This is a genomic window from Streptacidiphilus jeojiensis, assembly GCF_042510965.1.
Taxonomy (GTDB): domain Bacteria; phylum Actinomycetota; class Actinomycetes; order Streptomycetales; family Streptomycetaceae; genus Streptacidiphilus; species Streptacidiphilus jeojiensis.
Genome location: NZ_JBEUKS010000002.1, coordinates 1 through 461,373, shown reverse-complemented (window position 1 = coordinate 461,373; position 461,373 = coordinate 1). Strand labels below are relative to the sequence as shown.

The 461,373-nt window shown below is 70.7% G+C and carries 398 protein-coding genes, 6 tRNA genes and 3 pseudogenes (1 of these 407 only partly in view); 139 read left to right on the top strand and 268 right to left on the bottom strand.

The features are described 5' to 3' along the window. Positions 1-543: the 3' end of a UDP-glucose dehydrogenase family protein gene (locus ABUW04_RS07965; RefSeq protein WP_030251424.1), read on the top strand. It extends 777 nt beyond the left edge of the window; the window shows 543 of its 1,320 coding nt (coding positions 778-1,320); its start codon lies off the left edge, out of view; its stop codon occupies positions 541-543. A 46-nt stretch (positions 544-589) separates the two neighbouring features. Here the strand turns inward: ABUW04_RS07965 and ABUW04_RS07960 are convergent, their stop codons facing one another. The 9 genes from ABUW04_RS07960 to ABUW04_RS07920 all read right to left on the bottom strand — a co-directional run bounded on the left by ABUW04_RS07960 (position 590) and on the right by ABUW04_RS07920 (position 13,725). Further along, entirely contained in the window at positions 590-1,969 is a 1,380-nt protein-coding gene (locus ABUW04_RS07960; RefSeq protein WP_030251428.1) for a dihydrolipoyl dehydrogenase family protein, read from the bottom strand. A 100-nt stretch (positions 1,970-2,069) separates the two neighbouring features. Continuing rightward, a complete protein-coding gene (locus ABUW04_RS07955; protein ID WP_030251431.1) occupies positions 2,070-3,842 on the bottom strand; it encodes a serine/threonine-protein kinase in 1,773 nt (590 codons plus the stop codon). A gap of 279 nt (positions 3,843-4,121) precedes the next feature. Beyond that, on the bottom strand, positions 4,122-5,492 hold the full coding sequence (locus tag ABUW04_RS07950) for a hypothetical protein (protein WP_380563721.1): 1,371 nt from the start codon (positions 5,490-5,492) through the stop codon (positions 4,122-4,124). Between the two features lie 76 nt (positions 5,493-5,568). Next, on the bottom strand, positions 5,569-7,350 hold the full coding sequence (locus tag ABUW04_RS07945; protein WP_380563720.1) for a serine/threonine-protein kinase: 1,782 nt from the start codon (positions 7,348-7,350) through the stop codon (positions 5,569-5,571). Positions 7,351-7,397: 47 nt separating this feature from the next. Beyond that, positions 7,398-9,107: a glycerol-3-phosphate dehydrogenase/oxidase gene (locus ABUW04_RS07940; protein ID WP_030251438.1), complete on the bottom strand. Its 1,710-nt coding sequence runs from the start codon at positions 9,105-9,107 to the stop codon at positions 7,398-7,400. A 126-nt stretch (positions 9,108-9,233) separates the two neighbouring features. Then, on the bottom strand, positions 9,234-10,358 hold the full coding sequence (locus tag ABUW04_RS07935; protein ID WP_030251441.1) for a GuaB3 family IMP dehydrogenase-related protein: 1,125 nt from the start codon (positions 10,356-10,358) through the stop codon (positions 9,234-9,236). Positions 10,359-10,453: 95 nt separating this feature from the next. Further along, positions 10,454-11,956, bottom strand: coding sequence for an IMP dehydrogenase (gene guaB / locus ABUW04_RS07930; protein WP_380563719.1), 1,503 nt, complete (start codon positions 11,954-11,956; stop codon positions 10,454-10,456). A 225-nt stretch (positions 11,957-12,181) separates the two neighbouring features. Then, a complete protein-coding gene (shbA, locus tag ABUW04_RS07925) occupies positions 12,182-12,820 on the bottom strand; it encodes an RNA polymerase sigma factor ShbA (protein WP_030251448.1) in 639 nt (212 codons plus the stop codon). A 293-nt stretch (positions 12,821-13,113) separates the two neighbouring features. After that, positions 13,114-13,725 carry a response regulator transcription factor gene (locus tag ABUW04_RS07920; protein ID WP_030251459.1) on the bottom strand — a complete coding sequence of 204 codons (612 nt, stop codon included), beginning with the start codon at positions 13,723-13,725 and terminating at the stop codon, positions 13,114-13,116. Between the two features lie 507 nt (positions 13,726-14,232). On the opposite strand from ABUW04_RS07920, the gene ABUW04_RS07915 reads away from it, so the two are divergent. Then, on the top strand, positions 14,233-14,610 hold the full coding sequence (locus ABUW04_RS07915) for a WhiB family transcriptional regulator (RefSeq protein ID WP_380563717.1): 378 nt from the start codon (positions 14,233-14,235) through the stop codon (positions 14,608-14,610). A 60-nt stretch (positions 14,611-14,670) separates the two neighbouring features. Here the strand turns inward: ABUW04_RS07915 and ABUW04_RS07910 are convergent, their stop codons facing one another. From ABUW04_RS07910 to groES, 3 genes are all read right to left on the bottom strand, one after another. Continuing rightward, positions 14,671-15,669 carry a LysR family transcriptional regulator gene (locus ABUW04_RS07910; protein WP_030251464.1) on the bottom strand — a complete coding sequence of 333 codons (999 nt, stop codon included), beginning with the start codon at positions 15,667-15,669 and terminating at the stop codon, positions 14,671-14,673. Between the two features lie 151 nt (positions 15,670-15,820). Then, positions 15,821-17,452, bottom strand: a complete 1,632-nt coding sequence (groL, locus tag ABUW04_RS07905) for a chaperonin GroEL (protein WP_030251466.1) — start codon at positions 17,450-17,452, stop codon at positions 15,821-15,823. Between the two features lie 126 nt (positions 17,453-17,578). Then, the gene (gene groES / locus ABUW04_RS07900; RefSeq protein ID WP_030251468.1) at positions 17,579-17,887 is read right to left on the bottom strand and encodes a co-chaperone GroES; all 309 of its coding nucleotides are present in this window, start codon (positions 17,885-17,887) and stop codon (positions 17,579-17,581) included. A 219-nt stretch (positions 17,888-18,106) separates the two neighbouring features. Between groES and ABUW04_RS07895 the strand changes: the two genes are divergently transcribed. Then, the gene (locus ABUW04_RS07895; RefSeq protein ID WP_380563716.1) at positions 18,107-19,297 is read left to right on the top strand and encodes a THUMP-like domain-containing protein; all 1,191 of its coding nucleotides are present in this window, start codon (positions 18,107-18,109) and stop codon (positions 19,295-19,297) included. Here the strand turns inward: ABUW04_RS07895 and ABUW04_RS07890 are convergent. The 4 genes from ABUW04_RS07890 to tsaB form a co-directional block, all read right to left on the bottom strand. Beyond that, a complete protein-coding gene (locus ABUW04_RS07890) occupies positions 19,294-20,181 on the bottom strand; it encodes a polysaccharide deacetylase family protein (protein ID WP_380563714.1) in 888 nt (295 codons plus the stop codon). The two genes, ABUW04_RS07895 and ABUW04_RS07890, sit on opposite strands and share 4 nt — an antisense overlap. Positions 20,182-20,319: 138 nt before the next feature. Next, positions 20,320-21,402, bottom strand: a complete 1,083-nt coding sequence (tsaD, locus tag ABUW04_RS07885) for a tRNA (adenosine(37)-N6)-threonylcarbamoyltransferase complex transferase subunit TsaD (protein WP_380563713.1) — start codon at positions 21,400-21,402, stop codon at positions 20,320-20,322. After that, complete coding sequence (rimI, locus tag ABUW04_RS07880; protein ID WP_380563712.1) at positions 21,395-21,949, bottom strand: ribosomal protein S18-alanine N-acetyltransferase; 555 nt, start codon at positions 21,947-21,949, stop codon at positions 21,395-21,397. The genes tsaD and rimI overlap by 8 nt, the downstream gene beginning before the upstream one ends. Then, positions 21,946-22,620, bottom strand: a complete 675-nt coding sequence (gene tsaB / locus ABUW04_RS07875) for a tRNA (adenosine(37)-N6)-threonylcarbamoyltransferase complex dimerization subunit type 1 TsaB (protein ID WP_380563710.1) — start codon at positions 22,618-22,620, stop codon at positions 21,946-21,948. Before tsaB ends, rimI begins: the two co-directional genes overlap by 4 nt. A 78-nt stretch (positions 22,621-22,698) precedes the next feature. Here tsaB and ABUW04_RS07870 point away from each other — a divergent pair, with 78 nt between their 5' ends. Beyond that, positions 22,699-23,265: a hypothetical protein gene (locus ABUW04_RS07870; RefSeq protein ID WP_380563709.1), complete on the top strand. Its 567-nt coding sequence runs from the start codon at positions 22,699-22,701 to the stop codon at positions 23,263-23,265. A gap of 9 nt (positions 23,266-23,274) precedes the next feature. On the opposite strand, the gene ABUW04_RS07865 is transcribed toward ABUW04_RS07870, so the two are convergent. The 7 genes from ABUW04_RS07865 to ABUW04_RS07835 all read right to left on the bottom strand — a co-directional run bounded on the left by ABUW04_RS07865 (position 23,275) and on the right by ABUW04_RS07835 (position 29,494). Beyond that, positions 23,275-23,454, bottom strand: coding sequence for a hypothetical protein (locus ABUW04_RS07865; RefSeq protein ID WP_380563707.1), 180 nt, complete (start codon positions 23,452-23,454; stop codon positions 23,275-23,277). Positions 23,455-23,548: 94 nt separating this feature from the next. Further along, entirely contained in the window at positions 23,549-24,067 is a 519-nt protein-coding gene (tsaE, locus tag ABUW04_RS07860; protein ID WP_030251488.1) for a tRNA (adenosine(37)-N6)-threonylcarbamoyltransferase complex ATPase subunit type 1 TsaE, read from the bottom strand. Between the two features lie 65 nt (positions 24,068-24,132). Then, positions 24,133-25,548 (bottom strand): alpha/beta fold hydrolase, encoded by a 1,416-nt coding sequence (locus ABUW04_RS07855; RefSeq protein WP_380563706.1) that lies wholly within the window; start codon positions 25,546-25,548, stop codon positions 24,133-24,135. Beyond that, positions 25,545-26,729 carry an alanine racemase gene (gene alr / locus ABUW04_RS07850; RefSeq protein WP_380563917.1) on the bottom strand — a complete coding sequence of 395 codons (1,185 nt, stop codon included), beginning with the start codon at positions 26,727-26,729 and terminating at the stop codon, positions 25,545-25,547. The genes ABUW04_RS07855 and alr overlap by 4 nt, the downstream gene beginning before the upstream one ends. A 167-nt stretch (positions 26,730-26,896) precedes the next feature. Next, entirely contained in the window at positions 26,897-27,475 is a 579-nt protein-coding gene (locus ABUW04_RS07845; RefSeq protein WP_380563705.1) for a L,D-transpeptidase, read from the bottom strand. 110 nt (positions 27,476-27,585) lie between these two features. Beyond that, positions 27,586-29,088 carry an NAD(P)H-hydrate dehydratase gene (locus tag ABUW04_RS07840; RefSeq protein WP_380563704.1) on the bottom strand — a complete coding sequence of 501 codons (1,503 nt, stop codon included), beginning with the start codon at positions 29,086-29,088 and terminating at the stop codon, positions 27,586-27,588. Positions 29,089-29,125: 37 nt separating this feature from the next. Then, positions 29,126-29,494, bottom strand: a complete 369-nt coding sequence (locus tag ABUW04_RS07835) for a holo-ACP synthase (protein ID WP_030251502.1) — start codon at positions 29,492-29,494, stop codon at positions 29,126-29,128. 82 nt (positions 29,495-29,576) lie between these two features. Here ABUW04_RS07835 and ABUW04_RS07830 point away from each other — a divergent pair, with 82 nt between their 5' ends. Continuing rightward, positions 29,577-32,852: a BTAD domain-containing putative transcriptional regulator gene (locus ABUW04_RS07830; RefSeq protein WP_380563702.1), complete on the top strand. Its 3,276-nt coding sequence runs from the start codon at positions 29,577-29,579 to the stop codon at positions 32,850-32,852. Positions 32,853-32,854: 2 nt separating this feature from the next. On the opposite strand, the gene ABUW04_RS07825 is transcribed toward ABUW04_RS07830, so the two are convergent. Continuing rightward, positions 32,855-33,661: an ABC transporter permease gene (locus ABUW04_RS07825; RefSeq protein ID WP_030251507.1), complete on the bottom strand. Its 807-nt coding sequence runs from the start codon at positions 33,659-33,661 to the stop codon at positions 32,855-32,857. Between the two features lie 2 nt (positions 33,662-33,663). Then, positions 33,664-34,665, bottom strand: a complete 1,002-nt coding sequence (locus ABUW04_RS07820) for an ATP-binding cassette domain-containing protein (protein ID WP_380563701.1) — start codon at positions 34,663-34,665, stop codon at positions 33,664-33,666. Between the two features lie 141 nt (positions 34,666-34,806). Here ABUW04_RS07820 and coaA point away from each other — a divergent pair, with 141 nt between their 5' ends. Beyond that, on the top strand, positions 34,807-35,787 hold the full coding sequence (gene coaA, locus ABUW04_RS07815; RefSeq protein WP_030251512.1) for a type I pantothenate kinase: 981 nt from the start codon (positions 34,807-34,809) through the stop codon (positions 35,785-35,787). A gap of 99 nt (positions 35,788-35,886) precedes the next feature. On the opposite strand, the gene glmM is transcribed toward coaA, so the two are convergent. From glmM to ABUW04_RS07790, 5 genes are all read right to left on the bottom strand, one after another. Continuing rightward, positions 35,887-37,248 carry a phosphoglucosamine mutase gene (glmM, locus tag ABUW04_RS07810; protein ID WP_380563700.1) on the bottom strand — a complete coding sequence of 454 codons (1,362 nt, stop codon included), beginning with the start codon at positions 37,246-37,248 and terminating at the stop codon, positions 35,887-35,889. A gap of 154 nt (positions 37,249-37,402) precedes the next feature. Beyond that, positions 37,403-37,903: a 30S ribosomal protein S9 gene (rpsI, locus tag ABUW04_RS07805; protein WP_030251518.1), complete on the bottom strand. Its 501-nt coding sequence runs from the start codon at positions 37,901-37,903 to the stop codon at positions 37,403-37,405. 43 nt (positions 37,904-37,946) lie between these two features. Then, a complete protein-coding gene (gene rplM / locus ABUW04_RS07800; protein WP_030251521.1) occupies positions 37,947-38,390 on the bottom strand; it encodes a 50S ribosomal protein L13 in 444 nt (147 codons plus the stop codon). Positions 38,391-38,665: 275 nt separating this feature from the next. After that, positions 38,666-40,351: an ABC-F family ATP-binding cassette domain-containing protein gene (locus ABUW04_RS07795; protein ID WP_380563699.1), complete on the bottom strand. Its 1,686-nt coding sequence runs from the start codon at positions 40,349-40,351 to the stop codon at positions 38,666-38,668. A gap of 49 nt (positions 40,352-40,400) precedes the next feature. After that, complete coding sequence (locus ABUW04_RS07790) at positions 40,401-41,300, bottom strand: SGNH/GDSL hydrolase family protein (protein WP_380563698.1); 900 nt, start codon at positions 41,298-41,300, stop codon at positions 40,401-40,403. A 189-nt stretch (positions 41,301-41,489) separates the two neighbouring features. On the opposite strand from ABUW04_RS07790, the gene ABUW04_RS07785 reads away from it, so the two are divergent. Next, positions 41,490-42,566, top strand: a complete 1,077-nt coding sequence (locus tag ABUW04_RS07785) for a hypothetical protein (RefSeq protein WP_380563696.1) — start codon at positions 41,490-41,492, stop codon at positions 42,564-42,566. Positions 42,567-42,605: 39 nt separating this feature from the next. Here the strand turns inward: ABUW04_RS07785 and truA are convergent, their stop codons facing one another. The 39 genes from truA to rfbB form a co-directional block, all read right to left on the bottom strand. Beyond that, positions 42,606-43,508 carry a tRNA pseudouridine(38-40) synthase TruA gene (gene truA / locus ABUW04_RS07780; protein WP_380563695.1) on the bottom strand — a complete coding sequence of 301 codons (903 nt, stop codon included), beginning with the start codon at positions 43,506-43,508 and terminating at the stop codon, positions 42,606-42,608. A gap of 76 nt (positions 43,509-43,584) precedes the next feature. Continuing rightward, positions 43,585-44,100, bottom strand: a complete 516-nt coding sequence (gene rplQ / locus ABUW04_RS07775) for a 50S ribosomal protein L17 (protein ID WP_030251534.1) — start codon at positions 44,098-44,100, stop codon at positions 43,585-43,587. A 159-nt stretch (positions 44,101-44,259) separates the two neighbouring features. Next, positions 44,260-45,279 carry a DNA-directed RNA polymerase subunit alpha gene (locus ABUW04_RS07770; protein WP_030251536.1) on the bottom strand — a complete coding sequence of 340 codons (1,020 nt, stop codon included), beginning with the start codon at positions 45,277-45,279 and terminating at the stop codon, positions 44,260-44,262. Between the two features lie 124 nt (positions 45,280-45,403). Beyond that, positions 45,404-45,811 (bottom strand): 30S ribosomal protein S11, encoded by a 408-nt coding sequence (gene rpsK, locus ABUW04_RS07765; RefSeq protein ID WP_030251538.1) that lies wholly within the window; start codon positions 45,809-45,811, stop codon positions 45,404-45,406. A 74-nt stretch (positions 45,812-45,885) separates the two neighbouring features. Then, positions 45,886-46,266, bottom strand: a complete 381-nt coding sequence (gene rpsM, locus ABUW04_RS07760) for a 30S ribosomal protein S13 (RefSeq protein ID WP_030251540.1) — start codon at positions 46,264-46,266, stop codon at positions 45,886-45,888. 186 nt (positions 46,267-46,452) lie between these two features. Further along, positions 46,453-46,566, bottom strand: a complete 114-nt coding sequence (rpmJ, locus tag ABUW04_RS07755; RefSeq protein WP_009740505.1) for a 50S ribosomal protein L36 — start codon at positions 46,564-46,566, stop codon at positions 46,453-46,455. A 63-nt stretch (positions 46,567-46,629) separates the two neighbouring features. Then, complete coding sequence (gene infA, locus ABUW04_RS07750; RefSeq protein ID WP_003956442.1) at positions 46,630-46,851, bottom strand: translation initiation factor IF-1; 222 nt, start codon at positions 46,849-46,851, stop codon at positions 46,630-46,632. A 217-nt stretch (positions 46,852-47,068) separates the two neighbouring features. Further along, positions 47,069-47,902 (bottom strand): type I methionyl aminopeptidase, encoded by an 834-nt coding sequence (map, locus tag ABUW04_RS07745; RefSeq protein ID WP_380563694.1) that lies wholly within the window; start codon positions 47,900-47,902, stop codon positions 47,069-47,071. 135 nt (positions 47,903-48,037) lie between these two features. After that, complete coding sequence (locus tag ABUW04_RS07740; protein WP_380563693.1) at positions 48,038-48,718, bottom strand: adenylate kinase; 681 nt, start codon at positions 48,716-48,718, stop codon at positions 48,038-48,040. Then, positions 48,718-50,025, bottom strand: a complete 1,308-nt coding sequence (gene secY, locus ABUW04_RS07735; RefSeq protein ID WP_030251552.1) for a preprotein translocase subunit SecY — start codon at positions 50,023-50,025, stop codon at positions 48,718-48,720. Before secY ends, ABUW04_RS07740 begins: the two co-directional genes overlap by 1 nt. Positions 50,026-50,319: 294 nt before the next feature. After that, positions 50,320-50,775 (bottom strand): 50S ribosomal protein L15, encoded by a 456-nt coding sequence (rplO, locus tag ABUW04_RS07730; RefSeq protein WP_030251554.1) that lies wholly within the window; start codon positions 50,773-50,775, stop codon positions 50,320-50,322. Further along, on the bottom strand, positions 50,776-50,958 hold the full coding sequence (gene rpmD, locus ABUW04_RS07725; protein WP_030251557.1) for a 50S ribosomal protein L30: 183 nt from the start codon (positions 50,956-50,958) through the stop codon (positions 50,776-50,778). Continuing rightward, a complete protein-coding gene (gene rpsE, locus ABUW04_RS07720; RefSeq protein ID WP_030251561.1) occupies positions 50,958-51,584 on the bottom strand; it encodes a 30S ribosomal protein S5 in 627 nt (208 codons plus the stop codon). The genes rpmD and rpsE overlap by 1 nt, the downstream gene beginning before the upstream one ends. 45 nt (positions 51,585-51,629) lie before the next feature. Further along, positions 51,630-52,013, bottom strand: a complete 384-nt coding sequence (gene rplR, locus ABUW04_RS07715; protein ID WP_030251564.1) for a 50S ribosomal protein L18 — start codon at positions 52,011-52,013, stop codon at positions 51,630-51,632. A gap of 3 nt (positions 52,014-52,016) precedes the next feature. Then, a complete protein-coding gene (gene rplF / locus ABUW04_RS07710; protein ID WP_030251566.1) occupies positions 52,017-52,556 on the bottom strand; it encodes a 50S ribosomal protein L6 in 540 nt (179 codons plus the stop codon). A 23-nt stretch (positions 52,557-52,579) separates the two neighbouring features. Further along, positions 52,580-52,987, bottom strand: a complete 408-nt coding sequence (gene rpsH, locus ABUW04_RS07705; RefSeq protein WP_030251568.1) for a 30S ribosomal protein S8 — start codon at positions 52,985-52,987, stop codon at positions 52,580-52,582. 201 nt (positions 52,988-53,188) lie between these two features. After that, entirely contained in the window at positions 53,189-53,374 is a 186-nt protein-coding gene (locus tag ABUW04_RS07700) for a type Z 30S ribosomal protein S14 (protein ID WP_030251570.1), read from the bottom strand. A gap of 4 nt (positions 53,375-53,378) precedes the next feature. Next, the gene (gene rplE, locus ABUW04_RS07695) at positions 53,379-53,948 is read right to left on the bottom strand and encodes a 50S ribosomal protein L5 (protein ID WP_030251571.1); all 570 of its coding nucleotides are present in this window, start codon (positions 53,946-53,948) and stop codon (positions 53,379-53,381) included. Beyond that, positions 53,948-54,271 carry a 50S ribosomal protein L24 gene (gene rplX / locus ABUW04_RS07690; protein WP_030251573.1) on the bottom strand — a complete coding sequence of 108 codons (324 nt, stop codon included), beginning with the start codon at positions 54,269-54,271 and terminating at the stop codon, positions 53,948-53,950. Before rplX ends, rplE begins: the two co-directional genes overlap by 1 nt. Positions 54,272-54,286: 15 nt before the next feature. After that, the gene (gene rplN / locus ABUW04_RS07685; RefSeq protein WP_030251577.1) at positions 54,287-54,658 is read right to left on the bottom strand and encodes a 50S ribosomal protein L14; all 372 of its coding nucleotides are present in this window, start codon (positions 54,656-54,658) and stop codon (positions 54,287-54,289) included. Positions 54,659-54,770: 112 nt separating this feature from the next. Next, entirely contained in the window at positions 54,771-55,049 is a 279-nt protein-coding gene (gene rpsQ, locus ABUW04_RS07680) for a 30S ribosomal protein S17 (protein ID WP_030251582.1), read from the bottom strand. Beyond that, positions 55,049-55,273: a 50S ribosomal protein L29 gene (gene rpmC, locus ABUW04_RS07675; RefSeq protein ID WP_030251584.1), complete on the bottom strand. Its 225-nt coding sequence runs from the start codon at positions 55,271-55,273 to the stop codon at positions 55,049-55,051. Before rpmC ends, rpsQ begins: the two co-directional genes overlap by 1 nt. Continuing rightward, positions 55,273-55,692, bottom strand: a complete 420-nt coding sequence (gene rplP, locus ABUW04_RS07670) for a 50S ribosomal protein L16 (RefSeq protein ID WP_030251586.1) — start codon at positions 55,690-55,692, stop codon at positions 55,273-55,275. Before rplP ends, rpmC begins: the two co-directional genes overlap by 1 nt. Positions 55,693-55,696: 4 nt before the next feature. Beyond that, a complete protein-coding gene (gene rpsC, locus ABUW04_RS07665) occupies positions 55,697-56,533 on the bottom strand; it encodes a 30S ribosomal protein S3 (protein ID WP_030251589.1) in 837 nt (278 codons plus the stop codon). Beyond that, positions 56,533-56,880, bottom strand: coding sequence for a 50S ribosomal protein L22 (rplV, locus tag ABUW04_RS07660; protein ID WP_037594640.1), 348 nt, complete (start codon positions 56,878-56,880; stop codon positions 56,533-56,535). Before rplV ends, rpsC begins: the two co-directional genes overlap by 1 nt. A gap of 44 nt (positions 56,881-56,924) precedes the next feature. Next, positions 56,925-57,206: a 30S ribosomal protein S19 gene (gene rpsS / locus ABUW04_RS07655; RefSeq protein ID WP_030251592.1), complete on the bottom strand. Its 282-nt coding sequence runs from the start codon at positions 57,204-57,206 to the stop codon at positions 56,925-56,927. An 11-nt stretch (positions 57,207-57,217) separates the two neighbouring features. After that, entirely contained in the window at positions 57,218-58,054 is an 837-nt protein-coding gene (gene rplB / locus ABUW04_RS07650; protein ID WP_030251595.1) for a 50S ribosomal protein L2, read from the bottom strand. A gap of 42 nt (positions 58,055-58,096) precedes the next feature. After that, on the bottom strand, positions 58,097-58,426 hold the full coding sequence (rplW, locus tag ABUW04_RS07645; protein ID WP_030251600.1) for a 50S ribosomal protein L23: 330 nt from the start codon (positions 58,424-58,426) through the stop codon (positions 58,097-58,099). After that, entirely contained in the window at positions 58,426-59,103 is a 678-nt protein-coding gene (gene rplD / locus ABUW04_RS07640; RefSeq protein WP_030251603.1) for a 50S ribosomal protein L4, read from the bottom strand. The genes rplW and rplD overlap by 1 nt, the downstream gene beginning before the upstream one ends. A 4-nt stretch (positions 59,104-59,107) precedes the next feature. After that, positions 59,108-59,752: a 50S ribosomal protein L3 gene (rplC, locus tag ABUW04_RS07635; RefSeq protein ID WP_030251605.1), complete on the bottom strand. Its 645-nt coding sequence runs from the start codon at positions 59,750-59,752 to the stop codon at positions 59,108-59,110. A gap of 16 nt (positions 59,753-59,768) precedes the next feature. Next, positions 59,769-60,077, bottom strand: a complete 309-nt coding sequence (rpsJ, locus tag ABUW04_RS07630) for a 30S ribosomal protein S10 (protein WP_020549238.1) — start codon at positions 60,075-60,077, stop codon at positions 59,769-59,771. 440 nt (positions 60,078-60,517) lie between these two features. Next, entirely contained in the window at positions 60,518-62,392 is a 1,875-nt protein-coding gene (locus ABUW04_RS07625) for an ArnT family glycosyltransferase (RefSeq protein WP_380563691.1), read from the bottom strand. A 62-nt stretch (positions 62,393-62,454) separates the two neighbouring features. Next, a complete protein-coding gene (locus ABUW04_RS07620; RefSeq protein WP_380563690.1) occupies positions 62,455-64,089 on the bottom strand; it encodes a DUF2142 domain-containing protein in 1,635 nt (544 codons plus the stop codon). Beyond that, positions 64,086-65,024 (bottom strand): glycosyltransferase family 2 protein, encoded by a 939-nt coding sequence (locus ABUW04_RS07615; RefSeq protein WP_380563689.1) that lies wholly within the window; start codon positions 65,022-65,024, stop codon positions 64,086-64,088. Before ABUW04_RS07615 ends, ABUW04_RS07620 begins: the two co-directional genes overlap by 4 nt. Continuing rightward, positions 65,021-65,752, bottom strand: coding sequence for a glycosyltransferase family 2 protein (locus ABUW04_RS07610; RefSeq protein WP_030251619.1), 732 nt, complete (start codon positions 65,750-65,752; stop codon positions 65,021-65,023). Before ABUW04_RS07610 ends, ABUW04_RS07615 begins: the two co-directional genes overlap by 4 nt. Further along, complete coding sequence (locus ABUW04_RS07605; RefSeq protein ID WP_380563688.1) at positions 65,749-66,174, bottom strand: DUF2304 domain-containing protein; 426 nt, start codon at positions 66,172-66,174, stop codon at positions 65,749-65,751. The genes ABUW04_RS07610 and ABUW04_RS07605 overlap by 4 nt, the downstream gene beginning before the upstream one ends. A gap of 28 nt (positions 66,175-66,202) precedes the next feature. Continuing rightward, positions 66,203-67,549: a lipopolysaccharide biosynthesis protein gene (locus tag ABUW04_RS07600; RefSeq protein ID WP_063757454.1), complete on the bottom strand. Its 1,347-nt coding sequence runs from the start codon at positions 67,547-67,549 to the stop codon at positions 66,203-66,205. After that, positions 67,546-68,463 (bottom strand): dTDP-4-dehydrorhamnose reductase, encoded by a 918-nt coding sequence (gene rfbD, locus ABUW04_RS07595; protein ID WP_380563687.1) that lies wholly within the window; start codon positions 68,461-68,463, stop codon positions 67,546-67,548. Before rfbD ends, ABUW04_RS07600 begins: the two co-directional genes overlap by 4 nt. Before the next feature lie 5 nt (positions 68,464-68,468). Next, complete coding sequence (rfbB, locus tag ABUW04_RS07590) at positions 68,469-69,446, bottom strand: dTDP-glucose 4,6-dehydratase (RefSeq protein WP_030251631.1); 978 nt, start codon at positions 69,444-69,446, stop codon at positions 68,469-68,471. A gap of 102 nt (positions 69,447-69,548) precedes the next feature. Here rfbB and rfbA point away from each other — a divergent pair, with 102 nt between their 5' ends. Both rfbA and rfbC read left to right on the top strand, forming a co-directional pair. After that, positions 69,549-70,421: a glucose-1-phosphate thymidylyltransferase RfbA gene (gene rfbA / locus ABUW04_RS07585; protein ID WP_380563685.1), complete on the top strand. Its 873-nt coding sequence runs from the start codon at positions 69,549-69,551 to the stop codon at positions 70,419-70,421. After that, complete coding sequence (rfbC, locus tag ABUW04_RS07580) at positions 70,421-71,020, top strand: dTDP-4-dehydrorhamnose 3,5-epimerase (protein WP_030251637.1); 600 nt, start codon at positions 70,421-70,423, stop codon at positions 71,018-71,020. Before rfbA ends, rfbC begins: the two co-directional genes overlap by 1 nt. A 118-nt stretch (positions 71,021-71,138) precedes the next feature. Here rfbC and tuf read toward each other — a convergent pair whose 3' ends face one another. The 6 genes from tuf to ABUW04_RS07550 all read right to left on the bottom strand — a co-directional run bounded on the left by tuf (position 71,139) and on the right by ABUW04_RS07550 (position 78,060). Beyond that, the gene (gene tuf / locus ABUW04_RS07575) at positions 71,139-72,332 is read right to left on the bottom strand and encodes an elongation factor Tu (RefSeq protein WP_030251640.1); all 1,194 of its coding nucleotides are present in this window, start codon (positions 72,330-72,332) and stop codon (positions 71,139-71,141) included. Between the two features lie 194 nt (positions 72,333-72,526). Beyond that, positions 72,527-74,632: an elongation factor G gene (fusA, locus tag ABUW04_RS07570; RefSeq protein ID WP_030251643.1), complete on the bottom strand. Its 2,106-nt coding sequence runs from the start codon at positions 74,630-74,632 to the stop codon at positions 72,527-72,529. 42 nt (positions 74,633-74,674) lie between these two features. Then, complete coding sequence (gene rpsG / locus ABUW04_RS07565; protein WP_030251646.1) at positions 74,675-75,145, bottom strand: 30S ribosomal protein S7; 471 nt, start codon at positions 75,143-75,145, stop codon at positions 74,675-74,677. A gap of 2 nt (positions 75,146-75,147) precedes the next feature. Beyond that, positions 75,148-75,519, bottom strand: a complete 372-nt coding sequence (gene rpsL, locus ABUW04_RS07560; RefSeq protein WP_014144289.1) for a 30S ribosomal protein S12 — start codon at positions 75,517-75,519, stop codon at positions 75,148-75,150. A gap of 349 nt (positions 75,520-75,868) precedes the next feature. Next, a complete protein-coding gene (locus ABUW04_RS07555) occupies positions 75,869-76,591 on the bottom strand; it encodes a DUF1707 and DUF4190 domain-containing protein (RefSeq protein WP_051725039.1) in 723 nt (240 codons plus the stop codon). Between the two features lie 149 nt (positions 76,592-76,740). Further along, entirely contained in the window at positions 76,741-78,060 is a 1,320-nt protein-coding gene (locus ABUW04_RS07550) for a DUF2637 domain-containing protein (protein WP_380563684.1), read from the bottom strand. Between the two features lie 236 nt (positions 78,061-78,296). Between ABUW04_RS07550 and ABUW04_RS07545 the strand changes: the two genes are divergently transcribed. Together ABUW04_RS07545 and ABUW04_RS07540 are read left to right on the top strand one after the other, a co-directional pair. Continuing rightward, positions 78,297-79,700 carry a DUF2786 domain-containing protein gene (locus ABUW04_RS07545; RefSeq protein ID WP_380563682.1) on the top strand — a complete coding sequence of 468 codons (1,404 nt, stop codon included), beginning with the start codon at positions 78,297-78,299 and terminating at the stop codon, positions 79,698-79,700. 233 nt (positions 79,701-79,933) lie between these two features. Further along, complete coding sequence (locus ABUW04_RS07540; RefSeq protein ID WP_380563681.1) at positions 79,934-82,288, top strand: helicase-associated domain-containing protein; 2,355 nt, start codon at positions 79,934-79,936, stop codon at positions 82,286-82,288. Positions 82,289-82,369: 81 nt separating this feature from the next. Here the strand turns inward: ABUW04_RS07540 and ABUW04_RS07535 are convergent, their stop codons facing one another. The 11 genes from ABUW04_RS07535 to ABUW04_RS07485 all read right to left on the bottom strand — a co-directional run bounded on the left by ABUW04_RS07535 (position 82,370) and on the right by ABUW04_RS07485 (position 97,889). Next, entirely contained in the window at positions 82,370-86,269 is a 3,900-nt protein-coding gene (locus ABUW04_RS07535) for a DNA-directed RNA polymerase subunit beta' (RefSeq protein WP_030251660.1), read from the bottom strand. 104 nt (positions 86,270-86,373) lie between these two features. Next, positions 86,374-89,847 carry a DNA-directed RNA polymerase subunit beta gene (gene rpoB / locus ABUW04_RS07530; protein WP_030251663.1) on the bottom strand — a complete coding sequence of 1,158 codons (3,474 nt, stop codon included), beginning with the start codon at positions 89,845-89,847 and terminating at the stop codon, positions 86,374-86,376. Positions 89,848-90,738: 891 nt separating this feature from the next. Beyond that, positions 90,739-91,122, bottom strand: coding sequence for a 50S ribosomal protein L7/L12 (rplL, locus tag ABUW04_RS07525; RefSeq protein ID WP_030251664.1), 384 nt, complete (start codon positions 91,120-91,122; stop codon positions 90,739-90,741). An 89-nt stretch (positions 91,123-91,211) separates the two neighbouring features. Beyond that, positions 91,212-91,775 (bottom strand): 50S ribosomal protein L10, encoded by a 564-nt coding sequence (gene rplJ, locus ABUW04_RS07520; protein ID WP_030251668.1) that lies wholly within the window; start codon positions 91,773-91,775, stop codon positions 91,212-91,214. 351 nt (positions 91,776-92,126) lie between these two features. Continuing rightward, the gene (locus ABUW04_RS07515; protein ID WP_051725041.1) at positions 92,127-92,969 is read right to left on the bottom strand and encodes a LolA-like protein; all 843 of its coding nucleotides are present in this window, start codon (positions 92,967-92,969) and stop codon (positions 92,127-92,129) included. Between the two features lie 146 nt (positions 92,970-93,115). Further along, the gene (rplA, locus tag ABUW04_RS07510; RefSeq protein ID WP_030251674.1) at positions 93,116-93,838 is read right to left on the bottom strand and encodes a 50S ribosomal protein L1; all 723 of its coding nucleotides are present in this window, start codon (positions 93,836-93,838) and stop codon (positions 93,116-93,118) included. Between the two features lie 89 nt (positions 93,839-93,927). After that, complete coding sequence (gene rplK / locus ABUW04_RS07505) at positions 93,928-94,362, bottom strand: 50S ribosomal protein L11 (RefSeq protein ID WP_030251677.1); 435 nt, start codon at positions 94,360-94,362, stop codon at positions 93,928-93,930. 154 nt (positions 94,363-94,516) lie between these two features. Further along, positions 94,517-96,226 carry a hypothetical protein gene (locus ABUW04_RS07500; RefSeq protein WP_380563680.1) on the bottom strand — a complete coding sequence of 570 codons (1,710 nt, stop codon included), beginning with the start codon at positions 96,224-96,226 and terminating at the stop codon, positions 94,517-94,519. A 76-nt stretch (positions 96,227-96,302) separates the two neighbouring features. After that, positions 96,303-97,190, bottom strand: a complete 888-nt coding sequence (gene nusG, locus ABUW04_RS07495; protein ID WP_030251684.1) for a transcription termination/antitermination protein NusG — start codon at positions 97,188-97,190, stop codon at positions 96,303-96,305. Between the two features lie 183 nt (positions 97,191-97,373). Then, positions 97,374-97,706 carry a preprotein translocase subunit SecE gene (secE, locus tag ABUW04_RS07490; RefSeq protein WP_380563679.1) on the bottom strand — a complete coding sequence of 111 codons (333 nt, stop codon included), beginning with the start codon at positions 97,704-97,706 and terminating at the stop codon, positions 97,374-97,376. Positions 97,707-97,816: 110 nt separating this feature from the next. Then, positions 97,817-97,889 (bottom strand) — tRNA-Trp (locus ABUW04_RS07485). A gap of 310 nt (positions 97,890-98,199) precedes the next feature. On the opposite strand from ABUW04_RS07485, the gene ABUW04_RS07480 reads away from it, so the two are divergent. Next, positions 98,200-99,447: a pyridoxal phosphate-dependent aminotransferase gene (locus ABUW04_RS07480; protein WP_380563677.1), complete on the top strand. Its 1,248-nt coding sequence runs from the start codon at positions 98,200-98,202 to the stop codon at positions 99,445-99,447. A 121-nt stretch (positions 99,448-99,568) separates the two neighbouring features. Beyond that, the gene (locus tag ABUW04_RS07475) at positions 99,569-100,606 is read left to right on the top strand and encodes an adenosine deaminase (RefSeq protein ID WP_380563675.1); all 1,038 of its coding nucleotides are present in this window, start codon (positions 99,569-99,571) and stop codon (positions 100,604-100,606) included. 60 nt (positions 100,607-100,666) lie between these two features. On the opposite strand, the gene ABUW04_RS07470 is transcribed toward ABUW04_RS07475, so the two are convergent. From ABUW04_RS07470 to ABUW04_RS07435, 8 genes are all read right to left on the bottom strand, one after another. Continuing rightward, entirely contained in the window at positions 100,667-101,725 is a 1,059-nt protein-coding gene (locus ABUW04_RS07470) for a UDP-N-acetylmuramate dehydrogenase (protein WP_030251695.1), read from the bottom strand. 103 nt (positions 101,726-101,828) lie between these two features. After that, on the bottom strand, positions 101,829-103,253 hold the full coding sequence (locus ABUW04_RS07465; RefSeq protein WP_380563674.1) for a DHA2 family efflux MFS transporter permease subunit: 1,425 nt from the start codon (positions 103,251-103,253) through the stop codon (positions 101,829-101,831). Between the two features lie 122 nt (positions 103,254-103,375). Then, positions 103,376-103,912 (bottom strand): TetR/AcrR family transcriptional regulator, encoded by a 537-nt coding sequence (locus ABUW04_RS07460; protein WP_380563915.1) that lies wholly within the window; start codon positions 103,910-103,912, stop codon positions 103,376-103,378. Positions 103,913-104,045: 133 nt separating this feature from the next. Next, positions 104,046-104,474, bottom strand: a complete 429-nt coding sequence (locus ABUW04_RS07455) for a MaoC family dehydratase (RefSeq protein WP_030251703.1) — start codon at positions 104,472-104,474, stop codon at positions 104,046-104,048. A gap of 2 nt (positions 104,475-104,476) precedes the next feature. Further along, on the bottom strand, positions 104,477-104,929 hold the full coding sequence (locus ABUW04_RS07450; protein ID WP_030251706.1) for a MaoC family dehydratase N-terminal domain-containing protein: 453 nt from the start codon (positions 104,927-104,929) through the stop codon (positions 104,477-104,479). Between the two features lie 157 nt (positions 104,930-105,086). Continuing rightward, complete coding sequence (rpmG, locus tag ABUW04_RS07445) at positions 105,087-105,251, bottom strand: 50S ribosomal protein L33 (RefSeq protein ID WP_006604855.1); 165 nt, start codon at positions 105,249-105,251, stop codon at positions 105,087-105,089. A gap of 87 nt (positions 105,252-105,338) precedes the next feature. Beyond that, positions 105,339-105,414 (bottom strand) — tRNA-Met (locus ABUW04_RS07440). A gap of 44 nt (positions 105,415-105,458) precedes the next feature. Next, a tRNA-Thr gene (locus ABUW04_RS07435) sits at positions 105,459-105,531 on the bottom strand. Positions 105,532-105,828: 297 nt separating this feature from the next. On the opposite strand from ABUW04_RS07435, the gene ABUW04_RS07430 reads away from it, so the two are divergent. Next, a complete protein-coding gene (locus ABUW04_RS07430) occupies positions 105,829-107,151 on the top strand; it encodes a hydrolase (protein ID WP_380563673.1) in 1,323 nt (440 codons plus the stop codon). Between the two features lie 88 nt (positions 107,152-107,239). Here the strand turns inward: ABUW04_RS07430 and ABUW04_RS07425 are convergent, their stop codons facing one another. Further along, positions 107,240-107,857 (bottom strand): GNAT family N-acetyltransferase, encoded by a 618-nt coding sequence (locus ABUW04_RS07425; protein ID WP_380563672.1) that lies wholly within the window; start codon positions 107,855-107,857, stop codon positions 107,240-107,242. A gap of 415 nt (positions 107,858-108,272) precedes the next feature. On the opposite strand from ABUW04_RS07425, the gene ABUW04_RS07420 reads away from it, so the two are divergent. Continuing rightward, on the top strand, positions 108,273-110,876 hold the full coding sequence (locus ABUW04_RS07420) for a chitobiase/beta-hexosaminidase C-terminal domain-containing protein (RefSeq protein WP_380563671.1): 2,604 nt from the start codon (positions 108,273-108,275) through the stop codon (positions 110,874-110,876). 154 nt (positions 110,877-111,030) lie between these two features. On the opposite strand, the gene ABUW04_RS07415 is transcribed toward ABUW04_RS07420, so the two are convergent. Next, positions 111,031-111,115 (bottom strand) — tRNA-Tyr (locus ABUW04_RS07415). Positions 111,116-111,328: 213 nt separating this feature from the next. Between ABUW04_RS07415 and ABUW04_RS07410 the strand changes: the two genes are divergently transcribed. The 3 genes from ABUW04_RS07410 (at position 111,329) to ABUW04_RS07400 (ending at position 114,297) form a co-directional block, all read left to right on the top strand. Further along, complete coding sequence (locus tag ABUW04_RS07410) at positions 111,329-111,817, top strand: YajQ family cyclic di-GMP-binding protein (protein WP_030251722.1); 489 nt, start codon at positions 111,329-111,331, stop codon at positions 111,815-111,817. A 287-nt stretch (positions 111,818-112,104) separates the two neighbouring features. Then, complete coding sequence (locus tag ABUW04_RS07405) at positions 112,105-113,562, top strand: ABC transporter permease (protein WP_030251725.1); 1,458 nt, start codon at positions 112,105-112,107, stop codon at positions 113,560-113,562. A 36-nt stretch (positions 113,563-113,598) separates the two neighbouring features. Next, positions 113,599-114,297, top strand: a complete 699-nt coding sequence (locus tag ABUW04_RS07400; RefSeq protein ID WP_380563669.1) for an ABC transporter ATP-binding protein — start codon at positions 113,599-113,601, stop codon at positions 114,295-114,297. 162 nt (positions 114,298-114,459) lie between these two features. Here ABUW04_RS07400 and ABUW04_RS07395 read toward each other — a convergent pair whose 3' ends face one another. The 12 genes from ABUW04_RS07395 to ABUW04_RS07340 form a co-directional block, all read right to left on the bottom strand. After that, positions 114,460-114,861 carry a YccF domain-containing protein gene (locus ABUW04_RS07395; RefSeq protein ID WP_380563667.1) on the bottom strand — a complete coding sequence of 134 codons (402 nt, stop codon included), beginning with the start codon at positions 114,859-114,861 and terminating at the stop codon, positions 114,460-114,462. Between the two features lie 98 nt (positions 114,862-114,959). After that, positions 114,960-115,829 carry a zinc metalloprotease HtpX gene (gene htpX / locus ABUW04_RS07390; RefSeq protein WP_380563666.1) on the bottom strand — a complete coding sequence of 290 codons (870 nt, stop codon included), beginning with the start codon at positions 115,827-115,829 and terminating at the stop codon, positions 114,960-114,962. A 144-nt stretch (positions 115,830-115,973) separates the two neighbouring features. Continuing rightward, positions 115,974-117,506, bottom strand: coding sequence for an NADH-quinone oxidoreductase subunit N (locus tag ABUW04_RS07385; protein WP_380563665.1), 1,533 nt, complete (start codon positions 117,504-117,506; stop codon positions 115,974-115,976). A 3-nt stretch (positions 117,507-117,509) separates the two neighbouring features. Next, entirely contained in the window at positions 117,510-119,099 is a 1,590-nt protein-coding gene (locus tag ABUW04_RS07380) for a complex I subunit 4 family protein (protein ID WP_380563664.1), read from the bottom strand. A gap of 67 nt (positions 119,100-119,166) precedes the next feature. Continuing rightward, on the bottom strand, positions 119,167-121,284 hold the full coding sequence (locus ABUW04_RS07375) for an NADH-quinone oxidoreductase subunit 5 family protein (protein WP_380563662.1): 2,118 nt from the start codon (positions 121,282-121,284) through the stop codon (positions 119,167-119,169). Next, positions 121,281-121,703: an NADH-quinone oxidoreductase subunit NuoK gene (nuoK, locus tag ABUW04_RS07370; RefSeq protein ID WP_380563661.1), complete on the bottom strand. Its 423-nt coding sequence runs from the start codon at positions 121,701-121,703 to the stop codon at positions 121,281-121,283. The genes ABUW04_RS07375 and nuoK (ABUW04_RS07370) overlap by 4 nt, the downstream gene beginning before the upstream one ends. 6 nt (positions 121,704-121,709) lie before the next feature. Next, a complete protein-coding gene (locus tag ABUW04_RS07365) occupies positions 121,710-122,258 on the bottom strand; it encodes an NADH-quinone oxidoreductase subunit J family protein (protein WP_380563914.1) in 549 nt (182 codons plus the stop codon). Between the two features lie 8 nt (positions 122,259-122,266). Beyond that, on the bottom strand, positions 122,267-122,779 hold the full coding sequence (locus tag ABUW04_RS07360) for a 4Fe-4S binding protein (RefSeq protein ID WP_380563913.1): 513 nt from the start codon (positions 122,777-122,779) through the stop codon (positions 122,267-122,269). A gap of 143 nt (positions 122,780-122,922) precedes the next feature. After that, the gene (locus ABUW04_RS07355; protein ID WP_030251755.1) at positions 122,923-123,885 is read right to left on the bottom strand and encodes a complex I subunit 1/NuoH family protein; all 963 of its coding nucleotides are present in this window, start codon (positions 123,883-123,885) and stop codon (positions 122,923-122,925) included. After that, complete coding sequence (locus tag ABUW04_RS07350) at positions 123,882-124,886, bottom strand: NADH-quinone oxidoreductase subunit C (RefSeq protein WP_380563659.1); 1,005 nt, start codon at positions 124,884-124,886, stop codon at positions 123,882-123,884. The genes ABUW04_RS07355 and ABUW04_RS07350 overlap by 4 nt, the downstream gene beginning before the upstream one ends. After that, complete coding sequence (locus ABUW04_RS07345) at positions 124,883-125,593, bottom strand: NADH-quinone oxidoreductase subunit B (RefSeq protein ID WP_380563657.1); 711 nt, start codon at positions 125,591-125,593, stop codon at positions 124,883-124,885. Before ABUW04_RS07345 ends, ABUW04_RS07350 begins: the two co-directional genes overlap by 4 nt. Further along, a complete protein-coding gene (locus ABUW04_RS07340) occupies positions 125,584-125,988 on the bottom strand; it encodes an NADH-quinone oxidoreductase subunit A (protein WP_030251764.1) in 405 nt (134 codons plus the stop codon). Before ABUW04_RS07340 ends, ABUW04_RS07345 begins: the two co-directional genes overlap by 10 nt. Before the next feature lie 252 nt (positions 125,989-126,240). On the opposite strand from ABUW04_RS07340, the gene ABUW04_RS07335 reads away from it, so the two are divergent. From ABUW04_RS07335 to ABUW04_RS07325, 3 genes are all read left to right on the top strand, one after another. After that, positions 126,241-127,470, top strand: a complete 1,230-nt coding sequence (locus ABUW04_RS07335; protein ID WP_380563656.1) for a sensor histidine kinase — start codon at positions 126,241-126,243, stop codon at positions 127,468-127,470. Positions 127,471-127,630: 160 nt separating this feature from the next. After that, a complete protein-coding gene (locus ABUW04_RS07330; RefSeq protein ID WP_380563654.1) occupies positions 127,631-128,323 on the top strand; it encodes an LppU/SCO3897 family protein in 693 nt (230 codons plus the stop codon). Between the two features lie 176 nt (positions 128,324-128,499). Continuing rightward, the gene (locus ABUW04_RS07325; RefSeq protein ID WP_380563652.1) at positions 128,500-129,252 is read left to right on the top strand and encodes a sensor domain-containing protein; all 753 of its coding nucleotides are present in this window, start codon (positions 128,500-128,502) and stop codon (positions 129,250-129,252) included. A gap of 30 nt (positions 129,253-129,282) precedes the next feature. Here the strand turns inward: ABUW04_RS07325 and ABUW04_RS07320 are convergent, their stop codons facing one another. The 8 genes from ABUW04_RS07320 to ABUW04_RS07285 all read right to left on the bottom strand — a co-directional run bounded on the left by ABUW04_RS07320 (position 129,283) and on the right by ABUW04_RS07285 (position 141,541). Beyond that, positions 129,283-131,058, bottom strand: a complete 1,776-nt coding sequence (locus ABUW04_RS07320; RefSeq protein WP_380563651.1) for an N-acyl-D-amino-acid deacylase family protein — start codon at positions 131,056-131,058, stop codon at positions 129,283-129,285. Between the two features lie 118 nt (positions 131,059-131,176). Next, on the bottom strand, positions 131,177-132,304 hold the full coding sequence (locus ABUW04_RS07315) for an LLM class flavin-dependent oxidoreductase (protein WP_380563650.1): 1,128 nt from the start codon (positions 132,302-132,304) through the stop codon (positions 131,177-131,179). Positions 132,305-132,395: 91 nt separating this feature from the next. Further along, positions 132,396-133,220 carry an SDR family NAD(P)-dependent oxidoreductase gene (locus ABUW04_RS07310; RefSeq protein WP_030251776.1) on the bottom strand — a complete coding sequence of 275 codons (825 nt, stop codon included), beginning with the start codon at positions 133,218-133,220 and terminating at the stop codon, positions 132,396-132,398. 81 nt (positions 133,221-133,301) lie between these two features. Next, positions 133,302-134,228: a TIGR03619 family F420-dependent LLM class oxidoreductase gene (locus ABUW04_RS07305; RefSeq protein ID WP_380563649.1), complete on the bottom strand. Its 927-nt coding sequence runs from the start codon at positions 134,226-134,228 to the stop codon at positions 133,302-133,304. Beyond that, positions 134,221-135,450: an amidohydrolase family protein gene (locus tag ABUW04_RS07300; protein WP_030251782.1), complete on the bottom strand. Its 1,230-nt coding sequence runs from the start codon at positions 135,448-135,450 to the stop codon at positions 134,221-134,223. The genes ABUW04_RS07305 and ABUW04_RS07300 overlap by 8 nt, the downstream gene beginning before the upstream one ends. A gap of 191 nt (positions 135,451-135,641) precedes the next feature. Then, entirely contained in the window at positions 135,642-136,757 is a 1,116-nt protein-coding gene (locus ABUW04_RS07295) for a S1C family serine protease (protein ID WP_051725049.1), read from the bottom strand. 188 nt (positions 136,758-136,945) lie between these two features. After that, entirely contained in the window at positions 136,946-138,103 is a 1,158-nt protein-coding gene (locus ABUW04_RS07290; RefSeq protein WP_030251787.1) for an acyl-CoA dehydrogenase family protein, read from the bottom strand. A gap of 270 nt (positions 138,104-138,373) precedes the next feature. Then, positions 138,374-141,541 carry an N-acetylmuramoyl-L-alanine amidase gene (locus ABUW04_RS07285; protein ID WP_380563648.1) on the bottom strand — a complete coding sequence of 1,056 codons (3,168 nt, stop codon included), beginning with the start codon at positions 141,539-141,541 and terminating at the stop codon, positions 138,374-138,376. Between the two features lie 309 nt (positions 141,542-141,850). On the opposite strand from ABUW04_RS07285, the gene ABUW04_RS07280 reads away from it, so the two are divergent. From ABUW04_RS07280 to ABUW04_RS07260, 5 genes are all read left to right on the top strand, one after another. After that, positions 141,851-142,801, top strand: coding sequence for an aldose 1-epimerase family protein (locus ABUW04_RS07280; RefSeq protein ID WP_030251792.1), 951 nt, complete (start codon positions 141,851-141,853; stop codon positions 142,799-142,801). Positions 142,802-142,867: 66 nt separating this feature from the next. Next, a complete protein-coding gene (locus tag ABUW04_RS07275) occupies positions 142,868-143,623 on the top strand; it encodes a rhomboid family intramembrane serine protease (RefSeq protein ID WP_030251795.1) in 756 nt (251 codons plus the stop codon). Positions 143,624-143,758: 135 nt separating this feature from the next. Further along, positions 143,759-144,523, top strand: a complete 765-nt coding sequence (locus tag ABUW04_RS07270; protein WP_030251797.1) for a response regulator transcription factor — start codon at positions 143,759-143,761, stop codon at positions 144,521-144,523. A gap of 53 nt (positions 144,524-144,576) precedes the next feature. Further along, a complete protein-coding gene (locus ABUW04_RS07265) occupies positions 144,577-146,079 on the top strand; it encodes a sensor histidine kinase (RefSeq protein WP_380563647.1) in 1,503 nt (500 codons plus the stop codon). A 58-nt stretch (positions 146,080-146,137) separates the two neighbouring features. After that, positions 146,138-148,261, top strand: a complete 2,124-nt coding sequence (locus tag ABUW04_RS07260) for an ArnT family glycosyltransferase (protein WP_380563645.1) — start codon at positions 146,138-146,140, stop codon at positions 148,259-148,261. Between the two features lie 55 nt (positions 148,262-148,316). Here the strand turns inward: ABUW04_RS07260 and ABUW04_RS07255 are convergent, their stop codons facing one another. From ABUW04_RS07255 to ABUW04_RS07245, 3 genes are all read right to left on the bottom strand, one after another. Continuing rightward, entirely contained in the window at positions 148,317-149,174 is an 858-nt protein-coding gene (locus ABUW04_RS07255; RefSeq protein WP_380563643.1) for a siderophore-interacting protein, read from the bottom strand. Between the two features lie 100 nt (positions 149,175-149,274). Next, positions 149,275-150,348, bottom strand: coding sequence for an acyltransferase family protein (locus tag ABUW04_RS07250; protein WP_380563642.1), 1,074 nt, complete (start codon positions 150,346-150,348; stop codon positions 149,275-149,277). A gap of 127 nt (positions 150,349-150,475) precedes the next feature. Continuing rightward, positions 150,476-151,336 (bottom strand): PhzF family phenazine biosynthesis protein, encoded by an 861-nt coding sequence (locus ABUW04_RS07245; protein ID WP_380563641.1) that lies wholly within the window; start codon positions 151,334-151,336, stop codon positions 150,476-150,478. Between the two features lie 205 nt (positions 151,337-151,541). Here ABUW04_RS07245 and ABUW04_RS07240 point away from each other — a divergent pair, with 205 nt between their 5' ends. Continuing rightward, on the top strand, positions 151,542-153,311 hold the full coding sequence (locus tag ABUW04_RS07240; protein ID WP_380563640.1) for a carbohydrate-binding module family 20 domain-containing protein: 1,770 nt from the start codon (positions 151,542-151,544) through the stop codon (positions 153,309-153,311). A gap of 79 nt (positions 153,312-153,390) precedes the next feature. Then, a complete protein-coding gene (locus ABUW04_RS07235) occupies positions 153,391-154,194 on the top strand; it encodes a class I SAM-dependent methyltransferase (protein ID WP_380563639.1) in 804 nt (267 codons plus the stop codon). Between the two features lie 36 nt (positions 154,195-154,230). Here ABUW04_RS07235 and ABUW04_RS07230 read toward each other — a convergent pair whose 3' ends face one another. The 8 genes from ABUW04_RS07230 to ABUW04_RS07195 form a co-directional block, all read right to left on the bottom strand. Next, positions 154,231-154,968 (bottom strand): polyprenol monophosphomannose synthase, encoded by a 738-nt coding sequence (locus tag ABUW04_RS07230; protein WP_380563638.1) that lies wholly within the window; start codon positions 154,966-154,968, stop codon positions 154,231-154,233. A gap of 197 nt (positions 154,969-155,165) precedes the next feature. Next, a complete protein-coding gene (locus ABUW04_RS07225; protein WP_380563637.1) occupies positions 155,166-156,416 on the bottom strand; it encodes an MFS transporter in 1,251 nt (416 codons plus the stop codon). A gap of 54 nt (positions 156,417-156,470) precedes the next feature. Continuing rightward, entirely contained in the window at positions 156,471-156,839 is a 369-nt protein-coding gene (locus ABUW04_RS07220) for a hypothetical protein (RefSeq protein WP_030251820.1), read from the bottom strand. Positions 156,840-156,845: 6 nt separating this feature from the next. Further along, positions 156,846-157,442 (bottom strand): QcrA and Rieske domain-containing protein, encoded by a 597-nt coding sequence (locus ABUW04_RS07215; protein ID WP_051725055.1) that lies wholly within the window; start codon positions 157,440-157,442, stop codon positions 156,846-156,848. Next, complete coding sequence (locus ABUW04_RS07210) at positions 157,439-158,065, bottom strand: 4Fe-4S dicluster domain-containing protein (RefSeq protein ID WP_380563636.1); 627 nt, start codon at positions 158,063-158,065, stop codon at positions 157,439-157,441. Before ABUW04_RS07210 ends, ABUW04_RS07215 begins: the two co-directional genes overlap by 4 nt. Beyond that, on the bottom strand, positions 158,062-160,389 hold the full coding sequence (locus ABUW04_RS07205) for a molybdopterin oxidoreductase family protein (RefSeq protein WP_380563635.1): 2,328 nt from the start codon (positions 160,387-160,389) through the stop codon (positions 158,062-158,064). Before ABUW04_RS07205 ends, ABUW04_RS07210 begins: the two co-directional genes overlap by 4 nt. A 10-nt stretch (positions 160,390-160,399) precedes the next feature. Next, complete coding sequence (locus ABUW04_RS07200; RefSeq protein ID WP_380563911.1) at positions 160,400-161,404, bottom strand: MFS transporter; 1,005 nt, start codon at positions 161,402-161,404, stop codon at positions 160,400-160,402. Positions 161,405-161,619: 215 nt separating this feature from the next. Beyond that, positions 161,620-162,162, bottom strand: a complete 543-nt coding sequence (locus ABUW04_RS07195) for a hypothetical protein (RefSeq protein ID WP_380563634.1) — start codon at positions 162,160-162,162, stop codon at positions 161,620-161,622. Between the two features lie 263 nt (positions 162,163-162,425). Between ABUW04_RS07195 and ABUW04_RS07190 the strand changes: the two genes are divergently transcribed. From ABUW04_RS07190 to ABUW04_RS07180, 3 genes are read left to right on the top strand one after another with little or no spacing between them, the layout of a single operon-like run. Further along, the gene (locus ABUW04_RS07190) at positions 162,426-163,685 is read left to right on the top strand and encodes a sensor histidine kinase (RefSeq protein ID WP_380563633.1); all 1,260 of its coding nucleotides are present in this window, start codon (positions 162,426-162,428) and stop codon (positions 163,683-163,685) included. Beyond that, positions 163,682-164,392 carry a response regulator transcription factor gene (locus tag ABUW04_RS07185; RefSeq protein WP_030251836.1) on the top strand — a complete coding sequence of 237 codons (711 nt, stop codon included), beginning with the start codon at positions 163,682-163,684 and terminating at the stop codon, positions 164,390-164,392. The genes ABUW04_RS07190 and ABUW04_RS07185 overlap by 4 nt, the downstream gene beginning before the upstream one ends. A 59-nt stretch (positions 164,393-164,451) precedes the next feature. After that, positions 164,452-165,069 carry a suppressor of fused domain protein gene (locus tag ABUW04_RS07180; protein WP_380563632.1) on the top strand — a complete coding sequence of 206 codons (618 nt, stop codon included), beginning with the start codon at positions 164,452-164,454 and terminating at the stop codon, positions 165,067-165,069. Here the strand turns inward: ABUW04_RS07180 and ABUW04_RS07175 are convergent. Further along, complete coding sequence (locus ABUW04_RS07175) at positions 165,057-169,388, bottom strand: Ig-like domain-containing protein (RefSeq protein ID WP_380563631.1); 4,332 nt, start codon at positions 169,386-169,388, stop codon at positions 165,057-165,059. The two genes, ABUW04_RS07180 and ABUW04_RS07175, sit on opposite strands and share 13 nt — an antisense overlap. Before the next feature lie 348 nt (positions 169,389-169,736). On the opposite strand from ABUW04_RS07175, the gene ABUW04_RS07170 reads away from it, so the two are divergent. Beyond that, positions 169,737-170,906 carry a lactonase family protein gene (locus ABUW04_RS07170; protein WP_380563630.1) on the top strand — a complete coding sequence of 390 codons (1,170 nt, stop codon included), beginning with the start codon at positions 169,737-169,739 and terminating at the stop codon, positions 170,904-170,906. Here ABUW04_RS07170 and ABUW04_RS07165 read toward each other — a convergent pair. Next, positions 170,903-171,937, bottom strand: a complete 1,035-nt coding sequence (locus ABUW04_RS07165; RefSeq protein ID WP_380563629.1) for a helix-turn-helix transcriptional regulator — start codon at positions 171,935-171,937, stop codon at positions 170,903-170,905. The two genes, ABUW04_RS07170 and ABUW04_RS07165, sit on opposite strands and share 4 nt — an antisense overlap. Positions 171,938-172,035: 98 nt before the next feature. On the opposite strand from ABUW04_RS07165, the gene ABUW04_RS07160 reads away from it, so the two are divergent. Both ABUW04_RS07160 and ABUW04_RS07155 read left to right on the top strand, forming a co-directional pair. Then, entirely contained in the window at positions 172,036-172,443 is a 408-nt protein-coding gene (locus ABUW04_RS07160) for a VOC family protein (protein WP_380563628.1), read from the top strand. Positions 172,444-172,539: 96 nt separating this feature from the next. Next, entirely contained in the window at positions 172,540-173,106 is a 567-nt protein-coding gene (locus tag ABUW04_RS07155; RefSeq protein WP_380563627.1) for a Uma2 family endonuclease, read from the top strand. 328 nt (positions 173,107-173,434) lie between these two features. Here the strand turns inward: ABUW04_RS07155 and ABUW04_RS07150 are convergent, their stop codons facing one another. Next, positions 173,435-173,743 carry a hypothetical protein gene (locus tag ABUW04_RS07150; protein WP_380563626.1) on the bottom strand — a complete coding sequence of 103 codons (309 nt, stop codon included), beginning with the start codon at positions 173,741-173,743 and terminating at the stop codon, positions 173,435-173,437. A 3-nt stretch (positions 173,744-173,746) separates the two neighbouring features. After that, positions 173,747-180,364, bottom strand: coding sequence for an RHS repeat domain-containing protein (locus tag ABUW04_RS07145; protein ID WP_380563625.1), 6,618 nt, complete (start codon positions 180,362-180,364; stop codon positions 173,747-173,749). 330 nt (positions 180,365-180,694) lie between these two features. On the opposite strand from ABUW04_RS07145, the gene ABUW04_RS07140 reads away from it, so the two are divergent. The 4 genes from ABUW04_RS07140 (at position 180,695) to ABUW04_RS07125 (ending at position 191,406) form a co-directional block, all read left to right on the top strand. Further along, positions 180,695-185,614 (top strand): beta strand repeat-containing protein, encoded by a 4,920-nt coding sequence (locus ABUW04_RS07140; protein WP_380563624.1) that lies wholly within the window; start codon positions 180,695-180,697, stop codon positions 185,612-185,614. A gap of 134 nt (positions 185,615-185,748) precedes the next feature. Next, on the top strand, positions 185,749-188,577 hold the full coding sequence (locus ABUW04_RS07135; protein ID WP_380563623.1) for a beta strand repeat-containing protein: 2,829 nt from the start codon (positions 185,749-185,751) through the stop codon (positions 188,575-188,577). A gap of 61 nt (positions 188,578-188,638) precedes the next feature. After that, positions 188,639-188,770 carry a hypothetical protein gene (locus tag ABUW04_RS07130; protein ID WP_380563622.1) on the top strand — a complete coding sequence of 44 codons (132 nt, stop codon included), beginning with the start codon at positions 188,639-188,641 and terminating at the stop codon, positions 188,768-188,770. A 1,544-nt stretch (positions 188,771-190,314) separates the two neighbouring features. Further along, positions 190,315-191,406, top strand: a complete 1,092-nt coding sequence (locus tag ABUW04_RS07125) for a hypothetical protein (RefSeq protein ID WP_380563621.1) — start codon at positions 190,315-190,317, stop codon at positions 191,404-191,406. Between the two features lie 217 nt (positions 191,407-191,623). Here the strand turns inward: ABUW04_RS07125 and ABUW04_RS07120 are convergent, their stop codons facing one another. Together ABUW04_RS07120 and ABUW04_RS07115 are read right to left on the bottom strand one after the other, a co-directional pair. Then, the gene (locus tag ABUW04_RS07120) at positions 191,624-192,199 is read right to left on the bottom strand and encodes a hypothetical protein (RefSeq protein ID WP_380563620.1); all 576 of its coding nucleotides are present in this window, start codon (positions 192,197-192,199) and stop codon (positions 191,624-191,626) included. Between the two features lie 36 nt (positions 192,200-192,235). Further along, positions 192,236-192,811, bottom strand: a complete 576-nt coding sequence (locus ABUW04_RS07115; RefSeq protein WP_380563619.1) for a hypothetical protein — start codon at positions 192,809-192,811, stop codon at positions 192,236-192,238. A gap of 44 nt (positions 192,812-192,855) precedes the next feature. On the opposite strand from ABUW04_RS07115, the gene ABUW04_RS07110 reads away from it, so the two are divergent. From ABUW04_RS07110 to ABUW04_RS07085, 6 genes are all read left to right on the top strand, one after another. Beyond that, positions 192,856-193,242: a hypothetical protein gene (locus tag ABUW04_RS07110; RefSeq protein ID WP_380563618.1), complete on the top strand. Its 387-nt coding sequence runs from the start codon at positions 192,856-192,858 to the stop codon at positions 193,240-193,242. 58 nt (positions 193,243-193,300) lie between these two features. Further along, complete coding sequence (locus tag ABUW04_RS07105) at positions 193,301-194,179, top strand: hypothetical protein (protein WP_380563617.1); 879 nt, start codon at positions 193,301-193,303, stop codon at positions 194,177-194,179. Between the two features lie 481 nt (positions 194,180-194,660). Then, complete coding sequence (locus tag ABUW04_RS07100; protein WP_380563616.1) at positions 194,661-195,524, top strand: hypothetical protein; 864 nt, start codon at positions 194,661-194,663, stop codon at positions 195,522-195,524. Between the two features lie 40 nt (positions 195,525-195,564). Continuing rightward, positions 195,565-196,896: a hypothetical protein gene (locus ABUW04_RS07095; protein ID WP_380563615.1), complete on the top strand. Its 1,332-nt coding sequence runs from the start codon at positions 195,565-195,567 to the stop codon at positions 196,894-196,896. A gap of 394 nt (positions 196,897-197,290) precedes the next feature. Beyond that, complete coding sequence (locus ABUW04_RS07090; RefSeq protein WP_380563614.1) at positions 197,291-197,974, top strand: hypothetical protein; 684 nt, start codon at positions 197,291-197,293, stop codon at positions 197,972-197,974. A 168-nt stretch (positions 197,975-198,142) separates the two neighbouring features. After that, positions 198,143-201,103 carry an ATP-dependent helicase gene (locus tag ABUW04_RS07085; RefSeq protein WP_380563613.1) on the top strand — a complete coding sequence of 987 codons (2,961 nt, stop codon included), beginning with the start codon at positions 198,143-198,145 and terminating at the stop codon, positions 201,101-201,103. 323 nt (positions 201,104-201,426) lie between these two features. Here the strand turns inward: ABUW04_RS07085 and ABUW04_RS07080 are convergent, their stop codons facing one another. Further along, positions 201,427-202,824, bottom strand: coding sequence for a DNA cytosine methyltransferase (locus ABUW04_RS07080; RefSeq protein WP_380563612.1), 1,398 nt, complete (start codon positions 202,822-202,824; stop codon positions 201,427-201,429). 346 nt (positions 202,825-203,170) lie between these two features. Here ABUW04_RS07080 and ABUW04_RS07075 point away from each other — a divergent pair, with 346 nt between their 5' ends. The 6 genes from ABUW04_RS07075 (at position 203,171) to ABUW04_RS07050 (ending at position 211,604) form a co-directional block, all read left to right on the top strand. Then, on the top strand, positions 203,171-204,322 hold the full coding sequence (locus ABUW04_RS07075; protein ID WP_380563611.1) for a DNA cytosine methyltransferase: 1,152 nt from the start codon (positions 203,171-203,173) through the stop codon (positions 204,320-204,322). Positions 204,323-204,510: 188 nt separating this feature from the next. Beyond that, positions 204,511-207,087, top strand: a complete 2,577-nt coding sequence (locus ABUW04_RS07070; protein WP_380563610.1) for a Z1 domain-containing protein — start codon at positions 204,511-204,513, stop codon at positions 207,085-207,087. Then, a complete protein-coding gene (locus ABUW04_RS07065; RefSeq protein ID WP_380563609.1) occupies positions 207,084-208,103 on the top strand; it encodes a PD-(D/E)XK motif protein in 1,020 nt (339 codons plus the stop codon). Before ABUW04_RS07070 ends, ABUW04_RS07065 begins: the two co-directional genes overlap by 4 nt. After that, positions 208,100-209,932, top strand: coding sequence for a hypothetical protein (locus ABUW04_RS07060; protein ID WP_380563608.1), 1,833 nt, complete (start codon positions 208,100-208,102; stop codon positions 209,930-209,932). Before ABUW04_RS07065 ends, ABUW04_RS07060 begins: the two co-directional genes overlap by 4 nt. Continuing rightward, positions 209,929-210,837, top strand: a complete 909-nt coding sequence (locus tag ABUW04_RS07055) for a hypothetical protein (RefSeq protein ID WP_380563607.1) — start codon at positions 209,929-209,931, stop codon at positions 210,835-210,837. The genes ABUW04_RS07060 and ABUW04_RS07055 overlap by 4 nt, the downstream gene beginning before the upstream one ends. Next, positions 210,834-211,604 carry a DUF6339 family protein gene (locus ABUW04_RS07050; protein ID WP_380563606.1) on the top strand — a complete coding sequence of 257 codons (771 nt, stop codon included), beginning with the start codon at positions 210,834-210,836 and terminating at the stop codon, positions 211,602-211,604. The genes ABUW04_RS07055 and ABUW04_RS07050 overlap by 4 nt, the downstream gene beginning before the upstream one ends. 82 nt (positions 211,605-211,686) lie before the next feature. On the opposite strand, the gene ABUW04_RS07045 is transcribed toward ABUW04_RS07050, so the two are convergent. Further along, positions 211,687-212,118 (bottom strand): very short patch repair endonuclease, encoded by a 432-nt coding sequence (locus ABUW04_RS07045; RefSeq protein WP_380563605.1) that lies wholly within the window; start codon positions 212,116-212,118, stop codon positions 211,687-211,689. A gap of 58 nt (positions 212,119-212,176) precedes the next feature. Here ABUW04_RS07045 and ABUW04_RS07040 point away from each other — a divergent pair, with 58 nt between their 5' ends. Then, positions 212,177-212,368, top strand: a complete 192-nt coding sequence (locus ABUW04_RS07040; RefSeq protein ID WP_380563604.1) for an AbrB/MazE/SpoVT family DNA-binding domain-containing protein — start codon at positions 212,177-212,179, stop codon at positions 212,366-212,368. 331 nt (positions 212,369-212,699) lie between these two features. Here the strand turns inward: ABUW04_RS07040 and ABUW04_RS07035 are convergent, their stop codons facing one another. From ABUW04_RS07035 to ABUW04_RS07010, 6 genes and pseudogenes are all read right to left on the bottom strand, one after another. Beyond that, entirely contained in the window at positions 212,700-213,137 is a 438-nt protein-coding gene (locus tag ABUW04_RS07035; protein WP_380563603.1) for a GNAT family N-acetyltransferase, read from the bottom strand. 54 nt (positions 213,138-213,191) lie between these two features. After that, positions 213,192-213,422: pseudogene (locus ABUW04_RS07030) on the bottom strand (ATP-binding protein); the annotation flags it as partial. A 37-nt stretch (positions 213,423-213,459) separates the two neighbouring features. Continuing rightward, positions 213,460-214,659: a DegT/DnrJ/EryC1/StrS family aminotransferase gene (locus tag ABUW04_RS07025; RefSeq protein ID WP_380563602.1), complete on the bottom strand. Its 1,200-nt coding sequence runs from the start codon at positions 214,657-214,659 to the stop codon at positions 213,460-213,462. After that, a complete protein-coding gene (locus ABUW04_RS07020; protein WP_380563601.1) occupies positions 214,656-215,717 on the bottom strand; it encodes an NAD-dependent epimerase/dehydratase family protein in 1,062 nt (353 codons plus the stop codon). The genes ABUW04_RS07025 and ABUW04_RS07020 overlap by 4 nt, the downstream gene beginning before the upstream one ends. Before the next feature lie 13 nt (positions 215,718-215,730). Next, complete coding sequence (locus ABUW04_RS07015; RefSeq protein ID WP_380563600.1) at positions 215,731-217,080, bottom strand: hypothetical protein; 1,350 nt, start codon at positions 217,078-217,080, stop codon at positions 215,731-215,733. Between the two features lie 11 nt (positions 217,081-217,091). Further along, a complete protein-coding gene (locus tag ABUW04_RS07010; protein WP_380563599.1) occupies positions 217,092-217,829 on the bottom strand; it encodes a hypothetical protein in 738 nt (245 codons plus the stop codon). A gap of 52 nt (positions 217,830-217,881) precedes the next feature. Here ABUW04_RS07010 and ABUW04_RS07005 point away from each other — a divergent pair, with 52 nt between their 5' ends. Further along, positions 217,882-218,712 carry a glycosyltransferase family 2 protein gene (locus ABUW04_RS07005; protein WP_380563910.1) on the top strand — a complete coding sequence of 277 codons (831 nt, stop codon included), beginning with the start codon at positions 217,882-217,884 and terminating at the stop codon, positions 218,710-218,712. Here the strand turns inward: ABUW04_RS07005 and ABUW04_RS07000 are convergent. Then, positions 218,709-219,734, bottom strand: coding sequence for an NAD-dependent epimerase/dehydratase family protein (locus tag ABUW04_RS07000; protein WP_380563598.1), 1,026 nt, complete (start codon positions 219,732-219,734; stop codon positions 218,709-218,711). The two genes, ABUW04_RS07005 and ABUW04_RS07000, sit on opposite strands and share 4 nt — an antisense overlap. A gap of 118 nt (positions 219,735-219,852) precedes the next feature. Beyond that, positions 219,853-220,344: an ATP-binding protein gene (locus ABUW04_RS06995; protein WP_380563597.1), complete on the bottom strand. Its 492-nt coding sequence runs from the start codon at positions 220,342-220,344 to the stop codon at positions 219,853-219,855. A gap of 415 nt (positions 220,345-220,759) precedes the next feature. Between ABUW04_RS06995 and ABUW04_RS06990 the strand changes: the two genes are divergently transcribed. Both ABUW04_RS06990 and ABUW04_RS06985 read left to right on the top strand, forming a co-directional pair. After that, positions 220,760-222,403: a helix-turn-helix domain-containing protein gene (locus ABUW04_RS06990; RefSeq protein WP_380563596.1), complete on the top strand. Its 1,644-nt coding sequence runs from the start codon at positions 220,760-220,762 to the stop codon at positions 222,401-222,403. A 50-nt stretch (positions 222,404-222,453) separates the two neighbouring features. Next, positions 222,454-223,638: an XRE family transcriptional regulator gene (locus ABUW04_RS06985; protein ID WP_380563595.1), complete on the top strand. Its 1,185-nt coding sequence runs from the start codon at positions 222,454-222,456 to the stop codon at positions 223,636-223,638. 374 nt (positions 223,639-224,012) lie between these two features. Here ABUW04_RS06985 and ABUW04_RS06980 read toward each other — a convergent pair whose 3' ends face one another. Continuing rightward, positions 224,013-224,483, bottom strand: a complete 471-nt coding sequence (locus ABUW04_RS06980) for an ATP-binding protein (RefSeq protein ID WP_380563594.1) — start codon at positions 224,481-224,483, stop codon at positions 224,013-224,015. 295 nt (positions 224,484-224,778) lie between these two features. Here ABUW04_RS06980 and ABUW04_RS06975 point away from each other — a divergent pair, with 295 nt between their 5' ends. The 16 genes from ABUW04_RS06975 (at position 224,779) to ABUW04_RS06900 (ending at position 238,727) form a co-directional block, all read left to right on the top strand. After that, a complete protein-coding gene (locus tag ABUW04_RS06975; protein ID WP_380563593.1) occupies positions 224,779-225,408 on the top strand; it encodes a hypothetical protein in 630 nt (209 codons plus the stop codon). Positions 225,409-225,944: 536 nt separating this feature from the next. Next, positions 225,945-226,322, top strand: coding sequence for a hypothetical protein (locus ABUW04_RS06970; RefSeq protein WP_380563592.1), 378 nt, complete (start codon positions 225,945-225,947; stop codon positions 226,320-226,322). A gap of 221 nt (positions 226,323-226,543) precedes the next feature. After that, positions 226,544-227,194, top strand: a complete 651-nt coding sequence (locus tag ABUW04_RS06965; protein WP_380563591.1) for a hypothetical protein — start codon at positions 226,544-226,546, stop codon at positions 227,192-227,194. A gap of 76 nt (positions 227,195-227,270) precedes the next feature. Further along, positions 227,271-227,981: an SAF domain-containing protein gene (locus ABUW04_RS06960; protein WP_380563590.1), complete on the top strand. Its 711-nt coding sequence runs from the start codon at positions 227,271-227,273 to the stop codon at positions 227,979-227,981. Positions 227,982-227,989: 8 nt separating this feature from the next. Further along, positions 227,990-228,817 (top strand): hypothetical protein, encoded by an 828-nt coding sequence (locus ABUW04_RS06955; RefSeq protein WP_380563589.1) that lies wholly within the window; start codon positions 227,990-227,992, stop codon positions 228,815-228,817. Continuing rightward, positions 228,814-230,124, top strand: a complete 1,311-nt coding sequence (locus ABUW04_RS06950) for a CpaF family protein (protein WP_380563588.1) — start codon at positions 228,814-228,816, stop codon at positions 230,122-230,124. Before ABUW04_RS06955 ends, ABUW04_RS06950 begins: the two co-directional genes overlap by 4 nt. 76 nt (positions 230,125-230,200) lie before the next feature. Next, a complete protein-coding gene (locus ABUW04_RS06945) occupies positions 230,201-231,088 on the top strand; it encodes a type II secretion system F family protein (RefSeq protein ID WP_380563587.1) in 888 nt (295 codons plus the stop codon). Beyond that, positions 231,085-231,993, top strand: a complete 909-nt coding sequence (locus tag ABUW04_RS06940) for a type II secretion system F family protein (protein WP_380563586.1) — start codon at positions 231,085-231,087, stop codon at positions 231,991-231,993. Before ABUW04_RS06945 ends, ABUW04_RS06940 begins: the two co-directional genes overlap by 4 nt. 52 nt (positions 231,994-232,045) lie before the next feature. After that, entirely contained in the window at positions 232,046-232,252 is a 207-nt protein-coding gene (locus ABUW04_RS06935) for a hypothetical protein (protein ID WP_380563585.1), read from the top strand. Positions 232,253-232,373: 121 nt separating this feature from the next. Further along, positions 232,374-232,793, top strand: a complete 420-nt coding sequence (locus ABUW04_RS06930; RefSeq protein WP_380563584.1) for a TadE family protein — start codon at positions 232,374-232,376, stop codon at positions 232,791-232,793. Between the two features lie 70 nt (positions 232,794-232,863). Beyond that, entirely contained in the window at positions 232,864-233,316 is a 453-nt protein-coding gene (locus ABUW04_RS06925; protein WP_380563583.1) for a TadE/TadG family type IV pilus assembly protein, read from the top strand. After that, entirely contained in the window at positions 233,313-233,753 is a 441-nt protein-coding gene (locus tag ABUW04_RS06920) for a TadE/TadG family type IV pilus assembly protein (RefSeq protein WP_380563582.1), read from the top strand. Before ABUW04_RS06925 ends, ABUW04_RS06920 begins: the two co-directional genes overlap by 4 nt. Positions 233,754-233,851: 98 nt before the next feature. Continuing rightward, positions 233,852-236,527, top strand: a complete 2,676-nt coding sequence (locus ABUW04_RS06915) for a BTAD domain-containing putative transcriptional regulator (protein WP_380563581.1) — start codon at positions 233,852-233,854, stop codon at positions 236,525-236,527. 819 nt (positions 236,528-237,346) lie between these two features. After that, the gene (locus ABUW04_RS06910; protein ID WP_380563580.1) at positions 237,347-237,652 is read left to right on the top strand and encodes a hypothetical protein; all 306 of its coding nucleotides are present in this window, start codon (positions 237,347-237,349) and stop codon (positions 237,650-237,652) included. A gap of 64 nt (positions 237,653-237,716) precedes the next feature. Then, positions 237,717-238,151 (top strand): hypothetical protein, encoded by a 435-nt coding sequence (locus ABUW04_RS06905; protein ID WP_380563579.1) that lies wholly within the window; start codon positions 237,717-237,719, stop codon positions 238,149-238,151. Between the two features lie 60 nt (positions 238,152-238,211). Further along, the gene (locus ABUW04_RS06900; protein WP_380563578.1) at positions 238,212-238,727 is read left to right on the top strand and encodes a hypothetical protein; all 516 of its coding nucleotides are present in this window, start codon (positions 238,212-238,214) and stop codon (positions 238,725-238,727) included. 140 nt (positions 238,728-238,867) lie between these two features. On the opposite strand, the gene ABUW04_RS06895 is transcribed toward ABUW04_RS06900, so the two are convergent. The 4 genes from ABUW04_RS06895 to ABUW04_RS06880 all read right to left on the bottom strand — a co-directional run bounded on the left by ABUW04_RS06895 (position 238,868) and on the right by ABUW04_RS06880 (position 244,807). Beyond that, positions 238,868-242,149: a hypothetical protein gene (locus ABUW04_RS06895; RefSeq protein ID WP_380563577.1), complete on the bottom strand. Its 3,282-nt coding sequence runs from the start codon at positions 242,147-242,149 to the stop codon at positions 238,868-238,870. Positions 242,150-242,394: 245 nt separating this feature from the next. After that, on the bottom strand, positions 242,395-243,138 hold the full coding sequence (locus tag ABUW04_RS06890) for a hypothetical protein (RefSeq protein ID WP_380563576.1): 744 nt from the start codon (positions 243,136-243,138) through the stop codon (positions 242,395-242,397). Beyond that, entirely contained in the window at positions 243,135-243,551 is a 417-nt protein-coding gene (locus tag ABUW04_RS06885) for a hypothetical protein (RefSeq protein ID WP_380563575.1), read from the bottom strand. The genes ABUW04_RS06890 and ABUW04_RS06885 overlap by 4 nt, the downstream gene beginning before the upstream one ends. A 311-nt stretch (positions 243,552-243,862) precedes the next feature. Beyond that, complete coding sequence (locus ABUW04_RS06880) at positions 243,863-244,807, bottom strand: hypothetical protein (protein ID WP_380563574.1); 945 nt, start codon at positions 244,805-244,807, stop codon at positions 243,863-243,865. A 283-nt stretch (positions 244,808-245,090) separates the two neighbouring features. On the opposite strand from ABUW04_RS06880, the gene ABUW04_RS06875 reads away from it, so the two are divergent. Next, positions 245,091-246,134 (top strand): SPFH domain-containing protein, encoded by a 1,044-nt coding sequence (locus tag ABUW04_RS06875; protein ID WP_380563908.1) that lies wholly within the window; start codon positions 245,091-245,093, stop codon positions 246,132-246,134. 9 nt (positions 246,135-246,143) lie between these two features. Here the strand turns inward: ABUW04_RS06875 and ABUW04_RS06870 are convergent, their stop codons facing one another. From ABUW04_RS06870 to ABUW04_RS06835, 8 genes are all read right to left on the bottom strand, one after another. After that, positions 246,144-247,088, bottom strand: a complete 945-nt coding sequence (locus ABUW04_RS06870; RefSeq protein ID WP_380563573.1) for an NlpC/P60 family protein — start codon at positions 247,086-247,088, stop codon at positions 246,144-246,146. Between the two features lie 4 nt (positions 247,089-247,092). After that, complete coding sequence (locus tag ABUW04_RS06865; RefSeq protein WP_380563572.1) at positions 247,093-248,136, bottom strand: replication-relaxation family protein; 1,044 nt, start codon at positions 248,134-248,136, stop codon at positions 247,093-247,095. Between the two features lie 11 nt (positions 248,137-248,147). Further along, a complete protein-coding gene (locus ABUW04_RS06860) occupies positions 248,148-250,646 on the bottom strand; it encodes a type IV secretory system conjugative DNA transfer family protein (protein ID WP_380563571.1) in 2,499 nt (832 codons plus the stop codon). Between the two features lie 4 nt (positions 250,647-250,650). Next, positions 250,651-252,420 (bottom strand): VirB4 family type IV secretion system protein, encoded by a 1,770-nt coding sequence (locus ABUW04_RS06855; protein ID WP_380563570.1) that lies wholly within the window; start codon positions 252,418-252,420, stop codon positions 250,651-250,653. Continuing rightward, positions 252,417-253,355: a PrgI family protein gene (locus ABUW04_RS06850; RefSeq protein WP_380563569.1), complete on the bottom strand. Its 939-nt coding sequence runs from the start codon at positions 253,353-253,355 to the stop codon at positions 252,417-252,419. Before ABUW04_RS06850 ends, ABUW04_RS06855 begins: the two co-directional genes overlap by 4 nt. Beyond that, positions 253,352-255,334, bottom strand: a complete 1,983-nt coding sequence (locus tag ABUW04_RS06845) for a hypothetical protein (RefSeq protein WP_380563568.1) — start codon at positions 255,332-255,334, stop codon at positions 253,352-253,354. Before ABUW04_RS06845 ends, ABUW04_RS06850 begins: the two co-directional genes overlap by 4 nt. Then, positions 255,331-255,702 (bottom strand): pilin, encoded by a 372-nt coding sequence (locus ABUW04_RS06840; RefSeq protein ID WP_380563567.1) that lies wholly within the window; start codon positions 255,700-255,702, stop codon positions 255,331-255,333. The genes ABUW04_RS06845 and ABUW04_RS06840 overlap by 4 nt, the downstream gene beginning before the upstream one ends. Before the next feature lie 242 nt (positions 255,703-255,944). After that, positions 255,945-256,748: a hypothetical protein gene (locus ABUW04_RS06835; RefSeq protein ID WP_380563566.1), complete on the bottom strand. Its 804-nt coding sequence runs from the start codon at positions 256,746-256,748 to the stop codon at positions 255,945-255,947. 380 nt (positions 256,749-257,128) lie between these two features. Between ABUW04_RS06835 and ABUW04_RS06830 the strand changes: the two genes are divergently transcribed. The 5 genes and pseudogenes from ABUW04_RS06830 to ABUW04_RS06810 form a co-directional block, all read left to right on the top strand. After that, on the top strand, positions 257,129-257,947 hold the full coding sequence (locus tag ABUW04_RS06830; protein ID WP_380563565.1) for a hypothetical protein: 819 nt from the start codon (positions 257,129-257,131) through the stop codon (positions 257,945-257,947). Positions 257,948-257,996: 49 nt separating this feature from the next. Further along, on the top strand, positions 257,997-259,061 hold the full coding sequence (locus tag ABUW04_RS06825) for a TRM11 family SAM-dependent methyltransferase (RefSeq protein ID WP_380563564.1): 1,065 nt from the start codon (positions 257,997-257,999) through the stop codon (positions 259,059-259,061). A 45-nt stretch (positions 259,062-259,106) separates the two neighbouring features. Further along, the gene (locus ABUW04_RS06820) at positions 259,107-259,445 is read left to right on the top strand and encodes a helix-turn-helix domain-containing protein (protein ID WP_380563563.1); all 339 of its coding nucleotides are present in this window, start codon (positions 259,107-259,109) and stop codon (positions 259,443-259,445) included. 150 nt (positions 259,446-259,595) lie between these two features. Continuing rightward, a complete protein-coding gene (locus ABUW04_RS06815) occupies positions 259,596-259,841 on the top strand; it encodes a hypothetical protein (protein ID WP_380563562.1) in 246 nt (81 codons plus the stop codon). A gap of 443 nt (positions 259,842-260,284) precedes the next feature. Then, a pseudogene (locus ABUW04_RS06810) lies at positions 260,285-260,860 on the top strand (recombinase family protein); the annotation flags it as partial. Between the two features lie 963 nt (positions 260,861-261,823). Here ABUW04_RS06810 and ABUW04_RS06805 read toward each other — a convergent pair. The 4 genes from ABUW04_RS06805 to ABUW04_RS06790 form a co-directional block, all read right to left on the bottom strand. After that, positions 261,824-261,896 (bottom strand) — tRNA-Arg (locus tag ABUW04_RS06805). A gap of 76 nt (positions 261,897-261,972) precedes the next feature. Beyond that, complete coding sequence (locus ABUW04_RS06800) at positions 261,973-262,647, bottom strand: response regulator transcription factor (protein WP_380563561.1); 675 nt, start codon at positions 262,645-262,647, stop codon at positions 261,973-261,975. Further along, a complete protein-coding gene (locus ABUW04_RS06795) occupies positions 262,644-263,861 on the bottom strand; it encodes a sensor histidine kinase (protein WP_380563560.1) in 1,218 nt (405 codons plus the stop codon). The genes ABUW04_RS06800 and ABUW04_RS06795 overlap by 4 nt, the downstream gene beginning before the upstream one ends. A gap of 119 nt (positions 263,862-263,980) precedes the next feature. After that, a complete protein-coding gene (locus ABUW04_RS06790; RefSeq protein ID WP_380563559.1) occupies positions 263,981-266,239 on the bottom strand; it encodes an MMPL family transporter in 2,259 nt (752 codons plus the stop codon). Positions 266,240-266,475: 236 nt separating this feature from the next. Between ABUW04_RS06790 and ABUW04_RS06785 the strand changes: the two genes are divergently transcribed. The 3 genes from ABUW04_RS06785 to ABUW04_RS06775 all read left to right on the top strand — a co-directional run bounded on the left by ABUW04_RS06785 (position 266,476) and on the right by ABUW04_RS06775 (position 270,972). Then, complete coding sequence (locus ABUW04_RS06785) at positions 266,476-267,699, top strand: cytochrome P450 (RefSeq protein ID WP_380563558.1); 1,224 nt, start codon at positions 266,476-266,478, stop codon at positions 267,697-267,699. 186 nt (positions 267,700-267,885) lie between these two features. Then, positions 267,886-269,346 (top strand): aldehyde dehydrogenase family protein, encoded by a 1,461-nt coding sequence (locus tag ABUW04_RS06780; RefSeq protein ID WP_380563557.1) that lies wholly within the window; start codon positions 267,886-267,888, stop codon positions 269,344-269,346. 114 nt (positions 269,347-269,460) lie between these two features. Beyond that, positions 269,461-270,972: an MFS transporter gene (locus tag ABUW04_RS06775; protein WP_380563556.1), complete on the top strand. Its 1,512-nt coding sequence runs from the start codon at positions 269,461-269,463 to the stop codon at positions 270,970-270,972. A gap of 25 nt (positions 270,973-270,997) precedes the next feature. On the opposite strand, the gene ABUW04_RS06770 is transcribed toward ABUW04_RS06775, so the two are convergent. Then, positions 270,998-273,289: a D-alanyl-D-alanine carboxypeptidase gene (locus tag ABUW04_RS06770; RefSeq protein ID WP_380563555.1), complete on the bottom strand. Its 2,292-nt coding sequence runs from the start codon at positions 273,287-273,289 to the stop codon at positions 270,998-271,000. Between the two features lie 257 nt (positions 273,290-273,546). On the opposite strand from ABUW04_RS06770, the gene ABUW04_RS06765 reads away from it, so the two are divergent. From ABUW04_RS06765 to ABUW04_RS06755, 3 genes are all read left to right on the top strand, one after another. After that, complete coding sequence (locus ABUW04_RS06765) at positions 273,547-274,272, top strand: GOLPH3/VPS74 family protein (RefSeq protein ID WP_030261272.1); 726 nt, start codon at positions 273,547-273,549, stop codon at positions 274,270-274,272. 255 nt (positions 274,273-274,527) lie between these two features. Then, positions 274,528-275,427 carry a helix-turn-helix domain-containing protein gene (locus tag ABUW04_RS06760; protein ID WP_051726185.1) on the top strand — a complete coding sequence of 300 codons (900 nt, stop codon included), beginning with the start codon at positions 274,528-274,530 and terminating at the stop codon, positions 275,425-275,427. Between the two features lie 250 nt (positions 275,428-275,677). Next, entirely contained in the window at positions 275,678-275,896 is a 219-nt protein-coding gene (locus tag ABUW04_RS06755) for a DUF397 domain-containing protein (RefSeq protein ID WP_030261267.1), read from the top strand. Between the two features lie 103 nt (positions 275,897-275,999). Here the strand turns inward: ABUW04_RS06755 and ABUW04_RS06750 are convergent, their stop codons facing one another. Next, the gene (locus ABUW04_RS06750) at positions 276,000-276,836 is read right to left on the bottom strand and encodes a hypothetical protein (protein WP_030261265.1); all 837 of its coding nucleotides are present in this window, start codon (positions 276,834-276,836) and stop codon (positions 276,000-276,002) included. 139 nt (positions 276,837-276,975) lie between these two features. Between ABUW04_RS06750 and ABUW04_RS06745 the strand changes: the two genes are divergently transcribed. The 3 genes from ABUW04_RS06745 (at position 276,976) to ABUW04_RS06735 (ending at position 280,220) form a co-directional block, all read left to right on the top strand. After that, the gene (locus tag ABUW04_RS06745; RefSeq protein ID WP_380563554.1) at positions 276,976-277,770 is read left to right on the top strand and encodes an SDR family oxidoreductase; all 795 of its coding nucleotides are present in this window, start codon (positions 276,976-276,978) and stop codon (positions 277,768-277,770) included. Positions 277,771-277,826: 56 nt separating this feature from the next. Continuing rightward, complete coding sequence (locus ABUW04_RS06740; RefSeq protein ID WP_030261261.1) at positions 277,827-278,486, top strand: MSMEG_1061 family FMN-dependent PPOX-type flavoprotein; 660 nt, start codon at positions 277,827-277,829, stop codon at positions 278,484-278,486. 348 nt (positions 278,487-278,834) lie between these two features. Beyond that, positions 278,835-280,220: a sugar porter family MFS transporter gene (locus ABUW04_RS06735; RefSeq protein WP_380563553.1), complete on the top strand. Its 1,386-nt coding sequence runs from the start codon at positions 278,835-278,837 to the stop codon at positions 280,218-280,220. 122 nt (positions 280,221-280,342) lie between these two features. Here the strand turns inward: ABUW04_RS06735 and ABUW04_RS06730 are convergent, their stop codons facing one another. Continuing rightward, entirely contained in the window at positions 280,343-282,952 is a 2,610-nt protein-coding gene (locus ABUW04_RS06730; RefSeq protein WP_380563552.1) for a bifunctional FO biosynthesis protein CofGH, read from the bottom strand. Positions 282,953-283,146: 194 nt separating this feature from the next. On the opposite strand from ABUW04_RS06730, the gene ABUW04_RS06725 reads away from it, so the two are divergent. Together ABUW04_RS06725 and ABUW04_RS06720 are read left to right on the top strand one after the other, a co-directional pair. Further along, positions 283,147-284,424: a LolA family protein gene (locus ABUW04_RS06725; RefSeq protein WP_380563551.1), complete on the top strand. Its 1,278-nt coding sequence runs from the start codon at positions 283,147-283,149 to the stop codon at positions 284,422-284,424. A gap of 362 nt (positions 284,425-284,786) precedes the next feature. Next, complete coding sequence (locus ABUW04_RS06720; protein WP_037597119.1) at positions 284,787-286,097, top strand: ABC transporter substrate-binding protein; 1,311 nt, start codon at positions 284,787-284,789, stop codon at positions 286,095-286,097. 50 nt (positions 286,098-286,147) lie between these two features. Here ABUW04_RS06720 and rarD read toward each other — a convergent pair whose 3' ends face one another. From rarD to ABUW04_RS06615, 21 genes are all read right to left on the bottom strand, one after another. Further along, positions 286,148-287,143: an EamA family transporter RarD gene (gene rarD / locus ABUW04_RS06715; protein ID WP_380563550.1), complete on the bottom strand. Its 996-nt coding sequence runs from the start codon at positions 287,141-287,143 to the stop codon at positions 286,148-286,150. Between the two features lie 72 nt (positions 287,144-287,215). Further along, complete coding sequence (locus ABUW04_RS06710) at positions 287,216-289,279, bottom strand: APC family permease (protein WP_380563549.1); 2,064 nt, start codon at positions 289,277-289,279, stop codon at positions 287,216-287,218. Between the two features lie 179 nt (positions 289,280-289,458). Further along, positions 289,459-290,457, bottom strand: a complete 999-nt coding sequence (locus tag ABUW04_RS06705; RefSeq protein WP_380563907.1) for a 2-oxoacid:ferredoxin oxidoreductase subunit beta — start codon at positions 290,455-290,457, stop codon at positions 289,459-289,461. Between the two features lie 62 nt (positions 290,458-290,519). Beyond that, complete coding sequence (locus ABUW04_RS06700; protein WP_030261251.1) at positions 290,520-292,460, bottom strand: 2-oxoacid:acceptor oxidoreductase subunit alpha; 1,941 nt, start codon at positions 292,458-292,460, stop codon at positions 290,520-290,522. A 179-nt stretch (positions 292,461-292,639) separates the two neighbouring features. Next, complete coding sequence (locus tag ABUW04_RS06695) at positions 292,640-293,299, bottom strand: response regulator transcription factor (protein WP_332262563.1); 660 nt, start codon at positions 293,297-293,299, stop codon at positions 292,640-292,642. Positions 293,300-293,473: 174 nt separating this feature from the next. Next, complete coding sequence (locus ABUW04_RS06690) at positions 293,474-294,499, bottom strand: polyprenyl synthetase family protein (protein ID WP_030261248.1); 1,026 nt, start codon at positions 294,497-294,499, stop codon at positions 293,474-293,476. Positions 294,500-294,715: 216 nt separating this feature from the next. After that, complete coding sequence (nuoN, locus tag ABUW04_RS06685; RefSeq protein WP_030261246.1) at positions 294,716-296,371, bottom strand: NADH-quinone oxidoreductase subunit NuoN; 1,656 nt, start codon at positions 296,369-296,371, stop codon at positions 294,716-294,718. Beyond that, positions 296,368-298,020, bottom strand: coding sequence for an NADH-quinone oxidoreductase subunit M (locus tag ABUW04_RS06680; RefSeq protein WP_030261244.1), 1,653 nt, complete (start codon positions 298,018-298,020; stop codon positions 296,368-296,370). The genes nuoN and ABUW04_RS06680 overlap by 4 nt, the downstream gene beginning before the upstream one ends. After that, on the bottom strand, positions 298,017-299,912 hold the full coding sequence (gene nuoL / locus ABUW04_RS06675) for an NADH-quinone oxidoreductase subunit L (RefSeq protein WP_380563548.1): 1,896 nt from the start codon (positions 299,910-299,912) through the stop codon (positions 298,017-298,019). The genes ABUW04_RS06680 and nuoL overlap by 4 nt, the downstream gene beginning before the upstream one ends. A gap of 19 nt (positions 299,913-299,931) precedes the next feature. Continuing rightward, the gene (gene nuoK, locus ABUW04_RS06670) at positions 299,932-300,231 is read right to left on the bottom strand and encodes an NADH-quinone oxidoreductase subunit NuoK (protein WP_030261239.1); all 300 of its coding nucleotides are present in this window, start codon (positions 300,229-300,231) and stop codon (positions 299,932-299,934) included. Continuing rightward, complete coding sequence (locus tag ABUW04_RS06665) at positions 300,228-301,115, bottom strand: NADH-quinone oxidoreductase subunit J (RefSeq protein ID WP_380563906.1); 888 nt, start codon at positions 301,113-301,115, stop codon at positions 300,228-300,230. Before ABUW04_RS06665 ends, nuoK (ABUW04_RS06670) begins: the two co-directional genes overlap by 4 nt. 5 nt (positions 301,116-301,120) lie before the next feature. After that, entirely contained in the window at positions 301,121-301,702 is a 582-nt protein-coding gene (gene nuoI, locus ABUW04_RS06660) for an NADH-quinone oxidoreductase subunit NuoI (RefSeq protein ID WP_030261234.1), read from the bottom strand. Beyond that, complete coding sequence (nuoH, locus tag ABUW04_RS06655; RefSeq protein ID WP_380563547.1) at positions 301,695-303,074, bottom strand: NADH-quinone oxidoreductase subunit NuoH; 1,380 nt, start codon at positions 303,072-303,074, stop codon at positions 301,695-301,697. Before nuoH ends, nuoI begins: the two co-directional genes overlap by 8 nt. After that, the gene (locus ABUW04_RS06650; RefSeq protein ID WP_380563546.1) at positions 303,071-305,554 is read right to left on the bottom strand and encodes an NADH-quinone oxidoreductase subunit G; all 2,484 of its coding nucleotides are present in this window, start codon (positions 305,552-305,554) and stop codon (positions 303,071-303,073) included. The genes nuoH and ABUW04_RS06650 overlap by 4 nt, the downstream gene beginning before the upstream one ends. Then, positions 305,551-306,927: an NADH-quinone oxidoreductase subunit NuoF gene (gene nuoF / locus ABUW04_RS06645; protein ID WP_380563545.1), complete on the bottom strand. Its 1,377-nt coding sequence runs from the start codon at positions 306,925-306,927 to the stop codon at positions 305,551-305,553. The genes ABUW04_RS06650 and nuoF overlap by 4 nt, the downstream gene beginning before the upstream one ends. Continuing rightward, complete coding sequence (gene nuoE, locus ABUW04_RS06640) at positions 306,924-307,787, bottom strand: NADH-quinone oxidoreductase subunit NuoE (protein ID WP_380563544.1); 864 nt, start codon at positions 307,785-307,787, stop codon at positions 306,924-306,926. The genes nuoF and nuoE overlap by 4 nt, the downstream gene beginning before the upstream one ends. After that, entirely contained in the window at positions 307,784-309,127 is a 1,344-nt protein-coding gene (locus ABUW04_RS06635) for an NADH-quinone oxidoreductase subunit D (protein ID WP_030261223.1), read from the bottom strand. The genes nuoE and ABUW04_RS06635 overlap by 4 nt, the downstream gene beginning before the upstream one ends. After that, the gene (locus ABUW04_RS06630) at positions 309,127-309,909 is read right to left on the bottom strand and encodes an NADH-quinone oxidoreductase subunit C (protein ID WP_380563543.1); all 783 of its coding nucleotides are present in this window, start codon (positions 309,907-309,909) and stop codon (positions 309,127-309,129) included. The genes ABUW04_RS06635 and ABUW04_RS06630 overlap by 1 nt, the downstream gene beginning before the upstream one ends. Next, positions 309,906-310,460 carry a NuoB/complex I 20 kDa subunit family protein gene (locus ABUW04_RS06625; protein ID WP_030261219.1) on the bottom strand — a complete coding sequence of 185 codons (555 nt, stop codon included), beginning with the start codon at positions 310,458-310,460 and terminating at the stop codon, positions 309,906-309,908. The genes ABUW04_RS06630 and ABUW04_RS06625 overlap by 4 nt, the downstream gene beginning before the upstream one ends. A 50-nt stretch (positions 310,461-310,510) precedes the next feature. Continuing rightward, entirely contained in the window at positions 310,511-310,870 is a 360-nt protein-coding gene (locus ABUW04_RS06620) for an NADH-quinone oxidoreductase subunit A (protein ID WP_030261217.1), read from the bottom strand. Between the two features lie 1,028 nt (positions 310,871-311,898). After that, the gene (locus ABUW04_RS06615; RefSeq protein WP_051726181.1) at positions 311,899-313,215 is read right to left on the bottom strand and encodes a geranylgeranyl reductase family protein; all 1,317 of its coding nucleotides are present in this window, start codon (positions 313,213-313,215) and stop codon (positions 311,899-311,901) included. 150 nt (positions 313,216-313,365) lie between these two features. Here ABUW04_RS06615 and ABUW04_RS06610 point away from each other — a divergent pair, with 150 nt between their 5' ends. Further along, the gene (locus ABUW04_RS06610; RefSeq protein WP_030261213.1) at positions 313,366-313,776 is read left to right on the top strand and encodes a hypothetical protein; all 411 of its coding nucleotides are present in this window, start codon (positions 313,366-313,368) and stop codon (positions 313,774-313,776) included. An 11-nt stretch (positions 313,777-313,787) separates the two neighbouring features. Here ABUW04_RS06610 and ABUW04_RS06605 read toward each other — a convergent pair whose 3' ends face one another. The 5 genes from ABUW04_RS06605 to ABUW04_RS06585 all read right to left on the bottom strand — a co-directional run bounded on the left by ABUW04_RS06605 (position 313,788) and on the right by ABUW04_RS06585 (position 318,857). Beyond that, complete coding sequence (locus tag ABUW04_RS06605) at positions 313,788-314,480, bottom strand: demethylmenaquinone methyltransferase (protein WP_030261211.1); 693 nt, start codon at positions 314,478-314,480, stop codon at positions 313,788-313,790. Between the two features lie 31 nt (positions 314,481-314,511). Further along, positions 314,512-314,922: an imidazolonepropionase-like domain-containing protein gene (locus ABUW04_RS06600; RefSeq protein WP_380563542.1), complete on the bottom strand. Its 411-nt coding sequence runs from the start codon at positions 314,920-314,922 to the stop codon at positions 314,512-314,514. Between the two features lie 9 nt (positions 314,923-314,931). Beyond that, positions 314,932-316,167, bottom strand: a complete 1,236-nt coding sequence (gene mqnC / locus ABUW04_RS06595; RefSeq protein WP_232242647.1) for a cyclic dehypoxanthinyl futalosine synthase — start codon at positions 316,165-316,167, stop codon at positions 314,932-314,934. A gap of 67 nt (positions 316,168-316,234) precedes the next feature. Beyond that, positions 316,235-317,962 (bottom strand): serine/threonine-protein kinase, encoded by a 1,728-nt coding sequence (locus tag ABUW04_RS06590; protein WP_380563541.1) that lies wholly within the window; start codon positions 317,960-317,962, stop codon positions 316,235-316,237. A gap of 34 nt (positions 317,963-317,996) precedes the next feature. Then, positions 317,997-318,857, bottom strand: a complete 861-nt coding sequence (locus tag ABUW04_RS06585; protein ID WP_030261202.1) for a menaquinone biosynthetic enzyme MqnA/MqnD family protein — start codon at positions 318,855-318,857, stop codon at positions 317,997-317,999. Positions 318,858-319,146: 289 nt separating this feature from the next. Between ABUW04_RS06585 and ABUW04_RS06580 the strand changes: the two genes are divergently transcribed. Next, a complete protein-coding gene (locus ABUW04_RS06580) occupies positions 319,147-319,350 on the top strand; it encodes a cold-shock protein (RefSeq protein ID WP_030261200.1) in 204 nt (67 codons plus the stop codon). Positions 319,351-319,557: 207 nt separating this feature from the next. Here ABUW04_RS06580 and ABUW04_RS06575 read toward each other — a convergent pair whose 3' ends face one another. Next, positions 319,558-320,808, bottom strand: coding sequence for a helix-turn-helix domain-containing protein (locus ABUW04_RS06575; protein ID WP_380563540.1), 1,251 nt, complete (start codon positions 320,806-320,808; stop codon positions 319,558-319,560). Positions 320,809-321,484: 676 nt separating this feature from the next. On the opposite strand from ABUW04_RS06575, the gene ABUW04_RS06570 reads away from it, so the two are divergent. Both ABUW04_RS06570 and ABUW04_RS06565 read left to right on the top strand, forming a co-directional pair. Then, entirely contained in the window at positions 321,485-322,162 is a 678-nt protein-coding gene (locus tag ABUW04_RS06570) for a DUF3515 family protein (protein WP_380563539.1), read from the top strand. Positions 322,163-322,753: 591 nt separating this feature from the next. Continuing rightward, positions 322,754-323,305 (top strand): hypothetical protein, encoded by a 552-nt coding sequence (locus ABUW04_RS06565; RefSeq protein WP_157623986.1) that lies wholly within the window; start codon positions 322,754-322,756, stop codon positions 323,303-323,305. A 644-nt stretch (positions 323,306-323,949) separates the two neighbouring features. On the opposite strand, the gene ABUW04_RS06560 is transcribed toward ABUW04_RS06565, so the two are convergent. Next, complete coding sequence (locus ABUW04_RS06560; protein WP_030261191.1) at positions 323,950-325,296, bottom strand: dicarboxylate/amino acid:cation symporter; 1,347 nt, start codon at positions 325,294-325,296, stop codon at positions 323,950-323,952. Positions 325,297-325,773: 477 nt separating this feature from the next. On the opposite strand from ABUW04_RS06560, the gene ABUW04_RS06555 reads away from it, so the two are divergent. Beyond that, the gene (locus ABUW04_RS06555) at positions 325,774-327,063 is read left to right on the top strand and encodes an MFS transporter (RefSeq protein ID WP_380563538.1); all 1,290 of its coding nucleotides are present in this window, start codon (positions 325,774-325,776) and stop codon (positions 327,061-327,063) included. Here the strand turns inward: ABUW04_RS06555 and thpR are convergent. Next, positions 327,003-327,599, bottom strand: a complete 597-nt coding sequence (thpR, locus tag ABUW04_RS06550; protein WP_380563537.1) for an RNA 2',3'-cyclic phosphodiesterase — start codon at positions 327,597-327,599, stop codon at positions 327,003-327,005. The genes ABUW04_RS06555 and thpR overlap by 61 nt on opposite strands. Before the next feature lie 58 nt (positions 327,600-327,657). On the opposite strand from thpR, the gene ABUW04_RS06545 reads away from it, so the two are divergent. Then, positions 327,658-328,176 (top strand): GNAT family N-acetyltransferase, encoded by a 519-nt coding sequence (locus tag ABUW04_RS06545; protein ID WP_380563536.1) that lies wholly within the window; start codon positions 327,658-327,660, stop codon positions 328,174-328,176. Between the two features lie 124 nt (positions 328,177-328,300). Here the strand turns inward: ABUW04_RS06545 and ABUW04_RS06540 are convergent, their stop codons facing one another. From ABUW04_RS06540 to ABUW04_RS06525, 4 genes are all read right to left on the bottom strand, one after another. Continuing rightward, entirely contained in the window at positions 328,301-329,671 is a 1,371-nt protein-coding gene (locus tag ABUW04_RS06540; protein ID WP_380563904.1) for an MFS transporter, read from the bottom strand. A 174-nt stretch (positions 329,672-329,845) separates the two neighbouring features. Further along, positions 329,846-330,280 (bottom strand): MarR family winged helix-turn-helix transcriptional regulator, encoded by a 435-nt coding sequence (locus ABUW04_RS06535; protein WP_030261178.1) that lies wholly within the window; start codon positions 330,278-330,280, stop codon positions 329,846-329,848. Positions 330,281-330,338: 58 nt separating this feature from the next. After that, complete coding sequence (locus ABUW04_RS06530) at positions 330,339-331,412, bottom strand: DUF4190 domain-containing protein (RefSeq protein ID WP_380563535.1); 1,074 nt, start codon at positions 331,410-331,412, stop codon at positions 330,339-330,341. A 251-nt stretch (positions 331,413-331,663) separates the two neighbouring features. Beyond that, positions 331,664-333,085, bottom strand: coding sequence for an NCS2 family permease (locus ABUW04_RS06525; protein ID WP_030261173.1), 1,422 nt, complete (start codon positions 333,083-333,085; stop codon positions 331,664-331,666). A 238-nt stretch (positions 333,086-333,323) separates the two neighbouring features. Between ABUW04_RS06525 and ABUW04_RS06520 the strand changes: the two genes are divergently transcribed. The 3 genes from ABUW04_RS06520 (at position 333,324) to ABUW04_RS06510 (ending at position 337,683) form a co-directional block, all read left to right on the top strand. Further along, the gene (locus ABUW04_RS06520; protein ID WP_380563534.1) at positions 333,324-333,617 is read left to right on the top strand and encodes a DUF2530 domain-containing protein; all 294 of its coding nucleotides are present in this window, start codon (positions 333,324-333,326) and stop codon (positions 333,615-333,617) included. A 42-nt stretch (positions 333,618-333,659) separates the two neighbouring features. Continuing rightward, positions 333,660-336,113, top strand: coding sequence for an HAD-IC family P-type ATPase (locus tag ABUW04_RS06515; protein ID WP_380563533.1), 2,454 nt, complete (start codon positions 333,660-333,662; stop codon positions 336,111-336,113). Between the two features lie 94 nt (positions 336,114-336,207). Further along, entirely contained in the window at positions 336,208-337,683 is a 1,476-nt protein-coding gene (locus ABUW04_RS06510; protein WP_380563532.1) for a DUF2079 domain-containing protein, read from the top strand. Positions 337,684-337,702: 19 nt separating this feature from the next. Here ABUW04_RS06510 and ABUW04_RS06505 read toward each other — a convergent pair whose 3' ends face one another. Beyond that, complete coding sequence (locus tag ABUW04_RS06505) at positions 337,703-341,005, bottom strand: sacsin N-terminal ATP-binding-like domain-containing protein (RefSeq protein WP_380563531.1); 3,303 nt, start codon at positions 341,003-341,005, stop codon at positions 337,703-337,705. Positions 341,006-341,240: 235 nt separating this feature from the next. Here ABUW04_RS06505 and ABUW04_RS06500 point away from each other — a divergent pair, with 235 nt between their 5' ends. After that, positions 341,241-341,480 (top strand): hypothetical protein, encoded by a 240-nt coding sequence (locus ABUW04_RS06500; RefSeq protein WP_380563530.1) that lies wholly within the window; start codon positions 341,241-341,243, stop codon positions 341,478-341,480. Between the two features lie 33 nt (positions 341,481-341,513). Here the strand turns inward: ABUW04_RS06500 and ccsB are convergent, their stop codons facing one another. The 6 genes from ccsB to hemL all read right to left on the bottom strand — a co-directional run bounded on the left by ccsB (position 341,514) and on the right by hemL (position 348,185). After that, the gene (gene ccsB / locus ABUW04_RS06495; protein ID WP_380563529.1) at positions 341,514-342,731 is read right to left on the bottom strand and encodes a c-type cytochrome biogenesis protein CcsB; all 1,218 of its coding nucleotides are present in this window, start codon (positions 342,729-342,731) and stop codon (positions 341,514-341,516) included. Positions 342,732-342,736: 5 nt separating this feature from the next. Then, positions 342,737-344,500, bottom strand: coding sequence for a cytochrome c biogenesis protein ResB (gene resB, locus ABUW04_RS06490; RefSeq protein ID WP_380563528.1), 1,764 nt, complete (start codon positions 344,498-344,500; stop codon positions 342,737-342,739). Between the two features lie 3 nt (positions 344,501-344,503). Beyond that, positions 344,504-345,280 carry a cytochrome c biogenesis CcdA family protein gene (locus ABUW04_RS06485; RefSeq protein ID WP_084715165.1) on the bottom strand — a complete coding sequence of 259 codons (777 nt, stop codon included), beginning with the start codon at positions 345,278-345,280 and terminating at the stop codon, positions 344,504-344,506. Further along, complete coding sequence (locus ABUW04_RS06480; RefSeq protein WP_380563527.1) at positions 345,277-345,888, bottom strand: TlpA family protein disulfide reductase; 612 nt, start codon at positions 345,886-345,888, stop codon at positions 345,277-345,279. Before ABUW04_RS06480 ends, ABUW04_RS06485 begins: the two co-directional genes overlap by 4 nt. 132 nt (positions 345,889-346,020) lie before the next feature. Then, a complete protein-coding gene (locus ABUW04_RS06475; RefSeq protein ID WP_232242652.1) occupies positions 346,021-346,671 on the bottom strand; it encodes a histidine phosphatase family protein in 651 nt (216 codons plus the stop codon). Positions 346,672-346,841: 170 nt separating this feature from the next. After that, positions 346,842-348,185: a glutamate-1-semialdehyde 2,1-aminomutase gene (gene hemL, locus ABUW04_RS06470; RefSeq protein WP_380563526.1), complete on the bottom strand. Its 1,344-nt coding sequence runs from the start codon at positions 348,183-348,185 to the stop codon at positions 346,842-346,844. A 312-nt stretch (positions 348,186-348,497) separates the two neighbouring features. Here hemL and ABUW04_RS06465 point away from each other — a divergent pair, with 312 nt between their 5' ends. Then, positions 348,498-348,995 carry a hypothetical protein gene (locus tag ABUW04_RS06465; RefSeq protein ID WP_084715161.1) on the top strand — a complete coding sequence of 166 codons (498 nt, stop codon included), beginning with the start codon at positions 348,498-348,500 and terminating at the stop codon, positions 348,993-348,995. Positions 348,996-349,040: 45 nt separating this feature from the next. Here ABUW04_RS06465 and ABUW04_RS06460 read toward each other — a convergent pair whose 3' ends face one another. The 5 genes from ABUW04_RS06460 to ABUW04_RS06440 form a co-directional block, all read right to left on the bottom strand. Then, a complete protein-coding gene (locus ABUW04_RS06460; protein WP_380563525.1) occupies positions 349,041-351,524 on the bottom strand; it encodes a carbohydrate binding domain-containing protein in 2,484 nt (827 codons plus the stop codon). A gap of 90 nt (positions 351,525-351,614) precedes the next feature. Beyond that, positions 351,615-352,472, bottom strand: coding sequence for a glycoside hydrolase family 43 protein (locus ABUW04_RS06455; protein ID WP_380563524.1), 858 nt, complete (start codon positions 352,470-352,472; stop codon positions 351,615-351,617). 142 nt (positions 352,473-352,614) lie between these two features. After that, positions 352,615-353,454, bottom strand: coding sequence for a carbohydrate ABC transporter permease (locus ABUW04_RS06450; RefSeq protein ID WP_380563523.1), 840 nt, complete (start codon positions 353,452-353,454; stop codon positions 352,615-352,617). 27 nt (positions 353,455-353,481) lie between these two features. Then, entirely contained in the window at positions 353,482-354,354 is an 873-nt protein-coding gene (locus ABUW04_RS06445) for a carbohydrate ABC transporter permease (RefSeq protein WP_380563522.1), read from the bottom strand. Positions 354,355-354,446: 92 nt separating this feature from the next. Beyond that, entirely contained in the window at positions 354,447-355,670 is a 1,224-nt protein-coding gene (locus tag ABUW04_RS06440; protein ID WP_380563521.1) for an ABC transporter substrate-binding protein, read from the bottom strand. A 380-nt stretch (positions 355,671-356,050) separates the two neighbouring features. On the opposite strand from ABUW04_RS06440, the gene ABUW04_RS06435 reads away from it, so the two are divergent. Further along, on the top strand, positions 356,051-357,061 hold the full coding sequence (locus tag ABUW04_RS06435) for a LacI family DNA-binding transcriptional regulator (RefSeq protein WP_380563520.1): 1,011 nt from the start codon (positions 356,051-356,053) through the stop codon (positions 357,059-357,061). A 40-nt stretch (positions 357,062-357,101) separates the two neighbouring features. Here the strand turns inward: ABUW04_RS06435 and ABUW04_RS06430 are convergent, their stop codons facing one another. The 4 genes from ABUW04_RS06430 to ABUW04_RS06415 form a co-directional block, all read right to left on the bottom strand. Continuing rightward, positions 357,102-357,869 carry a spermine/spermidine synthase domain-containing protein gene (locus ABUW04_RS06430; RefSeq protein WP_380563519.1) on the bottom strand — a complete coding sequence of 256 codons (768 nt, stop codon included), beginning with the start codon at positions 357,867-357,869 and terminating at the stop codon, positions 357,102-357,104. A 70-nt stretch (positions 357,870-357,939) separates the two neighbouring features. Continuing rightward, complete coding sequence (locus ABUW04_RS06425) at positions 357,940-359,169, bottom strand: acyltransferase family protein (RefSeq protein ID WP_380563518.1); 1,230 nt, start codon at positions 359,167-359,169, stop codon at positions 357,940-357,942. Between the two features lie 95 nt (positions 359,170-359,264). Further along, positions 359,265-359,510 carry a hypothetical protein gene (locus ABUW04_RS06420; RefSeq protein WP_030261114.1) on the bottom strand — a complete coding sequence of 82 codons (246 nt, stop codon included), beginning with the start codon at positions 359,508-359,510 and terminating at the stop codon, positions 359,265-359,267. Between the two features lie 106 nt (positions 359,511-359,616). Then, on the bottom strand, positions 359,617-360,549 hold the full coding sequence (locus tag ABUW04_RS06415; RefSeq protein ID WP_380563517.1) for an NAD-dependent epimerase/dehydratase family protein: 933 nt from the start codon (positions 360,547-360,549) through the stop codon (positions 359,617-359,619). Between the two features lie 146 nt (positions 360,550-360,695). Between ABUW04_RS06415 and ABUW04_RS06410 the strand changes: the two genes are divergently transcribed. Next, positions 360,696-361,703: a GlxA family transcriptional regulator gene (locus tag ABUW04_RS06410; RefSeq protein ID WP_380563516.1), complete on the top strand. Its 1,008-nt coding sequence runs from the start codon at positions 360,696-360,698 to the stop codon at positions 361,701-361,703. Here ABUW04_RS06410 and ABUW04_RS06405 read toward each other — a convergent pair. Further along, positions 361,675-362,295, bottom strand: coding sequence for a GNAT family N-acetyltransferase (locus tag ABUW04_RS06405; protein ID WP_380563515.1), 621 nt, complete (start codon positions 362,293-362,295; stop codon positions 361,675-361,677). The genes ABUW04_RS06410 and ABUW04_RS06405 overlap by 29 nt on opposite strands. 328 nt (positions 362,296-362,623) lie before the next feature. Here ABUW04_RS06405 and rho point away from each other — a divergent pair, with 328 nt between their 5' ends. Both rho and ABUW04_RS06395 read left to right on the top strand, forming a co-directional pair. Next, complete coding sequence (gene rho, locus ABUW04_RS06400) at positions 362,624-363,793, top strand: transcription termination factor Rho (RefSeq protein WP_380563514.1); 1,170 nt, start codon at positions 362,624-362,626, stop codon at positions 363,791-363,793. 94 nt (positions 363,794-363,887) lie between these two features. After that, positions 363,888-364,550, top strand: a complete 663-nt coding sequence (locus tag ABUW04_RS06395) for a DUF1707 SHOCT-like domain-containing protein (protein ID WP_380563513.1) — start codon at positions 363,888-363,890, stop codon at positions 364,548-364,550. Between the two features lie 13 nt (positions 364,551-364,563). Here ABUW04_RS06395 and ABUW04_RS06390 read toward each other — a convergent pair whose 3' ends face one another. Continuing rightward, a complete protein-coding gene (locus tag ABUW04_RS06390; protein WP_380563512.1) occupies positions 364,564-365,478 on the bottom strand; it encodes a LysR family transcriptional regulator in 915 nt (304 codons plus the stop codon). A 94-nt stretch (positions 365,479-365,572) separates the two neighbouring features. On the opposite strand from ABUW04_RS06390, the gene ABUW04_RS06385 reads away from it, so the two are divergent. The 3 genes from ABUW04_RS06385 to ABUW04_RS06375 all read left to right on the top strand — a co-directional run bounded on the left by ABUW04_RS06385 (position 365,573) and on the right by ABUW04_RS06375 (position 369,609). Beyond that, positions 365,573-366,982: an MFS transporter gene (locus ABUW04_RS06385; RefSeq protein WP_380563511.1), complete on the top strand. Its 1,410-nt coding sequence runs from the start codon at positions 365,573-365,575 to the stop codon at positions 366,980-366,982. Further along, the gene (locus ABUW04_RS06380) at positions 366,979-367,725 is read left to right on the top strand and encodes a tyrosine-protein phosphatase (RefSeq protein ID WP_380563510.1); all 747 of its coding nucleotides are present in this window, start codon (positions 366,979-366,981) and stop codon (positions 367,723-367,725) included. The genes ABUW04_RS06385 and ABUW04_RS06380 overlap by 4 nt, the downstream gene beginning before the upstream one ends. Positions 367,726-367,827: 102 nt before the next feature. Further along, on the top strand, positions 367,828-369,609 hold the full coding sequence (locus tag ABUW04_RS06375) for a carbohydrate binding domain-containing protein (protein ID WP_380563509.1): 1,782 nt from the start codon (positions 367,828-367,830) through the stop codon (positions 369,607-369,609). Between the two features lie 20 nt (positions 369,610-369,629). Here the strand turns inward: ABUW04_RS06375 and ABUW04_RS06370 are convergent, their stop codons facing one another. Together ABUW04_RS06370 and ABUW04_RS06365 are read right to left on the bottom strand one after the other, a co-directional pair. Then, positions 369,630-370,211 carry a hypothetical protein gene (locus tag ABUW04_RS06370; RefSeq protein WP_380563508.1) on the bottom strand — a complete coding sequence of 194 codons (582 nt, stop codon included), beginning with the start codon at positions 370,209-370,211 and terminating at the stop codon, positions 369,630-369,632. A gap of 33 nt (positions 370,212-370,244) precedes the next feature. After that, complete coding sequence (locus tag ABUW04_RS06365; protein ID WP_380563507.1) at positions 370,245-370,664, bottom strand: hypothetical protein; 420 nt, start codon at positions 370,662-370,664, stop codon at positions 370,245-370,247. A gap of 446 nt (positions 370,665-371,110) precedes the next feature. On the opposite strand from ABUW04_RS06365, the gene ABUW04_RS06360 reads away from it, so the two are divergent. Further along, the gene (locus tag ABUW04_RS06360) at positions 371,111-371,350 is read left to right on the top strand and encodes a chaplin (RefSeq protein ID WP_030261084.1); all 240 of its coding nucleotides are present in this window, start codon (positions 371,111-371,113) and stop codon (positions 371,348-371,350) included. Between the two features lie 274 nt (positions 371,351-371,624). Further along, positions 371,625-371,951, top strand: coding sequence for a chaplin (locus ABUW04_RS06355; RefSeq protein ID WP_051726164.1), 327 nt, complete (start codon positions 371,625-371,627; stop codon positions 371,949-371,951). Between the two features lie 55 nt (positions 371,952-372,006). Here ABUW04_RS06355 and ABUW04_RS06350 read toward each other — a convergent pair. After that, a tRNA-Cys gene (locus ABUW04_RS06350) sits at positions 372,007-372,077 on the bottom strand. Positions 372,078-372,188: 111 nt separating this feature from the next. Here ABUW04_RS06350 and ABUW04_RS06345 point away from each other — a divergent pair. After that, positions 372,189-372,455: a hypothetical protein gene (locus tag ABUW04_RS06345; RefSeq protein WP_030261079.1), complete on the top strand. Its 267-nt coding sequence runs from the start codon at positions 372,189-372,191 to the stop codon at positions 372,453-372,455. 73 nt (positions 372,456-372,528) lie between these two features. Here ABUW04_RS06345 and ABUW04_RS06340 read toward each other — a convergent pair whose 3' ends face one another. Beyond that, positions 372,529-372,771, bottom strand: coding sequence for a chaplin (locus tag ABUW04_RS06340; RefSeq protein WP_030261077.1), 243 nt, complete (start codon positions 372,769-372,771; stop codon positions 372,529-372,531). A gap of 256 nt (positions 372,772-373,027) precedes the next feature. Here ABUW04_RS06340 and ABUW04_RS06335 point away from each other — a divergent pair, with 256 nt between their 5' ends. The 3 genes from ABUW04_RS06335 (at position 373,028) to ABUW04_RS06325 (ending at position 374,043) form a co-directional block, all read left to right on the top strand. Beyond that, entirely contained in the window at positions 373,028-373,267 is a 240-nt protein-coding gene (locus ABUW04_RS06335) for a chaplin (protein ID WP_030261075.1), read from the top strand. A gap of 38 nt (positions 373,268-373,305) precedes the next feature. Further along, complete coding sequence (locus tag ABUW04_RS06330) at positions 373,306-373,557, top strand: chaplin (RefSeq protein ID WP_030261074.1); 252 nt, start codon at positions 373,306-373,308, stop codon at positions 373,555-373,557. Positions 373,558-373,662: 105 nt separating this feature from the next. Further along, positions 373,663-374,043, top strand: coding sequence for a hypothetical protein (locus ABUW04_RS06325; RefSeq protein WP_051726163.1), 381 nt, complete (start codon positions 373,663-373,665; stop codon positions 374,041-374,043). A gap of 109 nt (positions 374,044-374,152) precedes the next feature. Here ABUW04_RS06325 and ABUW04_RS06320 read toward each other — a convergent pair whose 3' ends face one another. After that, positions 374,153-374,830, bottom strand: a complete 678-nt coding sequence (locus ABUW04_RS06320) for a hypothetical protein (RefSeq protein ID WP_380563506.1) — start codon at positions 374,828-374,830, stop codon at positions 374,153-374,155. Positions 374,831-375,200: 370 nt separating this feature from the next. Between ABUW04_RS06320 and ABUW04_RS06315 the strand changes: the two genes are divergently transcribed. Genes ABUW04_RS06315 through ABUW04_RS06305 form a run of 3 tightly spaced genes read left to right on the top strand, consistent with a single transcriptional unit; the run spans position 375,201 to position 376,298 of the window. Next, the gene (locus ABUW04_RS06315; protein ID WP_051726162.1) at positions 375,201-375,539 is read left to right on the top strand and encodes a hypothetical protein; all 339 of its coding nucleotides are present in this window, start codon (positions 375,201-375,203) and stop codon (positions 375,537-375,539) included. 38 nt (positions 375,540-375,577) lie between these two features. After that, entirely contained in the window at positions 375,578-375,916 is a 339-nt protein-coding gene (locus ABUW04_RS06310) for a hypothetical protein (RefSeq protein WP_030261064.1), read from the top strand. 43 nt (positions 375,917-375,959) lie between these two features. After that, entirely contained in the window at positions 375,960-376,298 is a 339-nt protein-coding gene (locus ABUW04_RS06305; protein WP_030261062.1) for a hypothetical protein, read from the top strand. 98 nt (positions 376,299-376,396) lie between these two features. On the opposite strand, the gene hemB is transcribed toward ABUW04_RS06305, so the two are convergent. The 6 genes from hemB to ABUW04_RS06275 form a co-directional block, all read right to left on the bottom strand. Beyond that, complete coding sequence (gene hemB, locus ABUW04_RS06300; RefSeq protein WP_380563505.1) at positions 376,397-377,380, bottom strand: porphobilinogen synthase; 984 nt, start codon at positions 377,378-377,380, stop codon at positions 376,397-376,399. A 119-nt stretch (positions 377,381-377,499) separates the two neighbouring features. Next, the gene (locus tag ABUW04_RS06295) at positions 377,500-379,173 is read right to left on the bottom strand and encodes a bifunctional uroporphyrinogen-III C-methyltransferase/uroporphyrinogen-III synthase (RefSeq protein ID WP_030261057.1); all 1,674 of its coding nucleotides are present in this window, start codon (positions 379,171-379,173) and stop codon (positions 377,500-377,502) included. Beyond that, positions 379,170-380,210 (bottom strand): hydroxymethylbilane synthase, encoded by a 1,041-nt coding sequence (gene hemC / locus ABUW04_RS06290; RefSeq protein ID WP_380563903.1) that lies wholly within the window; start codon positions 380,208-380,210, stop codon positions 379,170-379,172. The genes ABUW04_RS06295 and hemC overlap by 4 nt, the downstream gene beginning before the upstream one ends. A gap of 176 nt (positions 380,211-380,386) precedes the next feature. Beyond that, on the bottom strand, positions 380,387-381,724 hold the full coding sequence (locus tag ABUW04_RS06285) for a glutamyl-tRNA reductase (protein WP_380563504.1): 1,338 nt from the start codon (positions 381,722-381,724) through the stop codon (positions 380,387-380,389). Positions 381,725-381,785: 61 nt separating this feature from the next. Then, positions 381,786-382,685, bottom strand: coding sequence for a redox-sensing transcriptional repressor Rex (locus tag ABUW04_RS06280; RefSeq protein ID WP_030261052.1), 900 nt, complete (start codon positions 382,683-382,685; stop codon positions 381,786-381,788). A 357-nt stretch (positions 382,686-383,042) separates the two neighbouring features. Continuing rightward, a complete protein-coding gene (locus ABUW04_RS06275) occupies positions 383,043-383,330 on the bottom strand; it encodes a glutaredoxin family protein (protein ID WP_030261049.1) in 288 nt (95 codons plus the stop codon). 53 nt (positions 383,331-383,383) lie between these two features. On the opposite strand from ABUW04_RS06275, the gene ABUW04_RS06270 reads away from it, so the two are divergent. From ABUW04_RS06270 to ABUW04_RS06260, 3 genes are all read left to right on the top strand, one after another. After that, positions 383,384-384,295 (top strand): HAD family hydrolase, encoded by a 912-nt coding sequence (locus tag ABUW04_RS06270; RefSeq protein ID WP_030261046.1) that lies wholly within the window; start codon positions 383,384-383,386, stop codon positions 384,293-384,295. A gap of 368 nt (positions 384,296-384,663) precedes the next feature. Beyond that, positions 384,664-385,476, top strand: a complete 813-nt coding sequence (locus ABUW04_RS06265; protein ID WP_380520898.1) for an ECF subfamily RNA polymerase sigma factor, BldN family — start codon at positions 384,664-384,666, stop codon at positions 385,474-385,476. A 228-nt stretch (positions 385,477-385,704) separates the two neighbouring features. Beyond that, positions 385,705-386,937 carry a DUF5667 domain-containing protein gene (locus tag ABUW04_RS06260; RefSeq protein ID WP_030261041.1) on the top strand — a complete coding sequence of 411 codons (1,233 nt, stop codon included), beginning with the start codon at positions 385,705-385,707 and terminating at the stop codon, positions 386,935-386,937. A gap of 93 nt (positions 386,938-387,030) precedes the next feature. Here the strand turns inward: ABUW04_RS06260 and ABUW04_RS06255 are convergent, their stop codons facing one another. The 7 genes from ABUW04_RS06255 to ABUW04_RS06225 form a co-directional block, all read right to left on the bottom strand. Further along, complete coding sequence (locus ABUW04_RS06255) at positions 387,031-388,287, bottom strand: lysophospholipid acyltransferase family protein (protein ID WP_380563503.1); 1,257 nt, start codon at positions 388,285-388,287, stop codon at positions 387,031-387,033. Next, positions 388,284-389,381 (bottom strand): NAD-dependent epimerase/dehydratase family protein, encoded by a 1,098-nt coding sequence (locus ABUW04_RS06250; RefSeq protein WP_380563502.1) that lies wholly within the window; start codon positions 389,379-389,381, stop codon positions 388,284-388,286. Before ABUW04_RS06250 ends, ABUW04_RS06255 begins: the two co-directional genes overlap by 4 nt. Positions 389,382-389,568: 187 nt before the next feature. Then, on the bottom strand, positions 389,569-389,667 hold the full coding sequence (locus ABUW04_RS06245) for a 30S ribosomal protein bS22 (protein WP_003948845.1): 99 nt from the start codon (positions 389,665-389,667) through the stop codon (positions 389,569-389,571). A 263-nt stretch (positions 389,668-389,930) separates the two neighbouring features. Then, entirely contained in the window at positions 389,931-390,140 is a 210-nt protein-coding gene (locus ABUW04_RS06240) for a helix-turn-helix domain-containing protein (RefSeq protein WP_030261033.1), read from the bottom strand. Positions 390,141-390,265: 125 nt separating this feature from the next. Beyond that, the gene (locus ABUW04_RS06235; RefSeq protein ID WP_380563501.1) at positions 390,266-391,138 is read right to left on the bottom strand and encodes a phosphatase; all 873 of its coding nucleotides are present in this window, start codon (positions 391,136-391,138) and stop codon (positions 390,266-390,268) included. Between the two features lie 59 nt (positions 391,139-391,197). Beyond that, positions 391,198-392,388: an acetoin utilization protein AcuC gene (locus ABUW04_RS06230; RefSeq protein ID WP_380563500.1), complete on the bottom strand. Its 1,191-nt coding sequence runs from the start codon at positions 392,386-392,388 to the stop codon at positions 391,198-391,200. Beyond that, a complete protein-coding gene (locus ABUW04_RS06225) occupies positions 392,385-393,584 on the bottom strand; it encodes an MFS transporter (protein WP_380563499.1) in 1,200 nt (399 codons plus the stop codon). The genes ABUW04_RS06230 and ABUW04_RS06225 overlap by 4 nt, the downstream gene beginning before the upstream one ends. A gap of 174 nt (positions 393,585-393,758) precedes the next feature. On the opposite strand from ABUW04_RS06225, the gene ABUW04_RS06220 reads away from it, so the two are divergent. Next, on the top strand, positions 393,759-395,216 hold the full coding sequence (locus tag ABUW04_RS06220) for a M23 family metallopeptidase (protein ID WP_380563498.1): 1,458 nt from the start codon (positions 393,759-393,761) through the stop codon (positions 395,214-395,216). A 22-nt stretch (positions 395,217-395,238) separates the two neighbouring features. Here ABUW04_RS06220 and ABUW04_RS06215 read toward each other — a convergent pair whose 3' ends face one another. From ABUW04_RS06215 to ABUW04_RS06205, 3 genes are all read right to left on the bottom strand, one after another. Then, complete coding sequence (locus tag ABUW04_RS06215) at positions 395,239-395,889, bottom strand: HAD family hydrolase (protein ID WP_380563497.1); 651 nt, start codon at positions 395,887-395,889, stop codon at positions 395,239-395,241. 41 nt (positions 395,890-395,930) lie between these two features. Further along, complete coding sequence (gene proC / locus ABUW04_RS06210; protein WP_380563496.1) at positions 395,931-396,740, bottom strand: pyrroline-5-carboxylate reductase; 810 nt, start codon at positions 396,738-396,740, stop codon at positions 395,931-395,933. Positions 396,741-396,856: 116 nt separating this feature from the next. Then, positions 396,857-397,786, bottom strand: coding sequence for a proline dehydrogenase family protein (locus tag ABUW04_RS06205; RefSeq protein ID WP_380563495.1), 930 nt, complete (start codon positions 397,784-397,786; stop codon positions 396,857-396,859). 120 nt (positions 397,787-397,906) lie between these two features. On the opposite strand from ABUW04_RS06205, the gene ABUW04_RS06200 reads away from it, so the two are divergent. Further along, on the top strand, positions 397,907-398,368 hold the full coding sequence (locus ABUW04_RS06200) for a hypothetical protein (RefSeq protein WP_030254159.1): 462 nt from the start codon (positions 397,907-397,909) through the stop codon (positions 398,366-398,368). Positions 398,369-398,398: 30 nt separating this feature from the next. On the opposite strand, the gene ABUW04_RS06195 is transcribed toward ABUW04_RS06200, so the two are convergent. The 4 genes from ABUW04_RS06195 to ABUW04_RS06180 form a co-directional block, all read right to left on the bottom strand. After that, on the bottom strand, positions 398,399-398,896 hold the full coding sequence (locus ABUW04_RS06195; RefSeq protein ID WP_380563494.1) for a hypothetical protein: 498 nt from the start codon (positions 398,894-398,896) through the stop codon (positions 398,399-398,401). Positions 398,897-398,967: 71 nt separating this feature from the next. Then, complete coding sequence (gene ilvD / locus ABUW04_RS06190) at positions 398,968-400,812, bottom strand: dihydroxy-acid dehydratase (RefSeq protein ID WP_380563901.1); 1,845 nt, start codon at positions 400,810-400,812, stop codon at positions 398,968-398,970. 197 nt (positions 400,813-401,009) lie between these two features. Next, a complete protein-coding gene (locus ABUW04_RS06185) occupies positions 401,010-401,816 on the bottom strand; it encodes a sugar phosphate isomerase/epimerase family protein (protein WP_030254153.1) in 807 nt (268 codons plus the stop codon). 394 nt (positions 401,817-402,210) lie between these two features. After that, positions 402,211-403,146, bottom strand: coding sequence for a Ppx/GppA phosphatase family protein (locus ABUW04_RS06180; RefSeq protein ID WP_030254152.1), 936 nt, complete (start codon positions 403,144-403,146; stop codon positions 402,211-402,213). A gap of 137 nt (positions 403,147-403,283) precedes the next feature. On the opposite strand from ABUW04_RS06180, the gene ABUW04_RS06175 reads away from it, so the two are divergent. Next, the gene (locus ABUW04_RS06175; RefSeq protein WP_030254150.1) at positions 403,284-404,102 is read left to right on the top strand and encodes an AIM24 family protein; all 819 of its coding nucleotides are present in this window, start codon (positions 403,284-403,286) and stop codon (positions 404,100-404,102) included. A gap of 39 nt (positions 404,103-404,141) precedes the next feature. Here ABUW04_RS06175 and ABUW04_RS06170 read toward each other — a convergent pair whose 3' ends face one another. The 3 genes from ABUW04_RS06170 to ABUW04_RS06160 are packed head-to-tail and all read right to left on the bottom strand — an operon-like array spanning position 404,142 to position 407,044. Next, positions 404,142-404,957 carry a heme ABC transporter ATP-binding protein gene (locus ABUW04_RS06170; protein ID WP_380563493.1) on the bottom strand — a complete coding sequence of 272 codons (816 nt, stop codon included), beginning with the start codon at positions 404,955-404,957 and terminating at the stop codon, positions 404,142-404,144. 21 nt (positions 404,958-404,978) lie between these two features. Continuing rightward, the gene (locus ABUW04_RS06165) at positions 404,979-406,007 is read right to left on the bottom strand and encodes a FecCD family ABC transporter permease (protein WP_051725305.1); all 1,029 of its coding nucleotides are present in this window, start codon (positions 406,005-406,007) and stop codon (positions 404,979-404,981) included. Beyond that, the gene (locus tag ABUW04_RS06160; protein ID WP_380563492.1) at positions 406,004-407,044 is read right to left on the bottom strand and encodes a heme/hemin ABC transporter substrate-binding protein; all 1,041 of its coding nucleotides are present in this window, start codon (positions 407,042-407,044) and stop codon (positions 406,004-406,006) included. The genes ABUW04_RS06165 and ABUW04_RS06160 overlap by 4 nt, the downstream gene beginning before the upstream one ends. 139 nt (positions 407,045-407,183) lie before the next feature. Between ABUW04_RS06160 and ABUW04_RS06155 the strand changes: the two genes are divergently transcribed. Next, on the top strand, positions 407,184-408,161 hold the full coding sequence (locus ABUW04_RS06155) for an HtaA domain-containing protein (protein ID WP_380563491.1): 978 nt from the start codon (positions 407,184-407,186) through the stop codon (positions 408,159-408,161). An 87-nt stretch (positions 408,162-408,248) separates the two neighbouring features. Here ABUW04_RS06155 and ABUW04_RS06150 read toward each other — a convergent pair whose 3' ends face one another. Continuing rightward, entirely contained in the window at positions 408,249-408,944 is a 696-nt protein-coding gene (locus tag ABUW04_RS06150; RefSeq protein WP_380563490.1) for a biliverdin-producing heme oxygenase, read from the bottom strand. Between the two features lie 181 nt (positions 408,945-409,125). Here ABUW04_RS06150 and ABUW04_RS06145 point away from each other — a divergent pair, with 181 nt between their 5' ends. Then, on the top strand, positions 409,126-409,938 hold the full coding sequence (locus ABUW04_RS06145; RefSeq protein ID WP_030254141.1) for a hypothetical protein: 813 nt from the start codon (positions 409,126-409,128) through the stop codon (positions 409,936-409,938). A 7-nt stretch (positions 409,939-409,945) separates the two neighbouring features. Here the strand turns inward: ABUW04_RS06145 and ABUW04_RS06140 are convergent, their stop codons facing one another. Continuing rightward, on the bottom strand, positions 409,946-411,733 hold the full coding sequence (locus tag ABUW04_RS06140) for a BACON domain-containing protein (protein WP_380563489.1): 1,788 nt from the start codon (positions 411,731-411,733) through the stop codon (positions 409,946-409,948). A gap of 127 nt (positions 411,734-411,860) precedes the next feature. Here ABUW04_RS06140 and radA point away from each other — a divergent pair, with 127 nt between their 5' ends. Continuing rightward, entirely contained in the window at positions 411,861-413,267 is a 1,407-nt protein-coding gene (gene radA, locus ABUW04_RS06135; protein WP_030254138.1) for a DNA repair protein RadA, read from the top strand. 227 nt (positions 413,268-413,494) lie between these two features. After that, on the top strand, positions 413,495-414,601 hold the full coding sequence (gene disA, locus ABUW04_RS06130; RefSeq protein WP_051725301.1) for a DNA integrity scanning diadenylate cyclase DisA: 1,107 nt from the start codon (positions 413,495-413,497) through the stop codon (positions 414,599-414,601). 33 nt (positions 414,602-414,634) lie between these two features. Here disA and ABUW04_RS06125 read toward each other — a convergent pair whose 3' ends face one another. Continuing rightward, on the bottom strand, positions 414,635-415,528 hold the full coding sequence (locus ABUW04_RS06125) for a hypothetical protein (RefSeq protein WP_380563488.1): 894 nt from the start codon (positions 415,526-415,528) through the stop codon (positions 414,635-414,637). 159 nt (positions 415,529-415,687) lie between these two features. On the opposite strand from ABUW04_RS06125, the gene ABUW04_RS06120 reads away from it, so the two are divergent. Beyond that, positions 415,688-416,581, top strand: a complete 894-nt coding sequence (locus ABUW04_RS06120) for an A/G-specific adenine glycosylase (RefSeq protein WP_380563487.1) — start codon at positions 415,688-415,690, stop codon at positions 416,579-416,581. A 103-nt stretch (positions 416,582-416,684) separates the two neighbouring features. Here ABUW04_RS06120 and ABUW04_RS06115 read toward each other — a convergent pair whose 3' ends face one another. Continuing rightward, positions 416,685-418,298 carry an MDR family MFS transporter gene (locus ABUW04_RS06115; RefSeq protein WP_380563486.1) on the bottom strand — a complete coding sequence of 538 codons (1,614 nt, stop codon included), beginning with the start codon at positions 418,296-418,298 and terminating at the stop codon, positions 416,685-416,687. A 191-nt stretch (positions 418,299-418,489) separates the two neighbouring features. Here ABUW04_RS06115 and ABUW04_RS06110 point away from each other — a divergent pair, with 191 nt between their 5' ends. Then, positions 418,490-419,092: a TetR/AcrR family transcriptional regulator gene (locus ABUW04_RS06110; RefSeq protein WP_030254127.1), complete on the top strand. Its 603-nt coding sequence runs from the start codon at positions 418,490-418,492 to the stop codon at positions 419,090-419,092. A gap of 24 nt (positions 419,093-419,116) precedes the next feature. Here ABUW04_RS06110 and ABUW04_RS06105 read toward each other — a convergent pair whose 3' ends face one another. Beyond that, positions 419,117-419,800 carry a M23 family metallopeptidase gene (locus ABUW04_RS06105; protein WP_380563485.1) on the bottom strand — a complete coding sequence of 228 codons (684 nt, stop codon included), beginning with the start codon at positions 419,798-419,800 and terminating at the stop codon, positions 419,117-419,119. Between the two features lie 438 nt (positions 419,801-420,238). Between ABUW04_RS06105 and ABUW04_RS06100 the strand changes: the two genes are divergently transcribed. From ABUW04_RS06100 to ABUW04_RS06090, 3 genes and pseudogenes are all read left to right on the top strand, one after another. Then, positions 420,239-421,777 (top strand): aldehyde dehydrogenase family protein, encoded by a 1,539-nt coding sequence (locus tag ABUW04_RS06100; RefSeq protein WP_380563900.1) that lies wholly within the window; start codon positions 420,239-420,241, stop codon positions 421,775-421,777. A 131-nt stretch (positions 421,778-421,908) separates the two neighbouring features. Then, positions 421,909-423,018 carry a ferritin-like domain-containing protein gene (locus ABUW04_RS06095; RefSeq protein ID WP_380563484.1) on the top strand — a complete coding sequence of 370 codons (1,110 nt, stop codon included), beginning with the start codon at positions 421,909-421,911 and terminating at the stop codon, positions 423,016-423,018. A gap of 75 nt (positions 423,019-423,093) precedes the next feature. Then, positions 423,094-423,252, top strand: a pseudogene (locus tag ABUW04_RS06090) (type IV toxin-antitoxin system AbiEi family antitoxin domain-containing protein); the annotation flags it as partial. A 769-nt stretch (positions 423,253-424,021) separates the two neighbouring features. On the opposite strand, the gene ABUW04_RS06085 reads toward ABUW04_RS06090, so the two are convergent. Then, positions 424,022-425,107, bottom strand: a complete 1,086-nt coding sequence (locus ABUW04_RS06085; protein ID WP_380563483.1) for a lysylphosphatidylglycerol synthase transmembrane domain-containing protein — start codon at positions 425,105-425,107, stop codon at positions 424,022-424,024. Positions 425,108-425,167: 60 nt separating this feature from the next. Then, entirely contained in the window at positions 425,168-425,902 is a 735-nt protein-coding gene (locus tag ABUW04_RS06080; protein WP_380563482.1) for a class I SAM-dependent methyltransferase, read from the bottom strand. Between the two features lie 213 nt (positions 425,903-426,115). Here ABUW04_RS06080 and ABUW04_RS06075 point away from each other — a divergent pair, with 213 nt between their 5' ends. Further along, the gene (locus ABUW04_RS06075) at positions 426,116-427,279 is read left to right on the top strand and encodes a glycosyltransferase (RefSeq protein ID WP_380563481.1); all 1,164 of its coding nucleotides are present in this window, start codon (positions 426,116-426,118) and stop codon (positions 427,277-427,279) included. Positions 427,280-427,404: 125 nt separating this feature from the next. On the opposite strand, the gene ABUW04_RS06070 is transcribed toward ABUW04_RS06075, so the two are convergent. Then, entirely contained in the window at positions 427,405-428,376 is a 972-nt protein-coding gene (locus ABUW04_RS06070; RefSeq protein WP_084714203.1) for a glycosyltransferase family 2 protein, read from the bottom strand. Between the two features lie 310 nt (positions 428,377-428,686). Here ABUW04_RS06070 and ABUW04_RS06065 point away from each other — a divergent pair, with 310 nt between their 5' ends. From ABUW04_RS06065 to ABUW04_RS06045, 5 genes are all read left to right on the top strand, one after another. Beyond that, the gene (locus tag ABUW04_RS06065) at positions 428,687-431,491 is read left to right on the top strand and encodes a YfhO family protein (RefSeq protein ID WP_380563480.1); all 2,805 of its coding nucleotides are present in this window, start codon (positions 428,687-428,689) and stop codon (positions 431,489-431,491) included. 76 nt (positions 431,492-431,567) lie between these two features. Further along, positions 431,568-431,900: a trypco2 family protein gene (locus ABUW04_RS06060; protein ID WP_380563479.1), complete on the top strand. Its 333-nt coding sequence runs from the start codon at positions 431,568-431,570 to the stop codon at positions 431,898-431,900. Position 431,901: 1 nt separating this feature from the next. Further along, complete coding sequence (locus ABUW04_RS06055) at positions 431,902-435,141, top strand: NACHT domain-containing protein (protein ID WP_380563478.1); 3,240 nt, start codon at positions 431,902-431,904, stop codon at positions 435,139-435,141. Between the two features lie 24 nt (positions 435,142-435,165). Beyond that, complete coding sequence (locus tag ABUW04_RS06050) at positions 435,166-437,040, top strand: NACHT domain-containing protein (RefSeq protein ID WP_380563477.1); 1,875 nt, start codon at positions 435,166-435,168, stop codon at positions 437,038-437,040. Further along, positions 436,946-438,400, top strand: a complete 1,455-nt coding sequence (locus ABUW04_RS06045) for a hypothetical protein (protein ID WP_380563476.1) — start codon at positions 436,946-436,948, stop codon at positions 438,398-438,400. The genes ABUW04_RS06050 and ABUW04_RS06045 overlap by 95 nt, the downstream gene beginning before the upstream one ends. A gap of 137 nt (positions 438,401-438,537) precedes the next feature. Here ABUW04_RS06045 and ABUW04_RS06040 read toward each other — a convergent pair whose 3' ends face one another. Further along, positions 438,538-441,054 carry an ATP-dependent Clp protease ATP-binding subunit gene (locus ABUW04_RS06040; RefSeq protein WP_030254103.1) on the bottom strand — a complete coding sequence of 839 codons (2,517 nt, stop codon included), beginning with the start codon at positions 441,052-441,054 and terminating at the stop codon, positions 438,538-438,540. Positions 441,055-441,482: 428 nt separating this feature from the next. Here ABUW04_RS06040 and ABUW04_RS06035 point away from each other — a divergent pair, with 428 nt between their 5' ends. Then, positions 441,483-441,944, top strand: coding sequence for a hypothetical protein (locus ABUW04_RS06035; protein WP_380563475.1), 462 nt, complete (start codon positions 441,483-441,485; stop codon positions 441,942-441,944). Positions 441,945-441,951: 7 nt separating this feature from the next. Here ABUW04_RS06035 and ABUW04_RS06030 read toward each other — a convergent pair whose 3' ends face one another. From ABUW04_RS06030 to ABUW04_RS05965, 14 genes are all read right to left on the bottom strand, one after another. Continuing rightward, complete coding sequence (locus ABUW04_RS06030) at positions 441,952-442,299, bottom strand: histone-like nucleoid-structuring protein Lsr2 (protein ID WP_030254099.1); 348 nt, start codon at positions 442,297-442,299, stop codon at positions 441,952-441,954. A 127-nt stretch (positions 442,300-442,426) separates the two neighbouring features. Then, positions 442,427-442,930 (bottom strand): amino-acid N-acetyltransferase, encoded by a 504-nt coding sequence (locus ABUW04_RS06025; RefSeq protein ID WP_030254097.1) that lies wholly within the window; start codon positions 442,928-442,930, stop codon positions 442,427-442,429. A gap of 9 nt (positions 442,931-442,939) precedes the next feature. Continuing rightward, the gene (locus ABUW04_RS06020) at positions 442,940-443,416 is read right to left on the bottom strand and encodes a BlaI/MecI/CopY family transcriptional regulator (protein ID WP_380563474.1); all 477 of its coding nucleotides are present in this window, start codon (positions 443,414-443,416) and stop codon (positions 442,940-442,942) included. 113 nt (positions 443,417-443,529) lie between these two features. Next, positions 443,530-443,700, bottom strand: a complete 171-nt coding sequence (locus tag ABUW04_RS06015) for a hypothetical protein (protein WP_030254094.1) — start codon at positions 443,698-443,700, stop codon at positions 443,530-443,532. Between the two features lie 126 nt (positions 443,701-443,826). Then, the gene (gene lysX, locus ABUW04_RS06010; RefSeq protein WP_084714197.1) at positions 443,827-445,359 is read right to left on the bottom strand and encodes a bifunctional lysylphosphatidylglycerol synthetase/lysine--tRNA ligase LysX; all 1,533 of its coding nucleotides are present in this window, start codon (positions 445,357-445,359) and stop codon (positions 443,827-443,829) included. A gap of 84 nt (positions 445,360-445,443) precedes the next feature. Continuing rightward, positions 445,444-447,210: an LPXTG cell wall anchor domain-containing protein gene (locus ABUW04_RS06005; RefSeq protein ID WP_380563473.1), complete on the bottom strand. Its 1,767-nt coding sequence runs from the start codon at positions 447,208-447,210 to the stop codon at positions 445,444-445,446. Positions 447,211-447,341: 131 nt separating this feature from the next. Next, positions 447,342-448,226 (bottom strand): hypothetical protein, encoded by an 885-nt coding sequence (locus tag ABUW04_RS06000; RefSeq protein ID WP_380563472.1) that lies wholly within the window; start codon positions 448,224-448,226, stop codon positions 447,342-447,344. A gap of 199 nt (positions 448,227-448,425) precedes the next feature. Then, positions 448,426-449,211 carry a type III pantothenate kinase gene (locus ABUW04_RS05995; RefSeq protein ID WP_030254086.1) on the bottom strand — a complete coding sequence of 262 codons (786 nt, stop codon included), beginning with the start codon at positions 449,209-449,211 and terminating at the stop codon, positions 448,426-448,428. Positions 449,212-449,251: 40 nt separating this feature from the next. Next, a complete protein-coding gene (nadC, locus tag ABUW04_RS05990) occupies positions 449,252-450,235 on the bottom strand; it encodes a carboxylating nicotinate-nucleotide diphosphorylase (RefSeq protein ID WP_380563471.1) in 984 nt (327 codons plus the stop codon). Continuing rightward, positions 450,232-451,926 (bottom strand): L-aspartate oxidase, encoded by a 1,695-nt coding sequence (locus tag ABUW04_RS05985; protein WP_051725294.1) that lies wholly within the window; start codon positions 451,924-451,926, stop codon positions 450,232-450,234. Before ABUW04_RS05985 ends, nadC begins: the two co-directional genes overlap by 4 nt. Continuing rightward, positions 451,923-452,414 (bottom strand): aspartate 1-decarboxylase, encoded by a 492-nt coding sequence (gene panD, locus ABUW04_RS05980; RefSeq protein ID WP_084714194.1) that lies wholly within the window; start codon positions 452,412-452,414, stop codon positions 451,923-451,925. The genes ABUW04_RS05985 and panD overlap by 4 nt, the downstream gene beginning before the upstream one ends. 45 nt (positions 452,415-452,459) lie before the next feature. Further along, positions 452,460-453,308 (bottom strand): pantoate--beta-alanine ligase, encoded by an 849-nt coding sequence (panC, locus tag ABUW04_RS05975; protein WP_380563470.1) that lies wholly within the window; start codon positions 453,306-453,308, stop codon positions 452,460-452,462. After that, positions 453,305-454,234: a Rossmann-like and DUF2520 domain-containing protein gene (locus tag ABUW04_RS05970; RefSeq protein WP_380563469.1), complete on the bottom strand. Its 930-nt coding sequence runs from the start codon at positions 454,232-454,234 to the stop codon at positions 453,305-453,307. Before ABUW04_RS05970 ends, panC begins: the two co-directional genes overlap by 4 nt. 166 nt (positions 454,235-454,400) lie before the next feature. Continuing rightward, complete coding sequence (locus tag ABUW04_RS05965) at positions 454,401-455,075, bottom strand: lysophospholipid acyltransferase family protein (RefSeq protein WP_030254075.1); 675 nt, start codon at positions 455,073-455,075, stop codon at positions 454,401-454,403. Positions 455,076-455,201: 126 nt separating this feature from the next. On the opposite strand from ABUW04_RS05965, the gene ABUW04_RS05960 reads away from it, so the two are divergent. Beyond that, positions 455,202-456,323, top strand: coding sequence for a threonine aldolase family protein (locus ABUW04_RS05960; protein ID WP_030254073.1), 1,122 nt, complete (start codon positions 455,202-455,204; stop codon positions 456,321-456,323). Between the two features lie 123 nt (positions 456,324-456,446). On the opposite strand, the gene ABUW04_RS05955 is transcribed toward ABUW04_RS05960, so the two are convergent. Then, complete coding sequence (locus tag ABUW04_RS05955) at positions 456,447-457,145, bottom strand: response regulator (protein WP_380563468.1); 699 nt, start codon at positions 457,143-457,145, stop codon at positions 456,447-456,449. Between the two features lie 11 nt (positions 457,146-457,156). Further along, positions 457,157-458,467 (bottom strand): sensor histidine kinase, encoded by a 1,311-nt coding sequence (locus ABUW04_RS05950; protein WP_084714245.1) that lies wholly within the window; start codon positions 458,465-458,467, stop codon positions 457,157-457,159. A 170-nt stretch (positions 458,468-458,637) separates the two neighbouring features. On the opposite strand from ABUW04_RS05950, the gene ABUW04_RS05945 reads away from it, so the two are divergent. Both ABUW04_RS05945 and ABUW04_RS05940 read left to right on the top strand, forming a co-directional pair. Then, on the top strand, positions 458,638-459,780 hold the full coding sequence (locus ABUW04_RS05945; RefSeq protein ID WP_380563467.1) for an SAM-dependent methyltransferase: 1,143 nt from the start codon (positions 458,638-458,640) through the stop codon (positions 459,778-459,780). Further along, positions 459,740-460,951: an NADH-quinone oxidoreductase subunit D gene (locus ABUW04_RS05940; RefSeq protein ID WP_030254066.1), complete on the top strand. Its 1,212-nt coding sequence runs from the start codon at positions 459,740-459,742 to the stop codon at positions 460,949-460,951. Before ABUW04_RS05945 ends, ABUW04_RS05940 begins: the two co-directional genes overlap by 41 nt. A 48-nt stretch (positions 460,952-460,999) precedes the next feature. Here the strand turns inward: ABUW04_RS05940 and ABUW04_RS05935 are convergent. Beyond that, positions 461,000-461,373, bottom strand: a 374-nt coding sequence (locus ABUW04_RS05935) for a hypothetical protein (protein WP_380563466.1), incomplete at its 5' end; no start/stop codon positions are given.

Genomic DNA, 461,373 nt, shown 5'->3' with positions numbered 1-461,373 from the left:
GTCGGTTTCGGCGGCGGCTGCCTGCCCAAGGACATCCGCGCCTTCCTGGCCCGCGCCGACGAGTTGGGCGCCGGCCAGGCGCTGGGCTTCCTGCGCGAGGTCGACAGCATCAACCTGCGCCGCCGGGACCGGGTGGTGGATCTGGCCCGCGAGCTCTGCGAGGGAACGCTGAGCGGCCGTCGGATCGCGGTCTGGGGCGCGGCCTTCAAGCCCGACTCCGACGACATCCGCGACTCGCCGGCCCTGGACATCGCCGACCGGCTGCAGCGCCTCGGCGCCGAGGTGTGCGTCTACGACCCCAAGGCCATGGACAACGCCCGCAAGCGCTTCCCGGCACTGGACTTCGCCACCGGCGCGCTCGCCGCGGCCCAGGACGCCGACCTGGTCCTGCACCTGACGGAGTGGAAGGAGTTCCGGGCACTGGACCCGGCCGCGGTCCGCGAGGCGGTCGCCCACGCCCGGATCATCGACGGACGCAACGCCCTGGACGACGGGGCCTGGCGCGCCGCCGGCTGGACCTACCGGGCGCTCGGCCGCCCCTGAGCAGTCGTCGGTCGGCGGCGCCGGTCTCCACGGCCGGCGGCGCCGGTCACAGCCCCTTCACGGCCTCCCCCACCGCCCGGTGGAAAGTGGGGTAGGCCCAGATCGTCGCCGCCAGTTCGGCCAGCGGCAGCCGGGCCTGCACCGCGAGGGTGAGCAGGCCGAGGACCTCGCCGCCGGTCGGGCCGGCCGCGGTGGCGCCGACCAGGACGCCGCCGGCGGCCACCAGCTTGATGAAGCCGTCGTTGCCCGAGCCGTGCACGAAGCCGCGGGCGCTCGCGGCGAGGTCGGTCACCGAGGTCCGCACCGCCAGTCCCTGGGCCCGGGCCTGAGCCTCCGTCAGGCCGACCGCGCCGATCTCCGGATCGGTGAAGGTCACCCGGGGCACCGCGTGGTACTCCGCCGGGCGGCCGCCCCGGCCCAGGATGGCCCGCACCGCCACGTCCGCCTGGTACATCGACATGTGCGTGAACGCGCCCTTGCCGGTGACGTCGCCGATCGCCCACACCCCCGGGGCGCCCAGCACCCGCATCCGGTCGTCCACCGGCAGCGCCCTGGCGTCGGCCGGTACGCCCAGCACCGAGGCGCCCAGCCGCTCCAGGTCCACCCGCCGCCCCGCGGACACCAGCAGCCGCTCCGCGCTCAGCCGCTCGCCGCGCCGGCAGACCGCGTTGAACCGCTGCCCGTCGTAGCCGACGGAGACCAGTTCGGCGCCGGTGTGGAAGGCCAGGCCCTCGGTGGCGAGCACCCGCATCAGCAGCTCCGCCGCCTCCGGCTCCTCCCGCGCCAGCAGCCGCTGCTGCGCCTCCAGCACCGTGACGTCGCAGCCGAAGCGCTGCACCGCCTGCCCGAGCTCCAGACCGATCGCCCCGCCGCCCAGCACCAGCAGCGACGACGGCAGCTCCTCGGCCTCGATCAGCTCGTGGTTGGTCCAGTACGGCGTCCCGGCCAGCCCCGGCACCGGCGGCGCGGACGGCCGGGTGCCGACGGCCAGCACCAGCGCCCGGCGCGGGCGCAGCACGGTCTCCGAGTCGTCCGCGCCGACGACGCTGACCTCGCCCGGCCCGGTCAGCCGGGCGGTGCCGCGCAGGAAGGTACCGCCGCGGCTGGTGAAGCGGTCCACCGCGACCTTGTCGTCCCAGTCGTCGGTGGCCTGCTGGACGTGCCGGTGCACCGGCCGCCAGTCGCTCTGCACCCGGCTGATCCCGGCCGAACCCGGCACCCGGTGGGCCTCCCTGACCAGGTTGCCGGCCCGCACCATGATCTTCGAGGGTATGCAGCCCCAGTACGGGCACTCCCCGCCGACCAGCCGTTCGTCGACCCCCACGACGTCCCAGCCCGCGTCGGCGAGCCTGCCGGCCACATCCTCCCCTCCGGGACCCATTCCGATGACGACTGCGTCGGGCGTGGAGACTGCGGCGGCGACCATGACCGGCTCCCTGAGTTGGGGGGATGTGGCCTGCGTCGTTCCAAAGTACTAGCAGTCGGAGACAGTGTCTCGCGGTCCGGGACGGCGCCGGTCGCCGGCCTCAGCCGTCGGCGGAGAAGCCCACGGTGATGTCCTGGAAGCGCAGCAGCCCGGTGTGCCAGTCGGCGACGGGATAGTCGACGAGGATGTCGTACTCGGTCCCGTTCTCGTCGAAGAGCTGCTCGATGGCGTGGTGCGGGACGCCGTCGGCGTTGGTGAAGGTGTACTCCCAGACGGCACCCGGGTACTGCTTCTGGAAGGTGTTCCGGTCCATGCTGACCCGTTGGTAGGTCTTGTCGTTGGTGAGGAGGTCCTTCTCCATCGCCTGGGCGTGCTGGAGCGGGGTGACCCCCTGGTTCGGGGTGACCCCGAAGATCACCTGGTGCATCCCGTTGTCGGGGCTGTACTTGATCGCGAGACGACCGTCCCGTTGGTAGGCGGTCCAGGGCACGCCCCCGCTCTCCGGCGGCAGCGGGAAGGTGAATCCGGCCGGGTCCTGCTGCCAGCTGTAGCCGTCCGCCAGCGACGGGCTGGGTACGGCCGAGCTGGGCGCGCCGGTGGAGGGCGCCGACCCGGTGGGCGAGGGCGGCGGCGAGACCTGACCGCCGGCGGACCCGCTGGTGTGGTTGTGGCGGGTGAGCTCGTAGGCGGCGCCGCCGCCGATCAGCGCCGCGACCAGGCCCGCGGCCAGCAGGGTCGGCCAGACCCGGCGCCCGCGGCGGCCGTGGCCCGCCGCCTGGTGCTGCGTGCCGCCGTGATGCGGCCCGCCGTGCTGCGTGCCGCCGTACGGCGGCCCGTCCTGCAGCGGTGCGGTGTGCTGCGTCCCGGTGTGCTGCGGCGCGGGCTGCCGGCCCTGGGCGGCGGTGGGCCGGTACTCGGCCTCCACGAAGGTCGGCCGGATCGGCTCGGACTTGGCCGTGGGGGCGTGGGTGTGCTCGGAGAGGCCGCTGCGGTCCGCCAGCGGGACCCCCGCGGTGGGGCTGTACAGCGGGCTGGGGCCCTGCGGGGCGGACAGCGCGGTGGTGTGGCCGGCCGCCACGTTCTCCAGCATCCGGATCGCCTCAGGAGCGGACGGCCGCTCGGCCGGGTCCTTGCTCATCAGGGCGTGCAGCACCGGCGCCAGCGCCCCGGCGTTGCGCGGCTCCGGCAGCGGGTCGGTGACCACCGCAGCCAACGTTGTCAGCGGCGAGTCGCGGCGGAACGGGGACTGGCCCTCCACGGCCGCGTAGAGGGTCGCCCCCAGGCCCCACAGGTCCGACTCGGGGCCGGGACGAGAGCCGTGCACCCGCTCGGGCGCCAGGTAGTCGGGCGAGCCGATCAGGTCGCCGGTACGGGTGAGCGCGGAGTCGCCCTCGAAGGTGGCGATGCCGAAGTCGGTGAGCACCACCCGCCCGGTGCTCCGCTCCAGCAGCACGTTGGCGGGCTTCACATCGCGGTGGATCACCCCGGCCTGGTGCCCCCGGTACAGCGCGGCCAGCACCTGGGCGCCGATCCCGGCGGCCTCGCGGGGGCTGAGCGTGCCCTCCTGCTCCACCAGCTCGGCCAGCGAACGGCCGTCGATCAGCTCCATCACGATCCACGGCTTGCCGTCCTGCTCGACGACGTCGTGGATGGTGATCACGCCGGGGTGCTTGATCCGCGCGGCGGCGCGGGCCTCCTGCTTCATCCGGGACTGGACGATCAGCAGGTCCTCCTCGGCCAGGTGCCCGACCGAGAGCTCCTTGACCGCGACCTCGCGGTCCAGCATCCGGTCCTCGGCCCGCCAGACGGTCCCCATCCCGCCCCGGCCCAGCCGTGCCCCCAGCAGATAGCGACCGGCCAGGGTCCTGGGCACCTGGGCGTCCGCCTGCGTGGCAGGACGGCGCGACGACTGTCCGTCACGCCCCTCACCCCGCTCGGACCCGAGTACCGAGTCCTCTTCCCTACCCACCGTGCCCCCTCGCCAGTGTCCTGCCGTTTGCGTCCAAGCCTGCGGCGACTGGCCTGTCCGAGAAGAATCAGCCGGTGGCACTGCACGACAACCCCAGGGTTTGCTGCACAGCCTAGGCAACACCCGGGTCTGCTGGATAGCCGGGGTGACTCATGTGACCGGCCTGTAATGGTCCGGAACCGGTCAGCGGGCCACCAGAACGGTCACCATCAGGGCAATGAGGACGAAGAGCATGATGCCACTGATCAGCATCACGCCCAGTAACGCAGGGTGCCGATGCGGTGCGGCGTGTCGATGGTGCGACTCGTGCGGGAAGTCCGGATGCTCCAGCACCTCGCCGCGCCCGCGGCGGGCCGGCAGCAGCGCGGCCACCGTGAGCAGCTCGTCCTGGTCGATCGGCTCCGGGGCGCGGACCAGCAGCCGTCGTATCTGCTCGGCCGCCTCGGGCAGTCCCAGCCGCTCGGCGGGGTCGGGCCGCAGCAGCGCCTGCACCAGCGGGCCCAGCGGGCCGCACTCCGGCAGCGGGGCGGGCGGCCGGCCCGGCTGCCGGGCCGATCCCCTGGCGGCGATCGCCGGGTGGGGATCGCCGCCGACCAATCGGATCCGGCCGGAGCGCGCGGCGGCGAACAGCTCCTCGGTGTCCTGCTCCGGGAACGGGGACGCACCGGTCACCGAGCGGTAGAGCAGCACCCCCAGCGCCCAGGCGTCCGCCTCGGGGCCGACCCCAGTTCCGGTACCGGCGGCACCGCCGGCGGCCACCGCCTCGGCGTCCATCGGCTGCGGACCGGCCTGCTCCGGCGACCAGCGCTCGGCGACCGCCCCGACGATCACCGCCCTGGCGTCCCTGGCCCGGACCCTGGCCAGCGACCAGGGGATGTCCGGCACACCGGCGGCCGGCAGTTCCGCCCCGGGGCCGCCGCAGAGCGCCTCCTGCGCCGCTCCCACCACCAGTCCGCCGGCCAGCGCGGTGCCGTCGGCGCACACCGTCACCGTGTCCGGGGTGAGGTTCCCGTGCACCAGGCCGACGGCGTGCACCGCCCGCAGCGCCGAGAGCAGGTCGTGCCCCATCTCGGCGGCCCGGTAGGGCGACAGCGGGCCGCGGTCGAGCAGGGTCCGCAGCGGGACCCCCGGCAGCGATTCCCCCGCCACCCACAGGTAGCCGTTCTCGTCGAAGACCTGGAAGACCTGGGTCAGCCGGGGGTGGTCGGGGACGATCCCGGCGACATAGGTCGCCTGGGTCAGCGCCCGGCCGACGGTGCTGTCGGCCTGCGCGGCGAGCGCCACCTGGTCGTAGGGCAGCACCAGTTCGGGCAGCGGTACGGCGTCGAGCCGCACCTCGGCGCCGCTGCGCTGGTCCAGCGCCGCGGCACCGCTCTCCTGGCCGCGCCCCTCCAGCAGGTAGCGCCCGGCGAGCACCCGGCCGCCGGCCGCCGCCCGGGGAGCCGGAACGGCGCCGCGGGCGCCCCGCCCCGTCCTGGCGGCCCTGCCCGCCTTGGCCGTCCGATCCGCCTTGGCCGTCCGGTCCGCCTTGGCCGTCCGGTCCGTCCTGCTCATGCCGCCACCTCCCTCGTCAGCCCGTCCGCCCGTCCGCACGCGAGTGCTCGACCTCAGCGTACGTCCCGACGAGCCGTCAGCCCGCAGGCTGGAAGCTGGAGAAGAAACGGTTCAGGAGCTGCTGGTTCCTGGCGTCCTTCCAGGTGGCGTCCGGGGCGGTCCAGTAGATGGCGTAGCCGTGGTGCGCGTCGGTGACGAAGCCGCGGTTGAGCGAGTGCAGCGTCGTCCCCGCGTGGGAGTAGGTCCATTCCCAGTCGGCGGCGTCCCAACCGTCGCGGTAGCCGACGGTCCGCAGGGCGACCCTCCGGTAGTCGGGGAAGCCGCCGGAGATCGCCGCCTCCTCGGTGCGCCAGGCGCCGACCGCGCTGCTGCCGGGGGTGCTGGTCGCGTCCAACTGCAGTGTCCCCGCCGGTCCGTGGTACTTCCAGCTGGTGCCGCTGCTGCTCACCAGGGTCCAGCCGACCGGGATCTCCACCGTGGAGCCGCCCGGGCCCTGCACCCGGTGGAACGCCCCGGCCGCTGCGGTCCCCGAGGCGGCGGAGGAGGCAGCCGAGCCGGCCGCAGCCGAGCCCGAGCCTGTGCCCGTACCGGCTCCCGTCGAGGCGGCCCCGGACGCCGAGGCCGAGGCCGAGACGGACGCCACCGTGCTCCCCTGCACCGAGGCGCCCCGGGAGGCGTTCCGGTGGTTGCCGTTCCGGGCGGCGGCCACGGCCGCGACCACCCCGATCGCCACCACCAGCAGCAGCACCAGCAGGACCAGCAGCGGCCGCACCCGGCGCCGCCCCGCCGTCGACACGGTCGGCGTCCCGTAGGGCGTCGCCGGCCCGTACGGGACGGAGTGCCGCACCCCGGACGGCGGCAGCGGCGGGACCGGCTGGATCCGGGTCTGCTCGGGCTGCGCCCCGGTGACCGGCGCCGGCACCGGCTCGTCCGGCTGGTCCAGCACCGCCTGCAGCATCCGCCGGGCCTCGGCCTCGTTCAGCCGGTCGTCCGGGTCCTTGCGGAGCAGTCCCTCGATCACCGGGACCAGCGCGCCGCCGCCCTTCGGCGGCGCCAGCTCCTCCGTCATCACCGCCGTCAGCGTCGACAGCGCCGAGCCCTTGTCGTACGGCGGGTGCCCCTCGACCATCGCGTACAGCGTCGCCCCGAGCGACCACAGGTCCGACGGGGCGCCGGGTATCCGGCCGCGGGCCCGCTCCGGCGATATGTAGGAGGGGGCGCCGACCAGCATCCCGGTGGAGGTCACCGAGGGGTCGCCCTCGACCCGGGCGATGCCGAAGTCGGTCAGCACCACCCTGCCGTCGTGCCCGATCAGCACATTGGACGGCTTGACGTCCCGGTGCAGGATCCCCGAGCGGTGCGCCTCGGTCAGCACCCCCAGCAGGTCCAGGCCGATCTCGGCGGCCCGGCGCGGCGTCAGCACCCCGTCCTCGCGGATCACCTGGCTCAGCGCGCGCGACTCGACCAGCTCCATCACGATCCACGGCCGGTCGTCCTCCTCGACCACGTCGTAGACGGTGACGGCGGCGGTGTGCCGGATCCGGGCGATCGCCTTGGCCTCGGTGAGGGCGCGGGCGATCAGCCGATGCCGCTCGTCCTCGTCCACCCCGGTGAGCCGCAGCTGCTTCACCGCGACGTCGCGGCCCAGCATCTCGTCCTTGGCACGCCAGACCGTACCCATACCGCCCTGCCCGAGCACGGACGCCAGCCGGTAGCGGCCGGCGAGCAGCCGACCGGCCGCCGCGCCGCCGCCTTCCGCGGGCGTTGCCGCCTTCGCCCCGGACTTCTCGGCACCGGACTTCTCAGCACCGGCCTGCCGGGCTTCGGCCTGCTGGGCACTGGCACGCTCGTTGGTCATCCGGATGAGGTCCCCTCCACCTTCGGTACGTACGTACCAATCCTCCCCTACCCCAGCGGCACGATGTCCTGCGCCCCCAGCCGGGCCGCGTCCGCGGTCAGGTCGTCGGGCTGCTGCTGCGACTCGCGCTCCGCCTCCACCCGCTTCCGGTAGTGCTCCACCTCGCGGTCCACCTGCCCCTTGTCCCAACCGAGTTCACCGGCCATCAGCTCGGCCGTCTCCACCATCGCGGCGGTGCCGCGGTCGAAGGTCTCGATGGAGATCCGGGTCCGCCTGGCCAGCACGTCGTCCAGGTGCCTGGCGCCCTCGTAGCGGGCCGCGTAGACCACCTCGGCGCGCAGGTAGTCGTCCGAGCCCGACAGTGCGTCAGCCAGCGTGGGGTCCTCGGCGATCAGCGCCAGCACCTCCTCGGCCAGCGAGCCGTAGCGGTTCAGCAGGTGCTCGATCCTGGCGATGTGCAGTCCGCTGCGCCGGGCCAGCTCGGCCCGGCCGTTCCACAGCGCCTGGTAGCCCTCGGCGCCCAGCAGCGGCACCCGCTCGGTGCAGGACGGCGCGACCCGCTGATCCAGCCCGTGCACCACCTCGTCCACGGCGTCCTCGGCCATCACCCGGTAGGTGGTGTACTTGCCGCCGGCCACCACCACCAGCCCCGGCACCGCGTGCTGCACCACGTGCTCGCGGCTGAGCTTGGAGGTGGCGTCCGACTCCCCGGCCAGCAGCGGGCGCAGCCCGGCGTAGACGCCCTCGACGTCCTCCCTGGTCAGCGGCACCGCCAGCACCGAGTTCACATGGTCGAGCAGGTACTCGATGTCGGCGCTGCTGGCCGCCGGGTGGTCCTTGCCGAGGTTCCACTCGGTGTCGGTGGTGCCCACGATCCAGTGCCGGCCCCAGGGGATGACGAAGAGCACGCTCTTCTCGGTGCGCAGGATCAGCCCGGTCGAGGAGTGGATCCGGTCCCGCGGCACCACCAGGTGGATCCCCTTGGAGGCGCGGACGTGGAACTGCCCGCGCTCGCCCACCAGCGCCTGGGTCTCGTCGGTCCACACCCCAGTCGCGTTGACCACCTGCCGGGCGCGCACCTCGAACTCGCCGCCCTGCTCCAGGTCGTGCACCCGGGCGCCGACCACCCGCTCGCCCTCGCGCAGGAAGCCGACCACCCGGGCCCGGTTGGCGGCCAGCGCCCCGTACGAGGCCGCGGTGCGCACCAGGGTGGTGACGAAGCGGGCGTCGTCCATCTGCGCGTCGTAGTACTGCACCGCGCCGACCAGTGCGTCCTTGCGCAGGCAGGGGGCCTGCCGCAGGGCCTGGCGGCGGGTCAGGTGACGGTGCACCGGCAGCCCCCGGCCGTGGCCGCCGGCCACCGACATCGCGTCGTACAGGGCCACCCCGGAGCCGACGTAGGGCCGCTCCCAGCCGCGGTGCTGCAGCGGGTAGAGGAACGGCACCGGTTTGACCAGATGCGGCGCCAGCGTCTCCAGCAGCAGCCCGCGCTCCTTCAGCGCCTCCTTGACCAGCGCGAAGTCCAGCATCTCCAGATAGCGCAACCCCCCGTGGATCAGCTTGCTGGAACGGCTGGACGTCCCCGACGCCCAGTCCCTCGCCTCGACCAGACCGGTCGCGAGGCCGCGGGTCACGGCGTCCAGCGCCGTCCCCGCACCGACCACCCCGCCGCCGACCACCAGCACGTCGAGTTCCTGCTCGGCCATCCGGGCCAGTGCGCCCGCCCGCTCGGCCGGTCCCAGTTTCGCGCTACGCAAGGCTGCCTCCGTGTGCTCCGACAGGACCTACTCACGGCAAGTCTGCCGCTTTGCTCCAGAATCGCAGGGAAAAGCACACGTCCCCGGCACGGGAACGCGCCGGGGACGTGGATGGAAGGACAACGGTCAGTGGTGCGCGGTGGGCGCCACGGTGACCTCGACCCGCTGGAACTCCTTGAGCTCCGAGTAGCCGGTGGTGGCCATCGCCCGGCGCAGCGCGCCGAACAGGTTCATGGTGCCGTCCGGGGTGTGCGAGGGGCCGTGCAGGATCTCGGCGGTGCTGCCGACGGTGCCCAGGTCCACCCGCTTTCCGCGCGGCAGCTCCTCGTGCACCGCCTCCATGCCCCAGTGGAAGCCCTTGCCGGGCGCGTCGTTGGCCCGGGCCAGCGCCGCTCCGATCATCACCGCGTCGGCGCCGCAGGCCACGGCCTTGGCCAGGTCCCCGCTGTAGCCGACCCCGCCGTCCGCGATGACGTGGACGTAGCGGCCGCCGGACTCGTCCATGTAGTCCCGCCGGGCCGCCGCGACGTCGGCGACCGCGGTCGCCATCGGCACCTGGATGCCCAGCACGGTCCTGGTGGTGTGCGCGGCGCCGCCGCCGAAGCCGACCAGCACGCCGGCCGCGCCGGTGCGCATCAGGTGCAGCGCCGCGGTGTAGGTGGCGCAGCCGCCGACGATCACCGGGACGTCCAGCTCGTAGATGAACTGCTTGAGGTTGAGCGGCTCGGCCGCGCCGGAGACGTGCTCGGCGGAGACCGTGGTGCCGCGGATCACGAAGATGTCCACCCCGGCGTCGACCACGGCCTTGGAGAACTCTGCGGTCCGCTGCGGGGACAGCGCGGCGGCGGTGACCACGCCGGAGTCACGGATCTCCTTGAGCCGGCGGCCGATCAGCTCGGCCTTGATCGGCTCCCGGTAGATCTCCTGGAGCCGCCGGGTGGCCACGGCCTCGTCCTTGACCTCGGTGATCTCGTCCAGCAGCGGCTGCGGGTCCTCGTAGCGGGTCCACAGCCCCTCCAGGTTGAGCACCCCCAGGCCGCCCATCTGCCCGAAGACGATGGCCTGCTCCGGCGAGACCACGCTGTCCATCGGCGCGGCCAGGAACGGGAGCTCGAAGCGGTAGGCGTCGATCTGCCAGGCGATCGAGACCTCCTTCGGGTCCCGGGTCCGCCGGCTCGGTACGACGGCGATGTCGTCGAAGGCGTACGCCCGCCGGCCCCGCTTGCCCCGCCCGATCTCGATCTCGGTCACGTCCAGCCCTTCGCTCAACCTGCTACTGCCAGGCCCCAGTATCCCGTACAACGACGGAAGGGCCGCCGAGGCAGCCCTTCCGGTGGAACGCGCGGCTACTTGCCGTGGTAGTTCGGTGCCTCGACGGTCATCTGGATGTCGTGCGGGTGGCTCTCCTTGAGCCCCGCCGAGGTGATCCGGACGAAGCGGCCCTTGGACTCCATCTCGGCGACGGTGCCCGCGCCGACGTAGCCCATGGTCTGCCGCAGGCCGCCGACCAGCTGGTACAGCACCGCGGACAGCGGGCCGCGGTAGGGCACCTGGCCCTCGATGCCCTCGGCGATCAGCTTCTCGTCGGAGCTGACGTCGCCCTGGAAGTAGCGGTCCTTGGAGAAGGACTTGGCCTGGCCGCGGGACTGCATGGCGCCCAGCGAGCCCATGCCGCGGTAGGACTTGAACTGCTTGCCGTTGATGAACAGCAGCTCGCCCGGCGACTCCTCGCAGCCCGCGAGCAGGCTGCCCAGCATCACCGTGTCGGCGCCGGCCGCCAGGGCCTTGCCGATGTCGCCGGAGTACTGCAGGCCGCCGTCGCCGATGACCGGCACGCCGGCCTCGCGACAGGCCAGCGCCGCCTCGTAGATCGCGGTGACCTGGGGGACGCCGATGCCGGCGACCACCCGGGTGGTGCAGATCGAGCCGGGGCCCACGCCGACCTTGACCCCGTCCACGCCGGCGTCGATCAGCGCCTGGGCGCCGTCCCGGGTGGCGACGTTGCCGCCGACCACGTCGACGTCCACCGCGGACTTGATCTTGGCCATCCAGCTCAGCGCGTTGCTGTTGTGGCCGTGCGAGGTGTCCACCACCAGGAAGTCCACGCCCACCTCGGCCAGCGCCTGGGCCCGCTCCAGCGACTCGGCGCTGGCACCGACCGCGGCACCGACCAGCAGCCGGCCCTCGGCGTCCTTGGCGGCCAGCGGGTACTTCTCGGCCTTGACGAAGTCCTTGACCGTGATCAGGCCCTTGAGCCTGCCCTCCGCGTCCACCAGCGGCAGCTTCTCGATCTTGTGGCGGCGCAGCCGGGCGATGGCGTCCTCACCGCTTATCCCGACCTCTCCGGTGATCAGCGGCATCGGGGTCATGACCTCGCGCACCTGGCGGCTGCGGTCCGACTCGAAGGCCATGTCACGGTTGGTGACGATGCCCAGCAGCCGCCCGGACGGGTCGGTCACCGGTACACCGCTGATCCGGAACTTGGCGCAGAGCGCGTCCGCCTCGGCCAGCGTGGCCTCGGGGCTGACCGTGATCGGGTCGGTGACCATGCCGGACTCGGACCGCTTCACCAGGTCGACCTGGTTCACCTGGTCCTCGATGGAGAGATTGCGGTGCAGCACACCGACGCCGCCCTGACGGGCCATGGCGATCGCCATCCGCGACTCGGTCACCTTGTCCATCGCGGCGGACAGCAGAGGAATGTTCACCCGGACGTTCCGCGACACCCGTGACGAGGTGTCCACCATGTTCGGCAGCACCTCGGAGGCTCCGGGGAGCAGCAGGACGTCGTCGTAGGTGAGCCCGAGCATCGCGAACTTCTCGGGGACACCTGCGGCATTCAAAGACATTGGGGCACCTTCCCGTACCGACCCGATCAACCACTCGACGTCGGCGCCACCGGGGGCCTTCCAGCAAGGCAGCTTAGGCACCGATACTTGAGTCTACCGGTACACAGAAAGCCCTCTTGCGCCACAACCCCCTCATGTGCTTAGCGCCACACTCTCCCGGCGCCCCGCCATGCAGCACCCAGGGGCGCGAGGAACTGCGCGGCCAACCATGCACAAGCCGCACCGCTACGCGGACAGCCCCTCCGGCCCACCCAACGCCAAAGCCCGCAACCGACTAAGAGCCCGATGCTGAGCCACCCGCACAGCCCCCGCGGACATCCCCAGCACCTCCCCGGTCTCCTCCGCCGTCAGCCCCGCAGCCACCCGCAGCAGCACCAGCTCCCGCTGCCTGGCCGGCAGACAGGCCAAAAGCTCCCGCGCCCACGCCGCGTCACTGCTCAGCAGCGCCCGCTCCTCCGGCCCCAGCGCGTCGTCGGGGGTCTCCGGCAGCTCCTCCGCGAGGAACACCGACTGCCCGGGCCCCTTCATCGCGGCCCGCTGCAGATCGGCCACCTTGTGCGCGGCGATCCCGTACACGAAGGCCTCGAAGGGACGCCCCTGGTCGCGGTAGCGCGGCAACGCGCACAGCACGGCGAGGCAGACCTCCTGGGCCACGTCGTCCACATGGTGCCGGGCGCCCCCGGGCAGCCGGACCAGCCGGGCCCGGCAGTAGCGCAGCACCAGCGGGTGGACCCGGGCCAGCAGCTCGTCGGTGGCCTCGGCGTCGCCGCCGACCGCACGGACCACGAGCGCACCGATGGGAACAGCAGCCCCACCGGTGGTCTGGACGCCGCCTGCGGCAGCCGTCACTTCGTCGTCACGCACCGGTCCATGGTGCCTGGTCGCAGAGGAAAACGCGGCACCGCACCCCGACTTGTGCATCGGAACGTTATGCGCCACCACTGACCCCTCCCGCCCACCGGCCGCCGGACTCCGCATTCGGTCCATGTACTCCATGGTGCGCCCTCGGCCGGGAATCCCCGCGCTCCGGTCTCCGGGGGAACGACCCCCCGCGCCCCCACGCAGACCCCAGGTGGCGGACGGGCCACGCTCGGAGCCTACCCGGCGGAACCCGGGCAACCCTCCCCCGCCCGTCGGGCGGGGGCTGCACACCGCCGTCAGCGCACCAGGCCCCAGCGGAAGCCGAGGGCGACGGCGTGGGCCCGGTCCGACGCGCCGAGCTTCTTGAAGAGGCGACGGGCGTGGGTCTTGACGGTGTCCTCGGAGAGGAACAGCTCCCGGCCGATCTCGGCGTTGCTGCGACCGTGGCTCATCCCCTCCAGCACCTGGATCTCACGCGCCGTCAGTGTCGGCGCGGCCCCCATCTCGGCGCAGCGCAGCCGCCGGGGCGCGAGCCGCCAGGTCGGGTCGGCGAGGGCCTGGGTGACCGTGGCGCGCAGCTCCGCCCGTGAGGCGTCCTTGTGCAGGTAGCCCCGCGCGCCAGCGGCCACCGCGAGTGCCACACCGTCGAGGTCCTCGGCGACGGTGAGCATGATGATGCGGGCACCCGGGTCGGCGGACAGCAGCCGCCGCACGGTCTCGACACCGCCGAGGCCGGGCATCCGCACGTCCATGAGGACCAGGTCGGACCGGTCGGCCACCCAGCGGCGGAGCACCTCCTCACCGTTGGTGGCGGTGGTCACCCGGTCGACACCGGGCACGGTCGCGACCGCACGGCGGAGCGCCTCCCGGGCAAGCGGTGAATCGTCACAGACGAGAACGGAAGTCATGACCGTCCTCCGCAGCTGATCCGCGTCACGTTGAGCCTCCTGGCTGGTACGAGCTGGTACAAAGCGTCACCGGCACGGCCGTGGCGACAGACGTCTTCCCCGACGTCCGACCCGCTGACCGCCTCCGCACAACCAACGACCGTCACCCGAATGAGTTACGGGCCCGACGATCGCCTCCACCACTCTATGTGGTCGACCCGTTACGGATCATCCACCGCGCAGTGCACTCCGGCGCACAGGCGCCGCGCGCACAGCGCACGCACGTCGCACACGGCTCCGCAGCCGTCGACCGGACCCGGCGTGGCGGCCGCATTCGGCCTACCTCCAGCCCCAACGAGTACCCCCAGTCGCAGGACACGCGGCTACTCCCTTCGTCCGTTTTATGAGATTTTCAGAACATACGACACATATGCAACGCTGATGGCCTCTTGTCCGATTAGATCTATGTGAGTCATATTTTCAGCTACTAGGACCGGACCGCACAACAACTTGAGGGAATGAGCAGCAATGGCAGACTTCTCCCGCCTCCCCGGCCCCAACGCCGATCTCTGGGACTGGCAGCTCTCCGCCGCCTGCCGCGGTGTCGACAGCTCCCTCTTCTTCCACCCCGAGGGCGAGCGAGGGGCTGCGCGCAGCTCCCGCGAGCAGTCCGCCAAGGAGGTCTGCTCCCGCTGCCCGGTGCGCACCGAGTGCGCCACCCACGCCCTGGCCGTACGCGAGCCGTACGGGGTCTGGGGCGGTCTGACCGAGGACGACCGCGAGGAGCTGCTGGGTCGGACCCGGCACCGGCCGAGCGCCAACGCCGACCGGGACGCCGATGCCGATGCCGAGGAGGACGAGGACGTGGACCTGAACGCCGATGTCTTCGAGTCGGTCCGGCGCTGACCAGCGGAAACAAAAGAAGAATCGTTTCTTCAGCCGCCTGGGTCCCCGCCCCCGAACGCGTCAGCGGGACGGGACGGGCACCCGGGCCAGCCGGTCCAGCATCAGCTCCACCGCGGGCACCTGCGCCAGGTCCGGCAGCGTGAGCGCGACGACCTCGCGGAACACCCCCGAGGCCAGCGGCACCACGGCCACCCCGGCCGACCGCACCGACGCCAGCGCCAGCTCCGGCAGCACGGCGACGCCCAGACCCGCGCCGACCAGGCCCAGCACCGCGGGGTAGTCGTCGGTGGCGAAGTCGATCCGGGGCGCGAACCCCTCCTCGGCGCACATGTCCACCAGATGGCCCCGGCACTGCGGGCACCCCGCGATCCACTGCTCGTCGGCCAGCTCGGCCAGTTCCACCGGATCGTCGGCGCCGCGCCCGGCCAGCCGGTGCCCGGCGGCGACCACGCCGACCAGCCGGTCCTCCAGCAGCGGCCGGACCACCAGATCGGACCAGTCGCAGGCGGCCGCCGAGACCGAGGCCTCCACCACCGCCTCGGCCCGCGCCTGCCGCCGCGACCCGCCCGCGTCGTCCAGCGGCAGATGCAGCTCTGTAACGCGTCCCGGGTAGCGGAAGGCCAGCGCCACCTCGCAGTCCCCGCCGCGCAGCATCGCCAGCGACTCGGGCGGCTCGGCCTCGGTCAGCGAGACCCGGATGCCCGGCTGCGCCTCGCGCACCCCGGCCACCGCGGCCGGCACCAGCGTCGAGCTCGCGGTGGGGAAGGACACCAGCCGCACCCGCCCGGCCCGCAGCCCGGCGATCGCCGCCAGCTCCTCCTCGGCCGCGGTGAGCCCCGCCAGGATCCCGGCGGCGTGCCGCACCAGCACCTCGCCGGCCTCGCTGAGCTGCACCCCGCGCCCGACCCGGACCACCAGCGGGGTCCCCACCGACTTCTCCAGCGCCTTCATCTGCTGGCTCACCGCGGGCTGGGTGTACCCCAGCTCCCGCGCGGCCGCGGAGAACGAACCGGTCCGCGCGACGGCGCGCAGCACACGAAGATGGCGGGCCTCGATCATCCCCCCAGCATAAGCGCCCCTATGACACCGGACCGAAACCTGTGCACACGCTTATGAAACGCCAAGGGGCGCGAGGAACTGCGCGACAGGCCACCCCGAAGGGTGCACCCGCCGCAGACAGCTCCCCGCGCCCCGATCGGCGCGCTACGACCTAGTGGCTGTGGCCGTGCCCACCGTGGCTGTGGCCCGCGTCGCCCTCGTCCTCGGCCGGCTTCTCGACGACCAGGGTCTCGGTCGTGAGCAGCAGCGAGGCGATCGACGCGGCGTTCTGCAGCGCGGAGCGCGTCACCTTGACCGGGTCGATGACGCCGGCCTTGATCAGGTCGCCGTACTCGCCGGTCGCGGCGTTGTAGCCCTGGCCCTCGTCCAGCTCCGCCACCTTGGTGGTGATGACGTAGCCCTCGAGGCCCGCGTTCTGGGCGATCCAGCGCAGCGGCTCGACCAGCGCGCGGCGGACCACCGCGACACCGACGGCCTCGTCGCCGGACAGGCCGAGCCCGCCGTCGAGCACCTTCTGGGAGTGCACGAGGGAGGCGCCGCCACCGGCGACGATGCCCTCCTCGACCGCCGCGCGGGTCGCCGAGATGGCGTCCTCGAGACGGTGCTTCTTCTCCTTGAGCTCGACCTCGGTGGCAGCGCCGACCTTGATCACGCAGACCCCGCCGGCCAGCTTGGCCAGGCGCTCCTGCAGCTTCTCGCGGTCCCAGTCCGAGTCGGTGTTCTCGATCTCGGCCTTGATCTGCGCGACCCGGCCGGCCACCTCGGAGGAGTCACCGGCGCCGTCGACGACGGTGGTGTTGTCCTTGGAGACGGTGACCCGGCGGGCGGAGCCCAGGGACTCCAGACCGGCCTGGTCGAGCTTGAGGCCGACCTCCTCGGCGATGACGGTGGCACCGGTGAGGGTGGCCAGGTCGCCGAGCATGGCCTTGCGGCGGTCGCCGAAGCCGGGGGCCTTCACCGCGACGGCGTTGAAGGTGCCGCGGATCTTGTTCACCACGAGGGTGGACAGCGCCTCGCCGTCGACGTCCTCGGCGATGATCAGCAGCGGCTTGCTGGCGCCGCCCTGGAGGATCTTCTCCAGCAGCGGGAGCAGGTCCTGGATCGAGGAGATCTTGCCCTGGTGGATCAGGATGTAGGGGTCCTCCAGGACGGCCTCCATCCGCTCCTGGTCGGTGACCATGTAGGGCGACAGGTAGCCCTTGTCGAACTGCATGCCCTCGGTGAACTCGAGCTCCAGGCCGAAGGTGTTCGACTCCTCGACGGTGATCACACCGTCCTTGCCGACCTTGTCCATGGCCTCGGCGATCAGGTCACCGACCTGCTGGTCCTGCGCGGAGAGCGCGGCGACAGCGGCGATGTCCTCCTTGCCGTCGATCTCGCGGGCGACCGAGAGCAGGTGGTCCGACACGGCCTTGACGGCGGCGTCGATGCCCTTCTTCAGGCCCGAGGGGCCCGCGCCGGCGGCGACGTTGCGCAGACCCTCGTTGACCAGGGCCTGGGCCAGGACGGTCGCGGTGGTGGTGCCGTCACCCGCGATGTCGTTGGTCTTGGTCGCGACCTCCTTGACGAGCTGCGCGCCAAGGTTCTCGTACGGGTCGTCGAGCTCGACCTCACGGGCGATGGTGACACCGTCGTTGGTGATGGTCGGGGCGCCGAACTTCTTGTCGATGACGACGTTGCGGCCCTTGGGGCCGAGCGTCACCTTCACGGTGTCGGCCAGCTTGTTGACGCCACGCTCGAGCGAGCGGCGGGCGTCCTCGTCGAACTTCAGGATCTTCGCCATGCTTAGGGTTTCCCTCTCAAACAACCGAGCCCGGACACCCGGTCTCACACAGTGAAGACTGGGGGCCCGGGCGGGGTCACGACTCTGCGGTCAGCGTCAGCTGGTGCTGCAGTAGTGCGGTACTGCCTACTTCTCGACGATCGCGAGCACGTCGCGGGCCGAGAGGACCAGGTACTCCTGGCCGTTGTACTTGACCTCGGTGCCGCCGTACTTGCTGTACAGCACGATGTCGCCGACGGCGACGTCGAGCGGCAGACGCTGGCCGTCCTCGAAGCGACCCGGGCCCACGGCCAGGACGACGCCCTCCTGGGGCTTCTCCTTGGCAGTGTCCGGGATGACCAGGCCAGAGGCCGTGGTCTGCTCGGCCTCGAGCGGCTGGACCACGATGCGGTCCTCGAGCGGCTTGATGGCAACCTTGGAGCTGGTGGTCGTCACGTTCCGACCTCCCCCTTCGGAGATCACGGGGTGATACATGTCTTGGGTGCCAGAGGTGTGGTGCAAGCCCGTCGTCGCGGTGCCGGACCTGCCCTCTCGCGGTTAGCGCTCTCCGGGGGAGAGTGCCAACGACGACACTAGGCCGCGGTTAGCACTCAGTCAACCAGAGTGCCAACGACGCGCTTATTCGATGACCGGGACGCGGTGGATGATGGTGCGGTGGAGATCGAATCGTTCCGTGCCCTGCTGACCGACGAGGGCCAGGCCCTGCTGGCCGAGCTGGCGGACCACTCGCCGGGGCAGGAGCTGGCGGTCGCGACCCGGCTGCGGCGCGACCACGACGCGGAGCTGGTGTCGGCGGCGATCGGCCAGGCCCGGCTGCGGCAGCGGGCGGCGGCGAAGTTCGGCGCCGCCGACGCGGCCCGGATGTACTTCACCCCGGACGGGGTCGAGCAGGCCACCCGCACCAGCGTCGCCACATGGCGCGCGGAGCGTTTCAAGGCGCTGGGGGTGCGCCGCCTCGCCGACCTCTGCTCGGGCGTCGGCGGCGACGCGATCGCCCTGGCCCGGGCCGGCATCGAGGTGCTCGCCGTCGACCGCTCCCCGCTGACCTGCGCGGTCGCCGAGGCCAACGCCACCGCACTGGGCCTGGACGGCCTGATCGAGCAGCACTGCGGCGATGTGGCGGACGTGCCGCTGAACGGTTTTGACGCCGTGTTCGTCGATCCGGCACGGCGTGGAGGACGCGGCAGGATCTTCGATCCCGAGGCTTACTCACCGCCGCTGAGCTGGGCCGTCGGCGCCGCGCTGCAGACCCGGTTCGCCGCCCTCAAGGTGGCCCCCGGCATCCCGCACGAGGCGGTCCCCGAGGGCGCCGAGGCCGAGTGGGTCTCCGACGGCGGGGACGTCAAGGAGGCCGTGCTCTGGTTCGGCACCGGGCCCGCCCAGGGACAACCCCATCGGGCGACCCTGCTTCCCGCCGGCGTCACCCTCACGGGTGGTCGGCTCCCGGACCCGGAGGCCGTACCGGTCCGCCGCTACCTCTACGAGCCGGACGGCGCGGTGATCCGGGCCCACCTGGTCGCCGAGGTCGCCGAGCAGCTGGACGCGGCCCTGATCGACCCCACCATCGCCTATCTGACGGCGGATGAGCTGCGCCCCACGCCCTTCGCCACCGGCTACGAGATCACCGATGTGCTCCCCTTCGGCCTGAAGAAGCTCAAGGCCCTGCTGCGCGAACGCCGGGTCGGCACGGTGGTGGTGAAGAAGCGCGGCTCCGCCGTCGAGCCCGAGGAACTGCGCCGCAAGCTCAAGCCGGAGGGGCCGAACTCCTGCACGGTCTTCCTGACCCGGGTCGCCGGCGCCCCGACCATGCTGCTGGGTCAGCCGGCGACTCCCCCGGCGGGCTAGGGCTTCCGGATGTAGTCGTCCAGCCGGGCCACGGTGAACCCCTGCTCCTGGATCCGCTTCAGCAGGTTGACGAACATCGCGGTCATGGTCTCGCCCTTGAGCTCCGAGGGGCCGCGGAAGTGGGCCAGGATGATGTCGCCGTCCTGGAGCTTCCGGTCGCCGGTCTGGTACTGCAGGCCGGTTATCTGCATCGTCTCCTTCCAGTAGACGATGGCGCGCGGACCGCAGGCCTGGACCGAGGAGTTGAGGGTGGACGAGTAGGCGCCGTCGCCGTAGGGCGGGCGGAACAGGAAGGGCGCGACGCCGTACTCGGTGGTGATGACCTTCTGGTCGCCGCAGACCTCCTCCCGCTGCCGGGCCGCCGAGACGGTGCTCATCGCCGGGTGGTGCAGGGTGTGGTTCTGGATGCTGTTGCCCAGCGCCTGCAGCGGCTTGAAGTAGCCGTAGTCGTCCTTGATGGTGTCGTTCATCAGGAACATCGTGAACGGGACCCTGAGGTCGCGCATCATCGCGACGAAGCGCGGGTCCTTCTCGGCGCCGTCGTCCAGGGTGATGAAGACCACCTTCTGGTCGGTCGGCACAGAGCGGAAGACCGGGACCTTGCCGGTCCTCGTCAGCTTGATCGGCTTGTCGGCGGGCGGCGCGGGCGAGGGCCGCATCGGCTTGAGGCCCCACTTGGACCAGAGCGCCGGATCGGTGGACATCGCCGTGGGATCCGCGGAGGCGGTCGGGGTCGCGGCGGACGAGGGGGCGACCACGGGCACCGCTCCGGCCGTGGGACTGCCCGTCGGGGTCGCACCGCCGCCCGCGCCGCACGCCGTCGCCAACGCCGTCAGGGCCAGTGCCCCCGCTGCCGTGCCCAGGGCCCTGCCGTGCCGTTCCACCGTCTGTCCACTCCCCGCCCGACGTGCCCGTTCGTACGCATGCGCATACGCACGAACAGGACGTTAGCGACTCCCAGACAGTTCCCAGTAACCAAACAGGTAAGGATTGCTCCGACCTTTTCCGACCTACTCCGACCTCTACTCCGACATCCGGTGCAGCTCGTCGTGGGAGACCGGGGCGGCCGGGACGTGGGTCTCGGTCACCGGCAGCGAGGAGTCCGCCGACAGGTCGAAGGCGGAGGGCCGGCGGTTGCGCCACACCATCTCCGAGCCCAGGGCGGCGACCATCGCGCCGTTGTCGGTGCAGAGCTTCATCCGGGGCACCCGCAGCTCGATGCCGGCGCGCTCGCAGCGCTCCTGCGCCATGGCCCGCAGCCGGGAGTTGGCGGCCACCCCGCCGCCGATCATCAGATGCTCCACGCCCTGGTCCAGACAGGCCCGGACCGCCTTGCGGGTCAGCACATCGGTGACCGCCTCCTGGAAGGACGCCGCGACGTCCCGCACCGGCACCTCCTCGCCCGCCCGCCGCCGGGCCTCGATCCAGCGGGCGACGGCGGTCTTCAGCCCGGAGAAGGAGAAGTCGTAGGCAGGGTCGCGCGGACCGCTCAGCCCGCGCGGGAACCTGATCGCCGCCGGGTCGCCCTCGGCGGCGTAGCGGTCGATCACCGGGCCGCCCGGGAAGCCCAGGCCCAGCACCCGGGCGACCTTGTCGAAGGCCTCGCCCGCCGCGTCGTCGATGGTCGAGCCCAGCGAGCGGACGTCGCTGGTGATGTCGGAGGTCAGCAGCAGCGACGAGTGCCCGCCGGAGACCAGCAGCGCCATCGTCGGCTCGGGCAGCCGTCCGTGCTCCAGCTGGTCCACGCAGATGTGCGAGGCCAGGTGGTTCACCCCGTACAGCGGCTTGTCCAGGGCGTAGGCGTAGGCCTTGGCGGCCGAGACGCCGACCAGCAGCGCGCCGGCCAGGCCGGGGCCGGCGGTGACGGCGATGCCGTCCAGGTCGCTCGCCTTGATCCCGGCCTGGTCCAGGGCGCGCTGGACGGTGGGGACCATCGCCTCCAGGTGCGCCCGGCTGGCGATCTCCGGGACCACGCCGCCGAAGCGGCCGTGCTCCTCGACGCTGGTGGCGACTGCGTCGGCGAGCAGGGTGGTGCCCCGGACGATGCCGACGCCGGTCTCGTCGCAGGAGGTCTCGATGCCGAGGACCAGCGGTTCGTCAGCCATCCTGGCTCAGTGCTCCTACGTTGTCGTGGTTCTTCGTGGCGGCGTGCTTCGTTCCGAGTTCGTCCAGCCGCATCACCAGGGCGTCGACCCCGGAGGGCTGGTAGTACTTGGGCCGGATCCCGATCGGCCGGAACCCGAAGCGCTCGTAGAGCCGCTGGGCGCGCGGGTTGTCGACCCTGACCTCCAGCAGCAGTTCCTCGCAGCCGGCCGCTGCGGCCTGGTCGATCAGCCGGGCCAGCAGCCGTCCGCCCAGACCGCTGCCCCAGTACGGCGTGGCCGAGGCGATGGTCTGCACGTCCCCGCTGCCGGCCACCGCCATCAGCCCGGCGTAGCCGACGACCGCCCCCGCGGCGTCCTCGGCGACGGTGTACCAACGGGTGGCGCGGGGGTGCCGGGTGTCGGCGAGCTCGGACCAGAACATCCCGGCCGACCAGGCGTCCTCCGGGAACAGCTCGCGCTCCAGCTCCAGCACCGGGGCGATGTCCCACCAGCGCATCTCCCGCAGGGCCGGGACGGCGTCCGGGCCGGGGTGGGTGCCTGGGCTCATGCCGGGAGCACCGTCTTGTAGTTCTTGGGCACCTCGGCGTCCGGACGGCGCAGGTACAGCGGCGTCGGCGCGAGCAGCGGGCGTCCGGCGGCGAGCTCGGCGGCCGCGTAGGACGCCAGCGCCGCCGCGGACTGGTGCTCGGGCATGCCCGCGGGCACGTCCCGGAACACCTCCGGGTACAGCAGCGCGCCGGCGCCCACGGCCGGCACCTGCCCGAGCCGTTCGGCGACCTCGGCCGGACGGTCCACGTGCGGACCGTCCACGCGAGCGCCTGCGGCGTCGTAGGAGGCCCAGTACACCTCTTTGCGCCGGGCGTCCGTGGCGGCGGTGAAGGGGCCCTGCAGGCCCGCCAGGCGGGCGGCGTGGGCGATGCCGTCCAGCGTGCAGACGCCGTGCACCGGGATGCCGAGGGCGTGGCCCAGCGCGGCGGCCGTCGCCAGCCCCACCCGCAGCCCGGTGTACGGGCCCGGACCGACGCCCACCACCAGCGCGCCGAGTTGCTCCTTGCCGACCCCGGCGGTGCGCAGCACCCGGTCGACGGCGGGAAGCAGCAGCTCACCGTGGCGCCGGGCGTCGACCTGGTCCTCGGCGGCGAGGACCACCCCGCCGTCCGTGTCCAGGAGCGCGGCGGTGACGGCGGGGGTCGCGGTGTCGAACGCAAGCAGAAGCACGGCACCAGGTTAGACGTTCCGGGGATACGGGATGAGAAGCTGGGACTCCGCTGAGGGCAACCACCGCTGGAGGACAGAGTGGCAAGGATCGGTACGGGCGCTGTCGTCACCACCCTGACGGCGTCTGCGCTCGCGCTTGTCACCGTGCTGGCGCTGCAGGCCAAGAGCTCGGCCAACGTGACCCCGGCCGCCTCCGGCAAGCCCGGAGCCTCGGCCTCCGCCGCGGCGGGCGCATCGGCGAAGGCGAGCGCCCCCAAGCCGGTCGCCGTCCCGGCGCGCTCGGGGACCGGCAAGCGGGTGGTGTACGCGCTGGGCGCCAAGCGGGTCTGGCTGGTGACCGCGGCGGGCACCGCCGCCCGCACCTTCACGGTCCAGCCCAGCACCCTGAGCCCCAGCGTCGGGACCTACAACGTGTACTCCCACAGCGCCGACACCAGGCATGGTTCGGACGGTGTGGAGATCAAGAACGTGGTGATCTTCGCCCAGCGCGGCTCCACCGTCTTCGGCTTCAGCTCGGCGACGGACGGCACCACCCCGGCTCCGGACCCGGCCAAGAAGACCGGCGGCATCAGGGAGACCCTGGGCGACGGCCAGGCCCTGTTCGACTTCACCGTGGCCGGCAGCAAGGTCGTCGTCGTCGCCTGACCGCGCGGGTCAGGCGGCTTCGCGCGACTCCAGGACGATCAACCCGGGCGCTTCGCCCGCCGTCTCCTGCTCCGCTTCCGGCTCCGTCGGCGGCGTGCTCACGGCTGCGGCCGCGCCCGTCGCGGCCAGCAGGGCGGCCACACCGACGGGCTGCTCGTCCCCGCCGGGGCGGGGGGTCGTACCGGACATGTCGCCTCCCGTGACCGGCTTCCAAGTGCTGGCATGCACCATCTTCCCGACAGCGCGTCGGAATAACAACCAGGGGCCGGGATCTTGTCGGGGCTCAGACGCCGGCAGGCCGCAGCACGCCCCAGTCGGTGCCTGCCCAGCGGTCGCCCAGACCGGTGAGGGTGACCCGGCGCTCGTCGTCGCCCTCGCCCTCGTCCGGGGCCTCGTCGCCCAGGGCCCGTTCGATGCGTACCTCAAGACGGGTCTCGGACAGCTCCTCGACCCGGCCCTCGCCCCACTCCACGACCACCACCGAGTCCGTCAGCGAGACGTCCAGGTCCAGGTCCTCCATCTGGTCCAGGCCGCCGCCGAGCCGGTAGGCGTCGACGTGCACCAGGGCCGGGCCGCCGGTCAGCGAGGGGTGCACCCGGGCGATGACGAAGGTCGGCGAGGTGACCGCGCCGCGCACGCCCAGGCCGGCGCCGAGGCCCCGGGCGAGGGTGGTCTTGCCCGCGCCCAGCTCGCCGGAGAGCAGCACCAGGTCGCCCGGGCGCAGCAGCGGGGCCAGCCCGCGGCCGAGGTCCTGCATGGCCGCGGCGTCGGGCACGGTCACGGTGGTACGGCTGCTGGCCATGGTGCGGTGGGTCCTTTCGACGGGGTGCTCGGCGGTCGGGTCAGGTCACATCAGGTGAGGTCGCATCAGGTCAGGGACTCGTCCACGGCCACGGCCGGGACGGTGCCGAGCGCGAGGTCCCGTACCGGCTGCGGCAGCGGTGCGCCCGAGCCCCGGGCGGCCTGCTCCAGCAGCAGCGCCAGCTGGGTGTTCACCAGGTCGGGCAGCTCCAGCATGAGCAGGTGGCCGGCGTCCGGGACGATGATCAGCTCGGCGTCCGGGAGTTCGGCGGCGATGGCCTCGCTGTGCCGGGGCGGGGTGAGCAGGTCCTTGGCCCCGCCCATGACCAGGGTGGGGATGTCGCGGAAGGCCGCCAGCGCGGTGGTCTTCTCGTGCAGGTCGAAGGCGGGGAAGAACTCCGCGACGACGTCGATCGGGGTGGCTTCCAGCAGCCGCTGGGCGAAGCGCTCCACGGCCGGGTCGACGTCCTCGCGGCCGAAGGAGAACTTGCGGTAGACCACCGAGGTCAGGTCGCTACCCAGGCGGCGGCTGCGCTCCACCAGGTCGCGCTGCCGCCCGAGCGCCTTCAGCACTCCCGGGGCGACCCGGTGCAGCATCTTCGCCCCGTAGGCGGGCAGGCCCAGGGTGACGCCGGACCAGCCGCCGGCGGTGGTGCCGAGCAGGGCGACGGCGGCCACCCGCTCGCGGAACAGTTCAGGGTGCTGGTCGGCGAGCGCCATCACGGTCATGCCGCCCATCGAGTGGCCCACCAGGACCAGCGGCCCGGTCGGGGCGACGGCGTCGATCACCGCCTTGAGGTCGCCGCCGAGCTGGTCGATGCTGGCGGGCTCGCCGGCCAGGTGGCTCCGGCTGCGCTCGGAGCGGCCGTGGCTGCGCTGGTCCCAGAACACCAGCCGCAGGCCCTCGCGGAAGGCGGCCCGCTGGAAGTGCCAGCAGTCCTGGTTGAGGCAGTAGCCGTGGCAGAAGACCACGGTCAGCGGTGGTGTGGGCACCATGCCGAGCATGCTGCCCACGCCGGAGAGCACCCCGCCCAGCGGTCCCGCGGAGGAGGTGCCGCCGCCGGGGCGGAACCGGCCCAGCCAGCCCTTGCGGGGCGCGGAGGCCTCGGCCGGAACGGCGGCGGGCGGGGTCTGCGGCCCGTCCTGCCAGCCGCTGCCGTCCAGTTCCACGTACAGCTCGGTGCCGTCGGGGGCGGCGACGGTGCGCGGCCGGCCGCGCAGCGAGCCGAAGGTCGCGGCGGCCTCGACCTCGGCGCCCGCCCGGCGGCGCATGTCCCGTCCGATGGTGAGGCGCTCGACGGCGACACCGGCGGCGGCGCCCGCGGCGACCACGCCCAGGGAGAGCCCGACCAGCCCGGCCCGGCGCCAGCGGCCCGCGGCGACATCGCTCGCCACCGAACCGGCCGCCGCCCTGACCTGCTGGACCGCCTCGACCGCGGCTCCGGCGGCCGCTCCGGCGAGGCCGCCCTCCTCGCTGCTCATCCGCCACCGCCCTCCAGGCGCTCGACCGGGGTTCCGCCCAAGGCCCCGCCCAGGGCCCCGACATAGCGCCGGGGGACTCTTACCCCGATCCGGGTGACGATCTCGTAGGAGATCGTCCCGCAGGCCCTGGCCCAGTCCTCGGCGGTGGGCTCGCCCCGGTCGCCGGGGCCGAACAGCACCGCCAGGTCGCCGACCTCGGCCTGGTCGCCGCCCAGGTCCAGCACGAACTGGTCCATCGCGACCCGTCCCGCGACGGTGCGCCACTTGCCGCCCAGCCAGACCGGTCCGGTACTGCTGGCGTGCCGGGGGATGCCGTCCGCATAGCCGACCGGGACCAGCGCCAGCGTGGTCCCGCCGGCGGTGGTGTAGGTGTGGCCGTAGCTGACGCCGTGTCCGGCCGGGACCGACTTGACCTGGGCCAGCCTGGCCTGAAGGGTCATCACCGGCCGCAGCCCGAAGTCGGCGGGGCCGCCCACCTCGGGGACCGGGGACAGGCCGTACTGGGCCAGCCCGGCCCGGACCAGGTCGAAGTGCGCCTCCGGCATCAGCAGCGTGGCCGGGGAGTTGGCGAGATGGCGGACCTCGGGACGCAGCCCGGCCGCCTCGGCGACCGCCAGCGCCTCGCGGAAGGCCGCGAGTTGGGCCTCGTTGGCCGGGTGGCCCGGCTCGTCCGCGCAGGCGAAGTGGGACCAGACCCCGGCGACGGTGAGCAGCCCCTCGGCCTCGGCCGCGCGGGCGGCGGCGACCAGGGCGGGCCAATCGTGCGGCTGGGCGCCGTTGCGGCCCAGCCCGGTGTCGGCCTTGAGGTGGATCCTGGCCGGACGGCCGGTGGCCCGTACCGCGGCCAGGACCTCGCGCAGCGCCCACTCGCCGCTGACCGAGATGTCGATCTCGGCGGTCACGGCCTGCTCCCAGGGCCCCGAGGGGGTCCACAGCCAGCAGAGCACCCTGGCCCGGTCGGCGGTGATCCCGGCCGCCCGCAGCGCCAGCGCCTCCTCGGGCGTCGCCGTACCCAGCCAGGTCACCCCGGCGTCCAGCGCCGCCAGGGCGCAGGGCACCAGTCCGTGGCCGTAGGCGTCGGCCTTGACCACGGACATGACCGCGGCCGACCCGGTACGGGCGCGCAGGGCGTCGAGGTTCCCCCGCAGCGCCGCCAGGTCGACCAGGGCTTCGGCGCGCATCGCCGGCTGGGAGTCCGGGGGGTTGCTCCCCGGGAGGTTGGAGTCCATTGCCGGACATTGTCCCAGACCGCGGGCGGCTCCCGGGAGTCCGGTCGACGGCGGGCCCGGACCCGGCCGGACCGGGTCGGCGGCGCTGGGACGCCGGTCGGACGCCGGTGGGACGCCGGTCAGGTACCGGGCTTGCGGCCGAACACCTCGACCGGGTCGTGCAGCCGGAGCACGCCCCACAGCGCTCGGGCGTCCCGGTTGCTCAGGTTGACGCAGCCGTGCGAGCCCGGCGGGGTGGACATGGCCTCCTGGACGGCGTGGAACGCCTCGCCGCCGGAGAAGAACTGGCTGTACGGCATGGCGACGCCGCCGTAGAGGGAGGACCGGTGGTGGGCGTCGCGCCAGTAGACGTGCCACAGCCCCGTGCGGGTCACATGGCCCCGGCGACCGGTCCGGACCGGGACCGGGCCGAAGACCACCCGGGAGCCGACCTGCACCCACATCCGCTGGTGGGTCAGGTCCACGCAGGCGATCCGGCCCTTAGTGGTGGGACACCGGCCGGAGGCGTTCGGCCCGGAGGCGTTCGGCCCGGCGGCGGCCTGCGCCCGGGCGCCACCGCCCGCGACGATCCCGCCGGTGACGATCCCGGCCGCCGCCGTCCCCGCCACCGCGAGCAGCACCACCGCCCGCCGCAGGCCGGCAAGCCGGCCCCCCGCCCGCCGGACCCTCCTGGTCGGCTGCACCCTGCCTTCCAGCACCCTGCCCTCCTGCACCCTGCCCTCACCGTTCCCTTTCCCGCTGTCCGTCGAAGCCGGCACACCGTCACGCTCGGCCGGCGGGACGCCTGTTCCGCTTCGGACAGTACGGATCAGGCCGCCCCGGTCACCCCGCGCCACGCCGCAGGGAGCGCCGCCGCCACCTCCGCGGCGGTGACCGGGCCCTCGCCGACCGTCCGCGCCGCCAGGCCGTGCAGATAGGCCGCCACCGAACCCGCGTCGACCGGCGCCAACCCGGCCGCGAGCAGCGACCCGGCCAGCCCGGAGAGCACGTCGCCGCTGCCCGCGGTGGCCAGCCAGGACGTTCCGGTCGGATTGACCCGGACCGGCGCCGCCGGATCGGGTCCGGCGACCACCGTGGTGGAGCCCTTGAGCAGCACCGTGCAGCCGTAGAGCTCGGCGATCCGGCGCGCGTAGCCGATCCGCGCCCCCTCGACCTGTTCCCGGGTCGCCTCGACCCCGGCCCCGGCCAGCAGCGCCACCGCCTCCCCGGCGTGCGGGGTGAGCAGCAGCTCGGCACGCGGCGCCGCGCCCCGGCGGGCCAGCAGCCGCAGGCCGTCCGCGTCCACCAGCACCGGCACGCCCGCCGCCAGCGCCTCCTCCAGGGTGCGTTCGGCCTCCGGACCGTCCGACAGCCCGGGGCCGACCACCCAGGCCTGCACCCGTCCGGCGGCCTTCGGGCCGCCCTGGGTCACCAGCACCTCCGGATGCGCCCGGACCACCTCGGCCGCCGCCGGACCGGCGTAGCGCACCGCGCCGGCGCCACCGTGCAGCGCGGACGAGACCGCGAGCACGGCCGCCCCCGGGTACCGGTCCGAGCCGGCCGCGATGCCGACCACCCCGCGCCGGTACTTGTCGCTCTCGGCCGTGGGCCGCGGCAGCAGCCCGGCGACGTCCGTGTGCTGCAGCGCCTCCACCGCGGCAGGGCCCGGCTCGATCCCGATCTCCACCAGCCGCACCACGCCCGCGTACTGCGCCCCCGGGTCGACCAGCAGCCCCGGCTTGTGCGTCCCGAAGGTCACCGTCACCGTCGCGCGCACGGCCGCACCGGCCACCTCGCCGGTGTCCGCGTCCACCCCGCTGGGCAGGTCCACCGCCACCACCGGCACCCCCGCCCGCTCCGCCGCCCGTACGTACGGCAGCGCCGAATCGCGCAGGCCGCCCCGGCCGCCGATACCCACGATCCCGTCGACCACCAGGTCGGCCCGCCCGAGCTCGGCCAGCCCCGCGGCCTGATCCTGCGTCAGCACGCCCCCGGCGCCGAGCAGGGCCGCCGACCCGGCGGCATGGGTCCGCTCCCCCGCCAGCAGCACCGCGGTCACCCGGACCCCGCGCGCCGCCAGCCGCGCGCCGGCGAACAGGGCGTCACCACCGTTGTCCCCGCTGCCGACCAGCAGCACCACCCGGCTGCCGTAGACCCGGCGGCTGCCGCGGCCCCTTCGGCCGGTTCCCCGCTCCGCTCCCCCCGCCAGCAACTGCAGGCAGGTGGCCGCCAGTCCGGCCGCCGCCCGCTGCATCAGCGCGCCCTCGGGCAGCCGCCGCATCAGCGACTCCTCCGCCGCCCGCACCCGCTCCACCGTGTGCGCATACCGCATGGCCCACTCCTCAGCCGCCGACGACCCGGATCACGGCTCAACCCTCCGCGATCACCACCGCCGACGCTACGCCCGCGTCATGGCTCAGCGAGAGATGCCACGACCGCACGCCCAACTGCTCCGCCCGCGCCGCCACCGTGCCGCGGACCGCCAGCAGCGGTCGGCCGGACGGCTCGGTGCTCACCTCCGCGTCGGTCCAGGCCATTCCGCCCGGCGCGCCTAGCGCCTTGGCCAGCGCCTCCTTGGCCGCGAACCGGGCCGCCAGTGAGGCCGCGCCGCGCCGCTCCCCGCTCGGCAGCACCAGCTCGGCCTCGGTGAACAGCCGCTGGGCCAGGTTCGGCGTGCGCAGCAGCGACGCCTCGAAGCGGGCGATCTCCGCCACATCGATGCCGACCCCGATGATCATTCGCAACTCCCTCGTCCCCCGCCCGGCGGCAAGGTCACCCCATCGTGCACCAGGGTCGCCCGATTGCCTGGACAATGGGCGGGTGCGGATACAGCTGCTCGGACCCTTCCAGGTCACCGACCCTGCCGGTGACCCGGTCGAGCTCGCCGGCGCCCGGATGCGGGTCCTGCTGACCGCGCTGGCGCTGGAGGCGGGACGTTCCGTCTCCGCAGCAGCGCTGACCGAGGCGCTCTGGCCGGACGGCGCGGTACCGGCCAACCCGGCCAACGCCCTGCAGGCCCTGGTCTCCCGGCTGCGCTCGGCCGTCGGCCGCGATCTGGTGGTCGCGGCACCGCAGGGCTACCGGCTGGTGCTGGCCCCCGGACAGGTCGACGCGCTCCGCTTCGAGCAGCTGCTCGGCGGGCAGCCGTCCGAGGAGCAACTGGCCGCCGCCCTGGACCTCTGGCGCGGCCCCGCGCTGGCCGACGTCCCCGGGTTCGAGTCCACCGCAGCCCGGTTGGAGGCGCTGCGCGCCAACGCCCGCGAGGACCTCTTCGAGGCCCGGATCGGCGCCGGCCGCGGCGCGGAGGCCGTCGCCGAGCTGGACGCCCTCAGCGCCGCCGCCCCGCTCCGGGACCGGCCCCGGGCCCTGCTGATGCGCGCGCTGCACCAGGCCGGCCGCAGCTCCGACGCGCTCACCGTCTACGAGCAGGGCCGCGCCCTGCTCGCCGAGGAGCTGGGGGCCGACCCGTCCCCGCTGCTCAGGGCGGCCCACCAGGCGGTGCTGTCCGCCGAGGACCCGACCACGCCAGCGGCCCCGACCCCGCCCACCGCCCCGGACCCGCAGCCCGACCGCACCGCGACGGCGACGCCCCCGGAGCCGGCACCGGCGGCCCCCCGCCTCCCGGCCCAGCTCACCAGCTTCCTCGGCCGCGACAGCGACCTCGCCGCCGTCGCCGACGCCCTGCTGCGGACCCGGCTGGTCACCCTCACCGGCCCCGGCGGGGCCGGCAAGACCAGGCTCTCCCTGGAAGTCGCCGCCCGGAACCGCACCCCGGTCCGGCTGGTGGAACTCGCCCCGGTGGCCAGCCCCGGCGACCTCCCGTCCACCCTGCTCGCCGCGCTCCAGCTGCGCGAGTCCACCGGGGCCCAGCGGGCCGGCACCCGGACCCATCCGCCGGGCGAGACGGTGGACCGGATCGTCGACTCGCTGGGGGTGCGCGAACTGCTGATCGTGCTGGACAACTGCGAGCACCTGGTCGAGGCCGCCGCCGACCTCTCGGCCCGGCTGCTGGCCGGCTGCCCGGGGCTGCGCATCCTGGCCACCAGCCGGGAGCCGCTGGGCATCACCGGCGAGCAGCAGTACCCGGTGCTGCCGCTGGGCTTCCCCGCCGACCCGCAGCAGGACCCGCGGCTGACGGTGGACCAGGCCCTGGCCTTCCCCGCCGTGCGGCTGTTCCAGGAGCGCGCCGCCGCCGTCCGCCCCGGCTTCCGGCTGACCGCCGCCGACCTGCCGCCGGTGCTCGCCGTCTGCCGCGCCCTGGACGGCCAGCCGCTGGCCCTGGAGCTCGCCGCCGCCCGGATCCGCAGCCTGTCCCCGGCGCAGATCTCCGAGCGGCTGGCCCGGCGCTTCCAGCTGCTCACCGGGGGGAGCCGGACCGCGCTGCCGCGGCACCGCACCCTGCGCGCGGTCGTGGACTGGAGCTGGGACCTGCTGGAGAAGCCCGAGCGCTCGCTGCTGGCCCGGATGTCCGTCTTCTCCGGCGGCGCCGACCTGGAGACGGTCGAACAGGTCTGCAGCTCGCCCGAGTTGACGTCCGGTCAGGTGATGGACGCACTGTCCGCACTGGTCGACAGGTCGCTGGTGGTGCACACCTCCTCGGGCCGCTACCGGCTGCTGGAGACCATCAGGGTCTACGCGGCCGAGCGGCTGGCCGAGGAGGACGGCGCGGTCACCGCGACCCGTGCCGCGCACGCGGCGTACTTCGCCGAACTCGCCGAGACCGGCGAGCTGCACCTCTACGGCCCGCAGCAGATCCCCTGGCTGGCCCGCTTCCTGGCCGAGCACGAGAACCTGATCTCGGCGCTGCGCTGGTCGGTGGAGCAGGGCGACGCCGTCACCGCGGTGCGGCTGGTCGCCGGGATCGGCTGGTACCTGTGGCGGCGCGGCGAACGCGGCGAGAACCTTCCGCTGGTGCACGCCGCGCTGCAACTGCCCGCCGACGGCGTCCCGCTGCTGTCGCGCACCGTCGCCCACGGCATCACCGCGCTCTACAGCCTGGACACCAACTGGGACCCGGAACCGGCGCTCACCATGATGCGCACGGCCATGGCGCTGCGGGCCGAGCTGGGAGACCCCTTCGCCCATCCGCTGCTGCCCCTGATGGACATCATGGACGCGATGTTCAGCCAGGAGGACTGGAACATCGTCGGCCTCGCCGAGCCGCTGTTCGAGGCGCCGGACCCCTGGGTCCGGGCCACGGCCCACCTCTTCATGGGCTACGCCCGGCAGAACGAGGGCAACCCCCAACTCGCCGACGAGCACCTGCGGGAGGCCACCGAGCGCTTCGAGGCCGTCGGCGACCTGTGGGGGCAGTCCTTCGCCAACGCCGGCCGCGCCGAGATCGCCCAGTGGCGCGGCGAGGGCGCCGAGGCGGTACGGCTGTGGGAGCTGGCCATCAGCCTGGAGGAGCGGATGGGCGTCAGCGCCGACTCCGCCGACTACCGGACCCGGCTGCTCACCGCCCGGCGGGTGGGCGAGCCGCTGGACGCGGAGTCACTGGCCGCCATGGAGACCGAGGCCGAGATCGCCACCCGGGACAGCTCCTGGTCGGTCGTGATGATGGCGCAGCTGGCCCTCGCCGAGGGCTACCGCAGGCTCGGCCGGACCGACGAGGCCCGGACGACGATGGCGAAGGTCGAGGCGGTGATCGGCAGCCGGCACCAGGCCCTGCCGCAGATGACCACCATGCTGCACACGGCCCAGGCCCAGATCGAGATCGCCGACGGGCGGTTCGACCGCGCCGGAGAACTGCTGCGCACCGCCGCCGAGGCGGCCGTGCACTTCTACGACGGCCCGGTGCTGGCCCTGGCCCTGCACGGCTGGGCCGACCTGGCGCTGCAGAGCGGCGACGCCGTCCGCGCGGCGGAGTTGCTGGGCGCGGCGCACACCCGCCGGGGCATGCCGGACCTCTCCTCGGCGGACGTCGTCCGGATCAGCCGGCAGGCCTCGGCGGAGCTGGGCGAGCAGGCCTACGCGCAGGCCTACGCACGCGGACGGGCCACCCCGGACCAGGAGCTGTTCTCCTCGTTCGGGGTGGCCGTCGAAGGCTCACTGGCCGGCGGGCACCGCGAGCCGAGGCGCCGGGCCGGGCAGTAGCGTCAGCTGCGGCGCTGGTAGGCGCGCAGCGCCAACGGGAAGAACACCACCGCGATGGCCGCCGCCCACAGCAGGGTGTGCACCACCGGACCCTGCACCGGGCCGCCGACCAGCAGCGCCCGCATCGCGTCGACCAGCGAGGTCACCGGGTTGACCTTCACCCAGGCCTGCAGCCAGCCGGGCATCGAGGAGACGCTGACGAAGGCGCTGGAGGAGAAGGTCAGCGGGAACATCACCACGAAGCCCAGCATCTGGACCTTCTCGGCGTTCTCGGCGACCATCCCGACCAGCACCATCATCCAGGACATGGCCAGGGCGAAGACCACCATCAGCGCGACGGCGCCGACCACCCCGGCCACCCCGTCCGGGCGGAAGCCGAGGGCCAGGCCGAGGCCCAGCATCAGCAGCATCGACCAGACCTGCTTGCCCAGGTCGGCCGCCACCCGTCCGGCCAGCGGCGCGGACCGGGCGATCGGCAGGCTGCGGAGCCGGTCGAAGACGCCCTTCTGGATGTCGCTGTTCAACCCCACCGCGGTGGTCAGCGTCGCGAACAGGCCGTTCTGGACCATGATCCCGGCCAGCGCGAACTGCAGGTAGGCATGGGTGGACCCGGACATCTGGCCGCCGAACACATAGGTGAACAGCAGCAGGAACATGATCGGCTGGACGCTGAGGTCCATCAGTTCCATCGGGTTGTGCTTGATCTGCACCAGATTGCGCCAGGTCAGCGTCGCGGTGTGCTGCAGCCCGGCGAGCAGGCCGACCCGGCCGGCCGGAGCGGTGGGTGCGGTGAGCGTTGCGGTGGCCATGGTCAGACTCCTGCCTTCACGGTGGCGGCCTCGGATCCGGCGTCCACGCCGGGTTCGGTCTCGTCGGTCACCGCGGTGCGGTGGCCGGTCAGGGTGAGGAAGACCTCGTCCAGGCTGGAGCCGCGCAGCGACAGCTCGCTGACCACCAGCCCGGCCTGCTCCAGCCGGGCGACCACGGCCGGCATCAGCGCGACGTCCCGTACCGGGGCGCTGACCAGCCCGTTGGGGGTCATCTCGGTGCCGGTCCCGGCCAGCGAGGCGACCACTCCGTAGACCAGCTCCAGCTGCTCGGCGCGCTGCGGCCGCAGCTCCAGCACCTGACCGCCGACCTGGGCCTTGAGCGCGTCCGGGGTGCCCCCGGCGATCACCCGGCCCTTGTCGATCACCACGATCTCGTCGGCCAGCTGGTCCGCCTCCTCCAGGTACTGCGTGGTCAGCAGGACGGTGACGCCCTCGCCCACCAGCCCGCGGACGATGTCCCAGAGCTCGTTGCGGCTGTGCGGGTCGAGCCCGGTGGTGGGCTCGTCCAGGAACAGCACCTGGGGCCGGCCCACCAGCGAGGCCGCGAGGTCCAGCCGGCGCCGCATCCCGCCGGAGAAGGTGCCCGCGGCCCTGCCGCCCGCCTCGGTCAGCGCGAAGCGCTCCAGCAGTTCGGCGGCGCGCTTCCTGGCGTCCGGCCGGGACAGTCCCAGCAGCCGGCCGATCATCAGCAGGTTCTCGAACCCGGTGAGCATCTCGTCCACCGCCGCGTACTGGCCGGTGAGCCCGATCTGCGCGCGCACGGCCGGTGCCTGCCGCACCACGTCCAGGCCGCCGACCAGCGCCCGGCCCGCGTCCGGACGCAGCAGCGTCGCCAGCACCCGCACCGTGGTGGTCTTGCCGGAACCGTTGGGCCCCAGCAGCCCGAGCACCGTTCCGGTGCGGGCCGCGAGGTCCACCCCGTCCAGTGCCCGAGTCTCCTTGAAGGATTTCACCAGGCCCTCGGCCTGGAACGCGTAGGTCATCGGGTCTCCCCCGTCGTCGTGCCGTCGCTGTGTCCGCCACTGACGATCCACCCCGGCACTGACATCCGGCTGAGACGAATCTCTCGCCACTGACAGGCCGCTGACACGCACGTGAACGCCACCCGCACCGACAATGGACAGGTGCCGACCACGCTCGAAGCCCAACGCCGCGCTGACGCGTCCCCCTTCGTCGACCTCGTCCGATCGGAGTGGAGCGCGCTCCATGAGCGCACGCCGCTCCCGCTGACCGCCGACGAGGTGGAACGGGTCCGGGGCCTCGGCGACGTCATCGACCTCCAGGAGGTCCAGGACGTCTACCTGCCGCTGTCACGGCTGCTCAACCTGTACGTCACCGCGACCGGACGGCTGCGCGGCGCGCTCAACGCCTTCCTGGACAGCAACGAGCACACCCACACCCAGCCGGGCACCCCGTTCGTGATCGGCGTCGCCGGCAGCGTCGCCGTCGGCAAGTCCACGACGGCCCGGCTGCTCCAGGCGATGCTGGCCCGCTGGCCGGAGCACCCCCGGGTCGAGCTGGTCACCACCGACGGCTTCCTGCTGCCCAACGCCGAGCTGCGCAGCCGCGGGCTGATGGCCCGCAAGGGCTTCCCCGAGTCCTACGACCGCAGGGCGCTGACCCGCTTCGTGGCCGACGTGAAGTCGGGCAAGGAGGAGGTCACCGCGCCGGTCTACTCGCACCTGGTCTACGACATCGTCGAGGGCGAGCGGCTGACCGTGCACCGCCCCGACATCCTCATCGTAGAGGGCCTCAACGTGCTCCAGCCCGCGCTCCCCGGCCTGGACGGCCGGACCCGGGTGGCGGTCGCCGACTTCTTCGACTTCTCGATCTACGTGGACGCCCGCGCGGACGACATCGAGCGCTGGTACCTGGAACGGTTCCGCAAGCTCCGCGAGACCGCGTTCCAGGACCCCACCTCCTACTTCCGCCGCTACGCGGAGGTCCCCGAGGACGAGGCCATGGACTACGCCCGCCAGCTCTGGCGCACCATCAACCGCCCCAACCTGGTCGAGAACGTGGCCCCCACCCGGGGCCGCGCCAGCCTGATCCTCCGCAAGGGTGCCGACCACAAGGTGCAGAGAGTCCGCCTGCGGAAACTGTGACCGTCGCGGACGGTTGCTGTTCGCGCAGTTCCCCGCGCCCCTGACTACCCAGGGGCGCGGGGCTGTGCTTTTTCAACTGCGTGCGCGAACAGCAACCCGCTACAGCGGCAGAGCCGTCCGCACGACCTCGGCCAACCGCTCAGCGACGGCATTGACCTGCTCGATGTCCGCAGCCTCGACCATCACCCGCACCAACGGCTCGGTCCCGGAGGGGCGGAGCAGCACCCGCCCCGCAGACCCCAACTCCGCCTCGGCCGCGGCCACCGCCCTCCGCAGCGTCTCATCGGTGGACGCCCGTGCCTTGTCCACGCCCTTGACGTTGATCAGCACCTGCGGCAGGCAGGTCATCACCCCCGCCAGGTCCTTCAGCGACTGCTTGGTCGCGGCGACCCGAGCCGCCAGCATCAGCCCGGTCAGCGTCCCGTCCCCGGTGGTCGCGTGGTCCAGGAAGATCACATGGCCGGACTGCTCGCCGCCCAGGTTGTACCCGTGCTCCTTCATCGACTCCAGCACGTAGCGGTCGCCGACCGCGGTCTGCACCAGGTCGATCCCCTCCCGCTCCATGGCCAGCTTGAAGCCGAGGTTGGACATCACCGTGGCCACCACGGTGTTCTTGGTCAGCGTCCCGGACTCCCGCATCGCGCAGGCCAGCACCGCGAGGATCTGGTCGCCGTCGATCTCGTTGCCCTCGGCGTCCACCGCCAGGCACCGGTCGGCGTCGCCGTCATGCGCGATGCCCAGGTCCGCGCCGTGCTCCAGCACGGCCGCCCGCAGCGGCGCCAGGTGGGTGGAGCCGATGCCGTCGTTGATGTTGAGCCCGGTCGGGTCGTCCCCGATGGTGTGCAGCACCTCGGCCCCGGCCCGGCGGAACACCTCCGGGGAGACCTTGGCCGCCGCCCCGTGCGCACCGTCGATGACCACCTTCAGACCGTCGAGGCGGTTGGGCAGCACCGACAGCAGATGCTGCAGGTACTGCTCGAAGCCCTCCTCGTGGCTGCGGACCCGGCCCACGGCCTCTCCGGTGGGACGCGCCCAGGCGTGCCCCTCGAACCGCTCGTACTCGGCCTCTATGGCGTCCTCGACCGCGTCGTCGATCTTCTGGCCGCCGCGGGCAAGGAACTTGATGCCGTTGTCCGGCATCGGGTTGTGGCTGGCGGACAGCATCACGCCGAGGTCCGCGTCCAGCACGTCGGTCAGGTAGGCGACGGCGGGCGTCGGCAGCACGCCGACCTTCAGCACGTCCACCCCGCAACTGGCCAGGCCGGCGATCACGGCGGCCTCCAGGAACTCCCCCGAGGCGCGCGGGTCGCGGCCGACCACGGCCACCGGACGGTGCCCCTCGAAGGCGCCGGCGTCACCGAGCACATGCGCTGCGGCCACTGAAAGGCCCAGCGCCAACTCGGCGGTGAGATCCACGTTCGCAAGCCCGCGCACGCCGTCCGTGCCAAACAGTCGTCCCACTTGGTCAATCCTCCGCGGCTCAGTCAACCCAGATCAGAAGTCCATCAACGCATCACGCCCCGGGAGCACATGGTGTGCTCCCGGGGCGTGACAGTCCAGCTCCGGCCGCAGGCTCCGACATTCCGGAGGACCATGCGGCGCGAGGCGGGGAGGCTTAGCGCTTGCTGTACTGCGGCGCCTTGCGAGCCTTCTTCAGACCGGCCTTCTTGCGCTCGACGGCGCGCGGGTCACGGGTCAGGAAGCCGGCCTTCTTCAGGGCCGGGCGGTTCGCGTCGACGTCGACCTCGTTCAGCGCGCGGGCGACGCCCAGGCGCAGGGCGTAGGCCTGACCCGAGATGCCGCCGCCGTTGATGCGGGCGATGATGTCGTAACGGCCGTCCAGCTCAAGGAGCTTGAAGGGCTCGTTCACGATCTGCTGGTGCACCTTGTTGGGGAGGTACTCCTCCAGGGTGCGACCGTTGATCTTCCAGACACCGGTGCCGGGGACGATGCGCACGCGGGCGATCGCCTCCTTGCGGCGGCCCAGACCGGCGGCCGGAACGGCCTCGGCGAAGCGGCCCACAAGGGACTCGGTGGTGTACTCGGTGGGCTCCTCGACCTCAACCTCGAAGGTCTCGTCGACCTCGAGCGGGGTCTCGGCAGTGGTCTCGGCCACGGTTCTCCTCAGCTGCGTTTCTGTTTTCGGGGTGTGGCCGGTGTTACTGCGCGACCTGGGTGATCTCGAACGGCACCGGACGCTGGGCAGCGTGCGGGTGCTGGTCGCCCGAGTAGACCTTCAGCTTGGAGAGCATCTGACGGCCCAGGGAGTTCTTGGGGATCATGCCCTTGATGGCCTTCTCGACGGCCTTCTCCGGGTTCTTCTCCAGGAGGTCGTCGTAGCGCACGGAGCGCAGACCGCCCGGGTAACCGGAGTGGCGGTAGGCCAGCTTCTGGGTCTTCTTGTTCCCGGACAGGTGCACCTTGTCCGCGTTGATGATGATGACGAAGTCACCCATGTCAACGTGCGGCGCGTACACCGGCTTGTGCTTACCCCGGAGGAGGTTCGCGGCCTGAGAGGCCAGGCGGCCGAGAACGACGTCTTGAGCGTCGATAACGAGCCACTGACGCTGGACGTCGCCGGGCTTGGGGCTGTACGTACGCACGGTCGTAGCCTTCGCTTTTCAGTGAGTGTGTCCTGACAGGACCACCCGGACGATCGGAAGCAGCCGAGACGCACTTCCCCGGACGCAATCGGATGGGCGCGTCGCTGCTTATCGGCCCGGTGGACCGGCGTACCGACCTCTCACGTGAGATGGAGCGAGCCAATACGCACAACGAACTCGCAGGATACCGGGACGGAGCCGTACGGGTCAAAATCGCCCGGTCAAGCACCGCGGTACCCCGCAAGCCGTCGTCCAGTCTACGCGCACTATCAGTGCTATCGGTCCCGCGTCACCCGGCCCTCGTCCCAGACCGGCTCCGGCGCCTCGTAGACCCGGCCGTCCGAGCCGAAGACCACGAAGCGGTCGAAGCTGCGGGCGAACCAGCGGTCGTGGGTCACCGAGAGCACCGTCCCCTCGAAGCTCTCCAACCCCTCCTGGAGCGCTTCCGCGCTGTCCAGGTCCAGGTTGTCGGTGGGTTCGTCCAGCAGCAGCGCGGTGGCGCCGGAGAGCTCCAGCCGCAGGATCATCAACCGGGCCTGCTGGCCGCCGGAGAGGTCCTGGAACCGGATCTCCTCCTGGTGATGCAACTCATAGCGGCGCAGCACGCTCATCGCCGCCTTGCGGTCGATCGCGTGCTCGGACTCCAGGATCTCCCTGGTGGTCCGCCCGAAGAGCTCGGGGTGGGCGTGGGTCTGCGCGAAGTGGCCCGGGACCACCCTGGCGCCCAGCCTCCAACTGCCGGTGTGCGCCACCTCCTCGCCCGCCAGCATCCGCAGGAAGTGCGACTTGCCGGAGCCGTTGGAGCCGAGCACGGCGACCCGCTCGCCGTAGAAGACCTCCAGGTCGAACGGTTTCATCAGCCCGGTGAGCTCCAGCTTCTCGCAGGTCAGCGCGCGCACCCCGGTCCGGCCGCCGCGCAGCCGCATGGCGATGTTCTGCTTGCGCGGCGGCTCCGGCGGCGGGCCGATCTCCTCGAACTTCTTCAGCCGGGTGACCGCCGCCGCGTAGCGCGAGGCCATCTCGTGGCTGCGGGCCGCGTAGTCCCGCATGTCCAGCACCAGCCGCTTCAGCTGGGCGTGCTTCTCGTCCCAGCGCCGGCGCAGCTCGTCGAAGCGGGCGAAGCGCTCCTCGCGGGCGGCGTGGAAGGTGGCGAAGCCGCCGCCGTGCACCCAGACCTCGCTGCCTGCGGCTCCGGTCTCCACGCTGACGATCTTCTCGGCGCTGGCCGCCAGCAGCTCCCGGTCGTGCGAGATGAACAGCACCGTCTTGGACGTGCTGCGGATCTGCTCCTCCAGCCAGCGCTTGCCGGGGACGTCCAGGTAGTTGTCCGGCTCGTCCAGCAGCAGCACCTGGTCGGGGCCGCGCAGCAGCGCCTCCAGCACCAGCCGCTTCTGCTCACCGCCGGAGAGGGTGTTCAGGCCGCGCCACTGGGCCCGGTCGTACGGCATGCCCAGGGCCGCGGTGGTGCAGACGTCCCAGACCGTCTCGTACTCGTAGCCGCCGACGTCCGCCCAGTCGGAGAGTGCCTGGGCGTAGGCGAGCTGGGTCTTCTCGTCGTCCTGCGCCATCATCGCCAGCTCGGCGGCGTCCACCGTCCTGGCGCCGGTGCGGATCCGCGGCGGCGCCACCGACACCAGCAGATCGCGTACCGAGGCGTCCGGCGGCAGCACATGGCCGTCGTCCTCCTGCGCCGCTCTGGCGTCGTCGGAACCGGCCTCGCCGCCGCGGCCGGTGGTCCCGACGAACTGGCGCATCACGCCCAGGCCGCCGCTGACGGTCACCGAACCGCCGTGCGGCTGCAGGTCTCCGGCGATCATCCGCAGCAGCGTGGTCTTGCCGGCGCCGTTGGCGCCGACCAGGGCGACCGCCGCGCCCTCCCCCACCCGGAAGGACACGTCGTCGAACAGCACCCGCCCGTCCGGCAGGTAGTACTCCAGGTGTGAAATCTCGACATGTCCCATGGTCGGTAATTCTCTGCCGAGCCGACTCCGGACCCAAATGGGTTTCCGTTCAGCGCACCGGCGCACCGGCTCGGACCTGCGCCAACACGGCCCTGGCCTGGCCGTCGGCCCCGGCCCGGTTGGGGTGGAACGGGACCGCGACGCTCAGGGTGTTCACCGACAGCGGCAGCAGCCCCTCGGTCCACCGCACGGTCGGGCTCTGGCACACGTCGTGCCCGATCGAGGGGGTGTAGGTGTCGACCAGCTCCGTCCCCCGGGGGTCCGCGGCGGCGGCCCCGGCCAGCATCGTGTTCACCGCGGCCAGGACCCGGTGCAGGTACGCCATGTCCTGGTCCTCGATCGGGACGTAGGGCCAGCAGCCGCCGTGTTCCGGGAACACCGCCAGGTAGTCCACCAGCAGCACCCTGGCCCGCGGGGCCCGCTGGTGGATCCCGGCCAGGACGCCCTCGACCACCCGCTGCTCGGCGGCGATCCGGTCGGTCATCGGGTCGTGCGGGCAGGTGGTGGTGGGCAGCGGCAGCAGGGCCAGGCAGCGCCCGATCAGGCCGATCAGGTCGAGGTCGTTGCCGCCGATCCCGACCGTCACCAGATCGGTGTCCCGCCCCAGCCTGGAGAACTGCGGCGGGTTGACTCCGCCGAGCACCGGCTGCGGTCCGGTCATACTGCCGCTCACGGCTCCGCCGCAGGTCGCGTCCTTGAAGTCGGCCACCCCGAGCGCCGCCGCGACCTGGTGCGGATAGTCGTAGGACACCTGGGCGCAGCCGGCCGGGACGAACGCAGTCGTCACCCCCGGCAGGATCGCGCTGTCCGCCTGGAAGGAGTCCCCGAGGGCCACGTAGGAGTGGTACCCGGGCGCCGGCGACTGGGCCGCCGCCGGACCGGTCACCGCAGCCGGCACCCACATCAGGCAGCCGAGCAGGGTCGCGATCAGGCCTCTACGGCGCGGCATGCTGAACATGGTGTTGCTCCATCAGTTCTCCTGACCCCCAACGCCCCCACGACCCGCGCGAGAATAGACCCTCAGTCGGCGCACAGTACGTGCACAGAGGCGCTCGGCCGCCAGGTTCACTCTCTTTGGTGAACCACTCCGACCTGGGGGATGTCCCGGAATCAGCGAATCCCGTTATGCTCGCGGCCCATGAGCAACGGGCCCGCACCGGACAATGCCGCCAAGCCGCTCCCGCGCCGGGGCGCGGACACTCCTGGGCGCATCCCGACCCAGTACGGACCGGGAAACCCCGTCGCCGAGACCCTGACCGAGAGCCAGTACCGGGTCCGTCCGGGGGCGCCCAACCTGCCGATCCCCGAACCGCAGCGGGCCGCGGAACCCGACGGCGAACCGTCGCCGATGTCCTTCGCGGTACGGCCGGGCACCCCCGACGCGTCCGTGCACGAGGAGTTCCAGGCCATGCTGGACCGGCAGGAGGCCGCCTCGGCGCGCAGGCGCCGCCGGCTCTGGCTGGGCACGGCACTGGTGGCCGTGCTGGTCCTGGTCGGCACCGGGGCCACCCTGCTCACCACCCGGCCGGCCAAGCAGTCGGCCGCCGCCGCCTCGCCGTCCGCCGCCGCGCCGACCGCCTCCGCCCCGGCGGACACCGCACCCGCGATCCCGGTGCAGCAGACGCCGACTGACACACCCTCACCCACGGCCGTACCGTCCGCCCTGGCGCCGACGACGGCCGTCGACCCGGCCACGCTGCTGGGTGCCGCAGCCACCGACACCGCGCCGCTGAGTGTGGTGACGCTCTTCCCCGGCAAGAGCGTCACCGTCGACAACCATTCCTACACGCAGGCACTGACAACGGCCTCGGCCTGCGCCCCCGCGGTCACCCCCAACCTCGCCGCGGTGCTCACCAAGTACGGCTGCCGCAAGGTGTTCCGGGCCAGCTACGCGACCGGGACGACCGCGGTGACGGTCGGCGTCGGCGTCTTCGACAGCGCGGCCCAGGCGGCCGCGGTCAAGGCCCAGGCCACCGTGGGCAACCTGGAACCCCTGTCCGGCGGCGCCCTCCCGGCCTTCTGCCACGCCGTGGCCTGCCGGCTGAGCGTCAACGCCTACGGCCGCTACGCCTACTTCACCGTGGCCGGCTACACCACCGGGAAACCGGTCCCGGCCGCGGACACCTCGGCCCTGGCCGCCGGCACGGACATGGGCCGGATGGTCTTCGAGAACCTGCTCGCCCGGGCCAGGGGCGAGGCGACGGCGAAGAACTGACGGAGCGGGAGATCCGGCTCCGGCCGGGACGACGGCCCGCTAGCGGGGCGTCAGCACCCGCAGGTTCCGCGCCTCCCGACTGCGCGCCGCCAGGTCCCGGTCGGCCGGATAGCCGACCTCCTCCAGGGTCAGCCCGTACGGCCGCACCACGCTCACCGCCGAGTTCCGGACTCCGCCGGACAGCACCTCGCCCGGGAAGCCCACCGGCCGCTGTCCACCGCCGACCAGCAGCATCGCGCCGACCAGGGCCCGCACCATGTTGTGGCAGAAGGCGTCGGCCCGCACCGTGCCGACCACCAGGCCGGGCAGTTCCGGGCCGAGCAGCGCGTCACCCGGCAGCCGCTCCCAGGAGAAGTCCAGCAGCTCCCTGATGGTGGTCGCGCCCTCGCGCTTCTTGCAGTACGCCGCGAAGTCGTGCTCGCCCACCAGCAGCCGGGCCGCCTCGTTCATGGCGTCCACGTCCAGCGGCCGGTCGTGCCACAGCACGTGCGCCCGCCGCAGCGGGTCGACGCCGGCCGGGTGGTCGCAGATCCGGTAGGCGTAGCGGCGCCACACCGCGGAGAACCGGGCGTCGAACCCGGCCGGGGCCTCGGCGACCCGCCAGACCCGGATGTCGCCCGGCAGCCGTCCGGCGAGCCGGCGGCGCAGCTTCTCGCCCTCGGCCGCCCAGATGTCGAGCGGCAGGTCGACATGGGCCACCTGGCCGCGCGCGTGCACCCCCGCGTCGGTGCGCCCGGCCACCGTCAGCGGGAAGACCTCGGGCTGCCGCAGGACCACCTGGATCGCGTCCTCCAGCTCGCCCTGGACCGTCCGCCGCCCGCTCTTCTGCTTGGCCCAGCCGGAGAACCCGGTCCCGTCGTAGGACAGGTCCAGCCGCACCCGGACGAAGCCCTCGGCAGCGCCCTCGCGCCGGGGCTCCCGCTCTTCCACACACTCAGTCATCAAAGGCCCCGAAAGTTCGCAGTACGAGAACGGGCCCGCCCTCCCCGAAGGGAGAGCGGGCCCGTTGCGGAGGCGGTCAGGCCTCCTCGGTCTCCTCGACGGAGTCGACCGGAGCGGCGTCCTGAACCGGGGCGGCGTCAGCCGGCGCGGCGTCGACCGGGGCGGCAGCCTCGGTCTCCTTGACGGAGCGCTTGGTCGCAGCCTCGGCCTCGCCGACCGCGGTCTGGGCCACGGTCAGGGCCTCGACCAGCTCGATCACGGCCATCGGGGCGTTGTCGCCACGACGGGGACCGATCTTGGTGATGCGGGTGTAGCCACCGGGGCGGTTCTCGTAGCGAGGACCGATCTCGGTGAAGAGGGTGTGCAGCACAGCCACGTCGGTGATGGTCTTGCGGACCTCACGGCGGTTGTGGATGTCACCCTTCTTGGCCTTGGTGATCAGCTTCTCCGCCACCGGGCGCAGGCGGCGAGCCTTGGCCTCGGTGGTGGTGATCCGGCCGTACTGGAAGAGCTCGCGGGCCAGACCGGCCAGCAGCAGACGCTCGTGGGAGGGACCGCCACCGAGGCGGGCACCCTTCGCGGGGCGAGGCATGGTGTCTCCTTGGATCTCCGACCCCCGGCCGTACCAGGTACCGGGGCGGGCGTACGGGCACTGTTGCCCGGACGACTTGGTTGCACAGCCTTCAAGGGTACGGGACCGCCGGGGCGGTCCCGTACCACTCGATCAGGCTCAGTACTGCTCGGTCGGGACTTAGTACTGCTCGGTCTCGGCGAAGCCCGGGTCGTCGTCGTCGGCGCCGAAGGCGTCGGCGGCGGCGGTCGGGTCGAATCCGGGCGGGCTGTCCTTGAGGGCCAGGCCCATGCCGGCCAGCTTCGCCTTGACCTCGTCGATCGACTTCGCACCGAAGTTGCGGATGTCGAGCAGGTCGGCCTCGGAGCGGGCGACGAGCTCACCCACGGTGTGGATGCCCTCGCGCTTGAGGCAGTTGTACGACCGAACGGTGAGCTCCAGCTCCTCGATCGGCAGGGCGAGATCGGCGGCCAGGGCGGCGTCCGTGGGGGACGGGCCCATGTCGATGCCCTCGGCGTCGATGTTCAGCTCGCGGGCGAGGCCGAACAGCTCCACCAGGGTCTTGCCGGCCGAGGCCATAGCGTCACGGGGACGCATGGCGGGCTTGGTCTCGACGTCGACGATGAGCTTGTCGAAGTCGGTACGCTGCTCGACTCGGGTCGCCTCGACCTTGTAGGTGACCTTCAGCACGGGGCTGTAGATGGAGTCGACCGGGATCCGGCCGATCTCCTGGCCCGACTGCTTGTTCTGGACGGCGGAGACGTAGCCGCGACCGCGCTCGACGGTCAGCTCCATCTCCAGCTTGCCCTTGCCGTTGAGCGTGGCCAGGACCAGCTCGGGGTTGTGCACCTCGACACCGGCCGGGGGCGCGATGTCGGCGGCGGTGACCAGACCCGGGCCCTGCTTGCGCAGGTACATCACGACCGGCTCGTCGTGCTCCGAGGAGACGACCAGCTGCTTGATGTTCAGGATGAGGTCGGTGACGTCCTCCTTGACGCCCGGCACGGTGGTGAACTCGTGCAGGACACCGTCGATCCGGATGCTGGTGACAGCAGCGCCGGGGATCGAGGAGAGCAGGGTGCGGCGGAGCGAGTTGCCGAGGGTGTAGCCGAAGCCCGGCTCCAGCGGCTCGATCACGAACCGGGAGCGGAACTCGTCGACGACCTCTTCGGTCAGCGACGGACGCTGAGCGATCAGCATGAGGTGAATCCTCCAGTTAGATCTTCGGCACCCACTATTTGATGCCGACGAAAGCAAGGATACGGCCCCCGAGCGAACAGGGGCCGTATCCGAGTACTACCGCTGCTTCAGAAGCAGCCGTGCGTCAGACGCGACGGCGCTTCGGGGGGCGGCAGCCGTTGTGCGGGGTGGGGGTGACGTCCTGGATCGAGCCGACCTCCAGGCCGGTGGCCTGGATGGAGCGGATCGCGGTCTCGCGGCCGGAGCCCGGACCCTTCACGAAGACGTCGACCTTGCGCATGCCGTGCTCCTGGGCGCGACGCGCGGCGGCCTCGGCGGCCATCTGCGCGGCGAACGGAGTCGACTTGCGGGAGCCCTTGAAGCCGACGTGGCCCGAGGACGCCCACGCGATCACGTTGCCCGAGGGGTCCGTGATGGAGACGATGGTGTTGTTGAACGTGCTCTTGATGTGCGCGTGGCCGTGAGCGACGTTCTTCTTTTCCTTGCGGCGGATCTTCTTCGCGCCGGCAGCCTGACGACCCTTGGGGGGCATAAGTCTGTTTCTCCTACTGAGGTGGTCGGTCCGCTAGCCCAGCGGGCCGGATTCAAGTCCGGTGTTGGGGCGGACTACTTCTTGCCGGGCTTCTTCTTGCCGGCAATCGCGCGACGCGGACCCTTGCGGGTACGGGCGTTGGTGTGGGTGCGCTGACCGTGGACCGGCAGGCCGCGGCGGTGACGCAGACCCTGGTAGCAGCCGATCTCGACCTTGCGGCGGATGTCAGCGGCGACCTCACGGCGGAGGTCACCCTCGACCTTGAAGTTGGCGTCGACGAAGTCGCGCAGCTTGACCAGGTCGTCCTCGGTGATGTCGCGAACACGGATGTTCGGGTTGACACCGGTCTCGGCGAGGGCGAGCTTCGAGCGGGTACGGCCGATGCCGTACACGTAGGTGAGGGCGATCTCGATCCGCTTTTCGCGGGGGAGATCAACGCCGGCGAGGCGTGCCATGAATGTGGCTCCTGTGTTCCTTCGGAGGTCTGACGCGATGCCTCTCCTTCGACTCTCGTCGAGGGAGCCCCGGCCTCCGGACCGAGGGTGGCAGTCCGCTCATCGTTTCCGACGAACGGATCGGGCATCCCGCTTCATGTTGTTTTTCGCGTCGCGCGAAGAGTTACGACCCGTGAAGGGAAGTGATCAGCCCTGACGCTGCTTGTGGCGCAGGTTCTCGCAGATCACCATGACCCGACCGTGACGGCGGATCACCTTGCACTTGTCGCAGATCTTCTTGACGCTCGGCTTGACCTTCATGGGATTCAGGTTCTCCGGGTCGAGCGCGCCGCGAGTGCACGCGGCGCGAGATCTGCTTCTTGCTTACTTGTACCGGTAGACAATTCGACCGCGGGTCAGGTCGTACGGGCTGAGCTCGACGACGACCCGGTCGTCCGGGAGGATGCGGATGTAGTGCATACGCATCTTGCCGCTGATGTGGGCGAGGACTTTGTGCCCGTTCTGCAGCTCTACCTTGAACATGGCGTTCGGCAGAGACTCGATGACGGTGCCCTCGATCTCGATGGCGCCTTGCTTTTTGGCCATGTCCTGCGGGTATCGCCTTCCGGGGTTCGACTACCGTAGTCGGCACTCACGCAGGGACCGCTAAGTCCACCCTCGCCACAACGGACGAAGGCATGCGGGAGCAAGCTACGAGTGAGCCGACACAGCAGTCTACGTCAGCGGACAAGCGATCGCGAAATCCGTCAATACCGGCGTCGCCCGCCCTGCACCCTCATCGCCGCCCCTCATCACCGCACCGTCAGCCCAGCGGGTCGGGCGCCGCGGTGATGCCCAGCTCGGCCAGCTTGGCCCGGCCGCCGTCGAAGGCGGTCAGCACCAGCGGACCCTCCTCGGTGACGGCGATGGAGTGCTCCCAGTGCGAGGACCAGGTGCCGTCGTTGGTCTTGACGGTCCACTCGTCGGCCAGGGTGTGCGTCTTCGGGGTGCCGAGGCTGACCATCGGCTCGATGGCGATGGCGAAGCCGGGCACCAGCTTCATCCCCCGGCCGCGCCGGCGGTCCACGTAGTTCAGCAGGTGCGGGTCCATGTGCATGGCCGAGCCGATGCCGTGGCCGCCGAAGTCCTCGATGATCCCGTACTTGCCCTTGGGCGGCAGCGGCTGGCGCCGGATGTAGGACTCGATGGCCCGGCTGATGTCCGACAGCCGGTTGCCCTTCTTCACCTGGGCGATGCCGGCCCACATCGAGTCCTCGGTGACCTGGCTGAGCCGCAGCAGCTCCTCGGCGTGGCCGCTGCCGACGAAGCAGGTGACGGCCGCGTCGCCGTGCCAGCCGTCGACAATGGCGCCGCAGTCGATGGAGATCATGTCGCCGTCGGCCAGCACCCGCTCGCCGGGGATGCCGTGGACCACCTCGTCGTTGACGGAGGCGCAGATCACACCGGTGAATCCGTGGTAGCCGAGGAAGTTGGAGGTGGCGCGGTGGTCGGCGATCACCTTGGCCGCGATGGAGTTCAGCTCACCGGTGCTGATCCCCGGTGCCACCGCCTCCCGGCACGCCTTCAGCGCCTCGGCGACGACCAGGCCCGCCTCCCGCATCTTCCTGATCTGCTCGGGGGTCTTGATCTCAACCATGCACTCTCGCCTTCCAGTACCACGGGTTCTCTGCATTCGCTGCCGCCCGCCATCCACGGTACGGCCCTGCCGCGCAACGCGCGTCGGCCGTGACACCCGTCAGGGCGTCACGGCCGGCGTGCTCGTTCGAAGGGGTCAGCCCTCGTCGTCGTTCTTACGCTGCGTCTCGTTCTTCCGGAGCGCCTCGATCGCGCGCCGGGTCACCTCGTCGACCGTGCCCAGCGCCGAGATGGTCGTGACCAGATCCTGCTTCTGGTAGTACTCGATGATCGGCTCGGTCTCCGTGTGGTAGACCTCCAGCCGGACCCGCACCTTGTCCTCGGCGTCGTCGGCGCGCTGGTACAGCTGCCCGCCGCACTCGTCGCACACGCCCTCGGCCACGGGGGGGTGGTACTCCACGTGGAAGATGTGCGCGTTGTCGTTGCGGCAGACCCGCCGACCGGCGATCCGGCGGACGACCTCGTCCTCCGGGACCTCCAGGTCGAGCACGCCGTCGAGCTCGATGCCCCACTCCGCCAGGATCTCGTCCAGCGCGGCCGCCTGGGCCACGTTGCGCGGGAAACCGTCCAACAGGAAGCCGCCGGCGGCATCGGGCTGGGCCAGGCGGTCCTTGGCCATGCCGATGGTCACCTCGTCGGGTACCAGCTTGCCCGACTCCATGATGCTCTTGGCAGCGAGACCGAGCTCGGTGCCCTGGCTGATGTTGGCGCGGAAGAGGTCACCGGTGGACACATGGGGAATGGACAGGGTCTTGGCCAGCAGAGCGGCCTGAGTACCCTTCCCGGCCCCAGGCGGCCCGACGAGGACAATACGCATCAGCGGAGGAACCCTTCGTAGTTGCGCTGCTGGAGCTGGCTCTCGATCTGCTTCACAGTTTCAAGGCCGACACCAACAATGATGAGGATGCTCGTACCGCCGAACGGGAAGTTCTGCGACGCCCCGAACAACCCGAGTGCGACCAGCGGCACCATCGCGATCAGGCCCAGGTACAGCGAGCCCGGCCAGGTGATCCTCGTCAGCACGTAGTTCAGGTATTCGGCCGTCGGGCGGCCCGCCCGGATGCCCGGGATGAAGCCACCATACTTCTTCATATTGTCGGCAACTTCTTCGGGGTTGAAGGAGATGGCCACGTAGAAGAAGGCGAAGAAGACGATCAACAGGAAGTACAGCCCGCCGTAGAGCGGCTTGTCGCTCTTGACCAGGTTCGTGTCGATCCACTGGGCCCATCCGGCGGTGCTTCCGCTCAGCTGGACGATCAGGCCCGGGATGTACAGCAGCGAGCTGGCGAAGATGACCGGGATCACACCGGCCTGGTTGACCTTCAGCGGGATGTAGGTCGAGGTCCCGCCGTAGGCCCGCCGCCCGATCATGCGCTTCGCGTACTGCACCGGGATCCGGCGCTGTGCCTGCTCCACGAAGACCACCAGGGCGACCATGGCCAGACCCATGATGATCACGAAGGCGAAGGTGGCCCAGCCCTTGCTGGCCTTGATGGACCACAGCGAGGACGGGAAGCCGGCCGCGACCGAGGTGAAGATCAGGATCGACATGCCGTTGCCGATGCCCCGGTCCGTGATCAGCTCACCCAGCCACATGATGACCACGGTGCCCGCGGCCATCGTGATGACCATGGTCGCGATCCTGAAGATGCTCTGGTCCGGGACGATCTGGGTGGTGTCGCAGTTGACGCTGCCGAACAGGGCACCGGTCGAGGCGGTGGCCACGATGCCGGTCGCCTGCAGGATCGCCAGGGCGATGGTCAGGTAGCGGGTGTACTGCGTGATCTTGGTCTGACCGGCCTGGCCCTCCTTCTTCAGAGCGTCCAGGCGCGGGATCACCACCGTCAGCAGCTGAAGGATGATGCTGGAGGTGATGTAGGGCATGATGCCCAGCGCGAAGACGGTGATCTGCAGCAGAGCGCCACCACTGAAGAGGTTGACCAGGCCGAGCAGCCCGTTCCCGCTCTTCGACGAGGCACTCACACACGCCTGGACGGCCTTGAAGTTCACTCCGGGGACGGGGATGTGGGCACCCATCCGGAAGACGACCATGATGCCCAGCGTGAACAGCAGCTTCTTGCGCAGGTCGGGCGTCTTGAACGCCCGGGCGAACGCGGTGAGCACGGTGCCTCCTGCAGCTCCCTGCCGAGAGCGGCGGGAGGGACGGTGGTTCTGGGCCCGCTACGAGTGCAACAGGGCCGGAAGACGGTGGGTGTGCCACCGTTCGGCAACGGCTCACGGACAGAGTCTGCGGCCAACCTACAAGTGGACTCCACGGACTCTAACAGTCCGTGGCCACTCGAATGAAGCGCGTTGCCCGCACAGCTTGGACCGGCACCCGGGTCGGCACGCCGAAAGGCCCGGTTCCCCCCTGCGAACAGGGGGGAACCGGGCCTTGAAGGCCTGTCAGGTGAGAACTCAGATGAGCTCGGTCACCGAACCGCCGGCAGCGGTGATCTTCTCCGCGGCGGAGCCGGAGACGGCGTCAACCGAAACCTGCAGCGCGACGGTGATCTCACCGGTGCCGAGCACCTTGACGAGCGAGTTCTTGCGAACCGCACCCTTGGCGACCAGGTCCTCGACGGTGACCTCGCCACCCTCGGGGTAGAGCGCACCGAGCTTGTCCAGGTTCACCACCTGGAACTCGACCCGGAACGGGTTCTTGAAGCCCTTGAGCTTCGGCAGGCGCATGTGAAGGGGCATCTGGCCACCCTCGAAACGCGCCGGCACCTGGTAGCGGGCCTTGGTGCCCTTGGTACCACGACCAGCGGTCTTACCCTTGGATGCCTCACCACGACCGACACGGGTCTTGGCGGTCTTGGCACCCGGGGCGGGACGCAGGTTGTGGATCTTCAGCGGGTTCTGCTCCGCCATTTAGTCCACCTCCTCGACCGTGACGAGGTGGCGGACGGTCTGGGCCATCCCGCGGATCTCGGGACGGTCCTCCTTCACGACCACGTCGTGCATGCGCTTGAGACCAAGCGAACGCAGGGTGTCACGGTGGTTCTGCTTGCTGCCGATGTAGGACTTGGTCTGGGTGATCTTCAGGCGAGCCATTACGCAGCCCCCTGCCCAGCCGCACGCGCACGCAGCAGGGCTGCGGGAGCGACGTCCTCGAGCGGCAGGCCACGACGGGCCGCGATCTCCTCGGGGCGCGAGAGGCCCTTCAGAGCGGCGACCGTGGCGTGCACGATGTTGATGGCGTTGTCGGAGCCCAGGGACTTCGACAGGATGTCGTGGACGCCGGCGCACTCGAGCACGGCGCGCACGGGACCACCGGCGATGACACCGGTACCCGGCGAAGCCGGCTTGAGCAGGACGACGCCCGCGGCCTTCTCACCCTGGATGGGGTGCGGGATGGTGCCCTGGATGCGGGGAACCTTGAAGAAGTTCTTCTTCGCTTCCTCGACACCCTTGGCAATGGCCGCGGGAACTTCCTTGGCCTTGCCGTAACCGACACCTACGGTGCCGTCACCATCGCCCACCACGACCAGCGCGGTGAAGCTGAAGCGACGACCACCCTTGACAACCTTGGCGACACGGTTGATCGCGACAACACGCTCGACGTACGCGGTCTTCTCGACGACGGGAGCGCCGTCACGACCATCCCGCTTACGGTCACGCCGCTCGCCACCGCCGGTGCCGCCGCCGGCGCCGCTACCGCGGCGCTGGGGTCCAGCCATTGGATTTACCTCTCTCGTTTACGTCCGCCAGCTTGGGCGAGCGGGTCAGAAGTCGAGCCCGGACTCACGGGCGGCGTCCGCCAGGGCGGCGATGCGCCCGGCGTACTGGTTGCCCGCGCGGTCAAAGACGACCGACTCGATGCCGGCGGCCTTGGCGCGCTCGGCGACCAGGGCTCCGACCTTCTTGGCCTGCTCGGTCTTGTCACCGTCGACGCCCTTGATGGACACGTCGAGGGTGGACGCCGAAGCCAGCGTGTGGCCCGCGAGGTCGTCGATCACCTGCGCCACGATGTGGCGGTTGGACCGGGACACGACCAGGCGCGGACGCACCGGCGTACCGGAGACGCGCTTGCGGACGCGGATGGCGCGGCGCTTGCGGGCGGCTGCCTTGTAGGCGTTGCCCTTGCCGATCTTCACACTGAGGCTCATGAGTTACTTACCACTCTTTCCGACCTTGCGGCGGATGACCTCGCCGGCGTACTTGACACCCTTGGCCTTGTACGGGTCGGGCTTGCGCAGCTTGCGGATCTTGGCCGCGACCTCACCGACCTGCTGCTTGTCGATGCCGTCCACGTGGAACTTGGTGGGCGACTCGACGACGAAGGCGATGCCTTCGGGGGCCTCGATCACGATCGGGTGGCTGTAGCCGAGCGCGAACTCCATGGAGGAGCCCTTCGCTGCGACTCGGTAGCCGACGCCGCTGATCTCGAGCGACTTGCGGTAGCCCGCGGTCACGCCGGTGATCATGTTCGCCACCAGCGTGCGAGTCAGGCCGTGCAGGGCCTTGGACTGACGCTCGTCGTTGGGGCGGGTGACGAGCAGAGTGCCGTCCTCACCCTTGGCGATGTCGATCGGCGCGGCAACGGTGTGGGCAAGGGAACCCTTGGGGCCCTTGACCGAGACCGTGCGGCCATCGATGGTGACGTCCACGCCGGCGGGAACCGGGATGGGCAGCCGTCCAATGCGAGACATTGCTGTACCTCCGTTTCCCTGAGTTACCAGACGTAGGCGAGGACTTCCCCACCCACGCCCTTCTTGGCTGCCTGCTGTCCGGTGAGCAGACCAGCGGAAGTGGAGATGATCGCCACTCCCAGGCCGCCGAGCACCTTCGGCATAGCGGTGGACTTGGTGTAGACCCGCAGACCCGGCTTGGAGATCCGCTTGATGCCCGCGATCGAGCGCTCGCGGTTGGGGCCGAACTTGAGGTCGACGGTCAGCTTCTTGCCGACCTCGCCCTCCTTGGGCTCCTCAACCTTCCATCCCGTGATGTAGCCCTCCTGCTGGAGGATCTCGGCGATGTGAGTCTTGATCTTGCTGTGGGGCATCACGACAGTGTCGTGGTAGGCCGAGTTCGCGTTTCGCAGACGCGTCAGCATGTCTGCGATCGGGTCGGTCATGGTCATGATGGCCTGTGGCCTCTCTCACCGCGGTTTCCCGAAGCGCGCAGCCCGGGGTTGAACCAGAGCGGGCGCGGCGCGGGGACCTACGGTGTAGTAAGACGAATCAGGGGCGCAGGGCCCCGACCTCACCACCTTACGGGACTCCTCACGGAGTTCCCAAAACGGCGGCCAGGCCGGCGGCCCTGCTGACCCAGAGTTCCTGGACTACCAGGAGCTCTTGGTGACACCCGGCAGCTCGCCGCGGTGAGCCATCTCACGAAGGCAGACGCGGCAGAGGCCGAACTTGCGGTACACGGAGTGCGGGCGACCGCAGCGCTGGCAGCGGGTGTAACCCCGGACGCCGAACTTCGGCTTGCGCTCCGCCTTCGCGATGAGGGACTTCTTCGCCATGTGCTCAGTTCTCCTTGAACGGGAAGCCAAGGGCACGCAGCAGCGCCCGGCCCTCGTCGTCGGTCTGGGCAGTGGTGACCACCGTGATGTCCATGCCCCGCTGCCGGTCGACCTTGTCCTGGTCGATCTCGTGGAACATGACCTGCTCGGTCAGACCGAAGGTGTAGTTGCCCTTGCCGTCGAACTGCTTCGGCGACAGACCGCGGAAGTCGCGGATGCGCGGGAGCGCGAGCGACACCAGACGGTCCAGGAACTCCCACATGCGGTCCCCGCGAAGGGTGACGTGGGTACCGATCGGCTGGCCCTCACGCAGCTTGAACTGCGCGATGGACTTGCGGGCCTTGGTCACGGTCGGCTTCTGGCCGGTGATCGCGGTGAGGTCCTTGACCGCACCGTCGATCAGCTTGGAGTCGCGGGCGGCGTCGCCCACACCCATGTTGACCACGACCTTGACCAGGCCGGGGATCAGCATGACGTTCTCGTACGAGAACTGCTCCTGCAGCTGACCCTTGATCTCGGAGCGGTAGCGCTCCTTGAGACGGGGGGTCACCTTCTCAACAGAGGTGTCGGTCATCAGATGTCCTCACCGGTTCGCTTGGCAACGCGGATCTTGTTGCCCTCGTCATCGAAGCGGTAACCGACGCGGGTGACGACCTTCTTGCCGTCCTTCTCCACGACGAGCTGAACGTTGCTCACGTGGATCGGGGCCTCAGTGGTCACGATGCCGCCGGTCTGGGCACCACGGGCGGTCTGGCCGACCTTGGTGTGCTTCTTGACCCGGTTGACACCCTCGACCAGGACGCGGTTCTCAGTGGGGATGGCCTGGATGACCTTGCCCTGCTTGCCCTTGTCCTTGCCGGTGATGACCTGGACCAGGTCACCCTTCTTGATCTTCATGCTGTTCGCCATGATTTAGAGCACCTCCGGCGCAAGCGAGATGATCTTCATGAACTTCTTGTCGCGCAGCTCGCGGCCCACCGGGCCGAAGATGCGCGTGCCGCGCGGGTCACCATCGGTGTTCTTGAGGATGACGGCGGCGTTCTCGTCGAAACGGATGTAGGAACCGTCCGGACGACGGCGCTCCTTCACGGTGCGGACGATGACGGCCTTGACCACATCGCCCTTCTTCACGTTGCCACCGGGGATCGCGTCCTTGACGGTGGCGACGATGACGTCACCGATACCCGCGTAGCGTCGGCCGGAGCCACCGAGAACACGGATGCAAAGGATCTCCTTCGCACCAGTGTTGTCGGCGACACGCAGTCGCGACTCCTGCTGGATCACAGCTTTCTCCTGATCGTCAACGATCGGGACCGGGCCGGCCCGCTGCTCACCCGAGCGCTCCTCCGGGGAGGAGCCTCAGGCACATACGGACCGCGCCCAATCGCGTTCGTTACTACTTGGCCTTCTCGAGGATCTCGACGACGCGCCAGCGCTTCGTCGCGGACAGCGGCCGGGTCTCCATGAGGAGGACGCGGTCGCCGACGCCCGCGGCGTTGGCCTCGTCGTGCGCCTTCAGCTTGTTCGTACGGCGGATGACCTTGCCGTACAGCGCGTGCTTGACGCGGTCCTCGACGGCGACGACGACGGTCTTGTCCATCTTGTCGCTGACGACCAGACCCTCACGGGTCTTGCGGAAGCCGCGTGCTGCGGTCGTGTTCTCAGTCTCAGTCATCAGGCGCTCTCCACCGTCTCGATGCCCAGCTCGCGCTCACGCATCAGGGTGTAGATCCGCGCGATGTCCTTGCGGACGAGCTTGAGCCGTCCGTGGTTGTCGAGCTGCCCGGTCGCCGCCTGGAAGCGGAGGTTGAACAGCTCCTCCTTGGCCTCACGGAGCTTGGCGACGAGGGCCTCGTCGTCGAGCTCGCGAAGCTCTGCAGCCTTGGTGGTGGCCGACATCAGCTCTCACCTGCCTCGCGCCGGACAATCCGGCACTTCATCGGAAGCTTGTGCGCGGCGCGGGTGAGCGCCTCGCGAGCAATCTTCTCGTTCGGGTACGACAACTCGAACATCACGCGTCCGGGGTGCACGTTGGCGATCCACCACTCCGGCGAACCCTTACCGGAACCCATGCGGGTCTCGGCAGGCTTCTTGGTGAGCGGACGGTCCGGGTAGATGTTGATCCAGACCTTGCCGCCGCGCTTGATGTGACGGGTGATGGAGATACGAGCGGACTCGATCTGCCGGTTCGTCACGTACGCCGGGGAGACGGCCTGCAGGCCGTACTCGCCGAACGCCAGCTCGGTACCGCCCTTAGCCATGCCACGCCGCTTGGGGTGGTGCTGCTTGCGGTGCTTGACCCTGCGAGGGATCAGCATGGGGTCAGGCCTCCGTTCCAGTGTCGTTCGAGGTGGAAGCCTCGGCCGGGGCCTCGGTCACCGCGGCCGGAGCCTCGGTGGCGGGACGACGACCACGGCCACCGCGCTCGCCACCGGCGGGACGCTCGCCCCGACGGGGGCGCTCGCCCGGGCCGCCCGCACGGGGCGGACGGTTGCCGGCCTTGGCGGCGGCGTTGTCGGCACGGACCTCAGCGATGTTCTTGACGTCGCCCTTGTAGATCCAGACCTTGACGCCGATGCGGCCGAAGGTGGTCTTGGCCTCGAAGAAGCCGTAGTCCACGTTGGCGCGCAGGGTGTGCAGGGGCACGCGGCCCTCGCGGTAGAACTCCGAGCGGGACATCTCGGCGCCGCCGAGACGGCCGGAGCACTGGATCTTGATGCCCTTGGCGCCCGACTTCATCGTGCCCTGCATGCTCTTACGCATGGCGCGACGGAAGGAGACGCGGGAGGACAGCTGCTCGGCAACGCCCTGGGCGACCAGCTGGGCGTCCATCTCGGGGTTCTTGACCTCGAGGATGTTCAGCTGGACCTGCTTGCCCGTCAGCTTCTCGAGGTCGCCGCGGATGCGGTCGGCCTCGGTGCCGCGACGGCCGATGACGATGCCGGGACGGGCGGTGTGGATGTCCACCCGCACGCGGTCACGGGTGCGCTCGATCTCAACCTTCGAGATGCCGGCGCGCTCCATGCCGGACGTCATCATCCTGCGGATGGCGACGTCTTCCTTGACGTAGTCCTTGTACAGCTTGTCGGCGTACCAGCGGGACTTGAAGTCCGTGGTGATGCCGAGTCGGAACCCGTTCGGGTTGATCTTCTGACCCATTAGCGGGTGCCCTCCTTCGAGGCGAGAACCACGGTGATGTGGCTCGTCCGCTTGCGAATCCGGTACGCGCGGCCCTGGGCCCGCGGACGGAAACGCTTCAGGGTCGGGCCCTCGTCGACGAACGCCTCAGCGACGTACAGCGACTCCACGTTGTTGTGGTTGTAGTTGTGCACGGCGTTGGCGATGGCGCTGTCGAGCACCTTGCCGACCGGCACGCTCGCGGCCTGCGGAGCGAAACGCAGGACCGCCTGGGCCTCCGTGGCATTCATGCCACGGACAAGGTCCACCACGCGGCGGGCCTTCATGGGCGTTACGCGGATGTACCGCGCCGTTGCCCTGGCTTCCATGGGAATCCCCTTGTTGGTGTCTGTCATGGTCTTCGCACCCCGCCTTAGCGGCGCTTCGACTTGCGGTCGTCCTTGACGTGGCCGCGGAAGGTGCGGGTCGGCGCGAACTCACCGAGCTTGTGGCCGACCATCGACTCGGTGACGAACACCGGGATGTGCTTGCGACCGTCATGCACCGCGAGGGTGTGGCCCAGCATCGCCGGCACGATCATGGAGCGGCGGGACCAGGTCTTGATGACGTTCTGGGTACCAGCTTCGTTCTGGACATCCACCTTCTTCATGAGGTGGTCGTCGACGAAGGGCCCCTTCTTGAGGCTGCGCGGCATCGAGACTGCTCCTAGCGCTTCTTGTTCGTCTTGCGGCGGCGGACGATGTACTTGTTGGACGCCTTCTTCGGCGAACGAGTACGACCCTCCTTCTGACCCCACGGCGAAACCGGGTGGCGACCACCGGAGGTCTTGCCCTCACCACCACCGTGCGGGTGGTCGATCGGGTTCATGGCGACACCACGCACGGTCGGGCGGACGCCCTTCCAGCGCATACGGCCGGCCTTGCCCCAGTTGATGTTCGACTGCTCGGCGTTGCCGACCTCGCCAATCGTGGCGCGGCAGCGGGCGTCGACCAGGCGGACCTCGCCGGAGGGCATGCGGAGGTGGGCGTAGACGCCCTCCTTCGCGAGCAGCTGCACGGAGGAACCCGCGGAACGGGCGATCTTCGCGCCGCCACCGGGCCGCAGCTCGATGGCGTGGATGACCGTACCGACCGGGATGTTGCGCAGCGGCAGGTTGTTGCCGGGCTTGATGTCGGCCTGGGGGCCGTTCTCAACCCGGTCGCCCTGGCCCAGCTTGGCCGGGGCGATGATGTAGCGCTTCTCGCCGTCTGCGTAGTGCAGCAGCGCGATGCGTGCGGTGCGGTTGGGGTCGTACTCGATGTGAGCGACCTTGGCCGGAACGCCGTCCTTGTCGTGACGACGGAAGTCGATGACGCGGTACGCGCGCTTGTGGCCGCCACCCTGGTGGCGAACAGTCACACGACCGGTGTTGTTACGACCGCCCTTGCTGTGCAGCGGGCGGACCAGCGACTTTTCCGGCTCGGACCGCGTGATCTCGACGAAGTCGGCAACGCTGGAGCCGCGACGGCCCGGCGTTGTCGGCTTGTACTTGCGGATGCCCATGGCTTCTTCTGTCCTCGTCCGTTTCGGTTATCCGACTCGCCGTCAGGCGGAGGTCGGAGCCCCGAAGATGTCGATGGGCTTGCTGCCCTCTGCCAGCGTCACGATGGCGCGCTTGGTGTCCTTGCGCTTGCCGAAACCGGTGCGCGAACGCTTGCGCTTGCCCACCCGGTTGATCGTGTTGACGTTGGCGACCTTGACCGCGAAGACCGCCTCGACGGCCTGCTTGATCTGGGTCTTGTTCGAGCCCGGCGCCACGATGAACGTGTACTTGCCCTCGTCGAGGAGCGCGTAGCTCTTCTCCGAGATGACCGGCTTGAGCAGCACGTCACGGGGGTCCGTGAACGTCTTGCTGGTGATCGTCGCGTCGCTCATCAGGCGTCGCTCCCTTCGAGCTCGCTCGAAGAGGCAACGGCCTTCGCGGACGCGGCAGGGCCGGCCACGAAGCGCTCGAAGGCGGCCTGGGTGAAGACCACATCGTCGGAGACGAGCACGTCGTAGGTGTTCAGCTGACCGGCGTCCAGGATGTGCACCTCGGGCAGGTTGCGGGCGCTCTTGATCGCCAGCTCGTCGTCGCGCTCGACCACGAGGAGGACGTTCTTGCGCTCGCTGATCTTGCCGATCAGGGTGCGGGCAGTCTTGGTGGACGGCGCATCGCCCGCGGTCACGCCGGTGATGACGTGGATGCGGTCGTTGCGGGCCCGGTCGGTCAGGGCGCCACGGAGCGCGGCGGCCTTCATCTTCTTGGGCGTCCGCTGCGAGTAGTCGCGCGGCACGGGGCCGTGCACGACGCCACCGCCGGCGAACTGCGGAGCGCGGGTCGAACCCTGACGGGCGCGGCCGGTGCCCTTCTGGCGGTAGGGCTTGCGCCCACCACCGCGGACCTCGGCGCGGGTCTTGGTCTTGTGCGTGCCCTGGCGAGCCGCAGCCAGCTGGGCGACGACGACCTGGTGGATCAGCGGAATGCTGACCTTCGCGTCGAAGATCTCGGCCGGCAGCTCGACGGTGCCGACAGTCTCACCCGCGGGGGAGAGAACATTGATGGTGCTCATTGCTTCAGGCCCCCTTTGCCGCAGTGCGGACCAGGATGAGGCCGCCGTTCGGACCGGGGACCGCGCCCTTGATGAGCAGCAGACCCTTCTCCGCGTCAACGGCGTGGACGGTCAGGTTCTGGGTGGTCACACGCTCGTGGCCCATGCGACCGGCCATCTTCATGCCCTTGAACACGCGACCCGGGGTGGCGCAGCCACCGATCGAGCCGGGCGAACGGTGCTTGCGCTGCACGCCGTGGCCGGCACCCAGACCGTGGAAGTTGTGGCGCTTCATGACACCCGCGAAGCCCTTGCCCTTGCTGGTACCGGTCACGTCGACCTTGATACCGGCCTCAAACACCTCAGCGGTGATCTCCTGGCCCAGGGTGTACTCGCCGGCGTCGCTGGTGCGCAGCTCGACGAGGTGGCGACGAGGGGTGACGCCGGCCTTGGCGAAGTGGCCCGCGAGGGGCTTGTTCACCTTGCGCGGGTCGATCTCGCCGAAGCCGAACTGCACGGCGTCGTAGCCGGTGCCGTCAGCGGTGTGGACCTGGGTGACGACATTGGGGCCGGCCTTGACGACGGTCACCGGAACGATCCGGTTGTTCTCGTCCCAGACCTGCGTCATGCCGAGCTTCTCGCCCAGGATGCCCTTAATCTGCTTAGCCATCTTCAGCTCCCGCCCTTCAGAGCTTGATCTCGATGTCGACGCCGGCCGGGAGGTCGAGTCGCATCAGAGAGTCAACGGTCTTGGGGGTCGGGTCGAGGATGTCGATCAGACGCTTGTGCGTGCGCATCTCGAAGTGCTCGCGCGAGTCCTTGTACTTGTGCGGCGAGCGGATGACGCAGTACACGTTCTTCTCAGTGGGCAGCGGCACCGGGCCTGCGACCTGCGCACCAGTACGCGTCACCGTCTCGACGATCTTCTTCGCCGAGGAGTCGATGACCTCGTGGTCGTAGGCCTTCAGCCGGATGCGGATCTTCTGTCCCGCCATGGCTTCTTGTAGTCCTTCGTGTCGATAGTGCTGCTTCTGCGGCCGAGGCTCCGGGTGGAGTCCTCGGTGGCGTCCCGTTCGACCCACGCGGTCGGGCGTGTCGCGCTGCCCGCCACAAAAAATCCTTGGCCGAACTCAAAGGCCCCAGGCGGCGGAACCGTGAGGTTCACACCCGGGGCGGAACGCCGGGTTGAGGGCCTGTCCGCACTTCCCGGAAGATTCCCGTACGTCCGTGCCGCAGCTGCCGCGCTTCGTCGAACATCAACTAGGCAACGGCCATCACGGGCACGACGAGTACTGTGGGACTCGCTTCCGGTCCTCCTGATGGGAGGCGCGCAGCATCGGCGCTCAACCGAGCAACTTGGCTAGTGTGCCATACCGGACATGCCCCACGCCAATCAGGGCCAGTGAGGGTACCCGCGGCAGCACCGCCGTCAAACCTACTTCTTGCGCCACACCACGACGTCCGGGATCCCGGTCGATCCGTGGCTGGTGACCGCCTTGACCGGGTACCAGCCCGCCGGCGCGTCCGGCCAGCTCGCAGCCAACGGCTCGCTCTGGTCGTCGGGCGCCTTGACCGCGGCCACGTTGGCCGCCGCGGGCAGGTGCTTGGTCGGGTCCTGGACCCAGACGCTGCCCCGGAAGACCTCGTAGGGCAGGACCTTCTGAACGGTCCAGTCCGTGCTCCAGGTCAGCACGACGTTGTCGGTCGGGGTGATCCCGGCGTCCTCCATGAACCCGGTCGCGGGCCACTCCCTGGCGGCGGCCCAGGGCTTGGAGATCTGCTCGGTGACCGCGACGGTCTCCGCCGCCGCGAGCAGCGCGACACAGACCAGGACCGGCAGCAGCGCCTTGCGTCGGAACAGCACGACCGGAACCACGACCAGGGCGAGCAGCAGCAGCGACACCACCGTGGTCCGCAGCACGTGCAGGTCGTTGGTGTCGCCACCGAGGATCAACGCGTCGGGCAGCCCCCAGGGGACGATCCCCAGCGTCTTGAAGTTGGGGCTGATGTGCACGACCACGAACGCCGTCAGACCCACCGTCAGCACGACCGCTGCCAGCGAGGCGCGGATGAGCGCGGCCCGGCTCAGCCTGACCAGTCCGGCCAGACCCACCGCGAACATCGCCGGCGCCAGCAGGGTGAGGTAGCGGGCGTAGACCCAGGTGTCGACCCTGGTGTCGGACGGGAGTCCGGACGCGGAGGCCAGCGCGACGCCGAACAGGGTCGCCAGCATCACCCCGGCGACCACCCTGTTCGGACGGCTGCTCCCGCGCCCGAACAGCGCCACCGCACAGAGCACGATCGCGAGCGCGCCCAACCCCCAGGTGGAGGTGCAGAAGTACCAGAACTGACCGAGCGTCCGGCTGAGGTTGCGGTCCAGCAGGGTGCGGTCGAAGAGGCCCTGGAACACCGCGGTGCCCACGGCGCTGGGGATGCTGTGGGTCCGCGCCAGGAAGTGGTGGACCAGGAACTTGTCCAGCCCGACGCCCAGGGCCAGCCCCGCCGCCATGGAGAAGACCGCGGCCCAGGGCACCCAGCGCAGCACCAGGACGAGCAGCAGCACCGCGCAGGTGATGGCGACCATCACACCGCCGCGGTCATGGGTGGCCATGGCGTAGGAGGCGGCCAGGCCCGAGCCGGCCCCGTACCAGGCGCGGCTCCGGCGCGAACCCCCGGTGCTGAGCCAGGCGTGCATGCAGAACAGCCAGCAGAGCACCAGCAGCGGGAAGATGACGTCGGTCATCGCGAACTGCGAGTAGAAGACCACCGGGTTGATCAGGGCCACCCCGAACGCCGCCAGGAAGGCGAGCTTGCGGCCCAGGGCCAGGCGGCGCAGGAACATGTAGGTGGCCGGCATGACCAGCGCGTTCAGCAGCGCATTGGTCACCAGCACCAGCCGGTAGGCCGTCTCGGCGCTGTGCCCCAGCCAGAGCGCGGGCGTGATCAGCAGCGGGTAGCCGCCGGGCAGCACCTCCCCGGCGGGCATGTAGGTGTTGCGACCGCCGGCCAGGATCCGGGCGAGCACCAGGTAGGCGTCCTCGTCCGGGTGCACGCTCGGATAGGTGAAGGAGGTCACCAGGGCCAGCCGGAAGGCGACCTGCACCAGGTAGGCCGCCACCAGCGCCGCCGGGAGGAACCAGGCCCGGGAGGTCAGTCCCCGCCCCCGGAGCACCGCCCGGCCGCCGACCGCCCGGCTGCCGACCACCCCGCTGCTGCCGCGCTCGGAACGGTCCCCGGCCCGGTCCGCGGGCTCAGCGACGGCGGGCCTGGTCGACCCGGTCCCCCCGGCCGCGCTGTCGACGCTTTCCATGCTTGCTTCTCTCCTGGAGCAGATCTTCGTCGTACAGGCACCCTTGGCCGAGCAGCGGTACGCTACCAGGCGCTCACCGGCCCCGGTCCGGCCAGGTGCTCGTCCCCGTCGGCCTTCGCGCCGGCCTCCACGCCGTCCGTCGTCAGCGGCAGCGCGGCCGCAGGCTCCTCGGCCGCGGGGGCGGCGGACTGCGCCGCGGGGTCGAAGGCGCGCAGCAGGCACCACTGTGCCACCAGGCCGACCAGGATGAGCAGGACCCACACCAGGGCGCCGGCCGGCGGCGTCCAGTCCGCGTGCAGCGGGATCAGCCGGCCGTTCACACCCACCATGTAGCGGTGCAGGGCTCCCCAGAAGGCCATGAACGAGGCAGCGGTCAGGGCCGCGCCGATGAGCCGGTTCAGCCGCACCGCCGGCGCCTTCGACAGCGGGTTGTACTTGGCGATCAGCATGGACGCCAGGATCGGCAGCCCGGCCGCGAACGCCAGCAGGTAGCGGCCCTGCCAGATCGGTCCGGTGGAACCGGTCGCGTAGGCGTTGCCGATCACCGGGATGAAGACGATCCCCAGGATCAGGGCCACCAGCGCGAGCACCTCCCGGCGCCTGGCGCAGGACCAGCCGAGCAGCACCAGACCGATGACCACGGCGGTCCAGATCACATAGGTGGCGTAGGGGGAGGTGGTCTCCAGCCAGCCGAAGTCGCCGATCATGTTGGTGATGTAGTTGCGGCTGTAGAGGAAGGTCGACTTGGCGACCGAGACGGTCGACAGCTTCAGACTGCCCAGGTTGGAGTGGTCCGGATGGGTCAGGTTCCAGGCCTCGCCGAGCAGGAAGGCGACCCCGGAGACTGCGGTCCACACCCAGGTCACCCGGCGGTGCAGGATCGACCGCAGCACCCCGCGCTGGGCCACCAGCAGCCCGATCAGCAGCACCGCCGCCACCCAGAGCAGCCCCAGCGGCCGGATGCAGAACAGGCTCACCGCGGCGATGCCGCCGTAGGCCATCCTGCTGCGCAGCAGTTCGGGGTCGGGCCTCAGGAAGACCGGGAGCAGCGCCGTCCAGGCCAGGATCCCGGCGGCCGCCTCGACCGCGTTGGGATTGACCACGCCGCCCAGGAACAGCGTCATCGGCGTCGCCGCGGCGTACACGCCGACCAGCACCGTGCTCTTGCGCCAGGTGCTCGCGGTCACTACCGCCAGCGCCATCAGCAGGGCGCACAGCACCGCCGAGAGCAGCCGCATCGCGTAGATCACCGAGGGGCCCTTGAGGAACAGGCTGGGCCAGCCGATCATCAGGTAGTACGCCGGGTTGTAGCGCCCGGCCCCCGTGGTCATCGAGACGGTGGTGCTGCCGGTCTTGAAGGGGGCGGCGCAGGAGGCCGGCTTGGTCGGGTCGTGGCGGTAGCACAGCGTCAGCGCCGGCAGGGCGTCGTAGCCGGACGGCAGCTTGATACCGGTGAACACCAGCTGGCGCGGGATGTTCTCGATCTTCACCACGCCGGACACGTCGGGGCCGTTGATCTGTCCGCGGACCACCGAGGCGGCCCGGGTGATGTGGTCCGGCTCGTCCGGGGCCGCGGTCAGCGGGGTCGCGAAGGACCAGGCCGACATCAGCATGAAGAAGACCGCGAACGACGCGACCCCCAATCGCAGCCGACTCGCGAACAGCCAGGTGGAAGCGGCCGGGAACGGAGATCTCATGAATTTCTCCTGGCAGGCAGGGCTGCGAACCGGAGCAGCGTTCCGGCACCGGTGGAGTTGCCTCGGCGCACCGCGCCCGGCAGCAGGGTCAGTGCGTGCAGGCGGGTGGAGAGGTGCCGCCGGGCCACGGCCGCGGCACGCGGCCAGCCCTGGCGGTCCAGCAGGTCGGCGGTCTCCAGGAAGAACCGGCGGGCCTCGGCGAAGCGGTCCCCGGAGAACGCCTGGGCGGAGGACTCGCTCAGCGCATGGCGGCGGTAGCTGAAGCAGACCTCGCCGGCGACGGTCAGCCGCTCCCCCGCGACCACCAGCTCCATCACCAGCGCCAGGTCCTGAATCACCTTCAGGTCCTCGCGGAAGCCGCGCTCCCGCACGGCGTCGGTGCGCCAGCAGATCGACGGGAAGTAGAGCCAGTTCCCGCGGAGCAGGCTCACCGCGAGTTCCTCGCCGTGGAGTTCGCCGGGGCCCGGTTCCGCCGACCCCTCGGTCCCCTGCTCCTTCGGCGCGTAGATGCGCCGCTTCACCGAGTCGACCAGGCTGTCGGCCGGCTTCCCCGAGCCGTCGATCACCAGCACACCGGGCTGGACCATGGCCGCGTCCGGGGTCGACGCCAGCGCCCCGCGCACCACCCGCAGGTAGTTGGGGTGCATCAGGTCGTCGCAGCCCATCAGCACCACGTGGTCGAAGTCGGCGAGTTCGAGGCAGCGGTTGAAGTTGCCGGTGACCCCGAGGTTGCGTTCGTTGCGGAAGTAGCGGATCCGGGGGTCGGCCAGCTGCTCGAACCAGCCCGGCACGTCCGGCTCGGTGCCGTCGTCCACCACGGTGAGCCGCCAGTCGTCGCCGTCCAGCGCGAGGACGCTGCGCACGGCGTCCTGCATCATCCCGACATCGCCGTAGTACGGCATCATGATGTCGAACTGCGGCGTCGGACCGGTCACGTGCTGCTCCCGGCCCTGCGTGCGGGCATCCGCCGGATCATGGCGAGCATCAGCACGAACCCGGCCCTGCCGAGGTAGACCATGGCCTTGACCGGGGAGGCGCTCGGGGTGCCGGTGGTCCGCTCGCGCATGGCGACCGGGACCTGCTGCACGGTGAACCCGCAGCGGACCGCGCCGACCATGCTCTCGACGGTGTCGCCGAGGTACTCGACCGGGTACCAGTGCGCGAAGAACTCGATCAGCTGCCGGTTGCAGGCCCGGAAGCCGGACGTGGTGTCGGTGAGCCGGGTGTGCGCTATCCGCGACAGCACCGCCGAGAGCAGCCCCATCGCCAGCTTGCGCGGGCCACGGACGGTGTAGTCGCCCACCCCGGCGAAGCGCGCCCCGACCGCCAGGTCCACCGTGTCCAGCGCCTTCAGCAGGTCGGGGACGAACGCCGGGTCGTGCTGGCCGTCGGCGTCGATCTGCACGGCGACGTCGTAGTCGTGCTCGTAGGCGTAGCGGTAGCCCAGCCGCATGGCGCCGCCCACGCCCAGGTTGTAGGGCAGCCGCACCACGGTGGCACCGGCCTCCGCCGCCACCCGGGCGGTGTCGTCGGACGAGCCGTCGTCGACCACCAGGGCGTCGACGAAGGGGATCTTGGTCTGGATCTCCTTCAGCACCGAGGGCAGGCCCTCGGACTCGTTCCAGGCCGGAAGGATGATCAGGATCTTCTGCTGCGGGTTCACGCCTGGGCCTCCTGCTCGGCCATGGCCGGGTCTTCGCTCCGGGAGGCGGTGCGCCGGCGCTCCGCGTCCAGCGCCGCCAGCAGCACGGTGTGCTCGGCGACCTTGCTCCGCACCAGGGCGACTTCCTCGGACAGGATCCGGGTCTCCGCCTCCAGGCGGCTCGACTCCCAGCTCAGGTGCAGACAGACGAGCAGCACCAGGATGAAGCCGGCGAAGAGCACCAGGCTGGCGCCGTTCGCCACGCCGATCTTGTGGGCCACACCGTTCAGTACCGTCGGGAAGAAGCCGAGCGGCGCCACCACGGCACCGATCCCGAGCCAGATGGCTGCGTACTTCTCCCGGAGTTGCTGGCGGCGCAGCAGCTCCAGGATGCACGCCAGCACCACCACACCGGTGATGGAGGTGAGCACAGAGAGTTGCACGACTGCCTTGCCTTTCGTCTGGGGTGGCTCAGCTAGAAGATATCCGTCGACCGGCGCCCGCGCCGGGCGGTACCCGGGGCTCGGGGTCCGCCTCCTGGTCCGCGGCCGCGGACGGCATGCGCTGTCCCTGCGAGCGCATGATGAACACGAGCATCGTCAGGGCTGCCGCGAGGGAGCCCAGGAAGTATGACACCTCGACCCGAACGGCGAACGACCCGTGCACGCAGGCGACGCCCACCAGCACCGCGGTGCCGACGGCCCAGCCGACGAGCTGCAGCCGGTGCCGGCCCATCGCGACCAGCGCCTGCCCGACCACCATGGCCAGCATGTAGAACATGGTCCCGGCCGAGAACCAGAACAGGTCCGCCGAGCCCAGCACGCCCGGCGCCCCCAGCAGGGTCCGCAGCAGCCAGGGGCCGATCAGCACCGCCGGGATGCCGCCGAGCAGTCCGAGCGCACCCACCACACCGCAGGTGCGCACCAGCAGCTGGCGGAAGCCGGCCCGGTCGCCCTGGGTGGCCGCGGTGGACAGGCCGGTCATCAGCGTCGGCTGCAGCGAGCCGAAGACGAACAGCGGCACCCGGCAGAGCACCCCGGCGTTGAGCACCGCGACCTGGAGGTCGCTGTCGTGCGGCGCGACCAGGCCGGCGGTGATCACCGCGGCGTTGACCACCACCTGGGCCAGCAGCGAGGAACCGACCAGCAGCCCGGTGTTCTGGAACAGCTCCGACCAGGCCATCTGGGGGCCCGGAAGGCAGTCGCGCAGGGTGGCCGGCAGCGTGCAGAGCATTGCGCCGAGCGGGGCCACCGCGAGCACCAGCGCGAAGGCCCAGGCCGCATGCACCCCGCAGACCAGCAGGGCCAGCGCCAGCACGATGCGCAGCGCCCCGTCGACGCCCAGGGAGACGCCGTAGGCGTTGAAGCGGCCCAGTCCGGCCAGCACGCCGCGGGTCACGTAGACCAGACCCATGCCGGCCATCGCGGCGGCGAAGGTCCAGAGCAGCGACGTCTGGCCGTGCAGGAACAGCCGGGCGGTGGGTCCGGCCGCCAGGGCCAGCAGCAGTGCGATCGCCGCGATCATGCCCAGGGTGACCCCGGTCGCCCGGCGCAGCACCGGCAGCACACCCTGACCGCGCACCACCCGGGCCGCCACCACCCGGGTGAGCTCCTGCTCCACCGGGAAGAACAGCCCGAGGCTGAGGGTCATGATCAGGGACCAGAGTGCCGAGACCGCGGCCCGCGGATCACCCGTGAGGGCGTGGTTGGCGGCCGCGATCTGGATGTACGAGGCGACGCCCAGAGTCAGCGTGCCGCCGATGACCAGGTGCGTCCCCGGCGGCACGATGCCCAGCAGCCTGGCGACCGCTCGGTTCACGACTGGCGTCCAGGCTCCGCGGCGGGGGCCGCGAGCAGGCTGGTGAAGGCGCTCCTGCCGACGGCCTCGGCGAGGCTGTCCCGCCAGTGCGGCAGCGGCTTGAGGCCGGCCGCGGACCAGCGGTCGTGGCCGAGCACGCTGTAGCCGGGGCGCAGGGCCGGGCGGACGAAGGCGTCCGAGGTGGTCGGCGCGATCCGCTCCGGATCGAGCCCCGACAGCTCGAAGGCGGCGCGGGCCAGTCCGAACCAGGTGGTCTCCCCCGACGCGGTGCCGTGGTAGACCCCGGCCGGAGCGTCGCCGTCCAGCGCGGCACGGCCGAGGGCGACCAACTGCCGTGCCAGTTCGTAGGACCAGGTGGGCTGGCCGCGCTGGTCGTCGACCACGGTCAGGCTGTCCATCCGGCCGGCCAGCTTGAGCATGGTGGCGACGAAGTTGCCGCCGTGCTCCCCGTAGAGCCAGGCGGTCCGCACCACGTAGCCGTGCGCCGGCAGCAGTTCCAGCACCGCCTGCTCGCCGACCAGCTTGCTGCGACCGTAGGCGTTGAGCGGGTCGGTCGGCGCGTCCTCGGGGTACGGCGAGGTGCCCTTGCCGTCGAAGACGTAGTCGGTGGAGACGTGCAGCAGCACGGCACCCTGCCCGGCGCAGGCCTCGGCCAGGTTGCGGACGCCGGCCCCGTTGACCGCCGTGGCGGCGGCCTCCTGGGTCTCGGCGCCGTCGACGTCGGTCCAGGCCGCCGCGTTGACCACCACATCGTGCCCGGCGATCGCGGCACGCACTGCCGCGGGATCGGTGACGTCCAGCTGCGACCTGGTCACAGCGGTGGTCTCGATCCCGGGGACACCGTCCAGCACGGCCAGCAGGTCCGTGCCGAGCATCCCGGCCGCACCCGTCACGAGCCAGCGACTCGGCGCCATGGCAGTCACGACTCCAGCGCCGCCTTCTGCTTGAGCGGCTCCCACCAGGCCCGGTTGTCCCGGTACCAGGCGATGGTGGCGGCGAGGCCGTCCTCGAAGCGGACCTGGGGGGCGTAGCCGAGCTCGTCGCCGATCTTGGTGATGTCCAGCGAGTAGCGGAGGTCGTGGCCCTTGCGGTCCTCGACCGGCACGACCATGTCCCAGCCGACACCGGCCGCGTCCAGCAGCAGACCGGTGAGCTCCTTGTTGGTGATCTCGGTGCCGCCGCCGATGTTGTAGACCTCGCCGGCCCGGCCCTTGAGCAGCGCGAGTTCGATGCCGCGGCAGTGGTCCGAGACGTGCAGCCAGTCGCGGATGTTGCCGCCGGTGCCGTACAGCGGGACGGTCTTGCCGTCCAGCAGGTTGGTGGTGAACAGCGGGATGACCTTCTCCGGGAACTGGTAGTGCCCGTAGTTGTTGGAGCAGCGGGTCACCACCACGTCCATGCCGTGGGTCCGGTGGTAGGCCAGCGCGAGCAGGTCCGAGGCGGCCTTGGAGGCCGAGTACGGGGAGTTGGGCTGCAGCGGCCACTCCTCGGTCCAGGAGCCCTCGCTGATCGAGCCGTACACCTCGTCGGTGGACACGTGCACGAAGCGGCCGACTCCGTGCTTGCGGGCCGAGTCCAGCAGCACCTGGGTACCCAGCACGTTGGTGGTCACGAACGGACCCGCACCGGCGATGGAACGGTCCACATGCGACTCGGCGGCGAAGTGCACGACCGCGTCGTGACCGGGCATCACCTGGTCGACCACGTCGGCGTCACAGATGTCACCGCGGACGAAGGTGTAACCCGGGTGGTCCGCCACCGGAGCGAGGTTCTCCTCGACACCCGAGTAGGTCAGCTTGTCCAGGACCGTGATCCGGGTTCCGGCGTCAGCACCCAGCAGCTGGCGGACGAACTCGGAACCGATGAATCCGGCACCGCCGGTTACGAGAATTCGCATGCTCCAACTTCCCGGGGAGAGATCTCATGTGGTCGACCTGAGTACCAGGAGGCATCATACGGGGCGCACAGTGGCGGTCCTCGCCCGGTCTAAACTCCGTTCATGCGTGGAATCCTCCTGGCGGGTGGGACCGGCTCGCGCCTGTGGCCGCTCACCCGTGCCGTGTCGAAGCAGCTCCTACCCGTATTCGACAAACCGATGGTCTACTATCCGCTCTCGACACTGGTGATGGCGGGGATAGACGAGATCCTGATCATCACCACCCCCAACGATCGCGACCAGTTCGAGCGCCTGCTCGGCGACGGCTCCCAGTGGGGGCTGAGCCTGAGCTACGCCGTGCAGGAGAAGCCCAACGGGATCGCCGAGGCCTTCGTCCTCGGCGCCGACTTCATCGGGGACGACTCGGTCGCCCTGGTCCTGGGCGACAACATCTTCCACGGCAGCGGTCTCGGCAGCCGGCTGGCCGGCCACTCCGACCTGGTCGGCGGCCGGATCTTCGCCTACCCCGTGGCCGACCCGTGCGCCTACGGCGTGGTGGAGTTCGACGCGGCGGGCAAGGCGGTCTCCATCGAGGAGAAGCCCGAGAAGCCCAAGTCCCGCTACGCCGTCCCCGGTCTGTACTTCTACGACAACCGGGTGGTCGAGATCGCCGCCACGCTGGAGCCCAGCGCCCGCGGCGAACTGGAGATCACCGCAGTCAACGACGCCTACCTGCGGGCGGGCGAACTGAGCGTCACCGTCCTCGACCGCGGTACCGCCTGGCTGGACACCGGGACCTTCGTCTCGATGGTGCAGGCCTCGGAGTTCGTCCGGGTGATCGAGGAGCGCCAGGGCCTGAAGATCGGCTGCATCGAGGAGGCCGTCTGGCGCCGCGGCCTGATCAGCGACGAGCAGCTCCGCGAACTGGCCGAGCCGCTGCTGAAGAGCGGTTACGGCGACTACCTGGTACGCCTGTTGGAAGAGGAGACCGCCTGATGAAGATCCGCGAGCTCGGCATCGAGGGCGCCTGGGAGATCACCCCCCAGCAGCACGGCGACCCGCGCGGACTGTTCATGGAGTGGTACCGCTTCGACCACCTGGCCGCCGAGGTCGGGCACCCGCTGCGACTGGCCCAGGGCAACCTGTCGGTGTCCGCCGCCGGCGTGGTGCGCGGGATCCACTTCGCCGATGTGCCGCCCGGCCAGGCCAAGTACGTGACCTGCGTGCGCGGCGCGGTGCTCGACGTGATCGTGGACCTGCGGGTGGGCTCCCCCACCTTCGGGCAGTGGGAGGGCGTCCGGCTGGACGACACGGACCGTCGTGCGGTCTACCTCTCCGAGGGGCTCGGGCATGGCTTCTGCGCGCTCACCGACGACGCCACGCTGACCTACCTCTGCTCCGAGACCTACAGCCCGACCGGCGAGCACGGCGTCCACCCGCTCGACCCGGACCTGGCGATCGAGTGGCCCGCCTCGGCGCCGCAGCTCTCCGCCAAGGACGAGTCGGCGCCCTCGCTCGCCGAGGCGATCGCCTCCGGGCTGCTGCCGGACTACGAGCAGACCAAGGCCTTCACCGCCGGCCTCACTGTTCGCTGAGAATTCACCTTCGCCCGCGAGGACGGGCGGAAGCAGCAGAGAGCCCCGCACCGTCTCACGACGGTGCGGGGCTCTCTGCTGTGCGCTGCTGGTGCAGGCAGGTCGATCAGATCAGGTACTACTTGATGATCTTGGTGACCTGGCCGGCGCCGACGGTGCGGCCACCCTCACGGATGGCGAACTTCAGGCCCTCCTCCATGGCGATCGGCTGGATCAGCGCGACCGTCATGGCGGTGTTGTCGCCGGGCATGACCATCTCGGTGCCCTCGGGGAGGGTGACGACGCCGGTCACGTCCGTGGTGCGGAAGTAGAACTGCGGGCGGTAGTTGTTGAAGAAGGGGGTGTGACGGCCACCCTCGTCCTTCGACAGGATGTAGGCCTGGGCCTCGAAGTCGGTGTGCGGCGTGACCGAACCCGGCTTGATGATGACCTGGCCGCGCTCGACGTCCTCGCGCTTGATGCCACGGAGCAGCAGACCGACGTTCTCACCGGCCTGGCCCTCGTCGAGCAGCTTGCGGAACATCTCGATGCCGGTGACCGTGGTGGTGGTCTTGGCTTCCTTGATGCCGATGATGTCGACGGTCTCGTTGACCTTGAGCACACCGCGCTCGATGCGGCCGGTGACGACGGTGCCACGACCGGTGATCGTGAAGACGTCCTCGATCGGCATCAGGAACGGCAGGTCGACCTCGCGGGCCGGGGTGGGGATGGCCTCGTCCACGGCGGCCATGAGGCCGAGCAGCTTCTCGCCCCACTCCTTGTCGCCCTCGAGCGCCTTCAGCGCCGAGACGCGCACGACGGGGAGGTCGTCGCCCGGGAACTCGTACTCGGAGAGGAGCTCGCGCACCTCGAGCTCGACGAGCTCCAGGATCTCCTCGTCGTCCACCATGTCGGCCTTGTTCAGGGCGACGACGATGTAGGGGACGCCGACCTGGCGGGCCAGGAGCACGTGCTCCTTGGTCTGCGGCATCGGGCCGTCGGTGGCGGCCACGACCAGGATCGCGCCGTCCATCTGCGCGGCACCGGTGATCATGTTCTTGATGTAGTCCGCGTGACCCGGGCAGTCGACGTGGGCGTAGTGACGCGCCTCGGTCTGGTACTCGACGTGCGCGATGGAGATGGTGATACCGCGCTGACGCTCTTCCGGCGCCTTGTCGATCTGGTCGAAGGCCGAGGCCTCGTTCAGGTTCGGGTACGCGTCGTGCAGCACCTTGGTGATCGCCGCGGTAAGGGTCGTCTTACCGTGGTCGATGTGACCGATGGTGCCGATGTTGACGTGGGGCTTCGTCCGCTCGAACTTCGCCTTCGCCACTGGGTCCTCCTGAGGACTGGTTCTGTACGCCGTACGACGTCAGGTGGTCTGATATCGCGCCGGTTCCGCCGCCTGTCAGCGCCCGGTTCCGGCCCGGGGGTGGGGGCCGGAGGGGGCCCGGGGGTCGCCTTGCGGCAGACCCCGGGCCGCCTCCTACAGCCTAAAGGGTGGTACGTACCGGGATGTCCCGGTGCTTACTCGCCCTTGGCCTTAGCGATGATCTCTTCCGCCACGTTCCGGGGAACCTCGGCGTACGAGTCGAACTGCATCGAGTAGCTGGCGCGGCCCGACGTCTTGCTGCGCAGGTCGCCGACGTAGCCGAACATCTCGGACAGCGGGACGAGGGCCTTGACGACCCGGGCGCCGCTGCGCTCCTCCATGGCCTGGATCTGGCCGCGGCGGGAGTTGATGTCGCCGATCACATCGCCCATGTAGTCCTCGGGCGTGGTGACCTCGACGGCCATCATCGGCTCGAGGAGCACGGGGGACGCCTTGCGGGCACCCTCCTTGAACGCCATCGAACCGGCGATCTTGAACGCCAGCTCCGAGGAGTCGACGTCGTGGGAGGCACCGTCGAGCAGGATCACGCGGACGCCCTGGAGCGGGTATCCGGCGAGCACGCCGAACTCCATGGCCTCCTGCGCACCGGCGTCGACCGAGGGGATGTACTCCTTCGGAACGCGGCCACCGGTGACCTTGTTCACGAACTCGTAGCCCTCGGCGGTGTCCAGCGGCTCGATCGCGATCTGGATCTTCGCGAACTGGCCGGAACCACCGGTCTGCTTCTTGTGCGTGTAGTCGATACGCTCGACGGCCTTGCGGATCGTCTCGCGGTACGCGACCTGGGGCTTGCCGACGTTGGCCTCGACCCGGAACTCACGCTTCATACGGTCGACCAGCACCTCGAGGTGCAGCTCGCCCATACCCGCGATGATCGTCTGGCCGGTCTCCTCGTCGGTGTTGACCTGGAAGGACGGGTCCTCCTCGGCCAGCCGCTGGATCGCGACGCCCAGACGCTCCTGGTCGCCCTTCGACTTGGGCTCGATGGCGACGCGGATGACCGGCGCCGGGAAGTCCATGGACTCCAGGATCACCGGCTGCTTGTCGTCGCTCAGGGTCTCGCCGGTGGTGGTCTGCTTGAGACCCATGACGGCGACGATGTCGCCGGCGCCCACCGAGTCGATCTCCTCACGCTTGTTGGCGTGCATGCGGTAGATCTTGCCGATGCGCTCCTTGCGGCCCTTCACCGAGTTGAGGACGGCGGTGCCGGCCTCGAGACGCCCGGAGTAGATCCGGATGAAGGTGAGCTTGCCCAGGTGCGGGTCCGACATGATCTTGAACGCCAGCGCCGACAGCGGCTCGTCGTCCGAGGCCTTGCGGAAGATCTCCACCGACTCGTCACCGGGCTTGTGGCCCATGACGCCCTCGACGTCGATCGGGGAGGGGAGGTACTTCACGACCGCGTCGAGCAGGGGCTGGACGCCCTTGTTCTTGAACGCGGTGCCGCAGAAGACCGGGGTGAAGTTACCGGCGATGGTGCCGCGGCGGATGCCGGCGACCAGCTGCTCCTCGGTGGGCTCCTCGCCCTCCAGGAACAGCTCCATCAGCTCGTCGTCGCCCTCGGCGGCCGTCTCGATGAGCTTGGCGCGCCACTCCTCGGCGATCTCGGCGTGCGACGCCGGGATGTCGAGGGTGTCGTACATCTCACCCTTGGCGGCCTCGGCCGACCACACCAGCGCCTTCATGGCGACCAGGTCGATGACGCCCTGGAAGTCCGCCTCGGCACCGATGGGCAGCTGCATCACCAGCGGGGTCGCGCCCAGCCGGTCGATGATCGAGTCGACGCAGCGGAAGAACTCCGCGCCGACGCGGTCCAGCTTGTTGACGAAGCAGATGCGCGGGACGTTGTAGCGGTCAGCCTGACGCCACACGGTCTCGGACTGGGGCTCGACACCGGCCACACCGTCGAACACCGTGACGGCACCGTCGAGCACGCGCAGCGAACGCTCCACCTCGACGGTGAAGTCGACGTGGCCCGGCGTGTCGATGATGTTGATGGTGTTGTCCACACCGTCAACCGTCCAGTGACAGGTCGTCGCGGCCGACGTGATCGTGATGCCGCGCTCCTGCTCCTGCTCCATCCAGTCCATGGTGGCAGCGCCATCGTGGACCTCACCGATCTTGTACGAGACACCGGTGTAGAAGAGGATCCGCTCAGTGGTGGTCGTCTTGCCCGCGTCGATGTGCGCCATGATCCCGATGTTGCGGACCCTGGCAAGGTCAAGGGAGGTTGCAGCCATGGTGGCTCGTCTCTCTCTTTCTTGGTTCTGACGGGGTTCGGACTACCAGCGGTAGTGCGCGAAGGCCTTGTTGGACTCGGCCATCTTGTGGGTGTCCTCGCGACGCTTCACGGAGGCGCCCAGACCGTTGCTCGCGTCCAGGATCTCGTTCAGCAGACGCTCGGTCATGGTCTTCTCGCGACGGGCGCGGGAGTAACCGACGAGCCAGCGCAGCGCCAGGGTGTTGGCACGGCCCGGCTTGACCTCGACCGGCACCTGGTAGGTCGCGCCACCGACACGGCGGGACTTGACCTCGAGGGTCGGCTTGACGTTCTCCAGGGCGCGCTTGAGCGCGACCACCGGGTCTGCACCGGTCTTCTCGCGGACGCCCTCGAGGGCGCCGTACACGATGCGCTCGGCGGTGGAGCGCTTGCCGTGCAGGAGGATCTTGTTGACGAGCGACGTCACCACAGGGGAGCCGTAAACCGGGTCGATGATGACCGGGCGCTTCGGGGCGGGGCCCTTACGAGGCATGCTTACTTCTCCTTCTTGGCGCCGTAGCGGCTGCGGGCCTGCTTGCGGTTCTTGACACCCTGGGTGTCCAGCGAGCCGCGGATGATCTTGTAACGCACACCCGGCAGGTCCTTCACACGACCGCCACGCACGAGCACGATGGAGTGCTCCTGCAGGTTGTGACCCTCGCCCGGAATGTAGGCGGTGACCTCGATACCACTGGTGAGGCGCACGCGGGCGACCTTGCGGAGAGCCGAGTTCGGCTTCTTCGGGGTGGTCGTGTACACACGCGTGCAGACGCCGCGGCGCTGAGGGGAACCCTTCAGTGCGGGCGTCTTGTTCTTCTCGACCTTGTCCTGCCGGCCCTTTCGGACCAGCTGCTGAATCGTAGGCACGCTATCTCCGTCTTCTTTGTGCCATCGCTGGTGAAACTACCCTGGTTGTGTCTCTCCGACGCCGACCCACGCGGTCGGGTGTGTCGGGCCGCTTCCCATCCCCTCGACTCCTTGCGGAGGAGCGGTGTGGAAGCGCGGTTCCCATGACGCGGCGGCTGATATGCACGCACGCACAAGAGACCCGGGGACACCCCAGGCACAAGGTCAGAGCGTACCTAGCGCATCGGCGCGGGTCAAAACACATGGGCAGCCGCAGGTCAGGGCGTCGGCGCCGGAGCGGTTGCGAGGGCGGACGGAGTGTGCCTGCGCCGGTCGGGGTCGGGTACGACCGGTCCGGGGCCGCTGCGGCTCAGCCGCCGGCGGCCGGGGCGGGCATCATCCCACCTCCGGAGCTGCCGTGCGCGGAGGAGACCACGCCGAGGAAGAGCACCACGAAGAAGATCGCCACCGCGAGCCAGCCCAGCACGATACCGGCCACCGCCATCCCGTCGCCGTCCTCGTCCCGGTCGCGCAGCTGGCCGCGGGCGATGTGGCCGCAGATCAGCGCGGGCAGGGCGGTGATGCCGAGGGTCGGCAGCTCGGCCAGGCCCAGCACCAGGGCCGCCACCGCCAGACCGTTGGTGCGGCGCAGCCGGGGCGGCGGCGCGTAGGGGTTGGGGCTGTACGGATCGAACGGACGGCCGTAGGCGTACGGGCCGGGCACCGGGTATCCGCCCGGGTAGGGGGCGAAGGCCGCGGGGATGACCGGTGCGGGCGTCAGGTAGGGCACCGGCATGGGGCCGCTGGGGAGGTCCTGGATCACACCGGACAGCTCGCCGTAGGTCTGCGAGCGGTAGATCTGCTCCACCCGCTCGTTGTACTCGTCCGGGGTCAGCCTGCCTTCGGCGTAGGCGGACTTCAGCACGTCGATGGTCCGCTCCCGGTCCGCGTGCGAGGCACGCATGCCGGCGATGTCGTCCGTGGCCGGCCGGGCCGGCACCTGCCGGTAGGGCACGGTCGGCCGCGGGGGGCGTCCCGGCTGGGCGCCCTGCCACTGCTGCATCGGATGCTTCGGCTGCTGGTGCGTGGACAACGGCGACCTCCCCGAGTGCACCCGGCGCCTGGGCCCGGGCACGGCGTCTTGCTTCCCCATAGTGCAAGACGTTCGGGCGGATCGCATCGTGCCCGGGTGCTGTGTAGAGGAGTTGTGACACAACCTCAGCAGTGGGGCCGGGTGCGGGGTTACTCGAAGCGGGCGGCGTAGCGCTGCTGCAGCTCCGGCCAGTGCCGGCGCAGCGCCTCGGCACCGATCGGCTGGTCGCCGCTGGGAGCCGCCAGGCCGTGGGCGGTGAAGAGGTGCTCGGAGAGTCCGTGCGGGTCGGGGTCGACGCCGTGCGCCTCGCGGTAGCTGAGCAGTCCGTCGAGGTAGGCGTCCAGCGGATCGGCGGTGTCGGCGTCGTGCTCCGGCTCCACCGCCGGATCGGGCGCGTTCCTGGTGGCGAACCACACCTCGGGGCCCTCGTCGTCCTGGACCGGCTCGGCCTCGACCGGCTCGGGCTCGACCGGGAGGCGGTGCCGGGCCGCGGCCAGCTTGGTGAGCACGGCGACCGGGTCGGGGTCCGGGACCGGACGGGACCGGGGCACCGGCCGGAATCCGAGCACCGACTGGGGGGCCGCGGGCGCGCCCGGGCCCGCCGGGGCGAAGGGGCGGGCCAGCGGGGGCTCGTCCAGGTACTGCACCGGCCCGGGCATCGGCTGCTGGACGGGCTGCTGGACCGGTGCGGGGGCGGGCTGCGCCGACTGCGCGGGGAAGGGCGCCGACGTGTCCTGGGCCGCGCGGGCGAGCTGGGGCGCCGGCTGGGCCTGCGCGACCTGCTCCGCGCCGGGCAGCGGGGCGTTGCGGATCACGTCCAGGTCCAGCGGCACTCCGTACTTGGCCAGCTTCAGCGGCAGCAGGGTCTCGATCGGCGCCTGGCGGCGCCAGCCGCGGCCGTACCTGGCCCGCAGGTGGGTGCGGTAGACCAGCCGGTTCTGCTCCAGCCGGACCACCTCGTCGTAGGAGCGCAGCTCCCACAGCTTCATCCGGCGCCACAGCCGGAACGTGGGCACCGGCGACAGCAGCCAGCGCATCAGCCGCACCGACTCCATGTGCCGGTCCGCGCTGATGTCGGCGATCCGCCCGATGGCGTGCCGGGCCGCCTCCACCACCACCACGAAGAGCACCGGGATGATGGCGTGCATCGCCATCGCCAGCGGGTCGCCCCAGGAGGAGGCCGCGTTGAAGACGATGGTCCCGGCCGTGAGCAGCCATGCGGTCTGCCGCAGCAGCGGGAAGGGGATGCGCAGCCAGGTCAGTACCAGGTCCAGCGCCAGCAGGACGGCGATCCCGACGTCCACGCCGATCGGGAAGACGTAGGAGAAGTTCCCGAAGCCCTTGTGCAGGGCCAGTTCACGCACCGCGGCGTAGGAACCGGTGAAGCCGATACCGGCGATGATGAACGCGCCGGCGGCGACCACGCCAATGAGCGCGCGGTGCGTACGGGTTATCGCAGGGCCTGCCATCGCTCGTTCAACCCCTGGGTCTGCTCGTTCATTTGGGTTTGGCGGTCTGGTTGTGCCGTGAGCGGGGACAGCTTGCCACAACCGGGTCGCTGCTTTTTCGGGCCACCGGGGAATGTCACACCCTGCTGCGATGATGTGGCGGAGCGTGTTCTTCGGGGCCTTGCGGCCCGTTCCGGGACAATGGGGGGACCGCGGCCCGTGGGGGGCCGCACCGAGGGACAAGAAGGAGGGCCGTCATGGGCAGGCGCAACCCGCAGTACCGCAGGGTCAAGAAGCGGGACCAGACGGCCCACCAGCAGGCCCGGCACGTGCACGCACCCGACGACGGCACCCCGCAGCAGCACGCCCGCGCGCAGCAGCAGGGGCAGGAGCAGCAGGAGCCGTCGCTGCGGGAGCTGGTGGAGGCGGCCTGCGGCTCGGTGCTGTACTCCTCCGAGGACGGCTACCACCTCGCGCTGGACCAGGCCGCGAGCCTGCTCTCCGAGCCCTCCGCGCGCTGGCCGGAGACCGGGCGGGCGGTGCTGCTGGTGAGCGGGGCGCAGCTGGCACGGCTCTGGCGGGCCGGCTGGCAGCCCGCCGACCTGGCCCGGGCGGTGCGCCGGGAGCTGACGACGCGACACCTGCGGCTGGCGGTCGACCTGATGGCCGCCGAGCTGCGCGGCTACGCCGCGGCCGGTCTCGACCCGCGCTGGACCGGCCAGCTGCGGGAGTTGGAGGCCGCCGAGTGGTGGGGGCAGGACGACGCCTTCCTGCCCGGCGTCTCGGACCGGGAACGGCTGGACCGCTTCTCGGTGGCGACCCTGCTGCTGGAGCTGTACCGGTTGATCGGCCGGCTGCCACCACTGACCCTGCTCGGACCGCCGCCCGGCGCCGCGCCGCGGACCAACGGCGCCGCCCTGCCGTTCACCCCGAAGACCGGGAGCGAGCCCAGGATGCTCGGCCGGATCCGGGCGCTGCTGGCCAAGGCGGAGTCCACCGAGTTCCCCGACGAGGCCGAGGCACTGACCGCCAAGGCCCAGCAGCTGATGGCGCAGCACAGCATCGACGAGGCGCTGCTGGCGGCCTCCTCGGGCAGCCGGGCCGAGCCGGGTGCCTGCCGGATCGGGGTGGACAACCCCTACGAGGCACCCAAGGCGCTGCTGCTGGACGCGGTCGCCGGCGCCAACCGGGCCACCTCGCTGTGGACCAAGGAGCTGGGCTTCTGCACGGTGGTGGGCTTCCCCGCCGACCTGGAGGCGGTCGAGCTGCTGTACACCTCACTGCTGGTGCAGGCGACCGGGGCGATGAACAGCGCGGGGATACAGGGTGGGGGCGCCGGCGGCTCGCGCACCAAGGGCTTCCGGCAGTCGTTCCTGATCTCCTACGCGGCCCGGATCAGGGAGCGGCTCTCCGGGGCGACCGCGCAGGCGACCGAGGAGGCACTGGTCGGACTGCGCGCCGAGGGCCGCGAGGACTCCTCCGGGCTGCTGCCGGTGCTCGCCGCCCGGGAGGAGGCGGTGCGCCGGTCCACCGAGCAGATGTTCCCCAACGCCAGGGCGGGCCGGGCGATCAGGGCCAGCGACTACGAGGGCTGGACCCAGGGGCGCGCCGCGGCGGACCGCGCGCAGTTGCGGGGGCACGGGGCGGAGCTGCCGCAGTAGCGCTGAAGCGTGTGCCTGGTTGGCTGCGCAGTTCCCCGCGCCCCTGGGGGGCTGCAACTGGCTCAGTTGCACTTGCTCAGGGGCGCGGGGAACTGCGCGACAAGCCAGCTACGGTCCGCAACCCAGATCCCTCCGCACCCCCGCCCACGGGTGGTTCCCTACCGACCCGCCCCGCCCCCCGGGCGGCACGCGCTAACGTCGGAGGACCGTCGGCACGCACCTGGAGCACCCCCGTGAAATCCGTCGAAGCCCTGGCCGCCTCGCTCGCCTCGCTCACCCCCGACGAGTTGGCCGAGCTGCTAGATGCCCGCCGGGTGCACAGCGACACCCGGCGTCGCACCGGGCCGGGCCCGCAGAGCCTCGACGAGCTGGCCCAGCGGCTGCTGGAAGACCGCTCGGTCGGCGACGCCGTCGGCCGGCTGACCGCGCCCGGGCTGCAGCTGCTGTCCGCCGCGGTCTGGCTGGCCGCCCGGCGGCACGGCGCACTGATGCCGCAGCCCTACTGGACCCCGCTGGAGCCGTCCTCCCGGCCGGTGGCGACCGAGACGCTGCTGGAGTTCCTCGCCGGTGACGACAAGGCCCTGCGGGCCGCCGCAGAGCGGGTTCTGACGGAGCTTCAGCGACTGGCCCTGGTACTGCCCGCCGACGCCCCACCGGACGCCCCACTCGGCGCCGAGGAGCTCGCGCTGCCCGGCTTCGTCCACCGGCACCTGGCCGAGGCCATGGGCCTGAGCCGCCCGGCCGCCCAGCTGATGACCGAGGCCTTCAACGCACCCGAGGTGCACCGGATCGCGGCCGGACTCGACCTGCCGTCCAGCCGCAACCGGGAGACCGCCCAGGCGGCCGTGGTCGCCGCGCTCGGCGACCGCGAGCGGATGCGTTCGCTGCTCGCCGGCGCCCCGCCGGACGTGGCCGAAATGCTGCAGCTGCTGGTGCAGGGACCGCCGCTGCTGCGCACCCACTGCTTCGTCCCGCTCGGCGGGTACCACTACGGTGCGGCCACCAAGTACCAGCTGCGGCCCGGCGGCTCCGGCGACCCCGCCACCGACTGGCTGGCCGAGCACGGGATGCTGGTCCCGGTCGGACCCGACCTGGTCGAGCTGCCCTACGAGGTCCTGGACGCCGCGGCCGGGGGCCGGATCACCGCCCGGTTCGAGCCCGAACCCCCGGTGCTCGCCACCGGCGTCCGTCCGGTGCCCGAGGCCCTGCCGGAGGCGCGGGCCGCCGCAGCCTCGGCCAGCCGCAGGATGGAGCTGCTGCTGGCCGCCTGCGCCGCCGCTCCCCCGGGGATCCGCAAGTCCGGCGGCCTGGCCGTCAGGGACACCAGGAGGCTGGCCAAGGCCATCGAGGCGCCCGAGGAGCAGACCCGGCTGTGGCTGGATCTCGCCTACAACGCCGATCTGCTCGGCGACCACCAGGAGGTGCCGGACGGCCCGGCGCCCCGGGGCCGCAGCCGGCGCGCGGCCGTGCCCAACGCGCCGCTGCGGCTGCTGCCGACCGCCCGCTACGACGACTGGCTGTCCCGGTCCCCCGCCGAGCGGCTGGTCCCGGTGGTGGCCACCTGGGCGGTCATCCCCGAGGTGCTGACCTGGTGGCCGGAGTACCGGGAGGAGACCCCGGTGGCCCTGGTGGCCCCGCAGGACCGGGAGGCGGTACCGCTGCGCCGCGAACTGCTCCGGGCGCTGGCCTCGCTGCCGCCCGGCGAGGGCCTGGGCCCGGTGGCGGCCTTCGCCGCCGAGACCCTGGAGGAGCTGGTCCGGCTGGTGGGCTGGCACAGCCCCGGACTGGTCACCCTGGACGAGGACGGACTGGGCCGGGTCCTGGAGACGCTTCTGGAGGCGGAACAGCTGGGTGTGCTGGCCCACGGCCGGCCGAGCCCGCTGGGCGAGGCGGTGCTGGCGCTGCTGGAGACCGACGCGGCCGACTGGTTCCCCTGCGTCCCGGGCATCGCCGCCAAGGACGGCGACGCCTACGCGGGTCCGTTGCGGCTGCTGCGGGAGGCCTGCGCGGCGCTGCTGCCCCCGCCGCAGCGGACCGCCAGGTTCCAGGCGGATCTGACCGCGGTCGCCGCGGGCGCCCCCTCGGCGGCCCTGGCGGAGCTGATGGGCTCGGCCGCCGACCGGGAGTCGGAGGGGCATGCGGTGGTCTGGCGCTTCAGCGCCGGCTCGGTACGCCGCGCCCTGGACGCCGGCATGAGCGCCGACGACCTGCTCGCGGCGCTGCGGGAGGCCTCCGAGGGGGCGCTCCCGCAGCCGTTGGAGTACCTGGTCAAGGACACCGGCAGGACCCACGGCCGGGTCCGGGTGGTCCGCTCCGCCTGCTGCATCCGCTCCGACGACGAAGCGCTGGTGCTGGAACTGTCGAAGACCAGGGTGCTGGCCAAGCTGGGGCTGCGCCGGATCGCACCGACCGTGCTGATCAGCACCCACTCCCCCAGCGCCACCCTGGAGGCCCTGCGCGCCGCGGGGTACGCGCCGGTGCTGGAGGCCGAGAGCGGCGTGACGGTGGTGGAGCGCGCCCCCGGCACCCGGGCGGAGCAGCGGATGCCCGACTACGACCGGATGCGCCGCAACCGCGGCAGAGTCTGAGCAGGTCGGGCCCGGGAACGCCGAAGGGCGGTCACCCCTCTCGGGGTGACCGCCCTTCGGTCGTACTACGTGCTGCGACTGTCAGCCGGTGTAGGGGCCGTAGTCGTAGTCGTCCAGCGGAACAGCCTGGCCGGAGCCGGTGCCGAAGGGCGAGTAGTCGATGTCGTCGTAGCCGACGGCCGAGTACATCGCGGCCTTGGCCTCCTCGGTGGGCTCCACCCGGATGTTGCGGTAGCGGGGCAGACCCGTACCGGCCGGGATGAGCTTACCGAGGATGACGTTCTCCTTGAGGCCCAGCAGCGGGTCCGACTTGGCGTGGATCGCCGCGTCGGTGAGCACCCGGGTCGTCTCCTGGAAGGAGGCGGCCGACAGCCAGGACTCGGTCGCCAGCGAGGCCTTGGTGATACCCATCAGCTGCGGACGGCCGGAGGCGGGCTGGCCGCTCTCGGACACCACACGACGGTTCTCGGTCTCGAAGCGGCCGCGCTCGACCAGCTCGCCGGGCAGCAGCTCGGCGTCGCCGGACTCGATGATCGTGACCCGGCGGAGCATCTGCCGGATGATGATCTCGATGTGCTTGTCGTGGATCGACACACCCTGCGAGTTGTAGACCTTCTGGACCTCGGCCACCAGGTGGATCTGGACGGCACGCTGGCCCAGGATGCGCAGGACGTCGTGCGGGTTGACGGTACCGGCGGTCAGCTGCTGGCCGACCTCCACCCGCTCGCCCTCGGACACCCGCAGCTTGACGCGCTTGGAGACCGGGTAGGCGATCTCCTCGCTGCCGTCGTCCGGGGTGACCACGAGCTTGCGGGTCTTCTCGGTGTCCTCGATCCGGACCCGGCCCTCGGCCTCGCTGATCGGGGCCACACCACGCGGGTTGCGGGCCTCGAACAGCTCGACCACACGCGGCAGACCCTGGGTGATGTCGTCACCGGCCACACCACCGGTGTGGAAGGTACGCATCGTCAGCTGGGTGCCGGGCTCACCGATGGACTGGGCGGCGATGATGCCGACCGCCTCACCGATGTCGACCAGCTTGCCGGTGGCCAGCGAGCGGCCGTAGCACATGGCGCAGGTGCCGACGGCGGACTCGCAGGTCAGGATCGAACGGGTCTTGACCTCGGAGATGCCGCGGCGGATCAGCTCGTCGATCAGCACGTCGCCCAGGTCGGTGTTGGCCGGGGCCAGCACCTCACCGTCGACGACGATGTCCTCGGCGAGCGCACGGGCGTAGACGCTGGTCTCGACGTCCTCCGCCTTGCGCAGCACGCCGTCCGAGCCCACGGTGCCGATCGGCAGCTTGAGGCCGCGCTCGGTGCCGCAGTCCTCCTCGCGAATGATGACGTCCTGGGAGACGTCGACCAGACGACGGGTGAGGTAGCCGGAGTCGGCGGTACGCAGGGCGGTGTCGGCCAGACCCTTACGGGCACCGTGGGTGGAGATGAAGTACTCCAGCACGGAGAGGCCCTCACGGAACGACGCCTTGATGGGTCGCGCGATGGTCTCGTTCTTGGCGTTCGACACCAGACCGCGCATACCGGCGATCTGACGCATCTGCATCATGTTTCCGCGAGCCCCGGAGTCCACCATCATGAAGATGGGGTTGGTCTTCGGGAAGTTCGCGTTCATGGCGTCGGCGACCTCGTTGGTCGCCTTGGTCCAGATCGCCACGAGCTCCTGCTGGCGCTCGTCCTTGGTGATCAGACCGCGCTCATACTGCTTCTGGACCTTCTCGGCCTGCGCCTCGTAGCCCTCGAGGATCTGGGGCTTGTTCGGCGGGACCACGACGTCCGAGATGGAGACGGTGACACCCGAGCGGGTGGCCCAGTGGAAGCCGGCCGCCTTCAGGTTGTCCAGGGTCGCCGCCACGACGACCTTGGGGTAGCGCTCGGCGAGGTCGTTGACGATCGCCGAGAGCTGCTTCTTGTTGATCTCGTCCTCGACGAACGGGTAGTCCTCGGGCAGCAGCTCGTTGAAGAGCGCGCGGCCCAGGGTGGTGCGCAGTCGCAGCTGCTCACCCTCCTGCCAGGTCGGCTTCCCGTCCTCGTCCACCGGCGCGGTCCAGCCGCGCGGCGGCACGGTGCCCAGCGGCAGCCGCAGGTCGATCTCGGCCTGCAGGTCCAGGGTCTTGGCGTCGAAGGCCATCACGGCCTCCGGCGTCGAGCCGAACGCCCGGCCCACGCCGCGGAGGGTCTCCGGGTCGCGGGTCGAGGTCAGGAAGAACAGACCCAGCACCATGTCCTGGGTCGGCATGGTGACGGGACGACCGTCGGCCGGCTTCAGGATGTTGTTGGAGGACAGCATCAGGATGCGGGCCTCGGCCTGCGCCTCCGCGGACAGCGGAAGGTGCACGGCCATCTGGTCACCGTCGAAGTCCGCGTTGAACGCGGTGCAGACGAGCGGGTGGATCTGGATGGCCTTGCCCTCGACCAGCTGCGGCTCGAAGGCCTGGATGCCGAGGCGGTGCAGCGTGGGCGCACGGTTCAGCAGCACCGGGTGCTCGGCGATGACCTCTTCGAGGACGTCCCAGACCACCGGGCGGGCGCGCTCGACCATGCGCTTGGCCGACTTGATGTTCTGCGCGTGGTTCAGGTCCACCAGGCGCTTCATCACGAACGGCTTGAAGAGCTCCAGCGCCATGGCCTTGGGCAGACCGCACTGGTGCAGCTTGAGCTGCGGGCCGACGACGATGACCGAACGGGCCGAGTAGTCGACTCGCTTGCCGAGCAGGTTCTGGCGGAAACGACCCTGCTTGCCCTTGAGCATGTCGCTCAGGGACTTCAGCGGGCGGTTGCCCGGACCGGTGACCGGACGGCCACGGCGGCCGTTGTCGAACAGCGCGTCCACGGCCTCCTGAAGCATGCGCTTCTCGTTGTTCACGATGATCTCGGGCGCGCCGAGGTCGAGGAGCCGCTTGAGGCGGTTGTTGCGGTTGATCACGCGGCGGTACAGGTCGTTCAGGTCGGAGGTCGCGAAGCGGCCACCGTCCAGCTGCACCATCGGACGCAGGTCCGGCGGGATCACCGGCACGCAGTCCAGCACCATGCCCGAAGGCTTGTTGGTGGTCTGCAGGAACGCGGAGACGACCTTGAGGCGCTTGAGCGCACGGGTCTTCTTCTGGCCCTTGCCGGTCTTGATGATCTCGCGGAGGCGCTCGGCCTCCTCCTCCAGGTCGAAGGTCTCCAGGCGCTTCTGCAGCGCCGCGGCTCCCATCGATCCGGAGAAGTAGGTGCCGAAGCGGTCCCGCAGCTCGCGGTAGAGCAGCTCGTCACCCTCCAGGTCCTGGACCTTGAGGGACTTGAAGCGGGCCCACACCTCGTCCAGACGGTCCAGCTCGCGCTGGGCCCGGTCACGGAGCTGCTTCATCTCGCGCTCGGCGCCTTCGCGCACCTTGCGGCGCACGTCCGCCTTGGCACCCTCGGCCTCGAGCTCGGCCAGGTCGCCCTCGAGCTTCTTGGCGCGGGTCTCCAGGTCGGCGTCGCGGCGCTGCTCGATCTGCTGGCGCTCGACGGAGACCTGGGCCTCCAGCGAGGACAGGTCACGGGTGCGGCGCTCGTCGTCCACCCACGTGATCATGTAGGCGGCGAAGTAGATGACCTTCTCGAGGTCCTTGGGGGCAAGGTCCAGGAGGTAGCCCAGGCGTGACGGCACGCCCTTGAAGTACCAGATGTGCGTGACAGGGGCGGCCAGCTCGATGTGGCCCATCCGCTCACGACGCACCTTGGCGCGAGTGACCTCGACGCCGCAGCGCTCACAGATGATGCCCTTGAAGCGGACGCGCTTGTACTTGCCGCAGTAGCACTCCCAGTCCCGGGTGGGGCCGAAGATCTTCTCGCAGAAGAGCCCGTCCTTTTCCGGCTTGAGGGTGCGGTAGTTGATGGTCTCGGGCTTCTTGACCTCGCCGTGGGACCACTGACGGATGTCGTCAGCGGTCGCCAGGCCGATTCGCAGTTCATCGAAGAAGTTGACGTCGAGCACGGGTCGTCAATCCCACCTTCGGGGTCGAAGTCTTACATCTGGTCTGAGGGGGTCCTGGGGGCGGCGGGCCGGCGCTGGTTGGACAGCGCCGACCCGGACCCTCGTCAGACCTCTTCGACGCTGCTCGGCTCTCGCCGGGACAGGTCGATACCGAGCTCCTCCGCGGCGCGGAACACGTCCTCGTCGGAGTCACGCATCTCGATGGACATGCCGTCCGAGGACAGCACCTCCACGTTCAGGCAGAGCGACTGCATCTCCTTGATGAGCACCTTGAAGGACTCGGGGATGCCGGGCTCGGGGATGTTCTCGCCCTTGACGATGGCCTCGTAGACCTTCACGCGGCCGAGCACGTCGTCGGACTTGATGGTGAGCAGTTCCTGGAGGGCGTAGGCGGCGCCGTACGCCTCCAGCGCCCACACCTCCATCTCACCGAAGCGCTGACCACCGAACTGCGCCTTACCACCCAGCGGCTGCTGGGTGATCATGGAGTACGGACCGGTCGAACGGGCGTGCAGCTTGTCGTCGACCAGGTGGTGCAGCTTGAGGATGTACATGTAGCCGATCGAGATCGGCATCGGGAACGGCTCACCGGAGCGGCCGTCGAACAGCCGCGCCTTGCCGGAGGAGCCGACCAGGCGGTCGCCGTCCCGGGTGAGCGTGGTGTGGTCCAGCAGACCGGTGATCTCGTCCTCACGGGCGCCGTCGAAGACCGGGGTGGCGAGGTTGGTGCCACCGATGGCCTTGTCGGCCCCGATCTTCTGCAGCCGGCGGGCCCACTCCTCGGCGATGCCCGAGACGTCCCAGCCGGTCTTGGCGAGCCAGCCGAGGTGGGTCTCCAGCACCTGTCCCGGGTTCATCCGGGACGGGACGCCGAGCGGGTTGAGCACGATGTCGACCGGGGTGCCGTCCTCGAGGAAGGGCATGTCCTCGACCGGGAGGATCTTGGAGATAACACCCTTGTTGCCGTGCCGGCCGGCCAGCTTGTCACCGTTGGTGATCTTGCGCTTCTGGGCCACGTAGACCCGGACCAGCTGGTTGACGCCGGGCGGCAGCTCGTCGCCCTCCTCGCGGTCGAAGACGCGGACGCCGATGACCTTGCCCTGCTCACCGTGCGGCACCTTCAGCGAGGTGTCGCGGACCTCACGGGCCTTCTCGCCGAAGATGGCGCGCAGCAGGCGCTCCTCCGGGGTCAGCTCGGTCTCGCCCTTGGGCGTGACCTTGCCGACCAGGATGTCACCGGTGGTGACATCGGCGCCGATGCGGATGATCCCGCGCTCGTCCAGGTCAGCCAGGACCTCCTCGGAGACGTTCGGGATGTCCCGGGTGATCTCCTCCGGACCCAGCTTGGTGTCACGGGCGTCGACCTCGTGCTCCTCGATGTGGATCGAGGAGAGGACGTCGTCCTGCACGAGGCGCTGCGACAGGATGATCGCGTCCTCGTAGTTGTGACCCTCCCAGGGCATGAACGCCACGAGCAGGTTCTTGCCGAGGGCCATCTCGCCCTCGTCGGTGCAGGGACCGTCGGCCAGCACCTGCCCGACCTCGATCCGCGCGCCCTCGTCCACGACGACCTTCTGGTTGAAGGAGGTGCCCTGGTTGGAGCGGGTGAACTTGGCCACGCGGTACGTGGTGTAGGTGCCGTCGTCGTTGGCCACCGTGACGTAGTCGGCGGAGACCTCCTGGACCACACCGGACTTCTCGGCGGCGATGACATCGGCGGCGTCGACCGCGGCGCGGTACTCCATGCCGGTGCCGACCAGCGGGGCCTCGCTCTTCAGCAGCGGCACCGCCTGACGCATCATGTTCGCGCCCATCAGGGCGCGGTTGGCGTCGTCGTGCTCCAGGAAGGGGATCATCGCGGTGGCGACGGACACCATCTGGCGCGGCGAGACGTCCATGTAGTCGATCTCGACACCGGGGATGTAGTCGATCTCGCCGCCACGGCGGCGGACCAGCACACGGCCCTCGGCGAAGTGGTTGTCATCGGTCAGCGGCGCGTTGGCCTGGGCGATGACGAACCGGTCCTCCTCGTCCGCGGTGAGGTAGTCGATGCTGTCGGTGACGACACCATCGGTGACCCTGCGGTACGGGGTCTCCACGAAGCCGAAGGCGTTGACCCGGCCGTAGGAGGCGAGCGAACCGATCAGACCGATGTTCGGTCCTTCCGGGGTCTCGATCGGGCACATGCGTCCGTAGTGGGACGGGTGCACGTCACGGACCTCGAAGCCGGCCCGCTCACGGGACAGACCACCGGGGCCCAGCGCGGACAGACGACGCTTGTGGGTCAGCCCCGACAGCGGGTTCGTCTGGTCCATGAACTGGGACAGCTGGCTGGTGCCGAAGAACTCCTTGATGGAGGCGACGACCGGCCGGATGTTGATCAGCGTCTGCGGCGTGATGGCCTCGACGTCCTGGGTGGTCATGCGCTCGCGCACGACCCGCTCCATACGGGCGAGACCCGTACGGACCTGGTTCTGGATCAGCTCGCCCACGTTGCGCAGGCGACGGTTGCCGAAGTGGTCGATGTCGTCGTCCTCGACGACGATCGTGCTGCCGTTCGGGGCGACCGTCTCGGTCTCACCGGCGTGCAGCTGGACCAGGTACTTGATCGTGGCAAGGATGTCGTCCGTGGTGAGGACGCCGCCGTCGAGCGGCTGCTCCACGCCGAGCTTCTTGTTGATCTTGTACCGGCCGACCTTGGCGAGGTCGTAGCGCTTCGGGTTGAAGTAGAGGTTCTCCAGAAGCGTCTGCGCGGCCTCGCGGGTCGGCGGCTCGCCCGGACGCAGCTTGCGGTAGATGTCGAGCAGCGCGTCGTCCTGGCCCTGGGTGTGGTCCTTCTCCAGGGTGGCGCGCATCGACTCGTACTGGCCGAACTCCTCCAGGATCTGCTCGGAGGTCCAGCCGAGGGCCTTCAGCAGCACCGTGACCGACTGCTTGCGCTTGCGGTCGATGCGGACACCGACCATGTCGCGCTTGTCGATCTCGAGCTCGAGCCAGGCACCACGGGACGGGATGACCTTGGCGGAGTAGATGTCCTTGTCGGACGTCTTGTCCAGGGTGGTGTCGAAGTAGACGCCCGGGGAGCGCACCAGCTGCGAGACGACGACACGCTCGGTGCCGTTGATCACGAAGGTGCCCTTGTGGGTCATGAGCGGGAAGTCGCCCATGAAGACCGTCTGCGACTTGATCTCGCCGGTCTCGTTGTTGGTGAACTCGGCGGTGACGAAGAGCGGGGCCGCGAACGTGAAGTCGCGGTCCTTGCACTCGTCGATCGAGTTCTTGGGGGGCTCGAAGCGGTGGTCGCGGAAGGTCAGCGACATCGAACCGGAGAAGTCCTCGATCGGGGAGATCTCCTCGAAGATCTCCTCCAGGCCGGACTTCTGCGGGACGTCGTGTCCTTCTGCGAGCGACGCCTCGACCCTGTCCTTCCACGCCTGATTGCCGAGGAGCCAGTCGAAGCTCTCGGTCTGCAGGGCGAGGAGGTTGGGAACCTCGAGGGGCTCACGAATCTTCGCGAAGGAAATACGGAGCGGTGCGGTGGATGCGGAGTTGTTCGAGGCGTTGCGCGAGGCGGCCAAGAGGGGGTCCTTCCGAGGGCTCGGACTCACTACGCGCGTACCGGGCCCACCCGTCGCACGGGTAGCATCCGCGCTTCCACACGAGCTCAGGGGCCTGGACGTTTCTCCAGGTCGGAGCCAGTGCGCAAACGGGGTGCCACCCCTGGTCGGGGCAGTGCGTACTCCGGGGGTCGAGTCACGGAGCAGCTAAAAGGCAGCGCAAAGGGACAGTGTAGCCAGACGGCACACTGCTGTCCAGTCCGGATTCGGAGACCGAATCGTCGAACTCCCTACCTCGCGGTGCGACCCCCTGTCGAGGGCGCCCCTGGGGCGGTTACTGCCTACTGGGTGTGTATTCCCCACCACACCCCGGTTCCATGCCTGGAACCTGAGATTTGCTCGCTGCCGTGCCGCTGTCATGCCGCTGCCGTGCTCGCCGCGCTGCCTGCCACGACCTCCCGGCGGAGGTACAACCTCGCGTCCTGAGAATTGCGCGCCGCGTGCGGTTCGTCAAGGGCGAGCCCCCGGTGAACCCCTCCGAGGACTCCTCCCGGAACCCGGCCGGGAGAGCTCCCGTCCGCCCCTGGGGCCGGCGGTCGGGCCGGGCGACTGCCCTGGTGGGGTGGTCGCACGGCGACCGCTGTGGCGGCGCCGGAAGTGGACCCGGACGCCTGCGGCGCCCGCTGCGGACAGGTCGTACCCGCAGCGACGACGATCACCATACTCGCCCTCGGGGGCGCTGGGGAGCACCTCGGCGACAGAAGTGGCGAATCGTCATAGATCGGACAGCAGTGGCCGGATGGACCCGGCAAACAAAAAACCGAGGTGCTCACCCGTACGGGTGAGCACCTCGGTTCAGAGGTTCGTACCGGCCTCACGGCCGGCAGGCGAACCGCCAGTCGGTAACCGGAGTTACTTGACGGTGACGGAAGCGCCGGCAGCCTCGAGAGCAGCCTTGGCCTTCTCGGCCGCGTCCTTGGCAACCTTCTCCAGGACGGTGGCGGGCACGCCGTCAACGAGGTCCTTGGCCTCCTTCAGGCCGAGGGAGGTGAGGGCGCGCACCTCCTTGATGACCTGGATCTTCTTGTCACCGGAGGCGGTGAGGACGACGTCGAACTCGTCCTGCTCCTCGACGGCCTCGACGGCGGCGGCAGCGCCACCACCGGCGGCGACGGCCACGGGGGCGGCAGCCTTGACGTCGAACTTCTCCTCGAACGCCTTCACGAACTCGGAGAGCTCGATGAGGGTGAGCTCGGCGAACTGCTCGAGCAGCTCTTCCTGGGACAGCTTCGCCATGATGGCGTCCTTCCACTATTTCGGCAGGTGCCGGATGTACGGATAGGCGGGCGTACGGGCCCGCTGCAAGGCAGGAGACGACGGAGTGGTTACTCCGCCACCTCGTCCTCGGCGGCGGGAGCCGGCGTACCGGCACCGCCCTGCTCGACCTTGGCCCGGAGAGCTTCCGCGGTGCGGGCGAACTCCGTGAGGGGAGCCTGGAAGGTGGCGGCGGCCTTGGCCATCGACGCCTTCAGGCCACCGGCCAGCTTGGCGAGCAGCACCTCGCGGGACTCGAGGTCCGCGAGCTTCTTGATGTCATCGGCGGACAGCGCCTTACCGTCAAGGACACCGCCCTTGATGATCAGCGCAGGGTTGTCCTTGGCGAAGTCACGCAGAGCCTTCGCCGACTCCACCGGGTCACCGGCGACGAAGGCGACAGCCGTCGGACCCGAGAACAGGTCGTCGAGCTCAGAGATCCCGGCCTCGTTGGCCGCGATCTTGGTCAGCGTGTTCTTCACCACGGCGTAATTGGCGTTGTCGCCGAGCGAGCGACGCAGCGTCTTCAGCTGCGCCACGGTCAGACCGCGGTACTCGGTCAGCACCGCCGCGTTGGAGCCACGGAACTTGTCCGTCAGCTCTGCGACAGCGGCAGCCTTGTCGGGCCTTGCCATAGGCTTACGCCTCCTTCCGTGATGTCGATGCGTGGCCGACCGTTGAGTCGACCTGCTACGCCCATACCGCCGGAAGAAAGTGTTCGAGAAAAACAGAACGGCCCCGGCGCAGGCGCACGGGGCTTCACATGCTCAACGGCGGCCATGCCTGACGGCATGCATCCGGAGCGCGATTGTCCTCATCCATCCTGCGCGGGTCGTCCGCATTCGCGGAGCCTTCGGTCCTCGCGTCCTCCCCTTGCAGGGCACGCGACAACAACCAGCGGTCTGTGGCAAGGACCAAGGTACGTGATGAGGCGCCCGGCGGGCAAATCGCCCACCGGGCGGGGCCGGGCGGGGCCCCGGCACCTGCTACTTGCTGAGCGAGGCCAGGTCCTCGGTGTCACTGGCCGGGGGTGCGGTGATCGTCACCGGGGTGTTGCTGAAGTCGGAGTAGTGGATGGTGATGTCCATCGTGCCCTGCGACGTCGTGGCGGTCTCGTGGACCTTCACCGGGAGACTCTGGTCGTTGACCCACATGTCCACGGTCTCGGTGGTCATCCCGCTCTTGGCCGCCTGGTCGGCGATGGCCTTGAGGCCCGGGTCCGAGGAGACCAGCTTCTTCACGTCGACCGTGCCGGAGTAGTGCGTGGTGGACACGCCGTCCACGGTCTCCGTGCCGACGCGCCTGATGTCGCCGGAGGAGGTGAGCAGCTTGACCGAGGTGGACGGGTCCTGGCTGCCGCTCCTGTTGATGCTGTCGGCGAGGGCTTTGCCCCCGGCGCCCAGCTCCGAGAAATCGATCTTCAGCCAGTGCTTGCCGCCGAACTCCTTCGCCCCGGTGGCACCCATGTTGACGTACTCGGTGGTACCGGACATCAGCAGGCGCATGGTGCCGGGCAACTGAGGATTGGTCATGGTCGCGTCCAGGGCCACCGGCTTGTAGGACACCGTGCCGTTCATGGTGGACGTGCCGACCTTGGGTATCACCATCGTCATGTTCATCTTGGCGGCGCTGAAGCTCGAGGTCTTCTTCGTCGTCAGCGACAGCGCGTCAGCGACGCTGACCACGGCCGACTTGGCGCCGCTGACGCCCTTGGAGGCGGCGTCGGACGCCGTCTTCGCGGTCGAGCCGGAACAGGCGGTCAGGGCGGTGAGCGCGGTCAGCGCCACGCCGGCGGTGGTGGTGAGACGGAGCGCACGGGTACGGCGCATGTGAGTTCCCCCTGTGGTTCGTACGAGATCTGCGAGGAGACGCTACACCTGGGGACCGACACGACGACGGGCCGGTTCCCCTTCCGTTGCGGAAGCGGAACCGGCCCGTCGTATCGCTACTGCGACCTGGCCGAGCTGATCGGAGATCAGACCGAGGCCGGGTCCTCCTCGACGAGGAGGTTGCGGGTGCGGCTCGGGTCGACCTGGATGCCGGGGCCGATCGTGGTGCTGATCGCGACCTTCTTGATGTACCGGCCCTTGGAGGCGGACGGCTTGGCGCGGAGCACCTCGTCCAGGGCGGCGGCGTAGTTCTCGACCAGCTTCTCGGTGTCGAAGGACACCTTGCCGATGATCAGGTGCAGGTTCGAGTGCTTGTCGACGCGGAACTCGATCTTGCCGCCCTTGATCTCGGTCACGGCCTTGGCCACGTCCGGGGTCACGGTGCCGGTCTTCGGGTTCGGCATCAGGCCGCGGGGGCCGAGCACGCGGCCCAGACGACCGACCTTGCCCATGAGGTCCGGGGTGGACACGACGGCGTCGAAGTCCAGGCGGCCCTTGGCGACCTCGTCGATCAGCTCGTCGGCGCCGACGATGTCGGCGCCCGCAGCACGCGCGGCCTCGGCGCGGTCACCGGTCGCGAAGACCAGGACCCGGGCGGTCTTGCCGGTGCCGTGCGGGAGGTTGACGGTGCTGCGGACCATCTGGTCGGCCTTGCGCGGGTCGACACCCAGACGCATGGCGACCTCGACGGTGCCGTCGAACTTGGAGGTGGAGGTCTCCTTGGCGAGGCGGATGGCCTCGAGGGGGGCGTACAGACGCTCGCGGTCGATCTTCTCCGCCGCGGCGTTCAGAGCCTTGCTGCGCTTCACTGCTGCTCCTGTGGATAAAAGACGTGGAGTTGTGGTGGCTGCGGGCCGCGCTCGGCCCTACCACGAACCGTTCCGGTGCTGAGGGGTACTCAGCCCTCGACGGTGATGCCCATCGAACGGGCGGTGCCCGCGATGATCTTGTCGGCCTGCTCCAGGGAGTTGGCGTTCAGGTCGGGCAGCTTGGTGGTCGCGATCTCGCGGACCTGGGCAGCCGTGATCTTGGCGACCTTGGTCTTGTGCGGCTCGCCGGAGCCCTTCTCCACGCCCGCGGCCTTGAGGATCAGCTTGGCGGCCGGCGGAGTCTTGGTGATGAAGGTGAAGGAGCGGTCTTCATAGACCGTGATCTCCACCGGCACGACCATGCCACGCTGCGACTCGGTCGCGGCGTTGTAGGCCTTGCAGAACTCCATGATGTTGACGCCGTGCTGACCCAGGGCAGGGCCGACGGGCGGCGCGGGGTTGGCCGCACCGGCGTTGATCTGGAGCTTGATAAGCCCCGTGACCTTCTTCTTCTTGGGAGGCATGCTCTCTCCGGGTCCTTACGAGAGGTGTTCCCGACCGGCGTGCGGAAGCACGACGGCGGGGCCTTGGGTTTCCGTGTGGCTTCTCGCCGACCGAACGGTCCGGCTCTGCGCACACATCGAACCAGGATAGCCCGAAAGGGGCAGCGATCCTAAATCACGGTCCCGGGGGCGGATCCGGGGACGGATCCACCGGGGATTCGGCCCCGGTCGGCGGTGCCTGCGGGCTGGCCGCCGGCCGCGAGCCGGCGCGCCGGTTGCCGAGGATCCCCAGCAGTACCGCGGCCCCGCCGGCCGCCGCGGCGGCCGCGCCCGCCACCGCCTGGACCGGACCGGGCAGACCGCTGTCCTGGAGCGGGCCGCCCGAGCCGCGCACGATTCGGCCGCCGGGGGGCACCCCGGGTCGGTAGGCGACCGGGTCGGGGCCGGTTCCAAGGGTACGGAGGTCGCGGAGCTCCTGGCGGAACACCGGGACGGTCTCCTGGAAGCCGGTGACCCGCAGGGCGATCCCCAGCACCGCGTCCACCAGCAGTTCCATCCTGTCGCAGAACGCCAGGAACGGGGACGGGCGGACCCCGTCCCGGTTCCTGGCGTTGATCCGCAGGGCCGGCCTGCCCAGGAACCCGACCCGGCTGTCGGCGACGAGATCCAGCAGGAGCAGCCAGGAGAGGTCGAGCCCCTGCCCGGGAACGAGCTCCGGCGGCTGCGGAGCAACCGTCACCAGGCGGTCGGGGAAGAGGCGGTAGCCGGTCCCGCCGTCGCAGGCGAGCACCGCGGGATTCTTGCCGGGGAGTCCGCGCAGCAGCTCCACGCGGTAGTGGAGCAGATCGCCGAAGAGCAGCCGGAAGGACTGGTGGACCCGGCCCGGGGCGTTGTCCAGCAGCGCCCGCAGCACCGCCTCCGGGGCCAGCGCCGACACCAGGGGGTTGCCGCCGACGGTCCCGGCCAGGGCCCCGGTGTCCATCCAGTGGTGCACGTCCGCGGTGAACGCCGGGCCGCCCCGGCCGCTGCGGTGGAGCAGCCGGGCGAGCCCGGCGTCCGACGGGAGCGGGTCGGCGACCTGCCGGACCGGGGTGTCCTCGGTGAACCAGGGCTCGTCGTCCTCGGGCGGGGCCGGCGGACGGGCCGCTCGGAGCCGGAACGCCGCACGGACCGCCTCGCCGAGCACCGCGTCCACCCCGTGGGCGACCGAGCGCACCCGGGCAGGGACCTCGAAGTCCAGGCCGGCATCGTCCGACGGGGGCGGCCCCACCGGGTGGGCGGCTTTCAGCAGCGACGGGGAGAGGGCGAGGCCGGTCAGTTCGTCGGTGCGGTAGGGCTCGCCCTCGGCGTGGTCGGTGCGGCGCAGCAGGATGCCCAGTTCCGCGTCCACCAGGACGTCGATCCGGTCGATCAGCTCGGAGAGGGCCGGAGCCCCCGCCGGGACGACCACGGGCCGCGGGGTCGCCGTCACGGCGACGGCCGACCGGTCCTCGACGACGGCGCTGCCGGTGACCGCCAGCTCGAAGCCGACCAGCAGCCAGCCGGGGTCGAGCAGCTCGCGCAGCGGCTCGGGGGTGTCCGGCGGCAGCGGTCCCGGTTCGGCCCGGAATGCGGTGCGGGTCTCCGGGCTGCGATCCGGATCCGGGTCCAGCGCCTCGTCGCCGGCCTCGTCGCCGCCGAACGCCTGCGCCACCAGCCGTCCGACCAGGCCCGGGCTGTCGCCGACCAGCTTGGCCCTGGCCTGCCGCAGCGAGGCGTGCAGCAGCCGCAGCTCGACCGCTCGGTCCCTGCGGCTCAGCAGGGTGCCGGTGATCACGGCACCGTGGGCGCTCCCCGAGGCGCGGTGGAGCAGAGCGACGGCGTCGATCGGATCCGTGGGGTCCATGGCCGGGGGCCTACCCATGCGCGAGGGCCCCGTACCTTCGCGGTACGGGGCCCTCGCGGCTGCTGCCGCCTGCTGATCAGTCGTTCTTGGCGATCTGGTCGAAGGAGAGCTCGACCGGGGTCTCCCGGCCGAAGATCTCGACCAGGCCCTTGACCTTCTTGGAGTCCGGGTTGATCTCGTTGATCGTCGCCTGGAGGGTGGCGAAGGGGCCGTCGGTGACCGTGACCGAGTCGCCGACCTCGAAGTCCAGGACCTGGATCTCGGAGGAGTTGACCTGCACCGGCCGACCGGCCTCACGGGCGGCGGCGCGCTCGACCTCGGGGGCGAGCATCTTGACGACCTCGTCCAGGGTCAGCGGGTACGGGTCGTAGGCGTTGCCGACGAAGCCGGTGACACCGGGGGTGTTGCGGACCACGCCCCAGGACTCGTTGGTGAGGTCCATGCGCACCAGCACGTAGCCGGGGAGCTTGTTCTGGCGAGTCGTCTTGCGCTCGCCGTTCTTGATCTGGACGACCTCTTCCTGGGGCACCTCGGCCTGGTAGATGTAGTCCTCGACGTTGAGCGAGACGGCGCGCTGCTCCAGGTTGGACTTAACCCGGTTCTCGTAGCCGGCGTAGGTGTGGATGACGTACCACTCGCCGGGGGCGGTGCGCAGCTCCTCGCGGAACGCGACGATCGGGTCGACGTCCACGTCGACCTCGGCTTCGGCCTCCTCGGCCGATTCGAGGGCCTCGGACTCGTCGGCGGTGACCACGGTCAGCGCCTCCTCCTCGGCGGACTCGCCGGCGGCGGCGTCGGCAGCCTCGACCTCGTCCTCGTCACCATCGACGTTCTCGATGATCTGCTCGGCGGAGTCGTCGGCCTCGGCCCACGCAGACGCGTCCTGCTCCGCAACGCCGGCCGACTCGACGGCTTCGTCAGCCTCGGGGGCCTGCGCTGCGTCGTACAGGTGGGACTCAGACACGTTGGCTGCTTCTTCCTGGAGATGAAGGGTGGGACGGTACCGGACCGTCCACAGGGAGAAGCAGGGCTTGGCTGCGGGCGGCTCGGATACTCAACGATACCGACACAACGGTAGCGGAGCGCCCGGACCGGGTTGTCCCACGAGGGCTCGGACCGGGCCGACCCGGTCCGCTACGAGCGCCGATCAGGCGAAGATGAGCTTGGCGAGCGCCGCGAAGCCGGTGTCCAGGCCGTACACCAGGGCCATGATCACCACGACGAAGACCACGACGACCGTCGTGTACGTGGTGAGGTCATTACGGCTCGGCCAGACGACCTTGCGCAGCTCGGCGATGATCTGCCGGTAGAAGAGCGCGATCCGGGCGAAGATGTTGGGGCGGTCCCCACGCTTCTTCTTGCCGTCCTTGCCTGCTGACCTGTTGGCACGCTTGCGGTCACGGCGGGACAGAGTCTCGCTCTGTTCGACCGCCGCGTTACCACTGTCAGGTGTCGCGGTGGAGCCCACGGTCTCCGTCACTCGTCCCTCACCTGAATCCGGGTACCTGTTGCGAGAACCGCAGTGCTTGCGGCCTCGGGAATGCAGTGCTGACGGTACCGCCTGTCGCCGTCAGGCAACAGGGCGGACAGCAGGGCCGGAGGGACTTGAACCCCCAACCGCCGGTTTTGGAGACCGGTGCTCTACCAATTGAGCTACGACCCTTTGAATCCGCAGCCACGGATTCGCGAGGCCCAACCTACCGTATCGGGGCTGCCGCGCGGTGAACGCTGCACCCTGAGCCTTCGGGCGGGACCATCGAGGCTTGAGTGTAGGGGGTGGAACGGTGATTGGTCGAATGGGTAGGCCCCGCTGATCTGCGGCGGCTGCCGGGAACGCGGGCCGATCGGGGCCGAAGCGCCGCTGCTGGGAGCGTCGGCGACGCTGCGAGCGGCGGAGGGAGCGGCGGCGCGGGGCGCATCCGCCGGGTGAAAGCTCGATGCCCGGGCGGTGCGGCTTCTGGGACCATGCAGGCATGAGCGCTGCGTTTCCCCACCCAGACCCCAGCATCCGCCCGGCCGACCGTCGGGTCTCGGCCCGCATCGGCGCCATCGCGGAGTCCGCGACCCTCGCCGTCGACGCCAAGGCCAAGGCCCTCAAGGCCGCCGGGCGCCCGGTGATCGGCTTCGGCGCCGGCGAGCCCGACTTCCCGACGCCCGGCTACATCGTGGACGCGGCGGTGGCCGCCTGCCGCGACCCCAAGAACCACCGCTACACCCCGGCCGGCGGGCTGCCCGAGCTCAAGGCCGCCATCGCGGCGAAGACGCTGCGGGACTCCGGCTGGGCCGTCGAGGCCTCGCAGGTGCTGGTGACCAACGGCGGCAAGCAGGCCATCTACGAGGCCTTCGCCGCGATCCTGGACCCGGGCGACGAGGTGATCGTGCCCGCGCCGTACTGGACCACCTACCCGGAGTCGATCCAGCTGGCGGGCGGGGTCGCGGTGGAGGTGGTCGCCGACGAGACCACCGGCTACAAGCTCTCGGTGCAGCAGCTGGAGGCAGCGCGCACCGAGAACACCAAGGTGCTGCTGTTCGTCTCGCCCTCCAACCCGACCGGCGCCGTCTACACCCGCGCCGAGGTGGAGGCGGTGGGCCGCTGGGCCGCCGAGCACGGGCTGTGGGTACTGACCGACGAGATCTACGAGCACCTGGTCTACGGGGACGCCGAGTTCGTCTCGCTGCCGGTGGCGGTGCCGGAGCTGGCCGGCAAGTGCATCGTGGTCAACGGCGTCGCCAAGACCTACGCGATGACCGGCTGGCGGGTCGGCTGGGTGGTCGGCCCGCATGACGTGATCAAGGCGGCGACCAACCTGCAGTCGCACGCGACCTCCAATGTGAGCAATGTCGCGCAGGTGGCGGCGCTGGCGGCGGTCTCCGGGGACCTGGCCGCGGTGGACGAGATGAAGACCGCCTTCGACCGGCGCCGGAAGACCATCGTGCGGATGCTGAACGAGATCCCCGGGGTGGTCTGCCCGGAGCCGGAGGGCGCGTTCTACGCCTACCCGTCGGTGAAGGGACTGCTGGGCAAGGAGATCCGGGGCCGGCGGGCGCAGTCGTCCGCGGAGCTGGCGGCGCTGATCCTGGACGAGGCCGAGGTCGCGGTGGTGCCCGGCGAGGCCTTCGGGACGCCGGGGTACCTGCGGCTGTCCTACGCGCTGGGCGACGACGACCTGGTCGAGGGCGTCTCCCGGCTGCAGAAGCTGCTGGGCGAGGCGCAGGACTGAAGCCGCTTCTCGGGGCCCGTCGGCCCGGCTCCGGCCTGGGCGGCGGGCCCTCGATTCACTCGATCGAGCGTCTTGACCAGGTTGTTTTCCACCATCAGGCTGAGTACGCAAAGATCTGTGGATGGAACAGGTACCCACCGCGCCGGCCCTCCGCGATGTTCGTCTGCTGCCCAAAGCCCATCTGCATCTGCACTTCACCGGCTCCATGCGTCCGGCCACGCTGTTGGAGCTCGCCGACAAGCACGGAGTGCACCTGCCCGAGGCATTGAGCTCCGGTACCCCGCCGAAGCTCAGGGCGACCGACGAACGCGGCTGGTTCCGGTTCCAGCGGCTCTACGACATGGCGCGGTCGGTGCTGCGCGACGAGGACGACATACGGCGCCTGGTGCTCGAGGCCGCCGAGGACGAACGGGCCGACGGCAGCGGCTGGTTGGAGATCCAGGTCGATCCGACCTCCTATGCGCCCAGGCTGGGCGGCCTGATCCCGGCCGTCGAACTGATCCTGGGGGCGATCGAGGACGCCTCCCGGGCCACCGGGGTCGGCATCAGGATCCTGATCGCCGCCAACCGGATGAAGCACCCGCTGGACGCCCGTACGCTGGCCCGGCTGGCAATCCGCTACGTCGACCGCGGCGTGGTCGGCTTCGGCCTGTCCAATGACGAACGGCGGGGAATGGCACGGGACTTCGACCGGGCCTTCGCCATCGCCCGGGAGGGCGGACTGCTGGCCGCACCGCACGGCGGCGAGCTGGCAGGCCCGGCCAGCGTCCGGGACTGCCTGGACGATCTGGGCGCGGGGCGGATCGGGCACGGGGTGCGCGCGGCCGAGGACCCGCGGTTGATGCAGCGGCTGGCGGACCGTCAGATCACCTGCGAGGTCTGCCCTGCGTCCAATGTGGCGCTGGGGGTGTACGAGAAGCCCGAGGACGTTCCGCTGCGCACCCTGTTCGAGGCCGGGGTGCCGATGGCGCTGGGGGCCGACGACCCGCTGCTGTTCGGTTCGCGGCTGGCCGAGCAGTACGAGTCCGCGCGGACGGTGCACGGCTTCAGCGACGCCGAGCTGGCCGAGCTCGCCCGGCAGTCGGTGCGCGCCTCGCGGGCGCCGGAGAAGGTGAAGCAGGAACTGCTGGCCGGGGTGGACAGCTGGCTGGTGAGCTGAGGCTGTCCGCCGGGCCGCGCCGCGGGCCGGGACGCCCCCGGCGCCACGGCTGGAACGTCCCTAGAGCTCCACGCCCACCAGGACGGGCTCGTTGACCAGGGTGACGCCGAAGGCGGCCTGGACGCCGGTGCGGATCTCGCGGGCGAGGGCGAGCAGGTCCTCGGTGCTGGCCCGGCCGCGGTTGGTGAGGGCCAGGGTGTGCTTGCCGGAGAGGCGGGCCGGGCCTGAGCCGTAGCCCTTGGCGAAGCCCGACTTCTCGATCAGCCAGGCGGCCGAGGTCTTGGTGCTGCCGTCCGCCGCCGGGTACGCCGGGAAGGCGGCGTCCGGACCCAGCCGGTCCCGGACCCGGGCGGTGAAGGCGGCGAACTGCTCCGGGGCGAGAACGGGGTTGGTGAAGAAGGACCCTGCCGACCAGGTGTCGTGGTCGGACGGGTCCAGGACCATGCCCTTGCCCGAACGCAGTTTCAGGACCGCTTCACGCGCCGCGGTGAGTTCCACCCGCTCACCCGGCTCGACGCCCAGGGTGCGGGCCGCCTCGGCGTAGCGGACCGGGGTGGAGCGGCCGCCGGCGTCCTCCAGGGCGAAGCGGACCCGGAGCACCACATGGCGTTCCGGGTCGGCCTTGAAGCGGCTGTGCCGGTAGGAGAAGTCGCAGTCGGCCCCGGCCAGGGTCACCACCCGGTCGGCGCTGCGGTCGAAGGCGACGACCTCGGTGATGGTGGCCGCGACCTCCTGGCCGTAGGCACCGACGTTCTGGACCGGTGTGGCGCCGACCGAGCCGGGGATGCCGGCCAGGAACTCGATGCCGGCCAGGCCGTGCCGGAGCACCGTCTCGTCGACCAGGTCGGCCCAGATCTCGCCGGCCGCCGCCTCCAGGACGGTCCCGTCCAGGCTGCGACCGCGGGTCGCGATGTGGAGCACCGTGCCCTCGAAGCCCTTGTCGCCGATGACGAGGTTGCTCCCGCCGCCGAGAACCAGCAGCGGCTCTCCGGACCGGTCCGCCTGCCGCACGGTCTCGACGACCTCGGCGTCGGTGGTGGCGGTCACCAGCCTTCGGGCCGGGCCGCCGAGGCGGATGGTGGTCAGCTGGGCGAGGGGGGCGTCCTGGAGTTCCTGCACGGGACCACCCTAAGGGTGGACGCGGCGGCGCCCGGCCCGCCCCGGGTGGGGTGGACCGGGCGCGGGCCGGGAGGGCCTGATCCCCGGGTGGCCAGGTGCCGGGTCAGGCGACCGGGCTGAGTGCGGGCGCGTCCTGTGCCGGGTCCGGCACCGGGGCGGCGTTCCGGCGCCACCGCGGGACGATCAGCGCCGAGACGGTCGCGGCGGCGATGGCGGCGGCGCCGACCCAGAGCGCCGGGGTCAGCCCGTCGGCGTAGCGCTGCGCGCTGCTGAAGTCGCCGCTGGCGGTGAAGACCGAGGTGAGCACGGCCACCCCGAGCGCTCCGCCGATCTCCCGGAAGGCGTTGTTCGCCCCCGAGGCGACCCCCTGCTCCTCCGGCTTCACGGATCCCATGAGCACGGTGGTGACCGGGGCGAAGAAGAGCGCCATACCGACCCCGGAGAGCACCAGCGGGGGGATCTGCGAGCTGTAGTCGACGTGGGCCGCGACGATCAGGGCGAACCAGACCAGTCCGGCGGCCTGCAGGGCGAGCCCGGTGGCGATGATGATCCGTCCGCCGATCCGGTCGGCCAGCATCCCGGCGAGCGGGGCGACCACCATGGGCATCGCGGTCCAGGGCAGCATCCGGACGCCGGCCTCCATCGGGGTGTATCCCTGGGCGGTCTGCAGCCACTGGCTGAGCAGGAAGATCGAGCCGAACATCCCGACCGACATCAGCAGCGAGGCACCGTTCACCGCGGCGAAGGCGCGGTTGCGGAACAGCCGCATCGGCAGCAGCGGGGCGTCGGTGCGCAGCTCCCAGGCCACGAACGCGATCAGCAGCAGCACGCCGGCGACCAGGGCGGCCAGCACGGTGGAACTGGTCCAGCCGTCGGAGTTGCCGCGGATCAGGGCGAAGACGATGCCGAAGAGTCCGGCGCTGGCCAGCGCGGTGCCGGGGATGTCGAGCCGGCTGTTGGGGCCGCGGCTCTCGGTCAGGCGCAGCCGGGCCAGGGGCAGCAGGGCCAGCCCGATCGGGACGTTCAGGGCGAAGATCCACTGCCAGGAGAGGTGCTCGACCACGGTGCCGCCGATCAGCGGGCCCATCGCGACGGCCATGCCGTTCACCGCTCCCCAGGCTCCGAAGGCCAGGCCGCGCTTGGCCGGTGGTACGGCCGAGGTGAGCAGGGTCAGGCTGACCGGGGTGAGCAGCGCGGCTCCCACCCCCTGGGCGGCCCGGGCGGCGATGAGTTCGCCGATCCCCGGTGCCAGCGCCGCGGCCAGCGAGGAGAGCGTGAAGAGGCTGAGTCCGACGGTGAAGAGGCGGCGGCGGCCGAAGCGGTCGCCCAGCGCGGCGCCCAGCATCAGCAGCACCGCGAAGGTGAGCGTGTAGGCGTTGACGGTCCACTCCAGGTCGGTGATGCCGCCGCCGAGGTGGGTCCGGATGGAGGGGAGGGCGGTGGTGACCACCAGGTTGTCCAGCGCGGCCATGAAGCCGGCCGTGCTGGTGATCACGAAGGCCCAGACTGCGGGGTTTCCCTTGCGCATGACGGTTCCCTTTGGTTGAGGCCCCCCGGCTCGGGGGGAACCTGATGAGTTATCGATCAATAACTTTCACGGGCAGAGAAAAGCGGCGCGAAGCGCACACCGCTCCGAACGGCTGCCGCCGGCTAGCACTCGCTGGACTCGAAGCCCTTCCAGATCCGGTGCTCCTGCGGAAAGCCCATCGCGACCAGCGCGTTGATCAGCATTCCTTCGGCGAAGAAGCCCGTGGTCTCCCCCGGGGTCATCCCGGCCGCGGCCGCCACCGAGTCCCAGAGGTCGACCCACATCGCCCGGACCGCCTCCCCCACCTCGGTGTCGCCCGCGGACTCGGCGGCGAAGGTGGAGACGTACATCTGCATCTGCATCAGCAGCCGGCTGCGGTCGGTGATCAGCTCGAAGTAGGCGAGCCCCATCGCCTCCCGGGCCTCCTTGCCCTCCATGCCTTCGGCCGCCTTCAGGAAGGTCTCCCGGACGTCGTCCATGCAGCGCCGGACGGCGGCCTCGAACAGCGCCCGCTTGTTGGGGAAGAGCCGGAAGAGATAGGGCTGGGAGACGCCGACCCGAGTGGCGATCGCCTGGGTGGAGGTCCCGTTGTAGCCGCGCTCGGCAAACTCGATCATGGAGGCGCGGATGACGCTCTCGCGTCGCTCCTCCGCTGTCATTCTCATGCTCGTCTTCGCCATGGGTTAAAAGTTAGTGGCTGATTACTAACTTCGCAAGGGGCCACCGGAAACTGAGATGCGCCCCTCCGGACGGTTCCGGGGGGGCGCATCCGTCAGTGCAGGTCAGAGCAGGTCAGAGCAGCTGGACCACGGCGCGGGACATGCCGAGCACCTTCTCGCCGCCGCTGGTCGCCAGCAGGTCCACCCGGACCCGGCGGTCCTCCAGCTTCGCCGCGACCTTGCCGGTGACCTCGATCACAGCACCCGTCCCGTCATTGGGGACGACGACCGGCTTGGTGAAGCGGACGCCGTACTCCACCACCGCACCGGGGTCCCCCAGCCAGTCGGTGACCACCCGGATCGCCTCGGCCATGGTGAACATGCCGTGCCCGATGACATCGGGCAGGCCGACCGAGCGGGCGAAGGCCTCGTTCCAGTGGATGGGGTTGAAGTCCCCGGAGGCGCCCGCGTACTGCACCAGAGTGGCGCGGGTCACGGGGAAGGACTGGGCCGGGAGCTGCGAGCCGACCTCGACCTCGTCGTAGTTCACCTGTGCGGGCACCGTCACTCCCCCTCGGCGGCGCGGGCCACCAGCATCATGTAGGCGGTCACCACGTGCTCGCCGCTCTCCTCGTGGACGTCGCCGCGGACCGAGAGGATGTCGTTCCCGGCCAGGGACTTGATCGAGTCGATGGTGCAGGTGACCGAGAGCCGGTCGCCGGCGCGCACCGGACGGGTGTACGTGAAGCGCTGGTCGCCGTGGACCACCCGGGAGAAGTCCAGGCCCAGGTCGGAGTCGTTCACCACCTGGGCCGCCGCGCGGTAGGTCAGCACAAAGGGGAAGGTGGGCGGCGCGATGACATCGGGATGCCCCAGTGCCTTCGCCGCATCCGTGTCCAGATAGGCGGGGTTGGCGTCGCCGACGGCCTCGGCGAACTCGCGGATCTTCTCGCGGCCGACCTCGTAGACCGTGGTGGGCGGGTAGGTCCGCCCGATGAAGGAAGGATCGAGCGGCATGGGCAGCTCCTCGTCGTGCGACACGTCAGTAGGTAAGTCGTTCTTCAAGGAGAAAGGTAGCCGGACCTGACGCAGCGAAGGCCGCCCCCACGGGTGGGAGCGGCCTTCGCCCTTACAGCCTTGGCGATATCGCCGGACGTGCGATGGAACGCAGAGGTCAGCGGGTCTCGCGGTGCGCGGTGTGCGAGTTGCAACGGGGGCAGTGCTTCTTCATCTCAAGACGGTCCGGGTCGTTACGCCGGTTCTTCTTGGTGATGTAGTTCCGCTCCTTGCACTCCACGCAGGCCAGCGTGATCTTCGGGCGGACATCAGTGGCGGCCACAGGAGTGCCTTCCTCGGACAGACAACGTTATGAACACAGACAAGAGTAGCCGACCGGGAGGGTTACCCTACAATCGGCTACACGGCGTGGTAGCGGTGACCGGACTTGAACCGGTGACACAGCGATTATGAGCCGCTTGCTCTACCAACTGAGCTACACCGCCACGACGATTGAGCGCCCCGCCGAAGCGGGGCACCTTCTCATCCGAGCCCCCATGCGGAATCGAACCGCAGACCTTCTCCTTACCATGGAGACGCTCTACCGACTGAGCTATAGGGGCTGGCCGAGGAAGACATTACACGGTCCCCGGCCGATCCGTGAAATCCGTTTCCTCCCCCGCGGATCCCAGGCCTGGAGCGGCTTCCCGGCCCCTCGGGGCGGACCAAGCTGACGTTGCATCGCAGCTCAGACGTTCGCCCCGGAGCGCCCTCGGAGCCGCGGTCGGATCCCCCGTCGAAGCCCCGGCGGGAGCCCCTGTCGGATCCCGGCGGGGCGGTATGACTTATGAACTCCTCGGTGCCCGCCCGCGCCTCCCGACCGCGTCGGGACAGGCGGCCTAGGCTCCCAAGGAACGATCATGAGCCACGGCGGGAAGGAGCGGCGGATGCCCGCCGAGAGGCCCCCGGACCAGCCGACCGCCCCCGGTGGACCTGCCCTGCTGCTGTCCGGTGCCCGGCAGGCCGACGGCCGCGCGGTGGATGTGCGCATCCTCGGCGAACGGATCGAGTCGGTCGGCCCCGCGGGCAGCCTCAGCGCGCCGGACCGGCTGGACCTCACCGGATACCTGCTGCTGCCCGCCCCCACCGAACCGCACGCCCATCTGGACCAGGCCTTCAGCGCCACCCCGCCGGCCGGCCCCGGACCGGATGCCGCCGGAAGTGCGGAGGCGCTGCAGCGCAGGATCACTGAGGCGGCTCTGAGCGGGCTGGGCTACGGCGCGACAGTGCAGCGTACGCACGTACGGATCGACGGGGCCCACGGGCTGACGGCCGTCACCGCGGCGCTGCAGGCCGCGCGTGCCCTGCACGGGCTGATGGAGCTTCAGGTGGTTCCGCTCCCGGGAACGCTGAGCGGACGTTGCGGTGCCGAGGGGCGCGCGGTCCTGCGCGAGGCGCTGGCCATGGGAGCGCACGCGGTCGGCGGCCGCCCCGACCAGGACCCGGATCCGGACGCGCATCTGGACGCCGTGGCAGCCCTCGCCGAGGAGTGCCGCAGCCCGGTCGATCTCCACGCCGATCTGGGTGATCCGCACCGGCTGGCCCGGCTGGCCGCGGTGTTCGGACAGTTCCCCCAGCTGGTGACCGTGGGCCCGTGCGCCGCCCTCGACCGGCTGCGTCCCGAGGAGGAGGCGCTCGGGATCGACCGGCTCGCCTCGGCCGGCATGGCCGTCGTACTGCTGCCGCAGAGCGGGTACTGCATGGGGACGGGGTCGACGCCGGGCGCGGGGGGCGGGCCGGATGCCGGGGATACCGGGCGGCCACGGGCCGCCCGGCGGGCACCGGTCCGGCGGCTGCTGGCGGCCGGGGTCACGGTCGCTGCCGGCAGCGGTGCGCTGCGGGACCTGGCGAATCCGGTCGGCCGGGTGGATCCGCTGGAGGCGGCCTTCCTGCTGGCCGCATCGGGCGAGTTGGACGAGGTGGATGCGTACGAGCGGGTCAGCGGAGCGGCGCGGCGGGTACTCGGGCTGGCCCCGGTGCTGATGGCTCCCGGCGCCCCTGCGGACATCCTCGCGGTGCGCGGGGACAGCCTGCGCGGGGTGCTGTCCGGTGGGCACAGCAGGGTGGTGGTGCACGGCGGCCGGGTGGTCAGCCGGACCAGTGCGGTGCGGGAGTTCGCCGAGACCAGCGCCCCCGCCGTGCCCCGGCAGGGACGGAGCGGGCCGGTGGCCCTGGAGGACTGACGGCCTGCGCGGCGGGCTCGGCGAGGCGCTGCGTGGGATCAGCGCCAGAGGGGACCAACGCTGGGCGGGGGTGAACGCGCGGCGGGGGTCAGGGCGCCGCGGAGGTCAGCGCGCGGCGGTAGTGGACCAGAAGTTCGCCCCAGTCGTCCACCTTGACCCGGCCGCTGCGCCGGAAACCCATCGCCTTGTAGAGCCGATTGGCCCTCAGGTTGTCGGCGTGGGTCCAGAGTTGGGCCTGGTCGAAGCCGCGGGCGACGGCGCGCTTGATGGTCTCCTCGACCAGCAGCCGTCCGATGTGCTGGCCCCAGCGGTCGGGGGCGACGCTGAGCAGGGATATGTGGATCAGCCCGGAGACCGGTGGTCCCGAACCGTCCTCGTCGCGCCCCTGGACGCCCATGATGGTGCCGATGATGCCGGAGTTGTGCTCGGACTCCTTGTCCGGGTCCTTGCCCGGCTCCTCGTCGTGCTCCCCGTTGTCGGGCCCACGGCCGGCTTCCCGAACGGACTCCTGGCCGTTCTGGTCGGCCGAGTCGTGAGCCAGCAGGACTAAGGCCTCCGGCGAGGCCATCCGTTCATGGACCGAGGCGATATGAGCCTCCGGCAGGGGCCTGCCGTTGCGTCTGACGACATGTGAGAACGTCCACAGCGCCACTGCGGCGTCAAGATCGGCCGCGGCAGCCTCACGCACTGTCACCGCTTCGTCCATGCCAAGCCCCCTCCCCCGACCGTCGAGTACCGGCGCTCCCCCACCGGATGACTCGTTTTCTACCACGCCCCTGTGACAACCGGGTTCGGCTGTCGGCCATGGGACTGTTGCGACCCTACTCGCGCTCACCCTCCGCGCACAGGACCCCTGGGCTTCTCGCTCCCGCAGGTGGCGGGCAGAACCGCCATCCGTTCAACAGTTGAAGGCAGTTCAACTTATTGACGGTGGGTCATGCCGCATTGAGACTGCCTTACGGATCCGGAGCTCCCACATCGTTGCTCTGAGAGCGCTTCCAGATCGCAGGTTCAACGGGCCCGAGTCGGACGGGCCTCCGGCTCCTGATCAGAAGGTGGTACCAAGCGCTCCCCCACACCGATCTGGCGTTCACTTCACGAACCCAGGTGAAAGGACCCCCATGCGCAGAACCGCCCTTCCGCGCCCACCGCGACCTGCGTCGCGCGGACGCGTAGTCGCCCTGCTCACCGCCGTCCTGCTGACGCTGGCGGCACTGCTCGGCCTGACGGCCACCGCGCTACCGGCCTCGGCCGCGACCGACTACACGCAGAGCGTGACCCAGCTGAACGCGTCCCAGACACAGATCACGTGCATACCCACCACCGCCGCGCTCTACGTCGACGTCCACTACCTGGTCAACGGCGCCAACCAGCAGAACTTCCGGATGGCGAACAGCAACGGCACCTGGACCCAGACCGTCAGCTCGCTGACCGCCGGCAACGTCCTGGAGTACTGGTTCACCTACGAGAAGAACGGGCCGCAGTACGACACCCCCCACTTCACGTACACGCAGACCGGCGGCACCACCGGGACGGTGGCCACGCCGACGTTCAGTCCGGCCGGGGGGACGTTCAGCTCCGCCCAGACCGTGACGCTCGCCGACTCCACCTCCGGCGCCAGCATCCGCTACACCACGGACGGAAGCACCCCCACTGCCTCCTCCACCCTCTACAGCACCCCGCTGAGCATCACCGCGACCACCACCGTCAAGGCCATCGGCATCCTGTCCGGTAGCACCAACTCGGCCGTGGCCAGCGCGACCTACACCATCAGCACCGCGCCCTCCACGGTCGCGACGCCGACGTTCAGTCCGGCCGGGGGGACCTTCAGCTCCGCCCAGACCGTGACGCTCGCCGACTCCACCTCCGGCGCCGGCATCCGCTACACCACGGACGGAAGCACCCCCACTGCCTCCTCCACCCTCTACAGCACCCCGCTGACCGTCAGCGCCACCACCACGGTCAAGGCCATCGGCATCCTGTCCGGCCTGACCAACTCCGCGGTGGCCAGCGCGACCTTCACCATCGGGACCTCGGTGGGCTGCCCCGCGCAGTCGGACACCCCGGACTTCGGTCCGAACGTCCACATCTTCGACCCGACCATGTCCAGCGCCAGCATCCAGGCCACGCTGGACGCCCAGTTCGCGCAGATGAAGGACACCAACACCGCCCAGTTCTCCGAGAACCGGGTGGCCGACCTCTACAAGCCGGGCACCTACTCGGTGGAGGACAACGTCGGCTTCTACACCTCGGTGGCCGGGCTCGGCCAGAACCCGGACGACGTGACCATCAACGGTGACGTCACCGTCGACGCCTTCAACTCCGAGGACGCCGGCAACGCGACGCAGAACTTCTGGCGCTCGGCCGAGAACCTGGCCATCAACCCCTCCAGCGGCACCGACCGCTGGGCCGTGGCCCAGGCCGCGCCGTTCCGCAGGATCGACGTGCACGGCAACCTGGCCCTCTACCCGGCCAGTTACGGCTACGCCAGCGGCGGCTACATCGCCGACACCAAGGTGACCGGGCAGGCGTCCTCGATCTCGCAGCAGCAGTGGTACACCCGGGACAGCAACCTCGGCAGCTGGTCCGGGGGCGTGTGGAACATGGTCTTCTCCGGCGTGAACGGCGCCCCGGCCAACACCTTCCCGAGCCCGCCGGAGACCACTCTGGCCACCACTCCGGTCTCGCGCGACGTGCCGTACCTGTACATCGACAGCACCGGGAAGTACCGGGTCTTCGAGCCCTCGCTGCGGACCAACGCCTCCGGCCCGAGCTGGGCGAGCGGCAGCACCCCCGGCACCTCCGCCCCGATGAGCCAGTTCTACGTGGTGAAGGCCGGCGACACGGCCGCGACCATCAACACCGCGCTGTCCGAGGGCTGCAACCTCTTCGTCACCCCCGGGGTCTACCACCTCAGCCAGACCCTCAACGTCACCAAGGCCAACACGGTCATCCTCGGCATCGGCTACCCGACCTTCGTCCCGGACAACGGGGTCAACGCCATGCAGGTCGCCGATGTGGACGGGGTCAGGCTCAAGGGCCTGCTCTTCGACGCCGGGACGACCAACTCGGCCGCTCTGCTGACGGTCGGCCCGTCCGGCTCCTCCGCGAGCCACGCGGCCAACCCCACCACCATCCAGGACGTGTTCTTCCGGATCGGCGGTGAGGTCGCCGGCAAGGCGACCGCGAGCCTGGTCGTCAACAGCAGCGACACGATCATCGACCACATCTGGGCCTGGCGTGCCGACCACGGCAACGCGGGCACGGTCGGCTGGACCACCAACACGGCCGACAACGGCCTGATCGTCAACGGCAACAACGTCGAGGCGACCGGCCTGTTCGTGGAGCACTACCAGAAGTACGAGGTCACCTGGAACGGCCAGAACGGCAAGACCATCTTCTTCCAGAACGAGATGCCGTACGACGTGCCCAACCAGGCGGCCTGGATCAGTCCGACCGGGGTCAACGGGTACGCCGCCTACAAGGTGGGTGCCAACGTCACCACGCACGAGGCCTGGGGGCTCGGCAGCTACTGCTACTTCAACGTCAATCCGGCGGTGAACGCCTATCACGCGTTCGAGGTGCCCAACACGGCGGGCGTGAAGTTCCACGACGCACTCACCGTCTCGTTGGGCAACGTCGGCACGATCACCCATGTCATCAATGACACGGGTGCCCAGACCGCGACCAACACCACTCCCAGCAACGTCGTCAGCTTCCCGTGAGCTGAGCTGACGTCGGAGCGACCGACAACACCTCCGGCCGGCCCGGTCCCCCGGGCCGGCCGGAGGCCGGTCCAGGACTGCACACCGGGGGCCATGCGCCGGGACAGCAGACGGCCCCTGACCGTTTGTGCTGGTCAGGGGCCGTCCCATTCCCTGGTGGCGGGTATAGGGTTCGAACCTATGTAGGCAGAGCCGGCAGATTTACAGTCTGCTCCCTTTGGCCACTCGGGCAACCCGCCAGGGATCGTCTCGCGGTCTCCCGGTCGACGTCGTAAACAATACCTGATCGACGGGGGTGCTCCGCCACTCGGTTGATCCGGGGAGTCGGCGGCCCGCCGGTACCCGGGGAGGACAACGGGCGGGGTCCGCGGTGGCTAGGCTGGATCGGCAGCTCCACCCATAGGGAGCACGCGCCATCCGTGTCGTAGCACTGTCAAGGAGACTCACTGATCATGGCCGACTCCAGTTTCGACATCGTCTCGAAGGTCGAGCGGCAGGAGGTCGACAACGCGCTCAACCAGGCCGCTCGCGAGCTGACCACCCGTTTCGACTTCAAGAACGTCGGTGCCTCCATCGAGTGGTCCGGCGAGAAGATCGAGATGAAGGCCAACTCCGAGGAGCGCGTGAACGCGATCCTCGACGTCTTCCAGACGAAGCTGGTCAAGCGGGGGATCTCGCTGAAGGCGTTGGACGCGGGGGAGCCGCAGCTCTCCGGCAAGGAGTACAAGATCTTCGCCACCATCGAGGAGGGCATCTCCCAGGAGAACGCCAAGAAGGTCGCCAAGATCATTCGCGATGAGGGCCCCAAGGGCGTGAAGGCCCAGGTCCAGGGGGACGAGCTGCGCGTCAGCTCGAAGAGCCGGGACGACCTCCAGGCCGTGCAGGCCCTGGTCAAGGGCAAGGACCTGGACTTCGCCGTCCAGTTCGTGAACTACCGCTAGACCCGCCCGACCTGCCGGGCCTGCAGGGACGAGCGCGGCTGCTGATGGTCTTTCCGGTCCGGTACGGGCCCGGAGACCGTCGGCAGCCGCGCTCGTGTCATTGCCGGAGGGCCCGGGGTGAGGGCCCGGGCGCCGGTCCACGGCGGACCGTTACTGGTCCGCGATCAAATCCATAAAATTCACATTGGTCCCCTTGAGACCTCTCTCATACTCGGCTCATCAAGCTGTCAGCCCAGCTCCCTAGGTTCCAGAGGCGCACCAAGAGCCCCTCCTTCCCTAGGAATCACATGTTCTTCACCTATCTCAGGCGCGAACTGCGCCGCCGCCGCAAGGCGGCGCTCGTCATCTCCATGGGACTCGCCCTGGGCATCGGCCTGGTTCTCACGGTGACCTCGGTCTCTGCGGGGATGAAGAACGCCCAGTCGACAGTGCTGCACTCGCTCTACGGTCTCGGCACCGACATCACCGTGACCAAGTCCGCTGCGGCCGGGGCCGGCGGCGGTGCGCAGAAGTTCGGGATCCAGCAGTCCGGCTCGGGCAGCAAGAGCAGCAGCGCGGACCGGCTCTCGGTCAACCAGGGCACCGCCACCATGGCGAGCTCCACCGTCACCCAGGTCGCCTCGCAGAGCAATGTGGAGGCCGCCGTCGGCAGCCTGCTGCTGAACGACTTCAAGTTCGACGGCTCCTTCAAGCTGAAGAGCGGCACCTCCAGCACCAGCACCGGGACCGGCCAGGGCGGCGGTCAGCAGGGTGGCGAAGGCGGCGGGCAGGGCGGCACCCCGCCGAGCGGCGCGGCCAACTTCAGCCTGAACACGCTGACCATCATGGGCACCGACACCAGCAACATCACGGTGGGCCCGCTCAGCTCGCTCAAGATCACCTCCGGCGTCAACTTCACCAGCGCCCAGAGCAACTCCCTGGTCGCGGTCGTGGACAGCTCCTACGCCACCCAGAAGAAGCTGAAGGTCGGCAGCACAGTCACCATCAGCGGCAAGGCCTTCAAGGTCATCGGCATCGCCACCGCCTCCAGCGGCACCTCGGCGGCCAACGTCTACATCCCGCTGACCCAGGCGCAGACCCTGGCCGACATGAAGAACAAGGTCACCACGGTCTACGTGAAGGCCAGCAGCTCCCAGCAGATCAGCGCGGTCAAGACCGCCATCACCAAGAACGTCTCCGGCACCACCGTCACCACCGCGTCCGACCTGGCCTCCACGGTCTCCGGTTCGCTGTCCACCGCCGCCAACCTGGTGACCAGCATGGGCAAGTGGCTGTCGCTCGCCGTGCTCGCCGCCGCCTTCCTGATCTCCAGCCTGCTCACCTCCTCGGCCGTCAACCGGCGCGTGCGGGAGTTCGGCACCCTGAAGGCGCTCGGCTGGCGCAGCAAGCGCGTGATCGGGCAGGTCATGGGTGAGGCCCTGGTCAACGGGCTGATCGGTGGCGTTCTGGGAATCGCTCTGGGACTGGCCGGCGCAGCCGCGATCACCGCGTTCTCGCCCACCCTCAGCGCCTCCACCGCGAGTTCCACCGCCAGCCAGGGCGGTCCCGGCGGCGGGGGCGGCCCGGGCCAGGCGGCCAGTGCTGCGGCCAAGGCCATCGAGGTGCACCTGACGGCTCCGGTGACCCTCTCGGCGATCGCCGTCGCGGTGGCCCTCGCGGTCGCCGGCGGTCTGGTGGCCGGCGGCTTCGGCGGCTGGCGCGCCTCCCGGCTGCGCCCGGCCGACGCCCTGCGCCGCGTCGAGTAGTCCCGAAGCCCTTCCGCAATCCTCATAGGAGCACCCATGTACCGCCTCAGCGGCGTCACCAAGCACTACTCCCGGGGCAAGGAAACGGTCCGCGCCCTGGACGGCATCGACCTCGAGATCCCCGACGGCGGCCAGCTGGTCATCCAGGGCCCCACCGGCGGTGGCAAGTCCACCCTGCTGCAGATGCTCGGCGGCCTGGACCGCCCGACCGGCGGCACGGTGGAGCTCGCCGGGCACGACCTGGGCGCGATCGGCGAGGCCAAGCTCACCAAGGTCAGGGCCGAGCTGATCGGCTTCGTGTTCCAGAGCTTCAACCTGATCCCGACCCTCAGCGCACAGGAGAACGTGGAGACTGCGCTGGTCCCGATGGGCATCGCCAAGGAGGAGCGCCGCAAGCGTGCCTTCGCGGCGCTGGAGTCGGTCGGTCTCGGCGAGCGCAGCAACCACGTGCCGAGCGAGCTCTCCGGTGGCCAGCAGCAGCGTGTCGCCATCGCCCGCGCGCTGGTCAAGGAGCCCAAGGTGCTGCTCGCCGACGAGCCCACCGGCAACCTGGACGAGGAGACCCGTGACGAGATCATGGAGCTGCTGCACGGGCTGTGGCGCGAGCGCGGGCTGACCTTCATCATGGTCACCCACGACACCGCCATCGCCGGGCGTGCCCCGCGGCTGGCCACCATCCGGGCCGGCAAGGTCACCGTCTCCGAGAACGCGGACGCCCAGGTCTGGGCGGGCTGAGCGGACAGCTGGGACGGAAGCGGGCCGGGGCCCGGGCGGACGAGACATCCTCGTCGGCCCGGGCCCCGGCCGTGTACCGCCGGTGGCTGCCGGGGGGCCGGCCGGGCCCCGGGTTCTGCCGGGGGTCGGCCAGGGGATCGGCCAGGAGTCGGCCGGGCGCTCTCAGCGGGCCGCGAAGGGCTGGTCCGAGGGGACGATCTCGCGGCCCAGCGGCATCAGTGAGATCGGGATGAGCTTGAGGTTCGCCCAGGCGAAGGGGAGGCCGACGATGGTGACCGCCAGCGCGATGCTGGTGGCCAGATGGCCCAGCGCCAGCCACCAGCCGGCGAAGATCAGCCAGATGACGTTGCCGACGCAGGATGCCCCTCCGGCGTCCGCACGCTCCCGGGTGGTGCGGCCGAACGGCCAGAGGACGTAGCCGGCGATGCGGAAGCTGGCGATGCCGAAGGGGATGGTGATGATGAGGATGCAGCAGATGATCCCGGCGATGGCATAGCCGATGGCCATCCACAGTCCGCAGAGGACCAGCCAGACGACGTTGAGCAGGAACCTGAGCACATCCATCTGCGGCAGCCTTCCGTCTTCCGTGCGAACGGCTCCCCCGGCCGATCCGGGGCCCGAAAAAATTCTGACACGCTTTCGAGAAGGACGCTGATCGGCTGTCAGCGGATGCGACGGCGTCCGGCCATCTCCTCCAGCCGGGCGATGCGCTCGGCCATGGGCGGGTGGGTGGAGAACAGGCGGGCTCCTGCCTCGCCGGGGCGGAACGGGTTGGCGATCATCATATGACTGGCCGTCTGGAGCTGGGGCTCGGGCGGCAGCGGGAGCCTCCTGGTGCCCTGGTCGAGCTTTCGCAGGGCATCGGCCAGGGCCAGCGGGTCACCGGTCAGCTGGGCTCCGGAGGCGTCCGCCTGGTACTCCCTGGAGCGGCTGACCGCGAGTTGGATCAGGCCGGCGGCGATCGGCCCGAGGATCATCAGCAGCAGCAGGCCCACCAGCCCCGGGCCGTCGTCGTCGTCGCTGCGGCCCATCGGGATCAGCCAGGCGAAGTTGACGGTGAACATCACCACCGAGGCCAGCGCCCCGGCCACCGAGGAGATCAGGATGTCGCGGTTGTAGACATGGGACAGCTCGTGCCCGAGGACGCCGCGAAGTTCGCGCTCGTCCAGGATGCCCAGGATGCCCTGGGTGCAGCAGACTGCGGCATTGCGCGGGTTGCGGCCGGTGGCGAACGCGTTGGGGGCCTCGGTCGGGGAGATGTACAGGCGGGGCATCGGCTGGCGGGCCGAGGTGGAGAGCTCGCGCACGATCCGGTAGAGCCAGGGGGCCTCGATCTCGCTGACCGGGCGCGCCCGCATCGCCCGCAGCGCCAGCTTGTCGCTGTTCCAGTAGGCGAAGCCATTGGTCGCCAGGGCCACGACCAACGCGACCAGCAGCCCGGTACGCCCCCAGAAACTGCCGATCAGGACGATCAGCGCGGAGAGGCCGACCAGGAGTACGGCGGTTCTCAGACCGTTGTGCCGGCGGTGCACGGGTGCCCTCCAGGACGTGCGATGAGGGGCGTCTGCTGTCTGCTGCCCTTGAGTCCGTTCGTCCGGTTCAACGGCTGGGACGGACGCCCTGGTTCCCTTGTGCCCTGCTGGGCGGGGCTGTGCAACCCGGGCGGACCGGCCCGGTCAGCCGAAGAGGGATCCGCTGGTGATCTGGAGCACGAGTTGGGGCGCGAGTGAGAGCACCATTCCGGTGGCCGCCGCGAGCCCGAGGCAGAGGGCCAGCGGAACCGGGATCCGAAGGGTCGCGGCTGAGGTCGACGGGGCGGGCTGGAAGAGCTTGGCGGTCCAGGAGAGGTAGTAGTACAGCGCGACGACCACGTTCACGGCCATGATCACGGCGAGCCAGCCGAGGCCACCGTCGACGGCAGCGCGGAACACCACCACCTTGCCGAACAGGCCGATCACACCGGGCGGCAGTCCGGCGAGGGAGAGCAGGAAGAAGGCCATGGCGATCGCCGCCGCAGGGCGGGCGGCGAACAGGCCCCGGTAGTCGTCGATCCGGCGGGACACCAGGGCGACGACGGCGAAGGCCCCCAGGTTGACCACGCCGTAGATCATCGCGTAGGCGACCGTCGCCCCCAGCGGATCACGGGCCTCGGCACTGCCGTATCCCGCTGCGGCGATCGGAACCAGCAGATAGCCCGCCTGGGCGACGGAGGACCAGGCGAGCAGGCGGACGGCGCTGTGCGCGGTGTCCGAACGCTGGCGCAGGGCGGCTGCGTTGCCCAATGTCATCGTGAGTGCGGCCAGAACCGCAAGCGCCAGGCCCCAGGTTCGCCCGTAGGGGTGAAAACCCACCACAGCGACTAGCGCCAGGCCGGAAAGCCCGGCAGCCTTGCTGACCACCGAGAGGTACGCGGCCACTGCCACGGGGGCACCGGTGTAGGTGTCGGGAACCCAGAAGTGGAACGGGACCGCGGCCGTCTTGAAGGCGAAGCCGACCAGCGTCAGGACCGCGCCCACCAGGGCCAGGGTCTTCAGCTGGGGCTGGACATGGGGCAGTGCGGCGGCGATACGGGTGAGATGCAGACTGCCGGTCGCGGCGTAGACGAAACTGACGCCGAGCAGCATGACCGCCGTGGCCGTGACCGAGGACAGGAAGAACTTGAGGGCGGCCTCCCCGCCCCTGCCGTCACGGCGCAGACCGACCAGGGCGAACGCGGGCAGCGAGGCGACTTCGAGGGCGACCACCAGGGTCGCCAGATCACGTGAGGCCGGCAGCAGGGCTGCTCCCGCCGCCGAGCTGAGCAGCAGGAACCAGTACTCACCGGGCGGGAGGGCGCTCTCCTTCACGGTGTGGATCGACAGCAGCGCGGTCAGCAGGGCACCGGCGAGCACCAGCAGTTGCAGTACCAGGGTGAAGTGGTCGGCGACGTAGGAGCAGGCGCTGCCGCCGGTGGCGGCGGTGGCGCCGGTGGAGCTGCCGAGGCAGAAGGTGGCGCGGGTGCCGTCGCGCAGCGGGATCAGCGAGAGCAGGGCCAGTGCCAGTCCTGCCACCGAGATCCAGCCCAGCAGCGGCTTGTGCCGTGCGGGCAGGAAAAGTTCGGCGACCAGGACGCCGAGGGCGACGGCGGCGGTGATCGACGGAGGGGCGACGGTCTGCCAGTCGATCGACTGGATCAGGGAGCCGGCCATGGGTGTGGCGAGAGCGGTCATGGCTCAGCTGCCTCCGAGGAGTGCCTTGACGGCGGGGTTGCTGAGGCCGAGGAGCACGGCCGGCCAGAGCCCGGCGACGAGGGTGAGGACGACGAGAGGGGTCCAGGCGGCGGCTTCGTAGGCCTGGACGTCCAGGAGCTGGAGTGCCGGCCCGGTCGAGGACGGCGGGTCAGCCGGCGTGGACGGGTCGCCCATGCAGACCCGGCGGACGACGGCGAGCAGGTACGCGGCGGTGAGCAGGGTGCCGAGCCCGGCCAGGGCCATGAAGACCAGGTAGGTGGGCCGGGAGAGGTCCGCGGCCGGATGGAAGGAGCCGAACATGGCGAGAAGTTCACCCCAGAAACCGGCCAGTCCGGGCAGACCGAGGCTGGCGACGGCGGCGAAGGCAAGGAGCCCGCCCAGGCGCGGGGCGCGACCGTACAGAGCGGCGCCGGTGCCGCCGGCGGAGTCGGTGAGCCGGTCGAGGTCGACGGTGCCGTAGCGGTCCTTCACCGCTCCGACCAGGAAGAAGAGCAGGCCGGTGACCAGACCGTGGGCGATGTTGGCGAACAGGGCGCCGTTCACTCCGGTGGGGGTGAGCGTGGCGATGCCGAGCAGGACGAAACCCATGTGCCCGACGGAGGAGTAGGCGATGAGTCGCTTGAGATCGCCCTTGGCCCCGGGGCGGACCAGGGCCAGGCAGGCGAGGGAACCGTAGAGGATGCCCACCACGGCGAAGGCGGCCAGATAGGGCGCGAGGGTGGCCATCCCGTCGGGGGCCGAGGGCAGCAGCACCCGGACGAAGCCGTAGGTCCCCATCTTGAGGAGGACCCCGGCGAGCAGGACCGAGCCGGTGGTGGGGGCAGCCGTGTGGGCGTCGGGCAGCCAGCTGTGGAACGGCCACATCGGGGCCTTGACGGCGAGGCCGAGTCCGACGGCGAGGACGACGAGGATCTGCGTGGTGTGCGAGAGGCCCCGGCCGTGCCGCTGCGCGAGTGCGGTCATGTCGAAGGTGCCGGCGTGCAGGCCGAGCAGCAGGAAGCCCAGCAGCATGATCGCCGAGCCGAGCAGGGTGTAGAGGATGAAGCGGGCCGCGGCCGGACCGCGGTTCTCGCCGCCCCAGCGGGCGATGAGGAAGTACATCGGGATAAGCACGACCTCGAAGGCCAGGAAGAAGAGCAGCAGGTCCAGGACGGCGAAGGTGCCGACCATCCCGGTTTCGAGGAGCAGCAGCAGGCCGGTGTAGGCGCGCGGACTGGGGGTTCCCGGACCGTCGGGCAGCCTGCGCAGGGAGTAGACCGCACACAGGAAGGTGAGCAGCGTGGTCAGCAGCAGCAGCGGCAACGAGATGCCGTCGACGCCCAGGTGGAGTCGGACACCCAGGGCCGGAATCCAGGAGACGTCAGTGGTGGCCTGCATCCTGGCGGGGTGCCCGCGGTCGAATCCGGCCGCCAGCGCGACGGCCAGCAGCAGGGTGGCGCCGGTGACGGCGGCCCCGAAGCGCAGCGCGCGGCGTCCTGCGGCGTGCTGGTCCGTGCCGAAGAGGCCGGGCACCAGGGTGATCGCCGCGCCGAGCAGCGGCAGCAGGAGCAGGGCGATGAGGACGGCGTTCACCGGGAGGCCTCCGTGAGAGCGCAGGCAGAGGGTCGGCGGCGGGTCGTACGGGTTGCCGCAGAGCTGTTCACTGGACCACCGCCACCAGCACGGCGAGGACCACGGCGCCGGCGAGCAGGGCGCTCAGATAGGTCTGGGCGTTGCCGTTCTGGGCGCGGCGGACGGCGGCCCCGAGCAGCCTCGGTGCACCCCCCGCTCCGGCGACATAGGTCTCGATCACGTCGCGGTCCAGGAAGCGCACCAGCTGCGCGGCCGCGAGCACGGGGCGCACGAAGACGGCGGCATAGAGGCGGTCGAGGCCGAAGCCGTTGGCTGCGGGGCCCAGCAGCGGACCCAGGAGCAGTCGGGCCGGGTCCGGGGCGTGGCCGGTCGAGGCGGCAGCGGCGGCGCTGTCGGCGTCCGCGAGGGCCTGGGTGAAGGTACGGCCGGGGACGGTGGCGAGGTCGGCGGTGATCTCACGCGGTTCGGCGGCCGTGCCCTCCGGGCGGGTGGACTCGTCGAGCTCGTGGGCCGCAAGGGTCGGGGACGCGGTCGCGGCATCCAGGACCAGGGCGGTTGCCCGGCGCCATGCGGTGTACGAGACCAGGACTCCGGCCAGGGCGACACAGGTGCCGAGGATCGCGGTGCTGCCGGAGGGGGTGAGCGAGATGCCGTCGAGGAAGGAGGGCAGCCAGGTGGTGTGCAGTCCGGCGAGGCCTAGGGCGACGGCGGGAACGGCGAGGAGCCACAACGGCCAGCGCATCGCATGGGGCTCGGCGGTGCCCGCAGCGGCGCCGGGCTGCGCCGGGTCGGCCTGCGTGGTGCCGGCCGGGACCGGGGTGGCGGAGCGGAAGGCGACGAGCCAGAGCCGGGTGGCGTACATGGCGGTGAGCAGGCCGGTGAGCAGACCTGCGACCAGGACGATCCAACCGACGGAGGTGGGCACCGCGGTGGCGGGACCGAGACCTCCGGTGAGGGCCTCGCCGTGGGCCGCGTGCTCAGCGGCGGTGAGGACCGACTCCTTGCTGAAGAATCCGGAGAAGGGAGGGATGCCGGCCAGCGCGAGCAGACCGATCGTCATGGTCCAGTAGGCGTCGGGCACGCGACGGCGCAGGTCGGGCATGCGGGACATGGCGGTCAGCGAGTTGGTGTGCGCCGCGTGGATCACGACACCGGCGGCCAGGAAGAGCAGGGCCTTGAAGGCGCCGTGGGTGAGCAGGTGGAACACGGCGGCGTCGCGGTCGCCGGTGGCAAGGGCTCCGGCCATGTAGCCCAGCTGGCCGACGGTGGAGTAGGCGAGCACCCGCTTGATGTCGTCCTGGGCCAGGGCGCAGAGAGCGGAGCCCACCATGGTGACCGCCGCCATCACGGCGATGACGACCAGAGCAGCCGAGGACAGCAGGAACACCGGGAGCAGCCGGGCCACCAGATAGATGCCGGCGGCGACCATGGTCGCCGCATGGATCAGCGCCGACACCGGGGTCGGGCCCGCCATCGCATCCGGGAGCCAGGTGTGCAGCGGGAACTGTGCGGACTTCCCGGCGACACCGCAGAGCAGCAGCAGCGCGATCAGGGTGGGGTGGTGCAGCTGCCCGGTCGTGGCCGCACCGAGGACACCGCTGATCCGGAACGTTCCGGCATCGGCGGCGAGCGCGAAGATGCCGAACAGGAAGGGGATGTCACCGAGCTTGGTGACCAGGAACGCCTTGATGGAGGCGGAGCGGGCGTCGCCCCGCTCCCAGTGGTGGCCGACCAGGAAGTAGGAGCAGATGCCCATCACCTCCCAGCCGACCAGCAGGACGATCAGATCGCCGGAGTACAGCACCAGGAACATCGCGGCGGTGAACAGCGACACCAGCGCCGCATAGGAGGAGTAGCGCGGGTCGTCGCGCAGATAGGAGGTGGAGTAGATCTGCACGCAGCCGGCGACGACGCCGACCAGGACGGCCAGCAGGGTCGAGAAGCCGTCCAGGTGCACGGCGAGGTCGATGGGGATGCTGCCGGTGGGGGTGAGCCTGGTGGCGGCATCGAGGTGGCGGCCGGTGCCCAGGTCGCAGGCCACCGCGACGGCCAGGGCTGCGGAGGCGATGGTGGGCAGCACGGCGAGCGGACGGACCAGCCCGGGCGCGCGGCGTCCGGCCGCGAGTCCGGCGAGGGCGCCGAGGAAGGGGAGCAGTGGGACGAGCACTGCCAGCGTCAGGGTCATGCGGGGTCGGCCTTCCCCCGGGCGGAGCCCGTCAGTGATGCGGTGTCAGGATCGGCGGCGAGGTCGGGGGCAGGGGCGGGGTCTGCGTCGGCGGGAAGGGCCTGGTCGGCGGGCCGGTCCGCGAGCTCGCGGAGGCGGTCGATGTCGGCGGTGCCCTGGGTGCGGAACACCATGAGGACGATGGCCAGGCCGAGGCCGATCTCGGCGGCGGCGATGGTGATGGTGAAGAGGGTGAGCGCCTGGCCGGCGTGCAGGGTGTCCCGCAGCCAGACGTCGAAGGCCACCAGGTTGAGGTTGACGGCGTTGAGCATCAGCTCGACGGACATCAGCACCAGCACGGAGTTTCGCCGGGCCAGCACACCGTAGAGGCCGACGCAGAACAGCAGTGCGGCCAGTACCGCGGGATAGGCGAGGTGCACCGGGGATCAGCCCTCCTCTCGGTGGCGGCGGGAGAGCACGATGGCGCCGACCAGGGCGGCAAGCAGTAGCACGGAGAGGGCCTCGAAGGGCAGCACCCAGTAGCGGAACAGCACCTCGCCGTTGGCCCCGGTGCTTCCACCGCCGGAGGACAGGTCCATCCAGGTGCTGCGGAAGGCGTCGACGACCAGGGTCACCAGGGTCGCCGCTGCGACCACCGCGACGCCGAGGGCGACCCAGCGGTTTCCGGAGTCAGCGTCCGGTGAACGGCCTATGGGGGCCTTGGTCAGCATCAGTCCGAAGAGCACCAGGACCACGACCGAGCCCAGGTAGATCAGGACCTGGACCCAGGCGATGAACTCGGCGGTGAGCAGCAGGTACTCGATGGCCAGGCCGCCGAGGGCGACCACCAGCCAGAGCGCGGCATGCACCAGCCGGCTGGTGGTGACGGTGAGGACGGCGGCGCCCAGGACGGCGAGCCCGACCAGCACGAAGACGATCTCGACGCCGGTGGGCGTCAGGAAGGAGTGGCCTTGGGAGCTCAGCGAGGCGGCCAGGACGGCGGTCACGGAGTGGGCTCCTCTCCGGGCGGCGTGGCTGCGGCGGCCGCCTCGGCGGCGGCGAGCTTGTCGGCGGCCTTGCGGGCAGCGGCGATCTCCTTGGGCTCCTCGGCGGAGGGGTCCAGCGCGGGCGGCGGGGGAACGGTCCACATCCACTCGCGGAGCTTCTCCCGCTCATGGGTGAGCTCGTGGATGTCCGTCTCCGCGTACTCGAACTCCGGGGACCAGAACAGCGCGTCGAAAGGACAGACCTCGATGCAGATACCGCAGTACATGCAGAGCGAGAAGTCGATGGCGAAGCGGTCCAGGACGTTGCGGGTGCGGGCCCTGGCATTGGGGTCGACCGCGGGCAGCGTCTCCTTGTGGGAGTCGATGTAGATGCACCAGTCCGGACACTCGCGGGCGCAGAGCATGCAGACCGTGCAGTTCTCCTCGAGCAGCGCGATGACGCCCCGGGAGCGCGGCGGCAACTCGGGCTGCGCGTCGGGGTACTGGTGGGTGACGCTGCGTCGGGTCATCGTCCGCAGGGTGACGGCCAGGCCCTTGGCCAGGCCGCGGCCGGGGAAGCCGCCGGAGCTGCCGGAGCCCGCGGACCCACCGTGCTGGTGCGTGTGGTCGGCTCGGCCGGAGTGGTCGGCGGAGCCGGAGGGGAGGGGCGGCACTAGGAGATCACCACCTTGACGATGCCGGTGAGGGCGAGCTGGGCGAGGGCGAGCGGGATCAGGACGATCCAGGCGAAGCGCATCAGCTGGTCCTCGCGCAGCCGCGGATAGGTGACCCGCAGCCAGATCACGACGAAAGCGAGGGCGAATGTCTTCAGCAGGGTCCACAGCCAGCCGAGGTCCGCCGAGAGCGGGCCGTGCCAGCCGCCCAGGAACAGGACGGCGGTCAGCGCGCAGAGCACCAGGATTCCGGCGTACTCGGAGAGCAGGAACAACGCGAAACGCAGACCGGTGTACTCGGTGTAGGCGCCGAAGATGATCTCCGAGTCGGCCACCGGCATGTCGAACGGCGGCCGTTGGAGTTCGGCCAGGCCCGCGGTGAAGAAGACGAAGCCACCGACGATCTGCCAGGGCACCCACCACCAGTGGAACGCCCCGAGGATGCCGGTGAGCGACACGCTGCCGGCCGCCATGGCCACCGACGCGGCGGCGAGCAGCATCGGCAGCTCGTAGGCCAGCAGCTGCGCGGCGCTGCGGATGCCGCCGAGCAGAGAGAACTTGTTGGCGGAGGCCCAGCCTGCCATCAACGAGCCGAGCACCCCGACGCCCATGACGGCCAGGACGAAGAACAGACCGGCGTCCAGCGCCTGTCCGACGAAGCCGCCGGGGCCGACCGGGATGGCGATCAGGACCAGGAGGTACGGCAACAGCGCGACGGCGGGCGCCAGCTGGAAGACCCGCCGGTCGGCCCCGGCCGGGACGATGTCCTCCTTCTGAGCGAACTTCACACCGTCGGCGACCAACTGGGCCCACCCGTGGAAGCCACCTGCGTACATGGGTCCGAGCCGGCCCTGCATATGGGCCATGACCTTGTGCTCGGTCTGCCCGATGACCAGCGGGAAGGTCAGGAACACGACCAGGACGGCGAGACAGCGCAGCAGCGCTTCGAGCGCGGTGATCATGCGTCGTCTCCCGTCGTACCGTCAGTGCCTGTCCTGCCGTCAGTGCCTGTCGTGCCGTCAGTTCCGCCGGAGGGCGCCGTCGGGGGCTCCTGCGGCGGCGGTACCGACTGCCACGGCGCGTCCGGGGTCGGGGCGGCGGCCGGGGCCTGGCTGGTGGAGCCGTCACCGACGCTGCGGTTGCGGCGCGGGCGGTCGGCGCGGACCGGTCGGTCGCCCGGAGCGACAGCGGCTGCTGCGGCGGGATCGGCAGCAGCAGCCCGGGGGCCGCGGGCCGCACCGCGGGCCGGTCGCTCGGCGACGGGCGGGAGGGTTCCGGCGAGCGGGCCCCACTCGTTGGGGTCGGGCACGCCCGGCGGAAGCATCCGCCGTCGGGCGGCCGGGGCGCCCTCGCCGTGGCCGTGGTCGCTCTCCCCGGGTTCCTTGGCCCCCGGCCAGGCCTTGGCGACCCTGGCCGCCAGCACGAACTCCTTGCGGAGCGGGTGGCCTTCGAAGCCGTCGGGAAGAAGGAGGGTAACCGGATGGGGATGGCCGGTGAAGTCGATGCCGAACATCTCGTGGGTCTCCCGCTCGTGCCAGTCGGCGCCCGCGAAGACGTCGGTGGCGGTCGGGAGGGCGGCCGCAGCCCTGGGGATGCGGGTGCGGAGCAGCAGATGGCGCAGCGGGGCGGCCGATCCGTTGCCCACGGCGGCGAGGTGGGCGACGACGGAGAAGCCGTCGGCCAGTTCGTCGACGGCGCTGAGCCAGTCGAAGTAGGACAGGCCGAGGGAGTCCCGGGCGGTGGTCAGCGCCTCGATCCAGTGCTCGGCCGGGACGTCGACGGTGAGCAGGGCGAACGCCTCGGTGGCGGTGGCCCACGGACCGAGGGCAGCCGCAGTCGCCGCTCCGGGGTCCGGCGCGGCGGGCGGAGTGGGCTCAGCCGGCTCGGCAGGCAGGGCGGGCTCAGCGGGAGGGGTGGGCTCAGCGGGAGGGGTGGGCTCAGCAGGAGGAGTGGGATCGGTCACCGGGCCGGGCCCTCCTCGACACCGGTGGGTCCGGGCCCGGCCACCAGGGGCCGCTTCAGGGCCGCGGCCGGCACGGGAGTGACCGGGTACTGGTCCGGGAGGGACTCGTGCGCGATCTTCTCCTGCAGTTTGAGGATGCCCTGGAGCAGCGCCTCCGGACGGGGCGGGCAGCCGGGTACGTACACGTCCACCGGGATGATCTGGTCGACGCCCTTGGTGACGGAGTAGGAGTCCCAGTAGGGACCGCCGGAGTTGGAGCAGGCGCCGAAGGAGATGACGTACTTGGGTTCGGGCATCTGCTCGTAGAGGCGCTTGATCGCCGGGGCCATCTTGTCGGTCACGGTGCCGGAGACGATCATGAGGTCCGCCTGGCGCGGACCGGGCGCGAAGGGGATGACGCCCAGTCGGATGAAGTCGTGCTTGGCCATGGAGGCGGCGATGAACTCGATGGCGCAGCAGGCCAGGCCGAAGTTGAAGCACCACAGGCTGTAGCGGCGGCCCCAGTTGAGGACCACCTTCACCGGGTCCGGCGCCAGCCGGGCCAGCGGGCCGAGACGGCGCGGCTCGACGGCGCCACCGGGTGCGGCCGGGTCGGGGATGCCCAGCGGAACCGGGCCGCCCGTCGCGGCCGGGCCGCCGAGCGGATCCTGTCCGTGCGCGTGTGCGTGCGCATGCCCGTGCGAGTGGGGAGCGGGGGTCACGTCCATTCCAGGACGCCCTTCTTCCAGGCGTAGAGCAGTCCGACGGCGAGGAAGCCGATGAAGACGAACATCTCGATCAGCGTGCCCGCACCGTACCCGGGCGCGGCGAAGACCGTGGCCCAGGGGAACAGGTAGATCGCATCCACCGCGAAGATCACATAGAGGAAGGCGTAGACGTAGTAGCGGATCTGGGTCTGCGCCCAGCCCTCCCCCACCGGGTCCACGCCGCACTCGTACGCGAGCAGCTTCTCCTGCGTCGGCGCATAGGGGCGCAGCAACTGGTTGGCCCCGAACGCCGAGGCCACGAACAGCACTCCGATCACAGCCAGCAGGCCGACCACGGCATAGGCGTGGAAGTACCCCGGTTTCGGGGCGGCGACGACAGCCGCGACTGCTTCCATGCTCGGTTCGTCCTCCGGTCCCGCCTGGCGGCAGCGATGTCTTTACACATCCATGACGTTCTTACTGCACGGGAGTCTAGGTCCACCGACCGGGGGTCCGTGCACGGCGCCCAGCGGGAACGCGGCGAAGGTGGGGTTATCCCCCCTACCACCATGCCGACCTGCCCCATCGTCATCGGACCGGCGCGACGGCAGGCTGGATCCCGAAGCAAGACGCCCCTGCGGCGGCCGGTTGTGACCGAGGATGGACCCATGCGAGACGACGACACCTGGACGGACTCCTTTCGGGACCCCGTCAGAGCTCCGAAGGAAACGCCGGCGCGGCGGCGTGAGCGTCCGGCGTTCAACAGCGGGATGTGGCGTGAGGTCGCCTTCCTGCTGGTGAACTTTCCGCTGTCGCTGGTGGGCTTCGTGCTCACCGTGGTCGGACTCTCGCTGGGCGCCGGGCTGATGGTCACCATCATCGGCCTCTGGGTCCTCGCCGGAGCCCTCTTCGCGATCCGCGGCTACGGCTCCGTGGAGCGCGGGCTGGTGCGTTCGCTGCTGGACGAGGACATCGCCGAACCGCTGCCGGTCGGCACGGGCCGCAGCGGCGGCGGCGCCTGGCGCCGCTTCTTCGACGTGTTCTCGGACGGCCTCGCCTGGCGGACCGCGCTCTACCTCTTCATCAAGCTGCCCTGGGGCATCTTCACCTTCACCGTCACCCTGGTCTCGCTGATCGTGCTGTGGCCGGTGCTGCCGTGGATCGCCCGCGGACTGTCCACCGTCGACCGGGCCCTCGCCTCCTCGCTGCTCGCCCCCGCCGACCTGACCCAGCGGGTCAAGGAGCTGGAGCAGGACCGCGGCACCGTGGTCGACACCGCCGCCGCCGACCTGCGCCGGATCGAGCGCGATCTGCACGACGGGGCCCAGGCCCGGCTGGTGGCCCTGGCGATGGACCTCGGCCTGGCCAAGGAGAAGCTGTCGGAGGACCCGGAGGCGGCCGCGAAGATGGTCGGCGACGCCCACGGCGAGGTGAAGCTGGTCCTGCAGGAACTGCGCGACCTGGCCCGGGGCATCCACCCGGCGGTGCTGACGGACCGCGGTCTGGACGCCGCGCTGTCCTCGGTCGCGACCCGCTGCACGGTACCGGGCGGAGTACGGGTCAACGCGGACCTGCCGGGCGGCTCCGACCGCGAGTCGCGTCCGGACTCGGCGGTGGAGGGCATCGCCTACTTCACCGTCAGCGAGCTGCTCACCAATATCTCCAAGCACGCCGGAGCCCGCACCGCCACCGTCGACGCCTGGCGCTCCGCCGACCACCTGATGCTCCAGGTGCGCGACGACGGCAAGGGCGGCGCCACGGAGGAGCCGGGCGGCGGCCTGGCCGGCCTGGCCGAGCGGATCCGCGCGGTGGACGGCGTCTTCGTCGTCGACAGCCCGGTCGGCGGACCGACCGTGGTGACGGTGGAACTGCCCTGGCGGACCAAGAACCGCAACTGACCCGGCTGTCCGGGTTTCTGATGGATTGACGGCCGGAACCGGAGTCCGGCCGGAATCCGTCCGGACAAGATTGAGCAACACCTGTCACACCGGTGCCCGGGTCTCACTACAGTTCCTCGACCGTTCCCACGCGAACATACAGACGAGGACGAGAACCACGATGAGCACCCCTCCCTCCTACGGCTCCCAGCCCGGCCCCGCCGGCGGCCAGTACCCAGGGCAGGCCGCCAACCCGTACGCCGGGAACCCGGCTCAGCAGCCCAACCCCTATGCGGCGGCCCCGGCCGGGGCCCAGCCGCAGGCGTACCCGGCCCCGCCGTACGGCCAGCCCCAACCCCAGCCCCAGCCCGGCCAGCAGCCGTACCCCGGTCAGCAGCAGCCGTACCAGGACCAGCAGCCCTACCCCAACCAGCAGCAGCCGTATCCCGGGCAGCAGCCGTATCCCGGCCAGCAGCCGTTCCCCGGCCAGCAGCCGCAGCAGCCCCAGCAGGCCGGCTGGCAGGTCCCGCCGCCGTCCAAGCCCTCCAAGGCGTCCCGGTTCAGCAGGAAGCTGGCGATACGCCTCGGTGTCCTGGTGGTCCTCGGCGTCATCGCCTTCGCCTGGTCCCAGTTCAACGGTGATCCCAGCACCGCAAAGGTCGGCGACTGCGTGCAGAACAAGGGCACCGACGCCAACCCGGACGTCCACGTGATCGGCTGCAGCGACCCCAAGGCCCTGTACAAGGTGCTGAAGACCGCCAGTGGCAGCAACGACTCCATCTGCGACAACGTCACCGGCACCGTGGTCGCCTACACCGAGAGCGGCAGCGACAACCTGACCCTCTGCCTGGGCAACAACAAGCCGACCGGCTGAGCGGCTGAGCTGCCGCCCCGCCCGGAAGCCCCCCAGGGGGCGGCCCGGGTGGGGTTATCCCCACCCCAAGACGGCCAGGAGCCCCAGCGCGCCGGGGCCCGAGTCCCGGCAGGCTTGAAGGTACACAGCAAGGACAGGGACTTGGCGGGCACGGCCGACAGGGGAGTGTGGACAGGATGAGCAGCACAGCCAGGATGACGGGCGACGGCCGCAGTTATGACTACGACTACGACGCCGATGGCTTCTCCCGCGGTCGCGACCGCGACGACGAGCGCGGAGGCCGGAGCCGGAACCCGCAGGCCGGCCCCGGCTTCCTCGCCGCACCGTTCTCCGGCCGCACCTGGCGGGAGAGCCTGCACCTGGTGGTCAACCTCCCGGTGGCCGTCCTCACCTTCAGCTACGCCGTGATCATGTTCGCCGCCGGAACCAGTCTGGTGGTGACCTTCCTGGGCATGCCGATCCTGGCCGCGCTGATCGTCGGCTGCCGCGGCTTCGCCGCGATGGAGCGGGCCAGGGCCCGGGGGCTGCTGCGGCTGGACGTACCGGCCCCGGCACCGCTGCGACCGGCCCGGCCCGGGCTGATGGCCTGGATCGGGGCGGCGTTGAAGAGCGGCGCGGGCTGGCGCTCGGTGCTCTACAGCGTGCTGATGCTGCCGTTCTCGGTGCTCTCCTTCTCGCTCACGGTGACGCTGTGGGTGGCCGGCATCGGCTACGGCAGCTACCCGCTGTGGCAGTGGGTGTTCCCGCACTACGTGAACGTGCCGGGGCTGCAGCTCTACAGCAACAACGGCCACACCGTGTACCTGAGCAGCGTCCCGCAGATCGCCGGGGTGTGCGCCGCCGGCCTGCTGGTGCTGTTCATCACCCCGTGGGTGGTCCGTGGACTGGCCAACACCCAGCGGGCGATGGCCCGAGGACTGCTCAAGTAGCTCGAATCAGCAGGCCAGCAAGTCATCAGGTCACCTGGTCGCCACCGTACGGGTGTCGCGTCCGGAACGGAGCACCGTTCCGGGCACGGCACCCGTCAGCTTGTCGTCCCGGACCGTCTCCACCCCGTTGACCCGGACGCTCACCACGCCCTCCGCCCGCGAGTCCAGCCGGGGGCTGTTCCCCGGCAGGTCGTGGACCAGGGTGGCGGGCCCGGCGTCGATCCGCTCGGGGTCGAACAGCACCAGGTCGGCGTGGTTGCCGACAGCGACGGTGCCGCGGTCCCGCAGTCCGAACAGCCCGGCCGGGTCGGCGGTCAGCATCCGCACCGCCTGCTCCACCGGGACCAGCTTGCGCCGCCGCAGGCAGTCGCCGAGGAAGCGGGTGGTGTACGGGGCGCCGCACATCCGGTCCAGATGGGCGCCGGCGTCCGAGCCGCCGAGCATCACGTCCGGGTGCTGCCAGGTGTCGCGCCGCAGCTCCCAACTGCCCGGGTCGTTGTCGGTGGGCATCGGCCACAGCACGGTGCGCAGCTGGTCCGCCGAGCAGATCTCGACCAGCGTGGCGAAGGGGTCCTGGCTGCGTTCGGCGGCGATGTCGCGGACAACCCGCCCGCTGAGGCCGTCGTTGGCGGCGGAGTAGGTGTCGCCGATGACGTACCGTCCGAAGTCGGCCAGCCGCCGGAACACCCCGGCCTCGGGGCTGTTGGCGCGGCGCAGCATCTCGGTCCGGACGGCCGGGTCGGCGAGCCTGGCTATCCGCTCCGGGACCGGCAGGCCGAGGATCTCGCCCCAGCCGGGGATCAGGTTGAGCGCGCAGAAGGTGCCCAGGCTCATGTTCATCGGCGTCAGGATGGGCATGGTCAGCGCGATGATCCGGCCCCCGGCCGCCCTGGCCCTGGACGAGGCCAGCAGCTGCCTCGGCACCCGCTCCGGGACGGCGGCGTCGATGGTGAGGACGTTCCAGTTGAGCGGGCGTCCCGCCGCCGCGGACATGTCGACGAAGAGCGCGATCTCGTCGTCGCTGAACTGGTCCAGGCAGCCGGCCACGATGGCCTCGATCTGGGTGCCCTCGTACTCCCCCACCGCCCGGCTGAGCGCCAGCAGTTCCTCGCGCCCGGCGTGCCGGGAGGCGACCGGCCTGCCGTCGCCGTCCGAGTGGGTGGAGGACTGGGTGGTGGACAGGCCCCAAGCACCCTCGGCCATGGAGCGGCGCAGCAGCTGGACCATGGCCTCCAGCTGCTCCGCTGTCGGCTGCCCGCCGATCGCGTCCGGCCCCATGACGTGGCGCCGCAGCGCGCAGTGGCCGACCATGAAGCCCGCGTTGACGGCGGTGTGGCCGTCCAGCGCCGCCAGGTACTCGCCGAAGGAGGCCCAGCCCCAGGGCACCCCCTCCTCCAGCGCCGCCAGCGACATGCCCTCGACCCGGCACATCATCCGCCGGGTGTAGTCGGCGTCCTCGGGTCGGGCCGGGTTGAGCGGGGCCAGGGTGAAGCCGCAGTTGCCGCCGGCGACGGTGGTGACGCCGTGGCCCAGCGAGGGCGTGGCGTACGGGTCCCAGAACAGCTGGGCGTCGTAGTGAGTGTGCGGGTCGACGAAGCCGGGGCAGAGGATAAGCCCGGTGGCGTCCTCCACCGACACCGCAGATCCCGACGCTCCGGCCGAACCCGAACCCGAACCCGAACCGGAACCCGAGCCAGCTACCTCGATGCTGACGATCCGTCCGCCGCTGATGCCGACGTCGGCGGTACGGGAGGGCGCGCCGGTGCCGTCCACCAGCGTGGCGCCTTGGATGAGGTGGTCGAGCATGGTGGTCCCTCCTGGGATAACCGATAACCGATAGCCGTGAATGGCGGGGCGGGTACGGGGTGGCAGGCCGCCGCTCCCCCGTACCCGCCCGGTTCTGCACCGCCGGTCGGCAGCGCGCTCAGGGGCGCGCGGCCTGGCGGAAGCGGGTGGTGCGGTGCACCGGATCGGTGTCGATCTTCGGGATGACGTTCTCGCCGATCAGCCTGATGGTGGCGGCGGTGGCCTCCGGCGGGATGCCGATCGGCAGGCCGAACACCAGCTGGTCGGCGCCGGCCGACTCCCAGCGCTTGCACTGTGCGAGCACCTCGTCCGGATCGCCGCAGATCAGCAGTTCCTCGTCGATCAGCAGGTCGATGAGCTCCTCGGTGTACTCCGGGATCAGCTCCGGCCAGACCGGGATGCCCTCGATCCTCGGGAAGGTGTCGTGGTAGCGGAACAGCAGCGACTGCAGGTAGTTGAGTCCGCCGTGCACGGCGATCCGGCGGGCCTCCCTGCCGGTCTCGGCGCAGATCGCGGTCGAGGTCACCATCACGTTGTCGTTGACGAAGGCGCCGATCGGCTCGGCGTCCCTGATCGCGTTCTTGTAGGACTCGACCACCCACTCCATGTCCGAGACCTTCTGCACGCTGAACCCCAGCACGCCCAGCCCCTTGCGGGCCGCCATCTCGTAGGAGGAGGGGCTGCCCGCCGCGTACCACATGGCCGGGTGCGCGGGTCCGAACGGTTTGGGCAGCACCTTGCGGGGCGGCAGCGACCAGTGCTTGCCCTGGAAGCCCTGGTACTCGTCCTGGAGCCACATCTTGGGGAACTCGCCGACGGTCTCCTCCCAGATCTCCTTGGTGCCGTCCATGTCCGTGAGTTCGGGCATGAAGCCGAGGATCTCGTGGCTGCCGGCGCCGCGGCCGGTGCCGAACTCGAAGCGGTTGCCGCTGAGGTGGTCCAGCATGGCGACCCGCTCGGCGACCTTGACCGGGTGGTTCACCTTGGCCAGCGGGTTGAAGATGCCGGAGCCGAGGTGGATCCGTGAGGTGGCGTGGGTGAGGTAGCCGATGGCCACGTCATTGGCGGACAGGTGGGAGTACTCCTCCAGGAAGTGGTGCTCGGTGAGCCAGGCGTACTTGAAGCCGGCCCGGTCCGCCTGGACGACGTAGTCCATCTCCTCCATCAGGGCGTGGTGCTCGGCCAGCGGGTCGGCCAGGGAGCGACTCCTGGGCACGTAGCCCTGGATGAAGATGCCGAACTCCATCGGTTCACCGTCCTGTCCATGAATCTGACGGTCCATCAGATACAGCCGACTCTTCCAGCGGGAGCTGAAGCAGTCAAGACACGACGACCCGTCAGTCGATCGACACCCCGGCCAGCCAGCCGCCGTCGACGATGACCGGCTGCCCGGTGATGTAGGAGGAGTCCTCCGAGGTCAGGAAGAGCGCCAGCTTGGCGATCTCGTCGGCCCGGCCGATCCGGCCCAGCGGGATCACCCGGCCGTAGAGCTCGGCCGTGGCCGCCGCTATCGCGGCCCCGTCCTCGGCGCTCATCATCGGCTCCCCGCTGTCGCCGACGAAGACATTGGCCGGGTTGGCCATCGGGGTGTCCACCGAGCCGGGGCAGATGGCGTTCACCCGGATCCCCTTGGGCGCCAGCTCCAGTGCGGCCACCCTGGTCATGCTGAGGATGGCGCCCTTGGTGGCGGCGTAGGAGGTGAGCATGGCCATCCCGGCCTGCGCGGTGTAGGAGGCGGTGTTGACGATGGTGCCGCCGCCGGCGGCCTCGATCAGCGGGGCCGCCGCCCGCATCCCCAGGAAGCAGCCGACCTGGTTCACCCGGACCACCGTCAGGAACTCCTGCAGCGGCGTGCTGACCAGTTCGTTGAGCCGCAGGATGCCGGCGTTGTTGACCAGCCCGTCCAGCCGTCCGTACGCGTCGGTGCAGGCCTGCACCGCCTCCGCCCAGTCGTCCTCGCTGCTGACGTCCAGGTGCTGGTAGCGCACCCGGTCGTCGCCGAACGTCTGGGTCAGCTCCTTGGCCAGCGCCTCGCCGAGGTCGTCCAGCACGTCGGCGACCACGACCCTGGCCCCCTCGGCGGCGAACAGACGGGCCTCCTGCTCGCCCTGGCCCCGGGCAGCCCCGGTGATCAGGACGGTACGGCCTTCAAGTCTGGGCATGCACAGCTCCTCTTCCCGTTCCCACATCTGCATCTGACGTTGTCTCGCACGTGTGCACGCACCACCCCGGACGACGCCGGCTCAGACCAGCGGGACGACCTCGACCGCGATCCGCTCCAGCTGCTCCAGGTACTCGGCCGCGCTGCGGCTGCGCGGGCGCAACTGCAGATGGGTGGCGCCCAGGGCGGTGTACGCCCGGAGCGTCTCGGCCAGCTGCTCTGGCTTGCCGCTGACCGAGCGCCGTCCGATCTCCCAGTCGGGCTCGCCGACGAACAGCGCGGGCGGGATGACATTGACTGCGAACGGACCGCTGCGCCCGGCCTGCTCCCGGGTGGTGCGGATCAGCTCCAGCTGCGCGGGCAGGGCCGCAGGCGCGTCCCCCTGCGACAGCCAGCCCTCCCCCAGCAGCGCCGCCCGGCGCACCGCGCGCGGCGAGGAGCCGCCGACCCACAGCGGCGGACGCGGGCGCTGCACCGGACGGGGGCTGACGGCCAGTCCGGCGAACGGGAAGCGCGGCCCCGGGTGCGTCGGGTACTCCTCCCGCAGGGCGACGTCCAGGGCGGCCAGGGTCTCGTCCAGGATGGCGCCGCGCTGGTGGAAGTCCACGCCCAGCGCCTCGAACTCCTCGGGGACGTGCCCCGCGCCGACGCCCAGCACCAGCCGGCCGCCGCTGAGCAGGTCCAGGGTGGCGTACTGCTTGGCCGACAGCAGCGGGTGCCGCAGCGGCAGCACCGCCACATGCGACATCAGCCTGGTCCGGGTGGTGATCCCGGCCAGCCAGCCCAGCGTGGAGACCGGGTCGTACCAGGTGGCGCCCATCGGGCCGGCCAGCCGCTCCGGGATGGCGACGTGGTCGCAGACCGCGACGTAGTCGAAGCCCAGCCGGTCGGCGGCCTGGGCGGCCTGCGCCAGCTCGGCCGGACCGGCCTGCGTCTCCCACGGCTCGCAGTAGATGGTGCTCTGCGACTGGACCGGCAGCTGGATGCCGAAGACGGCGGTGTCAGACACCGGTGGCCCCCTTCCACAGCCCCTCCGGGGTCAGGTCCAGCAGCCGGATGGCGTTGCCGCGCACCAACTGCTCCACCACATCGGCCTCCAGATGGCCCATCTGCGACTCGGCGACCTCGCGGCTCTTCGGCCAGGTCGAGTCCGAGTGCGGGTAGTCGGTCTCGTAGAGGACGTTGGCGGCGCCGATCGCGTCCAGGTTCCTGACGCCGTGCGGGTCGTCGAAGAAGCAGCCGTAGATGTGCTCGGCGAACAGCTCGCTGGGCCGGGTCAGCACCTTGTCGGCGACACCACCCCAGGCCGCGTTCTCCTCCCAGACCACGTCGGCGCGGGCCAGGATGTAGGGGATCCAGCCGATCTGGCCCTCGGCGTACATGATGTTCAGCCCGGGGAAGCGGTCGAACTTGCCGCTCATCAGCCAGTCCACCATCGAGAAGCAGCAGTTGGCGAAGGTGATGGTGGAGCCGACGGCCGGGGGCGCGTCGGCCGAAGTGGACGGCATCCGGGAGGAGGAGCCGATGTGCATGGCGATGACCGTGCCGGTCTCCTCGCAGGCCCGCAGGAACGGGTCCCAGGCGTCGGTGTGGATGCTGGGCAGCCCCAGGTGCGGGGGTATCTCGCTGAAGCAGACCGCCCGCACGCCCCGGGCCGCGTTGCGGCGGACCTCCGCGGCCGCCAGCTCGGCGTCCCACAGCGGCACGATCGCCAGCGGGATCATCCGTCCCTGCGCGGCCGGCCCGCACCACTCCTCGACCATCCAGTCGTTGTAGGCGCGGATGCACAGCAGGCCCAGTTCGTGGTCCTTGGCCTCAGTGAAGGTCTGGCCGCAGAAGCGCGGGAAGGTCGGGAAGCAGAGCGCCGACTGGACGTGGTTGACGTCCATGTCCTCCAGCCGCTCGGGTATCGAGAACGATCCGGGGCGCATCTGCTGATAGGTGATCGCCTCCAGCCGGACCTCCTCCCTGGGGTAGCCGACGGCGGTGTCCAGGCGGGTCAGCGGGCGGCGCAGGTCCTCGTAGACCCACCAGTCCGCGATGGTGCCCTCGGTGCCGGGCTCCCCCATCCTCGGGGCGAACCGGCCACCGACGAAGGTCATCTCGGCGAGCGGGGCACGGACGATCCGGGGACCGGTCTCGCGGTACTTGGCGGGCAGGCGGTCCTGCCAGACGTCGGGCGGCTCGACGGTGTGGTCGTCCACCGAAATGATCCAGGGGAAGCTCTCCATGACGGCCAGGCTAGCGCCGATCTGACGATCCGTCAGGAGTCGTGCACGCCGCAGATCGGAGCCGGGCGGAACGGCCGGACCGGACCGCCGGACGGGACGTGGAAGCGCCCCGCTGCTCCGCAGTGCAGCGGGACGCTTCCCCGCCCCGCGCAGACAGGCAGCACATACGCGGGGCGGCGGGGCGGGAGGGTTCAGGAGGCGGCGAGGGTGCCCAGCGTGACGTTGGCGGTCCGGGTCGCACCGTCGCGCAGGTAGGTCACCTGGACCTGCAGGCCCGGCTGCAGGCCGGCCAGCACCTCGCTCAGCTCGTTGGAGCTCACGATGGTGGTGCCGCCCAGCTTGGTGATCACGTCCCCGGCCTGGATGCCGCCCTTGGCCGCCGGGCCGCCGCTGGTCACCGAGACCACCCCGGCGCCGGTCTCGGTGTCGCCGCCGCTGGTCAGCACGGTGCGTGAGGTGATGCCCAGGGCGGCCCGGCCGGAGTTGGTGACCTTGCCGTCCTTGATCATCTGGTCGGCCAGGCTGACCACCGCGGACGCCGGGATGGCGAAGCCGATCCCCGGTGCCTGGGCGCCGCTGTCGGTGCCGGAGGTCGCGGCCAGGGTGTTGATGCCCACCACCTGGTCGGCCAGGTTGACCAGCGCGCCGCCGCTGTTCCCGGGGTTGATCGCCGCCGAGGTCTGCACCATGTTGGGGATGGTCACCCCGGGCGAGTCCGCGGTCGCGGGCTCGGACACGGTGCGCCCCACGGCCGAGACGATGCCCTGGGTGACGCTGCTCTCCAGGCCGAGCGGATTGCCCATGGCCAGCACGATCTGGCCGACCTCGACCTTGCTGGTGTCCGCGAAGACCGCCGGCCTGATGTCGGACGGCGGGTTGGTCAGCTTGATCACGGCCAGGTCGCTGGTCGGGTAGGAGTAGACCAGGGTGGCGTCCAGGGTGGCCGAGCTGTCGGCGAGGGTGACCTTGAAGCTCCGGCCGCTGCCGATGACATGGGCGTTGGTGACGATGTCGCCGGTCTTGTCGTAGACGATGCCGGAGCCCAGGCTCTCACCCGCGGTGATCTGGACCACGGACGGGAGCACTGCCTTGACGGTGTTCTGATAGTCCGTCTGCAGGTCGTTGCCGGCGCCGGAGGCGGCAGCGGTCGCGGTGGAGGAGCCGCCGCTGTTCCAGCCGTTGGAGGCGTCCGACGAGGATCCGCTGCTGCAGCCGGCCACGGCCGCGAGCACGAGTCCGACCGTGAGCACCAGGCACGGCTTGCGGAGCGGAAGCGAGCGGGAGGTGCCGGAGCCTGCGCTCTCCATGGGTGCGACCTTCCTGTCGGGCGGCCCGTCAAGCAGGGCTACCTTGGGAGATTTGCACCTATTGTCCCTTTTGTTCTACAAGAGAACGGGAGGCGCGCCGCCCCGCCGCACGCAGAAAACCCCGGTACGGACGGAGGGGATCCGCCCGTACCGGGGGTGGGGGTGCGCAGGGCCAGCGGACCGCGGTCCTACAGGCCGAGCGACTTGGCGATCACGAGCTTCATGACCTCGCTGGTACCGCCGTAGATGCGGAACACCCGGTTGTCCGTGTAGAGGCGGGCGATCGGGTACTCCAGGATGTAGCCGTAGCCGCCGTGCAGCTGCAGGCAGCGGTCGACCACCCGGGAGCAGACCTCGGTGGTGAACAGCTTGGCCTTGGCCACGTCCGAGGCGGTCAGGTCGCCGGTCTCGAACTGCTCCAGGGCGCGGTCCACCACGGCCTGGGCGGCGTCGACCTCGGCCTCGCAGGCGGCGATCTCGAACTTGGTGTTCTGGAACTCGGACACCGACTGGCCGAAGACCTTGCGGTCCTTGGTGTAGGACACGGCCAGGTCCACCGCGGCGCGGGCGGCGGCGTAGGCGCCGACGGCGATGGCCAGCCGCTCCTGGACCAGGTTGTGGGCCAGGTAGAAGAAGCCCTTGCCCTCCTCGCCCAGCAGGTTCTCGACCGGGACCTTGACGTCGACGAAGGACAGCTCGGCGGTGTCGGAGGTGCGCAGGCCGATCTTGTCCAGCTTGCGGCCGACGGTGTAGCCCTCGCTGGTGGTGTCGACGCAGAGGATGGAGAGGCCGGTGCGGCGGTTCTCCGGGGTGGCCGGCGAGGTGCGGGCGACCACCAGCATCAGGTCGGCCTGCACGCCGCCGGTGATGAAGGTCTTGGCGCCGTTGAGGACGTAGTGCTTGCCGTCCTCGGAGAGCTTGGCGTTGGTGGTCATCCCGGCCAGGTCGGAGCCGGTGCCGGGCTCGGTCATGGCGATGGCGGTCATCATCTCGCCGGAGACGAACTTGGGCAGCCAGCGCTTCTTCTGCTCGTCGCTGCCGTACTCCATCAGGTACGGCAGGCAGAGGCCGGTGTGCACCCCGGAGCCGCCGAAGCTGACGCCGGCGCGGGCGCACTCCTCGGTGACGATCGCCTGGTACTTGAAGCCGTGCATGCCGGCGCCGCCGAACTCCTCCGGCACCTCGATGCCGAAGACGCCCAGCTCGCCGAGCTTCAGGTAGAAGTCCTTGGGGGCACGCCCGGCCTGCTCCCACTCGGGGTAGACCGGCACGACCTCCTTGGCGATGAAGTCGCGGATGGTGTCCCGGAACGCCTCGTGGTCCTCGGTGAATACGGTGCGGCGCACGATGGCGCTCCTCTCCTGAGCTCTGCTGAGCGTCCAAGCCGTCACTGGTCGAACGAACGTTAAGTTAATCGCCAGTAGCCTGTTCTGTCCAGGGTGCCCGGGTGTGACGTGAGCCGTGTCCGACGGGCCGTCCGGCGGACGGGCAGAACGGTCGATAGGTCAGGTCGCCAGGTCAGTACGACGGCCCGGAAGCGGTTCGGAAGCAGGAACGCCGCTGCCCCCGCGACCGGGTGGTCGCGGGGGCAGCGGCGGTGTCGGACCGGCCGGCGGCTACTGGGTGAAGTAGCCGGTGACGTCGGCAACCAGGTCGACGGTGCCGGCCAGGTTGTAGAAGTCCACCACGCCGTTGTGCACCGGGACCACCACCAGGTTGGGGATGGTCTGCCCGGTGGTGAAGTTCAGGTTCGAGGCCTTCGGCAGCGAGCTGCCGTCCGGGTAGACCGTGACCACGCCGCCCGCACTGGAGTTGACCGCGGTGACGTTCATGACCACCGCGGTGACCCCGGTCGACGGAAGCCCGTTCACCCCGGCGACCTTGAGCTTCACGACCCCCTGTGCCCCCACCTTCGCCACCGGGACGCCGCCGGTGCCGTTGCGGGTGTCCATCGCCCGGACCGGTCCCGCGGTGACGTAGGAGGAGCCGGACCCCTGGGTGAAGTAGCCGGTGACGTCCGCGACCAGGTCGACGCTGCCGGCGTTGACCGAGAAGTCCACCTTCCCGTCCACCACCGGGACGATCGCCAGGTTCGGCATCACCGCGCCCAGCGGGACGTTCAGGTTGGAGGCCAGTGGCTGCTTCTGACCGTCCGGGTAGACCGTGATCACCGCACCGTCATGGGTCGGCTTCACCGCCGTGACGTTCATGACCACCGCGGTCACCCCGGTCGAGGGAAGCCCGTTGGCACCGGCGATGGTCAGCACCCGCGGCGTACCGGCCACCACCGGGGCCTTGGCACCGCCCGTGGTGGTCCTGGTGTCCAGGAAGCGGGTCGGCCCGGCGCTGGTGAAGGTCGATCCGCCGGTCGCCGTGGTCGAGTAGTACCCGGTCACGTCGGCCACCAGGTCCACGCTGCCGGAGTTGACCGAGAAGTCCACCTTCCCGTCCACCACCGGGACGATCGCCAGGTTCGGCATCACCGCACCGGCGGGAACGTTCAGGTTCGACGCCAGCGGCTGCGGTCGGCCGTCCGGGTAGACCGTGATCACCGCGCCGTTGTGGGTCGGCTTCACCGCCGTGACGTTCATGACCACCGCGGTCACCCCGCTGGACGGGATCCCGTTGACGCCCGCGACCGTCAGCACCCGCGGCTTACCCGCCACGACCGGCGCCTTGGCGCCACCGGTGGTGGTCCTGGTGTCCATGAACCGGGTCGGCGTGACCGGGACGAAGGCGCCCTTCGGCGGCGCCGTCGCCTGGATCACGTTGACGTCGGCGGCCTTCACATAGGCGATCCGGTGGTTGAAGCGGATCGGGTAGTACTTGGTCTGCGAGATGATCTCGGTGTTCGCCGTCGGTGCGGGGCAGGTCGAGCTGAAGGTGTTGGTGTCGGCGTAGTAGTCACCGGCGACGGCGGCGTCCGCGGTGTAGGCCTGGGAGTTCGAGATGGTGTACGCCAGCGGGGCAACGACCTGGTTGGGGCACTTGGCCGGATCCGCCAGGAAGGACACGCTCGCCGGGTAGTCGGACGCCTCGGGGTAGTAGCGGCCGTACACCGGAACCGTGCCTGACTTCGGAACGATCACGGTCTGACCCGGGTGGGTGTTGGCGACGGCGTTGATGCCGTTGGGGTTGTAGAACCAGGCCTTCTGGCCGCCGTACCAGATCGCGGTCCAGTCACCGTTGACGGCGGCGACGACGAAGGTCTGGCCGTAGACGGCCTTGTCACTGACGTCGGCGATCTCAGTGGTTCCGCTGGCCATGCCGGCAGTGGTCAGGACCGCGTCGTTGATCAGGCCGGAACTGGTCGAGGCGTCCTTGTAGAGGTAGACGAAGTTGGCCGCGTGCGCGGGGCAGGCGTCGCTGCCGCCCCCACCGGTGGTGTCGCAACCCGTTAGCGCCGGGGCGCCGGCGGTGCTGTAGGCCGGGGCGATGGTGACCGTGCCACCCGCGACCAGAGTGCCGCTGCCCTGCGGGGTCGCGCCCAGCAGACTGAGGAAGTAGCTCCAGTCGAAGTACGCCCCCGGGTCCCAGTGCTGGGATCCCACGGTGCTGGTCAGCGCGTAGGCGGCGTCGTCGTGGCCGAGGATGTGGTCCCGGTCCAGCGGGATGTTGTACAGCGCCGCGACGTAGCTCACCAGGGCCGCGTCGGTCAGGTACTGCGGCTGGGCTATCCAGGTGCCCGCGGTGTTGTTGGCTGCGCTACCGCCCCCCGCGAAGCCGACGTTCTCGATGCCCACCGAGTGCAGGTTGATCGACTTGTTGGCCGCGTGGATGGCGGCCGACTCCAGCGGCACCATCTGGGTCACCGCGCCGGTGGCGTCGACAATGTAGTGCGCGCTGGTTCCGTCACTCGCGTTCTGGAACTCGCTGATCGCACTGGAGGCCGATGCTCCCTCGGTCGTGTGCAGCACGATCGTGGTGATGCCGTTGCCGTCGGTGGGACGGTTGCCCGCGTAGTAGTTGTTGGCGTTCGCCGGCACGAAGGTGCAGGTCACCGTCTTCGGGCACTCGGGCGTAGTGGTCGCGGAGGTCCCCACGGCCGCGGCCCGGAGGCTCAGCCCGCTGATGGCCTGGGTCGCAGTCGATGTGGTGGGCACAGTGACGGTCGGGCTGGCGGCCAGGGTCACCGTCTGGTTGTCCGTGGTGGTGCGTGAGGCCCCGCTGTGGATGGTCAGGAAGACCTGGTCGGCGAAGCCGGTCGCGGCCTTCTGGTCGGTGGCCTGTGAGTAGGCCGCAACCGCACCGAACCAGTCGGCCGGGTCGCTGGACGGCGTGTGCTTCAGCTTGGTCTGGTACGAGACCAGCAGCGCCGCCGCACCGCGGATGCTCTGCTTGCTGTCACTGCGCAGCACCGAGGCAGGCTGCTTGATCAGGCCGGCGGCGGTGTCCAGCGTGTGCAGCGCCGGGGCCTTGCTCGCCGATCTGTCGTTCACCAGCGCCATCAGCGCGGCGTTCGGGGTGCGCGGCTTGCTGCCGTCACCGGCCTCGTCGTCCTCGGCCGCCCCCTCGGCGGCCGTGAGCGGGGCCGCGGTCGACTCGGTGACCTGGGTCAGCCCCATCACGTTGTAGTTGCCGGTGGTGCTCGGCTGTCCCTGGTGCGACTCCCACTGGGTCTCCTGGTACGAGACCGCCAGCAGGATGCTCTCCGGGACCTTGAACTCAGCGGCCGCAGCCGCGAACTCGTCCTGCAGTGTGCTCTTGCCCGATGTTGCCAGGGCGACCGTCGACGCGTCCGCCCCCGTCCCGGAGCTGGACTTCGTGGGGGCGGCTTCCGCCACCGCTCCGACCACCAGCGCTGCTGCCGCCAGTGCGACGCCGACACCGGCGCCTATGCGAGATTTCTTCCGACTGTGCCTTGCTGCCACCGCAGTGCCCCTGCCCTGATTCCGAGTAGCGAGGCAGTAACGACATAGCGGACTGCCCCCAATGCGCGTGTCTCGTGCGTCCGCGCGTGCTGCCGCGTACGACTGAAGTCAAATCCCCCGGCGATAGAACACATGCCAAATGATGGTTGAGGCTAGCAGTCACGGGGCTGTCGATGACCATTGGGGCCCCTGTTCCACACCTGTTCGTGCAACGATGTGTCCATGGCTGAGAAGACCCGCAGCGAGCACTCCGAATCCCTCTCCCCGACCGGTCCCCAGCAGGTGATCGAGTACGGCGACTACCGCGCGGTGCTCACCGTCGTGGGTGCGGGCCTGAGAGGACTCAGCCACCGGGGACGTCCGCTGGTCGTGAAGTACCCGTCCGACCAGATGCCGCCCGGCGGCGCGGGGCAGTTGCTGGTGCCGTGGCCCAATCGGGTGAGGGACGGGAAGTACTCCTTCGACGGCCGGGACCAGCAGCTCGACATCAGCGAGCCGGCCACCCACAACGCCAGCCACGGCTTCGTCCGCTGGCTGCCCTGGCGGGTGATGGCCGAGGACGCCGCCTCGGTCCGCTTCGGCCTGCGGCTGTACCCGATGCACGGCTACCCGCACATCCTGGAACTGACGGCCAGTTACACCCTGGGCGAGGACGGCCTGAGCGTCGAGGTCGCGGCCCGCAACGTCGGTCCGACCGCCGCCCCGTACGGCATCGGCGCGCACCCTTACCTGACCCTGGGCCGGGGCCCCGGCAGCCTGGACGAGGCCGTGCTGGAGCTGCCGGCCGACACCTGGATCCCGGTCGACGAGCGGATGATCCCCACCGGTCGCGAGGCCGTCGAGGGCACCGAGTACGACTTCCGCAAGGCCAGGGCGATCGGCACCACCCCGCTGGACACCGCCTTCACCGGCCTGCACCGCGACCGGGACGGTCGCGCCACGGTCCGGCTGACCAGTGCGGACGGCGGGCGCGGGGTGGAGCTCTGGGTCGGCGAGGAGATCGGCTGGCTGCAGGTGTACTCCGCCGACACCCTGGCCGGGCCCTACCGGCGCGCGGGCGTCGCGGTGGAGCCGATGAGCTGCCCTCCGAACGCCTTCGCCACCGGGGAGGACGTGGTCCGCCTTGAGCCCGGCGCCCGGGTCGCCCACCACTGGGGCATCCGGGCCCTCTGAGTGGGCGGACAGCACCTCCCTCCAGCGCCGTGGAGCCGTAGAGTTGGCCGAAGAGGGGGTGCGCAGATGCGCGGGTTGCAGGGGTGGAATTCGGCGGGGCCGCAGACCGCCGAGGAGATGATCGCCGAGGCACGCAAGGCGTTCTTCGTGATGTTCGGCTTCATGGTGGTGATCTGGGTCCTGCAGATCGTCAACTGGACCGACAACTACCAGCTCGACCGCGAGTTCATGGTGATCCCGCAACGGGTGGACCGACTCGGGGAGATCTTCACCGCGCCGTTCCTGCACTTCAGTTGGCAGCACATCGAGGGCAACTCGGGACCGCTGTTCGTCTTCGGCTTCCTCGCCGCGTACCGCGGCGTGGTCCGCTTCCTCTGGCTGACCCTGCTGGTGGCGGTCACCAGCGGGCTCGCCGTCTGGGTCTTCCAGAGCACCAACACCGGCAGCGTCGGCGCCAGCGGGCTGATCTTCGGCTACTTCGGCTACGTGGTGCTGCGCGGGATCTTCGACCGGCGGCTGATAGACACCCTGATCGGGGTGGTCATGGCCGCATCCTTCGCCTATCTTGTGACGATCGCACTGCCCGGCACCCCCGGCGTGAGCTGGCTGGCGCACCTGGGCGGACTGGTCGGCGGCGTGATCGGAGCCTGGCTGCTGCGGGACCGGCGGCCCCGGATCGCGACTGGCGCGGAACCTGTCCCCGGTTCGGGGACAGGTTCGGGTTCAGGTAAGACGATCGTCCCGACACAGGGGGCGAATCCGGCTCTCGAAGGCAGCCGCAGCGACCTGCACAAGGAGCTGGGGGATCTGGGGCTTCTCTAGCCTCGCCCACTCTGCCCGGCAAAATGCCTGGTCAAACGGACTGATCGGTTCCTGTGACCTAACTGGCAGGCAAAGCACAGCATTGCCACAGGTTGACCTCATGCGTTTCTCATTTGAGGCATGCAGCCTTTCGCCATGACGACGACGCCCCCTACCCCCGAAGTGGCCTCCACCGACCTTCGTCGACCTGATGGAAGCCCCGTCCGAGTCCTCGTCGTCGACGACGAGGCCCCGCTCGCTGATCTGCTGTCCATGGCCCTGCGCTACGAGGGCTGGCAGACGGCCACCGCCGGCGACGGCGCCGAGGCGCTGCGCGCGGCCCGCGAGTTCCGTCCGGACGCGGTGGTCCTCGACGTGATGCTGCCCGACCTCAGCGGCCTGGAGGTCATGCGCCGGCTGCGCGCCGACCAGCACGACGTGCCGGTGCTCTTCCTCACCGCCAAGGACGCGGTCGAGGACCGGATCGCCGGGCTCACCGCGGGTGGCGACGACTACGTCACCAAGCCGTTCAGTCTCGAGGAGGTCGTGGCCCGCCTGCGCGGACTGCTCCGCAGGAGCGGCGCGGCCGCGGCGCGGGCGGAGTCGGTGCTGGTCGTCGGCGACCTCACCCTGGACGAGGACAGCCGTGAGGTCTTCCGCGGCGACGACTCCATCCGGCTCACCGCCACCGAGTTCGAGCTGCTGCGGTTCCTGATGCGGAACCCCCGGCGGGTGCTGAGCAAGCCTCAGATCCTGGACCGGGTCTGGTCCTACGACTTCGGCGGTCAGGGCAATGTCGTCGAGCTCTACATCTCCTACCTGCGCCGCAAGATAGACGCGGGACGCGCGCCGATGATCCACACGATGCGCGGCGCGGGGTACGTGCTGAAGCCGGCCGACGCGGGGGCACCGGTCCGATGAAGCGAAGCCGGGTCCGAAGCTGGTCCACATGGTCCCTGCGGACCCGGCTGCTGGTGACCACCACGCTGATGCTGGCAGTGGTCAGCGGAGTGATCGCACTGGTCACCACACTGGCGGTCAAGGCGGACCTGCATGCTGCGGCGGAGGATCGACTTCAGCAGATGATCACCCGGTCCCAACCCTTCTGGGACGGCGGAGGCGGGGGAGGAGCAGCCGGAGCGGGTCGCCTTCCCCTGGGCGGCGGGCAAAAGCTGACAGCCCTGGACTTCCTGGTCAACAGCCTGCCGGAAGGGTCCGTCGGCGCCCTGGTGAACAAGAGCGGAGCGGTACAGGCGGGGACACCCACGGTAAGCGCCGACAACGACAACGGTCCCCAGGTCAAGACCACGACGCTGACCACCGCACAGACGGAGGCACTCGCTGCTGCCGCAGGCAGTAGCAGCAACGTCACGGTCAACCTCCCCGGCCTGGGCGACTTCCTGGTGACGTCTCAAGTCAATCCCCAGACCCAGGACACACGCGTCATCGGAGTACCACTCAGTAGCTACGAGACCACGATCAATGAGCTCATCGGTGTGGAGGCAACCGTCACCCTGGCCGGGTTGATCATTGCCGGCTTCCTCTCGTTTGCGCTGATCAGGATCTCGCTCCGTCCCCTCGACCGCGTCGCGGCCACTGCCGCACGGATCTCTCGGGTGCAGTTGGACCGGGGCGAGGTCGGCGAGTTGACCCGGGTCTCGGAGGCGGACACCGACACTCGGACCGAGGCCGGGCAGGTCGGCGACTCGCTGAACCGACTTATCGACCACGTCGCGAACGCGCTGTCCGCCCGCCACGCGAGTGAGACGCGGGTGCGGCAGTTCGTTGCCGACGCCAGTCACGAGTTGCGGACGCCGTTGGCGTCCATCGCCGGCTACGCCGAACTCACCCGGCGCGGACGCGAAGCCGTGCCGCCGGACACGGCCTACGCGCTGAGCCGGGTGGAGTCCGAGGCCGCCCGGATGACCCGTCTGGTCGAAGACCTCCTCCTGCTGGCGCGCCTCGACGCCGGACGCCCGCTGGAGCGCGAGCCACTGGACCTCGCGCCGCTGGTGATGGACGCCGTCCGGGACGCCCACGCGGCCAGCCCCGACCACAACTGGCAGGTCCAACTCCCGGACGACCCGGTGATGGTGGACGGCGACGGACACCGCCTGCACCAGGTCCTGGTCAACCTCCTCGCCAACGCGGGCAAGCACACCCCGGCCGGAACAAGGGTGACCGCCGCTGTCGTGCTCTCCCCCGACGGCGTCGGCTGCGAGCTGCGGATCATCGACGACGGCCCCGGCATCCCGCCCGCGCTGCTCCCCTCCGTGTTCGAGCGCTTCGCCCGCGGCGACAGCTCCCGTTCCCGCGCGGCCGGAAGCACCGGCCTCGGCCTGGCCATCGTCGCCGCCGTCACCGCCTCCCACGGCGGCACCGTCGGCGTCCGCAGCAGGCCGGGGAGCACCGTCTTCACGGTCCGGCTGCCGCTCTCCGCCGAGCCCGCCAAGGACCTGGACCTGCTCGTCAACTGACAGACCGTTCACAGCATCGGCACACGGCGACAACAGGGCATCCGGAGACATTGGTGCTATGTCGTCCACCACCGCCGCCCAGCCCGTCGTGCTGGAACAGCAGTCCCCCGCCGGGGACCCCCGCTGGGTCCGCCCCGCCTTCATCGGTCTGCTCCTGGTCACCGCCGTGCTCTACCTGTGGGATCTCAGTGCTTCCGGCTGGGCCAACCAGTTCTACTCGGCCGCCGTGCAGGCCGGCAGCAAGAGCTGGGAGGCCATGTTCTACGGCTCCTCCGACGCGGCGAACTTCATCACCGTGGACAAGCCCCCCGCCTCGCTCTGGGTCATGGACGTCTCGGCCCGGATCTTCGGCGTCAACTCCTGGTCGATCCTGGCACCGCAGGCCCTGGAGGGGGTCGCCACCGTCGCCGTCGTCTACGCGGCCGTACGGCGGCGCTTCTCGGCCCAGGCCGGACTGATCGCCGGCGCGGTGCTGGCGCTCACCCCGGTGGCCGCGCTGATGTTCCGCTTCAACAACCCCGACGCGCTGCTCGCCCTGCTGCTCACCCTGGCCGGCTACGCGGTGCTGCGGGCGCAGGAGCAGGCGCAGACCCGCTGGCTGGTGCTGGCCGGGGCCTGCGTCGGCCTGGCCTTCCTCACCAAGACCCTGCAGGCGTTCCTGATCCTCCCCGCGCTCGGCGCCACCTATCTGGCGTTCGCGCCGACCGGGATGTGGCGCAGGATCAGGCAGGTGCTGGTGGCCCTGGTGGTCATGGTCGTCAGCGGGGGCTGGTGGGTGGCCGTCGTCCAGCTCACCCCGGCCGCGTACCGGCCCTACATCGGCGGAAGCCAGCACAACAGCTTCCTCGAACTGACCTTCGGCTACAACGGGTTCGGACGCCTGGACGGCTCCGAGACCGGCAGTGTCGGCGGTGGCGGCGGTGGGGCCGGCGGCTCGACCGGCATGTGGGGCAGCACCGGGCTCACCCGGCTCTTCGGCTCCGACATGGGCGGCCAGATCGCCTGGCTGCTCCCGGCGGCGCTGCTGCTGCTGGTCGCCGGGCTGTGGCTGACCTGGCGGCTGCCCCGGGTGGACAGCCGGCGCGCGGCCTTCGTGCTGTGGGGGCTCGCCCTGGTCGCGACCTTCCTGACGTTCAGCCTGATGAAGGGCATCTTCCACCCGTACTACAACGTCGCGCTGGCCCCGTACACCGCAATCCTGGTCGGCATGGGCGCCGGCGTGCTCTGGGAGCAGCGGCGGACCTGGTTCGCCTCCGTGACGCTGGCGGTGGTCACCGGGGTGACGGCCGTGCTGTCGTACACCCTGCTGGAGCGCAGCTCCGACTGGTACCCCTGGCTGCGCTACGCGGTGCTGATCGGGGGGATGCTGGCCGCGCTGGGCCTGATCGTGGTGGGCCAGTTGCCGGACGGCGTCGCCCGTCCGCTGGCTGCCCTGGGCCTGGTCGCGGCGCTGGCCGGACCGGCGGCGTACACCCTGCAGACAGTGGGGACGGCGCACAGCGGATCACTGCCCAGCGCGGGACCGGCGGTCGCGGCGGGCTTCGGCGGTGGCGGCGGGTTCGGCGGCGGAGCCGGGGGTGGTCGCGGAGGCGGCGGCTTCCCGGGCGGCGGCCAGGCCGGTGCGACCGGCGGCCAGGGCGGCCCGCAGGCCGGCGGCACCGGCGGGTTCCCCGGCGGCGGCACGGCGCCCGGCGGCGGCACGGCGCCCGGCGGCACCGCCGGCGGCCGGACCGGAACCGGCACGGGCGGCGGAACCGGCGGCGGCTTCGGCGGAGGCGCGGGCGGCGCTGGCGGCGGCGTCGGGACGCTGCTCAACGGCTCCGATCCGGGCACGGCGATCACCGCCCTGCTCAAGGCCGACGCCAGCAAGTACACCTGGGCCGCCGCGGCGATCGGCTCCCAGAACGCCGCCGGCTACCAACTCGCCACCGGCGACCCGGTGATGGCCCTCGGCGGCTTCAACGGCACCGACGCCGCCCCGAGCCTCAGCCAGTTCGAGCAGTACGTCCGCTCGGGCCGGATCCACTACTTCATCGGCGGCGGCACCGGCGCCAACGGCAGCAGCGGAAGCTCGGACACCAGCCAGATCTCCACCTGGGTCGCCGCCCACTACGCGTCGAGCACGGTGGACGGAGTGACGGTCTACGACCTGACGAAGGCGAAGACGACCACGACGAGCTGACGCAGCGGTGTGCCGGGAGGCGGGGAACCGCCTCCCGGCACACCACCCCCACCCCTCAGTCGTTGACCTCCGACCGTCCCTTGCGCCAGTAGCCCATGAAGGTCACCGCCTTGCGCGGGTAGCCGCAGTCGTTGACGAGGTAGCGGCGCAGGGTACGGACCTGGGAGGCCTCTCCGGCGATCCAGGCGTAGCGGGATGACGGGGCGTCGGCCCGGCGTGCGTCGTCCGCTCCGACGGCCTTGGCCAGACCGGTTCCCCCGTCCACCCAGTGGATCCGGACGGCTGCGGCCGTCGTCAGCGGCTGACGGTGCGCCGGGTCCGTGATCCGGATGAACACCCTGGTGGGGAAGGACTCCGGCAGGGTCTCCAGGATGGCGGCGATGGCCGGGAGCGCTGCCTCGTCGCCGGCGATCAGGACCTCGTCGGCCTCCGGCGGAAGGTGGAACTCGACGCCGCCCGCGCCGGGGACGGTGGGGCCGAAGACGGCGATGCGGTCTCCGGCACCGGTGGCGCGGGCCCAGCGCGAGGCAGGGCCTTCGGCCGGACCGGAGTGCAGGGCCAGGTCGACGTCGACCTCGGCCGCCTCGGGCCGCTGGGCGCGGACCGTGTAGGTGCGCATGACCGGACGCCAGATCTCCGGCATCCGCTGCCAGCCCCGGTACCAGCCGCCCTCCACGTCGTCGTCCGGCAGCACCGGCTCGGTCTGCCCCTCCAGCGGGAGCAGCAGCTTGATGCGCTGGTCGCGGCCGCCGTTGACGAAGCCCTCCAGGTCCGCGCCGCCGAAGGTGACGCGGACCATGCCGGGGGTGAGCCACTCCTTGCGGACCACCTCGACCGAGAACAGGCGGAAGGGCTGGACCGCGGGTGCGGCCGGGACAGCGGGGGCCGAGTCGGGGGCAGTGCTTGCGGGCATGCGGACTCCAGGGGCCTGATCGAGAGCCGAAATTCGATTAGGTTAGGCTGGCCTAACTATGTCATAGGTCAGCGAGGCACCCCGCAGCTGGCCGCGGCGCTCAAGGCCTGATCTGCGCCCCCGCCCGGGCCGGCTGCTCCGGTTCCGGCCTGAGCAGCCGGCCCAGGCGGGGTTCCACCAGCGGCCGGAGCAGCCGCCGCACCGGTGCCGTGCAGAGCAGCAGCGCCAGCGCCACCGCCCCGACCGTCAGCAGCAGCCACCCGCCGGGGTGATGCAGGAAGGACCAGCGGTACCAGCCCTTCAGCAGCAGGGCGCGCTGCAGGAACGGGTGCAGCAGGAAGGCGTACATGGTCCCGGCACCGAGCCCGCTGAACCAGGTCGCACGGCGCGGCACCAGCGCCAGGAAGGCCGCTGTGAGCAGCAGCCCGAGCAGGAAGACCACCGAGGACTCGGCCAGCCAGCGGGCGTACGAGACGTGCAACGAGCCGCTGGAGCCGCTGCGGTAGAGCCAGTTCACGTCGGTGCTCGGGGCCGCCGCCCAGGCGAGTGCGGCCACGGCGGCGAAGGCGGCCGCCGCGTACAGCCGGACGTGGCGCAGCGCGAGCAGCCGGTCCAGGTGCTCCCGGCGCAGGCAGAGACCGATCACAAAGTACGGCAGGAACTCCAGCGTCCTGGCCAGCGACAGCATCGGGCCGAAGGTGAAGGCGCCGCTGAGCAGGAACACCGCGAGCGCCACCGGCACCGGCCAGCGCACCAGCCGCCACAGCGGGGCGGTGATCCGCCAGAGGAACAGCGACATCAGGAACCACAGCACCCAGGTCGGGGTGAGCGGCGCCAGCGCGAGCCGGTCCCCGGCCAGCCACTGGACCCACAGCGTCAGCAGGGTGTTCCACAGCAGGAACGGCGCGAGGACGCCGGTGAGCAGCCGCCGGAGCTGGCGCGGCTCGCCCCGGAAGCTCTGCGAGAACCAGCCGGACACCAGCACGAAGACCGGCATGTGGAACAGGTAGACCAGCAGGTAGGCCGCGCGCAGCGGCCGCTCCCCCGGGAGGCCGACCAGCGGCTCCCAGGCGTGGCCGAGCACGACCAGGACGATCACCAGCAGCTTGGCGTTGTCGAAGAAGGGGTCGCGCGGGGGTGCTTCGACGGCGACGGGGGGAAGGGCGAGGAGCACCTGTGGATCGTACTTGGGTGCAGCGTGTGCCTGGCTTGTCGCGCAGTTCCCCGCGCCCCTAGGGGTCTGCAACTGGCTCAGTTGCACATGCTCAGGGGCGCGGGGAACTGCGCGGCCAGCCGACCCCCTACCCGGGGATCACCACGGCCGTACCCGACACCCGTACCCTGCGGTCCCCCTCGCGCAGCTCCACGCGGAGCACACCCGGTCGACCCAGGTCCTCCCCCTGGTGCAGCGTCAGCACCGTCCCGCCTCCCCCGCCAACCAGCCCCAGCTCCCGCAGGTACGCGCCGAAGGCCGCCGCCGCGGCCCCGGTGGCCGGGTCCTCGACGATCCCGCCGACCGGGAACGGGTCGCGGACGTGGAAGGTGGCGGCGTCCTCGCGCCACACCAGCTGCAGCGTGACCAGCTCGCGGGCCTCCATGTAGGCCGCCAGCCCCTCGAAGTCGTACGCCAGCTCCGCGAGGCGCCCGCGGGTGGCCGCGGCCAGCACCAGGTGCCGGGCGCCCGCGTAGGCGATGCGGGGCGGCAGGGCCGGGTCGAGGTCGTTCCCGCTCCAGCGGAGCAGCCGCAGCGCCTCGGCCACGTCCTCCTCGGACACCGGGTCGACCCGGGGTTCCACACTGGTCAGGGTCGCCCGCAGGGAACCGTCCGACTCGGCCTCGACGTCCACCGGGACCTCACCCGCCCGGGTGCGGAAGAGCAGCGCCCCGGGACCGGTCCGCTCGGCCAGCGCGACCGCGGTGGCGATGGTGGCGTGGCCGCAGAAGGGGACCTCGACCTTGGGGCTGAAGTAGCGGACGTCGTAGTCGCGCTCGCCCGCCGCGCTGTTCCGGCCCCGGGTCAGGAACGCGGTCTCCGCGTAGCCGAGTTCGGCCGCCACGGCGAGCATGGCCGCGTCGTCCAGTCCGGTCGCGTCGAGGACGACGCCGGCGGGGTTGCCGCCCTCGGGGTCGGTGGTGAAGGCCGCATAGCGAAGGATGTCCATGACCGAATGAACTCGGACCGCGGCCCGATGATTCCGATGCCGTCCACGCCAAGTCGCTGCAAAGTCCACCCCACCCTTCCGCAAGATTCAGAAAGAATTTTCTCCGAGGCCTTGACGCACCTCCGCCATCGCGAGCATGGTCATGACGAAGCACTGGGCGCCCCCACCCTCAGTCCGTGCGACCTTCACCCCACCCGGAGCCACCATGCGTACGCGCACGCGCCTTCGCGCCATGCTCGCCTCAGGAGCCCTGCTCACCACCGGAATCGTCCCGCTCACCCTGGCCGCCACCGCCGGGACCGCGCACGCGGCCATGAACAGCGGCGACGTGATCGCCAACCTCTTCATGTGGAACTGGACCTCGGTCGCCAACGAGTGCACCACGGTGCTCGGGCCCTCCGGCTACGGCGGCGTCCAGGTCGCGCCGCCGGAGGACTCCACCACCGCCTCGGGCCACCCCTGGTGGGAGATCTACCAGCCGGTGGACTACAACCTCACCAGCAGGATGGGCAACGAGGCGCAGTTCGCCGCCATGGTCTCCAGCTGCCGCGCGGCCGGGGTGAAGGTCTACGTCGACGCCGTGATCAACCACATGACCGGCCAGGGCAGTTCGTCCTACGGCGGGGTCACCGGCTACACCAAGTACGACTACCCGGGGCTGTACTCCAGCGCCGACTTCCACAACTACCCCGCGGACTGCCCCGAGTCCGACGACCAGATCCACAACTGGAACGACTACACCGAGGTCACCCACTGCGAGCTGTCGGACCTCTCCGACCTGCGCACCGAGTCGGACTACGTCCGCACCGAGATCGCCGGGTACCTCAACAAGCTGATCGGGTACGGCGTCTCGGGCTTCCGGGTGGACGCGGCCAAGCACATCGGCGAGACCGACCTGGCCGCCATCGAGGGCAAGCTGAACAAGACCGCCGACGGCACCGCCCCGTACGTCGCCCAGGAGGTCATCCCCGGCGGCACCGGGCAGCTGGCCCCCGCCTCCTTCGAGGTCACCGGCAGCCTGCTCGGCTTCGACTACGCCGACGACCTCACCCAGCAGTTCGACGGCAGCATCGCCAACCTGAAGACCTTCGGCAGTAGTTGGGGCCTGCTGCCGAGCAGTGACGAACTGGTCTTCGTCGAGAACCACGACACCGAGCGCAACGGCTCCACGCTCAGCTACAAGTCCGGGGCGGTGAACAACCTCGCCACCGAGTTCGAGCTCGCCTGGGGCTACGGCACCCCGGAGGTGTACTCCGGCTTCGACTTCACCAACTCCGACGACTCGCCCCCGGCCACCAGCAGCGGCATGGTCACCGACACCACCTGCGGCAGCGGCTGGGAGTGCACCGACCGGGTCACCGGGGTGAACCACATGGTGGCCTGGCACAACCACACGGCCGGCCAGTCGGTCGCCAACTGGTACGACGACGGCTCCAACCTGATCGCCTTCAGCCGGGGCAGCGCGGGCTGGATCGCGGTCAACAACGAGAGCTCGGCGCAGACCAGGACCTTCGCCACCGGGATGGCCGCGGGCACCTACTGCGACATCATCCACGGCGCGGTCAGCGGCGGCGCCTGCACCGGGACCACGGTCACCGTGGACGGCAGCGGCAACGCGAGCGTGACCGTGCCGGCCAAGGACTCGGTCGCCTTCGACAGCACCGACCTGGTGTCGAAGGCGACCACGGTCAGCGAGACCTTCAGCGAGAACGCCACCACCGTGCTCGGCCAGAACATCTACGTGGTCGGCTCCATCGCCGACCTCGGCGACTGGAACACCGACAGCGCGGTGCTGCTCTCCTCGGCGACGTACCCGGTCTGGACCGGAACGCTCAACCTCCCCGCGAACACCTACGTCGAGTACAAGTACATCAAGAAGGACGGCAGCGGAAACGTCACCTGGGAGAGCGGCGCCAACCGCACCACCACCACTCCGGCCTCGGGCAGCGCCACCCTTAACGACACCTGGAAGTAGGCAGGACCGGGACGGCCGGAGGCGCGGCGCTCGTACGCCGAGCCGCTATGCTTCCGACCTTCCGACCCGGGGAGACCACATGGCCAGCAGCTCCGACGAGTCCGTGCGTGAGCGCACCGACCGCTTCCACACCGCCCGCGCCGCGCAGGGCGGGAGGGACAGCCTCGCCACGCGGCTGCACGCGGAGGCGTTCGGGGCGGAGTATCCGGAAGAGGTCGATCCGGCGAGCAGCTGCACCTGGCAGGTGCTCGGCGGGATGGTGCGCGGACTGCGGCTGCGGCCCGGGCAGACCCTGGTCGACCTGGGCTGCGGCAACGGCGGGACCGGGCTGTGGCTGGCCCGCGCGCTGAACGCGCGGCTGGTCGGGGTGGACATCTCGCCGGTGGCCGTCGGGATCGCCGGTGAGCGGGCAGCAGCCTTCGTCCCCGAGGGCCGGGCCGAGTTCCGCACCGGCACCTTCCTGCGGACCGGGCTGCCGGACGCCTGCGCGGACGGCGCCGTCAGCATGGACGCGCTGCCGTTCACCGAGGACCGGACCGCGGCGCTGCGGGAGCTGCGCCGGATCCTGCGGCCGGGCGCCCGGGCCGTCTTCACCGGCAACCTGCTGCTGCCCGGGCACCCGCAGCACCGTCCGGACCGCCCCCGCTGGAGCGACCACGCCGCCGAGGCCGGCCTGGAGTGGGAGTCGGCCGAGGAGCGGCCCGAGGAACCCGCGCTCTGGGTGCGGCTCTACGACCTCTGGGAGCAGCACCAGGACGAGCTGCGCGCCGAGGTCGGCGACGCGGCCACCGAGGCGATGCTGGAGGAGGCGCGCATCGTCCGCCCGCTGATGGACCGGCGGACGCCGCTGGTGATCACGCTGCGACGGCCGGTCGACAGCTGATCGACTGCCGATCGCCGCTGGTCCCGGCCGGGCAGGTTACTTCCTGCCGCCGCCGAGGAGCAGCTTCCACGGTGCCAGCGCGGACTCGATCTGGACCCCGAGGCTCATCTTGGAGGCGCCCTTGGCCCGCTCCTCGAACCGGATCGGGACCTCACGGATGGTCAGACCGCGCTTGACGGTCCGGTAGTTCATCTCCACCTGGAAGGAGTACCCGTTGCTGTTGACGGACGGCAGGTCGATCGCCCGCAGCGTCTCCGCCTTCCAGGCCTTGAACCCGGCGGTGGCGTCCTTCACGTGGAGCCGCAGCAGCGCGTTGACGTAGAAGTTCGCCCAGGCGGAGAGGGCCTTGCGGTGCCAGGGCCACTCCGCCGCGGTGGACCCGCCGGGGACGTAGCGGGATCCCAGCACGACGGCCGCGTCGGTGCGGGTCAGGGTCTCGATCATGACCGGCAGCACCGAGGCCGGGTGCGACAGGTCGGCGTCCATCTGCACGACGATGTCCGCGCCCTCGTCCAGCGCCCGGGTCATGCCCGCGATGTAAGCGCGGCCGAGGCCGTCCTTCTCGGTGCGGTGCAGCACGCCGATCCGCTCCGGGTTGTCGGCGGCCAGCTTGTCCGCGACCTCGCCGGTGCCGTCGGGCGAGTTGTCGTCCACCACCAGGATGTGCAGGTTCTCCAGCGGGAGCTCCTGCAGCAGTCCGACCAGGACCGGCAGGTTCTCGCGCTCGTTGTACGTGGGCACGACGACGACGGCCTTGGGAGAAGCCTCAAGCATGTTCATTCCCCTGTAGGTCCACGGCTGTCGCGCGGGGACCGCGGTTGTGCGGTACTGGATCACTCTCAGTTCGGGCTCGCAGTGTAGCGGCGCGCGGTAAGGGTCGCGCCACTCGACGGTCGCACGCCGGGGACGAACGGTCACCCAGCGCGACATTCCGGACTGCATCGGACCCGGTCGGCCGGTCAGCCGGCCGGTCAGCCCCCGAAGGCGTTGGGGCTGTCCCTGCGGTCCCGGCCCAGCAGCCGGGCGGCGGTGTAGACGAGCGCGGCGAAGGCCGCGTCGGAGAGCAGCATGAGTCCGATCGCGTAGGAGCCGGTGCTGCCGTAGACCGAGCCCATGACCAGCGGCGGGAAGTAGCCGCCGAGCCCGCCGGCCGCGCCGACCAGGCCGGTCACGGTGCCGACCTTCTCCTTCGGGGTGACGATGGCGACCAGCGCGAACACCGCGCCGCAGGCCAGTCCGACGCTGGCGGCCATGATCAGGAAGGCGATGGTCGACCAGGGGTTCAGACCGGGCTGGAACGCCTGCCAGACGGCCATCACCCCCAGCGTCGCGAACGAGGCGACCAGCACCTTGGCCGGCCCGATCCGGTCCGACAGGGTTCCGCCCAGCGGCCGGAACAGCACCGCGACCAGGGTGAAGCCGGCCGCCCTGGTGGAGGCCCCGTCCTGGCTGAGGTGGTAGGCCTCCTTCAGATAGGTGGGCAGGTAGACGCCCATGGCAACGAAGGCCCCGAAGGCGACCGCGTAGAGCAGTGACATGGGCAGCGTCGCCGGGTGCCGCAGCGCGTCGTGGAAACGCTTGCCGAACAGGTGCTCGGGGATGCTGCGCCCCGGGGCGTCCCTGGCCACCAGCACCGCGACCAGCCCGTACACCGCCAGCACCGCGGCGACCAGGTAGAACATGGTGTTGGTGTTGTCGTACCAGCGCAGGAAGCGGGCGGTGAAGAAGGCGGCGATGGCGGTGCCGCCGGTGCCGATGCCGAAGACGCCGATCGCCATGCCGCGGCGCTCGGGCGGGAACCAGGCGTTGACGTAGGGCACGCCGGCGGCGAAGAAGCTGCCGCCGATGCCCAGGAACAGGCCGACGACCACCAGCAGCCAGTAGCTGTGCACCACGCTCAGGGCCAGCACCGGCAGGATGGTGGCGAAGCTGAGCAGCGGGACCATCAGCCGGGCGCCGTACTTGTCGGTCAGCGCGCCGACCGGGATCCGGCCCAGCGAGCCGACCAGCACCGGGACGGCCACCAGGAAGGACTGCTGGAAGGAGCTGAGGCCGAGCTGCTGCTTGTAGGTCGGTCCGAGCGGGCTGATCAGGCCCCAGGCCCAGAAGTTGACGGCGATGCCCACGGTGGCGAGGGCCAGGTTGGTCCAGGCGGCAGCCGGTACGCCGGGTGCGGCGGGTGCTCCGGGCTTGGTGGGGGCTCCGGCCTTGGTGTCCGTCATCGTTCCGTTCCTCGTCGAAGGAGAAGAAGTCGTGCGTCGGGCGCGGTTCTGGGCTCAGCGGTCGCGCGGCCCGAGCCACCAGGCGCCCAGGGCGATCACAAAGGACAGCGCCTCGAAGCCGGTGCACCACCAGGCGGTCCCGGTGCGCCCCTGCATCCAGGCGTCGACGCCGACGTTCAGCGCCCACAGCTGCCCGGCGACCACGCTCAGCACGATCACCAGCCGGGCGCTGAGCACCGCGGAGCGCTCGGGTTCCTGCTCGGTGCCGGCGCCGGGACCAGGGCCGCTGTGCACCACCCGCGGATCGGCGTAACCGCTGGTCGGGCGGATCTGCGGATAGCGTTCCGGGACCGGTCGGTTCAGCCTGGGCTCGTCGCTGCCCGGCCGACTCCAATGTGGGGGTTCGGCGGAGGGAAAGGTCATGGCCGCTCAGTTCCCTCCGCCGGACGGGCAGCTGGGCACGGTGGTGCCGGGGCGGATCGCGCCGAGCTGCCGGCAGGCCGCATGGCGCACGCTCTCGTCGGAGAAGGCCGTGCCGACGGCCCAGACACTGCCGTCCGCGCGCTCCACCATCAGCACCTTGGGCAGTCCGCGCGGCGGCGGGCCGCCGGTGACCGCGCCGGTGCGGATGTCGAAGGAGCCCTCGTGGCAGGGGCAGTAGAGCTCGCCCTCCTCGCCGCGGTGCTCCTTCCAGAGCACCCCGCAGGCGAGGTGGGTGCAGACGGTGGAGTAGCCCACCACGGTGTCGTCGGCCAGCTTCACCGCCATCGCCCGGTCGTGCTCGCCCGGGTAGTTGAAGAGCACCGCCTGGCCCCGGGCCAGCCGGTCGGCCACCCGCAGCTCGGGGACCTCGGCCGCCTCGGCGTCGCCGTGCCGGTGCAGCACCCCGGCGGAGACCGCGACGCTGCCGACCAGCAGCCCGCCGGAGACGGTGGTCATCACCCGCAGGTAGTCGCGGCGCGAGGTGAGCGAGTCGGCGCTGATCCGGTCCCGCAGCGCCTCCTCGGGGTCGGTCGTCCCGGTCACAGCTGTCCTCCGGCGTTGCTGACGTCACGTCCGTCGACCTGCACCAGCGGCAGCGTGGGCAGGCCGCCGGGCACCGGCTGCCTGGTCCGGTCCGCCGGGACCACCATCGCCACGCCCGTGGTGATCTGCACGTCCCCGAACTCGAACCAGTTGGAGACGTCCACCCCGGGCCGCTCCGCCTGGAGCTCCTCCAGCGTCCCGTAGAACAGGGCACCGGTCGGGCAGACCGTCGCGCACATCGGGGCCAGGCCGATCGAGGTGCGGTCGTAGCAGAGGTTGCACTTCAGCTGCAGCTTGGCCGCGAGGTCGATCTTGGGGATGCCGAACGGGCAGGCGTTGACGCAGTTGCTGCAGCCGATGCAGCGGGTCGGGTCGGCCTCCTGGACCACCCCGTCCGGGGTGATCAGGATGGCCTCGGCCGGGCAGACCTCGGCGCAGGGCGCGACCGGGTCCTCGCAGTGCATGCAGACGCTGGGGAGCGAGGCGACCGAGCTGCCCTCGTCCGGGTAGTCCAGGTGGATCATGGACTTGCCCCGGTGCGAGTCGCACTCGCGGCAGCCGGACACGCAGGCCTGGCAGCCGATGCAGCGGCCGGGGTCGATGAAGAGCGTGCGTCCCATCATGGCGTCTCCCTCACCCTCGCCTCGCCGGTGCCGCGGCCCTGCGGGGAGCTGGGCGGCAGTGGGTCGTCCCGGGAGGCCTGGGCCTCCGGATAGGCCGAGCGGCCCGGCGGCATCGGCGGGGCCGGCACCGGGCTCACCTCGGGCGCCGGGTCGATCCGGCAGGCGCAGACCTTGTACTCGGGGATCTTGGAGCGCGGGTCCAGCGCGTCGATGGTCAGCGCGTTGGCGCTGGTCGGGAACGGCCAGTGGTACGGGACGAAGGCGTGGTCGGGCCGGATCGCCTCGGTGACCAGCGCCGGGAACACCTCGCTGCCGCGCCGGGTGGTGACCCGGACCGGGTCGCCGTTGCGGTAGCCGTGGCTGGGGTGCAGCTCCACCCAGGGGCGCGGGGTCTGCTCCACCAGGGCTCCCAGCCGCCGGGTCTGATTGCCCGACAGGAAGTGGGCGACGGTGCGTCCGGTGGTGAGCCGCAGCGGGTACTGCTCGTCGTAGGGGTCGGCCGGCGGGTGCCACTCCACGGTCTGCAGATGGACCTTGCGGTCCGGGTGGTAGGTCAGCCCGCCCTCGAACAGCCGGGGCGTACCGGGGTGGTCCAGGTCCGGGCAGGGCCAGGCGATGCCGCCGGTCTGCTCCAGCCGCTCGTAGGTGATGCCGAAGTAGTCGTTGACCGAGCCGGACGAGGCGACCCGCAGCTCGTCGAAGACCTCGCGGGAGCCGGGGAAGTCGAACTTGTCGCCGACGCCGAGCCGCCGGGCCAGCTCGCACATCACCCAGGTGTCGGTGCGCACCCCCGGCGGCGGGTCCTGGGCCTTGTTGTGCTTGACCACCCTGGCCTCGGCGTTGGCCATCACGCCCTCGTCCTCGGCCCAGGTGGTGACCGGGAAGACCACATGGGCGTTGGCCGCGGTCTCGGAGAGGAAGAAGTCGAACTGGGCGTGGAAGTCCAGGGTGTCGTAGCCGTCCTTGACCACGGCGTAGTTGGGCAGCGAGACGAAGGGGTTGTTGCAGATCCCGATCAGCCCGCGGATCTCCTGCCGCTGCATCTGCCAGACCATCTCCATCATCGAGGTCCCGGCCTGCGGCAGCTCGGCCTCCTCGATGCCCCAGAACTCGCTGATCCAGCGGCGGGCCTCAGGGTCGTTGATGGACCGTCCGCCGGGCAGCAGGTCCGACTTCTGGCCGTGCTCGCGGCCGCCCTGGCCGTTGCCCTGGCCGGTGATGGTGCCGTAGCCGGCGCCGGGCTTGCCCAGGTTGCCGGTGGCGGTGCACAGGTTGATGACGGTGAGGCAGTTCTCCACACCCTGGGTGTGGTGCTCGATCCCGCGGGCGTGCCAGGCCATGGCCTTCCTGGCGCTGCCGAACATCCGGGCCACCTGCTCGACCTGCACGTCCGGGATGCCGCAGATCTCGGCGGCGCGCTGCGGCGGATAGGCCGCGACGGTGGCCTTGAGCTCCTCCCAGCCGGTGGTGTGCTCGGCCAGGAACGCCTCGTCGGTCAGGCCCTCGCGGATGACGACGTGCAGCACGGAGTTGAAGAAGGCGGCGTCGGTGCCCGACCGCAGCGCGACGTGGATGTCGGCAGTCCGGGCGACCGCGGTCTCCCGCGGGTCGACCACGATCAGCCTGGCGCCCCGGTCCCTGGCCCCCCACAGGTACTGGGTCATCACCGGGAAGCACTCGCCGACGTTGGACCCGGCGATCAGCAGGCAGTCGGTCTGCAGGATGTCGGCGAACGGGTTGGCGGCCCGGTCGATGCCGAAGGCCAGCTTGTTGGCACCGGCGGCGCTGACCATGCAGAGCCGTCCGTTGTAGTCCACATGACGGGTCTTCAGCGCGACCCGGGCGAACTTGCCGACCAGGTAGGTCTTCTCGGAGAACAGGCTGGCCCCGCCGAGCAGCCCGAAGGCGTCGTTGCCGTGCTCGGCCTGGATCCGGCGGACCTCGGCGACGGTGAAGTCCAGCGCCTCCTCCCAGGAGGCCTCCCGGAACGGCTCGTCCCGGCTGCGCCGCAGCAGCGGGGCGGTGAGCCGGTCCGGGTGGTTGACCTGCTGGTAGGCGTTGAGGCCCTTGGGGCAGAGCCGGCTGCGGTTGATGTCGTGGTTGCGCGGCTCGACCCCGAAGACCTTGCCGTGCTCGTCCACCCGCAGGTACATCCCGCACTGCACCCCGCAGAAGCAGCAGTGGGTGGGCACCAGCGTCTGCTTGACCTGGTTGGCGTGCCACTGGTCGGCCGGGATGCCGCCGGCGTCGCGGAAGTTGCGGGCCCCGGGCGGGGCCACCGAGGGGTCGAGGGTGACCGGCACCGGCCCGATCGGACGGCTCATCTGACACCTCTCATCTAAAACCCCGCTTCACGTGCTGCAGATAGGCGCCGCCGCGCAGGACGCGCTTGCAGCGCGGGCAGTACTCGGCCCACTGGTCGAAACCGAGCCTCAGATCGCGCATGGTGCCGCGCAGGTTCTCCACGTAAGGGGCGGTGTCGATCGGCTCGCCGCAGCGGCGGCAGGCGAACAGCTCCTCGCCCTGGGCCCTGGACCGGTGCTTGAACAGCTGCATGCCGACCGCGGCGGGGCGCTGGACGATGTGGAAGAACTTGCCGAAGGGCAGGTAGACCAGGGTGAACACGACCGAGACCATGTGGATCACGGCGAGGAACTCGTAGCCGCCGCCGTGCAGGCAGATCTCCGAGAAGGTGAGCAGCAGCCCGGTGACGGCGATGGTGAGCAGCGCCAGCAGCGGCAGGAAGTCGTAGCCGAAGCGCTGGCCGGTGGTCGCGGCCCGGTCCCTGGTGCGCCGCCACAGGAAGTAGCCGACCCCGCCGATGACCAGCACCGCAGCCAGGTCCAGCCCGTGGTACATGGCCCAGCCGAAGGGGCTGCTGGAGGAGAAGCCCAGCACCTTGAAGCCCCAGACCCGCATCTCGTAGCCGGGGCCGGCCGCGCTGGAGGCGGTGAAGGTGAACCAGCCCCAGGTCAGCGGGAAGGTGATGGCCACCGCCAGCAGGCAGCCCCAGAACATCGCCTGGTGGGCGATCCAGCGGGCGTGCGACCGGGCGCCCAGGAAGCGCTGGAAGCCGAGGTAGGTGGCGGCCATCTTCGGCAGCGAGCCGGGGGCCCGGCGGAAGTTCTCCCAGGAGAACGCGGTCCGCAGCCCCTGCCGGAACAGCCGCCAGGCGGCCGGCGTGGAGATCCACATCAGATAGCGGTAGGTGACGCCGAAGGCCAGGAAGACGGTGGCCACGGTGTAGGGGATCAGCGCCGAGTCGAAGTCCCGCAGGCCCCGGCTGCCCAGCACGATCGCCAGTACCAGCAGCAGCGACACCGCGGCGGCGAGCAGCACCGCCCGCGAGCGGGTGCGCCGGGCCGCTGCCCGGGCCGCCGCCTCCGCCGCCGTACCGGTCCCCCGGTCCGCGCCGGAGGCCGGTTCGGTATCGACATTAACTGTCACAAATGCACACTAATGCCCCGTCAGCCCGCCTTCCCTGCACGCCACAGCCGATTGGGCCGGACGGGCGCAGGGCGCGGGCTGAACGGGGCGGTGCCCAGGACTCCGGCTCAGACCCGGACCGCGCCCAGGCCGGCGGAGGACCGCGGCGCGGCAGGCAGCCGGGCCGCCCGGGCGCCGAGGCCGACGGTGCGGGTGACCAGCATGACCACCGCCATCACGATGAGCGCGTCGGTGATGGCCGCACCGGTGACCTGGTGGGCGATGCACCAGCTGGTCAGCTGGGCCGAGAACCAGTGTCCGGAGCCGTAGGAGAAGGCCGCCCTGGCGCCGATGACCACGATCCACAGCAGCGCGTAGGGCCTTCCGGCCGCGCTGACCGGTCGGCCGGTCTCCGGGCTGCGGTAGACGTTCATCAGCGCGACCGCGGCCAGCCCGCCGAGCAGGCCGGCGGCGACCCCGGCCAGTTCCACGGCCAGCCCGGTGCCCTGGGTCACCGGCCGCTCGATGAACAGCGGGATCACGGCGGCCGCGATCAGCACGGGGCGCAGGATCCGCATCGGACCGATCTTGCGGCTGCTACCGAGGTCGCTGTGGAGCACCGCCACCAGTACGGCGGCATTGACGATCATTGCCTGGGTGAGTTCGGACATGACTGCGGGCTCCCTCTGAGAGGTCTGCGGGGTGATGTGCTCCACTCTCCGCGTTCGGGCCCCGGGGCGGATCGGAGCCCGGGTTGAGCCTCGGGATGACCTTGCGGTGGCCCGCGGTACCAGGTCAGTGGCGGTTCGCTCCACCCTGGGATCAACCCCTGCGGTGACGCCGTGGTACCGCGGGACTGCCTAGCCTGGGGGCACCGGTCCCGCGACCGGGGCGCCCGCCCACCGGCCCACCGGCCCACCGATCTGGAGAGAACGTGAGAGCTTCGCCGAGGTTCCCGCCGCGGCGGGGCGACACCCCGAGCCTGCTGCGCCTGGGCGCCTTCCTGGTCCGCGTCATCGGCCTGGCGGTCGTGGGCGTGCTGCTCTTCCACACGCCGTCGGTCACCCCGCACACCCGGGTGATGCAGATCTGCGTCTACGCCGTCCTCGGCCTGGCAGTCGCCGGGTGGAGCCTGCTCGATCTGCTTCCGGCGCTGCAACCGCACCGGCTCCGGCTACTGGGGCCGGTGCTCGGGGTGGTCGTCGCCGCGAGCGGGCTGGGCTGCGCGCTCCCCGACGGCGACGGCCTGGTGGCCTTCGCGGTGGTGGGGTCGATGGTGGCCGGCAGCGAGCTGGAACTGCTCCCCGCCTGCGCCGTCAGCGGCACCGGCATCCTGGCCATCATGATCGGCGCGATCGCCTTCGGCGACAGCGTCGGCACCCTGCTGGGCTACCCGCTGCTGCTGCTCGTCGGGCTGCTGCTGGGACGCACCCGGCGCGGCTACCAGGTGCAGGCGGAGCAGTCCGCCGCGCTGCTGGCGCAGTACGAGCAGCTCCAGGTCCAGCAGCGGCGGACCGAGGTGCTGGACGAGCGGGCCAGGATCGCCCGCGAGATCCACGACGTGCTGGCCCACTCGCTGGGCGCGCTGGGCATCCAGGTGCAGGTCGCCCGAGCGGTCCTGACCGACAGTCAGGACATCGACAAGGCGGTGGACCTGCTGGGCGCGGCACAGCGGATGGTCTCCGAGGGCCTGGCCGAGACCCGGCGCGCGGTGCACGCCCTGCGCAGCGACCAGCTCCCGCTCGACCAGGAGATCGCCCGGGCGGCCGACGTCCACACCCGCCGGCACGGCACCGCCGTCACCGTCGACATCGAGGGGACCCCCCGGCCGCTGCCGCCGGACGCCACCCTGGCGCTGCTGCGCATCGTCCAGGAGGCCCTGGTCAACGCCGCCAAGCACGCCCCCGGCGAGCCGGTGCGGCTGAGCCTGCGGTGCACCGAGGCGCTCACCGTCGTCACCGTCAGCAACCCGGTTGCCGGAGGCGCCGGCAGTGGCGACCGCCGCCGGGGTGACGCCGGCGGGGGCAGTATCAGCGGCGGCTACGGACTGATCGGGATGCGCGAACGGCTGCGCCTGCTGGACGGCACGCTCACCGCGGGCCCGGACCCGACGGACCGCATCTGGACGGTCACCGCGCAGCTGCCCCACCCCGACGGGAATCCGGCGCCGCAACCCGGGACACTGATCCCATGACCGGTGCCCCCTCCCCCCTGCGCGTCGTCGTCGCCGACGACCAGGCCAGCGTCCGCGAGGGCCTGGTGCTGCTGCTCGGCGCCCTGCCCGACATCGAGGTCGTCGCCTCCGCCGCCGACGGCGCCCAGGCCCTGGAACTGGTCGCCGAGCACCGGCCCGACGCCATCCTGCTGGACCTGCGCATGCCCGTCCTGGACGGCATCGAGGCCACCCGCCGGCTCACCGCGGAGCACCCGTCCGTCGCCGTGGTCGTGCTGACCACCTACGCCGACGACGGCTCGGTGCTGGACGCGCTGCGGGCGGGCGCGCGCAGCTACCTCACCAAGGACGCCGACCGCACCGACATCGCCCGCGCCCTGCACGCCGCGGCCGGGGGCCTGTCGGTCATGGACCCGCGGGTCCAGGCCGCCCTGCTCGCCGCCGCCTCGGCGCCCGCGGCCCCGCCGGCCGGCGGCGCAGGCCCGTCCGCCGACGCCGCCCACCCGGGCACCCTCCCGTCGCACACCGCGCTGCCGGACGGGCTGACCCAGCGTGAGGCGGAGATCCTCACCCTGATCGCCCGGGGGCTGAACAACCCGGAGATCGCCGCCGCCCTGGTCCTCAGCGGCCACACCGTCAAGACCCACATCAACCGGATCTTCGCCAAGACCGGCTCCCGCGACCGCACCGCCGCCGTCGCCTACGCCCGGCGCCACCAGCTCGACTGACCAGACGGGTCAGGCCGGTCGAGCCGGTCACGCCGGTCAGTCTGTGTAGAGTCCCGGGCATGAACGCGCCCGCCATCGTCCGTGACCTCTTCATCGCCCTGCAGAAGGAACTCGGGGAGGAGGACGACGGAGTCGCGTTCGACAACGGACCGGGCCCGCTGGACCGGATCGACGTGCTGGTGCACCGCGCGACGGACCCCTCGGGCGTCACGGTCCTCACCACCGTCGGCATGTGCGTCGAACCGATGCCGGCGCCGGAGGGACGGCCCGCCGGGGAGCGGGCCGAGCTGCGGCTGCGCCGCCGGGGCCCGGTGGGGCCCGAAGAGGAGGGCCGCCTGGCGATCCAGCTGGCCAACCTCGCGGCGCACCCCTGGACCTTCGGACGTCCGCTGGGCTGGGGCGAGATCGTGACCTTCGGCGCCGACATCCCGACCTTCCCGGGCCACCCCCACGCCTTCCTGGCCGGCCCGTGGACCTCCGACCAGGCCGGCTTCCTGGAGGCCGGCACCGCCGCGGTCCGGATCGTCAACGTCGTCCCGATCAGCGCGGCCGAACGGGCCGAGGCGCTGACCAAGGCGCCGGAGGCGTTCTTCAGCGACCTGCTGGACCGCAGGGACGTCCTGGCGCCGTCGGCCGCCGCGGTGGCGGCCGACGGCGACGGCGGTCAGTCGAAGTAGCCGTTCAGGTCGGCGACGACCTGGACGCTGCCGGTGCTGTTGTGGAAGACCACCTTCCCGTCCACCACCGGGACCAGCACCTGGTTGGCGATGGTCTGGCCGGTGACGAAGTTCAGGTTGGAGGCCGTCGGCAGCTGCTGCCCGTCCGGATAGACGGTCAGGTAGCCGCCGGTGGTGGAGCCGACCGCGGTCACATTGAGCACCACCGCGGTCACCCCACTGGCCGGCACCCCGTTCGCCCCGGTGACCTGCAGCGTCACCGTGCCGCCGGGACCGACGGCGCCGGCCTTCGCGCCGGTGCCGTTACGGGTGTCCAGCAGCCGCACCGGTCCTGCGGGTGAGAACAACGATCCGGTGCCGGAGAAGTAGCCGGTGACGTCGGCGACCAGGTCCACCTGGCCGAAGGCGTTGTACAGGTCCACCTTCCCGTCCACCACCGGGACCACGGCCAGGTTGGCCAGGGTCTGCCCGGTGACGAAGTTCAGGCTGGACGCCGTCGGCAACTGCTGGCCGTCCGGATACGCCGTCACATACCCGCCGGTGGTCGAACCCACGGCGGTCACGTTCATCACCACCGCGGTCACCCCGGTCGCCGGCACCCCGTGCACACCCGCGACCTGCAGCGCCACCTTCCCGCCGGCACCCACCCGCGCCTTCGCCGCACCCGTCCCCGACCGGGTGTCCAGGAACCGCGTCGGCGCGATCGCGGTCAGGGCGGAACCCGTGCCTGACGACGTGTAGTACCCGGTGACGTCGGCGACCAGGTTCACCTGGCCGAAGGCGTTGTAGAGGTCCACCTTCCCGTCGAAGACCGGCACCGTCACCAGGTTGGCCAGGGTCTGGCCGGTGACGAAGTTCAGGCTGGACGCCGTCGGCATCTGCTGGCCGTCCGGATACGCCGTCACATACCCGCCGGTGGTCGAACCCACGGCGGTCACGTTCATCACCACCGCGGTCACCCCGGTCGCCGGCACCCCGTGCACACCCGCGACCTGCAGCGCCACCTTCCCGCCGGCACCCACCCGCGCCTTCGCCGCACCCGTCCCCGACCGGGTGTCCAGGAACCGCGTCGGCGCGATCGGGACCAGCCGGCTCGGCGGGACCGCAATGGCGCTCACGACCGGCGCGCTCACCGTGTGCGCGTCGTAACCGACGCCGGTGGCCCCGGAGAAGGCGAGCAGCGCGGTGGAGCTGAGCGTCGGGGTGGCGTCCACCACCTGCACGCCGTCCACCGACACGTACACATGGCCGCCGGCCACCCGGACGTCGACCTGGTGGGTGCCCTGCCGCAGCGAGGTCCTGAGCTTGGCGGAGGCCAGGTAGGAGATGGTCGACGAGCCTGCGGTGCTGTATCCGACGCCGACGAAGTTCGACGAGCCGATCTTGCTGTTGTAGCCGGTGCTGAGTGCCACCACCACGCCCGGCTGCCCGCCGATGCCCAGGCCCGCGCTGCCGGCGCCCACGGACTTGGTGGTGGTCCTGGACGGGTCGAGCAGGGACAGGGTCATGCCGTCGCCGCCGGTGCCGGGGCCCAGCTTGGCGGTGAAGGTGGCCCGCAGCCCCTCGGTGAGCAGCGGCGTGTCGAAGACGGCCGAGCCGGCCGAGCCGGCGACCGCCTGGTTGAGCTGGATGCTGCCGTCGCCGGGCAGCACCGCGGTGCCGTTGGCGGTCCAGGTGCCGGACTGGGCCGAGGTGGTGACGGCGGTACCGGTGCCGGTGGCGGTGAACTGCACGTACATGGCGCCCTGCGCGGTCCCGTCGGCGTTCACCCCGTCTCCGGTGACCTCGTAGGCGCCGGTCAGCGCCCCGGCGGTGCGCGGGGTGAGGGTCACGCTCTGCACCGCGGTCTGGTCCGGGCCGATGACCAGCCCTTCGGAGAGCGGTACCGGGCTGGTGAAGTCACCGTCGGGCGCCTTGGCCTTGGTGAGGGTCACCGGGATGTTGCCGGTGTTGGTGATGGTGAAGGAGAGCGTCTTGGAGCTGCCGACCGGCACCGACCCAAAGGCCACCGTGGGAGCCGAGAACACCAGATGGCCCTGCCCGACGACGGCGGTGCCGGTGACCGGGACGCTGAGCGAGTGGTTGCTGCCGTCGCTGCTGCTGGCGACGGTGAGGGCGGAGCTGTCGGCCTGGTTTCCGGCCGGGGTGTAGGTCACCGAGGCCACGAAGGAGTTGCCGGGGGCCACCACGGTTCCCGCGGCCGGCAGTCCGGAGGCGGTGAACGGACCGCTGGGGGCGGTGATCGTACCGAGCGTCTCCGGGTCGGTCCCGGTGTTGGTGATCTGCAGGTTCATGGTCGAGGTGGTACCGGTGGGCACCGTCCCGAAGGCCATCGTGGTCGGCGCGGCGCCCAGTCCGGGCCTGGTGCCCACCCCGTGCAGCGCGAAGACCAGTTTCTCGCCGTCCGAGAGGGCGACCGTCAGCGTCCCGTTGACGCCGCCGGTGGTGGTCGGCGAGAAGCTGACCGGCACGTCCAGGGTGGCGCCGGTGGCCAGCGAGCGGGGCAGCGTCGGCGCGGTCACGGCGAACGAGGCGGACGCGGTCAGGCCGGTCACCGTGACGTTCTGAGTGGCCGTCAGCTCCATCGTGCCGCTGCCGCTGGCGCCCACGGCGACCTGGCCCAGGTCGACCGCGCTCGCGGTGACCGCGGTGCGGGCCGGGCTGCCGAAGCCGTAGAGCAGGCCGTCCCTGGTGCCGACGTACACCCTGCCGCCGCTGGCGGTGGGGGTGCTGAACTTGGTCGCGGTGCCGATCGGCGCGGACCAGAGCAGCGGCAGCAGGCCGTTGCCGTCCGGGGTCGGGCTGTAGGCGCGCAGGGTGCCGCCGGCGCCGGTGGCACCGGTCGCGGAGACCATCCAGACCAGGGCGCTGGACGAGTCGGTCCCGTTGGAGGTGACCACCGGGGACCCGCTGGTGTAGCCGAACACGTCCTGGCTCTGCCCGGTGAGGGTCAGCGCCGGGTTGCCCAGCCCGTTGACGCCGTACTTGAGCGCGCGCAGCGGACCGTTGTTGCCGACCAGGTAGACGTAGCCGCCGTCGCCGCCCCAGAACGCGGGGTGGCCCCACTGTCCCTGGTAGGGACCGGTCACACCGACCACCGCGTCGCCGCCCCCGGGGGCCTGTCCCATGCCGCCGAGGTTGTCCCGGTCCAGCAGGAACACCCGGCCGTCCTTGCCCTGTTCCACCATCAGATGCGGGTGGGCCGTGGTGCCGAAGCCGTCGGGCAGGGCCAGCGGGGCGCCGGAGGAGATGTCCTGGTCGTTCACGTCCAGGGTGGCGGCGTTGCTGGGACTGAAGTAGTCCGCGGTGCTCAGCGACCCGTCGGCGTTGACCTGGAGCCGCACCACCGACTCGGCCAGGTTGCCGGTCCCGTCCGAACTGGCGCCGGGGGCGGGGCTGATGCCGTTCCCGGTGCTGAAGAAGATCCGCCCGGAGCCGTCGGACACCAGACCGCCGCCGGACTGCCAGACGCCGGCACCCCAGGCGCCGGTGCCGGTCTCCGTGGTCCACATCGAGGTGATGCTGTGCGTCGTGGTGCTCACGCCGACGACGTAGCCGCGGTACGGCTTGGCGTCGCAGTGCGCGCCGAAGCCCGCGTAGACGACACCGTCGAGCAGCAGCAGACCCGGGCGCTGCTGCTCGTAGAACGCGTCGAAGGTGGCGGTGGGGTCGTTGCCGGGGCTGCCGCTGATGGTCACCGGCCAGCCGCTCCGCTCGGCGCCGGAGGCCGGGTCCACGGCGTGCATCAGCCACTGCGGATGGCGGTGGGTGGTGGTGCCGTCGTCGACCTTGGTGGTGAAGTACAGCGTGTTGCTGGAGGCGTCGTAGACGGGCGTCGCGGTCGCGCCGACATTGGGCGTCAGATCGCTGCACGCGATCGCCGAGGCGGGCCAGGACGGACCGAAGTTCTTGCTCCAGATGATCGAGCCGGTGGCGGAGTCGAGACCGTAGGCGGTGTTGTTCTCGGTGACCGCGATCACCTCGTTGCCGACCACCAGCGGCTGGGCGTAGACCTGCCCGTCCAGCTGGGTGGCGAAGAGCTTCCCGAACGCGGAGGACTGCACGACGGCCGGGGACAGCGACGTCTCGGTCCGGTCCCAGTTGGTCCGCAGGTTGTCGACGCCCTGGGTGCCCTGGTCGGCCCGTGCGGGTGGCGCGACCACTCCTACCAGAGTGCCGACCAGGGCCGCGGTGACCACGGAGGAGAGCACCGCTCCGACACCGGTACGGCCCCGCCCCGCCCGGGTCAGCGCCCGGGTACTGGTCCCGGTCCTGGTCCGGTACCGACCTCTGAGCGCGGATATGAACTGACCGGGCAAGCCGGACCCCTCCCCCACAGCGCCTCCGGCATCTCGCAGGCGCGTTCCATTCTGAGCACGCTGTTCTTACCACGCCCCCACATTCACCTGCGTCACTCGGATCCGGGTTGTTATCAAACCGGACCACCGGGATCTCCGTGGCCAGAGGCCTGCGCCATTTCCTTACGGAGTTCGGACACCCAGGTGGATTGTCCTTTTTATTGGCATTCGACATGCCCGAACCCGCTTAGGGTGATGATCGGAACCACAGCTGATCGAGCCATCAATTCGACTGCGGAACGGTCGAGTTGAGGGTCTCTCCGGCATGCCGCCGGCAACCGCTCCCGACCATCTTCCAAGGAGTCCGACGTGTCCTCCACCCGCCCCGTCCGCCGCCGTTCGGCCCGCGCCCTCGCCATCGCCTCGGCGGTCCTCGCATCGACGGCGCTGCTGACCGCCCCCGCGCTGGCCGCCGCCGGCCCGCACCCGCTGTACGGCCACGGCACCGCCGCGCCGGCCGTGTTCGTGCAGAGCGACGACCCGGCCGGCAACACCGTCGTCGCCTACCACCGCAACGCCGACGGCACGCTCACCCAGGCCGGCGTCCACCCCACCGGCGGCCTCGGCGGCGTTCTGGCCGGATCGGCCGTGGACCACCTGGCGTCCGAGGGTTCGCTGGTCCTCGACACCCGGCACCACCTGCTCTACGCCGTCAACGCGGGCAGCGACACCGTCACCGTCTTCGCCGTGTCCGGGGACCGGCTGCAGCGGCTCCAGGTGATCTCCTCCGGAGGGGCGTTCCCGGTCGGCATCGCCGCCCACGGCGATCAGGTCTACGTCCTCAACGCCCTGGACGGCGGCTCGGTGCAGGGCTACGTCCGGCTCGGCGACCGGCTGGTGCTGATCCCGTCCTGGCACCGCGCGCTGGGCCTGGACCCCACCGCCACACCGCAGTTCACCCACACCCCCGGGCAGATCGGCTTCAGCCCCGACGGCGGCGAACTGATCGTCACCACCAAGGCGGCGGCCAACAGCATCGACGTCTTCCCGCTCACCGACGGCGGCGCGCCCGCCACCCGACCCACCGTCACCGCGACACCCGGCGCCGTGCCCTTCGGGTTCGCCTTCGACCCCTCCGGGCGGCTCCAGGTCACCGAGGCCGGCCCGAACGCCGTCGCCACCTTCACCCTGGGCCGGCACGGCACGCTGACCCCGGTGTCGCAGACGGCCACCGGCCAGGCGGCGACCTGCTGGATCACCGCCACCGGCACCCGCCTCTACGCCTCCAACGCGGGCAGCGGCAGCCTCTCCGGCTTCGACACCGCAGGTCACAGCGGTCTGACCGCACTCGGCAACACCGCCACCGCCGCCGGCACGGTGGACGCCGCCGCGAGCGCGGACGGCCGCTACCTCTACGTCCAGACCGGGGCCCTGGGCACCGTGGACGAGTTCCGCGTCGGGCCCGGCGGCGACCTCGCCCCGATCGGGTCGATCACCGTCCCGGGTGCGGTCGGCGGCGAGGGCATCGCCGCGGGCTAGCGGCTCCCGGCCGGGGGGAGTTCCGGCGGCGGGCTCCGCCGGGCGGAGGCCGCCAGCCGGTCGGCGAGTGCGGCGACGAGGCCGCGGAGCTCGGCCGGTCCCTCGATCGCGAACGGGAGATCGAGGGAGGCGAGCAACGGCGGCAGCCAGTCGAGCCGTTCCGCCTGCAGCCGGACCGTCAGCCACTGCTCGGGCTCCACACCGGCGCGGGTCCCGGTCGGTGGCCCGGCGACGACCGCAATGCTCGCGACGCTCGCCGGGAGGCGGGCGCAGACCTGCTCGACCGTGCCCTGGATCCGCAGCGTCACCTCGTGCCGGTAGCCGGCCTCGGCGAACCCCGCGAGGAGACGCTCCGCCGGATCGACCCCCGCCGGCGGCTCGAAGGTGCCGGGCAGGGTCCTCGCATCCGCGATGCGGTCCACGCGGAACGTCCGGTCCTCGCCGATGCCGGGGTCCACCCCCGTCACGTACCACCGTCCTGAGTGAACGACCAGCCCGTAGGGGTGCAGCGTGCGGACACTGCGCCGGCCGTCGCCGGCGGTGTAGCTGATCGAGACGGGACGGCGATGGCGCACCGCGTCGGCGACCGCCAGCAGGACTCCGCTCCGCGGTGCCACTCCCAGGTCGTCGGGCGCGGCGGTGAAGGAGAGGGAGCCGAGCACGGCGTCCAGCCTGCGGGCGAGACGCTCGGGCAGCACCCGGCGGATCTTGGCCGTCGCCGTCTCGTTCGCGGTGTCGCCGGTCGTCGTCAGTCCGGCCCGGCGACCGGCGATCAGGCCGAGCAGCACGGCCAGCGCCTCGTCGTCGCCGAGCATCAGCGGGGGCAGCCGGTGGCCGGCGACCAGCCGGTACCCGCCGTAGCGGCCGCGCACCGACTCGACCGGCACGTCCAGGTCGATCAGGTGCTCCACATAGCGCCGCACGGTGCGTTCGTCGACGCCGAGCCGGTCGGCGAGTTCGGCCACCGTCCGGGTGCCGCCGGACTGCAGCAGTTCCAGCAGTGTGAGCACGCGCACGGTGGGTCGGGTCATGCCCGGAAGTATCCCCGCAATACCGGGCGGAATATGCCCGGTATTCGTCCTAGCCTCGGCAGAGCAGGAGAACCCGACCGGCCCACCAGGAGACCACCATGGACTTCGTATCGATCCGCATCATCACCGACGACGTCGCACGCCTCGTCGACTTCTACGAGCGCGCGACCGGCGTCCGGGCCGCCTGGTCCACCCCGGACTTCGCCGAGCTCAGCACCGCCTCGGCCACCCTGGCCATCGCCGGCACCCGCACCGTCCCGCTCTTCGCCCCGGACGCCGCCCGCCCGTCCGACAACCACTCGGTGATCATCGAGTTCCTCGTCGACGACGTGGACACCGTCCACCAGAACCTGACCGTCTCCGTCGAGGAGTTCGTCACCGAGCCCACCACCATGCCCTGGGGCAACCGCTCCCTGCTTCTCCGCGACCCGGACGGCAACCTCGTCAACTTCTTCACCCCGGTCACCCCAGCCGCCATCGCCAAGTTCGCAACACCTTCGCCGTGACGGCACTCGCGCACTCAGCCGAGATCATGCCCGGCAGGACAGTACGCTGAGGCGAGCAGCACCGGAACTTTCGAGCATCCTCGAAGGAGGTACGCCATGACCGCAGAGATGGTCGCACCCGCATGGATGCACGCGCAGATCAGCGCGGAAGAGTACGACTCCTGGTCCGAGGAGCAGTGCGCCGGCATTGAGATCGTGGACGGGATGGTCGTCGTGAGTCCGAGTGCGTCCAAGCGGCACAACCGGTTGGCCCGGATCCTGGCCAACGCCCTGGATGCCGCCGCAGGTCCGGACTGGAACGCCGACACGGACTTCGACGTCCGTCTTCAGGACGTCCCGCTCACCAACCGGCGTCCGGACGTCGTCGTGTACCGGGCGGAGACCATCGACTTCGCGCCCACCCGCCCCGAGCATGTGCTCTTGGTGGTCGAGGTCGTTTCGCCGGGCTCGGAGACCACGGACCGGATCGTGAAGGTGGACCAGTACGCCAAGGCCGGCATCCCCTTCTACTGGCGCATCGAGCAGGCTGCCAACGGGGTACCCGTGGTCTACACATACGTTCTCGATCCAGCCAGTAGGGCCTACCGGGACGGCGAGATGTTCGCCGGCACGATCAAGGCGGCCGTACCGTTCCCCGTCACGGTCGACCTGGGCACCGTCTGACCGGTCGATCCCACTGCCTCGACATCATCCGCACCGAGAAACGATCAAGGCCCAGGCCCCCAGCTACGTAGCGGTTGGCCTGGGCCCTTGTCGTGCGGGCCGATGCCTCGGCGGGGTGTGCCCTAGGCAAGGCACTCCACAGAACCGAATCGACGCACCACCGGCGGTGGCTAAGAGAACGCTGGTCATCCACGGCACGGTACAAGTGGGCTGCGGACGCGGCCGGCCCCGAACAGGCGGTGATCACCCGATACGGTGACCCTGGCCAGTGGGCCTGCCGACGCAGCAGGCCCGGGTCACACGCCGCGGGCCGATCGATGGATACAGGTCAGGCCTCTTCGACGGCTACGCACTGCCAGATCAATTCTTGAAGATCGAATGCAGCCTCTCGAATCTTGGTCCGCATCGATGGATTCTCGTATGCTTCGACGAACGAATCCATTGTGGGCAAAATATCAACAAGGACGTTTACGGCCAGGCGCGGAATTGTATCACTTTCCGCCCACGTCACTGCACATGCCGCCAAGGCTTCCTTTAGAGCCACATACGACGCCTCATTGAATCCGTCGCGCATCCGCATTGGGACGCTGAAATTCTCCCATGCTGCAACAAGTTCAGCAGTTGCCGTGTCATTCATTTACTATCCTCCAGTCACCCAAGATATTGCCTCTGGCGGAACCAAGCCTTCCAACAGTACCTCCTGTGATGCGTTGGCAAATCTACTGGCAGTGATACCGGTGACGCCCGCTGCCTGTCGACCGGCTGCAGTGGACAGGTCTGTCACTGGACCGCCAAACTTGGCCAGGTCAATGGCAACCATCCGCCCCGAGGCCCACTTCTGGGCGACAGCCAGACTTCTTGTCGTAGAAATGAACTGCGATGCCCATCCCGCACGACTTCCATTTGCCACGTGCCCTGCTGGCATGTAGGTCGCATTCGGGTTCTTCGCAGTGAGGCCGTTCGCCGGATCCTCGTCCGGGCGAAGATTCCGATAGACGATGTTCTCTTCTGCCGCCGCGTCATCTACTACTGCAGACCCGGCGCCATCCTCGGCTGCGGCAGTGGCGAGAGCACCGACATCAGCCACTTCAAGGCCGTCGGTAACGGGGTCAAGGCCGCCCTGGACAATGTTGAGGCCAGTGAGGAAAACCGCCCCCATGCTCAGCCCGAAGGTCTTCCAGCCGGATCCCGACTGATGTTCCTGGGCCGCCTTGACCGCCTGCGCGCGGGCTGCATTCTCTCTTTCGTCGGCGGCGAGGCGGTCTTGGTAGACCTTGGCTTCGCGGGCTGCGGCGGCCTTGGCGTAGTTGTCGTCGATCATGTAGTGCGCCGGGTTGGCGCGGTAGCGGGCGTAGCTGGTGCGGCTGGCTGCGTCGTGCTTGACGACCTGGGTCCACTTGTAGTGGCCGTTGGTGACGGTGTAGCCGGCCGTCATGCCGCGTTCGGCAGCCCAGGCGTTGTCGGCGCTGGTGCCTCCGTCGGTGGGTCCGAGGGGGCGCAGGCCGCTGGGGTCGGCTTGGCCGATGGGGTTGTCTCGGGTGTAGCTGTAGCCGTTGAGGAGTTGGTCGTCGGTTGCCTCGAAGAGGGGGTCGAGGCTGATGAAGCGTCCGATGGTGGGGTCGTACTGGCGAGCTCCGAGTTGGGTGAGTCCGGTGTTGGTGTCGGCTGGTGCGTTGAGGAACCCTCGGTTGTCGATCCAGGTGACGGCGGTGCCGCGGGTGTCGCCGTAGGGGGTGAACTGGCGCCAGGTGGGGGTCTGGGCGGTGTTGTCCAAGTACACGCTGCTGGTGCCGTGCTGGTCGGTGACCTCGAAGTAGTAGGCCGCGCCGGTTCCGGTGCGGACCACGGTGCCGCCGCCGGGCAGGGCGAGGTAGCGGACTCCGGTGGTGGTGGTTCCGGTCAGGGTGAGTTGTTCGCCAGGCAGGTACAGGGTGGTGGAGGTGGGGTCCTGCTGGAGCAGGACGTTGCCTTCGGCGTCGTAGATGTAGTTGGTGGTGCCGCTCTTGCCGCCGGCGACCTGGGTGAGTTGGCCGGCGTTGTTCCAGTTGAGGGTCTGGTTGCCGGAGGCGGCGGTGTTGCGGGTGAGGGTGTTGCCGTCCTTGTCGTAGGTGTAACTGGTGGCGGTGGTGCTGGCGCCGCTGGCCTGCGTGCTAGTGAGGGTGTGGGGCTGGCTGGTGCTGTTGCCGTTGTAGGTGTAGCCGGTGGTGGTGTCGGTGCCACCGGTGGTGGAGTGGTCGACCTGGCTGGTGCGCTGGCCGAGGAGGTCGAAGCTCCAGCTGGTCCAGTAGGCGGCGCCGCCTGAGAGCTGGTCGCCCACGGTGGTGTGGCTGCTGGTGGTCGGGGTGGCGGCGCAGGAGTCGTTGGCGGTCCAGGCCTGGGTGAGGCGGTCGAGCTGGTCGTACTGGTAGCACTGGGTCTCGGTGGCGCTGGCGGCGCCCATGCGGGTGGAGACCTGCTGGGTGAGGTTGCCGGCCGGGTCGTAGGTGTAGGCCTGTTCGTCGACCGGGGCCGGGGTGGTGGTGCGGCTGGTGAGTTGGTCGGTCAACGCCCCGGTGTGGGGGTCGTAGCCGTTGGTGAGGTAGGCGAGGTTGGTGCCGGAGCCGAGGGTCTCCTGGGCGATCTGGCCGTAGGCGGTGTAGTTGGTCTTCTGGGCGTAGCCGTAGCCGGTGTCGCCAAGCCCGGAGGGCAGGTCGAGGGCGGTGCTGTAGGTGTGGGTGACGACCTCGCTGGGCAGACCGCCGCCCAGGGGGTAGTTGTCGGTGGCCAGGAGGCCGGTGGTGGTGCTGTAGGTGTGCTTGAAGGTGTAGGTCTTGCCGCCGAGCGACCCTTGGGCTGCTGGGATCGTCACGGATTCGCCGAGGGACTCGCCGAAGACGTTGAACCCGAGTTGCTGGGTGACGTCCTGGTTGCCGCTGTTGTAGGCGGTTTCGGTGGTCACTTGGCCGATGGCGTCGGTGACCCCGGAGACGGCGTTGTCGTTGTCGTAGACCCAGGAGGCGGTTTCGTTGCCGGCGGCCTGGGTTGCCGTGGTTGCGGCGTACTCAGCGGTTTTGCGGTCCAGCTTGTCGTAGGTGTACGAGACCGACTTGCCCAGTGCGTCGGTGGTCTGGGTCAGGTTGCCGTCGGCGTCGTAGACCATGCTGGAGGTGCCGGCGTCAGGGTCCTGCTTGCTGACGGCCTGTCCGAGCAGGTTGTAGCTGGTGGTCCAGGTGCTGCCGGCGCTGGCGGTGGTGGCCTGGTTGCCGTGGCCGTCGTAGCCGTAGGAGATCGGGTTGCTGGTGCCCCCCGTGGTGTACCAGGTACCGGTGAAGGTGTTGGCGGGCTTGGTCAGCGTCGGTGCGACGGTGTAGGAGTCGACCTCGGTGGTGCGGCCCATGGGGTCGGTGCGGGTGGTCTTGACGCTGCCGCCGGTCGGAGGGATGACCGTGGTGGAGTCCCCGTTGTAGACCGTGCTGGTTTCCTGCTTGAGCAGGGCGTACTGCTGGGAGTCGTCGACCACGGTGCGGCCCAGGCCGTCGAAGGTGTAGACGTCCTGGTTGGGGATCTGGGAGTCCTGCACCGAGACGAGTGCCAGGGTGGGCACGGCGGCGGAGTCCCAGTAGCTGTTGTTCTTCTTGCGGACCCAGCCGTGGGAGTCGTAGAACGACTCGGTGATCAGGCGGCCGCCCTGCGGCGTGGGTGTCTGGGTCTGGCGGGTGCGGCCCAGGGAGTCCTCGATGGAGACCGAGGTCGCGTAGCCCAGGGAGTCGTTCAGCTTCTGGGTGGTGGTCCCGGACAGCCCGCTCTGGGAGACCGTGTAGGCATTGATCTCGTCCGCCGGTGCGGTGGTGGGACGGTTGTGCAGCCATGTGGAGGTGGCGCGGCCCAGTGCGTCGTACTGGACGGTGCTGGTCAGTGCGTTGGCGTCAGTAGTGGTGAGGATCAGACCGCGGGTGGGGTCGATCGTGGTGCTGGTCTTCTGGTTCTTGGCGTTGGTGGTGCTGGTGCCCGTGGTCAGTCCGACAGCGCTGAGGGTGTAGGTGTTGGTGGTCGTGTTGCCCTTGGCGTCGTTGGAGGCCAGGACACGGCCGTAGCTGTCGTACGTGGTCTGGGCCGAGGTCTGCCAGGCGAAGGCGCCACCGGTGTAGTCGGAGGCGGTGCGGATCATGGTGGGATCGCCGACGGTCGGCGCGGCGGTCTGCGGGAACGTGGTGGAGAACGCCGGGTCGTCGTAGAAGGTCTGCGTGGCGGCCACGACCTGCGCCGGACGGCTGACCGTGACCGGAGCCGCGAGGGTGTTGAGGGCCTTGGGCACGGAAGGGGTCGAGTTCTCGGTGAACCCGGAGCAGGCGACCGAGTCGGTCTCCTTGGAGGAGACCAGTCCCACCAGGTTGAGCGTGGTGTTGGCGGCTGCGTAGGCGGTGCTGGTGCACTGGTCGTAGGCGCTGGTGGCCGGCACCGTGTGGGTGTAGCTGTAGGTCGGCAGGGCGAAGGTGGCGCTGGTGGTGGCCGCGTCGTAGCTGGTGTCGGTCTCCGTGGTGCGCCAGCCGCTGGTGCCGCCGTCGGTGGTGGCCTGGCGGGTCCAGGTTTCGGCGGGTGCGGTCGCGTTGGCGGTCAGGTCGGGCAGGCCTGCGCGGGTTCGGGTGGCCAGGGGCGCCGAGATCCAGTACGAGATGATCGACGAGTGGTCGATCGGGCCGCCGGTGCCGTTGTAGCTGGTGGTCTCCAGCGGCTGGCCGGCGAGCTGGTCGCTGTCGGTGTGGTTGCCGCCCTGGGAGTCGGTCACCGAGACCGACCGGGTGGAGCTGGAGGACAGCCAGTCGCCGTCCATGCCGCGGTAGTAGGAGGTGACCGCCTCGGTCTTGGGGTCGTTGCTGCCGTCGCCGGTCTGCGTCTCGACGCTGGCGTAGCCGCGGAACTGGCCCCAGGTGCGGTACTTGGCCTTGACGACCTCGTTGTCGTCGTAGTGCCAGGCCGCGCCGCCGTTGTAGGTGTAGTCGGTCTCCTCGGCGACCGCGCCGCCGGTGGTGTCGGTCTGCAGGACCTGGGTGACGGCGTACTTCTGGAACCAGTCGGTGATCGGCGCGGTGTAGTCCTTGGGGGTCCACGACACCGGGTAGCACGACTTGGTGTTGCTGGACGGTGCCGCGGTGCCCACGTACGCGGTGGTGCAGGCGTCGGGCAGGCCGTAGCTGACCGAGGTCACTCCACCGGTCTCGCTGGTGACCGAGGCGATGCGGTAGCGGTACAGGCCGGGGAAGTTGCTGGTGTCGACGCGGTTCTGCAGGTCGATGCCGGTGAACTTCACCGCCGGGAGCTTGATCGGGCTGCTGGAGCCGCCGGCGGTGGTGTCGTCGCCCTCATGGGTGATGGAGGACAGCCACAGGGTCGGTGAGGTTCCGTCGCCGGTCGCCGGCTCCGACTGGCCAAGGGTGTAGGTGTCCAGGGCCTGGTACTTGGAGGCGGTGGTGGAGTACTGCTGCACCGTGATCGAGGAAAGCCGCACGGTGGAGAAGTACGAGGGGCTGTACGGCGTGCAGGTGGCACCGGAGGCGCAGACCAGGTCGAAGGGAACGTCCGGGTACTCGCTGGCCGCGGTGGTGGCCGACAACGGGTCGCAGGTGGTGGCGGTGCAGCGGCTGGCAGTGGTGAACACCACCTGGTCGGGGACGGTGCCGTAGGCGCCGCCGGCACGGTAGCCGTAGTCGATACGGGCCAGGTGGGAATCGCGGACGTAGGAGACGTTGTGTGCGCCGTTGTCCTCGCCGTAGTAGTTGGTGTCCTGGTTGTACCAGTAGGACATGGCGTTGCCGTGGGCGTCGGTGACGTAGTCCAGGTGCCAGCGGTAGGCCATGGTGCACACCGAGGAGGTGAACCCGGCCGCGTTGTAGCAGGGGTCACCGGAGTGGGCGGAGTACACCGGCTCCGAGTCGACCGAGTTGGTGGTGGCCTTGCCTGAGGTCCAGCCGGGCAGCTCGTTGCGGCCGAACTGGTAGGTGGTGCCGTTGCGGTCGGTGACGGTCCAGTAGTCGGTGTTGTAGGTGCCGGAGCCGTTGTTGGAGCCGGTGACGTGGGTGACCTTCTCCCCCGCGCCGTCGGCGCCGACCCAGTTGCCTGCGGCGTCCTTCAGCAGTGAGGTGGACGCTCCGTTCAAGGACAGGGTCAGGATCGGACCGTCGTAGCACTGGTCGTTGGTGGCCACCGGGGAGGCGCTGCCCTCGGGGCTGTCCGAGCAGGAGGCGAAGCCCTGTTCGATGAACGAGTCGGGGGTGTCCCAGCCGTCGCCGGCCCACGAGGACTGCGCCTGGGTCGCGGAGGTCTTGCCGTCCACCGATCCGGAGTCGTAGGACAGGGCGACGGTCGGCTTCAGGTCGCCGGAGGCGTCGGCGAGCTGGATGTCGTAGGAGTAGGTGAACGACCCCGAGGAGCCGCTCTGAGCCCAGGAGCCCGAAGGGCTCAGCGAGGTGGCCGAGTAGGTTCCAGCCGCGCCACCGCTGCCGGCGCTGGCCGAGGTCGCGGCCAGGACCGTGTCCGCGCCTGTGGCCACCGCAGTGGTCAGTGCGGCCTTGGTCACGGTTCCATCGGCCCCCTTGGGGGACGCCGGCGCGGGAGTCAGACCGACGGTCGCCGAAAGGTTCTCGGACTTGGTGTCGCGCATGGTGACAAGCGGTGTCTGTGTACGGCAGCTCGCCAGCTGCGGGGTGGTCAGCGCGCAGGCCGGCAACTGGACCAGGTGCAGGCGGTCGGCGTAGTTGCCGCCGTAGGCCTGGGCGAAGCTGCTGTAGTTGAGGCCGACCTGGACGTCGCCCTTGCGGCCGTCGGTGGCGCCCACGCTGAAGACGACGCCGGCGATGCCGAGCTTGCTCGCGTCGGCGTGGGGCTGGACGTGGACCGCGACGTTCGTCGGTCCCTGATAGGCGCCCGTTTTCGGGGCTATGCCCTTGGCCCAGACGGGACTTGAGGAGCCATCTGCCGGTGTTGATGCCCCGGGTGTGAGCGGGGACTGGGCGGAGGAGGCTGTCGGCCAGGTCGTGGCACCGGCGCGATAGGCGCGGGTGGTCTGGTCGGTGACCTTGGCCTTCTTCGGCTGCAGGGTGGTCACGCCGCTCACCGGGGTCACCCCGGCGGCCTTGGGCGCGCCGACGTGGGTGGAGGCGATGGCGGGGCCGGTGGCCGCGATCAGCGGGGTGGTCAGTGCCAGGACCGTCAGTGCGCTCAGCCACTGTCGGCGCACTCGCGCGCCGTGCGTGCGCTGCCGGAACCACGCGATTCGGCCCATAGCCAACCCCGCCCTGTCTTTCTGGGTGCCCGATGGGCATGACGAACGAACCAGCTGTTCAGAGCCGGTGCTGCGGCTGTGACTATGGCAGAGGTTCGTCGACAAACGGAACGGACTATTCCGGACATCTCTTCACAAGTGGAGGTAAGAGTTCCGCAAGAGATCCGTCGGCGAACCATTAGAAAAACGGACATTTGCATCCTTAGTGAGCCAGCTGTGGGCCTGCTGACCGTGTCCACTAGCTGTGTCACGCCCCAGGTCAAGCGGCGTTTCCCGATTCACGCCGCCCGCGTGCCGGATCCACAGAACCAGTAAGAGGTGCTCGTCTTGTTGAGACCTGTTCCGCTGCGGCGCGCGTTCGCCGCCAGCCTCGCGGCCGCCCTGAGCGCGGCATCGCTCACCGCCGCCATATCCCCCGCGCACGCGGCGACCGGCGCAGGGGCCGGCACCTCGTCAAAGGTCCTGGTGGACGAGACCACAGCCTCAGCACGTGCGAAGGCGAGCGGAACCAAGGTGGCCGTGGACGCGGCGACCACGCCCACAGAGACCGAAACCGCCAATCCTGACGGCTCGTTCACGCTCAACCAGTCAGCACAGCCGGTGCGCAAGTACACCGGTGGAGAGTGGAAGGCACTGGACGCCGACCTGTCGCGCAACAGCGACGGAACCCTCTCCCCGAGCCTGTCGACCACGAACCTGTCTCTGTCCGACGGCGGCAACGGGCCGCTGGCGGTGATGAACGACCACGGGCGCTCCCTGGCGTTGACGCTGCCGTCGTCCATTCCCAGCCTGCCCACCCCCACCGTGTCCGGTGACACCGCCACCTACGCTGCGGTCCTGCCCGGGGTGGACCTGCAGGTCACCGCCGACGACCAGGGCGGCTTCTCCGAGGTCCTGGTCGTCAAGAGCGCTGTCGCAGCAGCCAACCCGGACCTGGCGAGCCTGGACTTCACCGCCCAGAGCAAGGGTGTGGCCCTGGCCACCGACACCGCCGGCAACATCGCCGCCAAGGACTCGCGCGGCTTCACAGTCTTCGCCGCGCCCGCTCCGCGCATGTGGGACTCCGCTACGTCCTCTGCTCCGACGCCGGCCGCCGGCGCGACCGTCAACGAGGCGTCGCCGACCCCGACACCGTCAGCATCTGCCCCGGCAGGCTCCTCCGACGGCGCACCGGCCACCTCCAGTGCCGCCGCCCCCGGCCGGGCCGCCCATGTGGCCGGGATCAAGGCCCGCTACCAGTCGGGGAAGATCCAGCTGACCCCCGACGCCTCGATGCTGATCGGCAAGTCGACCGTGTACCCGCTTTACATCGACCCGTCCTACACCGCCGGCGGCGGAACCCTGCAGGCGTGGACGTACGTCCAGTCCTACTACTCAGGAACCAGCTTCTGGAAGAACACCGACGCCGCCGGCCTGGGTGTGGGCTACGAGAGCTGGGAAACGCCTGCTCACCAGACCCGGACGTTCGCCCAGTTGAGTGTGGACGGCCGCCTCAAGGGTGCCCAGGTGCTCTCGTCCACGTTCTACGCGACCGAAATCTTCTCTTATTCGTGTACTGCATCTCCGGTCGAACTCTGGCAGACCGGCGCCATCAGTTCCGCCACCACCTGGGACCACCAGCCGACATGGCAGAGCAAGTTGGACTCCAAGACCGTTGCCCACGGGCAGTCCAGTTCCTGCCCCGCCGCATCCGTGGGTTGGAACACGACTGCGGCCATGCAGAGCGCTGCCAACCAGTCCACTTTCCAGTCCCAGATCACCCTGGGTCTGCGTGCCGGTGACGAGAACGACACGAATGGCTGGAAGCGGTTCGACCATTCGACCATGTCGATGTCGACCACCTTCGACCACAAGCCCGCCGTCCCGACCAACCTGACGACCTCGCCGGCCAGCACCTGCACCGGTGGCGTCAAGACTCTCGGCCACGGCGACATCACCCTGGACGCGGGCGTGTCCGACCCGGACGGCGGCACCCTCAGCGCCACCTTCAACATCTTCAAGACGTCCGGCGGCGCCAACATCACTACCCAGACCGTCAGCGCGCCCTCCGGGCACAACGCCGTCTACACCCTCACCGAGGCCAACCTCGACAAATGGCTGGGCACGACAGCGGCGACCGGAGTCTCCTGGCAGATCTCCTCGGTCACTGACGGGACCTACCCGGTCGGCCCGTCCAAGACCTGCGCCTTCACCTACGATCCCACCAGCCCCGGTGCTCCGACCGTGAACGACTCGTCGGGCAAGGACTGCAACGACCCCACGTCACCGGTGACCTATCAGGTCGGCACCCCCGCCACCTTCACCGTCGTCGCGAACGCCAAGGGAAGCGCCCCCGCCAGCTACCTCTACCAGCTCAACGCCGGCGCGCCCCTGTCCACCAGCGGCTCCATCACCCTCACCCCCACCCGCGGCACCAACGTGCTGACCGTCACCTCAGTCTCCTCCGGCGGCAATATCGGCCAGACCCGCACGTGCTACATCTACGCAGCGCCACTGACCACCCCGGCAGCCGACGGTGACCTCAACGGCGACGGCACCGCGGACCTGACCGTGGTCGGCGGACAGGCCAACCTGCCCCCCGGTCTGTGGTTGGCCAGCGGACGTAACAGCACCCAGATCGCCACCGCCGCAACCCAAATCGGCCCGGACGGCCCCGGCCTCAACACCGCCGGCACCGCGAGCGACTGGAACGGCACTCAGGCCATCACCGGACACTTCAACACTGGCAACGGCTTCAACGACGTCGTCGACTACAACCCGAGCACCGGCTACGGCTTCCTCCTGGACGGCAACGGAGACGGCTCAGCCTTTTCCACACCCACCTCCGACAACTCAAGCAATCTGTCCAACACCCCATTCAGCGACGCCGCCGGCGACAAAGCCACGAGCGTCGCCAATGGCGGAGGCCTCTACAACACCCTCAACGGGAACCCGGCCACCGGCTACGCCGACCTACTGCTGGTGCTGAACGGACACCTGCTCGACGAGGCCTCCGACCCCGCCGCAGGTGCCTTCGCCGGCCCCGACAACGCCTTGGACCTCGGAGCGACCAACCCGGCAGGCACCGGTGACTGGACCGGCTGGACGCTGACCACCACCCAGATCGGCGGCCTGCCCGCCTTGTTTGCCCGCGACGCCAGCGGCGGCAACGACGGCCTGTACTACTACAGCCCCAGCGACCTGCAGCAGCTCGCCTACGGCACCGCCGTCACCGCGCTCAAGGCAGCGAGCGGTGACTGGTCCACCGCCGCAGCACCCGTGCTCCAGGCTGCCGACCTCAACGGCGACGGAACCCCCGACCTGCGCAAGGTCGACTCCACCGGCCACGTCACCGCTTACCTGTTCAACGGCACCGCCCTGACTGCACAGGCCGCCCAGACGCTCAGCAGCGCCACCCACAACTGGTCGCTCGCCGACTACGACGCCAGCAAGCTCACCGCAAGCGACGCCACCACCTCCACAGCGCTCGCACTGACCGGCACCGCGGGCGTAACCGCCAACACCGGTGACCTGTTCGACCCCGACGTCGCCCTCGATGCGAGCAAGTCCGGCTACCTGCACACCACCGGCAAAGCCGTGGATCTGACGCAGAGCTTCACCGTGTCCGTCTGGGCCAAGCCCACCAGCTACAGCACCTCCATCCTGTCCCAGGATGGAGCGGCCAACTCCGGCTTCAGCCTGTCCGCCGGTGCCAGCGGCTGGGGCTTCGCCCTGAACACCGGTAACGGCGCAGCCTGGAGTTTCGACTCCATCGGCGGCGGCACCGTCCAACTCGGTGCCTGGACCCACCTGACCGCGACGTACACCAAGCTCAGCGCGAGCGCCGGGGTCATGAACCTCTACGTCGACGACATCTTCGTCGCCACCGGCACCCACACCGCCCCGTCAACAGGTGCTACCGGCAACTTCACGCTCGGCTCGGACCTCCACAACTCGACCCGCGGCGACTTCTACGACGGTCAACTCGCCGATGCCCAGGCCTGGAACGGCAGTGCCCTGGCCCCCAGCCAGCCCTACACCCCCGGCAGCTACCACCAGGCCGTAACGCCCACCCGCATCCTGGACACCCGCACGGCCAGCGGCCTGACCTACGCCCACGGCGTCACCGCCGGCACCAGCACTGTGCCCGGAGAATCCACCTTCCCCCTGCAGATCAGTGGTGACACCGTCACCCCGTCCACCAGCGGAGCCCCCACCAAGATCCCTGCCTCCGTCACGGCCGTCGCCATCGACGTCACCGCCGTCAACGAGACCGACTCAGGGTTCGTGACCGCCTACGCCGACGGAACCCAGCGCCCCATCACCTCGTCCACCAACTTCGCCGCGAACACCACAGTCACCGGCTACCAGATCGTCCCCGTGGGCCCGGACGGCAAGATCGACCTGTTCACCCACGGCAACACCACCGACACCGCAGCCCTGATCGTCGACGTCACCGGATACTTCACCACCGACGCAGGGCTGACGGGTGACCAGACGTACACCCCCCTGACCACCGCGACCCGGGCACTGGACACCCGCAGCAGCACCGCCAACACCACCGGGCTCAGTGCCACCGGCACCGTGCCGGCCAACACCACGTTCACCCTCAAGATCGATGGCCTGACCGGGGTGCCGGCCAACGCCACGGCGGTCGCAGCCAACCTCACCACGGCGAGCGCCACGGGCTCCGGCTACCTCCAGGCCTACGCCACCGGAGCCGCTCCCGCAGCCGACACCAGCCTGACCTACGACACCTCCAGCGCCCTGTCCTCCATGTCGGCGGACATCCCCATCGGTACGAACGGAACCATCAGCATTCACAACGCCGGGAGTGCCACAGCGATCCTGGTCGACATCTCGGGCTACTACACCACCGGCACCACCGGTGGGCAGACCTACCACGCGGTCAACCCCACCCGCCTCGTCGACACCCGCAACGGCACCGGCGCATCCAGCGTCGCCCCGCTCGCCGCCACCGGCGCCGGCGCGACCTACACGGTCAGTGCCTCCGACACCCAGCAGGTGACCACCGCCACCACCCCCACTCTGGTCACCATGCTGACCGCAACCAACACCGGCACCGGCGGCTACCTCACCGCCTACTCCGGAGCCACCCCGCCCACGACCTCAAACGTCAACTTCTCCGCCAGCGACACCATCGCCAACCTCGCCCTGACCCCCACCGACTCCTCCGACCAGATCAACATCACCAACCACAGCACCGGCACCACCGACCTCATCGTCGACTGCAGCGGCTACTTCAACTGACACCCCATCACCAACGGGCGGTCCCGGGGCTGGGCATCCAGCCCTGGGACGCCGTTCCCGACCCACCTCACATCCATATCGGCACATGACGCCCGGCTCCCGGGCGTATGAGCGCCATACTCCCGGAGCCCGCGATGCGTATCCGTCCCCTGGCCGTCTCCACCGTCCTGGCCCTGACCGGAGCCGGACTGACCCTGGCCAACCCCGTAGCCTTCGCTGCCGGCAGCACCCTGTACGTCAGCATGGCCAATGGCTGCTCCGACACCGGCCCGGCCACCGCCGCCGAGCCCTTGTGCAGCATCCAGGTCGCTGCCGACCGGGCCGAGCCCGGGGACACCGTGCAGATCGGCCCCGACTACCTCAGCCGCACCCCGGTCGTACTGACCCACTCCGGCACACCGGACGCGCCGATCACCTTCACCACCACATCGTTCGCGGACATCGAGGCGAGCAGCGGTCCGTCGCTGACCATCTCCGGCGCGCACGACATCGTCGTCGACGGCAAGATCGGCCTCTACAACACGGGGACCGCACTGTCGATCACCGACTCCAACCGGATCACCATCCAGCGCGGCAGCATCGGATCGCCCAGCGCCACCTTCACCGCCACCCAGCCGGCCGTGGCCCTGTCCGGTTCCACCGGCCAGGTCACTCTCACCCGCGAAACGATCGCCCAGGCCAGCCGGGACCAGGTCAGCATCGGCGCCGGCGTCAGCGGCACCGTGCTGAGCGACGACGCGATCAGCGACCCCTTCGCCGGATCTGCCGTGACCGCCACCGACGCGCCGGGCACCGTCCTGGTCAACGACACCGTGCTGGACTCCTGCGCCGACGCGATCCACCTGGCCGGCACCTCAACCAGCTCCACGATGAAGAACAACATCGTCAGCACCGCCACAGCCGGCTCCTACTGCGCCCCCACCACCGACACCGCCCAGATCAGCGTCGACGCCGCCGCAACTGACGGCACCGCCTTGGACTACAACCTGGTCCACTCCGCCACCACCGGCACCGCCTACGCAACCGCCCCCTACCAATGGGCCGGAACCGCGTACAGCGACCCCGCATCCCTCAACACCGCCACTACCCAGGGCGCGCACGACCTGGAAGCCGACCCCCTCCTTAACGGCTACGCCCCCACCGAGGGCTCGCCCGCCATCGACTCCGCCGACGCCGCCGCGGCTCCCGCCCTGGACCTGCGCGGCCTCGCCCGAGTCGACGACCCTTTGGTGGCCAATACCGGCACCGGCACCGGTTACACGGACCGCGGCGCCTACGAGGCCCAGAACCCGCTGACATTCACCAGCGTTGACCTGACTCCGGCCAAGGGCCCCTACCCGCTGAACGTCACCGCCACGGCCGCCGTGAAGAACCCCTGGAACGTCGCGATCACCTACACCTTCGACTTCGGCGACGGCTCCACCCCGGTCACCAGCGACAGTCCCACCGCAACGCACACCTACACCGCCGCAACCCCCAAGGGCGGCGACACCATCATCGTGACCGCAACCAGCCCTGGCGGTGCGTCACGCAAATACGTCCTCGCGGCTCCCACAGTGACCGCTCCGGCCCCGCTCGTCCCGCACCTGACGGTGACTCACTCCCCGGCCACCCCGTACACCTACACCGCCGACACCAGCGGCTCCACCGACGCCTGGCAGATCACCGACACCCGCACCGACTTCGGCGACGGCACCCCGGTCACCGACACCGCCACCCCCGGCCCCCTTACCCACGCCTACACAACCCCCGGCCGCCACACCGTCACCGTCACCGAGACCGACTACACCGGCGCCACCGCCACCACCACCCAGCAGATCACCGTCGGCAGCTCCTACGTCCCCGACGGACCGGTGCGCATCCTGGACACCCGCAACGGCACCGGCGCCACCAAGGCCATCGTCCCGGCCGGCGGCACCCTCAACCTCAAGGTCACCGGCGCCCACGGCGTCCCCGCCACCGGCGTCACCGCCGTGGTCCTCAACCTCACCGCCACCACCCCCACCGCCGCGGGCTACACCACCGCCCACCCCGGCGGCACCGCCACCCCCACCGCCTCCAACCTCAACTACACCCGCGGCCAGACCGTCGCCAACCAGATCACCGTCCCCGTCGCCGCCGACGGCACCATCGCCCTCACCGCCAGCCCCGGCGCAGCCGTCCACCTCATCGCCGACCTCCAGGGCTACTACACCACCAACACCAACACCGCCGGGTCCGCCTACACCGCCACCGGCCAGTACCGCGTCCTGGACACGCGCATCAGCAATCGCTTCCACAACGGGCCCATCGCCGCCGGACAGACCATCAATGTCCCGGTGGCAACCACCAACGTGCCCTCCGCCACCAGCTACGCCGTGCTGCGGGTCACCGCGACCGCACCCACCACCGGCGGCTACTTGACCGCCTACACCGGCGGCACCGCTCGCCCGGCCGTGTCCAGCCTCAACTTCGCCGCCGGACAGACCGTATCCAACCTGGTCAACGTGCCCGTCGGCGCCGACGGCACCGTCAACCTCTACAACAGCACCGGCAAGACCCAGGCCGTGATCGACCTGATCGGTACCTTCACCACCGCCACCGACTCCCTGACCGGAAACCCCTTCATCCCCACCAACCCCACCCGGATCCTGGACACCCGCAACGGCACCGGCACCCCCAAGGGCACCCTGGGCTCAGGCAAGCACCTCACCCTCAAGGTCGCCGGCACCACCAACGTCCCCGCCGGCGCCACCGCCGTCCTGGTCAACCTCACGACCACCGGTTCCAGTGCAGGCGGCTACCTCACCGCCTACGCTGCCGGCGACCCCAACCCCGGAACCTCCACCCTCAACTTCACCACCGGACAAACGACCTCCACCCTCACCCTGATCCCCGTCAGCTCCAACGGCACCATCAGCATCTACAACTACACCGGTACCACCAACGTCATCGCCGACCTCGAGGGCTACTACACCCCCTGACGCAGAGCAAGGTCAGTTGGGGAGCTGTCTTGATCTTGGGTCTGACAAGATTTTCGCAGCGGTGATCGTCCTTCGATGGGAGCTGCGGCGCCATCAGCGGCAGACGGTCGACGCGATCACCGCTGCGCTGGCCGGTGGCGGCCAGGTGCTGGTGTCCTCGCTGGCGCTGCTGGCGCAGACGGTCCGGGCCTGACGCGATGATGTCGGGTCACGCTGAGCGCGCTGATCGTGTCCTCCGAGGGCGCCGACGAGCCCGGCACGAACCCTGACCCGGACGCCATGCAGGAGCGTGAGCTGGGCCTGGAGGCCACCACCGCAGCGGAGCGGATCCCCGCGTCGGTCGACTGCCCAGCCGACCGAATGCGAAGCCAATCGGAACAGGCACCAAGCTGGATGGCCGCAATGGGAACGAGGCGAAGCCGTCCTTGGGGCCCTGCTCAAGGACGAGCGTTCAACCGAAAAGCGTCGTCCTGCACGGAGTGCGGACGAAGGCACCAGTTGCCCCACGAGCAGGCGTCGGAACTTCTGGGTGCCGGGGTAGGGCACACACCTGCGACGGGCGTCTGCCTCCTCCACCCCTTTGACCTGGACTTATACAGTCCACCTCAGGCGCGCCACACTGCCGCCGAATCGCGGGATACCCGCGATCATGGCATTGACCTGCGATTTTACGTCGCAGGATGTGTGCCCTAGGCAAGGCACTCCACAGAACCGAATCGACGCGCCACCCGGCAGCGGGACGAGAACGCTGGTCATCCGGAACACCGTACGGCTGGGCATCCGGTGATCCATGAGAACCGATTTCATGACCCACCTCCACCGACATCAGCGGGCTCACTCTCAGCCACCACAACTCGCTGATGTCCGTCGTCAGCGGAGCGTCGGTCGAGTTATGGAACATCAAGGACCCGGCGCACCCCGCCAGGCTGGCCACCCTCCCGTCGCCCGGCGGAGCAGCCGGCACCATCCTTGTCGGTGAGCTTCACTCGCGACGACAAGAAACTGACGATCCAGAGCTCCACCGCCCTGGACCTGGTCGACACCGCCCCCAGGCCGTCGCCGACCAGGTCTGCACGACCACCGGCAGTTCCATCACCCCGAGCAGTGGAGCCTCTCCGTCCCGGAAGTGGTCTTGCGCAAGCCCTGCCCGTAGCCCCGCATGCCTAGCCGCTCTCGCCACAGGCGCTCCGTGACGAGGGGTGATCAGGGCGACAATACATGCGCCGGGGGCTTGCAGGGCGGCGGTGACCGTGTCGAAGGCGGTGACCGGGCCGGTCGGCAGGTCGGGGGCTGGCTGCGAATCCGGCGGAGGTTCGGGTCAGTACCGCGCCGTTCAGGGCAGGTGGATCATGGAGTCCAGGCCCGCGGCAGCGGCCTGGCGCAGGCCGTGGAGGAAGGCGTCGTCCACGGCTGTGGTGCATGAGGCAACTCAAGGGGTAGTTGCTGCCACGGGATCCCGGCGTAGAGCACGAACAGCACCCTCTAAAGGCACAGCCGGTCCGGAACCGGCAGCGGGCCCGGCGATCCGCACCGGCCACGGCGGCAGCACCGGCTCGATCACTGCCCACCGCTCATCGTCCACGACCCACGGCTTGGCGCTCACACCAGCACGAACGGCTCAATCGTCGTACCGGTTACGGCTGACCTGCACCACCCCACAAGGTCGTGTTGCGAGCCCTTAGCGGCGAAAAAGACAATAACTGCGTAGTCCCAGCACGAACCGGTTACACAGTGTGCATGGCAACCAAGGATAACGGGGACGAGCCCCAGAAGATCCCCTGGCCTACCAGGCTCAAGGATCGTCTTGTTGGATACATGGGAGTTGGTGCTTGGCGGCAGGTCGTTCTCACTCATGTCACCGAACTGCGTGTCCGGCTCAATGCAGCCGAGGAGGCCAGCCCTGCGACGCCTTCAACTACCAATTTGTCGCTCAATAGCGGGCAGCGCGCTGCTCTCATTGAGGGCGCGAGAGGGCATTTGGATGCCGCTGACGATGCAGCGAATCGCAGATTCGGCATCCTGACCGGGGCCGTGGTGGAACGTGCCTGGACGAATATCCACGAGGCGACGCTCAACCTATTGGAGCTCGCCCCAGAGGATGAGCTCGAAAGCTGGGGGGTCGATGTCCGGGCGTTCGCACGCCTGCACCTTCGGCATGGGGATCCGCACCGAGTCGCCATCGAGGAGACCCTCCTCGGGCGTCCGCCCACACCGAAGCCTCTAGAGAAGGAACATCAGAAGCTTGCCGTGGGTGTCCTCCGGGCCGCATTCGCGGCGGCTTCGGTGGAGAAGACCCGCGCCCGGAGCTTTCGCAACGTCGTCCTGGTGGGGTCCGCGGTCTTGGCCGTGATCGCTGTCGCCCTGGCAGCCTTCGGGTGGTTCCACTCCGACATGCTGTCGTTGTGCTTCCCTGCGAAGGCGACACCGCGTGTGTCCCCAGGGAACGTCGTCTGTCCGAATGGTGGTCATTCACCTGGCCCGTATGACATCAGCCTGGTTGCTGGGCTTGGCGTCGCTGCTGCCGCGCTCACGACCGCGGTGTCGCTCAGCAAGCTGGACGGCAGGTCCGCTCCGTATTCGATTCCTCTGGTGTTGGCGTTGCTGAAGCTCCCCGCTGGAGCCGTGTCGGCAGTCCTGGGAATGGTGATGATCAGCGGCAGCCTGATTCCGGGCCTCGACAAGCTGGATTCCCAAGGGCAGATTCTGGCCTGGGCCGCTCTGTTCGGAGCCGGCCAGCAAGCGGCGACGCACTTCGTGGACACCAAGGGCCAGGAGATCATCGAGAACGTCCGAGGAGCAGCTGGCCTCAGCTCCGACTCCCTCGTGTGAGGGGCTGAAGGGACGCGAGGCCATTCCTAGACCGGGGTCGGTGGCACATTCGCCGAGGTTTGTGCCAGCTGATGCGGGCGCTTGGCCCAGTAGCAGCATGCCGACCAGGCCACTGCGCACACTCCGAGGTCGAAGATTCAGCCGGTGCTCTGCCCGTAGTGGGCGGACAGGACGTGCACGAGGTCCAGGACGATTTCGTAGGAGGCGTGGGCGGCGATCATCGCCAGCAGGCGCGGGTAGGCTGGCAGATGAGGGCCATCGCTACCGCCCACGGCGGCAGCACGGTGGGGCCGTACTCGATGTGATAGCTGAGGCGGTTTCCGACCCGGCGCTGCTCAGCGCCGCGTTCCACGAGGTCGGCCATGCTGCCGTCGCCCCGCACGCAGGCATTCCGCCGGTCGACCTGGCCGTGGCACCCGGCGCCGCGTGCGCACGGTGCGGGACGCGGCGGGCCCGCGGCGTCAATCATGGCGTGAGCCTGGGTGCGGCGCCGCCCAGGGACGTGCTCATGGTCCTCGCCGCCGGCGTCCAAGCCGACCTCGCCTACGCCCAGACCCGAGGCCCGCTCTCCCCGGCGGAGCAGTGGGCCATCGAGGTCGGCGACCTGGACGACCAGCACCTGGCCCGCGAGCTGGTCGACCTGCTCCCCGATGACAACTGCCTCGACTACGGACCAGTCGACATCCGGCCGCGCCCGTCGAACTGGCTGCACCAGAAACAGCGTGCCCAAGCCGAGGTGCTCCGGCTGTGGCCGCGGATTGAGGCCCTGGCCCTCCGCCTTCTGGCCGACCACCGTGTTGCCGCCACCGACCTGACCGGATCCCCTCGGCTAACGAACCAACCGGCCGACCGGCCCGGACTCGCCTACAACGGTGCGAAGCAACGCGAGCAGGGCGTCCAAACGGGGGAAGGTTCCGATCAGCGCCGTGTCTCCCGCGGCAAGCCGCTGGCGCAGGTACAAGGAGGCGGAGAACACAGCCACCTCCAGGTCGACTTCAACACCCTCGCGCATGGTCGTGGTCTTGAGGATGGACTCGCAGTCCGTGCCGTTCACGGACACGGGCCGCCAGACGATCAGGACGCGCTTAGCGTCCGAGGCCGCCTGCTCGCTCCAGCCGCCCGGCGGCCGCAGCGGTAGGGCGACCTTCGTGGTGCCGGTCCACAGCTCCTGCCACACCTGCGGAGCGGTGAGCACCGCCCACTGTGCGCGGGCGAAGCCAGCCAGCGCCTGCGGATCCGCAGGCACGGAGCGCCGGGTGTCGGCCGAGGACGCCGTCCACTGCTTGCACTCACAGGCAATCAGCGAGCCCGTATGCACGAGCCAGGCGTCGAGGTCCCGCACCTGCGGAACGGGGTAGTCACCGAAGGCTGCGTTGTCGCGGCGCGGCACCTCGGACTCGATCAACTCGACCGGGCCACTCGCGGCGAGGTAGTGCGCGTAGACGTCCCATGTCCTCGCCGACGAAGCTGCTCAGTTGCCCGGCCTGCCGGGAACAGCTGACGGTGAAGTCGTCGAACACATTCAGTAGCGCGGGTATCTCGTACGTCGTCATGACGGGCCATCATGCCCGAGCGGTCCGACAACACTGCGCGGCCATGCGCCATGGCCTGCTCCAGTGGACCGAAGCCGTCTGCGCCCGCACGCCCACCCCCGACAAGACGACTCAGCTACGCCTGGCCAAGAGCGTGTCGCTGATGCGGATCATCTGCACCACGAACAGCCCCCACAGCCGCTCCCTGGAAGTCAACGACACCCTCATGGCCGGCGGCGTCCTAGCCAGCTGGCTACCGCGGGCTGTTCCTGTGCCCACGGAGATCGGGAAATACCGCAAATAACCACGGTGGGGAGAAATCAGGCGACACGGCAGCAACTCAGTACCTATCGTCGGGCGTTGTGGACGAAGAAGAGACCCAACTGCTGCGCAACAGCCTGACCTACATTGAGATCCTGCTCACCCGCTACGAGCCGCGGCGTGAAACCGCCTGGCGGGTGCAGCCCGGAAGCTCCCTGGCCGGAGACGACGCCAGGACCGACCCGTACCACCTCTCCCACAGCGTCCAACACGCCCTGCAGGTCGCGATCGACCACGTCCAGTGCCTGCGCTCCTCCCTGGTAGAGCGCATGGACGCCGACAAGGCGTCCGTGGTACTGCACACCCACGGGCAAGCCACCCTGCTACGCGGAGCACTGGAGAACAGCGCCCGCGCGGTGTGGCTGATCGCCCCGCCGCAACGCCTGGAACGCGTCCGTCGCCGGCTGACGCTGCAAGCCGACGACCACAAGAACAACCGCGCCATGGCCGCGGTGGTCGCCGCCGCGATGGCCCCGCCCTGCCAGCCCCGGGCCGATCCCGACACGCTCTTTCCCCGCAGTGAAGCCGAGCAGTGGACCCAATTGGTTGCACTGTTCCAGGCGGCGGGCGCCACGCTGACCGAGCCGAAGGCGCTGAAGTCCGCCTTGAAGTTCACCGGCTACGCCGACATCGTCCGTACCGCCGGCCAGGAACTCGCCAGGCCGCCCGACTTCGACGGCAGCCTCGACATGGGCAAGGTGCTGGAGTTCGCGTGGAAGGGCTGCAGCGCCCTCGCCCACGGCGACCTCAGCGGCTCACTGAACCAGCTCCCCCGTCAGGTCCAGTCTCAGACGGGCAAGATCCTTTTCGTGCGGATGACCGGCTCCGTCACGAACCTACACTTCTGGACGACGCTGGCCTGCATGACCATCACTAAAGCGCTGGACCTATTCGACTCACGGGCACGCAAGTACCACTGACCAAGCAAAACCTAGGCCGCGCTCACCGCCGTCCGCAGGGCTGGCCCGGTTGCGGCCATGCCGGGGCCGCTCGGACGACGCGAACCTCGTCGCCGTCGTAGCGGGCCTGCACCCGCCCATTGCCCAGCGCAGTGCTCCGCCGTGCGACGCCCCAGCTCGACCAGGTGGTGCTGGCCCTGCACTGCGTCGCCTCTTGGCCGCGCGGGGGTGGCGATCGCCGACCGGTAGCCTGCCGCCACACAGCCCAGTGCACTCGTGCGCATAGACGCAGCGCTGCGGGCGAAGCACGGCCTGACACACTCCAAGTACTCGGCGCGGAAAGCACTAAGCAGGCCGGAAAGGCCGCGACCACCATCTCCCCTGCCGCCCCGAGCATCGTCATGGCATCACAACAGCCCGGATCGGTCACCGTCTGGGTTGAGTCTAGGGATGTAGTGCAGCGGGTGGCTCCTCGTGAGGAAATAGAGGGTAGAGGTGAGCCATGCAGGTGGGTGAGTGGTGGGCGTATCGCGTTGCCCCGTACGTCGGGCCGGTCAGCAAGGTGGAGATCCTCAAGGAGGGCACCCAACGGCCGTTAAGGGTGAAGGTGCGCTTCATGGCCGAGAAGGCTGAGGGGCGCGAGGAATGGGTGCCGCCGGCCCGACTGCGCGTGCCGTGGGAACGGAAGACGGCCTGGCTGGAGCAACAGCAAAGGTGGGCGGACCTGATCAGCGATGGCCCACTGCAGGAGGACGTGGACCTCGTCGCAGCGACCTTGGTCTTCGACACATGCCCGCTGCAGGGTGTGGCGTCGCTCGGTTGGAACTGGCGCAAACGTGGCGTCCTGTTCGTTCGCGACGTTCCTGCCTTCGCAGCACTCCTGGAGGTCCCGCAGGAGTTCTTCACCAACGATCCGCGAAGCTTCACCGACGACGGCACGGTGATCGCCCCCTGGCCCACCGCGCTCGCGGCCGCACGCCTGACCGCCCGGGCCCACGCCGAGTTTCTGGTGTCCGAACTGGCATCATGTGAGGAACGCGAGCGGCAGCGGGCAATCTACGGTCAGCACTACCGCGGCCGCGGCAAGAATCCCGGCACCTATATGGACGCCGAGATCTGCGCCGAGGTGGACCGTGAGTTCCAACCCGCGCGGGACCTTGTGCGTCAGTGGTGCGGTGCCGAGGTCGTAGAGCGCCGGGTCGAGCTCCAGGCGCTGCGCGTCGAGGTCGTCCGCATCGGGAAGCTCATGGAAGAAGCGATCCAGGCCCTGCGGTCCTCGGGGCATCAGGCCATCGCCAATCAGTTCGAGGCGCGGCTTGGGGTGCCCTTGGAGCTGCTTCGTCTGGCCCCCGAGCCGGAGTCCTGACCCCTTGCCGTCGCCGGGGCCGTGGGTATGACCTAGGTCCATGCCGCGTCCAACTCGCCTCAACGAACGCCAGATCGCTGTCCTGCAACGTATCTGCGACAACACTGAACCGGTCACCTCGGCCGACTCGACGTTGGCCATCACCGTCTACGCACTGCGCAACCGCGGTCTGGTCACGACCGCGTGGGCAGATGGCCGGTGGAGCGCCTCACCCACCGAAGCCGGGCTCCGCCAGGTCCACGCGAACACCGAAGCGTCACCGGCACCTGCCGATTCTCCAGGGCAGAGCCACACCGGCAGGTCTGACCGGCTCGCTCGCGAGGCGGCCGGGCTAGTCACGGATCTCGTGCGCGCCGGCGGAACGCTGCGCTTCCACGACCCGGACCAGGCGGAGCGGGCGCGTCTACGACGTGCCCTGCACGCCGGGAGAACGTCCGACGCGCTTCCTCCCGACAAGCAGCTTCGACTGTCCGGGCGGGACAAGGGCGACTTCGTCATCCGGCTGGTGCCCCGAGAACAGCCCGCACAGGCCGTAGCCCCCGGCGAACCCGTCGCTGTGCCCCTGACCCTGGTTGCGGCCAACGTGCAACCGGCTGTCCGCGACGCTGTCCTGAACGTATGCCCCGGCTGCCAGGACCGCGCCCGCCGGATCCTTCACGCGTTGGCCACCGCAGCCCAACAACACGGCCTCGCAATCGACCACGCCCGACCTGAGGCTCACGCCAGTCTCGTGATCGCCTTCGACGGGGGCGCCATCCCTCTCGCCCTCAGCGAGGGCTCTACACAGGTGCCGGACTCGGACAGTGTGCGGTACGCCTGGCAGCGCGTGACCGCACAGACCACCCGCCCAACCCACCAGCTCGACCTCTACCTCGTCGAGGCATCCTGGTCCCACCGGGGCCAGCGGCACCGGTGGGGCGACCGCAAGCGTTGGAAACTCGAAGACCAACTCCCCCACGTGCTCCACGAGATCGAACAGCGCGCAGGTGCCGAGCTTGAGCGTCAATTCGCCAGAGAACGCGAGGAACAGGAGATGCTCCGCGCATGGCACACGGCCAAGGATCGCGCTCGCCGTGACCTCCTGAAAGCTCACCGCCTCGAGGCACTTCACCAGCAGGTCGCCGCCTGGGATGAGGCACAACGCATCCGCGCCTACTGCGACGCCGTGGAGCTGCACCTCGAGCACCACTCCGCCGACGATCCGGAAGAGAGTCACGCTGTCCGCAAATGGATCACCTGGGCACGCGCCTACGCCAAGCACACCGACCCCATCCCCGGTCTGCCCCGCATGCCGAAGAGCCCACCCATCGGACCCGAGGAACTGAGACCCTACCTCCGCGGATGGAGCCCATACGAGCCCCGCAGGAGCTGACGCCGACCAGTGCCCGGCCAAGGGACTCAGGCAGTCCACAGGAACCTCCTCAAACCAGGCTTTCAGCAACCTGCCTGACGTACCGCCACTAACCTTGCATCGGTGAAACCTTGCCCGAGCACTGTCCGCTTTGGGAAGACCGACGTTCATGTACGCACTCCTCCTGAACAGCTCATGATCGGCGGACTGATGAGCCATCATGAAACTGGGCGACCAGTGGTCCTGGGGTAACTGAGGCCGAGGAGTCCACAGCTGACGGGCAATCCGTTCCGACTCCGACCGTTAATGCAAGAATGAAATGGTGAAGCGCAGTTCGATCAACCAAACGGGAACAGTGTGTAGAGGAAGAGCGAGCGCCTGTCGACACACTGTCCAGCACAGGGGGGAGTAGGTTGTGATTCCGAGGTTCAATGTCGATATCGACCCCGAGATCCCAGGTGAAGCGGCCTTCTGGATGCCGGATCCCGACGATCTCGCCGGTGACGACGGGATCGGGTACTTCCATAACACGTGGAACCTGGGCGAGGTGACACGGGAGGAAGCATTGGAGGTTATCGAACAAGAACGCACGATACTGGACTTGGTCGAGCTGCTGGCGATAGGCGTCCAGGAGTACGAGCAGGTCTGCAGTGCCATGGAGTACAACGACCCTGCCGCCCTACCGGAAAGGTTCTCCGAGAGGGTAGGTAGCGATGCGATCATCGAGACGGTTGGCGATCCCTCCTCGAGCGAGCCGAATTTCGGCTGCCTAGAGTTGGGCGTCGCTGGACTCTCCTTCGCTTTGGCTACGGTCGGCTGTGTGCCTGCCGCAAGTTGCCGAAGTCACTTCGAGAAGCACTCGTGGAGCTCCTGCCCCGTCGTGTATCTGGCGGCCGATCGGAAGCAGGCGGCGTGGCTGCAACCTCTTGTCCAGCGTGCGGGATGTGGCTTCGGGATCGACGAGGAGAGGCCCGAGTTCCTGTTGATCATGGCACCGTCCATCCGTCAGACGGCTGAGCTGGCCGAGCTCATCCTTGCGACCGCAGCCCCAGCCGGTGGCGAGGGCCCTGCCGTCGACGGCCAGGATCGACTGTGGTGAACGAACTCGTGTCCACTGGACGACGAGTTGGCCAGATCCACTGTGCCGGATACTGAATGATCGACAGCGAGCTGCGGCGGCGACTCCGAGTAGTCACCGAGTGCGATTGTCAGACCCTCCTGAAAGAGTGACGTGTGGTGGAACTCACTCCAGGAAGAGGGCAAGACCATGACTGCGGATGAGGCACTCAGGCGCTGGCTCACCGATGAGCAGTACGCCGCCGCTGTGGCACCGGAAGCGGAGGTGCTGGCCTTGGCCGGCGCTGGATCCGGCAAGTCACGAACACTTGCCGGACGCGTGGCGCACCAGATCGCCGGGGGCGCACCGGCTGAGTCAATCGTCGCGTTCACCTTCACCGAGAAGGCGGGCGAACAGATCAAGACGCGGGTGGCCGCTGCTCTCCGCGAGTGCGCTCTCGATCCGTACATGGTCGGAGGCATGTACATCGGGACCATCCACGCCTGGTGTCGCCGAGTGCTCGGTGACATGGACGCTCGCTACCGCCAGTTCGACGTGTTGGATGAGATGCAGTTCCGGGTGTACCTGATCTCGCGGTACCCCAAGCTCGGTTTCAACGCCGTCCGAGACAATCACAACACCAACAGTGGGAACCGTCGCGGATACTTCGAGACCCTTGCGCAGATGGGCCGCGCCTGGCAGATGATGAACGACGAGCTTCTCGACCCTGCAGCAGTCGCGGCAGAGGACCCGGAGCTGGGACAGGCCCTGGAACGACTCCGCACTCAGATGGAGCAGGACAACTTCATCGACTTCTCACTGATGCAGAGGCTCGTCGTGGAAGCGTTGGAGGCCGAGGAACCAGGGGCCGTCCAGGCTCTGGCCGCCCTGCGCCATGTTTTGGTCGACGAGTACCAGGACGTCGATGTCGTGCAGGAACGCTTGATCAGCCTCATGCACCAGCACTCCGACAGCCTCTTCGTGGTCGGTGACGACGACCAGGCCATCTACGGATGGCGCGGTGCCGACGTCACCAACATCCTGGAATTCGACAGCCGCTACCCCAACGCCTCGGTTCACAAGCTGCTCACCAACTTCCGATCGACGTCCGCGATCGTCGAGGCTGCAGGGGGTTTCGCCGCACAGGAATTGGGCGCCATGCGCCTCCCCAAGAATCTGAGGGCGCACGCGGATCGCAGTCCCAGGGAGATCGCGGCAGTTCAGTTCCCGGACCGTAGCGCGGAGGCGGAGTTCGTCGCCGGCCGGATCAAGGAACTGATGGGAACGGCATATGAGGAGTCCGACGGGGTCACCCGCGGACTCACTCCAGCGGACTTCGCCATTCTCATGCGCTCGACCAAGCAACCGGAGGCGGACGGCACGAAGCGGCATACGGCCTTCATCGACGCCCTTGACGCAAGGGGCATCGCATACGACCTCAACGCGGGCGGTCAGCTCTTCGACCGCGCACAGCCGTCAGCGATCCGCAGCGCCTTCGAGCTGTTGCGGGAGAAGTCCCCGGATCGCGACCAGGTGGAGCGGCTGTTCCAGGATGAGCTGGTAGCCGCGTTCCCTCTGGCCGACCTTGGGCGGGTGAAGAGCGTGTTCGCGGACTGGGGCCGCCGGATCCACACCCCGGTCACGGCTGGTGTTCCCAGGCAGCGGCTCTTCCCTCAGCAACTCCTGCATGACCTTCTCGAAGCACTCGACATCGCCCACAGCGCCTTTGACGACGGTGTCATGACGGACCTGGGCACCTTCAGCCGCATCATGAAGGACGTAGAGACGGTATACGTCTCAATCGACGGCAAGAGCCGATTCGGTGAACTGCTCAACTTCCTCCAGAATGTCGCTGGCGACGGCTATGAAACCGGAAGCCAGATGATGAGCCGCCCGGACGCCGTCAGCGTGTCAACCGTGCACAAGGCGAAAGGCCTTGAGTTCCCCGTGGTCTTCGTGGTCGACGTGGAGAACGGTCGGTTCCCCGGCCGGCGCCGCGCCTACGACGGGTGGATCCCCGAGGTGTTGATCCAGCAAGCCATCGACAACGGCTCCTACCAGACCGGCGCGCCGGACCAGGCGCGCCTGTTCTATACGGCCATCACACGAGCTGAACGCTTTCTGTACATCACCGGATCGGCACAACTGCCAGGCGGGAAGCGCCTTGCACGCGTCTCGCCGTTTGCAGCCCGGTTGACCCATCCGGAGATCCGACGAGACATCCTGGATCCTGCGGCACCGCCGCTCATCTCCCCATCCCAGGCGGCACCTCATCGTCGCGGCGATGCCTCCGTGCTCCCGACGACGTATTCGCAGATCCACACCTATATGCGCTGTCCCCACGAGTACAAGCTCGGCGTCGTCAACGGCTTCTCTCCGGCCATCCCTGAGCTCTTCGGCTTCGGGCGGGCAGTGCATGCGGCCGTCGGCAAGCTGCACCAGTCTTACCCGGACGCTGCTCCCAGCCCCGATGCAGCAAGGTCGATCGCTGAGGAAATGTTCCACCTGAAGCATGTTGCTCCCAGCGCCGACCCGATCAACCGTCCGGGCGCCTACGAGCGAGCGCGACAGAAGTCCGGGGAGATCGTTGCCGACTACGCGGACAGGTACGGAGCGGATTTCGACCTCAAGCGCCAGGTCGAGCTTCCCTTCGAGGTACCGGTGAAGGGAGCTGTGATCTCCGGTGCCATCGACCTCTTGCTCAGTGTCGATGCCACGGACAAGATCAACGAGGCTAAGGTCATCGACTTCAAGACCATGGAGGGCGGGCCGGAACCCACCAACAATCCGGACCTGCACTGGGAAGACCTCTCCCTCCAGGTCCAACTGTACGGACGTGGTGCAGAGTTGGTCCACGGCGTCAATGCTCGCACCGGGGCGGTCCACCTCCTCAAGGACGGCCAGCGGGTCCAGGTTCCCGTCGACCTAGATGCTGTCGATTCCGCTGTCTCCAACGTGGAGTGGGCGGTAGACCGGATCACAGCGGGCGACTTCCCACAGCGCGCTTCAGGCTCCAAGTGCAGCGGGTGCGACTTCTCAAGCATCTGCTCGAAGAAGCTGGAACCCTTTGCGGGCGAGATCGAGCCTCCTGCCCTCCATCTGCCAGATGGGCGGGGCGGGAAGCGATTCCTCCAGGTGGGGGCCTTCTCTCGGACCGGCCCAGATCAGTGACGGAGCCGATGACTCATTCTGTGATGACTGGAGCCCGATAGCCGGCGAGAGCGCCACTGAGGCACTCGGGTCCGTTCCTGCACTTGCTAGAACGGGCCCAGGCCGCTGCCGCCCGCCATCGCCCCCGCGCGGATAGATGGTCAGAACGACCCCAGCGAGGCTCACAAGCGCTGGGGCCACCTGAGTACGAGGGCCAAGCTGAACTACTGGCAGGGTGAACCGGTTGGCCGGCGAGCGGTCAAGGGCTTGCACCGGAGCTCCGCACTCTTGGGCACAATCTAGTCCGAGAGGCCTATGCCAGCTCATTCAGCACTCCGCTCATTCTAGAGTCGAGGGTTCAACTCCCCAGCCCTCCCACCGGATTCAGCTGCTGCAGAACCTCGTAGACACGCATGGAGCGCAGACGCGATAGCCCTCCCCAATGGAATCGGAACAGCATTGCCAATCTGCTTTGCGATTGCAACCTTCGTCCCACACCATTTGAAGTCCAGAGGGAAACCCTGAATTCGCGCAGCCTCATAGTGCGTGATAGGCCGATTCTTTATGGGGTGCAGATAGCGCCCCTTCTCGGGTTTGTAGAACTCTGTTCTAATAGTGACGGAGGGATCTCCCAGTCGAACCCGGCCCATTACATCTCCGGATCCGCTCTTGTGGTTGTCCCAACTCTCGGTAGACAGGTACTCGACCGGCGTCGAGACTCCTGGAAGGCTTGCGGTGTCCAGAATCCTCGTCTTGCCGGACTCGTCGACGGTGAACCACTTATCCCGCAAGTCATTGCGATTCCCGCCGCGACGAATGGCCTCATAGCGGGCGAGTGAGAGGGGTTCCGGATTCCGCCCGATATGGAGGTCGCGAGTGGTGAAAACACCGCGGACCTTGTCCTCTACCTCCTGGAACCACTCCCAAGCGTCTGGCAGGTCGGTGCCACGAATTCGCAGGCGCGAAGATTCGTCGAACACCCCGTCGACGGGGTTCCATTGCAGTAGCTTGGCAGATTCGGAATCGAAAAGCCGTTGTTGGTCCTTCGCGATCTTTGACCGGGACGCATGCGTGGGCGACGGGTAATGTAGGAGTTCCCCACGTTCGCAATCCTTACGAACGCCGATCACAATGGCCCTGCGCCTCGCCTGGACGGCCCCATAGTCAGCAGAGTTCAGTACGTAGCGCCCGGCTCGCTTCTTTGGGCTATCCCCGGGAGAAGCCCCGATCGGATCCACCAGTCGATAGTCCGCAAGAATCCCTCCGGGACTAATCTCTGTCAACAGGTCGTCAAATTCGGAGGAGCGAAGGAAGCGCTCGACATTCTCGATGACGAAGATCTTGGGCTTAACGATGCTGACGATGCGAACGTATTCGCGCCAGAGGGAATTACGTTCAGCTCCGACTTTTTCTCGGTTGAGGCCAGAGAAGCCCTGGCAAGGTGGTCCACCTACGATGACCTCGGCCTGAAGCTCGGCATCGGTGGGCTTCCACAGTTCGATGTCACCGACGTAAACGCGCGCGCGATCTGCTTCGTCGGCACCAGCGAGACTTCCGAAATTCGCAGCGTACGTCGCCGCCGCCGAGCGGTCGTGTTCCACGGCCGCGAGGCTCGAGAAAGCAGGTCCGTCGACCGCCGCTCGAGTGTCCGACCGGAATTCGTGGAACCCCTGAGTGAACCCGCCGCAACCAGAGAAGAGATCCAAGACCGTGATCGGGGCGGGTGTTACCGAATGGCGCATGCGACGATATTAGCTTCGATCTACCACAACATGTCGCCCGCCTGGCGGGAAACCTCGACACGAGTCGACGACTGGGCGTCACCGTAGGCGCTCGTCTCCTGCTTGTCCAATCTGTTCGCCCCGACGATCGTCGGCGTTCGCCCCTGTGTCCATGCTGGCGCAACGTAACGGCCGACCAACCATCCCCTCTGCGGAGCGGCCCCGCCCGTGCAGCCGGACGGCAGTTGCGGCTTGCGCCCCATCGTCTCACCGGTACGCCCCTCACTCGCGCATGCGTGATTGTCAGACCGGGCCGATACCGTTCTGCTGTTCGACGCAACCGGTCAGTCGAACAGGGGGGATGATCATGACAGGCGAACGCCGCTACACATCCGTGGAGGTCTGCGCCGGCGCGGGGGGCCAGGCTCTCGGGCTCCACCAAGCCGGCTTCACGCACGTCGCCGTGGTCGAGAACGACGCCAGTGCGTGCGAAACGCTACGCCAGAACGTGGGCTCTCACGACTGGGAGGACTGCGCCGTCATCGAGTGCGACCTCCGCGACCTGGATCCCGCGTGCCTGATGCCGCAGACCGGCACCTTGGATCTCCTGGCTGGAGGCGTCCCATGTCCTCCCTTCTCTGCAGCCGGGCTTCAGCAGGGCAGCGCGGACGAGCGGGACCTCTTCCCCTGCTTCCTCGAGTTGGTCGACGTCGTGAAGCCCCGGGCCGTCATGATCGAAAACGTTCGCGGTCTGTTGAGCAAGAAATTCAGCGCATATCGAGAAGAGATCATCCAACGCCTCGGCGATTCGGGCTACACCGTCTGTGATTGGCGGATCCTTGAGGCGTGGAAATTCGGAGTACCGCAATTGCGCCCCAGGGCCGTTCTGGTCGCCCTGAAGAACGACTGTGCGGCGTTCTATGACGGCCTGCCGCACGGAGCCGAGATTGCGACGACCGTCTTCGACGCGCTGAAGGACTCCATGGCTAGTCGTGCCGCGGCTCTGCGACAGCTGCACGCGGGGAACCCTGAGGCCATCTCGCAGATCGATCGCGCCCACGCGGCTTGGGGGGCGAAGGCCGAACACGTCGGCAAAGTCGCCCCGACCCTCGTCGGTGGCTCGAAGAAGCACGGCGGGGGCGATCTCGGGCCCACGCGTGCCAAGCGTCAGTGGGCTGAATTCGGCGTGAACGGCATGAGCATCGCAGGAGCGAATCCCGCCGACCCCCATGAGTTCGGCAAGTTCACCGACGAACTCGGTGTGCAGCTGACCGTTCAACAAGCGATGATCCTTCAGGGGTTGCCCCGCGATTGGCGTATCGCCGGCAGGAAGACTGCCGCCTACCGCCAGGTCGGCAACGCCTTCCCGCCGCCTGTGGCCAAGGCGGTCGGCGAGAGCATCATCAGCGCATTGAGGCGTGCCGATGCCCTCCAGGGCGAGCAGGCGCCCGTAGCAGCCTTCCGCTTCCCGCTCCGGACTCCGGCTCTGGTATCGCAGCCCGCACTTCCTGGCTTCTGAGACGTACCGGGAGTCGCGTGTCGCCGCTCCCTCCCCCTGGGGAGTGAACGAGAGGCAGCCGGCCAGCTCGGGTCACATGCGGCCAACAGTCTCGGGGCTGCATCGTAGAGACAAACTGCCCGAACTCCGTCCGGCACGCTTCTCGTTCACGCGGCTCCAGACGGTCCAGGCGTCTAGAGTCAGGTCTTGTGGAAGCCTTCTTCTCCGTCTTCGCCGAGTACGCCGCGCGCCACGGGCTCGAGAACGCCCTCAAGATGTTCAACAGGATCCCGGCGGACGAACTAGAGGAATACCGATCCGAGTACCAAGCCCGCGTCAACAGCGTGCAGATCGGCTACCCCCCCAAGATCCTCTCTGCCCCTGGCCACAAGGCGTGGTACCCGGGACCACTCGACCAAGACCGCTACTGGCCGCCGTTCTCCGACTACCTGAAGGCCGAACGCGGTTGGCCCAAGGATCGCGTGGAGCTCTTGGACGAGGCCTCGTCCAAGATCGTGGCCTTCACCAAAGACCCGTCTCAGGAGAGCTTCCTGACGAAGGCTCTCGTCGTCGGCCACGTCCAGTCGGGGAAGACGACCAACTTCACCGCGGTGATCGCGAAGTCCGCGGACGTCGCGTATCGGCTGGTGATCGTCCTGTCCGGGATCCACAACGGATTGCGCCAGCAGACTCAGGAGCGCCTCCAAGAACAGCTTCTCGGTTTGCGGGAGGACGCCTGGTTCCCCCTGACGTCCTCTGAGAAGGATTTCCAGAATCAGACGGTGAAGGCCACCGCGTACCTCCAGCAGCACAGCGGGGGGACGGTCCTTTGCGTGGTGAAGAAGAACCAGGCCGTGCTGAAGAAGCTCTACGCCTGGCTGAAGCCGGCGAGCGACGCGGGCGTCTTCACGAACATCCCAGTCTTGATCGTCGACGACGAGGCCGACCAGGCCAGCGTCGCAACCAAGACGATCAACCCGCAGATCCTCAAGCTGCTCAAGCTCTTCCAACGGTGCACGTATCTCGGCTACACGGCCACGCCTTTCGCCAACGTCCTGATCGACCCGGCGGCCGATGACCTGTATCCGGAGACGTTCATCCTCAATCTCCCGCGGCCGGACGGGTACTTCGGCACTGAGCGCATCTTCGGGCGGGACGCCGTCGAGGGAGAGGCGTCGGGAACGGATCTGGACGGCAACGACATGGTCCGGATCGTTCCGGACGACACCGTCGATCTACTGCGTCCGGGTTCACGGAAGGCCGCCGAGCACTTCACGCCGTCGATCACCGCGGAACTGCGCGACGCCGTCCGTTATTTCTGGCTCGCCACAGCCGCACGTCGCTGTAGAGGCGACCGAGACCACTCCACGATGCTGGTGCACACCAGCATGAAGACTTCTGTGCACGAGTCCTATCGCGAGCCGCTGGAGACGCTCCGAGACGTCACCCTCGCGGCGCTGGACGCACAGGACGACGAGCTTCTCAAGGTCCTTCAGGAACAGTGGGAAGGCGAATCCCGCAAGGTGCCCGCGGCCCAGTTCGGCAACCGCTACATCCCCTTCGCCGAACTCGCGCCGCAACTTCGGGACGTGATCGGTGGGACGAGGATCGTCCTCGACAACTACAGGAGCAGAGAAAGGCTCGACTACTCCGCGTCGGAGCCGATCACCGCGATCGCGGTCGGCGGTAACACCCTCTCGCGAGGCCTGACGCTCGAGGGTCTCATCGTGAGCTTCTTCGTCCGCTCGGCCACCACCTACGACACCCTTCTCCAGATGGGGAGGTGGTTCGGTTTCAGACCCGGTTACGAGGATCTGCCGCGGATCTGGATGACGGACCAGCTCCGATCGTGGTTCCGACACCTGGCGACGGTCGAGCACGAGATCCGTCTGGACATCGAGCGATACGAGGAGCAGGACCTCAGCCCCAGGGAGGTTGGCGTTCGCATCAGGACACACCCCGTCCTGAACGTGACGCGCAAGATGGGCGCCTCGAGGACGGCCTACGCCTCATACGGCGGTAGGCGCGTGCAGACGAGGTACTTCCGGGAGTGCGACTCGAAGTGGCTGTCGGACAACGCCGAGGCGGCGCAGGATCTGGTCGAGCACGCGCTCGCGTCCGGTGCCGTGAAGGAGGACCGGGGTGACGGGGAGATCCTCCTCAGGGACGTCGACGTCCAATTGGTCCTCGAGTTCCTCGAGCGCTACCACGTCCATGAGGATTCGGCCGATCTGGATCCGCGGCTCGTCGCCAGCTACATCCTCAAGGAGAACAACAGGGACCAGCGTTCGCTGCTGACGTGGAACGTCGCGATCATGGGTCGTCCGCTGGACGTGGCGGAAAGCACCGTCGAGCTCGGACCCCTGCGCGTCGGAGTCATCAACCGTTCGAAGCTACGTGGCACCGGTGGTGTCAAAGCCGACATCAAGACCCTGATGAGCAAGGAACACCGGGTGGCGGATCTGCGCATCTCCGCCGCCGAGGCCCGAGCCCAGTCCGAGAGCGCCCTGGTGGAGCTGAGGGAACGCGACAGTGAGCTGCGGGAGCGGGGACTGCTCCTGCTCTACCCGATCGACAAGGCCTCGAAGCCGGACGCGGCGAACGAGCGCACCCGCGTCCCGCTCGAGGCGAACGATCACGTCATGGGCCTTGCACTGGTCTTCCCCGGGAACGCCGCGGACAAGGTGGCCAACCGGTACGTCGAGGTGAACACGAGCAACGAGGCCGTCGACCCGTCGGAATACGAGGACCAGCAGGCCGCACTCACTGCGGATGACGACCTGTGAAGAATCAATCGAAGCAGCCCGGGTGGCATCACGAGCTACGCCCGAATTGGCCGATCCTGAGCGCACGCAAAGACGAGGGCGAGGTGGCGTCATGCCCGATCGGCCCGAGACTGGCGAGCGGGAACGCATTGATGGCGGTCGATCGCTACGGAGGGCGTCACCTGCTCGTGCCGGTGCGCGCCGGCGTCCGGGTGGATTCCGACCAGCGATCGGCCCACGTCCGCATCGACGGGCGGACCCTGGAGATCGCAGGGCGGCGCACTGCATTCCTCGACGTCTCCTGCGGAAGCGGCGAGCTCTTCGGTGTCTTCGACGACCTGCTCTCGGCCATGCTCGAGGGGATCACCGCGTCGCAGACCGAACCCGTCCAGGCGTGTCTACATGTTTGGCACGCCTGGCGGAAGCTGTTCCAGGGCCGCTCCGATGTCCTCTCGGACACCTCTCTGAGGGGTCTTTTCGCAGAGCTGGTGATCTTGGATCGCATTCTGGCCATCCGAGGTGCCATCCGCCTGGGGACGGTTTGGAAAGGTCCTGATCACGCCTCGCATGACTTCCGAATCGGAGACGACGCCCTGGAGGTCAAGTCGCTCGGAGCACAGGGCGCCACCATCCAGATCCACGGGCTCGGGCAACTGGAACCGCCTCCAGCCGGCATACTGACCCTCGTTCTGGTGCGGCTCCAATCATCCGAGCAGGAGGGTCAGACCCTGCCGGAGCTCGTCGGAGCAGTCAGAGAACGAGCCGAGGACGGCACGGGGCTCTCCTTGCAGCTCGCCAAAGCCGGATATTTCGACGACCACGCCGAGGCATACGAGGATCGACGCTTCGATGTGACCCAGATCGCCGTCCTCCCCGTCGGTCCGGACTTCCCGAGACTCACCCCCGGCTCCCTTTCGGTCCCGGTGGCTCCTGAGATAAGCGGGTTGACCTACAGCCTGGACCTCTCGTCCCGACTCGCGGACAGCATTCCGGCCGAAGAGCTGGACAGGTTCATCGAGCGAGGGGTGTTCGGGTGACGGCGACCTGGTGGGCCCAACCGTTCGCCCCAGACGGATCTGCAGCCGCCGTCGGCATCCAGAGGCAACTCGGTGCTCCGCGCCTCGACCCGCTGACCGTGCTCGTTCGCGAAGCCGCTCAGAACAGCTGGGACGCAAGGCGCGGGGCCGAGACGGTGGACTTCCGGATCGCGCTGGACCGCCCCGGTCCTATGCGACGGGAGGCGTGGAAACGCTACTTGGGCCCCTGCTCCGACCACCTCGTCGACGTCGATCTCGGCGAGGCCCTGGACTCCCCCGATCTCGTCCTCCTCACCATCAGCGACAGAGGCACGACCGGCCTCGGTGGTCCGCTCAGAGCAGACCAGGCCTCAGAGGAGTCCTCTGACTTCGTCGACCTGGTCAGGAACATCGGCGAGCCGCAGAGTAAGCGCTTCGGGGGCGGAACGTACGGCTTCGGCAAAGGCGTGCTCTACACCACCAGCGGCATCGGCATGGTCGTGATCCGCACCCGCTGCATGTGGGAGGGACGTGTGCAGACCCGCCTGATCGGCGCCGCGCTCGGCCCGCGATTCGACTTGGGCGGACGCCGGTACACCGGTCGTCACTGGTGGGGGCGGATCGCGGCCGACGACTATCCCGACCCGCTCACGGACGCCGAAGCGACAGAGGCGGCCACAGAGCTGGGCTTCCCCCAGCGGGGACCGAACGAACTGGGCACCGACATCGTGATCGTGGGTGCCCGTCTTGGAAACGTGTACCACGAGGAAGGCGACACCGAGACGTCACGAGGGCGCACCGTCCGCGAAGCCGGTGAATACCTGGCTTCCGCCATGTTGTGGAACCTCTGGCCCCTCCTCCTAGCCGACGATGCCGACTCCGAACAGATGACCTGCGGATTGTCGATCGACGGCGAGGAACTGGCGATCCCCAGCCCTCACACCGTGCTACGCCTGCGACCGTTCGTCGATGCCTACCGGGATGCCCACGTCCCTGGAGCTGTGATCCTGGAACGGAAGCGGCCACGCACCCCCCTCGGCCGTTTCGGGCTTGCTACCTATATGTCGGCCGATCGGACACTGTGGACCGATTCGGCGGCCCCGTTCTCCGGGGCCGCCCACCATTGCGCCCTCATGAGGCAGGCCGGGCTGGTAGTGCGGTACCACCCGGGTCCGTCCTACCCGGAAGAGGCGCTCCAATACGGCGCGGTCTTCCGGACTCTGGAGGAAGTGGACGAAGCGTTCGCAGACGCCGAGCCGCCGACGCACGACGACTGGATCGTCGAGAAGCTCTCGAGCCCCGAATACCAGAGCTACATCCGCAATGCCTTCAAACGGATCGACGAGCGTCTGCGGGATCTGGTCGAGAAGGCGGAGACCGAACCCTCGTCGGGTGACGCCCAGCCTCCCCTCGGCGCGCTCTCCAGCAGGTTGTCCACACTCGTCCCCTCCGTGGGCGGAAACGGCGCGGAGTCTCCCTCTGGCCAGGGCATCGCCGGGACGGGAGGACGTCAGAGTCGCCCGAACGTACGCATCGTGGAGGCCCCTCGGCTCACCATGAGGGACGGCGAGGCCGTCATCACGGCCGTGCTCCAGGCGGATTCCTCCGTCTCCGACCTGCCGATCCAGGTCAGAGCCCAAGTGGTACTGGAAAGCGGAGAGGAATCCGATCCGCCCCTTGGGTCCGACTCTCCTGAAGTCCTGGAGATGGTGAGCGGCGAAGGACACAGGGTGCTCGGCGACTCCGTACGCCTCAAGCCCCACGATCCCAGGCGATGGACCGTATTCGTTCGACCAGTGACAGGGGTGGTCACGAGGCTGCACGTGACCACCTTGAGGGAGCAGACGTGAGACGTGCGAAGGACGTCCTGCCCTACTTGGTCCCCACCGAGGAGGCGATCACCGCTGGAACCTGGGTGCTGCTCCGAGACGGCGAGAAGGCGCCCCTTCCCGACCACCTGCCGTTCTGGGATTACCAGATGGACCTGGCCTTGGAACGTCAAGTCAGCGTCGATCTGGACCTGATGTGCGATCAATCCGGTCTCTCACGTGATGTCGGCCTTCTGATCGTCGTCGAGTGGTTCACGTCCTCAGGCCAATGGTCTGGACTGGCCTGCCGCGCTCCAGTGGGCGGCGACGGCGACGTCGTGCTCAGCACGAAGCTCAAGGGCGAGAACCTAGGCGGACGTCTCACATTGACTACGCGCCTGATCCTCGCGGAGGACGCCGATCAGAGGCTGCCATTCATCGCCTCTCGGGCCGGTGAGATCCTCTACGAGGACTGGCAGCAGGTACAGCTCCAATCCGACTCGGGCCGGCTACCCATCAGCGTGATCGATTTCGCAGCCGGCGAGCTGGACCCCAAGGCCAGGTGGTGGCTCGACGTTCATTCAGACCCGGCAGCGCCGTATGCGGGCGGTATGCGGCTCTACCTCAACAGCAACGACACCGAGCTGATCCAGGCGGCGGTTCGAGCGGGGAGTCCCACCCCGACGCAGAAGCGGTTGCTCGAGTGGCTACACATGGACGTTGCCAGGCAATTGGTGGAACGTACGCTGCAACAGGACTGGGCAACCACGCGCTCCGAGTATGAGGATGATCCCGACAGCCTGGGATCCGCCCTGCTGTCCCAGGTCGGCCTGCTCTTCCCAGGACTCACGCTCGACGAGGTCCGAAGCCTCAAAGACCACGATCCAGGACGATTCGCAGCACGCCTCCAGGCTGCGCTGCTCCGGACGATGCAGTTGGAGAAATGACCTACCTCTACCCTCGACTCTCGCCCCTAGAGGGGCGCGAACTGATCACCGGCTACCGCTCGCTGACCCTCGAACAGATCCGGTTCCACGCCGGAACGCACCGCGCAGACGCCGTCGCGCCCACGGGCGGCGTACCGGCCGGTCCCCAGATCTTGGCCCACCTCGCGAAGCAGGTGCGGACCTGTGCGGAGATGTATGGATATCCCGACACCGTCGGGGACGCCCGTCATGTCGGATTCGACCGTTCGACGGGGGCGCTCCTCCGGGAGGTGATGGAGATCGCCCCTGCCGAGGCGGCCGAGCCGGACGTCTGGACGTACATGGCCGTTTCACTGCTGCCCGACGTCGTCTTCTGGCGGTTCGGACTCGCCAACGACGAACGCTGGATCGGCACGGGGATCGTGCGCCACACGTTCGCAAGGCTTTGGTGGCAAGCCCACGTCCTGCGTGTCGTACACGACGGCGTGCCCGACTACACGTTGGCGAACAGCCTGCCCGAGAACGAACTGAACCAGATCTTCGAGCGCCGGAGCATCGGAGGGAACCCCCCGCTTGCCCGAGCCCTCGCGCGGGCTCTGAGCCACCCGGAGTCCAATCGGCTTGGAGTGCCCCGCCGATATCTCGTCAGGGACGCACCCAAGCGGGTCCGCCGCCTCATGGCCTTCACTTCATTCCTCGGAATGGCAGAGGAGACCGTCGACTCTCGGGTCTGGCAGACCCTTCGCGAGTCGGCTGCGGCATTCCAGAATTCCGAGGGAGCTGGTTGAACAGGCCGGGATAGTCTGCCGGGACCTGGGGGAGGCCTGGGCCTCCAGCGCGCTCGTCGAAGGTGACGGTGACGAACGTCGGTCAGCTACGACGCTCGCGAACCGCAGACGCCACCATCTGTGCTGCCACCACTGGATCCTCGTGTTCCCAGACACGAATCACCAACCACCCTGCCTCGGTCAGCTTCTGGTTGGTGTCCAGATCACGTTCGCGATTCTTGCGCAACTTCTCCTGCCAATAGTCGGAGTGGGCGGTCGCAAGGGTGTGGTGCTCCGGGCAACCGTGCCAGAAGCAGCCGTCCATGAACACGGCGACCTTCTGGCGGGTGAACACCATGTCCGCAGTGCGGCGCAGGGCCGGCAACGGTCGGGTCGACACCCGATACCGAAGGCCGAGGGCGTGGGCGGCATGTCGTAGGGCGAGCTCGGGTTTGGTGTCCCGGCCTCGGTTGCCCTGCATGCTGGTCCGCGTACCGGCGCTGGAGGCCCAGGACGTCTTGGTAGATCTGCTCATGCGTCCATCCACGATAGACAAGGATGGCGCATCCGCGGCGGCTGTCATACTCCCTCCCGTGATCCGTGAACCAGCAGAATTGACGATCGCGAGCGACGGACAGGTCACCCTCCCCATGGGCCTGCTGGCCGAGGCCGGCCTCGACGTAGGCAGCCGGGTCCTGGCGTACAGCGATGGCGACGGCCGGATCGTGCTGCGTCGCGAGGAGGACGCCCTACAGGCGCTGATCGAGCACGGAACCCTGTCGTGACCGGAGGTTGCCCCAACATCCTCGGCGATTGTTTTCGGCAGGGTGTATGAGAGCCACTTGGGCAACGAGAGCGAGAGCCACGTTGCTCCGTTCGTGGAGCCTGTAGGGATGCCGATGGTCCATGATCGGCAGTGAGTTTCGGAGCCACCCCTATCGGGTGATGTTTCGTCACGACGTTTCAATCCGGGGGTGTTGTCGCCGGGACTGTGACGGGTGGGTCGATAGATTGGCTGTCCCGGTTCCCCCCGGGTTGGCCCCTGACAGACCCTGGCTCGGGAGGAACCGGCTCCCCTTCGTGAGAAGACGATGCGTCTCGGAGATGGCCGGCCAGTTATTCGGCGACTGTGAACCGATAGACCTTCGAATCTCTGGCCTGGAACCCGGCCCGCTCGTAGAGCCGATTCGCGGCCTCTCGTGATGGGCGGGTCGTCAGGTCGACCGTTCGAGCGCCGGCGTCCTTCGCCAAGCGGACAGCCTCATCGATCAGGGCCGCGCCGACTCCGTGTCCGCGCGCGGCGACATCGACGACCACATCCTCGATGCGGGCCCGCAAGCCGGACGGCAGAGGCAGCACGACCAACGTCAGCGTGCCGACGATCACCCCGTCGAGCCGGGCGACCAGCAGTATGTTCGAGTTGCAGGCCATCACCTCGGCCACCGCATCGTGGTCCAGCAGCTTGGCCGTTGTCGACAACTGCGGGAGCAGGCGGGCAAAGGCGTCCACCAACTCGTCATTCGTCTCGCGAACGACCTCAACGTCAATGCTCATGTGGCAAGACCATACCGAGCGGGGGTGGGGGCAGGCAGGAACCTGGGCTCACGATCAGTGGATCGCATGCTCGGCTTCGGTGGCCTGGAGCCGGTAGGACTCGGTGCCGGTCTCGATCAGGGTGAAACGGAAGGTGAGCCGGTCGGCGATCGCCGCGCAGAGGCGGGGGTCGGTGAAGGTCTTGTCCCACTCGCCGAACGGCGCGTTGGAGGCCACCGCGGTCGCCTTGCGCTCCTCCCGCTCGGTGAAAATCTGGAACAGCAGCTTGGCGCCCTTCTTGTCCAGGTTCCATCGCATCGGAGATCCGTGCCCGGTTCGGTGGTCATTGAGCGTGGTGCTCCTCCAGTAGGGATACGCGACCGGCCTCGGTTCCCTCGTCCCAGATGGAGTGAAGAGCGTCGATCACGCGCACTGTCTCCAACGAGGTCATGCCGGGGTAGCAGGGGAGGGAGAGTTGCTGTCGTGCAGCCGCTTCGGTGACCGGCAGCGGTTGTGCCTGGGTCTGGCTGTAGAGCCCGAGTGTGTGTACGGGACGGAAGTGTTGACTGGTGCCGATCCTGTAGCGGGCGCGGAGGAGTTCGGCGGCTTCGTTTCGGCTGAACGGTGCGGTGTCGCCGATGAAGATCGAGTAGAGGAACCAGCCGGGTTCCACGGTCGGCAGGATCACAGGTGTAGCCAGGCCGGACAGCCCGGACAGGGCGCTGGTGTAGGTGGCGGCGATCCCAGCGCGGCGTTCGGTGAAGACAGGGAGTTTCCGGTACTGCTGGACGCCGATGGCTGCGGTGACGTCGGACATGACGTACTTCAGGCCGGGGGCGGTGACGTCGTAGGCAGCGGTGCTTCGGGTGCCGTGGCGTTGCCAGACGGAGGAGTCGATGCCGTGCCGGCCGAGGAGCCGGGCGCGGTGGACCAGGTCGGCGCGGCCGACCAGCATCCCGCCTTCCCCGGTCGTCATCGCCTTGTTGGCGTAGAAGCTGAACGCGGCCAGGTCGCCGACGCTGCCGGCGCGCTGGCCGTCGCGGCTGGCGTGGAGGGCGTGCGCCGCGTCCTCGATCAGCAGGAGTCCGCGGTCGTCGGCCAGTTTGCGGAAGGCGCGCAGGTCGCAGGGGTGTCCGCCGTAGTGCATGACCACGATGGCCTTGGTGCGGTCGGTGATCGCGGCCTCGGCCGCGTGCGGGTCGATGTTGTAGGTGAGCGGTTCGACGTCGACGAAGACGGGGGTGGCACCGGTCTGCAGCAGTGCGTTCGGTGCGGCGCAGAACGTCAGGCTCGGCGTGATCACTTCGTCGCCGTCCTTGATGCCGGTGGCGAGGAAGGCCAGGTGCAGGGCGGCGGTGCAGGAGGAGACCGCGAAGGAGTCCTCGACCCCGAGGGCCTGGCGGACGGCCTCCTCGAATCGCGCGGCCTTGGGTCCGTGCGTGAGCCAGCCGGAGCGGAGCGTATCGGTGACCTCGGCGATCTCCTCGTCCCCGATGGAGGGCCGGTTCCACGGCAGGAACGGCAGCGGGTCGGTATCGGTCATCGGGCCCTCCAGCTGGCGGTTGCGTACTCGGAGTGGAGGCGCTGGCAGTCCCGTGAGCCCAGTGCCTGGATGCGACCGCGGCCGAGCGAGGCGATGAGCCCCTTGTAGTTGTCGTACTCGGGCAAATCGGGGTCGCCCAGCTCCTTGGCGGCCACAGCCTCGGCGATCTCGCGGACGCCGTGCTCGAGCCGCGTCCAGGACAGGTCGGGGAAGGCATCCGCCAGACGGGAGAAACTGGTCCGGTAGTCCCGTGCGTCTGCTTCGTCGCGCTCCGGCCCCCAATGGATCCGCGCTCCTGGCACGGCGGCCTCGATCGTCTGGGCGATCTCGGCGATGGTGAAGTTCTCCCGGTCCGCCCCGACATTGAACGTCCGGTGGCCCTGGGGCGTGCTGAGCACGGCTGCGAGCACGCCTGCCACGTCGCCGACGTGGACCAGTGGGCGGCGCTGCGCTCCACCGTTGAGCGGGATGCGACCGGTCGCGACGGCCTGGGCGGTCATGCGGTTGACGACCGAGTCCAACCGCTGGCGCGGCGAGCGGCCATGGACGGTAGCCAGCCGTAACACGGTCAGGCTCTGGCCGGCGGTCATCACGGCGGCGATCCGCTGCTCTGCCAGGACCTTGGTCCGGGCGTAGATCCCCAGAGGGTTGGGGGTGGTGTCCTCGTCGACCGTCCCTTCGTGGCTGCCGTAGACGCTGCATGAGGAGATGAAGGCGTAGTGCGGGACGGCAGCTGTGACGGCGGCTTCGGCGGCCAGGACGGGGGCGGCGTAGTTGAGTTCGACGGCGAGCCGTTCGTCGACCGCGCAGGCCGGTTCGCCCACCAGGCCTCCCAGGTGCACGACTGCATCCGCGCCGGCGCTCACCCGTAGGAGCGCGGCGAGGTCGCGCAGGTCAGCGTGGACGAACCGTACGGCGCTAGGAAGCAGTCGGTGCGGGTCGTCGTCGCGCAGGTAGATGAGTCCGTCGACCACGGTGACGTGGTGGCCGAGGGTGACCAGGTGGTGGCTGGCGACTGCGCCGAGGTATCCGGCGCCGCCGAGCAGGACGATGCGCATGCCGGGCTCCTTCTTATTCGCACTGGCGAGAGAGGACGAGTGGGTCTTGCGGGGCGGGAGGGCGTGCGAAGGCCGCGAAGCCCAGGGCGGTGCTGCGCAGGTCGGTGAGCCGGGGGACGAGGGTCACCTCAAGCTCCTCGGCGGGGTGAAGCAGGCCGTCGGTGCCGAGGTCGGCTGTCCAGACGCGATGGCCGGCCCTGGGGTAGGCGAGGTTGATGCCGATCTCGCCCTTGGGGATGGTGCCGTTGAAGGGGGTCGCGATTCCCTGGGTGTTCCAGTAGGCGCACGCTTCCAGAGCCTTGACTTGCTCGAAGACGGGGAAGAGCTGCGGGTAGCGGGGGCTGGTGCGCATGTCGCGAAAGACCACTTGGCCCATCAGGCTGGGCGCGGTGGCTGTCAGGGCGTCGAAGTCCAGCCCCTGGAAGGACACGGCTTCCGCGTCCTGGTCCGCGTCGAGCGCGATGCAGGCGAACAGGTGGGAGAGGCGGTTGCGGGTGAACTCGGCGGCTCCGGCGGCCAGACCCGGTTCGATGCGTCCGATGAGGTTCAGGAGGGTGGTGTGGTCGGGGTGGAAGAGCGCGAGGTCGAAGAGGCGGTCCATGGTGGGGACCGCGGCGAAGGCAAGGCACTTGTAGAGCCTGTTGTTCAGCTCTCCAGCCTCGGCCATCCTCTTGGTCCGGCGGCTGGTGGAGTGGAGCATCAGGTACTCCGAGAGGACCTCGAAGTATAGGTAGCCCAGGAAGGGGATGGCTGGGACAGCGTCCGCGAGGCGGTCGACGAACCGGTCCGCCGGGGTACGGGTGCCGCAGGCGTTCGCCAGCAGGAGGTCCAGGAGCTCGGCCGTGGCGTGCACGCGGTCGGTGGCGCACTGCTGGAGCCCGTCGCATTCGCGGTCGGTCAGGAAGCTGCGATGGTTCAGGTAGGTGCGCAGGTGGACGCGGCCGAGGCGCAGGTAGTCCAGGCCCTTGAGGGGAGTGGGATCGGCGGGGGTGATCTCGAAGATCAGCGTGCGCCGATCCTGCTTGGCCTGCAGCAGGTACGAGCCGAGGTTGTGCGGACGCAGACCGCCCGGTTCGGTAAACAGCGGCGCGCAGTACAACGAGCCGACCAGGCACCCGGCTGCCTGGTAGAGCTGTCCGCTGGCACGGATGGAGTCCAGGGCGGCGGTCGTGTGCATCAGGTGGATCGGGCGCCCGCCGGCCAGGGCCTCCAGCATCGAGTTGCCGCGCAGGAGCCGGCCGCCGGGGGTGTCGTGTTCCAGGCGGCGGCGCCAGTCGCCCTCGGTGGCGGCAAGCCCTGCCGGTGACGCCCGCTCGCCGGTGCCGGAGTAGTCGGTGTGCACGTCGTCCCAGACGGTGGGCAAGACGGTCCTCCTCAATGCGCCCGGCTGAGGGCTGTCCGGTTGTCGGCTCCGTCGAGTCGGGCTTGCTCGCTGCTGACCATGAGGTCGAATGCGAAGGGATGGAGCCAGCTGGGGACGGTGACGCGCAGGCGTGCGGGGTCGGGCCACCAGCTGGTACGGGGAAGGCGGTAGCGGTCCAGGCAGTCGGCGGCTTTGAGCAGGTCCACCATGTGCGGCCAATGGGTGTATGCACGCCGTTGGTCGGGCGTGAAGGCCGGATAGGGAATGTCGTGGAGTGCGATGGCCAGCACGGCCGGCTGCAGCCACTGGGGAGCCATGTCGACGCCGAGGACGGCGGAGACCTGGTCGGCGTGCTGCTGGAACCAGTCGGCCGCGCGCTGCCCGTGGCCGGGGTCCCCCCGGTCGTCGTGCCGACGGCAGTCGTGTACGGCGCCGGCTACGCTCAGCACCGTCGCGAAGCCGGCGTCCAGTCCGTGCTCCTGGGCGAGGAGGGCAGCCAACAGGCTGACGCGGGCGTTGTGCCGGACTCCGTGGATGGAATCGGCCCGGGCGGCGTCGCAGAACCATGCCTCGGAAGGGATGAGCGCGGTGACCCCGCGCGCCCGCCTCGGTACGGGAGCGGTGAAGAACGGCCTACGGCTGGTGATCCAGCCGAGGGCGTCCCGGTCCATGCTCTGCCGGCCCGGTAGGACTGCGCTGGCGACCCGGCCCTGCGGGGAGGCGTTAGGCTGCGACGCTTGTGAGGACATCGGACTCCTTGATGAGGTTGTGCGCGTGAAGCTGGGCGTGGCGGTCGTGACGATGGGCACCCGGCCAAAGGAACTGGCCGCGTTGCTGGCGTCGGTCGCCTCCCAGACCGCTCCGGCGGCCCGCACCGTGGTGGTGGGCAACGGATGCTCGCTGGAGGACCTGCCTCCGTGGGTGGAGAAGGTGGAGCTGCCGGAGAACCTGGGCGTGACCGGCGGCCGTAACGCCGCACTGGAGCGCCTGCGGGACGTGGACCTCGTGCTGGACCTGGACGACGACGGCCTGCTGACCCAGGACACGGTGTTCACGCGGATCGGTGAGCTGTTCGCGGCCGACCCGGTCCTGGGCATCGTGAGCTTCCGGATCGCGGACGAGACCGGCGTCACCCAGCGCCGTCACGTCCCGCGGCTGCGGGCCGGCGACCCGATGCGCGGCGGCTACGTGACCACCTTCCTCGGCGGCGCCCACGTCCTGGCCCAGCCGATGCTGGCCCAGGTCGGCGACTGGCCGGACGCGTTCTTCTTCGCGCATGAGGAGACGGACATGGCCTGGCGGGCGGTGGACGCGGGCTGGAAGGTGCTCTATGCCCCGGAGCTGCTGCTGCAGCATCCGCGCACCTCGCCGACCCGGCACGCGTTCTTCTACCGCGTCAACGCCCGCAACCGCGTCTACCTCGCTCGGCGCAACCTGCCCGCCGTCCTGGTGCCGGTCTACCTCGGCGTGTGGGTGGTGCTCATCGTGGCCCGGACCCGTGACGCGGCCGGGCTCAGAGCGTGGTTCAAGGGCTTCACCGAGGGCTGGCGCACGCCGTGCGGTCCGCGCCGGCCGATGCGCTGGCGAACGGTGTGGACCCTGGCCCGGTTGGGGCGCCCGCCGGTGGTCTAGGCGGCGGGGACGTCGCGCAGCCATGCCGGGATCGCTTCGGGGGTGCGCTCCAGCCAGCAGGTGTAGCGGCGGATTCCCTCCGCCACGGTGATGCCAGGCCGCCATCGCAGGACCTCCTCCATGTGCCGGGTGTCGGCGTAGCCGCCGTCCGGGTCGCCCACCGGCATCGGCGTCTCCACCAACGGCGCGTTCGGGTAGCGGATGCGCACCAGTTCGGCGATCTGACGGATCGACGTGCCGGTCCCGGTCCCAATGTTCACGGTCTGGTTGTGGGCCCCAGGGGCTGCAAGGGCCTGGAGGGTGCCGGTGGCGATGTCGTCGACGTGGACGAAGTCGCGGACCTGATGGCCGCCGCCGTTCAGGTGCAGCGGGAGCCCGAGGGCTGCGCGCATGGCGAACCAGGCGACCACCCAGGAATGGCTGTCCTGCTTGACCACCTGCGGCTCGCCGTAGACGGAGAAGTACCGCACCACGGTGTACGAGGTGTCGGCGGCGCCCAGGACGGCGGCCGTCTGGTGCTCGCCCCACATCTTGGTGTTGCCGTACACCGACACCGGCCGCATGTCCGAGCCCTCCTCGAACAGGCCGGGCACGGCCCGCCCGCCTGAACCGTTGCCGTAGACGCCGGCCGAGGACACGAACACCAGCCGCTGCACGCTGGACGTCGCTGCAGCGGCCTCCAGGACACGCTCGGTGCCGACGATGTTGGCGCCGATGGCGTCGATGGGGCGGCGCGTGCAGGCGGCGACGTCGGCCAACGCGGCGGCGTGGACCACGAAGTCGCAGCCCGCTATAGCCTGCTCCATCACGCCGGGGTTGCTGATGTCGCCCACCACGAAGTCCGGGTCGGCTGTATCGATGCCGAACTGCCGGCGGTAGACCGCGTGGGGGTAGGCGTCCAGCTTGCACACCGAGACGGCACGCGCCCCCAGTTCCCGCAGGCGCGCTGTGATCCGGCTGCCGACCAGACCACCCGCGCCGGTGACCAGCACGGTCTTCCCCGACAGCGATTCGAGGGACATGGCAGGGCTCCTGATGATGTGGGTTGTGCCGTTCCGCCGGACAGCTGTGCCCGGCGGATGGAACAGGCGGGAGGGTACCCGGCGGCTCCCTCAAGGAGCTGTCGGCCGGTCACCCCGGTCAGGAGGCGGCTTCCACTACGCAGGGCTGTGGACGGGCTGCCTGGATCCTGCAGTCGAGGACGTGCCTGTGGCGCTCGTCATGCGGTGCGGGCGGCAGAGGGAGCGTGGCGAGGACTCGCTTGCCGTGCTCGGTTCGCTGCGTCGTCCAGCGGCCCTGGGTGAGGGCATCGACGATGAACATGCCGCGGCCGTGCTCGTCCTCCGAACCTGAGAGCGCCACGGTCGGCAGGTCTTCGCTCGCATCGAGCACGTCAAGGGTCACCGACTGCTCGGTGCGGCTGGCGTACAGGCCGATCGTGATCATCTCGCCCCGCCCGTGGAGCAAGGCGTTCGTGACGAGTTCGGACACCAAGAGCGCGACGTCGTCCTGTCCGGCACCCAGGTGGAAACCCCACAGTTGCAGAGTCGCCACGACCCGGGCACGGGCGACCCCCACCGCTCCGTCGAAGGGCACGAGCGGCCAAGCCGTATCGAACGTATCTCCGTTCACGGATGGCCCTCCCCCGCCGGTTCGCCAGTGGGGGTGTCCCTGGCCGGTCCGATATCGGCGGCCTGCACTTCGGGGCTCTCGGCGCTCGTCGGCTGAGCGGGGCCGCGGCCGGACTCGCGACGTCTGTGCGGCCGACGCGCCCGATCGTCGGGCATGCGCCTCGGCAGGAGGCCGAGGAAGGAAACAGGGGGGTACATGGCTACTCCTGCCTGGAATGGGCATCGAACCGCCGCGGCGGGGAACGGCCGATCTAGGTGTGACGTGCTCGCACCCTCGACGATGGCCTCCGCGCGGGGACCGTTCCATGCCGGGTTTCGTTCCCGGCATACACGGAATGCATAGATCGCCCACGGCCCAACCGTGAGTTGACTATGCTTCAGATCACCTCGACAGCAGCCTCGGCATGGAGGCGCCAGTGTCCCTGCCTCTGAAAGCCTCTGCACGACGCTGCCGCAGGTGCGGTGCGGATCTGGCAGCGGATCACGAATCCTCGTCCTGCTCGCCCTGCTTGCGCACAGCGGCAGCAGCCGGACGGCCCGTCCCCGCCACAGTTCCCGGCGAATTCTGGGATGCGTCCGACCTTCGGGCGGCCTTCGGCGAGCGGCACATGGGACATGTGATCCGCGCCTACCGGTACCACCCGCACCACGTGCCGGAGTACGGCCGCCGAGGAGTACCCCAGAGCATGGTGGGTGATTGGCTCGGTCTCACCCAGGCTCAGGTCAGCCGGATCGAGGCCGGTGCGCCGCCGCAGAAGCTCGACGCGCTGATCCACATCGCGCGCACCCTGCGGATGCCCTCCGACTTGCTGTGGTTCCAGCTCCCGGAGCCGCACTCGCCGAGCACATCCGGCGCGCACGGGGCGCGACCGTCGCCGCACGATGACGACCCCCGCGACGTGGAGGTGCAGGGCAGCCAGCAGGCATGGCGCGCGGTCCGCCGCCATCTGAACGCCAACCGCGCCGAACTTGCCGCCAGCGCCGCCGACTTGTACGGCACGGGCTCGCGCGTCGAGACGACCTCCCTGCTGGCCCCGGCGACCTGGCTGCCCGCGCAGCCGGTTGCGCTGGAGAAGGTGGTGCTGCGCTGGGACCGGGAGCCGGTGGAGCCGATCCTGGACGGCGCCGCGCCCGAGGGACAGGCCAGTCGCCCGCTTCGCCTTCCCGGCCAGCGCTTCGACCGCTACACCCAGGCAGTGCGCTACCTCGACTCGCCCACCCTGTTCGAGAACCGGCCCAGCTACCGTCTGACCCGGGTCCACTGGGGCGACGGCTGCGGCGAGCTGGCCTTCTCGCTCTCCACCTACTTCGAGAAGCTCGACCTGTGCGAGGCCATCGGCCACGAATACGCGCAGGCCGACGCCTCCGGCACCGCGACCGGCCGCTCCCTGTGGGGCCGGCTGCCCCTGCGACGCGCGGTGGGCGACCCGTTCGACCTGCGCATCCGCCCGATGATCCCGGCCATCACCACCCTGCTGCTACGGCGCCGGAACAACGGAGAGGCGACGTTCCTCCTCCACTGGCGCGACCCGGGCAAGGTCGCCACCGCCGGCGGCCTGTACGACGCGATCCCGGCAGGCGAGTTCCAACCCAGCAGCATCCTCGGACCACCTGACGGAGCCGACTTCGACCTGTGGCGCAACATCGTCCGCGAGCTCAACGAGGAACTCCTCGGCGCACCCGAGTTCGATGGCAGCGCCAGCCGCCCCCTCGACTACGACCGCTGGCCTTTGTACCGCGCACTGCAGCGCGGCCGCGACAACGGCACCGTGCGCGCCTACGTCTTCGGCGTGGCCTGCGATGCCCTCACCCTTGCCGTGACCATCCCCAGCGTGCTGGTCATCGACGACGCCGTCTTCGACGAGCTGTTCGGTGACATCGCACCGCGGAACGCGGAAGGCGTCACCGTCACCGAGCTGGATGGCCAACTCACCACTCACGGAATCCCCTTTATCGAACAGAACATCACACAATTCATCAGAAACGAGCCCATGGCACCGCCGGGAGCGGCATGCTTGGCCTTGGCCTGGAAACACCGCGCACTGCTGCTGAACCCCTAAGCTCGCCGCCAGGCGGCCCGGTCGCAGCGGGTCGCAAGGGAAGGAGCGTCGTGGGAGAAGCACAGTCAGCCTCGACCGGGAGCAGCCCCGAAGCAACCCGGGACAGGTGGCTACGGACCCGAACCCACCTCAACGCCAACCGCCACGAGCTCACCTCCCTCGCCGTCAAGGACTTCGCCCCCGCCCAGTTCATCCCCGGGACCCGCCTGCTCGCCCGGTCCCGCTGGGTACCGGATCAGCCTGTGCCGTTGGATGCCGTGAGCCTCCACTGGTCACCGACCGCACCGAGCACGGCCGTCGACGGCGACGCCCCCGAACTGGATGCCGTGCGACCACGCCATGACGACGGCACCGCCTACCGCCGCTACTCCGACGCCGTCGGCGACCTCGCCCGCCCCCGCCTGTTCGAGAACCGCAGCTGCTACCGCCTGCTCAACGTCGCCACCCACGCCGACGCCCCTGCCCTCTCCTTCGGGCACGGCACCTACTTCGACGTCATCGACATCTGCGAAGCCGCCGCCCACGAGTTCGCCGCCGCCCACGCAGCACTCGACGACAGGCAGGCCACTCGCGACACCCCGTTCCGCGCTGCGGTCGGCGACCCCACGGACCTTCAGCGACGCCCGGTCATGGCCGCCATCAGCACCCTGGCCATCCGCCACGACCGCCGCACCGGGGACGCCGAGTTCGTCCTGCACTGGCGCGACCCCGCCAAAGTCGCCAGCGGCGGCAACCTCTACCAGGTCATGCCCGTCGGCATGTTCCAGCCCTCCCACGACGCCCCCTGGAACGAGGCCAACGACTTCGACCTGTGGCGCTCGATCGTCCGCGAGCTGAGCGAAGAACTCCTCGGCAGCACCGAGGACTACGGCAGCAACCAGCACCCGATCGACTACGACGCCTGGGACTTCAACAAGACCCTGCTGCGCGCCCGCGACCAGGGAACGCTTCGCGTCTACTGGCTCGGCCTGGGCATGGACCCGCTCACCTTCGTCACCGACCTGCTCACCGTCGCCGTCTTCGACGCCGACCTGTTCGACGAGACGTTCCGGCAACTGGTCACCGCCAACGACGAAGGCCACCGCGTCGAACGCGAGGACGGCACCGGCCGCGCCGCCGGCATCCCCTTCCGCGCCGACCACATCATGCGCCTCACCCACGACGAACCCATGCAACCCGCCGGCGGGGCCCTCCTGCACCTCGCATGGAAACACCGGGCAGCGCTGCTGGACTGAGCACGCCACGTGTCTCCAGGCGGGGTGCAGGAGGACACGCACTACCCCTGACCTGCCCGGGAACATCCTCTGAGCTCCAGCAGGCAGAATTCTTCCTGTTGGGAACGGAGGTACGAGGGTTGACCCGTCTCGGTCATCCCCGGGCAGCGGTGGCAGCCATTCCACTCTGCGCAGCGTTGGTCCGCTCGTGAACACTTCTCAGCGGATCATCGCCGCCCTGGGCAGCGCGCTCATGACCGTTCGGCGAGACCGGAACGCAGCTCTACGACGACGTCAAGGTCTGCGTGGGGTTCGCCGGCAGCAGGCGTCAGGCGTGCACGGAGATCATCGCCCGCGACTAGCGATCGTGGGCGGGGACTGTGCCGAGGCGCGCGCTATGGGGTGGGCACGGATATCGTCGTGCATTTGCCCGTGGGGGTCCTACGTACTGTCAGCCGTCCCTGGACCAGGGTGTGGACCAGCGCCAGGCGGCGCCCGCGTTCGGCCAGTTCGCCGACGAGGGCGTTCAGGCGCTCGGCCGGGCCGGGTGCCGGGTCCGGGGCCGGGACGCTGCCGGTCTCGGGGAGCGACTGCAGATGATGACTGCGGTCGTGCACTTCGAGCACCAGGTAGTCGCCACTGGTACGCAGGCGCAACTCGTAGGGTCCTTCGGCGTGTTCGGTGGCGTTGGCGATGATCTCGCTGGCCGCCAGGACGGTGTCGTCGATGGCCTCGTCGTCCAGGCCGAGGTTGCGCAGGGCGGGGCGGAGCTGCTCGCGGGCGTAGGCGGTGGGGTGCGGAGTGGTCCTGGTCCACCGGCAGAGGGTTCGGTGGCCGGTGCGGTCCTTCCGAGATCGGTCGGTCATCGACGTGCCACCCCCGCCCTGCGGCGGGGGCCGGCGTGCCGGGGACGGTGCGGCGGGCGCCGGTGGCGTCCCTGTGCCGGGGCGAACCGTGCTCGAGTGTCGGCTGCGAGCAGCGCCGCATCAACGGCAGGGGTGCACAGGAGAAGAGCGAGAAATGCGGTGGAGAGCAGCATCAGTACCACGTCGGTCCTCCGGTCCGTGGTGGGCAGTGGATCCACCGAACCGTGGAGATGCGGGAAAGCGGAACGGGCTTCCCAGGAGCACTTCGAGGCATTTCACCTGCGCCAAGGGGGACATGGATTCGGTATCCGGGGGCGCGCTGGAGGCTGCGCCGACAGCGAGGGTACCGGCCAGCGGCCAGGGGTCTGCGGCGCTGCTCACTGCGCTGAAGCACAGGCGTTTGGTGCTGGGGCTGCTCATTCCTGCTCTATGCGCACTACTGCTCTCGCGGGTGGACGGCTGGTGGGCAGCGCTGGTCTATGTTCCGCTGCTCGGCGTCCTGGGGCCGGTACTGGGGGTGCTGGACGTGGAGTTGCTGCGCTTGCCGAACCGTCTTGTGCTGTCGGCCGTTCCGGCCGAGTTCGCAGTACTGGTCATCGCGTCGGTCGTACAGGACGAGGCCGGGGTCCTGGTGCGAGTCTTCGTCGCCGCTGCAGTGACCGCGGTTCTCCTCGGCTGCCTGGCCGCCGGCTCGGGGGGCGCCTTCGGCTGGGGCGACGTCAAGTTGAGCGCTGGGCTGCTCGCACCGGCACTGGCCTGGAGCGGCTGGCCCGCAGTCGTGGTGGCGGCCTGGTGCTCTTTCGGTTCGGCAGCGGTCGTGGCCGTCGTTTCACAGCGCTTGAGAGGCGGGGCGGAGCTGGCGTTCGGTCCGTATCTCCTCACCGCATCAGCCCTGGTGGTGCTCTGGCGAGGTTCGGGCACCTGAGGCGGGGCCGTCCAGGCAGGGACCTCTACACCGTTCGAGTGAGAACTCCGGAGTCTGGATTGGAGTGACTCGATTGGGTGAGCCCGATGAATGATCTTTCTTTCCCGATGGAGTCGCTGATCAGCGCGTTAGCTTCGAGCGCTGCACGCACGAAAGAGTGGAGAGCGGCCCAAACACGAGGAAACCGGGACGAGTTTGGGTCTACTTCTATTCTGACGTGAGAACGCTCCGTATCCGAATGGATGCGGAGGGAATCGGGGAGGCGAGACGTGGTGTACGGACGATGCTGGCGTCAGTTGCAGGTTGCCGCAGGGGCAATGGTCCTCTCAGTCACGGTCGTTGCAGGCTGTAGTGCGCCAGGCCAGCCCGCCGCGAGCGGGGACGCCGCTACGGCCAGTCCGACGCCAGGGGCCCCGACGTCGTCGAAGCAGGCGAGCGCTTCGCCAAGTAGTGTCCTTCCCTCCCCCTGGGCGTCGGCGAGCGGGACGGCCGCGCAGAGGTCGGCGGCGACGGCGGCGCTGACCGCGTACAACGGCATGTGGGACGACCTGATCGCGGTGGCTGCGATCTCGGACTTCAAGGACCCCCGGCTGATGCAGCACATGCTCTATCAGCCGCTGACGGACTGGGCACAGCAGTTCGCCGACTCGAAGCGGGACGGCGTCGTCTCCGCAGGACGGCCCATCTGGAGCCCCGAGGTGGTGTCGGTGACACCTGCGGTCAAGCCGAACCGGGTGGAGATCGCCGACTGCGTCGATGCCACCCACTGGCTGCAGGTCCACGCCGCCTCGGGCAAGCCGGTCGACGACGTGCCTGGTGGACGGCATCGGAGCGAGGCAGCCGTGACCTTCGTTTCCGTTACACAGAGCTGGATGGTCACCCAGCAGATCTACGGAAAGGCCGGTTCGTGCTGAGAACGTGTCGGCTCGGCTCTGCCGCTTCTCTGGCCCTGGCGGCATTGCTGAGCCCTGTCGGGAGCGCACAGGCCGGCGACCAGCTTCCCCATGGCAGTACCAGCTGTACCGGTTCGACTTGCGGACTGTCCGCCGGCAACTCAACCGTCCAGGGCGGGCTTCCCAACACCGGTCCGGCTCCCGTGTCGGCAGGAGGGGGCGGCATCGCGAGGTGTTCGGACGTGCCGACCACTGGTCTGGTGACGGCTGCCGACGGCACCAAGGGCTACCTCTACATGGTGGACTGCGGGCGGGGCGTGGATCAGGGGATGGCCGATCCTCCACTGCGTCCGCTGTTCGCTCCGGCGGGTACGGCTGGTCCGACCGCGGTCGCGGTGGATCCACGGCTGGTCGCGCAGCAGGCCTACGCCCAGCTCTCGTTGCGGAAGCCGGTGCCGGCGTTGAGTCCGTCGTCGTTCCAGGTCGTCGGTGTGCCGACGTGGTTGTGGGTGGACGGTGGCGGATGGGTGCCGCAGTCGGCGACGGTGTCGGTGCCCGGGGTGACGGTGACCGCGACCGCGACGCCGGTGAGCGTGTCATGGGATCTGGGCGAGGGTGGCCAGGCGGTGCTCTGCCGGGGTCCGGGGACGCCGTTCACGTCCCGCTCCGATCCGGCCGCCTCCTCGCCGGACTGCGGCTACCTCTACCGTCGGCCTTCCGCCGGGGAGCCGGGCGGGACGTTCACGGTGCAGGCGACGATGCACTGGCAGGTGGCCTGGCAGGCGAAGGGAGCACCTGGGCAGGGCGAGTTCCCCGATCTGACGTCGCAGAGCTCGGTGCGGGTCCAGGTCCGCGAGGTCCAGGCGCTGGTGGTGCACGACGGCGACCGCTGATCCCGACCCCGTGAGTGCGGGTGGAACGGGCGGCAGGTACTCACTGCCGCTTACGTGGCAGAGCAAGGAGTTGCGTGTGTTGAATTCGACCAGGATTCCCCGGGCCCGGACGCTCGGTGATCCGCAGGCGTTGGACGCCGCCGAGGGTCGGCTGCGGGCTGCGGCCTTCCGTACCGTCTCCTCGGCACAGCGGCGTTCGCTGGTGCGGCTGGCGGCCGGGGTGGGTGTGGCGGCGGTCAGTGCAGGGGTGTTCGCGATCGCCTGGGTCCATGCCGGGGACCGGGTGCAGGTGCTGGCCCTGGCCCGGCCGGTGGTCCTGGGCCAGATCCTGGGCGAGGGCGATGTGAAGGTCGTGGAGCTGCCCGCGGACAGCGGCGTGGCGACGCTTCCGGCGAGTGAGCGGGGCCAGGTGGTGGGGCGCCCGGTGACGGCGTCGCTGGCCGACGGGACGCTGCTGGCTCCCGTGCAAGTGGGCGGTGCAGCGCTTCCGCTCGGGCAGGCGCAGGTGTCGGTGCTGGCCAAGGAGGGCCATTTCCCGCCGTCGCTGGCGGCCGGGGATGCCGTATCGGTCCAGGACACCGGCTCGTCGAGCTCTGCTGCTGCGGCGAAGTCGGGTGGCGGCGCGGTGCAGGCGACGGTGGTTGATGTCCGGCCTGCCTCGGACAGTGCGGACGGGGCAGGGGCCGTTGTGGTGACGCTGCTGTGTCCGCAGGACAGTGCCGCGCAGGTCGCGGGGTTCGACACTCCGGCGCTGGTGCTGCTGCCCGCGCAGCCGAGCGGGAGGTGAGGGCCGCGATGAGCGGGATGATCGTGATGGGCGCGGCCAAGGGCGCACCCGGGGTGAGTACCAGTGCGCTGGCGCTCGCGGCGGCGTGGCCGGGGTCGGTGCGGCCCGTGGTGTGGGAGGCGGATGCGAGCGGCGGTGACCTGACGGCCCGGTTCCGGTTGTCGGACGAGCCCGGCCTGGTCTCGCTGGCCGGGTCCCTGCATGCGCGGGAGCTGACGGCTCAACTTGTCAGCACCCACAGCCAGGTACTGCCCGGCGGGGTGCCGGCGGTGGTTGGCCCCCAGGGGCACAGTTCGGCCAGGGCGGCGCTGGCGGCACTGGCTCCGTGCTGGAAGAATGCCGCTCCTGGCCTGGCGCCCTGGATCGTGGATTTGGGCCGGGCGGATCTGGAGCTCGGCTACGCGCCCGAACCGCTACGGGCGGCGGATGTGGTGGTACTGGTTTCGGGAGGCAGTGTCGCCGCGCTGTCGCACCTGTCCCGGCTGGTGGAGCGGGTACGCGGGCTGGGCGAGGTGCCGGTGGTGGTCGCGGTGGTGGGGCAGTGCCCGTTCAGCGACGCGGAGGTCCGCGAGGCGCTGCCGGTGGCCGGGTGCGTCAAGCTGGCCCACGACCCGGCCGCGGCCGCGATGCTGGCCGGGGCACGCCCGGCCCGTACACCGTGGTGGCGCGGACGGACCCGGTTCCCGCTGCTGGAGGACAGCGCCCGTCTGGCGAACCTCCTCGGGCCCTACCTCCCCGTGCACCACGCCGGGCCCGCTGATGCCGTGTCGGTGGCGGAGGCCTCCGGCCAGCGGCCTTCGCTCAGCACTTACCTGGCCCAGGGCGGGACGCGGTGATCGGCCAGCGAACCGGATCGGAGCCGGGGCAGGTGGAGGCGGTGCTGGCGGAACTGTGGCGCGGCAAGGTCGCCGAGAAGCTGGTGGCCCTGGACGCGCAGAACAGCGGCAGCGCCGGAGGGAAGCCATGGTCCTTCGAGCAGCGCCGCGAGGCCGGGGCCCGGTTGCTGGAGGATGAGGCGCGCTTCTACAACACCGGGCGGCTGCGTGCGGGCGAACCGGCTCTGGAGACGCAGGCGCTGGGCCGGGTGCGCAAGACGGTGCTGGACGCGCTGTTCGGCATGGGGCCCCTCCAGGACCTCCTGGAGGATCCGGGAATCGAGGACATCCACGTCAACGGCTTCGACAAGGTCGTGCTCCGCTACGCCGACGGGCACTGCGAACACGGCCCGCCCATCGCCTCCTCGGAGCGGGAGTTGGTGGAGATGGTGCGGCAGCTGGCGTCGCGTTCCGGGGCCGAGGAGCGGCGGTTCGACCGGGCGGTGCCGATGCTGGACCTACAACTACCCGACGGCTCGCGGATGTGCGCGGTCATGGAGGTCACCCGGGCGGTGAGCCTGACGATCCGCAAGCACCGGATGATGAACGCCACCCTGGACGAGCTGCGCGAGGGCGGGATGTTCGACGCCGAGATGCAGGAGTTCCTGCGCTGCTGCGTCCTGGCCAGGCGCAACGTCCTGATCGCGGGCGGCCCCGCGAACGGGAAGACCACGTTGCTGCGCGCTATGGGCAAGGTGATCCCGCCCTGGGAGAAGCTGGTGACCGTCGAGGACGTGCGCGAGCTGAACCTGGACAGCGACGGCATCCACCACAACGTGGTGGCCATGCAGACCCGCCCGGCGAACATCGAGAACGCCGGGGCGATCGACCAGAGCGACCTGCTGCGCCTGGCCCTGCGGATGTCGCCGGACCGGGTGATCGTCGGCGAGATCCGCGGCCCGGAGGTCGTGCAGATGTTCGCCGCCATGTCCCAGGGCAACGACGGCTCCCTGTGCTCCATCCACGCCTCCGACTCCCACATCGCCTTCGCCCGCCTGGCCAGCTACGCCGCCCTGCCCCCGGCGGGGCTGTCGATGCAGGCCACCAGTCTGATGACGGCGTGCTCGGTGCACTTCGTGGTCCAGCTGGGCCACGACACCTCCCACCGGCGCTGCGTCACCTCGGTGCGCGAGATCGTCGGGCACGACGGCCACCAGGTCGTCTCCAACGAGGTCTTCCGGCCCGGACCCGACCGGCGTGCGGTCCGCGGCGCCCCGCTGCGCCCGCAGACCCACCTGGACTTCGACGAGGTCACCACCCGGCCCTGACCAGGGCCCTGTACTCGTCCATCCCCCTATGTCTCTCGTTGGAGGTAGCGTACCCATGACTGGTCACACGGTGCTCATGTCTGCTCTCGGAGCGTTGTGCGGGGGCGGGGTCTTCGTGTCCGCGCTGGCTCTGGCCGATGTCCGCCGCCCTCCCCCGGCCAGCCAACCCGTCAGCGGCGCACCGGTCCTGGTCGAGGGCTGGTGGTCGCGGTTGGATGCCGGGCCACGTCCGGTGCGGCGGGTCGCGGTGGCGCTGGCTGTGGGGGCCGGGTCGGCTTGGTGGACGGGCTGGCCGGTCGCGATGCTGCTGGGGGCGGCAGCGTCGTGGTACCTGCCGGTGCTGCTGGGCCCGGACCGGGTCGGGCGCGCGCGGGTGGAGCGCCTGGAGGCGGTGGCCGGGTGGACCGAGCAGTTGCGCGACACCCTGGCGGCGGCCTCCGGCCTGGAGCAGGCCATGCAGGCCACCGCCGTGTACGCGCCACTGCCGATCCGACCCGCCGTCACCGCCCTCGCCGTACGCCTGGACGAGGGAGTCCCCCTCACCGACGCGCTGGAACAGCTGGCCGCCGACCTGGAGGATCCGCTGGCGGACCTGGTGGTCATCGCGCTGATCAACGCGAGCGACCGTCAGGTCGGCTCGCTGGGCAACCTGCTGGCCGCTCTTGCGGGTACGGCCCGCGAACAGGCCCGGATGCAGATCAAGGCAGCCGCCTCGCGCGCCCAGGTCCGCACCGCCGTGCGCATGATCGTGGCCACGACTCTGAGCCTGGTCCTGGGACTGGTCACCTTCGTCCCCACGTTCACCGCCCCCTACAGCAGTGCGACGGGGCAGTTGGTGCTGCTGGCCGTCGGCGCCCTGTTCGCCGTGTCGTTCACCTACCTGGCCCGGCTCGCGCGCTTCCGCACCGACCCCCGCATGCTGGCCGCGAGCCGGGCCGGCACGTCCGCCGAGGTGGTCCGATGATCCTGGTCCCGCTGCTCGGCGCGGCCTTCGGCACCGGCCTGTGGCTGGCCTACACCGCGCTCCGGCCCGCCCGCCCCGCACTGGTCGAGCACCTGCGCCCCCACGCCCCGGCCCCGGCCGTCCGCGGCCCCGCTGCCTCCGGGACCGGTTCGCCGGGAGGGGGGTCGTGGTCGGCGGCGCTGGGCCGACGTCTGGTTCCGCGGCTGGCCGCGCTGGGGTTGCCGGGCGCCCGGGTGCGGGCTGATCTGCGTGCTCTGGACCGGCCGGTGGAGACGCTGCTGGCGGAGAAGGCCACCAGCGCCCTGCTCGGACTGCTGGTCCCACTGCTGATGGGCTTCGCCCTGACCGCCACCGGCACCGTCCACAGCTGGACGCTGCCGCTGTGGGGCTGCGCGGTCCTGGTCCCGGCCGCGTTCATGGTCCCCGACCACACGGTGCGCACCGCCGCCAAGAGCCACCGCGAGGAAGTCCGCCAGGCCCTGTCGGCGGTCCTGGACATCACCTCGGTCGCGCTGGCCGGGGGCACCGGCGTCACCCAGGCCCTGCAGGACGCGGCCGACGCCGCCCACGGTCCCGCGTTCGCCCTGTTCAAGCAGGCGCTGCGGGAAGCCGAGATCACCCGCACCGACCCCTGGGGCCCGCTGCAGGCCCTGGGGCAGCGCCTGCAGCTGACCGACCTGGACGAACTGGCGGGCACCATCGCCTTGGCCGGAAGCGAAGGCGCCCGCGTCAAGAACTCCCTGGCCACCAAGGCCGCCTCGCTGCGCACCCACCTTCTGGCCGAGCAGGAAGCCCTCGCCACCTCGGCCACCGAGCACATGAGCGTGCCCGTGGTCCTGCTCTTCGTCGCCTTCCTGGTCCTGATCGCCTTCCCCGCCCTGGCCAGAGTCACCGGAACGCTGTGACACGCCCGTCGCCGTCCCGCGCCACCAGCCCGATCCCGCAAGGAGCCCACCCGTGTTCACCCTCTGCGCCCGCCTCCACATCCAGGCCCGCCTGCGCGCCCGGCAGCTGTCCGAGAAGCTGCGCGAGGCCGCCGTGCGCGACGAGGGCAACAGCACCGAACAGGTACTGATCATCGCGCTGCTCGTGATCCTGGCCGTCACCGTGATCGGCATCATTTCCACGAAGGTCATCGCCAAGGCCAACAGCATCAACCTCTGACCGTCTGTCACCAATCGAACTCGGTGCCTGTCCTGTTCCTCGGCACCGGGTGGAACGGAGCCCTCCGGTGCCCGGACTCTGCCAGCGCCTCATCCGGTTCACGACCCTGCGTCGGGCGCAGGTGACCGTGCCCCGTCTGCACCCCGCGCTCGGCGGCAGTAGCTCGGACCGGGGTGCGAGTGCGGTGGAACTGGCCATGATCACACCGCTGCTGATGCTGGTCCTGCTCGGCTTCGTGCAGTTCGCCCTGGCCGAGTACGCCCACCACATCGCCCAGGCCGCCGCCGTCCGCGCGCTGGCCACCGCCCGCGAACAGGACTCCAGCGCCGCCGCCGGCAGGGCCAGCGGCCAGGACGCCCTGGCGCAACTGGCCGGCGGCGTCCTGGAACAGCCCACGGTCACCGTCACCCGCGAAACCCAGGTGGCAACCGTCCAGGTCAGCGGCCAGGTCACCTCCCTGATCCCCGGCCTGCACCTGCGCGTGACCGCCCACGACACGGGACCCGTCGAGAAGTACGAGCCGGTCCCGCCGGGCCGCTGACCACCGTCCGCCCCCGCGCGTCACTCGTCCTGTCACCCCTCTCATACTCTCGTCCCGCAAGGAGTGCCTGATGCGCATCCCGTCGTCTGCCCGGACCGGCCCGCGCTCCCGGCGCCGGGATGCCGGGTCCGCGTCGGTGGAAATGGTCCTCATCACTCCCCTGATCGTCCTGCTGCTCCTGCTGGTGGTGGCGATGTCCCGGATGGTCTCCGCGCGGATCGACACCGACGCCGCCGCCCAACAGGCCGCCCGCGCCGCCTCCCTGGCCCGCGACCCCGATTCGGCCGATCGGGCCGCGCGCCAAGCCGCAGAATCCACCCTCGCCGGCGAGGGCCGGACCTGCGGCAGCGTCCAGGTCAGCACCGACGCCGGGGCCTTCCGCGCGGGCGGCATCGCGACAGTGACCGTCACCTGCACCACCACGCTCAGCGACCTCGGCCTGCCGCTGCCCGGCCACCACGACAGCACCAGCCGTGCCGCCGCCCCCGTCGACACCTTCACCTACCGCGAGGCCGCGCCATGACGCGTCACCCACAACAGCCACCCCGACACCGGGGGCCGGGGGACCGGGGGTCGATCACCGCATTCACCGCCGCGGTGTGCCTGGGCCTGCTGGCCTTCACCGGACTGGCCGTCGACTGCGGACAGGCCATCGCCGCCAAGACCCAGGCCCTCGGCCAGGCCGAGGACGCCGCCCGCGCCGGAGCCCAAGCCCTGGACCTGCATGCACTGCGCCAGACCGCCACCGTCACCCTGGACCCGAACCTGGCGAAGCGCGACGCCACCGCCTACCTCGACGCCCAGGGCGCCCGCGGCACCGCCAGTGCCGACCACACCCAGGTCACCGTCCACGTCACCGCCCACGTCCCGACCACCTTCCTCGCGATGATCGGTATCGGCGCACTGAACGTCTCCGCCACCAGCACCGCCCGCGCGGCCACCACGGCAGCCGCCCCATGACCGCCATCCCGCGCCCCTTGCCACGCACCCGCCGCCGGTGGATTCGCCCGCTGGGACTGCTCCGAGCGCTGACCAGCGCTGCCGCCCTGGCTGCAGTCGTGGCAGCGCTGCCCGCCGTACTGCTGCACTACGCCGACGCCTACACCCCGCGACAACTCCCCTCTCTGGTCCAGGTTCTGGCCTTCGTCCAGCGCCCCGTCGACATCACCACCGTCCAGGGCGCACTGACCTGGACCGGCTGGGCCGCCTGGACCGTCCTGGTCCTGCTGATCCTCCGCGAGACCTGGTGGCACCTACGCCACCTGCCCGTCCTGCTGCGGGACTTCGAGGTCCACCCCACCGCTGTGCGCCGCACCATGACCGGCATCCTGGTCGGCGGCATCATCCTGGGCCTGGCCACCGCCCTGCGCACCGCGCCCGCCAGCAATCCGGACCAGACCAGCACCGCTGCAGCCGCAGCGGCCGTCACCGCCACAGCGCCGCCCTGCGCCGACCACACCTCAGCCGACACTGGCCGGGCTGAGGTCACGGTGCGCGGCGGCGACACCCTGTGGGCGATCGCCGGCGACAAGCTCGGCGACCCGCTGCGCTGGCCCGAGATCTACCACCTCAGCCGCACCCAACGCCAGGACGACGGACACCGTCTGCGCGACCCCGACCTGATCTACCCCGGCTGGCACCTCCACCTGCCCCAGACCGGCACCACCGCGATCACGCCGACGGCCCCGGCGCCAGCGCCGCCGTCCGCCTCGGTTCCTGCCAGTTCCACGGCGACGAGCAGCAGTTCCACCACCACGCCACCGGCACCCGCCTCAGCACCGGTGGTTGCCAGGGCCGCGCAGCGGCACTCCGGCACCCGGCTACCGGCCGGAGCCGGCTACGTCGGCGACGCCCTGGCCGGTGCCGTGGTCCTGGCCGCCGTCCAGCTCTCCCGCACCCGGCGACGTTCACACGCCCCCAAGTCCCTGACCGAGACCAATACTTACCCCGACCCGCCGTCCGAGCGCGAAACCCTGGTCCTGGCCCTGCGAACTATCCGCCACAACCAGCACACCGCCGACCAGGCGGCCACCCCCGCCAGCGATCAGCCACGGCCCAACGCCGGGCCAGCGCCGGGACCGGCCACGGCAGCCACCGGCATCGCCACTGCCGCGAACGGGAGCACCCTCGGCGTGACCGAGCTGCTGGCCCAACTGACGGAGCCGCTCCTCGTGTTGACCGGCGACGGCGCCCACGACGCCGCCCGTGCCCTGGTCACCACCGCCTCCACCGCGGTCGATCCCCAACTCGTCGTCCCAGCCCAGTCGCTCTCCCTCCTGTGTCCCGTCCTGGCCCAGAACGCCGCCCCGGGAACCCGGCCGGGCCTGCTGGTCGTGGAGACCGTCGACGAGGGGCTGGACACCCTGGAGGAACACCTGCTGCGCGGCACCCGCCTGCGCGACCAGGACCCCGGCCACACACCCGCGCCGCTGCACCTGGTCGCCGAACACCTCGACGCCCGGCAACTCCGGCGCCTGCGCCACCTGCTGACCGCCGCGGACACCTACCCCCTCGGCGTGCTCCTGCTCGACCACCACAGCCCCGGCCTGGCCACCGTCGAGATCGCCGACGACGGCCACGCCCGCCTGACCGGCACCCACCAGCGGCAGAACCTGCAGTTCTTCCACCTGCGCGCACACTCCGCCGACGCCCTCGCCCGCACCCTGCTCGACACCGGACAGTGCCCGCAGGAAAACGGCGAGCCGCACCAGGTCGAATCCCCCGAACCGCCACCCCGTCCGTCCGCGCAATTCCCGGGCCCGGAGAACAGCGGGGATCCTTCGGAGCCTGTCACGGAGAATCCGTCGGCCGTTCCCGCGCAGGGCACGCGCGAGGATTCACTGGCTGCCGAGAAATCCGCCACGGGTGCCGCAATGCCGCAAAGCGAGAATTGCGGCAACGAGAACATCTCGCCGGCCCGTACCCCCACTTCCGTCCTGGACCCATCGACTGCGGGCCAATCCGAGCGGGCGGTACCGGTGCGGATCACCCTGCTGGGACGCCTGGCCGTCCACGGCAACGGCACCGAGATCGACAAGGCCACCAGCGGCGCCATCGGCCAGCTCCTGACCTACCTGGCCCTGCACCCGCGGGGCGCCACCTGCGAAGAAGCCATCGAAGCCCTGTGGCCCGACCGCGACAACGACGCCGCGACCAAAGCCTTCCACGCGGCCAAGACCCGCCTGCGCAGACTCCTGCGCGACCACCTGAACGCCAGCACCTCGGTCCCCTTCATCATCGCCAGCGGCAACGGCGGCAGCTGGCGCCTCGACCCCGCCCAGACCGGCACCGACCTCGACGACTTCCACGCCGCCGTCCACACCGCCCGCACCACCATCGGAACCGCGCAACGCCTGGACGCCTTCCAGCACGCCGCCGACCTCTACACCGGCGACCTCGCCGCCGGCTGGGACCACCCCTGGCTCGAAAGCCCGCGCACCCACGCCCGCGAACAGGTCCTGGCCCTGCTCAACGAGCTCGCCACCGCCGCCGCCACCCCCGACGTCGCCATCGGACACCTGGAGCGCGCCCTGACCCACGACCCCTACAACGAGCAGCTCCACCTGCGACTGGCCCGCATCCACGCCGAGCGCGGCAGCACCGACGCCGTCCAACGCCTGCAAGAACGCCTCACCCGCAGCCTTCGCGAACTCGACCTGGCCCCCAACACCACCGTCCAGCGAGCCTTCGCCACCCTACTCAACCCAAGCGCCGCCCCCACCGTCCGACGTTGACAGCATCCCCGCGACCATGCCACCAATGGTCGTGACCGCCACCGCGCCAGTCCCAGCGGCCAGGCAGCGCACCCAGGTGAAGCGATAGCCGCACCGCCGGGGCGGTCGGCCTGTCGAGCCCCGCGGGCAGCGCCGCCAGCACCGAGCCGTTATCGCGGGCACGGACCGCAGTCCGACGGGCCGTCCAACCACGCCCGTCCAACCACGGGCGTCCACCACCGTGTCCACCCACAGCATGGACATCCCCGTACAGAACATAACAGCAGGTCAGCACCGAATCAGACGCAGAAGCAGCACCCCGACTCAGTACCCGGGGCTTGTCCCTCCCGGTCCTCAACCGCGCGGCCGCCCCATCCTCCTGACCGTCATCCCCCTCTCTCGTCTTGTTCATTCCGCAACCCCTCGTTTCCTCTGCCTCGCCTCCCTCACCCCTCTCCTGCTTTCCAGATCAGTCGGCCGGCACCCGCCCGGCGGGGCCGAACGGCACTGGAGATGATCATGGAGAGGCTGGCGAGGTCCATGATCACCAACAGTGGCCCATCGCCCGCCACGCGAGGCGCGCCTGCGGACCGGTCGGGCACGGGGGGTGTCACGACGCTTTGCGTCGAGGACCCCAGGAATTGAATTGCAAAGCGTCGTGAATTCGCCGATATTCCAGCAATTTCCAGCCCTCATTTCGCTCGACTCGTCGGCGACGTCGAGATACCTTTGAAAAGTGCCCGGGAACACCGGAAAGCACGGAATCCGCCCCGGCGGAATACCACTAGGAAACCCTGCCCCGGGACACCCATGCCCGACGGGCACGAGAAAGGACCGGGAATGGCCCCCAGCCCGACCGTCTACATCTGCCGCCACGCCACCTCCGGCACCACCGCCCACGGCTACGACCCCCTGATCCACCTGCTCCTGGTCCGCGCGGGATTCCAGCGCGAGGAGTACTTCGGCCAGCGCTACTACCGCCTGCCCTACGACCTGGGCACCGAGCGCGAGAACGCGATGGCCACCGACGCAGCCCGCATGATCCGCGCCGCCCACTACGAAGTCGACCTCGCCCCCGACCTCGACCAGGACACCGCCGCCGAGCGGCGGACTGCCGCCCCGGGCCCCTGCCCGATGCACCCCTGACCCCGCGCAGCAATCCACCCGGAGCGGCAACTCCGCCCCGCCCGCACCCCGAGGAGCTCGAACCATGACCACCCCGAACCCCGCCACGACCCAGACCAGCACCCAGACCACCGACGACGGGCCGGACCCTGCGCGGGTCCCCGGCCGCCACCTCCTGCACACCCGCCTGGGCTACACCCGCACCCGTGACCTTCTCGCCGACGCGGAGGCCACCGGCGACCTCGCCCTGACCGTGTCGGCCACCCAGATCGCCGAGGCCATCCACCGCCTGGACGCCACCGCCCACACCTTGGAGCGGCACCTGGCCTGCCTGGGCGACTACGCCCGACGCCTGGCCGCCGGGGGCCGGATCAGCCCCTGCATCGGCAGTACCGCCATGACCTCCCTGGGCGCGGACATCGACATGGCCATCGCCCACCAGGACCAGCTCCGCGGCACCCTCGACCAACTCACCGAACTCCACCTCCACCTCACCGCACGCGCCACCCAGCAGCACTGACCGCCCCAACCGCCCGGGGCCACCCCACCGGTGGCCCCGACCCACCGAACAGGACCTCCCATGTCCGACACCCGCCCCATGCCCTCCCCCGCCGACCGCGACGACCTGGTCCGGTACGCCTTGGCCGACTGCGCCCACGTCCTGCTCACCGACCGGGACACCCACTGGGAACTGGACGAACTCCTGGCCACCGGCATCGCCATGACCTGGATCCGCCAGCACCAGACCGACCCGTCCGAGGACCTCGCCCAGTGGCTCACGGCCGAGGCCGCCTACCGTCTGATCACCGCCTGCGGGATCGTCCTCCAAGGCACCATCGACCCCGCCATTCCCGAGCTGCTCACCGCCCTGAGCCGCCACGGCAACGGGGAACTCGCCCTGCGCCTGGACCTGGCCGCCGCCCCGCCCACCACCAGGGCCCGGGCCACCGTCCTCTTCCCGGCCCAGCGCCCGGCCGCCGGACACCGCCCCGTCTCACGGGCACGCGGCGCCAACGGGCCCTGCAACTGCGCCTGCGCGAGCGGCGGCTGGTGCGGAGGCTGCGGCCACCGAGGCTGCACGGCCCGCCACCACTGACCCCGAACCCGGGGCCGCCCCGCAGCGACCGCCCCGGCCCATCATCGGGCCATCAACTTGCCTATCCTGAAGCCTGGTTAAGGTGGCCTCGAGTGACCGATTGCCCCGCTGGCCGCCTCGTCTCAGCCGCAGATCCACCGTCAGCCGCAGGAGGCGCGGTAGGGAATCCCGGCGAGGTACTGCTGCCATTGCTGCCGCGTGGGGGTACCGGTGGTGTCGCAGATCTGCTGAGCGGCTTGGTCCGCTCCCAGCTGCCAAAGGCGTACGGTACCGTCGTAGCCGCCGGTGGCGACGGCGTTGCCGTACGGGCTGAACGTGACCGAGCCGACCTCGTCGACGTAGATGCCGAGGGGCTGGCCGATCGAGGCTGGGCGGGCGGGATCCGTGACGTTCCACAGCCGCACATCGCTGCCGATGGTGACGAGGGTGTGCCCGTCGGGGTCGAACGCCACGGCCGTGACGGGGCTGGGGTAGCCACTGAGGGGCTGCCCGAGGGGAATCGGGTTGGTGCGGTCGGAGACATCCCACAACTTCACCGTGCCGTCGCCAGGGGCACCGGCGCGCCCGGCGGTGGTGATCGTGGCGATGGTGCGGTCGTCGGGGCTGAACACCACCGAGCTGGCGCCCCCGGGGAGGGAGCGGCCGAAGGGGACAGGGCGGGCAGGTGTTGTGACGTCCCACAATCGCACGGCGTCGGAAGGGTACGCGCCGGAGATGGCGAGGGTACGGCTGTCGGGGCTGAACTCCACGGAGCTGATCGGGCTGGAGTTGCCGGTCAGGGGCTGGCCGAGCAACGCAGGGCGGGCCGGGTCGGTCACGTTCCACAACCGCACGCTGTTGTCCCGACCGACGACTGCGGTGGAGGTGGCGGTGGCGAGGGTGTGGCCGTCGGGGCTGAACGCCACTGAATCGACGTTCGAGGGGAAGTTCTCGAGTCGGACCAGCGCGGCGGGGTGGGCAGGGTTGCTGACGTTCCACAGTTCCACACGATTCTCGGCGAGGACGCTGGTGGCGAGGGTGCGGCCGTCCGGGCTGAACGCCATCGAATAGACGGTGTCGGCGAAGTCGCCGAGGCGGCCGATCGAGGTGGGGTGCGCTGGGTCCGCGATGTTCCACAGCCGCACCGTGTGGTCCGTGGAGGCAGTGGCCAGGACTCTCCCATCAGGTCGGAACACCGTGGCGTCGACGACGTCGGTGTGGCCGGTCATCAGCGCGGCCGGGAGGGTCCACAGGCGCACGGTGTGGTCATCCCCGGACGTTGCCAGGGCGCGCCCATCGGGGCTGAAGGCCACCGAGGAGACGGCACCCGTGTGGCCGGTCAGGGGGTGGGTGAGCGGTGCGGGTCGGGCGGGGTTCGTGACGTTCCACAGGCGCACGGTGTCGTCGCTGGAGGCGGTGGCGAGGGTGTGGCCGTCCGGGCCGAACGCCATCGAAGTGATCGCGCCGGTGTGACCTGTCAGGGGAGGGCCCAGCAGGACGGGATGGGTCGGGTCGGCCGTGTTCCACAGCCGCACCGCGTGGTCAAGGCCGCCGGTGGCGAGAGTGCGACCGTCCGGACTGAACGCCAGCGACTGCGCATCTCCGGTCTGTACGGTCGTGATCTGTCCGAAAGGCACGGCGTGGCCGGGGTCGGCAACGTTCCACAGCCGCACCGTGGCGCTGCCGTCGATGGTGGCCAGGCTACGGTCGTTGGGGCTGAACGCCACGTCATCGACCGGGGCGGCGTGGTGGAGGGGTCGGCCGATCGGGGCGGGGTGGGCGGGGTCGATCACGTTCCACAGCTGCTCGTCCCCCAGGTGGTCGGTACCGGTGGCGAGGATGCGGCCGTCGGGGCTGAACACCACTGAGCCCCCGGCGGACGTGTGTCGCAGGGGCTGTCCGAGCGCGAGGGGATGGGCTGGGTCGGCAACGTTCCACAGGCGCACCGTGTCACCGGTGCTCATGCCCCCGGTGGCGAGGATGCGACCGTCGGGACTGAACGCCAGCGAATAGGCGCCATTGAGGTGCCGGAGGGGTTGGCCGATGGGCACGGAACCGGCGGGACTGGTCACGTTCCACAGTCGCACCGTGCTACTGCCGTCGGCATCGTTGCCGACGGCCGCGATGGTGTGGCCGTCGGGGCTGAACGCCACCGCGCGAACACCGCCGGAGTAGCCGTTCAAAACGGTGGACAGGGGACTGTTCGCATCCGCGATCAGCTGCGTGTAGAGATCGGCCGTGGGTTCCAGTTGGTAGGCGGACACGTCGAACCGGGCCGCGAGGGATGGGTCTGCGCTTCTCAACTGGTTGGCTTCGGCGGCGATCCGGCCGACAAGGGCCGCTCGTTGTTCTGAGCGCGCCGAGTCCTGTTGCTGGAGGGCGAACGCTCCGGACGCGATCGCGCCGAGTACGAGTGCAGCAATGGCCAGACGGCCGGTGCGGAACCTTCGTGCGTACCGGTCGGCCTGCTTCAGCGTCTCGGCGAACCTCACGTTCCCAGATCCGGGCGCCGGGGCTATGTCGAGCCTGTTCGCGGCGGGCGCGACCAGGCGCATCCCCTTGCGGCGAGCGGCCAGCAGCTTGGCGTCCATGTCGCTGACCTTGAGCAGGCGTTCACCGCCGTCGATCTCCCCTGTCACGGCCGTCCGCGGCCGCAGTCCGTAGAAGGTCCCACGGACCTGGGCCAGGTTCGGCCGACTATCCCGCGGGTATCGCAGCAGTTCGCGCAGGCCCAGTGCGAAAGCCGCGCCCAGCGAGGGGCCATCGATCCGCTGCGGAGGAAGCGGGTCGTCGGACAGCACGATCCGCCACAGCACGCAGCGGCCTTCGCCTCTGGGCCGGGCCAGGTTCCACGCATGACCCACAGATTCCGCGAAGTGACCGCTCGCGCTGCTCGTGCCGGCCATGGCCCGCGGGTCGGGGTACAGCCCCGCCGGTCCCGCTGGGAATTCACGCAGTTCCAGCACACCTGTGGTTCCTTGCTCCACGATGGCATGTCCTGGCTGGGAAGAATGCCCGAAAACCACCGGCACGCGCACCAGGGGTCGCCTGCGTAGCCCGGCGCCCGACATCAGCAGGGCGGCGATCACCAGGATTCTCTCGGGCCCGGTCGACCCGACACTCCCGCCGGTGCTGTGCAGGTCCTCGATGCGGTCCAGGACGCCGCTCAACCCTTCAGCGACGCGCGGGGAAAGGCCGCCCAGGCCCCTGCCGGATGCCCGGGCCGGCCCGGCGGTGGCATGCGCCGAGGTCATCCCACTCTGTCTCCACGCGTCCATCAAACGGGTCAGGGCCTCGTCGTGTTCACCGATCCGGTCCTTCGGTGCGCTCAGGGCGCGGCCCAGCAGGTACGCGTGGCCAGCCGCTTTCACGCTGCCGGGACCCTGGTCCGGCGCCGTCGCGTCGATCCAGTCCCTCAGCGCCTCGCTGCGCTGATCGAACATCCAGGAAGGCTCGGTGCGCACTGCCTCGCTGCACGCCTTCCACCACAGTTGCCGTTCACCCAACAGTCCGGCCAGCGTGCTCTGCGGGCTGTTCGTTCCGTTCGCAACCTCTTCGAGCCTATCCCGGTCAGGGGACAGGCCAGGCCGAAGGTGTGATCGTCGTCGAGGCAGCCAACCCGGCGTCCTATAACGCCGCCGTGTCCCATCAGTCAGGCTCTGGGTGCGCCCTTCCTCGCCGGTGGTCCTCACCGCAGGGCCCGGTCGATGGCGTCGCGCAGGTCATCGTCGACAAGTTCACGAATCCGCCGCCAGGCACCGCGGGTCGCCTCGTTGAGCGCGGCACGGACCGAGTCTGCGACCGCCGCCGCGTCCCAAGCCGTGCCCGGTGTCACCGTGACCGCGACTGCGGCCTGCCACGGTGTGTCGACGCCCCAGCCAGGCAGTCGCACGAACGACGCAGGAGGTCCGAACGGCCCCTGGAGCACCGGTACCAGCAGCACCCGCTCGAAGCCGTCCGACTGGATGTAGCTGATCGTGGACATGAGAGGACGGGAGGCATCCACGCCACTCAGCACCAGCTCCAGGCTGTACGGGGACTCGGCGAGCCCACCGGGGCGCACCAGGAACCGGGCCCGGCCGTCCGGGGACGAGGTCTCCAGCGCCACAGCGTCCGCTCCGGCGGCGGCCAGGACACTCCCGGAGCGAAGTTGGGGCAGCACGAACATTCCGGGGCTGAGCCGGCCGGCCAGTGGCTGGTCCGAGGGCAGCCGCCCCGAAGCCGTGGCTTGTGCGACGGGGGCCGCTCCCCGGGACCTCGCCGCCGTCGGTAGCGTGTTCCGTCGGTCGGGCAGGTCGAACCCGATGAAGGAGGCCCAGGTCCGCCGCCACAGCGTGTATCCCTCGCGTCCGCGGGCAGCCAGTGGCACGTGACGGGGCATCACGCTGCCGGTGAACGACTCCCATGCGCGTCGGGCGATGTAGGGGCTCAAGGGGCCGCCTCCCCGTGAACTGGTGGCGCCCCGGGAAGTCCCGTCTGAGACGGATGCAGACCCGGTTCATCTATTTCCGGGCCGCCACGGAGCGCTTCGGCGGCAGTGGTGGCCCTGCCCATCTGAGCCAACAGTGCCGGAGCCGACGCGCCCACGGTCACGGCCGCGTAGACACCGGTGACCTCGGCGTGGAGCAGCCACCCGGCCGCTCCCCCGAGCACCACGCGAAAGAGCGCGGCGAGCGAGTCCGCAGCCGGATCGATGAAGGCGCCAATCAGCGGAAGCGGACCCGATACCGCCCGCGCCGCATGCCGTGCCTGCTGCCAGGCACGAAGACGCCCGAAAGTGACGATCACCTCGGCGATCAATCCGCCGCCCGCGCCACAAGCCATGGCGTCAGCCCATGTCAGCATCGCCCCCGCCCCTCGGTCAACAACTTCTCCCTCGCCTCTGATGACGACGAGGCCGGAGTCAGGAACCCCGCAGCCCGACAAGCACGGCACAAGGCCAACAGCGGACCCATCGGGCGACCGCCGAGTAGCTCACCGTCGCACAGGTCAAGCGATCACCATCATGCCCACATCACTCGTGGACTGTTCGGAGAATGCCGGAGATCGCGAGGTGCAACACGAGGACACCAACGACCCCGTGGCTCTCCTCCGCCACAGTGGGCCCGTGTCCCAGCGCGGATGACCGCCGGGACACGGGCCGCTGCGACACGCTGCTACTCCCGACTGGCCGGCTTCGCGTGGGGCAGGGCGCGGTACCGGCGCGGGGCCGCACAGGTCATCTCTGCCTCGCCCCGGTTCACCATGGTCGCCATCGCATTCGCGATCGCCCCCGATGACCGGCCGATGTCCTTCGCGACCGCGGTGGCAGTCCACTCCTGCTCCGGGTGGGCGCGCATGTGCTCCAGGGCGAGTTCGTGCAGTTGCCCCTGGCCCAGCCGGGTACCGCGGCCGGACACGGCCCGCTGGGTCGCCGGCCGGACCTGGTGACCGCAGGTCGGGCACGGCTGTCCTGGGGGCACCACCGGTCCGGAGCCGGATGGCGCCACCGAGTCCCCCGTCGACGGCCGCCCGTTGTCCAGCTGTTCACTCTGGTCGCCAGGTACGCCCGTTCCCTCGGAGCAGCCGTTGGCCTGCTCCTGCGCCTCGCCCCCGTCTCCACCCTCCGCCCTCCGGGCCTCGCCGCCGCCGGTGAGGCTCTGCTGCGTGTCGTGGTCCTTGGCCTCGCCCGACTCTGACGCGGTGTCGGCTGCCGCCTCTCCCACGGCGACCTCCTCGGAGAACGGCTCCAGAAGTTCACCTCCCTCGGCGGGAGGCTCGCCCTCTTCGTCCGGGGCGGGTTCGGAGGTGACGTCCTGTTCGATGACGTCGATGGTCGGAACGGCTGTGAGGTACCAGCGGTCGGGGCCGCGGCCGTTGCCCTCACCCCGCTCGCCGATCTCCCGACGCACCAGGCCCTGGGCCTCCATGGCGACCAGGACCCGGCTGGCGGTGGGCCGACTGGTGCCCGCCGCCAGAGCCAGCAGGGCTGGGGCGCCGCCGGGTTCCGTGAGCAGCGCCTGGGCCAGGGCCAGGGGGACTCCGGTGAGCCCCCGCGTCGGGTCGTCGCCCGGCGTCTCACCAGCGGGGGTGGACGTCATCTTGGACTTGGACTTGGACATGCGGGACCTCCAGGTACCTTGCTGTGGTTGGGGGGTCCCCGGCCGGGGCGGGCGGCGATAGCGCCGCCCGAAATGCCCGCGCAGTGCGCTCTGCGTCGTCCGGACAGCTCCATCAACGCTCTGATCGGCCACGATGTCCAGCGACGGGGAACTGGTCTGCTCGTCCTATGAGTTGCGATTCCTTGCCGGGGCCCGGGCGGTGCCAGGGTGGCGAGGAGAAGTGCAATCGCGGGACGCGGGACCTGCGGGCGCTCCACAATGGAGCAGGCTCTGGGGGGTGAGCATGCGGCGGGTACTGAAGTGGGGTTCCATCGGAACAGCGGCCTTCGGGCTCGCCGCAAGCGTGCTCCGATCCGTGCAGGTGATCCCCGAGGCATCGACCGCCGTGGTTGAGAGCTTCGGACGCTACGACCGGGTCCTGTACTCCGGGCTCCACTGGATGACGCCGATCACGGGCACCGTTCGCAATCGTCTCGACATGCGTTCTCAGGTCGTGCCGTTCCCGCTGAGAGCGGTCATCTCTCAGGACGGCCTCGAAGTGCCCATCGAGGCCACCGTGCAGTATGTGGTGTCCGACCCGAAGAAGGCCACCTACGCGGTCGCCAGCTTCATCCAGGCGATCGAGCGCCGGACGCTTTATGAGTTGAGCTACGCGGTAGCGCGGCTCGCGGCCGAGGATGCGCGCACGACTCTGGAGGAGATCGGCCAGTCCATCCAGAGCAAGCTCACACCGGCTGCCGAGGACTGGGGCCTGACCATCCAGTGGGTCGGTTTCACCATCGGCGAGACGAGAGTGAGCCCGGCGACCCCCAAGGGCTCCAGGAAAGCAGCCAAGCATGAGTCGCCCTCGGCCGCTTTCCTGGCCGTGAACGGCGGAGTCGTGCACCTCCATCAGTACCAGGACAGCCCGATCGGGCATCAATCCAACAGGAGCGAGCTGGAGATGAGCGAGAACCGAATCGGCAAGCAGACCATCAACGGCGGCAACGTACAACAGATGGCCGACTCCAACACCCAGGACAACCGGACGTTCCTCGCCGCTGACGCGGCGGACCGACTCGAACCGCTCCTAGCGCAACTCGTCGCCCACGTGCACGCCGGAGTCGCCGAGGGGCGCATGCCCGCCGAGGCCGCGGTCCTGGAGCCGATCGAGGCCTTGCACGCGGAGGTCGTCACGGCCCGCACCGAGCACCGCCCGGTCCAGGCCGGAGCCGCCCGACGCCTGTGGCGCCAGTGGCGCACCTCGGTGGCACCGACCGCGATCGCGGTGGCCGGCAGCGCGACGGCGGACCTGATTCTGGAAGCCGGTCATATCTTGGGTGTCTGACCTGTGCTCTCATCCTGCGAGTGACGAAGCCGGGCGGGTGTGGCCGACGATCGGCTGGCCGGTGACGACCGGGTCATACTTGACGCCTTCACCGGGCCTCGGAGCGTTGATCATCATCGTGGGTGAGACGGCGATGGCGACGTGGACGACGTCATTCGGCCCGGAGCCGTAGAAGATCAGGTCTCCTGGCAGGACCGGGGCGCTGGGCGGCAGGAGCGGTCCGGTGTCGTACTGGGCCTGGGCGGTGCGCGGCAGGCGGATGTCCGCGCTCGCGTAGGCGGACTGCACCAGCGCGGAGCAGTCCCAGGCAACCCCGGGGCTCTGGGCTCCCCAGGCGTAGGGGACGCCGAGCTGTCCCTGGGCGTAGGCGATCGCCTTCGCAGCGGCGCCGCTCGTCGTCGGGACGGCGTCGGCGTACTGGCGTGCGTAGGCGAGGACTTCGGCCTGGTAGGCGGAGGAGTGGTTGTAGGCCAGGATGGATCGCGGAATATCCCTGCCATCCTTCGCGCCTGCCGCGCACAGGAGCCGGGCTGCCGCGAACACCGCGTCCACCGGGTCCCAGGGCGTGGCCGGCACGGCGCCGCCGGACGGAACGGGCCGCGCGTACTGGGCGAAAGTGGCGGGCAGGAACTGCATCGGTCCCAGGGCCCCGGCGGAGGAAACCTGGTTCTTGGCGCGGCCGTGGTCGCTCTCGACCTTGCCGATGCCGGCCAGGATGTTCCAGGGCAGGCCGGGGCAGGTGGCGGCGGCCTGCTGGTAGAGGGTGAGCATGGCGGGCGGGATGTCGGCCAGCGCCGCACTGCTGGGGGGTGCGCCGCCGAGCAGTGACAGACCCCCGGTCAGCGCCCCCACGGCCAGTGTGATCACGGCGGTGATCGCGGCGACCAGCAGCAGGAGCGTCCCCGCGCAGCCCGCCGCGATCCCGGTGGCCGCGCGGGCGGCGCTGTCCGACATCGGCCTACGCCCGAGGCGGCCGGGTTGGGGCGAACGGGGTCGGGGTGTGGGGGCAGCGGGGGTCGGGGGCGGGCATGGCGACGCCTCGGGTCCAGGCGGCGGCCTGCTCGACGTCGCCGGTGGGCCGTTGCTCGACCGGCCACAGGCCCGGCAGGTCCAGCAGCCGGGTGCGGGTGGCGGGGCGGCCCAGCGGCAGCCACACGGCCTGGGCCGGGTGGTGTTCGGCCTGACCGGGGGCGGCCTGGTCGCGGGCGGTGGTGGCGACATTGACCGACGCGAGGGCGGGGTGGGTTGCCAGGGTGTGGTGCAGGTTCTGTTCGCGGCGGTGGCTGTGCAGGGTGAACAGGACCAGCGGGCGGATCCTGGTGGCGGAGGCAGCTTCGGCGTACTCCTCGAGTTTGCGGGCCAGGCGGGCGTGGGCCTCGGTGCCGGTGTCGTACTCCAGGAAGAACCCCACCGTGCCGGTGTCGTCGGTGCGGGTGTGGCGGCCGTAGGCGTCGGGACGTACCAGGTCCCCCCACAGCTGCTGGCAGCGCTGCTCGGACCACCAGGCCGAGGCTCTGCCCAGCTCGGGGTCGTTGGGGGTGGCGAGGTGGGTGAAGAAAGTGGCCACGCCCAGGTTGTGGGCCAGCAGGGGGGAGTAGGCGGTGCGGGTGACCAGTTCGCTGCTCCAGCCCAGGGCTGCAGGGGTGGTGGCGTAGCGGGCGGACAGCAGGTCGGCGGCGGTGCGGGCGAGGAGGTAGTGCTCGGGGGCGGCGCCGCGTTGCAGGCGAGGGCGGAAGGAGTCGAGCAGCCCGAGTCGGTGCAGGGCCAGCAGGCGGCGGTTGGCCGAGCGCTGGCCGGTGTGCCACAGGGCGGTGATGTGCGCGGTGGTCAGGACGGTGTGCTCGGCGAGCATCTCCAGCAGCCAGGCGTCGCGTTCGGTCAACCGAGAGGCCAGCGCGGCCAGCGGCGCCCGGCGCCGGCCACGCGCGGCGGACGGGGCGGGTGCGGTACGCGGGCCGCCGCGCAGCAGCGGCGCGGGCGGAACAGTACGGGATTCGGACATGTGAGGCTCTTTCAGTTCGCTTCGCCGGTCGGCGCTTCGGCCGGCGCCTTGGTCGTGGAGGCCAGGGGTGCGGGTGTGAAGTGGGCGCGGGAGGAAGTGCGCACGGCGGTGGCCCGGCCGTCGGTCTTCGGCGGCAAGCGGGTGGTGCGCAGGGTGAAGGCGCTCTGGTCGGCGGAGTGGACGACCAAGCGGGCGGCGGCCTGGTATGCGCCGAGGTGGGCCAGATCATGAGCCGTCAACGCCGGGGTGACGTGGCGTTCCAGATCGCGGGCATCCTCGGGCGACGCATTGAAAATGATCTTGTTGCGGGCGTTGGCGGAGATGCCCTCGCGCAGATCGTGCGGCAGTTGGGCGAGGTGCTGATGGGCCAGTACCAGGGACAGGCGATAGCCGCGGGCCTCCGCGAGCATGTCCTCCAGCGGGTACGGCAAGGTCAGGAAGTTGTGCGCCTCATCGAGGTACATCGCGGCATCCCTGCGGCTGCCTTCACCGCTGGCAGCGCGGGCGGCGGCGGCCTGCCAGGTCTTGGCGACCACGAAGGAGCCCAGCAGTCGGGAGGTCTCCTCGCCCAGCACGCCCTTCGGGAGCCGTACCAGGGCCAGTCCCCCGTCCAGGACGGTGTCCAGGTCGAAGGTGGAGGGGCCGGAGGCGATGGTGTCGCTGACGAAGGTCCGCAGCAGGAACGCGCGCAGCTTGTTCATCAGCGGTCCGGTGGCGGCGGCGCGGGAGGGCTCGGAGAGTTGCCCGTACCAGTCCCAGAAGCCACGCAGGGTCTTGTCGGAGCCGGCGAGTCCGGCGGTGACGCGGTGGCGGTAGGCGGGTTCGGTGAGCAGACGGGGGATGTCGGCCAGGGTGACGCACTCGCCGGCGGTGGGTGAAGTCATCAGAGTCAGGCAGGCTGCGCGCATGACGTCGTCGGTGCGCGGTCCCCAGAAGGCGGTGAAGATGCGGCGGAAGATCCCGACGAGGTTGTCGACCACCACGTCGGCCTGGGCGCGGTCGCCCTCCAGGACGTTCAGGCGCGGCGGGGCGCCGAAGTCGCCGGGGTCCAGGACCACGGTGCGCCCCAGGGCGGTTTCGGGCAGACGGGCGAGGATGTCCAGGACGAGGTCGCCCTTGGGGTCGATCACCAGCGCTCCGCGTCCGGCCTCGGCATCCGCGAGGACCATGGTCGCCATCAGCGTGGACTTGCCGGAACCGGTGGCGCCCATGATGTGCAGGTGGTGCCGCCCGTCCGGGACCAGCAGGCCGACCGGGCGGACCGGTCCGATCTCGGCGCGGCCCAGCGGCTTCACCCCCGGCCCCAGGGCGGGGACGGCGGTGGGCGGCAGGACGGCGCGGGCACCGGCGCGCTGCACCCCGGGCGCTCCGGCGTCCAGCGGGAGGTGGGCCAGAGCGGCGAGCTCGGGCACGGACAGCAGGTCGGCGCGGCGCGGGAAATGCCGCTGAGTGAGGGCGTGTTCGGAGTGGCGCAGGCGGTGGCGGGCGTACCAGTTGCGTCCGGCGTAGACGGCGAACGCTGAGGCCACCGCGTGCGCCCGCCCCCGCGCCCGCCCCTGGGCCGCTCGCCGTGCCGGCTCGCCGGTCATCGGGCCGTCGTCGGTGGGGATGGTGACGGCATACCGCACCGCCGTTTCCCACTGCGGTCCGGCGGCTTTGGTCAGGGCGGCGCGCAGTTGGTCGGCCTGTTCGGGGTCGCGCTGGCCGCGGACTGTCCTGGAGGGCTGATGGGTGAGCAGGTCGAACAGCGCCGCCAGGCGGGTGGGCGAGGTTCCGCCGTGGCGCAGGGTGCGCAGCTGGTGCTTGGCCCGGCGGACCCTGGTGCCGGTGGCGGGCCGGGCCAGGACCTGCACAGTGGCCGACTCGCCCTCGCCGAGGGCGAGTCCGGCCCCGAGAAGGGCCCGCAGGGGGTCGGTGTCGTGCTGGTGGCGGATCGGCAGGATCTCGGGACGGGCCAGCCGCAAGGTTCCACCGGTGGTGAACGGTGGCGACTTGGCCATCCGGACCGGGGTGGGGAGCGGGTTGCTGATGTGGGCGCCGGGCCAAGCGGATTCGACCGCGCGCTGCAGCAGGACAAGCGGCACCTGCTCCGGGGCCCACAGGCGCACGGTCAATCCGGCTCGGGTGAAGTGGTACTCGAAGGCCAGGTGCGACTGCAGTCCGATGGCGCGCTTCCACCACGGGCGCAGCAGCCCGATCAGATGCGACCACAGGGCGTGCGCGCCGGCCGGCTCGACGGTGGGTGGGGACCAGATCACCAGGGTGTGCCCGACAGCGGTCAGCTGGCGCTGGCGTCGGTAGTGCGCCCAGACCTGGGCGGCGCGTACCGCGGCGGCCAGCAGGGCGACGGTGGGGGCGAGCCACCAGCCGTCGGCCACCACAGCACCGGACAGCAGGTCCGGTAGGCGGGTGAGGGGAGCCTGGGGGTTTTGCAGGTAGCGGCCGATAACGCCGCCGTCGGAGTGCGGGGCGGGGACGGGCATCGTCGCCGGGACTGGGCTGTGGGTCACGGGGTTAGTCCTCCGGGGTTTCCAGGCCAGTGACGGCCAGGCCGTGTTCGAGGTCCGAGGCGGTGCTCACGAACGCGGCCCGGCGACCGGGACCGGCACTGAGCAGGGCTTCTCCGCGTCCCGCCGACTGGAGGTAGGCCGCTTCCCCGACGGAGAGGTGGAAGGCGTCGGCGACCGCGTCGATGGCCTGCGGGGCCTGGCGCATCAAAATCTGGGTGGCCGCGTTCGCGACCACGGCCCGGCCGAGGTCGGTGGCCAGGAGGTCGGCGGTGTCCTGGGTGACCACCGCCAGCCCGGCCCGGTGCTTGCGGGCCGCCTTCGCCATCCGGTGCAGGAACAGCGCCCCCGCACGCGCGCGCATCAGCAGCCAGGCCTCGTCGATGACCACCAGCCGGCGGCAGGGGCGCTGGCGGTTGGTGACGGTGCGCCAGATCCGGTCCAGGGCCAGGAGGGTCCCGGCGGCAGCGAGTTCTTCGGGCAGGTCGCGCAGCGAGTAGACGGTCAAATGACCGCCAGGCACGGTGGTGGTGGGGGCGTCGAACAGCTGCTTGTGGCTGCCGGTGGTGTACGGGGCCAGCCGGTCCGCCAGCAGCAGCGCCTCCGGAACCTCCAGAGCCGTCAGCGCCGTCTGCAGGTCGGCGAGCAGGGGCGCGGGTCGGGCGTGGCTGCGGGGGTCGGCGGTGATGCCGGCTTGGCGGTAGGCGGCCAGGATCGCCTTGTCCAGCAGCGCCTTCTGAGTGCCGGTGAGGTCCTCGGCGAGCAGGACGGCCAGGAAGGTGTGCGCGAACAGGGCGCGCACCGTCAGCTCGTCCGGGCCGCCGTCGGGGTCCAGGTCCAGCGGGTTCAAACGCACCCCTGGACTGCCGAGGGGGAGGACGGTACCGCCGACAGCCTCGGCCAGGCGGGTGTACTCGTCTTCGGGGTCGACCACATGGATCTCCACGCCCTGATACAGGGAGCGCAGGACGTCGAGCTTGGTCAGGTAGGACTTACCGGCCCCCGAGCGGGCCAGCGTCACCGAGTTGTGATTGTCCTGCGCCCACCGGTCCCAGAACAGCAGCCCCGACGCCGCGGTGTTGATCCCGTACAGCACCCCGGCCACCGCACCCGCGGCGGTGTCGGCGGTGGGCAGGTCCGGGCTGGCGAACGGGAAGGCCGCCGCCAGGGCGGCGGTGTCCACGGTGCGCTGGTGGTTCAACTGGTCGGTGCCGAAGGGCAGGCAGCTCGTCCAGCCCTTGAGCGCGCGCCAGGTCGCGGGCTGGACCCGCAGCAGCATCGACTCCGCCAGTGCCCGCACCGCCGAGAGCTCGTCCGCCAGCTCGCCGCGTCCCTCGGCGTAGACGGTCAAGTACAGGCCGAGACGGAACAGCTTCCCCTCGCCCCGGGCGACCCGCCAGGCGAGTTCGGCGGCGTCGGCGGCGGCTGCCTCTGTTTCGGGGTCTTCAAGTCGGCCGTGCTGGGCGGCGCTGCGGCGGGTGGATTCCAGGCGGGCGCGCTGCTTGCGCAGCCGGTCCGAGGCCACCGGCGCGGGCACCGGCTCCACGTGCAGGGAGACGTCCAGGCGTCCGGGGTAGGACAGCAGCGGATCGAGCCAGTTGGGGCCGACCTCGGCCGGATACCCGGTCACGATCAAGGTGGCGGCCAGGAGGTCGCCGACGGCCAGGCAGCGCGGCTCGACCTGCACACTGTCCGGCCCCAGTCCCATGGCCGGGCTGCCGGACAGCACCGGGGTCAGTGCACTGCCCAGGCGGGCGGCGGTGGCGAGGATCCTCACGAACGGCCTCCGGAAGTGAAGGTGACGGGGATGTCGGGGACGGCCGGGTCGGAATGCGGTGGGGTGCTGGGGTCGCAGGCCGCCAGCAGCACCGCATACGCTCCGCTCCGGTCCAGCAGCGCGGCTTGGACCTCACAGCCGGCCAGCAGTGAGGCCGCTTCGGCGGCGCGGCGCTGGACACGCTGGGCGGCGGTGCGGTCCGAGCCGGGTTCGTGTTGCACCAGCAGAACCTGACGGGCCAGCAGGTCACGTCCGGCCGCGAGGTGGGTCAGGAAGTCGGCGTGGGCGTGGGCGGCGTCCTCCAGCAGCCGGTGCGGCAGTCCCGGCGCCCGCTCGCGCAGTTCGGCGACCATCGGCGCCAGGTCCAGGCGGTGGGTGCGCACCAGGATCTGCACGGGTGCGGTCAACGCGTTCAGCCACCGTCCGAAGCCGCCGATCAGCATCCGCTGCTCGGCCGCGGTGCGCAGGGCGAAGTTGACCGTCCCGGCTGTGCTGATCGAGGACCGGCCCGCATCGCCGAGGTCCACTGTCCCGTCCGCCGCCACCGCGTGGGCGGGCAGGGGCAGAGGGGCCAGGCCCGGGTCGGCGAGCCGGTCGGTCACGAAGTCCTGCTGGTCGGGACCGGTGGGCAGTAGGCGGCGCGGGGTGCGGCGGTGGTGCCAGGCGGCCAGCAGCCAGCGTTCCAGGGAGATCCCGTCGCGGCGGGTCAGCACCGCTGCCACCGCCAACGCCAGAACCGGAGCCGCGGTGATGACGAACACCAGCGGGCGGAGGTAGGAGTGAGTGGCCTGGTAGGCGAGCCACAGCACCGCGACCACCGCGCCGAGCTGGACCACCTGGCGGACGGTCAGCCCGGCCAGGACCCGGTCCTCCTGGTCCACGGCCGGGATCTTGACCAGGTCGTGCCACTCACCCTCGGGTTCACGACGGCTCATGGTCGGCTTCTCCTTCCACGGCGGCCCGAGGAGGGGCCTCCGTCATCCAGCGGTGGACGCAGCGCAGCCGGTCGCGGCAGCGGCGGCGGCAGGGTCGCCCGGGCCGGGCCCAACGGCGGAGTCGGCGGCGGCGTCGGCCCGGTGCGTGGGCCGGTCGGGGGTGTGCCCGGCGGCGTGCCGCCGGGACGCAGTGGCCCGGGGGCGGGCGGTGGTGGCGTCCTGGCCGCCCCGGCGGGGCCGGGTGCGCCGGGCAGTTGCGGTCGTGGCCGCGCGGGGGCGGGTCGTCGGGCCGCAGGCCCGGGGCGGTTCGGCCCCGGGCCCGGGCCTGGCCGGGGTCCGGCGGGAGTCGGCGGTGCTGCCGGGCCGACCGTCGGCCCGTTGCCGGGATTTCCGCGCGGAGTCGGTCGTCCCCACTGGTACTGCGGCACCCCCGGACCACCGGCCGGGCCGCCCCCGGGTGTCGGCCCCGGACCCGCCGGGCCGCCGGGGCCTCCGGCAGGTCCAGGGGCAGGACCGGGATGCGGGCTCGGGCCTGCCGGTCCGCCGGGGGCGGTAGGGCGCGGTCCGCCCGGTGGACGTCCGCCGGGGCCGGGGTGTCCGCCTCCCGCCCCGGGCCTGGCCCCCGGGGGACGACGCCCGGCCCCCATTCCGAATCCGCCCAGTCCCGGCCCCGTACCGAAGCGTCCGGCGAGCTGTGCGCCGAAGGCGTAGGGGCCGAACGGCAGCCCCAGCGCACCCAGTGCCATCTTCTTGACCAGGTGCATCCCGCCGCCGCTCGAACCGCCCATGGAGCGGTTGACGGGCTGGGTGACCAGGGTGCGGATCCAGCCGGGGATCTTGATCAGGAGGTAGAAGGTGCAGCAGGTCAGCATCAGATTCACCAGCGAGGACATGTCCGGGGCGCCGAACATGCCGTAACTGGCGGGGTCCAGGACGACCTTGACGCACACCAGGAACACGATCGACTGCACGATCTGCGTGGTCAGCACCCCCGCGAACGCCCGCCACCACATCCGCGCCGCACCCTCGGTAGCGGGAAAGCCGTGGCAGGCCAGCATCAGCGGCGCGGCGACCACCAGCACGATCACCACCGCCGTACGGATCAGCAGCGTCACGAACAGCACCAGTCCGGTCGCGGCCACCACCACCGCGACCACCACCACGTACAGCGGCGCGCCGGGCCCGGCGGTCAGCAACCCCACGAGGGTTCCGGCCAGGTCCTGGGCGGTGATCCCGTCGCCGAAGATCGCGCGGGCGACGGCGTTGACCAGTGCGATGGACTGCCGGCAGACGATCAGCGACAGGTTCGCCGCGAACATACCCAGGCACACCTTCGGCACCAACTCCCGCGCCGACCAGCGCTGCTGCACGGTGCCGTGGGACATGGCCAGGATCCCGGCCGCCAGCACGAACAATCCGTACAGCGAGCACGCCAGGATGCGCAGTCCGTCCCACAGTTGCGCCACCCGCGGCATCGCCGTCACGTCCGGGGTGGTCAGCAGGTAGCGGCACAGCGCGTTCATCAACGGAACCAGCAGCGGTGCCAGCAGTGACGCCAGCAACGAGGTGATCGCGGCCTTGACCTGTCCTGGGATGTCGAAGATGCTCGGCCCACCCTGCGCCGACGGATCCGCTGGCGGTGCCAGACCGCCGTTCGGCGGCGGCGCGGGCCTCGGCTTCGGGGCGGGCGGGACGTACTTCGGGTCCGGCGGCAGCCCCGGAGACGGGGTGGGTGCCTTCGGCGCGACGCCCACCGGGTCCGATGGCGGGGTCGTGCCCGCGCTCGGTGCCAGTCCCGCCGACGGCGGAGCCGGTTTGGAGGACGAGGGCGCCGTGGGCGCCGCTCCCGGCGCGGGCGCCGGCTGCGGGCCCGGCGCCGGATCGGCGTGTGCCGGGCCACCGGTGACCGCTACCAGGGCCAGCAGCAAGCCGGTCACCGCCAGTACCCAGACCCACTGCCGTCGTTCGGTGGTACTCATGCTCCGACCAGGCCCTTGAGGACCCCGACGATGACCGGTGCCATCACCGCGAGCATGTAGCCGACGCAGGCGCTCTTCAACGCGCCCTTGGCCTTCTCCACCTCGCCCGGCTCACCGCCGGCCATCAGATAGCGCAGGCCGCCGACGGTCAGGAACATCGTCGCCACCCCGGCCAGGATCCCCACGATCCAGTTCGTGATGTTCGTAATGGTCTGGTCGACCGAGTTCACCGCCAACACCTCGACAGCGCTGGTCGCGTGGGCGGTTCCGGGCAGGGCGAGGTCGGCCAGGAGCAGGGCGGTGCACGCGGCGGCGCGCACCGCCAGCGGGCCCGGCGGTCGGCGCGGGCGGGCATCGGGAAGTGCCAACAGGTCCGTCAAAGTGGCTCCGTCTCCAGGGGGCTGGCGCGTGCTGCTGCCGGTCAGGGGTGGAGGGGGCGCCCGGTGGCGGAGGGGCGGTTCGGGGGACCGTGGGCCCTCACCTCCCCTCGCGGGCTGGGTGAAGGACAGGGCGGCGGGGTCAACGTCCGCGGCACTCTCCCCCGGAGGCGCCCCGGCCACGTGCCGGGAACGCCCCCTCTGTCCCACTAAGCGCGTCGAAACGCGCCTTCCTAACGCACGGCCTCCGCGCCGTCCGGACCGACCGTGCCCAGCAGGCCGTCCCTCAGGGCCCGGACCAGGAGCTTCTCCGCGCGCACCCGGCGCATCCCCACCGCCTCGGGTGTCAGCCCGGCGTCGGCCGCGAGTTCGCGCATCGGCCTGCCGTCGATGCGCGAGGAGGCGACGAGTTCGGCCTGCCCGCGGTCCAGGACGCCGCGGGCCACCGCAAGCTCCAGGAGGTCCAGCCCCACGAAGGCCGCGGGCTCGCCCTGGGGGCCGAACTCCAGCGGCAGGCTGTGCGCCGCGGTCTTCTCCGCGTCGGCGCGGAAGCGGCGGCCGGCCCGCTCGGCGGCCCAGAGCAGGTTCGCGGGGATCTTGCAGGCCTGGCCCCCGCCGCCGGCCGCACGTTCAGCGCGGATGCGCACCAGCGCCTGCCAGAACCCGGACAGGACCACCTGCGCCAGCTCCCAGCGCAGTTCACGCCCCACCTGCTGCTGCAGCCGGTCGACGACCGCGCGCAGGCCCGGCCACGCGGTCCCGACCACCGCCAGCCCCCAGTCCTCCCCCTCCGCACCGGGGCGGCCGGTCAGCTCCAGCAGCCGCTCCCAGACCAGACCGCGGGCCGTGTGTCCCAGCGAGGGATGCAGCAGCAGCGACCGCAGCACGATCACATCCAGCTCGCCCTTGGGCAGCGAGGGGTGCAGACCGCCCACGTCCAGGGTCAGCGGGCGGCTGCGGTCCACCAGGGTGCGGAACGCGTCCGCCACCTGGCACAGCGGCTCGGTCGCTACAAGGACCTCAGACATCTCGCGCATCGGGTGCTCCAGTTCGCCGTGGACGGCGCCAGTCGCCGCCCGCAGCCATCGCGCACCACCGGCCCCACGCGATCCCGACGCGATCCACCCCCGCCCCACCCCGACCCCGCATGCGAACCACACCGGAACCGCTCGCGAACCGCTCCCGGAGCCCACCCCAGGCGTGAGTGATTTCGCTCTGACCTGCGGAAATGCCCTTCTGCTAGAGGTGCACGACGCGAGCGGGGACCGACGGAGAAATTCTTGGATCCACCTCCCGAGATGTCCTTCCCGGGCCGTCCCGAGCGACCAGTCTCAAGATCGCCCGTTAGGAAGCGGGTTTCCCGGGCGCTTAGTGGAGTAGGTCAACGTCCCTGCGGCAACCGTGCGGCCCAGCCGCCATGAACCAGCCCGAACCCACCACCGACTCCACCCGCACCCGCCGCACCACGGCTTCCAACGCTCGCCGCGCCGAGCGGAGCGGCCGGCAGTCCCGCACCGGGATCCTGCCTCCGGTCCCACTGTCGGTGTGGCTCGCCGCACCGCTCACCGGCTGCTGCCCCACCTGCGAGCACCCCACCTCCGCCGCCTGCGCCCAACGCCTGCCCCAGGGCCTGGCCCGACAGATCACCGACGCCTACTCGCGTTCCGGGGAGGTCGTGTTCGTCCCCGACTCTGGCAACGGCACCCTGCTGCTGGCCGCCGCCCGCACCGGCCGCAAGGTGCTGGGTCTGGTGCGCGGCAGCGACCACGGCCGCCGCACCCAGCAGTTGTTCGCCGACCAGGAGCCCGACACCGCCGTGCGGGCGATCATCCGCAACGCTCCCGGTCCCGCCGCGCTGGCCGCCCAGGCCGCCCGGATCGCCGGGCGGGCTGCGCTGGCGGTGATCGCCCCGCACGACCCGGTCAGTCCCCCGGCACTCGGCGCGCTGCTCGACAGCGCCCGCACCGCACTGCGCCCCGGCGGCATCGCCGTCATCTGCGCCCGGCCCACTCCGGGCCAGGACAGCGCAGGAACCCTGACCGCCTACGCCCAGGCAGCCGGGTTCAGCTACCTCCAGCACATCGCCGCCGTCGAGGCCCCCGCCCACAAGAGCCGTCTGCTGCAGCCGGCCGAGAGCACCGCCCACGGCCCCGACTGCGCCTGCACCGATGCGGCTCCCGGCGGCGGTGCGCACCGGCTCGCCCACCACGACCTCCTGGTCTTCCAGCGCCCGTGACGACCCGTCGCCACCACCGTTCCGCCAACGCAGCCGGAAAAGAGGCCCCATGTCCGTACCCGTTCCCGACCGCAGCGCGCCCCAGCACGACGTCCACAGAGAGCAGGCGCAGTCGCCGTGTCCGACGCTGGCGTCGCTGCCGATGAGCGTGTGGGTCACCGCGCAACAGGACTCCCGCGCCCAGCGCACCGGCCGCTACCTGCCGTCCTCGATCGCGCACCCCGGGAAGATGCTCCCCGCGATCGCCCGGCACGCCATCACCACCTACACCCGGCCCGGGGACACCGTGTTGGACCCGATGTGCGGGATCGGCACCAGTCTGGTCGAAGCCGTGCACCTGGACCGCAACGCGGTCGGCGTCGAGCTCGAACCCACGTGGCCGCACATCGCCCGCGGCAACCTGCAACTCGCCTACGCCCAAGGAGCCCCCGGCGTCGCCACCGTCCACCAGGGGGATGCCCGCCGTGCCACCCAGCTCCTGGGCTCCCGCCGGTATCAGCCGGCGCAGCTGCTGCTGACCTCACCTCCGTACGGGTCCTCCCTGCACGGGCAGCTCCGCTCCAGCCGCGACACCGGCGAACCGGGCATCGTGAAGTTCCACCACACCTACGGGACCTCTCCCCAGAACCTGGCCAAGGCCCCCACCGAGGACCTGTTGTCGGCGTTCACCGACATCCTGGCTGGCTGCCGCTCCCTTCTCGCACCCGACGCCACCGTCGCCGTCACCGCCCGACCCTGGCGCGAACGCGGCGAACTGGTCGACCTGCCCGCCGCTGTCATCGCCGCCGGACAAGCGGCCGGGCTGGTCCCGGTCGAGCGCTGCGTAGCTCTCCTGGCCGGGGTCCGCGACGGGCACCTGGTGGCCCGCGGCTCCTTCTACCAGCTCAAGAACGTCCGCGCCGCCCGCGCCGCCGGTATCCCGATGCACATGATCGTCCACGAAGACGTCCTGGTCTTCCGCAACCCGGAACCCTGCCGGTGCCCGGCCGCACACGGCGGCCACGCTTGCGAACACCGGTCCCCCACCAGCGACTTCACCACCGGCATCGTCCGCAACCCGGCACCGGCCGACAGCCTCCATCGCCCCGACGCCGCCACCTGGACCGCACCGTGAACCGGTCCGAACTCCCCACTACGAACTGAAGGCGAGAACCCTGCCATGGCCACCACCAGTCACCCGCTCCCGGACGAGCCCGGCTTCGACGACAGCCCCGCCGCCCGGGCCGCCCTCGTCGCCGCCCGCAGCCTGCGTCCCGCCACCACCGCGGTCGCCGACGTCGGCTCTGCGACCGCACCCGGCCCCGAGGGCCTGGGCGACCTGCCGCCCACGCTCGGAGTACCCGGCGCCGCCCGGCTGCTGGGTATCAGCCGCACATCCGCCCACACCCTCATCCGCCACGGCACCTTCCCCTGCCCCGTCTTCCGCTGCGGCGCACGCTACAAGATCCCCACCGCCCATCTTCTGAAGCTCCTCGGCCTCGCCCCCTCAGGCGAGTAGGGATCAGGGACGCGTGGTGTGCCCAGGAGCGCCCGAGCCCGTCAGGTGGGACGTCGATCTCGATCGGCACCCCACCTGGCCTCTCGGGCGGCTCGATGCGCATCCTCAACCCCGATCCTCGACTACGCACTCCCCGCAGGAAGTCCCTGGTTGCCTCCCATCAGCGAGTACCCCTTCCCTGAACCGCAGTTGCCGCTTGACGAGCCGCCCGAGCGCGAGCGTGCATGGACGTCGACCGACTCCGCCGGCCATCCGCTCCGGGTGACCGTGGAGTACATCCTCATCGACGGTGAAGCTGGTGAAGCCCTCGCCCGACGCCAAGCCGCCGCGATCCGCAGGGCCCTTCAGTGGCTCCACGCGCACCGCGACGAATTGCAGTCCGAGGCAGGGGCCTGACCACCTGGCACCAGCGGTGAGAGCAAGGGGGTACCGTGCCCGAGTCGACACCGAACAGCCGTTCCTGGGGGCAGCCGGCCCCGGATCGGCCATGGTCGCCTCCCCCGTCGGCAGAATCCGCCCCGGTGCCGGCGGCAGTGCCCGTGGCCTGGCTCGGGCGCACCTCCACCGAGGATCAGCAGGATCCCACGCTCTCCCTCCCCCGTCAGCTTCGCAATGCCCGCGCCGCCCTGCCGCCGGGATGGGTGATCGTCGCGCACTTCTACGACGTGGAGTCCGGACGTAAGGACCTCGCGGACCGCGGCAACTCGGACGCTCACTCCCGCTTCGCCATCCCCATTCCCCGCGACGGCAGCATCAAGGACCTCCTCGCCGAGGCCCAGCGGCCCGACCGGCGCTTCGCCGCTGTCCTGTGCGAGTCGATCGAGCGCGTGGCCCGGCGCATGTACTACGGCACCAAGATCGAACACGAGCTGGAGCAAGCCGGCGTCGCCCTGTGTGCCGCTGACGAGCCGATCGTCACCGGGCCGCATGCGAAACGCTCGACCCCGACGCTCACTCGGCGCGTCAAGCAGGCCGTGGCCGAGTGGTACGTCCTGCAAATGCTCGAGCTGTCGTGGGACGGCTACATCGAGCACACGAAACAGGGCTGGAACACCGGCAAGCCGCCCTACGGCTATCTCGCCGAGAAGGTCGCCCACCCCGTCCCTGCTCGCGATGCCATCGGCGACACGAAGCACAGGCTCGTCCCGGATCCGCTCAGGGCGCCGGTCGTCACAGAGATCTTCCACCTCCGCTGCCTGGCCGGCATGGGATACGACGGCATCGCGGAACGGCTGAACACGGACCTCGTGGCCTTCCCCCCTCCGCAACCCACGCGCCCTGACGCAGCTCTCGGACGATGGTCCGGAGGGGCGGTCCGTGAGATCCTCCGCAACCCCAAGTACACCGGCTACCAGGTCTGGAATCGGCGGGCGACCAAGAAGGGCGGCCGCTGCAATCCGCCCTCCGAGTGGATCTGGTCGCCGCACCCCACCCACGAGCCGCTGGTGACCAAGGAGCTGTTCGACGCCGCTGCCCCCGTCGCGAAGCGCCGGGAACGCTCTCGTTCCATCTCCGGCCCGAACCCCCATCCGGCGGCCAAGCGAAGCTACCGGCTCCGCTCCTACATCCGCTGCTCGATCTGCGACCGCCGAATGTTCGGCAAGACGGGGCGCGGCAACACCTACTACGCCTGCCAGAAGGATCCGAACCAGCACAGCGAAGCCCCCTGGTACAGCGGTCACCCCATGAGCGTCCTGGTCCGCGAGGACCTTCTCATCAGCGCTGTGGACCGCTTCTTCAGCGAACGCGTCTTCGGCCGTGACCGGTGCTTCTTCCTCCCCGAAGACATCAGCAGCGCGCTCACCGGAACCCCCGGCACCGACAACCGCGACAGTGACCGCCTCTCGCTGGAGGCGCGCATCGCCGCCGCGGAGCGCAAGCAGGGCAGGCTGATCCAGATGCTCGCCCAGGGCCTCAGCGACAACGACACCCCGGTCGGCGAGTACGACGAAGCCCAGGAGATCGCCTTCCGGAACGGGATCCGCAAGGAGCATGCGGCTCTGACCAAGCAGCTCGCCGAACTCACGGACGAACTCAACGCCCTGCTCCCCACGGCCACCGGCGAGGATGGAAGCGATCGCGAGCTCCTTGGAGCCCTTCCTCAGCTCAGCCTTGCCATCACTTCCCTCCCCGAGGAGGAGCAGCGCCTACTTTTCGACGCCTTCAATCTGGAGATGCGCTTCAACCGGCACACGCAGGAACTCGGCATGCAGGTCGTCATCGCCCGGCACAGCATCGAGCACCTGAGCCGCCTCGCGTCGGAGACAGCCCAACGGCAGTCGAACCGCACGCCGCGACACTCCGCAGCCGGCTCGTCGGACGCCCCGAACGGCGACACGCCCCCACCGGAACAGCGGGAGCGTGTCGGATCTGCTGTGTGCCCTAGGCAGGATTCGAACCTGCGACACCGGCTTTAGGAGAGCCGTGCTCTATCCCCTGAGCTACTAAGGCTGGACACCGACACTCTAGCGGATCAGGAGAGCGCCCCGGTGGCGCTCCTGCGTCGGTGGGGGTCCGGTGGGGGCGGTCACTGCGGGGTGGCTCGGACCAGGCCGCACTGGTAGGCGATGACGACCAGTTGGGCGCGGTCGCGGGCGTCGAGTTTGGCCATGGCGCGGTGCAGGTGGGTGCGGACGGTCAGTGGGCTGAGGAACAGCCGGGCGGCGATGGCGTTGTTGTCGAGGCCCTCGGCGGCCAGGGCCATCACCTCGCGCTCGCGTCCGGTGAGCGGGTCGAGCCGCTTCAGGGCGTCGGGGGCCGGGCCGAGCTCGGGGCCGGTCAGGAAGCGGGTGATCAGGGTTCGGGTGGCCTGCGGGGAGAGCAGGGCGTCGCCCGCGGCCACGGTCCGGATGGCGTCCAGCAGTTCGCCGGGGCCGACGTCCTTGCCGAGGAAGCCGCTGGCGCCGGCCCGCAGCGCCTGGGCGACGTACTCGTCGAGCTCGAAGGTGGTCAGGATCAGCACATGGGTGTCGTTCAGCTGCGGGTCGGCGCAGATGGTGGCGGTGGCGCTGAGGCCGTCGGTGCCGGGCATGCGGATGTCCATCAGGACCACGTCCGGACGGTGCGCGCGGGCGAGTTCCACCGCCTGGGCGCCGTCGGCGGCCTCGCCCACCACCTCCAGGTCCGGGCGGGAGTCGATCAGCAGCCGGAAGGTGGCCCGCAGCAGGGCCTGGTCGTCGGCGAGCAGGACACGGATGGTCATGGAGTTGTCTCCTCATCGGGGACACGCGGATGCAGGGGCAGCGCGGCGGCGACCTCGAAACCGCCGCCGGGGCGAGGCTCGGCCCGCAGCCGGCCGCCGACCGACTGGGCGCGCTCGCGCATGCCCAGCAAACCGTAACCGGAGTCGGCACCGGATTCCGCCGACCGGGGTCCGCGGTGCGGCGCCCCCGCCTCGTTGCGGACGGTGATGTTCAGCAGGCCGGTGGAGTAGGTCAGCTCCACCTCGGCCACTGCCGTCCCCGCATGCTTGGAGACATTGGTCAGCGCCTCCTGGATGATCCGGTAGGCGGTCAGGTCCACGCCGGGGGACAGCTGCTGCGGGGTGCCCTCGGTGCTGAGGGTGACGGTCAGTCCGGTGGTCCGCATCGCTTCGGCCAGGTCGGGCAGCCGCTCCAGACCGGGGGACGGTTCCAGCGGCTGCCCCGCGTCGTCGCCCTGGCGTAGCAGCCCGACGGTGGCCTTGAGTTCGCGCAGTGCCGAGGAGGTGGTCCCGGCCAGTTCGACCAGCAGCTTCTCGGCCTCGACCGGATGGGAGTGCATCAGATAGGCGATGGTCCCGGTCTGGGCGTTGGCCAGCGCCAGATGGTGGGCCACGACGTCGTGCAGTTCCCTGGCGATGCGCATCCGCTCCTCGGCGACCCGGTGCCTGACCTCCTCCTCCCGAGCGTGTTCGGCCTGCGCCACCCGGGCGGCGACCGCATCCTGGTAGGCGCGCCGGTTCTGGACCGCGTAGCCGAGCAGGGCCGGGATCACGATCATGGCGGCGGGGTTCACCGTGTTGAGGATGAAGGCGTAGCCGGTCGGCCGGACCACCATGGTCGTGAAGGCGAGCAGCAGGGCCACGGCCGAGGCGTAGCCGAACGCGACCTTGCGGCTGCCGTCCACGGCCAGCCGGTAGAGCGCCACCATGAGCGGCCCCAGCAGCAGCGGGGTGAGCAGGTAGCCCAGGGCGCAGGCGACGACGGCGCAGACCGTGGTCACCGCGACGACGGTACGGGTGTGGCTGCGCTGCCACAGCAGCGCCGCGGAGCTGACGGCCAGGAGCACCGCGGCGTTCCACCATGCTGGGTGGCCCGGGCGATCCTGCGTGATGAACACGGTGGCCGGGACGCAGCCGACGAAGAGCAGTACGGCTACGGCCCCGTCGGCGAGGCGGGGGTGCTCGCGGAGGTACCGCTTCCAGCCGGTGATCATCGAGTCCTCCTGCTCGGGGGTGAGTCCATCGTGGCCGAGTCCGTCGGGAACGGCCCGGGTACGGCCCCAGGGCCGCCCGGGTCTGCCCCGGACGGCCCCGCGAACACTGCTGCCTGCTGCTACCGGAGCGGTACCGGCTCCAGAGCCTCAGCCTCAGCCTCAGCCATAGCAGCGGCATCGGCATCGACATCGGCATCAGCCGCCGCAGCGGCCCTGCGCTCCAGGGCCTTGCCCTCGATGTCGACCCGGGGCAGCACCCGGTCCAGCCAGCGCGGGATCCACCAGGCCCGGTCGCCGAGCAGGGCCAGCACGGCCGGCACGATCGCCATCCGTACCACGAAGGCGTCGAACAGGACCGCGATGCCCAGGCCGAACCCGATGGTCTTGATCATGGAGTCGCCGGCGCCCAGGAAGCCGGAGAACACCGCGGCCATGATCAGTGCGGCGGCCGTGACCACCCGGGCGCTGTGGTTGAAGCCCGAGACGATCGCCTGCTCGGCGGACTCCCCGTGGGTGTGGGCCTCGCGCATCCGGGAGACCAGGAAGACCTCGTAGTCCATGGCCAGGCCGAAGACGATGCCCACCAGGAAGATCGGCATCATGCTCATGATCGGCCCGGTCGTGGTCACGCCCAGCAGGCTCGCCAGCCAGCCCCACTGGAAGACCGCCACCACGGCGCCCAGCGACGCCAGCACCGAGAGCACGAACCCGAGCGCCGCCTTGACCGGGACCAGCACCGAACGGAAGACCATCATCAGCAGCAGGAACGCCAGGCCGACCACGACCACCAGGTAGCGCGGCAGCGCGTCCTGGACCTTCTGCGCGGTGTCGATGTTGATCGCGGTGCTGCCGCTGACCTTGAAGTCCGCCCCGGTGGCGGCCTTCACCGCGTCCTGCTCGGCGCGCAGGGTGTGGATCAGGTCGGCGGTCCGCTGGTCGTTGGGATCGGTGGTCGGGACGACCGAGAACACCGCCGTGTCGCCCGCGGCGTCGAACTGCGCCTTGGAGACGGAGGCGACGCCAGAGGTGGCCGCGATCGTCTTCTCCACCCCGGCCACGGCCGCCTTCGGGTCCTTGGCGCCGTCGGCCTGGACCACGATGGTCAGCGGACCGTTGATCCCGGCGCCGAAGCCGTGGGCCAGGTCGTCGTAGGCACGCCGCTCGGTGCTGGTGGTCGGCAGCGCCCCGTCGGTCGAGGTGCCCAGCTGAAGCTGCGTCACCGGGACGGCCACCACGCCCAGGCCGACCGCGCCCAGCAGCAGCACCGGCAGCGGCCGGCGCAGTACGAACCGGGCCCAGCGGCTGCCGCCGTTCGGCTTGGTGCGCTTCGGCAGGCTCACGCCCCTGCGGGCGGCCCGGCGCTCCTTGCGCGAGCGCACCGCCTCCGGCCAGAAGCCGAGCAGGGCCGGGACCAGGGTCAGCGACATCAGTCCGGCCACCAGTACGGCAGCCGCGGCGGCCAGACCCATGGTGGTCAGCGCCGGGATGCCGACCACCCAGAGGCCGGCCAGGCCGATCACCACGGTCAGGGCGGCGAAGACCACGGCGGAGCCGGCGGTGCCCACCGCGGTGCCCGCGGCGTCGACGGCGCTGGCTCCCCTGGCCCGCTCCTCGCGGTAGCGGGAGACGATGAACAGGGCGTAGTCGATGCCGACCGCCAGGCCGAGCATGCTGGCCAGACCGCTGGTCGAGCTGGACAGGCCGAGTGTGCTGCCCAGGGCGGTGATCCCGGCGGTGCTGATGCCCACGCCCAGGACCGCGGTCAGCAGCGGCAGCCCGGCGGCGGCCATCGACCCGAAGGTGACCAGCAGCACCACGGCCGCCGCGAGGATGCCGACCACCTCGGTCGACCCGCCCGGGGACGGAGTGGCCGTCAGGGCGCTGCCGTCCAGTTCCACGGTCAGGCCCGCGTCCCGGCCCTGCTGGACCGCGTCGTCGAGCGCCGTCCTGCTGGCGGTGCTGAGGTCGTCGGCGGTGGTGCTGTAGCTGACGGTGGCGTAGGCGGTGGTCCCGTCCGAGCTGACGGTGCCCGCCTGGAACGGGGTGACCGAACCGGACACCTGCGGGCTGTCCGCGGCCTCCTTCACCACCGCGTCGATGGCGGCCTTGTTCGCGGTGGCGGTGACCTGCTGCCCGTCCGGGGCGACGAACACGATCCGCGCGGACACTCCGGTGTCGGCCGCCGCCGGGAAGTCCTGCTTGATCAGGTCCATCGCCTGCTGGGACTCGGTGCCCGGTACGGAGAAGCTGGTGTTGGAGTTGGCCGGCGCCAGCACCGCTCCGGCGCCGGCGCCGACCAGCACGGCCACCCACACCACCACGGCGTACCAGCGCCGTCGGAAGGCCAGCCGGCCCAGACGGGAGAGAAAGACGGCCATGACAGGGGACTCCAAACCTCGGGACTCGGGATCCCTCCCAGACTCTCCGAGCAGGCCCTGCCGGGGCGTCGTCCGGCTACCGACAGTCCACTGCTGCATCTGCAACAGTCGGCTACTGCGCACGCAGTAGTCCGGCGCGGTTCCGGTACTGCCTGACCCACAGATCCACCGCCCGATGCACTGACCGAGCCACCGGGCGATCGACAGCGGGCGGCGGCCGCCGATAGCCTCGGCCGATGATCACTGGGAGCTTTCCGCTCGGGGCGGCCGTGACACTGCCGGAGCTCGCCGAGGACCCGCATCCGCTACTGGCCCGGCTGCGGGCCGAGGAGCCGGTGTCCTGGCTCCCGGCCCTCGGCGGCTGGCTGGTGACCCGCCGCGACCTGGCGACGGCCGTGATGCGCGACGCGCAGACGTACACCGTGGACGACCCGCGCTTCTCCACCGCCCAGGTGGTCGGCCCGAGCATGCTCTCGCTGGACGGTCCCGAGCACGCCGTCCACCGGGAGCCCTTCACCGCGCCCTTCCGCCTGCGCGAGCTGCACACCGGGTTCGCCGAGCGGATCCAACAGCAGGCGGACCTGCTGGTGGACGGGTTGAGCCGGGACGGCGCCGCCGAACTGCGCCGCTCCTTCGCCGGGCCGCTGGCCGCCGTGGTGATGACCGACATCCTCGGTCTCGTCGGTGCCGACACCACGACCGTGCTGACCTGGTACGACGGCATCGTGCAGGCGGTCAACGAGATCACCGAGGGCCGCCCGGCCGGGCCGGAGGGGGCCACCGCCTACGCCGAACTGCGCGCGGCGGTCGCGGCCACGGTGCACGCCGACGGCGACCGCCCCGCCGACGAGCGTTCCGACGGCGACCGCCCCGACGACCGCCCCGACGACGACCGCTCGCTCCTGGTCAGCGCGGCCGAACGGCTCGGCCTGCCGGAGCTGGCCTCCAACGCGGCGGTGCTGCTGTTCGGCGGCATCGAGACCACCGAGGCGATGATCGCCAACGCGCTGCTGCACCTGCTGGAGGACCCCCGCCGGGTCGCCCTGGTGCGCGCCGACGACGCCCTGCTGGACAACGCCGTCGAGGAATCGCTGCGGCTGGAGCCGGGCGCCGCGGTGGTCGACCGCTACGCCACCCGCGACGTCCGGCTCGGCGCCGCCGAGATCCGCCGCGGCGACCTGGTCACGGTCTCCCTGGCCGGCGCCAACCGCGACCCATCGGTCTTCGCCGAACCGGACGCCTTCGACGTGCACCGGGCCAACTCCCGCCTCCAGCTGGCCTTCGCGCACGGCCCGCACTACTGCCTGGGCGCGCACCTGGCCCGGCTGGAGACCCGGATCGCGCTGCGTACCCTGCTGGACCGCCTGCCCGGTCTGCGCCTGGATCCGGAGCGTCCGAGCGCCCCGCGCGGCCTGGTCTTCCGCAAGCCGCCGACGCTGCACGCGCTCTGGACCGTCTGAGACGCCCCCTCCCGGTCGGCAAAACGGCAAAACGTAAGACCCAGCTGTGAGTTCGGCGCCCGGGGTGCGGTCCGCTGATCGGTCCGGGTCCGAACTCCGGTACGGCAACTAGGCTCTCGGCATCACGCCACCGTTGCCGTGGCAGGAGCGGTTGGGGTGGCGGCCAGAGAAGGAAGGCACGCACCCATGACCCTCCACCGTGACCTGCTGATCAACGGCCGGAACGTCCCCGCGCTGTCCGGCCGCACCACCGAGGACCTCAGCCCCTACACCGGCGAGGTCTACGCCACCGTCGCGGCCGCCGGGACCGAGGACGTCGCGCTGGCCGTCGAGGCGGCCCATGCCGCGTTCCCCGCCTGGGCCGCGACCGGTCCCTTCGCCCGGCGCACCGTGCTGCTGGCCGCCGCCGACCTGCTGGAAGGCCGGGCCAAGGAGGCGGTCGAGCTGATGGCCGGCGAGACCGGCGGGACCGCCGGCTGGGCGTACTTCAACGTCGGCCTGGCCGCCAACATCCTGCGCGAGGCCGCCGCCGGGACCACCGCACCGCGCGGCGAGGTCCTCAGCGCCCAGCAGGACGGCGTGCTGGGCCTGGCGATACGCAGGCCGCTGGGCGTGGTGGCCGCCTTCGCCCCCTGGAACGCCCCGTTGATCCTGGGCATCCGCGCCGTCGCCGCACCGATCGCGGCCGGGAACACCGTCGTGGTCAAGGCCAGCGAGGACGCGCCGATCGCCTGCGCGCTGTTCCTGGCCGACCTGCTGCGCGAGGCCGGCCTGCCCGACGGCGTGCTGAACGTGATCACCAACGCCCGCCAGGACGCCGCGCAGATCGCCGAGGCGCTGATCGCCGACCCGAGGGTACGGGCCGTCAACTTCACCGGCTCCACCGGCGTCGGGCGCGTCATCGGTGCGCACGCCGCCCGCCACGTCAAGCCGGCCGTGCTGGAACTGGGCGGCAAGAACGCGATCATCGTGCTGGACGACGCCGACGTGGACTACGCGGTGGACGCCGCGGTGTTCGGGGTGTTCCTGCACTCCGGCCAGATCTGCATGTCCGGGGACCGGGTGCTGGTCCACCGGAGCCTCGCCGAGGAGTTCACCGCCAAGTTCACCGCGAAGGTCGCGGCGCTGCCCTCGGGCGACCCCGCCGACCCCGGCACCGTCATCGGCCCGCTGGTCAGCGTCGGCGCCGCCCGCCGGGTCGCCGCCCTGGTCACCGATGCCGTCGCCAGGGGCGCCACGGTGCTGACCGGCGGGGGCGAGCCGCAGGGCGCGGTGCACCCGGCCACCGTCCTCACCGGCGTCACCGAGGACGCCGACCTGCACACCCGCGAGGCCTTCGGCCCGGTCTGCGTCCTCAGCACCTTCGCCGACGACGACCGGGCGGTCGCCCTGGCCAACGCCACCGAACACGGGCTGACCTGCGGCATCATCACCGAGAACGGCACCCACGGGCTCAGGGTGGCCGAACGCATCGACACCGGGATCGTGCACATCAACGACCAGTCGGTCGCCGACGAGCCCCAGTCCCCCTTCGGCGGCACCAAGGCCAGCGGCTACGGCCGCTTCGGTGGCCGCTGGGGCCTGGACGCCTTCAGCAACACCCGCTGGGTCACCCTGGCCACCCGGCACGCGCAGTTCCCGTTCTGATCCGAGGACCGCCTCGGCCGTTCTCCCCGGGTAATGCAGCAATGGACCAGTCGGCTTAGGGTCCTATGTACACCTTTGTACATTTTTGTTGTGGATTCCCTTGGGAGCGACGCCATGACCCGTCCGACCACGACCACAAGCCAGGGTGCAACCGGCCTAACCCGTTCCACCGGCGAGAACCACCGCTGGTGGGTCCTCGCCGTCATCGGCCTGGCCCAGCTGATGGTGGTCCTCGACGCGACCATCGTGAACATCGCGCTGCCCTCCGCGCAGACGGACCTGGGCTTCAGCAACGGCAACCGCCAGTGGGTGGTCACCGCCTACGCACTGGCCTTCGGCAGCCTGCTGCTGCTCGGAGGGCGCATCGCCGACCTGGTCGGCCGGAAGCGGATCTTCCTGATCGGCCTGGTCGGCTTCTCGGTGGCCTCGGCCCTCGGCGGCGCCGCCCCCAGCTTCGAGGTCCTGGTCATCGCCCGGGCCCTGCAGGGCGCCTTCGGGGCGCTGCTGGCCCCCGCCGCGCTGTCACTGCTGACCACGACCTTCTCCGACCCCAGCGAGCGCGGCAAGGCGTTCGGCATCTACGGCGCCATCGCCGGTACCGGCGGCGCCTTCGGGCTGCTGCTCGGCGGCCTGCTGACCGAGTACCTGAACTGGCGCTGGTGCCTGTTCGTCAACCTGATCCTGGCCGCCATCGCCTTCGTCGGCGCGGTCCGGCTGCTGCACGCGGGGGCGCCGGAGGACCCGCCGAAGCTGGACATCCCCGGCACCGTCCTGGTCTCCCTGGGCCTGTTCGGGCTGGTCTACGGCTTCTCCAACGCCGAGTCGCACTCCTGGAGCTCGGTCGGCACCTGGGGCTTCCTGGTGGCCGGCGTGGTGCTGCTGATCGCCTTCGTCTGGTGGCAGAGCCGCACCGAGCACCCGGTACTGCCGCTGCGGGTGGTGCTGGACCGCAACCGCGGCGCCTCGTTCCTGGCGATGTTCATCGCCGGCGCCGGGATGTTCGGCGTCTTCCTGTTCCTGACCTACTACCTGCAGCAGTCGCTGTCGTACTCGCCGGTGATGACCGGTGTGGCCTTCCTGCCGATGATCGCCATGGTCATCTTCGCCTCGGTCACCGCCACCAACGCGCTGGTGCCCCGGCTCGGGGCCAAGCCGATCGTGCCGGTCGGCATGCTCCTCGGCGCCCTCGGCATGGCCTGGCTGACCCGGCTGGACCTGCACAGCACCTACGGCGCCAACATCCTGCCGCCGCTGCTGGTGATGGGGATCGGGATGGGCCTGATCTTCGCCCCGGCCATGTCCCTGGGCACCGCCGGGGTCGCCTCCCACGACGCCGGCGTCGCCTCCGCCACCGTCAACACCAGCCAGCAGGTCGGCGGCTCGATCGGGACCGCGCTGCTCAACACCCTGGCCACCAGCGCCGCCACCGCCTACCTGGTGGGCAAGCAGGCGTCCCCGGCCAACCAGGCGCAGGCGCAGCTGCACAGCTACTCCACCGCCTACTGGTGGTCGGCCGCGTTCTTCGTCTTCGGCATGGTGGTCTGCGGGCTGATCTACCCGGCCGGCAAGCCGGTGATCCACCCGACCGAGGAGGGTGGCGGTACCGCGCCGTCGGTCCACATGTGAACCGGTGGCGCGGCACCGCCGGGCTTCACCCCAGCCGGGTGAGCTTGGAGGCCGCGGTGGGCTGCTTCAGCTTGGACTGCAGCACCACCGGGACGGTCTGGGCGGTGGCCCCGGTGCCGACGACCAGGCTGCCGACGGTGGTCCCCGCCGCGGCCTGGTGCGGCAGGCCGCCGCTGGTCGGCGTCAGCGAGATGTCCACGGACAGGCCGCCCCAGCCGGCCACGGTGACGTCCTTGGAGACCACCACCGGGGTCTTCCCGCCGAGCCCGTCGTCGACGTAGCCGACCACGTCGCCCTTCCTGGCGACGGTGTGCGACTTCAGCGCCTGCTCGGCGCTGACGATCACCTTGGAGCTGTTCTTCAGCACGTTGGGCAGCCAGCCGCCGCCGTCACCCCCGGTAGCCGGCTGGCTCAGCACCACCCCGACGACGGTCTGGGTGGTGCCGCCGACCTTGGTCTGCGCGGCCCACATCAGGCAGCCCAGGGCGGCGCTGCTGGTGCCGGTCTTGATGCCGATCACGCCGTTCTTGCCGAGCAGGCTGTTGTTGTTGTAGGTGACCGTGCCCCCGGGCGGGGTGAACGAGGGGGTGCTGACGATCTCCCGGAACACCGCGTCCTGCATGACCACCTCGGCCAGCTTGAGCTGGTCGTTCGCGGTGCTCTTGGTGGTCCCCTCCAGCCCGCTGGGGTCGGTGTAGGTGCTCTTGGACATGGACAGCGCGGTGGCCTCGGCCTGCATCTTGGTGACGAAGGCGGCGTCCGTGCCGGCGTCCCAGCGGCCGAGCAGCCTGGCGATGTTGTTCGCCGAAGGGATCAGCAGCATCTGCAGCGCCTGGTACTCGCTGATCTGCTCACCCACGGTGACCTTGACCACCGACTCCTGGTCCTTGATGCCGTTGTTGTAGTCGTCCACCGCCTGCTGGTCGACGGTGATCGTGGGACCCTGCTCGTCCTTCGTCAGCGGGTGGTCCTTGAGGATCAGGTGCGCGGTCATCACCTTGGTCACGCTGGCGATCGCCACCGGGTCGTCCGAGCCCGAGTGGCCCAGGTTGCCCAGCCCGGAGACCTCGGCCGTCGCCTGCCCGCTGGCCGGCCAGTCCAGGGTGGGCGCGGAGCCGCCGAAGGCGTAGGCGGAGTCCGTGGTCATCTTGAGCGTCGGGGCCGGCAGCGGCCGCAGCACCTGGACGATGGCCAGGATCACCAGGAGGAAGACCAGCAGGCCGCCCCAGAGCGTGATCCGCTTCAGCGCGCGGCGCAGCGGGCCGCGCGGCTTGCGGCTGAGCGCCGCCAGCACGTCCATCGCCTCGGAGGTGCTCTCCGGGCTGGGGCTGATCGGGGCGGACCCGGTGCCGGGGCGGCCGCCGTACGGCTGCGCCGGGGACTGCGGGGAGCGGGCCCCGGCCTGGGCGGACGGCTCGTCGCGGTAGCCCCAGCCGAACTGGCCGAGGCCGGACGGCTCGGGGGCCCGGTACTCGGCGGTCTGCTGCTCGGACGGGTGCTGCTCGGGGGCCCAGGGTTCCGGGACGTCGACCGGAGGGACCTCGGTGTGCTCCCGGGGACCCTGCGGGATCGAGACCTGGCGCAGGGCCCGGGTGGGCTCGTCCAGCTTCGGCGCGCGCAGCGCGGTGGTCGGCGAGTCGAGGCGCAGCGCAGCGCCACGGCCGTCCTCGGCCGCCGCGGCGGAGGCCCCGGCGGCGGAGGCCCCGACGGGGACCTCGGCCCCCGTGTCGGACCCCGCACCGGACTCCCGGTCGGCACCCGCACCGGTGGACGACTCGACAGCGACCCCGGCGCCGGCACCAGCGCGGGTGCCCGCGTCCGAGCCCGCACCGCTGCCCGGTCCGGCGCCCGTGCCGGGCCCTGCATCGGCGCCTGCGCCTGAATCAGCCTCGGGACGCGCGTCGGTGCCCGCGCCGGGGCCGGATTCGGTTCCCGCACCGGCGTCGGCCTCAGCGCCTGCGGCGGTGCTTTCCTCGGCGGCGGTCCCGTCGGCGTCCTGGTCGCCGGTGTCGGCATCGGTCGCGTCAGCCCCGGACCCGGCATCGGTCCTGGCCTCGCTCCGCGCCTCGGTCCCGGCCTCGCTCGCGGGGGCTGCCGCGTCCGCGCTCGCGGGGGCCTCCGCCCGCGGATCAGCCGGGCGGTCCGCAGGACGTTCCGCGGGGCGCTCCTGGTCCGGTTCCGGTTCCGTCGGCGCCGGGCCCGCGGTGGGCTGGGACGGCTCGGCCGTACCGGTGCGGCTGAACCATGACTCGGGCTTCGCCGCCCGGTCCTCGCCCGCTCCGCCGTTCCGCTCCACCCTGTCGGGGGACTCGCCCACGTAACCCAACCTCCTCGCACGCCCGGACAGACGCCCATACCCGGACGTCTCTCCCCAAGTTTCTTTCACAACCACGACATCGCTGGTCCGCCGCACCTTCGACCGGCGATTCCTTTGTGATACCAGCCGCTCCTGTGGCAGACGTGGGGCATATCCAAGCGGTTCCCGAGATCACGGTGTCGTGTCACTCTCGAGGCACTCTCGACAGCAGGGTGTGAGAGGCGTCACTCTGTCTTCATCCACGCGGGGAGGCTTGGATGGGCAAGAGCCGCAGAACAATTCCCGAGGAACTGTTGTTGCTCGCACTGGACCCGACGACCGGGACCACCGCGCAACCGCAGACCCTTGACCTCGGTCTGGCCGGAGCACAGCTCGTCGAGCTGGCGATGGCCGGAAGAATAGTCCCGGACGGGGACCGGATCGCCGTGGTGAACCCACGACCGACCGGTGACCCGACCCTGGACCACGCGCTCGAACTGCTGCGCCGTCGCGGCAGTGCGGTGCGTGCCGTGCACTGGATCGGCGGGCCCCGGCTGGGGCTGCGCCAGACGTACCTGGCACACCTGGAGCGGTGCGACATGGTGCGGGCAGTGCCGGGCCAGGTGTGCGGGGTGCTGCCGACGACGCGCTATCAGGCGTCCGACGACTGCACGAACAGCGCGATCAAGGAACGCCTGGACACGGCCATCCGGACCGGGGTACCCCCGGACCCCCGGACAGCCGCCCTGGCAGCCCTGGCCCACGCCGTGGGTCTGGGGAAGCATCTCTACCCGGGTAACGAGGGCCGCTCCTCGAGGTCACGCCTGCGTGACCTGATCCGGTACGACCCGCTGGGCGGAATGGTCGCGCACGCCGTGATGGACGTGCAGAACGGCCTTCCGGCCGCACAGGGCAGGGGTGCAGCGCAGACCGCTGCCGCCCCCGGCCGTACGGCAGCCCGACCGTCCGTGCTGCCGGGAATGGCGCGCGCAGCCGTACGCTGACGCCGGCCTTGGCAGCACTCGCGCAGTAACCAGGCAGTAGCCGTGCGATGCCTGTGCAGTACCCGTGCAACCCGTGCAGTGACGCCGACCGCCGCTGCCGACCGCGACCACCCTCGCGGCCGGCAGCGGCGGTCGGCGTTTGCGCGAGCGTGCGCACGGCAGCACGAGGCGGCGTACGAGTGTACTCGCGCGCCCCTGATCCGCGCCGATTGCCCCACGCGGCAACCCCTTACGGTGGCATGCTGCTGGAACGGAATGCATTCCAACGAATCCCGAGCGAAAGCCGGAGGACCCGTGTCGTCCGCCAGCATCAACCCCACCGTCCGCCGCCGTCGTCTCGGCGCCGAACTGCGCAGGCTCCGTGAGCAGAAGGGCCTGACCGCCGAGGAGGTGGCCCAGCAGCTGCTGGTCTCCCAGTCGAAGATCAGCCGGCTGGAGAACGGCCGACGGAGCATCAGCCAGCGCGATGTGCGCGACCTCTGCGAGGTGTACGGGGTCGGTGACGAGTCGTTGATAGACGGCCTGATGACGATGGCCCGGGAGTCGCGGCAGCGCGGCTGGTGGCACGCCTTCGGCGACGTCCCCTACAGCGTCTACATCGGCCTGGAGGCCGAGGCGATCTCGGTGCGCAACTACGAGTCGCTCTTCGTGCCCGGCCTGCTGCAGACCCGGGAGTACGCGCACGCCGTGGTGACCGGGATCCAGCCGGAGGCGACCCCGGAGCAGAACGACAAGCGCACCGACATCAGGATGCTGCGCCAGGACCTGATCAAGGACCGGGAGGATCCGATGCGGCTGTGGGCCGTCGTCGACGAGGCGGCGCTGCACCGCGAGGTGGGCAGCCCCGAGGTGATGCGGCGTCAGCTCGCGCACCTGATCGAGATCAGCCAGCAGCCGCACATCAACGTGCAGGTGCTCCCCTACAGCGTCGGCGCCCACCCCGGGATGAGCGGCACCTTCTCCATCCTGGACTTCCAGGACGCCCTCGACGCCAGCGTGGTCTACCTGGAGGGCGTCACCAGCGACCTGTACCTGGAGAAGCCGACGGACGTACGCCTCTACTCGATGATGTACGAACACCTGCGCGCCCAGGCGCTGAACCCGGACCAGACCCGGGAACTGGTCGAGCAGGTGGCCCGGGGCTTCGAGCGCTGACCGCCGCGTTCCGGCTTCGGGCCGGGCCAGGTCGGGCATGCTACAGCACGAGGACTTACCTGATCCTTGCCTCCTGGGCAATTACATCCAGGTAGGCGAACATCGGGGGCCGCCTTTGCTCCCCGGAGGGCCGGAGGAGCAGAGTGAGCCTCAGCACCACCGCAACAGGAACCCACACAGCATCAGAGCACCCATCCAGTACCGATTACTGATGGACCGGATCGAGTGCGGAGTCTGGAGCAGGAAAGCCATGACCCAGAACAACCTCAGCGACAACGACAACGGCCTCAACTGGAAGAAGTCGAGCTACTCGGGCAACGGCAACTGCGTCGAGGTGGCCAAGCCGCCCGCCGCGGTCGCGGTCCGCGACTCGAAGGACCCGGGCGGCCCGGCGCTCAGCTTCACGCCGGACGCCTGGACCGCCTTCATCGCCGGCGTCAACGACGGCGCGTTCGAGCAGCACCGGTAAGGCCCTGCTCCCGGACCCACGGGAGCCCAGGGGATCAGGGCAGATCACATCGGCGGGACCTCGCAGCAGCGACTGCGTGGTCCCGCTTCCTCGCTGTGCACCGTCAGCGCAACTGGTCCACGTAGAGGTCGGTGCCCGGCAGGGTCGGCACGAACGGGGCCACCAGCTCCACCCGCGCCCCCGGTACCGCTGCGGCCACGTCCGCGTCCAGGCCGGTGAAGGCGGACCAGCAGCTGCGCGGGTCCTCCTGCAGGAACCAGAGCAGGGTGAGCCGGGTGTCGGTGCCGTCCACCGGCTTGACGTAGGACATCTTGTCGACCGGCAGCGGCAGCGGGCGGAAGACCACGCACATCGCCGCCGGGCCGCCGGCCCGCAGCCGGCCGGGCAGGCCGCGCTCCAGCAGCCAGTCCAGCAGCTGGTCCCGCTGCTCGCCGCTCTCGCAGTCGACGACCTCCAGCACCAGCCCCTGGTACGGCTGGTCCAGCGCGTGGACGTCGCGCGGGCCGGCCGCGCCGTCCCGGTAGGCGACGCCGGCGTGCTGCTGGAACGAGGTGAAGACATGGGTGCGGTCCCGGTAGACCCGGCCGTCCCGGTTGAGCCGCTTGTTGATGCCGATGGTCCAGCGCATGTGCGCGTCGTGCCGGCCCTCGGTGATCCAGTACACCGAGAGGTAGCACCCCGCGGTCACCGGCTCGGCCACGGCGGACTTCTCGGGGTAGCGCAGCAGTTGCAGGTCCCGGGTGGCCACCCAGCGCCGTCCGGCGAACATCCACGGCATGGCCATCGCGCCGGCGTAGAAGTGGTCGTCCTCGTACCAGCGGTTGTAGCCGTACTCGTGCCCCGGATGCGGCTCCACCATGGTGATCAGCGCGGAGCCGATCGCCACCCCGTACGGACCGCGCGAGGCCAGCTCGGCGTACTGCGAAAGGTCGTCAGTCATAGCGCCTGACGGTACGTCAGTTACCGTGGACTTCCCAGATCCGTGCGCGAAGTCGGACCCGCCGCTGCTGCCGCTCTGGCCTTCGCCGGGCGTCCGCCCTAAGCTGACGCACCGTCAGTTTCTCTTGGAGGGCCGGACCATGTCGCTGCTCGAAGGTCGTACCGTCGTCGTCTCCGGGGTCGGCCCCGGCCTGGGCCAGCAGGTGGCCGTCCGCGCCGCGCGGGAGGGCGCCAACGTGGTGCTCGGGGCCCGGACCGAGGAGAACCTCGCCAAGGTCGCGGCCGAGGTCGAGGCCGCGCACCCGGGCGCGGGCCGGGTCGCCTGGCGCTCCACCGACATCGCCGAGGACGACGCCTGCACCGCACTGGCCGCCCTCGCCGTCGAGCGCTACGGCCGGATCGACGCGGTGGTCCACGTCGCCGCCCTGGACAGCTACTTCGGCGGCCTCGCCGACGCCGACTTCGCCTCCTGGCGGCGGGTGCTGGACGTCAACCTGATCGGCACGCTCCAGCTCACCCGGGCCTGCCTGCCCGCACTGAAGGAGCGCGGCGGCTCGGTCGTGATCATCGGGACGCAGTCCGCGGTCGCCGCCCCCAGCCAGGTCCGCCAGGCCGCCTACGCCGCCTCCAAGGGCGCGCTCACCTCGGCGATGTACTCGATGGCGCGGGAGCTGGGCCCGGACCGGATCAGGGTCAACACGGTGCTGCCCGGCTGGATGTGGGGCCCGGCGGTGGAGATGTACGTGCAGTGGACGGCGGGCACCGAGGAGATCCCGGAGGAGCAGGTCAGGGGTCGGCTGGCGGAGCGGATGGCGCTGCCGGAGCTGGCCACCGACGGCGACGTCGCCGAGGCGGCGCTGTTCTTCGCCTCCGACCGGGCCAGGTCGATCACCGGGCAGTCGCTGCTGGTCAACGCCGGGGAGATCATGCGCTGAGCACCCGCCGTGGAATTCCCGGCAGGGCGGAGTCGGCTGACCGTAGGGTCGGTGCCATGACGACTACTGCCGGTACCCACACCTTCGAGGCCCTGGTGGCCGACGCCATCACCGACCCGGACGCGCTGCGCGAGCTCTACGCCCAGCCCAACGATTCGGCCGTGCGCAAGCAGATGGACGTGCTGACCCCGCAGACGGCGGCACTGATCGGGTGCTCCTCGCTGGTCCTGGTCGCCAGCGCGGACCCGGAGGGCCACTGCGACGTCTCCCCGCGCGGCGGTCCGGCCGGATTCGTCTCGGTGCTGGACCACCGGACGCTGGCGATCCCGGACGCGACCGGCAACAAGCGCCTGGACACCCTGCACAACGTGGTCACCACCGGCCGCATCGGACTGCTGTTCCTGATCCCGGGCCGCCCCACCACGCTGCGGGTCAACGGCCGGGCCTGCGTCTCGGCCCGTCCGGAGCTGCTGTCGCAGCTGACCGCGGTGGGGAAGCCGCCGGTGAGCGCGCTGGTGGTGGGGATCGAGGAGGTCTACCCGCACTGCCCCAAGTCGTTGATGCGGTCCTCGGCCTGGCGGCCGGAGCAGTGGCTGCCCAAGGACGCCCAGCCCTCCTCCGCGGAGGTGACCCTGGCCCAACTCCGGCTGCCCGGGCTGACGATCGCGGACATCGAGCAGACCGAGGCCGATTCCCTGAAGTACCGCTACGAGTGACTCCTCCTCTGGTGACGATCCGGCCGGTCCTGACGAAGCGTGGGTTCATCGTGAGGAGCGGCCGGCGTTTCAAGCAATCACCATGACAGTCAAGGGGAGGTAAAATCGTTCCACCCGCAGATCGAAGTTCAGGAATATGAACTCGTTAATCGGGGCAAGGTCGCCCAAGCCTGACATCCTGTCGGGATCAACGATCTCGGATGTGAACGCAGACTCTTGACCACTTGTCAGGAGCGCGCTTCAATCCGAAGGCGGAACCAAGCAAGGCAAGCTCCTTTACCACCCGGTCGGTCCTGCGAAGCGCGCTGACGACCATCCAGGTGAGTAAACGAGACAAGGCGACCTGCCATGACCCAGACCGCAACAGCACCGCCGTCCGCGCTGCGCAGGATCAATCCGGCGACGCTCTACTTCTTCGGTGCCCTCGGCGGCATCCTCTTCGGCTACGACCTCGGGATCATCTCCGGCATCCTGGTCGTGATCAACAAGGTGTGGAGCCTGACCGGCTTCGAGAAGGGCGTGGTCACCGCCAGCCTCTCGGTCGGTGCCATGATCGGCGCCGGGCTGGCCGGCCGGCTGTGCAACCGGGTCGGCCGCCGCCGGACCATCATGGCCGCCGGAGGGGTCGTCATCCTCGGGACCGTCGCCTGCTCGTTGGCGCCCAACTTCGACTCCCTGGTCGGCTTCCGCACCGTGCTCGGCGTCGGCATCGGCCTCTCCTCGGCGACCGTGCCGACCTACATCTCCGAGCTGGCCCCGGCCCGGATCCGCGGGGCCATGGGCGCGCTCAACCAGATCTTCATCGTCAGCGGGATCCTGATCGCCTTCCTGGTCAGCTACTGGCTGCAGCCGCACCACCTGTGGCGCTGGATGTTCGCCGGGGCGATCGTCCCCGCGGCGATCCTGATCATCGGCCTCACCCTGCTGCCGGAGACCCCGCGCTGGCTGCTCAACACCGGCAAGGAGGACGAGGCCCGCGCGGTGCTGGCCAGCACCCACGGCCGCGAGGGCGACGACATCGACGCCGAGGTCGCGTCGATCCGCGAGGTCATCGCACTCGACAGCCAGCAGAGCGGACGGATCCGCGACCTGGGCGCCGCATGGGTCCGGCCGATGCTCTTCGTCGCGCTGCTGCTGGCCGTGGGCCAGCAGTTCAGCGGGGTGAACGCGATCAACGCCTACTTCCCGACCATGCTGATCTCACTGGGCTTCACCGCCAACACCGCGCTGCTGTCGGCGATCATCCTGGGGATCACCAAGCTGGCGTTCACCGCGTGGGTGGTGTTCGTGGTGGACCGCTGGGGGCGGAAGCCGCTGCTGCTCATCGGCAACGTGGTGATGGTGGTCACGCTGGGGCTGACCGGCTGGGTCATCCTCAACGTCCACGACAAGAACACCCTGGGCACGCTGGCGGTGATCCTGCTGGTGCTGTACCTGGCCGGGTACGAGCTGGGCTGGGGCGCGGTGGTCTGGGTGATGATGGCCGAGGTGTTCCCGCTCAAGGTGCGGAGCATCGGCATGGGCGTCGGAGCGGTCGTGCTGTGGGCGGCGACCGGGATCATCACGGCGGTCTTCCCGATCATGTCCGACCACAACCATCTGGGGCTGGGCAAGTCGATGTACGTCTTCGCCGGGATCAACGCACTGCTCTTCGTACTGACCTGGCTCCTGGTCAAGGAGACCAAGCAGCAGAGCCTGGAACAGATAGAAATGAGCCTGCGCGAAGCGGTTTAGCCCGCGCACAAGGGCAACCACAGGGGCGCGGGGAACTGCGCGACCAGCCCTCTACGGAGGTGCATGGTTGGCAGCGCCTGCTTTTCATCGAGCAGAGCCCCGCGCCCCCGTTGTGGTGACGGTCAGTCCGCAAGTGGCAGGAGTTGTGGAAGGTGCCCGTCGGAGGCCAGGGCGGCGGCCCTCCGCTCCGCGGGTACCTCGCCGTAGGTGGTGGTGCGCTGGGCCGCAGGCCGTCCCGCTGCGGCGGCGATGGCCTCCAGCCCGCGGATGGACTCGTAGCTGCCGTAGGCACTCCCGGCCATCCGGGAGATGGTCTCCTCCATGAGCGTCCCGCCGAGGTCGTTCGCGCCGGAGCGCAGCATCTCCGCCGCTCCCTCCGCGCCCAGCTTCACCCAGCTGGTCTGGATGTTGGGGATCCGCTCGTGCAGCAGCAGCCGCGCCATCGCCGTGACCGCGCGGTTGTCCCGCAGGGTGGGTCCGGGGCGGGCGATCCCGGCCAGGTAGACCGGTGCGTTGGTGTGGATGAACGGCAGCGTCACGAACTCGGTGAAGCCGCCCGTCCTCTCCTGGATCTGCGCCAGCAGCCGCAGGTGGCCGAGCCAGTGCCGGGGCTGGTCCACATGCCCGTACATCATCGTGGACGAGCTGCGCAGCCCCAGCTCGTGGGCGGTGGAGACGACCTCCACCCAGGTCGCCGCCGGCAGCTTCCCCTTGGTGAGGATCCAGCGGACCTTGTCGTCCAGGATCTCCGCCGCCGTCCCCGGGATGGAGTCCAGGCCGGCCTCCTTGGCCTGCTGCAGCCACTCCCTGACGGACAGTCCGGTCCGGGTCGCGCCGTTGACCACCTCCATCGGCGAGAAGGCGTGCACATGGATGCCGGGGACCCGCTCCTTCACCGCCTTCGCGATGTCGAAGTAGGCGGTGCCGGGCAGGTCCGGGTGGATGCCGCCCTGCATGCAGACCTCGGTGGCGCCGACCTCCCAGGCCTGCGCCGCCCGGTCGGCGACCTGCTCCAGCGAGAGGGTGTAGGCGTCGGCGTCGGTGCGGCGCTGCGCGAAGGCGCAGAAGCGGCAGCCGGTGTAGCAGACATTGGTGAAGTTGATGTTCCTGGTGACGCAGTAGGTCACGGTGTCGCCGACGGCCGCGCGCCGGACGTCGTCGGCGATGCCGCAGAGCGCGTCCAGGGCCGGACCGTCGGCGTGGAACAGCGCCAGCGCCTGATCGTCCGTCAGCCGGGTCGGGTCGTCCGCCGCGGTCCGCAGCGCCTCGCGCACGTCCCCGTCGATCCGGGACGGCACCGAGTGCTCGGCGGCCTGCTCGCGCAGGGCCTCCCAGTCGCCGTAGACCTCGTCGAAGTCCGCGCGGCGGTCGCCGCTGCGGCCCTCGGTGTCGATGCTCGCGTGGAGGTCGGTCCGGCCGGAGGGCGTGAAGGCCTCGTCCGGCTCCTGCCAGGGCAGGCCGACCGGAAGTGCCTCCGGGCGCGCCAGGCCCGTCTCCGGGTCCGCCAGGGCCCGTACATGGGGCAGTACGCGCGGATCCAGCCAGGGCTCGCCGTGCTTCACGTACTCCGGGTAGACGGTGAGCCGCTCGCGCAGCTGGAAGCCGGACTCGGCGGTGCGGGCCGCCAGGTCCTCGATGTGCGGCCAGGGGCGCTCCGGGTTGACGTGATCCGGTGTCAGCGGCGAGACGCCGCCCCAGTCGTCGATGCCGGCGCCGATGATCAGCGCGTACTCCCCCGCGGCGGAGCCGTTGATCGATGCCGTGACCAGGTTGGGCGGGGCCTGGATCCGGGCGGAGGGGCCGAGGATGACCCGGGCCACGGCGATGGTCGCGGCCAGCTCCTCCAGTTCGGCGTCGGGCATGGCCCGCATCGCGGTGTCGGGCTTGGCCCGGAAGTTCTGCACGATCACCTCCTGCAGCCCGTGGTACTGCCGGGAGATCCGCCGCAGCGCGAACAGCGCGTCGGCCCGCTCCTCGTGGGTCTCGCCGATGCCGATCAGCACGCCGCTGGTGAAGGGGACATTGGAGCGGCCGGCGTCCTCCAGGACCCGCAGCCGCACCGCGGGCTCCTTGTCGGGCGAGCCGAAGTGCGGGCCGCCGGGCTCGGACCAGAGCCGGGTGGCGGTGGTCTCCAGCATCATCCCCATGGACGGCGCCACCGGCTTCAGCCGCTGGAAGTCGGTCCAGCTCAGCACCCCCGGGTTGAGGTGCGGCAGCAGCCCGGTCTCCTCCAGCACCCGGATCGACATGGCCCGGACGTAGGCCAGGGTGTCGTCGTAGCCGTGCGCGTCGAGCCACTCGCGGGCCTCGGGCCAGCGGTCCTCGGGGCGGTCCCCGAGGGTGAACAGCGCCTCCTTGCAGCCCAGCGCGGCGCCCTTGCGGGCGATGTCGAGGACCTCGTCCGGCGAGAGGTAGAGGCCGTGGCCCTCGGCACGGAGCTTGCCGGGGACGGTGACGAAGGTGCAGTAGTGGCAGCGGTCCCGGCAGAGCCGGGTGAGCGGGACGAACACCTTCTTGGAGTAGGTGACCACTCCGGGCCGCCCCGCCGCCGCCAGACCCGCGTCGCGGATCCGGGCAGCCGTGCCGCACAGGTCGCGCAGGTCGTCGCCGCGCGCCTGGAGCAGCACCGCGGCCTCCCCCGGGTCCAGCGCCACGCCCTCGCGGGCGCGGTGCAGCGCGCGGCGCATGGCGTTGGCGGTCGGCGTTCCCGGCAGGGCTCCCTGATCCTTCATGCCCTGAACCTTAACGGGGAAAGCCGTCGGCGAACCCTGAGACCGTCTCAGGGTCGGCTGGTTCGCCAGGCTGACCCGACTTCCCCCGCTGGAGCGATCCGCCGGGAACCGGGTAGGCGTCTAATGGAGGGTAAGGGCACGGGCCGTCGAGGGGAGCGGTGCGGCCGGCCGCGCAGACGGAGGGAAACGGCACCATGGCGAACGACGAGAACGAGAACGGGATCGGCCCCGTGCGCATCCCGGCGCCCGGAGCGGGACAGGACCTGCCGGGCGCGGCGACGGCCGCCGGTTCGGCTCCGCGCGGCAGGGGCCGGCGCCGGGTGCTGCTCCCGGCCGCGATCGCGGTGGTCGCGGTGGCGGGGGTGGCCGCGGTACCGGCGCTGGCGGCGAGCTCCTCGGACCTGCCGTCGGTCACCGCACAGCAGCTGCTGACCAAGGTGCTGGCGAGCAAGGCGCAGACCTTCTCCGGCACCGTGCAGGCCAAGGTCGACCTGGGCATCCCCTCGGAGATCGCCGCGGCGATCCCGTCCGCGGTGTCCGGCGCCGGCGGCAGCTCGGCCCAGGCCTCGCAGGCCCAGCTGGCGGAGCAGCAGCTGGTGGCACTGGCCTCGGGCGGAACGCACACCTTCCAGGTGGCCGCGGACGGCAAGGACCGGCAGCGGGTCTCCTCGACCGACTCCGGCTCGGCCTTCACCCTGGTCCACAACGGCAGCTCGGCCTGGGCCTACGACGCGCAGGGGAAGACCGCGACGCACGTCACCGGACTGCGGTCGGGCGCCGCCACCGGCCAGGACAAGGGCCTGACCGACCCGCAGCAGGCCGCCACCCAGGCGCTGGCCGCGCTCGGCTCCTCCACCACGGTGTCGGTGGCCGGCACCTCCAAGGTCGCGGGCCACTCGGTCTACGAGCTCAGCGTGAAGCCCAAGGGCTCGGGCTCGACCATCGGCGAGGTCCGGATCGCGGTGGACGCCGACAACGGGCTGCCGCTCCAGGTGCGGGTGAATCCGTCCGACGGCAGCGACTCGATCCTCAACATCGGGTTCAGCACCGTCTCCTTCACCGCCCCGGCGGCCTCCACCTTCGACTTCACTCCGCCCAGCGGGACCAAGGTGGTCCAGCAGTCGAGCAGCGGTGGTACCGCCGCCGGGCACGGCGCCCTGACCGAAAAGGGCGCGGCCGGAGCCAAGGGTTCGAAGGTCATCCCGGGGAACGGCAGCGCGGACGATCACAACGTCAATACGATCGGCACCGGTTGGAGCACGATCTACCGGTTCGACGCGACGGCGGCCGGCAGCGGTTCGGGCGGCAAGTCCGGTGCGGCCGACGAGCTGGGCGCGATCAAGTCCTTCGGCAAGCAGGTGCCGGGCGGCACGCTGATCTCCACCAAGCTGGTCAATGTCCTGGTCACACCCAAGGGCACGGTCTACGCCGGTGCGGTCACCCCCGCACTGCTGGAGCAGGCTGCGAAGTAGCAGCAGTTCCGTAGCTCAGCGGAACACCCCTGCTACGCAGGGGAATCAGGAGGGGCGTCCGAAGTCGGGCGCCCCTCGCTGCACATTCGCACCACCCGCAGTGGTGTCATTTTCGCGGTCGAATGTATCCGAAATGTGCCCGGAATCCGTCTCAGTGAGCGATTCCTGACTTGACGCACAGGCTTGCCGGACTGTCAGATGATGCCTATTCATCTGAACGTGTGAAGGTAATCTGTGCCGGGTCGTGTGGATCCCCCTCCCTCAGTTCCTGACCGAGCGGCGGCACAGGCAACCTGTGGCGCCCGTGTGCGACGGCGGCACCGCACGATCACTGGCACGACAGGAGTCATCCACACATGGCCATGAGCCGCCGAACCTTCCTTGCCGCTTCCGGAGTCGCAGGAGCGGCCGCAGGCACCGGGCTGCTCTCCGCATGCAGTTCGGGCACCAAGACCACCGCGGGCGCCAACGGCGCACCCACCGAGCTCGAAGTGTTCTCGTGGTGGACCGCCGGCGGTGAGAAGGATGCGCTCAATGCCCTGGTCGCGGTGTTCTCCCAGAGCAATCCGCACGTCGAGTTCATCAACCGGGCGGTCACCGGCGGCGCCGGCGCCAACGCCCAGGCGTTGCTGGCCAAGCGGCTGGCCGCCAAGAACCCCCCGGACACCTTCCAGGCCCAGGCCGGCGCGATGGTCGGCGACTACATCACCGCCGGGCAGGTGGAGGACCTCACCTTCCTCTACCAGCAGCAGGGTTGGGACAAGCAGTTCAACCCGCAGGTGCTGAAGCTGATCCAGCGCGACGGCAAGTACTACTCGGTGCCGGTGGACATCCACCACATCAACGTGCTCTGGTCCAACATCGCGCTGTGCAGGAGCCTCGGCATCAGCACCGCCCCCAAGACCATGACCGAGTTCATCGGCAACCTGAAGAAGGTCAAGGCCGCCGGCAAGATCCCACTGGCCGTCTCCCGTGACCCCGCCCAGGACTGGCAGGTCAAGCACATCATGGAGACGGTGCTGGTCAGCACCCTCAAGGCGGACGACTGGGCGGCCCTGTGGAAGAAGGGCGGCAACTGGAACTCGGCCAAGGTCAGCACCGCGCTCAGCACCTTCCACGAGATCATGGGCTACGCCCCCGGCACCGGCGCCCAGTACACCAGTTGGGACCAGGTCAGCTCGCTGGTCGGCAACGGCGCGGCCGCCTACCAGATCATGGGCGACTGGACCGAGGCCAACTTCGCGGTGACGCTCAAGCTCACCGGCAACATCGACTACACCTGGGCCCCGGTCCCCGGCACCCAGGGGACCTTCCTCTTCGCCGCGGACTGCTTCACCCTGCCGGTGGGCGCCAAGGACCGGGAGGCCTCCGTCGCCTGGCTGACCACCTGCGGCAGCCAGACCGGGCAGGACGACTTCACCTCCGTCAAGGGCGCGATCCCGCCGCGGTCGAACATCAGCGCAGATGAGCGCGACCTGTTCGACCCCTACCTGCAGTGGTCGCTGGACCAGTGGCACAGCGACATCATCGCGGGCTCGCTCACCCACGGCGTGGTCGCCTCCGGGGCCTGGAACACCGCGATCGACCAGGCCGTGATCGGGTACCTCAAGGACAACAGCATCCAGACGCTGCAGAACGCGCTGGTCGCGGCGGCGGCCAAGTACCAGGTCTGAACCGGACCCCACGGTCCTCACGGTCCGGGGGCCGAGGGCGCTCCCCCGCCTCAGCGAGCGGCGGAGGAGCGCCCGTCGGCAGCGGCCGCCTCGACGGCCGGTACGCCGTCGGCCGGCGTGCTGTCGGCACTCCTGCTGTCGGCACTCCTGCCGCCGGCGCCCCTGCGGTCGCGCAGCGCGTCCGCGGTGAGCAGTGCCAGGGCGACCCAGACCAGGGCGAAGCCGGCCCAGCGGGCCGGCGGCATCTGCTCGTGGAAGACGGTGATGCCCAGCCCGAACTGGAACACCGGGGCCAGGTACTGCAGCAGCCCCAGCGTGGTCAGCGGGACCCGTACCGCCGCCGCGCCGAACGCCAGCAGCGGCAGCGCGGTGACCAGTCCACAGAGGACCAGCAGCACGCTGTGGCCCCAGCCGTAGGAGCCGGGCGCGGTCCGGCCCAGGGTGCCGCTGCCGCTGACCGCGAGGTAGACCAGGAAGCCGAACGCGGGGAAGAACTGGAACGCGGTCTCACCGGCCAGGCTCTCCAGGCCGCTCAGCCCGACCTTCTTCTTGATCAGGCCGTAGCCGCCGAAGCTGAAGGCCAGCACCAGCGCGATCCAGGGCAGCCGTCCGTAACCGACCGTCAGCACCAGCACCGCCAGTGCGCCGGTGCCGACCGCCACCCACTGCGCCCGGCGCAGCCGCTCCTTCAGCAGCAGCACCCCGAAGGCGATGGTGACCAGCGGGTTGATGAAGTAGCCGAGCGAGGTCTCGACGACGTGGTCGCTGTTGACCGCCCAGATGTAGACGCCCCAGTTCACCGACACCAGCGCCGCCGCCGAGCCGATCATCAGCAGCCGCCGCGGCTGCCGCAGCAGCGGTCCGATCCAGCTCCAGTGCCGCTGGAACAGCAGGATCCCCGCCACCGCCACCAGTGACCACACCATCCGGTTGGCCAGGATCTCCAGCGCCCCGCTGGGCTTCAACAGCGGCCAGTACAGCGGGAACAGCCCCCAGAGCCCGTAGGCCACCACCCCGAACCAGAATCCGCGCCGCTGCTCGCCCATGCCGCCCGCCCCTTCCGACCGCTCGTCCCTTCTGAGGAAGGTAGAGGGCGGAGGGGTGGGCTGTCATGTCCGTTAAACGGTGACGGTGCTGTCAGCCTCGGCCTCGGCGCGGCTCGGGTGGTCCGGCAGGATGACGTCGAACGGGACGATCGTGGCCACCACGTTGGGCAGCTTGCCGACCGCGCGGGCGATGTGGTCGGCGGTGCGGCGGTGCAGCAGCCGGCCGAGGACCGGCGAGTAGTTGCGCTCCGGGATCAGCAGGGTGATCTGGCTCTTCCGGTCCGCGGTGTTGCGGGTGATCAGCTCCAGCAGCGCCCGGGTGATCCGGCGGTCCGGGCACTGGACGATCTCCAGCGGCAGGTCGCCGACCTCGGCCTCGGCCCACTGCGCCGCCAGCTTCTCCGCCTCCCGGCTGTCGATCATGAAGTGGATGGCCCTGATCTCCTGCGGCCGCAGCGAGCGGGCGTAGGCGATGGCCTTGAGCGCGGCCAGGTCGACCCGGTCCACCAGGATGTACATCAGCTGGCGGCGGTGGCGCGGGGCGGTGGTGTCGGCCGGCGCGGCAGCCAGCGCCTCGGCCTCCTCGCGGTAGCGGCGGTTCACCCGGATCAGCGAGAACACGCCGATCGGGAAGAGCACGACCACCATCCAGGCGCCCTCGGTGAACTTGGTGATCGCGAAGATCGCGACGATGGTGATGGAGGCCGCCGCGGCCAGCGCGTTGATGATCAGCTTGGCGGTGCGGCCGCGCTCGCGGCGGGTCCAGTGGTGCTTCACCAGGCCGGTGCCGGCCATGAAGAAGCCGGTGAAGACGCCGATCGCGTAGAGGCCGAGCAGCTTGTCCAGCTTGGCGTCGGTGCCGATCAGCAGCGCCAGCGAGACGCCGGTGAGGGTGAGGATGCCGGAGGAGAACGCCAGCCGGTGGCCGCGGCGGGTGAGCTGGCGCGGCAGGAAGGAGTCCTCGGCGACGAAGCTGGCCAGGAAGGGGAAGCCGTTGAAGGAGGTGTTGGCGCCGGTGTAGAGGATCAGCGCGGTCGCCAACTGCAGGAAGACCAGTGCGGCCTGGCCGATCCAGGTGCTGCCGAAGACCAGGTCGGCCTCCTGGGACAGCACGCTGGGGTTGCCGCTGCTGAACGGGATGGAGTGGGTCAGGTAGGCCAGCCCGGAGACCCCGAGGACCAGGATCCCCAGCGTGAGCGACATCGCCACCAGGGTCTTCCGGGCGTTGGGGCCCTGCGGGTTGCGGAACGCGCTGACGCCGTTGGAGATGGCCTCCAGGCCGGTCAGCGAGGTGCCTCCGTTGGCGAAGGCCTTGAGCACCAGGAAGACCGAGGCGCCCATCAGCAGGCTGCTGTGGTTGCCGTCCAGGCCCAGCCCCAGCGCGCCGTGGGCGTGCACGTCGGCCTTGGGCAGGTCGCCGGAGAGCAACCGGATGCCGGCCACCACGAACAGCAGCCCCATCCCGGCCATGAACAGGTAGGCCGGCAGCGCGAAGGCCTTGCCCGCCTCGCGTATGCCGCGCAGGTTGCCCCAGCAGAGCAGCAGCACGATGCAGACCGAGATCAGCAACTGGTAGTTGTCGACCCAGTTGTAGGCGTCACCGCCGAGCAGGTGCACCAGTGACAGCAGCGCGGTGGTGCCGGCCGCGGTCTGCACCGCGACCGTGACGATGTAGTCGATCAGCAGCGCCACCGCGGCGACCTGGGCGACGTTGGGGCCGAAGTTCTCCCGGGCCACCACGTAGGAGCCGCCGGCCCGGGTGTAGGCCATGACCACGTCCCGGTAGGAGAGCGTGAGCAGGGTCAGCACGCAGAGGATCGCCAGGGTCACCGGCAGCAGCAGGGTGAAGGCGGCGACGCCGATCACCGGGATCAGGATGGTGAGCATCGCCTCGGAGCCGTACGCCGAGGACGATATGCAGTCCGAGGCCAGGACGCCGAGGGCGACCGGGTTGGACAGCTTCTCGTGGGAGAGCTGCTCGGTGACCAGGGGCTTGCCGAGCAAACCTTTCTTCACCCGGTAGCCCAGGCTCTCCGGCAGCACGGGGAGCGCCGGCGGGGCCACGGACGGCGGCGGCGACGGCGGCCCGTCCGCGGGAGCGGGTGCGGGGCTGCTCACACTGGTGCGGCTGTCCATGGCGGGGTTCCGATCGGAGAGTGCTGCTGTTGTCCGCTGCCATGCATACCCCTAGGCAAACGGACAAACAGGACATAAATACCCACCGTTAAGGATTCGTTGCGGATCTTAGCGACTCTCTAACGCGTGATCCCCCCGAGAGGCTCGGGGGGATCACGGTGGCACTGCTCCTCGGGACCTCAGTCGACCGTCCAGGTGTCGGATCCGGTCAGCAGGGCGCCGAGGTCGCCGCGGCCGCGCTGGGCCACCGCCTGGTCCAGCTGGGTCAGCATCTGGGTGTCGTAGACCGGGCGCTGGACGCTGCGCAGCACCCCGATCGGGGTGTTGTGCAGGGTGTCCTGGGCGGCCAGCCGGGTGAGCGCGAAGGCGGTGGTGGGGCTGTCCGCGTGGGCGTCGTGGACCAGCACCCGGTCGGCGTTGTCCGCGGTGACGGCGGCGGTGGTGAGGTCACCGGTGGCCGGGTCCCGGAAGACGCCCATGCCGTTGTCGGAGCCGAAGCGGATCGGCTGCCCGTGCTCCAGCCGGATCAGCGCGTCGTCCCGGGTGGCGGGCTCCTTGAGGGCGTCGAAGGCGCCGTCGTTGAAGATGTTGCAGTTCTGGTAGATCTCCACCAGAGCGGTGCCCTGGTGCTCGGCGGCGGCGCGCAGCACCGACTGCAGGTGCTTGCGGTCCGAGTCGATGGTCCGGGCGACGAAGCTCGCCTCGGCGCCGACGGCCAGCGACAGCGGGTTGAACGGCGCGTCCAGGGAGCCCATCGGGGTGGACTTGGTGATCTTCCCGACCTCGCTGGTGGGGCTGTACTGCCCCTTGGTCAGACCGTAGATCCGGTTGTTGAACAGCAGGATCTTGAGGTTGACGTTGCGGCGCAGGGCGTGGATCAGGTGGTTGCCGCCGATCGACAGCGCGTCCCCGTCGCCGGTCACCACCCAGACCGACAGGTCCGGACGGGAGGCCGCCAGCCCGGTGGCGATGGCCGGGGCGCGGCCGTGGATGGAGTGCATCCCGTAGGTGTTGAGGTAGTACGGGAAGCGCGAGGAACAGCCGATGCCGGAGACGAAGACGATGTTCTCCCGGGCCAGCCCCAGCTCCGGCAGGAACGACTGGACCGCGGCCAGGATCGCGTAGTCCCCGCAGCCCGGGCACCAGCGCACCTCCTGGTCGGACTTGAAGTCCTTCATGCTCTGCGGGGCGGCGGCCTTGGGGACCAGGCCCAGCGAGGGGAAGGCGTGCGTTTCCGTGCTCACGACTGGACCTCCAACTGGGCGGTGAGTGCGTCGGCGAGCTGCTCGGCCTTGAACGGCAGCCCGGTGACCTGGGTGAACGACTGGGCGTCGACCAGGTACCTGGCGCGCAGCAGATGCGCGAGCTGCCCCAGGTTCATCTCCGGGACCAGAACCCGGTCGTAGCCGGCCAGCACCTCGCCGAGGTTGGCCGGGAAGGGGTTGAGGTGGCGCAGATGCGCCTGGGCGACCTCGCCGCCGGCCGCCCTGACCCGGCGCACCGCGGCGGCGATCGGGCCGTAGGTCGAGCCCCAGCCCAGCACCAGCAGCCCGGCCTTGCCTGAAGGGTCGTCAACGACGAGGTCCGGGACGGTGATCCCGTCGATCTTGGCCTGCCGGATCCGGACCATGTGGTCGTGGTTGGCCGGGTCGTAGGAGATGTTCCCGGTGCCGTCCTGCTTCTCGATGCCGCCGACCCGGTGCTCCAGGCCGGGGGTGCCGGGGACGGCCCAGGGGCGGGCCAGCGTCTCCGGGTCGCGCAGGTAGGGCCAGAAGCTGCCGTCCGGGCGGTTGGGCTCGGTGGCGAACGGGACCCGCAGGTCCGGGAGCTCGTCGGGCTCGGGGATGCGCCAGGGCTCGGAGCCGTTGGCCAGGTAGCCGTCGGAGAGCAGGAACACCGGGGTGCGGTAGGTCAGCGCGATCCGCGCGGCCTCCAGCGCGGCGGTGAAGCAGTCGGCGGCGGTGGCCGGGGCCACGATCGGCACCGGGGCCTCGCCGTTGCGCCCGTACATGGCCTGCAGCAGGTCGGCCTGCTCGGTCTTGGTCGGCAGGCCGGTGGACGGGCCGCCGCGCTGGATGTCGATCACCAGCAGCGGCAGTTCCAGCGACACCGCCAGGCCGATGGTCTCCGACTTCAGCGCCACGCCGGGGCCCGAGGTGGTGGTCACCCCCAGCGAGCCGCCGAAGGCCGCGCCCAGGGCGGCGCCGATGCCGGCGATCTCGTCCTCGGCCTGGAAGGTGCGCACGCCGAAGTTCTTGTGCTTGCTGAGCTCGTGCAGGATGTCGCTGGCCGGGGTGATCGGGTAGGAGCCCAGGAACAGCGGCAGGCCGGACTGCTCGGACGCGGCCACCAGCCCGTAGGCGAGGGCCAGGTTGCCGGAGATGTTGCGGTAGCGGCCGGCCGGGAAGGCGGCGGTGGCCGGGGCCACCTCGTAGGAGACGGCGAAGTCCTCGGTGGTCTCGCCGTAGTTCCAACCGGCCCGGAACGCCGTGACGTTGGCCTCGGCGATGTCGGGCTTGTTGGCGAACTTCACCCGCAGGAAGCGCTCGGTTCCCTCGGTCGGCCGGTGGTACATCCAGCTGAGCAGGCCCAGCGCGAACATGTTCTTGGCCCGCTCGGCGTCCTTGCGGGCCAGGCCGCTGTCCTTGAGCGCCTCGACGGTGAGCGTGGTCAGCGGGACCGGGTGCACCGAGTAGGCGTCCAGCGCGCCGTCGCCGAGCGGGTCGGCCGCGTAGCCGACCTTGGCCAGCGCCCGCTTGGTGAACTCGTCGGTGTTGACGATGATCTCCGCACCGCGCGGCACGTCGCCGAGGTTGGCCTTCAGCGCCGCCGGGTTCATCGCCACCAGCACGTGCGGGGCGTCGCCGGGGGTCAGGATGTCGTGGTCGGCGAAGTGCAGCTGGAAGCTGGAGACGCCGGGCAGGGTCCCTGCGGGGGCCCGGATCTCGGCGGGGAAGTTCGGCAGCGTGGAGAGGTCGTTGCCGAAGCCGGCGGTCTCCGTGGTGAAACGGTCGCCGGTGAGTTGCATGCCGTCGCCGGAGTCCCCGGCGAAGCGGATCACCACCCGGTCGAGCTTGGTCACCCGCTTGCCGTCGCCGTTCTGCGCGGGCATGCCCGCGACCGGCGCTACCGGCAGTGGCTCGTCTTCCGTGGACTCCGAAACCTCGACCTGACTGGTCACCGGACTGGCCTCCCTAGACGCCCCGGCACCGTGTTGACCGGTGCCCTGCCTGGCATCCTATGCCGGTGGCCGACCGCCGTGCGGCAAGCCCGCGACATCCCTCTGACCTTGCCCGACAGCTTATCTGACTATCCATCAGATGTGGTGCAGGAGACAGGTTCCCGAGGTTTAGGAGTTGTTCAGGAGTTGAGGTGCGTGAGCACCGCCAGCACCCTGCGGTGGTCGTCCGAGCTCTGGGTCAGCCCCAGCTTCATGAAGATGTTGCTGACGTGCTTCTCCACCGCGCCGTCGGACACCACCAGTTGCTTGGCGATGGCGCTGTTGGTCCGCCCCTCCGCCATCAGCCCCAGCACCTCGCGCTCACGGGGCGTCAGCGCGTCCAGCACGTCGTGCCTGCGGCTGCGGCCGAGCAGCTGCGCCACCACCTCCGGGTCCAGCGCGGTGCCGCCCTCGGCGACCCGCACCACCGCCTCGGTGAACTCGCGGACGTCCGCCACCCGGTCCTTGAGCAGGTAGCCCACCCCGCGGGTGGAGCCGGCCAGCAGCTCGGAGGCGTAGCGCTCCTCGACGTACTGGGAGAGCACCAGCGTCCCCACCCCGGGATGCCGCCTGCGCAGCTCCACGCAGGCCCTGACGCCCTCGTCGGTGTGGGTGGGGGGCATCCGCACGTCGGCGACCACCACGTCCGGCAGGGTGTTCGCTGCCGCGAGGGTGTCGATCAGGGCGAGCAGTTCCTCACCGTCGCCGACCCCGCCGACGACCTCAAGCCCTCTGTCGGCGAGGAGTCTGGTCAGACCCTCCCGCAGCAGAACCGAATCCTCGGCGATCACCACTTGCAGCACAGTGCGCTCCCCCGTTCTGGGCTCTGGTCTGTCGCGCGGGTGCGGGAGGTGCCGGCTTGCTGTTCGCGCAGTTCCCCGCACCCCCAGCTGTTTGCAAGCGGGCCAGTTGCACCCCTCAGGGGCGCGGGGAACTGCGCGAACCCCAGCCCCGCACTACCCGCACCCGACCGGTCACATCGTACGCAGCGCGACGACGTCGCAGAGCCCTTCCAGGGCCGACTTGGCCGGGCAGTCGGGCAGGGGTGCCAGCAGTCCGCGGGCCTCCTCGGAGTACCGCAGCGTGTCCTCGCGGGCCCGCGCCAGCGCCGGGTGGCTCCGGAAGAGCGTGAGCGCCTCCGCGTGGCGCTCGTCCGCGGCCGGGTCGTCGGCGGGGAAGCCGGCGTCGAGGAGTTCACGCAGCCGCAGGTCACCGGGGACCGAGGGGTCCGGCGCCGCCGCGCGCAGCAGCAGTTCGGGGAGGGTCGGCACGCCCTCGCGCAGGTCCGTGCCGGGGGTCTTGCCGGACTCGTGGCTGTCGCTGGTGATGTCCAGCAGGTCGTCGGCGATCTGGAACGCGGTACCGATGCGTTCGCCGTACTGGGTGACGATGTTCACCACGGCCTCGTCCGCGCCCGCCATCAGCGCGCCCAGGTGGCCGGAGACCGCGATCAGCGAGCCGGTCTTGCCGGAGATCACGTCCAGGTAGTGCTGGACCGGGTCGTCCTCGGGGCGGGGTCCGGCGGTCTCCAGGATCTGGCCGGTGACCAGCCGCTCGAACGCGTCGGCCTGGACCCGGACCGCCTCCGGGCCGAGGTCGGCGAGGATCTTGGAGGCGCGGGAGAACAGGAAGTCGCCGGTGAGGATGGCGACCGAGTTGTCCCAGCGGGCGTTGGCGCTGGGCGTGCCGCGCCGCATCACCGCCTCGTCCATGACGTCGTCGTGGTAGAGGGTGGCCAGGTGGGTCAGCTCCACCACCACGGCGGAGGGGACCACGCCGGGCGCGTTGGGATCGCCGAACTGCGCGGCGAGCAGCACCAGCAGGGGACGGAGGCGCTTGCCACCGGCCTCCTTGAGGTGCTGCGCGGTGACTGTGATGAACGGCACGTCGCTCTTGGTGGCCTCCGCGAGCGCCTGCTCGACGGCGGCGAGTCCGATCTGGACGTCTGCTTCCAGTGCCTGGTTCTGCACGCTCAGCCCGAAGGGCCCCACGACGGTCACCGGGAACTCTCCTGTCGCTGGTCGGTCCATATGTCGATTCTCATCACACGACGTCTCCATCGAGCCCGCCGCGCCCATGGTGTGCAGCGTATCCGGTCCGAAGAGGATCTCTGTGCCTGGCTTGCGCTCCGATCAACGAGCGGCCGCCGGGACACGTGCCCCGGCCGGGCCCTCCGCGGGGAGCGGATGGCCCGGCCGGACGGCGCGTTGCGGATGTCAGCGGACGAAGACGGAGGCCTGGTCGGCCAGGTGCAGGAAGTACTGCGGCAGGATCCCCAGCCCCAGGGTGACCAGGACGCCCAGGGCGATCGCGGTCGCCGTGAAGGCGCTGGGGACGGCGACCGTGGGCCCATCCGGCCGGGGGTCGGAGAAGAACATCAGCACGATCACCCGGATGTAGAAGAACGCCGCCACCGCCGAGGACAGCACACCGACGATCACCAGCGGGGTCGCCCCGCTGCTCGCCGCCGCCTGGAAGACGGCGAACTTCCCGGCGAAACCACTGGTCAGCGGGATACCGGCGAAGGCGAGCAGGAAGAGCGCGAAGGTGGCCGCCACCAGCGGCGAGCGCCGGCCCAGACCGGCCCAGCGGGAGAGGTGGGTGGCCTCGCCGCCGGCGTCGCGGACCAGGGTGACCACCGCGAAGGCGCCGAGGGTCACGAAGGAGTAGGCGCCGAGGTAGAACAGCACCGCCGACACGCCCGCCTTGTTCATCGCGATCACGCCGGTGAGGATGAACCCGGCGTGGGCGATCGAGGAGTAGGCGAGCAGCCGCTTCACATCGGTCTGGGTGACCGCGATGATCGCGCCGACCACCATGGTGAGGATCGCCACACCCCAGAGCACCGGGCGCCAGTCCCAGGTGACCCCGGGGAAGGCCGCGTAGAGCAGTCGCAGCAGCGCGCCGAAGGCGGCGACCTTGGTGGCGGCGGCCATGAAGCCGGTGACCGGGGTGGGGGCGCCCTGGTAGACGTCCGGGGTCCAAGCGTGGAAGGGGACCGCGCCGACCTTGAACAGCAGGCCGACGCCCAGCATGGCCAGGCCGATCAGCAACAGCGCGTCATTGGCGGTGGTGTTGGCCAGCGCCGGGGTCGGCGTGGCCGTACCGGAGACCACGTCGGCGATGCCGCCGAGCGAGACGGTGCCCGCGTAGCCGTAGATCAGCGCCAGGCCGAACAGGAAGAAGGCCGAGGAGAAGGCGCCGAGCAGGAAGTACTTGACCGCCGCCTCCTGCGAGAGCAGGCGCCGGCGCCGGGCCAGGGCACAGAGCAGGTAGAGCGGGAGCGAGAAGACCTCCAGCGCCACGAACATGGTCAGCAGGTCGCTGGCGGCCGGGAAGAGCAGCATCCCGCCGACGGCGAACATGGTGAGCGGGAAGACCTCGGTGGTGGCGAAGCCGGAGCGGGCGGCGGACTTCTCCGCGTCGCTGCCGGGGACGGTCGCCGCCTGCGGCGCGAAGGCGTCCACCGGGGCGCCGGTGGAGCTGCGGGGCTCCAGATGGCGTTCGGCGAAGCCCAGTACCGCGACGATGGCGACCAGGGCGATGGTGCCCTGCAGGAAGAGTGACGGTCCGTCGACCGCGACCGCGCCCATCGCGGCCAGGTGCGCGTTGGCGCCGGCGTAGCCCTTGGCGGCCAGCACCACGATGGCGACGAAGGCGCCGATCAGCCCGGCCATGGCGATGCCGACCTGGGCCCAGTAGCGGTTGCGGCGGGGCAGGAACGCCTCGGCGAGGATGCCGAGCGCCGCCGCGCCGAAGACCACCAGCATCGGCGAGAGCTGGGCGTACTCGATGTGCGGCGTCGGGATGGTCTGCGTCGTGGACGACGCGGCCACTGTCCACAGGCTGTGGACGGCGATGGGCGCGCTCACTGGCCACCTCCCTGGCTGTTGGCGGCTGCCACCTGGGCAGCCGTGATCGGGTGCGCGGGCGCGGGGTCGGTGCGGTGCACGTCCGACATGGTGTCCCGCACCGCCGGGTTGACGATGTCGGCGATCGGCCGGGGGTAGACGCCGAGGAACAGCAGCAGCGCGATCAGCGGGGTGACCACCACCAGCTCGCGGGCGTGCAGATCGCGGAAGCCGGCCACCTCGGGCTTGACCGGCCCGGTCATGGTGCGCTGGTAGAGCACCAGCACGTAGAGCGCGGCCAGGACGATGCCGATGGTGGCGATGATCCCGATGGCCGGGTACCGGGTGAAGGTGCCGACCAGGACCAGGAACTCACTGACGAAGGGCGCCAGCCCGGGCAGCGAGAGGGTGGCCAGTCCGCCGATCATGAACGTCCCGGCCAGCACCGGGGCGACCTTCTGCACGCCGCCGTAGTCGGCGATCAGCCTGCTGCCCCGACGGGACATCAGGAAGCCCGCCACCAGCAGCAGGGCGGCGGTGGAGATGCCGTGGTTGACCATGTAGAGGGTCGCCCCGGCCTGGCCCTGGCTGGTCATCGCGAAGATGCCCATGATGATGAAGCCGAAGTGCGAGATCGAGGCGTAGGCGATCAGCCGCTTGATGTCCTTCTGACCCACCGCCAGCAGCGCCCCGTAGATGATCCCGATCAGCGAGAGCACCAGGATCGCCGGCCCGAAGGTCTTGGAGGCGTCCGGGAAGAGCTGCAGGCAGAAGCGCAGCATCGCGTAGGTGCCGACCTTGTCGACCACTGCGGTGATCAGCACGGCGACACCGGGGGTGGCCTCGCCCATGGCGTTGGGCAGCCAGGTGTGCAGCGGCCACAGCGGGGCCTTCACCGCGAAGGCGAACATGAAGCCCAGGAACAGCGCCTTCTCGGCGACCGGGGAGAAGTGCAGCTTCCCGGAGGCCAGCGCCTGGGTGATGGTGCCGAGGTCGAAGGTGCCGTGGCCGTCGGTGCCGATGCCCTGCTTGGCGGTGATGACGTAGAGGCCGATCACCGCGGCCAGCATGATCAGGCCGCCGAGCAGGTTGTAGAGCAGGAACTTGACCGCCGCGTAGGAGCGCTGGCGGGCGTCCTCGCCCACGGTGCGGTCGCCGAAGCCGCCGATGAGGAAGTACATCGGGATCAGCATGGCTTCAAAGAAGACGTAGAACAGGAAGACGTCGGTGGCCTCGAAGGAGAGCACCACCATCGCCTCCACCGCCAGGATCAGCGCGAAGAAGCCCTGGGTGCGGCGGTTGCGCTCGAAGGTGCCGGCGTCGTTGGCGACCGGGTCGGCGTCGTGCCAGGAGGCGAGCATGACGACGGGCACCAGGACGGCGGTCAGCAGGATCAGGACGACCGCGATGCCGTCCACGCCGAGGCTGTAGCCGATGCCGAAGTCCGAGATCCAGGAGTGGTACTCGGTCATCTGGTAGCGCGCGCCGCCCGGCTTGAAGCGGATCGCGACGATGGCCGCCAGCACCAGTGTGAGGACCGAGACCCCCAGCGGCAGAACCTTGTTGACGTCCCGTCGCTTGGCCGAGGTCGCGGCGGGCAGCGCGGCGGTGAGGACCGCGCCGACCGCCGGGAGCGCGGCGGCGACCGTGAGGAGAGGAAAGGAACTCATACGGCCCTCATCAGGAGAGTGGTGGCGACCAGCACCAGCGCACCGCCGAACATCGACAGCGCGTAGGAGCGGACGTAGCCGTTCTGCAGCTTGCGCATCCGGCCCGAGGTCCCGCCGACGGCGGCGGCGATGCCGTTGACCACGCCGTCGAAGCCCTTGGCGTCCAGATAGACCAGGAAGCGGGTGAGGTGCGTGCCGCCGCCGACCAGCACGACGTGGTTGAAGTCGTCCTGCAGCAGGTCGCGGCGGGCCGCCCGGGTGAGCAGCGAGCCGACCGGCGGGGTGGCCGGGACCGGCTGCCGTCCGTACATCAGCCAGGAGACCAGCACGCCGAGGGCGATCACCACGAAGGTGACGCCGGAGACGGTCCAGCTGCTCAGCGGGGAGTGGCCCTCCTCGTGGCCGGTGACCGGGGTCAGCCAGTTGACGAAGGAGCTGTTCCAGGCGAACAGGGCGCCGGCGCCGACCGAGCCGATGGACAGCACCACCATCGGGATGCCCATGGTCTTCGGCGACTCGTGCGGGTGCGGCTCGTGCCCCTCGGCGTCGGGCTGCCAGCGCTTCTCGCCGAAGAAGGTCATCAGCATCACCCGGGTCATGTAGAACGCGGTGACCGCGGCGCCGACCAGGGCGGCGCAGCCGAGGATCCAGCCCTCAGTGCCGCCGTGGGCGAACGCCGCCTCGATGATCTTGTCCTTGGAGAAGAAGCCCGACAGGCCCGGGAAGCCGATGATGGCGAGGTAGCCGAGGCCGAAGGTGACGAAGGTCAGCGGCATGTAGCTGCGCAGGCCGCCGTACTTGCGCATGTCGACCTCGTCGTTCATGCCGTGCATCACCGAGCCGGCACCGAGGAACAGCCCGGCCTTGAAGAAGCCGTGGGTGACCAGGTGCATGATCGCGAAGACGTAGCCGATCGGGCCGAGGCCGGCCGCCATCACCATGTAGCCGATCTGCGACATCGTCGATCCGGCCAGGGCCTTCTTGATGTCGTCCTTGGCGCAACCGACGATGGCACCGAAGAGCAGCGTCACCGCGCCCACGCACACCGTCGCCAGCTGGGCGGTCGGGGCGAGGTTGAAGATGGCGCTGGAGCGGGTGATCAGGTAGACGCCGGCGGTGACCATGGTGGCGGCGTGGATCAGGGCCGAGACCGGGGTCGGGCCCTCCATCGCGTCACCGAGCCAGGACTGCAGCGGCACCTGGGCCGACTTGCCGCAGGCGGCCAGCAGCAGCATCAGCCCGATGCCGGTCAGCGTCCCCTGCGAGGCGGTGTGGGCCGCGCCGAAGACCGGACCGAAGGCGAAGGTCCCGAAGGTGCTGAACATCAGCATGATGGCGATCGAGAGGCCGATGTCGCCGACCCGGTTGACCAGGAACGCCTTCTTGGCGGCGGTGGCCGCGCTGGGCTTGTGCTGCCAGAAGCCGATCAGCAGGTACGAGGCCAGGCCCACGCCCTCCCAGCCGACGTACAGCAGCAGGTAGTTGTCGGCGAGGACCAGCAGCAGCATCGCCGCCAGGAAGAGGTTGAGGTAGCCGAAGAAACGGCGGCGGCGCTCGTCGTGCGCCATGTAGCCGACCGAGTAGAGATGGATCAGCGAGCCGACGCCGGTGATCAGCAGCACGAACACGACCGAGAGCTGGTCGAGTTGGAAGCCGATCTGGGCCTGGAAGCCCTCGACCGGCACCCAGGTGAACAGGTGGTCGAAGGCCGGGCGCTGCGCGGTTGAGCGGCTCAGCATGTCGAAGAACAGGGCGAGCCCCACGCCGAAGGAGGCGGTGGAGGCGAGGACGCCCAGCCAGTGGCCGAAGCGGTCCAGGCGGCGACCGCCCAGCAGGAGCACGGCGGCTCCGGCCAGGGGTAGCCCAACCAGTACGGGGATGAGATTGTCCACGGTGTGTCAGCCTCCGCCGCTACAGCTTCATGAGGTTGGTGTCGTCGACCGAGGCCGAGTGACGGGTGCGGAAGACACTCACGATGATCGCGAGACCGACGACGACCTCGGCCGCGGCGACCACCATGGTGAAGAAGGCGATGATCTGCCCGTCCAGGTTGCCGTGCAGCCGGGAGAAGGTGACCAGGGCCAGGTTGGAGGCGTTCAGCATCAGCTCGACGCACATGAAGAGCACGATCGCGTTCCGCCGGACCAGCACGCCGGTGGCGCCGATGGTGAACAGCAGCGCCGCCAGGTAGAGGTAGTTGACGGGGTTCATTCCTGCGACTCCTCTGCGGTCGGTGCGGGCGCCGAGGCAGCAGCCGGCGCCTTCGCCAGCTCGGTGCTATGCCGGGGCTTGGGCGTCCGGCGGCCGAGCCACCCTGCGGTGCTCGCCTCCAGCTCGCCCATCCGGTCCACCAGCTCGCCGCTGACGTCGCGCATCTGGCCACGGGCCCGCAGCGTCGGGTTGACGGTGAGTTCGGACGGCGTGCCGTCCGGCAGCAGACCCGGGACGTCCACCGCGTTGTGCCGGGCGTAGACGCCCGGGGCCGGCAGCGGGGTGACTTGGGTGCCCAGCCGGACCCGGCGCTCGGCCAGGTCGCGCTGCGACTGCTTCTCCTCGGTGAGCTCACGGTGCGTCAGCACCATGGCGCCGATGGCGGCGGTGATCAGCAGTGCGCCGGTGACCTCGAAGGCCCAGACGTACTTGGTGAAGATCAGCGCGGCCAGGCCCTGGACGTTGCCGCCGGCCTTGGCGTCGGCGGCGCCGGTCCCGGTGAAGGTCCGCAGCTTGGCGTTGGCGATCCCGGCGATCAGCAGCACGCCGAAGCCGAGCCCGGCGACCACGGCCGCGATCCGCTGGCCCTTCAGCGCGTCCTTCACGGTGTCCTCGGCGCTGACACCGACCAGCATCACCACGAAGAGGAACAGCATCATGATCGCGCCGGTGTAGACGACGATCTGGACGACGCCCAGGAAGACCGCGCCCTCGGCCATGTAGCAGATGGCCAGCGCGATCATCGTCCCGGCAAGGCAGAGCGCCGAGTGCACCGCCTTGCGGCAGAGCACCATGCCCAGCGCCCCGGCGACCGCGATCACCGCGAGGATCCAGAACTGGACGGCCTCCCCGGTGGAGGCGGCCCCGGTGAGGGGGGTGGCGATCTCGATCACGCCGACGCACCTTCCTCCGTGGGCTTCTCGCCCTTGCTGACGGCGACCTGACGGACCGTCCCCGGGGCGGCCTCGGTGACCAGCCCGCGGTAGTAGTCGCCCTCGTCGGTGCCCGGGAAGATCGAGTGCGGCGAGTCGACCATGCCCTCGGTGAGGCCGGCCAGCAGCTGCTCCTTGGTGAAGATCAGCGACTCCCGGCTGCTGTCCGCCAGCTCGTACTCGTTGGTCATGGTCAGCGCCCGGGTCGGGCAGGCCTCGATGCAGAGTCCGCAGAGGATGCAGCGGGCGTAGTTGATCTGGTAGACCCGCCCGTAGCGCTCGCCCGGGGAGTAGCGCTCCTCCTCGGTGTTGTCGGCGCCCTCGACGTAGATCGCGTCGGCCGGGCAGGCCCAGGCGCACAGCTCGCAGCCGACGCACTTCTCCAGCCCGTCCGGGTGCCGGTTGAGCTGGTGCCGACCGTGGAAGCGCGGCGCGGTGGGCTTCTTGTACTCCGGGTACTGCTCGGTGAGCCGCTTCTTGAACATGGCCGAGAAGGTCACGCCGAAGCCGGCTGCGGGGCCCAAGATGTTGTCAGGCATCCTCGTCCGCTCCCTTCAGTGCTGGTACGGATTCGGGCGTCCGCGACCTGCGGCGCGGTACGGGGGGAAGCTGCTGACCCGGCAGCGGCGGTACCGGGAAGCCGCCGGCCATGGGGTCGAACGCGGGCTGCTCCGCTGCTGCCGCCGGAGGCTCCTCCCGCTTGCGGAGCATGTCCCAGACGATGGAGAGCAGCAGCAGGACCACCACGGCCCCGCCCACGTACAGCACGTCGGTGCCGAAGCTGTAGCCCTTGTTCCGCAGCGCGCGGAAGGTGGCGACCATGACCAGCCACACCAGCGACACCGGGATGAGGACCTTCCACCCCAGCTTCATGAACTGGTCGTAGCGCAGCCGGGGCAGGGTGCCGCGGAGCCAGATGAAGAAGAACAGCAGCAGCTGGATCTTGACGATCATCCACAGCAGCGGCCACCAGCCGTGGTTGGCCCCGGCCCAGAAGGTGCTGATCGGCCAGGGGGCCCGCCAGCCGCCCAGGAAGAGGATGGAGGCGACCGCGGAGACGGTGACCATGTTGATGTACTCGGCCAGCATGAACATCGCGAACTTCAGCGAGGAGTACTCGGTGTTGAAGCCGCCCACCAGCTCGCCCTCGGCCTCGGGGAGGTCGAAGGGGGCCCGGTTGGTCTCGCCGACCATCGAGATGACGTAGATGACGAAGCTCACCGGCAGCAGGCAGACGAACCAGGTGTGGGTCTGCGCGTCCACGATGGCCGAGGTGGACATCGATCCCGAGTAGATGAACACCGCCGCGAAGGACAGGCCCATCGCGATCTCGTAGGACACCATCTGCGCCGCCGAGCGCACCCCGCCGAGCAGCGGGTAGGTCGAGCCGGAGGCCCAGCCGGCCAGCACGATGCCGTAGATGCCGACGGAGGCGGCGGCCAGGATGTACAGCATCGCCACCGGGAGGTCGGTGAGCTGCATCGTGGTCCTGGTGCCGAAGATGCTGATCTCGTGGTCGGCCGGGCCGAACGGGATCACCGCGACGGCCAGGAAGGCCGGGATCGCGGAGATCACCGGGGCCAGGATGAACACCACCTTGTCCGAGGCGGTGACGACCAGGTCCTCCTTGAGGGCCAGCTTCACCCCGTCGGCGAGACTCTGCAGCATGCCCCAGGGTCCGTGCCGGTTGGGGCCGATCCGCAGCTGCATCCAGGCGACGACCTTGCGCTCCCACACGATGGCGATGAGCACGGTGACAACCAGGAAGGCGAAGCAGAAGACGGCCTTGATGACCACCAGCCACCAGGGGTCGACCCCGAAGACGGTGAGGTCCTCGGCGGCCAGCTGACTGACGGCAGACTGGCCGACTGCGAGGTGGTCGGCCGCGAGGTGGAGTGCGGGCGTGCTCATCGGTTCGCCTCCGTGACGGCAGGGGCCTGCGCGAGCCCGACCACCCGGCCGGGGGTCGCTCCGAGGGTCCGGAAGGAGCCACCGGGGGTGGAGTTGAGCGGGATCCAGACCACCCGGTCCGGGAGTTCGGGGGTGATCAGCAGCGGCAGGGTGAGGCTGCCGGCCGGTCCGGTGACGCTGAGCGGGGCGCCGTCAGCGATGCCGACCTCGGCCGCGGTGGCGGGCGAGAGCCGGGCGACGGCCGGGTGCCGGGTTCCGGCGAGGGCGGTGTCGCCCTCCTGGAGCACACCGTTGTCCAGCAGCAGCCGCCAGCCGCCGAGCACGGCCTCGCCGGCGCTGGGACGGGGCAGCGGACGGGCCTGCTCGGTCGGTGCGTCGACCCGGTCGCCGTGCCAGGCGCCGAGCCCGTCCAGCTCGCGGCGGGCCGCGGTGATGTCCGGCAGCCGCAGGCTGTCGCCCATGGCGTCGGCGATCATATGCAGCACCCGCAGGTCCGAGGACAGGTGACGGGTGGTCATCTGATCGGCCTTCAGGGCCGGTTCGAAGAACCTGATCCGGCCCTCCCAGTCCATGAAGGCACCGGCCTTCTCGGCCACCGCCGCGACCGGGAACACCACGTCGGCGCGGTCGGTGACGGCGGAGGGCCGCAGCTCCAGGCTGACCACGAAGCCGGCCCTGGCCAGGGCCGCCTCGGCGGCGGCCGGGTCGGGCAGGTCCGCGGTCTCGACCCCGCCGACGACCAGGGCGTCCAGGTCGCCGTTGGCGGCGGCGGTGAGGATGCCGGCGGTGTCGCGGCCGAAGCGCTCGGGCAGACCGTCCAGGCCCCAGGCCGCGGCCAGCTGCCGGCGGGCGTCGGGGTCGGTACCGGGACGTCCGCCGGGCAGCAGGCCCGGCAGCGCTCCGGCCTCGACCGCGCCCCGCTCCCCCGCGCGGCGCGGGATCCAGGCCAGCCGTGCGCCCGAGGCCCGGGCCAGCCGGATCGCCGCGCTCAGCGCGCCCGGCGTCCCGGCCAGCCGCTCGCCGACCAGCACCACCGCGCCGGGCTGCCGCAGCAGTTCGGCGGCGCGGCCGGCGTCGCCGTCCAGCGGGTCGCCCTCGGCCAGCGCCTCCAGCCACTCGGCCTCGGTGCCGGGCGCGGCCGGCAGCAGCGCGCCGCCGAGCTTGGAGAGCCCGCGGGTGGCGTAGGCGGCCACCGTGAAGACCTTAAGCCCCTTGGTCCTGGCGGCCTTGCGCAGCCGCAGGAAGACGATCGGGGACTCCTCCTCCGGCTCGAAGCCGACCAGCAGCGCCGCCGGAGCGGCCTCCAGCTGCTGGTAGGTCACCCCGCGCCCGTCCGCGTCGATGCCGCGGCCGGCCACCGCGGCGGCCAGGAAGTCGGCCTCCTCGGCGCTGTGGATCCGGGACCGGAAGTCGACGTCGTTGGTGCCCAGCACCGCCCTGGCGAACTTGGCGTAGGCGTAGGCGTCCTCGACGGTGGACCGGCCGCCGACCAGCACCCCGGTACGGCCCCGCACCAGTCCGGCCGCGGCCGCCCGCAGCGCCTCCGGCCAGCTGGCCGGGGCCAGCTCGCCGTCGGCCCCGCGCACCAGCGGGGTGGTCAGCCGCTCGCGCGACTGGCCGTAGCGGAAGCCGAAGCGGCCCTTGTCGCAGGACCACTCCTCGTTCACCGCCGGGTCGTCCCCGGCCAGCCGGCGCATCACCTTGCCGCGCCGGTGGTCGGTGCGGATCGCGCAGCCGGACGAGCAGTGCTCGCACACGCTGGGCGAGGAGACCAGGTCGAACGGACGGGAACGGAACCGGTAGGCGGCCGAGGTCAGCGCGCCCACCGGGCAGATCTGGATGGTGTTGCCGGAGAAGTAGGAGCGGAAGTCGTCGCCCGCGCCGATCCCGACCTGCTCATTGGCCCCGCGTTCGAGCAGGTCGATGAAGGGGTCGCCGGCGATCTGCTCGCTGAACCGGGTGCAGCGGGCGCACAGCACGCAGCGCTCGCGGTCCAGCAGCACCTGGGTGCTGATCGGCATCGGCTTCTCGTAGGTCCGCTTGACGCCCTCGAAGCGGCTGTCGGACTGGCCGTGCGACAGCGCCTGGTTCTGCAGCGGGCACTCGCCGCCCTTGTCGCAGACCGGGCAGTCCAGCGGGTGGTTGATCAGCAGCAGCTCCATCACGCCGTGCTGCGCCTTCTCCGCGACCGGCGAGGTGACCTGGGTGTTGACGACCATGCCGTCGGTCACCGTCATGGTGCAGGAGGCGACCGGCTTGCGCTGGCCCTCGACCTCGACGATGCACTGCCGGCAGGCCCCGACCGGGTCCAGCAGCGGGTGGTCGCAGAAGCGCGGGACCTGGACGCCGATCATCTCGGCGGCGCGGATGATGAGGGTGCCCTTGGGCACGTGCACCTGGACGCCGTCGATGGTGACGGCCAGAAGCTCCTCGGGTGGTGGAGCCGCCGGAGTCGCAGGGGTGTTGGCCACTGTCGTCATGCGAGCACCCCCTTCTCCTGGGCGGACTGATGGGTGGGTACGTAACCGCGCCGGCCGCGGGCGTCGTCGGCCCAGACCGTGGAGGCGGCCGGGTCGAACGGGCAGCGGCCCTCGCGCAGGTGCTGCTCGTACTCCTCGCGGAAGAACTGCAGCGAGGAGAAGATCGGGCTGGCGGCGCCGTCGCCGAGGGCGCAGAAGGACTTGCCGTTGATGTTGTCGGCGATGTCGTTCAGCTTCTCCAGGTCGCCCTCGACGCCCTTGCCGGCCTCGATCCGGCGCAGCAGCTGGACCAGCCAGTAGGTGCCCTCGCGGCAGGGGGTGCACTTGCCGCAGGACTCGTGGGCGTAGAACTCGGTCCAGCGGGTGACCGCGCGGACCACGCAGGTGGTCTCGTCGAAGATCTGCAGCGCCTTGGTGCCGAGCATCGAGCCGGCCGCGCCGACGCCCTCGTAGTCCAGGGCGACATCGAGGTGCTCCTCGGTGAACATCGGGGTGGAGGAGCCGCCCGGGGTCCAGAACTTCAGCCGATGACCCTCCCTCACACCCCCGGTGATCTCCAGGAGTTGACGGAGCGTGATGCCGAGCGGGGCCTCGTACTGACCGGGGTTGGTGACATGCCCGGAGAGCGAGTAGAGCGTAAAGCCGGGCGACTTCTCACTCCCCATCGACCGGAACCACTCCTTGCCCCGGTGCAGGATGCTGGGCACCGAGGCGATCGACTCGACGTTGTTGACCACGGTCGGGCAGGCGTAGAGCCCGGCGATGGCCGGGAACGGCGGCCGCAGCCGCGGCTGGCCGCGGCGGCCCTCCAGCGAGTCCAGCAGCGCCGTCTCCTCGCCGCAGATGTAGGCGCCGGCCCCGGCGTGCACGGTGATGTCGAGGTCGAAGCCGGAGCCGAGGACGTCCTTGCCCAGGTATCCGGCCGCGTAGGCCTCGGCGACTGCGGCGTGCAGCCGCCGCAGCACCGGGACGGTCTCGCCGCGCAGGTAGATGAAGGCGTGGCTGCAGCGGATCGCGTAACTCGCGATGATCATGCCTTCGATCAGCGAGTGCGGGTTGGCGAACAGCAGCGGGATGTCCTTGCAGGTGCCCGGCTCGGACTCGTCCGCGTTGACCACCAGGTAGTGCGGCTTGCCGTCGCCCTGCGGGATGAACTGCCACTTCATCCCGGTCGGGAATCCGGCGCCGCCCCTTCCGCGCAGCCCGGCGTCCTTGACCAGCGCGATCACCGCGTCCGAGTCCATCCGCAGGGCCTCGTGCAGGCCCTTGTAGCCGTCATGGCGCCGGTAGGTGTCCAGGGTCCAGGGGCGGTCGTCGTCCCAGCTGTCGGACAGGACCGGGGAGAGCAGCTTCTCCGGGTGCTCGGCGGTCACTCTTCGACTCCTTCGTTGTCGCCGGGGGCGGCGTCCGCAACGGTGTCCGCAACGGCGTCTGCGGCGGCGTCCTGCGGGGGGTCCTCGTGCCGCGGGGCGACGACCCGCCTGGCGGCGGCGGTGCCGGGCAGGGTCTCGCCGCGGGCCAGCCGCAGGCCGGCCAGGGTCGGGGCGCCGCCGGCGCCGGACTCGTCCACCGCGCCCTCGCGGGCGTCCGGGAAGCCGGCCAGGATCCGGGAGGTCTCCTTGAAGCTGCACAGCCGTGCGCCCCGGGTCGGCCGCACCTGCGCACCGTCGCCGGAGCGCAGCTGGTCGACCAGGTCCTTGGCGCTCTCCGGCGTCTGGTTGTCAAAGAACTCCCAGTTCACCATCACCACCGGGGCGTAGTCGCAGGCGGCGTTGCACTCGATGTGCTCCAGCGAGACCGCGCCGTCGCCGGTGGTCTCGTTGTTGCCGATGCCCAGGTGCTGCTGCAGTTCGGCGAAGATCTCGTCGCCGCCGAGTACCGCGCACAGGGTGTTGGTGCACACGCCCACGTGGTACTCGCCGGCCGGACGCCGCCGGTACATGGTGTAGAAGGTCGCCACCGCGGTGACCTCGGCCGTGGTCAGCCCCAACTGCTCGGCGCAGTACCGGATCCCGGTACGGCTGACGAAGCCCTCGGCGGACTGCACCAGGTGCAGCAGCGGCAGCAGCGCGGAGCGGCTGTCCGGGTAGCGGGCGATCAGCTCGGCCGCGTCCGGATCCAGCCGGGCCCGCACCTCGGCCGGAAAGGCCGGGGCCGGCAGCTCGGGCAGCCCGAGCAGCGTCGGCCCGGACAGCCCTGGCCCGGACCCGGCCTCGTTCTCAGTGGTGGTCACCGGTCCACGCCTCCCATCACGGGGTCGATCCCGGCCACGGCGACGATGACGTCCGCGACCTGTCCGCCCTCGCACATCGCTGCCATCGACTGAAGATTGGTGAAGGAGGGGTCGCGGAAGTGCACCCGGTAGGGCCTGGTCCCGCCGTCGCTGACGACGTGCACGCCCAGCTCGCCCTTGGGCGACTCCACCGCCACGTACGCCTGTCCGGCCGGGACGTGGAAGCCCTCGGTGACCAGCTTGAAGTGGTGGATCAGGGCTTCCATGGACTCGCCCATGATGGTGCGGATGTGGTCCAGCGAGTTCCCCATGCCGTCCGGCCCCAGCGAGAGCTGGGCCGGCCAGGCGATCTTCTTGTCCTCGACCATCACCCGGCCCGGTCCGCCGCGCAGCCGGTCCAGGCACTGCTCGACGATCCGCAGCGACTGTTCCATCTCCGCGAGCCGGATCAGGAAACGGCCGTAGGAGTCGCAGGTGTCGGCGGTCGGCACGTCGAACTCGTACTGCTCGTAGCCGCAGTACGGGTTGGACTTGCGCAGGTCGTGCGGCAGTCCGGTGGAGCGCAGGATCGGGCCGGTGGCCCCCAGCGCCATGCAGCCGGCCAGGTCCAGGTAGCCGACGTCCACCAACCGGGCCTTGAACACCGGGTTGTTGGTGGCCAGCTTGTCGTACTCGTGCATCCGGCCGCGCAGCGTCTTCACGCCCTCGCGGATCTGGTCCAGCGCGCCCGGTGGCAGGTCCTGCGCCAGACCGCCGGGACGGACGTAGGCGTGGTTCATCCGCAGCCCGGTGACCAGCTCGAAGATGTCGAGGATGATCTCCCGGTCGCGGAAGCCGTAGATCATCAGGGTGGTGGAGCCGATCTCCATCCCGCCGGTGGCCAGGCAGACCAGGTGCGAGGAGATCCGGTTGAGCTCCATCATCAGCACCCGGATCACGGTGGCCCGCTCCGGGATGTCCTCGGTGATCCCGAGCAGCCGCTCCACCGCCAGGCAGTAGGCGGTCTCGTTGAACAGCGGGGTCAGGTAGTCCATCCGGGTCACGAAGGTCGTGCCCTGGGTCCAGTTCCTGAACTCCATGTTCTTCTCGATGCCGGTGTGCAGATAGCCGATCCCGCACCTGGCCTCGGTGACGGTCTCGCCGTCGATCTCCAGGATCAGCCGCAGCACCCCGTGGGTGGAGGGGTGCTGCGGGCCCATGTTGACGATGATCCGCTCGTCGTCGGCCTTGGCCGCCGCCGTGACGATCTCGTCCCAGTCCCCGCCGGTGACGGTGTAGACGCGCCCCTCGGTGGTCTCCCTGGTGGGGGCCTCCGGCTGCTGTTGGGTCTGACTCTCCATCAGTTGTACGACCTCCGCTGGTCGGGAGCCGGGATCTGCGCGCCCTTGTACTCGACGGGGATGCCGCCGAGCGGATAGTCCTTGCGCTGCGGGTGACCCAGCCAGTCGTCCGGCATCATGATCCGGGTGAGCGCCGGGTGGCCCTCGAAGACGATGCCGAAGAAGTCGTACGTCTCCCGCTCGTGCCAGTCGTTGGTGGGGTAGACCGCGAAGGTGGAGGGGATCACCGGATCGTCGTCCGGCGCCGAGGTCTCCACCCGGATCAGCCGGTTGTGGGTGATCGAGCGCAGGTGGTAGACCGCGTGCAGCTCACGCCCCCGGTCGCCCGGGTAGTGCACCCCGCTGACGCCGGTGCACAGCTCGAAGCGCAGCGCCGGGTCGTCCCGCAGGGTCTTCATCACCTGGGTCAGGAACTCCCGCTCGACGTGGAAGGTGATCTCGCCGCGGTCCACGACCGTCTTCTCGATCACCGCGCCGACGTCCAGGCCCTGCTCCTCCAGCGCGCCCTCCAGCTCGTCGGCGCACTCGTCGAACCAGCCGTGCCCGTACGGGCGGGGCGAGGCCCCCGGCAGCACGATCGGCCGGACCAGCCGGCCGTAGCCGGAGGTGTCGCCGCTGTTGCCGCCGACCCCGGCGTGCTCGCTGGGGTTCGACCCGCCGAACATCCCGTGCCGGACGCCGACGACCTCCAGCTCGGTCGCCCCGGCCCGGGGCGTCGGGACGCCGCTCTCCGCGGCTTCCGCGCCTTCCGCGGCAGCGCTCTCTTCGGTGCCGTCACTCACCGCAGCAGCCCCTTCATCTCGATCGTCGGGACCGCCTGCAGCGCCTGCTGCTCCGCCTCGTCGTCCGCCTTGGCGCGCTGGGCGCCGAGCTTCTCGTGGCGGATCTGCTCGTGCAGCTTGAGGATCGCGTCCATCAGCATCTCCGGCCGCGGCGGACAGCCGGGCAGGTAGATGTCCACGGGGATGACGTGGTCGACGCCCTGGACGATCGCGTAGTTGTTGAACATCCCGCCCGAGGAGGCACAGACCCCCATCGAGATCACCCACTTGGGGTTGGCCATCTGGTCGTAGACCTGACGGACCACCGGCGCCATCTTCTGGCTGACCCGGCCCGCCACGATCATCAGATCGGCCTGGCGCGGCGACCCGCGGAAGACCTCCATGCCGAACCGCGCCAGGTCGTAGCGGCCGGCCCCGGTCGTCATCATCTCGATGGCGCAGCAGGCGAGGCCGAAGGTGGCCGGGAAGAGCGAGCTCTTCCGCACCCAGCCGGCGGCCTGCTCGACCGAGGTGAGCAGGAAGCCGCTGGGCAGCTTCTCCTCGATACCCATCTGGTGGTCCTCTCAGCTCGTCCTGTGCCGTGTCGGGCTGTGCCGTGCGATCAGTCCCATTCCAGGCCCCCGCGCCGCCAGACGTACGCGTACGCGACAAAGACCGTGGCGATGAACAGCACCATCTCCACCAGGCCGAAGATCCCCAGCGAGTCGAAGGAGACCGCCCACGGGTAGAGGAAGACGATCTCGATGTCGAAGACGATGAAGAGCATCGCCGTCAGGTAGTACTTGATCGGGAACCGCCCGCCGCCGACCGGCTGCGGCGTCGGCTCGATCCCGCACTCGTAGGCGTCCAATTTGGCGCGGTTGTACCGCTTCGGGCCGGTCAGCGCGGCCATCGCCACGGAGCCGATCGCGAAGGCAGCCGCGAGGGCGCCAAGTACCAGAATCGGCGCATATGCGTTCATACCGAACGACCTCCCAGGCGTCAGTCCGAGCCGACGTCCATGTCGGTGACTGCAAGTCCGTACAGCTCGGGAGCTTGATCACCTCATGTGAGGCAGTTCACAAGCCCCCAAGACGGCTGCATCCTATGCCTGTTCATGTGTGATCTGCGACACGGGGGTAAGCACCTTCAATGTGATCTACGCCACCTGACGAATGATCATGAGGTTACAGGCGGGTAAAATCAGCCACTCACCGTGTGCTTCTCTTCACAAAGAGCCAACTGATGGGGCATCACTGCAGGTTGGAGGGTCTATCGCTTATCAGAGCAGATGCTTCCATCGCAACTTTTGCCCGCCGCAGGCGCGCGTGTTATTGGTCGCTACCCCGAGGGGGTGGCCGACCGGACAACGGGTTGACGCAGCGGTCGGCGGGCTCAGCTGGCAGGCCGGGAGGCGGGGCGGGGGAGGCGGGACGACAACGCTGCGTTACCCGGCAACTGCGGGTGGCTTACATGGCGCCACCGTTGCCGCCCTCCGCCGCCCGTGGCTTGTTGCTGTTGCTCGCTCCGCTCGCGGCGACAGGAGCAGGGGGGGGTGCGGACGGCCCACCGTTGCCGGGCGGCGGGTGAGCTGGTGGCGGGGCCTGCAGAAACGTTCCTCCCGAGGGGCAGTGACCCCAAAAGCCCGGCCCGAGGGCAAACCCGGGTCACTTTTGGGACAAGGTGTCACTTGATCATGCCGTAATGCCCGAATTGCCCCGACCCTGGCGTACCAAGAGTGACCCCGTGTCCCAAAAGTGACCCGGGTTTGCCCGAAGCGCGCTCGCAGAATCGTTTCTGCACCCCACCCACCACGCGCACCCGGGAACGGCGCGCGGCCCCGACCAGGCTCCCCCGCTGCAGTTGGCCCGCGAGCGCAGCGAGCAACAGCAACAAGCCACGGGCGGGGGCGGGCGGCAGCGGTGGCGCCATGTAAGCCACCTACAGCTGCCGCGACCAGCAAAGACGCCTCGCCTCCCCCGACCCCGACGTCACCCCGAGCCCCTACCCCTACGCCCTGGGCGCCACCTTCGCCAGGCCGTTGATGATCCGGTCCATCGCGTCGCCGCCCTGCGGGTCGGTGAGGTTGGCCAGCAGCTTCAGGACGAACTTCATCAGGACGGGGTGGGTCAGCCCATGCTGGGCGGCCATCCGCATCACCAGGGGGTTGCCGATGGCCTTCACGAAGCCGCGGCCCAGCGAGTAGTAGCCGCCGTAGATGTCCTTGAGGATGGTCGGGTAGGCCTCCAGCGCCCGCTCCCGGCCCAGGTCGGTCTGCCGGGCCAGGGCCTGGACGATGACGCCGGCCGCGATCTGGCCGGACTCCATCGCATAGGCGATGCCCTCGCCGTTGAACGGGTTGACCATCCCGCCCGCGTCGCCGACCAGCAGGAAGCCGCGGGTGTAGTGCGGCTGGCGGTTGAAGGCCATCGGCAGGGCCGCGCCGCGGATCGGCTCGGTCATGTTCTCGGGGGTGTAGCCCCACTCCTCGGGCATGCCCGCGCACCACACCTTGAGCAGCTCGCGGTAGTCGATGTCCTTGAACGACTTGGTGGTGTTCAGCAGCCCCAGCCCGACATTGCTGGTGCCGTCGCCCATGCCGAAGATCCAGCCGTAGCCGGGGAGCAGCTTCTCCTGCCCGGACCTGCGGTCCCACAGCTCCAGCCAGGACTCCAGGTAGTCGTCCTCGCTGCGCGGGGAGTTGAAGTAGGTGCGGTAGGCGACGCCCATCGGGCGGTCGTCGCGCCGGTGCAGGCCCATGGCCAGGGACAGCCGGGTGGAGTTGCCGTCGGCGGCGACCACCAGCGGGGCCTTGAAGACCACCTCGCGCTTCTCTTCTCCCAGCTTCGCCGTCACTCCGGTGATCCGACCGGTGCGCGGGTCGACGATCGGGCCGGTGACATTGCACAGCTGGTGCAGCTTGGCCCCGGCCTTCTCCGCCTGGGAGGCCAGCAGTTCGTCGAAGTCGGCACGCTTGCGGACCAGCCCGTAGTCGGGGAAGCTCGCCAGCTCCGGCCAGTCCAGTTCCAGGCGCACCCCGCCGCCGATGATCCGCAGACCCTTGTTGCGCAGCCAGCCGGCCTCCTCGGAGATGTCGATCCCCATGTCCACCAACTGCTTGACCGCGCGCGGGGTCAGCCCGTCCCCGCAGACCTTCTCGCGCGGGAACTGGGCCTTCTCCAGCAGCAGTACCTCCAGGCCGGCCCGGGCCAGGTGGTACGCCGTGGTCGAGCCCGCGGGACCGGCTCCGACGACGATCACATCGGCCTCGGCCTCGACGGCTGCGCTCTGCGCGGTCTGCTGGGTCTGCTGGGTCGACTGCGACACCGGGGACTCCTGCTTGCTCTCGTCGGAAGTCTTTGCTGCTTCGGACCCGCGTCGGGCCACTCCGCAGTCTATGTCTGATCACCTACGCTGATCCGGATCCACCACCAGACGACCACACGACCACAGCACCAGGGGCGGCAGGAGCAGGCCATGCACATCGGAGTCATCGGGCACAGCGACCTCTCGGAGATCACCGAGATGCTGGTCCGCGGCGAGCTGTGGAAGCTGGTGACCGGGTATCAGACCTACGGCCTGGTCGGCGTCAGCCCGCTGGGCCCGGGCGCGGAGAGCTGGTTCGCCGCCGCCGTGCTGGAGCACGGGGGCACCCTGGAGGTGCTCGGCGCCCCCGCTCCCTCGCCGCTGCTGCGCCAGGCCCGCGCGGTGCACCGGCTGGCCCCGGGGCTGGACCCGATCGACGCCCTGCTCGGCCTGGTCGAGGAACTCGTCGCGGTCTGGGACGGTAGCCAGGACGGCCGGATCTCCGAGGCGGTCGCCCGCGCCGAGGCCCAGGGCATCTATGTGCACCGCGTCTGGCCGGAGGGCTCGGCGCACAGCGGCTGACGGCCCTCGGCTCAGCCCCGGATCCCCCGGTGCAGTGCCACGATCCCCCCGGTCAGGTTGCGCCAGGCCACCTTGGACCAACCGGCCTGCTGCAGCAGTGCGGCGAGCGCCGGCTGGTCCGGCCAGGCGCGGATCGAGTCGGCGAGGTAGACGTAGGCGTCCGGGTTGCTGCTGACGGCGGTGGCCACCGGCGGCAGCGCGCGCATCAGGTACTCCGAGTAGACGGTGCGGAACGGCGCCCAGACCGGGTGGCTGAACTCGCAGATGACGACCCGGCCGCCGGGCCTGGTGACCCGCAGCAGCTCGCGCAGGGCGGCGTCGGTGTCCTGGACGTTGCGCAGCCCGAAGGAGATGGTGACGGCGTCGAACACGCCGTCCGCGAACGGCAGCCGGGTGGCGTCCCCCGCGGTGAGCGGCAGTTCCGGGTGGCGGCGCTTGCCCTCCCGCAGCATCCCCAGCGAGAAGTCGCAGGGCACGACCGTCGCACCGGCCTCGGCGAAGGGCAGCGAGGAGGTCGCCGTCCCGGCCGCGAGGTCGAGCACCCGCTCACCGGGCCTGGCGTCGACCGCACGGGCCACCGCCTTGCGCCACAGCCGGGTCTGGCCCAGCGAGAGCACGTCGTTGGTGATGTCGTACTTGGCCGCGACGTCGTCGAACATGGAGGCGACTTCGTGCGGCTGCTTGTCCAGGGAGGCTCGGGTCACGGTCCCCATTGTTCACCCACCGGTCCGGTGCTCAGGCACGGCGGTGGACGAGTCGCCCGCCGAGGACGGTGGCCAGGCAGTCACCGGCGGCGCTGAACACCGCCAGGTCGGCCCGGCCGCCCACGGCCAGGGTGGGGGTGCGGCCGTCGGTGGCCAGACCGTTGCGGTGGGCGGCGGCGCGCAGCTCGGGGTCGGCGAAGGCGGCGGGCTCGGCCGCGGTCGCTCCGGCGCGAAGGAGGGCGTACACCCGTTCCCGCGCGCTGGGTGCATCCGGCAGCGCACCCTGGTGCAGCGCGCCGGGCGTGACGGTTCCGTCCCAGCGCCGCACCCTGGCCTGCGGATAGGCGGCCTCCAGCTCCGCCGCCGGACCGAGGGCGGCGATGCGCTCGCCGTCCACGGCCACGGCGGTGCCGTCAACACTGCCTACGTGCAGAGTGAGCAAGGCGCGGCGTCAGTTGGCGTTGAGGAGCTTCAGCTCCGGGTGCGCCGTGCCGCCGCTGATCGCGGTGGAGGCGATGTGCGAGTAGGCGTGGTCGTTGACCGGGTCGTTCGCCGGGTCGTCGTGGACCACGATGTGCTCGTAGGTGGTGGCACGCTGGGCGGGGACGCGTCCGGCCGAGCGGATCAGGTTGATCAGCTCCATCCGGTTGGACCGGTGCTTGGCCCCGGCCGAGGAGACCACGTTCTCCTCCAGCATCACCGAGCCCAGGTCGTCCGCCCCGTAGTGCAGCGTCAGCTGGCCCATCTCCTTGCCGACGGTCAGCCAGGAGCCCTGGATGTGGGCGATGTTGTCGAGGAACAGCCGGGCCACCGCGATCAGCCGCAGGTACTCGAACAGCGTCGCCTGGGTACGGCCCTTGAGGTGGTTGTTCTCGGGCTGGTAGGTGTACGGGATGAACGCGCGGAAGCCGCCGGTGCGGTCCTGCACGTCGCGGATCATGCGCAGGTGCTCGATCCGCTCGGCGTTGGTCTCGCCGGTGCCCATCAGCATGGTGGAGGTGGACTCGACGCCCAGGTTGTGGGCGATCTCCATGATCTCCAGCCAGCGCTCGCCCGACTCCTTGAGCGGCGCGATGGCCTTGCGGGGGCGCTCGGGCAGCAGCTCCGCGCCGGCGCCCGCGAAGGAGTCCAGCCCGGCGGCGTGGATCCGGCGGATCGCCTCCTCGGCGGTGACCCCGGAGATCCGCGACATGTGCTCGACCTCGGAGGCGCCGAGGGAGTGGATCACCAGCTGCGGGAAGTCCTTCTTGATCGCGGAGAAGGCCCGCTCGTAGTACTCCACGCCGTAGTCGGGGTGGTGGCCGCCCTGGAACATGATCTGGGTGCCGCCCAGCTCGACGGTCTCCGCGCAGCGGCGCAGGATCTCCTCCAGGTCCCGCGACCAGCCCTTCTCCACGTCCTTGGGCGGGGCGTAGAAGGCGCAGAACTTGCAGGCCGTGACGCACACGTTGGTGTAGTTGATGTTGCGTTCGATGATGTACGTCGCGATGTGCTCGGTGCCGGCGTAGCGGCGGCGGCGTGCGGCGTCGGCGGCTGCGCCGAGGGCGTGCAGGGGGGCGCGGCGGTAGATCTCCAGCGCCTCCTCCGGGGTGATACGCCCTCCGGCCGCGGCGCGGTCGAGGACTGCCTGCAGATCCGTCTCCTGGGGCTGGGCGGTCTCGAGCACCTCGGCGTCCTCTCTCGTCACTGCTTGTCTCATCACTGCTGCGGTCCGACACGTCCATACGGTCGCCGCCCAGACTACGCCAGCGCCCCTACCCCGCCTTGTGCAAGTCGCCGCTGGGCGTCCCGCTGCCTGCGCCGTTGTCCTGGTAGTGCAGCGTGCCGTCGGGGTTGAGGGTGAAGACCTGGGTGTCGGAGGTGGCCGAGCAACTGCCCGTACTGCTGCCCGGCAGCAGCCGGTCCTTGAAGGTGATCGAGGACGCGGTGGACGACACCAGCCGGTCGCCGCCCAGGCAGGACAGGCCGGCCAGTCCGGTCACGGTGGTGATGCTGGTGGTGTTCTCGGCCCCGACCGGGCCCGGCCGGATGGCGATCGCATAGGGCTCGCTGAGCAGGCCGTCGGAGGTGACCAGCGTCCCGGTCCAGGTGCCCAGGAAGACCGCCGGGACGGCGTTGGGGCTGGTCGGACCTGGGGACGGGGCGGCCGGCGGGGTCGGGCCGGCGGCGGTGGGGGTTCCGGCGGCGGAGGCCGAGGTGGTGGCGGAGGCTGTGCCGGAAGGGGAGGTGGAAGGCGTAGTGGACGCGGTAGCCGTCGCCGTCACCGTGCCGGTCCCGAGGGAGCCTCCGGTGCTCCCGGTACCGCCGTTCTTGTGCAGCAGCAGCGGGACCAGCACCGCGGCGAGCACCACCAGCAGCACCACGCCGCCGACCAGCACCGGCGTCCGGCCGCGACTGGACTGCGGGAGTGGCGGCGGTGGCTGCTGCCGAGTCGGTGGTGCCGCCATGGGAGGAGTGTCCGAGACCGACGCCGCCCCCACTCCGGCTCCTGTCCCTGCTCCCGCTCCCGCTCCCGCTCCCGGCACCGGTGTGGCATCCATCACCGGCGCAGGACCGAATCCCCCGGGCACCGGTGTGACGGCCTCCCCCACTGTCTCCAGGTCCAGCAGTTCGGCCGTCCGCCGCCCCACCGAGGCGACCAGCAGCGGTGGCAGCCAGCCGTCGGACGGGCCGACCCCGCCCAGTACCGCCCGCAGTTCCTCCAGGCTCGGCCGATCCCCCGGCTCCTTCGCCAGGCAGCGCTCCACCGCGGCGCGCAGCGGCCCGTCCGGGAACCCCTCCAGCCGCGGCGCCTCGTGCAGCACCCGGTACAGCAGCAGCACCGGAGAGGTCCCGCTGTCGCCGAAGGGTCCGGCGCCCGTCGTCGCGAAGGCCAGCACCCCGCCCAGCGCGAAGACGTCGCTGGCGGGTCCCGCCGCCTCCCCCGCGCCCTGCTCCGGTGACATGTAGCCGGGCGAGCCGACCACGTACCCGGACCGGGTCAGCGCCGTCGCCGCGTCCAGGGCCCGGGCGATCCCGAAGTCGATCAGCCGCGGCCCGTCCAGGGTGAGCAGCACATTGGACGGCTTCAGGTCGCGGTGCACCAGCCCGGTGGCGTGGACCGCGGCCAGCGAGTCGGCGAGCCCGACCCCCAGCATCCGCACCGAGTCCTCCGGCAGCACCCCGAAGTCCCGTACCGCGACGTCCAGTCCGGGGCCGGGGACGTACCCGGTGGCCACCCAGGGCTGTTCGCTCTCGGTGTCGGCGTCCAGCACCGGCGCGGTCCAGACCCCTCCGACCCGGCGCGCCGCCGCGACCTCCTGCCGGAAGCGGGCCCGGAAGTCGGTGTCGTCGGCCAGGTCCGTGCGCACCAGCTTCACCGCGACGGTACGGCCCCCCGCCGTCCGGCCCAGGTAGACCCGGCCCATGCCGCCCGCACCGAGCCGCCCCAGCAGCCGGTACGCCCCGATCTGTCGCGGATCTCCCGCCCCCAACGGTTCCATGACTGGCCATCATGTCCGCCGGAGCGACGGCCTGTCAGCCGTCCAGCAGGATCACGTCCTCCGTACTCGCGCCGATCCGGCGGGCGAACTCCCGCATCCCCTCCAACTGCCGGTCCCCGAAGGAGAAGTCCAGCGCCTCGGCGAAGTAGCGGCGCAGCAGCTCCTCGTCGAACAGCTCCCAGCGGGCGGTCTGCTCGGCGACCTTGTCGACCTCCTCCATGGACAGGTCGCGCGAGGCCAGGAACGCGCGCCGCACCTCGCGCACCAGCTCCGGCTCGCGCTCCAGGAAGTCCCTGCGGGCGGCCCAGACCGCGAAGACGAAGGGCAGCCCGGTCCAGTCCTTCCACATCGCGCCCAGGTCGTGGACGTCGAGGCCGAGCCGCGGTCCGTCGAACATGGTGGCGCGCAGCGCGGCGTCGCCGATCAGCACGGCGGCATCGGCCTCCTGCATCATCAGCGCCAGGTCGGGCGGGCAGCTGTAGTAGTCGGGCTGCACGCCGTACTGCTCGGCCAGCAGCAGCTGCGCCAGCCGCACCGAGGTGCGGCTGGTCGAACCGAGGGCGACCTTGCGGCCGTCGAGCTGGTCCAGCGGCACCTGGCTGACGATCACGCAGGACAGCACCGGGCCGTCACTGCCCACCGCGATGTCCGGCATGACGACCAGCTGGTCGGCGTTGCGCAGGTATTCCACGCAGGTGATCGGGGAGATGTCCAGGTCACCGGCGACCAGGGCGTCGCTGAGCCGCTCGGGGGTGTCCTTGCTGAGGTCCAGGTCGAGCAGGCTGCCGGTACGGGCCAGACCCCAGTAGATGGGGACGCAGTTCAGGAACTGGATGTGCCCGACCCGGGGCCGCACGCGACGGTGGTCGCTGCCGTTCCCGGTGGGTCCGTCCACACGCTCGGAGTTGTCGGGGTCGCCGTCACGCTCGGTGTATGTATCCACACCCAGCACAGTAGTCCGGGAGGTGAGATCGTCCCTGGCCGGGCCCGGAACCGCGTGCTAGGGTTTTCCGCAGTTGCAGTTTGATTTCCCATGCAGTACTCGAGCCTGCGGAGCATGTGACCGCGGGCTTCTGTCGTTTTCAGAAGCTTTGTCACAGAAGTACCTGAAGCGGGGCGATCAGCGCAGCGGACCGGGCGCCACGAGGTGTGGCGTCCTTTACGTCCCTCGCAAGGAGAACGGTATGGCGACCGGAACCGTCAAGTGGTTCAACGCCGAGAAGGGCTTCGGCTTCATCGCCCAGGACGGCGGCGGCCCCGACGTCTTCGTCCACTACTCCGCCATCAACGCGAACGGCTTCCGCTCGCTTGAGGAGAACCAGACCGTGGAGTTCGACGTCACGCAGGGTCCGAAGGGCCCGCAGGCGGAGAACGTCACCGCGATCTGAATCCCATCCACTGATCACCCGCTCCTGATCATCAAAGATCGGGCCGCACGATCGCCCGGTGGCTAGCACAGCACCACCCAAGAGGGCCCGCGCCGCTGCAGCGACGACGGGCCCTCTGCCTGTCCTGTTCTGTTCTGTTCTACCTGTCTGTTCTACCTGTCTGTCACATCCACCTGTCTGTCACACGGGGGCGAGCTCCCGCGAAGGTCAGCGCGCTTGCAGCCGCCGACCGCGCAGCGCCAGCTCGATCTCGAAGCGGGCGTCCGGATCCGACAGCGCCTCCCCGAACAGCTCGTCGATGCCGCGCATCCGCTGCCGCACCGTCTGCGGGTGCAGGCCCAGCCGCGCGGCGACCTCCGGAGCGCTGCCGCTGGACGTCTCCAACCACGCCAGCAGCGTCTCCTCCAGCCGCTCCCTGCGCTTCCCGGTCAACCCCTCCAGCGGCGCCAGCCGACGCGCCGCCAGCAGCTTGACCAGGTCCTCGTCGCCCAGCAGCAGGACCGACGACAGCTGGTTGTCGCAGTGCACCAGTCCCGGTTCCGCGTCCGCGGGCAGCCGCGCGGCCACGGTACGGGCCCAGCGCAGCGACTGCGCCGCCTGCACGACCGGGACCGCCGGCCCCAGCACCGCCGTACGGTCGGCCAGGACCGCGGCCAACTGCTCGACCCTGCCCGGCAGCTCGGGATCCGCGAGGAACAGGCAGGGCTCCTGGCCCTGCCCCTCCAGGTCGGCGAGCACCGACGGCATGGTCCGCAGCCCGGCGGCCGCGCCGAGCAGCCCGTCCGTGCGCAGCGCCACCGCGGCGATCCGCTCCGGCAGCGGGTACCTGGCCGCCCGCGAGCACTCCGTCAGCACCGGTTCGGCCGCGCCACCGACCAGCAGCTGCACCAGCCTCCGCCGGGCCCGTCGCAACGTGCCGGCCGCGTCCGCGCGCGCCTCGGCGTAGCCCTCGACCGAGGCCGCGGCCATCTCGTCGATGTGGGCGAAGATCGCCTCCGCGAGCGCCGTCATCGCCACCGCCGGCACCCCGGCCCGACGCGCCAGCCGGGCGTACCGACGCCACGCCAGCCTGGCCCCCAGCCGGTAGGCCGCCTGCAACGCGTCCAGGCTGCGCCCCTCGCGCCACTCACCGCGTCCCAGCGCCCGGTACACCTGGAGCGATTCCTCCGGGCAGGCACGATCGTCCGCGACCAACTCGGCGAACTGCGCCACGGCCCGCGCCGCGCCCTGCTGGATTCCCACCCCGAACCGGCCGTCCAGCGGCCTCGCGTACTCGGGAATCTGACGGCGTATCTCCTGCACGATCTCCGGTACCAGCCGCACATTCTCGGCCCTGATCAGCGCCGAAAGCCCGGACGGCAACGCCGCCCACGGACGCGCCTGCATGTACGCCCGGGCCTGTGCCTGAGGCTGGCTCAGGCGCCGGACAGGCCCCTGGAGCTGGGTCGAAGCGGCCATCAAACCTCCTGCGTCGGTCCGGAATACCTGCCGATGCAGCAATTTCGATAATTGCCAGCAATCGATGGCAGCTTCCGGAGAATCACATCCCCCGACGTGAAGAATCTGCGCACAATTTCATGCAGCAATGCCAAACAATGATGCCTGAGACGCAGTATCTGTCCCTTGTTACCGGAGTGTCAACGTTGAAAAGCGGATGAGGATCACCCGGATAGGACGGGGAGCCGACCCTCACCGCCGGGGGCGGCACCCGCAGGTGGCTTACATGGCACCACCGTTGCCGCCCACCCCCGCCCGTGGCTTGTTGCTGCTGCTCGCTACGCTCGCGGCGACAGGAGCAGGGAGGGTGCGGGCTCTCGCCGTTGCCGGGCGGTGGGGCAGTTGGTGGTGCGACCGAAGAAGCGTTTCTCCAGATAGGTGCCCACTACACTTTGGGTCACTTCTCGTACAAGGGGTCACTTGATCTACGCGAATGCCCGGATATATCCGACATCTCCGTACGACGAGTGACCCCTTGTACGAGAAGTGACCCGAGTTCAGACGACTCGACCCGCCGCACGCCCCCCGGCCCGCCTCGCACGCCCCCGCCCCGCACGCCCCCGCCACGGGCCTACGGCGCCCAACCGGAGCACCCCCTCCCGTAGTTGGCCGCTTTCGGGGCGGAGCCCCGGAGACGGTGGGTGCGATCGCGGCCCGGCGAATGCCGTTGCAGGCCGAGCGCGAAACCCTGGACGGACCGGGCCAGGGCGCGTGCGAGTGCGCGAACCGCGATGGCTATGGTCTCCAGATGCCCCCAACGGACCCGGATCCTCACCGCAAGCGGCACCTCCGGCACATCGGTCGCCTGTTCGCGCTACTCCTTGTCGGCGCCACCACCGGGCTCTGCTCGGCATGCTCGGGTTCAGCGGATGTCCGCCCCGCGTTCCCGCCTCCGGTCGGCCGGCAGGCCGCTGAATGCGCTGCCCTTCAAGCGGCGCTCCCACAGGACTTCGGCGGCCAGCAGCGCAGATCCGTTTCGCCGAGGAGCACGACCACGGCAGCCTGGGGATCGCCCGCGATCACACTGCGCTGCGGCGTGACCATCCCAGTAGTGATCAACCCAGCCAGCGGCAACAAGTACAACGCGCTGGCCGCCTCGTGGGACGTCGGCGGCCTCTGCTGGCTCCCGGAGGCGCTTCCCGGTGGTGGCGAGAAGTACACCACCGTCAAACAGGACGTCTACGTCGAAATCTCGATCCCGGGTTCCTACTTCAACCGGAGAACCGTGATGCCGAACCCGTTGACCTCGATCACCGGCCTCGTGAGCCGAGCAGATCCCCGGAACCCCGAGAAGGTGTTCGACTGTGCGGACTAGCCCCGCGGTGGGCGGCAGTCCTGGCCCCAGCTCGACTGCTGAGGCCAGGAGCCAGGGGCCGGACTGAGACCGTCCTTCTCCGGCTCCTCCTGGGACTGGGCATGAACGTCGTACTGGTACGTTCCCCTACCTGGTCGAGGTCCAAGGCGCGCGCAGGTCCAGGGAGACCGCCTCGACCATCAACGACAAGATGGTGGGTCCACCGGCCGAATCTGAATGCGTCCACATGGCCGTCATGCGCCTGGATCCGACTGCGCAGCTCCACTACTAGTATTTGGCCACGACACGCATGACAGCGCATGCGGAAACCCCCGCTGGCGGAGTAGACGAATTTTGCCAAACCATTGCCGGACCGATTCACCCCTTTATGCACGCGATGCAATGCGGCGAACGCGGAGAAAAGCCACGAGCATGCCGAACCCCGGCAAATCAATGATTATGCCAGCTGGATCCCGGCATGGAATGCATTCGGGGTCGGCAAATTTCATGATCCGCAATAGTGCCTTATTGCTCGGCCGATGAGACTGTGATGTACTCCCGATGCCGAACCGCTGCATGATGCACACGCATCTGATCCTTCCGGGAGAAGCAATGAAATTGCGACTGATCGCACTGCTGCCCACCGTGATTGCCGCTACGTTCACTCTGCCCCTGTCCACTGCAGCAGCCCAAACGAGCGACACGATTACCGCCGCATCAGGGACGCCTACCGGCTGGACGCTCATGGACCATGTCTGCACGGTGATCGGCGACGACACCGTCACCCAGGCCGTCGTCTGCTCCGATCTCTACAAGGACCAGTACGGCGAGGCAGTTCCCGCCGTGGAGGCCATGTGTCAGGATATCGGTTCGCCAACATATTTCCCGCAGTGCGCGAACATATCGCTCGCTTCAACGGGACTGAGGCTGTACACGACGGGACCCGTCCTCGAGGAGGAAAATCCGTATGCCATCAGCTGCGGACATGACCTGACAAACATGTGTCCTGCCAATGATCGGGAAATATGGACCTTCACTCCATATGCGGTTGCATCCGACCAATGGACCGTGGTGAAGGCGAGCACGGTGAAAATTCAGCTACCCGGGACAGGGCAAATCAAAACGCTCAACCAGGACCTCGGATCTGGACACTGGGCACCTTAGTGCTGATTGCGCACACCTGCCGTCGGATCACCAGTCAGAGATAACGCTTGAAACCCCGGCGCCACCACTGGTTCCGGGGGTCGTGTTGGCTCAGGTCAGATCACGAAGTGACGAGCGACGGTTCCTCCGTCAGCGCGTTCCAGGTGGTTAAGAGTCTGACGAAGGCACCGAACTGATCCGACTACTCGCACGATCGCCGCTTGCAGTGCTTTCAGGCACAGGCTCACGTGTCCTTGTCCTTGTCGTGTTCCGGTGCCCGGCGCTCCCTGGACGCCCCACGTCGGCGCCGCCACCTGATCGTCTCTCCCACAGTGCAGAGCAGGGCGAGAAAGGCGACCACCAACCATGCGTCGCCATGCGGTAGCCATACAGGCAGCATGGCCACCAGAGCGAACACAGCCGCATAGGCGGAGAACGCCAACAGCGGCCGCTTGAGGAAAAAGGCCAGGAACGGCCTCGTGGCCTCCGGTTCAGTGCCGCTGATCGAGACCTCCGACGTTGAGAGTTGCACTCGGGTGACAGGACGGGATCGTAGGGCACCCTGATCACGCCTGACAGCCCACCGTCTTGACCGACGCGACCCTGCAAAGTCGTGGCCCCCGCCCCCGCTGCTGGGGTCGGGGGCCACTCTGGCTCGGCTCAGATCACACAGCTACGAGCGACGGCTCCTCCGCCGGCGCGTCCTCCTCGTCGAAGAGCGACTCCGCCTTGGCGCTGCTGAACTTCTCGCGGTCGAGGATGCCCTCGCGCGCGGCGACCAGGATCGGGACCACGGCCTGCCCGGCGACGTTGGTGGCCGTCCTCATCATGTCCAGGATCGGGTCGATGGCGATCAGCAGGCCGACTCCCTCCAGCGGGAGGCCGAGGGTGGAGAGGGTCAGGGTCAGCATGACGATGGCGCCGGTGAGGCCGGCCGTCGCGGCGGAGCCGATGACCGAGACGAAGGCGATCAGCAGGTAGTCACCGATGCCGAGGTGGATGCCGTAGACCTGGGCCACGAAGATCGCCGCCAGCGACGGGTAGATCGCGGCGCAGCCGTCCATCTTGGTGGTGGCGCCGAACGGCACCGCGAACGAGGCGTACTCGCGCGGGACGCCGAGGTCGATGGTGACGCGACGGGTGACCGGCATGGTGCCGACGGAGGAGCGGGACACGAAGGCGAGCTGGATCGCGGGCCAGGCGCCCTTGAAGAAGTCCAGCGGGTTGACCTTGGCGACGAAGCGCAGCAGCAGCGAGTAGACGCCGAACAGCACGATGGCGCAGCCGACGTAGACGTCCGCGGTGAAGGTCGCCAGCGGCGAGAGCAGGCTCCAGCCGTAGACGGCGACGGACTTACCGATCAGGCCGAGGGTGCCCAGCGGGGAGAGCCGGATGATCCACCACAGTGCGGTCTGCACCAGGTCGAGCACAGACTGGGTGAGCTTGAGGAAGGGCTCGCCCTTCTTCTCGCCGACCTTCAGCAGCGCGGCGCCGAAGACGATGCCCAGGAACACGATCTGAAGGACGTTCACCTGGACGAACGAGTCGACGATGTTGGTCGGGATCAGGCCGGTGAGGAAGTCGGTCCAGGAGGCGGTGACGTCGGTCAGCTTGGAGCCGTCGTGCGCGGTGAGCCCGGTGCCGTGGCCGGGGTTGGTGATGACGCCGATGAGCAGGCCGATGCTGACCGCGATCAGCGAGGTGATGGCGAACCACATCAGGGTCCGGGCGGCCAGCCTGGCTGCGTTGTTGACGGTCCGGAGGTTGGCGACCGAGATCACGATCGCGCTGAAGACCAGCGGCGGGACGGCCAGCTTCAGCAGCTGGACGAAGATGGTGCCGATCTGGGTGAGCGTGGTGGTGAGCCAGCTCACCTCGGCCTCACGGGCGACGAAGCCGAGGGCGACGCCCAGGCCCAGGCCGAGCAGGATCTGGGCCCAGAACGGGGTGCGGCGGATCCGGCCGAGGAAGGATATGGACTGCGCGGACTCGGAGGTCTCTGGCGATGACATGGGTGGGAGCGCTCCAGTGCGGGGGCGGGGCGGCCGTGCGGCTCGGGACAGGCGGTCTCGGAACAGGGGTGCCGGGGCGGGCCGTGGGTGGGACGGGAACGGACGGAGGCGGCGGCGCGCGGTCCTATCCGGCGAGCAGCGGACGGGACGGGCGCGACGCCCGCATACAGCCGCATGCGAACGCGGATGCTGCACGCAGCTCCTGCATGCCGGCCGCGTCCACCGTGGCCCCGGCGCACGCGCGGGCAGCACGCAGCATCGTCGTGAGCCGGAGGCTCAGGACGTGGTGCGGGTGCGCGGCGGGGGCGTTCATGTAAGGGACCTTAGCATCAAAACTTTCTCTTACTCAAAGCCCTGCTTTGAGGTATGGACGGGAAGGACCCCGGATCGACCTGCAAGAGGCTTTTGCCCTGGGCGCAGTTATACGTATAACTTTGAGGGACGGAGCCATCCCCCTGCCCGAGGAGAACACCCGCTGTGGGCTACCTGACCGTCCTGCGCAGCCCCCGGGTCGCCCGGCTGCTGCTGGGGACCCTCACCGGCCGGCTTCCCGCCGGGATGACCGTCGTCGCCATCGCGCTGGCCCTGCACGCCGCGGGTGCGCCCTACGCCAGGATCGGGCTGACCACCGCCGCGTACGCGGTCGCAGCCGCCGTCGGCGGTCCGGTTCTGGGTCGGCTGGTGGACCGGGCCGGGCAGCCGCGGGTGCTGCTGGTCTCCGCCTGCTTCGCCGCCTGCGGCTACGCCGCGCTGGCGGTCGCCCCCGGCAACCCCGCCGCCGCCCTGGCCGGCGCCGCGCTGGCCGGGCTCGCCATGCCGCCGCTGGAGCCGTGCCTGCGGTCGCTGTGGCCCGACATCGTCGCCCCGGCCGCACTGGAGACCGCGTACGCGCTGGACTCCGCCGCCCAGCAGATCCTCTATGTCGCCGGGCCGCTGCTGGTGGCCGGGGTCGCCGCCTTCGGCAGCCCGTCGGTCGCGCTGTGGCTGGCAGCCGGGCTCGGGCTGCTCGGCACCGTGACCGTGGCGACCTCCGCACCGGCCCGCGCCTGGCGGGCACCGGTGCGCGCGCCCGGCGCGGGCGCCGGCTGGCTGGGGCCGCTGCGCTCCCCCGGGCTGGTGCTGCTACTGGTCGCCTTCGCCGGGACCGGCTGGGCCATCGGCGCGCAGAACATCCTCTTCGTCGCCTACGCCCAGGAGCACCCCGGCATCCCCGGCGGCGCCGGCGCCCTGCTCGCGCTGGCCGCGCTCGCCGGGCTGCTGGGCGCCCTCGGCTACGGCGCGGTCCGCTGGAAGGCGCCGACCTCCACCCGGACCTGGGCGCTGGCCGGCGGCATGGCGCTCTGCTACCTGCCGCTGCTGCTGGTGCCCGCCCCGGGGTGGATGGGGGTGGCGGCCTTCGTCTCCGGACTGGGCCTCGCCCCGCTGCTCGCCGCCGCCTTCCTGCTGATCGCCGAGCTGGCACCGGCCGGGACCACCACCGAGGCGTTCGCCTGGCTGGTCACCCTGTTCGCGACCGGCAACGCCCTCGGCTCGGCCGTCTCCGGGGCGTTCGTCGGCGGCTCGCTGCGCACCGCCGCGGTCATCGCCGTCGGCGGGATCACGGCAGGGGCGGTGCTGCTGCTGACCACCCGTCGGCTGCTGGTCCCGGCGGCGGTACCGGCCCTGCCGCCGGTACCGGCTGCCGACCACGAGGCGCCCGCTGCCGGCTACGACCCGTCGGCGACCGCACCCGCCGAACCCAGGGCCCAATCGGCCACCGTCTCGTAGTGCGCGGCCCCGGTGCCCAGGTGACTGCGCATCAGCTTCAGCGAGGTGGCCGGCCACTCCGTTCCGGCGAAGTCGGCGAGCGCGCCGGCCAGTGCGGGCAGGCCCCTGCCCGCCGCCGTGGGCGGACCGCTGCGGCCGCCGGCCCGGGCCAGGGTGAGGTGGCCCCGGAACGGGCGCTCGTCGACATCGATGCCGGTGTCCCGGGCCGCCGTCGCGACCTCCTCCGCGAGCCGGCGCAGCGGCAGGGTGTCCCCCTCGACGCCGGCCCACAGCGCGCGTTCGCCGAAGCGGCCGCTGCCGGCCAGCCGTAGCCGGGGCGTCCGGGCGACGGTGGCCGCGGCGGCGTCCAGGCGGGTGCGCAGCGGCCCCAGGTCCTCGGCGTCGACCTGGCCGAGGAAGGCCAGGGTGAGGTGCCAGGTCGGCTCGCCGGTCCAGCGCAGGCCGGCTGCCTGCGGCAGCGCGTGCAGCGGCGCGACGGCGGCGGCCAGCTCGCGGACCGCCGCCGGGGGCGGCACGACAGCGGCGAAGAGTCTCATGCGGGCAGTCTCGGCCACGGCCTTCTCCCGGGAAAGGGCTGACGGGTACAAAGATCGTATGGAGATACGACTTGCTGGATCCGACGACCTCCACCCCGTACTGAAGATCCTGGACGGGACGGTGGAGTGGCTGGTCGCCCAGGGCCGCACCGGCCAGTGGGGCACCGAGCCCTGGTCCACCCGACCGGCCCTGGTGGACCGGATGGGCGGACGGATCGCCCGCGGTGAGGCCCGGGTCGCGGTGCTGGACGGGGAGGTCGTCGGCGTGGTCTCGGTGTCCGGCGAGGCCCAGCCCTATGTCCGCCCGGCCGGCGAACCGGAGCTGTACGTCAACCTGCTGGCGACCGAGCGCCGCTTCAAGGGCCGTCGGGTCGGCGGTGCGCTGCTGGACGCCGCGCGGGCGGAGGCCCTGCGCCAGGGCCTGCACCTGCTGCGGGTGGACTGCTACGCCGGGGACGACGGGAAGCTCGTGGCCTACTACCGCAGCCAGGGCTTCACCGAGGTGGAGCCGTTCGACGTCGCCCGGGAGGGGCTGCCCGACTGGCCGGGGATGCTGCTGGCGCAGCGGCTGGACTGAACCCGCGGGGACCGGACAGCCGCACCGGCCGCCGGGGCTGCGGATGGGGAATCTGTCCCGATTCGGTGGACAGATTCCCGATCCGCAGCGACGCCGCGCCGGCCCCATCCGGCCGGGCTCGGCCTCAGGCCGCCACGACGACCTTCGGCGCCTGCCGCGGCACGAAGGTGATCAGCTGGTGCTCCGGGCCGCGGTGCAGGTCCAGCTGGACCCGCAGATTGCCGATCCGGGCCAGCACCAGGCCGATCCCGGCCGCGGCGGCCGCCGAGACCAGACCGCAGGCCAGCAGCCCGATCCTGGGGCCGAACTGCTCGGTGACCCAGCCCACCAGCGGCGCGCCCAGCGGCGTCCCGCCCGCGAAGACCATCATGTAGAGGCTCATCACCCGGCCCCGCATCGCCGGGTCGGTACGCAGCTGGATCAGCGAGTTGGCCGCCGTGTTGGTGGTCATGCCGAACAGGCCGACCAGGGTCAGCAGCCCCGCGAAGATCCAGTACGACGGCGAGACCGCCGACACCGCCTCCAGCAGGCCGAAGACCAGCGCGGCGACCACCAGCAGCCGCAGCCGTGGCCTGCTGCGCCGGGCGGCCACCAGCGCGCCGGCCAGCGAACCGACGGCCATCGCCGTGTTGAGCAGACCGTACAGCCCGGGTCCGACATGGAAGACCGAGTACGCGAACGCGGACAGGATGGTCGCGAAGTTGAACCCGAAGGTGCCGATGAAGCCGACCAGGACGATCGGCCAGATCAGGTCGGGGCGTCCGGCGACGTAGCGCAGCCCCTCCTTCAACTGCCCCTTCTCACGCGGCAGTCGCGGGGTGCGGTGCAGCTCGGAGGCGCGCATCGCGAGCAGGCCGAGGATGACCGCGCCGAAGGAGAGCGCGTTGACCGCGAAGGCGTAGCCGGCGCCGACCGCGGCCATCAGACCGCCGGCGACGGCCGGGCCGATCAGCCGGGCGGTCTGGAAGTTGGCGGCGTTCAGGCTGACGGCGTTGCCGAGGTCCTTCTTGCCGACCATCTCCACCACGAAGGTCTGCCGGGTCGGGTTGTCGACCACGGTCACCAGGCCGAGCAGGAAGGCGAAGAGGTAGATGTGCCAGACCTGGATGACGCCGGAGAGCGTCAGCGCGGCCAGCCCCACGGCCAGCAGTCCCATCGCGCCCTGGGTGGCGATGAGCAGCTGCCGCTTGGGGAAGCGGTCGGCGAGGACGCCGCCGAAGAGGCCGAACAGCAGCATGGGCAGGAACTGCATGGCGGTGGTGACGCCGACGGCGAAGGCGCTGCCGGTGATGCTGAGGACCAGCCAGTCCTGGGCGATGCGCTGGACCCAGGTGCCCGAGTTGGAGACGACCTGGCCGATGAAGAAGTACCGGTAGTTGCGGTTCTTCAGGGCGGAGAACATCCCGCTCTTCGCGGCCCTGTTCGCGGTGCCGGTACTGCCGGAGCCGGTGCGTTCGTCGGGGTCGTCGTCGACGGGGACGACGAGGGACTGCATCGGGGTCTCCTCGGCGGCGTCCGCCTCGGTGGCGAGGCTGACCGCGTTGGCGGTGGTGGTGCTGGTGCTGCTGATGTCAGTGGTACGGATGTTCGCTGTGGTGGCTCCGGTCTGTGCAGGCAATAGCTTGTCCCCTGGCTGGTAACGAATGATCAGGTTCTGTCGGATGCGGCGTCAGAGCTGTGCGAGGCGCTCCAGTACCGGAGCGGCGGCGCGCAGCACCGCCCACTCCTCCTCGCTGAGCTCCCCGGCGAGGTCGGCGAGCCACGCATCCCGCTTGGCCCGGCTCTGGTCGAGGATGCTCTCGGCCTGCTCGGTGCTGCTGACGACGACCTGTCGACGGTCGTCGGGGTGCGGCTCCCTCCGCACCAGGCCCTTCTCCTCCAGCATCGCGATGATCCGGGTCATCGACGGCGGCTGGACGTGCTCCTTGCGCGCCAGCTCGCCCGGGGACGCGCTGCCGCAGCGGGCGAGAGTCGCCAACACCTGCATCTCGGTGGGCGTCAGCGACTCCTCGACGCGCTGGTTGCGCAGGCGGCGGGAGAGTCGCATCACGGCGGACCGCAGCGTGCTGACCGCTGCGGCGTCGCTCTCGGAGAGCTCGGGCATGATTGTTAGGTTAACTCATTACCGAGCCTAAGTAAAATCTATTGCAGAGGGCACGTATTCAGCCGTGCAGGCCCAGGTTCATCCGTGCGGTCGCCAGGTCGCTGGAGAGGTCGGCCGCGTCCAGGGCCGCTATCGCAGAGGTCCATGCGGACTGGGTGTCCGCCGCGGCCAGCCGGTCGGCCTGCGCCGCCTGCTCCAGATCGTCCTTGGCCAGGGCCGCCGCGACGCCCTTCATGAAACTGCCGGTGAAGACGGTGGAGGAGGTGAGCTCACGGGCCTGGTCGCGATCGGCGTCGCCGAGCCGGGTGGCCAGGACCGTCCCGTCCGCCCACTGTGACGGGAGCGTGGCACGGACCTCGTCGGCCAGCATCAGCGCCGGATCGACCAGCTGCAGAAAGCTCTGCTGGACGGCGGTGTAGTGCGACGCCGACTGACGGAGGTCACCGGTGAGCTGACCGCTGTAGGGCGCCTTCAAGGCGCACCACGCCTGGGTGTCCCCGTCGTCCCAGGAGGACTGCTCCGGGTAGTAGGGAGTGATGGCGGCCACCTCGGTGGCCCCGAGCGGATCCGTGAACGCTGCGTACGCCGCGCGGATGCAGGCGATCCAGGCCCGCTGTCGGACGGCGTCGAGGCCCGGATAGGACGACGACCCACCGAGATCGATCTTTGCGATCAGCTGGCGGTCATGGACCCCGGCGCACGGGACCACGGGAACCAGCAGCGTGGTGGACCCCGCAGGCTGGTTGAAGCAGGTCCACGACGGGAGCGCGGACACCGGTCGGGCTCCGGAGCCGGACACCCCCGAGGCCACGACGTGGCCGGACTGGTAGAAGGCCGCCGCGGCGATCACCCCGCCCATGGCGGTCAGCAGCCACAGCCCGGAGAGCACCAGACCAGCGACGGCCAGGCCCTTGCCCCGCTGCCGGGTCCGGCCGATCCGGACCAGGGCGACTATGCCGAAGACCACGCCGGCGGGGACGACGGCGAAGAGACCCAGCACGAATGAGGCTATCGCCTGCCCGTTCACCCCGGTGGGCTGCGGACGCGGAGGCACCTGCCAGGCGACGTCGCCCCAGTAGTACGGGGGCGGGGCGAAGCCGGGCGGCGGCTGCCCGGGGGCGTAGGGCTGCATCGGCGGTAGAGGCTGTACGGGTTGTGCGGGTTGCACGGCCTGCGCGGGTTGCACAGCCGGCGCCGGCAATACCGGCGACGACGGCGTCACCGCCGCATCCGCATCCGGGGCCGGAGCGGGTGCCGAGGTCGGCTCTTCTGGTTCAGTGGTCAACGAACCCCCCTTAGAGGCGGGCAGGTTATCGGATCACCGCATGCGCAGCGGCCCCCGCTCCCGGTAGCGGGAACGGGGGCCGTGCGTACCTCCGGGGGCTACTGCCCCAGGCCGAGGGCCGGCATCAGGTAGTAGAAGGCGAAGACCGCCGCGACCACGTAGAGCGGGACGGGCACCTCGCGGACCCGGCCGGTGGCGATCTTGAGGATGCAGAAGACCAGGAACCCTATGCCGATCCCGTTGGTGATCGAGTAGGTGAACGGCATGATCACCATGGTCAGGAACGCCGGGACGGCGAGGGTGAAGTCGGACCAGTCGATGTCCCTGATCCCGTTGGAGAGGATCAGGAAGCCGACCACGACCAGCACCGGGGTGGCCGCCTGGGTCGGGACCATGGTCGCCAGCGGGGTGAGGAAGAGCGCCACCACGAAGAACAGGCCGGTGACGACGGAGGCCAGGCCGGTGCGGGCGCCCTCGCCGACGCCGGCGGTGGACTCCACGAAGCAGGTGTTGGCGGAGCTGGAGGTCGCGCCGCCGATGGCGGTGGCGATGCCGTCCACCATCAGCACCTTGTTCATGCCGGGCAGGTTGCCGTTGTCGTCCAGCAGGTGCGCCTCGTCGCTGACGCCGAGGATGGTGCCCATCGCGTCGAAGAAGCAGGACAGCAGCACCGTGAAGACGAAGAGGATCCCGGTGAGGATGCCCACCTGGTGGAAGCCGCCGAACAGGCTGACCTTGCCGATCAGGCCGAAGTCCGGGGTGGAGACGATGTGGTGCGGGATCTCCGGGACGGTCAGGCCCCAGTTGGCGGCCGGGATGTGCGCGGCCTTGTCCAGGATGACGGCCAGCACGGTGGCGGCGACGATGCTGATCAGGATGGCGCCGGGGACCTTGCGGGCCATCAGCACCAGGGTGAGCAGCGCGGCGACCACGAAGACCAGCACCGGCCAGCCGTTGAGGTGGCCGTCGTTGCCGAGCTGCAGCGGCACGGTGGTCTGCGCGGCGTCCGGGATGCGGGTGACGAAGCCGCCGTCGACCAGGCCGATCAGCGCGATGAACAGGCCGATGCCGATGGCAATGGACTTCCGCAGGCCCAGCGGGACGGCGTTCATCACCCGCTCGCGCAGCCCGGTGGCGACCAGCAGCATGATCGCCAGACCGGCCAGCACCACCATGCCCATGGCGTCGGGCCAGCTCATCTTGGGGGCGAGCTGCAGCGCGACGATGCTGTTGGTGCCCAGGCCGGCGGCCAGCGCCAGCGGGATGTTGCCGATGACACCCATCAGCAGGGTGGTGAACGCCGCGGTGATCACGGTCGCGGTGACCAGCTGACCGCCGTTCAGGTGGTGGCCGAACTTGTCCGTGGCCGAGGACAGGATGATCGGGTTCAACACGATGATGTACGCCATCGTGAAGAAGGTCGCGGCACCGCCGCGGATCTCCCGGGCGAAGGACGAGCCTCGCTCGCTGACCTTGAAGAAGCGGTCGACGGCGTTGGCCGGGGGGGCCACGGATGACATGCGCTGTTCCTTTTGCAAGTGCTGAACTCAGCAGCGGAGCGGATGACTCAGCAGGTGCTGATCGATCAAAGTCGGAGTACGAAACGTCAAGAAGACTCACCGTTCGATCCGGAATGGCCAGTATGAATTGCATAAACCGATGTGGCCATCTGCGCGCGTAGACTGTACTTTCCTCCAAAGATCGGCCGAACGGGGGTGTCATCCGTCCCCCGTGACGGCCCCCCGTACGCTTGTCCCCGTGAAGACGACCAAGCTGCCCTCGGCGCCGCCCATGGAGGCCAACGACGTCGCCATCGTGACCGGTGGCACCGTGGTGTGGCTGGTCGGCTTCGTCGTGCTGCTGCCGTTCCACGGCTGGCTCTCGGACCACGGCGACACCAAGTGGCTGTGGACCTGCCTGGCCGGCTTCGGCCTGGGGCTGATCGGCATCTGGTACTGCCGCGCCCGCCGCGACGCGATCCGCCGCTCGCAGGCGGCCGGGGGATCCGACGGCGCCGGCGGCGCCGCGGCGGAGGCTTCCCGGGCGGAGTAGGTCCGGCGGCGTCCGCGCACCCCGGCGTCTAGGGTCGGGACCATGACTGCAGCGGCCGAACGCGCGACAGGGCTCAGCTCCGCCGAGGTCGCCGAGCGGGTCTCCCGCGGCGAGGTCAACGACGTCCCGGTGCGGTCCAGCCGCTCCACCGCCGAGATCGTCCGGGCCAATGTGCTCACCCGGTTCAACGCCATCATCGGCACCCTGTTCGTGGTGATCATGACGGTGGGGCCGGTCCAGGACGCGCTGTTCGGCTTCATCATCGTGGCCAACACCGGCATCGGGATCATCCAGGAGCTGCGCGCCAAGCGCACCCTGGACAACCTCGCCGTGGTCGGCGAGTCGCACCCCAGGGTCCGCCGGGACGGCGCGAGCCGGGAGCTGACCAATGCCGAGATCGTCCTCGGCGACCTGGTCGAGCTGGGATCCGGCGACCGGGTCACCGTGGACGGCCGGATCAGCGAGGCCGACGCGCTGGAGGTGGACGAGTCGCTGCTCACCGGTGAGGCCGACCCGGTGCTGAAGCACCCGGGCGACCCGGTGCTCTCCGGCAGCTTCGTGGTCGCCGGGTCAGGTGCCTTCACCACCACCAAGGTCGGCCGCGAGGCCTACGCGGCCCAGCTCGCCGAGGAGGCCAGCCGGTTCACCCTGGTCTCCTCCGAACTGCGCAGCGGCATCGACACCATCCTGCGCTACATCACCTGGCTGCTGATCCCCACCGCGATCGGACTGATCCTCAGCCAGCTGTACGTCAACAAGCAGGACGTCGCCGAGGCGGTGCGCCGGATGGTCGCCGGGATCGTGCCGATGGTCCCGGAGGGCCTGGTGCTGCTGACCTCCATGGCCTTCGCCATCGGGGTGATCCGGCTGGGGCGGCGGCAGTGCCTGGTCCAGGAGCTGCCCGCGATCGAGGGGCTGGCCCGGGTGGACACCGTCTGCCTGGACAAGACCGGCACCCTCACCGAGGGCGGCATGGACGTCGCCGAGCTGCGTCCGCTCGGCGATGCGGACCGGGGCCGGACCGAGCGGGTGCTCGGCATCCTGGGCACCGCCGACCCCCGGCCCAACGCCAGCCTGCAGGCGATCATCGACAGCTATCCGGTCGGTGAGGGCTGGCGGCTGCTGCAGGCTGCTCCCTTCTCCTCGGCCCGCAAGTGGTCCGGGGCGGTGCTGCAGGAGCCGGCCGGCGAGGAGGCGACCTGGCTGCTGGGCGCCCCCGACGTGCTGTTGCCGGCCGGCCACCCGGCCCTCGCCGAGGTGGACGCGCTGGGTGAGCAGGGCCTGCGGGTGCTGCTGCTGGGACGGTCGGAGACCCCGTTGGACGCGCCCGACCCGGCGGCAGGGCTGGTGCCGGTGGCGCTGCTGGCGCTGCGACAGCGGGTGCGCCCGGACGCGGCGCAGACCCTGGCCTACTTCCGGCAGCAGAACGTCGCCGCCAAGGTGATCTCCGGCGACAACGCGGTGTCGGTCGGCGCCGTCGCCGCCTCGCTGGGGCTGCCCGGGGCCGAGGACCCGGTGGACGCCAGGACCCTGCCCACCGACCTGGCGCTGCTCGCCGAGGTCGTCGAGAAGCACTCCGTCTTCGGCCGGGTGACTCCCCAGCAGAAACGGGACATGGTGGGCGCGCTGCAGTCCCGCGGCCACCACGTGGCGATGACCGGCGACGGCGTCAACGACGTGCTGGCGCTCAAGGACGCCGACATCGGCGTGGCGATGGGCGCGGGCAGCGAGGCGACCCGCGCGGTGGCCCAGATCGTGCTGCTGGACAACCGCTTCTCCACGCTGCCGCAGGTGGTCGGCGAGGGCCGCCGGGTGATCGGCAACATCGAGCGGGTGGCCAACCTGTTCCTGGTGAAGACGGTCTACTCGGTGCTGCTGGCGCTCGCCGTGATCATCTGCCGGGTGCCGTACCCGTTCCTGCCGCGGCACTCCACCGTGCTCAGCGCGCTGACCATCGGGGTGCCCGGCTTCTTCCTGGCGCTGGCGCCCAACAACGAACGGGCCAGGCCGGGCTTCGTCCGGCGGGTGCTGCGGTTCGCGGTGCCGGCCGGGCTGATCGCCGGGACGGCCTCGTTCACCTGCTACCTGCTGGCCCGGGCCGACCATGCGACCGGGCAGGTCGCGGACACCAGCAGCACCACGCTGACGCTGTTCCTGGTCGCGCTGTGGGTGCTGGCGATCATTGCCAGGCCCTACACCTGGTGGCGGGTGCTGCTGGTGCTGGCGATGGGCGGGGGCTTCGCGCTGGTGCTGGTGGTGCCCTGGCTGCAGACCTTCTTCCAGCTGGACCTGATCGGCTGGCGCGACCCCTGGACCGGGGTCGGCATCTCGGTCGGCGCCGGGCTGCTGCTGGAGGTGGTGTGGCGGATGATCCGCCCGGAGAACGACGCCACGTCCGATGCCGGGGCTGATCTCGGGGCTGATGCCCAAACCGACGCCACGCCCGACGCCACGCCCGACGCCGGGGCCGACATCGTCGCAGGCGCCGACAAATAGTCGTTGTTGCGGTCTCCTGGCCGCACATGGATCCCCTGTACCGTTCTGGGCACACACGTTCCACTCCGGTTCGAGTACGTCCGCAGGGGAGATCATGACGACTGACACCGATGCCCCCGAGGCGGACATCGGCGTTCCGGCCGGGACCCCGCGCCGCCGTCCGCGCCTGATGCCGCCGCGCTCGGCGGTGCCGCACCTGGTGCTGGGACTGGTCTTCCTCGCCGGATACTGTGCGATCTCGATAGTCAGGTACACGCACTTCGCCTCGATGTCCTGGGACACCGCGATCTTCGTCCAGGAGGTCAGGGACTACGCCCACCTCCAGGCGCCGATCGTCACCATAAAGGGCGCCGGCTACAACATCCTCGGCGACCACTTCAGCCCGATCCTGGCGCTGCTGGCGCCCTTCTACCGGGTCTTCCCCAGCCCGGTCACCCTGCTCGTCGCCCAGGCCGCGCTGTTCGCCGGCTCGGTCACCATCGTGTCGGACACCGCGGCGAAGCTGACCACGCGGGCCAAGGGCCTGTGCGTCGGCATCGCCTACGGGCTGTCCTGGGGACTCCAGCGGGCCGTCGACTTCGACTTCCACGAGATCGCCTTCGGCGTGCCGCTGCTGGCCCTGGTGCTGCGCAACATCGTGCTGAAGCGCTGGTACCCGGCCGCGTTCTGGGCGCTGCCGCTGGTGCTGGTCAAGGAGGACATGGGGCTGACCGTCGCGGCGATCGGCATCGTGCTGGTGCTGCTGCGGCAGCGGATGATCGGCGCGCTGCTCACCGTCTACGGCGCGGCGATGCTGGTGATCACCGTCTACCTGGTGATCCCGCACTTCAACCCGACCGGACAGTACGACTACATGTCCAAGCTGCCCGGCGACTCCCCCACCCACGAGCTGTTCACCGCGCCGTTCGGGCTACTGCACAGCCTGTTCTCGCCGGACGTGAAGCTGCACACCCTGGGCTATCTGATCGCGATCACCGGCTTCCTGGCGCTGCGCTCGCCGCTGGTGCTGATCGCGCTGCCGACCCTGCTGTGGCGGTTCACCTCGTCCAACGACGCCTACTGGGGCATGGACTGGCACTACAGCGCGGTGCTGATGCCGATCCTCTTCCTGGCCCTGGTGGACGCGATCCGGCGGTCGGAGGAGTCAGGCCCCTGGGAGTGGCTGCGCGCCTACGCGGGTCGGGCCGTCGTCCCGGCGGTGACCGGGATCGCGGCGGCGCTGTGCATCACCATGAACCTCCCCGCCTCCAATGTGCTGTCCCCGTCCACCTATGCCTCCAGCGACCGGATCGCCATGCTGCAGCAGGCCACGGCGGCCGTCCCGGACGGGGTGACCGTCGAGGCCAATGTGACGCTGATGGCCCATCTGGCCGGGCGCACCCAGCTGTACTGGGTCGGCGGCGACAAGACCTCGCCGCCGCAGTACGTGGCCCTGGACATGTCCTACGGCTGGTCCCCCAGCGCCCCGACCGACGTGCCCGGGTACGTCGAGGGGCTGCACCCGGGCACGGTCTACCAGACGGTCTTCGACCAGCAGCAGTTCTACGTGCTGAAGCTGGTCAGCGGCTGAGCCGCGGCCCGCTGGGCACTCACTCGAAGTCCCGGGCCGCGCTGAGTTCGTAGGCGCGGTCCGGGTCGCCGAGCACGGCCAGCACCTCGAACCGGCGGTGCCACTGGCCGGCCGCCCAGGCCAGTCCGGCGGCCAGACCCTCCGGGGTGGCCGCGTGCAGGGCGCCGGGCGGCACCGGGGCGGCGAACTCGTCGCGCTCGGCCTCCTCCTCTGCCCCGTCGCCGGCCGCGTCGCCGTCGCCGTCGCCTTCGCCGGTCGGTCGGGGTGCCGGGCTGTCCGGGTCCCAGCGCCAGTCCACCGCCGCGTCCTGCCCGTCCGGGCCCACCACCAGCAGTTCCTCGTGCTCCTCGTAGACCTCGGGGCAGCCCGGGAGCAGTTCCTTGACCTCCTCCGGGACCCGGTGCACGGTGCCCTCGCTGAGCACCCGGCCGCCGGCCACCTCGCTGGCCAGCGAGACGTGCAGCCGTTCGCCGAGGGCCGCGGCGAGCGCCGGGGCGACGGTGATCAGCGGGAAGTCGTCCAGCAGCTGGACCAGGTCCGGGGCGTCGGCGATGACGGCCTCGGTGACGTCCACGATCACGGTGCCCGCGGGACGGCGCAGGGTGTCCGGCTCCAGCGGGGGCAGCGCGCGGACCTCCTCGGGCAGGGCGATCCGGCTCAGCTCGACCGAGGCCAGCGCGGTGTAGAGGCCGTGCAGCTGACGGTGCGACACCTCGCTGTCCGGGTCGGTCATCCGGTACAGCACCTCGTCAGGGCCGTCGGTCTCGGCCAGCAGTGCGGACAGGGTGGTGCGCACCCCGAGGGCGTGCAGGAAGACCTCGTCCAGCCGGGTGCGGGCCTCCTCGTAGAGGCCGCGCAGCAGCGGGTCGGCGCCGGCGGCGCGCAGTCCGGCCGGACGGCGGCCGTCCAGCACCGGATGGTCCCGCAGCCACCAGGCGGCGTACGGCGGGACCTGCGCGGTACGGCCGTCCGGGAGCAGCAGCCGGACCGGCACCACCACGGCGTCGCGCAGCGGCGGGGCGGCGAGCATGGCCAGCGCCTGCGGCCAGGCGTCGTCGGCGACCAGGTCCAGGTCGCGGACGGCGAGCAGTTCGGCGGCGACCGGCGGCACCTCGGGGCCCTCCGACCGGTCCTTGGTCAGCAGGTCGGCGGCCTCCTCGGCCCAGTCGGCGAAGCCGTCCGGGGCCTCGTCCAGCAGGCCGCCGGGCTCGCCTCCTGCGGCGCGGTCGGCCGGGGCGGTGGGGTCGAGCCGTTCCAGGTCGTCCGGGTCCAGCACCACCTCCTCGGCGCGGACCAGCCCCAGGGTGTGGCCGACGCCCACGGCGCGCAGCACCTCGGGGCCCCAGCGCTCCAGCCACTCGTCGTCGAGGAACACCGCGTCGTCCTCGTGCACGATCGCGGCCAGCGGGCTGCCGGGCAGCACCAGTTCGCCGGCGGCCACCAGCTCGCCCTCGTCGTCCGGCAGCGCGAGGTGCGCCAGCCACGGGTACCCGCCCTCGGCCAGGTCCCCGGCCCGGACCGCGGCCCGGACGATCCGCAGCACCGCCTCGGCGACGTCCTCGGCCTCGTCCTGGTCGTCCAGGTCGACCGAGCGGCGGACGGCCGCCTGCAGTTCGGCGCTCTCCAGCAGGCCGACCGGGCTGGCGGTGCCGGCGCCCAGCTTCTCCAGCAGCGGGTGCGCGGCGTCGGGGTGGGCCAGCCGCAGGCCGAGCAGGGCCAGGTCCTCGGCCGGGATCGCCGAGTCCGCGGGGAGGTCGACCGGGACCAGCACCCGGCGCGGCCCGGTGACCATCCGGCCGTCGGCGAGCGGGACCGGCAGCGCGCCCAGGGTCTCCGCGGCGGCGCCGCCGGACCCGCTGCCGGCCAGCGCGCCGTAGAGGTTGCGCCACCAGGCGGGCTCCTTCTCCAGGTTGGCGAGCTGGTCCACGGTCTCGGCCAGGGCGACCCGGCGCACGCCGAGGGTGCGCAGCTCCTGCCGGCGCTCCAGGCCGGCCGGCAGCAGCCCCGGCAGGACGTCGGCGAGGGCGCGGACCGTGCCGGCGTCCGCCCCCTCCAGCACCACCGCGTCGCGCGGACGCAGGGCGGGGCCCTCGCCGGCGGCGGGCAAGAAGGGAATCTCCGGGAGACCGTCCAGCACCGCGCGGCGCAGCTGGGCGTCCAACTCGCCCTGGCCCAGCGGGCCGGGGACCAGGTCCAGCGAGCTCAGGTCGGCGCCGCGCTCGCGCACCAGGGCGGCGTAGACCTCGCCGGCCCGGGCCACCAGGAAGTCGGTCAGTGCCCCCGGGGCGATGTGACGGCGCGTCGAGTCCAGCGGGAAGGAGGCGATCAGCAGCGCGGGGACGCCCAGCGGCTCGTCGGTCGGGGTCGGCGCGTGCACCACCGGGGCGGTGCCGGGGCGCTGCGGGCGGCCTTCGTCGTCCACCGGTACGGCCCAGGTCAGCGACCAGTGCGGGCGGTGCCGTTCCTCCACGGTGCGGTCCTGGAGCAGTTCGGCGGCCAGCTCGCCGCCGGCCGAGGCCACCTGCCAGCGGCTCTCCCCCGCGTCGCTCGCCACGACGACCACCAGCGGACCGCTCTCCTCGTTGGCGGCGGGCAGTTCACGGCGGGTCAGGGTCCTGGTCCCGGCCCCCGTCTCGACCACCACCTCGACCAGCCCGCCGAGCGTCAGCAGCAGGGCGTCGTCGATCTCGTCCAGCAGCCTGCGGGTCAGATCGGTGGCGGCGGAGTCGCGCAGCGGCAGCACCACCACGGTGTCGTAGCCGTCCGGCGGGGTGCCCTGCGCGGGCAGCGGCAGCCGCAGCAGCGGGACGTGCCCGTCCCGGCGGCGCAGCTCCTCGGTCAGCTCGGCGCGCTCCTCGACCAGGGCCCTGGCCTCGCCCAGCGACCAGCGCACCCCGCCGGGCCGGCTCAGTACCGCGGGCTCGTCGGACACCGCGAGGACGGCGGCGAAGCCGACGCCGAACCGCCCCACCTGCGACTCCTGCTCGCGCTTGGAGGAGGCCCTGAGCGTCGACAGCGACTCCACGCCCTGCGGGTCCAGCGGCGCACCGGTGTTGGCGGCGCAGAGCACCCCGTCGCGCAGCGCCAGCTTCAGCCGTCCGGGCACCCCGGCCCGGGCCGCCGCGTCGGCGGCGTTCTGGGCCAGCTCGACGACCAGCCGGTCCCGATAGCCGCCGAGGGCGAGCTCCTCCTCGGCGTTGGCGTCCTCGCGGAACCGGGCCGGCGACGCCGTCCACGCCTCCAGCACCCGCCGCCGCAGCCCCGCCGTCCCGAAGCCGTCGGCCGCGCCGCCTGCCGTGTCCCCTACGATCCGTGTGTCCATGGCCGTCGTCTCCCCGCTCTCGCCGCCCCCACCCGATGGCGGGGGAACCGTACGGGTCGGTCAACCTGTACGCGGGCATTCTGCCTGGTTCCACCGACAGGACGCCGCCGCCCCGGTTCCCGCCGCACCGTCCGCCGCGACTGTTGCCCCGCTGTAACGGCGGATGGACGATGCAGGGATCTTCCGGTGGCAGGCTTGTCGCTATCACCACCACCGTTCCCAGGGGGAACCAGCCATGTCCGCTCGTGTCCGCCGCATCGTCGTCATCGCCGCCGCCGTCCTGCTGACCGCCGCCGTGACCGGCTGCACCATGCTGCTGCCGACAGCCGCGCATGCGGCAGAGCCGACGCGGGTGGCGCACAGCAGCTCGGACACGACCGACACGGGCGTGCTGGCGTGGGGCGCGGCCGCGTTCATCGGCACCGGCCTGGTGCTGATGATCGGCATCAACCGCCACGGCCGCCACCGCCACTGACGCCGTCTCAGGCCCGGGTCTGAGGATCCGGGCCTACAGACCCGCGTAGGAGTGGACTCCATTGATGAAGATGGAGACGCCGTAGGCGTTGATCAGGTAGCAGCTGAAGGCGACCAGGGCCAGCACCGCGGCCTTGCGGCCCTTCCAGCCCGCCGTCGCCCGCGCGTGCAGGTAGCAGGCGTAGACGACCCAGGTGATGAAGGCCCAGGTCTCGGTCGGGTCCCACTGCCAGTAGTGGCCCCAGGCCGACTCCGCCCAGATCGCACCGGCGACGATGGTGAAGGTCCACAGCGGGAAGACGATGGCGTTGATGCGGTAGGAAAGCCTGTCCAGAGTTGCCGCCGAAGGCATCCTCCCGCAGACGTCGGACCAGACGGCGACCCACCAGCGGAACGGACGACCGAGCTTGAGGCGGTCCGCCACCGTGTCAAAGAATCCGCCCCCGGTCCATCGGCCCTTCGCCATCGCGGAATCGTAGACGTCACGGCACAGGTACATGGCCGCCGTGATCGCTCCCGCGTAGAGCGCGCCGCCGCAGATCATCGCGCCGGAGACGTGGATCCAGAGCCAGTACGAGTGCAGCGCCGGTACTAGCTGCTCGGAGGCCGCGTAGAGGACGGTGACGGCGACGCCCAGCCCGGTCAGCACGCCCAGCATCAGCGGCAGGCCGAGCCAGCGGACGTCGCGCCCGGAGTACAGCAGCCCCAGGAAGACCATCACCGCGACCAGCGTCATCGCGCAGGTGAACTCGTAGAGGTTGCCCCACGGCGGACGCCCCGCCGACATCCCGCGGGTGACCACGCCGCCGAGCTGCAGCAGCGCGGCGAGGGTGGTCAGGCTGACCGCGATCCGGCCGAGCCGGTCGGCCTGCTCGTCGCCGCCGGACGCACCCGCGCCCTCGACCGGCGGTGCGGAGTCGCCCTTCGCCACGATGTCGACCTTGCCTGCCTTGGCGGCGACGGTGCGGGTCAGCGTGGTGGTCCCGCCGCCGGCCTTGGCGACGCTGACCGAGACCGTGGGCGCCGCCGTGCTGGCGGCCGCCTCGGCCTCGGCCACCGCGGTGGCGACGGACTCGCCCGGACGGGCGGAGAGCGCCGCCGACTGGCGGGCGACCCGGCTGCGGCCACCGAAGGTCCACTCGGCCGTGTACGCGAGGAAGGCGAAGAGGTACACCGCCATCGACGAGTAGATCAGCACGTTGGAGATATGGGCGAGGTTGCTGTTGACGGACTCTGCCGCTGCAAGATTCATCGCGCTCAGCGTTCCTTGGAGAGGGAGGTGGCGGTCAGTTCGGGATCTTCTGCTGACGGATCGTCGTCTGCGTCTTCGCCGTGATCGGTTCCGTCCCGGTCGGCCGGGGCGGAGTCCTGGAGGACCAGGGCCACTTCGGCCAGCTCGTCGGCGATGCGCGAGGACTCGCTGCGGGCCAGCCCGGCCAGCTCGACGACGGTCACCCCGTCGGCGCCGGTCACCGCCCGCACCCAGATCCGGCGGCGCTGGACGAACAGCGAGCCGATCAGCCCGACGATCGCCAGGGCCGAGCTGACCAGCGCGGAGCCGGTGCCCGGGTTGTGCGCCACGGTGAAGTTGGCCCACTGCTTCAGGCCGGTCATGGTGATCGTCCCGCCGTCCGGGAGCTTCATGCCCTGACCGGGGTGCAGCTGCGCCTTCCAGGGGTTGGTCTTGTCCAGCTTGAGCTGCTTCATCGCCGTGGTGTCGAGCTGGTAGACGCTCTGCGCGATACCCGTGTCCATGCCCAGGTCGCCCTGGTAGCCGGTGATGAACAGGCCGGGGTTGTTGGCGGCGGGGAAGGTCGACCTCGGGCCGAGCACCGGGTCGACCTCGGCGGTGGGGGCGAAGATGCCGCTGAAGCCGAGCTGGGTCTTCTTGCCGTCCTTGCCGACGTAGCCGTCGGTGACCTTGATGGTGCACAGCGAGGTCACATTGGCGTCCTGCGGCAGGCAGGGCGTCGCACCGTCGTAGATGACCTCGCCCTTGGCGTTGGTCACCTTTATCACCGGCGCGAAGCCGTGCGCGGTCAGGTAGATGTTGTCGCCGTCCACCTGCAACGGGTGGTTGACGGAGGCCGTGCCGGAGGTCTTCTTGCCGTCCGAGCCGAGCCAGTAGGACAGCCTGGCGTCGAAGTTGATGGCCTCTCCGCGCGCGCTGCCGCTGGTCTGGAAGCTGGCGTCGAAGCCGTCCAGGGTGAAGCCGAAGGCCTTGAGGCTGTCCGCGGTGTAGAGGCTGCTGGGCTCGAAGTCGTCGTACTGGGTGACGTTGTTGCTGAAGGTGCCGCCCTCCACCACGATCACCGTGCCCTGGCCGCCGGCCAGCTTGGTGACCGCGAAGGCGATCAGCATCGCCACCAGGGAGATGTGGAACAGCAGGTTGCCGAACTCGCGCAGGTAGCCCTTCTCCGAGCTGATCGCGTCGCCCGCGGCCGAGGTCCGGAACCGGCGCTTGCGCAGCGCCCCGTGCGCCGCGGTGAGGACGGTGTCGGCGTCCGCGCTGCTGCGCCAGGTCGCGTACACCGGCAGCCGGACCAGGTGCCGCGGCGCCGCCGGCGGCCTGGCCCGCAGCACGCCGACGAACTGCCAGGTGCGCGGGATGATGCAGCCCACCAGGGAGACGAACAGCAGGATGTAGATCGCCGAGAACCAGAACGAGCTGTAGACGTGGAACATCCCCAGCTTGTCGAAGAGCGACACCCAGGCCTTGTGCTTCTCCTGCCAGGCCTCGACCTTGGACGGCGAGGCGGCGGTCTGCGGGATCAGCGATCCCGGCACCGCCGCGAGCGACAGCAGGAACAGCAGTATCAGCGCGACCCGCATGGACGTCAGCTGACGCCAGGTCCAGCGCAGCCAACCCAGCACGCCTATGCCGACGACCTCGGCCTCGGGCTGGTCCTGCTCGGCGACCGGCGCGCTGCTGAGCCGGCCGGCGGCGGACAGTTCGTCGCGCTCCTCGGCGGCTCGGGCGTCGGCGGCCTGTGCGTCGGCGGCTTCTCGATCGTCGGTCATGAGTCAGATTCCCGTGGTGAAGTCGGAGGTCCAGTAGCGCAGCTGGCCGACCAGCTGGTCCCACGCCCCCGTGACCAACAGGATGCCGACCACGACGAGCATTCCGCCGCCGATCCGCATGACCCACTGGTAGTTCTTCTTGACCCACCCGAACGCGCCCAGCGCCCGCCGGAAGGCGAGTGCGGCGAGGATGAAGGGCAGGCCGAGGCCGATGCAGTAGACGGCCATCAGCAGCGCGCCGCGGCTCGCGCTGGCCTGGTTCATCGACAGGGCGTTCACGGCGGTGAGGGTCGGTCCCAGGCACGGGGTCCAGCCGACCCCGAACACGATGCCCAGCATCGGCGCGCCCAGCAGCCCGACGATCGGCTTGCGGTGGCTGCGCAGCTCGCGCTGGGTGAAGCCGGGCAGGAAGCCCATGAAGGCCAGGCCCATGGCGATGGTGAGCACCCCGGACACCTCGGAGATCACCCGCTGGTGCGCCAGCAGGTGGTTGCCGAAGAAGCCGAACAGCGCGCCGCCGGAGACAAACACCGCCGTGAATCCCAGGATGAACAGCACCGCGCCGAGCACGACCCGACCGCGGCGCCGGCCCTCGGCACTCGCCAGGTCCACCGCGGAGAAGCCGGTCACATAGGAGAGGTAGCCGGGCACCAGCGGCAGCACGCAGGGCGAGAAGAAGGAGACCAGTCCGCCGAGCAGGGCGACCGGGACGGCCAGTATCAGCGCCCCGGAGACCTGGCCGCTGATGTCCGCGAGCAGTACCGGCGCGGCGCCGCTCACGACTTCTCCGCGAGTACCGGGGCCAGCATCTGCGTCAGCTGCGAGCTGCTCAGCGGGAGCAGCGCGCGGGCGGCGACCCGGCCCTGGCGGTCCAGGATGATCGTGGTGGGGATGGTCTGCGGGTTGAGCGTCCCCGCCGGGAACTTCAGCAGCAGGTCACCGGCCGGGTCGTAGAGGCTCGGATAGGTGATGTTGTGGTCCGCGACGAAGGCCTTGGGCTGCGCGGTCTGCAGGTCGCGGGTGTCGATGCCGACGAACTGCACGCCCTTGGACTTGTCGGCGGTGTACACCGACTCCAGTCCGTCCGCCTCGGCCCGGCAGGGCGAGCACCAGGAGCCCCAGACGTTGAGCACGACGACCTTGCCCCGGTAGTCGGAGAGGCTGAGCTGGTTGCCGTCCAGGTCCTTGCCGGAGATGCTGATCGCCGCACCCCGGTCCTTGACCGCCACGGAGCTCGTCTCGCCGGTGCCCTTGACGAAGTTGGTGCCGGAGCTGTCGCTCGACCCGGAGGAGGACGTCGAGCAGGCGGCCAGAGCCAGGGCCGACGCGGCCGCGAGGGCGGCGATCAGCGTACGTGCGGAGCTGCGGCGGAGCGGACGGGAACGCATGTGAAGAGTTTCGCATGGGTGTTTTGAGCGGTTTCACCGACCCCGGCGACGGGTCGCGGCAGCCGTGCTGACCTGCCGCGACACCGTGTTCTGTCAACCAGTCAGATGATCACTCCGGCCCACGTTCGAACCCTAGGCGCCGAAGCTCTTGGCGACCGGGGCGTCGCCGCGGCGGCCCTTGCCGGTGAGGTGGGCCGGCAGCAGGTCCCGGGCCGGCTCGCTGTAGCCGATGGAGACGATCTTGTCCCCGTGGTAGGTGAAGCTGGTCAGGCTCGCCAGCGAGCACTGCCGCTTGCGCGGGTCGTGCCACAGCCGGCGGTGCTCGGTGAAGCTGCGGGTGATCCAGATCGGCAGCTGGTGGCTGACACACACGGCCTCGTGCCCGCGCGCGGCGTCCCGGGCCGCGTTCAACGCGCCCATCATCCGCACCACCTGCTCGATGTACGGCTCGCCCCAGGACGGACGGAACGGGTTGGTCAGGTACTTCCAGTACTGCGGGTTGCGCAGCGAGCCGTCGCCGACGCCGAAGGTCTTGCCCTCGAAGATGTTGGCGGCCTCGATCAGCCGCTCGTCGGCGGCCACGGCCAGCCCGTGGGCCGCGCCGATCGGCGCCGCCGTCTCCTGCGCCCGCTCCAGCGGGGAGGCGACGACATGCGTGACGTCCCGTCCGCTGAGGTGGTCGGCGACCCGGTCGGCCATCTTCCGCCCCAGCTCGGAGAGGTGGTAGTCGGGCAGCCGCCCGTAGAGCACACCCTCCGGGTTGTGCACCTCACCATGCCGCATGAGATGGACGACGGTGGTCTCAGGACTGCTCACCTGTACTGCTCCTCTACATCGAAACCTGGCGCCAGTATCGCCCCCGGGAGCCCCGCAGGGGCTCATAGGGGCGCGGGGAACTGCGCGGCCAACCATCTACGGTCGGCACAACCGCATCCCACCGCGCCCCCACCCACCTACCCGGCAACCGCCGCGGCAGCGGCCCGCGCCGCCGCAGGCAACGCCTCAGCGATCCGCCCGACGGCCTGCTCGTCGTGCGAGGCCGAGACGAACCACGACTCGAACGCCGACGGCGGCAGGTACACCCCGTTCGCCAGCATCGACTGGAAGAACGCCGTGAACCGGAAGGACTCCTGGCGCCGCGCCTCGTCGTAGTTGGTCACCTCGTCGTCCGCGAAGAACACCGAGAACATGTTTCCGGCCCGCTGCACCCGGTGGGCGACCCCCTCCTTGCTCAGCGCCTCCCCGACGAGCCCGGAGACCTCCGCCGACACCCGGTCCACCGTCGCGTACACCTCGTCGGTGCAGCCGCGCAGCTGGGCCAGGCCGGCGGCGGTGGCCACCGGGTTACCGGAGAGCGTGCCCGCCTGGTAGACCGGCCCGGCCGGGGCCAGCTGCGCCATCACCTCGGCGCGCCCGCCGAACGCGGCCGCGGGGAACCCGCCGCCCATCACCTTGCCGAAGGTCATCAGGTCCGGGACGGTCTCCGGGCTCCAGCCCTCCTTCGCCGACTCGTACCCGTACCAGCCGGAGCGGGAGACCCGGAAGCCGGTCATCACCTCGTCGGAGACGAACAGCGCGCCGTCCTCGCGGCAGAGCCGCGCCAGGCCTGCGTTGAAGCCGGGCAGCGGCGGGACGACGCCCATGTTGCCGGGCGAGGCCTCGGTGATGACGCAGGCGATCTCGCCGGGGTGCGCGGCGAAGGCGGCCCGGACCGCGTCCAGGTCGTTGTAGGGCAGCACGATGGTGTCGGCCGCGGTGGCGCCGGTGACGCCGGGGGTGTCCGGCAGGGCGAAGGTGGCCAGGCCGGAACCGGCCGCCGCCAGCAGGGCGTCCACATGGCCGTGGTAGCAGCCGGCGAACTTCACGATCTTGGTGCGTCCGGTGAAGCCGCGTGCCAGCCGGATCGCCGACATGGTCGCCTCGGTGCCCGAGGAGACCAGCCGGACCTGCTCGACCGGAGTGACCCTGCTCACAATCTCCTCGGCCAGTTCGACCTCGCCCTGGCCGGGTGTACCGAACGAAGTACCGCGCGAGACGGCCGCCTGTACGGCGTCGATCACATCGGGATGGGCATGCCCGAGGATCATGGGACCCCAGGAGCAGACCAGGTCGACGTACTCCCTGCCGTCCGCGTCGGTGAGGTAGGGGCCTTGCCCGGAGACCATGAACCTGGGCGTGCCGCCGACCGCGCGGAAGGCTCTGACCGGGGAGTTGACGCCGCCGGGGGTCACCGCGGAGGCGCGATCGAACAGCTTCTGGGACTCGGGGGCTTCGTAGGGGTAGCTCACAGAGGACATGCTCTCAAATCCCCATCTTCTCCAAACCGCAGCCTGTCCTTCGGCATGTCCCGGCCGATCATCTGGGACGATGATCGGGCCGCAGTGCACAGCCGCCCGCCGACGGGACTCGGCGGAAGGTGAGCCTTTCGGGGAGGCCGGACTGTCACACGCCCGTTGCCTGTTGGCAAAACGATGACTGCCAGTAAGGATGGTGCCGTGTCGGAGGCGCGCGAGGGGTCCGAGGGTCCGGCGAGGGCTTCGCGCAGGCGTCGCGGGGGCAGTGGTAGCGGTAACAGCGGTGATAGCAACAGAGGCGGTGGCGGTGTGGGGGTGACCTACAAGTACTTCGGTGCACCCGACCGAGCCACCGCCGCCCGGGTACCGACCGCCCTGGGCCGGGACGGCCTCGGTCTGGACGCCGGCGAGCTCGGCACCCTGGGCCGGCTCGGCGAGCTCTTCGGCGCGGAGGGCCGCGACGGGGACGAGACCTTCAGCGGCGGCCTCTCCACCAAGATCAAGCCGGAGACCATGAGCGCCATGGTGCTCACCGGCATCAAGGGCATCCCGCTGGCCAACGTCCCGCCGCTGGAACTGGTCGTGCTCCACCCCGACTACGCCGTCTTCCAGCTCCCGCACACCGTCGTCGAACCGCTCCGCAAGGCCGACGAGGCCGAGCTCGGCACCGCCGCCTTCATCTGGTCCACCGTCCCGGACCGCCGCGGCCCCCGCGACGCCTTCGTGATCTACCAGATGCTCCACGAGTGGCACGACTTCGCCAACCGCCTCCACGACGCCGGCCACCAGCTCTACTGCCTGATGTGGCCCTGAGCTCCGGGCCCGTCCGGTTGGCGGACGGGCCCGGGCTGCACACGGTCAGGGGAGCTTGACCACGGTGAAGTCGTCGCAGTAGCCGGCGCCGGAGCCGGTGTTCTTGTAGCAGTAGACGCCGGCTGAGGTGGTGGAGCTGCCGGTGGTGAAGAAGACCGGCTGCTGGGTGTAGGTGGTGGTGGAGGACCGCAGGTAGGTCTCGGTGCCGCCGAAGGACTTGACGCCGATCGCGACCTGTTCGCCCGAGGTGGCGACCTTGGCCCAGCCGGCGAGCAGGTAACTGCCGCCGGCGGTGAGGCCGGTGACGGTCTGGATGGCGCCGCTGGCGCTGACGCCGGTCTGCAGGGCGTAACTGCCGGTGCGGGCGTTGGCGGCGGTGACGGAGGAGGTGGTGCTGGTGCTCTGGACCCAGGGGGTCAGTGCGGCGGTCTCGAAGCCGGGGTTGGTGACGGCGTTGGTCGCCGAGCTGAGCTGTTCGACGGCGAGGTCGTCGCAGTAGCCCGCGCCGCTGCCGCCGGAGTTCTTCCAGCAGTAGACGGTGGCGGTGGTGCTGGTCGAGCCGGTGGTGAACAGCACCGCTGCCTGGGAGTAGGCGGTGGTGGCGATGGTGGTGTAGGTCTCGGTTCCGCCGAAGCCCTTGACGCCGATGGCGAGGGTCTCGCCCGCCGTGGCGACCTTGGCCCAGCCGGTCAGCAGGTAGGTGGTGGCGGGCGACAGACCGGTGAGGGCCTGGTTGGCGCCGCTGCCGGCGGCCGCGGTGGTCAGCGCATAGCTGCCGGTGCGGGCATTGGCGGCGGTGGCGCCGGCGGCAGCGGAGCTGGCCTGGGTCCACGGGGTCAGCGCGCCGGTCTCGAATCCGGCGTTGCCGAGCAGGTTGCCGCCGGTGCCGTTGTCGGCGCCGATATTGGGCGCGACGGTGGCGGAGACGGTGTTGCCGAAGGCGTCGAGGCCGCCGTTGGAGCTGATGACGGCCCCGGCGCGGATCACCGGTGAGGAGGGGTGGACCTGGTAGGCGCTCTTGCCGGTGTAGGCGGAGGCGGTGTTGAGGTTCCCCGCGTTGCGGAACTCGGGGTCAGCGGTGACCTTGGCGGCGTCCGCGGGTTCGCGGGAGGGGTGGTTGCCGTAGAACAGGTTGTTGGAGTAGGTGGAGCTGCCGGTGGTGGTGAAGTAGTTGCCGGAGCCGTAGTTGAAGACGGCGTTGTTCTGGAAGGACAGTGCGCCGCTGATGGAGGTGCCGGAGCGGGAGTACAGGACCGGGGTGCTCAGGCCGTCCCTGACGTAGAAGGTGTTGTTGTAGAACTGCGGGACGGCGACGGTGCTGGTGCTCAGGTTGGGGACGCCGCCGACGAAGTGCAGCACGCCCGCACCGTGGGTCTGGGTGCCGGAGGTGGGGCAGCCGGAGTTGCTGCCGTCGTTCTCGCTGATGTTGTAGCGCACCACGGTGCCGTCGCTGGCCACCGTCGAGGTGGGCTCGTTGGCGATGGTGAAGGGAGGCATCACCAGCAGGAAGCCGCCGAGGTTCTGGTGGCTGTAGTTGTACTGGAAGGTGGTGTTGTGATTGCCCCAGTCCACGTCGAACCCGGTCCCGTCGGCGCCGTTGACGTGGCAGTACACCTCGTTGTTCTGCACCACGGTGTTGTTGCTGCCGGACATCCAGATGCCGGCCGAGGCCCCGTTGCAGTAGTTGCCGGACGGCGGGCAGGTGGAGTCGGAGCCGCCGTAGCCCGCCTTGTTGCCGTCGATGAGGGCGCCGTCGTTCTTGACGACCAGGATGTCGTCCGCGCCGTCGTAGGTCATGGTGTTGCCGCGGATGACGGTGTTGGTGGTCTGCCCGGTGCCCTGGCCGTCGGCGTCCGGGGTCACCGCGACCGCGATGCGGTCGACGTGGTCGAAGGTGTTGTTCTCGACGACCACGTCGTCCCAGGTGGAGATGGTGGTGGTGTGGTCGGTCTGCACGCCGACGCCCGCGTTGGTGGAGTACCAGCCGCCGCCGTAGCCGCTGATGTTGTGGATGTACATGTCGTGCACCCGGATGTGGTGCAGGATGCCGCCCGAGCTGTTCTCGGCCAGCACGCCGGAGCGGTAGGCGGGGGTCGAGGCGGAGTTGCTGAGCTCCAGGCCGCCGATGTCCCAGTACTGCTGGTTGAGCAGGTGGATGACGGGGCCGGTGGCCCCGGCGGCGTCGATCACCGGCTTGGCGCCGCTGCCGTAGGAGGTGATGGTGATGTTGCTGCCGGAGGCTCCGGAGCCGCCGGGGGCGAGCTGGCCGGTGCAGGTGGTGCCGGCCTTGAACTGGATGCTGTCGCCGGCGGTGAAGGTGACGGCGTTGACGTCGCTCAGGGCGTTCCACGGACTGGCGGCGGTTCCGGTGCCGTCGGTGGTCGCCGAGCAGTCGACGTAGTAGCCGGTACCGGCCGCCGAGGCGCTGGTGGCGGTGAGCGGGACCAGCAGCGCTCCCGCCAGGGCGGCGAGCAGCGGGAGGATCACGGAGGTCCGGCGGGCCGGACGGGTCGTGCTGCGACGCTTCATCGCGACGCTCCTTGGGTGGTGGGGTGTCCCCGACGGCACGGGATGCGCCGCGGGTCGCACGGTGGGCGCCCCTGACTCCGTCCGTCCGGCCTACCGCGCGGAGAGCGCGGGCAGATGCGCGGTCTTGAGGACGGAGGCGTGGCGCATGCCGGGGGGGAGGTCCAGGGGGACGCGTTCCCAGGCGAGTCCGTCGCGGCTGCGGGAGGCTCCGTAGCTGCCTTCGAGGTAGTGGTCGAAGATCATCACCATCTCCTCGCCGCGACGGAAGATGGAGGGCCCCTCGACCACGGAGGGCGTGACCGGTCCGGCGGAGGCGGTGTAGGGGCCGCCGGGGATGGTGAAGGTGGTCAGGTGGATGTTCTTGTGGGCGGTGTCCAGGTCGTTGGTGCCGCGTTCGTCCTTGTAGGCCATCAGGAAGCCGCCGCCGTCCAGGGCCCGGACGGTGGCGTCGATGACGGAGTGTCCGGGGTCGAAGAAGAGGCCGGGGGCGGAGAAGGAGACGAAGTCGCGGGTGGTGCAGTGCCAGATGCGGTGGTTCTGGGTGTTGTGCTCGAAGTCGCGGCCTTCGGCGCTGCCGCCGGCTTCGACGACGGAGGACCAGATGAGGTGGTAGAGGCCGGTCGCCCGGTCCAGGAAGAACTCGGGGGCCCAGGCGTTGAGGGCGCCTTCGACGCCCGCCATCACCGGCAGGAGTTCCTGGGCGGACCAGTCGACCAGGTCGGCCGAGCTGGCGTGGACGATCAGCGGGCTGGTCCAGCCGTCGGTGGCGAGCAGGTGGAACAGGCCGTCCGGGCCGACGCCGATGAAGGGGTCGCGCAGTCGGCCGGTGCCGACGGTGCCCCGGAGCACGGGGCGGCCGCCGTTCACCGTCGCGAACGCCTGGCCGTCGTGGCTGTAGGCCAGATGGAGCGCCTCGTCGGCGTCGGTGAAGTAGGAGACCACGTACATGGGTGCTGGGGCCCTTCGGAGGGGCGTCCGGGCATGGCGGTGCCCTGGGGACGGCGGAGTCGTCGTGCGGTGCGGTGCGTTTCGGTGCGCGGCGGTGCGCGGCGGTGCGCGTTTCGGTGTCAGCGGGGCGTGGCCGGGTGCCTCACTTGACCGCCCCGGCGGACATCCCGGCGACCACCTGGCGCTGGAAGAAGATGAAGATCACCAGCAGCGGCAGGACGCCGAGCAGCGCGGCGGGGAACAGGGTGGTCGGCTGCACGGTGTGCGGATCGATCAGCGAGTAGGCGTTGACCATGACCGTGCGCTTGCCGGGGTCCTGCAGGAACACCAGGGGGACCAGCAGGTCGTTCCAGATCTGCAGGGAGACGAAGGTCAGCAGGGTGCTGGTGACCGGGCGGAGCAGCGGCAGGATGATGGTGAAGAAGGTGCGGAAGGCTCCGCAGCCGTCGATGGCGGCCGCTTCCTCCAGTTCGGGCGGGATGGAGCGGATGAAGCTGGTGTAGAAGAAGACCGCGACCGGCAGGTTCAGCGCGGTGTAGATGAGGATGATCCCGGCGTAGCTGTCGAGCAGGTTCATGTCGCGCATCAGCAGGTAGAGCGGTGCGATGACGACGAACACGGGGACGGACGTGCCGAGGATGAACAGCCGGTACACGGCGGTGGACCAGCCCTGGGTGATCCGGGCCAGCGGGTAGGCGGCGAGCGAGCCGACGGCGGTGACGGCGACGCAGGACAGGCTGGTGATCAGCAGGGTGTTGAGGGTGCTGGTGCCGTACTGGATCTGGCTGAAGGCGGCGGAGAAGTTCTTCAGCGTGAAGGTGTGCGGCAGGCCCAGCGGGGAGCGGGCCACGTCGGCGGCGGTGCGCAGCGAGGTGGCGACGGTGAAGAGGAAGGGCAGGACGAACAGCAGCGTGCCGAGGCACAGCAGAACGGTGCCGAGCCCGTGGGCGAGGCGGCGCAGCTGTCGGGAGTATGCAGTCATGGTGTCGGTTCCGTCAGCTTCCCGTGGTCAGATTCGTCGCTCGCGGAGCCGGAGCAGGGAGGAGGTGGCGCTGGACAGGACCACCACGGTCACCAGCAGCAGCACCGACAGGGCGACGCCGTAGGCGAACTTTCCGCCGCCGAAGACATTGCGGTACACCAGCAGGGTCAGCGTCTCGGTGGATCCGGCCGGGCCGCCGTTGGTGAGTACCAGGGGGAACTCGAAGACCTTGAGCGAGCCGATCAGACTGAGCGTCACATTGACGGTGAGGGCTGGCGCGAGCAGTGGCCATTCGATGCTGGTGAAGCGCCGCCAGCCGGTCGCGCCGTCCAGGGCGGCGGCTTCCAGGAGCTCGGCGGGCATGCTCATGTAGCTGGCGAGGAAGATCGCACAGGAGTAGCCGGTGAACATCCAGATGTTGACGGCGGCCACCGAGTAGAGCGCGGTTGAGGTGTCGCCGAGCCAGACGTGGTCGAGGCTGTGCAGGCCCACCGCGTCCAGGAGTCCGTTGATGCCGCCGTCGGGGGCGAACAGGTAGGTCCAGATGAAGGCGGCCATGACCGGGGATATCAGCGTCGGGGTGAGCAGCACGACGCTGAGCAGCTTGCGGACCCTGGCGCGGCGGAACAACATGCTCGCGAACAGCAGTCCGAGGGCGTTCTGGGCGACCACGACGACCACGGCGTACAGCACCGTGTGCCACAGCGCGGCGACGACTTCGGAGTCACTGGCCATGGTCTGGTAGTTCTTGGTGCCGACGAAGTCGGCCATCGGGCCACCAAGACTGTCGGTCATGCTCAGATAGAGACCGCGGGCCAGCGGATAGAGCATGAACAGGCCGTAGACGACGATCGCCGGGAGCAGGAAGGCGGCCATGGTGGCGCGCCGTCGGTGGAACACGGTGGGTCCTCCTTCTGCCTGGAGAGCCGGGCGGGGGCGGAACGGAGGCGGGAAGCCTCGCCCCGCCGCGGCTTGACCAGGGACGGGCCTGGTTACTTCGCGTTGGCCGCGGTCTGGATGTCCTTGAGGGTCTGCTCCTCGGAGGCCGAACCGCCCAGGTACGCCTGGATCTTGGCGCCGGTGGTGTTCTCGCTGGTCGAGGCGTACCAGGAGTCGGAGGGCAGGATGCGGTAGCGGCCCTCCTTGAACGCGGCGGTGAACGCCGCGGTGGAGGTGTTCTCCGGGGTGGTGCCGCCGGTGAAGGGGGACTCGGCGTTCTCGGCCGTCAGGTACTGGGAGAGGTTGGCGCTCTGCGACCAGAACTCGACGTACTTGCGGGCGGCGGCGCTCTGCTTGGAGGCGGCGTTGACGGCCCACATGGTGCCGGAGAACAGCATGTCGTTGGGCTTGGTGCCGGCGGCGCCGGCCGGCCAGGCGGTGAAGGAGATCGGGAAACCGGCCTTCTCGGTGCTGGAGACCTGCCAGGCGCCCTGGTACCAGAAGGCGCTCTTGCCGGCGCTGAAGTCGGTGGCGCCCTGGGACCACTCGTCGATGCCCAGCTCGTTCTTCCAGTTGACGTAGCCCTTGTCCTCCAGGGTCTTCAACTGCTCGAGCGAGGACTTCCAGTCGGGGTCGAAGGAGGCCTTGCCGGCCAGGAAGTCGGCGTCCCAGGACTTGTTCGCCTGGTAGACCAGGGTCGATCCGGCGGCCTGGAAGACGGAGCTGCCGGTCCAGGCGCTCTTGTCGGGCAGCGAGATGGGGTTGATGCCGGCGGCCTTGAGCTTGGCGAGGTCGGCGAGGAAGGTCGGCCAGTCGCTGGGGGACTCGGTGATGCCCACCTTCTTCAGCAGGCTCATGTTGGCGTACAGGCCGATGCCGATGAGCTCCATCGGCATGGCGAGGGTCTTGCCGCCGGTGGTCGCGAAGGGCTTGGCGTCGGAGGCGATGTTCGCGGCCCAGGACTCGTTGGACAGGTCGGCGAGGTAGCCGGAAGCGCCCCAGGTCTTCATCTTGGTGGTGTCCACCATGATGACGTCGCCCGCCTTGCCGCCGAGCAGCTCGGGGTTGAGCTTCTGCAGGTAGGTGTCGTTGGCGGTGATGTACTCGTAGTCGACCTTGATCTTGGGGTTCGCTGCCTCGAACGCCTTGTTGATCGCCGCGACGTTGGCCGGCTCCGAGCCGCCGCCCTTCCAGCCCTGCACGTGGATGGTCACGGTGCCGTCGCTGGACACCGCCGACGTACTGCCGCTGCCGCACGCGGTCAGCGTTATCGCCATGGCGGCAATCGTGGTGGTGATCGCGAGACTTCTCCCAGAGCGCTTCATTGCACACCTCAGCTGTCATGTCGGATGGGTTCTCGCCGACCGTCCACTGCCGTGTGGGCGGGACCGGTGGGCGTGGAACCGGGCCTCGGCCCGGGGCGCGGCGTACTTTCGGCGCCGACGGACGGGACTGTAACGCAAAACTTAGAGGACATCTAGACGAAACCTCATGTGAATGATCAGGCCCCGTCGGACCGGCTGGAGCGGGCATTTCGCCCTGCTGAAGGCCACTGGGGGCCATTGTGGGCCGTTCGGGGCCGTTCATTGACGCTGCCGGTTACTTATCGTTAAAGTTTCCCCAGGAGTGTTGCGGCAGCGATGGAGGGGTCAGCGGGGTGGCAGGGCGGGTAACGATCGCGCAGGTGGCCGAGGAGGCCGGGGTATCGGCGATGACGGTGTCCAATGTGATCAGCGGCAAGCCGGGGGCCTCTGACGAGACCCGGCGGCGCGTCCTGGAAGTCGCGGCCAAGCTCGGCTACCGGCCCAACCAGGCGGCCCGCAATCTCAAGACCGGCCGCAGCGGACTGGTCGGCCTGATCGCCCTGGACCTGACCAACCAGTACGGCCTGGAGATCCTGCGCGGCGTCGCCGACGAACTCGCGGGCGCTGAACAGGAGTTGCTGGTCAACGCCTCCTACCATGACGCAGGAAGGGAGAAGGACCGGATCGAGTTCCTGGCCGGCGGCCTGGTGGACGGCCTGCTGCTGATCGCCCCCGTCCTGGAGGACGAGACGATCGAACTGCTGCGGCGACGCAAGCTGCCCTGCGTGGTCATCGACCCCCGCCGACTGGACGTGCCACTGCCCCGGATCACCGTGGACAACTACCACGGCATGCGTCAGGGCACCCAGCACCTCATCGACCTGGGCCACACCCGCATCGCCTATCTGCGCGGCGGCGAGGACCTGGAGAGCACGTCCATCCGCTTCCGGGGCTTCCAGGACGCCATGCGGCTCGCCGGTCTCGAGGTCGCCGAGGAACTGGTCGCCACCTGCGACTTCACCTACGCCAGCGGCTTCCGCACGGCCGGCCGGCTGATCTCCGAGCACCGCCCCACCGCCCTGGTCGCCGGAGCGGACCTGCTGGCGCTCGGCGCCATAGACGCCGCACGCTCCTGCGGTCTCACCGTGCCGAACGACTTCTCCTTCGTCGGCTTCGACGACCTCCCGCAGGCCGCACAGAGCTTCCCCGGCCTCACCACCGTCCGCCAGCCGCTGCATGACATGGGCCAGAAGGCCGCCCTCGCCCTGCTGTCCCTGATCGAGGGACAGAAGCTGCTCATGGAGCACATGGAACTGGGCACCGAGCTCATCATCCGCAACTCCACCGCCGCGCCGCCCGCCTGACCGGCGGCGGGCTCGGGCTGGCGATCGCCGCCGCCCTGAGCTAGCCGGGTGCCCCGGAGAGGGCGGCCGTCCTCGCGAGGTAGACGGTGTTGGCGGCCTCGCGGCCCTGCAGCGGATTGTCGAAGGTGACGACCTCCGCCCTCGCCTCAGCGAACACCTGGCCCAGCGCTGCCAGGAACTCCTGCTCCGGCGGGTCGTTGGACCAGAGCGCGAACACCCCGCCGGGGTGGAGCCCCTCGGCGAGGCGGCGCAGTCCCTCCGGCTGGTAGAGGTCGGCGTTGCCGGGGTGCAGCAGATGGCGCGGTGAGTGGTCGATGTCGACGACGATGGCGTGGAAGCGCCGGTCCGGAGCGTCCGGGTCGAGCCCTGACCGGTCCCGGACCATCGCGAAGAAGTCGCCCTGCACCAGCCGGCAGCGCGGGTCGGAACCGAGCCCGGAGGGGATCAGCTCCCGCCGGTGCCATTCGATCACCTCGGCGAGCGCATCCACCACCACCAGCGAGCGCACCGCCGGGCTCTCCAGCACGGCCTGGGCGGTGCAGCCGAGCCCGAGGCCGCCGACGACCACGTCCAGGGCGGATTCCTGAGCGGAATCCGGGGCGGTGCCGTCCGCCAGTTCGGCGAGCGCCAGCCGTCCGAGCTCCAGCTCGGCGACGGTGAACAGGCTCGACATCAGGTACTCGTCATTGAGCTTGATCTCGTAGACGTCCCGGCTCTCCCCGGCCACATCGGGGTAGCGGCGGCGACGGAGCACGAGCTCGCCCAGGTCCGTCCGGCGCCAGTCGAGCTCCTGGAAACGCACACCCACCGGTACTCCCTCGTTCGTCCTGGCCACAGCTTGGCACTGCGGCGGACGTTCCGGGCACCACCGGCGCCGATCAGCGCCGCGCCGTGCCGGCCAGCTCCTGGTGCTCGTGCCGCTCCTGCTGGGCGGCCTGCTGCTGCGGGACGGTCTCCGGGGCCGGGACGGCCTTCGCAGCCCGGGCGTGGGCCCGGTACTCGTCCAGGGCGCTGGTGATGCCGCGCTTCAGCAGCCGGGCCACCGGGCGCTCCACCAGGCGGTGCACCAGCCAGGCGAAGACCAGCATGGTGACGGCGGTCAGGCCGACCAGGGGCCACGGGGGGATGCGGTGGTGCAGCAGCCGGATCATGGTCCAGCCGATGTTCTCGTGCACCAGGTAGAACGGGTAGGTGAGCGCTCCGGCCCAGGTCAGCCACTTCCACTGGATCCGTGAGAGCAGGCCCAGCGCCACCAGCGCCATCACCGCGTAGCAGAGCACGACCAGGAGGGCGTCGGGCCAGACCGGGTAGTGGTGGTGGCCGAGCCACCAGTCGATGGAGCGCTGCCGCCCGACCGCGTAGTTGATCGAGACGATCAGGTTGACCCCGACGATCCCCCACAGCAGCAGGTTCTGGCGGAACCGGTACATCAGGTAGTAGGCCAGCCCCGCGATGAAGAAGGACGAGGCCGAGGGCATCACGACCAGGTTGAGCAGCGGCTCGTTGACGACCGGGCTCAGCAGCCCGGCGACCGTCCAGACCAGGCAGAAGGCGACGACCCGGTTGTAGGTCACGCCCTTCCAGACGACCAGGGCGAACAGCAGGTAGAACCGCAGCTCGAACCAGAGGGTCCAGTAGACCGCGTCCGAGTTGAGGTTGCCCAGGCCGGTCTGGAACATCGTCAGATTGGCGAGGACGGAGTAGTGGTCCAGCGGTTGGGCCACCATCGGCCAGACCGTGAGCACCGCCGTGGTGGCCAGGACCGCGAACCAGTAGGCCGGGTAGAGGCGGGTGACCCGGGAGGTGAAGAAGGCGCCGAGGCCCTTGCCCCAGCTGCTCATGCAGATGACGAAGCCGCTGATCAGGAAGAACAGGCAGACGCCGGTCCACAGGTAGGCGCCCAGCTGGGCCGCGTGCGGGAACACCGCGCGGATCGGCCGGCCCCAGGCGTTGTGGCTGCCGGTCGCACTGCCACCGAAGCCGACGTAGTGGTGGAACATCACCGTCAGCGCGGCGAGGATGCGCAGACCGTCCAGGACGACCAGCCGGCTCGGCCTGCTCTGTCCCGGTATGCCTGGTTCTGCGGCGTCCCGCGCGGTTCGGATCATCGGCGGAGCTTATCCTCCGCACAGGTGGCCGAAAGACTCCGGACGGCCCACCCCCAGGGTGATCCGCCTCACAGCCCCTGCTCAGGCGTCCTCGCTCAGGCGTCCTCCGAGTCGACCACCGCGAAGCCGACGCCCTTGCAGGTCCCGCAGGGTGCTCCGGCCGACACACCGTCGCCGTGGCACTCACCGCACAGCCCGTCGTGCCACAGCGTTCCGTCGAGCGCCAGATGGGGCCCGGGGTAGTGCGTGTCCGGCAGCACGCACTCGGCCTGCGTGAGCGCGTGCCGCCGCAGGCACAGGTCCTGTCCGGGACGCCGCCATCCACTGTCCGCTTCAGCCATGTCGCCGCTCCTGCCACCCGCCGCTGGGTCCGTCTCTTCCCCAGCTTGGCAGGGGGGTCTGACAACGGGGGTCCGACCATGGCGCGAACGATCAGGTCAGGTCAGGTCAGGTGCGGTCCGACCCGTCGAGCCCGTCGGCCGTGGCGAGCAGGACCTGGTTCAGCGGCGTGGCGGTGAGGCCGAGGGCGCGCTCGGTCCCGGTCGAGTCCAGGATGTGCGGGTTCTCGGTGGCGTACAGCATCTCGACCAGCTCGCCGAGGATCGGGGAGTCCGCGGCGAGCCCGGCCAGGGCCTCCCGGTCCAGGCGCTCCAGGTGCGGCTCCGGTGCGCCGGTCAGCTCGGCGAACCGCCGCGTGAGCTCGCCGACCGGGATGTTGGCGGTGGCCGGGGCGTGCCAGGCCCGGCCCCAGGAGCGGTCGTCGCGGGCCGCCGCGACCAGCGTGCGGGCCACGTCCTGGACGTCCGACCAGCACTGCGGTACATCGAGGCGACCCGGGTAGGTGGCGACCTCGCCGGCCAGCACCTGCCGGGCGATGCCCAGCGTGAAGGTGCTCACCGCACCCCGGCCGAGGAAGGCCGCGGCCCGCACCTCGGTGGCCCGCACCCGCCCGGCCTCGGTCGCGGCCAGGGCGTCCAGCCACATCTGCGCGCGGGCCCGGCCCTTGGCCGAGACCGGCGCCATCGGCAGGTCCTCGGTGATCGGCCCGTCCACATGGCCGTAGCCGTAGAGGTTGCCGAGCATGACGTAGCCGACCCCGGTCCGTTCCACCGCCGCCAGCAGCGAGGCCGCGAACGGCGGCACCTCGGCGACCCAGCGGTCGTAGGCCGGGATGGCGCAGTTGATCAGCGTCTCGGCGCCGGTGGCCAGTTCGGCCAGCAGACCGCTGTCGCCGGCGTCCGCCGCCACCCGCTCGACCAGCGGGTGGTCGGCGCCGCCGCCGCGCCGGGAGACCTGGGTCACGAACACGCCCTCCTCGGCGAGCAGCAGTGCGGTGGCCCGGGCGGTGGCACCGGCTCCGACGACGACATGACGGGACATGAGAGCTCCAGACAAGGGTGGGCGCAGCGGGAATGGGCCCGGCTCCGAGGGGAGTTGCTGCTCGGAGCGGGCCGCGCTTCCAGCCTGCGGCCGCCGCCCGGTCGGCGACCACCGGCGAAAACGACCGAGAACCGGAGGATCCGGCCATGCACCGCGTCGCCGTCCTGGCCGTACCCCCGGCCACCACCTTCGACCTGTCCATCCCCGAACTGGTCTTCGGCTCGGCCCTGGTGAACGGTGCCCCCGCCTACGAGGTACGGGTCGGCGCCCCCGACCCCGGACTGGTCGAGGCCTACGGCGGCCTGCAGGTCTCGGTCCGGCACGGGCTGGAGGTGGTGGACGGCGCCGACACCGTGATCGTCACCGGCACCGGCGCCCGCAGCGAGGCCGACCCCCGGGTGCTGGCGGCCCTGCGCCGGGCCGCGGCCGCCGGCAGCCGGATCGCGTCCATCTGCACCGGGGCCTTCGTCCTCGCCCAGGCCGGGCTGCTCGACGGGCACCGGGCCACCACCTACTGGCCGTTCTCGGCCGAGCTGGCGCAGCGCTTCCCGGCCGTGGACGTGGTCGGCGACGTGCTCTTCGTCGACGACGGCGCGGTGCTCACCTCGGCCGGGCTCGCGGCCGGGATGGACCTGTGCCTGCACCTGGTGCGGTCCGACCACGGCGCGGCGGTGGCAGCCGCAGTGGCCCGGCTCGCGGTGGTCTCGCCGGCCCGGTACGGCGACCAGGCCCAGGTGGCCGCAGAGCCGCCGTCCGCAGCCGGCGCGTTCTCGCTCGCCGGGACCCGGGCCTGGGCGCTCGGCCGGCTCGACCAGCCGCTCGCGCTGGTCGACCTGGCCGCCCACGCCCACACCAGCGTCCGCACCCTCACCCGCAGGTTCCAGGCCGAGACCGGGCTGACGCCGCTCCAGTGGCTGCTGGACCAGCGCGTGGACCGGGCCCGGGAGCTGCTGGAACTCACCGACCTCCCGGTGGAACGGGTCGCCGAGCGCAGCGGCCTGGGCAGTGCGGACTCGCTGCGGCACCATCTGTCGCGCCGGGTCCGGCTCACCCCCACCGCCTACCGCCGCCGCTACTCCGGCCCGTCGCCGGGGACGGGAACGGGAACGACGCCGGGGACGGGGCTCAGTGCGTCGAGTGCCCCAGGTAGCTGAGCGGTCCGGGGTCGGCGACCGGGATCTCGTGGAAGCCCAGGCGGTCGTAGAAGGCCCTGGCCGCGGTGTTGGCGGTGACCATGCCCAGGTGCACCGCGGGCACTCCGGCCGAGCGGAGCGCGCCGAAGAGCGCGTCCATCAGCTCGCGGCCGTGGCCCATCCGCTGGTGGCTCGGCAGCAGGTCGATGTGCAGGTGCGCCGGGTACCGCTCCAGCTCCGCCACCAGCATCCGCTCCGGACGGTGCATCAGACCCACCATCACCTCGGTCGGCGTCGACGGCTCCCGGTCCGGCTCCGGCTCCGGGTAGCGCTCCAGCAGGGTCGGCAGCCACTCGGTGCGGTAGCGCTTGACGAAGGTCGCGGTGTCGGCGGTGCCGACGACATAGCCGACGGCCCGCTCGCCGTCGTCCACGACGAAGGCCAACTCCGGCTCCAGGACCGCGTAGGGCGCGGCGAAGATGCTCGGCATCAGCTCCGGATCGGGGTAGATGTGCCGGGAGTCGCCGCCGTCGTGGGCGGTCCGCACGCAGATGTCGTACAGGGCGTCGCGGTCTTGCGGCCGGTACGGACGGACCGTTGCTCGCAGAGTCATAGCCCTGATGGTGGGCCACTGAGAGCGCTCTCACAAGTGCCTGGGACGCGGCGCTCCACCGATCGCCCCTTCCCACGGCGGCCGAATGCTGTTAACGTGGTCTCAGTACGTGAGATCCGCCGTTCTGGGCGCCCGTACTTCTTCGCACCACCGACTGCCCTCTGACGCAGCCCGTCTTTCTGTGACCGGTTTCCAGACGCAGTCCCCGCTCCACCTTCACTCACTTGCACCGCAGGCCGCGCCGCCGTACTTCCGGCGATGTCCAGCTGACACCTGCCGACACCTGCTGCCGCCTGCCTCGCCCTGTCCGCGAGAGGACACCCCCATCATGACCACCATCCTTGAACCCCCGAAAAAAACCACCGAACCATCGGAAACACCCGTCACCACCGTCACCGCCGGGGTCTTCGACCTCGCCACCGGCCGCAACGCCACCGGCGGGGTGCTGCGCACCAGCGGCTACCTGCCGGGGCCGGACGACGTACGGATCACCGCACAGCAGATCCGCCGCTACGGCCTGCGCCGCGGTGACCTGGTCGAGACGGCCGCCGGGACCATCGTCCGCGTCAACGGCCGGGCGCCCGAACTGACGCTCAAACGGCCGCACTTCGCTGACCTCACCCCGGTCCATCCGCATCAGCGGCTGCGGCTGGAGACCGGTCCGACCGGCCTCACCGCGCGGATGATCGACCTGCTGGCGCCCATCGGCAAGGGCCAGCGCGGGTTGATCGTCGCCCCGCCCAAGGCCGGCAAGACCGCTGTGCTGCAGGCCGTCGCCGACTCCGTGGCCCGCAACCACCCCGAGTGCCGGCTCATGGTGCTGCTGCTGGACGAGCGCCCCGAAGAGGTCACCGACATGCGCCGGTCCGTCCGCGGCGAGGTGCTGGCCTCCACCTTCGACCAGCCCGCCAAGGAGCACACGGCCCTGGCCGAGCTCGCCGTCGAACGGGCGAAGCGCCTGGTCGAGGCCGGCGAGGACGTCGTCCTGCTGCTCGACTCGATCACCCGGCTGTGCCGGGCCCACAACACCACCGCCACCGCCGGCAGCGGCCGCACCCTCAGCGGCGGCGTGGACGCGAGCGCCCTGCTGGCCCCCAAGAAGCTCTTCGGCGCGGCCCGCAGCATCGAGGGCGGCGGATCGCTGACCATCATCGCCACCGCCCTGGTGGAGACCGGATCCCGGGCCGACGACTACTACTTCGAGGAGCTGAAGAGCACCGGCAACATGGAGCTCCGCCTCGACCGCACCCTCGCCTCGCACCGGGTCTTCCCCGCCATCAGCCCCGCCCCCAGCGGCACCCGTCGCGAGGAACTGCTCACCACCCCGGACGAGTTGGACGCGATGCGGCGGCTGCGCCGGGCCCTGCAGACCCAGGGACCGCAGCAGGCCGTCGAGCTGCTGCTGGAGCGGCTGCGGGACTCCTCCGGCAACGCCGAGTTCCTGACCCGGATCCGGAGCACCACCCCCGAGCCCGGCCGCGGCACCACCGCACGCTGATCCCGCGGGCCGTCGCCCGCGCCCAGGCCCGCCCCCAGGCCCACCCCCACGCGTGCTCTCGTCAGGCGGCGGGACAGCCGATAGGATACGCGATATGTCGCGAGATCCGATCACAGATGATCACCGCCCCGATGACCGCCACACTTTCCGCGCCTCGCACGAGGACCGCGACGAGATCGTCGAGCAGTTGCGGGTCGCCGCCGGTGACGGACGGCTGACCGCCGAGGAGCTGGACGAGCGGCTCGGGTCCGCCCTGGAGGCGCGCACCTACGGGGAGCTGGCCGTCCTGGTGCGGGACCTGCCGACCGGCGCCGCGCCGCTGCCTGCGGCCCCCGTCCCGGTCCCGGACGCCAAGGACCTGATCCGGCTCCAGGCCCGGCACTCCAACCTGCAGCGGATGGGCCCCTGGATCGTGCCGCGCCGGCTGGAGGTCGAGGTCCGCAGCGGCAATCTGGTGCTGGACTTCACCCAGGCCGCGATCAGCTCACCCGTACTGGACGTGGAGATCTTCGTGCGCCACGGCAACGTCCGGCTGATCGTCCCGCCCGAGGTGGTGGTGCAGCTCGACAGCGTCGAACTGCACGGCGGCAACATGCAGCAGCGCACGGCCACTCCGGAACCCGGCACGCCGGTACGGCTGCTGGTGACCGTCTCCGGCCAGGTGCAGCACGGGAACGTGCTGGTGCAGAGCCCGCACGTGGGCTTCCGCGAGCGGCGCCGGCGCCGCCTGCTGCAGCGGAAGGCACTGGCCGAGTGACCGGTCCGCGAGATCAGACCGACGGTAGCGCCGACGGCCGGGCCGACGGTAGCGCCGACGCCGCGTAGAGCACCTCCCGCAGCCCGGGGACGGCCTCGCGGTCGCCGCGCCAGACCAGCCGCATCGACAGCGCCTGCACCGGCAGGTCCAGCCGGACCAGGCTGCCCGCCTCCAGCGCGGCCCGCACCGCGAACTCGGGCAGCAGCGCGATGCCCAGGCCCTGCTCCGCGCAGGCCCGGGTCAGTGCGACTCCCCCGGCGCGCACCCGGTCCACGTCGGCCCCGAGCAGCCGCTCGCCGGCCATCCAGAACGAGCAGGCCGGCGTGGTCACATAGAGCCGCTCGCCGGCCAGGTCGGACCTGGTCAGCCCGGCGACCCCGGCCAGCGGATGGGACGGTCCGGCGACCAGCACCAGCGGCACCGGCTCCAGATCGACGAAGTCCAGCCGGACCGGCGGCAGCCGGAACCCCAGCTCACCCAGCGGACCCTCGGTGTCCAGCAGCAGCGCGGCCTCCAGCGTTCCGGAGGCGACCTCGGACAGCAGTTGGTCCCGCGACGCGTCCGAGCGGATCTCCACCCGGAGTTCGGGGCAGCGGTCCGCGAGCCGGGCCAGCATGCCGGGCACATGGGTGGCCGCGATGGTCTCCAGCGCACCGATCCGCAGCGGCGCCCGGGCGGCGACCACCTCGGCACGGGCCAGTTCGGCCTGGTCCAGCAGCCGCCGCGACCAGACCAGCATCCGGTCGCCGGCCGGGGTGAGCGTCATCCCCCGGGGCGCCCGGTCGAACAGCGCCACCCCCAACGACCGTTCCAGCGACCGGATCTGCTCGGAGACGGACGAGGGCGCCAGCCCCAACGCCGCCGCCGCGTCGGTGACCGTACGGTGGTTGACCACCGCCTCGAAGGTACGCAGCTGCCGCAGTTCCATGGGCGGGCCAACCCGGCCGGGCGTTCGGATATTCCGAACGCAGCGTCAGGCGGAGCCGGTGGAGCGGCCCGGGCGCCGACGCGACATTGGCGGCATGACCTCCTCGCTCACCCCGGCCGTCCGGACGCCGGCGGCCGGCACGTCCCCGCCGGGCCGCCGCCGGGCCCTGCTCGGCATCTCCACCGCGTACTTCATGGTGCTCATCGACACCACCGTGCTGTCCGTGGCCGAACCCGATCTGGCCCGCTCGCTGGGCAGTTCGACCGCCGGGCTGCAGTGGGCGTTCACCGGCTACACCGTGGTCCTCGCCGCCCTGCTGCTCTCCGGCGGCGCGATCAGCGACCGCTTCGGCGCGCACCGCGCCCTCCGGATCGGCGTCGCGGTGTTCGGCCTCGGCTCGCTGCTCAGCGCCTTCGCCCCGAACCTGTGGACGCTGGTGCTGCTGCGCGGGGTGCTCGGCGCCGCCGCCGCGGCAACCGTGCCGGCCACCCTCTCGATCATCACCAGGCTCTACCCGGTGCCCGCCGAGCGGGCCAGGGCCGTCTCCGTCTGGGCCGCGATCAGCGGCAGCGCGATGGCCTGCGGCCCGCTGCTCGGCGGGCTGCTGGTCGACCTGGACGGCTGGCGGGCGGTCTTCCTGATCAACGTCCCGCTGGCGGCGCTCACCCTGGTGCTCACCGCCGGCCCGCTGGTCCGCGGCCCGCGCGGGCGGACCCCGATCGACTGGCCGGCCCAGCTCGCGGCCTGCGCGACGCTGGGGCTGCTGACGGACGCCCTGATCGCGCTCGGCTCGGGATCGCTGCTGCACGCGGCCTGCTCCGGCGCCGGGGCCGTCGCCCTGGGAGCGCTGCTGTTCCGGCTGGAGCGCCGCAGCGCCGCCCCGGTGGTGTCCGCCGCACTGCTCCGGGCGCCGGGGATACCCGGGCTGCTGCTGGCCGGCGCCGCGGTGACCTTCGCGATGACCGGCATGATCTTCGTCCTGCCGCTGCTGCTGCAACAGCAGTGGCGGCTCAGCCCGCTGACCACCGGTCTGGCCTTCCTCCCGATGTCCCTGCCGCCCTCGGTGAACCCGCTGCTCACCGGCAGGATCGTGGCCCGGATCGGCCCGGCCAAACCGGTGCTGGGCGGGCTCCTGCTGCTGGTCGCCGGCAGCCTGGCCTTCGGCGCCGCCGTCCTCGCCGGGGCACCGTACGCCGGGCTGACGGTGGGTCTGCTCTGCTGCGGCTTCGGCGTCTCCTTCGCCCTCCCCGCCCTGGTCGCGGCGGTGGTGACGACCGCTCCCGAGGGAACCGCCGGGGCGGCCGGCGGGCTGCTCAGCTCGATCCGCCAGGTCGGGGCGACGATCGGAGTCGCCGCCATGGGCGCCTTCGTGACGGTGGGTCAGAGCGGGGCACGGTCCTCGGCCCGGCCGCTGGCCTGGGCGGAGCTGATCCCGGCGGCGGCCTGCGCACTGTCGGCCCTGCTGGTGGCCCGCCACCGCAAGGTCACTAGCCTGGGCCGATGACGACGAGACATATCGCGTTCGACCGGCTGTACAACTTCCGCGACCTGGGCGGCTACGCCGCGGCGGACGGCCGTACGGTGCGCTGGGGACGGCTCTACCGCTCCGACTCGCTCGGCAAGCTCACCCCGGGCGGCGCCGACCACCGGCGCTTCCTCGCCCTCGGCGTGCGCACGGTGATCGACCTGCGCTACCCGTGGGAGATCGAGCGGGCCGGCCGGGTCCCCGAGCAGCCCGGCCTGGAGTACCACAACCTCAGCATCGAGCACCGCCCGTACGACCAGGCCGCGATCGACCCGGACGTCGACCCCTGGCGCCACCTCGCCGACCGCTACGCCGAGGTCGCCGAGGACGGGGTGAAGGAGATCCGCCAGGCCCTGGACCTGATCGCGGCCGCAAATCGGCCCGACGGCGGCCCGCTGGTGTTCCACTGCGCCTCCGGCAAGGACCGCACCGGCCTGATCGCCGCCCTGGTGCTCATCCTGCTGGGCGTCGGCGAGGACGACGTCCTCGCCGACTTCGCCCGCACCGAGCTGGCCACCGACCGGCTGCTCGCCGACTACCGCGCCGCCCACCCGGACCGCGACCGGATCTGGCCCGGCTACGGCCGCGCCCCGGCCGCGGTCATGCGCCACGTGCTGGACGACCTCGGCGCGGCCTACGGCTCCGTGTCCGGCTACGCGACCGAACGGCTGGGCGTGGAACCCGAGTTGGTGGACGCGCTGCGGGCCGGACTACTGGAGTGACCAAATAACTGGAAAGAGTGTTGACAGTTTATTGGTCTAGTCCAAAGATGTCAGTGTCCAGCCAGAGGTCTCCACCAGTCACACCCCCACAGGAGAGCCCGCATGAGACGCACGACATCACCGTCCAGCCCGCTCCGCTCCCTGCTCACCGGCCTGGTCGCGGTCGCCGCCGCGGCGACCGGCGCCCTGGCCGGGGGAGCCGGCACCGCGCACGCGGCGACCGGGACCCCACTCCCGGCGCATGTGTTCGCGCCCTACTTCGAGGCGTACAACGGCGACAGTCTCACCTCGCTGTCCAGCCAGTCCGGCGCCAACTACCTCTCCATGGCCTTCATCCAGACCGCCAGCAAGGGCTCCTGCACCCCGGACTGGAACGGGGTCAGCAGCACGCCCATCGCGGCCGCCAACTTCGGCAGCGACATCAGCGCCATCCAGGCCAAGGGCGGCAATGTGATCCCCTCGTTCGGCGGCTACACCGCCGACGACACCGGGACCGAGATCGCCGACAGCTGCACCGACGTCAACGCCATCGCCGCGGCCTACGAGAGCGTCATCACCACCTACAACGTCACCCGGATCGACCTCGACACCGAGGACAACTCGCTCACCAACACCGCCGGGATCGACCGCCGCAACAAGGCGATCGCCCTGGTCAACGCCTGGGCCGCGAGCAACGGCCGGACCGTGCAGTTCTCCTACACGCTGCCGACCACCACCAGCGGACTGGCCGCCAGCGGCCTCGCCGTGCTCCAGAACGCGGTGCAGAACAACGCCCGCGTGGACGTCGCCAACATCATGACCTTCGACTACTACGACGGCGCCACCCACGAGATGGGCAACGACGCCGAGAGCGCCGCCACCGGGCTGTACAACCAGCTCGCCTCGCTCTACCCGAGCAAGACCTCGGCGCAGCTCTGGGGCATGATCGGGATCACCCTGATGCCCGGCATCGACGACTACGGAGCGGCCGAGACCACCACGGTCGCCGACGCCAAGGCGGTGGAGAGCTGGGCCGCCGGCAAGGGGCTGGCCAGCCTGTCCTTCTGGGCGCTGCAGCGGGACAACGGCGGCTGCGTCGGCACCGGCGGCTCCGACTCCTGCTCCGGGATCTCCCAGGGCACCTGGGACTTCAGCCATGCGCTGGAGCCCTTCACCAGCGGCGGCAGCACCGTCCCGACCAATGACTTCTCGGTCGGCGTCGCCCCCGGCTCCGGCACGGTCGCCGAAGGGGCCTCCACCACGGCGACGGTGAGCACCGCCGTCACCTCAGGCAGCGCGCAGTCGGTCAGCCTCAGCACCAGCGGGGCACCGAGCGGGGTCACCGCCAGCGTCAGCCCGACCTCGGTCACCGCCGGCGGCTCGGCCACGCTCACCCTGACCGCCTCGGCGACCGCGCCCGCGGGCACCTACCCGATCACGGTCACCGGCAGCGCGGCCTCCGGCAGCCACACCGCGACCTACTCGCTCACGGTCACCGGCACCGGCGGGGGCGGCGGGGGCTCCGGCTCCCTGGTGAACGGGAACTTCGAGACCGGCAGCCTCAGCCCGTGGACCTGCCAGGCCGGCGGCGCCGTGGTCGGCTCCCCGGTCCACGCCGGCAGCCACGCGCTGCAGGTCGTGCCGACCTCCTCGCAGACCGGCCAGTGCGGCCAGACGCTGACCCTCGCCGCCAACCACAGCTACACGCTGAGCGGTTGGGTCCAGGGCAGCTACGCCTACCTGGGCGTCAGCGGCGGCGCCACCGCCAGCACCTGGGCCAGCGGCACCGGCTGGACCAAGCTGACGGTGCCGTTCACCACCGGCGCCAGCGGCACCGTCACCGTGTACGTCCACGGCTGGTACGCCCAGGGCAACGTCTACGCGGACGACCTGTCGGTCAGCTGACAGCAGTCAGCCCGTAGCGGTCAGCCCGTAGCGGTGGTCCGCACCGGAACGTCGAGGTTCACCGTGCCGGCGATGCCGAACATCAGCATCACCGGCACGGTGCCCCCGGCCTTCTGCTCCGCCGCCCTGACCGCCGGCACGGCGCTCGACGGCAGCACGATCGAGGGGTCCTTCACATCGGTGGGGGCCCCGAAGGCGGTGCTGCTCCCGGAGTCCAGCCGGATCCCGGCCGTGGACAGCAGCCCCTCGGCGGCCGGCCCCCCGTTCAGCTGCGCCTGGCCGCCCTCCACGGTCACCAGCCCGAGGTGCTCGGTGACCGGCCCCTTGTTGGCCACGGTGAACTGCAGGCTCGCCTTCCCCGACGCCGGGTCCAGCCGGACCGTGGCCCCGGTCAGCGCCAGGTCCACGTTGCGCGCCTCGACGCTGTACGACACCCCGTCCGGACCGCTGCTCAGGGTGGTCTGCGCCGACCCCGGCGCCGCCCGCTGGACCCCGTCCGACCCGTCGGCCGAGCAGCCGGCCAGCAGGCCCGCCGACAGCACGGCGGCCAGCGCGCCGGCGGCGGGCAGAAGGCTGCGGGGGGATCTCCGTGGGTATCGCATCCCGCCAGTATGGTCCCCCGTCCCGGACCGCCCTCAGCGGGCCCCGGCGGGCGCGGGGGCGACCAGACCGTGCTCCTCGGCGGCGTTCCACTGGCTCTTGCCGGTCGGGAACCAGCGGCCCCCGCTCTCCCGGACCATTCCGTACTTCAGCAGGCCGTTGACGTGCCTGCCGATGGTCTGCGGCTGGTAGCCGACGGTCGCGCTGATCTCCTCGACGGTGGCACCGCCGCGGTCCGACTCCAGCAGATGCCGCCAGGTGCGGGCCGCCGGCAGCCCGAGGCCGCCGTCCCGGACGGCGGTCTGGAACAGCGGTCCGACGCCTTCCTCCACGACGGGCGCCGTCGCCGCCGCGCTGTCGGCCCGCTGCACCCGCACCGGGCCGGAGGCGGCACCGACCGGACGCGGCCTGCGGTTGACCGTGCGGTGCCTGCGCCCCTTCTGGGATTTGCTCATGGTTCTTCCCTGCTCCTGAATTGCTCGGCTGCATTCCGATAATCGGCCGGGCTCGGACCGGGCGGCGTCACCAGCCGACCGGTCCGCGCGGGACGAGGCTCCGGGCATTCCGGTGCCGAACAGCCTTCCTGCCCAGGGCCGGAACTGCCGTACCGGTAGCGAGGAGGAATCGCCGCCGATAGCACAGTCCCAGCGCCATGGAGCACCCACCGTCACCTGTTGTGTTCAACGACCCTGGAAAGAACAGGAAACGGTTGGTACCGGAACAGGCCACCCGGAGCGTCCCGCTTCGGTCATCCGGCCCTGAAAATGGCACGCGTTCGGGTGAAGGGCCGATCTGACCGTTGCGGTCCGGCGGGCTGAGGCGTTGGACCGACTGACGTTCTCTCAAGGACTTCGTGTCAGCCACGCTCACTTCGAGCATTTACCAGAAAGGACTCACGTCCATGAACACCAAGCGCAGCATGTTCGTCGCCGCCGCCGCAGTCAGCATGATCGCCGCTGGTGCCGGTGCCGCCTCGGCCAGCAGCACCGCCGCCGGCGCTGCGACCAACTCCCCCGGCGTGCTCTCGGGCAACAACATCGCCGTGCCGGTGCACGTGCCGGTGAACGTCTGCGGCGACACCGTCGACGTGATCGGCGCGCTGAACCCGGCCTTCGGCAACACCTGCCACAACATCGGCTGATCTGAGCATCGGTCGAACCTGCCGCAGCGCCGGGTGATCTGAGGTCCCTGCCCTCACGGATCCCACCCGGCCGGGCGCGGGCGAGAGACGGGCCCTCCCGGGTGGAGAGCCCGTCTCTCGCCGTTCCCGCGCCATTGGCCCAGACGTGTGAATGCGCCGTGTCGCACCCGCCGGTCGAGCGGACCGCGCCGAAGTATCACCTGTAGGAGAACATCCGGGGTGGGCGCTGAAGAGAATCCACCACGGATGTTCCGTCACTCTGAAGGAGATCCGCATGGGTTCGATTCGCAAGGCCGCACTGCTCGTCGGCGCCACCGGCGCCCTGCTGTTCGGAGCCACCGGTGTGGCCAGTGCCGACAGCAACGCCTATGGTGCCGCCTACAACTCCCCGGGCGTCCTGTCCGGCAATGTCGTCCAGATTCCGGTCGATATTCCGATCAACGTCTGCGGCAACTCGATCAATGTCATCGGCCTGCTCAACCCGGCGTTCGGGAACAGCTGCAGCAACGGCGGCGACGAGGGCAGCACGGCGAACGAGTGGCACGCCACCCACTGGGGCCACCCCGTCATCTGGAAGCACGAGAAGGACGACTGCAACTAGCAGTCCCCGAACGGGCCCGCCGCGTTCTCGCGGCGGGCCCGTTCCTCGTCCACGGAGGTGGAGACAGGATTCGAACCTGTCTGTACGGCGTTGCGTGCCGCAGCCTAACCTCTCGGCCACTCCACCGGAATTCGCTGACACTCTATCGCCCCGGGCCGCTCACGGGCGGCAGTGAACCACCGTTGATTTCGGCGCAATTCCCGGTGACCGGCGGGGTCTTCGTGCGTTAAGCAGAGCATGACCAAGAACAGAATTCTCCTCATCACCGCCGCTGCCGCGTCGATCGTGGCGGCCGCGGCCCCCGCCGCCCAGGCCATGGAGTCGTCCGCGCCGGCCGCAGTGACCGGACTCGCCGGAAAGGCCGCCGGAGCCGCCGTACTGAGGGCCATGCCGCTCGCCTTCGGCGCCGTCGGGCAAGGGCTCGGGCAGAAGATCGACGATGTCCAGGGAACGGTGAACGCCGGCAAGACCGCGGTCGCGGACGTCAACGACCTCGTGGGCTGACCACCAGGACCACCAGGAAGCGGCCGTCCACTCCGGGAGTGGACGGCCGCCCGTGCAAAGAGCTGTGCCGGCGTCAGCCCGCGTTGGTCGCCCCGTTGCCGAAGGCCGGGTTGAGCAGGCCGATCACATTGGCGCTGATGCCCGAGACGTTGACCGGGACGTGGACCGGAACCTGAACGTTGTTGCCGGAGCCGACACCCGGAGAGCAGTCAGCGTCACCGGCCGAGTGCGAGCTGGCGAAAGCGGCACCGGCGCCACCCGTGATGACACCGGCGGCAGCGACGGTGACCAGGGCACCCTTGACAGCATTCTTCATTACTACTCCATTTATCAGTCTGCATCGGCCGGGCCGTACAGAACACGGAACACACGGCGGAACGGCCGGGCGCGCACAACAGTTTCGGCGCGGTCGCGGAATTCACCCGGAAGAAGCAGTCGCCGCCGCGCCGCCACCCGAAGGGCCCTTTCCGCTACAAGAGTGGTTGTCCCGCACTACGCGCATCCACAGGGCTTCCGGACTCGTTCGCCCGTTGTCCGATCCGCAGAGGACGGCAGAACACAAAGGATTCTCGATGCGCAACGTGATGAAGACCGTGGCCCTCTCCGCCGCCGCCGTCGGTCTGGCCCTGTCCGGCGCCGGTGTTGCGGCCGCCGACGCCGGAGCCATGGGAACGGCCTCCAACTCCCCCGGCTTCCTGTCCGGCAACCTGATCCAGGTTCCGGTGCACGTCCCGGTCAACGTCTGCGGCGTCAGCGCCAACCTGATCGGCCTGCTGAACCCGGCGTTCGGCAACACCTGCGTCAACAGCTGACCCGCTTCCGGCTTCCACCTCACTTCAGGAAGAAGAACATGCAGAACATCAAGAAGGCCGCCGTGCTCACGGTCGCCGCTTTCGGCACCGTTCTCGCCGGCGCCTCCGCCGCCTCCGCCGACGCCACCGCCACCGGTGTCGCCAGCCACTCCCCGGGCGTGCTGTCCGGCAACCTGGTCCAGGTCCCGGTGCACATCCCGGTCAACGTCTGCGGCGACACCGTCAACGTGATCGGCCTGCTGAACCCGGCGTTCGGCAACACCTGCGTCAACGCGCCCGACAACTGCTGAGACCTTCTCCCGGCAGCTGACCGTGCCCCCTCGAGCGGAACGCCTCGGGGGGGCACCGCTGCCTGCGCCGCACGGAACCGGACCCACGGAATCGGAGCCTTTCCCATGGCAGTAGCACGGATCCTCGCCCTGGCGACCGGGACCACCCTGGTCCTCGGCGCCATGGCGGTCCAGCCCACGATCTGCTCGGCGGCCGACAGGGGCACCACCGCCCCCACGATGGCCCTCCAGGAGCCCCAGGTCGTCCCCGCGCTGGGCGGCCTCACCGGGGCCACCGGCCACGCCGTCACCCCGGTCAAGGACCTGCGCCTGGACCCGATGGCGGCGTCCTCGGCCGACCCGCTGTCCAACGCGGTCGCGCTGGAGCCCGACGGCCCCAAGGACCAGCCGGTCTCCACCACCCTGCTCACCCAGCCGCTCAGCCAGGGCGGCGGCCTCGGCTCGCTGCCCGTGGTGGGAACGGCCGCACACCTGCTCCCGGGCTGACCGGGACGGACGCGCGGACGGACGCGCCGGACCAACGCGCCGGACCAACGCGAGGGGCCCGAGATCCCTGGGCGGGATCTCGGGCCCCTGTTCGCTGCCGAGCGCCGACTCAGTCGGAGAGTTCCTGCGCGGTCGCCTTCGCGGTGCTGAGGAAGTCGGCGACGGTGCGGTCCAGCGGGCGGTGGGTGGACCGCTGGTCCAGGGTGAGGAACGCCGCCGGGTCGCTCGCCAGCTGAGGGCTGGTCAACTGCGGCTGCAGCCTGGTCAGGTCGATCTGCTCCTGCTCGGGAGCGCCGGCCGGCACCGTCCCGGGCCGCGGCACGTTGCCGGACCAGGTCAGCGGCGCGCCCAGCGAGGCCGCCGAACCGACCGCCTTGACCGGTGCCTTGGGCAGCGCCAGATCGATGCCGTTCGGCTTGACGGATCCGTTGCCGGCCGCGGCCGGTGCGGTCAGGTGCAGGTCCGGGCTCTCGTCGGCGGCCTGCAGCGCGGGCACCAGCGGCTGCGGCAGCAGCGAGTGCTCGTCCCGCGGGGCGCCCTGGGCCGGACCCTGGAGCGGCAGGCCGGGCAGCGAGCCCTGGACCGCGGTGGTCGACGCGGCACCCGTCAGCGGGGTCAGACCCGACCCGAGCGGAACATCGAAGGGGACCCGGGTTCCTGCTGCCGCCGCCTCCGCCGCCCCGGCCTGATCCGGCGTCATGGAGGCTGCCGAGGCGACCTGTGCGCCTCCGGCCACCCCGGCACACGCCAGCAGGGCGACCACCGACACGCGTGGGCTGAATTTCATTCTTTTCTCGCTTCCTTTACTCCCGGACCGTTCCGCACCCTGACCCAACGAGCGAGGAAACAAGACACTGCCGGGTGTCACCTGTATGCCGCAGCGAAACCTCCGCGGAATGAGCGGAACGGGTGAATCCGGCAATCGGTCGACGGAGAAGGTAACCACTCGGCGACAGGGTCGTTACCCCTGGTGAGCCCGTGCTCAGCGGGGCATGCGCAGTGTCGGCCAGTGCCGGTTCAGCGGTCCGAACCCCGGCTCCGGGTTGGATTTCGCTCTTGTTCCTCGCGCACCATCCATGCGACTGAATCACGTTCGCATCAGGTTGACCGCGCTCGCTCCTGTTCGTACTCAGACTCACCGACCGAAGGAATCGCTCATGCTGAAGAAGGCCCTCGCCGCCGCGGGTATCGCCGCCGCCGCCATCGCCGCGACCGCCGGCCCCGCCTCCGCCATCGGCGACGCCGACGGCACCGCCACCGCCATGCAGGGCGCCGGCGGCACCAACGTCACCGGCACCTGGGGCGACCACAGCCCCAACTTCCACTTCCTGGACAACCCGAACATCTGCCTGCCCGAGGTCCACCACGTCCAGGTCGGCCTCATCCCGGTCCAGGTCGACGTCCCGGTCGCCAACCAGCAGTCGCACCAGACCTGCAACGTCGGCCAGGGCACCCAGAGCGTCGGCGACGGTCCCGCGTCGCACCTCATCGGCTGACCGACCTTCAGGCACCACTCTTCGACAGGAGAACCACCATGCTCAAGAAGACCCTCGGCACCGCCGGCTTCGCCGTGGCCGCCCTGGCGATGGCCACCGGCTCCGCCGCCGCCATCGGTGACTCGGACGGCGCCGCCACCGCCATGCAGGGCCCCGGCGGCACCAACGTCACCGGCACCTGGGGCGACCACAGCCCCAACTTCCACTTCCTGGACAACCCGAACATCTGCCTGCCGGAGATCCACCACGTCCAGGTCGGCCTCATCCCGGTCCAGGCCGACGTGCCGGTCCTGAACCAGCAGGGCCACCAGACCTGCAACGTCGGCCAGGCGGCCCAGAGCGACGGCGACGCCCCGCTCTCCCACCTCATCGGCTGACCAGCCCCGCCCCCAACCCTCTCCCACCCGAAGGAGCAACACCGTGCTGAAGAAGACGCTCGCGACCGCAGGTCTCGTTCTCTCCGCAACCGCCATGGCGATGTCCCCGGCCGCGGCTCTGGGCAACAGCGACGGCTCCGCCACCGCCATGCAGGGCGCGGGCGGCACCGACGTCACCGGCACCTGGGGCAGCCACAGCCCGGCGTTCCACACCCTGGACAACCCGAACATCTGCCTGCCCGAGGTCCACCACGTCCAGGCCGGTCTCATCCCGGTCCAGGTCGACGTGCCGGTCCTGAACCAGCAGCAGCACCAGATCTGCAACGTCGGCCAGGCCACCCAGAGCGACGGCGACGCCCCGCTCTCGCACCTGATCGGCTGAGGCCGGCTTCCAGAAGCCAGGCGTAGGGGTCCGAGTCGGCCGGGGCAGGCGAATCCATCGCCGCCCCGGCCGACTGCTGTTCCCCGGCGCCGATTCGCTCAGTCGCGCAGCATCCGGGCCGCCTCGACGGCCCAGTAGGTGAGCACCTGGTTGGCCCCGGCCCGGCGGATCGAGGTCAGCGTCTCCATGATCGCCCGCTCCCGGTCGATCCAGCCGTTGGCGGCCGCGGCCTCGACCATCGAGTACTCGCCGGAGACCTGGTAGGCGGCCACCGGCACCGGGCTCACCTCGGCGACCTGCCACAGCACGTCCAGGTACGACATGGCCGGCTTGACCATCACCAGGTCGGCGCCCTCGGCCAGGTCCAGCTCCAGCTCGCGCAGCGACTCGCGGGCATTGGCCGGGTCCTGCTGGTAGCTCTTGCGGTCCCCCTTCAACGAGGACCCGACGGCCTCCCGGAACGGGCCGTAGAAGGCCGAGGCGTACTTGGCGGTGTAGGCCAGCACGGACACGTCCTGGTGCCCAGACCCGTCCAACGCCTCACGCACGACCGCGATCTGACCGTCCATCATCCCGGACGGGCCGACCATGTGGACGCCCGCGTCGGCCTGCACCACGGCCATCTCGGCGTAGCGCTCCAGCGTCGCGTCGTTGTCCACCGAACCGTCCGCGGCGAGCACCCCGCAGTGGCCGTGGTCGGTGTACTCGTCCAGGCACAGGTCGGACATGATCACGACCTGGTCGCCGACCTCGGCGACGACGTCCCTGATGGCCTGCTGCAGGATCCCGTCCGGGTTGGTGCCCTCGGACCCGACCGCGTCCTGCACCGCCGGCACACCGAACAGCATCAGCCCGCCGACACCGGCCTCGGCCGCCTCCACGGCGGCCTTCCGCAGGGTGTCCCTGGTGTGCTGCACCACACCGGGCATCGCATTGATCGGCACCGGCGCGGTGACGCCCTCCCGGACGAACAACGGCAGGATCAGCTCCGCGGGGTGCAGCCGCGTCTCAGCGACCAGCCGCCGAACGGCGGGGGTCGTCCGCAGTCGCCGCGGCCTGACCACCGGAATCTGAACGCCCATCACACACTCCTAGAAGTAGCTGCAACCACCCAGGGGCGCGGGGAACTGCGCTGCCAACCCACTACGAAGGTGCATGGTTGGCAGCGCAGTTCCCCGCGCCCCTCAAGACAAAAACAACGCTAGCGCGCCTTCCGGCGGGAGCCGGGTCGCCTTTCGGAGGGGCGGTAGACCTGCTCCCCCGCCTGCATCGCCGCGTCGCGGCGGGCCGCGCCGAAGTCCGCCAGGGCTTCGGCGAGTGCTGCGACCGACGGGGCCGGCGCCAGCACGTCCACCCGGAGCCCGTGCTCCTCCGCGGTCTTGGCCGTGGCCGGACCGATACAGGCGATCACGGTCACGTTGTGCGGCTTGCCCGCGATGCCGACCAGGTTCCGCACCGTCGACGACGAGGTGAAGATCACCGCGTCGAACCCGCCGCCCTTGATCGCCTCCCGGGTCTCGGCCGGCGGCGGCGAGGCCCGCACCGTCCGATAGGCCGTCACGTCGTCGACCTCCCAGCCCAGTTCGACCAGTCCGGCGACCAGGGTCTCGGTGGCGATGTCGGCCCGCGGCAGCAGCACCCGGTCGATCGGGTCGAACACCGGGTCGTAGACCGGCCAGTCCTCCAGCAGTCCGGCCGCGGACTGCTCCCCGCTGGGCACCAGGTCCGGCTTGACGCCGAAGTCCACCAGGGCCTGCGAGGTGGTCTCGCCGACCGCGGCGACCTTGATCCCGGCGAAGGCGCGGGCGTCGAGCCCGTACTCCTCGAACTTCTCCCGGACCGCCTTGACCGCGTTCACCGAGGTGAAGGCGATCCACTCGTAACGCCCGGTCACCAGGCCCTTGATGGCCCGCTCCATCTGCTGCGGGGTGCGCGGCGGCTCGACCGCGATGGTCGGCACCTCCGACGGCACCGCGCCGTACGAGCGCAACTGCTCGGACAGCGCTCCGGCCTGGTCCTTGGTGCGCGGGACCAGCACGTTCCAGCCGAACAGCGGCTTGGTCTCGAACCAGGACAGCGTGGCCCGGCTGTTCACCTGCTCACCGACGACGGCTATGACGCTGCTGACCGGGTCCACCGGCGCCGAGACCGGCGAGGGCAGCACCCGGGCCGCCTTCAACTCGGCGGCCACCGTGGCCAGCGTGGCGATGTAGGTGCGCTGCCGGGTGGTGGTGCCCTCCAGGGTCACCGAGACCGGGGTGTCCGGCTTGCGGCCGGAGGCGACCAGCGCGGTGGCCGAGCCGGGCAGCGCGTTCAGCCGGGTGCGAACGACCAAGGTCGCGTCGCAGCCGCCGAGGTTGGACCAGTCGTAGGCCTCGGGCACGCAGTGCGAGGCGTCCACGAAGCGGACGTCCGCGCCGCCGCCCGCCGCGCCGCCGCGCAGCGGCACACCCGCGTAGGCCGGAACGCCCACCGACTGGGCCACTCCGGGCACCACCTGGAACGGGATGCCCGCCTGCGCGCAGGCCAGCATCTCCTCGGCGGCCCGGCCGTCCAGGCCGGGGTCGCCGTCCACGGTGCGCACCACGTGCCTGCCGGACAGCACCGCCGGGAAGAGCCGCGCCAGCGGGCCCCCCTCGGGGACGTCGAAGCCGTCCGCCGACGGGTGGGCGTCGTGCAGCTCCACCCCGTCCGGGCAGTGGCTCCGTACGGTCGCGGCCGTGAGCGGGTCGGTGACCAGGACGTCGGCCGCCGCCAGCACCTCGACGGCGCGCAGCGTCAGCAGGCCCGGGTCGCCGGGGCCCGCGCCGAGGAAGGTGATCTGGCCGGCCGGGCGCCGACCCGCCTGGTCTGCTGCATTCGGAGTGGGGCTCACAGGGCTCGCTCCCCCATCAGGCCGGCCGCGCCCCCGGCGAGCATCCGTGCCGCCAGCTCGCGGCCCAGGGCCGCCGCTGTCTGCTCGGACGCCACCGCGGACCCGAAGGCGCCGGTAACGGACAACTGCACGACGGACGTACCGTCAACTGTGCCGACGAGCGCCCGGAGGAGCAGTTCGTCGGCGGATTCGGCTCCGGCCGCACCGGCGGTGCCACGCTGCACCTCGGCGAGGGCCCCGACCGGGGCGGAGCAGCCCGCTTCCAGCGCGGCCAGCAGCGCGCGCTCGGCCGCGACGGCGGCCCGGGTGGGCGCGTGGTCCAGTACGGCCAGTGCGGCGACCAGGTCGGGACGGTCGGCGCGGCACTCGATCGCCAGCGCCCCCTGTCCGGGCGCCGGCAGCATCAGCGTGCTGTCGAGGATCTGGGTGGCCTCGCCGAGCCGACCGAGCCGGTTCAGCCCGGCGGCGGCGAGGACGACGGCGTCGAGCTCCCCGGAGTGGACGTAGCCGATCCGGGTGTCGACATTGCCGCGGATCGGCACGGTCTCGATCCGCGCGCCGACCTCCGCCGCCCAGGCGTTGAGCTGGGCGGTCCGGCGCGGCGAGCCGGTGCCGATCCTGGCGGGGGCGTCGACGCACTTGGCGGCCAGCTCGTCCAGGCTGAGCCCGTCCCTGGCGACCAGCGCGTCCCTGGGGTCCTCGCGCAGCGGCACGGCGGCCAGTGCCAGGCCCTCCGGGGCGGCGGTGGGCAGGTCCTTCAGCGAGTGCACCGCGAAGTCGATGGTGCCGGCGAGCAGCGCGTCGCGCAGCGCCGAGACGAAGACGCCGGTGCCGCCGATCTGCGCCAGCAGCTCGCGGGAGGTGTCACCGTGGGTGGTGATCTCCACCAGCTCGACCCGGCGCCCGGTGGAGCGGGCGACCGCCTCGGCGACCATGCCCGACTGGGCCGTCGCCAGCGCGCTGCGGCGGGTGCCGAGGCGCAGCGGCGGACCGTCGGCCGCCGGGGCGGCGGTTGCGGTAGTGGGTTGGACAGTCATGGCATGGTCGTCCCGGTCGTGCTCGTTGCGGTTGTTTCCGGCGGTGGTGGCGACGGTGGTGGCGGCACCCCCGCCGAGGGGGCGTTCCGGGGTCACTGCTAGCGTGCTGGGCAGGACTCCGGACGTACTCTTACCTGCGGCCGACGGGCGTGCGCCGCCCGGCTGCTGACGCTCCGTCATGCCGAGTCACCGCCCACGGCCGCCTGCAGCGGCACCCGGGCGGGTGCGCCCGCGACGGCCTGGACCGCGGCCGGGTCGAGGTCGAACAGCTCGCGCAGCGCCTCGGCGTAGGAGGCTCCGCCGGGTTCCCCGGCGAGCTGCTTGACCCGCACGGTCGGCGAGTGCAGCAGCTTGTCCACGACCCGCCGGACGGTCTGGGCGATCTCGGCCCGGGCCCGGCCGTCGAGTTCGGGCAGCCGGCCGTCCAGCCGCTCCAGCTCGGAGCCGACCACCTCGGAGGCCATCGCCCGGAGCGCCACCACGGTCGGGGTGATCGCCGCCGCGCGCTGGGCCGCGCCGAAGGCGTCGACCTCGGCGCCGACGATGCGGCGGGCCGCGTCCACGTCCAGCGCGCCGGCCGCGGTGCTCTGCGCGGCCTCGGCCAGGGTCTCCAGGTCCACCAGGTGGACCCCGTCGATCCGGTGTGCCTCCGCGGAGACGTCCCGCGGCAGCGCCAGGTCCAGCAGCGCCAACGGCGTCCGCGCCGACCTCTTCGCGGCGGCGGCCGCGATCTCCTCGGCTCCGAGGACGATTCCGGCCGCCCCGGTACAGGAGATCACCAGGTCCGCCTCGGCCATCGCGGCCGGTACGTCACCGAAGGCGACAGTACGGGCACCCAGTGTCGCGGCCAGCCGCTCGGCCCGTTCGGGCGTGCGATTGGCGATGACCAGTTCGGTGACACCGGCGCGGGCCAGCGTCGCCGCCGCCAGCGAGCTCATCGACCCGGCACCGACCACCAGCGCGCGCAGCCCCGCGACCGGTCCGGACACCTCGGCGATCCGCTCCAGGCCGAAGGTGACCAGGGACTGGCCGGCCTTGTCGATGTCGGTCTCGCTGTGTGCCCGCTTGCCCACCCGCAGTGCCTGCTGGAACAGCTCGTTGAGGCCGCGCCCGGCGGTGTGCTGGTCCTGCGCCAGCGACAGCGCGTCGCGCAGCTGGCCGAGGATCTGCCCCTCGCCGACCACCATCGAGTCCAGCCCGCACGCCACCGAGAACAGATGGTGCACGGCGCGGTCCTCGTAGTGGACGTAGAGGTGCGTGGTGAGCTCCTCCAGGTCGACCCCGCTGTGCTCGGCCAGCAGCACGGACAGGTCGGCGACGCCGGCGTGGAACTTGTCCACGTCCGCGTACAGCTCGATCCGGTTGCAGGTGGCGACCAGCGCCGCCTCACCGACCGGCACGGCCGCGGCGGCGGCGTGCAGCAGCCGCTGCGGGGCGTCCCCGGTGAGCGAGGCCCGCTCCAGCAGCCCGACCGGCGCCGTGCGATGGCTGAGGCCCAGTACCAGCAGGCTCATACCACTGCCTCCCCTCGCGAATAGGCACAGCTTGCACCGGCACGACTCGAGTTCACGCTGTTCACGCCGGCATCACCGCCGGCAGCTCGCCGTCCTCGCCGCGGTCCGTCGCCGGGGCGGCGGCGGACGGGGCTGAGGCGGGCGGGGCCGCCTTCCCCCGAGCGCGGCGGGAGACGGCACGGGCGGCGGCGGCCGCAACAGCCTTGGCCCCACCGGACGCACCGGCCCCAGCACGTGACACTACTGCGGGCGGCTCGTCCGTGAGGTGGTCCTCACCGGACTTTCGCTGTTCGTGGAAGGCCAGGATCTGAAGCTCTATCGACAGATCGACCTTGCGCACATCGACCCCGTCCGGCACCGAGAGCACCGTGGGGGCGAAGTTGAGGATGCTGGTGACCCCGGCCGCGACCAGCCGGTCGCAGACCTGCTGGGCCGCGCCGGGCGGGGTGGTGATCACTCCGATGGAGACGTGCTCCGCCCGGATGATCTCCTCCAACTCGTCCATGTGGCGCACCGGCAGCCCGGCGGCGGTCTGCCCGGCCAGCGCCGGATCGGCGTCCAGCAGCGCCGCGACCCGGAAGCCGCGGGAGGCGAACCCGCCGTAGTTGGCCAGCGCGTGGCCCAGGTTCCCGATGCCGACGATGACGACCGGCCAGTCCTGGGTCAGGCCCAGCTCGCGGGAGATCTGGTAGACGAGGTACTCGACGTCGTAGCCGACACCGCGGGTGCCGTAGGAGCCGAGGTACGAGAAGTCCTTGCGCAGCTTGGCCGAGTTGACCCCGGCGGCGGCGGCGAGCTCCTCGGAGGAGACGGTCGGCACCGAGCGCTCCGAGAGCGCGGTCAGGGCACGCAGGTAGAGCGGCAGCCGCGCGACCGTCGCATCGGGAATGCCCCGTCCGCGAGTGCGCCTGGGGGCGTCTCCCGAGGACGGAGTGGCTGGGGTGGGACGTCCAGTTGCCACGGTGCTCCTGTGGATACTCCAATTCTCCGGTGAACGGCCCCCGGTACGCCCGCGGCTGCGACACGGTGGAGTGGCACCTGTGGCGAGCCGTGGACGAGCGGTGGCCGTGCGGAGAAGCTGGGTGCAGCTTGGCTGCGAACGACAGGCTATGCGTTTGTGAACGTGTGCACAAAGATAGTGTCCGTTTTGTCCCCACCGAGTGACGCGCATCACGCACACCATGCGGCCACCTCCTCGGGATCCGGGAACCGCACCCTGCGGTGTCCTCCGCCCCCCGGCGCAAACCGGTAGATGGTAAGCACACCGACCTCGGATCGCCCAAGCCGCCGACCGGCCGGGCCGCGGGCCCCGGGGCGGTTATCCGCCGAGCGCCCGGCGCAGCCGGGTCTCGTCCACCTTCCAGAAGTCGTGCTGGCGGCCGTCGATCAGGGTCACCGGAATCTGCTCCCAGTACTTCCGGTGCAGTTCGGCGTCCTGGTTGATGTCCAGCTCCTCCCAGGTGAAGCCAAGCTCCTCCGCGAGCCCGAGCACCACCGCCCGTGCCTCCTCGCAGAGATGGCAGTCGGGTTTGCCGATCAGCGTGACCAGATGATCGGCGGGACTCTTGCGGGGCTCGCGACGCAGCAGAGGGCTCACGCCCACCATTCTGCCTTCCTGTCGATACCGGCCCGCAACGGTTCGCTGGCTATGCTCGCCATATGCCCAGGCTGCGAAGGCTCCCACAGGAGAAGCGTTCCTCCACCGTGCTGGCGGGTACCGCCGCCGCGGAGGCGGCCGACGCCGCGGCCGGACCGACCGCGGCAGCCGGGACGCCCGAGCAGCCGGCACCGGTCCAGGACCCGCACGGCGCCGCCTTCTTCGACTGCGACAACACCATCGTCCAGGGCGCGGCCATCTTCTACCTGGGCCGCGGCCTCTACAAGCGGAAGTTCTTCAGCCACCGCGAGCTGCTGCGCTTCGCCTGGCAGCAGGCCTACTTCCGGCTGCACGGGGCCGAGAACGCCGGGCACATGGCGGACGCCAAGGAGAGCGCGCTGTCGATCGTCCAGGGCCACCGGGTCGACGACCTGGAGCGGATCTGCGAGGAGATCTTCGAGGAGTACATCGCCGAGAAGATCTGGCCCGGCACCCGCGCGCTGGTGCGGATGCACCTGGAGGCGGGCCAGCGGGTCTGGCTGGTCACCGCCGCACCGCAGGAGGCGGCCCGGGTGATCGCGGCCAGGCTCGGGATGACCGGGGCGCTGGGCACCGTCGCCGAGGCGCTGGGCGGGATCTACACCGGGCGGCTGGTCGGCGAGACCCTGCACGGCCCGGCCAAGGCCGAGGCGGTGAAGGCCCTGGCCGCGCGCGAGGGCCTGGACCTGGCGCGCTGCGCGGCCTACAGCGACTCCGCCAACGACATCCCGATGCTGTCGCTGGTCGGGCACCCCTACGTGATCAACCCGGACGCCGAGTTGCGCCGGCACGCCCGCGAACAGGGCTGGCGGGTGCGGGACTTCCGCACCGGGCGGAAGGCCGCCAGGATCGGCATCCCGGCCGCGGTCGGGATCGGCGCGGCCGCCGGCGGTACCGCCGCCGCGGTGGCACTGCACCGCAACCGGCAGCGCTGACCAGGCCGTCCGGCTGACAACTTCTGATCGACCGACCCACTCGAAAATTCATGGGTTGGTTGACGCGCTCCCAGGGAAACGGGCGTCTTACGTTCGCCCCCCGCTGACATCCGGTCAAAATCGGACAAAGTCCTAGCGATCCCGCTCGACATCGCCGATCACATTGTGTCATCAAGCTGTAACAGATGTGACTGAAGCGGCAATTTCGGCAACACGGTGTAGCCGTTGTTGCACGAAGCGTTATCCTCGTCAAACGCACGCCGGAGCCCATGTGTCCCACGCTGGGCGAGCGGGCCGCACTGTTCGCCGCACACCACGGCGTGCGCTGCAACAACTAGATCTGCAACAGTTCTGCCTCTGGGAGTCCCGTGTACCCACACGTCCGGAACGACGCGCCTGCATCCTCCCTGGCCCCCGCCGGCGGGGGCCTGGAGCTGCTGCGCACCCTGGTACGCGAGCAGCACTTCGGTCCCTTCACCGCCCTCTCCGTCGCCGGTGTCGGTGGTGCCGACGGTCCGCCCTACCGCCAGGCCACGCCGCAGCGCACCTCGGTCGCCCTGCGCACCCGCACCTCCCCGGCCTCCTCCCGCACCAGGAACGCCGGCTGGGACCGGGAGGACACGCCCTCCAGCGCCGACAACCCGATCATGCGACTGGTGGAGCGGGCCCAGGACGGCGACAGCGACTCCTTCGGGCAGCTGTACGACCACTACTCCGACACGGTCTACCGCTACATCTACTACCGGGTCGGCAGCAAGGCCACCGCCGAGGACCTCACCAGCGAGACCTTCCTGCGCGCGCTGCGCCGGATCGGCACCTTCACCTGGCAGGGCCGGGACTTCGGCGCCTGGCTGGTCACCATCGCCCGCAACCTGGTCGCCGACCACTTCAAGTCCAGCCGCTTCCGGCTGGAGGTGACCACCGGCGAGATGCTCGACTCCAACGAGTGCGAGCGCAGCCCGGAGGACTCGGTGCTGGAGTCGCTGTCCAACGCCGCGCTGCTGGAGGCCGTGCACCGGCTGAACCCGCAGCAGCGGGAGTGCGTGCGGCTGCGCTTCCTGCAGGGCCTGTCGGTGGCGGAGACCGCACGGATCATGGGCAAGAACGAGGGCGCGATCAAGACCCTCCAGTACCGTGCCGTGCGTACACTGGCCCGGCTGCTGCCCAGCGACGCGAGATAGCCGCTCAGAACAGATGATCCGTCACTTCTTCGCCGCAGGGCATGATCGCGGAAGCGTAACCGAGCGTCCCCTCCGCTCGTTGCGCACGGTGCAAGGACCTTCAGGTCCCCCGGCGGAGCGCTCCGGGACCTCCGGATCCCTGCGTCACCCTTTGGGGTGGTCCCAGGCACGACTGCGCAACCGTCCGGTCGGCCGAGTTGTCGACAACGACGAGAGGAGGTGCTGCCCATGACAGCCAACGTGCTCGAGCACCGCAGGGCGAGAGCCTTCGCCGACGCTGTGGAGGACCGCCCCGGCACCGCGGTTCCCATCGGGGCGCCGCACCAGGAACCGGCCGGCGAGGGTCAGTTCACCGAACTACTGGCGGCCGTGGACGCACTGGGCGCCCTGCCGCCGCCGGCTCTCGACCCCACCGTGAAGTCGACCCAGCGCGCCCTGCTGATGGCCGAGTTCGAGCGGGCCTTCGCCGGTGGCGGCGGTGCCGCCGTCCCCGGCCAGCGCAGGGGCGCGCACCGGGCCACCGAGGCCGCCCGCAGGTTCCGTCCCGGCTCGCGCTGGGGCCGCCGGCTGGCGTACGGCGGACTGGCCGCCGGGGTCGCCGTGGGCGCGCTCGGCGGGGTCGCCGCGGCGAGCTCCTCGGCCCTGCCCGGCGACTCGCTCTACGGGATGAAGCGCGGTCTGGAGAACTGGCAGCTGGACTTCGCCGGCTCCGACGCCGCCCGCGGGCGGCTGCTGCTGGACCAGGCGTCCAACCGGATGTCCGAGGCGCAGCAGCTGATGGCGCACCAGAGCGAGGGCGAGAGCCTCAGCCCGCACCTCGCGGACGAGGTCTCCCGGGCCCTCACCGACATGAACAGCGAGGGCAGCCAGGGCCGCGAGCTGCTCAAGGCCGTCTACCGGCAGGACCACACCATGGCCCCGCTGCAGCAGTTGGCCTCGTTCGCCGACTCGCAGCAGCAGCGCCTGCACGCGATCGAGCCCCGGCTCGGTGGCCAACTCGCCGGGCCCACCGGTCAGGTGCAGAGCCTGCTCGACGGAATAAGCCAGGACATCGCCCCGCTGCAGCAGCTCCTGCCGACGCCGGGCGGCAGCGACGGTACCGCGGCCCTGCCGAGCGGCGGCACCGGTACCGGCGCGACGCCGAGGGCCGGCGACAGCGGCTCCCCGGGCAGCAGCGCCGCGCCGAGCGGTGCCACCGTCTCCGGGACCGGCAGCACCAGCGGCACCGGCAGCAGTGCGACCCCGACCGGCAGCACCACCTCCGGCACCGGCAGCAGCGGCGGTCTGGTGCAGAACCTGACGGGTGGTCTGCTCAACGGCAGCACCCCGTCGGCCACCCCCTCGGCGACGAGTTCGGCCGCGGCCACCGGCAGCGCCTCGGCCAGCCCGGCGGGCAACGGCGTGACCGTGCCCCCGCTGATCCCCGGGCTGCTGCCGAGCATCGGCATCGGCCTCAGCTGAGCGACAGCAGGATTGGCTCCAGGAGTGGTTCGGGGCCCGCAGCCTTCCTGGCTGCGGGCCCCGAACCATTCCCGTCCTGCTGGTGGAACCCTGCTAGAAGAACACCGAACGCCGCTGCACCAGCAGCTTGTAGAGGGTGTGCTGCACCGTCTCGCGGACCTCGTCGGTGAGGTTGAACAGCAGCATCGGGTCGTCCGCCGCCTCCGGCGGATAGCTGTCGGTCGGGATCGGCTCGCCGAACTGGATGGTCCACTTGGTCGGCAGCGGCACCGCGCCCAGCGGGCCCAGCCAGGGGAAGGTGGGCGTGATCGGCACGTAGGGCAGCCCGAGCAGCCGGGCCAGCGTCCTGGCATTGCCGATCATCGGATAGATCTCCTCCGCGCCCACGATCGAGCAGGGCACGATCGGGACCCCGGCCCGCAGCGCCGAGGAGACGAAGCCGCCGCGTCCGAAGCGCTGCAGCTTGTACCGGTCGGCGAAGGGCTTGCCGATCCCCTTGAAGCCCTCCGGCCAGACGCCCACGATCTCGCCCAGCTCCAGCAGCCGCTGCGCGTCCTCGTTGCAGGCCAGGGTGTGCCCGGCCTTGCGGGCCAGCTCGTTGACGCCGGGCAGCACGAACACCAGGTCGGCGGCGAGCATCCGCAGGTGACGGTGGGTCGGGGTGTGGTCGTGGATGGCGACCTGGGTCATCAGCGCGTCCAGGGGCAGCACCCCGGAGTGGTTGGCGACGACCAGCGCACCGCCCTTCTCGGGCAGGTTCTCGGCGCCGCGCACCTCCAGCCGGAAGTACTTCTCCGCCAGCGGGCGCACCGCACTCAGCAGCACCTTCTCGGTGAGCTCGGGGTCGAAGCCGAACTCGTCGACCTCGTACTCCCCGGTGAGCCTGCGGCGCAGGAAGCCGAGTCCGCCGGCGGCCCGCTCCTCCCAGCCCCGGCCGAGCAGCCGCCCGGCGAGGCCGCCCAGCGGCCCGGCCAGGGCGTGGCCTACCGCGTCGGCCACCGAGTCCGCGACACCGCGCCCGGGCGTCCGCTCCGGCGGCGCTCCGGCGGCCTCCGACACGGGCTCAGGTCCCGTCCCGGCCCCGGCTCCGGCCGGCTCGGTCCCGGGCGCCGGCACAGGCTCCGGCCCGGACTCCAGCCCTGACTCCGTCCCGGGTTCCGCTCCGGCCAGGACCGTCGGGTCCGCCAGTTCCTCGGTACGCCGCTGTGCGGCCCGGCCGCCGCGCGCACCGCGGCCGTCCCGACCGGCCCGTGAGCCGCGCCCGGTGCCGATGGGGATGACCTTGGCCCGCGCCTCGCCGTCGCCCGCGGGCCCGCCCGCCGTGCCGGCCTGCTCCCTTGCCGAGCTCATCGCCTTTTCCCTCCGCCGTCAGGCAGCGCGGTGACCCGCAGCTGCGCGGCCACCTTCGAAGTCCAACCGGCCACCTGCTCCGGGCGCAGCAGCCCCGGCCTGCCGCTGCCGGCCACATCGGCCAGCGCCTGCTCGGTGGTGTAGCCGGGGCGGTAGCCGAACGTCTCCCGGAGCTGGGTGGTGTCGACCACCCGTCCGTGGGTGAGCAGCCGCATCTGTTCCGGCGAGAAGTCCAGCAGCCTGGTCTGCCGGGCCAGTCCGGCCATCCAGCTGACCGCGGGCAGCAGCATCGGCACCGTGGGCCGACCGAGCCGCCGGGCGGCCTGCGAGAGCACCATCACGCCCTCGCCGGCGACGTTGAAGGTGCCCACGTTGGTGGTTCCGCGCCGGGGGTCCACCGAGGCCAGCCGCAGCACCTCCACCGCGTCGTCCTCGTGGACGAACTGCAGCCTGGGGTCGTAGCCGAGCACGGTCGGCAGCACCGGCAGCGCGAAGTAGTCGGCGAGCGGGGTGTCCGCGTGCGGTCCGATGATGTTGGCGAAGCGCAGCACGCACACCGCGACGTCGGGGCGGCGCCGGGCGAAGCCGCGGACGTAGCCCTCGACCTCGACGGCGTCCTTGGCGAAGCCGCCGCTGGGCAGCACCTTGGGCTGCATCTGCTCGCTGAACACCGCCGGGTCGCGCGGCGCCGAGCCGTACACGCTGGTCGTGGACTTGACCACGAGCCGCTGCACACCGGCCGCCTTCTGCGCCGCGGCGAGCAGCTGCATGGTGCCGATGACGTTGGTCTCCTTGACCGTCGACCGGCTGGTCGAACCCAGGGCGGTGGTGCTGACGTTGAGGTGCACCACGGTGTCCACGCCGTACTGGGCGATCACTCCGGCCACGGTCGGGCGGCGGATGTCGGCCCGGACGAACCGGTACTCGGCCAGGTCCGCGAGCCGGTCCGGATCGGTGGTCCCGTCCAGGTCGTGCGCGGAGGGCTGCAGATCGACGCCGACGACCAGGTCCACGCCCGGCTGCCGGCGGATCGCCTGGACGTAGCGGCTCCCCAGGTGCCGGGCCACTCCGGTGACGAGCACGACCTTACCCAACGGACAGTCCCTTCCCGCCTCAGGCGCGGAGGTCCCCGACCCCCCTGGGCGACCTCTCCCTGTGGAGACTACCTGTCGCCTGTTACCTGGCAATGTCGACACCTCGCGCAACAACGCCGCTGCCCGCCCCGACGGATGTCGGAACGGGCAGCAGCGGAACCCGGAGGCCGGGCGAGACCCTGTGGGCCTACTTCTTGTTGCGACGCTGGACGCGCGTGCGCTTGAGAAGCTTGCGGTGCTTCTTCTTGGCCATACGCTTGCGACGCTTCTTGATGACGGAGCCCATAGAAACCCTCACTCACTGGACAAAACCCGCAGAAGCGGGCTGGACATGCCCGCGGAGCGGGACCTGGGTCCAAACGACTGACGTAAGCCACCAGCGTACCGAAACCTCGCCCCAGGACGTAATCCGGCTCCCGGGCAGCAGCCCGGCCAGGGGCAGGAGCCCCTGGCCGGGCTGTCGTTGGCGCTGCGCTGTGCTTCTGTATCGCATGCTTCTCTGGCTCGCATGCTCCTGCCTGGCGCTCCGACCGGATGGCCGACTCGCTCCTACGCGGTCTCCCGTCCCACGTAGGACTCGCGAAGGTAGTCGTGGACCGCCTGCTCCGGAACCCGGAAGGAGCGGCCTACGCGGATCGCAGGCAGCTCGCTGCTGTGCACCAGGCGGTACACGGTCATCTTCGACACTCGCATCACCGAGGCGACTTCCGCCACGGTGAGGAAGTTGACCTCGTTCAGAGGCCGCTCTCCAGACGCCATGACAACACCGACCCTTATCCGTGTGACGGGCACCGGCTTCCCCTCCGGTGACTCCAGCCAGCACACGCGTATACCCAGAGTAGGTGCGGGTGGTACCAGTGGGAAGAGGGGGGAGGGGCCCGAGATTACCGAGACATACCAGCCTGTTGCAGTACGTAGGCGCTCAGCAGTTCGTAGCAGTCCGGTCGCACACCGTCGTCGAGCGGAACCGCCGCCGCGACCATCCCCTCCGCCTCGGCGACGAACACCCCCGGGTCGTTGGAGTCCGCCAGGCCGATCGAGGTGACCCCGAGCCGGCCGGCCCCGCAGGCCCAACCGTGGTCCCCGAGCAGCAGGTCAGGACGGGGCTGACCAGCCTCGGCGAGTGCGGCCAGGGCGATCCTGACCGGCTGCGGCGAGTGGGTGTGGACGGGGTCGGAGAGCTCGCCCCGGGCGGCGGCACCGCCTTCCGCGGGCACTGCTGCGGAGGGCGACACTCCACTCGGGGGTGCTCCTTCATACACCCTCACGACTCCCACCCGCTGCACGTAGTCGAGCGAACAGGAGCGCTCGCCGTGTACCGAGTGCATCAGGAAGTCACGTCCGTGCGCCGGAGTGAGCACAGCGCATCCGGCGGCCTCCAGCGCATCCCCGAGCGCCGAGTGGAACCCGATGAGCTGCCCGGGGTGCCCGGTGCCCATCAGGACCGAGCCGCCGCGCTCGGCGGTGCGGGCCACCACGACGGCGACGGCGTCCAGGGCGTCGATGGTCAACTGCGGGTCGATGGTGTCCTGGCCCTGCCGATGGTTCCGGTCGGGCGAGACCCCGGCCCGACGCGCCATCAGCGCCAGCACGTCGTCCTGGGTCCACTCGCCCTCGGGATCCAGGCCCAGCAGCACCCACGGGTCGCGGCGGGCGAAGCGGGCGTACTTGCTGAGGTTGTCCTCCCTGGGGGTGGCGACCTCCCCGGCGATCCGGCTGTCCAGCAGATGGGCGTGGAGCTCCTCGGCTTTGATCACGGCACCAGTGTTCCAGCGGGGAGCGGCCGGTGACAGACCCTCAGGCGGGCCCGGGAGAGTCAGGGCAGCAGCCCGTGGTGCGGGAAGACCGCCCTGCGGGTCGCCAGCACGGCCTGGTCCAGGCGGTCGGCCGGGTCGTAGCCGCCGTCGAAGTCCTTCCAGGTGGCCGCCATGCCGTCGGTCATCCGCTGCGGGGCGTTCTGCCGGGTGCGGCGCATCACCTCGGCACGCCACTCCTCCGGGGTCTCCTGCTCCGGCGCGACGGGGTGCCCGGCGGCGATGGCCACCAGATGGGTCCAGGAGCGCGGCACGACGTCCGCCACCGCGTAACCGCCGCCGCCCAGCGCCAGCCAGCGCCCGCCGGCGTGCTCGTCCGCCAGCCCGGCCAGAGCGGCCGCCACCACCCGCTGGGCGTCCAGGCTGACGGCCAGATGAGCCAGCGGGTCCTCCACATGGGTGTCCGCGCCGTGCTGGGTGACCAGGGCCTGCGGCCGGAAGGCGGCGAGCAGTCCGGGCACCACGGCGTGGAAGGCCCGGAGCCAGCCGGAGTCACCGGTGCCGGCCGGCAGCGGCAGGTTGACGGCCGTGCCCTCGGCCTCCGGGCCGCCGGTCTCCTCGGCCCAGCCGGTCTGCGGGAACAGGGTCCGCGGATGCTCGTGCAGCGAGATGGTCAGCACCCGCGGGTCGTTCCAGAAGGCCTGCTGCACGCCGTCGCCGTGGTGCACGTCCACGTCCACGTAGGCGACCCGCTCGGCGCCCAGCTCCAGCAGCCGGGCGACGGCGAGGGCGGCGTCGTTGTAGACGCAGAAGCCGGACGCCTTACCGGCCATGGCATGGTGCAGCCCGCCGGCGAAGTTGACGGCCCGTCCGCCCTTCTCCCACACCGCCTCGGCGCCGGCCACCGACTGCCCCGCGATCAGCGCGGAGGCCTCGTGCATGGCCGCGAACGCCGGGTTGTCCTCGGTGCCGAGCCCGCGCGACAGGTCCGGCACCCCGCCCCCGGCCACCTCGCGCACCGCGGCGACATAGCCCGGGTCGTGCACCAGCGCCAGCGTGGAGTCCCCGGCGGCCGGGGCCGAGCGCACGGTGACATTGGGCAGCCGGTCCAGCCCGAAGGCCCGCACCAGCGACATCGTCAGCGCCAGCCGGACCGGGTCCATCGGGTGGCCGGGACCGAAGTCGTAGCGGGTGACGTCGTCGTCCCAGAAGAGGTCCAGGGTGCGCTGCGGCGGAGGCTGGTGCAGGGTCATACCGCCACGGTATCGGCCTCCGCGAGCTGCACGGCCGGTGCCCCGAACGACTTGGCGACCAGCAGGATCAGCAGCACCAGCACCATCGGCACCAGCATCGCCCATCGGTAGTCCAGTCCGACGGCGATACCGCCGACCAGCGGCGAGCCGACCAGGAAGCCCACGTAGTTGAAGATGTTGATCCGCGCCACGGCCGCGTCGGAGGCGCCCGGGAACAGCCGCCCGCCGGCCGCGAAGACCTGCGGCACCACCACGCTGACCCCCAGGCCGACGACGGCGAAGGCCACCACCGCGGTCCACTGCTCGGGGGCGACGGAGACCAGGCCGAAGCCGACGGCGCAGACGATCGCGCCGAGGCTGACCGTGCGGACGCTGCCCCAGCGCTGCACCCGTCCGTCGCCGAAGGTCCGGCCGAGCAGCATCACCACCATGTAGGCGGCGTACGGGATCGCGTACATGTGCTTGGAGGTGTGCAGCAGGTCCTGCATGTACTTGGCGCTCCAGTTGGAGACCGTCGCGTCGGCGATGTACGCCACGCACATGGCCAGGCAGAGCGGCAGCAGCGGCTTCCAGGGGATCGACCGCGCGGCGGCCGCGGCGGCCTCCTCGACGGCGTGGCCGAGCTCGTGCGGCCCGGCGTACCAGACGCTGGCGACCACCACGACCGGGATCGCCAGCGCGGTGGTGGTGCCGAACAGCGACAGCTGGGTGAAGCCGGTCGCGGCCAGCAGGGCGCCGATGATGCCGCCCAGGCTGTAGGAGGCGTAGAAGCCCTGCATGATGCTGCGGCCGTAGCGGTGCTGCAGCGCCACCGCCGACATCGCCTGGCTGGCGTCCAGGCCGCCGACCATCAGCCCGAAGGCGCCCAGCGCGACGGCGGCCTCGGCCATGTTGTCGCCCGCGCCGACGCCCAGCAGGGTCAGGCAGACCAGCGGCTGGACGATCCGCAGCACGGCCCGCGGCGAGGTCTTCTTGACCACCCACTCCATGGAGATGGAGCCGACACCGGCCAGGATCGGCACCGCGGCCAGGAACACCGGCAGCAGGTTGTCGCTGATCCCGTACTGGGTCTGGATCGAGGGGATGCGGGTGACCAGGAGCGCGAACACCGCCCCCTGCGCCAGATAGCTCACCAGCAGGGCGATCCGCGCGCGGCGCAGCCCCGTCGGGACCTCCGTTGTCCCTGCTGACGACATGTGTCGCACCCCTACTACTCACTGGTATCCGGCCGATTGGCGCGAGCGTACGGACTCCCCCTCTGTTCCGGAACCCCTTCCCGTCAAAAGATCGCAAGCCGCAACCAGCGTCGCTCCCGCTCCGTACCCCACTCGTTACCTACGGTGATAGCACGACCGTAGAAAGAGGATCACTTGAGCACCCGCGACCGACTCCTCTCCCCCCTGCTGGCCCAGCTGCGCCGCAACGTTCCGGCCGATCCGGTGCCGCAGGCCCTGGTCACCGCCTTCACGGCGGAACAGCTGGACCCGGAGCTGTTCAGCCCGGAACTGCTGCGGCGGGTGCCGCTGGAGCGGCTGCAGGCGACGGTCGACACCCTGCGGGAGCGCCACGGCGCGGTACGGGGCGTGCGCCGACAGCGCGAGCTCTACCTGGTGCAGTTCGCGCAGGGCGCGGAGCCGGTTTGGGCCGAGACCACCCCGGACGGCCGCCTGACCTCCCTGGTCACCGGCCCCGGCGCACTGACCGCCCGCAGGGGCGGCGTCCCCTCCCAGACCCGCATCGTGGTCCCGTCCGCACCCCCCAGGGGCGCGGGGAACTGCGCGCCCAGCCACGCAGCCGCCGCACCCGAACCCCCCGAGCAACCCTCCACCCCCACCACCACTCCCGCTCCCACCCCCTCCCGCACGCCGCAGGCGACCACACTGACCCGGCTGGTGCTGGCCTACCTCGCCGCAGCCCTCGCCGAGGCCACCCTCCCCTTCGTGAGCGGCACCGCCACCGGCTGGCTGCTGCTCACCGCCACCACCCCGGCGCTCGCCTGGTACGCCCTGCGCACCGGCCCCACCCACGCGCTCCCGCCCTGGTTCCGCGCGCTCCCCGTCGCCGCCGTCGGCCTGGCCCTGCTGGCCGGGCTGCGGGCGCTGCCGGTCTTCGGGCCCGGCCTCCGCTGGGGCGTGCCCGGCCTCCCCGAGCTGCTGATCTTCGCGGCGGTCCTCGGCCTGGCCGGCTGGACCCAGTACCGCAGCCGGCCGATCCACCCCTCCCCCAGCGCACACCCGCTGACGCTCCGTTCGCCGCTGCGCGGCGGCTGCTTCACCCTGGTCGAGGGCGGCGGCCCGGCCGTCAACCGCTACGCCCAGGAGTCACTGGCCACCGGCGCAGGGCGGCACCGCCGCCACGCCGTGGACCTGGTCCAGCTCGGCGACGGACCGCAGTGGCGCGGCCGGCGCGCCCTCGGCCTGGCCCCGGCCGGCAACGAGCGCTACGCGATCTTCGGCCACCCGGTGCTCAGCCCCTGCGACGGAGTGGTGGTGACCGCGGTGGACGGCCTGCCGGACCATGCGCCCCAACTGCTGGCCGTGGACCACCCCGAGGGCAACCACGTCGCCATCGACACCGGCCGGGCCCTGGTCGTGCTCTCCTGGCTGCGCCAGGACAGCATCCGGGTGCGGCGCGGCCAGCACCTGACGGCCGGCACCGCCGTCGCCGCCGTCGGCAACTCCGGCGACGGCGCCGAGCCCTCACTGCACCTCCGTGCGGAGACCCGTACCTCGCACCCCACCCCGGGCAGCGGCGCCGGCCTGCCGTTCCGGTTCACCGAACTGCGGGGCGACCCGCTGCGCGGCCGCCGCTTCCGGATCCCGGACTGACGGTCCGTCCGACCTCCTGCGGCTACAGCCCGAGCAGCTCAGCGGCCTCCGCCGTGTCCCGGTACAGGCCGGTCGCGTCCGCCAGCCGCTCCGCCGGGGTCAGCGCGGTGTGGCCGTAGACGTCCATGCCGGCGGCCCGGGCCGCGGCGACGCCCAGCGGGCTGTCCTCCAGCACCACGCAGCGGTCCGGGGCGACGCCCATGGTCGCGGCGGCGTGCAGGAAGAGGTCGGGGGCGGGCTTGCCCCGGCCCACGTCCTGGGCGCTGAACAGCTGCTCCTCGGTGAAGAAGCCGGACAGGCCGGTCCTGGTCAGCGCCGTGCGGATCCAGGCGTGGTGCGCCGAGGAGGCGACGCAGTAGCGCACCCCGGTCTCGCGTACCCGCTTCAGCAGTTCGGCCGCGCCCGGCACCGGCGTCAGCTGCTCCTGGAAGGCCGCGAAGACCCGGGCGTGGAAGTCCTCATCGAAGCCGTCGGGCAGCCGCGCGCCGTGGTAGCGCTCGGCGATCACGTCATGGACGGTGTGGGCGGCGGCGCCCATGAAATCGCGGTAGGAGTCCTCGACCGTGGTCGGGAAGCCCAGCTCGGTGAGGTAGTCCGCGAGCAGCCGGTTGGAGATCGGCTCGCTGTCCACCAGCACGCCGTCGTTGTCGAAGATCACCAGGTCGTAGCGCATCCGCCCAGCGTACGGGCCGGGCGGCGGCTGCTTTCCGCCGGCTACTTCCCGCCGGAGGCCAGCTCCTGGGAGCGGTTGCGGGCCGCCTCCAGTGCGGAGAGCAGGGCCGCCCGCACCCCGTGGTTCTCCAGCTCGCGGATGGCCGCGATGGTGGTCCCGGCCGGGGAGGTGACCGCCTCGCGGAGCTTCACCGGGTGCTCCCCGGAGTCCCGCAGCATCACCGAGGCGCCCACCGCGGCCTGCACGATCATGTCGGCGGCGACTGCGCGCGGCAGGCCCAGCAGGATGCCGGCGTCCGTCATCGCCTCGACCAGGAAGTAGAAGTAGGCGGGCCCGGAGCCGGACAGCGCGGTGGCCGCGTCCTGCTGCGACTCGGGCACCCGCAGGGTCTTGCCGACCGGTTTGAAGATCTCCTCGGTACGCAGCAGGTGCTCCTCGGACGCGTGCGAACCCGCCGAGATGACGCTCATCGCCTCGTCGACCAGCACCGGGGTGTTGGTCATCACCCGGACCACCGGCGTGCCCGGGGCCAACCGCTCCTCGAACCAGGCGGTCGGCACGCCGGCCGCACCCGAGATCACCAGCCGGTCGGCGCCGACGTACGGCGCGAGCTCCTCCAGCAGCGTGCCCATGTCCTGCGGCTTCACGGTGAGGATCAGCGTGTCGGCGGCCTTCGCTGCCTCCGCGTTGCCGACCGCCTCCACGCCGTAGCGCTCGCGCAGCTCCGCGGCGCGCTCCGGGCGGCGGGCGGTGACCAGCACGTCCGACGCGGGCTTGCCGGCCCGCAGCAGCCCGGAGACCAGGGCCTCGCCGATCTTGCCGGTGCCGAGGACGGCGACTCGCTGCGACATGGGGGACCTCCTGCGGAACGTGCCGACGGTGCTGCGCACATCCTCGCACCAGGCACCGACACCGGGCCCGAACCGTCCGCCAGGCGGTCAGTCCGGCGGTCAGCCCGGCGCGGCGGTCAGCGGTGCCCCAGCGAGCGGAGGAAGAAGGCCAGGTTCGCCGGCCGCTCCGCCAGCCTCCGCATGAAGTAGCCGTACCAGTCGTCGCCGTAGGGGACGTACACCCGCACCGTCTCCCCGGCGGCGGCGAGCCGGCGCTGCTCCTCGGAGCGGACCCCGTAGAGCATCTGGAACTCGTAGCTGCCCTGCGGCCGTCCGGCCCGTACTGCCAGCGCGCCCGCGATCGCGATCAGCCGGGGGTCGTGGGTGGCCACCATCGGGTAGCCCTGACCCTCCATCAGCAGCCGCAGGCAGCGCACGTAGCAGCGGTCCACCTCGGCCTTGTCCCGGAAGGCCACTCCGGCGTGCTCCGCGTAGGCGCCCTTGACCAGCCGGACCCGGGAGCCCGCGTGCAGCAGTTCGCGGAGGTCGCCCTCGGTGCGGCGCAGACAGGACTGCAGCACCACACCGGTGCGCGGGTAGTCGGCCCGCAGCTCGGCCGCGGCGGCGAGGGTGTCGTCGGTGGTGCTGTGTCCCTCCATGTCCAGGGTCACCGTGGTGCCGGCCGCCGCAGCCGCCTCGCAGACCGCCCTGGCCCGCCCCAGCGCGGCCCGGGGGCCGTCGGCCCCGAGCGCCGAGCCCAACGCCGAGAGCTTCAGCGACACCTCGGCCCGGCCGCCGGTCCCGGCCGCGCCGAGCCGGTCCAGCAGCGCCTGGTACTCGTCCCGGACGGCGTCGGCCCTGGCCGGGTCCGCGGTGTCCTCGCCGAGGTGGTCGACACTGACGTGGAGCCCGCGCACGATCAGCCGGTCGACGACCCGGAGCACGTCCTCGCGGTCCTCCCCGGCGATGAAGCGCCGCACCAGCGCCCGGGCGGGCGGTGCGGTCACCACGGCCCTGCGGGCGGCCGGACTGCGGGCCGCGGCCAGCAGCAACTGACGGGTGAGCATCTCCTCAGCGTAGGTCAGCCCGGACCGGGATCCGGGAACGGCGTGGCAGGGAACGGTGCTGGGAGAAACTCAGGGTTGTCCCCTATAGCGTTCGGCCTCGGGAAAGCGCACCGTGGAGGCATGACTAGCAGTGATGTCTCATCCCGCGAATCGAGCCAGCTTGCCGTCGCCTCGGCCACGCACGGCCCCTGGCGGACCGCGGGTGTCGTCGGCGTGGTCGGCGGCGCGGCCACCTTCGGCCTGGAACTGATCAGTCTGCACTGGTCCCTGGGGATGCTCGCCTGGCCGGCCAGCGTCACCCTGTTCCTGTTCTTCCTGATCGGCGGTGCCGGCTCGATGGTGAGCAAGAGCGGCGACCGCAGGCTGCGCCGCTGGGCGGCGGAGCACCCCTGGCAGACCGCCGCTGTCCCGGCCGTCGGCCTCTTCGTCACCAACACCATCACCCAGTTCATCCTGAGCAGCGACGGCGTGTTCATGAGCATCTTCACCGCGCTGTGGCACGCGGCCATCCTGGGCGCCATCGTCGGCGTCGTCGGCTCGGTCGCCGGCGCCCGCCGCAGCAGCGGCGGCAGCAGCTACTGACGCCACCCGCGGGCGGGGTCGGCGGACCGGTCAGCGCCGCTTGCGCTTGCCGCCGCTGCCCGCTGTGGCGGGGGTGCGGCGGCGGGCGTGGGCGGCCAGGGCGAGTTCGTAGCGGGAGCGCTTCTCGGCCTCGCCCGGGGCCTCGACCAGGCTCCGCAGGAAGTACGCGACCAGCATCCCGACGAAGCCGATCAGCAGCATCGGGCCGATGGACTTCTCGTCGGCCATCCAGCCGTCGAGCGAGGCGCGGCCCTTGCTGAGCAGGGTCCAGGTGCGGATCGCTGCGACGCAGGTGCAGATCGCCACGGCGACCACCAGCAGTGTGTCCACCAGGGATCCGGCGGCCGAGACGAAGACCCCCTGCACCCCGAGGCGCATCAGCAGCGCGCCGGCGCCCGCGGCGACCAGCGCGCCGAGGCTCACACCCACGCGCCGCAGCCAGTAGCCGCTGTCATGGGTGACCCAGCCGGTACCGAAGAAACGGATCGGCTCGGGCTGGGGGGACGGACGCTCTGCTCTCTCGGACACAGCACCGATTATGCGGCAGCGGCTCGGCGGTCCCCTGGAGGGGACCGCCGAGCCGCTGCCGGTGGTGTCGCTCAGCCCAGCCGGGAGACGTCGCGGACCGCGCCCTTGTCGGCGCTGGTCGCCATCGCCGCGTAGGCCCGCAGCGCCGCCGAGATCTTGCGCTCGCGGGACTTCGGCCGGTAGCCGGTCCCGGCCTCCAGCGCGCTGCGGCGCGCGGCCAGGTCCTGCTCCGAGACCTCCAGCTTGATGGTCCGGGCCGGGATGTCGATGGTGATCAGGTCGCCGTCTTCCACCAGCGCGATGGTCCCGCCGGAGGCCGCCTCGGGCGAGACATGGCCGATCGACAGGCCGGAGGTGCCGCCGGAGAATCGCCCGTCGGTGATCAGCGCGCAGGCCTTGCCCAGCCCGCGCCCCTTGAGGAACGAGGTCGGGTAGAGCATCTCCTGCATGCCGGGGCCGCCCTTGGGGCCCTCGTAGCGGATGACGACGACGTCGCCCTCCTTGACCCGCTTGGTGAGGATCGCGTCGACCGCGTCCTCCTGTGACTCGACCACCACGGCCGGGCCGGAGAAGCGCCAGATCGACTCGTCGACACCGGCGGTCTTCACCACGCAGCCGTCCACCGCCAGGTTGCCGTAGAGGATGGCCAGGCCGCCCTCGGTGGAGTAGGCGTGCTCCACGTCGCGGATGCAGCCGTTGGCCGCGTCGGTGTCCAGCGTGTCCCAACGCTCGGACTGCGAGAAGGCGCTCGCCGAGCGCACGCAGCCGGGCGCGGCGTGGAACAGCTCCACGGCCTCCGGGGACGGCGAGCCGCCGCGGATGTCCCACTGCTTCAGCCAGTCCGCCATCGACGGGCTGTGCACCGTGTGCACGTCCTCGTTCAGCAGCCCGCCCCGGTACAGCTCGCCGAGGATGGCCGGGATGCCGCCCGCGCGGTGCACGTCCTCCATGTAGTAGGAGCCGTTGGGGGCGACCTTGGACAGGCAGGGCAGCCGGCGCGACAGCGCGTCGATGTCGGCCATGTCGAAGTCCAGGCCGGCCTCCTGGGCCGCGGCCAGCAGGTGCAGGATCGTGTTGGTGGACCCGCCCATGGCGATGTCCAGCGCGACGGCGTTCTCGAACGCGGCCCGGGAGGCCACGTTGCGCGGCAGCACCGACTCGTCGTCCTGCTGGTAGTAGCGGTTGGTGATCTCCACGATGGTCCGGCCGGCGTCCTGGTACAGCGCCTTGCGGGCGGTGTGGGTGGCCAGCACCGAGCCGTTGCCGGGCAGGGCCAGGCCGATCGCCTCGGCCAGGCAGTTCATCGAGTTGGCGGTGAACATCCCCGAGCACGACCCGCAGGTCGGACAGGCGTTCTCCTCGATCCGGGCGATGTCCTCGTCCGAGACGTTCTCGTTGACCGCGTCCGAGATGGCGTTGACCAGGTCCAGCTTGCGGACGGTGCCGTCGACCAGGGTCGCCTTGCCGGCCTCCATCGGGCCGCCGGAGACGAACACCACCGGGATGTTCAGCCGCAGCGCGGCCATCAGCATCCCCGGGGTGATCTTGTCGCAGTTGGAGATGCAGATCAGCGCGTCGGCGCAGTGCGCCTCGACCATGTACTCGACCGAGTCGGCGATCAGGTCGCGGGAGGGCAGCGAGTAGAGCATCCCGGCGTGGCCCATGGCGATGCCGTCGTCCACCGCGATGGTGTTGAACTCGCGGGGGATCCCGCCGGCCTGCTGGATCGCCTCGGAGACGATCCGCCCGACCGGCTGGAGGTGGGTGTGCCCGGGCACGAACTCGGTGAAGCTGTTCGCCACCGCGATGATCGGCTTGCCGAAGTCCTCGCGGGCTACCCCGGCGGCCCGGAGGAGGGCGCGGGCGCCAGCCATGTTGCGACCGTGGGTGACCGTACGAGACCTCAGCTCGGGCACTGTGCTCATCTCCTGCGTCCGTCGTGCTCCAACTTTTCGGGGCGCGACGCCCCGCACCCCTGCGAAACCCCGGGGTGGCGAGCCGGAACCGGACCGCTCTACCTCAGCGAAGCGGAGTGTGACAGACGAGCCTACGCTCGCTGCCCGCGCCTCGGACACGCTGTCCGGAATGCGGTACGCCACACCGGGTCCCCGGCTCAGTGCCGTACCGCTCCGGCCGCGGCCAGGTGGAGCCGGGTGAAGGCCAGCGCCTCGGCCAGGTCGGCCTCGCGTTCGACCGGGCCGGGCGAGCGGCGGGTGTTGACCTCCAGCACCACATGGCCGTCGAAGCCGCTGCCGGCCAGCCCCTCCAGCAGTTCGGCGCAGGGCTGGGTGCCGCGTCCCGGGATCAGGTGCTCGTCCTTGGCGGAGCCGGAGCCGTCGGCCAGGTGGACGTGGGCCAGCCGGTCGCCCATCCGTCCCACCATGGCCAGGGCGTCGGTGCGGGAGGTGGCGACATGCGAGAGGTCGACGGTGAAGTGCCGGTAGTCCTCGGTGGTGGGGTCCCAGTCCGGGGCGTAGGCGGCGACCTCGCGGTCGCGGTAGCGCCAGGGGTACATGTTCTCCACCGCGAAGCGGACGTCCGTCTCCTCCGCCATCCGCCAGACCCCCTGGACGAAGTCCCGGGCGTACTGCCGCTGCCAGCGGAACGGCGGGTGCACCACCACCGTGGACGCCCCCAGCTTCTCGGCCGCCGCCCGGGCCCGGACCAGCTTGGCCCACGGGTCGGTGCCCCAGACCCGCTGGGTGATCAGCAGGCACGGCGCGTGCACCGCCAGGATCGGGACGGCGTGGTAGTCGGACAGTCGACGCAGCGCCTCGATGTCCTGGCTGACCGGATCGGTCCACACCATCACCTCGACGCCGTCGTACCCCAGCCGTCCGGCGATCTCGAAGGCGGCGGCGGTGTTCTCCGGGTAGACCGAGGCGGTGGACAGCGCGACCTTGGCGTCGGGGACCAGTATCGGAGTACCGAGCGCCCGGGCGGACGGGGGCACGGCGAGGGCGCGCGGAGTGACCGACAGCGTCGGCGCGGACGTGGCGGCCTTGGCGGCCGCCTTCTTGGCGACGGCCTTCTTGCCGGTGCCCGCGGCCTTCTTCACCGCCGCCTTCTTGACCGCCACGGCCTTCTTCACGGCGCCGGTCTTCCTCGCCTTCGGAGCAGCCGCCTTCGGAGCATTCGCCTGGGGAGCAGCCGCCTGCTCGGCCCGGGTGGCCCCGGCCGCGGGCTGCTCCGGCGCAGTGGTGTCGTCCGTTGGTTCCGCCACGGGAGACAGCGTATGCGTGTCCGCCCCCGGAGGGGACAGCGCCTCACCACTGCCGACATGTTCCGGACAGGTGTACGAAGTAACCCGGTGGCTACTGCTCGCCGGACATCTGGTCCAGCCTGCGCAGGATCAGCCCCTCGCGCAGCGCCCAGGGGCAGATGTCCAGTTCGTCCACCCCGAACAGGTCCATCGCACCGTCCGCCACCAGCGCCCCGGCCAGCAGCTGCCGGGCCCGGCCCTCGGAGACCCCGGGGAGCAGCGCCCGCTGCCCCGCGGTCATCGCCGCCAGCCGCGGCACCCAGGCGGACAGCGAGCCCCGGGTGAGCCTGCGCGGCAGGTAGGGGCCGTCGGCCTCACGGGCCGCGCCGGTGATCCTGGCCAGCTGCTTGAAGGTCTTGGAGGTGCCCACGAAGCGGTCCGGGGAGCCCAGCCGGACCACCTCGGCCACGGTCCTGGCGATCTCCGCACGGACATGGCGGCGCAGCCGGCGGACGTCCTCGGCCTCCGGCGGGTCCCCCGGGAGCCAGCCGGCGGTGAGCCGGCCCGCGCCCAGCGGCAGCGAGACGGCCGCGTCCGGCTGCTGGTCCAGGCCGCAGGCGATCTCCAGCGAGCCGCCGCCGATGTCCAGCAGCAGCAGCCGTCCCGCCGACCAGCCGTACCAGCGGCGGGCGGCGAGGAAGGTCAGCCGGGCCTCGTCGCCGCCGGACAGCACCTGGAGCTCGACGCCGGTCTCCCGCTGGACCCGCTTGAGCACCTCCTCGCCGTTGGCGGCCTCGCGCACGGCGGAGGTGGCGAACGGCAGCACCTCCTCGACGCCCTTGTCCTCGGCGACCCGCATCGAGGAGGCGACCATCTCGACCAGCTTCTCGACGCCCACCTCGCCGATGGCGCCGTCGGCGTCCAACAGCTCGGCCAGCCGGAGTTCGATCTTGTGCGAGTAGGCGGGCACCGGGGCAGCACCGGGGTGCGCGTCCACCACCAGGAAGTGGACGGTGTTGGATCCCACGTCGAGTACGCCGAGTCGCATAATGCGCCACGGTACGCGACCGCGGGAGGGCCATCATCCCGGGGCGGGCCGCCGTCCACGGTGGGCACCGGCCAGGAACGGCGGGGCCGCCCGGTACGTTCACCGGTGGACCGGTCCGTCCCCCTAGGAGATCCGCTGTGGCCCTGCAACTCCAGATCGTCGGCAACGCCATGCAGATGGCCGTCGTCCAGCTCCAGCCGGGACAGACGGTCTACTGCGAGGCGGGGAAATTCCTGTTCAAGACCGTGAACGTGAGCATGGACACCCGGATCTCCGCCCCGAACGGCAACCAGCAGGGCGGCGGCGGCCAGGGCGGAGGCGGCGGCATGGGCGGCATGCTGCGCCAGGCCATGGGTACCGCGATGCAGGCCGGACAGCGGATGCTGGCCGGCGAGAGCATCGCGTTCCAGTACTTCACCGCCCAGGGCGGCGAGGGCACGCTCGGCTTCGCCGGGACGCTGCCCGGCGAGATGCGGGCGCTGGAGATAACCCCCGGACGGGCCTGGCTGGCCGAGAAGGACGCCTTCGTCGCCGCCGAGTCGGGGGTGAACTTCGGGATCGCCTTCTCCGGGATGCGCACCGGGATGTCCGGCGGCGAGGGCTTCATCCTGGAGAAGTTCACCGGCCAGGGCACCGTGATCATCGCCGGCGCCGGCAACTTCATCGACCTGAACCTCTCCGACTTCGGCGGCAAGCTGCAGGTCGACACCGGCTGCATCGTCGCCTTCGAGGAGGGCGTGCGGTACGGGGTCGAGCGGGTCGGCCGGATGAACCGACAGGGCGTCATGAACGCGATGTTCGGCGGCGAGGGGCTGTCGCTGGCCACGCTGGAGGGCAACGGCAAGGTGATCCTGCAGTCGATGACGCTGGAGGGTCTGGCCAACGCGCTGCGCAAGGCCCAGGGCGGCGACAAGGAGGGCGCCACCGGCGGGCTGTTCTCCACCCGCGTGCAGTAAGGGCCCCAGCCCCTGCCCGCTGCCCCTGCCGCCGAGTCCTCAGCGCAGTGGCAGCACCATCGGGGCCGCGCCAGGCCGCGGGTGCGGCAGCACCTCCACCGCGCAGCCGTAGACCTCGCTGAGCCGTTCCCCGTCCAGCACCTCGCCGACCGTGCCGTACCCGGCCAGTCCGCCGCCGTGCAGCAGCGCCAAGCGGTCCGCGTAGGCGGCGGCCAGGCCCAGGTCGTGCAGCACCACGACCACCGCGTCCCCGGCCGCCGCCCTGGCCCGCGCGGTGCGCAGCACCAGCTCCTGGTGGCGCAGGTCGAGTGCGGCGGTGGGCTCGTCCAGCAGCAGCAGCGGGGCCTGCTGGGCGAGCACCCGGGCCAGCGCCACCCTGGCCCGCTCGCCGCCGGACAGGTCGGTGTAGGGACGGTCGGTGAAGGCCGCCGCATCGGCCTCGGCCAGGGCCCGGGCCACGGCGGCGTCGTCCTGCTCCGGGCTGCTGATCCCGGCCCAGGGCGCGCGGCCCATCTGGACCACCTCGCCGGCCGGGAACGGGAAGGACAGCGGCGAGGCCTGCGGCAGCAGCGCCCGGTGCAGGGCCAGCTCGGCGGGGCGATAGGAGTCGAGGGGCCGTCCGCGCAGCAGCACCCGACCGGCCGTCGGGGCGAGGTCCCCGGCCAGCAGCGCGAGCAGGCTGGACTTCCCGGCACCGTTGGGGCCCAGCAGCGCCAGCAGTTCCCCGGCGCGGATCCGCAGGTCGATCCGGTCCAGCACGGTCCGTCCGGCCCGCAGCAGCCCCGCCCCGGAGACCTCGGCGACGACCGCGCCCGGGGTCGGCCGGAACGGAGCCGTACGGTTCTGGCCACGCATCGTCAGAAACCTTCCCGTCATCTAGTTCCAGCCTCCCTGGCGGGACCGGGTGCGGCGCAGCAGCCAGAAGAAGAACGGGCTGCCGAGCAGTGCGGTGAGCACGCCGAGCGGGAGTTCGGCGGGTGCGGCCAGGGTGCGGGCCGCGAGGTCGGCGGCGACCAGCACCACCGCTCCGCCCAGCGCGCTGCCGGGGAGCAGGAAGCGGTGCCCGGGACCGGCCGCCATCCGCAGCAGGTGCGGGACGACCAGGCCGACGAAGCCGATGATGCCGCTGACCGCGACGGCGGCCGCGGTGAGCAGCGCGACGACGGTGATCAGCACCAGCCGCAGCCGCTCGACGTCGACTCCCAGATGCCGGGCCGGTCCCTCGCCGAGCGCCAGCAGGTCCAGTTGCCGGGCGTAGCGGGGGGCCACCGCCAGGCCGACGGCGGCGAACGGCAGCACCGCCAGGACCTGGCTCCAGCCGGCCGAGCTGAGCGAGCCCAACTGCCAGAAGACGACCTGGTTGACGGCGGTCGGGTCGGCCAGGAACAGCAGCAGTCCGATCAGGGCGCCGCAGAGCGCGTTGACCGCGATTCCGGTGAGGACCAGGGTGACCACCTCGGTCCGGCCCCCGGAGCGGGAGAGCACATAGACGGTGAGGACGGTGACCAGGCCGCCGGCGAAGGCGGCGACCGGCGCGGTCCAGGTCCCCAGGACGTCGATGCCGAGGACGATCACTGCGACCCCGCCGACCGCGCCCCCGGAGGAGATGCCGATGATGCCCGGGTCGGCCAGCGGGTTGCCGAACAGACCCTGCATCAGCGCGCCCGCGCAGCCCAGCGAGGCGCCGACCAGGGCGGCGAGGGCGACCCTGGGCAGCCGTACGTTCCACAGCACGGAGTCGGCGACCTGGTCCAGGGCGTGTCCGCCGAGGTGGGCGCGGTGCTGCAGCGAGGCGATCAGGTCGGGGAGCGGGATGCGGTAGGCGCCGATACCGGCGGCGGCCAGCACCAGCAGGACCAGGGCGGTGGCCAGAGCGGCCGTCAGCAGTCGTGGACGGTCCGTCACTCGGCCACGCCCCCGCGGTAGAGCTGGTCGGCGATGGACCGCAGCACGGCCGGGGTGCGCGGACCGTAGCTGAGCAGTTCGCCGTCCTCGACGGAGACGATCCGCTGCTTCAGTCCGGCCGGGGTCTGCGCGACGCCGGGGAGCTTGAGCAGTCCGGGGACCCCGCCGACGGAGGCCAGGCCCTGGGTCATCACCAGGATCGCGTCCGGTGCGGCCTGGGCCAGGGCCTCGCTGGTGATCGGGGTGAACGGTGCCTTGAGCCCCCCGGCCACCCCGGCGTCCTCGCCGCCGACCGCGGTGATCAGCGGTTCGGCCCCGGAGCCGGCGCCGCCGATGTAGTAGACCGAGGCGCTGCCGCGGACGTAGAGGAAGGCGATCCGCGGCCTGCTGCCCGGGTTCTCCTCGGCGATGGCCGCGTCGACCGCGGCGAACTGGGCGTCGGTACGGCTGACCAGGGCCTGGCCGGCCGCGGTGACGCCGAGGGCGGCCGCGACCGCGCCGATCCGGGGGTCGATGTCGGCGATCTTCTTGGCGTCGTCGAAGACCACGACCGGGATGCCGGCGGCGCGGATCCTGGCGATGGTGTCGGCGTTGGAGGTCGCGGTGGAGGTGTCGGAGAGCACCAGGTCGGGCTTGAGCGAGAGCACCCCCTCGGCGCCGATGATGTGGTTCTTGCTGACCAGCGGCAGCTTGGCGGCCTGGGTGAAGGTGGCGGTGACGTCGCGGGCCACCACCCGGCTGCCCAGGCCGAGGCTGTAGACCAGCTCGGAGAGGCTGCCGCTGAGCGGGATGATCCGGTCCGCCCTGGTGACGGTGGTCCGCTTCCCGTCGTCGGAGGTCACGGTGACGGGCAGTCGGGGAACGGTGCCGCTGCTGATCGGCACCACCGCGTCGGCGGGGGCCGAGGCGCCGGCGGCAGCGGCGCCGCCCGTCGTGGCGCTGCCGCAGGCGGCCAGGGCGAGGGCGAGCAGCGGCACGAGGAGCAGATGTCGGTATCGGCTCCGGCGGCCGCTGGGGGTGCGCTGTGTGGCTGGCATGACGGCCTCTCGGATGGTGCCTGGGGTCCCCGTGACCTGATGGCAAAACTTAGGATAGCCTTACCTTACTTACTTGGAGCAACCGGCCTCCCCGCAGGCCCGACTCCCCCTGCCCGCACGCCATTTCAGGAGATCCGCCATGTCCCGACGCCCCCTCCGCGCCGCAGCCCTCGCCGCCTCGGCGGCGCTGCTCTGCGCCGGCCCGCTGCTGACCGCCCAGTCCGCCTCGGCGGCGACCGTCTCGTTCAGCTCCGGCTCGCTCGACTGGGGCGTCAAGGCCAGCTTCCGCGACTACCTGGCCAGCGCCGCCGCGGCCGGGACGATAACCCCGACCGGCGGTGCCACCAGGAACAGCGACGGCACCTTCCACTTCGACCTGGACAAGGCCTCCTACGACACCACCACCCACGCCGTCACCTCCTCCTACGAGGGCGGCCTGCACATGACCGGCCACAGCGGGGCGCTGGACATCGTCCTGACCGACCTGCGGATCGACACCAGCGGCAGCACCGGGACGCTCACCGCCGACGTCTCCTCCAAGCAGATGGACGGCAGCTCCACCTTCACCGGCGACGACGTCGCCCTGGTGACCTTCACCGTCAGCCAGAGCACCTTCAGCGGAGCCTCCGCCATGACCGTGCTCTCCTCGGCCGCCGTGAAGGCGTTCGCGGGCTTCTACCCGGCCGGCACCGCGATGGACCCGGTCACCGTCAAGCTCGTCCAGGCAGCAGCCTCCACCTCGGCCTCGGCCTCGGCCGGCCCGAGCAAGAGCGCCGGCAGCACCCCGACCACGGCGACGCCGACCAAGTCCGCGTCCGCATCCACGTCCGCCGGCGCGACCCCGACCAAGTCCGCCGCCGGCGCCTCGGCCTCCAGCTCGGCCTCCGCACCCGCCGCCGCGTCGACCTCGGCGTCCACCTCCGCGAGCGCCTCGGCAACCGAAGCCACCGTCACCGGCGTGACCGCAAGCCCGAGCAGCAGCAACACCGGCGCGCTCGCCGAGACCGGCTCCGACAGCTCCACCCTGCCGCTGGCGCTGACCGGCACCGCGCTGGTCCTCGCGGGCGGTGCGACCACCCTGGTGCTGCGCCGCCGCCGTGCCGCCGGCCACAGCTGACGGCCCACCAGCCGCACGTCCCCCGTTCCCACCGGCCGGCACCGGTGGGAACGGGGGACGTGCCATGTCAGCACCGCGTCGCCGCGCTCAGGCACTGAGCGGGTAGCGGTCACCCAGGTCCTGGAAGAGCGCGGTGTTCAGCCGGAACGCCCGGCGGCACTCCTCGGCCACCCGCCACTGCTCGATCTCGCCCAGTTCCGCGCCGACCCGGTCCAGCGCCTCCCGGTACCCGCGCTTGAACGCGGCGGGGTTGCCGATCTCCTCGAAGACGTAGAACCGCACGCCGTCGCCCTTGCGGTCGAAGCCCCAGGTCTTCTCGGCGATGCCACGGATGATCTGACCGCCCGACAGGTCGCCCAGGTAGCGGGTGTAGTGGTGGGCTATATAGCCGACCGGCCACTCGTCGGCCAGCTGCCGCAGCCGCGCGGTGTAGGCCTCGGTGGCCGGCAGCGGGGGCTGCTGCCGCCAGGACGAGGTCCCCCGGAGGTGGGCCAGGTCCCGCTCCAGCGCCTCCCGGCGGAACAGCGCGGGGTCCACGAACCGTCCGACCAGCGGGTGCCCGGCCAGCGCCTCGCCCGCGGCCTCCAGTTCCGCGTAGACGAACCACAGCTGGGCGGCGAGATCCGCGTAGGCCTCGACACCGAGCCTGCCGCCGAGCAGGTTGCCCATGAAGCCGGACTGCTCCGCCTCCTGGTGCTCCTGGGCGGTCGCGGTTCGGAGCAGCGCGGCGAATCCGCCGGTCTGACCGGACGTCGGATCAGGCGTCGGATCGGGATGGCTCACTGGTCCTCCAGGGGCTGGAACGGTCGTCATGATCAGAATTATTTTGGTTAGGCTAACCTAAGTCAATGGCTTACCGACACCCCGTCGGCAACACGACGCCTCACCCGCCCGGCCGCAGGCCGTAGCCGCCGGAGCTGCACCGAAGCCGTAGGGTGGCCGGGTGCCAGCCGTAGACGTGACAATCACCGATCGCAAGGCAGCCGAGAAGGCTGCGAAGAAGGCCGCGGCCGCGGCGCGCAAGCGCGAGGTCCCGCTGGACTTCGCCCGCGCCTGGGTCGAGTTCGCCGACCCCGAGGACGCCGAGCAGGTCTTCCGCTGCGACCTGACCTGGCTGACCTCCCGTTGGACCTGCATCTTCGGCCGGGGCTGCCACGGCATCCGGCCCGGACGGGCCAGCGACGGCTGCTGCACCCTGGGGGCGCACTGGTCCGACGAGGACGACCAGCAGCGGGTCCTCGGGCACGCGGCCCGGCTCACCCCCGAGACCTGGCAGTTCCACAGCAAGGGCACCGGGCCCAAGGGCATCAGCGAGCCCGACGAGGACGGCGACCTGCGCACCCGCCGGGTGGACGGCGCCTGCATCTTCCTCAACCGCCCCGGCTTCCCCGGCGGCGAGGGCTGCTCGCTGCACACCCTGGCGCTGAGCGAGGGCAAGGAGCCGCTGGAGACCAAGCCCGACGTCTGCTGGCAGCTCCCGGTGCGCCGCACCTACGACTGGATCGACCGGCCGGACGACACCCGCTACCTCCAGGTCACCATCGGCGAGTACGACCGCCGGGGCTGGGGACCCGGCGGCCACGACCTGCAGTGGTGGTGCACCGGCAGCCCGGACGCCCATGTCGGCCCCGACCCGGTGTACATCAGCTACCGGCCCGAGCTGGTGGAGCTGATGGGCGCGGGCGGCTACGCCGTGCTGGCCGAGCTGTGCGAGCGGCGCCTGGCCGCACCGGGCGAGCCGGTCGCACCGCACCCGGCCGACGCCCCGCAGGGCTGACCCGGCGTCAGCCTCCCGAGGCCGACGGAGCAGAGTCCGAGGGCGTCGCCGAGGCCGAACCGCTCCCGGACGGTGACGCGGTCGCGGACGGCGACGGGGAGGCGGAGGCCGACGTCGAACCGGTCGGCGGTGCCGACGTGGGCGGCGTGGAACTCGCCGGCGGCGTGCTGGGCGGGCCTACCGTCGGCGAGGCGGGCGGCGCCGAGGTCGGGCCGGTGCTGCTGCCGACCGTCGGCGTCGGCGTCGGCATACCCCGGCGGCCGCCGCCGGACGATCCGCTGCCCGGGCCGTGCAGGGTCACCACCGACCCCGAGGGGGTGACCGAGACCACCGCGGTCCACGGGCCCTCGGGCAGCGCGGACCGGTCCACGGTGATCACCAGGGTGAGCCGCTGCCCCGGCTGGAGCGTGCCGCCGTCCCGGCTCAGCCGCAGCCACCCCGCCGCGGTGGCCGCCTGCCAGGCCACCGCGGTGCCACCGCTGTTGACCAGGGTGACCACGGTACGGCCGCCCAGCTCGCCGGCGCTGACCTCCAGCTGAGCCGGGGCGGGCGCCAGCGGGCCCCCGCCGGGCGGCGCGACGGCGGGGAATCCGGACGAGGGCGGCAGCGGGCTGCCGCCGACCGCCACCGACAGGCTCACCGGCTGCGCCTCGGGCCGCACCGAGCGGCCCGCCGGGGCACCGGTCGTCGCCGAAGGACCTCCTGACGGAACGTCGGCCGCGACCGAGGCCGGGTCCACCTGCACCGAGGAGACCGGGTCCTCCGGCAGGTCCGGTCCCTGGTGCGTCGACCACAGGGCCACCACCGGAGCGGCGACCACCAGCGCGATGACCGACCCGGCGATCGCGCGCTGCCGCAGCATCCCGGCCCGCTCGGCCCCGGCGCTGCGGTGGATCGGGAAGCCGCGCCGGTCGAAGCGCAGCTCCCGTCCGGCCGTCGACACGGCGTCCCGGGACGCCGGGCTGCCGACGGCGGTACCGGAACCGGCACCGCCGCCCATACCCAGGGAGGCGAAGAAACGATCCCCCGCCGACGCCCTGCGGGCCTCCCGCGGCGCTTCCACCAACGCCAGCGCGCCCGGCGCGCGGAAGGTCCCGGGCCAGGGGCCGGCCGCGGCGGCCCGCTCGGCCGTGCCCCGGCAGGTCGGACAGTCGTCCACATGGTTCACCAACTCGCCGCGCAGGGCGGCGCTCAGCACCGGACCGCGGCCCCGGCCCAGCACCGTCAGCTCGGGGCAGTCCGCGGCGGCCAGCACCGCCAGCGCCGCCGCAGTACGCTCCAGCTCGCAGACCGCCTGCGCCAGCAGCACCCCCGCCTGGTCGGCGCGGAGGTCCAGCACGGCCGCGAGCTCGGCGGTGTCCAGGCCGTGCCGTCCCACCAGCTCCAGCGCCTCCCGCTGGGCCGGGGCCACCCCGGCCGCCTCCGGCCAGGCCAGCAGCTCCAGCCGGGCGTGCTCGGCGCTGTGCCGGCCCAGCGGACGGCGCGTCAGGGCACGGACCGGCTCGGCCTCCATCCGCACCAGGCAGACGTACCGGGCCAGCGCGTACAGCCAGGCCCGCAGCTGCTCGGGACGGCGCAGCCGGCGCCGGTACCGCGCCGAGAGCTGGCGCAGCTCGCGCACGGCGGCGACCGCCTCCTCCTGGTCGCAGAGCACCGACAGGCAGTAGGTGAACAGGGCGTCGCCGAGCCGCTCCCAACCCTCGTCCAGGGCGCGAGCGCCGGTCGCCCGCGCTCCCGCCTCCGCTGATCGGACACGGGGCCGCGGTACGGCTCTGGCCTGCGAGTCGGTGGTCACTCCTCCGACGGTAGGCCGCACCCGCACGGTCGGTGGGCGGATGGCCCCCGGATAGCTCTTTCGGGTGACCTGCTGTGATGTCGGTGGCCTCGGGTGATTGTCGGTGCCGGGCTGTAGCGTTCACGGCATGGCAGCCCGAACCACCTCCACCAAGGCCCCGCGCTCCTCGTACCGCTGCACCGAGTGCGGCAACACCCCGCCCAAATGGACCGGCCGCTGCACCGAGTGCAACGCCTGGGGGACCATCGAGGAGTACGGCTCCCCCGCCGTCCGCACCACCGCCGCGGGCCCGGTCAGCACGGCCGCGCGCCCGATCGGGCAGGTGGACGCCACCGTGGCCGCCTCCCGGGCCACCGGCATCGGCGAGCTGGACCGGGTGCTCGGCGGCGGCCTGGTGCCCGGTGCGGTCGCGCTGCTGGCCGGCGAGCCCGGCGTCGGCAAGTCCACACTGCTGCTGGACGTCGCCGCCAAGGCGGCCAGCGACGCGCACCGCACCCTCTACATCACCGCCGAGGAGTCGACCAGCCAGGTCCGGCTGCGCGCCGACCGGATCGGCGCGCTCTCCCCGCACCTCTACCTCGCCGCCGAGACCGACCTCGCCGCCGTCCTCGGCCACATCGAACAGGTCCAGCCCTCGCTGCTGATCCTGGACTCGGTGCAGACCGTCGCCTCGGCCCAGCTGGAGAGCGCACCGGGCGGCCCGGCCCAGATCCGCGAGGTCACCGCTGCCCTGATCCGGGTATCGAAAGCCCGTGCCATGTCCACGCTGCTGGTGGGCCATGTCACCAAGGACGGCTCGATCGCCGGCCCCCGGCTGCTGGAGCACCTGGTGGACGTGGTGCTGCACTTCGAGGGCGACCGCCATGCCAGGCTGCGGATCATCCGCGGCGTCAAGAACCGCTACGGCGCGACCGACGAGGTCGGCTGCTTCGAACTGCACGACGCCGGGATCTCCGGCGTCGCCGACCCGTCCGGGCTGTTCCTGACCAAGCGGGACAAACCGGTGCCGGGGACCTGTCTGACCGTCACCCTGGAGGGACGGCGCCCGCTGGTCGCCGAGGTCCAGGCGCTGATGGTGGACTCGCAGATCCCCTCCCCCCGACGGACCACCTCCGGCCTGGAGTCCCCGCGGATCGCCATGGTGCTGGCCGTGGTGGAGCGGCACGGCGGCGTGCGGCTGGGCAAGCTCGACATCTACACCGCGACGGTGGGCGGGGTGAAGCTCACCGAACCGGCGGCGGACCTGGCCATCGCGCTGTCGGTGGCCAGCTCGGCGGCGGACACCCCGCTGCCGGCCAACCTGGTGGCCATCGGCGAGGTCGGCCTGGCCGGCGAGGTGCGCCGGGTGACCGGCGTGGAACGGCGGCTCGCCGAGGCGGCCCGACTGGGGTTCACCCACGCACTGGTCCCGCCGGACCCGGGCAAGGTCCCCAAGGGCATGCGGGTGACGGAGGTCGCGACCATCGGCGAGGCGTTGGCGGCCATCCCCGGCCGCCGCAGGCCCGCACGCACCGCGGAGGCTGCCGCGCAGTAGTCGGTTGCTGTCCGCGCAGTTCCCCGCGCCCCCAGCAAGTGCAACTGAGCCAGTTGCAGCCCCCCAGGGGCGCGGGGAACTGCGCGACAAGCCGCCCACCCGGGTAGAGCCCCTCGCAGACCGCGACTACCGCTCACGGAGGCCCCACGTCAATAACCCGACACCACCGCCCGTGGCCGACGGTAAACTCATGAGCGCACACCGCACCCCACCGGAGGAGTCGTCCCGTGGCAGCCAACGACCGGGCGGATCGCTCCTCCCGCGAGGAGGCCCTTCTACGGGCCTCACTGAGCGCCGTAGCACCAGGCACGCCCCTGCGCGACGGCCTGGAGCGCGTACTGCGCGGCCGTACGGGCGGGTTGATCGTCGTCGGCTTCGACAAGACCGTCGAGGCCCTCAGCACCGGCGGTTTCGTCCTGGACGTGGAGTTCTCCGCGACCCGGCTGCGCGAGCTCTGCAAGCTCGACGGCGCCGTCGTCCTGGACAAGGACATCACCAGGATCGTCCGCGCCGGAGTCCAGCTCGTGCCGGACGCCAACATCCCCACCGAGGAGACCGGCACCCGGCACCGCACCGCCGAGCGGGTCAACAAGCAGACCGGCTACCCGGTGGTCTCGGTCAGCCAGTCGATGCGGCTGATCGCGCTCTATGTGAACGGTGTGCGCCGGGTCATCGAGGACTCCGCCGCGATCCTCTCCCGCGCCAACCAGGCCCTGGCCACCCTGGAGCGCTACAAGCTGCGCCTGGACGAGGTCGCCGGCACGCTCTCCGCGCTGGAGATCGAGGACCTGGTGACGGTCCGTGATGTGACCGCGGTGGCCCAGCGGCTGGAGATGGTCCGCCTGATCAACCGTGAGATCGCGGGCTACGTGATCGAGCTGGGCACCGACGGCCGACTGCTGTCGCTCCAGCTGGACGAGCTGATCGCCGGGGTCGAGCCGGAGCGCGAACTGGTCGCCCGCGACTACTTCCCGGAGCGCGCGGCCAAGCGCGGCCGCACCGTCCAGGACGTGCTGACCGACCTGGAGGGGCTGACCCACAGCGATCTGCTGGACCTGCAGACGGTCGCCAAGGCGCTGGGCTACCCGGGCACCCCGGAGGCGCTGGACGCCGCCGTCAGCCCGCGAGGCTACCGGCTGCTGGCGAAGGTGCCGCGGCTGCCCAACACCGTCATCGAGCGGCTGGTCGAGCACTTCGGCGGGCTGCAGAAGCTGCTCGCCGCCAGCATCGACGACCTGCAGACCGTCGAGGGGGTCGGCGAGTCCCGGGCCCGCTCGGTGCGTGAGGGGCTGTCCCGGCTGGCCGAGTCCTCGATCCTGGAGCGCTACGTCTGACGGACCCGGCCGGAGCCGGGCCCGCCGGGCGGGTCAGCTGCCGAACGGCGCGAGCTTGAACTGGTGCGAGGGCTGGACGGTCACGCCCGCGATCCCGACCCGGGCGACATAGGTCCCCGCGCCCACGCCGTTGCCGCCGCCGCCCGGGGTGCAGCCGGGGGCCGAGGTGATCCTGGACCACTGGAACTGCGCGTTCAGCGGCGTCGCGGAGGCCGGCACCGCGTACCACTGTGACGAGGCGTCGCGGGGGCAGTCGCCGGAGGACCAGACATGGCTGTCGCTGTCGCTGCTGACGGTGAGCACGGCCGACTTGGCGCCGAGGTCCACCCGGCAGGCCGCACCGCTGGTGTTGCTGATGGCCAGTTGGAAGGTCGGCCACTGCGAGGAGCTGTAGGACTGCTCGGTGCTGGTCAGCGACAGTTCCACGTCGGCCGCCGCGCACACCGGCAGGTTCATGGTGCCGCTGGCGTTCGGCGGGGTGCTGCTGCCGCTGCCACCGGAACCGCCCGAGCTGCCGGACGAGCTTCCGCCGGAGCCGCCGGTCCCGCCGCCGGTGGTGCTGGAGCCGCCCGAGGTGCCGCCGGTGACGGTCACCACCGTCCCGCCGTTGGTCCCGGCCGGAGCGCTCGACGACGCGCCCCCGGACGGGGTCGGGCTCTTGCCGCCGCCGCTGCCGGAGCTGGTCCCGCCGCCGGACGCGGTCCCGTCGTTGGAGCCGCCGCCGGACCCGGTCGGCCCGGGTGTGATCGATGTCACCGGATGCGAGGACGACGCCGCGCCCGTCCCTGGTTTCTTCCCGCCCCCGCCGGGCAGCAACAGCCACAACAGGAGTACCAGCACCCCGAGGGCGACGAGGAGCACGATCAGGCGCCGTCGCCAGTAGATGGAGGACGGCAGCGGTCCGACGGGATTGCGCAGAGAGGGCACGAGCAAACCTTACGAGAGATCAACCCCCGCTCAGAGCAACACCGCCGTACCTGGTGCCCCTTCTTTCACATCATCGTCCTGATGGCCCGTTCGGATGGTTTCGTGCCACCGTTCCGGTTACTTCCCGGTGACCCGGTGTGTGCGAGGATCGACGGCGCTATGACAGACACCCTTCGCCCCCAGCAGGACGCCCTGCACCGGACCGTCCTCGCCTGGTACTCCGCACACGCCCGCGAGCTGCCCTGGCGGGAGCCCTCAGCCGGGCCCTGGGCGGTGATGGTCAGTGAGTTCATGCTGCAGCAGACCCCGGTGAAGCGGGTGCTGCCCATGTACCAGGCCTGGATGGAGCGTTGGCCGACCCCGGCCGACCTGGCCGCGGCACCCGCCGGGGAGGCGGTACGGGCCTGGGGACGCCTCGGCTACCCGCGCCGGGCGCTGCGGCTGCACGCGGCGGCGACCGCGATCACCGAGCAGCACGGCGGCGAGGTCCCACTGGACCACGCGGCGCTGCTGGCGCTGCCCGGGGTCGGCGAGTACACCGCCGCCGCGGTGGCCTCGTTCGCGCACCGGCAGCGGCATGTGGTGCTGGACACCAATGTCCGGCGGGTGTTCGCGCGACTGGTCGACGGCCGCGAGTACCCGCCGGTGGCGACGACGGCCGCGGAGCGGCGCACCGCGGCGGAACTGCTGCCGGACGAGCCGGAGACCGCGGCCACCTGGGCGGTCGCGGTGATGGAGCTGGGCGCACTGGTCTGCACAGCGCGGACCCCCGCGTGCGGGGAGTGCCCGGTGGCACGGGAGTGCGCGTGGCGGAGGGCGGGGTACCCCGCGCACGACGGGCCGCCACGGAAGGGACAGACCTACGCCGGGACCGACCGGCAGGTGCGGGGGAAGCTCCTAGCGGTGCTGCGGGAGGCCCACGGGGAGGTTCCGCAGAGCGCGCTGGACTCCGTCTGGGCGGACTCCGTACAGCGGGGGCGGGCGCTGGACGGGTTGGTGGCTGACGGGTTGGTGGAACCGGTCGCCCCGGGGGTGTACCGACTGCCCGGTTAGTGGCCCTACGTCAGCTTCTGGCTTGTCGCGCAGTTCCCCGCGCCCCTGGGCGTCAGGGGCGCGGGGAACTGCGCGGCCAACCACCCACGGCCCGCACCCCGCCTCAGACCTCTACCGCCACCTGCGATTCGGCTTCAGACGACGGCTTCGGAGTAGCCCGCAGCGGAACCTCCTCCAGGAACACCGCGACCACGATCCCGACCACACTGATGACCGCGCCCCACAGGAAGATGCTGTGCACCCCGTTGGCGACCGCATGGTCGTACGCCTCCCGGACCGGGGCCGGCAGGTGGCTCAGCATGCCCGGCGTGAGCTGCGCGTGCCCCGCGATCGCCTGGCCGCCGCTCGCGCCCAGCCGGGAGGTCATGGTGTCGGTGACCCGGGAGCTGAACAGGGCGCCGAACAGCGAGACGCCGAAGGACCCGCCGATGGTGCGGAAGAACGTGGAGCTGCTGGACGCGACGCCGATGTCCCGCAGCGCCACGCTGTTCTGCGCCACCAGCATGGTGATCTGCATCAGGAAGCCCATCCCGGCGCCCAGCACCACCATGAACAGGCCGGAGGTGAAGCGGGTGGTGCCGGTGTCCAGCCGGGACAGCAGCAGCATGCCCGCGGTCATCACCAGGGTCCCGATCACCGGGTAGATCTTGTAGCGCCCGGTACGGGTGACGGCCTGTCCGACGACCAGCGAGACGACCAGCATGCCCAGCATCATCGGCATCAGCAGCAGCCCGGAGTTGGTCGCCGAGGCCCCCTGCACGCTCTGCTGGTAGAGCGGCAGGAAGGTGATCGCGCCGAACATGACGAACCCGACGACGAAGCCCAGCGCGCAGATCAGGCTGAAGTTGCGGCTGCGGAACACGTGCAGCGGCAGCACCGGCTCCTCGCCGCGCTGCGCCACCCGCTGCTCCACCCGCAGGAACCCGGCCAGCGAGACCGCCGCCAGTGCCAGCATCCCGGCGACCTGCCAGGAGCCCCAGGCGTAGCTCTGGCCGCCCCAGGTGGTGACCAGCACCAGCGCCACGATGCCGACGGTGAGCAGGCCGGCGCCCAGGTAGTCGATCCGGCCGGAGGTACGGATCTTCGGCAGGTGCAGGGTGATCGCGATCACGATCAGGGCCAGCGCGCCCAGCGGCAGGTTGATGTAGAAGATCCAGTGCCAGCTGAGGTGGTCCGTGATGGTGCCGCCGACCAGTGGTCCGCCGATCATCGCGACGGCCATGACGGCCGCGAACATGCCCTGGTACTTGCCGCGTTCACGCGGCGGCACCAGCGCGCCCATGATCGACATCACCCCGACGATCAGGCCGCCGGCGCCGAGGCCCTGCAGGGCCCGGAAGCCGATCAGTTCGTTCATGTTCTGCGACAGCCCGGACAGCGCCGACCCGACCAGGAAGATCACGATCGAGGCCATGAAGATGCCCTTGCGGCCGTAGAGGTCGCCGAGCTTGCCCCAGATGGGGGTGGAGGCCGTGGTCGCCAGGATGTAGGAGGTGACCACCCAGGAGAGATGGTTGACACCGCCCAGGTCACCCACGATGGTCGGCATCGCGGTACCGACGATCATGTTGTCGAGCATCGCCAGCAGCATCGCGATCAGCAGCCCGCTGAGCACGATCCGGATCTCCCGCGGGGAGCGGATGATCTGCGCGTCCGGGTCGGGGTCGGCACCGCCGGCGGCCGCCTCCCCCTGCTGCGGAATCTGGTCCTGAGCCATCCCTCTGCCTCCCCGTGCACGGACTTACTTGCCGACCGGCTAGTACCCTCGACAGCGGCACGGTAAGCTCACTTGGTGGGGGCCGTCAACCCACTTTTCGCCACCCCTGGCGGGACCTGCGCGAACGGCCGCTAACCTACGCGCAGAAGTACGCGGCACCCCTCTCACCGGACAGGCAATCAGGCGGAGCGATGACCACCCAGACACCTCGCGGGGACACCCGGGCGCGCATCCTCGACATCGCCCTGGAACTGTTCGCCGAGCACGGGTACGAGAAGACCTCCCTGCGCGAGATCGCCGACCGCCTGGGGGTCACCAAGGCGGCGCTGTACTACCACTTCCGGACCAAGGAGGACATCCTCGCCGGGATCGTGGACACCATGAGCGCCCCCATCGAGGAGGCCATCGCCTGGGGCCGGGAGCAGCCCTACAGCCCGGCGCTGCGGGACGAGATCGTGCGCCGCTTCGCCGACGGCATGCAGTCGCGTCAGCCGCTGCTGCGGTTCTTCCACGAGAACCAGCCCACCATCCGCGAGCTCAAGGTGGGCGGCCGCTTCAAGGACCTGATGTTCGCGCTCACCCGGCTGATGCTGGGCCCGGAGCCGACCTTCGAGGACCGGGTGCGCGCCTCGATCTCGCTGATGACCGTCAATGTCGCCCAGTTCATCGGCCAGGCCTGCGCCGAGGACCCGGAGGCGTCGGTCGGACTGCCGGACCCGGACGGCCGCCGCGACGTCGCCCTGCGGGTGGCCCTGGACATCGCCGACCGGATCGGCCGGCCCGACCCGCTCTGACGGGTCCGGGCACCCCGGCGCCGCTCAGAAGTCGCTGACGCCCTTGCCCCGCAGGAACGCCAGCGGGTCGACCACGGCGCCGTAGTCGTTGCTGGTGCGGATCTCGAAGTGCAGATGCGGTCCGGTGGAGTTCCCGGTGTCACCCGAACGGGCGACCAGGTCACCGGCCTGCACCTGCTGACCCTCCGTCACCGCGAAGCCGGACAGGTGCGCGTAGAGGGCGTAGTGGCCGTCCGCGAGCCCGATCACCACGGTGTTGCCGTAGCTGGACTGCCAGCCGGCCGAGACGACGGTGCCGTCGCCGACCGCGAGCACGGCGGTGCCGGTGTCCACCGCGAAGTCGGTGCCGGTGTGGTAGCCGGCGGCGTACTCGCTGTCCACCACGCCGTACGCCTCGCTCAGCGCCGCGCCCGGGATCGGGGCCGACCACTGGGCCCGCGCCGGAGCGGCCGCCGCGGCCTGCTTCACCGTCGCGGCCCGCGCAGCCGCCTCCTGCGCTGCTGCCCGCTTCACCGCGGCCTGCTTCACCGCCGCCTGCTGCCGGGCCTGCGCCGCGCGGATGGCGGGGGCGGCCGCCTCCTGCGCGGCGTCGGCGCTGCTGCCGGACACCACCGGGCCCACCACCACGGCGGGGCTGTTGGTCGCGGACGCCATGGCGGGCACCCCGATCGTGGCGAAGGCCAGCGCCCCGGTCGCGGCCAGTGCCATCAGGGCCGTCCGACTGTGCGCATGCCGTCTGCGGCGGGCGTGCCTAGCATGGGCGCTGTGCATCAGGGGTTCGACCTCGTCCTGCTCTCGGGCTGTCTCAGCTGCTGTTCGGGGCACCGGCCGGCAGCCGGATCCTCCGTTGTAACCAGGAGCGACGCCCATGCCCAAACCTCGTCGGACGGCCGGCTCCACTACTTCGCCTAGTAGGAGATTAGGGGACTTTGGCCGCAATACACCGAATCGCCGCTGATGCCGCGTGTACACCGGTACGTCGTCGTCTACTACTCCGGCTAGGACCGGGCCGCACCGTCCGTGAGAAGGGCCACAGATCCCCGGGGCCGCATATCGCCCTCACAGCGGCTGTGCCACTCTCGGTGCCCTGATCCGGCACCGTGCACTGCTCCCTCTCCCTCAGTCAGGAGCGCCACCGTGACCCTCATGCTCAAGCCCGGGACTTCCTGGGACGACACCTACGCCCGCTGCCTGGCCGCCGCGCCCGAGGCGTTCACCCCCGACCGGCTGCTGAACCTGGTCCGTGGCGACTGGCACGCCGTGGGCACCCCCGGCGAGCACAGCACGCCCCTGGACGGCACCCCGATCCCCGGACCGCCGAGGATCGGCGTCGAGGAGGCCGCGGCCGCGGTCGACTTCGCCGTCGCCGAGCACCGCGACTGGTCGCTGACCCCGCTGGACGAGCGCAGGGCGCGGGTGCTGGCCGCCGTCGAGGCGCTGGCCGCGCAGCGGGACCTGCTGGCGATGCTGCTGGTCTGGGAGATCGGCAAGCCCTGGCGGCTGGCCTGCGCCGACGTGGACCGGGCCGTGGACGGGGTGCGCTGGTACCTGGAGAACATCGAGCGCCAGCTGGGCGGGCGGACCGCGCTTCCGGGCCCGGTCTCCAACATCGCCAGCTGGAACTACCCGATGAGCGTCCAGGTGCACGCCGAGCTGGTGCAGTTGCTGGCCGGCAACGCGGTGATCGCCAAGACCCCGTCCCAGGGCGGCTTCCACTGCCTCACGCTGGCGCACGCGCTGATGCGCCGCGCCGGGCTGCCGGTCACCCTGCTCTCCGGCATGGGCTCGCAGATCGCCGACTCGCTGATCCGCTCCCCCGGCCTGGGCGCGCTCGCCTTCGTCGGCGGACGGGCCAACGGGCGCCGCGCCGCGACCTCGCTGGCCGACCTGAACCGCCGTCACTTCCTGGAGCAGGAGGGCCTCAACACCTGGGGCGTCTGGGACTACAGCGACTGGCCGGCGCTTGCCGCGCACCTGCGCAAGGGCTTCGAGTACGCCAAGCAGCGCTGCACCGCCTATCCGCGCTACGTGGTGCAGCGCAGGCTCTTCCCGGCGTTCCTGGAGACCTATCTGGCCGTCCTCGGCAATCTGCGCTTCGGCCACCCGCTGGCCGTCGCCGACCCCGAGGCACCGCTGCCCGAGCTGGACTTCGGCCCGGTGATCCATGCCGCCAAGGCGGCCGAGCTGGTCCGGCACTTCGACGACGCGGTGATCGCCCGGGCCGTCCCGCTGCACCGGGGCACCCTGGCCGACGGGAGCTTCCTGCCCGGCCAGGACCTCGGCGCCTACATCGCCCCGGCCAGCGTGCTGGACCCGCCGCCCAACTGGGCGCTGCACCACTCCGAGCCGTTCGGACCGCTGGACTCGGTGGTGCTGGTGGACACCGAGTCGGAGCTGCTCGCCGCGATGAACGCGGGCAACGGATCGCTGGTGGCCAGCATCGCCACCGACGACCCCGACTTCGCCGCCCGGATCGCGCCGGACCTGCTGGCCTTCAAGGTCGGCATCAACAAGCCGCGCTCGCGCGGGGACCGCGAGGAGGTCTTCGGCGGCCTGGGCGCCTCCTGGAAGGGCGCGTTCGTGGGCGGCGACCTGCTGGTCCAGGCGGTCAGCTACGGCCCCGAGGGCGAGGACGAGAAGCTCTACGGCAACTTCCCGGGCTACTCCCTCTATCCGGCCCGCTGACGCAGGCGTCGGGGCATCCGCTCCGCTGACCCAGCTGGTTCACTCTGCCTGTTGACCCGTCAGTAACTTCGTGTGACGCTCCTCAGTGTGCCCTGCACCACCCCGCGACGCACACGACGAGGAGCGCCTCGATGTCGACTCATCCCCTCTACACCGTCCCGGTCGCCGAAGGAACCTGGACCGTCCCCGCGTCCGGAGCGGCGCGGTTCAACTGGGAGTACGACGACGGCCGGGACCGCCTGCTCGCGCTCTACCAGAAGGGCAAGGACAAGCAGTGGGACGCGGTGAAGCGGATCGACTGGTCCCTGGAGGTGGACCCCTACGACCCGCTCGGGCTGCCGGACGAGGCCATGGCCATCCACGGCACCCGGTACTGGGACAGGTTCGGCTCCAAGGAGCGGGCCGACCTGCGCCGGCACTACGCGTCCTGGCAGTTCAGCCAGTTCCTGCACGGTGAGCAGGGCGCCATGGTGTGCGCGGCCCGCATCGTGGAGTCCGTCCCGGACCTGGACGCCAAGTTCTACTCGGCCACCCAGACCATGGACGAGGCCCGCCACGCGGAGCTGTACTCCCGGTTCCTGCACGAGAAGATCGGGATGCTCTACCCGATCAACGACAACCTCCAGGCCCTGCTCGGGGACACCCTGCGGGACTCCCGCTGGGACATGCCGTACCTCGGCATGCAGGTGCTGATCGAGGGCCTGGCGCTGGCCGCGTTCGGGCTGCTGCGGGACACCACCAGCAAGCCGCTGCCCAAGCAGCTGCTGGCCTATGTGATGCAGGACGAGGCCCGGCACGTGGCCTTCGGGCGGATGGCGCTGCGCGACTACTACGCCGGCCTCTCCTCGGCGGAGCTCGCCGAGCGCGAGGAGTTCGTGATCGAGGGCTGCTACCTGATGCGGGACCGGATCCGCGGGGTGGAGGTGCTGACCAACTTCGGCATCCCGCTGCAGGACGCCGAGGAGATCAGCGAGCAGAGCGAGTACCTCCAGTTCTTCCGCAAGCTGCTGTTCTCCCGGATCGTGCCCTGCGTCAAGGACATCGGGCTGTGGGGGCCGCGGCTGCAGCAGGCCTACGTCGACATGGGCGTCCTCGAACTGGGCGACTCCAACCTCGACCTGCTGATGCAGCAGGACGAGGAGATCGCCGAGCAGCTGGACGCCCAGCGCTTCGCCGCCGAGGAGGCGGCCCGGGTCGCGGAGGTCGAGGAGGCCATCGCCGAAGGCGCGACCACTTCCTGACCGATCATCACATCGGAGCCGGGTTATCCACAGGGCGGAGATGCGGTCCCGGCCCGGGCACGGCAGGCTCGGGCCATGACCCATTCCGCAGCAGTCTCCGCGCACCGCACCGTCGAGGTACTCGCCCGCCGCCAGGGCGGCGTCGTCCTGGCCCGCCAGGCCCTGGAGGCCGGGCTGCCCCGGGACCAGATCCGCGTCCTGGTCCGCCAGGGGCGCTGGGCGGCGCTGCACCACGGGGTGTACCTGACCACCCCGCCCACGGCCCGCGGCCCGGGCGGACGGCCGCCGCTGCTGGCCCGGGCCTGGGCCGCCCATCTGCGCTGCGGACCCAGCAGCGTGGTCGGCCTGGGCACAGCGGCCCGGCTGCTGCGGCTGCGCGGACTGCCGTCCGAACCGCCCCACGTCGACGTCTACCTGCCGCGTGGCCGGCACCCCCGGCCGGATCTGCGGCTACGGCTGCACCTGGCGGCGCTGGGGCCGGGCGAGGTGGTCCGCCGCCGCGGCCTGCCGCTGACCTCGGTCGCGCGCACCCTGGCCGACCTGCTGCTGCGGCTGCCGGAGGAGCAGGGGCTCGGGCTGCTGGACTCGGCGCTGCACCAGGGGCTGCTCGCCGACCTCGGCGCGGTGGACCGCGCCCTGCGGTACCGGCCCCGGGCCGATCCGGCCCGGTCCCTGCTGCCGCTCGCGGACGGAAGGGCCGCGGCCCCGCTGGAGTCCGCGGTCCGGCTGGACTGCGTCCGCGGCGGGGTCGCCCCGGACCAACTTCAGGTGGCCCGAGCGGCGTTCTGCTGGCACCGCGGGCTGCGCCGCCCGCTGCTCGGCGAGGTCTGCGGCCGGCGCGAGGGGCCGGCCCGCTCGCACCGCAACGGCCAGCCGCTGCTCCGCTTCGCCTGGGCCGACGTCACCGAACCGGGCGGCGCGGCCGCGCTGGTCCGCGCGGCCCTGGACGAACTACGGGTCAGCGAGCTGCGGGTCGACGAACGGCGGGTCGACGAGCTGCGGATCAGCCGCGGCCCTGGTCCCCCGGACTGCCCTCCGGGCCCCCAGGCCCCTCCTGCGCCGCGGCTGCCGCCGCAGCGGCGGCCCTGCCCCGACCGAGCCAGCCCGCCAGCGCAGCGACCAGCAGATCGGCCACGACCGTCAGCACCCTGGACACCAGCGCCACCGCAGTGGCCAGGCCCACGTCCATGATCGGCGTCAGCATCGCGGCCAGGATGACGTCGCGTACCCCGGCGCCGGCCGGGGCGATGATGATCAGGAAGCCCACGCTCCAGGCGAAGGCGAAACCACCGATGGAGGGGGCCAGTGCCTTCAGGGCGGGGACGCCCATGCCCACCACCAGGATCCAGATCTGCAGTCCGACCAGCCCCCAGTACAGCAGGGACCAGGCCAGCGAGAGGGTGATCGTGCGACCCGAGACCCGGTGCTCCAGAGCCGGCCTGCGGGCCAGCTTAAGCAGCCGGTCCAGCAGCGGGTTGAGCAGCCGGGGGTGCAGCATCGCCAGGATCACCGGCACCGCGAGGAACGCCCAGCCGTAGCCGCCGGTCGAACCGCCCTGGAGGAAGGGGAGCGCGCAGACCGTGCAGAGCAGTCCACTGGCCACCGAGACCAGCATCGCGAGCGCGGCGGCGCTCGCCGAACGCCGCGGCGGGATCTTGTACGCCCGGCCCAGGTCCATCTGCGCCACCACGGACCACACCGAGCCCGGGAGGTACTTGCCGAGCTGGCCGACGAAGAACACCTGCGCGGCTCCGCGCAGCGGCGGCCTGGAACCGAACCCCGCCAGCAGGGTGCGCCAGCCCTGCATACTGGCCACCGACGCCACCAGGAGGGCCACCAGGGCCCCGACCAGGGTCGGCCAGCTCAGATCCGACAGCCCGGACTTGACCTGGCTCCACTGGGAGGCCAGGGCGTAGCCCCCGCCCCCGACGGCAGCCAGGACGAAGCCCACCCGCACGACCCGCCCCATCGGCCCCTTGCTCATGGCCGCGCGCACACGCCCGACCCAGCCCGTCCGGGCCTCGGTCTCCGGGGCGTGCGTGTGCTGGGGAAGGTCCTGCTCAGCTTCGTTGACTACGGGGTCGGGCATGCGGGGAGCATATCCGCCCGACCTGAGACCGGAACCGGGCACCCGGCCCGGAGCGCCGGTTCAGGCCCCGGCTGTCGTGTCCTTGGCGCGGCGGGCTCGGACGACCAGGCCGGTGCCCTTCTCGGGGAACGCCCGCTGCAGGAAGCGGAACGGGTCGGTGCCCAGGCGGATGGCCGCACCGCGGAGCCGACCGCTCGGCTGGAACAGCCGCCCGGAGCCCGCGGTGCGCTCCTCGATCGACGTGTCCGCCGCACGCGCGAGCCTGCGCTTGCCGATGGCGTTGCGGATGCCCTCCAGGACGAAGCCCAGACCGGCGCCGCAGTGCAGCACCTCGACGTCCTCGAAGCCGGCGCTGTGCAGCAGTTCGGTCAGGCCGGCCGGGTCGTAGCGGCGGAAGTGCCCCACCAACTCGTCCCAGGCGCCGAACCGGTCCTGGTAGGCCGGCACCGACAGCAGCAGCCACCCACCGGGCTTCACCTTCCCGGCGAACTCCGCCAGCGCCGCCCGGTCGTCCTCCAGGTGCTCCAGCACCTCGAAGGCGCACACCATGTCGAACTGCTGGTCGCCCAGCTCCTTGGCCATCAGGTTCTTCACCCGGCCCCGGCCGACCGCAGCCACCCGCCCGCTGGCCACGGTGTACGAGGTCTCGTCCGGCTCGATCCCCAGGTAGTCGTCGTAGCGCAGCGCGAGTCGCGCCCCCACGGCTCCCTGTCCGCAGCCGATCTCCAGAACATCGGTCACCCCGTCGGGCAACAGCCGGGCGATCGCGTCGTACCTGAGCCACGTGTTGGGCATCAGTGGTGCGACCGCGTCCATGACCGGCGCCGTTCCCGGACGGTCTCCCGTCGTCCTGGCGTCCATAGATACCCCTCAGTGCGCTGACATCCTCCGACCGCGGTCACTCTAGCCCGTTCGGGGCGATCGCAGCGAGGGTTGATTTCCGGGCCTTGGACCGCACTCCCGGAGCCCGCTGCGGCCCCGACCGACCGGTGCCCTACTCTTCGTCCCATGCGCGTTCTGGTCTTCGGCACCTACGACACGTCCTCACACCCCCGGGTCGGCATCATCGCCGACGGGCTGCGGTCCCACGGCATGGACGTTGAGGAGTGCAACGTCCCGCTGGGCCTGGACACCGCGGGGCGGGTGGCCATGCTGGCCCAGCCCTGGCGGGTTCCGCTGCTGCTGCTGCGGCTGGCCGACCGCTGGTGGCGGCTGGCCCGGACGGCCCGGAAGATGCCGCGGCCCGACGTGATCCTGGTGGGGTACCTCGGCCACTTCGACGTGCGGCTGGCCCGGCTGCTGTTCCGGCGCACCCCGATCGTGCTGGACCACCTGATCAGCGCCAGCGACACGGCCAAGGACCGCAGGCTGTCCAGCGGCGGCCTCAAGCAGGTGCTGCTGCGGGCCATCGACGCGGGTGCGCTGAAGGCCGCCACCGTGGTCGTGGTGGACACCGAGGAGCACCGCCTGGCGCTGCCCGAGGCCGACCAGGAGCGCGCCGTGGTGGTGCCGGTCGGCGCACCCGGGTACTGGTTCGAGGCAGGCGCGGCGGCGGCAGCGGCCCGCGAGGCCGCAGACCCCGCCACGGACCCCGCCACAGACCCCGCTCCCGGCCCGCTGAGCGTGGTCTTCTACGGCCTGTTCACCCCGCTGCAGGGCGCTCCGGTGATCACCGAGGCACTGGCCGCGCTGGACGGCGCGGGGGTCGAGCTGACGATGATCGGACGCGGGCAGGACTCCGAGGCCGCCAGGAGCGCGGCCCCGACCGACGGCTCGGTCCGCTGGCTGGACTGGGTGCCCGCGGCCGAACTGCCCGCGCTGGTGGCCGGTCACGACGTCTGCCTGGGCATCTTCGGCACCGGGCCCAAGGCGCTGCGGGTCGTCCCCAACAAGGTCTTCCAGGGCGCGGCCGCCGGCTGCGCCCTGATCACCTCCGACACCGAGCCGCAGCGGCGCGAGCTGGGCGACGCCGCGGTGCTGGTACCGCCGGGCGACCCGGCGGCCCTGGCCGCGGCGCTGCGGAAGCTCGCCGAGGACCGCGGCGAGCTCGACCGGATGAAGCAGGCCGCCCGCGCCGCCGCCGAGGACCGCTTCGGCCCCGCAGCAGTGGTCCAGCCCCTGGTACTCCAGCTCTCCGGGGAGCGACCCCCCGTACCCCCACGGAACCCGTAGCAGGCGGAGCGCCGTTCAGTGCCCCGTCAAGGGTTCAGCCCCTGGTGAAGGTTCTCACCAGGAGCTGAGGGTCCTGCCGGGGTTGCTCGGGCCCGGCCGGTGTCACCGGCCGGGCCCGAGCCCGTTCAGTCCTGCCGGGACCGCACGATCAGGTCGGCCAGCAGCGCCAGCGAGGCGACCAGCAGACCGGTGATGAAGATCAGCACGGTGTTGACGGCGAACCGGACCGGGTGCTCCACCATGTCGTACACGCCCTTGGCCAGGCCGATACCGATCAGCCACAGGGCGAGCGGCATCAGGACCTTGAGCGGGTTGAAGTACATCACCATGCGGAGGACCTGAAGGATGTACCGGTAGGCGTCCTTGACGAACCGGAACTTGGACTTACCCGCCCTTTTGGCGTAGTCGATCGGCAAGTAGCTGATGTCATGCTGATTCGACAGGAATGCAAGGGTGATCGTGGTGACGCAGGAGAATCCCGGCGGAAGCAGTCGGAGATACGGAAGCGCAACATCCCGTCGCATTGCCCGCAACCCGGAGTTCAGGTCCGGGATACGTTGACCCGCCAGCTTTTCTGCGATCTTCCGGACGACCCATTTGGCGGGGACGCGGAGGATCTTGTGCGACCCCTCCTCGGTGGTGCGCGCGCCGACGACCTGGTCGATGCTGCCGTCCTCGTCGAGCATCCGGACCAGCTCCGGGATGCGGTCGTTCGGGTAGGTCATGTCCGCGTCGGTCCAGACCACGATCTCGCCACGGGCCATCTGCGAGCCGATCCGGCGCACGGTGCCGGCCCCGCCGTTGCGGCGGAAGGCGATGGCCCGCAGGTTCGGGAACTCCAGCTCGGCTTCCTGGATCACCTTGAGGGTGCCGTCGGTCGAGCAGTCGTCGACGGCCAGCAGCTCGTAGGTGTAGCCGGACTCGTCCATCGCCTGGCTGATCCGCTTGAGCTCCAGCATGAGGTGCGGTTCCTCGTTGTAGCAAGGAAGCACGATCGAGACGTGCGGCCGGTCGGACGCATCCGCCTGGTCCGCCTGGCCGGCCTTGGCGGCCTGCGGCTCGGCCTCCTTGAAGGAGCGGCCGGGATCGGTGAGCATCACGCTGGGTATTCCTCTCGGGAGCCCCCGGTCCGCTTACGCACGGAGGCGAAGTTTTGGAGTGCCATCTTCCCCCCGGACAGCAAGCCCATACGGTATCCATGGCACGAGGTTTTGGCTATCCTCTCATTTTCACGGGATGATCGACTCCACGTCCCTCGCGGGGCGGAGCGACGGCATAGCGGGGATTCACAAGCGGGGGCACCCCTCCCGAGCCCCCCGCACCCGCCTCGCCTAGGCTCATCCGTATCCTCCGGACGTCGGCGCCGCCGGCCCTCATCCGACCGCGACACACCTGCCTGGGACCACGATGCTTCGACGCCGTAATCTGCCGCGCCCGCTGAGCGTGCTGGCAGTCCTCGCCGCTGTGCTGTTCGCGCTCTGGGGCATCGGGGGTCAACTGGCCGGCAACTCGACGCTGACCGCCACCGACGAGATGGTCAGCTCCAGCCCCTGGCTGGATGCCGGTCTGAGCGGGCCGCCCACCCACAACTGGCTGCTGGACGACACCTACACCTCCGAACTCCCCTCGACCATCCTGTTCAAGCAGGAGCTCCAGAAGGGTGAGGGGACCGGCTGGAACCCCTACGAGGCCGGCGGTACCAACCTCGGGAACGTCCCCAACCAGGCGCTGTGGTCCCCGCTGACCGTCCCCTACTACCTGCTGCCGACCTGGATCGCACCCGCCTACGGGCGGCTGCTGGAGATCGTCTGTGCAGTCGCCGGCAGTTTCCTCTTCCTGCGCAGGCTACGGGTCTCCCCGGCCGCCGCGGTCACCGGCGGACTGATCTTCGCCGGCAGCGCCTTCATGGTGTCCTGGGTGGGCTTCCCGCAGACCCGGGTGGCCGCCTTCATCCCGGTGCTGTTCTGGACCCTGGAACGGCTGATCCAGGAGCGCAGGGTGCGCGACGCGGCCCTGGTCGCGATCCCGGTCGCGTCACTGCTGCTGGGCGGCTTCCCCTCGGTGATGGCCTACGCCATGCTCACGGCCGGCGTCTACACCGTGGTCCGGCTGCTGGCCGAGTACCGGACCACACCGAAGCGGCTGGCCCTCACCGCACTCGGCGCGCTGGGCGGACTGGCGGCCGGGGCCGGGCTGGCGATGTTCCAGATGGTGGGCTTCCTCTACTTCTATCCGACCTGGCTGGTCCAGGGGCGCGCACAGACCCCGCAGATGCACCTGGCCGCCATCAACCTGCTGGAGACGTTCAGCCCCTGGGTGTTCGGCACCGCCAACGTCACCCAGCAGCCGATGTTCATCCTGAAGCCCAACCTCGTCGAGGCCATGTCGTACATCAGCGCCGCCGCCGTGGTGCTGGTGCTGGTCGCGCTCGCGATGCCCCGCCGGGGCCGGGCGCTGCTGCCGCGCGGGGTCTGGATCGTGCTGTTCGCCCTGGCCGCGGGCTGGACCCTGCTGATCTACGTGGGCGGCGCACCGCTGGAGGTGCTGCAGAAGCTGCCGGTCTCGCGGGCCCTGTTCGCGGCCAACTACATCGGTCGCAGCCGCAGCATCCTGGACTTCCTGCTCGGCGTCCTCGCCGCGGTCGGCTTCGACCTGCTGCTGCGGCGCCGTGCCGAGCTCCCCCGGCTGACCGGACGTCTGGCCCTGCTGCGGGTGTGGCCCTTCGTCCTGGGCGCGGGGATCCTCGCGCTGGGCGCCGTACTGGTGGTCCACGGCCACCACGCCGTGGTCGCCACCCACAACAGGGCGTCCGTGCAGGCGTTCAAGCACCACCTGCTGATCGGCGCGCTGATGCTCGCCGCCGCCGGAGTCTGCGTCCTGATCCTCCGTCTGGTGCGCCGCCCGGACCCGGCCTGGGGCCGCAAGCGGACGCTGCTCGTGCTGCGCTTCGCCGCCGCTGCGGCGCTGCCGCTGCTGGTCGCCGCCCAGGGCGGCGCCTACATGTCGGCGTACTACCCAAAGTCAAGCAAGACCGCCTTCTACCCGGAGACGGACACCCACAGGTACCTGGCCGCCAACCTGGGCGGTCAGCGTTTCGCCTCGTCCAGCAGCGGCATGGTGTTCGGCACCAACGCCGCCTACGACCTGCGTTCGGTGAACGGGCACACCTTCATCAACGCGCCCTTCGCGACACTGGTCGAGCAGATTCCCGGCAACCCCATCTTCTTTGAGACCTACATCGACTTCAACGCCGACCACGCCCAGGCGACCAACCCGGTGCTGGACCTACTCGGCACCAAGTACTTCGTGACCGCCCCGAGCGACCCGGTGCTCGGCAACCCGGTGAACGCGCCCACCGACGGCACCACCACCACACTCCAGCCCGGCACCACGGTCACCGTGCCGGTCACCCAGACCGGCCCGCTGCGCGGGATCGCCGTGACCGCCGCCAACACGCTGCAGACCGGCAGCACCGCCACCCTGGAAGTAGTGATCAAGGACGCCTCCGGCAAGACGGTGGCCACCAGCAGCCGGCTGACCAGCACCATCTACAAGGGCGTCGGGTTCAACGTCCCGGTCGCCGCCGACAGCGTGGCCGCCGGCACCAAGCTGACCGCCAGCCTCACCGTGCACGGCAGCACCCCGCTCACCGTGGCCGCCGACCAGGGCGCGCTTGCCCTCTCCACCATCGAGGGCGAGGACGACGGGCTGCGGCTGGTCCACGTCGAGGACTCCGCCATCTACCTGCGGCTCAACGCCCAGCCGAGGATCCGCTGGGCCTCCACCGCCACGGTCGTGCCCGACCAGGCGGCCCGGCTCGCCCTGCTCTCCTCCGGCAAGGTCGGCGCCGACCAGGTCGTGCTCAACTCCCCCGGCCCCGCCGCCTCCGGGCAGTCCGCGAGCGTGGACGTCACCAAGGACGGCACCGACACGGTGACCACCGAGGTCGACGCCAAGGGTGCCGGCTACCTGGTCGTCGCCGACGCCGACCAGTCCGGCTGGGTCGCCACCGTCGACGGCAAGTCCGCCGCGCTGCTCCCCGCCGACCAGGGCCTGGTCACCGTGGCCGTGCCGGCCGGCAAGCACACCGTCACGGTGCGGCTGGCGCCCCCGCACGCCACCCTCGGCTACGCCGTCAGCATCGCCACCGCGGTCCTGCTGCTGCTGGCCGTCGGCGGCGAGGCCTGGTGGCTGCGCCGGCGGCAGGGCTGAGCCGCCCGAACTCCTGACGGAGGGCCCGGACCTGTCGTACCGTCGGATCTCCAGATCATGACGCTCCGGGGGATCCGTGTCCGACTTCAGCGAGATCGAGCTCTCCACCGCAGTCCGTGCCATCCGTGAACAGCTGGTCCGGGCCGCCCTGGACGGGGCCGGCGCCCCGATCCGTTTCGAGGTCGGCCCGATCCAGATGGACTTCGCGGTGGAACTCCGCCGCGAGGCCGGGGCCAGGGGCGGGGTGAAGGCCTGGGTGCTCAGCGCCGAGGCCGAGGCCAAGGCGTCGCGGGCGACCACGCACCGGGTGTCCTTCACGCTCACCCCCAAGGACGCCGCGAGCGGCGCCCCGATCGAGGTCGGCAACCAGGAGCCGGGCGGGACCTCCAGGTTCGGGGCCGGCAACTGAGATGGCGGCGCACCCCCAGCGGCAGCGCATCGCCGCCGTCTTCGGCACCAGCCAGGGCAGCGGCTACCTGCTCACCCCCTGGCTGGTGCTGACGGCGGCTCATGTGGTCCGCGGAGCCGAGCAGCCCACCGTCGTCGTTCCCGGGGGGACCGGTCCGCAGCACTGCTCCGTCGCCTGGACCCGCTACGACGAGGAGTGCGACGCCGCGCTGCTGCTCTCCGAACGGGAGTTGGTGCCGTCCCGGAGCTTCCGCGAGTTCAGCACCCTGGTCTGGGGCAAGGTCGACGACCTCGCGCCGCTCCCCGGCGCGCATGCCATCGGCTTCCCCGCGGTCGCCGGTGCCGACGGCGAACTGGACGGGGAGCAGCTCTTCGGCACCCTGAAACCCGGTTCGGGCCTGCTGCGGCACCGCCAGGTCCTGGACAGCCTGCACGGCGCACCCGCGGCCCGGCCCGACGGCGGCTCACCCTGGGCGGGCTTCTCCGGATCGGCCGTCTTCGTGGAGAACCGCCTGGTCGGCGTCGTCCGCGCGGATCCGGCGCAGTGGCGGCACGGACGGGTGGAGATCACCCCGGCCACGACCATCCTGGACTCCCCGCTGTTCAAGCCCACCTGCGACAGCAACAACAACGCCCTGGCCTGGAAGCGGGTGCGCACCCCGGTCGACGACTTCGAGGAGCGCTACCGTGCCTTCGTCGTCAGGCAGTCCAGCACCCTGCACATCATCGGACTGAGCCGGGGCGGCGACGAGGACGACTCCTGGCCGCTGGACACCAGCTACCTCAGCCTGGAACTGCTCGGCGGCTCCGCCGCGCAGGACGCCGACGAGCAGGGGCCGACGGCCCAGCGCGCCGAGCAGGCCCTGGCCGGCCACCGGCGGGTGCTGGTGCGCGGATCGGCCGGCTCGGGCAAGACCACCCTGCTGCAGTGGCTCGCCACCGCCACCGCCCGCCGCGACCTGCCGTCCCCGCTGTCCGACCTGGACGACTGCGTCCCGCTGCTGATCCGGCTGCGCGCCGTGGCGCAGCGCGACGAACTCCCCAGCCCCGAGGAGTTCCTGGCCACCGTCGCCCGACCGCTCAGCGGCAGCGCCGGGTCGGCCGGCTGGGTCACCGCGCAGCTGGCGGCCGGCCGGGTGCTGCTGCTGGTGGACGGCGTGGACGAGGTCCCGGAGGCGGACCGGGCCCGGACCCGCCGCTGGCTGCTGGACCTGCTGGACGCCTACCCCGACTGCCGCTACGTGGTCACCACCCGCCCCTCCGCGGTCCGCGAGGGCTGGCTGACCCAGGCGGGCTTCACCGAGCTGGAGCTGCTGCCGATGAGCCGCAGCGACGTCTCCGCCTTCATCGGAAAATGGCACACCGCGGCCGGTGACGACCCCCGGCTGCCGGAGTGGTGCGAGAAGCTGCGCACCGCCGTGGTCACCAAGCAGGACCTGGGCCGTCTCGCCAACAGCCCGTTGATGTGCGCGCTGATCTGCGCCCTCAACCGCGACCGCAACGGCTACCTGCCCGAGGGCCGGATGGAGCTCTACTCCGCTGCCCTGGAGATGCTGCTGGTCCGCCGCGACCGCGAACGCGGCATCCTCGGCCAGGACGGGCTCCGGCTGACCGTCGATCAGCAGACCCAGCTGCTGCAGCGGCTGGCCTACTGGCTGGCCAAGAACGGGGCGGTGGAGATCGACCGGGCGCTGGCCGTCCGCAAGCTCGCCGAAGCCCTCCCGGCGATGCCCGCGATCACCGCCGACGCCGAGCAGGTGCTGCACCACCTGCTGGTCCGCAGCGGCCTGCTGCGCCAGCCCACCGCCGACTCCGTCGACTTCGTCCACCGCACCTTCCAGGACTACCTCGCCGCCAAGGCCGCCGTCGAGGATGAGGACTTCGGCCTGCTGGTCGCCAACGCCGTCGACGACCAGTGGCACGACGTGATCCGCATGGCCGTCGGCCACGGACGCCCCCGAGAACGCGCCGCGCTGCTGCGCTCGTTGCTGCAGCGGGCCGACGAGAACGGCGACAAGCGGCTCTGGCTGCTCGCGGCTACCTGTCTGGAACACGCGACCGAACTGGACCCCGCGGTCCGACAGCAGGTAACCGACCGCACCGCCACGCTCATCCCGCCGCAGGACACCGAGGCCGCCCGGGACCTGGCAGCGGCCGGACCGCTCATCCTCGGACTGCTCCCCGGCCCCGAGGACCTGGAACAGACCACCGCCTACGCCGTGGCGGTGGCCGCCACCACGGTCGCCACCAGCCAGGCCATCCCGCTGATCCTCCGGTACGTCGACCATCCCTCGACCAACGTCCGCGGCCAGCTCACCTCGGCCTGGGACCGCTTCGACACCGTGGAGTACGGCGAACGGGTCATCGCCCGACTGGCCTTCCACGACACCTTCCGCTTCATGGTCAAGTCCCGGGAACAGCTGGAGTTCCTGAACACGCTGGGCCACCGCCCGCGCATCGAGTGCTCCGGTCCGCTCACCATGGCGGACCTGGCGCTGCTCCCACCGGGGCTGGACCAGCTGCGGCTGCACGACATCCCGAACCCGATCGACCTCGACGACGTGCTGGGGCGCACCCGTGCCCGCAACTTCTGGCTCAGCGACTGCACCAGCCCCATCGACCTCGGCCCGCTCCCCCGCCACCCGGTGGAGGACCTCTACCTGCACACCAACACCGAGCTGCGGAACGCCGCCGCGCTCGGCGACTCCGCCTCCATCCGGGTGCTCGGCATCGTCAGCGAGACCGAGATCCCGGGGCTGGCCCTCCCGCCCGGCCTGACCCACCTCCACATCGGCCGTTACGAGTCCGGCCCCCGGCTCTGGGAGCACTTGGGCTCCCTCAGCGGACTGACCCACTTGTCCTTCGACGCCTTCCGGGCCACCGCGGCCGACCGCGGAAGGCTCCCGGGACTCACCCGGCTGCGCCAACTCCGGATCAGCCACGAGGACTTCGCCGAGCTCCCCCGGCAACGCCCGCTCCCACAGATCACCAAGCTGGAACTGCTAGTACCTAGCCGGATCAACCCCGCCGAATTGGCCCGGCTCTACCCGAACCTCCGCAGCCTCACCCTGGCGGTGGACTCCTCCGAGCCGCCGGACGAGTCCCTGCTGGCCTCCGACCTCAGCGACCTGTACGGCTGCCAGGTCGAGATCCAGCACTACCAAGCCCCCGTCCCGCTCTCCATCTTCGGCATCAGCCAGGGCGCCCGGCCCACCTCGGTCAGCACCTTCGCCATCCGCTGAGCCCGACCGGGAAAGGATTCACCGATGATCCACCCGCAACGCGAGCGCATCGCCGCCGTCCTCGGCGCCAGCCAGGGTAGCGGCTACCTGCTCACCCCCTGGCTCGTGCTGACCGCGGCGCATCTGCTGGGCGAGCAACCGCCCTCGGTGATTGTCCCCGGGCGCTCGGCCCCCGTTCGCTGCCGAGTGGCCTGGTCGCGCTACGAGGATGGCTGCGACGCCGCGCTGCTGGTCGCCGACGACGACCTGACCGCCGCCGCAGGACAGGCGCCCGGCTGGACCAGGGTGGAGGATCTCTCACCGCGTCCGCACACCAGTGCCATCGGCTATCCACAGGCTCAGCGCGACGCCGCGGGCGAGCTCGACAGCGAGCAGCTCGCGGGCACTCTGAAGCCCGGCTCCGGCATGCTGAGGCACCGGCAGGTACTCGACAGCGCGCACGGCGCACCGGCGCCCAAGCCTGACGGAGGCTCACCCTGGGCAGGATTCTCCGGGGCGGCCGTCTTCCTGGACGGCCGCATCGCAGGGGTGGTCCGCGCGGACCCCGCCGGCACCTGGCGCCACGGCCGTCTGGAGCTGACGCCCGCCACTGCCCTGCTGGACGACGCCCGCTTCATGGCGGCCTGCGAGCGCAATGGCGCACGCCTGGACGTCACCCGGTCCACCGCCCCCGACGCCGACGACTTCGAGGCGGAGCTGCGCCGGGTCATCATCGAGCAGACCAGCAGCGTGCAGATATTCGGACTCAACCCACCCGGCGGCGGCGAGGAGTTCTGGTCCCTGGACGCCAGCTACCTCAGCCTGGAACTGCAGGGCGACACTTCGGCCCAACGTGCCGAGCAAGCCCTCGCCGGACAGCCCCGGGTCCTCCTCCGCGGCCAGGCGGGTTCTGGGAAGACCACCCTGCTCCAGTGGTTGACCACCATCGTTGCGCGGCGCGAACTCCCACCGTCACTGGCCGATCTGGACGGCTTCGTCCCACTGCTGCTCAGGCTCAGAGCCATGCCGTCGACCGGGGCGCTGCCGCAGCCCGAGGACTTCCTCGCACATGTGGCCCTCGGGCTGACCGGTCGGCCGGAGGCACGCGGTTGGGTCACCAGACAGCTGGGACTGGGTCGTGTGCTTCTGCTCGTCGACGGCGTGGACGAGGTGCCCGAGGACCAGCGCTCACGCGCCCGGCAGTGGCTGCGCCAGCTCATCGCCGCCCACCCGAAGAGCAGGTTCATCGTCACCACTCGCCCGGCCGCGGTACGGGCCGGTTGGCTGGACGCCCTGCAGTTCACCGAACTCGAACTGCTGCCCATGAGTCGGAACGACGTCAACCGTTTCATCGTCAAATGGCACGAGGCCGCGGACGACGACGACGCGACACGGCTGGCGCGGCTCCGCGACGATCTGTCCGCCAAGGTGACGAGCAAACAGGACCTGTCCAGACTTGCCACCAACCCGCTGCTGTGCGCGCTGATATGCGCCCTCAACCGGGACCGGCGCGGGCATCTGCCGAACCGGTCGGATGGAGCTCTACACCGCAGCCCTGGAGCTCCTGCTGACCCGCCGCGACGGAGACCGGGGTATCAGACTGGCCGGGGACCTGGGCATCGACTCGAGTCACTACCCGCAACTGCTGCAACGCATGGCCTACTGGCTGGTCAAGAACGGCGCGACGGAAATGGCCTACGGCAGGGCGCTGCAGATCGTCCAGGGAGCCCTGCCCTCTCTGCGTGGGGTTACCGGCGCTCCCGTCGCCGTACTGGACCACCTGATCGACCGGTGCGGTCTGCTGCGGCAGCCGACACCGACCTCGGTGGACTTCATCCACCGCACCTTCCAGGACTATCTGGCTGCGCGAGCCGCCGTCCAGGAAGGAGATCTGGGTCTGCTGGTCCGCAATGCCCATGACGACCAGTGGGAGGACGTCATCCGGATGTCTGTGTGGCACGCCTCGCCGGCCGTCCGCGCCGACCTGCTGAGCCGTCTGCTGCGCCAGGCACGTCTCGACTCCGAGGAGAGCGCCCGCCTGGTGATCCTCGCAATGACCTGCCTGGAGTACGCGGTCGAACTCTCCCCGGCCATGCAGACCCAGGTGGAGGACGAGGCCGCCAGACTGCTCCCGCCCCGGGACATGGAGGCCGCAGACCGCCTCGCGCGGGCCGGCTCGGCCATCCTGGAGCTGCTACCCGGGCCCGACGGCTTGGACCGCCCGACCGCGCGCGCCGTGGTGCAGGCGGCGATCCAGACGGCCGACCCCCGCGCGATCCCGCTGCTGGCCCGCTATGCCGACCATCCAGACGGCCCGCTGCGACTGACCCTGGCGAACGCCTGGGCACGCTTCGACACGGTCGAGTACGGACGCCAGGTCATCGTGCGGCTACAGAGCGACGACCCGCTCTCGATCTCGGCCCCCGACCAGGTCGACTTCATCGGATCGGCGGGCGGGCACCGGAGCATCCGACACGCCGGCCCGCTCAGCCGGACGGAGATCGAGAAGTACGGCGAGTTGCAGTTGGCCCATCTCGAGCTGGACCAGCAGTGGGGCGAGGCCGACCTCAGCGCGCTGTCCGGCTGCTCCGCGCTCCGCTTCCTCTCCCTCCAGGTCCACAAAGCCGATCTGTGGCCGCTCTCCGGTCTCGGCCTGGAAGCACTCCATCTGGTCTCGGGCCGGTACCGCTCGCTGTACGCCCTGGCCGACATGGCCAGGCTGACCTCGCTCGTCCTACCGACCGACGGGGTCATCGACCAGGACCGGCTGAGTGCGCTCCCTGCCTCCCTGCGCAGGCTCCGGCTGCGGCTCATGGATGTGGGCCGTCCGTTCACCGGCCTGCTCCGCTTCACGGAGTTGGAGCACCTGGAACTCAACATCTCCGCGCCCTCCAAGGCCTCCCTCGCACCGCTCGCCGATCTGCCGCGTCTGCACACCCTCGTGCTGGACGACGAGAATCTGGCACTGCTCGACTCGGCTCCGGTCCTGCCCTCGGTCCGTCACCTGGTGCTCTACCGTCCGCAGGAGGTGGCAGAATTCCGCTTCCTGGTCCGCTGCTATCCGGAACTCGAATCGTTGGTGCTCCGCGGCATCGCCGACCAGTCGCTCGATCTGGCCCAGCTCGCCCCACTTCGACGCCTACGGCACGTCGAAGTGCGCAGCGGCCATCCCGAACTGGTCCGCGGCCAGGAACACCTGGCCGGAGTCGACGTGGACATCGCGTGGCGGCCGTACAGCTGGGCCCGCGCCGCGCTCTACCAGCCGAAAACCCTTCTATAGCGGTCAACACCAGGCTGCGACGAGGTCGGCGGGGCCGAGTCGTCGAGCAGCTTGCGCTCCAGCTCCACGACACGCCGCAGGGCCCGGCCCCCCTTTCGGGGAGCCGGGCCCTGCGTACGTGGTGCCGACCGTGCCGGTCAGCCCTTGGTGAGGTCCGGGCCGCTGGCGGCGACCGGCGGGGCATCCGCCACCGGGACCTTGTCGGCGCCGGTGAAGGTGAACTTGGCGTTCTTGCCCTCGCCCTCGACGTCGACCAGGACGATGTGGCCGGAGCGCAGCTCGCCGAAGAGGATCTTCTCGGAGAGCACGTCCTCGATCTCGCGCTGGATGGTGCGGCGCAGCGGGCGGGCACCCAGGATCGGGTCGTAGCCGCGCTTGGCGAGCAGGGACTTGGCGGCGGGGGTCAGTTCCAGACCCATGTCGCGGTCCTGCAGCCGGCCGTCCACCTTGGCGGCCATGAGGTCGACGATCTGGATGATGTCTTCCTCGGACAGCTGGTGGAACACCACGATGTCGTCGACACGGTTGAGGAACTCGGGGCGGAAGTGCTGCTTGAGCTCCTCGCCGACCTTGTTCTTCATCCGCTCGTACCCGGTGGACAGGTCGCCCTGGGCGGCGAAGCCCAGGTTGAAGCCCTTGGAGATGTCCCGGGTGCCGAGGTTGGTGGTCATGATGATGACCGTGTTCTTGAAGTCGACGACCCGGCCCTGGCTGTCGGTCAGCCGACCGTCCTCCAGGATCTGCAGCAGCGAGTTGAAGATGTCCGGGTGGGCCTTCTCGACCTCGTCGAAGAGGACGACCGAGAACGGCTTGCGGCGCACCTTCTCGGTGAGCTGGCCGCCCTCCTCGTACCCGACGTAGCCGGGAGGCGAGCCGAACAGCCGCGAGACGGTGTGCTTCTCGCTGAACTCGGACATGTCCAGCTGGATCAGCGCGTCCTCGTCGCCGAAGAGGAACTCGGCGAGGGTCTTGCTGAGCTCGGTCTTACCGACGCCGGACGGGCCGGCGAAGATGAACGAGCCGCCGGGGCGCTTGGGGTCCTTGAGGCCCGCACGGGTGCGCCGGATGGCCTGGGAGAGCGCCTTGATGGCGTCCTTCTGGCCGATGACGCGCTTGTGCAGCTCGTCCTCCATGCGCAGCAGCCGGGAGGACTCCTCCTCGGTGAGCTTGAAGACCGGGATGCCGGTGGCCGTCGCCAGCACCTCGGCGATCAGCTCCTCGTCCACCTCGGCGACGACGTCCATGTCGCCGGCCTTCCACTCCTTCTCCCGCTTGGCCTTGGCCTGCAGGAGCTGCTTCTCCGAGTCGCGGAGCGAGGCGGCCTTCTCGAAGTCCTGCGCGTCGATCGCGGACTCCTTGTCCCGACGGACGCCCGCGATCTTCTCGTCGAACTCGCGCAGGTCCGGCGGCGCGGTCATGCGGCGGATGCGCATGCGCGAGCCGGCCTCGTCGATGAGGTCGATCGCCTTGTCCGGCAGGAAGCGGTCCGAGATGTAGCGGTCCGCCAGGGTCGCCGCGGCGACCAGGGCCGCGTCGGTGATGGAGACCCGGTGGTGCGCCTCGTAGCGGTCCCGGAGGCCCTTGAGGATCTCGATGGTGTGCTTGAGCGAGGGCTCGGCGACCTGGATCGGCTGGAAGCGGCGCTCCAGCGCGGCGTCCTTCTCCAGGTGCTTGCGGTACTCGTCCAGCGTGGTGGCGCCGATGGTCTGCAGCTCGCCCCGGGCCAGCATGGGCTTGAGGATGCTGGCCGCGTCGATCGCGCCCTCGGCGGCACCCGCACCCACCAGGGTGTGGATCTCGTCGATGAACAGGATGATGTCGCCGCGGGTGCGGATCTCCTTGAGCACCTTCTTCAGGCGCTCCTCGAAGTCACCGCGGTAGCGGGAGCCGGCGACCAGGGCGCCCAGGTCCAGGGTGTAGAGCTGCTTGTCCTTGATCGTCTCGGGCACCTCGCCCTTGACGATCGCCTGGGCCAGGCCCTCCACGACGGCGGTCTTGCCGACGCCGGGCTCGCCGATCAGCACCGGGTTGTTCTTGGTGCGGCGGGACAGCACCTGCATGACCCGCTCGATCTCCTTCTCGCGCCCGATCACCGGGTCGAGCTTGGACTCGCGGGCCGCCTGGGTGAGGTTGCGCCCGAACTGGTCCAGGACCAGCGAGGTCGAGGGGGTGCCCTCGGTCGGGCCGCCGGCCGTGGCCGACTCCTTGCCGCCGCCCTGGTAGCCGGACAGCAGCTGGATGACCTGCTGCCGGACCCGGTTCAGGTCCGCGCCGAGCTTCACGAGGACCTGGGCGGCGACGCCCTCGCCCTCGCGGATGAGGCCGAGCAGGATGTGCTCGGTCCCGATGTAGTTGTGGCCGAGCTGGAGGGCCTCGCGGAGCGACAGCTCCAGGACCTTCTTCGCCCGAGGAGTGAAGGGGATGTGGCCGGACGGGGCCTGCTGCCCCTGCCCGATGATCTCCTCAACCTGCTGGCGGACCGCCTCGAGCGAAATCCCGAGGCTCTCCAGGGCCTTAGCGGCGACACCCTCACCCTCGTGGATCAAGCCCAGGAGGATGTGCTCGGTGCCGATGTAGTTGTGGTTGAGCATCCGGGCTTCTTCCTGAGCCAGGACGACAACCCGCCGCGCGCGGTCGGTGAACCTCTCGAACATCGTTAATCGCTCCTCAGAGCGGTCGGGCAGTGAGGGGTCGGTCCCCTCCCTGTCCTTCCGCATGCTAGTCCCGGAGGCCGGAACAGCTCACTTCAACCGCCGACACCCCACCGTCCCGCAATGCTCGCGACGGCAGACAATGACTCCAACCGAATGCTGCGGGATGGTGTTCCCGCAGGCCAGGCAGATCCACCTGGAAACGCTACGCCGACGGCGAACGCTTCCCCCGACACGCCGCGAGGATTCGGCTGTGAAGCCCTCACATGGGCATTCATACCCGCAGTGCACCCGGGTCCATACCGACTTTCCGGCATCAGGTGTTCGCCTACCGAGAAGTCGGACGATCGGTGCGGGCCGGGCGCGTGACAGCACGCAGCGGAAGGGACTCCCAGCGTAACCGGGGCCAGGTGTCGCGAGTTGGGCAGCATGTGACCACCCATCAGCAGGCGGCCGACCCCGGCATCCGACAGGGCACCCGACCCGGCATCGGCCTCGGAACCGGCCCTGCGGCCGAACGCCATGACGCCGTCGAGGCGCCGCTGGCCGCGGGGCTGGCCGCGCTGGCGCAGATGCGCAGGCGTGGCCGGCCCTGCGGCCAGGTCGCCGTGGAGGGCGACCGGCTGCTGCTGCGGCTCGCCCCCGGCAGTGCCGGGGACGTTCCCGAGCTGCTGCGCTGGCTCGGCTGGGGGCACCTGGACGGCGTGCTGCGGACCCGCCCCATGCCCGCGGTGCCCCGGCAGACCCGCTGCGGGGCCCCAGAAGGTGCCCACGACGCCGCCCAGGACGCCGCCTCCGGCGCCCTGACCGAGCGGCACCTGCCGCAGGCCCTGGACACCCTCGCGGACGCCTGCGCCCGCGCCCTGATGGAGCGGAGCGGCACTGCGGGCTGATCCGGCGTCAGCCGTTGGCCTTCTCGTAGGCCTCGCGGACCGTGCTCGGCACCCGGCCGCGGTCGTTGACCTCGTGGCCGTTCTCCTTGGCCCAGGCACGGATCTTGGCCGTGTCGGGGTTTCCGCCCACCGGACGCGGCGAACGGCCACGGCCGCGACCGCCGCTGACAGCGCCGCGACCGCTCTGCTTGCGGCCCTTGTCGGTGTACGGAGCCAGCAGCTCGCGCAGCTTACCGGCGTTCGTGTGCGTGAGATCGATCTCGTAGGCAACCCCGTCGAGAGCAAACGTCACCGTCTCGTCCGCCTCGCCGCCCTCGAGATCATCGACAAGAAGGACCTGGACCTTCTGCGCCACGGGCTTCCCTTTCCTCAAAAGCACGGATTACTTGTAGGAAAGGAAACCCTCTTTCCGGCGAAAATTCAAACCCTCTGCCCGAAGTGCTGTCCCGGCGACCTTCCGAACCGCCCTTGACGAACCCGGGTCAGAGGTGCAAGAGCATCCGTGTGTTGCCCAAGGTGTTGGGTTTGACGCGTTCCAGATCGAGGAACTCCGCAACACCTTCGTCGTAGCTTCGCAGGAGCTCCTCGTACACATCGGCGTCCACCGGAGTCGCTCCGATCTCGACGAAGCCGTGTTTGGCGAAGAAGTCCACTTCGAACGTCAGGCAGAAAATGCGACGGACGCCGATCCAGCGCGCGGTCTGGGTCAACTTCTCCAGAAGGCGGTGCCCGATGCCGGTGCCGCGGCAGGAGGCGTCCACCGCCAGCGTGCGGACCTCGGCGAGATCCTCCCACATCACATGCAGTGCGCCGCAGGCGACGACCTCGGCGTTGTCGTCCCGCTCGGCGACCCAGAACTCCTGCACCGACTCGAACAGGGTGACGGTGGGCTTGTTCAGCAGGATCCGTTCGCGCGCATAGCCGTCCACCAGCCTGCGGATGGCCCGTACATCGCTGGTCCGCGCGCGGCGGATCGTGAGCTCCATGGGGGGACGCTATCGTGCCCCGGGGTCAGCGGGGGAACCGATATCCCCCGGGGGTTCTCCGCCGCTCAGTTCGCCGGTCAGTTTGCCGGTCTCTTCGGTGACCTGTTCGTCGGACTGTTCGACCGGTGGCGGGGCGGCGACCCGCAATGCGTCGCGCAAGGCGTCCTGTTGTTCGGGTGACATCATGCCGAAGAAGTGGACCAGCGCCGCGGCCGGGTTGTCGCTCGTCGCCCATGCGTCGTTCATCAGCGCCGCGGTATAGGCCTCGCGCGAGGAGACCGGCTCATATCGGAAGGCCCGGCCCTCCTGTTCCCGGCGGAGCCACCCCTTCTGGAACAACTTGTCCATCACGGTCATCACCGTGGTGTAGGCGAGCTCGCGTTCCCGCAGCAGATCCTCGAGAACCTCGCGAACCGTCACCGGGCGGTTCCACTGCCATACCCGGGTCATCACCTCGTTCTCGAGTTCACCGAGTTGGCGCACCATCGCCGTTCTCTCCCCCTGGGCAGACTGAGGCGCATATATCGCCTTTGCCGGACATAAGCATTGTGCAGCTTCCGGCTGTGAAAGGGGGCGTTCCGGTGCTGCGATTCCGCCGGTCAGTCCTTGGCGAGACGCTGCGCCGGGGTCGCGGCCACGGTGATCGCCTCGGCCACGGCGTCCTCCTTGGCCGCATTGGCTCCGCCCTGGTTGCGGAACAGGGTCCGGATCATCAGGGAGAAGGCGATGCACATCACAACGGGGGGCGTCAGTGCCTCGAGGTACTGCATGGTTCCGGACCGCCTCTGCGGGACAGGGGAAAGCGTGGCGACAAAAGGCTAACCCCGGCCCCCGAAGGCATCGGGGACCGGGGTCGGTGCTGCGGATCCGGGCGGGAGCCGGGCGGAGCCGGGCGGTCAGCCCTGGGCCCCCTGGACGTCCGGCTTCACCAGCGGGAACAGCACCGTCTCCCGGATGTTCTTGCCGGTGAGCAGCATGATCAGCCGGTCCACGCCCATCCCGAGGCCGCCGGTGGGCGGCATCGCGTACTCCAGGGCGCGGAGGAAGTCCTCGTCCAGCTGCATCGCGTCGACGTCGCCGCCGGCCGCCAGCAGCGACTGGGCGGTCAGCCGGGCCCGCTGCTCGACCGGGTCGACCAGCTCGGAGTAGCCGGTGCCGATCTCGGTGCCGAAGATCATCAGGTCCCACTTCTCGGCGACACCCGGGTTGCTGCGGTGCTGGCGGGTCAGCGGGGACACCTCGGTGGGATAGTCCCGGATGAAGGTGGGCTTGACCGCCGCCTCCTCCAGCAGCCGCTCGACCATCTCCAGGACGATCTGGCCGTGGCCCCACTGCTTCTCGTAGGGGACGCCGGCCGCGTCCGCCAGCTTGCGCAGCTCCTCGACCGTGGTGTCCGGGGTGATCTCGGTGCCGAGCTGCTCGGAGATCCCGCCGTAGACGGTGATCTCGGCCCAGGGCTCGGCCAGGTCGATCTCGTGCTCCACGCCGTGCGGGTCCACGCCGCGGATCACCGTGGTGCCCAGCGCGTCCCGGGCCGCGTTGACGATCGTGGCGCGGATCATCTCGGCCTGGGTGTTGTAGTCGCCGTAGGCCTCGTAGGACTCCAGCATGGTGAACTCGGGGTTGTGGGTGGAGTCCGCGCCCTCGTTGCGGAAGTTGCGGTTGATCTCGAAGATCTTCTCCGCGCCGCCGACCGCGAGCCGTTTGAGGTAGAGCTCGGGGGCGATCCGCATGTAGAGGTCGATGTCGTAGGCGTTGATGTGGGTCTTGAACGGACGCGCGTTGGCGCCGCCGTGGACCGGCTGCATCATCGGGGTCTCGACCTCGGTGAAGCCGCGCTCCTCGTAGGTTCGGCGGATCGAGCGGACCACCTTGCTGCGCAGGTAGAGCATCTCCCTGGCGGCGGGGTTGACGATCAGGTCCACGTAGCGCTGGCGGACCCGGGCCTCGGGGTCGGTCAGGCCCTTGTGCTTGTCCGGCAGCGGGCGCAGGCACTTGGCGGTGATCGCCCAGTTGTCGACCATGATCGAGAGCTCGCCGCGCTTGGAGGTGATGACCTCGCCCTCGACACCGACGTGGTCGCCCAGGTCGACGTCGGCCTTCCACGCCGCCAGGCTCTCGGCGCCCAGCCGGTCCAGCGAGAGCATCACCTGGAGGTCGGCGGTGCCGTCCCGCAGCGTGGCGAAGCACAGCTTGCCGCCGGTCCGGCTGAGCACGACCCGGCCGGTCACGCCGGCGCGGTCGCCGGTGGCGTGGTCGGGCTCCAGGTCGGGGTAGGCGGCGCGCAGGTCGGCCAGCGTGGTCGTACGCGGGAAGCCGACCGGGTACGGGTCGATGCCGGCGGCGCGCAGGCGCTCCAGCTTCTCGCGGCGTACCCGCATCTGCTCGGGAAGGTCGTCGGACGCGGGTACCGGGGTCTGATCAGTCACAGTGCAAGGGTATCGAGGAGACGACGGTGCCCCGCCACCCGATTACCGGGTGGCGGGACACCGGGACACCACTGGTACGGACGGTCAGCCGTGGCTGCCGGCCCGGCGGCGCCGGGTGAGCAGCATCGCCGCGACGCCCAGGGCGATGGCGCCGACGCCGAAGAACAGCATCGGGGAGGTGTCGTCACCGCCGCCGGTCGCGGCGAGGACACCGCCGGTGACGGCGGTCGCCGGGGCGGACGGGGTGGCCGAGGCGCTCGCCGTCGCGGTCGTCGTCGCGGACGCCGTGGGCGTGGGCGTGGACGTCACGGTCACCGGGGTGGTGCTGCCCTTGACCGTCTCGACGGTGAAGTCGGCGACGTTGTTGTCCATGTCGTCGTCGATGCCGTCACCGGTGAAGGCCATGACCTCGCCCGCCGCCTGGTGCAGCACGGCGGTCGGTTCGACGGTGAAGTCGAGGGTGTAGGAGGCGCCGGGCTGGACCACGGAGCCGACCAGGCAGTCGTACAGGGATCCGGCCGGCTCGGACAGCGAGCCGGCCGCGGCGGTCAGCCTGCTGCTCAGGGCGTTGCCGACCCGGCTCCGGACGGCCCCGGACGGCTCGCTGTCGTCCCTCTCGCACCCCGCGGGGACCTTGGTGACCTTGATGCCCTCGGGCAGGGCGACCAGCAGCGCGACGGTGTCGTCGGCCGAGGGGGCGCCCTCCAGGGGCTGGGTGGGCACAGTGCCCTTGTTGACCACGCCCGCGTAGAGGTGGGCGCTGCTGCCGACCGTGCCGCTGAAGTCCTTGCCGGTGGCGGCGATGTCCAGCGACTGCCCGGTGCTGAGCTCGGCGAAGCCGACGTTGTTGGTGTAGTCGATGTCCGCGATGCGGGACCGGACCCCGGCGCTCGGGACCGGCACCAGGGTCAGCGCGGCACCGGTGCCCGCGTGGCCGCTGCTGACGCCCTTGGTGAGCTCGCCGCCGACGGTGTCGAAGCCGTACTCGGTGTAGCCGCGGGTGGCGGCCGAGGTCGCGTCGACGGTGATCGGCTCGGAGGGCTGCAGCACGTCGCCCGGGTGCACCACCACGTCGTCGAAGTGGCACAGCACCCCGGTGCGCTCGGCGGCGGGTGCCTCGACGTCGCCGACGCCGTACTGGCAGTTGCTGTAGTTGCCGCCGATGCTGAAGCCGGCTCCGCCGCTCATGGAAGCGGCGTCGATCAGCATCACCACGCCCTTGTCGGAGTCCCGGTCACCCAGGTTGCGCAGCTGCGGGGTGTAGCCGGTGCTGCCGCCCGGCTTGACCGTGAGGGCGCCGAGCTGAGTGGTCGCCAGGTCGGGGCCGTCCCCGACGGTGACCTCCGTGGTGAGGCTCTCGGCGCTGTCCGACGGGTCCTCGACCGCGTTGGCGGCGGTGGCCTTGAAGGACAGCTTCGCCTTGGTGCCGACGGTGGCGCCGGGCAGGGTACGGATGCCCAGGTCCAGCGTTCCGACGATGGAGACCGATCCGAGCCGGCAGTCGGCCTTGGTCTGCGCCGCGTCGGTGTAGGAGCACCCCTTGGGCAGCGAGAGCTCGGCGACCCCCTTCAGCCCGGTGGCGTCGACGCTCAGTACGACGTCGTCCACCTGCGTGACGTCGCCCTCGTTCGCCACGATCGGGGTGAGCGTGGTGAAGGCCGTCGGGCCGCCGCTCGCGGGCTGCGGCACCAGCGTCACCGCCGGCGGGGCCAGCACCGAGATCAGCGCACCGCCGGCGCTGCCGGTGCCGGCGTCCGCCTGGGCGGGAAGAGCGAGGCCGACGGATATGGCCGAGGCCGCGACGACCGCGGCACCGATCCGGGCGAACCGGCGCAAAAGCGGGTCTGACATGGAGTTTTCCCCCGAGGGTGCGGTGCTGACGTACAGTGCCGCAGATCAAATCACCCCGGGGGACCGCCCTACGGCCCCGGAGGCCGCCATGCGGCAACCGGGACCCATCTGTCATCCATCTGTGACCATGCTCAGCCGGTGCCGGTGGCCAGTTCCGATCCGCCCGGCAGCGGGGCCTGCGGCTTGCGGACCCCGCGCGGGAAGAGGTCGGCCGGGGTCGGCACCGGGCGGACGGCGCGGGTCCGCTGCTCCTCCTCCGGCTCCACGGCGGCCTCGTCGGCGCCGGTCCGGCCGGCCTTGCTGCTGGGGGTGGGGGTGGGGGTGGGGGTGGGGGTGTCGGACGAAGCCATGGGAATGGGACCTCCACGTCGGTTCGGCAGGGAGAGGGGGGCTCCCCCCGGGCTGTTGCGGATTTCCGGGGTGCGACCCCCCGTACCCCCGCGCGGACGCGGTGTGCGCGCCGGGCGGGCGAACTCGGTCACCGTACCGCCGCCGAGTTGGGGCGGCCTCGTCGCGGACTCCAGTCGGCGGCGTACCGCGGCCTCGGCGAGTTCGCCGCAGTGCGCGCGGAGCGCGAGCCTGCGGGCGCGCTCGGCCGGAGCGCAGGGCTGGGCGGTCAGCGTGCGCAGCGCGGCTAGGTCGTCGGCCTCGGGGAGGTAGCCGTCGCCGACAGCCTCGTCCAGCCGCTCCAGGTACCCGGTCGCGCTGCCGGGGAGGGCCTGGCGGTAGCGGGCGAGGTCGGCGAGGGCGAAGGCACGCATCCGGCCCGCCTCGTGGACGGCCTCGTCGATGGACTCGGCGAGGCGCAGGACGTCCTGGACGTCCGAGGCCCAGCCGAGCGGGCGCGGGGCGCGGGCCGGGACCAGGGCGGGCGAGGTGGAGTGAGCGGGTGTCAGGGCCGGGGAGGGCGGGTTCAGACTCGGTGGGTTCAAGACCTGAGCGAGGGCGCGCCGCAGCACCCGCAGCTCGTCCGCACTGAAGGCCATACCGCCGCGAGACCCGTGAGGCGTAGGCATGAGTTGACCCTATGCCCGTTGTGACCTATTTGTGATTATCGACGCGCTGAGTTCTGACGGGTTTTCAGGTGCGGACCGTAGTGGGTTTGTCGCGCAGTTCCCCGCGCCCCCAGGGGTCTGCAACTGGCTCAGTTGCAACGCCTAAGGGGCGCGGGGAACTGCGCGAACAGCAACCAGGCACACGCCGCACCCGAAGGCACTACCCCGCGGTGTTCCGCTCATAGACCAAGCGCAGCCCGATCAGCGTCAGCCAAGGCTCGTGCACATCGATGGAGCTCGCCTCCCCCAGCACCAGCGGCGCCAGCCCCCCCGTGGCGATCACCTGCACATCGTCCGGGTCGGTGGCCAACTCCGCGGCCATCCGGTTCACCACGCCGTCCACCTGCCCGGCGAAGCCGTAGAGGATGCCGGACTGCATGCACTCCACGGTGTTCTTGCCGATGACGTTGCGCGGACGGATGATCTCGATCTTCGGCAGCTTCGCGCCCCGCAGCCCCAGTGCCTCCACCGAGATCTCGATGCCGGGAGCGATCGCCCCGCCCACGTAGTCCCCGCGCTCGTTGACCGCGTCGAAGGTGGTCGCCGTGCCGAAGTCGACCACGATGCAGGGGCCGCCGTAGAGGTGCTTGGCCGCGAGGGTGTTCACGATCCGGTCCGCGCCCACCTCCTTGGGGTTGTCGGTGAGGACGTGCACCCCGGTCTTGACGCCCGGCTCCACCAGCACCGCTGGCACGTCCCCGTAGTAACGGCGGGTCACCTCGCGCAGTTCGTGCAGCACCGACGGCACGGTGGAGCAGATCGCCAGTCCGTCGACGGTGTCCTCACCCAGCGCGGGGTGCGAACCCATCAGCCCCTGCATCAGCACGGCCGTCTCGTCGGCGGTCCGGCGGGGGTCGGTGGACACCCGCCAGTGCTCCACGATCTCCTCGCCGTCGAACAGGCCGAGGACGGTGTGGGTGTTGCCGACGTCGATCGTGAGCAGCATGCTGGCGCCGTTCCTAAGTCAATAAGGGGTAGTCGGGGGACTATCCGCGCAGGTCCAGGCCGATGTCAAGGATGGGCGAGGAGTGCGTCAGGGCACCCACCGCCAGGTAGTCCACGCCGGTCTCGCCGACCGCGCGGGCCTCGGCGAGGGTCAGCCCGCCGGAGGACTCCAGCTTGGCCCGGCCGGCCACCAGCGCGACGGCCTCGCGCAGCTCGGGGATGCTGAAGTTGTCGAGCAGGATCAGGTCCGCCCCGGCGTCCAGCACCGGCTGGATCTGGTCCAGGCGGTCCACCTCCACCTCGACGGCCAGGTCCGGGTAGGCGTCGCGGACGGCCTTGAACGCCTCGGCGACGCCGCCGGCGGCGACCACGTGGTTGTCCTTGACCAGGGCGGCGTCCGACAGCGCCATCCGGTGGTTGCTGCCGCCGCCGGCCCGCACCGCGTACTTCTGCAGCGCGCGCAGCCCCGGGGTGGTCTTGCGGGTGTCGCGGACCACCGCGCCGGTGCCCTCCAGGGCGTCGACCCAGGCCCGGGTGGCGGTGGCGATGCCGGAGAGGTGGCACAGCAGGTTGAGCGCGCTGCGCTCGGCGGTGAGCAGGTCGCGGGTGCGGGTGGTCACGCTGAGCAGCACCTGCCCGGCCTCGACCCGGTCGCCGTCCTCGGCGTGCCGCTCGACGCTGAACTCCTCCTCGGCGACCAGCGAGAGCACCGCCTCAGCGACCCGCAGCCCGGCGACCACGCCGGCCTCGCGGGCGGTGAAGTCGGCGGTGGCGACGGCCTCCTCGGGAACGGTGGCGACCGAGGTCACGTCCTCGCCGCCGGCCAGGTCCTCGGCCAGCGCGAGGGTGGCGATGTCCTCGACCTCGACCGGGTCCAGTCCGGCCTCCTCCAGCAGGGCGGCCAGGGCCGGGTCCAGGCCGGTGACGTACTCCTCGCCGCAGGCGCAGCCGTCGCCGCAGCCGCCGCCGTCTCCGTCGACGAGCTGGAGTTCCGGGTGGTCGTGCTCGTGGTCGTGCGCGGTCACTGCTGCTCCTTGGTGGTGGTCAGAACGCCGTCCTGCTGACGGGAGATGAGATGACGCTGCCAGGCCGCGTCGTCGCGGTCCGGGAAGTCCTCGCGCCAGTGGCAGCCGCGGGTTTCCTCGCGCAGCCGGGCGGCGGCGGTGAGCGCGGTGGCGACCAGGTGCAGGTTGGTCGCCTCCCAGGTCTCGACCTGCGGGGCCTCGCCCTTGCCGGTGACGGCGCTGCTGTGCGGGTCGGCGGTGAGCGCCGCCAGGCCCTCGGCGGCCTCGGCCATGCCGGCGGCGTTGCGCAGCACGCCCACGCCCCTGGTCATCAGCCGCTGGATGTCGGCCCGCGCCTCGGAGGCCAGCAGCGGGACGCGCTCGACCTCGCGGGTGGTGTCCTCGTGACGGGGGGTCAGCTTGCCGGCCGTGTCCCGCTCCAGGATGTCGGCGGCGATGCGCTCGGCGAAGACCAGCCCCTCCAGCAGCGAGTTGGACGCCAGCCGGTTGGCGCCGTGCACCCCGGTGCAGGCGACCTCGCCGCAGGCGTAGAGGCCGGAGACGGTGGTGTGGCCGCGCAGGTCGGTGCGGACCCCGCCGGAGGCGTGGTGGGCGGCGGGGGCGACCGGGATCAGCTCGGTCACCGGGTCGATGCCGTGCGAGCGGCAGGAGGCCAGGATGGTGGGGAAGCGCTCCTCCCACATCCGCTCGCCGAAGTGCCGTCCGTCCAGGTACATGTGCTCGGCGCCGGTCTCGAGCATCCGGCGCATGATGCCCTTGGCGACGATGTCGCGCGGCGCCAGCTCGGCCAGCTCGTGCTGGCCCACCATGAACCGCACCTCGTCGGCGTCGACCAGGTGAGCGCCCTCGCCGCGGACCGCCTCGGAGATCAGCGGCTGCTGGCCCTCGGCGTCCGGGCCCAGCCACAGCACGGTCGGGTGGAACTGGACGAACTCCAGGTCGGTGACCTCGGCCCCGGCCCGCAGCGCCAGCGCGACGCCGTCGCCGGTGGAGACGGCCGGGTTGGTGGTGGCCGAGTAGACCTGGCCCATGCCGCCGGTGGCCAGCACCACCGCACGGGCGTGCAGCGCGCCGACGCCGTCCCGCTGGCCCTCGCCCATCACGTGCAGGGTCAGTCCGGCGGTGCGGCCCTCGGCGTCGGTGAGCAGGTCCAGCACCAGGGCGTGCTCGATGACCTCGATCTGCGGATCGGCCTGGACGGCCTCGACCAGGGCGCGGGAGATCTCGGCGCCGGTGGCGTCGCCGCCGGCGTGGGCGATCCGGCGGCGGTGGTGGCCGCCCTCGCGGGTGAGCAGGATCTTCCCGTCGGCGCCCTTGTCGAAGGCCGCGCCGGTGGCGATCAGCCGCCGCACGGCGGCCGGGCCCTCGGTGACCAGGACCCGCACCGCCTCCTCGTCGCAGAGGCCGGCCCCGGCGACCAGGGTGTCGGCCAGGTGCTGCTCGGGGGTGTCGCCCTCGCCGAGCGCGGCGGCGATGCCGCCCTGGGCCCAGCGGGTGGAGCCGTCGTCCAGTACCGCCTTGGTGACCACCATGACCTTCAGCCCCGCGGCGCGCAGCCGCAGGGCCGTCGTCAGCCCGGCGACGCCGGACCCGACCACCACCACGTCGGTGGCGGTGGTCCAGCCGGGCGCCGGGGCGGCCAGTCGCGTCCTGACGTCCTCGGGTACGGGCGTCTTGAGAACAGGGGTCATGCTTCGCTCCGCGCGGGCACAGGGGTGCTGTGGGCAGCACCGTCGACGTCACGGTACGCCTGTCCGGGAATCGCACGGGAATCCGTATGCCCGGAGGTGAGCCCGCTGCCGGCCGGGGCGTGCGCGGCGTCCGAGCCCAGGTGGGTGACCCGGTTGTCACCGTCCACGAAGACCACCCGGGGCTGGTGACTGCGCGCCTCGGCGTCCTCCAGCTGGGCGTAGGCGATCAGGATCACCAGGTCGCCCGGGTGGACCAGCCGGGCGGCGGCGCCGTTGATGCCGATGATGCCGGTGCCGCGCTCCCCCGCGATGGTGTAGGTCTCCAGCCGGTTGCCGTTGTCGATGTCGACGATGTGGACCAGCTCGCCGGGGAGCAGGTCGGCGGCGTCCAGCAGGTCCTGATCCACCGTCACCGAGCCCACGTAGTGCAGGTCGGCCTGGGTGACGGTGGCTCGGTGGATCTTGGACTTCAGCATGGTGCGGTACATGGTCACGTCTCCTGGTGGTGAGTACATGCCGGGGCGGTGCGGGGACTACGGCTGGAAGAAGATGCGTACGTTGTCGATCAGACGGGTGCTGCCGACCTTCGCGGCGACGGCGAGCAGTGCCTCGCCCCGGTGGTCCTCCCGGTCGACCTCGGTGAAGTCGGACGGGTCGATCAGCGCGAGGTAGTCGACGGACAGGTCCGGGTGGTCCGCGAGCACCGCCCGCGCCGCGGCCATGACCGCGGCCGGACCGCTCTTGCGGGCCGCGTGCCCGGCGAAGAGCATCTGCGACAGCGCCAGCGCCCGGGTCCGGTCCTCAGCCGAGAGGAAGCGGTTGCGGCTGGACAGCGCCAGTCCGTCGGGCTCCCGGACGGTGGGGACGCCGACCACCTCGACCGGGAAGTTGAGGTCCTTGACCATCCGCCGCACCAGGGCGAGCTGCTGCCCGTCCTTCTCGCCGAAGAAGGTCACGTCGGGGGCGGTGAGATGGAGCATCTTGGCCACTACGGTGAGCATGCCGTCGAAGTGGCCGGGACGCGAGGCCCCCTCGTACCCCTCCCCCATCGGCCCGGCCGCCAGCCGCAGCTGCGGCGCGCCGCCGGGGTAGACCTCGTCCACCGACGGCGCGAACACCACGCCGGCACCAGCCTCCGAGGCGAGCTCGACGTCGGCGTCCAGGGTGCGCGGATAGCGGTCCAGGTCCTCGCCGGGGCCGAACTGCAGCGGGTTGACGAACACCGTCACGATCACCGCGCCGCCCGGTCCGACCCGCTTGCGCGCCGCCCTGATCAGCGCCGCGTGGCCCTCGTGCAGGGCGCCCATGGTCATCACCACGGCCCGCTGCGCGCCCGGGGCGGCCTCGCGCAGTTCCTTGGCCGTCCGCACCAGCTCGGTCACTTGTCCTCCTCCGCCAGGACGTCCAGCAGCGCCTCGGCCGCCTCCGCCTTCAGCATTCCGTTGGCCAGCGCGCGGTCGGCGGTGGCCCGGGCCATCGCCCGGTAGCTCTCCAGCACCTGGGGCGAGGTCGCCCGCAACTGCTGCACGTGCTTGCGCACCGTCCCGGCGTCGCCGCGGGCGACCGGACCGGTCAGCGCGGCGTCGCCGCTGCGCAGCGCGTTGTCGAGGGCGGCGCCGAGGAGCGGGCCGAGCATCCGCCCGGGCTCGGCGACGCCGGCGTCGCCGAGGATCTCCATGGCCTGGGCCACCAGGGTGACCAGGTGGTTGGAGCCGTGCGCGAGGGCGGTGTGGTAGAGCGGGCGGACCGCCTCGGGCACCCATTCCGGCTCGCCGCCCATCTCCACGACCAGCGCCTCGGCGACCGGGCGAAGCTCCTCGGGGGAGGTCACCCCGAAGGGGCAGCCGGACAGCCGGGCCACGTCGACGGCGGTGCCGGTGAAGGTCATCGCCGGGTGCAGAGCCAGCGGGAGTGCGCCGGCGCGGGCCGCTGGGTCCAGCACGGCGACGCCGTGCGCGCCGGAGGTGTGCACCAGTATCTGCCCCGGCCGCACCGCGCCCGTCGCCGCGAGCCCCGCCACCAGTTCGGCGAGGACGTCGTCGGGGACGGTCAGCAGCACCAGGTCGGAGGCGGCCATCACCTGCGGGGGCGTGACCAGGCGGACGCCCGGCAGCAGGGTCTCGGCGCGACGGCGCGACTCCCGGGAGACGCCGGAGGCGGCGACCACGCGGTGCCCCGCGAGCTGCAGCGCGGCGGCGAGGGCGGGGCCGACCCTGCCCGTACCGACGACGCCCACGGCGAGGCGGGCCGGGCGGTTCGCGGGGTCGGTGGGGTCGCCGAAGGGGTCCACGGGCAGATCCGTGCTCATGCTCTGCGTACCTTCTTCCGTTCCAGTCCTCTAGGGGTACCGGACGTACCGCACCATCGTACGGCGGGCTCACGGGTGCACCTCGGGGGGTGGTTGCCCGCGCCCCTTCAGGGGCGCGGGGAACTGCGCGAACAGCAACCATGCGCAACCCGCACCGCCGCGCGACCTACGCCGCGTCCTCCGACGGGCGCTCGTTGTACGCCGCCACCCGCGTCTGCCCGGACAGCTTGTGGATGGCGTCCATGATCTCGTCGGTGACCCCGCGCCGCACCGGCCCCACCGGCTTCAGGTCGCGGCGGTCGCTGAAGTCCATGGGCTCTCCGAAGCGGACGGTCACCCGTCGGACGCGGGGCAGCCGCTTGCCGACCGGCTGGATGTCCTGGGTGCCCGCCAGGGCCACCGGGACCACCGGCGCGCCGGAGGTGAGCGCGAGCCAGGCCACCCCGGTGCGCCCGCGGTACAGCCGGCCGTCCAGCGAGCGGGTGCCCTCCGGGTAGATGCCGAAGGCCATGCCCTCGTTGAGGACGGCCAGCGAGGCGTCCAGCGAGGCCTGGGCCGCGCGGTGGGTACCGCGCTCGACCGGGACGGCGCTGATCGCGATGAAGAAGGAGCGCATGATCCGCCCCTTGATCCCGGTCCCGGTCCAGTACTCCTTCTTGGCCAGGAAGGCCACCGGGCGGGGTGCCACCAGCGGGATGACCATGCTGTCGATGAAGGACAGGTGGTTGCTGGCGAGGATCACCGGACCGCGCCGGGGTACGTTCTCGCGCCCCTCGATCACCGGCCGGTAGATCACCCGGGTCAACGGGATGAGGATCAACCTGAGGACTAGAGCGAACACGGAATCCTCCGGGGACCATCGGGTGAGGGGTGGCTGCCGCCGGATCGTATGACATCCAGCGCCTCCGGGTCAGCCCCGTCCCGGTCGGCGAGAGCCCGGCCCAGCGGCATGGGAGATGATCGGTCCATGGCTGAAGAGATGGAAATAGACCCGCAGCAGCGCCGCTACGAGGCGCTGCGTGGCTCCGGAAGGCTACTCTCCGGTACCCGCCCGAGGAGCCTGCGGGAGAGCATCGACTCCCTTGCCGGCGGCTCGCACGAGCTGGGCGGCCGTACCGACGTGTACGGGGACGGCGTGGTCGAGGTTCTGGAGGAGCGGGTCGCCGGGCTGCTCGGCACCGAGGCCGCCGCGTTCTTCCCGACCGGGACGATGGCGCAGCAGGTCGCGCTGCGCTGCTGGGCCGGGCGGACCGGTGACCGCACGGTGGCGATGCACCCGCTGGCCCACCCCGAGGTCCATGAGCGCTTTGCGTATGCGCAGCTCAGCGGCTTGCGCAGCGTCTGGCCGACGACCGAGCGGCGGATGCCCGACGCGGAGGAGGTGGCCGACTTCGCCGAGCCCTTCGGCACGCTGATGCTGGAGCTGCCGCTGCGCGACGCCGGCTTCCTGCTGCCGACCTGGACCGAGCTGGAGGCGACCGTCGAGGCGGCCAGGGCCAGGGACGCGGTGGTGCACCTGGACGGGGCCCGGATCTGGGAGACCACGCCGCACTTCGACCGTTCGCTGCCGGAGATCGCCGGTCTCGCCGACTCCGTCTACGTGTCGTTCTACAAGACCCTCGGCGGGATCAGCGGGGCTGCTCTGGCCGGCCCTGCGGAGTTCGTCGCCGAGGCACGGACCTGGCGGCACCGCTATGGCGGCCAGCTCTACCAGCAGTGGCCTGCGGCGCTGAGCGCGCTGGCCGGGATCGAGCGGGAGCTGCCGCGGCTGGGCGAGTACGTCGCGCACGCCAAGGTGGTGGCCGCGGCGCTGGCGGAGGCGGTGGCCGAGGTGCCCGGCGCCCGGGTGTTCCCGGAGCCGCCGCACACCCACCAGTTCCAGCTGTGGCTGCCGTACCCGGCTGAGACCCTGGTCGAGGCGGGGCTGCGGATGGCCGAGGAGACCGGGCAGGCGCTGTTCGGCGGCTGGCGCGAGCCCGGGCTGCCGGGGATCTCGTACACCGAGGTCACCGTGCAGGCCCCGGCGCTGGAGTGGTCCCCACAGGAGGTCCGCTCGGGGGTGGCGGCGTTGCTGGAGCGGTTGAAGTAGGCCTTCGGGTGCGGGCCGTAGGGGGTTTGTCGCGCAGTTCCCCGCGCCCCTGGGGGTCTGCAACTGGGCCTGTTGCACTTGCCAGGGGCGCGGGGAACTGCGCGACAAACCACCCCGAAAGGGTCAGTGCTGCGCCCGGACCAGCCCCGTCTCGTAGGCCAGGACCACGGCCTGCACCCGGTCGCGCAGCTGCAGCTTGGTGAGGATCCGGCCGACGTGGGTCTTCACGGTCGCCTCGGAGAGTGAGAGCCGGGCCGCGATCTCGCCGTTGGAGAGCCCCTGGGCGATCAGCAGCAGCACCTCGCGCTCGCGTTCGGTGAGCCGGGCCAGCTCCGGCGTCTCGGCCGGCGGCAGCGAGCTGGGCAGCACCGTGGCGAAGCGGTCGATCATGCGGCGGGTGGTGGTCGGGGCCACCACCGCATCGCCGCCGCGGACCGCCCGGATCGCGGCGACCAGCTCCGTCGGCGGCACGTCCTTGAGCAGGAAGCCGCTGGCCCCGGCCTTGAGCGCGGCGAAGGCGTACTCGTCCAGGTCGAAGGTGGTGAGGATGAGCACCCGCGGCCCGGTGTCGCTGCCCGGGTCGCTCACCGCCGCGGCGTCCTGCAGGGCGCAGATGCGGCGGGTGGCCTCGACGCCGTCCATCCGCGGCATCCGGACATCCATCAGGATCACGTCGACCGGGGTCGTCGCGAGCACCTCCAGGGCCTGGACGCCGTCACCGGCCTCGGCGACGATCTCGATGTCCTGCTGCGACTGGAGCACCATCCGGAATCCGGTGCGCAGCAGTTCCTGGTCGTCGACGAGCATCACGCGGATCGGCATCGGGGGTCCTTCTACTTGCTGAGGTGGACGGCGGGGTCGGCCACCGGGCCGGGCGGTGCGGGCGGAGGCGGTGACGCGGGGGCCGGGGCGGGCGCAGCCGCAGCCGCCCCGCCCCGTGCGGGCTTCAGCGGCAGCACCGCGTTGATCCGGAAGCCGCCGCCGGGGCGGGGCCCGGCGTCCAGCGTGCCGCCCACCATGCCGACCCGCTCGCGCATCCCGATCAGTCCGTGCCCGAAGCCGTCCTCGCCGCCGTCGCGGGCCAGCTCGGCGGTGGCGCCGCGGCCGTTGTCCTCGATCAGCATGTCCAGGCCGCGGTCGTCGAAGCGGATCCGCACCGAGGCGCTGGCCGTCGGCCCGCCGTGCTTGCGGGCGTTGGTGAGCGCCTCCTGGACGATCCGATAGGCCGTCAGCTCGACGCCGCGCGGCAGCTCCCTGGGCTCGCCCTCCACCGCGAAGGCGACCGGGAGCCCGGCGTTGCGGACCTGTTCCAGCAGTTCGGGGAGCTGTTCCACGCCCGGCTGCGGAACGTACTCGCCGGCGCTGTCGGCCGAGCGCAGCAGCCCCAGCAGCCGGCGCATCTCCTCCAGCGCCTGGCGGCCGGTGCCGGCGATGGTGGCCAGCGCCTGCTTGGCCTGTTCGGGCGAGGAGTCCATCACATAGGAGGCCCCGTCGGCCTGAACGATCATCACCGAGACGTTGTGGGCCACCACGTCGTGCAGCTCCCGGGCGATCCGGGCCCGCTCGGCGGCCACGGCGATCTTCGACTGGGCGTCACGCTCGCGCTCCAGCCGGGCGGCGCGGTCCTCCAGCTCGACGTAGTAGGCGCGGCGGATCCGGGTGAACCGGCCGAGCACCCAGCACAGCAGGAACGGGGTCGAGGCCAGCAGGCTGACCAGGACGTTCTCGGCGACCGAGGGGTGCGGGTTGTTGCCGTCGGGGCCGAACCGGAAGTACGTCAGCGGCCCGGCCAGGGCGCTCATCAGCAGGGCGGCCCTGGAGGTCCAGATGTGGGCGAAGGCCGCCGCGGTGTAGGCGAGGATCAGCAGCGCGATGTCGGCGCTGCTGGGGTCCCGGCGGAGCGCCACCTGCCCCAGGCCCACCGCGATGCCCACCCAGACGGTGACATCGGGCCAGCGCCGGCGCAGCACCATCAGCGTGCACAGCGTCACCGAGACGAAGACCAGGGCGGCCAGCGCGGCCTGGCTCCTGCCGTCCTTCCAGTCGGACGCCAGCTCCACCAGGCACAGCAGGAACAGCAGCGACGCCCAGATGGCGTCGGACACCGTGGGGTGCCTGCGGAACCAGCTGTAGAGGAGTTGCACACTCACCAGCCTATGCAGGTGGAACAGCGGTCGGGTCCCCCGCCGGGCGGAGTCGGCCGTCCTCCGCAGGTCGGAGAGAGGAGCGGCGCGTACGGCGACCGGACTCCTCCCGTCCGCCCGGCCCCGCGCCGCGCGAACCGCCCCGGGGCCGCGCGAACTAGGGTGCAGCAATGGACAGCGGGAGGCGGACCGCGCAGGCGGCGCAGTGGACCGGGTGGCGTGCGGCGACCGAGCGGGCGCTGTACGGGCCGGACGGCTTCTTCACCCGGACGGGGGCCGGTCCGGCCGGGCACTTCCGTACCTCGGTGCACGCCTCGGCCGGCGGCGCCGGGCTGTTCGCCGGGGCGGTGCTGGAACTGGTGGCCGAGGTGGACCAGGCATTGGGCCGTCCGGCGGAACTGGTGGTGACCGACGTCGGCGCGGGGCGCGCGGAGTTGCTGTGTGCCCTGGGGGTGCGCGCCCGCGTGGAGCGGCCCGGACTGGCGGACCGGCTGGTGCTGCGCGCCGTCGAACGGGCTCCGCGACCGGACGGCCTGCCCGGGTGGATCGGCTGGAGCGACCGGATCGAGCCGGCCGCGGACGGAGTGCTGTTCGCCAACGAGTGGCTGGACAACGTGCCGGTGGACATCGCCGAGGTCGACGCCGAGGGCGTGGCGCGGCTGGTCGAGGTGGAGCGCGGCAGCGGCGAGGAGCGGCCGGGACCGGCGGTCGCCGGCGAGCAGGCCGCCTGGCTGGCCCGCTGGTGGCCGCTGGACGGCGCGGAGCCCGGCGAGCGCGCCGAGATCGGGCTGGAGCGCGACCGGGCCTGGGCGGCGGCCGTCGGCTCGCTGCGGCGGGGGCTCGCGGTCGCGGTCGACTACGCCCATGACGCCGCCGGCCGGCCGCCCTTCGGCAGCCTCGCCGCCTTCCGCGAGGGCCGCGAGGTGCGTCCGGTACCGGACGGCGGCTGCGATCTGACCTCCCACGTGGCCCTGGACTCCTGCCTGGCCGCCGCCCGGCAGGCCGCCGCGGGCCGCCCCGTCCACAGCCTGTGGACGACCCAGCGCCGCGCCCTGGCCGCACTCGGCGTGGACGGCGCCCGCCCCCCGCTCGCGCTGGCGTCGAGCGACCCCGCCGGCTACCTGCGCGCCCTGGCCGCGGCGGGCGAGGCCGCCGAGCTCACCGCGCCGGGCGGGCTGGGCTCCTTCGTCTGGGGCCTGCAGTCGGTGGGCATGCCGCTGCCCGGACGCTGGCCGGCTCTGGCGGCGGCCGGTGGTGGCACACTCTTGCTCCATGAGGACCAGCACGCCGAGGACCAGCACGCCGACGAGTAGCACGCCGGGCAGCGGCACCCGCGAGACCACGGTCGGGATCGGCGCCGGGGCCGCCACCGAGCTGGGCACCAGCGACATGGTGCTCAACATCGGCCCGCAGCACCCGTCCACCCACGGCGTGCTGCGGATCAAGCTGCGCCTGGACGGTGAGCTGATCACCGCCGCCGAGCCGGTGGTCGGCTACATGCACCGCGGCGCCGAGAAGCTGTTCGAGGCCAGGGACTACCGGCAGATCGTCATGCTGGCCAACCGCCACGACTGGCTCTCGGCCTTCGCCAACGAACTGGGCGTGGTCCTCGGTGTGGAGCGGATGCTCGGCATGGAGGTGCCGGTGCGGGCCACCTGGACCCGCACCCTGCTCGCCGAGCTGAACCGGGTGCTCAACCACCTGATGTTCCTCGGCTCGTACCCGCTGGAGCTGGGCGGGATCACCCCGGTCTTCCACGCCTTCCACGAGCGCGAGCAGCTCCAGGCGGTGATGGAGGAGGCCTCCGGCGGCCGGATGCACTACATGTTCAACCGGGTCGGCGGCCTCAAGGAGGACCTGCCGGCCGGATGGTACGGACGGGTGCGCGCCGCGGTCGCCTCGGTCCGCAGCCGGATGGGCGTCTTCGACGACCTGGTCCTCGGCAACGACATCTTCCGGGCCCGCACCAGGGGCGTCGGCGTGCTGGCGCCGGAGCTGGTGCACGCCTACGGGGTGAGCGGGCCCATCGCCAGGGCCTCCGGGGTGGACTTCGACCTGCGCCGGGACCAGCCCTACCTGGCCTACCCGGAGCTGGGCGGGGTGCTGCGGGTGGTGACCCGTCAGGAGGGCGACTGCCTGGCCCGGTTCGAGTGCCTGCTGGAGCAGGTGCACAACTCGCTGGACCTGGCCGACGCCTGCCTGGACACCCTGGCCGGGCTGGCACCGGGGCCGATCAACACCCGGCTGCCGAAGGTGCTGAAGGCGCCCGAGGGCCACACCTACACCTGGACCGAGAACCCGCTCGGGGTGAACGGCTACTACCTGGTCTCCCGGGGCGACAAGACGCCGTGGCGGCTGAAGCTGCGCTCGGCCTCCTTCAACAACATCCAGGTCCTCGGCGAGCTGCTGCCCGGGACCCTGGTCGCCGACATGGTGGCGATCCTGGGCTCACTGTTCTTCGTGGTCGGCGACATCGACAAGTAGCTCGGCAAGTAGGCGGTCGACCAGTGGGGTACGGCAGCTGACGACGGCTCAGCACTGCTCCAGCGGGACCGGGCGCCAGCGCAGCGCCTCGTCCTCCTGCCAGCAGTGCACCTCGTCCTCGACCACCGCCGCCAGGCTCAGCCGCCAGTCCGCGCCCTGCAGCAGCGCCACCCGGGTGGCCGGTCGCAGCGTCGGCCGCCACCAGGCGTCGCCGGAACTGAGCGAGCGCAGCCGGACCCCGCCGCCGCCGACCACCGCGCAGGTGGGGCCGGACCGGTGGCCGACCAGGGCGAAGCCCTCGGCCCGGTCGGCGCCGCCCGGCCGGACCAGGTCCGCCGCGCGCCGCCAGCCGCTCGCGCCCAGGCTCCACAGCGCCACGCCGCCGTCCGCCAGCACCGCGCCGGCCCGCAGGCCGCCCGGTC

Bases quoted from the DNA above. Each gene is read 5' to 3' on its own strand.
- ABUW04_RS06740 (WP_030261261.1), top strand. From the start codon at position 277,827: ATGACGACTACTGCCGGTACCCACACCTTCGAGGCCCTGGTGGCCGAC.
- ABUW04_RS06785 (WP_380563558.1), top strand. From the start codon at position 266,476: ATGATCACTGGGAGCTTTCCGCTCGGGGCGGCCGTGACACTGCCGGAG.
- ABUW04_RS06620 (WP_030261217.1), bottom strand. From the start codon at position 310,870: ATGAACGCATATGCGCCGATTCTGGTACTTGGCGCCCTCGCGGCTGCC.
- ABUW04_RS06500 (WP_380563530.1), top strand. From the start codon at position 341,241: ATGTCCGCTCGTGTCCGCCGCATCGTCGTCATCGCCGCCGCCGTCCTG.
- ABUW04_RS07785 (WP_380563696.1), top strand. From the start codon at position 41,490: ATGAGCAACGGGCCCGCACCGGACAATGCCGCCAAGCCGCTCCCGCGC.
- ABUW04_RS06480 (WP_380563527.1), bottom strand. From the start codon at position 345,888: ATGCGTTCCCGTCCGCTCCGCCGCAGCTCCGCACGTACGCTGATCGCC.
- ABUW04_RS06680 (WP_030261244.1), bottom strand. From the start codon at position 298,020: ATGAGTTCCTTTCCTCTCCTCACGGTCGCCGCCGCGCTCCCGGCGGTC.
- ABUW04_RS07500 (WP_380563680.1), bottom strand. From the start codon at position 96,226: ATGGACCCCACGGATCCGATCGACGCCGTCGCTCTGCTCCACCGCGCC.
- ABUW04_RS06075 (WP_380563481.1), top strand. From the start codon at position 426,116: ATGCGCGTTCTGGTCTTCGGCACCTACGACACGTCCTCACACCCCCGG.
- ABUW04_RS07790 (WP_380563698.1), bottom strand. From the start codon at position 41,300: ATGCCGCGCCGTAGAGGCCTGATCGCGACCCTGCTCGGCTGCCTGATG.
- ABUW04_RS06980 (WP_380563594.1), bottom strand. From the start codon at position 224,483: ATGACCGACCGATCTCGGAAGGACCGCACCGGCCACCGAACCCTCTGC.
- rplV (WP_037594640.1), bottom strand. From the start codon at position 56,880: ATGGAAGCCAGGGCAACGGCGCGGTACATCCGCGTAACGCCCATGAAG.
- ABUW04_RS07185 (WP_030251836.1), top strand. From the start codon at position 163,682: ATGACCGGTGCCCCCTCCCCCCTGCGCGTCGTCGTCGCCGACGACCAG.
- ABUW04_RS07210 (WP_380563636.1), bottom strand. From the start codon at position 158,065: ATGATGGGACGCACGCTCTTCATCGACCCCGGCCGCTGCATCGGCTGC.
- ABUW04_RS06255 (WP_380563503.1), bottom strand. From the start codon at position 388,287: ATGAGCTCGGCAAGGGAGCAGGCCGGCACGGCGGGCGGGCCCGCGGGC.
- ABUW04_RS07325 (WP_380563652.1), top strand. From the start codon at position 128,500: ATGAGCAGCACAGCCAGGATGACGGGCGACGGCCGCAGTTATGACTAC.
- ABUW04_RS06120 (WP_380563487.1), top strand. From the start codon at position 415,688: ATGACAGACACCCTTCGCCCCCAGCAGGACGCCCTGCACCGGACCGTC.
- resB (WP_380563528.1), bottom strand. From the start codon at position 344,500: ATGACCGACGATCGAGAAGCCGCCGACGCACAGGCCGCCGACGCCCGA.
- guaB (WP_380563719.1), bottom strand. From the start codon at position 11,956: ATGTCTTTGAATGCCGCAGGTGTCCCCGAGAAGTTCGCGATGCTCGGG.
- ABUW04_RS07910 (WP_030251464.1), bottom strand. From the start codon at position 15,669: ATGATCGAGGCCCGCCATCTTCGTGTGCTGCGCGCCGTCGCGCGGACC.
- rpsM (WP_030251540.1), bottom strand. From the start codon at position 46,266: ATGGCACGCCTCGCCGGCGTTGATCTCCCCCGCGAAAAGCGGATCGAG.
- ABUW04_RS06315 (WP_051726162.1), top strand. From the start codon at position 375,201: ATGCTGAAGAAGGCCCTCGCCGCCGCGGGTATCGCCGCCGCCGCCATC.
- ABUW04_RS06330 (WP_030261074.1), top strand. From the start codon at position 373,306: ATGCAGAACATCAAGAAGGCCGCCGTGCTCACGGTCGCCGCTTTCGGC.
- ABUW04_RS06385 (WP_380563511.1), top strand. From the start codon at position 365,573: ATGACCTCCTCGCTCACCCCGGCCGTCCGGACGCCGGCGGCCGGCACG.
- ABUW04_RS06020 (WP_380563474.1), bottom strand. From the start codon at position 443,416: ATGGTGCGCCAACTCGGTGAACTCGAGAACGAGGTGATGACCCGGGTA.
- radA (WP_030254138.1), top strand. From the start codon at position 411,861: ATGGCAGCCCGAACCACCTCCACCAAGGCCCCGCGCTCCTCGTACCGC.
- ABUW04_RS07245 (WP_380563641.1), bottom strand. From the start codon at position 151,336: ATGGACATCCTTCGCTATGCGGCCTTCACCACCGACCCCGAGGGCGGC.
- ABUW04_RS07005 (WP_380563910.1), top strand. From the start codon at position 217,882: ATGGGCACCCGGCCAAAGGAACTGGCCGCGTTGCTGGCGTCGGTCGCC.
- rplC (WP_030251605.1), bottom strand. From the start codon at position 59,752: ATGGCTAAGCAGATTAAGGGCATCCTGGGCGAGAAGCTCGGCATGACG.
- ABUW04_RS07545 (WP_380563682.1), top strand. From the start codon at position 78,297: ATGGGCAGGCGCAACCCGCAGTACCGCAGGGTCAAGAAGCGGGACCAG.
- ABUW04_RS06055 (WP_380563478.1), top strand. From the start codon at position 431,902: ATGGCGGCGCACCCCCAGCGGCAGCGCATCGCCGCCGTCTTCGGCACC.
- ABUW04_RS07840 (WP_380563704.1), bottom strand. From the start codon at position 29,088: ATGCGGTATGCGCACACGGTGGAGCGGGTGCGGGCGGCGGAGGAGTCG.
- ABUW04_RS06370 (WP_380563508.1), bottom strand. From the start codon at position 370,211: ATGCGATACCCACGGAGATCCCCCCGCAGCCTTCTGCCCGCCGCCGGC.
- panD (WP_084714194.1), bottom strand. From the start codon at position 452,414: ATGTACCGCACCATGCTGAAGTCCAAGATCCACCGAGCCACCGTCACC.
- ccsB (WP_380563529.1), bottom strand. From the start codon at position 342,731: ATGAATCTTGCAGCGGCAGAGTCCGTCAACAGCAACCTCGCCCATATC.
- rplE (WP_030251571.1), bottom strand. From the start codon at position 53,948: ATGACCGACACCTCTGTTGAGAAGGTGACCCCCCGTCTCAAGGAGCGC.
- ABUW04_RS07110 (WP_380563618.1), top strand. From the start codon at position 192,856: ATGTCCTCGCCGACGAAGCTGCTCAGTTGCCCGGCCTGCCGGGAACAG.
- ABUW04_RS06625 (WP_030261219.1), bottom strand. From the start codon at position 310,460: ATGGGTATCGAGGAGAAGCTGCCCAGCGGCTTCCTGCTCACCTCGGTC.
- ABUW04_RS06105 (WP_380563485.1), bottom strand. From the start codon at position 419,800: ATGGCACTGGCCGCGACCGGGGCGCTGGCCTTCGCCACGATCGGGGTG.
- ABUW04_RS06160 (WP_380563492.1), bottom strand. From the start codon at position 407,044: ATGCCAGCCACACAGCGCACCCCCAGCGGCCGCCGGAGCCGATACCGA.
- ABUW04_RS07150 (WP_380563626.1), bottom strand. From the start codon at position 173,743: ATGAATGACACGGCAACTGCTGAACTTGTTGCAGCATGGGAGAATTTC.
- rplJ (WP_030251668.1), bottom strand. From the start codon at position 91,775: ATGGCAAGGCCCGACAAGGCTGCCGCTGTCGCAGAGCTGACGGACAAG.
- rplW (WP_030251600.1), bottom strand. From the start codon at position 58,426: ATGAGCGACGCGACGATCACCAGCAAGACGTTCACGGACCCCCGTGAC.
- ABUW04_RS07700 (WP_030251570.1), bottom strand. From the start codon at position 53,374: ATGGCGAAGAAGTCCCTCATCGCGAAGGCGGAGCGCAAGCCGAAGTTC.
- ABUW04_RS06335 (WP_030261075.1), top strand. From the start codon at position 373,028: ATGCGCAACGTGATGAAGACCGTGGCCCTCTCCGCCGCCGCCGTCGGT.
- ABUW04_RS07310 (WP_030251776.1), bottom strand. From the start codon at position 133,220: ATGCCCAGACTTGAAGGCCGTACCGTCCTGATCACCGGGGCTGCCCGG.
- ABUW04_RS06765 (WP_030261272.1), top strand. From the start codon at position 273,547: ATGGGCAAGAGCCGCAGAACAATTCCCGAGGAACTGTTGTTGCTCGCA.
- ABUW04_RS07340 (WP_030251764.1), bottom strand. From the start codon at position 125,988: ATGGAAGCAGTCGCGGCTGTCGTCGCCGCCCCGAAACCGGGGTACTTC.
- thpR (WP_380563537.1), bottom strand. From the start codon at position 327,599: ATGAGACTCTTCGCCGCTGTCGTGCCGCCCCCGGCGGCGGTCCGCGAG.
- ABUW04_RS06505 (WP_380563531.1), bottom strand. From the start codon at position 341,005: ATGGACACACGGATCGTAGGGGACACGGCAGGCGGCGCGGCCGACGGC.
- ABUW04_RS06100 (WP_380563900.1), top strand. From the start codon at position 420,239: ATGCTCAAGCCCGGGACTTCCTGGGACGACACCTACGCCCGCTGCCTG.
- ABUW04_RS06355 (WP_051726164.1), top strand. From the start codon at position 371,625: ATGGGTTCGATTCGCAAGGCCGCACTGCTCGTCGGCGCCACCGGCGCC.
- rpsK (WP_030251538.1), bottom strand. From the start codon at position 45,811: ATGCCCCCCAAGGGTCGTCAGGCTGCCGGCGCGAAGAAGATCCGCCGC.
- ABUW04_RS06310 (WP_030261064.1), top strand. From the start codon at position 375,578: ATGCTCAAGAAGACCCTCGGCACCGCCGGCTTCGCCGTGGCCGCCCTG.
- rfbB (WP_030251631.1), bottom strand. From the start codon at position 69,446: ATGCGAATTCTCGTAACCGGCGGTGCCGGATTCATCGGTTCCGAGTTC.
- ABUW04_RS06730 (WP_380563552.1), bottom strand. From the start codon at position 282,952: ATGAAGGATCAGGGAGCCCTGCCGGGAACGCCGACCGCCAACGCCATG.
- ABUW04_RS06080 (WP_380563482.1), bottom strand. From the start codon at position 425,902: ATGCCCAACACGTGGCTCAGGTACGACGCGATCGCCCGGCTGTTGCCC.
- ABUW04_RS07145 (WP_380563625.1), bottom strand. From the start codon at position 180,364: ATGGGCCGAATCGCGTGGTTCCGGCAGCGCACGCACGGCGCGCGAGTG.
- ABUW04_RS06760 (WP_051726185.1), top strand. From the start codon at position 274,528: ATGCATTCCAACGAATCCCGAGCGAAAGCCGGAGGACCCGTGTCGTCC.
- ABUW04_RS06845 (WP_380563568.1), bottom strand. From the start codon at position 255,334: ATGAGTACCACCGAACGACGGCAGTGGGTCTGGGTACTGGCGGTGACC.
- ABUW04_RS06440 (WP_380563521.1), bottom strand. From the start codon at position 355,670: ATGGCGATAACGCTGACCGCGTGCGGCAGCGGCAGTACGTCGGCGGTG.
- ABUW04_RS06425 (WP_380563518.1), bottom strand. From the start codon at position 359,169: ATGATCCGAACCGCGCGGGACGCCGCAGAACCAGGCATACCGGGACAG.
- ABUW04_RS07225 (WP_380563637.1), bottom strand. From the start codon at position 156,416: ATGACGGACACCAAGGCCGGAGCCCCCACCAAGCCCGGAGCACCCGCC.
- rplK (WP_030251677.1), bottom strand. From the start codon at position 94,362: ATGCCTCCCAAGAAGAAGAAGGTCACGGGGCTTATCAAGCTCCAGATC.
- map (WP_380563694.1), bottom strand. From the start codon at position 47,902: ATGGTTGAGATCAAGACCCCCGAGCAGATCAGGAAGATGCGGGAGGCG.
- ABUW04_RS07315 (WP_380563650.1), bottom strand. From the start codon at position 132,304: ATGGAGTTCGGCATCTTCATCCAGGGCTACGTGCCCAGGAGTCGCTCC.
- ABUW04_RS06870 (WP_380563573.1), bottom strand. From the start codon at position 247,088: ATGTCGGACAGCGCCGCCCGCGCGGCCACCGGGATCGCGGCGGGCTGC.
- ABUW04_RS07240 (WP_380563640.1), top strand. From the start codon at position 151,542: ATGCGTACGCGCACGCGCCTTCGCGCCATGCTCGCCTCAGGAGCCCTG.
- ABUW04_RS07095 (WP_380563615.1), top strand. From the start codon at position 195,565: ATGCCGCGTCCAACTCGCCTCAACGAACGCCAGATCGCTGTCCTGCAA.
- rplP (WP_030251586.1), bottom strand. From the start codon at position 55,692: ATGCTGATCCCTCGCAGGGTCAAGCACCGCAAGCAGCACCACCCCAAG.
- ABUW04_RS07475 (WP_380563675.1), top strand. From the start codon at position 99,569: ATGGAACAGGTACCCACCGCGCCGGCCCTCCGCGATGTTCGTCTGCTG.
- ABUW04_RS07160 (WP_380563628.1), top strand. From the start codon at position 172,036: ATGGACTTCGTATCGATCCGCATCATCACCGACGACGTCGCACGCCTC.
- ABUW04_RS07835 (WP_030251502.1), bottom strand. From the start codon at position 29,494: ATGATCATCGGGGTCGGCATCGATGTGGCGGAGATCGCCCGCTTCGAG.
- ABUW04_RS06110 (WP_030254127.1), top strand. From the start codon at position 418,490: ATGACCACCCAGACACCTCGCGGGGACACCCGGGCGCGCATCCTCGAC.
- ABUW04_RS07480 (WP_380563677.1), top strand. From the start codon at position 98,200: ATGAGCGCTGCGTTTCCCCACCCAGACCCCAGCATCCGCCCGGCCGAC.
- ABUW04_RS07460 (WP_380563915.1), bottom strand. From the start codon at position 103,912: ATGACAGCGGAGGAGCGACGCGAGAGCGTCATCCGCGCCTCCATGATC.
- ABUW04_RS06800 (WP_380563561.1), bottom strand. From the start codon at position 262,647: ATGACCATCCGTGTCCTGCTCGCCGACGACCAGGCCCTGCTGCGGGCC.
- ABUW04_RS06830 (WP_380563565.1), top strand. From the start codon at position 257,129: ATGAACCAGCCCGAACCCACCACCGACTCCACCCGCACCCGCCGCACC.
- ABUW04_RS06755 (WP_030261267.1), top strand. From the start codon at position 275,678: ATGACCCAGAACAACCTCAGCGACAACGACAACGGCCTCAACTGGAAG.
- ABUW04_RS06085 (WP_380563483.1), bottom strand. From the start codon at position 425,107: ATGCCCGACCCCGTAGTCAACGAAGCTGAGCAGGACCTTCCCCAGCAC.
- ABUW04_RS06270 (WP_030261046.1), top strand. From the start codon at position 383,384: ATGCCCAGGCTGCGAAGGCTCCCACAGGAGAAGCGTTCCTCCACCGTG.
- ABUW04_RS07205 (WP_380563635.1), bottom strand. From the start codon at position 160,389: ATGAGCCGTCCGATCGGGCCGGTGCCGGTCACCCTCGACCCCTCGGTG.
- infA (WP_003956442.1), bottom strand. From the start codon at position 46,851: ATGGCCAAAAAGCAAGGCGCCATCGAGATCGAGGGCACCGTCATCGAG.
- ABUW04_RS06180 (WP_030254152.1), bottom strand. From the start codon at position 403,146: ATGCGACTCGGCGTACTCGACGTGGGATCCAACACCGTCCACTTCCTG.
- ABUW04_RS07950 (WP_380563721.1), bottom strand. From the start codon at position 5,492: ATGAGCAGGACGGACCGGACGGCCAAGGCGGACCGGACGGCCAAGGCG.
- ABUW04_RS06975 (WP_380563593.1), top strand. From the start codon at position 224,779: ATGGATTCGGTATCCGGGGGCGCGCTGGAGGCTGCGCCGACAGCGAGG.
- ABUW04_RS06225 (WP_380563499.1), bottom strand. From the start codon at position 393,584: ATGTCGTCAGCAGGGACAACGGAGGTCCCGACGGGGCTGCGCCGCGCG.
- ABUW04_RS06260 (WP_030261041.1), top strand. From the start codon at position 385,705: ATGACAGCCAACGTGCTCGAGCACCGCAGGGCGAGAGCCTTCGCCGAC.
- ABUW04_RS06415 (WP_380563517.1), bottom strand. From the start codon at position 360,549: ATGTCCCGTCATGTCGTCGTCGGAGCCGGTGCCACCGCCCGGGCCACC.
- ABUW04_RS06460 (WP_380563525.1), bottom strand. From the start codon at position 351,524: ATGAAGCGTCGCAGCACGACCCGTCCGGCCCGCCGGACCTCCGTGATC.
- ABUW04_RS06955 (WP_380563589.1), top strand. From the start codon at position 227,990: ATGAGCGGGATGATCGTGATGGGCGCGGCCAAGGGCGCACCCGGGGTG.
- ABUW04_RS07620 (WP_380563690.1), bottom strand. From the start codon at position 64,089: ATGAGATCTCCGTTCCCGGCCGCTTCCACCTGGCTGTTCGCGAGTCGG.
- ABUW04_RS06710 (WP_380563549.1), bottom strand. From the start codon at position 289,279: ATGGACAGCCGCACCAGTGTGAGCAGCCCCGCACCCGCTCCCGCGGAC.
- ABUW04_RS06885 (WP_380563575.1), bottom strand. From the start codon at position 243,551: ATGCTGACATGGGCTGACGCCATGGCTTGTGGCGCGGGCGGCGGATTG.
- hemB (WP_380563505.1), bottom strand. From the start codon at position 377,380: ATGGGCGTTCAGATTCCGGTGGTCAGGCCGCGGCGACTGCGGACGACC.
- ABUW04_RS07770 (WP_030251536.1), bottom strand. From the start codon at position 45,279: ATGCTGATCGCTCAGCGTCCGTCGCTGACCGAAGAGGTCGTCGACGAG.
- ABUW04_RS06275 (WP_030261049.1), bottom strand. From the start codon at position 383,330: ATGGTGGGCGTGAGCCCTCTGCTGCGTCGCGAGCCCCGCAAGAGTCCC.
- ABUW04_RS07045 (WP_380563605.1), bottom strand. From the start codon at position 212,118: ATGAGCAGATCTACCAAGACGTCCTGGGCCTCCAGCGCCGGTACGCGG.
- ABUW04_RS07405 (WP_030251725.1), top strand. From the start codon at position 112,105: ATGTTCTTCACCTATCTCAGGCGCGAACTGCGCCGCCGCCGCAAGGCG.
- ABUW04_RS06900 (WP_380563578.1), top strand. From the start codon at position 238,212: ATGTCCGACACCCGCCCCATGCCCTCCCCCGCCGACCGCGACGACCTG.
- ABUW04_RS06380 (WP_380563510.1), top strand. From the start codon at position 366,979: ATGACGACGAGACATATCGCGTTCGACCGGCTGTACAACTTCCGCGAC.
- ABUW04_RS07915 (WP_380563717.1), top strand. From the start codon at position 14,233: ATGGCAGACTTCTCCCGCCTCCCCGGCCCCAACGCCGATCTCTGGGAC.
- ABUW04_RS07795 (WP_380563699.1), bottom strand. From the start codon at position 40,351: ATGGGACATGTCGAGATTTCACACCTGGAGTACTACCTGCCGGACGGG.
- ABUW04_RS07165 (WP_380563629.1), bottom strand. From the start codon at position 171,937: ATGACCCGACCCACCGTGCGCGTGCTCACACTGCTGGAACTGCTGCAG.
- nuoH (WP_380563547.1), bottom strand. From the start codon at position 303,074: ATGAGCACGCCCGCACTCCACCTCGCGGCCGACCACCTCGCAGTCGGC.
- ABUW04_RS06475 (WP_232242652.1), bottom strand. From the start codon at position 346,671: ATGCGGCATGGTGAGGTGCACAACCCGGAGGGTGTGCTCTACGGGCGG.
- ABUW04_RS07125 (WP_380563621.1), top strand. From the start codon at position 190,315: ATGGCAACCAAGGATAACGGGGACGAGCCCCAGAAGATCCCCTGGCCT.
- ABUW04_RS07375 (WP_380563662.1), bottom strand. From the start codon at position 121,284: ATGACCCTGACGCTGGCAGTGCTCGTCCCACTGCTCCCCTTCCTCGGC.
- ABUW04_RS06720 (WP_037597119.1), top strand. From the start codon at position 284,787: ATGAGCCGCCGAACCTTCCTTGCCGCTTCCGGAGTCGCAGGAGCGGCC.
- ABUW04_RS07335 (WP_380563656.1), top strand. From the start codon at position 126,241: ATGCGAGACGACGACACCTGGACGGACTCCTTTCGGGACCCCGTCAGA.
- ABUW04_RS06230 (WP_380563500.1), bottom strand. From the start codon at position 392,388: ATGACCCTGCACCAGCCTCCGCCGCAGCGCACCCTGGACCTCTTCTGG.
- ABUW04_RS07025 (WP_380563602.1), bottom strand. From the start codon at position 214,659: ATGACCGATACCGACCCGCTGCCGTTCCTGCCGTGGAACCGGCCCTCC.
- ABUW04_RS07395 (WP_380563667.1), bottom strand. From the start codon at position 114,861: ATGGATGTGCTCAGGTTCCTGCTCAACGTCGTCTGGCTGGTCCTCTGC.
- ABUW04_RS07275 (WP_030251795.1), top strand. From the start codon at position 142,868: ATGCGCGGGTTGCAGGGGTGGAATTCGGCGGGGCCGCAGACCGCCGAG.
- ABUW04_RS05995 (WP_030254086.1), bottom strand. From the start codon at position 449,211: ATGCTGCTCACGATCGACGTCGGCAACACCCACACCGTCCTCGGCCTG.
- ABUW04_RS06510 (WP_380563532.1), top strand. From the start codon at position 336,208: ATGACGACTGACACCGATGCCCCCGAGGCGGACATCGGCGTTCCGGCC.
- ABUW04_RS07345 (WP_380563657.1), bottom strand. From the start codon at position 125,593: ATGGACGTGACCCCCGCTCCCCACTCGCACGGGCATGCGCACGCACAC.
- rpsG (WP_030251646.1), bottom strand. From the start codon at position 75,145: ATGCCTCGTAAGGGCCCCGCCCCGAAGCGCCCGGTCATCATCGACCCG.
- rplB (WP_030251595.1), bottom strand. From the start codon at position 58,054: ATGGGCATCCGCAAGTACAAGCCGACAACGCCGGGCCGTCGCGGCTCC.
- ABUW04_RS06325 (WP_051726163.1), top strand. From the start codon at position 373,663: ATGGCAGTAGCACGGATCCTCGCCCTGGCGACCGGGACCACCCTGGTC.
- ABUW04_RS06215 (WP_380563497.1), bottom strand. From the start codon at position 395,889: ATGCGCTACGACCTGGTGATCTTCGACAACGACGGCGTGCTGGTGGAC.
- ABUW04_RS06790 (WP_380563559.1), bottom strand. From the start codon at position 266,239: ATGGCCGTCTTTCTCTCCCGTCTGGGCCGGCTGGCCTTCCGACGGCGC.
- ABUW04_RS07865 (WP_380563707.1), bottom strand. From the start codon at position 23,454: ATGTCCGGTACGACCCCCCGCCCCGGCGGGGACGAGCAGCCCGTCGGT.
- ABUW04_RS06895 (WP_380563577.1), bottom strand. From the start codon at position 242,149: ATGTTCGATCAGCGCAGCGAGGCGCTGAGGGACTGGATCGACGCGACG.
- ABUW04_RS06540 (WP_380563904.1), bottom strand. From the start codon at position 329,671: ATGCAGTCCCTCGTCGTCCCCGTCGACGACGACCCCGACGAACGCACC.
- ABUW04_RS06825 (WP_380563564.1), top strand. From the start codon at position 257,997: ATGTCCGTACCCGTTCCCGACCGCAGCGCGCCCCAGCACGACGTCCAC.
- rplD (WP_030251603.1), bottom strand. From the start codon at position 59,103: ATGAGCACCATCAATGTTCTCTCCCCCGCGGGTGAGACTGTCGGCACC.
- rfbD (WP_380563687.1), bottom strand. From the start codon at position 68,463: ATGGCGCCGAGTCGCTGGCTCGTGACGGGTGCGGCCGGGATGCTCGGC.
- ABUW04_RS06945 (WP_380563587.1), top strand. From the start codon at position 230,201: ATGTCTGCTCTCGGAGCGTTGTGCGGGGGCGGGGTCTTCGTGTCCGCG.
- tsaD (WP_380563713.1), bottom strand. From the start codon at position 21,402: ATGGCTGACGAACCGCTGGTCCTCGGCATCGAGACCTCCTGCGACGAG.
- rpmJ (WP_009740505.1), bottom strand. From the start codon at position 46,566: ATGAAGGTCAAGCCGAGCGTCAAGAAGATCTGCGACAAGTGCAAGGTG.
- ABUW04_RS05970 (WP_380563469.1), bottom strand. From the start codon at position 454,234: ATGAGCACGGATCTGCCCGTGGACCCCTTCGGCGACCCCACCGACCCC.
- ABUW04_RS05960 (WP_030254073.1), top strand. From the start codon at position 455,202: ATGGCTGAAGAGATGGAAATAGACCCGCAGCAGCGCCGCTACGAGGCG.
- ABUW04_RS06880 (WP_380563574.1), bottom strand. From the start codon at position 244,807: ATGTCCAAGTCCAAGTCCAAGATGACGTCCACCCCCGCTGGTGAGACG.
- ABUW04_RS07740 (WP_380563693.1), bottom strand. From the start codon at position 48,718: ATGCGTATTGTCCTCGTCGGGCCGCCTGGGGCCGGGAAGGGTACTCAG.
- ABUW04_RS06535 (WP_030261178.1), bottom strand. From the start codon at position 330,280: ATGCCCGAGCTCTCCGAGAGCGACGCCGCAGCGGTCAGCACGCTGCGG.
- rplF (WP_030251566.1), bottom strand. From the start codon at position 52,556: ATGTCTCGCATTGGACGGCTGCCCATCCCGGTTCCCGCCGGCGTGGAC.
- ABUW04_RS07355 (WP_030251755.1), bottom strand. From the start codon at position 123,885: ATGATCACCGCGCTCGAAGCGCTGCTGCGCTGTCTCGCCGTCCTGGTC.
- ABUW04_RS06925 (WP_380563583.1), top strand. From the start codon at position 232,864: ATGCGCATCCCGTCGTCTGCCCGGACCGGCCCGCGCTCCCGGCGCCGG.
- rplX (WP_030251573.1), bottom strand. From the start codon at position 54,271: ATGAAGATCAAGAAGGGTGACCTGGTCCAGGTCATCACCGGCAAGGAC.
- ABUW04_RS06735 (WP_380563553.1), top strand. From the start codon at position 278,835: ATGACCCAGACCGCAACAGCACCGCCGTCCGCGCTGCGCAGGATCAAT.
- ABUW04_RS06920 (WP_380563582.1), top strand. From the start codon at position 233,313: ATGACGCGTCACCCACAACAGCCACCCCGACACCGGGGGCCGGGGGAC.
- ABUW04_RS06545 (WP_380563536.1), top strand. From the start codon at position 327,658: ATGGAGATACGACTTGCTGGATCCGACGACCTCCACCCCGTACTGAAG.
- ABUW04_RS07855 (WP_380563706.1), bottom strand. From the start codon at position 25,548: ATGAGCAGCGAGGAGGGCGGCCTCGCCGGAGCGGCCGCCGGAGCCGCG.
- ABUW04_RS06875 (WP_380563908.1), top strand. From the start codon at position 245,091: ATGCGGCGGGTACTGAAGTGGGGTTCCATCGGAACAGCGGCCTTCGGG.
- ABUW04_RS07155 (WP_380563627.1), top strand. From the start codon at position 172,540: ATGACCGCAGAGATGGTCGCACCCGCATGGATGCACGCGCAGATCAGC.
- rfbC (WP_030251637.1), top strand. From the start codon at position 70,421: ATGAAGATCCGCGAGCTCGGCATCGAGGGCGCCTGGGAGATCACCCCC.
- ABUW04_RS06025 (WP_030254097.1), bottom strand. From the start codon at position 442,930: ATGGAGCTCACGATCCGCCGCGCGCGGACCAGCGATGTACGGGCCATC.
- rarD (WP_380563550.1), bottom strand. From the start codon at position 287,143: ATGGGCGAGCAGCGGCGCGGATTCTGGTTCGGGGTGGTGGCCTACGGG.
- ABUW04_RS06065 (WP_380563480.1), top strand. From the start codon at position 428,687: ATGCTTCGACGCCGTAATCTGCCGCGCCCGCTGAGCGTGCTGGCAGTC.
- rpsJ (WP_020549238.1), bottom strand. From the start codon at position 60,077: ATGGCGGGACAGAAGATCCGCATCCGGCTGAAGGCCTACGACCACGAG.
- ABUW04_RS06365 (WP_380563507.1), bottom strand. From the start codon at position 370,664: ATGAGCAAATCCCAGAAGGGGCGCAGGCACCGCACGGTCAACCGCAGG.
- truA (WP_380563695.1), bottom strand. From the start codon at position 43,508: ATGACTGAGTGTGTGGAAGAGCGGGAGCCCCGGCGCGAGGGCGCTGCC.
- ABUW04_RS06015 (WP_030254094.1), bottom strand. From the start codon at position 443,700: ATGCAGTACCTCGAGGCACTGACGCCCCCCGTTGTGATGTGCATCGCC.
- ABUW04_RS05940 (WP_030254066.1), top strand. From the start codon at position 459,740: ATGAGGACCAGCACGCCGAGGACCAGCACGCCGACGAGTAGCACGCCG.
- rpsE (WP_030251561.1), bottom strand. From the start codon at position 51,584: ATGGCTGGACCCCAGCGCCGCGGTAGCGGCGCCGGCGGCGGCACCGGC.
- ABUW04_RS06390 (WP_380563512.1), bottom strand. From the start codon at position 365,478: ATGGAACTGCGGCAGCTGCGTACCTTCGAGGCGGTGGTCAACCACCGT.
- tsaE (WP_030251488.1), bottom strand. From the start codon at position 24,067: ATGGCCAGCAGCCGTACCACCGTGACCGTGCCCGACGCCGCGGCCATG.
- ABUW04_RS06405 (WP_380563515.1), bottom strand. From the start codon at position 362,295: ATGACTCTGCGAGCAACGGTCCGTCCGTACCGGCCGCAAGACCGCGAC.
- ABUW04_RS06375 (WP_380563509.1), top strand. From the start codon at position 367,828: ATGAGACGCACGACATCACCGTCCAGCCCGCTCCGCTCCCTGCTCACC.
- ABUW04_RS06005 (WP_380563473.1), bottom strand. From the start codon at position 447,210: ATGTCAGACCCGCTTTTGCGCCGGTTCGCCCGGATCGGTGCCGCGGTC.
- rpmC (WP_030251584.1), bottom strand. From the start codon at position 55,273: ATGTCGGCCACCACCAAGGCTGCAGAGCTTCGCGAGCTCGACGACGAG.
- ABUW04_RS05955 (WP_380563468.1), bottom strand. From the start codon at position 457,145: ATGCCGATCCGCGTGATGCTCGTCGACGACCAGGAACTGCTGCGCACC.
- ABUW04_RS07085 (WP_380563613.1), top strand. From the start codon at position 198,143: ATGACTGCGGATGAGGCACTCAGGCGCTGGCTCACCGATGAGCAGTAC.
- ABUW04_RS06115 (WP_380563486.1), bottom strand. From the start codon at position 418,298: ATGGCTCAGGACCAGATTCCGCAGCAGGGGGAGGCGGCCGCCGGCGGT.
- ABUW04_RS06530 (WP_380563535.1), bottom strand. From the start codon at position 331,412: ATGCAGCCCTACGCCCCCGGGCAGCCGCCGCCCGGCTTCGCCCCGCCC.
- ABUW04_RS07230 (WP_380563638.1), bottom strand. From the start codon at position 154,968: ATGCTTGAGGCTTCTCCCAAGGCCGTCGTCGTCGTGCCCACGTACAAC.
- ABUW04_RS06345 (WP_030261079.1), top strand. From the start codon at position 372,189: ATGACCAAGAACAGAATTCTCCTCATCACCGCCGCTGCCGCGTCGATC.
- ABUW04_RS07280 (WP_030251792.1), top strand. From the start codon at position 141,851: ATGGCTGAGAAGACCCGCAGCGAGCACTCCGAATCCCTCTCCCCGACC.
- ABUW04_RS07035 (WP_380563603.1), bottom strand. From the start codon at position 213,137: ATGAGCATTGACGTTGAGGTCGTTCGCGAGACGAATGACGAGTTGGTG.
- ABUW04_RS06000 (WP_380563472.1), bottom strand. From the start codon at position 448,226: ATGCCTACGCCTCACGGGTCTCGCGGCGGTATGGCCTTCAGTGCGGAC.
- groL (WP_030251466.1), bottom strand. From the start codon at position 17,452: ATGGCGAAGATCCTGAAGTTCGACGAGGACGCCCGCCGCTCGCTCGAG.
- ABUW04_RS06795 (WP_380563560.1), bottom strand. From the start codon at position 263,861: ATGATCACCGGCTGGAAGCGGTACCTCCGCGAGCACCCCCGCCTCGCC.
- ABUW04_RS07295 (WP_051725049.1), bottom strand. From the start codon at position 136,757: ATGGAGAGCGCAGGCTCCGGCACCTCCCGCTCGCTTCCGCTCCGCAAG.
- ABUW04_RS06970 (WP_380563592.1), top strand. From the start codon at position 225,945: ATGTGGGACGACCTGATCGCGGTGGCTGCGATCTCGGACTTCAAGGAC.
- ABUW04_RS06515 (WP_380563533.1), top strand. From the start codon at position 333,660: ATGACTGCAGCGGCCGAACGCGCGACAGGGCTCAGCTCCGCCGAGGTC.
- proC (WP_380563496.1), bottom strand. From the start codon at position 396,740: ATGTCGCAGCGAGTCGCCGTCCTCGGCACCGGCAAGATCGGCGAGGCC.
- ABUW04_RS07255 (WP_380563643.1), bottom strand. From the start codon at position 149,174: ATGCCCGCAAGCACTGCCCCCGACTCGGCCCCCGCTGTCCCGGCCGCA.
- ABUW04_RS06285 (WP_380563504.1), bottom strand. From the start codon at position 381,724: ATGAGCCTGCTGGTACTGGGCCTCAGCCATCGCACGGCGCCGGTCGGG.
- ABUW04_RS05985 (WP_051725294.1), bottom strand. From the start codon at position 451,926: ATGACCCCTGTTCTCAAGACGCCCGTACCCGAGGACGTCAGGACGCGA.
- alr (WP_380563917.1), bottom strand. From the start codon at position 26,729: ATGCGCGCCGAAGCCCTGGTCGACCTGGCGGCGCTGCGGGGGAACCTC.
- ABUW04_RS07080 (WP_380563612.1), bottom strand. From the start codon at position 202,824: ATGCGCCATTCGGTAACACCCGCCCCGATCACGGTCTTGGATCTCTTC.
- ABUW04_RS06040 (WP_030254103.1), bottom strand. From the start codon at position 441,054: ATGTTCGAGAGGTTCACCGACCGCGCGCGGCGGGTTGTCGTCCTGGCT.
- ABUW04_RS06905 (WP_380563579.1), top strand. From the start codon at position 237,717: ATGACCACCCCGAACCCCGCCACGACCCAGACCAGCACCCAGACCACC.
- ABUW04_RS07075 (WP_380563611.1), top strand. From the start codon at position 203,171: ATGACAGGCGAACGCCGCTACACATCCGTGGAGGTCTGCGCCGGCGCG.
- ABUW04_RS07180 (WP_380563632.1), top strand. From the start codon at position 164,452: ATGAACGCGCCCGCCATCGTCCGTGACCTCTTCATCGCCCTGCAGAAG.
- ABUW04_RS07960 (WP_030251428.1), bottom strand. From the start codon at position 1,969: ATGGTCGCCGCCGCAGTCTCCACGCCCGACGCAGTCGTCATCGGAATG.
- ABUW04_RS06200 (WP_030254159.1), top strand. From the start codon at position 397,907: ATGACTAGCAGTGATGTCTCATCCCGCGAATCGAGCCAGCTTGCCGTC.
- ABUW04_RS07400 (WP_380563669.1), top strand. From the start codon at position 113,599: ATGTACCGCCTCAGCGGCGTCACCAAGCACTACTCCCGGGGCAAGGAA.
- ABUW04_RS06240 (WP_030261033.1), bottom strand. From the start codon at position 390,140: ATGGCGTCTGGAGAGCGGCCTCTGAACGAGGTCAACTTCCTCACCGTG.
- ABUW04_RS06575 (WP_380563540.1), bottom strand. From the start codon at position 320,808: ATGGCCGCTTCGACCCAGCTCCAGGGGCCTGTCCGGCGCCTGAGCCAG.
- rplO (WP_030251554.1), bottom strand. From the start codon at position 50,775: ATGGCGGAGCAGAACCCGCTGAAGATCCACAACCTGCGTCCCGCCCCG.
- ABUW04_RS07515 (WP_051725041.1), bottom strand. From the start codon at position 92,969: ATGCGCCGTACCCGTGCGCTCCGTCTCACCACCACCGCCGGCGTGGCG.
- ABUW04_RS07410 (WP_030251722.1), top strand. From the start codon at position 111,329: ATGGCCGACTCCAGTTTCGACATCGTCTCGAAGGTCGAGCGGCAGGAG.
- rpsS (WP_030251592.1), bottom strand. From the start codon at position 57,206: ATGCCGCGCAGCCTCAAGAAGGGGCCCTTCGTCGACGACCACCTCATG.
- nuoK (WP_030261239.1), bottom strand. From the start codon at position 300,231: ATGAACCCCGTCAACTACCTCTACCTGGCGGCGCTGCTGTTCACCATC.
- rplL (WP_030251664.1), bottom strand. From the start codon at position 91,122: ATGGCGAAGCTGTCCCAGGAAGAGCTGCTCGAGCAGTTCGCCGAGCTC.
- ABUW04_RS06910 (WP_380563580.1), top strand. From the start codon at position 237,347: ATGGCCCCCAGCCCGACCGTCTACATCTGCCGCCACGCCACCTCCGGC.
- ABUW04_RS07135 (WP_380563623.1), top strand. From the start codon at position 185,749: ATGCGTATCCGTCCCCTGGCCGTCTCCACCGTCCTGGCCCTGACCGGA.
- ABUW04_RS06070 (WP_084714203.1), bottom strand. From the start codon at position 428,376: ATGCTCACCGATCCCGGCCGCTCCTTCAAGGAGGCCGAGCCGCAGGCC.
- rfbA (WP_380563685.1), top strand. From the start codon at position 69,549: ATGCGTGGAATCCTCCTGGCGGGTGGGACCGGCTCGCGCCTGTGGCCG.
- ABUW04_RS07450 (WP_030251706.1), bottom strand. From the start codon at position 104,929: ATGCCGCTCGATCCTTCCTTCATCGGGCGGACCTACCCGCCCACCACG.
- ABUW04_RS07270 (WP_030251797.1), top strand. From the start codon at position 143,759: ATGACGACGACGCCCCCTACCCCCGAAGTGGCCTCCACCGACCTTCGT.
- ABUW04_RS07330 (WP_380563654.1), top strand. From the start codon at position 127,631: ATGAGCACCCCTCCCTCCTACGGCTCCCAGCCCGGCCCCGCCGGCGGC.
- hemC (WP_380563903.1), bottom strand. From the start codon at position 380,210: ATGACTGTCCAACCCACTACCGCAACCGCCGCCCCGGCGGCCGACGGT.
- rpmD (WP_030251557.1), bottom strand. From the start codon at position 50,958: ATGGCTCGCCTGAAGATCACCCAGACCAAGTCCTACATCGGCAGCAAG.
- rplQ (WP_030251534.1), bottom strand. From the start codon at position 44,100: ATGCCTCGCCCCGCGAAGGGTGCCCGCCTCGGTGGCGGTCCCTCCCAC.
- ABUW04_RS07000 (WP_380563598.1), bottom strand. From the start codon at position 219,734: ATGTCCCTCGAATCGCTGTCGGGGAAGACCGTGCTGGTCACCGGCGCG.
- ABUW04_RS06590 (WP_380563541.1), bottom strand. From the start codon at position 317,962: ATGGAACCGTTGGGGGCGGGAGATCCGCGACAGATCGGGGCGTACCGG.
- ABUW04_RS06820 (WP_380563563.1), top strand. From the start codon at position 259,107: ATGGCCACCACCAGTCACCCGCTCCCGGACGAGCCCGGCTTCGACGAC.
- ABUW04_RS06580 (WP_030261200.1), top strand. From the start codon at position 319,147: ATGGCGACCGGAACCGTCAAGTGGTTCAACGCCGAGAAGGGCTTCGGC.
- ABUW04_RS06410 (WP_380563516.1), top strand. From the start codon at position 360,696: ATGCACCGCGTCGCCGTCCTGGCCGTACCCCCGGCCACCACCTTCGAC.
- ABUW04_RS07625 (WP_380563691.1), bottom strand. From the start codon at position 62,392: ATGGAAAGCGTCGACAGCGCGGCCGGGGGGACCGGGTCGACCAGGCCC.
- ABUW04_RS05945 (WP_380563467.1), top strand. From the start codon at position 458,638: ATGGACAGCGGGAGGCGGACCGCGCAGGCGGCGCAGTGGACCGGGTGG.
- ABUW04_RS06650 (WP_380563546.1), bottom strand. From the start codon at position 305,554: ATGACGACAGTGGCCAACACCCCTGCGACTCCGGCGGCTCCACCACCC.
- rplR (WP_030251564.1), bottom strand. From the start codon at position 52,013: ATGAGCCTCAGTGTGAAGATCGGCAAGGGCAACGCCTACAAGGCAGCC.
- ABUW04_RS07465 (WP_380563674.1), bottom strand. From the start codon at position 103,253: ATGCGCAAGGGAAACCCCGCAGTCTGGGCCTTCGTGATCACCAGCACG.
- ABUW04_RS06780 (WP_380563557.1), top strand. From the start codon at position 267,886: ATGACCCTCCACCGTGACCTGCTGATCAACGGCCGGAACGTCCCCGCG.
- ABUW04_RS06635 (WP_030261223.1), bottom strand. From the start codon at position 309,127: ATGGAGAGTCAGACCCAACAGCAGCCGGAGGCCCCCACCAGGGAGACC.
- ABUW04_RS07920 (WP_030251459.1), bottom strand. From the start codon at position 13,725: ATGACTTCCGTTCTCGTCTGTGACGATTCACCGCTTGCCCGGGAGGCG.
- rpsC (WP_030251589.1), bottom strand. From the start codon at position 56,533: ATGGGTCAGAAGATCAACCCGAACGGGTTCCGACTCGGCATCACCACG.
- ABUW04_RS06395 (WP_380563513.1), top strand. From the start codon at position 363,888: ATGTCGCGAGATCCGATCACAGATGATCACCGCCCCGATGACCGCCAC.
- ABUW04_RS07050 (WP_380563606.1), top strand. From the start codon at position 210,834: ATGACCTACCTCTACCCTCGACTCTCGCCCCTAGAGGGGCGCGAACTG.
- ABUW04_RS06360 (WP_030261084.1), top strand. From the start codon at position 371,111: ATGAACACCAAGCGCAGCATGTTCGTCGCCGCCGCCGCAGTCAGCATG.
- ABUW04_RS06155 (WP_380563491.1), top strand. From the start codon at position 407,184: ATGTCCCGACGCCCCCTCCGCGCCGCAGCCCTCGCCGCCTCGGCGGCG.
- ABUW04_RS06775 (WP_380563556.1), top strand. From the start codon at position 269,461: ATGACCCGTCCGACCACGACCACAAGCCAGGGTGCAACCGGCCTAACC.
- ABUW04_RS06610 (WP_030261213.1), top strand. From the start codon at position 313,366: ATGCACATCGGAGTCATCGGGCACAGCGACCTCTCGGAGATCACCGAG.
- ABUW04_RS06565 (WP_157623986.1), top strand. From the start codon at position 322,754: ATGAAATTGCGACTGATCGCACTGCTGCCCACCGTGATTGCCGCTACG.
- ABUW04_RS06560 (WP_030261191.1), bottom strand. From the start codon at position 325,296: ATGTCATCGCCAGAGACCTCCGAGTCCGCGCAGTCCATATCCTTCCTC.
- rpsQ (WP_030251582.1), bottom strand. From the start codon at position 55,049: ATGACTGAGACTGAGAACACGACCGCAGCACGCGGCTTCCGCAAGACC.
- ABUW04_RS07300 (WP_030251782.1), bottom strand. From the start codon at position 135,450: ATGGAGAGCTTCCCCTGGATCATTTCGGTGGACGACCACACCGTCGAG.
- ABUW04_RS06170 (WP_380563493.1), bottom strand. From the start codon at position 404,957: ATGCGTGGCCAGAACCGTACGGCTCCGTTCCGGCCGACCCCGGGCGCG.
- ABUW04_RS06745 (WP_380563554.1), top strand. From the start codon at position 276,976: ATGTCGCTGCTCGAAGGTCGTACCGTCGTCGTCTCCGGGGTCGGCCCC.
- ABUW04_RS06940 (WP_380563586.1), top strand. From the start codon at position 231,085: ATGATCCTGGTCCCGCTGCTCGGCGCGGCCTTCGGCACCGGCCTGTGG.
- ABUW04_RS07825 (WP_030251507.1), bottom strand. From the start codon at position 33,661: ATGGCCACCGCAACGCTCACCGCACCCACCGCTCCGGCCGGCCGGGTC.
- ABUW04_RS07195 (WP_380563634.1), bottom strand. From the start codon at position 162,162: ATGTCCGAACTCACCCAGGCAATGATCGTCAATGCCGCCGTACTGGTG.
- ABUW04_RS07010 (WP_380563599.1), bottom strand. From the start codon at position 217,829: ATGTCCTCACAAGCGTCGCAGCCTAACGCCTCCCCGCAGGGCCGGGTC.
- rpsH (WP_030251568.1), bottom strand. From the start codon at position 52,987: ATGACCATGACCGACCCGATCGCAGACATGCTGACGCGTCTGCGAAAC.
- ABUW04_RS07420 (WP_380563671.1), top strand. From the start codon at position 108,273: ATGCGCAGAACCGCCCTTCCGCGCCCACCGCGACCTGCGTCGCGCGGA.
- ABUW04_RS06705 (WP_380563907.1), bottom strand. From the start codon at position 290,457: ATGAAGGACTTCAAGTCCGACCAGGAGGTGCGCTGGTGCCCGGGCTGC.
- ABUW04_RS07220 (WP_030251820.1), bottom strand. From the start codon at position 156,839: ATGACCTTTCCCTCCGCCGAACCCCCACATTGGAGTCGGCCGGGCAGC.
- ABUW04_RS07820 (WP_380563701.1), bottom strand. From the start codon at position 34,665: ATGACCTACGCGTTCCAGGCCGAGGGCCTGGTGAAATCCTTCAAGGAG.
- ABUW04_RS07235 (WP_380563639.1), top strand. From the start codon at position 153,391: ATGGCCAGCAGCTCCGACGAGTCCGTGCGTGAGCGCACCGACCGCTTC.
- rimI (WP_380563712.1), bottom strand. From the start codon at position 21,949: ATGAGCCCAGGCACCCACCCCGGCCCGGACGCCGTCCCGGCCCTGCGG.
- ABUW04_RS07550 (WP_380563684.1), bottom strand. From the start codon at position 78,060: ATGGCAGGCCCTGCGATAACCCGTACGCACCGCGCGCTCATTGGCGTG.
- ABUW04_RS06320 (WP_380563506.1), bottom strand. From the start codon at position 374,830: ATGAAATTCAGCCCACGCGTGTCGGTGGTCGCCCTGCTGGCGTGTGCC.
- ABUW04_RS06245 (WP_003948845.1), bottom strand. From the start codon at position 389,667: ATGGGCTCCGTCATCAAGAAGCGTCGCAAGCGTATGGCCAAGAAGAAG.
- ABUW04_RS07385 (WP_380563665.1), bottom strand. From the start codon at position 117,506: ATGACCGCTCTCGCCACACCCATGGCCGGCTCCCTGATCCAGTCGATC.
- ABUW04_RS07320 (WP_380563651.1), bottom strand. From the start codon at position 131,058: ATGCTCGACCACCTCATCCAAGGCGCCACGCTGGTGGACGGCACCGGC.
- ABUW04_RS06340 (WP_030261077.1), bottom strand. From the start codon at position 372,771: ATGAAGAATGCTGTCAAGGGTGCCCTGGTCACCGTCGCTGCCGCCGGT.
- ABUW04_RS07425 (WP_380563672.1), bottom strand. From the start codon at position 107,857: ATGGACGAAGCGGTGACAGTGCGTGAGGCTGCCGCGGCCGATCTTGAC.
- ABUW04_RS06725 (WP_380563551.1), top strand. From the start codon at position 283,147: ATGGCGAACGACGAGAACGAGAACGGGATCGGCCCCGTGCGCATCCCG.
- ABUW04_RS06455 (WP_380563524.1), bottom strand. From the start codon at position 352,472: ATGTACGTGGTCTCCTACTTCACCGACGCCGACGAGGCGCTCCATCTG.
- ABUW04_RS07020 (WP_380563601.1), bottom strand. From the start codon at position 215,717: ATGCGCATCGTCCTGCTCGGCGGCGCCGGATACCTCGGCGCAGTCGCC.
- ABUW04_RS06525 (WP_030261173.1), bottom strand. From the start codon at position 333,085: ATGTCATCCGTGGCCCCCCCGGCCAACGCCGTCGACCGCTTCTTCAAG.
- rho (WP_380563514.1), top strand. From the start codon at position 362,624: ATGACCACCATCCTTGAACCCCCGAAAAAAACCACCGAACCATCGGAA.
- hemL (WP_380563526.1), bottom strand. From the start codon at position 348,185: ATGTCCTCTGTGAGCTACCCCTACGAAGCCCCCGAGTCCCAGAAGCTG.
- ABUW04_RS06095 (WP_380563484.1), top strand. From the start codon at position 421,909: ATGTCGACTCATCCCCTCTACACCGTCCCGGTCGCCGAAGGAACCTGG.
- ABUW04_RS07945 (WP_380563720.1), bottom strand. From the start codon at position 7,350: ATGACCAACGAGCGTGCCAGTGCCCAGCAGGCCGAAGCCCGGCAGGCC.
- ABUW04_RS06205 (WP_380563495.1), bottom strand. From the start codon at position 397,786: ATGCTCACCCGTCAGTTGCTGCTGGCCGCGGCCCGCAGTCCGGCCGCC.
- nuoI (WP_030261234.1), bottom strand. From the start codon at position 301,702: ATGCCTGACAACATCTTGGGCCCCGCAGCCGGCTTCGGCGTGACCTTC.
- ABUW04_RS06050 (WP_380563477.1), top strand. From the start codon at position 435,166: ATGATCCACCCGCAACGCGAGCGCATCGCCGCCGTCCTCGGCGCCAGC.
- ABUW04_RS06450 (WP_380563523.1), bottom strand. From the start codon at position 353,454: ATGACTGCATACTCCCGACAGCTGCGCCGCCTCGCCCACGGGCTCGGC.
- ABUW04_RS06835 (WP_380563566.1), bottom strand. From the start codon at position 256,748: ATGCGCGAGATGTCTGAGGTCCTTGTAGCGACCGAGCCGCTGTGCCAG.
- fusA (WP_030251643.1), bottom strand. From the start codon at position 74,632: ATGGCTGCAACCTCCCTTGACCTTGCCAGGGTCCGCAACATCGGGATC.
- ABUW04_RS07430 (WP_380563673.1), top strand. From the start codon at position 105,829: ATGAGCCACGGCGGGAAGGAGCGGCGGATGCCCGCCGAGAGGCCCCCG.
- ABUW04_RS06750 (WP_030261265.1), bottom strand. From the start codon at position 276,836: ATGACTGACGACCTTTCGCAGTACGCCGAGCTGGCCTCGCGCGGTCCG.
- ABUW04_RS06420 (WP_030261114.1), bottom strand. From the start codon at position 359,510: ATGGCTGAAGCGGACAGTGGATGGCGGCGTCCCGGACAGGACCTGTGC.
- ABUW04_RS06850 (WP_380563569.1), bottom strand. From the start codon at position 253,355: ATGAGCCGTCGTGAACCCGAGGGTGAGTGGCACGACCTGGTCAAGATC.
- ABUW04_RS07260 (WP_380563645.1), top strand. From the start codon at position 146,138: ATGTCGTCCACCACCGCCGCCCAGCCCGTCGTGCTGGAACAGCAGTCC.
- ABUW04_RS07360 (WP_380563913.1), bottom strand. From the start codon at position 122,779: ATGACCCGACGCAGCGTCACCCACCAGTACCCCGACGCGCAGCCCGAG.
- ABUW04_RS06865 (WP_380563572.1), bottom strand. From the start codon at position 248,136: ATGTCCGAATCCCGTACTGTTCCGCCCGCGCCGCTGCTGCGCGGCGGC.
- ABUW04_RS07100 (WP_380563616.1), top strand. From the start codon at position 194,661: ATGCAGGTGGGTGAGTGGTGGGCGTATCGCGTTGCCCCGTACGTCGGG.